Genomic DNA, 453308 nt, shown 5'->3' with positions numbered 1-453308 from the left:
GGGCGGCGCGGCCGCCAGCTCTTCCTTCTCGATGGCCAGCCGTTCGCGCAGGCTGGCCGCGGGCCGGTGAGGCCGCCAGCGGTCGCCGACAAAGCTCTTGTCCAGGTGGATATGGCCATCGACGAAGCCGGGCAGCACCAGGTGCCCGCACAGGTCGGTCACCTGCGCGGCGCCCGCGGCAGGCGGCTCGGCGCCCAGCGTCAGGATGCGGCCATCGCGCACGTGCATGCATAGGGGATTGCCGTCTGCTCCGACGGCATTGATGTATACGCGGTCTGTCATGTCTGGTCTCGGTATTGCTTGTCGCCATGCCGTTCGCATGGCGGACTCCTGCACACACGTTATCGGACGGCGCGCGCCGCGGCCAATTAAGTGTTGCGATACCCGCCAATGCGAATCGCGATACCCCGCGCGGCGCGCATGCTGGACTCGAACGGGCTATGTCCCTATACTTGGCGCCTGTTGTAGTTCATTACGCATGCAGCCAGACGATGCACGTCGCCTGGAAGCATCCATCACAAGGCCGCGCACAGCGGCCCGGCGTGTAACGCCGAAACACCCACACCCAGCCGTAACGGCTGCGGAACAAAACTCCTGCTTACCAGGCAGGACCATCGCTCGCCGCATCGGGCAACGTAAAAAGCAACCAGCGTTCTGCGCAATGCGGCAGCAAGACACCTATACGGTGTGCCTTATTGCTGTCCGTCCGAGGGCGTCTCTTGCCACGCCCGCGCCGGGCAGGCCTGCGATCGCGCCTACGGCCGCTCGCCCGGTGTTTCGGCTGCGTCACAGGGGTTTGCCGCCCATCGCATCCCGCGGAAACGGCCTTCATGCAGCCGTGACTGTCCGTCATGAACACGCTGTCAAGGAGAAAGGACGAAGACGATGCAAGAGACAGAATTCTTTCAGCTATCCGCCACCACCGCCATCCTGCTGCTGGTGGGCTTTTACGGCGCGACCTTCCTCATGTCGCTCCTGATAAGCCAGAAGAACGAGAACGTGGACGGCTACATGGTGTCGAACAACGCGGTCGGTTTCGGCCTGTCCACCGCCAGCATGATCGCCACCTGGATCTGGGCGGCGTCGTTCTACGCCAGCGCCACTTCGGGCTACAAGTATGGCCTGTCGGGTCCGCTGCACTACGGCTTCTGGGGCGCGCTGATGATTCTCTTCATCTATCCCTTCGGCAAGCGTTTCCGCAAACTGGCGCCCAAGGCCCACACGCTGGCCGAGGTCATACACGCGCGCCACGGCACCTCCAGCCAGATGATCATGGCGGTGTCGAACATCGTCGGCAGCTGCATCAGCCTGATGGTCAACTTCACCGCGGCAGGCGCGCTGGTCTCGATCCTGAGCCCGCTCACCTTCATCCAGGGCGTGCTCATCGCCGGCCTGGGCGTGCTGTCCTACACGCTGTGGTCGGGATTCCGCACTTCCGTGATGACGGATTTTGCGCAGCTGGCCGCCATGATCATCGCGGCGGTCGTCATCATCCCGCTCATTTTCTTCAACGCTGGCGGCCCTGAGATGCTGTCGGAGAACATGTGGCGGCTGAGTTCCGACCAGGCCGACTTCTATTCCACCCGCGCCATCCTGGAACAGGGCGCGCCCTACTTCGTGGCCGTGCTGGCCTACGCCATCGGCAACCAGACCATCGCCCAGCGCCTGTTCGCGGTACGCGAAGACCTGATCAAACCCACCTTCCTGACGGCCACGGCGGGATATGGCGCCGTCGTGATCGGACTGGGCATGCTGGGGCTGCTCGCGCTTTTCGTCGGCCTGGAGCCCGCCGGCGGCGACATGAACAACATCATTCCGCAGATGGCGTCGACCTACCTGCCTCCTTTCGGCATCGCGCTGTTCTTCCTGCTGGTCGTGGGCTCGCTTTCTTCCACAGCGGATTCCGACCTGGCCGCGCTGTCGGCCATCGTCATGACCGACGTGTACGCCAAGAACCTGGCTGCCGGCCGTCCGGATCCGCGCCGCATGCTGTGGTGGGGCCGCTGCACCATGATCGTGGCGACCATGATAGGCGTGATCTTCGCCAGCCTGCGCCTGGACATCCTGGTCATGCTGGTGTTTGTCGGCGCGCTGTGGGGCGCCATCGTGTTTCCGGTCATCGCCAGCTTCTACTGGGACCGCGTCGACAACCGCGCTTTCGTCAGCGCCGTGCTCAGCGCAGTCGTCCTGTTCACCATCGTGCGCTTCGAGCTGCTGCCCATTACCGGCGCGGTCGCCGTGTTCTTCGAGATCTGCTCGGCCATCGGCGGCGGCGTGGTGCTGGGCCTCATGACGTTCGGCTTCTTCGGCCGCACCGCGGCGCTCGCCGTGGGCGCCTTGGGCATGTTGGTCATGCTGCCTGCGTTCGTGGGCACCTTGCGCGAGTACATCGTCCTGATGGGCTCGCTGACCGCCTACGGCGTCAGCGCCACGGTCTGCGCCGGCCTCAGCCTGCGCAACCAGCAGCGTTTCGACTTCAGCCTGCTCGCGGACCGCGTGACGTCCTTCCAGGAAGCGCAAGACGCCATGTCCGCGCCCTCCGCGCAACGCCCCGAAATCCAGCCCGCCCAAGGCTGAGCATCCATCCAGCAACAAGGAGACTGATATGTGGTTGACGTTCTACTTTCTGGTGTGGCCCGCCATCTCCGCGCTCATCCTGGCGCTGCTGTGCGTGACGCTGTGGCAGGACATCCGCGCGGCCAGGCGCAGCGGCAAGGCGATGGTCTGACGTTCCCCGCCAGCATCCATCGGCGCTCAAGCCAGCCGCAACGGACGCTGGGCCTGCGCCAGCGCTTCAAGGTAGACCGCATGCGTGTCCGCCACGAAGCGCGAAAGCGCGAAATCCCGCACGGCCTTCTCCCGCGCCGCGCGCCCCATGGGGACCAGCAGTTGCGGTTGCCCCAGGATCTCGCGCAGCACGCTTGCCACGGCCTCGGGCGCGCGCGCCGGAACCACCCAGCCGTCCAGCCCCGCATGCACATTCTCGGCCAGCCCGCCGGCATTGCTGACGATGACCGGCACGCCCATCGCCATCATTTCCCGACACGCGAACGAGATGGTCTCCATCTCCGAAGACAGCACAAAGCCCACGTCCAGCGCGGCCACGAAGGACCGCACGTCGTCCAGCAGGCCTGAAAAGATCACTTGGTCTTCCATGCCCATTTCACGCACGCGCCGACGCTGGTGTTCGCCGGGCGGTTCGCCGGCAATCATGACGACGATGCGCTCGCGCAGCGCGGCAGGCAGCAAGGACACGGCCTCGACCATGTCCAGCCAGCGCTTGTAGTCCGCGGTGCCGGCATTGCTGCCAACCACCAGCCGGCCTGCATGCGCGGCGGGCAGCCAGCAGCGGCGGGCTTCATCCACGGCGTGCAGCGCGGGCGGCCTGAAGCGTTCCACGTCCACGCCATTGCGCACGGTGCGCAGGGCGCAGCGCCCGAACGCGCTGCCCACCATCTTGCGGCGCGTGTGCTCGCACACGCAGATGACGCGGTCTGTCGCCAGGCGGGCGCGCAGCATCGCTCCGAAGCTGCTCGCGGTCCGGTCGTTGTGCTGCGTGTACACCACCGCGGGGCTATCCGCCCCAAGCCCCAGGCCCGCCAGCATGCACGCGCGATGGTCGGCCGAACCGTTGACATGCGCGACGTCGAAGCGCTCCTGCGCCAGCAGCCGCCTCAGGCGGCGCGCGTTGGGCAGCGCGGCCAGCAGGCCGCCGCGGAAATCCAGCGCTTCGGCCCGAACGCCAGGCATCGCCGAGGCCGCCTTGAACAAGCGGCTTTCCGGCGGCGCGGCCACCACGATATCGTGCGCGTTGCGCAGCGCCCCGGCCAGCGACAGCACATAGGTGGTGTGACCGCCGCCATCGCCGCGATGGAAATTGGTGTACAGGATCTTCATTGCGGAGCGCCTGTTCAGGTCCTGGACGGACCGGCGCCATCGGCCGGCATCCGCTCGAATTGCCGTGCACGTTTCGGCGCGCAGGGTGCATAATGCGCCGCAACGCCGATTTCATCGTTGGCCGTTTCAAAGCTCTTCGAGATAGGTTTTCGAGCACTCACGGATCGCTCCTTGTGTTTCAGCGCCGCCAAGCGGGAACTTGGCAGACACGCTGAACTCTACGCAGTCGGCAATTACAGAAGCCGGACCGACTCATTACATTTGTGCAAGGAAAGCGAGGCGCCCCATGCGTATCCTCTTGATCGAAGATGAAAGAAAGCTCGCGGACTACGTCCGCAAAGGATTGACCGAGCACAACTACGTGGTCGACATCGCCCGCGACGGCATCGACGGACGGCACGCCGCCATCGAGGGCGACTACGACGTGGTGGTGCTGGACGTCATGCTGCCCGGCGTCGACGGCTTCGGCGTGCTGGCGGACCTGCGCAAGCACAAGGAAACACCAGTCCTGATGCTGACCGCCCGCGACAAGGTGGAAGACCGCGTGCGCGGCCTGGAGGGCGGCGCGGACGACTATCTTGTCAAGCCCTTCGCCTTTTCCGAGCTGCTGGCGCGGATCCAGGCCCTGCTGCGCCGCGGCCGGGGACAGGAATCGACGCTGCTCAAGCTTGCCGACCTGGAGATGGACCTGGCGCGGCGCAAGGCGCAACGAGGCGGCCTGCGCCTGGACCTGACCGCCAAGGAGTTCACGCTGCTGACGTTGATGCTGCGCCGCCATGGCCAGGTGCTGTCCCGGACCGTGCTCGCCGAGCAGGTCTGGGACATGAACTTCGATAGCGACACCAACGTCATCGAAGTCGCCGTGCGGCGTCTGCGCGCGAAGATCGACGATCCGTTCGAGACCAAGCTGCTGCATACCGTGCGCGGCATGGGCTACGTGCTGGAGCTGCGCGAAAAATGAAGCTGCCCCGCGTCGCCTCCATGGAAATCCGGCTCACGCTGCTGCTCGGCATCATTGCCCTGGTGGTTTCCAGCATCGCCGGCTACACCTTGTTCTGGGCCTTGAAGCGCGAGGTGCAGCGCCAGGAAATCACCGAGGTGGCGGGCAAACTTGAGCTCATCAACCACCTCATCGGCATGCAGGCCACGCTCGCGCAGATGCAGGATCTGCGCGGCGCCCTGGACAACATCATGGTCGGCCACGGCAACCTCAAGACCTGGATCACGCTTGCGGACGGCAGCGTGTTCTACGGCGAGGCGCCGCCCGTGGACGTGCGGCCGCTGTCCGGGCGCGAGATCAGGCTGCACTCGCAGGACGGCTGGAACATGCGCGGCTTGCGCGTGCCGCTCGAAGGCGCGCTGCTGCCGGGCGCAGAGCTCACCGTGGCCGTGAATCTTCGGCCAGGAACGCAATTCCTGTATGCCTTCGCCACCGCGCTGGTCCTGATCTGCGCGGTCTGGGTCGGCGCCACGCTGGTGCTGTCGGCATGGGCGGTGCGGCGCTCACTGTCGCCCATCCGCCGCCTGTCTCAGCAAGCCGCCCGCATCCAGCCGGACAATCTCGCCGTGCGCCTGCCGGAACAGGGCATAGACCGCGAGCTGCGCGAGTTCACCCATACCTTCAACGGCATGCTGGGCCGGGTACAGACGGCCTACCAGCAGATGGAAGGCTTCAACGCCGACGTGGCGCATGAACTGCGCACGCCCCTGGCCACGCTGATCAGCGGCACCGAGGTCATCCTGTCGTCCAGGCGTTCGGAGCAGGAGCTGCGCGAGGTGCTGGAGTCCAACCTGGAAGAGCTGGAGGGCTTGAAGGCGCTGGTCAACGACATGCTTTTCCTGGCCCGCGCCGATGGCGGCGAGCCGGCGGGCGACCTGCAGGAAGTGGACGTGCGCCGGGAGGTCGCCCGCGTGGCCGAATACTACGAGGCCGCGCTGGACGAGGCCGGCGTATCCGTGACGGCCCACGGCGCCGCCACCCTGATGGCCAACCCGCGGCTGTTGCGGCGCGCCATCGCGAACCTGCTCAGCAACGCCATCCGGGCCACGCCCCGCGGACGCGGTATCGACCTCTACTGCATCACCCGGCAGGACGAGATAGAAATCAGGGTCAGGAACCCTGGCGCGCCGATCGCGGCGCAGGCCTTGCCACGCATCTTCGACCGCTTCTACCGGGGCGACGATGCCCGCAGCCGGCGCGCCGACGGACACGGCCTGGGCCTGGCCATCGTACGGGCCATCGCCCGCATGCATGGCGGCAACGCCTTCGCCCGCTGCGGCGGACAGGGCACCGAGGTCGGCTTCACGCTATCCCGGGCGCCGAACATTACAGGAAAGTAATCCTCCCGACAGGTTGCGGTGTGGAGCGCGTCACTAAAGTGGCGCCTCCTACCCCCAATTCGAGTCTAGAGGATACGCATGAAAAAACTGGTGAAACTCGCGCAGGGCGCCGTCGCCGCGGGCGCCTTTTTGCTTTCCTTCGGTGCCATGGCCGCCCCCGGCCATGGCGCGGGCCACGGCGGCGGCCATGATGCCGTGGCCGCCATCGGCAAGCCCGGCAACCCCGCCAAGGTCTCGCGCACGGTTGTCGTCGACATGACGGACGCCATGCGCTTCACGCCGGACAAGATCGACGTCAAGGCAGGCGAAACCATCCGCTTCAAGGTCACCAACTCGGGCAAGATCCGCCACGAAATGGTGCTGGGCAACAAGGCCGACCTGGACAGCCACTACCAGATGATGCTCAACGATCCGGGCATGCGCCATGAAGAGCCGAACTCCGTTTCCCTGGAAGCGGGCAAGGCCGGCGACATCGTCTGGACGTTCGACAAGGCGGGAACCGTCGCCTTCGCCTGCCTCGAGCCCGGGCACTACCCCGCCGGCATGAAGGGCGCGGTTTCCGTCAAGTAATCCACTGCCGGGATGCCGGTCCGGCTACCGGGGAGATAGAGCATGAGTAGAGCAGTTTCGAATCCGCGCCGCCGGTTCGTGCAGGGCCTGGCCACGGGCGGCGCGCTGGCCGGCATGGGCCTGTGGGGCCCGTCCTCGTGGGCGCAGGCCGGCTCCGCCCGGCAGAGCGTGCTGTCGGGCACCGAGTTCAACCTGGAGATCGGCGAAAGCGCCGCCAATTTCACCGGCGCCCCGCGCATCGCCACCACGGTCAACGGCATGCTGCCCGCGCCCACGCTGCGCTGGCGCGAAGGCGACCGCGTCACGCTGCGCGTCACCAACCGCCTGCGCGAAGACACCTCGATCCATTGGCACGGCATCATCCTGCCCACTGGCATGGACGGCGTGCCCGGCCTGAGCTTTCCCGGCATCGCCCCCGGCGAGACCTTCACCTATCAGTTCGACGTGGGCCAGAGCGGCACGTACTGGTATCACAGCCATTCCGGTTTCCAGGAGCAGACGGGGCTGTACGGCGCCATCGTGATCGATCCCAAGCGCCCCGACCCGGTGCGCGCGGACCGCGACTATGTCGTGCTGCTGTCCGACTGGACCGATGAAGATCCCATGAGCGTGTTCCGCAAGCTCAAGGTGATGCCCGACTACTACAACTACATCCAGCCCACCGTCGGCAGTCTGATGGACGACGCCGAGAAATCCGGCTGGAAGAATGCGCTGAACGAGCGGCTCATGTGGCAGAAGATGCGCATGAACCAGACCGATCTGGCCGACGTCTCGGGCGCGACCTACACCTTCCTTACCAACGGCAAGTCGCCGGCCGGCAACTGGACTGGCCTGTTCCGCCCGGGCGAACGGATCCGCCTGCGATTCATCAACGGGTCGGCCATGACCTACTTCGATGTGCGCATCCCCGGCCTGAAGATGACGGTGGTGGCCGCCGACGGCCTGGCCGTGCGGCCCGTGGAGGTGGAAGAGTTCCGCATCGCCGTGGCCGAGACCTATGACGTCATCGTCGAACCGCAGGACGAGCGCGCCTATACGATCTTCTCGCAGGCCATGGACCGCTCCGGCTATGCCCGCGGCACGCTGGCGCCGCGCGAAGGCATGCAGGCCGAGATCCCGGCGCTGGACCCGGTGCAGGTGCTGACCATGATGGACATGGGCATGGCGCACGACATGCCCGGCATGGACATGGGCGGCTCGCAGGCGGGCGGCATGGACCACGGCGCTCAAGGCGCGATGAACGCTGGGACGCAAGGCGGCATGGACCATGGCTCCATGGGAGGCATGAACCACGCAGGCATGGCTGGCATGGCTGGCATGAATCACGCCGGCATGAACCACGGCGCGGGCGGCAACGAGGGCGGCATGGTCGAGGTCAAGCACCCTTACCCCGCCGAGTACAGCCCCGCCAACTCCATGGTGCCCGACATCGTCTCGACCCGGCTGGACGATCCCGGCGTGGGCTTGCGCAACAACGGCCGCCGCGTGCTGACCTACGCCGACCTGCGCTCCATGGTCGAACCCGCGGACAACCGCCCGCCAACCCGCGAGATCGAGCTGCATCTGACCGGCAACATGGACCGCTACATGTGGTCGTTCAACGGGCTGAAGTTCACCGAGGCCAAGCCCATCGTGCTCAAGTATGGCGAGCGCGTGCGCTTCGTTCTGGTCAACGACACCATGATGACGCACCCCATCCACCTGCATGGCTTGTGGAGCGACCTCGAGTCCGCCGACGGCAATTTCCAGGTCCGCAAGCACACGATCAGCCTGAACCCGGCGCAGCGCCTCACCTACCGCGTCAGCGCGGACGCGCGCGGCAACTGGGCCTATCACTGCCATTTGCTGTTCCACATGGAGGCCGGCATGTTCCGCGCGGTCGTCGTGGAATAGGGGGGGGAATAATGAGAACAACGACATCCAGAAAGCACTGGCCCGGGCTCGTCGCGGGCGCCGCCCTCCTTTCCGCCGCATCCGGACTGGCCCTGGCGCAGACGCCGGCAGGAACGATGAATGGCATGGACCACGGTTCAATGCAGGACATGGACCACAGCTCGATGCCTGGCATGAATCATGGATCGATGCAGGGCCAGGCGCCGACCTCGAAGAAGAGCATGGACCACGGTTCCATGAAAGGCATGGACCAAGGCTCGATGCAAGGCATGGATCACGGTTCGATGCCTGGCATGGATCACAGCTCGATGCCCGGCATGGACGAATCCTCGCGCAAAGGCCCGCCAGTGGGTTCCCTGCCCTCCAGCGACGGCAGCACGGAGCAGCGTTACGCCGCCTACCGCATCCATCCACACATGATGGACAACGTCGTCACCAGCCATCTGCTGTTCGACAAGCTCGGCGTCGCCTATGACCGCAACGAACAGACCAGCCTGCAATGGGACGGCCAGTTCTGGATCGGCCGCGACCTGAACAAGCTGTGGATCAAGAGCGAGGGCGATCGCCTGAACGGCAGCACGGATGCCAAGATCGAGGCCTTCTGGAGCCACACGATCTCGCCGTTCTGGGACTTGCAGCTGGGCGCGCGGCGCGATTTCGGCACGGGTCCGAAACGCAACTGGGCCGCGTTCGGCGTGCAGGGCGTAGCCCCCTACGGCATCGAGACCGAGATCACCGGCTATGTCGGCGGATCCGGCAGGACTGCGCTGGCGCTGAAGGCCGAGTATGACCTGCTGCTTACGCAGCGCCTGATCCTCACGCCCGAGATCGAAGCCAGCCTGTACGGCAAGAACGACGAGGCGCGCGGCGTGGGCTCCGGCCTGTCCGACGCATCGTTCTCCTTGCGGCTGCGCTACGAAGTCACGCGCGAATTCGCGCCTTATGTCGGCGTGTCGTTCGGACGCAAGTTCGGCAAGACCGCGAGCTACGCGAGCGAGGCCGGAGAAAGCCGTTCCGAACGCGCCATCCTGGCCGGCGTGCGCATCTGGTTCTAAGCAGCCACGGCGCCGCGACTCGCGGCGCCGATCAGGACTATTTCAACTGCTCCGCCCGCACCCGCGCGATCTGTACTGAAACAAGGCCGTTTCCGGCCCAACATTACAGGAATGTAAAGCGCCAGCAATGTGGCGGTCAGACGCGCCTCCCTATAGTTGCCCCTTTGTCCACACAGCGGCGGGACGGCAATGCTTGAAGCGATGGATCTGGGTTGCATGCGCGCGGAGCGTCCGCTGTTCAAGGGGCTGGCCTTGCATGTGGCGCCCGGCGAATGCCTGTTCGTCCACGGACGCAACGGCAGCGGCAAGACCAGCCTGCTGCGCATCCTGGCGGGCTTGACGCGGCCCGCCCGCGGCAAGGTGCTCTGGCAGGGACTCGGCATCTCGCAACCTGGCAACGGGTATCGCGGCCAGTTCTTTTATGTGGGCCACGCCGAGGGCCTCAATGGCGAACTCAGCGCCATCCAGAATCTGCAAGCGCTACAGGCCGCAAGCGGACACGCGGACCGTCCCGCAGCCATCGCGTCCGCGCTGCGCGAGGCAGGCCTCGAAAGCAAGAAGCATCTTCCCATCCGCGCCCTGTCGGCCGGCCAGAGGCGGCGAGCGGCCCTCGCTCGCCTGCTTGCCGAGTTCCGGCCCCTCTGGATTCTCGACGAACCCGTGACCGCCCTGGACGCCGCAGCCCACTCCTGGCTTGCACGCGCCATGGATCGCCATCTGCGCGATGGCGGCGCGATCGTGGCGACGAGCCATCAAGAGATTGCGCTGGACCATGCGCACAAGCAGATCCGGCTTGGATCCTAGCGCATGTATTCCATGCCGAAATTGCTTGCGGCGGTTGCGCTGCGCGACCTGCGCATCGCCCAGCGGCGCGCCAGCGACACGCTGACGCCGCTGGCCTTCTTCCTGGTGGCCGCCAGCCTGTTCCCCCTGGCAGTCGGCCCCGAGCGCGAAACGCTGCGGGCCATTGCACCAGGCGTGCTCTGGGTGATGGCCTTGCTGTCCTGTCTGATGTCGCTGGGCCGTCTTTTCGAAGTAGACCATCGCGACGGTTCGCTGGAGCAGCTGATGCTCTCCGCCGCGCCCTTGCCGGTGGTCGTGCTGGGCAAGGTCGCGGCCCACTGGCTGGTGTCCGGACTGCCGCTGACTTTGCTTGCGCCCGTGCTGGGATTGCAGTTCGGGCTGGACGCCGCCGCCCTGCTGATCCTGACGCTGGGCCTGGCCATCGGCACGCCCGCGCTCGGCCTGATCGGCGCCATTGGCGCGGCGCTCACCTTGACCGCGCGTGGCGGCGGGGCGCTGCTGGCCCTGCTGGTCCTGCCCCTCTTCATTCCCATTCTCGTATTCGGCGCCGGCGCGGTGCAGGCGGCCCAAAGCGGCCTGGGCGCGAACGCGCACCTGTCGCTGCTGGGCGCCGTGCTGGCCATGTCCCTGTTCTTCGCGCCGCTGGCCGCCGCCGCCGCGATACGCATCTCACTGGAATGAGGAGCCCATGATCCGCTGGTTTCACTATGCCTCGCCCAAAACCTTCTATCCGCTGGCCGGAAAGGCGATTCCCTGGTTTACGGCGGCCGCGGTCTTGTTGGCCGCGGCAGGCCTCTATGTCGGCTTTCTGGCCGCGCCCGAAGACGCCCAGCAGGGCCAGGGCTACCGCATCATCTTCGTCCACGTCCCGGTCTCCTGGATGTCGATGTTCGTGTATCTGGTAATGGCGTTCTGGGCCCTGATCCATCTGGTATTCAACAGCAGGCTGTCGGCCATGATGATTGCCGCGCTGGCGCCGACCGGCGCCCTGTTCACGTTTCTGTCGCTGTGGACCGGCGCGCTGTGGGGCAAGCCCATGTGGGGCGCCTGGTGGGTCTGGGATGCGCGGCTGACCTCGGAATTGATCTTGCTGTTCCTGTATGCGGGCTACATCGCATTGAAGGCAGCCATCGACGACCCGCAGCGCGCCGACCGTGCGGGATCGGTGCTGGTGCTGGCCGGCGTGGTCAACATTCCCATCATCTATTTCTCGGTGCAATGGTGGAGCACCTTGCACCAGGGCGCGTCGGTTTCCCTGACCGCCGCCCCCAGCATGGCCGGCATCATGCTCACCGGCATGCTGCTGATGTCCCTGGCCGCGTGGATGTACTGCATCGCAACGGCGCTGGCGCGCCTGCGCTGCATGGTGCTCGAACGCGAGCGGCACGCGGCCTGGATCCGCGAACAATGGAGTAGCGAATGATGCACTGGTCCAGTCTGGGCGAGTTCCTCGCCATGGGTGGTTATGCGGTCTATGTGTGGGGATCGCTGCTGATGACGGCGTTCCTGCTGGGCGGCGAGCAGCTGCTGCTGGCGCGCCGCCGCCGCGCGCTCCTGGCGGGTCCGCGCCCTGTCGCTGAATATCGGGAGGCCGGCGATGCATAAGCGGACACGGCGCTTGTGGCTGGCGCTGGGCGGCCTGGCCTCGGTGGGCGTGGCCAGCGCCCTGGTGCTGAACGCCTTCCAGAGCAATCTGGTGTTCTTCTACACGCCCACCCAGGTCAGCAACAACGAAGCGCCGGCAGGACGCGCCTTCCGCGTGGGCGGCATGGTCGAAGCCGGCAGCGTGCAGCGCACGCCGGGCACGCTGACCGTCCGTTTCGTCGTGACCGATACGGCCCACACGGTCCCCGTGGCCTATGAAGGCATCCTGCCGGACCTGTTCAGCGAAGGAAAGGGCGTCGTGGCGCAGGGCAGGCTGGACGGCAATGGCCTGTTCCGCGCCGAAGAAGTGCTGGCCAAGCATGACGAGAACTACATGCCGCCCGAGGCGCAGCACGCGATCGATCAGGCCGCACTGAAGGCCGTACCCCAGGAGGTCCGCCCCCGATGATTCCGGAACTTGCTCATTTCGCCCTGATCCTGACGCTCTTCGTGGCGTTGGCGCAAGGCGTACTCGCGCTGCGCGGCGCGGCCCTGGACCGTGCGGACTGGATCGCCATTGCGCGGCCCGCCGCGCAGATCCAGTTCCTGCTGGTGTCCTTCAGCCTGGCGGCGCTGGTCTGGTCGTTCGCGGCCAAGGACTATTCGGTGGCCTATGTGGCCTACAACTCCAATTCCCAGTTGCCCTTGTTCTACCGCATCGCGGCCACCTGGGGCGGGCATGAAGGCTCGCTGCTGCTGTGGATCTTCATGCAGACGGGCTGGGCCTGCGCGGTCAGCGTGTTTTCGCGGCAATTGCCGGATGCCATGGTCGCGCGCGTGCTCGGCGTGCTGGGCTTGATCAGCGCGGGCTTCCTGCTGTTCGTGCTGCTGACCTCGAATCCATTCGAACGCCTGACACCGGCCCCAGCCGACGGACTGGACCTGAACACGCTGCTGCAGGACATCGGCCTGATCTTCCACCCGCCGCTGCTGTACATGGGCTATGTGGGATTCTCGGTGGCGTTCGCGTTCGCCATCGCCGCGCTGCTGTCGGGCAATCTCGACGCGGTCTGGGCCCGCTGGTCGCGCCCTTGGACCACGGCGGCCTGGCTGTTCCTGACGCTGGGCATCGCGGTCGGCAGCTGGTGGGCCTACTACGAGTTGGGTTGGGGCGGCTGGTGGTTCTGGGATCCGGTGGAGAACGCCTCCTTCATCCCCTGGCTGGCCGGCACGGCGCTGATCCACTCCCTGGCCGTGACCGAAAAGCGCGGCGGCTTCAAGAGCTGGACGGTGCTGCTGGCGATCGGCACCTTTGCGCTGGCCCTGCTGGGCGCGTTCCTGGTGCGTTCGGGCGTGCTGACCTCGGTGCACGCGTTCGCCACGGACCCGGCTCGCGGCGTATTCATCCTGGCGCTGTTCACGGCCGTCGTCGGTAGTTCCCTGTTCCTGTACGCCTTGCGCGCGCCCCGGATAGGACAAGGCGGCCAGTTCGAGTTCGTGTCGCGCGAATCGCTATTGCTGATCAACAACGTGCTGCTCGCGGTGGCCGCCGCGACCGTGCTGCTGGGTACGCTCTATCCCCTGATCATCGACGCGCTGGGCCTGGGCAAGCTGTCGGTCGGACCGCCCTACTTCAATGCCGTCTTCGTACCGCTGATGGTGCCGGCGCTGCTGCTCATGGCGGTGGGCCCCATCGCCAACTGGAAATCGGCCGACGCCGCCAGCCTGCTCAAGCGCCTTACGATTCCCGCGCTGCTGGCCGTGCTGGCCGGCGCGGGCGCGCCCTGGCTGTTCGGCCGCTGGTCCGCGGGTGCGGCGCTGGGGATGGGGCTGGCCGCCTGGCTGGCGGGCGCCATCGGCGTGGACGTCTTGAAGCGCCTCCACGCGGCGCGCGAGCGCTGGTGGCGCCAACCGCGCAGCTGGCTGGGCATGCATCTGGCCCATCTGGGCGTGGCCGTGTTCGTCGCCGCGGTCGCGCTGGTGAGCAGCTACGAGACCGAACAGGATCTGCTGATGCAGCCTGGGCAGACTGCGCCGGTGGCCTCGTACCGCGTCGAATTCAAGGGCGTGGAGCGCGTGCGCGGCCCGAACTACGAGTCTGAAATGGGCACCTTCACGCTCTACCGCGGCGAACGGCGCCTGCGCGACCTGCACCCCGAAAAGCGCACCTATGCGTCCTCGGCGCTGCCGATGACGGAGGCGGCCATCGCCGCCAACGGCCTGCGCCACGTCTACGTCGCGCTGGGCGATCGCGAGGAGCACGGCGCCTGGAGCGTGCGCCTGTATTACAAGCCGTTCGTGGACTGGATCTGGGGCGGCTGCATCCTCATGGCCCTGGGCGGCCTGCTGGCGATCAGCGATCCGCGCTACCGCCTGAAGCGGCGCGAGAAACAGCAGCCGCAACGCACAGGACCGCAGACGCCCGCGGAGGCCAGGCCATGAGCCGCTACATCTGGCCCCTGGCGGGCTTCGTGGTGCTGGTGTTCTTTCTGGGAATAGGCCTGACCCTCAACCCCTCCGAAGTGCCGTCGCCGCTGATCGACAAGCCCGCGCCCGCGTTTGCCCTGCCCGAACTGCATGAGCCGCAGAAGACGTTCACGCCCGAGAGCATGAAAGGCCGGGTATGGGTGCTGAACGTATGGGCGTCCTGGTGCTATGCCTGCCTGACGGAACACGCCTACATCCAGGAACTGTCGTCGCAACACGGCGTGCCCGTCATCGGCCTGAACTACAAGGACATCCGGACCGAGGCTATCGCCTGGCTGGCGCGCAACGGCGATTCGTATGAGAAGTCCGTGTCCGACACCGACGGCAAGGTCGGCATCGACTACGGCGTCTATGGCGTGCCGGAGACCTTCGTCATCGATCAGACCGGGATCATCCGCTACAAGCACATCGGTCCGGTGAGCGCGGAATCGCTGCGCGATACCCTCTTGCCGCTGATCCGGGGGCTGCAATGAAGACTGCCCTGCGCGCATTGGCGCTGTCGCTGGCGCTGGGCTACGGCTCGGGCGCCCATGGTTCGGCCGAAGACCGCCGCGTCAACGAGATCGCCTCGGAGCTGCGCTGCCTGGTCTGCCAGAACGAATCCATCGCCGCGTCGCGCGCCGACCTGGCGGTCGATCTGCGCCACCAGATCCGTCAACAGCTGGACGCCGGCAAATCGGAAGCCGAGATACTGGCCTACATGGAGGCCAGGTACGGTGACTTCATCCTTTACCGGCCGCGCTTGAAAGCGGCCACGCTGCTGCTCTGGTTCGGCCCGGCCGCGCTGCTGGCCGCCGGATTGACCGCGCTGGCCGTGGCCTTGCGCCGGCGCAGGATGCGGCAGGACCGCCCTGCGCTGACTCCCCAGGAACGCCAGGCCGCCGACGCCTTGCTAGGCATCGAAGCTGAAAAAGGATCCGGAACATGACACAGTTCTTCTATCTTTCGGCCGCGCTGATGGCCGCCCTGGTCACGCTATGGCTGATCGCCGCCTTGCGGCGCGCGCCCGCCGCGAGCGGCGCGGACAAGCACCGGGCGGCGAACGTGGCGGTGCTGCGTGACCAGTTGCAGGAGCTTGAACGGGACCGCGCGAACGGCATCCTGTCGCAAGACGCCTTCTTGGAAGCGCGTGCCGAATTGCAGCGGCTGGCGCTGGAAGAAGCCGCCGAGGCGCAACGACTTGCGGTTGCGCCGGGCCGGGGCCGCCTGCTGCCCGTGAGCCTGGCCATCGCACTGCCCCTGGCCGCCATTCTTGCCTACACCGCGCTGGGCAACCCGGCCGCCATCACACCACCCCCGGCGCCCGCCGTGCAGCCCGAGGTCACCGCCGCCGACATCCAGGCCATGGTGGCCAAACTGGAGGCCCGGCTGGCCGGCAATCCCGACGACTATCAGGGATGGCTGATGCTGGCCCGGTCCCACCGCTATTTCGGGCGGCACGCCGACGCGGTCCAGGCCTTTACCCGTGCCGCGCCGGTGGTGGACGGCAACCCGGCTGCCCTGGCCGAATACGCCGAGTCCCTGGTGCTCAGCGCCAACCGGGGGTTCGGCGGACAGCCTGACCAGTTGCTGCGGCGTGCGCTGGACCTCAACCCCGAAGAGCCGCTGGCCCTGATGCTGGCGGGCGCAAGCCGCTTTGACCAGCGCGACTTTCCCGCAGCCATCGATTTCTGGCAACGCCTGTTGGCCAAGCTGCCCGCCGGCGGCGACATGGCGCGCACCGTCAACGAAGGCATCGCGCTGGCCCGCCAGCGCCAGCGCGAAGGCGCGGCGCCATGATGACAGCGGCCCGCCATGCTTGACCTGTCCCTCATCGGCTTCGCCACTGCCTTCATCGCGGGGACCGCCTCATTCCTGTCGCCTTGCGTGCTGCCGCTGGTTCCCGGCTACCTGTCCTATATCGCGGGCGGATCCAGCACCGCCGCGGACGGCGGCCGCGCGCTGCGCTGGCGCATGCTGGGACTGGCGGCCTGCTTCGTCGCCGGCTTCTCCACCGTCTTCGTCATCTTCGGCGCCAGCGTCACGGCGCTGAGCCGCCTGCTGCTGTCCTATCGCTACGAACTGAACCTTGCGGCCGGCGCCATCATTGCGCTGGCGGGCCTGCTGCTGCTGGGCGTCCTGCGCCTGCCTGCCTGGGCCCAGCGCTACTATCGCTACGATCCGGCGGGTCAGGGCGGCCCCGGCAGCGCCCTGGTCCTGGGCCTGGCGTTCGGATTCGGCTGGACGCCCTGCATCGGCCCCATCCTGGCCAGCATCCTGGTGCTGGGCGCGGCGTCGGCCAGCGTGGGCCAGGGCGTGGCCCTGCTGGGCGTCTACGCGCTGGGGCTAGGCGTCCCCTTTTTAGCGGCCGCCTGGTTCATGAGCCCTTTCCTGCGCCGCATGCAGGGCCTGAAGCGCGCCGGCCGGATCCTGCGGATCCTGACCGGGCTGATCCTGATCGTGATGGGATGGGCCATCGCCACCGGCCAGCTGGCCCGTTTCGCCATCTGGATGCTGCTGACCTTCCCCGCCTTGGGCAGGCTGGGCTGAGCGCGGTCAAGATCCTTTCGATCAAACGCTTGACCTTGACATCATTGGAATCTTTATAGTGGCACCCATCAGCAGGACATTCCAAGTTTTCAAGGAGCGGATATGAGTGCCATCCCAGCAGACAGCGTCGCGGTCAGCCTGCCCATCGAAGGCATGACCTGCGCCTCGTGCGTGGGCCGGGTCGAAAAGGCCTTGAAGGCCGTGCCGGGCGTCAACCAGGCCAGCGTCAACCTGGCGACCGAACGCGCCGACATCACGTTTGCAGGCGCGCCGAACGTCGCCGCCGCCGTGCAAGCGGTGCAGAAGGCGGGTTATACCGTCGCCGAAACCACGATTGAACTGTCGGTCACCGGCATGACCTGCGCCTCCTGCGTGGGCCGCGTCGAAAAAGCCCTGAAGGCGGTGCCGGGCGTCAGCAACGCCAGCGTCAATCTGGCCACCGAGCGCGCCAGCATCACCGCCGCTGGCGGCGTGCCCGCCAGCGCCTTGATCCAGGCCGTGGCGAAGGCAGGCTACGAAGCGAAAACCCTCTCGGCAGAATCCAGCGACAGCGACGCCGTGGCCGAACGCCAGGCGGCCGAGCTGAAGTCGCTCAAGCGCGCCCTGACCGTCGCCACGATCTTCGCGCTGCCCGTATTCATCCTGGAAATGGGCGCCCACATCGTGCCGGCGTTCCACCACGTCATCGCCGAGACCATCGGCACGCAGAACAGCTGGTACCTGCAATTCGTGCTGGCCAGCATCGTGCTGTTCGGCCCTGGCCTGCGCTTCTTCAAGAAGGGCATCCCCGCGCTGCTGCGCGGCGCGCCCGACATGAACTCGCTGGTGGCGGTGGGCACGTCCGCCGCCTATGCCTATTCGGTGGTCGCCACCTTCGCGGCCGGACTGCTGCCCGCCGGCACGGTCAACGTCTACTACGAGGCCGCCGCGGTCATCGTGGCGCTGATCCTGCTGGGCCGCTACATGGAGGCCCGCGCCAAGGGCAATACGTCCGAAGCCATCAAGCGCCTGCTCGGCCTGCAAGCCAAGACCGCGCGCGTCGTGCGCGACGGCGCGACGCTGGAACTCGCCATCGAGGAAGTGGTGGCGGGCGACCTGATCGAAGTCCGCCCCGGCGAGCGCATCCCGGTGGACGGCGAGGTCGTGGAAGGCAACAGCTACATCGACGAGTCCATGATCAGCGGCGAACCCGTGCCGGTCGAAAAGCAGCCCGGCTCCGAAGTGGTCGGCGGCACCGTCAACCAGAACGGCGCGCTGACGTTCCGCGCCACCAAGGTCGGCGGCGACACGCTGCTGGCGCAGATCATCCGCATGGTGGAACAGGCGCAAGGCTCCAAGCTGCCGATCCAGGCCCTGGTGGACCGCATCACAATGTGGTTCGTGCCTGCCGTCATGGCGGCCGCCGCCGTGACCTTCATCATCTGGCTGACGTTCGGACCCGAGCCCGCCCTGACCTTCGCGCTGGTCAATGCCGTGGCCGTGCTGATCATCGCCTGCCCTTGCGCCATGGGCCTGGCCACGCCGACCTCCATCATGGTGGGCACGGGCCGCGCCGCGCAGATGGGCGTGCTGTTCCGCAAGGGTGAAGCGCTGCAATCGCTGAAGGACGCCCAGGTCGTGGCTGTGGACAAGACCGGCACGCTGACCAAGGGCCGCCCCGAGCTGACCGACCTGATCGTCGCGCCGGGCTTCGAACGCGCAGCGGTGCTGGGCAAGGTCGCCACCGTCGAAGCCAAGTCCGAACACCCGATCGCGCAAGCCATCGTGGACGCGGCGCGCGCCGAGAGCATCGCGCTGGGCACGATTTCGCAGTTCGAATCGATCACCGGCTTCGGCGTCAGCGCCCAGGTCGACGGCGACCTGGTCGAGATCGGCGCCGACCGTTTCATGCGCGAACTGGGCCTGAGCGTCGAGTCCTTCGGTTCGGACGCCGCGCGCCTGGGCGACGAAGGCAAGACGCCGCTGTACGCCGCCATCAACGGCAAGCTGGCCGCCATGATCGCCGTGGCCGACCCCATCAAGGAAACCACGGCCGCCGCCATCCGCGCCCTGCATGACCTGGGCCTGAAGGTCGCCATGATCACCGGCGACAACCGCCGCACCGGCGAGGCCATCGCCCGCCAGCTTGGCATCGACGAAGTCGTCGCCGAAGTGCTGCCGGACGGCAAGGTCGCGGCCGTGCAACGCCTGAAGCAGCAGTACGGCCCCGTCGCCTACGTGGGCGACGGCATCAACGACGCGCCGGCCCTGGCCGAAGCGGACGTGGGCCTGGCCATCGGCACCGGCACGGACATCGCCATCGAGGCCGCCGACGTGGTGCTGATGTCGGGCGACCTGGGCGGGGTGCCCAACGCCATCGCCCTGTCCAAGGCCACCATCCGCAACATCAAGCAAAACCTGTTCTGGGCCTTCGCCTACAACGTGGCCTTGATTCCGGTGGCGGCGGGCCTGCTGTACCCGGTCAACGGCAGCTTGCTGTCGCCGGTGTTCGCGGCGGGCGCAATGGCGCTGTCCAGCGTGTTCGTGCTGAGCAACGCGCTGAGGCTGCGCCGCTTCACGGCGCCCTTCCCGGCCCGGGGCTGACCCGCCCGGGGCTAACCCGCCCGGGGCTGACCCTGCCTTCCCGGCAAGGGCCGGGAAGCGCCCTCCCTACTGGCTCTACTCCTTCGGCGCGCTGGCCACCAGCGCGCCGAATTTCTTGTCCAGCTCCGCCAGCGCATCATTGATGTGGGCGCGGCGCGCCTTGATCCAGGTGTCCTGTTCAGACAACTGCGTACGCGCCTCCTTCAGCATGCGGTCCATTTCCGCCGGTTGCGGGCCGCCCGAGGTGGCGCGGTTCTTGACGATGGCCACCGGGTCCAGCGTCGAGCGGAACTCCGCCTCGCTCATCGGCAGTTCGTTGCCGTACTTCGAGTCCTTCATGGCGTCCGCATAGATGCGGCGCGCCTGCTCGTAGGGAAAGTCCAGCGGTTTGATGTTGTTGGTCTTGGCGTAGCTCACGACCTCCGACGCGAAGTGGTGGCCGTCGCGGAACGGCAGCTTGTACTTGCGCATCAGCACGTCGGCCAGTTCCTGCGAAGCCGTCCAGTCGCTGTTCAGTTCTTCCAGCGCCCGGTCGGGGCTGACGACCATGGCTTTCAGCACCTGGTCCCAGCGCTTGAGCGCCGAAATCCCGGCGTCCACCATGGCCGAGTTCTGCTTCACGTCCTTGGGGTCGCTCATGCCGGGCGTGATGTTGTGCGTCTGCACCACCGGTCCCATGGCCAGCGTCACGGCGGTGGACGCATCGCTGCGGGTGTCGTTGAGCAGGCCAGGATTGCGCTTTTGCGGCATGGCGCTGGACACGTAGGTATTGCCGCCGCCTTCTTCCAGCAGGATCCAGGGACGCGGCTGGGCGTACTGGGTCATGACGTCCTCGATGAAGTTGCCGGTGCGCAGCGCGATGCTGGTGACGATGGACGCGACTTCCACAGGCTGGTCCATGGACGAGATCTGCGAGGCGTCATAGGCGTTGTCCACCAGCGCGGCAAAGCCCAGGTATTGCGCCATGCGCTTGCGGTCCAGCGGCCAGCTGGTGCCGTTGAGCACCGTGGTGCCCATCGGCGAACGGTCGATGCGCACATAGGCCTCGCGGATGCGTTGCGCGTCGCGCGCCAGGCCGGCGGCCTGCCCCAGCAGGTAGTGCCCGTAACTGTTGGGCTGCGCCGCCACGCCGTTGGTGTAGTTCGGCACCACGGTCGCGGCATGCTTGCCCGCCAGCTCCACCAAGGTCCTGGACGTGGCGTTCAGCTGGTCGGCCAGGTCCAGCAGCTTGTCGCGCAGGATGGCGCTACGGTAGGTGGCATGCATGTCCTGACTGGAGCGCCCGGCGTGCAGCAGCGTCACGTCCTCGCCCGCCGCCTTGATCAACAGCGGCTCGAAGGTGATGACGCTGGCCGGGCGCTTGGCGCCGGGCTGGTTGCCGTCGCTGATCACCTTGGCCACGCCCGCGGCCAGGCGCGGCGCCATGGACTTGTCCAGCAGCCCCTCGTCGGTGTTGATGACGGCGGTGGCCTTGTTGATCTCGCCCAGCCAGAAGAACGGATCGCGCGGCACGGAGGCCGCAGGCTGGGCTTGCTGGGCCGACGCCTGGGCGCCAAGCGCGAAGGCAAGCGCTGCGCCCAGGGCGGAAAGTAGATGTCTCATGGCTGTCTCGTTGGGATGGCGAGCGGCCAGTGTATCGGCGGACCGGGTGGCGGGAAATGGCGGATTTCACGGAGCCGCGCGGGATTTCCTGACGGTTTCCTTTAACATACGGCCCAAAACCACGACATCCGCCCATGCCCCGTCCGAATCTGACCAACGCCGAAACCCTGTGCCAGATTGCCAAGCTGGGCAGCTTCCGCGCCGCGGCCGAGCGGCTCCACACGTCCCAACCCGCCGTGTCGGCGCGCATGAAGGAACTGGAGCAGTCGCTGGGCTTCCCCCTGTTCGAAAAGCGCGGCCGCCGCCTGGAGCTGACGGTACCCGCGCGCCGTTTCGTCGAACGCGTGGAACCGCTGCTGCTGGCGGTGGAAGACGCCTTCACCGACGCGGAGGCCGTCAACAACGCGGCTGGCACGGTGCGCATCGGCATGGGCGAGATTTCCATGACCTGGTTTTCGCGCGTGGTGCCCGAGCTGCGCCGCGCCCTGCCGCGCGTCTCCTACGAGATCGAGCTGGACCTTGCGGTCAAGCTGCAAGAGCACCTGACCTCGGGCGCGCTGGATATCGCGATCATGGCCAATCATCTGCGCGACGACCAGTTCATCTGCGAATCGCTGGGCACGACCCGCATGTCGTGGATGGTTTCGTCCCGACTGCTGACCGACACGGAGGGCCAACCGCGCACCATGCAATCGTTATTGCAGACCGAGCCGCTGTGGTGCGTGTCGCGCCCGTCGGGCTTCTTCGGCCCGGCGCAGGACGAGCTGCGCGACATGGGCGCCAACCTGGACAATATCTGCAGCTGCAATCGCCTGAACAGCCTGATCGAAGTCGTCGAAGCCGGCGGCGGCATCGCGCAGCTGCCGGAAATGATGGTGGCCGAACAGGTGCGGACAGGTGCCCTGGCTCGGGTGGATCCAGCGCTGACGCCGCTTGCGCTGGAGTTCACCATCGCCATCCACCGCAACCAAGGTCAGTCCATCGTCCATCAGGTCGCCCAGGCCCTGACCCGGCTGGGCAAGGCCGCCACCGGCAAGGCCTGACGGTCCGCGGCAACGTCAGGCGTCCAGCAACGCGCGTTTCTGGACCTTGCCGCTGGCATTGCGCGGCAGCTCCGCCATGAACTGCACGTGCTCGGGAACCTTGAAGTACGCCAGCCGCTGGGCGCAATAAGCCTTGATGGCATCCGTATCCGCCTGTTGCCCCGCATGCAGCACGATGAAGGCCTTGACCGACTGGTCGCGCACCGGATCGGGTATGCCCACCACGGCCACGTCGCGCACGGCGGGATGCCCCATCAAGGCCTCTTCCACCTCGGCGGCCGAGATATTCTCGCCGGCCCGCTTGATCACTTCCTTCTTGCGGCCGAAGAAAAAGAAATTCCCCTTGGCGTCCTGGTAGCCCAGATCCCCCGTGTGCAGCCAGCCGCCTTCGAACACGGCCTGCGTCGCCGCCGGGTCGCGGTAGTAACCCAAGGTCAACGTGCGCCCCGGGCGCCCGCGCACCACGATCTCGCCCACGGCGCCCGCGGCTAGCGGCTGGTTGTCGTCATCGACCACGAACACTTCGCGGTCGGGAGTGGCGCGCCCGATCGACGGATAGGCGGACGGCGAGGCATGCGGCTGCAAGGTGATGTAGAGCATGGTCTCGGACTGCCCGTAGCCGTTGCGCAGCGGGATGCGGAAGCGCTCGATGAACGCGGCGATCTCGGCTTCCGAGATGTTGATGGCATAGCCCGCGTAACGCACCTGGTGCGCCGTGTCGAAAGGCGTGGGTGGCTGATTCAGCAAGGTACGGCACAGCATGCCGGACAGGCTGCAGATCGTGATGCGGTGCTCGATGAGCTGGCGCAGGTAGCGCGTCGCGCTGTAGCGTTCGCCGATGACCACGGTCGCGCCCGCCGTCAGGCAGGACAACACCGTTTCCTGGCAGTTCGCATGGAACAGCGGCTTGTTGTTGAACACGCGATCCGCGCGGCTCAGGCCGCTGTTGGCCGCGCCCGCCAGGCCGCACCACAGCAGGTTGGCCTGGGTCAGCATCACGCCCTTGGGCCGCGCCGAGGTGCCCGAGGTGTACAGGATCTGCGCGAGATCGTCGCCGCACTGGGGCGGCGCATGGTAGTCCGCGGACGACCCCGTCAAGGCGCCGCCCAGGCCTTCCGGCCCCAGGCTGCCGCGCGCCACCGGCACGATGTCCGGCGCCTGTTCCATCCCGGCGCAGACTTCGCGGATCAGCGCCTCGTGCGCCGGCTCGACCAGCGCCAGCGCGGGCTGGCAGTGCTCCAACTGATAGGCCGCTTCGGACGCGGTCAGGTGGATGTTGCCCGCCACGATGACGGCCCCGGCCAGCATCAGGCCCATCCACAGCGGCACGTACTCCGCCGTATTGCCCATGAACACGAATACGCGGTCGCCCGGCATCACGCCACGGGCCTGCAGGCCCGCTGCGTAGCTGCGGGCCGCATCGCGCAATTGGATGAAACTCAATTGGCTGATGTCGCCATTCTGGTACTCATGCACAATCGCGATCTTATGCCCATGGCACAGCGCCTGTTCATCGAGCAAATCCGTGATCGTGCGGTTTCCTGCAGCGTCCATCCAGCCTCCGGCTTTTCTGATTTTCAATGGCACGCCGGCTCCTTGCGGGCGCGCCCATGGGTAGGAAAAGCAGTATAGGTAGCGGCTTTTGACCGCACTAGCTAAACGTTTTTATGCATATCCATCAAGGTTTTTCATGCATGCCGGCCAGGCCGAATCATTGATGGAATTTATGCGTTTCCATCAAAACGTTTGCTTAGTCGGCCGCGGCGGGAAAACCTATACTCCGGTTGAAAGACGCCACGCAGCAAAGGCGTCGGCCAGATAAAAAAGAATGCAAAACCGGAGGAGCTGCCGTGCAAGAGGCATCGATCAAGGACCAGGTTTCGGCCGAGGAATGGGCAGTGCGGGTAGACCTTGCCGCCGCCTACAACCTCGCGGTCGAAATGCGCATGACCGACCACATCTACACGCATATCTCGGCCCGCGTGCCCGGCGCCGAACCGCATTTCCTGATCAATGCCTACGGCCTGATGTTCAACGAGATCACCGCGTCCAACCTGGTCAAGGTGAACATAGACGGCGACATCCTGCTCGACCAGACCGGCCTGGGCATCAACCCTGCCGGCTTCGTCATCCATAGCGCCATCCATCGGGTCCGCCACGACGCGGCCTGCGTCATGCACACGCATACCGCCGCCGGCATCGCGGTGTCCGCGCAAGAGGCCGGTCTGCTCATGATTTCGCAGCATGCCATGCGCTTTCACGACCGCATCGGCTACCACGACTACGAGGGCGTCGCCTTGGACATGGACGAACAGCAGCGCCTGATCGCAGATCTGGGTCCGCACAGCGCGATGATCCTGCGCAATCACGGCCTGCTGGTCTGCGGCGCCAGCGTTCCTGACGCCTTCGACGCCATGTTCTACCTGGAGCGCGCCTGCCAAGCGCAGATCGCGGCCCTGGCAGGCAGCCTGCCGCTGGTTGTGCCTTCGGCCGACGTCGCCGAGAAGGTCGGCCGCCAGTTCGACCGTCTCGACCGCCCGTCCCGCCACAAGCACTGGCCTCCCCTGCTCCGGCTGCTGCAACGCATCCGGCCCGAATACCAGGAATAGCGGCAACCGCGCCGCCATCCTGGCGGCCACTTTTCGCAGAGTAGAAATGGAAGATGCTCATCAATGCCGCGTCGCGGTATATGGTGCGGGTGCGATCGGCTGTCTGCTGGCCGCGCGCCTGGCCCAGGCGGGTTGCGACGTGACCATGGTCGCCCGCGGACAGACGCTGGCCGCCCTGCGGCAGCAGGGCGTCGGCTTGACGGCTGACGGCGTCACGCGCCACTACCCGGTGCGCGCCACCGACGATCCGCGCCAGGTTCGCGGCGCGGACTACCTGATTCTTGCGGTCAAGCAACAGGCGCTGGACGATATCGCCGCGCACCTGGCGCCGATGCTGGCGCCTCAAGGCGCCGTAGTCCCGGCCGTGAACGGCATCCCCTGGTGGTATCTGCCCACGCTGGACAGCCCCCTGGAGGACACGCCGCTGCAATCGGTCGATGGCCGCGGCCTCCTCAGCCGCGCACTGCCCTTGGAGCGCGTACTGGGTTCGGTGGTGTACATCGCGGCAAACGCCGCCGCTCCTGGCATCGCGGCGCAGAACGCCCGCAACAACCTCATCCTCGGCGAACCGGATGGCAGCATTTCCGCCCGGGCCGTCCGGCTCGCGGGCCTGTTGCACGCGTCGGGCCTGCAGTGCGAAGTCACGCCCAGCATCCACCAGGCGGTATGGACCAAGGCGATGGGCAATGCCACCTTCAATCCCTTGAGCGTGCTGGCCAACGCCACCATGCAAGCCATGGTCCAGGATCCCCATCTCGGCAAACTGGCGCGCGCCATGCTGGGCGAGTACCTGGCGCTGGGCCAGGCGCTCGGGCTTGCGCTGCCGGTGACGGTGGAGCAACGCATGCAGGCCGCCGCCAGCGCCGGCGCCGCCAAGACTTCGATGCTGCAGGACTCGCTACAAGGCAAGCCGCTGGAAATCGACGCCCTGATGGGCGCCATGATCGAGATCGCAGCAAAGCTGAACCTGGACATGCCCTACGCCAACATGGTCTGGGGACTGATCCGGCACCGGAACCTCAGCGCAGGCTCCGCCTGAACACCACACCTAGAAAACCACAGGAGACAACCCATGAAATGGCTATCGCACTGCCTGGCCGCAACCCTGATCTGCACGGGCGCTGCCGCCCACGCCCAGGACTATCCCAACAAGCCCATCAACATCGTGGTGCCCTTCACGCCGGGCGGCGTCACCGACGTGATGACCCGCCAGATCGCGGCCAAGCTGCAAGGCGATCTGGGCCAACCGGTGGTGGTCGTCAACAAGCCCGGCGCCGGCACCATGATCGCCTCGGCCTATGTGGCCAAGGCGCCGGCCGACGGCTACACGCTGCTGATGGCGGCGTCGTCCCTGGGCATCGCTCCCAGCCTGTACAAGAACACCGCGAACTACGACCCGGTCAAGGACTTCCAGCCCGTTTCGCTCATCGCCAGCGTGCCGCACGTGCTGGTGACGGGCAAGCAGGTGCAGGCCTCCAGCGTCAAGGAATTGATCGCCGCGCTCAAGAAGGACGGCAGGTCGGCGACCTTCGCTTCTTCCGGCAACGGCACTTCCAACCATCTGGAGGGCGAGCTGTTCGCCGCGCTGACCGGCCTGAAGATGACCCACATTCCCTACAAGGGCAGCGTTCCGGCGTTGACCTCATTGGCGGGCGGCGAAGTCGACATGCTGTTCGTGGATATCGCGGCCGCCCAGCCCTTCCTCGATAGCGGCAAGGTGCGTCCGATCGCCGTGACCACCAAGACGCGGTCCTCGGTGCTGCCCGACCTGCCCACCGTGGAGGAATCCGGCCTGCCCGGCTACGACGCCATGCCCTGGCTGGGCATCGTGGCGCCGGCCGGCACGCCGTCGGCGGTGGTCGACCGGTTGCAGGCGTCCCTGCAGAAGATAAAGGCGGCGCCCGACGTGCAGGAGCAGTTCAAGAAAATGGGCCTGGACGCGCTGTTCACCAAGCCCGCCGACTTCGGCGCCTTCATCGTCAGCGACAGCGCCAAATGGGCCGAGCTGATCAAGAAGTCCGGCGCAACCGCCGAGTAGGCCGCACCCCATACCCCACGCCATTCCTCGAAGGACCCTTACATGCATCGCGATACCCTGGCCCCGGCAAAACCGCTCGGCAACGACGTGTGGGAGGCCACGCTCAAGCGCGCGCTTGCCAGCGCCAACATCCCCACCCTGCTCATGGTGCTGGTGCACCTGACGGGCGACACGCAATGGCTGTCCGAGCGCTACCAGTGCTCGCGCATCCGCGGCCTTGAAGACAACGACCCCGGCGGCCTGCCGGACACCGTGCAGGAAGAGGTCCGCGAGGCCGCGTACTCGGCCATCCTGATGGTCCGCCGCGGCCAACCGCCCGGGCTGCCCGCGCCTGCGCATGAACAGCTGGTCGCCATGCTGCGCACCAGCATCGGGGAAGAGGTTCCTGACTCGTACGGCCCCATGATCGCCGCATGGCTGGGGCTGGATCCGGACTTCGCGCTAGAGCAACGCGATACGTTCCAGGTGCCGCCAGGCTATCGTGTCCTGGTCATCGGCGCGGGCGTGGCCGGCCTGTGCGCGGCGATCCGCCTGCAAGGCGCGGGCATTCCCTACGTCGTGATCGAGAAGAATGCCGAAGTCGGCGGCACCTGGTACGAGAACCGCTATCCCGGCGCCGGCGTGGACACACCCAACCATATCTACTCGTATTCCTTCGCCAAGCACGACTGGTCGCGCTACTTCGCCTTGCAAGGCGAAATCCAAGGCTATTTCGAAGGCGTCGCCGACAAATACGGCGTGCGCTCCAACATCCGCTTCAACACCCGCGTCGAGTCCGCCCGCTACGACGAATCCACGCTGCGCTGGAACGTGCGCACAACGGGGCAGGACGGCCAGGTCCAGGACTACGTGGCCGACATCGTCATCAGCGCGGTGGGCCTGCTCAACGTGCCCAAGCTGCCGCCCATACCAGGCCTGGACAGCTTCAAGGGTCCCTGCTTCCATACCGCCAACTGGCCGGAGGGCATCGACCTGCGCGGCAAGAACGTGGGCATCATCGGCAACGGCGCCAGCTCCATGCAGGTCGTGCCCGCGATCGCCGACCACGTCCGCTCCCTGACCGTGTTCCAGCGTTCCAGGCAATGGGCCGCGCCTTTCGAGAAGTTCCAGAAACCCGTGCCCCAGGACGTCCGCTTCCTGCTGCGCGAAGTGCCTTACTACCAGGAGTGGTATCGCCAGCGCCTAGCCTGGATCTTCAACGACCGGGTCCATGCGACCCTGCAGATCGATCCGCAATGGCCGCACCCCGAGCGCGCGATCAACCAGATCAACGACAAGCATCGCGAGCACTTCACCAGCTACATCAAGACGGAACTCGGCGAACGCCAGGATCTGCTGCCCGATGTACTGCCCGACTACCCGCCCTTCGGCAAGCGCATGCTGATGGACAATGGCTGGTTCCGCACCATGGCGCGGGACCATGTGAAGCTGGTCACCGGCGGTATCGAGCGGGTCACTGAAAACGCCGTGGTAAGCGACAACGGCAATGCGCATGAACTGGACGTGCTGGTGGTCGCGACAGGCTTCGACGCCATCAATCTGCTGTCCTCGTTCAAGCTCTACGGCCGCGGCGGACGATCGATCCGCGAGGCCTGGGACGAAAAAGGAGCCGAAGCCTTCATGGGGGTCGCCGCGCCGGGCTTTCCCAATCTGTTCATCCTGGCCGGTCCCAACACCGCCCTGGGCCATGGCGGCAGCGTCGTCGCCCTGCTGGAGACCCAGGTGCGCTATGTCTTGGGCTTGCTGCAGCAGGGCATGGAGCGGGCAGGCGAACGCTTCGAGATCGAAGTGCGCAGGGACCGGCACGACGCCTACAACGCGCGCGTCCAGGCGGCCCACGACCGCATGATCTGGACCCACAAGGGCATGAGCAACTGGTATCGCAACGCGCATGGAAAAGTGGTGGCACCCACCCCGTTCCGCAACGACGACTACTGGCACATGCTGCGCAAGACGGACATGGGCGACTACCACTACCGCCCGGCCTCCAGCGTGGGCGAGGCCGAGCCGTGCGCCGCCACCCGCGCCGAGACTGCCTGAATGCCGCACGCTCAGAAGAGGCGCTGCCTGGTACTGGGCTGCGGCGGCGTGACCGGGCTGGCCTGGGAGATCGGCATCCTTGCGGGCCTGGCGAGCCAGGACGTAGCCCTCGCCGCCGCGGACCTGTTCATCGGTTGCTCGGCGGGTTCCGTCGCCGGCGCGCAACTGGCGCTGGGCGTCCCGCCCATGCAGCTGCTGGCGACGCAACTGGGGGGAACAGGCGCCGAGCAGTACCGCCCCTACTCGCAACAAGCGGCTGACGACAAGAACCGTGAGCTGTACGGCAAGGTCGGCGCAGACCTGCGGCAGGCGCGCCAGCGCATCGGCGCCCATGCCTTGCGCAGCGCCACGCCCACGCTGGCAGAACGCCGCGCCATCATCGCCGCCCGCCTGGGCACCAGCGACTGGCCCTCCCGTCCGTTGCTGGTGGTCGCGGTCGACACGGCCACGGGCGAGGGGCGCAGTTTCAGCGCCGCCGACCAGGTGGATTTCGTCGATGCCATCGCCGCCAGCTGCGCCGTGCCCGGCGCCTGGCCGGCCGTTCCCATCGGCGGCGCGGCCTACATGGACGGCGGCATCCGCTCCATGACCAATGCCGACATGGCTGCCGGCTACGGGCAAGTCGTGGTGCTGGCGCCGCTGGGTTATCGTGACGGCAATCCGGTCAGCGGCCATCTGCGGCGCGAACTGCAGACGCTGCGCGAGGCCGGCAGCCAGGTCCATGCCGTGCTGCCGGACTCGGCCAGCGAGCGGGCCATAGGCGACAACGTGCTGGACCCCGCGCGGCGCGCCGAAGCCGCCGAGGCCGGGCTGCGCCAGGCATCGGCGATCGCACAAGCCTTGAAGGAGGCGTGGCGCTGATCCTGATCCTGCCCCTGCATTCGGCGCCGGCAATGCTGCTCCCGCCCAAAAGCGGTCTGCCCATCGCCTTCAATGTGGCTGGTATAAACATACCGCGAGCAACCTAGACTTCCCGTTCAAGCCTGGCCGCACAGCCAGGCCCCACCACGAACGCGGAGTGCTACATGAACGCATCGCCGGCTGGCCTCAGACCCGCCGATTTCCTTTCCCCCACCGTCGCGGCCCTGATCTCGGTGCTGGTGAACTACGGCGGCACTTTCGTGCTGGTGTTCCAGGCGGCGGAACTGGCCAGGCTGACGCCGGCCCAGACCACTTCCTGGGTATGGGCGGTCTCCGTCGGCGTGGGCATCACGGGCGCGCTGCTGAGCTGGCGCTACAAGGCCCCAGTCATCACTGCCTGGTCCACGCCCGGCGTGGCGTTTCTGGCGACCGTGATGCCTTTCACGCCCTACGGCGAGGTCATCGGCGCCTACATCCTGTCGGCGCTGGGCTTCATCGTGCTGGGCCTGTCCGGCGCATTCGAAAAACTGGTGCGCATGATTCCGGGCGGCATCGCCGCCGGCCTGCTGGCCGGCATCCTGCTGCAGTTCGGCGTCAATGCCTTCGGCGGCGCCAGCGCCGATCCGCTGCTGGTGATCGTGCTGGTCATTTCCTACGCTCTGCTCAAGCGCTTTACCTCGCGTTTCGCGGTGGTCGGCATCCTGGTCATCGGCCTGGGGCTGCTCATCGCGCAGGGCCGCATCGACTTCTCGGCAGTCCACCTCAGCCTGGCCGCGCCGGTGTTCGAGATGCCGCGGTTCTCGTTGCAGGCCCTGCTGGGCGTCGCCCTGCCGCTCTTCATCATCACGCTGACGGGGCAATACATGCCCGGCATGCTGGTGCTGCGCAACGACGGCTACCGGACCAGCGCGAACCCCATCCTCACGGTGACGGGCCTGGGTTCGCTCATCATGGCGCCATTCGGCGCGCATGCCTTCAACGTGGCCGCGATCACCGCCGCGATCTGCACCGGCCGGGACGCGCATGCGGATCCCGCCAAACGCTACATCGCAGGCCTGGCCTGCGGCGTGTTCTACATCCTGGTGGGCACCTTCGGCGTCACGCTGGCGACCTTGTTCATGGTGCTGCCCAAGGCGTTCATCACCACGCTGGCCGGCCTTGCCCTGCTGGGCGCCATCGGCGGCAGCCTGGCCAATGCGATGGCCGACGCCCGCACCCGGGAGACCGCGCTCATCACCTTTCTCGCCACCGCCGCCAACGTCACCTTGCTGGGCGTGGGCGGGGCGTTCTGGGGTCTGGTCGCTGGCCTGACCGCGCACCTGCTGATCCATGGCGGCCAGCGAGCGCTAGCCGCGAATCCTTGACCTCCTATCGCCACTTGCCAATCGAAACAGGAACCCCCGTGACGAACACCCACCTTCCCGACAGCCTCGCGTTGCCTGCCGTCAGCGCCTTGCCCCTGGCGCAGGCCGATCCCGGCATCTGGGGCGCCATCGACGCCGAACGGCGCCGCCAGATGCACTCGATCGAACTGATCGCTTCCGAAAACTTCGTCAGCCGCGCGGTGCTGGAAGTCCAGGGCTCCGTGCTGACGAACAAGTACGCCGAGGGCTACCCCGGCCGCCGCTATTACGGCGGCTGCGTCAACGCCGACGTGGCCGAGAAAATCGCCATCGAGCGCGCCACGCGCCTGTTCGGCGCCCGCTACGCCAACGTGCAGCCCCACTCCGGCAGCCAGGCCAACCAGGCGGTCTATCTGGCGCTGCTGGCGCCGGGCGACAAGATCCTCGGCCTGGACCTGAAGGCGGGCGGGCACCTGACCCACGGTTCCAAGGTCAACATGTCGGGGCGCTGGCTGCAGGCGCTGAGCTATGGCGTCGATCCTGTCACGCATCTTGTGGACATGGACGAGGTCGAGCGCATCGCGCGCCAGGAACGGCCCAAACTCATCATCGCCGGCGGCTCGGCCTATTCGCGCACGCTGGACTTCGCACGCTTTCGCGCCATCGCCGACGAGGTGGGCGCGATCTTCATGGCGGACATGGCGCATTTCGCCGGCCTGACCGCGGCCGGGGCATATCCGTCGCCGGTGCCGCATGCGCACATCACGACCACCACCACGCACAAGACCTTGCGCGGCCCGCGCGGCGGCATGATCCTGACCAATGACGGCGAACTCGCCCGCAAGATCGATTCGGCGGTGTTTCCAGGCCTGCAGGGCGGTCCGTTGATGCACATCATCGCCGCCAAGGCCGTGGCCCTGGGCGAAGCGCTGCAGCCCGCGTTCCACACCTATGCCCACGCCGTGGTCGAAAACGCCCGCGTCCTGTGCCGCCGGCTGGCCGAGGGCGGGCTGTCCATCGTGTCGGGCGGCACCGACTGCCATCTGGGCGTGGTCGACCTGCGGCCCTGGGGCCTGGCCGGCAACACGGCGGAGCAAGCGCTGGAACAGGTGGGCATCACCCTGAACAAGAACGCCGTGCCCAACGATGCCGCCAAGCCCGCGGTCACCTCCGGCATACGCGTGGGCAGCGCCGCCTGCACCTCGCGCGGCATGGGGGCCGCCGAATTCCAGGAAATCGGCGACATGATCCTGGCCTTGCTGGGCGGCGTGCGCGCCGGGGCCGTCGACGCCCGCACGGAAAGGGCCATCCGCGAGGGTGTGGCCGAGTTGGCCAGGCGCTTTCCGCTGCCGTACTGAAAACCTCTACGCCTTCCTCAACGCATTCGACAGCCGCAGCACCGCGGCTTCGATTTCGTAAGCCGTCAGGGAGGCGTAGCCCAGCAGCCAGCCCGGCTGCTTGTAATCGCCCGCATAGAGCCGGCTCAGCCCGGGCAGGCGCAGGCCGGCAGCCTCGGCCTGGCGGATGGTCTTTTCCTCGGACCATCCACGCTCGAGCAGGCACGGGATCTGCAACCCGCCGGGAGGCCTGACGGCCTGCACGATGCCGCCCAGGTGCTTGCCCAGGGATTCCAGCAGCACCTGCCTGCGTCCCGCATACAGCTTGCGCATGGCCCGCACATGCGAGTTGTAATGACCGTCGTCCATGAAGCGCGCCAGCGTCAGCTGCAGGATCTGCGGGGTATGCCCGTCCATGATGCTGCGCGCGCGGGCAAAGGCGTCGACCAGGCCGGGCGGCAGCGCCATGTATCCCATCCTGAGCCCCGGATACAGCGTCTTGCTGAACGTGCCCAGGTAGATGGTGCGTTGATGCATGTCCAGGCCTTGCACGCAGGCGGTGGGCAGGCCGTCGTAGTGGAATTCGCTGTCGTAATCGTCCTCGATGATCCACTTGCCGTGCTCGGCCGCCCAACCGATCAGTTCCAGCCTGCGCTCGAGCGACAGCGTCACGCCGGTGGGGTACTGGTGCGACGGCGTCACGTACACGCAGTTGGCGCCGCTGCGGTCCGCGCGCAGCAGATCCATGCGTATGCCCTGCACGTCGACGTCGATGGGGACGATGCGCGTCTCCGCGGATTCGAAGGCCTTGCGCGCGCCGAAGTAACCGGGGTTTTCCATCAGCATGGGCTTGCCGGCGTCCGCCAGCAATTGCGCGCACAGGAACAGGGCCTGGCGGGTGCTGCTCAGCACCAGGACCTGCTCGGGCGAGACCTTGGCCCCGCGCTCCAGGTTCAGGTAGGCGGCGATGGCGCGGCGCAAGGACTCGGCGCCCTGCGGGTCGCCATGCAGCAGCACATGGCCGCGGTAGTCCTTCAGGACCTGGCGTTGCAGGCGTTCCCAGGCATCGGTGGGAAATGTACGAGTCTCCGGCAGGCCCGTGGCGAACGCCTTGATGATCTGCTGGTCCGCAACCCCGCCGCTGTCCAGGATCATGCGCCCGCGCCGGCTCAGGCCCGCCCCCGGCTGCGGCGCGCCCAGCTTGGGATCCAGCTTCGCGCGCCTGCGCGCGGCGCCGCGCAGCTCGGTGCCCACGGTCTGGGACACATAGCTGCCCGAGCCCTCGCGGCGCACGATGTAGCCGTCGCGGTGCAGCTGCACATAGGCGTTCTCGACGGTGTCGCGTGCCACGCCCAGCGACTTGGCCAGCCCGCGGGTCGCGGGCAGCCTGAGGCCCGGCCCCAGCGCGCCGTCCAGGATCAGGGCGCGCAGCGCGCGCTGGATGCGCTGATGCAGCTCCAGGCGCTGGAGTTCCGCATCGTTCATGCGCATCTTCAGCGTGTCCAGCTCGAAGGTTTTTGCCATGCGGTCTGCTCACAAGAGAAAAACTGGCCTGTCCAGGCCGGCCATTCTATCCGTAGACTCAAGCGTTCGCCACGGCCACCACGTGGCGCAACTTTGCAAGAGCCCGCGCCACGCGGGACAGGGTCAGGACACATGGCAAGGTCATACAACTTCAGCGCAGGCCCGGCCGCGCTGCCGCTGGAAGTGCTGCAGGAAGCGCACGAAGAGTTCTTCGATTTCGCAGGCACCGGCATGTCGGTAATGGAAATCAGCCACCGCTCACGCGTGTTCATCGACATCGCGCGCCAGGCAGAACTGGACCTGCGGGCCATCCTGCAGATCCCGGACCGCTACAAGGTGCTATTCCTGCAAGGCGGCGCTTCGCTGCAGTTTTCGCAGGTGCCGATGAACCTGTTGCGCGGCAAGGCCTCCGCGGATTACCTGCACACCGGGCTCTGGTCCGGCAAGGCCATCGAGGCGGCCAGGCGCTATTGCGAGGTCCGCGTCGCGGCCAGCAGCGAGGCGTCGGGTTTCGACCGCGTGCCCGCGCCCGGCGCATGGAGGCTCGACGCCAACGCGGCCTATCTGCACTACACGGAGAACGAGACGGTGCACGGCGTGCAATTTCCGAGCGCGCCGGACGTGCCCGTCCCGCTGGTGTGCGATGCCTGTTCCAGCCTGCTGTCCAAGCCCATCGACGTCTCCCGGCACGGTCTGATCTACGCCGCCGCGCAGAAGAACATGGGGCCCGCCGGCGTCACGGTCGTGGTGGTGGACGAAGCCCTGCTGGACGGCGCGCTGCCCATCACGCCAGACGTGCTGAACTACGCGCACACGGCGAGGGCGGACTCCATGCTCAACACGCCCGCCACCTTTTCCTGGTATCTGACCGGGCTTACGCTGCGCTGGATCCGCCGGACCGGCGGCATGGAACGCATCCACCAGGCCAACCAGGCCAAGGCCTGGCTGCTGTACCGCGCCATCGACGCCAGCGGCGGCTTCTATCTCAACAAGGTCCGGCCCGAGTTCCGGTCCATCAACAACGTGCCGTTCTTCCTGGCCGATTCCGCCCTGGAGCCCCTGTTTCTGCGCCAGGCCGAAGACGCCGGCCTGATGGGGTTGAAGGGGCACTCCCACACCGGCGGCATCCGGGCCAGCCTCTACAACGCGGTCGACCTGCCCGCGGCGGCCGCGCTGGCCGATTTCATGACAGACTTCCAGCGCACGCAAGGCTGAAGCCGGCGCGGCGGCCCTAAAGACAAAAGGCACGGGAAGATCAGCATGGATTTCAGGCAACTCAGGCAATTCGTCGTCCTGGCCACGGAATTGAACTATCGCAAGGCGGCCGCCCGGCTGCACATGACCCAGCCCCCGCTCAGCGTCGCCATCAAGCGGCTCGAAGCCGAGATCGGCGCGGACCTGTTCGAACGGGACCGCCTGGGCGTGCGCCTCACGGTCGCCGGCGGCGCTTTTCTGCGCGAGGCGAAGCGCCTGCTCGAAGGCGCCGATGCGGCGTTGCAGGCCGCGCGCGACGCGGCGCAGGGACGCATGGGCACGCTGCGGGTATGCGCCGTACCCAGCGCCGCATTGAACCTGTTGCCGCGCATCCTGCCCGAATTCGCACAGCGCTTTCCGCACATACGCCTGCGCCTGAGCAGCGGCAGCACCGTCGGCATCCTGGCGGGCTTGCAGCGCGGCGAACTGGACGCGGCATTCCTGGTTCCGCCCGCGTCCGGGGTGCCAGGCATCGCGATCACGGCCTTGCAGCGGGAACGGCTGGTGCTGGCCGTGCCTGCGGGCCATCGGGTGGCAGGCATGGCAAGCGCCAGGCTCTCGGACCTGGCGGATGAAACGTTGGTGGCCCTGGCGCACTCCGACAGCCCCGGATTCGCGGGAGAGATCGTCGCCGCCTGCCAGCGGGCCGGATTCCATCCACGGGTTCTGCAGGAATCGTCCCATGCCCTCATCAGCCTGCCGCTCATCGCCGCGGGCCTGGGCGTCGCCATCGTCCCCGCAGCGCTGCGCAGGATCGCCATCGACAACGTTGCCTACGTCGACCTCATGGACGTGGCGGACGCGCCATTGACCTACGCCATGGCGTTGGCGGCGCCCGCCGAGTCCATGAATCCCGCGGTTCGCTGGTTCATCGACACGGCACGCGAAGTGCTGAACGCGCAAACGGCCTGACGCCCTGCCCTTACCGCGCCGGACGGGAAAGGATTTCCGCCCACTTCTTCTGTTCGGCGAGGACCCTCTGTTCGAACGCCGCCTGCGTGCCGTCCACCGGTTCGCTGCCACGCGCGTAGATCTTGTCCTGCACCGACGGGCTCTTGGCCACCGTCGCGATGGCCGTGTTCAGGCGTGCAACCACATCGGCTGGCGTGCCTTTGGGCACGGCAATGCCCGACAACGAACCGCCTTCCACGTCCTTGCCCAGCACTTCCTTGACCGTCGCGATATCGGGCAGGTTGGCCAGGCGTCGCGACGAAGTCACCGCGTAGGGACGAATCTGCTTTGCCTCGATGAAGCCGACGGCGGTGACGGCGGAAACGGCCGTCAGATCCGTGTTGCGGCTCATCACGGCCGTCATGGACTCCGATCCGCTCTTGTAGGGCACGTGCAGCATCTTCACGCCGGTCGCCTGCTGCAGCAGCTCCAGGACCTGGTAATTGTCGGAACCCTCGCCCGCGGTGGAGAACGCGATCTTATCGGCCTGGGCCGACGCGGCCTTGATGATTTCCGGCAGCGACGCATACGGGCTGTCCGCGCCCACCGCCAGCACCGTCGGCGTATTGGCCAGCATCGCGACGTAGGTGAAGTCCTTGTTCGGGTCGTAAGGCAGCTTCTTGTAGATCAGCGGATTGACGGCGACCATGCCATTGGTGATCACCAGCAGCGTGTAGCCGTCGGCCGGCGACTTCGCCACCGCGCCGGCGGCGATTGAACCGCCCGCGCCGCCGCGGTTCTCCACCACCACCGGCTGGCCCAGCTCGCGCGTCAGCCCCTCGGCAAAAACCCGCGCCGTGGTGTCGGTCACGCCGCCGGCGCCGAACGGCACGATCAGGCGTATGGGCTGATCGGGATACGGCCCCGCCCAGGCCGCCGCGGCGGGAAGCACCACACCCAACAGAGCCGCCATGCAGCGGCGCAATCCCTTGTTCATCGAGCTATCTCCATTTTTTTGAGGATTTCAAGAAGTCGTTGTTCCAGATCCGGCGCCAACGGCGCCAGGGGCGCGCGCAGACGGCCGCTATCGAAGCCACGCAGATGCAGGCCCGCGGCCACGGTCCGCGGCAGGCCGTGGTCCATGAGGAAGTTCAATAGATCGATCTGGCGGCCGAACCACTCGTCCGCGCCGCGCGCGTCGCCCGCCATGGCGCAGCGATACAGGTTCAGGGCGTAGGACGCGCTGACATTGGCCGACGCCGTGCACCAGCCCGCCGCGCCCTCCGCGAATCCGGTCCGCGCCATGCAGTTCAGCCCGATGTACACGGCTGTCCTCGCCGTGCAGGCCGCGCGCAGCCTGGCGATCTTGCTCGGATCCGGACTGCTTTCCTTGATCATGCTGACGTTGGGCAGCTCGGCCAGCCGGACCAGGAAATCGACGGGCAAGTCCATGCCCGTGGTGAACGGGTTGTTGTAGACCATCACCGGCGTGGAGACCGACTCGCAGACCTCGCGGTAGTAGGCGAGGATCTCTTCCTGGGTGAGCTTCCAGTAGGTGCTGGGCAATAGCTGCAAGGCGGCGGCGCCCGCGCGTTCGGCGTAGCGCGCGTGGCGCACGGTGCTGGCCGTGCTCAAGCTGGACACGCCCGCCAGCACGGGCAGCCGCCCGCGCGCCGCGCCGATGACGGTATCGATGACGGCCTCGCGCTCGTCGTCATCCAGGTAGGGCAGGCAGCCGACGCTGCCCAGCGGCGCCAGCGCATGCACGCCCTCGCCGATCAGCCGCTCGACGTGCGCTTGCAGCAGCGCATGATCCACCCGGCCGCGTTCATCGCAAGGCGTCAGCAGGTAGCCGATGATTCCCTTCAAGTGCATAGCTCGTTCTCCATGACGGCTTGCAGTCTAGGGAGGCCGCCCGGGCCGGTCCAATACCTATTTCCTGGGCGCCTGATATCTCCCGCACGCTCTGCCACCAGGCAAATCTTGTATCCAGTAATTCCCGCGCAAGGCCGATAGACTTTCCCGGCCAATCACCAAGGAGCAAGCCATGAGCAGCAACGACGTTCTCGATCAGGCGCAGACCCACCACATGCCCGAATACCGCAGGCCGGAGGACATGGAATGGGAAATGGGCCGGTTCAAGAACAAGACGAAGTTCCTCTTTCACACGCGGGAAGAGCGTCCCACCGAGCCCAACGCGGGCTTTCTGCGCTACGAGCCCGGCGCGGGATTCCGGCTGCACAAGCACGACTTCGCCCAGGTCTGGTACGTGATCGAAGGGGAATTCAACATGGGTGGAAAAAGGTACGGTCCCGGCACCGTGGTGTTCCATCCGGACCCGCACATCGAGGAGGCGCTCAGCACCGAGACCGGCGGCACCTTGTTCTTCGTCCAGTACCAGGGTCCAACGACCGGCGGCCGGCCGGTGTACGAAGGCCGCATGAACATCCAGGGCGAACCGCCCGCGATCACCGAACGGGACCTCGAGCACTGACACCCCGCTACTCCCCGGGCGGCAGCCACGACCGGCAGCCGTCCACGGCCGGCTTAGACCGGCCCGCATACCAAAAAATAGAACATTCCAAGGAGACAACCCTCATGCACGCCTCTATTCTGCGCGCCTGCCTGGCGTCGCTGACGCTTTCGCTTGCCGGCCTGGCCCAGGCCGCCACGGACTGGCCCGAGCGCCCCATCATGCTGGTCGTGCCTTTCGGCGCCGGCGGCATCACCGATCTCACCGCCCGCACGGTGGCCAAACAGCTGCAGGCCGAGCTCGGCAAGCCGGTAGTGGTGGAGAACAAGCCCGGCGCCGGCGGCAACATCGCCGCCGACATCGTGGCCCGGGCCAAGCCCGACGGCTACACGCTGATGGTGATCACCAACGGCATGGTCGCGGTCAATCCGCTCCTCCACAAGCAGCTGAACTACGACGCGCTCAAGGATTTCGCCTACGTCTCCATGATCGCCAATACGCCGCTGGCCCTGGTGGTGCCGGAAAGTTCGTCGATCCAGGACCTGCCGGCGCTGGTGGCGCGGGCCCGCAGCCGGCCGGACGCCGTGTCCTTTGCCAGTTCCGGACAGGGCACCTCGATACACCAGGTGTTCGCCCTGATGCAGCAGCAGACCGGCGCCACGCTTATGCACGTGCCCTACAAGAGCGGCGCGGAGGCGGCCACCGCCCTGCTTTCGGACGTGGTGGACGTGACTGCGGTCGAGACCGTGGTGGTCGGGCCGTTCATCCAGTCCGGAAAGATGCGGGCGCTGGGCGTGACCTCGGCACAGCGGGTGTCGAATCTGGCGGACGTGCCCGCTGCCCGCGAAACCCTGGGCGGCGAATTCGATGTCGGCTCGATATCGGGACTGGTGGCGCCTGCCGCCACGCCCAGGAACATCCTCGACAAGCTGGAACGCGCCATGCAGGCGGTGGCGCGGAGCGAGGGCATGGCGCAGCTGTATGCGCAAGGCAGCCAGCCCATGCCCACGGGATCACAGGTCTTTCTGGAACGCATGCGCGAGGAACAAAAGAAGTGGCGGCTGGTATTCTCCGCGGAGCCCGGAAAATAGCCGCCGGAGAATAGCCGCACAACCGTCAAAGACTGGGGAGTCAGGCCATGGATCGCGCATATCCCGCCACGGAAGAACTGGTGCAGCATCTGGTGGAGTCGATCTCCGCGAAGATCTTCAATGGCGCCTATGCGGCCGGGCAGAAGCTGCGGCAGGAGACCCTGGCCGAAGAGTACGACGTCAGCCGCACCCCGGTGCGCGAAGCGTTCCGGCAGCTGGAGACCAAGGGCCTGATCGTGCAGCAGCCGCGCTACGGCGCCACGGTGGTGGCGCCGACCATTAAGGACATAGGCGCGAACTACTGGCTGCGCGGTGAACTGGAAGGCATGGCGGCCGAGCTTGCGGCGCGCTGGATCACCGACGCCGACCTGCAACAGCTGCAAGCCACCCACGCGGAATGCGCGCAAGCCGTCGCCGCGCTGTACACCGAGGTCAACGCAGGCGGCGCGGCCGCGCCACGCCAGGCTGCCGCGCCCATGCGGCACTGGGTCGTCAAGAACCAGGAGTTCCACGCCCTGATCTTCCGTGCCGCCGGCAATCCGTCGCTGGAGCGCATCATCAAGGACCTGCACACCGACTACACCAAGAACATCCTCAACATGACCGTGCTGGGCATGTACGAGGCCCGCATGAAGAAGAATATCGAGCATCACGCGGCCATCGTCGAGGCCTTGGCGGCGCGCGACACCGCCGCCTCGCGCGCCGCCATGCGCACGCATATCCACGAGTCCGGAGAGTTCGTGGTGGACTGGCTGCAGAAACGCCCCGAAGGCCGCAAGCCTCCCAGGTAGATCGGCCCCGATTCCCCCGAAAGCCGCGTGCTACCATGCCGGCGGAAGGGCGCAACGCAGACGCCAGGGGACACGGATCAGCCTGGCCACCCGCAAGCCGCATGGCGCCTGTCGACACGCACAGGAAGCGACACGGATTCGAGCATGAGCGAGACCAGGAACACGTCTAGATCCTCGATCGAGATCTCGGAAGAGATTCTGCGGCGGATCAGGAACGGGCAATACCTGCCCGGCGATGCCTTGAGCCAGTACGAGCTTGCGACCGAGTTCGAAACCAGCCGCACCCCCATTCGCGAGGCGTTGCGGTTTCTCGAAGCGCGCCGCGCCATCACGCTGACCAGTACCGGCCGCGCCGTCGTCACCGTGCCGTCCATCCGCGCCATCCGCGAAGCCTTCCAGATCCGCGCCGAACTCGAAGGGCTGGCCGCGCAGCTGGCGGTGGACTGGATCGACGACCAGGACCTGGAACTGCTGGCACAGCATCAGAAGCACTACGCCGACGCCCTGCGCTCGCGCGTGCGCAGCGAAAGCGGTTCCGACTGGCTGAAGTTCAACGCCAAGTTCCATAGCCTGATCACCCTGGCCAGCCACAACGAACGTCTGCACGAGCTGGTCGCCGAGTTGCAGGGCAGCATCGTTTCCAACGTGCTGGGGTTCGCCTCGAAGATGCCGCCGCGCCTGATGGAAGAAAACATCAAGCAGCACGAGGACATCATCGCGGCGCTGACCCTGCGCAATGGCCCCGCCGCTCGCGAAGCGATGGCCACGCATATTTCCCGGACGACCGAACTCGTCATCGAATGGATGGAGACGCGGCGCTAGCCAGCTTCGCCGCGTCCGCGCCGCGCTGCTGCCCATAGGGGCGCATCAGCAGCCCGCACGCCGCCGCGATCAGGCCCAGTCCCGCCAGATACAGCACGATTAGCCGCGGCGAGCCATCGCCCAGGGACAGCAGGTATGTCGCCACCAGCGGCGCGGTGCCGCCGCCTATCGCGCCGCCTATCTGCACCGCCAATGAGATGCCCGTGTAGCGGACGGCCGGCGGAAACATGCTGGAGAAGAGGCTGGATTCCTGCGCATACATCGCGGCATAGACCACGCCGAACGCCACCAGCATGGCGATGTTCGTGTGGTAGGCCGTCTTCTCATTCAGCAACGAGAAGAACGTCGCGCTGAACAGCGAGATGCCGAGCGCGCCGGCGATGAATATCGCCCGCTTGCTGATCATGTCGCCCAGCAGCCCGAACAGCGGAATGGTGAACAACGCCCCGACCGCTCCCCATATGACACCCGTCAATATGGTTTCACGCGGCAGCCCCAGCGTACCCACGGCATAGGTCAATGAAAAGGTCGCCAGCGTGTAGAACCAGGTCTTTTCGGAGATGCATGCCACCAGCGCCGCCAACACGGGAACCTTGTGCTCTCTGAGCACTGTCTTCAAGGGCAGCGCGTCCTGTTTCGGCTGGGCTTGCGCATGCTTGAATTCCGGCGATTCGCTGACCTTGGCCCGGATGTACCAACCGACCAGCAGCAGGAACACGCTTGCAAGAAATGGCAGCCGCCAGCCCCAGCTCAGCATGTCCGCCTCCGGCAACCTGGAGACCGCGCCCATGGCCAGCGACGACAGGATCAGGCCGGGCGCGACCCCGACCTGCGGCAGGCTGCCGAACAGGCCCTTCTTGCCTTCTGGCGCGTGCTCCACCGCCATCAGCACGGCGCCGCCCCACTCGCCGCCTACCGCCAGGCCTTGCAGGAAGCGGAAGAAGACCAGGGCCACCGCGCCCCAGTAGCCTATCGCCTCATAGCTTGGCGTCAGGCCGATCAGGATGGTGGGCACGCCCATCAGCATCAGGCTGATCATCAGCATCGATTTGCGGCCGACGCGGTCGCCGAAATGCCCGAAGACGATGCCGCCCAACGGACGCGCGATGAAACCGACCGCATAGGTACCGAATGCCGCCAGCGTCCCGCTGATGGGGTCGATCGCGGGAAAGTAGATCTTGTTGAAAATCAGCGCGGCCGCAATGCCGTAAAGAAAGAAGTCATACCACTCGATGGTGGTCCCGATCATGCTGGACAGGCCCGCGGTCACGTAGTGCTTCTTCGTGCGCGAGGACGGCTGTTGTGAGATGGCGTTCATCCCGGTCTCCCTTGTTTTCTTTTTTTGCGTCCGACTACACGGCGGTGGTCTCTTCCGCCAGGCTCTTGCGTTCGCTGACGTTGAAGCGGCCCTCGTAGATTGCGCCCTGGCGGGTATGCGGGCCGACGTACTGCACGTACAGGATCGTGCCCGCTTCTACGGTCTCCAGTTCGCTTTCGAAATGGGGATCCGGATGGAAGATCATCGAACCCTTGCCGTGGAGCTTGCCTTCGATGAGGAATTGGCCGTCCAGGATGTACCAGACCTGCGCGAAATAATGGTTATGCAGCGGGTGCCCCGAGCCCTTTTCGTACCGCACGATGCCCGCGTTCGGAATCGTCGGATCCTCCGCCGTCGGATGGAACATCATCTTCGCGAACTGGCCTTCGTAACGCAGGTTGGTCCACTCGAGGTCGTCCTCGTGGCGAGCGCGCATGCCTTGATGGTCTTCGGTCAGCGGACCGCCGCGGCCGCCCTCGTTGATGATCTGCTTGCCTGTGATGGTGTCGATGCTGCTCATGTGCTGTCCGTCCTGAAAAGGAAAGTGATAAACACAAATGGGATCCCATTTGTATAAAACGGGATCCTATTGATCGCGCATCGAGGCGGCTACTGGGTTTAACCCTTAGATTCAGCAGGAAGGATCACGGCCGGATCAAATGCCGATGGCCGCAAGCTGCGGCGGGCCGGAACGGGACGCGGCGCGCCCCGGATGCCTATGCAAGGCTACGGATGTGGAGAGTCCCTGGCGCCGGAAGGCATCAGGGCATGGGACAAACTCAGATCTGGTCCAGCCACTGCTCCATCGCCCTGCGCGCGCAGCGTTCGAGCTGCGGGCCGTAACGCAGTGCGTCCTCGCGAATGCCGGCCGGATCGATCTGGCGCAGGCTCAGTTCGCAGGCATGGCCGATCAGCCAACGCTCGATCTGCGCGGAATCGGCCTCCAGATGGAACTGCAGCCCCAGTATCCTGGGCCCCAGCGCAAACGCCTGGTTCGGGAAGCCCGGCGTTTCGGCCAGGCGAGACGCGCCCTCGGGTATGGCGAACTGGTCGCCATGCCAGTGCAGCACGGGCACCGACTCCACCGCGCTCAGCACGGAATCCTGCCCTTGCGGCGTCAGCGTCAACGGCGCATAGCCGATCTCCGCGCGGCCGGTGGACACCACGTCCGCCCCAAGCGCCGCCGCCATGAGTTGCGCGCCCAGGCAGATGCCCAGTGTCGGCTTGTCCTGGCGCAGGCGGTGCGCGATGGCGCGCAGCTCCTGCTCCAGGAAGGGATAGCGGCCGGTTTCATAGACGCCGATGGGGCCGCCCAGGATCACGACGAGGTCGGCATTGCCCAGGGTGACGGCGTCGATGGCGTCGACGCCGGCTTCCAGGTATCGCACGCTGTAGCCGCGCTCTGCCAGGACCGGCGCCAATATGCCCAGGTCTTCAAAGGGAACGTGGCGGATCGCCAAGGCGCTGAAGCTCATTCCAGGAACTCCTATTGCGGGCTTGGGTGACGGTCCAGGCCGCCCAGCAAGCCTTCGGGGGTTGAGACGAATACGTTTTCCGACGCCAGCAGCCGGATGCCTTGCGGCGTGCTTTCCAGCAGGCGCCGCTCGCCGTCGGCGACCTGCAGGCTGAGCTGATAGCCGTCCTTGGCCGGCAGCCGCGCCGCGATGTCGCGGCTGTCGTCCAGCGCGGATGCCGCGGTGGATTCGAAATGGCCGATCAGGCGGCCGTCTCGCTTGATGATGAGTCGGTACACCGGCATGCGCGCTACTCCGGCTCGCGCGCTTGCGCGCCGTTGTCGGTGGGCCAGTAATAGGAGTCGGGCGTGTTGCGCGCGCCGAAAATGGCTTGGCCGACACGCACCACGGTGGCCCCTTCCTCGATGGCGATCTCGTAGTCGCCGGACATGCCCATGGACAGTTCATCCAGGCCTATGCCGGCGGGAGCGTCCTGGCGCAACTGGTCGCGCAGCGTGCGCAACAGGATGAAGCACTCGCGTACCCGCGCCGCTTCGGCCGAGAACAGCGCCAGGGTCATCAGGCCACGCACCCGCAGCCCCGAAAACGCAGGCAGTTCGCGCAGGAAGGCCGCGGTCTGGTCTGGCTGCAGTCCATACTTGCTGACTTCGCCCGAGGTGTTGACCTGCACGAATACGTCCAGCTGGCGGCCTTCCGCCTGCAAACGGCGGTCCAGCGCTTCGGCCACCCGCAGACTATCGAGCGCCTGGAATTCGGCCGCGTACCGGGCCACGAGCTTGGCCTTGTTGGTCTGCAGATGGCCGATGACCGACCAGCGCAGGTCCGTCAGGTCCGCCATGGCTTCCCATTTCCTGGACACTTCCTGCAACTTGTTCTCGCCCAAGTCGCGGCAGCCGGCCTCGTAGGCGAGGCGGATGCGCGCCTCTTCCACCGTCTTGCTCACCGGCAACAGCCGCACCGTCGCCGGATCGCGCCCGGCGCGCCGCGCCGCATCGGCGATGCGCTCGTTGACCGTGGCCAGATTGCGGCGGAAGTCGTCGACCGACTGCGCCTGCGGCCAGCGGCCGTGCTGGTCATGCTGTGTCTGGGTGCCGTTGTCTTGCCCAGGGTCTTGCTCGCTCATGCCCGAACCTCGCGTAGGAGTCGCGGCCGGCGTTTTCCATTACGCTTATGCCGCTTGAAGTTTTGTCATAGGTCAATATTATCACGCTGGCGCTGGCGCGCGACCAGCGGGCGCTACGCGTTGGCGGCCAGCCATTCGCGCGGCGACATCCCCATGCGTTGCCGGAACGCCTTGGACAGGGACGAGGCGCTGGCGAACCCCAGCTCCGCCGCCACCAGCTTGACTGCGCGGCCCGATCGCATCATGGAGGCCGCCAGGCTCAGCCGCCAGTCGGTCAGGTAGGCCGCGGGGGTGGCGCCGGTGGCGTCCTTGAAGGCCGCCGCGAAGGCGCTGCGCGACATGCCCGCCATCGCCGCCATCCTGGCCAGGGACCAGTCTTCATACGGCGAGCGGTGCAGCGCCACCAGCGCCCTGGCCAGGCGCGGATCCGACAGCCCCATCACCAGGCCGCTACTCACGCCTACGTCCTCCGGATGGTCGAGTATCCACCTGAGCAGCTGGATCAGCACCACTTCGAACAGTCGGTCGGCCAGCAGGCGCGAGCCGCAGCGCACATGATCCGCCTCGGCGAACAGCAGGTCCAGCGCAGGCCGCAAGCCTTCGACCGCGTCCAGCGGAACCCGCACCACGGGCGGCAGCGACTGCACGATGGGATTGCGTTCGCCGCCGTCGAAATCCAGCGCGGCACAGGTGAAATCCGAACCGTCCCGAGGAGGATTCACGAACTCGTGATGCACGGCGCGCGGATAGAACAGCAGGGTCGGCTCGGCCAGGCGCAGGCGCGGCGTGGCGGTCTCTCCCGGGCGATGCCGCACTTCCATCTCGCCCCGGCGCAACACGTGCAGAAAACCGCGCCCCGGCACGGCTTCGAAGGCCTGATTGCCGCATAGCGCACCGGTATGGAACAGCGTGGCGCGCACCCGGAAACGGTCCAGCAACGCCGACAGCCGGTCAACCTGGAAAGGAACGGGATCGCTCATATATTGGACGAAAAGACAATTTTCATGGATTAAACAACACCCTACGTCCAAGCATTCTACGTACGATTTCTCCAGCCCGTCCGATACCGGCGGCCTTTTTTTCTTTTCCAGGAGTTACCGACATGTCCCGAGTTCCTCTTATCGATGCCAGCAGCGCCAGCGCGGACCGCAAGGCGCTGCTCACGCAGATCCACGGCGCCTTTGGCGCAACGCCGAACATGTTCAAGGCCGTCGCCAATTCGCCGGCGGCCTTGCAGAGCATGTGGGGCGCATTCGGCGCGCTGGGTGGCGGCGTCATTCCCGCCAAGCTGGGCGAACAGATCGCTGTGGCGGTGGCCGATCGCAACGCTTGCGAATACTGCCTCGCAGCCCATACGGCCCTGGGCCGCAAGGCGGGCGCCAGCGCCGACGAGATGTCGGCCGCGCAAGCCGGCGATGCCGCCGATCCCAAGACCGCCGCGGCGCTGCGCTTCGCGCTGAAGCTGGTGGAAGCGCGCGGGCAAGTCAGCGCGGCCGACGTGCAAGCCGTGCGCGCGGCAGGTTACAGCGACCAGGAGATCGTCGAGATCCTGGCGCACGTCGCGCTCAACCTGTTCACCAACTACGTCAACGTGGCCTTTGCCGTGCCGGTGGATTTCCCGGCCGTGAAACTGCGCCGGGCCGCGTAACTCGACAACCGCGGCAGGCGGTTCCCCCTCACCCCGCCCGCCGCGCCACAGGAGCCTGCAGATGTCCCGATCCGATACCCTGGCCGACGCATTGCCCCCGCCCTTGCTGGCGGATGAATGGCTGAATGCGGACGGTCCCATCGACCTCGCCGCCCTGCGCGGCAAGGTCGTTCTGCTGCATGCGTTCCAGATGCTGTGTCCTGGGTGCCTGTCGCATGGGCTGCCGCAAGCCGAACGCGTGCACAGGCTGTTCCGCGGGCAGGATGTGGCGGTCATCGGCCTGCATACCGTGTTCGAACACCACGACGTCATGGGTCCCGCCGCGCTGCGCGCCTTCAATCACGAGTACCGGTGGAGCTTTCCCATCGGCATTGACCGCCCTGCCGCGAATGGCGCCGTTCCGATGACCATGCAAGCCTACGGGCTGCGCGGCACGCCCAGCCTGGTCTTGTTGGACCGCCGGGGACGAGTGCGCCTGCAGCACTTCGGCAGCATCGACGACCTGGCCCTGGGCGCGGCCATCGGCAGGCTGCTGGCCGAGAACGATGCCCCTGCCGTCGAGGCCGCTGCGCCAGATGATTCCGTCCGCGGGGAGTGCGACGCGGAAAGCTGCCCTGCGCCGCGTCCGCGCTAGGCGCCGCGAGTCCCGTCCGTGCCGCTACGGCTGGACCATGGCGCGCAGCGCCCGCACCAGGCATGCCGCCTGTTCCTCGGTGCCTACGGAAATTCGCAGGAACTGCTCCACACGCGGTCGCGGGAAGTGACGCACCAGTATTTTCGCGTCCTTCAGGCCAGCCGCGAGCGCCCGCGCATCGAAGCGCGGATGGCGCACGAACAGGAAATTCGCCTGCGACGGCAAGACGTCAAAGCCCAGCAGCCGCAGATGCGCGCAGAGCAAGGTGCGGGTGCCGATGATGGCCTGCCGTGTCTCCTCGAAATGGGCGCGGTCTTGAAAGGCTGCCGCGGCGCCCTTCTGGGCCAAATGGCCGAGCGGATAGGAGTTGAAGCTGTTCTTCACCCGCTCCAGCGCGGCGATCAGCGGCTCCTGTCCGATCGCGAACCCCACGCGCAGGCCGGCCAGCGCCCGGGACTTCGACAGCGTCTGGACCACCAGCAGGTTCGGATAGCGCTGCACCAGGGCAATGGCGGATTGACCGCCGAAGTCCACATAGGCCTCGTCCACCAGCAACAGCCGCCGGGGCTGAATCTCCAGCAGCCGCTGCACGCGGTCCAACGGCAGGCACTCTCCCGTGGGCGCGTTCGGGTTGGCGATGACCATGCCGGCAATGCCGGCATCCGCGGCGCCCAACGCCTCAAAGCCGTCCAGGTCCAGCCTCAGGCCGTCGTCCACCGCGATCTGCGCGCTGCGTATGCCGAACAAGCGGCAATACACCTCATAGAAGCCGTAGGTCACATCCGCCATCAGCAAGGGCTGGACGCCGTGCTGGAAGAACGCGCAGAACGCCAGCGCCAGCACTTCGTCGGAACCGTTGCCGGCGAAGACCTGCTCCACCGGCACCCCGTGATACTGCCCGATGGCCGCACGCAGATGCCTGGCCCGCGGATCCGGATAGCGCTCCAGGCCTTCGGCGGCCGCGGCGGCAATGGCCGCTATCACGGCGGGTGACGGCGGATAGGGATTCTCGTTGGTATTGAGCTTGATCCATCCATCGCCTGGCGCCTGCTCTCCAGGCACATAGGGCGACAAGGTTTCAACGCGCGGGCTGTGTAGGGAAACCATGGTGTTGCGGCAACTGCCTCTCGGTAAGCGATCGACGGGTTTCTGAATCTCTATTTTGTCCTATGCCATACTACACTACGATTCAGGACAATAAATTTCCCCGCCGCGCCGCAAGCGCAATTTTCATGTCTACGTCTATTTCCCTGTTATTCCAGCGCGTTGCGCCCAAGCTCTGGCTGACGCGTTGCGCCGGCCGACTGGCCTCGTGTCGCCTGCCGTGGGTGGCTCAGCCGCTGATCCGCTGCTACGCCAAGTGGTATGGCATCGATCTCGGCGAGGCCCTGCCCCCCGATCCGAAGGCCTATGACAGTTTCAACGCCTTCTTCACGCGCGCCCTGCGCCCCGGCGCCCGCAGGCTGGCCGACGCGGATTGGACCAGTCCCGCGGACGGCACCGTCAGCCAGTTCGGCCGCATCAGCCTGGGGCAGCTGATCCAGGCCAAGCAGCGCCAATACAGCGCGGCCGCGCTGCTGGCCGATGCGGACCTGGCGCGCGCCTTGGGAGGCGGCTGGTTCACCACGATCTATCTGAGTCCGCGCGACTACCATCGGGTGCACATGCCCTGCGAAGGACGTCTGCTGGGCATGCGCCATGTGCCGGGAACGCTGTACTCCGTCCGGCCGGAAATCGTGCAAGGCATGGACGGCCTGCTGGCGCGCAACGAACGGCTGGTCTGCTGGTTCGAGCACCCGCTGCATGGCGTCTACGCCATGGTGCTGGTGGGCGCCGCCATCGTCGGCAGCCTCGCCACGGTCTGGCATGGCCAGGTGGCGCCGCACGGCCGGCGCATCCGGCAGTGGGACTACGGCAGTCTCGCGCCCTTGCGCTTGCCGCAAGGCGCCGAGATGGGACATTTCCAGCTGGGTTCGACCGTGGTGGTGCTGATGCCGGGCAGCGCCTGGCGTTTCCGTCCCGGCTGGGAAACGGGACGCTCCGTCAGATTGGGGCAAGCCATGGCCGACCGGCGTTGACGCCGGCGGCTAGAGCCTGTTCTCACTAAATGGAGCCTTGCACAGGCCCTAGACCATGCTTTCCCGGATATCCCGCGCCAGCTTGCGGCACTGCCCGGGTTCGATCGCGGAGATGGTAATGCGCAGGCCCCTGACCGGCTCCTGCACCCCGAAGGCGTCGCCATGGCGCACCAGCCAGCCGCGATGAGCCAGGGCCAGCGCGACAGCCTGGTCGTCGGTATCCAGCGGCACCCACAGGTTCAGGCCATCGCCGTCCGCGGCGCACGGCACGCCCTGCTCCAGCAAGGCGCCTTCCAGGGCCTTGCGGCGCTGCGCGTAATCCTTGCGGGCCTGGGCCATCTGCTTGGCAACCTCGGGCCGGCCCAACGTGACCTCGACCATGTCCTGCAGCAGGTGGCTGACCCAGCTGGTGCCGGACGCCAGCCGCAAGCGCAACTGACGCGACGTCGCGGGATCGCTGGCCACCATGGCCAGCCGCACGTCGGGGCCCAGCGTCTTGGAGAACGAGCGCACCAACGCCCAGCGCTGCGTGCCGGAGGGCAGCACCGAGTGGTATTCCTTGCCCGACAGCAAGGCGTAGTGATCGTCCACGATGACCATGGCGTGCGGATACTTGGCCAGCACCCGCGCCAGCGCCCTCGCCCGCTTTTCGCTCAGGCTGCAGCCCGTGGGGTTGTGGGCCCGCGGCGTCAGGATCACGGCCTGCGCGCCCTTGGCCAGAGCCGCCTCCAGCGCCGCCGCCTGCATGCCTTCGGCGTCGACCGGCACGCCCAGCGCCTGCAGGCCGGCGATGCGCAGCATGTTGATGCTGCTCAGGAAGCAGGGATTCTCGACCGCCACCTTGTCCCCAGCCACCAGGTGCGAGCTGAGCAGCCGCTCGATGGCGTCCACCGCACCGTGGGACAGGTTGATCTCGAAAGGCGCCGGGCGGTCCGGCGCGAACCAGGCGCGGGCATAGCTCTCCAGCCCGGCGTTGACGGTGGGCTCGCCATATAGCCGCGGCTGATAGGGCCGGATGGCAAGCGCGGCACTCAAGTCCGGCAGCCAGGCCGGATTGGGATTGCCGCTGGCCAGATCGGCCAGCGGCGAGTCCGACAACGCGCCTTCCTGTTCGCCAGGACCGGATTGGGCGCGGATGATGGTTCCCAAGCGGCCCTGCGTCAGGGCAATGCCTGCCGTCACCAGCCGCTTGTAGGCAGCGGCGACAGTATTGCGGTTGATATCCAGCTCGACCGCCAGATCGCGCACCGGCGGCAGCGCGTGGCCCGGCGGCAGCTGCCCCGACTGAGCCATCGCGCGCACGCAATCGAAGATCTCCGCGGCGGTCTTTCCTTGTATTTTCATAGAGTCCTAAGACAATCCCGTTTCTGGCATGGACAGCGGCCGGGCCGCGTCAAGTCATTGGGGGCCCCTGGCCGGGCCAACTCCCGGCGTAAGTTTGACACGGATTCCCGGTCCGCATAAAGCGTGCCTACCGCAAGCAATCGACGTAATAGCGCGGGTTTCCGTCCGCGTCGCGCAGTTCCACGAAGCCATGGATGTCCGTCCCAAACCCGGGGCACTCCCGGTTCAGCTCGCGCGAGAACTTCAGGTAATCGACGATGGTCCGGTTGAACACCTCGCCTGGGACCAGCAACGGTATGCCCGGAGGATAGGGCGTGATCAGGCTGGTGGTGATGCGGCCTTCCAGATGGTCGATCTCCACCCTCTCGGTGCGCCGCTGGGCGATGCTGGCGTAGGCGTCGCAGGGCTTCATCGCGGGGGTGACGTCGGTCAGGTACATGTCCGTGGTCAGCCGGGCGATATCGTGCCTGGCATAGGTCGCATGGACATGCTGGCACAGGTCCCGCAGGCCCATGCTCTCGTAGCGCGGGTACTTGCGGCAGAACTCCGGCAGGATCCGCCACATGGGCTGGTTGCGCTCGTAGTCATCCTTGAACTGCTGCAACGCGGTCAGGAGCGAACTCCAACGGCCCTTGGTGATCCCTATCGTGAACATGATGAAGAAGCTGTACAGGCCGGTCTTCTCCACGATCACCCCATGCTCGGCCAGGAACTTGGTGACGATGGATGCCGGAATGCCGCTGTCCGCGAAGTTGCCATCCAGGTCCAGCCCCGGCGTCACGATGGTGGACTTGATCGGGTCCAGCATATTGAAGCCATCGGCCAGTGCGCCGAATCCGTGCCAGGACGAATCTCCGCCGTCGGCGCGGATGATCCAGTCCTCGGGCGAGCCTATGCCCTCCGGCGCCAGCGCCTGCGGCCCCCAGACCTTGAACCACCAGTCGCCGTCGGCGAAATGCGTGCCGACTTCCTTCATTGCACGGCGGAAATCCAGCGCCTCGGCGATGCTCTCCTCCACCAGCACCGTGCCTCCCGGCGGCTCCATCATGGCCGCCGCCACGTCGCAGCTGGCGATGATGGCGTACTGGGGGCTGGTGCTGGTGTGCATCAGATAGGCTTCGTTGAAAAGGTGCCGGTCCAGCTGCCGCGTCATGGAGTCCTGCGCCAGCACGTGGCTGGCCTGGCTGATGCCGGCCAGCAGCTTGTGCGTGGATTGCGTGGAGAACACCAGCGATTCCCTGGGCCGCGCGCGCTGCTTGCCCATGCAGTGATAGGCGCCGTAGAACGGATGGAACACCGCGTGCGGCATCCATGCTTCGTCGAAATGCAAGGCATCGACGTAGCCATCCAGCGCCGCCTTGATCGTCTCGGTTTCGTAGATGATGCCGTCGTAGGTCGACTGCGTCAGCGCCATTACCCGCGGGCGCACCGCATCGGCGTCCAGATGCTGGAGCAGCGGATGGGCGCGGATCTTCCCGCGGATCGTCTCGACATCGAACTCGCTGCGCGGAATCGGCCCGATGATGCCGAAATGGTTGCGCGTGGGACGCAGGAAGACGGGAATCGCGCCCGTCATGACGATGCTGTGCAGGATCGACTTGTGGCAATTGCGATCCACCAGCACCACGTCTCCCGGCGCCACCATGTGGTGCCACACGATCTTGTTGCTGGTGCTGGTGCCGTTGGTCACGAAATAGCAGTGGTCGGCATTGAAGATGCGCGCGGCGTTGCGCTCGCTCGCGCCGATGGCGCCGTTATGGTCCAGCAGCTGCCCCAGTTCCTCCACCGCATTGCAGACGTCCGCGCGCAGCATGTTCTCGCCGAAGAACTGGTGGAACATCTGGCCCACGGGACTCTTCAGGAACGCCACGCCACCGGAATGCCCCGGGCAATGCCAGGAATAGGAGCCGTCCTCGGCGTAGTCCAGCAATGCCTTCAGGAAAGGCGGCTTGACGCCCTCCAGGTAGGCCCGGGCTTCGCGGATCAAGTGCCGCGCCACGAACTCCGGCGTGTCCTCGTACATATGGATCACGCCCTGCAGTTCGCGCAGGATGTCGTTCGGAATGTGCCGCGCGGTCTTGGTTTCGCCGTACACGTAGATCGGCACGTCGGCGTTGCGCCGCCGCACTTCGCTGATGAATTCCCGCAACGCCAGCAGCGCCGGCGCGGTGCCCTCGCCATGCGTGAGTTCCTCGTCGTCGATGGACAGTATGAAGGCGCTGGCGCGGCTTTGCTGCTGCGCGAACAGGCTGAGATCGCCGTAGCTGGTCGTCCCCAGCACGTCGAAGCCTTCGGCCTTGATGGCCTCGGCCAATACCCGGATGCTCAGGCCGGACGTGTTTTCCGAGCGGAAGTCCTCGTCGATGATGACGATGGGAAACTGGAACTGCATTGCTGTCCTCGATCGAATCCCGGACGCCCCCATGGCGGCCCGGTAACAAGGACAGCCGCGTGACCGGCGGCCACGCGAAACAGCACTCAGTCCACGGCGGACGCTTGCAATTTATTTTGTCCTCAATCAGAATTATATATGTCTTAGGACAAAATAAATGGCGCGGTGGCAGAGTGGCGATGCAGCAGGATTGCAAATCCGCGTAGGTTGGTTCGATTCCAGCCCGCGCCTCCATTTTCCAGGCCAAGGGCGGGCGCGGCGCACTAGGCCGCGTGGCCGCGCAGATGTTCCCGCAACGCGTCCGCGAAGGACAGCGCGATGACCGATGACGGCCAATGCTCGGGCCATACCAGGCTCAGGTCGAATGAGGCGCCCGGCTCCAGCGGCCGCAGCTGATCCAGTCCGCCCGGGATGCGCGCGGCAGTCAGCCGGTCGACCAGCGCGATGCCCACGCCACGCATCACCAGCTCCATTGCCACCGAAGTCCAGAACACCTGCACGCGCCGCCGCGCGTAGACCTTCTGCTGCTCCAGCAGCGCTTCCAGCCAAAAGCGGGTGTGGTCCAGGTTGTCGTAGATGATGAGGTCGCGGCCGGCCAGTTGTTCGACGCGTATGGTGTCGAACTTCTCCAGCGGATCTCCCGGAGGAATGGCGCAATACAGCTGCAGGCTGACCAACGGTTCCGCGACGATGCCCGGATGCTGCGCCCCGCAGAAGCACACGCCCATGTCCACCTGGCGAGCCGCCACCCATTCCACGATGCGCGCCGAACTGCGCGTCTGCAAAGCCACGGAGATATTGGGGCGCTCCGCCATGAAACTGGCGAGCACGTCGGGCATGACGGTCAAGGACAGCAACGGCAAGGACGCGACGGTCAGATGCCCCTGTTTTTCGCTGCCCAGATCCTTGATGAAGTTTTCCAGTTGCGAAAGACCTGAAAAAAGCCGGTCGACCTGGCCGTAAAGCGCCCGGCCTTCAGGCGTGGGCAACAGGCGCCCGCCCTTGCGCACAAACAGCGCCACGCCCACGCGGCGTTCCAGTTGGGCGATGTACTTGCTGGCGGCCGGCTGCGAAATCAGCAGCACCTGCGCCGCCCGCGACACCGAGCCTTCCCGCATCACCGCCCTGAAGATTTCTATCTCTCGCACGTTCATGCGCCGACTATAACTATTTAGCTATAGACATGGCAATTATTGGTATTAGGAAGTTATGTGGATTGTTCCTAGGATGAGCGTTCGACTTTCATCCAGGACCCATCGTGTCGGAAAACTATGCACCCATGGAATTGCCGTTCGGCCCGGACGCCTATGCCGCGAACCTCTCGCTGCTCGCACAGGACATCCAGGCCCAGGGCCTGTCGGCGGCTATCCTGTTCGACCCCGAGAACATCTACTGGCTGACCGGCTACCGTTCCATCGGCTACTTCACTTTCCAGTGCCTGGTGGTCTCTGCCGACGGCGGCATCGCCATGGTGTCGCGCCAGGTCAACCACGCCGTGGCGACCGGCAACCGCAACATCGCGCGCTTTGTCGCCATCGATGACATCAGCGATCCGGTGGAGGTGCTGGCTAGCTATCTGAAGGACATCCTGCCCAGCGGCCGCATCGGCCTGGAAACGGCTTCCGGCTACCTCAGCGTGGCCGCCTACAAGCAGCTGCAAGCCCGTCTGGGCGTACGCCTGACCGACTGGCAAGGCCCGATGGAAGAGGCGCGCAAGATCAAGACCCCGGCGCAGCTGGGCTTCATGCGCCAGGCCGCCGGCGCGGCGGTCGCCGGCATCGACGCCGCAGTGCGGGCGATCGCCGTGGGCGCCACCGAGAACGATCTCGCCGCCGCCATGCTGCACGGCGCCACCAAGGCCGGCAGCGAGTACACCCGTGTGCCGCTGGTGGCCGTGGGCCGCGCCAGCGGCGTCTGCTTCACCACCTGGCAGCGCCGCGAACTCAAGCGGGGCGACCTGGTTTTCCTGGAGGCCGCGGCCAACATCAACCGCTACCACGCCATGATCTCGCGCAATTGCGTGGTTGGCCGCGCCACCGAGCGGCAGCGCTTCCTGGCGGGCACCGTCATCGCCGCGCTGGATGCCGCCATCGAGACCATCCGCCCGGGCGTCACCTCCGCGCAGGTGGATCAGGCCTGCCGGGCAGTCTTCGAACGCGCCGGGATGGGGCAGTACTTCGATCACCGCACCGCTTACGGCATAGGCATCGGCTTTCCGCCCAACTGGGCCGAAGGACGCTTCCTGGCGTTGCGTCCGGGCGACCCCACCGTGCTGGAGCCCGGCATGACCTTTCACCTCGTGCCGTCCCTGTTCATGCCCGAAGGCGGTTTCATGGCCAGCGAAAGCGTGGCCGTCTCCGAGGACGGCTGCGAGGTGCTCACCCGCTATCCGCGCGAGCTGATCGAAATCGACGCCTGACAACAAAACCGGCGCGCCAACAACATACAAGGGGAATTGCCGTGTTGAAGAACTGGATGTATCCAACCATCGCGGTCATCGGGGTGCTGCTGCTGTGGCATTTCGCGATACCGCTGTTCGGCCTGCCGGCCTACCTGTTGCCGCCGCCCTTGAGCGTGCTCGAACGGCTGTGGAGCGACTCGGCATTCCTGGGCCATCACTCCTGGGTCACGTCCGTGGAGACGCTGGGCGGCTTCCTGCTGAGCATCGCGGTCGGCATACCGCTGGGCATCCTGCTGGTGTGGTCGCGCCCGCTGGAGCGCGCCATCATGCCGCTGCTGGTGGTTTCGCAGGCGTTCCCGAAGGTGGCGGTCGCGCCGCTCATCATCATCTGGTTCGGCTTGGGCTTGTTTCCCAAGATCCTGATCGCGTTCTCGGTGGCCTTCTTCCCCATCGTGGTCAGCACCGTGGCCGGCATGCGCTCGGTGGATGCGGACCTCAACGACCTGGCCCGTTCGATGCGGGCCGGGGCCCTGCGGACTTTCCTGCGCATCCGGCTGCCGTATGCGCTGCCGCAGATTTTCTCCGGCCTGAAGGTCGCCATCGCCTTCGCCACCGTGGGCGCGGTGGTCGGTGAATGGGTGGGCGCCGAAAGCGGCCTGGGCTATGTACTGCTATCCGCCAACGCCAACCTGGACACCACGCTGCTGTTCGCCGTGCTGGTCGCGCTCATGCTCATCGGCCTGGTCTTCTACTACCTGGTCGAGTTTTCCGAACGCTTCCTGATTCCCTGGCACATCAGCGTGCGCAGCGACGCCCAGCCCTCTGTCTGACCCCGCCCTCCGGAGACACCATCATGACATTCACGACCCGACTTGGCTGGACCCTGACCTGCCTGCTGGCCGCAGGCGCGGCCAGCGCTCAGGAGAAACTGAGCCTGCGCCTGGACTACAGCATCTACGGCACGCACGCGCCGCTGTACTACGGCCTGGACAAGGGCCTCTACAAGGCCGAAGGCATAGACCTGAGCATCGGCGAAGGCAGCGGCTCCAGCAACACCGCGAAGCTGGTGGCGCAGGGCATCGATCCCATCGGCTTCATGGACTACGGCACCATGCTCAAGGGCGTCGCCGCCGGCATGCCGCTGAAGGCCATTTTCGCCGTGCACCAGCGCTCGCCCATGGTCATCATCAGCCATGCGGACGCCCCGGTGCGCGCGCCCAAGGACCTGGAAGGCAAGGTGCTGGGCATGAGCGCGGCTGAATCGACGGCGCAGATGTTTCCGGTGCTGGCCGCCCTGAACGGCGTGGACCAGAAGAAGATCAACGTCATCGCTCCCGCCGTGGGCACCAAGACCGCCCTGTTCCTGCAACGGCGCGCGGACGCCATCACCGGCGTGACCTACTTCCACATCCCCCCGCTGGAAGCGCAGGGCGCGAAGGTGCACTACTTTGCCTATGCCGACTTCGGCGTCAACGCACTGGAAGGCGGGTTGGCAGCCAATACCAAATGGCTGGAGGCCAATCCCGACACCGCGCGCCGCTTCCTGCGGGCCACGCGCAAGGCCTATGAGGCTGCCCAGGCCGATCCGGCCGCCTCGGTCGACGCCCTGGTGCGCCAACGGCCGGAGCAGGCGCGCAACCGCGATCAGCTGGTGCGCCAGCTGCAGCTTTCGCTGCAGGCCGCCGGCACGCCCAACACCAAAGGACTGCCGTTCGGCGTCTCTGCGGAAAAGGATTGGCAGGCCATGGTCGATCAGTTCGTGCAGTCGAATCAGATCGCCAGCCCGGTCCCGACCAGCACGCTCTACACCAACGATTACAACAGGGAATAGACATGGCACACCACGCAGCCCTGGCGCTCGCCCCCGACGCGGGCGCGCCCGATACCGCGATCGACATCCGCGGCATGGTCCAGCGCTTCGGTTCCTATGTCGCGGTCGACGGCATCGACATTGCCATACCCGAAGGCCAGTTCCTGTCCGTGCTCGGCCCGTCCGGCTGCGGCAAGAGCACGCTGATGCGGGCGGTCGCCGGCCTGACGCCACCCACCGCCGGAGAGATCCGCGTGCTTGGCGAACGCGTGACCGAGCCGGGCGCGAACGTGGGGATCGTGTTCCAGCGCGCGGCGCTATTGCCGTGGCGCGACGTCGCCAGGAACATCTCGCTGCAACTGGAGATGCGCAAGCTGCCCGCGGCGCGCTACGAGTCCCGGCTGCGCGAACTGATCAAACTGAGCGGGCTGGAAGGCTTTGAGCAATGCCTGCCGCACCAGTTGTCCGGCGGAATGCAGCAGCGCGTGGCGCTATGCCGCGCGCTTATCCACAACCCCGACATCCTGCTGATGGACGAGCCCTTCGGCGCCCTGGACGCGATGACGCGCGAAGCCATGAACCTGGAGTTGCAACGGGTATGGCTGGAAAGCAAGAAGACCGTCATGTTCATTACCCACAGCATCTCGGAAGCCGTCTTCCTGTCCGACCGCGTGGTGGTGATGAGCAAACGCCCGGGCCGCGTGGCGCTGTCCGTCGACATCGATCTGCCGCGGCCGCGCGACTACACCATGGTCGGCCATCCCAACTTCGTCAAGGCGGCCACGGTCATACGCGAATGCTTCGACGCTGCGGGGATGACGGAATGAACCCCGTCCGCTACGACGCCGGCCCGTACCCCCGGGCGCGCCTGGCCTTCCTGTGCGTGGCCAACGCCGGCCTGACCGAGGGAGAAATGCACGCCATGGCGCCCGGGGGAGTGGGCCTGAGCTTCGGCCGCGTACCCATGGCAACGGCCTGCACCGTGCAAAGCCTGGCCGGCATGGAGGGCGGACTGCTCCAGGCCCTGGACAGCCTGGCGCCGGGGCGCCGCGATATCGACGTGGTCTGCTACAACTGCACGGCCGGCAGCTTCGTGATCGGCAATGACAAAGTGCGCGCCCTGCTCGCACAGGCCCGGCCGGGCGCTGCGGTGGCCACGCTGCTGGATGGCGTCACACAAGCGCTGGCCGCGGTCGGCGCGCACCGCCTTGCGATTGCCACCGCCTACGACGACACAGTCAACGAACTGGAGCGCGCTTACTTCGAAAGCATGGGCCACGAAGTCGTCTCTCTACAGGGCCTGGCCCTGCCCGATGACGAAGCCATGAACCGGGTCTCGCCCGACTATCTGTACGAATTCGCCTGCGCCGTGGACCGGCCCGATGCGGACGCCGTCTTCATCAGCTGCGGCGCGCTGCGTTCCACCGCCATCATCGAACGCCTGGAGGAGACGCTGGGCAAGCCCGTCATCGGCAGCAATCAGGCCAGCATGTGGCATTGCCTGCGGCTGGCGGGGATCCACGACCGGATGGACGGCTACGGCCGGCTGCTCCGGGAGCATTGAAATCCGGACTAGCCATGGATGAAATCGATAGCCGCTTGATCGGCATCCTGCGGCGCGACGCGCGCACCCCGCTTTCCGTCCTGGCCAGCAAGGCAGGCGTGTCGCGCGGCACGGTCTCCAACCGCTTGCGCAAGCTGGAGGCAGACGGCGTCATCGCCGGCTACACGCTGAAGCTGCGCCCCGACTCCGATCAGGGCGGCCTGCGGGCTTGGATGGGCATAACCGTCGACGGCAACCAGACTCGCGCGGTGCTGGCCAGCCTGCTGGGTGAACCCAGCGTCGAGCAACTGCACGACACCAACGGCCGCTGGGATCTGTTGGCTGAAATACGCGCCGACTCCACGGCCGATCTGTCCAAGGTGTTGGAGCGCGTGCGCCTGATCAAGGGCATCGCGGCCACCGAAACCAGCATCCTGCTCGCCACGTACCGCTGAACACGTCGCGCTAGGCCGGCAGCGGATCGCCACGCAGCCTGATCTGCGCGACGGTTCTTTCCCCCCGCTGCTCCAGCAGGAACTCGTGCCTGTCCGGATACCTCAGCGTCAGGCGGCGGCACAGATTTCCCAGCCCGCCCCCGCCGTTGGCGAGATCGAAGGGCGCGTGCAACCGGCCCGGGTTGTCCACTTCGATGAGCAATTCCCCACCATGCAGCCGCGTGCGTATGCAGATCGGGAAATGCGCATGCTCCGAGCGCATGCCGTGCTTGATCGCGTTTTCCACCAGCCCCTGCAGCGTCATGCGCGGAAGACTGATCTCCAGCGTGGACGGATCGATCTGGCAGCGTAGTTCAAGCTGCTTTTCAAAGCGCAGCGCCTGTATGCGCACGTAGGCCTCGGCGGCCTCGATCTCCTCTTCCAGCCTGGACAGGCCGCGGCCGCGCCGGTCCAGCGAATAGCGCAGGTATTCGGCCAGGCTGCGGGTCATTTCCTCCGCGATGGCGGGACGTTCGGCGATCTCGGCCACGATGGTATTGAGCGAGTTGAACAGGAAATGCGGCTCGATCTGCAGCTGCAGATGCTCGAGTTCCAGCTTCAGGGAACGCGTTTCCGCCTTCATCTTGGACAGGCGCTCGGTGCGCGCGCTCAGTTCGGCCGACACGCCGAAGTAGATCAGCGTCCAGATGGAGAGCATGCCCATGTAGTAGAGAAAACCCAGCCGGTACTGGTTGCCCGGCAGCACCCGGATCGCGCCAGGCGGGAACAGGCCGTGGATGCCGTAGGCGATCGACGCCAACAGGGCCGATGCGGTCAGGCAGAACAGCACCGCGCTGACCAGCACCAGCAAGGGCGGATCGCCCTTGCCCGAGCGGCGGCCATGCAGCACGGCCGCTGCGCTGGTCAAGACGAACGCCAGCGGCTCCAGCGCCACGGTAAGCCAGAAGGCCGCGGTGGCGTTGCCGAAAATTGCCAGCCGAATGAAGAATCCCACGATCGCAAGAAAGAGCCAGCCCAGCGTCTGCGCCCGCCAGAATCCGAGCGAGGACTCCCCGGGGTTCAAGTCCTGGCTGATGGATGTGAACTTCATGGACACGCCCTCCGGACCTGCAAAGGGTTCACTGGAAACTGCATAGGCCTTATATTTACCCGCGTGCCAGACCCGACGACTATACCCGCCACATCACGGCGCCAGGGAGGAAAATGCTGCGCGTGCTTGTCATAGACGATGAAGCCCCGGCGCGGCGCTACCTGCGCCGGCTGCTCGAAGCCTCCGCCGACGTCCATGTCGCGGGCGAAGCCGCCAACCTGGAACAGGCGCGGGCACTGATCCGCGAGCACCGTCCGGATGCCCTGTTCCTGGACATCGAACTGACTTGCGCCACCGGCTTCGACCTGCTGGACGAGCTGGAAGCCCCGCCCGCCGTCGTCTTCGTCACCGCGCACAGCGATTACGCGGCCCGCGCCTTCGACGTCCAGGCCGTCGATTATCTGTTGAAGCCCGTGCGGCCGGACCGGCTTGAACAGACGTTGACGCGGCTGCGGCCGCGCGCCAGCGGCCACCTGACATTGCGCACGCGCAACGGCACCAAGCTCATCAAGATCCATGAACTGACCATGGCGCAGGCGCAGGGCGACTATGTTCTTCTTTGCAGCGCCGCCCACGCCAACGAGTTGATGCACATCACCTTCAAGCGCCTGGCGGCCCAACTGCCTTGCCCGCCCTTCTGCGCCCTGTCCCGGTCGGTCATCATGAATCTGGAACATATCTCCCATCTTTCGCAGCTTCCCGGCGCGCAGACCGAGGTGGTGTTCAACAACGGCGTCACCCCCGTCGTGCTGGGCCGGGTCGCGTCGCAGCGCCTGCGGCGCGCGGTGGCGCGGCGCTGAAAAGGCAGCAACCGTCAATCCCGCAGTTCCTCCTGTGCAGCGACTGCGGCTCGGGTCGAAATGGATCGATTCTCGTCAGCGGCGCAAGAGAGATCACGCCTTTTTCGACGAAACGTGGAATTGGCTCGACCAAATCGCGCCACGGGCGCAAGCCGCAACCGCTGCATGCGGGCGGTCCCTGTTACTGGTCAGGCGATCCGTTGATCTCCGCCAGCCGCTTGTAGAGATAGGACCGCGATATGCCCAGCGCTTCCGCGGCCTTTTTCTTGTTGCCGTGATAGCGCTGCAGATAATCCACGATGAGATCCGCCTCCATGCGGTCCTTGACTTCCTTCATGGAGCCGTCGCGCGGCGCCGCCGTGGCCACGCGCACGGTATCCAGGTGATAGGCTCCCCGCGCCTCGCCCGCCATCTCGAAATCCGCCACCCGGATCGCATCGCCATCGCAGAAAATGGCGGCGCGTTCGATGGCGTGCTGCAACTGGCGCACATTTCCCGGCCAAGGCAGGGACTGCAGAAAGCGCAAGGCGGCCGGCTCGATCTCCTTGACGGGCAGGCCGTGCCGATCCGCGAACTGCTTCAGGAACGTGCCGGCCAGTACCGGAATATCCTCCAGGCGCTCGCGCAAGGAGGGCAGCCGCAAGGTAACGGCGCTGATGCGATAAAACAGGTCCAGGCGGAAGGCGCCGCTATCCAGCATCTGATGGAAGTCGCGGTTGCTGGCCGAGATGAGGCGGAAGTTCGAGCGGTGCAGCGACTCGCCTCCAACGCGCTGGAATGTGCCGTCCTGCAAGGTCCGTAACAGCTTCACCTGCACTTCCAGCGGCATGTCGCCGATCTCGTCCAGGAACAGCGACCCGCCATTGGCCTGTTCGAACTTTCCAGGCCTGCCCTTGCGGTCCGCGCCCGTGAACGCGCCGCTCTCGTAGCCGAAGAGCTCGCTTTCGACCAGGGAAACAGGCAGCGCCGCCGCGTTGATGACCACCATGGGATCGCTGGCACGCGGGCCCAGCATATGGATGGCGTGCGCCACCACGTCCTTGCCCACGCCGCTTTCGCCCAACAGCAGCACCGGCACATCCAACGGCGCGATCTTGACGATCTGCTCCTTCAGCCGCGCCACCGGTTCGCTGTCGCCGATGATCGCGTCCAGGCCGCGATTCGGCCGATCCATGCTGGATAGTTCACGCCTGTAGAAGTTCACCTCCTTGCGCAGTCGGGAAATCTCGGCGCTCATCTTCTGCAGCGCGTCCGGGCTCTTGAACATGACCTGGCCGATGGCGCCAACCACGCGGCGCTGGCGATCGAAGATGGGCGTGCGGCTCACGACGCGCGTAGTGCCGTGCATCTCCTGGGTCTGGCCGATCTCGGCCTTGCCGCTGCGCAGCACGGTGTCGAGCCGCGTGTTCTCGATGACCTCGCGTGCCGGACGGCCCACGCCTTCGCCACGCGATAACTTGAAGAACTTTTCGTGCACCGGGCTCATGTAGCGCAAGGTGCCCTGGGCATCGACCACATTGATCGCGCCGTACGGATTGGTGATGAGATGCCGCAGGATATCGCCGGCGAAGTCGACGCTGGCCACGAACTTGAACAGCGGATCGGCTTCGTCGTGACGGCTGACCAGGAAGCACGCCGCCTCAGGCGTGGCCACATGCAGCACGCTGAGCGGCTCGTCCAGGTGCTCGAGCGCGAAGCAGGCAGGGATGGGCCGCAAGGCGCGCGCAGCCCAGCGCTTGGACAGGTCACGCAACAGTCGGGAGTCGGAACCGATCCCCGAGGCAAAGCGCACCTCGCCGCTGGCGTCCAGCACCACGACGCCGCGCATCTCGTTTTCCATGACGCCTGTGTCTCCGAGTGATTTCGTGTTCTTGGGAAAGTGTTTGCGCCGAAGACACCCGCCGCTTCCGGACATATCCATAGGCGTGGCCTGCCCAGCTGCGCTCCCTTTTTTATAAGATGGCACGAAACTTGCTTGATGTCATCCACGTGACTTCCACCATGGATGACTGATGACACCGCAAGAAAACCTGCCCTACGCGGATCCGAAAAAAAGCGGCCTGGAACTGCTGGCGCCGTTGCGCGTCCTGGATCTGACGACCTCGATTGCCGGTCCGTACGCGACGCAACTGCTCGCCGACCTGGGCGCGACTGTCCTCAAAGTGGAAAAGCCCGGCGCCGGAGACGACACGCGCGCCTGGGGCCCGCCCTTTCTGCAGGACGTCTCGCTCTGGTACCTCAGCGTCAACCGCAACAAGCACAGCCTCACGCTGGACGTGTCGCAGCCAGAAGGGCGCGAAGTCCTCGATGGCTTGCTGGCGCAAAGCGACGTGCTGGTGCTGAACATGGTGCCCCGTGTGCAGCGCAAGCTGGGCCTGGACTATGACAGCCTGAAAGCTGCCTACCCCGCGCTGATCCATGCTTCGCTCACCGGCTTCGGCCTGACGGGCCCGCGCAGCGACTTTCCCTGCTACGACCTGATCGCCGAAGGCTACGCGGGGATCATGGACCTGACCGGAGAGCTGGAGTCCGCGCCACAGAAAGTCGGCACGCCGGCCGCCGACCTGCTGGCTGGCCAGGACCTGGCGCTGGCGGTGCTGGCGGCCTACATCGCGCGCGGCCAGCATGGCCGCGGCACGCAGATCGACATCTCCATGCAGTCGAGCATGACGCGCTTCGTCTCTCCACGGCTGCTGCCCTATCTGGGGTCCGGCGAGCTGCCCAGGCGCTCGGGCGGCAAGGATTCGGTCATCGCCATCTACCAGGTCTTCGATACGGCCGATGATCCCTTGTCGCTGGGACTGGGCAACGACAGGATCTGGCAGCGTTTCTGGCAGGCCGTGGGAGACCCGGCCTTTGGCGCGCGTACGGAGTTTTCCAGCAATGCGCACCGCAGGACGCACCGGGAGGCCATCGTGACGCGCATCGCCGAGCTGTTGCGCGCGCAGCCGCGCGCGCACTGGCTGGCGCTGTTCGCCGAGCACAGCATTCCCGCGGGCCCCATCAACCGCCTGGACCAGGTGGCGCAAGACCCGGACCTGCTGGACAAGGGCTTGCTCTATCGCGCCAGCGCCTCCAGCGGCGACATCCCTCAGGTGGGGCTGGGCATAGGCTTTGACGGCTCCCAGCACGTCCACCGCAAGTCCCCGCCTGCCCTGGGCGAAGACACCGACGACGTTCTGCGCGGCTGGCTGGGATACGCCGGTCCGCGCATCGACGCGCTGCGCGAGCGCGGCGTGATTTGACCCCTTCCATTCTCGATAACCCCCACAGATCAAGGACAGCACCATGGAGTTCCAGGAAATCCTGTACGAGGAGCAAGGCCCCGTCGGCATTCTGACGCTGAACCGTCCCGACGACGGCAATATGTTCACCGAAACGATGTGCCATGAAATCCGCGACTGCATCAACGCGGTGCGGCGCGAAACGCGCACCCGCGTGCTGATCATCACCGGCGCCGGCGACCGTTTCTTTTGCCTGGGCGGACGCAAGGACGGCATGCAGGACAGCCAGCTCTACGCAGGCGTGTTGCCGACGCTGGACATGTACGAAAGCATCGACCGCCTGCAGAAACCCGTGATCGCCTCGGTCAACGGCTACGCCGTGGGCGGCGGCAATGTGCTGCAGATGGTTTGCGACATCACCATCGCCTCGGACAAGGCCATGTTCCGTCAGGTAGGCCCCATGGTCGGCAGCTTCGACGCCGGTTATGGCACCTGGTATCTGGAAGACCTGGTCGGCAAGAAGCGAGCCAAGGACATCTGGTACAGCAACCCCAAGATCTCGCCGCAGGAAGCCGTGGAAATGGGCCTGATCAACCGGGTCGTGCCGGCTGCCGAACTGCGTCAGGCCACGATGGAGCACGCCCTGAAGATCGCCGACCGCGGCGCCTTCGCGCTGGCTTCGATCAAGGGCGCCTTCAATGCGCGCCATGGCGGCGTGGGCGGTCTCTCGCGCATGGCGCACGACCTGCTGCTGCGCGGCTACCTCGACACCTCGGAACATGACGAACTGGCGGCGTCGTTCGCGGAAAAGCGCGCGCCGGACGCCGGCAAGTTCGGTCATTGAGCAAGCCTGGCCGCAACGAGACGCCCAACATGAACACCCTACTCACGCTGCAGACCCCGCACGCTGCCCGCCAGTACTACCTGTCCGGCATCTGGCAGCAGGACACCCTGTACACGCTGGCGCGCCATCACGCACGCGAACGGCCCGACGCTTATGCCCTGCGCGACCCTTACCGGCGCCTGACCTGGAGCCAGCTACTCCAGCACGTCGACAGCGTGGCCGAGAGCCTGCACCGCGCCGGACTGCGGCAGGGCGACCGGGTGGCGGCCTGGCTGCCCAGCCGCGCCGAGACCGTCATTCTGTTCCTGGCCTGCTCGCGCGGCGGCTACGTCTATTGCCCTTCGCTGCACCAGAACTACACCGTGGCCGAAGTGGTCGAGCTGGCACGGCGCATGTACTGCCGCGCCCTGTTCGCCGCCATCGGCTATGGCGCCGATGCCGATCAGCAGGACATCTTCGCGCTGGCCGGCGAGATACCCAGCCTCAAGCGTCTCTATGCGCTGCCCCGGCCGGACCTGCCGCTGCCTCCGGGATCCCATCCCTTTCCCGACGCCGCCGACCTGCCGCCCGTGCGAACCCCGCCGGTGCTCAACCCGGACAAGATCACCTACCTGGCGTTCACATCCGGCACCACCGGCGCCCCCAAAGGCGTCATGCACAGCGACAACACCTTGTTGGCCAACGGCCGGGCCTTGGTGCGCGACTGGCACCACGCCCAGGATACCGTCGCTCTCAGCCTCAGCCCCATGAGCCATCACATCGGCACCGTGGCGCTGGAGCAGATGCTGGTGGCCGGCATGGAGCTGGCGCTGCACGATCCGGCCGCTGGCCTGGCGCCGCTGGACTGGCTGCAAACCTGCAAGGCGACTTACGTCATGGGCGTGCCCACGCATGCCATGGATCTGCTGTCGGAGATGAAGCGCCGCGGACTGGACAGGCTGGGCGAGGTGCAGGCTTTCTACATGGCCGGTTCGCCCATCCCCCAGGAACTGGCGGAGCAATTCCTGCACATCGGCATCAAACCGCAGAACGTCTACGGCATGACCGAGAACGGCTCGCATCAGTACACACTGCCCGACGCCCCCACCGACGTCATCGTGGGCACTTGCGGACAAGCCTGCAAGGGCTACGAGATCCGCATCTGGAAACAGGAGGATCCCGACGCCGAGGCCGAGCCGGGAGAGATCGGAGAGATCGGCGGACGCGGCGGCCTCCTGATGCTGGGCTACTACAGCAACCAGGAAGCCACCGAAGCCTCGTTCAATGCCTCCGGCTGGTTCATGAGCGGTGATCTGGGCGTGCAGGACGCCGCGGGCAACGTGCGCATCGTCGGGCGCAAGAAGGACCTGATCATCCGGGGCGGACACAACATCCACCCCGCGCGCATCGAGGATCTTAGCCATCGCCACCCGCAAGTGCTGCGGGCCGCCGCCTTCGCCGTTTCGAACCCAAGACTGGGCGAGATGGTGTGCCTGGCCATTGTCCCCCAGCCCGGCAGCGCGCCGCAGGCCGACGAAATCCTCCATCACCTCAACGAGGTCGGCCTGTCGAAGTACGACATGCCCGAGTACTACATCCTGCTGGACAGCTTTCCCATGACCGCCAGCGGCAAGATCCTCAAGCGCGCGCTGATGGACTGGGTCAAGGACGAAAAGATCGCGCCCATCCCCGTGCGCTGGCAAGGCGCCGCCACGAACAACAAGTGAGACACGCATGATTCAGGAATCAACCCTGCCGGGGGGCATCGCCGTGCTGACCCTGGACCGGCAGAAGGCGCTGAACGCGCTCAGCTTCGAACAACTGCTGAACCTGGGCCAGGCCGTCGAACGCGTGTCGGCGTCGGCCGCGCGCGGACTGGTCATCACGGGCGCCGGCGCCAAGGCCTTCTGCGCTGGAGCGGACATACCGGAGCTGGTGGGACGCACGCTACGCGACGAGCATGAAGGCGCCCGCCTGGGCCAGGAAGTGTTCCAACGCATCGGCCAACTGCGCATCCCCTCGGTTGCCGTGATCCACGGCTATGCCTTCGGCGGCGGCCTGGAGCTGGCGCTGGCCTGCACTTTCCGCGTCGCCACGCCCGCGGCCCGCATGGGCCTGCCCGAGGTCAAGCTGGGCCTCATTCCCGGCTACGGCGGGACGCAACGCCTGCCCCGGCTGGTGGGCGAAGGACGCGCGCTCGAACTCATCCTGTCCGGACGCACGGTGAAGGCCGATGAAGCCGAGCGCATCGGGCTGGTGAACCAGATCGCGGAGGAAGGCGAGCCCGCCGCCATCGGCGCGGCCTATCTCGCGCCGATGCTCCAGCACGGCCTGCACGCGCTCGACTTCGCCCGCCAGGCGGTTCAGCGCGGCATGCAGACCTCGCTGGAACTCGGACTGCGCATCGAGCGTGACCTTTCCACCCTGGCCTATCGCAGCGCCGACGCCACCGAAGGCATGCAGGCCTTTCTCGAAAAACGTCCCCCCTGCTTCAAGGATGCATGACCATGCCTGAATCCACCATCGTCGTCACCGGCGCCAGCCGCGGCATCGGCGCCGAGATCGCCCTCTCTCTCGCGCGGGCCGGCTTTCAGGTCGCCTGCCTGTCGCGCTCGGGCCAGGCGCCTGAACTGGCGGACGTGCCCGAAGCGCTGCGCGCCCGCTGGCATGCCGTGGCCTGCGATGTCGGCGACGCCGCGCAGATCCAGCGTGCATTCGCCGAAGTCTCCGAACGTGCCGCAGGCCGCATCGCCGGCCTGGTGAACAACGCCGGCCAGCACACCGACGGCGCGGCCGCCACGCTGGCGCCCGAGGCGTTTGAATCCTTGATGCGCAGCAACGCCACGTCCGTGCTCATGGCCAGCCAGGCCGCCTATCCCCTGCTGCAGGCCAACGGCGGCGGCGTCATCGTCAACATGGGTTCTTTCTACGACAAACTCGGCGTCAAGAAGAACCTGTCCTACTGCGCCTCCAAGGCTGCCGTGGGCGCCATCACGCGCTGCCTGGCGGTCGAATGGGCGTCCGACGACATCCAGGTCGTCAATCTGGCGCCGGGCTACGTCATGACCAGCCTGAACCGCGAATACATGACCAGCGGACCGCTGGCCCAACATCTGCAGAAGCGCATTCCGCGCCGCAGCCCAGCCGAAGCCGCCGAAGTCGCCGACGCGGTGACCATGCTCTTCTCGCTGCGCTCGCGCTTTCTGACCGGCGAGACCATTTATCTGGACGGCGGCCAGAGCCTGATGGTCTGAGCCCCGCCCACGCAGCAAGGAGCAATCAATGAACGTACTGCAACGCCTGGACGCCTCCATGCCCTGGAGCCCCGAAGAAGCCATGCTGCTCGACTCGGTGCGGCAACTGGCGCGCGAGCGCATCGCGCCCAGGGCCGCCGAGCTGGACCGCAGCGGCGCCTTCCCCCACGACAACGTGGCCGACATCAACGCCTTGGGGTTGAACGCCATGTTCATTCCCGAAGCCTATGGCGGCTCGCCCCTGTCCTATTCCTGCTATCTGGCCTGCGTGCGCGAAATCTCCGCGGCCTGCGCCTCCACCGGCATCGTCTGGGCCACCAACTTCCACGCCATCAAGCCATTGATCGAATTCGGCAACGAGGAACAGAAGCAGCGCCTCTTGCCGCGCATCGCCGACGGCGGGCTGGCGGCCCTGGTCATCACCGAGCCCTCGGCCGGCTCCGACGCCACGGGCATGCGCACCCGCTTCGAGGCACAGGGCGACGAGATCGTCATCAACGGCCAGAAGACCTTCATCACCAACGGCGATGTCGCCGACGTCTACCTGCTGTTCGGCAAGTGGGCCGGCATCGACGATGCCAAGCAGGCGATCAGCGCGGTCATCGTCGAGAAGGGCGCGCCGGGCCTGACGGTAGTCGGCACCGAGGACAAGATGGGCACCCGCGCCTCCAGCACCGCCACGCTGTCTTTCGAGAACTGCCGCATCCCTCGCGCCAACCTGCTATGCGAGCCAGGCGACGGCCTGCGCATCCTGCTGACCTCGCTGAACCGCTCGCGGCCCAGCGTGGCAGCGCATGCGCTGGGCATCGCGCGCGCCGCCTTCGAGGACGCCATCGCCTACATCAACGAGCGGCGCCAGTTCAAACGCCGCGTGCTGGAGTTCCAGGGCATCCAGTTCCTGGTCGCCGACCTGGCGGCCGAGCTGGCGACCTGCGAGGCCTGGCTCTGGCGCGTCGCGGGCATGGTCGACAACCGCGCCGACGACATAGGCATGGAGGCGTCGATCCTGAAGCTCAAGGCCACCGACCTGGCCATGCGCATGAGCACCGAGGCCGTGCAACTGCTGGGCGGCTACGGCTACTGCAAGGACTATCGCGTCGAGCGCCTGATGCGCGACGCCAAGATCACCCAGATCTGGGAAGGCACCAACCAGATCCACCGCCAACTCATCGGCCGCAGCTTTCTGACCAAGGAGTAGTCCATGAACACCATCAAGACTGTAGGCGTCGTCGGATGCGGCACCATGGGAACGGGCATCGCGATCGTCGTGGCCCGCGCCGGCTACAAGCTGCGCGCCTACGACACCCGCGCCGAACTCGCCGAACAGGGGCGCCGGCAGGCTGCCGCCTTTCTGCGCAAGTCGGTGGAACGCGGCAAGCTGGCGGCCGGCCAGGACGAGGCCATTTTGGCCAACTGGCATGCCAGCGACGACATCGAATCGCTGGCCGACTGCGACATCATCATCGAGGCTGTGTTCGAGGATATCCAGGTCAAGCACGAACTGTTCCGCAAGCTGGACCAGATCTGCGCGCCCCACACGCTGTTCGCCTCCAATACCTCCACTCTGTCGATCACCGAGATCGCCGGCGGCAGCGGCCGCGACACCAAAGTCGTGGGCATGCATTTCTGCCTGCCCGCGCAGCTGATGAAACTGGTGGAGGTCTCGCCAGGCCTGAACACCTCGCGCGAAGCGCTGGAGCAGGCATGGGCATTCTGCGAGGCGCTGGGCCAACAGCCCGTGCTCACGCGCGACACGCCGGGATTCATCCTCAACTACTTCCTCGTGCCCTGGCACAACGACGTCATCAACATGGTGGACCAAGGGGTCGCGGAACCGGCCGACATAGACCTGGCGGTCAAGACTGCCCTGGGCTATCCGCTGGGACCGCTGACCTTGCTGGACATGGTCGGCATGGACACCCAAAAGCTCTTGTGCGAGGCGCTGCACGGCAGCACCAACGAACCGCGCGCGGCCTGCCCCCCTCTGGTCAAACGCATGATCGGCGCTGGACGCCTGGGCCGCAAGAGCGGCGCCGGCTTCCATCGCTACGACAACGACAAGATCTTCGGAGCATGACAACCATGGCCTATCGCATCATCGACACCGGGGAAAGCGCGTCCTTCCCCCGAACCCACGAGTTCCTGGCGCAAGCCCACGCCAGCGGCGAGGGACGGGTCTACCTCGGCGCCCAGGCCGGCCAGCGCTACCGGCAAGAGCAGGCAGAAAGCCAGCAGGCGCCCTTCGTCGCCATCGAACTGGACCTGGAATGCCTGGGCGTGCATACGGGCGACGACGATGACGGCCACGCCCGCAACGTGGTCGGGTTCGCACGCTTCCGCCTGGGCGACGACGCACCGACCCCGCTCATTGAACTGGTGCGCAAACCCTACACGCGCCCGGAGGCGCTACAGGCCGCACGTGAAGCCTTCGCGGCGGCCGGCCTGGAAGTCGCCGTCTGCAACGACTTCCCCGGCCGCATCCTGAACCGCCTGCTGCGGCCTTACTACAACGCGGCGCTGCGGCGCCTGGACGAGGGCCTGGCCAGCGCCGATGACATGGACACTACCCTGCGCCTGGGCCTGGGCTATCCCGAAGGCCCCATCGCCCTGCTTGGCCGCACCGGCTTGCACCACCACTACCGGGTAAGCCAGGCCTTGTACGAAATGCTGGGCCAGGAAGCCTACGCCCCCGCGCGGCGCGCGCGCGTGGCGTGGCAGCGCCACCTCCAGGAGAGCGGCAATGCAAGCGCTTAGCGACATCACGGTGCTGGACTTCAGCACCCTGTTGCCCGGCCCCCTGTGCACACTGCTGCTGGCCGAGGCCGGCGCGCGCGTCATCAAGATCGAACGGCCGGCCGGCGGCGACGAGATGCGCGGCTACCTGCCCCGTTTCGGCGAGGACAGCGTCAACTTCACCTTGCTCAACCGCGGCAAGACCTCGGTGGCGGTAGACCTGAAGAATGAAGACGAGCGCGCGCGCCTGCGCCAGCTCATCGAACAGGCCGACGTACTCATCGAGCAATTCCGCCCTGGCGTGATGCAACGCCTGGGCCTGGATTACGAAAGCGTGGCGCGCATCAACCCGCGCCTGGTGTATTGCTCCATCACCGGCTATGGACAGGAAGGCGCCAGGGCCGGCATGGCCGGCCACGACCTGAACTACCAGGCGCTGACCGGCATGCTGTCGCTGACGGGGGATGCACAAGGACGGCCTCTGGTGCCGCCGACGCTGACCGCGGATCTTGCCGGCGGCGCCTACCCCGCCTTCATGAACATCCTCCTGGCCCTGCGCCAGCGCGACCGCGACGGCAAGGGACGCCACCTCGATGTAGCCATGGCGGACAACCTTTTCACGCTCATGTATTGGGGGCTGGGCAACGGCTGGAGCCAGGGAACGTGGCCTCAGCCTGCCAGCGACAAGGTCACGGGCGGCAGCTGCCGCTACCAGGTGTACGAGACCGCGGACGGACGCCACCTGGCGGTGGCGCCGCTGGAGGACAAGTTCTGGCGCGCCTTCGTCGAGGTCGTCGGATTGCCGGAGCTGGCCGATGCGGCCGACGACGACGCCGGCGTGCGCCAGCGCGTCGCGGCCGTCCTGATCCAGCGCAGCGCCGAAGCATGGATGCAGGCGTTCGGCGACGGCGATACCTGCGTCAGCCTGGTCGCCAGCCTGCGCGAGGCGGCCGAGGACCCGCACTTCATTGCGCGCGGCCTGTTCTCGCGCGAAGTCGCCGACGGCGCGGGCCGGACCATGCCCGCCTTGCCGGTTCCCATCGATCCCGGCCTGCGCGTCCCAGCGTCGCGGACCCAGGCTCCAGGCCTGGGAGAGCACACGGCGCGCATCTTGGCTGCGCAGGAGGCGACAGAATGAAAGCCCTGTTGGTCAGGAATTTCGCGCCCGCCGGCGACCACCTTGTCGAAGCCGTCGCCGACCCCGTGCCTGGCGCCGACGAGGTGTTGATCCAGGTCGCCGCGGCCGGCGTGAACTATCCGGACACGCTGGTGGTCTCTGGCAAGTATCAGATCCTGCCGGCCTTGCCGTTCGTGCCGGGCAAGGACGCCAGCGGCACCGTGCTGCGCACCGGACCGGGCGTGACCGGTTTCAAGCCCGGCGATCGCGTGGTGGCGCACATGGAACACGGCGCCTACGCCAGCCAGGCCGTCGCCCGAGCCGCCCACTGCCACCTGCTGCCTGACGGCGTCAGCCACGAAGACGCCGCCGCGATGGGGTTGGTATTCCAGACCGCCTATCTGGCGCTGCTGGAACGCGGCGGCTTCAGGGCCGGCGAAACCGTGCTGGTCAACGGCGCGGCCGGCGGCGTCGGCGGCGCGGCGGTGCAGCTGGTCAAGGCGCTGGGGGGCATCGCCCTGGCCGGCGTCAACACGCCGCAACAGGCGCAGGCGGCCCGCGAGATGGGCGCTGACCACGTGATCGATCTGTCGGCGGAAAACCTGCGCGACAGCCTGCGCGATCAGGTCTGGGCGGCAACCGATGGCCGCGGCGCCGACATCGTGCTCGATCCCCTGGGCGATGAAGTCTTCGCGGCTTCGCTGCGCGCCCTGGCCTGGTGCGGCAGGCTGGTGGTGATCGGCTTCGCGGCAGGCCAGATCCCGACGCTGAAGGCGAACTATCTGCTGCTCAAGAACATCAGCGTCATCGGCCTGCAATGGAGCGATTACCGCGACCGCCAGCCCGAGAAGATCGCGCGGGCGCAGGCGCGGCTGCTGCGCATGCGCGAACAAGGATTGATCCGCCCCCGGCTGGCCGCCAGCCTGCCGCTGGAAGAGGTGGCCATCGCCCTGCAGGCTCTGGAGCAAGGCCGCGCCACCGGCAAGTACGTCGTCCATATGGAATCCCCCGGGCATCGCCCAACCTGAGAAGGCAGGACATATCCCATGAAACAGAAAACCGTAGTCATGGCCGCGCTGCTGGGCGGTTCGCTGTACGCATTCCCTGGCCATGCACAGGGCGTCGCTCCATTTCGCCTTGGCGCCATCGTCGACATGACCGGCGTGTATTCGGCGCACGGCGGCCCCGGCATGGTCACGGCGGTCAAGATGGCAGCCGAGGACTTCGGCGGCAAGGTGCTGGACCGTCCCATCGAAGTCCTGTCCGCGGACTACCAGAACAAGGTCGACATCGCAGCCACGCGCGCGCGCCAGTGGTACGACCGCGACGGCGTCAGCGCCATCATCGAATCCACCGACTCCGCATCGGCCCTGGCCCTGCAAACCCTGGGCAAGGAAAAGAAGCGCATCACGCTGTTCGCCGGCTCGGCCTCGTCCAACCTGACCAACGCGGCGTGCTCGCCCTATGGCGTGCACTATGTCTACGACACCTACGTCCTGGCCAACGGCACGGGCCGCGCAGTGACCCGCGCCGGCGGCGACAGCTGGTTCTTCATCACCGCGGACTATGCCTTCGGCCATTCGCTGGAGCGCGATACCAGCAATGTCATCAAGGCGAACGGCGGCAAGATCCTGGGCAATGTGCGCGCGCCGCTCTCCAGCCCCGATTTCGCTTCCTATCTGCTGCAGGCCCAGGCCAGCAAGGCCAAGGTGATCGGCCTGGCCAACGCCGGCACGGACACCCAGAACGCCGTGCGCCAGGCCTCGGAATTCGGCATCACGCAAAGCGGCCAGAAACTGGCCACCCTGCTGGTCTTCCTGCATGACATCAAGGGTCTGGGCCTGCAGGCCGCGCAAGGCTTGCAGTTCACCACCGGCTTCTACTGGGACCGCAACGCGGAAACCCGCGCCTGGTCGCAGCGCTATTTCGAACGCCAGAAATCCATGCCGTCCATGGTGCAGGCCGGCGCCTACTCGGCCACCCTGCACTACCTGCAGGCCGTGCAGGCCGCCGGCACCGACGATGCCGATGCCGTGGCAGCCAAGATGAAGGAGATGCCGATCAATGATTTCTACGCCAAGAACGGCCGCATCCGCGCCGATGGCCGGATGGTCTACGACATGTACCTGGCGCAGGTGAAGACACCGGCGGAGTCCAAGGGCGAGTGGGACCTGCTGAAGATCCTGGACACCATTCCGGGAGACGAGGCCTACCGTCCCTTGTCGCAAAGCGAGTGCCCGCTGGTCAAACCAGCGGCCTGAACAAGCAGCGGGCGGCGGCCATCCGGCCCGCCGCCCGCTGCCCGCCTGCTCAAGCCGCCACGTACTTGAGCCAGCGGCCGCCATCCACCACCATGTTCTCGCCGGTGATGTAGGCGCCCAGGTCCGACGCCAGATAGACGGCGGCATTGGCGATATCGGACTTATTGCCGAACCGGCCCAGGGCTGTCTTCTTGCGCTCCAGTTCTTCGCGGCCGGTCTCCTGATACAGGCGGCGCACCCCTTCCGTGTCGCCGATGGGCCCAGGCGAAATCGTGTTGACGCGGATGTTGTCGCCGCCCCACTCCACCGCCAGTGCGCGCGACAAGGAAATGATCCCGGCCTTGGCCGCGCCGGCGTGCGCGGCGCCCGGCCAGCCGCTCAGGCCGAGCATGGTGGCGATGCTGATGATGCAGCCGCCGTCGCGGGCAGCCTTCAGATGCTTGTAGGCGGCGTGACAGCCATAGAACGTGCCATTCAGATCGATGTCTATGACCGTCTTCCAGCCATTGGGCGAGAGTTCGGCGGTCGGGCAATGGAAGTTCCCGGCGGCGTTGTTCACCAGGATGTCCAGTGCGCCGTAGCGCTCGACCGCGGTTTCTACGGCGCCCTGGATCTGCTCGTAGACTCTGACGTCGGTTTGCACGGCCAGGATCTCCAAGCCCTGCGCCGCCAGCGACGCCACGGCGCCGTCCAGCCGTTCCTGGTTGCGGCTCGCCACCACCACCTTGGCGCCCAGGCGCGCATAAGCCGTGGCGATCTCCAGCCCTATCCCGCCCCCGCCTCCCGTTATCAACGCCACCTTTCCTTTCAGCACATCTGCAGCAAACATCGCTTTCTCCTGTTTCACTTGTATTCCCGGCGCGAACGGCCTAGTTGATCTTGATTCCCGAATCCTCGATGAGCTTCTTCCACTTGGGACGCTCCGACTCCATGAAGGCGGCGAACTCTTCTGGGGTGGTGCTTTTCGGTATGCCGCTCATCCCCTCGACCCGCACACGGAAATCCGGCGACGCCACGACCCGGGCGATGGTCTGGCTCAGCTTGTTGACGATGGGCTTGGGCGTACCCGCGGGGACCACCACGCCGTACCAGGCGGTCAGGTCGTAGCCGGGCAAGCCGGATTCAGCCACCGTCGGCATGTCCGGCATGGACGGGACCCGGTCCAGGGACGTCACCGCCAATCCCCTGAGCATGCCGCCGTCGACGAAGCGCTTGGCGGCAAAGATGCTGCCGAACACGATGGGCACCTGTCCGCCGACGACGTCCGGCATCGAAGCGCCATCCCCCTTGTAGGGAATGTGCGTCATCTGCACGCCCGCCATGGACTTCATCAATTCGCCGGCAAAGTGGGTGCTGGTGCCGTCCCCGCCCGATGCGAAGCTGTACTTGTCGGGGTTCGCCTTCAGCAGCGCGATCAGCTCCTTGATGGTCTTTGCCGGCACGCTGGGATGCACGGCGACCATATTGGGCAGATAGGCCACGAAGGAGACAGGATCCAGGTCCTTCTTCGGATCGAAGCCCAGGTTCTTGAACATCAGCTGATTGGCCACCAGCGGACCGTTGGTGACCAGCAGCACCGCGTAGCCGTCGGGGGCCATGCGCGCAAACTGGGCCGTGCCTACGTTCCCGCCCACGCCTGGCTTGTTTTCCACGATCACTTTCTGGCCTAGCTGTTCCGTCATCGCCTCGGCCAGGCTGCGCGCCAGCGTGTCGGTCGGCCCGCCCGCCGCGAACGGCACGATCATCCTGATCGGCTTGCTCGGATATTCGGCGGCCCAAGCGCTGGTCGCGGTAAGCGCTGCCAACGTTATCGCGGCCACTCGGGTGGCCATCTTGTTGATTGCATGGTTCATGTCTGCTCCTGACTTCCTGGTTGAAAATCCACGTCTGCATCCTTCATGGGCAAACGCAAATTCCATGCCAGGCCCGGTCTCGCAGCGCACCCTCCGACAACGCAGCACTGCGACCGCCAGCCCGCCGCCAGCCCCTGCCTCCTGGGTGAACACATATGCGTACTATGAGGACACTCGCGGCGCGGCAGGACAAGCATCCGCGGCGCTTACCCCCGTGGTACGGGTTTTGCTTCATACCCAAACACATCCGGGAAAGCCCGGACACGCCAGACTTGCTCAGGAGCCCCACCCCATGCCCGCCTCGCCCGATAAGCCCTACGCCGGATTGCACGTCCTGGATCTCAGCCAGGGAGTCGCCGGACCTTACTGCGCCATGCTCCTGTTGGAGCAAGGCGCCGAGGTCATCAAAGCGGAATCGCCTGCCGGCGACTGGAGCCGCGCCATAGGCCATCAGACCGAAGGCATGAGCGCGCTTGCCATTGCCTACAACCTGGGCAAGCGTTCGATCTGCGTCGACGCCCAGACCGAGGCCGGCCGCGGCCTCTTGCGCCAGCTTGCGTTGCGGGCCGACGTCGTCATAGAGAGCTTCCGCCCTGGCGTCATGGAGCGCCTGGGCCTGTCATACGCCGAACTCTCGAAAGCCAGGCCCGATCAGGTGTATGTCTCGGTGTCCGCCTTCGGTCCGGACGGCCCCTATGCCGAACGGCCGGGATCGGATTCGACGCTGCAGGCCATGAGCGGCATGATGGTGGTCAACCGCGACGCGCGCGGCGCGCCGCGCAAGGTCGGCATCCTGCTGATCGACGTGGCGACGGGCATCTATGCGGCGCAGGCCACGGGCGCGGCGCTATACCGCCGCGCCGCGCGGGGCCAGGGCTCAAGGGTGCAGGTCTCCCTGCTGGAAGCCGCGGCCGCGGTGCAAAGCGGCGCGATCATCGACGAAGCCCTCAATGCCGGACGCGCCGTGCAGGCGCTGAGCGTGCCGGCTGGCACCTTCGAGACCGAGGACGGGCATGTCAACGTCACCTCGCTGCACGACCGGATGTTCGCCGGCCTGTGCCAGGCCATAGGACAGGACGACTGGCTCGCCGACCCGCGGCTGAGCACGGCGACCGGACGTCACGCCCACGGCGAGGAGATCAATTCAACGCTGATACGGATCTTCCGCGCCAAGCCGACGGCGCATTGGGTCGAGTGCCTGAACCGGCATGGCGTGGTCTGCGGGAAAGTCTCCGACTACGCGGGCTTCCTGGCCGACGCACAGGTTGAACAACAGCGGATATTCGCGATGAGCGAGCAAGGCGGCCCATGCCGCGTGCCGATCGCCCGGCTGCCGGGCACGGAGGCACCCGGCAGCCAGGAAAAGCGCTCGCCGCGCCGCGGCGAGCACACCCGGCAAATCCTGGACGAACTCGGTTTGGATGCCGCGCGGCAGCAGGAGCTGTTCAACGCCGGGGTTGTGCAGTCCTGACACCCCGGGGCTGGGACTCAGCTCTCCTTGCCGCCTTCCATCAGGCGCAGCTGCTTATACAGATAGGAGCGGGAAATTCCCAGCTCCTCGGCGACCCGCTTCTTGTTGCCGCCGGTGCGCTCCATGGCGTCCGCGATCAGCTCCATCTCGACGCGCTGCTTCGCTTCCCACATGTCGAAGCGGCCCGAGCCCGCGGTGGCCTGCAAGGGGCGGTACTCCTTCTCGGCCCCGATGCCACCCGGATGCTCCAGACCGCCGAAGCTCTCCAGCGTCAGGCGGCTGCCGTCGCTGAATATCGCCGCCCGCTCCACCGCGTGCTGCAGCTGACGCACATTGCCCGGCCAGCTGCGCGATTGCAGGTACTGGATGACATGGTCGTCGATGGACTTCTTGGCCACGCCTTGGCGCTTGGCAAAGGCGGTCAGGAAGGTATCGGCCAGCTCGGGAATATCCTCGGGCCGGTCCCGTAGCGAGGGCAGGTAGAGCGTCACGGCGCTGATACGGTAGAACAGGTCCAGGCGGAACGTATTGTCCGCAACCATCTTCTGGAAGTCCCGATGGCTGGCCGAGATCAGGCGGAAATCCGAGTGCAGCAGGCGTTCGCCGCCCACGCGCTGGAACGTGCCGTCCTGCAATACGCGCAGCAATTTCACCTGCATTTCCATCGGCATATCGCCGATCTCATCGAGGAACAGGCTGCTGGTATCGGAAAGCTCGAACTTGCCCTTGCGGCCGCGCTTGTCGGCGCCGGTGAACGCGCCGCCTTCATAGCCGAACAGCTCGCTTTCCACCAGGCTGATGGGCATCGCGGCCGCATTGATCAGGGTCAGCGGCTTGTCGCCACGCGGGCTGAGCATGTGCAGCGCGTGCGCCACCAGCTCCTTGCCCGTCCCGCTTTCCCCCACCAGCAACACCGGCACGTCCAGCGGCGCGACCCGCAGAATATCTTCCTTGAGCTGCCGGATGGCCTTGCTGCTGCCCACGATCTGGTCCAGCCCGTAGGAACGGTTGCGTATGCCGGAGAGTTCACGCTTATAGAAATCGCGCTCCTGCCGCACGCGGGCGAGTTCGTTGGAAATGTCCTGGATCGCTTGCGGAATCGCCTGCGGACCCTTGAACATGACCTGGCCGATCGCCGCCACCAGCTTCTTGTCGCGGTCGAAGATCGGGATGCGCGAAACGATACGGGTAACGCCCTTGGCCTCATGAGCCTCGCCGATCTGCGGCTTGCCCGTAACGACCACTTCCTGCAAACGAGTGTTCTCGATCACATCGCTGACCGGCCGGCCGATCGCGTCGCCGCGCTTCAAGCCGATCGAACGTTCGTGGATCGGGCTCATGTAGAGCAGATTGCCCGCCGCGTCGACGACGTTCATGGCCTCATAGGGATTGGTGATGAAGTAACGGAAGATATCCGCGGCGCAATCGACGCTGGAGATGAACTCCGTCAGCTCATCCCCGCCCGCGGAGAAGATCAGGAAACACACGCCTTGCTCGCAAACCAGCGCAGCGACACTGTGAGCGGGCTCGATGCCGGGCAGGGCGAACAGGCGTTTGACCGGGGTGCTGGAACGATCGGCCCACAGGCGTGAGAGCATCCGCGCAATCACTTCCTCCGTACCCAAACCCGAAGAAAATTTAATCTGGGCGCCCTCGTCCAGGACAAGTATCCCTTCGGTGTCTCTTACCATATCCTCTCGCTCTGCATCTGCCTTCCGTGTCTTTCGTGGCGGCATGTTGGTGGCGACGAGTGTACTCCACGGCTGCAGCGCCGCAGGCCGCGCCAGCGCTACATCTTACGGCCGATGCCCCGCCACGCAAGGCGCTCCGCCGCCCCTGCGGCGCCGTGGTCCGCAATGGCATGGAAATTGCTTGAAAGAAACCCATCAGGAATGTATTTGATGCCATGCAGCAGAAGCCTGTCCCTCAATCGGGGCTGCGGGCGCACCAGCCGATTTCTGTGTAACGAAAAAACCAACGAACCATCAAGAAGCGTAGAGGAGTGTCATGCCTGGTCCTTTGTCTCAAATCAAGATCGTCGACCTGACGTCAGTGGTAATGGGGCCTTATGCCACCCAGATCTTCGGCGACATGGGCGCGGACGTCATCAAGGTGGAAAGTCCCGACGGCGACATCATGCGCCACATGGGCGCGGGCCGTAGCCGGGCGATGGGACCGATACACCTGTCGGTCAACCGGAACAAGAAAAGCCTGATGCTGGACCTGCGCACCCCCGAAGCGCGCGCAGCGCTGTTGCGCGTGGTGGCGACGGCCGATGTCTTCGTCCATGCCATGCGCCCGGCGGCCATCGAACGGCTAGGCCTGGGTTATGCGCAGATCAAGGAGATCAACCCCGGCATCGTCTACTGTGGCGCCTATGGCTTTGGCGAAGGCGGCCCCTATGCCGACGATCCGGCCTACGACGACATGATCCAGGGCGTGTCCGGCCTGTGCTCCGTCAATGCCCATCTGGCGGGAGAACCGCGTTTCACGCCCACCATCATCGGCGACAAGGTCGCCGGCCTGACCATCGCCTACAGCATTCTGGCCGCGCTGTTCCACAAGCTGCGCACCGGCGAAGGGCAAAGCATCGAAGTGCCGATGTTCGAGTCTCTGGCCTCGTTCATGCTGATAGAGCATCAATGGGAACGGGCTTTCGACCCGGAGAACGGCAAGGCAGGCTATCCGCGAGTGCTCAGCCAATTGCGCAAGCCGCACCGAACCCGAGACGGCTATCTGTGCGTGCTGCCCTACACCGACAAGAACTGGAAGGACTTCTTCCAACTGGTCGGCCGCGATGACCTGGCGAAGGATCCTCGCTACGACACGCCGAACCACCGCAGCCAGAACTACGAAACCCTGTACAAGATACTCGGGGAAATCATGACCGAACGGACCTCCGCGCAATGGCTGAGCCAGCTCCGGCCGCTGAGCATTCCTGTCGCGCCGGTCAACAGCCTGGAGGACTTGTTCACGGACCCCCATCTGGCGGCGGTCGGCATGTTCGTGCAACAGGAACATCCTAGCGAAGGCGTGCTGACTCACGTCAGGCCGCCCGTCAAGTTTGGCAAGACTCCGAGCGAGGTCAAGCGCCTTGCGCCACGCCTGGGCGAGCACAGCCGCGAAATTCTTGCCGCGGCCGGACTGTCCGACAGCGAGATCAGCGCGCTCGCCGAGAGCGGCGCCACCCGCTAGGCCCCTCCTTCCCTTTTGGCGGGACCGGGAGCCTGCTTCCCGGTCCCTCGAACCAGACACGGAGACCACCCCATGGTGTCGCCTTCGCATTTTCTTCCCCCCCCTGCCAGCGCCAGAAAATCCTCCCACTCGCGCACCATCCAGTTGCAGGCCTACGAGCGCGAGGACGGCCTGTGGGACCTGGAGGCCTTGATCGAGGACGTCAAGCCCCAACCCTTCACCACACAGATGCGGCATTTCGACTGCGGCGTGCCCATACATCTGATGGCGATCCGCGTGACCATCAACGAAGCCCTGGACGTGCTGGGCGCCGAGGCCGGCATGCACCGCATGCCCTTTCCCTCCGTCTGTCCCGAAGCCCAGGTGCGGCTGGAGCGCTTGATCGGCGCGAACCTGCTCAAGGGCTTCCGCCAGGAAATCGCCAAGCGGATCCCGGCCCCTGAACGCTGCTCGCACTTGTCCGAGCTGGCGACGCTGCTGCCGACCCTGGCCGTGCAGACGATCCTGCAGGGCAAGATCTCCCCGCAAGACGAGGCCGACCCCGCCAAACGCCCCTTGAAGATCGGCGCGTGCCACGCGTTGAGAGAGGACGGCCCGCTGGTCAAGGAGCATTACCCGCAGTGGTACCGGCCGTCAGGCCAAGCCTGAACGGGGCCGCGCCCCCGGCGCACAGTGCGTGTCTTCCGGCGGTGCGAACTGCGTGCGCCGCGGACACGGTCCGCAGTTTCGCCGCCCCCCGCCGCTGCGGTTGAACGCTGGCATCCATTTTGCTTGAAGGCTCACCACCCCCCCCCTTCAAGGAGAAGCATGATGCCCGCGCATCACCAGGAAAACGCCAACGCCCAACCCACGGTCCTGCTGGAAAAAGCAGGCGGCCTTGCGGTCTTGACGCTGAACCGCCCCGAAAAACTCAATGCCCTGTCGACGGCGATGCGCGCCGAGTTTGGCGTCCACTTGCAGGACATCGCCGCTGACCCCGACATCCATGTGGTGCTGCTGCAAGGGCTGGGCCGCGCCTTCTGCGTCGGCGCCGATACCGGCGATCTGCCGGCGACCCCACTGGCCTGGCGCGACCGCATCCTGACTGCGCAGCAACACCACATGGCGCTGATCAGGATGAACAAGATCGTCATCGCGTCGGTCCAGGGCGCGGCGGCCGGCGGCGGCGCTTCGCTGGCGCTTGCCGCCGACCTGCTGGTCATGGCGGATGACGCGACCCTGCGGTTCCCCTTCGTGCGCCTGGGCCTGATCCCGGACGGCGGCTGCTCCTATCTGCTGCAGTCGAAACTAGGCGTGCCCGCCGCCCTGGACCTGATGCTCACGGGCGGCGCCATGGATGCCGAAGAGGCCCGCCAGCGCGGCCTGACCCGCCGCGTGGTGCCGCGCGAAACCCTGGCCGAGGCCAGCCGCGCCTTGGCAGCCGAGCTGCTGGCGCTGCCCCATGAAGCGCTGATGCTGACCAAATCAGTCAGCCGCCAGAGCTGGAGCCAGCCCATGGACAGCGCCATGGCCCATGAGGCCGATGCGTTCGCGCTGGCCACGGCCATGCCAGGACATCAACGCGCGCTGGCAGCGGCGCAGGCGCGCAAATAGCCAGCCCCGCTTCCCCGCCCCGATAGCCAGTCCGGCGGGCCGTTGCGGTTCCGCCGCCGCAGACACGCAAACACAGTCCCGCATCCGCATGTATGCCGCGAGTACACCCCGGAAGGCGATCCGGATGCCCGCGCGCCTGCCGCTAGGCTCCGGTCCGCGGACGGCGGCGCGTCACGCGTATCTGGCACGAACTTTGCTTTTAAGCAAACACCCCCTTTACCCATTGGAGCGTCCTACATGGCAGCACAGGAGCTGGTAGCAACACAAAGAGACGGAGACGTACTCATCATCCGCCTGGCGAACCCGGAAAGCCGGAACTCGATGACCATGGACATGCGCGAGCAGCTCGGCGCGGCGATAGCCCTGGCCGAGCGCGAGCCCGGCATCCGCGCGGTCTTCCTGACGGGCGACGGCCCCACTTTCTGCTCCGGCGGCGACCTGAATCATCTGCGCACGGCGTGCGATCCGTGGACCGTGCACCGGCGCTTCCGCAATCTGAGCCGTTGGCTCACGCCGCTGATCACGCTGGACAAGCCGGTCGTCGTCGGCGTGAACGGCCATGCGGTGGGCGGCGGCATGGGCCTCGCGCTGACCGGCGACGTGGTCATTGCCGGCGAGAGCGCGAAGTTCATGTCCGGATTCTTCAGGCTGGGCGTGGTGCCCGACATCGCGGTCATGTACCACTTGCCGCGCCTGATCGGCATGGCGCGCGCCAAGAACTTCCTGTTCAGCGGCGGCACGTTCTCCGCGCAGGAAGCGGCCGATCTGGGCCTGGTATCCAAGGTCGTCGCCGATGCGGACCTGTACGACGCCGGCCTCGCGGAAGCCAGGCGCCTGGCCGAGGGGCCCGCCGAGGTCATGGGGCTGGCCAAAGCCGTCATGGCGCGCAGCTTCGAGACCTCGCTGCACGACATGCTGGCATTCGAAGGCTTCGGTCAGGTGCTGGCCATGTCCAACCCTGAGTTCCGCGAAGGATTGAACGCCGCCCTGGAACGCCGCCGCCCCGATTTCGCGGGCGCCGCGGCGGTCGCGAACCAGGGAGACCAAGCATGAGCCAGGATCTGCCGCAACCCATCGCCAATGCCGACTCCCAGCCCTATTGGGACGGGGCCCGCGAACGCAAACTGCTGATCCGGAAATGCAAGGCATGCGGAGCGCTGCATTTCATGCCCCGCCATCTCTGCCCCGAATGCTGGTCGGATCAGCTCGAATGGGTCCAAAGCAAGGGCACGGGCAGCGTCTACAGCTTTTCCATCATCCGCCGCGCGCCGCTACCGGCGTTTGCGTCCAAGACGCCCTATGTCACGGCGCTGATCGAACTCGACGAAGGCCCGCGCATGGTCGCCAACATCGTGGGCGGCGACGCCCTCTCGGTACAGATAGGGGACAAGGTCGGCGTGGTTTTCGAAGACCGCGGCGATGGCGCCCTGATTCCCCAATTCAAAAGAACCGAGGCCTGACTGGGATGGTTATGAAAGAACGCGCATCGCTAAAGAACAAAGTCGCCATCGTCGGCGTGGGCGAATCGGACATCGGCAAGGTTCCCCACATGACAGGCCTGGGCCTCAACGCCCAGGCCGCCAAGCGCGCGCTGGACGACGCCGGATTGCAGGTTTCCGACATCGACGGCCTGCTGACGGCCTATTCCTTCACGGAACCGTACTTCATGCTGGGATCGGTCATCTGCGAGTACCTCGGCATCAAGCCCAGGCTCAACGCATCGATGATCGTGGGCGGCGCCAGCCCGGTCGTCATGCTCAAGCATGCGGCGCAGGCCATCGTCAGCGGCCAGGCGGAAACCATCCTGGTCTGCGCGGGCGAAAACCGGGCCACTGGCCAAAGCCGGGACGCAGCCGTGGCAGCGCTCACCGCGGTGGGGCACCCCTATTTCGAACAGCCCTACGGCACCTCCATACCCGGCTTCTACGCCATGATCGCGTTGCGCCACATGCACAAGTACGGCACCACGCGGGAACAGCTCGCGCACGTCGCGGTGAACACGCGCACGCACGCCCTGCTGCATCCCAACGCGCACATGAAAGCCCCGTTGACGTTGGACCAGGTGATCTCGGCCAAGCCCATCGCCGATCCGCTGGGCATGCTGGATTGCTGCCTGATATCGGATGCCGGCGGCGCCTTCATCGTGACGTCCGCCGAGCGCGCGCGTGATCTTAAATGCAAGCCCGCCTACCTGCAGGGCATAGGCGAATACCACACGCATGAGCATCTGATGTGCGCCCCCAGCCTGACCGAGTTCGGCGCGGCCGAATCCGGGCGTATCGCCTACGAGATGGCGGGACTCGCGCCCGGCGATATCGACGTGGCCGAGCTCTACGACTGCTTCTCCATCGTCCCCATCCTGGAGGCCGAGGAACTCGGCTTCTGCCAGCCAGGAGAAGGCGGCGCGTTCTTCGAGCAGGGACATGCGCGCATCGGCGGCAAGCTGCCCATCAATACCCACGGCGGCATGCTCTCGCATGCGCACGCCGGCGCCGCAGGCGGCCTGTTCGGCATCGTCGAAGCGGTGCGCCAATTGCGCGGCGGCCTGGGCGACCGCCAGGTCGAAGGCGCGGAGGTCGCGCTCGTGCACAACGAGGGCGGCATCCTGTCCTCGCACGGCACCGCCATCCTGGCCAACGAGAAAGGCTGAATTCAACGCGGCTGCGCCCGCATCCGGCAACCATTACAAGGACAACGCAATCATGACCACGACTCCCTCCGCACGCGGCCGGTACTTCGATGACTTCGAGATCGGCCAGGAATTCGTCAGCCCGGCCCGCACCATCACGCAGACGGACATCGTCAATTTCGCTTGCCTGTCGGGCGACTTCAACGAAGTCCATACCAATTTCGAATACTGCAAGACCACGCCATTCGGCGAACCCATCGCGCACGGACCGCTGGTGTACGCCATCATGGGCGGCCTGCAGTACGCCAGCGGCCTGAACGACGGCACTTTGCTGGCCCTGCTGCAGATCGATGGCTGGAAACTGATGGACCCCGTCAAGCATGGCGACACCATCAGGCTGCATTCACGGGTCGTCGACAAGAAGGCCAGCAGCAAGCCCGATCGCGGCGTCGTCACGTTCCAGCGGCAGTGCGTCAAGCACGACGGCACGGTAGCCCAGGAAATGACGGCCACCCTGCTGTACCGCCGGAGAACATCGTGAACCCTCGCAGAAGACACATTCTGGGCGCCATGCTGGCCGCCCCCCTCCTGGCCGGCCGCGCCCAGGCGGCCGACAGGCCCTTGAGAATCGTGGTTCCCTTCCAATCGGGCTCGGCCACCGACACCGCGGCGCGCATCATCGGAGAAAACCTGAGCCGCTCCTTGTCCCGCGCGGTGGTGATAGACAACAAGCCCGGCGCCGAAGGATACATCGCGGTCAAGGAGGTCATGAAGGCGGATCCCTCGGGCGACGTGCTGCTGTTCTCGACCAACACGGCCATCACCGGCATCAACACCTTCAATGCCAAACCGATCTACGACCCGCTGACCGAGCTGTCTCCCATCGGCCGGGTCGGCGAGTTCCCCTTCCTGCTGGTCGTGAACACCGGCCTGCCATTCACGACCGCCCGCGCGTTCGTGGAATACGCTCGGGCCAACCCCAAGAAGCTGACCTATGCGTCCGGCAGTTCGTCCTCCATCGTGGCGATGGCGCAGCTGATGGGCATGGCCGGCCTGGAGCTGCATCACATCCCTTACAACAGCGAACCGCCTGCCGTGGTGGATCTGGTGGGCGGCAGGATCGACGTCATGTTCGCGACGCCCACCACGACCATGGGCTTCATCAAGGAAGGGAAGGTGCGCGCGCTCATGACCACCACCCGGACACGCCTGGAGCAGTTTCCCGACGTGCCCACGATGACCGATTCCGGCTACACCAACATGCCGCTGGTGCCGTGGGGCGGATTCTTCGGCCCATCCGGAATGCAGCCGGAACTGCGCAGGAAGCTGAGCGCGGAGATCAATGCCGTCCTTGCCCAGCCGGACGTGGCGCGCGCGCTCGCCGTTCACCACATTTCGATCTCGACGTCCGGCCCCGACGAATTCTCCGCCTATGTGAAGGAGCAGCTTGCGCTGTCGCTGCAAGTCGTCAAGGAACACGGGCTCGGCAGGAAGTAGACGGAGCATCTGCTGTGCGCGGCCCATACACTGCTGATCGGACCATGAACACCAGCGCGCATGCGGACAGCTCCCCAGCCGGGCAGGCAGGCGGCGCCAGCCCCTGGCACGGATGTTGCGAGGTTATCCCCGACGCGCCTCGCGTTCATGTTGCCAGCCCGCCCGCAGAGGCAGGTTGAACAATAACTACATATGTGTTTTCCGCTGGTGAAAAGCGGAATTGGAGATAAGAATGCCCATTTTTAGAAAACCGCTACTGGCCGCGGCGGTCCTGCTGGCCAGCCTGACTCTGCAAGGACAAGCGGCGGCCGGCAGCTATCCGGACAAGCCCATACGCCTGATCACCCCCTACGCCGCCGGCGGTCTTTCCGACATCCTGGCCCGCACGCTGGCCCAGGATCTGTCGGAACGCCTGGGCCAATCCGTCATCGTCGAAAACCGCACCGGCGCGGGCGGCATCATCGGCACGGACTTCGTCGCCAAGTCACGCCCCGACGGCTACACCCTGGCGCTGGCCAGCCAAGGCCTGGCCAGCGTCAACACCACGCTGTATCCGAACCTGCCCTACAACACGCTCAAGGACTTCACGCCGATATCCTTGATCGCAAAGTTCTCGCTGGTGCTGGTGACGAACCCCGCTCAGCCGATCAAGACCGTCGCCGACCTCGTCGACCGGGCGAAGAAGAATCCCAGTGCGCTCAACTATGGATCCGCGGGGAATGCCTCGACCGCGCATCTGACGATGGAAATGCTGAAGGACCGCACCGGCATGCCCATCATGCACATCCCGTACAAGGGCGAGTCCCTGGCGTTTACCGAACTGCTGGGCGGCCGGATCGACGCGACATTCGCCACGGTGGGAGGCGCGCTGCCGCTTATCCAGTCCGGCAAGGTCCGCCCCATCGCCGTGGCCGACAGCGCGCGCAGCGCCTTGATGCCCGACGTGCCCACGGTCGAGGAATCCGGCGTGAAGGACTTCAACGTGTTCGGCTGGTATGCCATCCTCGCTCCAGCCAACGTGCCGCCGGAGGTGACCGACCGCCTGAGCAAGGCGTTGATGGATATAGGCAAGAGCGAGAAGTTCCGCGAAGCCATGCGCGTGCGCGGCATGGAGGCCGTGGGCAGCTCGCCGGAAGAAACGACCCGGGTGATCCGCGATGAAACGGAACGTTGGGGCGCCATCATCAAGAAGGTGGGCATCACCGCCGACTAGGCGGCCGGCTCATCGCCCCCAAGGGCGGCCCGCTACCGGGCCGCCCTGCCGTCAAGCGCTTACAGTCCCAATTCCCGCGCGATCAGTTCGCGCTGAATCTGCGAGGTGCCGCCGCCGACGGTCGCGTTGCGGGCGTCGCGCCAATGCCGTTGCATCGCATGATCCGTGGTGTAGGCGTGTCCGCCCAGAATCTGCATGCCCGAGGCGGTGACCCGCTGAAGCATCTCGGAAACGTAGAGCTTGGCCATGCTGGCTTCCTTGCGGCACGACAAGCCATTGTCATAGCGCCAGGCGGCCATCGCGGTCAGCCAGCGGCCGCACTCCACCTCGGTCGCCATGTCGGCCAGCATGTGCGCGATGGCCTGGAACTGGCCGATGGGACGCCCGAACTGCTTTCTTTCCTGGGCGTAGATCGTGGCGTCGTTCAAGGCGCTGCTGGCGCAGCCCAGGTAGTTCGCCGCGAGCGTGATGCGCTCGCGTTCCAGATGGCGTCCGATATACCCCCAGCCCTTGCCTTCCTCTCCCAACAGATAGCGGGATGGCACGCGCACGTCGTCGAAGTAGATTTCCGACAGGCCCAGCACGCGGCGGCCGATGACGTCCAGACGCCGGATGGTGATGCCCTTGAGATCGTTGGGCACCAGGAACAGGGAAATGCCATCGTGCCGCTTGTCGCTCTTCGCGGTCCTGACGGCCAGCACGATGTGGTTGTCGGGCGCGTCCGCGCCGCTGGAGAACACCTTCTGGCCGTTGATCAGCCAATCGTCGCCGTCGCGCCGCGCGCTCGTGGTCAACGACGCCGCATCCGACCCGGAGCTCGGCTCAGTGAGGCTGAACGACAGCTTGGCCTCGCCCTGCGCCACGCGCGGCAGGATTTCGCGCTTCAACTCATCTGGCGCCACATCCGCCAGGATCGAGCAACCCCAGGCCTGCAGCGCAATGCGCGTGGCAAAGTCCACGCTGGGCTTGGCGACCTCTTCGTAGAGAATGATGCAATCAGACATCGGGCTGCCCATCCCGCCGTACTCGGCCGGGACCACCATGGAGACAAAGCCCGCGTCCACCATGGCTGCGTAGACTTCCTCCGGATATGTGCCGTCGCGGTCCCATTGCCGCACCTTTTCGGGCGTGCACAAGGACTGTACGAGCCGTTCAACCGCGGAACGCAACATGACCTGCTCTTCGGTCTGGGTAAAGTTCACTTTTTCCTCCAGGTGGTTTGGTATCTACGCCTGCGCCCCGCCCCTCGGGCTGGATCGCGCCGCATCCCCGTGCATAAGCAAGAACCGCGCCAGCATGCGGCTGCCCAGGGCAAGATCCCGCCCTGCTCCCTGCCTGTGCCCACGGAACGAACACCCGTGGATGCGCAGCGGACAACGGATGGCGGCCCAGGCGACGAGGCAGTCCCAGATACGCTTGACTTGGCAGGGGCTTGCCGCAACACTGATCGCTCTGTGCGCCAGAGCCGCCTTTCTTAGTCCTGAGTCCCCAGCGTTGCGGAAGGCGTCGATTCAATGGACCGAGCGAGTATTGAAGGAGCCTCGCATTGACCAACGCAGCGATGCCCAGACTGAAGTTGCGCCGGCTCGTCACCGTGCTGGCGCTGGCGAGCGGAATCATTGCTTTCGTCAATACGCTATACGCGGCCTACCTGGTCCAGCGCGAACAGCTTATCGCCAATACCCTGGAAGCCAACAGGGCGTACGCGATCAAGCAGGCCGAGGTCACCGACCTGTACATCGAGTCCATACAGCGCCAGCTGATCCTTGCCGCCGAACGGGCGCCCCGCCTGCTGGGCTCCAAGCCGGCCATGGAAGACGAACTCGCGCGCCTGGTCCATCAGACCGACGGCATCATGACCGCCGCCATCGCCGACAAGAACGGCACCATCCTGGCCACCGCCCCGGCCGACGCGGGCTTCGACGGCAGGACGCTGGTGCGCCAGCCATTGGCGACAGGCGCGCAACGGCTGAAGGGCCAGATATCGACACCATACGTCGGCATGGAGGGCCAGCTGATACTGGCGTTTTCCGAACCGTTCAACGACGCCCGGGGCGCGCATGGCGGCACGATCGTCACGGCCATCCATCTCAGGCAAGGTAACGAGTTCGACAAGCTGGTGGGAGATCACTTCTACCGCGACGGCTCCTATCTGTATGTGGTCGACGGCGACGGCAACATCATCTATCACAAGGACAAGGAGCGCATCGGCACCAGCGAACGGAACAACGCGGTGGTCGAGGCGGTGCTGCGGGGCGAGACCGGCGCGATGCCCGTGGTCAACACCAAGGGCACTCACCTGCTGGCTGGGTACGCCGCGCTCAAGCACGGCGGCTGGGGCGTGGTGGCGCAGCGTCCCCTGGACGAAACGCTCTATCCGCTGCAGAGCCTGACCGGCAGGATCGTGCTCTACGCGCTGCCGGTGGGACTGATCATGTTCCTGGTGATCTACCTGTTGGGCCGCTGGATCTCCAGGCCGCTCGAGGAACTGGCGCAGGTCATCGAACGCGATCAGCCTGGCGCTTCGATCGGCGAGCTCGACCAGATCAAGGGCTGGTACTACGAAGCCGCCCGGCTCAGGAACGCCGTAACGATGAGCCAGAGCTCCCAGACCCGGCGCATAGACAAGCTGAACACCGACACCATCACCGACCCGATGACCGGTCTCATCAACCGCAGGGGCCTGGCGCTACAGGTGGCCACGCTGCGGCAGACGCAACAGCCGTTCGCTGCGCTGGCGCTGGACCTGGATCACTTCAAGCGCGTGAACGACACCTTCGGGCATGCGGCCGGCGATCAGGTATTGATCGCGCTGGCCAACATCCTCAGAGCCTGCATCCGGGCGGAAGACGCGCCGTGCCGCGTCGGCGGCGAGGAGTTTCTGATCCTGATGCCCCACGCCTCGCGCGACACAGCGGAGATAGCCGCCGAACGCATCCGGACGGCAACGGCAAGCCACGTCATGCCGCAGGCAGTGGGGCATGTCACGGTTTCCATCGGCATTGCGCTATGGCCGTCCGATGATCCCGACATCGAGAAGGTCTTGGGCAAGGCCGATCAGGCTTTGTACCGGGCGAAGAATTCCGGGCGGAACCGGGTTGCGGCCTGGTCGGCCGCGGAAATCACCGAATAAGCGAATCAGGGGCGAACCGCGCCAGGCCCGGACGTACAGCACCGGCAGTAATGAGCCTGCCCGGCGCCAGCTCTTCCCCTAGGGAAAACACCCATCAAAAAAACAAAAATGAATGATGACTCATTGTTCATTTTTTGCCAGAATGCGGCAACGCCTGACGACTTGCCATGACGCGGCACGCGCGCCGGCTCTTCCAGGCGAACTCCACGCAAGAGACTCCTGGCGTCTCCTGCTCTCCACACGAGGTCTAGATGAACTTTGCTGAGTACAAGAGCCTGACGTTCGAACGCCGCAAGCGCGTCCTGGAAATCACGATGAACCGGCCCGAGAAGCTCAATGCCGTCGATGAAGCCATGCACGAGGAACTGGCCCGGGTTTTTGTCGACGTTTCGGCCGACCCGGAATGCGACGTCGTGATCCTGACGGGAGCCGGCCGGGCCTTTTCGTCCGGCGGCGACATAGCCTGGATGCAAAAAATGATCGACCAGCCCGGCGCGTTCGAGAAGACGGCCCGCGAAGGCAAGCAGATCGTGTTTTCGTTGCTGGATTGCGAAAAGCCCGTGATCGCCAAAGTGAATGGGCACGCGACGGGACTGGGAGCGACGCTCGCACTGTTCTGCGACGTGATCTTTGCCTCGGACGCCGCGAAGATCGGCGATCCGCACGTCAGTGTCGGCTACGTGGCTGGCGACGGCGGCGCCGTCATCTGGCCACAACTGATCGGCTATGCGCGCGCCAAGGAATACCTGATGACCGGTGACCTGATGATGGCGACGGAAGCGGAACGCATCGGCCTGATCAATCATGTGGTCCCCGCGGCGGACCTGGAGCAACGCGTCGGGCAGTTCGCGGACAAGTTGGCCGCGGGCGCGACCAAGGCCATCCGGTGGACCAAGATGTCCGCAAACATCGGCCTGAAGCAGCTGGCGCACTCGATCATGGACGCCTCCCTGGCCTACGAGGCGCTCTCCAATTCCACCCAGGACCATCAAGAAGCTGTGAACGCCTTCCGCGAAAAGCGCAGCCCGGTCTTCTCTGGAAAGTAGAGAGCCACTGATGAACTTCACGGAACCCGACCACATCCGGCAGCTGCGCGACACGCTCGAGCGGTTCGTTGAAAAGGAAATGCCGCGCGGCGCCGCCGCCGACTGGGACAAGCACAACCACTTCCCGCGCGAGGTCTTCGACAAACTGGCACGCCTCGGCGTCATGGGGCTCACCGTACCCGAATCGTATGGCGGCGCGGGCCGCGACATCCTCGCCACCATGGTCGTCATCGAAGAGCTGTCCAGGCGCAGCCTGGCGGTATCGGTCCCCTACATCATGAGCGCCTGCTATGCGGGCATGAATCTGGTCGAATGCGCCACGGAAGCGCAGAAAGCCGAACTGTTGCCCAAGGTCGTGGACGGTTCGCTCGTCTTTGCCTACGGCTGGACGGAACCGGACGCCGGCGCCGACCTGGCCAGCGTCAAGACCCGCGCCGAACGTGTAGGTGACTCCGTGCGGATCAATGGCGCCAAGCGCTTCTGCTCGGGCGCGGCGATATCGGACTACATCTACGCGCTGGTCCGCTCAGGCGGCGAGGGCGACCGCTACAAGAATCTGTCCATGATCATGATCCCGCCTCACACCAAAGGCGTGACGATCACGCCCATCGAAGGGCTGGGTATGAAAGGAGCCGCAACCACGGACGTGATATTTGACGACGTGGAAGTGCCATTCGACAACGTCATGGGCGGCGAGGCCGGCTGGAACAACGGCTGGCAGATGATCGTGGGCTCGGGCCTGGACGTGGAAAAGCTCGAAGTCGCCGCCATCGGCATCGGCATCGCCCGCGCCGCGCTCGACGATGCCTGGGCCTACGCGGGCGAACGCCAGCAATTCGGCAAGACCATCAACCACTACCAGTCCATTCAGCACAAGCTGGCCGACATGAAGACGCAACTGCATGCCGCGCGCCTCGTGCTCTACCACGCCGCCTGGATGGCCAACGAACACCAGCGCTGCGGGGTCGAAACATCCATGGCGAAACTCTTTGCCACCGAGACCGCCCGCTCGGTCGCGCTGGAATGCCAGACCATCTTCGGCGCCTATGGCTACGTCAAGGATTTCGACGCGGAGCGCTACGTCCGGGACGCCCTGCTGCTGCCCATCATCGGCGGCTCCTCCGCGGTCCAGCGCAACAACATCTACAAGTGGTCCGGAGCCTATGCCTGACATGCCCTCAATCGACCTGGCCGGGAAGAAAGTGCTGGTCACCGGCGGCGCTAGCGGCATCGGAGCGGCGGTGGTCGATCTGTTCCTGGAACTCGGCGCGCAAGTGAGCTCGGCTGACCTCCAGCCGCACGGCGCCATGGAACCGGACACCGTTATCCGATTCCAGGCGGACGTCTGCGTGGAACAAGACTGCCTGCGCGCCACGGCGGGAGCCATAGACGCCATGGGCGCCATCGACGTGCTCGTGAATTGCGCCGGCATACCCGACACCTACACCCCGACCCTGGAGCAAAGCACGCAATCCTGGCAGCGGATCGTGGATGTGGACCTGACCGGCACCTACCTCATGTGCAAGGCCGTGGGCGCACACATGGCGCAGCGCCGCTCCGGATCGATGATCAACATTTCGTCCATCGTCGGCCTGGGCGGCTTTCCCCGCCGCAACGCCTATGGCGCGTCCAAGGCTGGCGTGATCATGCTGACCAAATCGCTGGCCAGCGAGTGGGGCAGCCTGGGCATCCGCGTGAACTGCATCGCGCCCGGCTATATCCGCACGCCCTTGGTCGAAACCTTGATACGCGAAAACAAGGTGGACACCGGACAGATAGAACGGCGAACGCCGCTGGCCCGCCTCGGTCATCCCAGGGAGATCGCGCATGCCGCGGCGTACCTGTCCTCGGAATGGGCCTCCTTCATCACGGGGGCAACCCTGCCGGTGGATGGCGGTTGGTCCGCGTTTGGAGGCGCGGGCGACATCGGCATCGCATGACATAGGCCTGGTTGATCTGAAGTTCCCTGGGGCGAGCCCCGCACAACAATGCAGAACAAAGCTAAGGAGACATGAACATGGATCGCAGAAACGTCCTCAAGATGCTGGGCGCCCTGGGCGGCGCAAGCGCAACGGCCGCCGGCAGCCTGTGGAGCCGCGCCGCATTCGCGCAAGCCAATCCGTCCATCAAGCTGGGCTTCATTTCATCGCTCTCCGGCGCCCAGGCGCCGCTGGGACAGCCGATGCTGCTGGGCGCGCAGATCGCCATTGACCAGGTCAACCAGGCGGGCGGCGTCCTCGGCCGGAAACTGGAGCTGGTCATCCGGGACGACAAGGCCAAACCCGCGGACGCGACCGTCGCGGCGCGCGAGTTGGCGGGTTCCGGCGTGAACATGCTGTTCGGCGTGGTGTCCAGCGCCGTGGCCCTGGCGATCGCCGCGATCCTGGAACAGGAGAAGACGCTGCTGATCACCTGCGCCGCGCACTCCGAAAAGCTCACCAAGGAGAACTTTGTCCGCAACTACTTCCGAGTCACGGACAATCCCTACATGCGCCAGCGCGCCCTCGCCAAGATGGCCGCGCAACGCTATCCGGACGTCAATCGCTGGGCTGGCGTCATTCCCGACCACGAGTACGGCCGCACCACCTGGGGCTGCTTCGAAGACGGCCTGCGCGAGTTCTATCCGGCCCTTACCCAGAAGCAACCGGTGATCGCGCCGCCGGTGAAGACGCAGTACGGCGCCGCGGACTATCGCAACGCCATTACCGCCACCATGTCCACCCCGGCCGAGGGCTTCATGATCTCCGTGTATGGCGGCGATGCCGTGACGCTGTACAAACAGGCCGAACCATTTGGCTTCTTCAAGAAGGCCAAGCTGATCGTGGATTCGGCCAACGAAATGATCGTGGCCAAGGCCATGAAACAAGATCTGCCGGACATGTGGGTGGGCACGCACTGGTACGCGGGTGCGTTCGAGGACATCGCCGTCAGCCGCGAACTCCAGGCGGAAGCCGTGCGCCGGGCCAAGGATCCGCTCACGCTGGGCTTCATTTCCGAAGGGCATGCCGCGGTGATGGCCTACGCCCGCGCGCTGCAGGCGGCTGGCTCTGCCGATACCGGGGCGGTTCTGAATGCGCTTGAATCGGTCACGTTCGAGACCGCCACCGGACCGCGCCGCTTCCGCAAGGAAGACCATCAGGCCATCAAGCCCGTTGTCATGTACCGCCTGCGCGGATCGGCCAAGGCGGCGGAAGGCTTCGAGATCGTGGACGTCATCCGCATCCCCGGCGAGGACGTGATCGACCCGGCCACTCCCGGAAAGGCCTTGAGCTTGCGGGCTGCTTGAAAGGGCTGAGAACCATGGACCAATACGGTTTGATGACGCTCAACGGCCTGTCGTGGGGCATGACGGTCTTCCTGACCGCCGCCGGCCTCACGCTGGTCTTTGGCATCCTGCACGTCCTGAACTTCGCACATGGCGGCTTCGTGATGCTGGGGGCCTATCTGGCATACAGCCTGCTGGCCAGGCTTGGAGAGCCCTCCTTCTGGGCTTTCATGCTCGCCACCGTGGTGTGCGCGGTGGCGCTGGGCGTGCTGGGCGCCGCCGTGGACAGGCTGGTATTCCAGCGGCTCAGGGGCGTCAGCGAATCCTATTCGTTGATTGCCACCTACGCGCTGCTGCTGCTCTGCCAGGGCGCGGTCAAGGTGATCTGGGGCATCGACTTTCTCAGCGTGCCGCCTCCACCGGTATTGCGCGGCGCGACCGAGATTGCCGGCGTGCTGGCCCCCAACTTCGTGCTTTTCGTGATCGGCTGCGGCGTGCTTGCCTTCCTCCTTCTCGACTATCTCGTGCATCGCACTGAATTGGGAAAAACCGTGCAGTCTGTGGCGGTCGATCCCTGGATGGCCTCGCTGCTCGGCGTGAACGTGCGCCTGGTGTTGACGGGCACCGTGGTCGTGGGTATTGCGCTGGCTGGCGTCGCCGGCGCGCTGCTGTCCGTCAACCAAAGCCTGTCCCCGAACATGGGCAGCGCCCTGATCATTCAGGCTTTCGGCGTGATCATCGTCGGCGGCATGGGGAACATCCGCGGCGCCTTCCTGGCCGCCATTCTTCTGGGCATCATCACGGCGATAGGCGACCGCGTCTTCGCGGAAGTGCCCGGCCTATTCTTCTATGTCGCCCTCATTTCGATATTGATGTGGCGTCCGCAAGGACTTTTGAAGGGGCTACGGTAATGAACCAGCTTGCCAGTACAACAAGCCGGCGCTCGTTCGACCTCGCGGTTGCGGGCGTGGTGATCGGGCTGTTCGCCAGCGTCCCGTGGTGGGCGGACAAGGGATTGGTGTTTCTCGCGTCGGTGGTGTTGATCAACGCGACCTTCGCCTTGAGCTTCAACCTCGTGTTCGGCCTGACCGGCCTGGTCAGTTTCGGCCATGCGGCGTACTTCGCGGCGGGCGCCTACACCACCGGCCTGCTACTGCAGAGCTACTCCCAGGTGCCCTTCCCCCTTGCCTGGCTAGCCGCGGGCATTGCGGGAGGGCTGGTCGCCGCGGCCGTCGCCGTCGTCGCCCTGCGTCGCGCCAGCGGCATCTACTTCGCCATCCTGACGCTCGCATTGGCGGAACTGGTGCACATCCTGATCTCGAAATCGGATCTCCTGGGCCGCGAGGACGGCATGACAGGCATCAAGCGGCCGGTCGTGGACTTCGGCCTGTTCAGCCTCGACCTGGCAAAGGGCAGCAATCTCTACTACGTCACGCTGGTCTGCGTCTCGCTCCTCGGCCTGATCCTGTACATCCTGTGGCACAACCGGTACGGCAGGCTGCTGGCGGCCATCCGCCAGGATGCCGAGCGGGTGCGCTTTCTCGGCATCAATGTCCACGCCATGCGATTCTCGGCCTTTGTAGCCAGCGGCGCGTTCGCCGGCCTGGCCGGCGGCCTGTACGCGCCGGCGGCCCAGCTGCTCACGCCGGAAATCGCGCACTGGGGATATTCCGCCCTGCCCATCCTGTTCTGCCTGGTGGGCGGAGTCGCCTACTTCTGGGGGCCCGTCGCCGGGGCGGTGATCTTCATCGGGCTCGAACACATGACCCGCAACATCGTCGGCCTTTCCGAGATCCTGATAGGCGCGGTGCTGTTGATCGTGGTGCTGGCGTTCCCCGGCGGCGTCATCGGCGGCGCGCAGCGCCTGTTCGCGGCAAGCCGGCGCGGGAAATCCGCCGACGGCGGCTCCGGCTCGAAGATTCAGGGGCAGACATCGTGACTACGCACATACTTGACGCGCGCGGACTCTACAAGGCGTACGGCAGCATTCCTGTCCTGAAGGATGTGACACTGCACATGCAGCAAGGCGAAACGCACGTCGTCATCGGGCCCAATGGCGCGGGCAAGACCACTTTGTTCAAAACCTTGAGCGGCGAACTCCTGCCGGATGCGGGCGAAATCTCGATCGCGGGAAAGAGGGTCGAAGGCATCGACGGATACCAGCGCGTGCGCCTGGGCGTGGGACGGACCTTCCAGGTCGCCCGCGTCTTCGGCGAAGACACCGTGCTGGACAACATGGTGGTCGCCGTCGAGGCGAGCCGCCGCCACCAGGGCGCAGGCGGCGGCTTCAGCTGGCGGATCGCGCCCGCCGCCGATGTCTATGACGAAGCGCTGGACGCCCTGGAGAAAATGGGCCTGGCCTCGCAGCGGGATCACGTCTCGGGGGTCCTGGCCTACGGCGACCGGAAGCGCCTGGAACTCGCGATGAGCCTGGCGTTGCGGCCCAAACTCCTGATGCTCGACGAGCCGATGGCCGGCATGTCTCCACCAGACAGGGCGGCGGCCGTGAAAACCATCAAATCGGTGGTGCGGGAACGCGGGATCTCGGTGCTGCTGACCGAGCACGACATGGACGTCGTCTTTTCGCTGGCCGACCGCATCACCGTGCTGAACTACGGCGAGATCATCGCCAGCGGAACTCCCGAGGACGTGCGTTCCTCCCCCGAAGTCAGGGAAATCTACCTGGGCCACGAGGTGCAAAGTGCTTGAAGTGAAAAACCTGCGCGCACGCTACGGCGACAGCCTCATCCTCGAGGGCGTCGGCATCGAGGTCGGCGCCGGCCAGGGCGTCGCCCTGCTGGGCCGCAACGGCGCGGGCAAGACGACCTTGCTCAAGAGCATCGTGGGCGGCGGCCCCACCGTCGATGGCACGCTGCGATTCATGGGCAGCGATCTCAGGCAGATCGGCACGCATGCGCGTGCGCGTGCCGGGCTGGCGCTGGTGCCGGAAGACCGCAGGATATTCAGCCACCTGACCGTGGAGGAAAATCTGCTGCTGGCGCGGCATGCCAGCGGCCCCCGGGGCTGCCTGCCTCTGCAAGAGGCCTACGGACTCTTTCCAGCGCTTGCCGAACTCCGGATGCGCATGGGAAACCAACTCAGCGGCGGACAACAGCAGATCCTGGCGGTCGCGCGGGCCTTGATGTCCAGGCCGAAGTGCATGCTGCTGGACGAGCCGACGGAGGGCGTTGCCCCCTTGCTGGTCCAGCAAATGGCCGGGCAGGTCAATCAGGCGCGCCAGCAGCAAGGCGCCGCGCTGCTGCTGGCGGAACAGAACCTGTGGTTCTCGCGGCAGTGTACCGATTACGTATTCGTGATCGATACTGGCAGAATCGTGTTCGAGGGCGATTGGAATCACTTCGACGCCCACCCTGAAATTGCCGACCGCTATCTGGCGGTCTGAACTTGCCACACACTGATGACGCTCCATGACTGCACGCAACCCGAATAAACCGGCACCGGCGCCTTCCGCGCCCCTTTCCGCCGGCCCCAAGGGCCGTCCTCGTAAAAAACAAACCCGCGACGAACGGGCCGGAGAGACCAGGGCGGCCATCTTCCGCGCTGCGGCCCAGGTCGTCGGAAAGCACGGCTACGGCGATGCGTCCATCAACCGCATCACCGAAGCCGCGGGGATCGCGCAAGGCACGTTCTATCTCTACTTCGAATCGCGCCAAGCGCTGTTCGACGAACTCCTGCCCCATGTCGGCCAGGACATGCTGGTCTTCATCCGCAGCCAGGTGAAAGGCGCGGCGAACGTGCTGGACATGGAAGAAAGAGGCTTTCGCGCGTTTTTCAAGTACCTGCAGGACCATCCGGGCTTTTTCCGCATCCTCAACGAAGCCGAAATCGCCGCGCCGGTTGCGTACCTGGCGCACTTCAAGCTGATCACGCAACACTACGTCGAAGCCTTGTCCAGAGGAGTCAAGGCCGGAGAGATCATCAACTACCGGGAGCAGGAACTGGAAACCCTGGCCTACATGTTCATGGCGGCACGCAGCTATCTCTACCTGCGCTACGTCAAGGACGCGGAAGCGGAAAGCGGCGCAGGCGTGACCCTGCCGGAGTCGGTGGTCGAAACCTATATGAAGCTGGTGCGCGGCGGCTTGAGCTGAACGCCCTCGGCACGGCCCCGTCCATGCAGGCGGGCGCCGGCGAAACACAATGCGGGAGACAGGAATGCACACAGACGCGAGTGGCTGGAAGACGCGGCTCGACCCAGACTTGGCGGCCCGCTATGCGGGCGACGGCCGGTGGCGGAACATCACGCTGGCAGAGAGCGCGCGACTATGCGCGCGCGACTACCCGAACGAGGCCGCCGTGGCGGACGACTCCGGCGTACTGACGTTTCAGCAGCTGTGGGATCAGGCGCTACGCCTCGCGGGGACGCTGCGCGACCGTGGCCTGCAACCCGGCAGCGTCGTCAGCTTCCAACTGCCGAACTGGCGCGAAACACTGGCCATCAATCTGGCCTGCGCCATCGGCGGGTTCGTCTGCAATCCCATCGTCCCCATCTATCGCGATGCGGAGCTCAAGTTCATCCTTGCCAATTCGAAGACCCGGGTCCTGTTCATTCCTGATCGCTTCCGCAGCATCGACTACCTTGAAATGATCCAGCGGCTGCGCCCGGATCTGCCTCACCTGGAGCACCTGGTTCTGGTTCGAGCCGAAGCGGATGGGCTGGCCTCTTATGCTTCCTGGGCGGGCCGCGATGTGCCCCTGGAGCCGTTCGCCCGCACCGACCCCGACGCCGTCAAGCTTCTGCTCTACACCTCTGGCACCACCGGGAACCCCAAGGGCGTTCTGCACAGCCACAACACCCTCCGCGCCGAAGTCCAGGCCGTCACCGACTTCTGGGGATTGTCCAGGGACGATGTGCTGCTCATGCCGTCGCCGGTTACCCATATCACGGGCTATCTGTATGCGCTGGAGTTGCCCTTCCTGCAGGGAACCAAAGCGGTGCTGATGGAGCGCTGGGAGGCGAGCGCCGCGCTGGACGCGATCCAACGGCACCAGGCGTCGTTCAGCATAGGCGCGACGCCCTTCCTGGTCGAACTGGTGGCCGAAGTCGACCGGCGCGGCATCCAGTTGCCCTCCTTGCGGCTCTATGGCAGCGGTGGCGCCCCCGTGCCGCCCGAGGTCGTCAAACGCGCCAATGCCGTACTGCCGAACTGCAAGACCTTCCGCATCTATGGAAGCAGCGAGGCGCCCACCATTTCGCTCGGTATCGCCCAAGGCGATCCGGCTGAAAGGGGCGCCACGACCGACGGCCTGATCTTCAACCACGAGGTCCGCATCGTGGACCCGGAGAGCGGCGCGCCGCTAGCGCCTGGCCTGGCCGGCGAAATCACGGCCCGAGGACCGGAAGTGATGCTGGGCTACACCGATCCGAGCGATACCGAAGAAGCCTTCGACGCGGACGGCTATTTCCACACCGGCGATCTGGGCTACATCGACGAGAACGGCTACATCACCGTAACCGGCCGCAAGAAGGATCTGATCATCCGCGGCGGCGAGAATATCAGCCCCAAGGAAATCGAAGATCTCCTGCATCAGCATCCTGCCATCCAGGAGGCCGCGGTGGTCGCGTTTCCCCACGCGAGAATGGGCGAAACACCCTGCGTCTACCTGGTCCTACGGCCCGGACGCGAACTGGATTTCCCCGGTCTGCTGGCCTATCTGGAAAGCGCCAGGCTGGCTCGCCAGAAATTTCCGGAGCGCATGTTCGTGGTGGACGACCTGCCGCGCACTGCCACCGGCAAGGTGCTCAAGCACGTCCTCAAGGCCCGGGCCGCCACGGAGGAGATCCACGATGCGCCCCGCCTGCTCGTGCAGGCATGATCCCATCGCCCAACCGCGGCAGAGGCAAGATCCATGGAATCCGAAGCGCCACACGATAATCCGCTCCCGCTTTCGTGGGATGCTGTTTCCGGCAAGACCCTGGGACAGCTGCTTGAACTGCGGGCCAGGCAACAGCCCCATCGGGTCGCCTTGTCGGCGCAATCGATCCAGGGCTTCCGCGATCGTCTGACCTACGCGCAGTTGGCGTTGTTTTCGCGCCGGATGGGCGTTTGGCTGCGCGCCACCGGCATCGGATCCGGCGACCGGGTTGCCATTTACCTGGCGAACGACGCCGGGCGGGAAGCCGTCCTGACAGCGCTGGGCTGTTTCGCCATAGGCGCGGTCGCCGTGCCCATGAACACACGCGCCGCCGACGATGATCTGGTCCACGCGCTGGACTTGGTGAACCCCGCTCTGTTGGTCTGCGGCACGGCGTCGGCCGCCCGTTTGCAGCGCCTGACGCGCACCAGGCAGGCGCAGGTCGACGCACCCGCGCATGCCGCGACCGCATGGCAAGACCCTTTGCACGGCACGGACGCCGGTCTATCCGCAGCCGTCGGCCTGGATCCGGACTCGCCCGCATGCCTGCTCTTCACTTCGGGCACGACCTCCCGCTCCAAGGCGGTCGTCCACAGCCATCAGAGCATGATCGCCGCCGGATTCGCCGTCGGCCAGGCGGTCGGGCTGGGCGCCAGCGACCTCTACCAGGGCGCCTTTCCGTTCTTCACCAGTTCCTGCCTGAATCTTGGATGCATGGCCTCCTGGGTGCACGGCGCGGGTTTCGTCCTGGAGCATCTGCCCGGCAACGCTGACCGGTTGCGCCTGGCGGAATCCGAGCAATCCACCGTCTACCATGGCGTGCCCGCCGTGATCCAGTACATGCTGGACGAATGCGAACGCGGAACATACGCCCTGGGACGCCTGCGGCGGATCGCCTATGGCGGCGCGCCCATGCCCGTGGCCGCCATCGAACGCATAGCCCAGACCTGGCCCTGGGCGGACCAGATGCAGATCTGGGGCATGACCGAAAGCGGACCTGCGGGCGCGAGCCTGCCGCCTCACTGGCTGCCCGCCAAGGCGGGAATGATCGGAGCCGCCATGCCCAACTGCGAGTTGCGCGCGGTGGACGAGAACGATCAACCCGTCCCGGCGGGCGAGCCAGGCGAACTTTGCTTTCGCGGCCCCAGCATGGCCCAGGGCTACTTCGAGAACCCGCAGGAAAGCGCAAACACCTTTCGCGACGGCTGGCTGCACACCGGCGACATCGTGGTCCAGGACGAGGACGGGCTGTTCCGCTTCGTCGACCGCAGCAAGGACGTGATCAATCGCGGCGGCCTGAAGGTATCATCCGCCGCCATCGAAAACGCGTTGCAGCGCTTGCCGCAAATACAGGAAGTCGCGGTGATCCCGTTCCCCCATCCCAAGCTGGGCGAGGAAGCGGCGGCCTGCATCGTCTTCCGGCCCGGCGCGGCGCTGGATGCCGAACGCCTGGAGGCGCACTGCGTCCAATGGCTGGCTGACTACGCAGTCCCCAGGCACTGGTTTATCCTGGAATCACTGCCACGCAACCCCATGGGCAAGGTGCTCAAACGAGACCTGCCCGCCCTGATCGCGCGGCTCGACTCCGCCGCTGACAGCAGCCCCTGCGAGCCCCAATAGGCGGCGCGCAGGATTCATCGCTCAATACACACTCCTTTAGCCTCTCTCTCGTGCCACGCCTCCTGTTCGAACCCAGAAGCCACTACCCCTACGCCACCGAGGTCCAGATCTATGCCGGCCACATCAACTACGGGGGGCACCTCGACCATGCCCAGCTGATCACCCTGGTCTCGGAGGCCAGGGTCAGGTACATCAACTCGTTGGGCTATCACGAACAAGACATCGAGGGGCATCATTTCGTCGTGGCGGACCTTGCCCTTCAATACAAGTCCGAAAGCCACCGCGGAGAAGTACTGCGTATCGAAATCGCCCCCGCCAACTTCAACAAGTACGGCTTCGATCTGGAGTTCCACCTGACGGAAAAGCAGAGCGGGCGTGCGGTCGCCACGGGGAAGGCCGGACTCGTGTGCATCGACAACGCGACGCGCAAGGTTTCGCCGATCTCCACGCTTGATGTGGACTGGGGTGTTGGCACCCGCCGCGACCAGCCCGTCTGTCCCTAGCCCTGGTCCGTTGGCCGCCGCGCATACCCCGCGGCCAACGCATGCTCGACCCGTTCGGCGTAACGCTGCATGATGGCCGCCAACACCTCGAGATTCTTGGACTTCAGGCGCTGCAGCGGCCCGGTTACGCCGAGGCTGTAGATCACGCCCAGATGCGGCAGATGCACCGGCACGCCCAACGCTGCCAGGCCCTCATCGATTTCGCCGATGCAAGTCGCGTAGCCCTGCTGACGGACCTGTGCGTACTCGTCCCTGATGCGGCGGCTATCTACGCAGGTATGCGCGGTCAGGCGCGGTAGCGGTTCCGCCAGCGCGGCATCAATGACCTTGGGCGCTTGAAACGCAAGAATGGCTTTGGCCGATGCAGCGGCATGCGGCGCCATGCCCTTGCCCGGCAGCACGAACCCGCGCCAGGGCGTGTCGGGAGCTTCCATCAGCACGGAAGAAACCTGGTGGCCGCTATGCAGCTTCGCCAGGTAGCAGGTTTCGTCGGTTTCGGCCGCCAGGTCTGCCAGGTGCGGGCGCACGACCGCGCCGATCCACTCCGTGTCCGCGCTGGCATAGGCCAGCCGCTTCACCCTCGCGCCCAGCACATAGGTGCTTGCGGCCAGATCCACCAATTGCGAGTCCTGCATGGTGCCCAGAAGGCGATGCGCGCTGGTCTTGGGCAGCGCCAGCATGCGCGCGATTTCCGTGAGGGCCAGGCCGTCGGGAAAGGAGGCGAGCAGTTCGAGGATGCGGGTGTAGCGCTCTAGCGGGGGGAGTTTGGAATCTTGGCTCATAGGCGTTCCTTGGAGGCGCATTGTAGGGCGGCCGAACGCCCATGCCGGGAAAACCCGGTCTTGCTGTCCATGCCGGCTGTTTTTTATTATACCGAAAAAAGGAACGTTGTACCGATTTTCGGAACGACGATTAAGCCGTCAAAAAACCCTGGGGAAAGCCGCCCCGCCTTCAACGTTGATCGTTACAGGAGCGCAGCATCATGTCCGTCAAGAACATCCTCACCCTCGCCCGCCGCGTTTTACCGGCAATCGCCCTGGCAGGCCTGGCCACCGCGGCCGGCGCCCAGAATGTGGTGGTGGGCGCCACCGTGCCCCTCACCGGCCCCTTGTCGCTGACCGGCAAGCAGTACTTCAATTCCCTCAAGCTGGCCGAGGACGACATCAACAAGGCGGGCGGCCTGCAGGGCAAGCCAGTGAAATTCGTGTTCGAGGACGCCCAGGCGTCCAACGGCACGGCGGTGAACGCCTATGTGAAGCTGGCGCAGGAGAACAAACCCGCCTTCACCTTTCTCACCAGCTACAGCACCCAGAACATGGCCGTCGCGCCGGAGGTGGCGAAGGCCGGCATTCCCGCGATGTACGCCGGCGGCGCCGACGCGGTCGCGGATCTGCGCAATCCCTGGCTGTTCCGCATCCGCCCGCAGGACAGCACGGCGGCCGTCGCCATGGCGCGATTCGTCAAAGACGAACTCAAGCTGTCCAAGCCCGGCATCCTCTACATCCAGAACGATTTCGGCCAGGGCGGCGCCAATGCCGCGGCCGCTTTCCTGAAGGACCAGGGCATCACCCCCATCGGCACGGAAGCCTATGGCCAGAACGACAAAGACATGTCGGCGCAGATCCTCAGCCTGAAGAACAAGGGCGCCGACGTCATCCTGGCCTTCGTCTACCCGCAGGACGGCGCGATGGTGCTGCGCCAGATCAAGATGCTCGGCCTCAAGCAGCCCGTGGTGGCCTCGTCGGCCGCCTTTGTCCCGGCCGCGATGCAACTGCTGTCGCCCGCCGATCTGGAGAACGTCTGGGGCGTGATCGACACCTACCTGCCTGCCACCGACAAAGGCAAGAACTATGCGGAACGCTTCAAGCAGCGCTTCTCCATGGACGCCGACCCCTACGGCGCCGCGTACTACGACGGCGCCATGCTGATGGCCCAAGCCATCAACGCCGTCGGCGCCGATCCGCAAAAGCTCCAGGCCTACCTCAGGGACCTCAAGGGCTACCAGGGCGTTTCGCACGTCTACAGCTTCGATGCCAAAGGCAACGGCGTGCACGATGTCGCGATCGTGAAGTTCGCCAAGGGAAGCAAGGACATGCAGTTCATCAGCACCATCAAGGTCGACTGAGCATGACCTGCGCCACAAGGGGAATTCCATGCAGGAAATGATCCAACTGCTGGTCAACGGCGTCGCGCTCGGCAGCGTCTACGCCCTGGCCGCGCTGGGCTTCGTCATCGTGTATTCGGCCACCGGCGTGGTGAACTTCGCCGCCGGCCAGTTCGTCATGCTGGGCACTTTCTTCGGGGTCAGCACCATCATCCAGGCGCAGTGGCCCGCCGCCCTCGCCTATCCGGCAGCGATCGCGATGATGGCGGTCTTCGGCCTGCTGTTCTATGCCCTGGTGCACCTGCCGTTGCAGAACCGTCCTGTCGTGACGGTCATCATCGGCACGGTCGCCGCCGGCATCGCCATGCAGAACGGCGCGCTGCTGGTCTGGGACGCCTGGCCCTTCCGCATGCCTTCGCCTTTCGGCGACGGCACGATCAGCCTGGCCGGCGGCGTCATCACGGTACACGCCCTGGCCACCATCGTCATCACGCTGCTGCTGATCGCCGGACTCTACGCGCTCCTGCACCGCACCTCCATCGGACGTTCGATGCGGGCGGTGGCGCAGGACGTCGAAACCGCGAGGCTGATGGGCTTGCCGGTGCGCCTGCTGCTGGGCTTCGCCTGGCTGCTGGCTGCCGTCTTCGCGGGTTTTGCCGGCCTGCTGGTGGGCCCCATGTGGTTCGCCGACGTCAACATGGGCGATGCCGTGGCGCTCAAGGCCTTCGCCGCCACCATCATCGGCGGATTCGGCAGCGTGCCCGGCGCGATCGCGGGCGGGCTGGTGGTGGGCCTGATCGAAATCCTGGGCGCGGCGTACCTGTCGTCCACCTACAAGGACTTGCTGGCCTTTGGAATCATGATTCTCTTCCTGCTGCTGCGGCCGCAGGGCATCTTCGGCGAACGCATCGCCGATCGGGGCTGACCATGAAACGATCCCATCTGCTCTGCGGCCTGGCTGTCCTGGCGTTGGCCGCCGCCCTGCCCCTCTACACGCAGGGCTATGGCAACCGCCTTGCCAACACCGCCGTCATCTCGGCCATTGCCGTCATCGGCTTGAACTTCGTGTTCGGCTATGCCGGCCTCATCTCGCTCGCGCACGCCGCCTTCATGGGCGTGGCGGCGTACCTGGTGGCCGTCCTGACCACGACGCACGGCTGGAATCCCTGGCTGGCCGCGCTGCTCGCCATCGCCGCCACCTGCCTGGTCTCCTACATCACCGGCCGCATCCTGCTACGCCTGAAAGGGCATTACCTGGCGCTGGCGACCTTGGGGCTGAACGTGAGCTTCACCATCGTCGTTTCCAACTGGATCGACATCACAGGGGGCACCAACGGCATATCCGGCATTGCACCGCTCACGCTGGGCGCCATCAAGCTCGACGACGAACCCAGCTTCTACCTGTTCTCGCTGGCGGTACTGACCTTGCTGGCCTTGCTGGCCGCCCGTATCCGCCACTCCCACGCAGGCCGTACGCTGATGGCGGTGCGCGACGACGAACTGGCCTCGGCCATGACCGGCCTGCCGGTCACCGAGGTCAAGGTCGCTGCCTTCACGCTGGGCGCCGCCTACGCGGCGGTGGCCGGCTGCCTGTTCGCCTTCCACATCCGTTTTGTTTCGCCCGAGGACTTCAACTTCTCGCACTCCATCATCTACCTCGCCATGCTGGTCGTGGGTGGAGAAGGCAGCATCGTCGGAGCGATTCTGGGCGCGGTGAGCGTGACCCTGCTGCCAGAACTGCTGCGTGGCGTCGGCAACGCCTATCTGCTGGTTTTCGGCGTCCTGGTACTGGTCATTCTGATCGTGTTGCCCCGTGGCCTGATCAGCCTCATCGATCCTGCCACCTACCGCCGGCGCGGCAAGCGCCGCGGCCGTCGCGCAGTCGTCCACGGAGGCAGCCTGTCATGACCCTCATGCGAGTAGAGAACATCAGCAAGCACTATGGCGGCGTGCAGGCGCTCACGAACGTCAGCCTGGAGATAGGCGCCAACCAGTTCTACGCCATCATTGGCCCGAACGGCGCCGGCAAGAGTACCTTGCTCAATGTCATGACGGGCCTGGTGCCGCCCACGTCTGGCCAGGTCAGCTTCGACGGCAAGGTGCTGACGGGATTACCCACGCACGCCATCATCCACGCGGGCATAGGCCGGATCTTTCAAAGCGGCCGGTTGTTCACACGCCTCAGCGTGCTGGAAAACGTCATGCTCGGCGCGGCGATGCGCGACCCGCGCTCGCTCAGCGCGCTGTTGCTGCGACCCAGGTCCACCCGGGAGCGCGAACGCGCCGCCCGTGAAGCCGCCTACGACACCTTGCGCCAGTTCGACTTGCACACGCTAGCCGACCGCAGCATAGGTTCGCTTTCCTACGGCAACCGCCGCCTGGTCGAAATGGCCAGGGTCATGGTGGCGCGGCCACGGCTATTGCTGCTGGACGAGCCGGCGGCCGGCCTGAATTCCGGCGAAGTCGAGCAACTGATGGATTTGTTGCGGCGCCTGCGCGAGCAGCACCGGCTTTCCGTCGTGCTGATCGAGCACAACATGGGCATGGTGATGCGGCTGGCCGAGAACGTGGCAGTGCTCAACTTCGGCGCCAAGCTGGCCGAGGGCACGCCCGCCGAGGTGCAATCGGATCCCGCGGTGCTCGAAGCCTATCTTGGAGGAGGCTACCAGCATGTTGCAGTGTAGAAACCTGGGCGCCGCCTACGGCGACATCGTCGCGTTGCGCGGCATCGATCTGGATGTGCGCGCCGGCGAGGCGGTGGCGCTGATCGGCGTCAACGGCGCCGGAAAAACCACGCTGCTGCGCGCGATCTCCGGATTGCTTCCCACCACGGGCGAACTGAATTTCGACGGCCGCTCCCTGGACACCGTGCCGATCCAGCGCCGCGTCAAAGCGGGCATTGCGCATGTTCCGGAAGGCCGGCGGATTTTTCCAGGCCTGACCGTGAAGGAAAACCTGGAAGTCGGAGGTTCGGTGCGCGGCGGCGGAACGAGCGACGACTTCGACCGCATTTACGACCTCTTTCCGCGCCTGAAGGAGCGGGCCAGCCAACTGGGCTGGTCCCTGTCCGGCGGCGAACAACAGATGCTGGCCATCGGCCGCGCCCTGATGGCCCGCCCCCGCCTGCTCCTGCTGGATGAACCTTCCCTCGGCCTGGCCCCACGCCTGGCCGAAGAAGTCTATGCCCGCATCGCCCGCATCAACGAGGGCGGCATGACCGTCCTGCTGGTCGAGCAAAACACCGTGCTCGCGCTCGGCGTGGCCAACCGCGGCTATGTCCTCGAAAACGGCAGCATCGTACTGACCGACAGCGCCGAGACATTGCGTCTACACCCGCGGGTCCGGGACGCCTACCTGGGCCGCTAATTCCTGCTTGAGAGAAACCATGTATCCCGATCCTTCCTCCCGTTCACAGGCGTTGCACACGCGCGCCAAGCACACCCTGCCCGGCGGCAATACCCGCACGACCGTCTATCTGTCGCCCTACCCCGTCTACGCCGCGCACGGCGCCGGCTGCCGCGTCCATGACGTCGACGGCAATGAGTTGATCGACTGCATCAACAATTTCACCGCGCTTGTCCACGGCCATGCGCACCCGGCGCTGGCCGCGGCAGCGCACCGCCAGATCGACCTGGGCACCGCCTTCGGCATGCCGACCGAAAGCGAAATCGCGCTGGCCGAACTGCTGGCCGAGCGCGTGCCGGGCATCGAACACATCCGCTTCACCAACTCCGGCACCGAAGCCGTGATGATGGCGCTGAAGGCCGCCCGCGCCTATACCGGACGGCCCAAGATCGCCAAGGTCGAGGGGGCTTATCACGGCTCCTATGATCATGCCGAAACCAGTCTGGATGCGAGCCCCGCGAACTGGGGCGACGCATCCGCGCCGGCCTCCGTCGCGCACTCCCAAGGCACTCCCCAAGGCGTGACGGCCGACGTCGTGGTTCTACCCTTCAACGACTGCCAGGCGACCGAGGCCCTGCTGCGCGCGCACGGAGCCAATCTGGCGGGCGTGCTGATAGACCTGCTGCCCAATCGGGTCGGCCTGATTCCCGCCAGCGCCGAATACCTGCGCATGCTGCGCCGGGTGACGACGGAACTGGGCATATTGCTGATCGTCGACGAAGTCATCACGCTGCGCCTGGGGCCCGGCGGCGCGCAATCGCGGCTGGGCGTCACTCCCGATCTCACCACGGTGGGAAAAATCATGGGCGGCGGCTTCCCCGTCGGAGGCGTGGCCGGACGCGCGGACGTGATGGCGGTCTTCGATCCCAGCGCCGGACGTCCGGCGGTGCCCCACGGCGGCACCTTCTCGGCCAATCCGGTCAGCATGGTGAGCGGGCTTGCCGCCATGCAATTGCTGGATGAGGCTGCCTATGCTCAGCTCGACCGCCACGGCGACATGTTGCGGCGGGGACTGAACCAGGCCTTTGCCGACGCCGGCATCGCAGGCCAGGCCACCGGACTGGGATCGCTGGTCAAACTGCATTTGAAAGCGGAGACGCTGACCAGCTACCGCGACGCCTACCCCAACCCGGAACAGGCCCGGGCCATGGCGCGTTTCAACCGCGAAATGCTCAACCGCGGCGTGCTGATGGCCAGCTATGGGCTCATCGCCCTGTCCACGCCCATGCGGGACCAGGACATCGCCCAGATCATCGAAACCGCGCATGATGCGCTCAATGTTCTGCGCCGCGAGGAGGTGCTGGCATGACTGTCACCGTAGGCATAGACGTAGGCGGCACCTTCACCGACCTCATCCTGGTGGATGACGAATCCGGCGCGGTGCGCATCTCCAAGGTTCCCAGCACGCTGGAGAACCAGGCCTTTGGCGTGCTGGAGGCGCTGCGCCGCACCGAGATCCCCCTGGAACGGGTGGACAGCATCGTCCACGGCACTACCACCACCACCAACGCCGTGCTGGAACGCAAGCTCGCCAAGGTCGGCTTGATCACCACCGACGGATTCCGCGACGTGCTCGAACTGGGCCGGCGCACTCGGCCGCACGCTTACGGGCTGACGGGCAGCTTCGTGCCGCTGATTCCCCGCGAGCTGCGACGCGAGGTGGCCGAACGCATGGACGCCCAAGGCAATGTGCTGACGCCGCTGGACGAAAGCGCATTCGTGGCCCGGGTACAGGAACTGGCGCAGACCGGCGCGGAAGCCCTGGTCATACATTTCCTGCACAGCTACGCCAATCCCGCCCACGAGCTGCGCGCCCTGGAACTGGCGCGCCAGCACTGGCCGAACGACTACATCACCGCCGGCCACACCATCATTTCCGAGTTCCGCGAGTTCGAGCGCGGCACCGCTGCCGCCGTCAACGCCTCGGTCCAACCGATCCTGGACCGCTACATCGACCGCTTGCAGAGCAGCCTCACCGCAGCCGGCTTTCGCAACGACCTGCTGGTGATGCAGGGCAATGGCGGGACCGTATCGGCGCGCACCATCTCGCGCGCGGCCATCAACACCGTCATGTCCGGGCCCGCTTCGGGCGTCATGGCCGCGGCGTATTCCGGCCGGATGTCGGGCTACCCGAACCTGATCACCTACGACATGGGCGGCACGTCCTCTGACGTCGCACTCATCGAAAACAGCGTACCCAAGGTATCCAGCGAGCTGGAGCTGGAGTACGGCATGCCTCTGCACGTGCCAATGGTCGATGTCCATACCGTCGGCGCGGGCGGCGGCTCCATTGCCCGCGTGCAGGCCGGGGGCCTGTTGCGCGTCGGGCCCGACAGCGCGGGCGCCCGCCCCGGCCCCATCTGCTATGGACGCGGCGGCGAACTGCCGACGTTGACCGACGCCAATCTGGTGCTCGGCCGCCTCGACCCCGAGCGGCTGCTCGCCGTCGACCGCGCGGTCACCGTGGACGAAGTGGCCGCGCGCATCGAGGAGAGCATCGGCCGCCCCCTTGGACTGGACGCCGTGCAGGCCGCGGCGGCCATCCTGCAGATCGGCAACAACAACATGGCCGGCGCCGTGCGCCTGGTCAGCCTCGCCCGCGGCTATGACCCCCGCGACTTCGCGCTCTTCGCCTTCGGCGGCGCCGGACCGCTGCACGCCGTCGCGCTGGCGCGCGAACTCGCCGTACCGACCGTGCTCATTCCCGTGCGGCCGGGCCTGACCAACGCCCTGGGTTGCCTGGTGGCCGACGTGCGGCATGACTTCGTCAAGTCATTCAACCGGCCGCTCAAGGATCTGACGGACGCCGATCTGCAAACCTGCCTGCACGACCAGATCGCCTTGGGGCATGCCGCCATCGAGCGCGACGGCATCGCCGTCTCCGGCATCGAGATCTTCCATCACGCGCAGATGCAGTTCCAGGGCCAAAGCCATCTGCTGACGGTGCCCGTGGAAACCGGCGCCGCCACGGTCGCGCAACTGCAGGAGGCGTTCGCCCGCGCCTACTGGCAACGGTTCCAGGTCGAACTTTCCGAATTGCGACCGGTGCTGGTGACGCTGGACACCAGCCTCGTCGGCAAGCGCCATGCCATATCGCTGGACTCGCTGCGCAGCAAGGGAACGCAGGCCACTGCGCCACGGCGCCGTCCGGTGTGGTTCGCCGAGACCGGCTGGACCGACACGCCCATCTACGCACGCGAGCACATCCCCGCCGAAGGTCTCAGCGGGCCCGCCATCATCGAACAGCTGGACGCCACCACCGTCATCGACCCCGGCGCGCATGCCCGCGGCGACGGCTACGGCAACCTCATCATCACTCTCTAGGGCGGATGCCTTCCCATGACCCACCTCGACCCCGTCACGCTGACCGTCATCCAGAGCGGGCTGCACCAGGTATGCAATGAAATGGACCTGGCGCATTGCCGCGCAGCCTTCTCGCCCATCATTTCGGAATCTCAGGACCGATCCAACGGCATCTACCACCGCGACAGCGGCGACCTGATCGCCCAAGGAGAGCTGGGCCTGCCCATCTTCGTGGGCACCATGCAGTTTTCCACCCAGGCCGTGATCGCGCGGGCCAAGAATATCGCCCCCGGCGACATCTTCATGGTCAACGATCCCTACCTGGGTGGGACTCACCTGATGGACGTGCGTTTCGTCAAACCCTACTTCTATCGCGGCAAGCTCTACGCCTGGCTCGCCAACACCGGCCACTGGCCCGACATGGGCGGCATGGTACCCGGCGGATTCTCCGCCCACGCCACCGAGATCGAGCAGGAAGGACTGCGCCTGCCGCCGGTCAAGCTCTACAAGAAGGGGGAGCTGGATCCGGAGATCCTTTCCATCCTCATGTCCAATATCCGCATCTCCGAGCAGCGCATCGGCGATATCAAGGCCCAGGCCGCCGCGCTGGCCATCGGCGAACGCCGGCTGACACAGCTGCTGGACCGGTACGGCCAGGACACCGTCGACGCGGCTGTCGAAGAACTCAAGCGTCAGGCGTCCGTCCAGACGCGCGCCGTGATCGCCGCCATTCCTGACGGCGAATACATTGGACAGGCCTTTCTGGACTCCGATGGCGTCCAGGATCAACCGCTGAAAGTGTCGGTGCGCATCCGCAAGGAAGGCGAACTCATGCACTTCGATCTGAGCGAATCCAGCCCGCCCTGCGCCGGCCCCATGAACAGCGTCATTGCCACGACGCGCTCGTCCATCTACCTGGCGATCAAGCACGTTTTCCCCGAACTTCCCATCAATGCGGGCCTGTTCGAACCGCTGCGCATCGAGGATCCCGAAGGCACCTTCCTCTATGCGAAGTATCCCCGGCCGGTGTCGGGCTGCGCCGCGGAAGTCAGCCAGCGCATCGCCGAAGCCGTGTTTGACGCCTTGCAGAAAGCGATCCCTGAACGTCTGTTCGCCGCGCCTGCCGGCACCACCGCCAACCTTGCGATCGGCGGGGATGATCCCATGCACGGGCGCTCCTACGTCATGTACGTCATCTCGGGCGGCGGCTACGGCGGCCATCCCGCAGGCGATGGGCTGACCAACGGCTGCTCCACCATCGGCATATCCAAGGCGGCGCCAGTCGAGGTCCAGGAGCAGCTGTACCCGGTGCTCTTCGAACGCTACGCCATACACGAAGGATCCGGCGGACTGGGCGAGTTTCGCGGCGGCATGGGCATCCATTACCGCATCCGCCTGCGAGCGGGTTCGGCGCGCGCCTCCATGGTCATGGACCACGGAAAATTCGGCCCGCCCGGCGCGGCGGGCGGCAAGGAAGGCGGCCGCACCCGCGTCACGGTCTATCGCGACGGCGCGGCCTATGTGCCCGCGCATGTCTCCAAGGATCAGGGGATCGTCATGCAGGCCGGCGACGTGATCGAGGTCTATACGCCTGGCGGCGGCGGCTATGGCGATCCCGCGCGGCGCTCGGCGCGCGCCCGCGAGAACGATATGCGGCAGGGCTACTACCCGGGCTGACGCGACCTGCGCGGCAGCGTTTACTGCCGCGCTCATCCAGCGCCCGATCGCGCCGCGCACTCCCTCGCGATTCCCGGCTGTTTTCCCCGCATGCCTCGCCCGCCCATGAGCGCGACGCCGCGCCCGATGGGGGCTCATCCTTGCCTGCTCCGAAATCACCATCAGCCGCCGGCATCGCTGCCCCGCCCATGAAGATACCAATAGGTATTTTCATAAAATCAACATTAAATGGAATTTTTCCGCAGTAAATTGCCTTTATTCTAAATGGCAAAGCCATGGTTGACACTAAAACATACCGAATGGTATGTTTGAAAAAAATGCCACCGAACCGAAGGAGACAATCGGCTGACGGTCGGCACGCAGGCTCACCAACCCATGGCAAGGATGTCTAAGAATATGGATACCCCACGTTGGAAGCAGCGTCCGGAGGGATCGAATTGGGGAGATTTCGGCCCTGACGATCAGATCGGACGCATGAATCTGCTCACTCCGAAAACGCGTTTGCGCGCGTTCCGCGAGGTGCAGGAAGGCCAGGCGTTTTGCCTCAGCCTGCCGCTGGACTATCCTGGCGGGAACACCTTGTTCCAGCACCGCCGGGAACCGCAATTCTCTTACGACAAGCGCGGCGAAGGTCACAATTACAACTACCGACTGTCACACGTCTGCCCCTGCTTCAACGATATCGTGTCGGACGATGCCGTCCTCATGTTCCTGCAGTACTCGACCCAATGGGACGGGCTCGGCCACGTCGGACAGATGTTCGACGCGAACGGCGACGGTCTTCCAGAAAAGGTCTATTACAACGGCTATCGCGCGGGCCTGGACGTCATCGGACCCGATGACGCGAAAACCGGGTTGGGAGCCAAAGCCATCGGCATCGAACGCATGGCCACCGCCGGCATCCAGGGACGCGGCGTGCTGGTCGACCTGGAACGTCGCTACGGGCGCGAGCGCGCGCTGATCGGCTATGACGAGCTGATGGCGGCCCTGGACGGCACCGAAGTGCTGCCGGGCGATTTCCTCTGCCTATATACCGGCTTTGCCGACCTGATCATGGAAATGAACAAGCAGCCGGACGGAGAGGTCCTGGCGCGCTCATGCGCCGTGCTGGACGGTCGCGACGAGCGCCTGCTGCAGTGGATCACCGACTCTGGCATCGTGGCGATCTGCGCCGACAACTTCGCGGTGGAGGCCTATCCCGCCGCGCCCGGAAAAGGCGAACATTATCCCGGCCTGCCCCTGCACGCGCATTGCCTGTTCAAACTCGGATTGCATCTGGGCGAACTCTGGTACTTCGCGGAACTGGCGCAATGGCTGCGCGAGCATGGACGCAGCACATTCCTGCTGACCGCGCCGCCCCTGCGCCTGCCCGGCGCGGTGGGCTCGCCCGTCACGCCCGTCGCCACCGTCTGAAGCCGGCCGCGGGCGCGACGCCCCGGCTCTCACCCCCCTTTTTCCGGAGACCGCAATGCTGAATCGCATTCCGGCCTGGGCCGTCCTTGCCCTGGCCAGCCTCGCCCCGCTGGCGCAGGCCGCCCCAAGCTACCCCGACAAACCCGTCACCCTCGTGATCCCCTTCCCGCCCGGCGGCACCAGCGACGTGGTGGGCCGTCAACTTGCCATGCAGCTGGGCGAGGAACTGGGAGGAACCTTCGTCGTCAACAACAAGGCTGGCGCATCCAGCACGATCGGAGCCACCTTCGTTGCGCGCGCCCCCAAGGACGGATACACCTTGCTGCTCTCTTCGGGCAGCACCTTTACAGTCACGCCGCACTTGATGACCAAGATCTCCTACACGCTGGACGATTTTGCGCCCGTCTCGGCCGTCGCCACGGTGCCCTTCGCCTTCGTGGTGAAGAAGGACTTCGCCGCGCAGACCGTGGCCGAGTATGCAGCTTACGCCAAAGCCCATCCGGGCAAGGTCAACAACGCCACCAACGGCCTGGGCAGCATGGTGCATCTGCTTGGCGAACTGGCCGCCACCGGCATGGGCGTGGAAGTGACTCAAGTGCACTACAAGGGCGCGGCCCCGGCCACCGTGGACATGATAGGCGGCGTGGTCGACTCCAACGTGGAAGCGCTCACCAGCGCCGTTCCCAACGTGCGCGCCGGGCAGTATCGTGCGCTCGCCGTGTTGAGCGCGCAGCGCCAGCCGCTGCTGCCGGACGTACCCACGTTCGCCGAACTGGGGTATCCGGACGTGGTGGGCGAAACTTGGTATGCGGTGTTCGCTCCGGCGGGCACGCCGGCGCCCGTGATCGAGCGGCTCAATGCGGCCCTGCGCAAGATCACGGCTTCGGAGCAGTTCGTGCGCACCATGCAGCAGATCGGCAACCAGCCGCGCAGCAGCAGTCCGGCGGAGCTGCGCGACATCACCCAGCGCGAAAGCCAGCGCTGGGGCGCACTGATCGAGAAGTTGAAGATCCCGCCCGTGCAGTAGGCGGCGGAATCGCGGGCGCCCTGCTCAATGCGGCAAGTAGCCGAGCGCCTGCATCTTGCGCAGATGTTCCAGCACCGAAACCTCGCTGTCGATGCAGTCGCCAAAGCCCGCCTGACGCAACTTGATGGTGGACACCAGCGGCGGGAATGGCAAGGGGTGCTGGGCCGACCAGGTCGCGTCCGCGTATTGCCATGACAGCCCGATCAGGTCCGACAGTTCGCCCACCCGCAACCCTTCGCGCCGCGCCATGTCGCGCCATACCTGGGCCTCGGCCGGCATGGCCTGGCGCATGCGGGTCTGCACCAAGGCTCCGCCAGGCATGCCAAAGAATTCCGCGAGACGCTCGAACAGATGACGCCAGGCCATCACATCGCCGTTGGCGATATTGAACACCTCGCCCCATGCCTGCGGCGCCTCCCAGGCCCATTCGACCGCGCGGGCGATCAGGCGCGCGTCGGTGCACTCCGTCAGCAGCTCCGGATGCCCGGGATAGGCCAGCGCCTGGCCCGACTCTCTCAATAACGTGGCATAGGCGCCCAGCGTCGCCACCGGGTTCATGGCGCTGCCCAGAGCCACGCCGAGCACGATCTGCGGGCGGAATATCGTCCATCCGAAGCCTTGCCGCCGCGCCTGACGCTCCAGCAGGTCCTGTTGATCGAAGTAGAAATTGGCATGGTCGCGCACGGCATCCTGCTCGCGCGCGGGTATGCGCATGGCCCGACCGGTATGCACGCCGTAAGCCTTGGTGCCCTGCATCAGGGTCACATGTGCCAGCGGCGCGCGGTCCAGTGCGGCCAGCGTATTGACCAGCATCCGCGTATTGATCGTGACGTTCTCCGGATCCCGCCATCCCTTGAGCAGATCTGGCTGCTCGTTCAGGGCGGCATAGACCAGGTGGGTCACATCTCCGTGGCCCGCCAAAGCATGCCGCGTCGCTTGCTCGTCGCGCAGATCGGCCGCGATCCAGACCGCGTCCGCGGCAAAGTCGGCCGCCCGCCGCGACAGCCCCGCGCACAGGACTTCTGGCCGGCCATGCAGATGCTCCATCACCGCCCGCCCCACCACACCCAGTGCGCCCACCACCAGCACTTTCTTTTTTGTCATCACGACTCTCCGAATTCGAACGTGCCGTTGTCGATGGCGACCTCATCGCGCCGCGCTGCCACGACACGGAAACGCGCCAGCCCCGGCCGCTCTAGCCAGACATCGATTCGCAACAGCTCGCCGGGATAGACCGGCGCGCGGAACCGTCCACTCATGGCACAAACCCGTTGCGGCGCGCCAGGGCAGCAATGGCGCACCAGGCCCAGTCCTGCCACGCCAAAACTCGCCATGCCATGCAGGATCGGCCGGTCGAAGCCCGCCTGCCGCGCGGTCGCGGGATCGATATGCAGGGGATTCAGGTCTGCCGACAGTCGGTAGATGAGAGCGGCCTGCGGCGAAGTGGGGCAGTCGACGCGGGCGTCGGGCTCGCGATCCGGCAGCGCCCGCGGCGCCGGTCGCACCGATGCCAGGCCGCCGAAACCGCCATCGGCGCGGCAGAACACCGTCTGCTGCAGGGTCGCCAGCAGGGCCCCATCGCCAGCATCGAACAGATCGCGCTCCACGTACAGCAAGGCGCCCTTGCCCATCCCCTTGTCCGCCAGATCGACGATACGGGTGACGCTCGTTACCCGCCCCTGGGCGGCAAGAGGCCGGTGCAGACGTATGGACTGCTCGCCATGCACCGCCCGCCGCCAGTCCAGCCCCAGCGGCAGGTCGCGCAGCCAGAAGCCTGGGTCCGCCAGCACATTGACCTGGGTCGGCTGGACCCGCAGGCGGGTTTCGTCGAGGTAGGCCAGCTCCTCCTCGCCGACGGGATTCATACCGGCGCCTAGCGCCAGGGCGTACAGCGCGCAATCGCGCCAGTTGTAATCCTGGCTGCACTCAGGGATGCGCGCGGCCAGCAATGCTGCAGGGTCGATGGGCATGAAAACCTCACAATGCGTCGGCGGTGCCGAGTATGGCCGTGGCCTGACTGGACAGCACGCCGCCGTTGGCATGCGCCAGCGACACCTGCACATCCGGCACCTGCCGCTCGCCCGCCTCGCCGCGCAACTGCTGCACCGATTCCAGCAAGGTGTACAGGCCGTACATGCCGGGATGGTTGCAGGACAACCCGCCGCCGTTGGTGTTGACCGCCAGCGAGCCGCCCGGCGCAATGGCGCCGCTGGCGACGAAGGCGCCGCCCTCCCCCTTGGCGCAAAAGCCCAGATCCTCCAGGAACAGGATCGTGTTGATGGTGAATGCGTCATAGACCATGAGATGGCCGATGTCGCGCGGCGACAGTCCGGCCATCGCATAGACGCGCCGCCCCGACTCGACCGCGCAGGTGGCGGCCAGATCCGGCATGGCGGAAATCTGCCTGTGACTGGTCGCCACGCCGGTTCCCAGCACATAGACCGGCGGCCGGCGCAGGTCGCGCGCGCGCTCCGCGCGCACCAGCGCCACGGCGGCGCCGCCATCGGTCACCAGGCAGCAATCCGCCTTGCTGAGCGGGTCGCTGACCATGCGCGAGGCCAGCACATCCGCGCGGGTCAACGGGCCGCGCACGTAAGCATCGGGGTTGCGCTGCGCCCACAGGCGCGCCGCCACGGCCACGTCCGCCAGTTGCTCGCGCGTGGTCCCGTACTGGTGCATGTGCCGCGCGGCGGCTAGCGCATAACTGGAGATCGGATAACGCGGCGCGAAGGGCGCCTCGTAAGGCTGCGGATCCGGCATGGAAGCCAGCTTGCCGCCCGCGGTCAGCTGATTCGAGCCATAGCAGATCAGGGCGACATCGCACAGCCCGGTTTCCAACGCGGCCATCGCCGATTGCAGGTGGAACAGGAAGGACGCGCCGCCCACCATCGTGCCATCCGCCTGGCGCGGCTGGATACCCAGCCGCTCCGCCACGTTCAGCACCGGCAGGCCGGACGTGGACATGGCGCAGTACAGGCCATCCACGTCCTTCACGCCCAGGCCGCAGTCTTCCAGCGCCAGGATCGCCGCCTCCTGCAACTGATCAAAGGGGGAACGGCCGGGCGCATTCCAGCGCCGCGTATTGCCTATGCCGGCAATCGCGCAGCGGCCCCGCAAGCGGGCGTTCATGAGCGTGCTCCCTGAGCGTCGAACACAATGTAGTGCCCGTCATCCCCCGCGACGATGCGTGCGCGCACCCGCGAACCGATGACTGGGGCGTCCACGCCCTCGACGCGACTCATCATCCGCGCCCCGCCTTCCACTTCGACCAGCGAGACGTTGTAGTCGCCGCCGCGGTCGCGCACCTTGGTGGTCGAATACACCACGCCAGCGCCCGGCGACTCACGCCACGTCAGACGTGGACTGCCGCAGGCGCGGCATACCAACGCGGGCGGAAAGCGCACGCTGGCGCAGTCGTCGCAGTGCTGCAACAGGATGCGGCCTTCCTGCAGACCGGCCTGATGGCGGACGTCGGGCCCAGGCCCGTCAAAACGCGCGTCGGCTGCCATGTCTCACCTCCCCTGCCAGACAGGCGCGCGCTTTTCGGCAAAGGCGGCGGAGCCTTCGCGCGCATCGGCAGACGTGAAGACATGCTCGGTCAGCTCGGCCTGACGGCTCCAGACCTCGTCCGCCGGCCAGCCTTGCGACGCCACGATGACGCGCTTGCTGGCGGCCACGGCCTGCGGCCCGTTGGCGACGATGCGGCGCGCCAGCTCCCGCGCGCGTTCCAGCGCTTCACCAGGCGCGCTCACCTGATTGATCAGACCGTAGCCCAGGGCCCGCGTCGCGGGAAACATGTCGCCAGTCAAGGCCAGTTCCATGGCCACCCGGTAAGGCAGTTGGCGCGGCAGGCGCACCAGCCCACCCGCCGTGGCGGCGAGTCCGCGTTTGACTTCGGGAACGCCGAACTGCGCGTTTTCCGCCGCGACCACCATATCGCAGGCCAGCACCAGCTCGAATCCGCCCGCCAGGGCATACCCTTCGACGGCCGCGATGAGCGGTTTTTTTGGCGGCCGCATGGTCAGGCCGCCGAATCCGCGCCCGTCGATGCTGGGCCGTTCGCCGCGCAGAAAGCCTTTCAAGTCCATCCCGGCGCAAAAGGAGCCGCCGGCGCCCGTCAGGATGCCGATGCGCAGATCGTCGCGGCGGTCCAGCTCATCCACGGCCGCGGCAATGGCGCGCGCCACGGCCAGTGTCACTGCATTGCGCGCCTGCGGACGGTTGAGGGTGATCGTCAGGATTCCTTCGCTGCTCTCCAGCAGTACCTCATCGTTTTCTGTCTTCGCTTCGGTCATCGGTATCTCCTCTTGGTATCAGCGCGAGGCCATCCGCAGGGCGCCGTCCAGACGGATGGTTTCGCCATTGAGCATGGGGTTGGCAATGATGTGTTCGGCCAGCAAGGCGTACTCTGCCGGCGTGCCCAGACGCGCCGGGTGCGGCACCGACGCGGACAGGGTCTTGCGGGCCTCGTCGGATACGCGTGCCAACATGGGCGTATCGAAAATTCCGGGTGCAATGGTGCAGACACGGATGGCCTTGCTGGCCAGGTCGCGCGCCGCTACGAGGGTCATGCCCACGACGCCTGCCTTGGATGAGGCGTAGCCGATCTGGCCGATCTGGCCTTCGTAGGCAGCCACCGAAGCCGTCAGGATGCAAACGCCCCGCTCGCCTTCATCGTCCACCGGGTTGCGCGCCATATGCGCCGCCGCCACGCGCAGGGTATTGAAAGTTCCGATCAGATTGATGCGGACAATGTCCGTGTAGGTCTCCAGCGACCCTGGATTTCCCTCCTTGTCGATGAGGCGCACCGGTCCGCCGCGGCCGGCGCAATGCACCAGCACCCGCAAGGGACCGAGCGCCGCGGCCAGTTCGCAGGCGGCCTGCACGTCAGTCTCGAGGGTGACGTCGGCCGGCGAGAACCGCGCCCCGATCTCGCCGGCGGCGGCCGCGCCGGCAGAGCCTGGCAGATCCGCGATCACCACCTTCATGCCCAGGGCGACCAGGCGTTGCGCCGTCGCCAAGCCCAGCCCGGAAGCGCCGCCAGTCACCAGCGCGCTGCTGCCTTCTGTCTTCATGCCATAGCCCTCAGTGCCGAAAAAAGAAAACCCCATCATACATACCGACCAGTATCCACTCAATAAAAACAAACCAACCTGATTTTTACCTAGGGAAAATGCCTAGAATGAAATTTCAAATCTTAAGTTGACCATCAAAAATACCGAATGGTATGTTTGCATCGACAGCCGATTTTGGGTCCGGGGAACGCCCCGGTCCGCGGCCTCCGTCAACCGTTGCACCTCGCAGTCCCCATTTATGCAGCACGGTGGCCTAGTCCACCGCAGCGCCGGCGCAGACTGGCGCCACAAAAATCAGGAGACAGGCATGAAGCGGATACAACAGTTGTTGCGCATGGCGCCGCCCCTGGCGCTAGCGGCCTCGATGGCCTTGTGCGCGCCCGCCGGGGCAGCGCCGGCGCCCATCAAGGTAGGCGTCATCTTCCCGCTGTCGGGCGGCGCGGGCCCGCAAGGCCAGCACGTCACGCAGGCGATTCAGGCCATGGCCGCGGTGATCAATGAAGACGGCGGCGTGCTCGGCCGTCCGATCGAGATCGTGTCGCGCGATGACGAATCCACGCCGGCGGTCGGCGTATCGCGCGCCACCGAACTCGTCAGCGCTGGCGTGGCAGTCATCATCGAAGGCTGGAACAGCCCGGTGACGCTGGCGATGCAGCCCGTTATCGCCCGCGCCGGCGTGTTGGACATCACCGCGATCTCCAAGGCCGACCCGATTCTTTCCGGCGAAGGCAATCCGCTGGCGATCCGGCTGAACAGCTCCAATGCCCAGGACGGCACGGTCATCGCCGAATACATCGCCAAGACCGCCGGTGCCAAGCGCGTCGCGTTTCTTACCGAGAACGACGCCTATGGCAATGGCGCACAGGAGTCCATCGAGAAGGCCTTGAAAGCCCTCGGGCATCCCTATGAGAAGGTGGCCGAGGAAAAATTCCCGTTCACCCAGGCCGACTTCCGGGTCGCGATGACCAATGTGCGCGCGGCCAAGCCAGACGTCACCGTCGCCATCAATGCCAACGAGGGTCTGGGCATGCCCGCCATCATCCGGCAGGCCCGCCAGTCACGCTTGCCGGGCCAACTGGTCAGCGCAGTCGGCACCGTCGCGCCCAGCGTCATCAACGTGGCCGGCGACGCCTCGGACGGCCTGATAGGCGCGGACATCTACTTCCCCGATGTCGAGCCCTTCGCTTCGAACAGCGCCAACAAGCGCTTTGTTGCCAAGACGCAGGAGATGTTCAAGTACACGCCGGACAAATTCATGGCGCTAGGCGCGACGTCGCTGCAGGTATGGGCCCAGGCGGTCAACGAGCTCAAGACGCTCGATCGCGAACCCGTGGCCAAACGCATACGCGGCGGCAGTTTCCAGGGCACGCTCATGGGCGACATCACCTTCGAGCCCAATGGCCAGCTGCAATCGCACTACTACCTGTTCACGGTCAAGGACCGCAAGATCGTGGTCCGGCCATGACTGCCGCCCTGCGCGTGGAAAGCCTGGCCGTGCGCTACGGCGCCCTGGTCGCCCTGGAAGACGTCAGCTGGGAAGTCAGCTCCGGCGATCTGCTGGGCATCATCGGCCCGAACGGCGCCGGCAAGAGTTCCTGCTACGACGCCGTTTCTGCGCTGATACCTCGCAGCGGCAGCGTGCACCTGCGCGGGCGCAACATCAGCGCCGTGCCGGCCCATGGGCTGGCGCGGCTGGGCATCAAGCGCGCCTTCCAGCAGAACTCCTTCTTTGACCAGCTGAGCGTGCGCGACAACATGGTGGCGGCGCTGGGCGGCACCGCCGGCCTCGGCACCTGCATTCTGCGCCCGCTGACGGCGCGCCGGCAGGCGCAGGCCCTGCGCGACCAGGCGGGCGAACGGCTGGAGCGCTTCGGCCTGCCGCCGGAATGCCACGCCCTGAAGCCCCACGAAATCTCCTATGGCATGCAGCGCATGCTGTCGATCGCGCTTGCCTATGGCTCCGGCGCCGACGTGCTGCTGCTGGACGAGCCGGCCGCCGGACTGGGCGGCGCCGACATGACGGCCTTGACCGCGCTCTTGCGTTCGCTCAAGGCCGAGGGAGTGGCGCTGGTGGTGATCGAGCACCACATGGACCTCATCATGTCCGTCGCCGACAGCATTTGCGTCCTCAACCTCGGCAGAACCCTGGCCTGCGGGACGCCGGTGCAGATCCAGCGCGATCCGCGCGTGCTGCAGGCCTATCTCGGAGGCGAATCATGACGTCCGCTCCACCCGTGCTGAGCGCACGCCGCCTCGAAGTCGCCTATGCCGGCAACCGCGTGCTGCAGCTCGATCAGCTGGATCTGCAGGCGGGAGAGATCGTCGGGGTCATAGGCGCCAACGGCGCCGGCAAGTCGACCCTGGTCAACGCCTTGCTGGGCTGGTCGCGCGGCCAGCCTGCCGTCAACGGCGAGGTCATGCTGTCGCAACGGCCCATAAGCGACCTGCCTACGCACGAACGCGTGCGCGCCGGCCTGCTGCTGGTGCCCGAGTCGCGTCTGGTGTTTTCGCGCATGACGGTGGAAGAAAACCTCGCCCCCGCGATCACGCCGTCCGGCGAGTCCTCACGCCGCTATTACCGGCGCGACGACATCTACGATCTGTTCCCGCGCCTGCGCGAGCGCCGCCATCACCTGGGCGGCCAGCTGTCGGGCGGCGAACGGCAAATGCTGGGCATCGGCCGCTCGCTCATGATGGGCCCCCGCGCCTTGCTGCTGGATGAGCCCTCCATCGGACTGGCGCCCATGCTGGTGACGCAGGTGCTGCAAAGCCTGCGCTCGCTGGCCAGCGCCGGCCTGGCGATTCTGCTGGTCGAACAGAACGTGCGCGCCGCCTTGCAGGTGGTCGACCGCCTGCTGCTGCTCGAACGCGGCCGGCTGGTGCTGCAGGGTCCAGCCGCCGAGGTAGGCGCCGACCCGCGCATCGCGCAAGCCTATCTGGGAGCACATACGACATGAGCCTGCTGCAACAATTGATCAACGGCCTGGTGCTCGGCCACGCCTATGCGCTCATCGCCATAGGCTGGACCTTGCTGCTGGGCGTGGCCCGGCTGGTCAACTTCGGCCATGGCCAGATGTACATGCTGGGCGCCTTCGTCACCTGGTGGGCGACCACCACCGCCGGCCTGCCCTATCTGCTGGCCCTGCCGCTGGCCATGGCGGCCGGCGCACTGATCGGGGTCGCCATGCAGCGCATCATGCTGCGGGCCACCTTCGAACAGAACCTGGTGTCGATCATGATAATGACCTTGGGCTTCGGCTATGTCATGCACGGCGCGGCATCGCTGGCCTTCGGCTCGACCGGGCAGATCCTGGATACCGCCTGGTCGCAGCGCGACATCGAGATCGGCGACCTATGGCTCACCTGGCAGGACGCCGCCATCGTGGCGGCCGCCATCCTGCTGTTCCTGCTGCTCAAGCGCGTGCTCGACGGCAGCCGCGCCGGCCGGCTGGTGCGCATGGTGGCCGAGGATCCCAAGCTGGCGCAGCTGGCGGGCATCAACGTGCGGCGCGTCTATTACGGCGTGTTCGCTTTCGAAGGCGCGGCAGTCGCCCTGGCGGCCGGGCTGGTGGCGCCGCGCACGCCGATACTGACCTCCATGGGCTTCGAAGAGGTCATCATCACTTTCGTAGTGGTCGTGCTGGGCGGCATCGGCAGCGTGACCGGCAGCTACGTCGCCGGCGTGGCGCTCGGCGTCTTCACCGCGCTGTTCAGCGCCCTGGTCTCGCCCGCTTACGCGACGGCCGCGGCCTTCGCCGTGCTGATTGCCCTCCTGGTGCTGCGCCCCGGCGGCCTGAGCGCCGGCGCCATGAAGGGAGTCCATTGATGACCACGCTTTCCGCCTCCCGCCTCGCGCTGCTGCCCGGCGCCGTCGTGGTGTTCTTCCTACCTGCCTGGCTGGGCGGCAGCCAGGCCCTCTACAGCGCCGCCGTGCTGATCGCCATCATGGCCGTCATGGCCTATGGCCTGGACGTGATCGTCTCCGATCTGGGCGAGGTCAGCCTGGGCCATACGGTGTTCTTTGCCGCCGGCGCCTACGTGACGGCATTGCTGGCCACCCGCGCCGGCGCGGGCGCCTGGCTGACGCTGGCCGCGTCCATCGCCGTCGCACTGGCCCTGGCGGCCGTGATCGGCCTGATCACCCTGCGCTTGCGCGAATTCGTCTTCTCGCTGGTGACATACGCCGTGGCCGTGGTCGCCATGACCTTGGCCGCGAACTGGACATTCCTGGGAGGATCGGATGGCATCCGCGGCCTACCGACGCTGGACCTGTCCATCGGCGGATGGCCGCTCAATGCCGGCAATGACCAGACGCTTTGGCCCTACGCATTCGCGCTCCTGGCGATCACCCTCTACCTGGTGGACCGCTTCCGCCACTCGCGCCTGGGGCAAGCGGCGTTGATGGTGCACCTGAACCCGCGCCTGGCCACCATGAACGGCATCGATCCGCTCAGAGTGCGCTTGCAGGTCTTCCTCTTTTCGGCGCCCATCACCGCCTGCGCGGGCTGGCTCTATGCCTATCAGCGCGCCTACGTCAGCGCCGACATCCTGGAAACCTACTTTCTCATCCTGATGTTGACTGCCGTCGTGCTGATCGGCCGCCGCCAACTGCTGGGGCCGCTGCTGGCCACGGCGCTGGTCCTGATTCAAGAAAAATTCTTCTCATTCGGCGGCTACATCGACAAGATCGTGCTCGGTAGCCTGCTGATCCTTGTTCTGGCTTTCTTTCCGCAAGGGCTGATGGGCCTGCTGGCGACACGTCGCAAGCGTCCCAAGGCCATGGCGACCACACTGGAGAACTCGAAGTGACCGTTATCTGGAATCCGACGCTGGACGACAACGCTGCCCGCTGGCAGGCTCTGGCCCACAAGCTGGGCTCCGAGCGCTTCGCGCCGCTCGCCCCCGAGCTGGACCGTGAACAACGCTATCCCTGGGAGACAATTTCCGCCCTGGTCGAACACAAATTCACCGGCCTGTTCCTGCCCACGCAATGGGGCGGCCAAGGCGCCAACCTGGTCGCCACCGTGGCGGTAGTCGAAGCCTTGGGCACGCACTGCGCTTCGACCGCCGCCATCATGTGCGCCTATCAGCTGGGCGCGTTTCCCCTGCTGCTGGCCGGCACGGACGAGCAGAAATCCTTCTATCTGCGCGAAATGGCCGAGGGCCGCGCCACCAGCTTTGCACTTTCCGAGCGCATCGCCGGTTCGGACGCCGCTGCCATCGAGGCCACGGCCGTGCGCGAAGGCGGCGGCTGGCGCCTGCGCGGGGAGAAATACTGGATCGGCAATGGCGGGGCTTCGCGCTACTACGTGGTCTTTGCCAAAACCGACCCCACGGCAGGAGGACGCGGCATCAGCGCCTTCATGGTCGATAAGGAGCAGCCGGGCGCGGTCATCGACGAACTCTCCGACAAGATGGGCATCCGCGGCACCCAGACCTCGAACCTGAAACTTGACCTGGTCGTTCCCGACAGCGCCCAGGTCGGCGAGCTCAACCGCGCACTGCGCCTGGCGCTGCAGACGCTGAACGTCGGCCGCATCATGGTCGCCGCCCAATCCCTGGGCGTGGCGCTGGCGGGCTACCGCGAGGCCGCGGTCCGCGCCGTGTCGCGCCGGACATTCGGCCAACCCATCGGGGACAACCAGGCCATCGGCTTTCGCCTGGCCGACATGGCCACGGAGATCTCAGCTGCCCGCATGATGCTGTACCAGGCCGCCCAAGCCTACGACCGCCAGGAAGATGTCTCCAACCTGGGCGCCATGGCCAAGCTGTTCGCCTCGGAGGTTTCGCACCGGGTAGTGGACAATACCGTTCAGATCTGGGGCGGGCTGGGCTATTGCAAGCCTACGGTGGCCGAGCGGCTGTACCGCGACCAGCGCATACTTGAGATCTATGAGGGCTCTTCCGAAATCCAGCGGCTGGTCTTGTCGCGCGCGGTTCGCAAGGAGGCGGAAGAGCTGGCTATTTGACCCGATTCCGAAAAGAGGTAGCAATGGTGAGTGCACAACAGAACCCGGCAGAAGTGGGCGGCGGCGAGTCGCGCGAAGAAATCCTGCTGGCGGCCGCGGAACTCTTCATGGAGTTCGGCTATGCGGCCACTTCCATCGACGCGGTCGCCCAACGTTTAGGCGCCACCAAGGGCCGCATCTACCACCACTACCGGAGCAAGGCGGACCTGTTCTTCGACGTCCAGGTGGCGGCAATGACCAGGCTGACCGACGAAATCGATCCCATCGCCCGTGGCAGCGGCAACGCGGTCGAACGCCTGTCGGCCATGGCGCTGCGGCATACCCAGATTCTGTTGAAGGAACTGCCGATGCAAAAGGTCGCGGTACAGGGGCTGGAGCGCCATCTGCTCGAAGCCTCGGCGGCCGCCAAGCGGCTGCGGTCCGTGGTGAAGATGCGCGATGACTACGAGCAGATGTTCGTCGAGGTGATCGACGACGGCATCCGCGAGCGCGCCTTCGTCGACCTTCCCGCCAAGCTGTTGAGCAAACCCTTCTTTGGCGCGCTGAACTGGGCCACCGTGTGGTACAGCCAGCGGCGTCTGCAGAGCGAAGCGGCGATCGACGATATCGCGCATACCCTCGCGGCCTACGCGCTGCGGGGTCTACTCAAGGACTCCAATGATGAAGCAGCAAGAGCAACTCCCCTATTCCAGTACCATCTGGAGTGAGGTCGAAACCTGGTCGCGCGACCGCATCGAGAGTTTCCAGATCGACGCCTTGCGCCGGCAGCTGCGGCGCGTCGCGGACACCAGCGTGCATTACGGGAAGGTCTTCGCGGATGCGGGTTTCGTCCCCGAGGATCTCAAGACCCTGGCGGACCTGAGACGCCTACCCTTCACCCACAAGCGCGACTATCTCGAAGGCCTGCGCGCCGCCCCGCCCTTCGGCACGCTGGCCGCGGTCCAGCCCGGCGAGGCCGTGCGGGTGCACTTTTCCTCCGGCACCACGGCGCAGCCCGCCCCTGTGCTTTGGACCCAGCACGACGTCGACCGCTGGGCCGAGCTGTACGCCCGCTATCTCTACGGCCAGGGTCTGCGCCGCGGCGACGTCTTCCAATGCATGTTCAATTACGCCTGGTTCGTCGGCGGCCTGGGCGCCACCCTGGCCGCGCAACGGGTCGGCGCGCTGGTGATTCCGGGCTCGTCCGGCGACACTCAACGCCAGGTGGAAACGATCTTCCAGTACGGCACGGACTGCGTCATCGGCACCCCGTCCTTCATGGCCCACATGGCCGAGACCGCCCAATCCATGGGACGGGACCTGCGCGAGTCTCGCGTGCGCATGGTCTGCGTCGGCGGCGAGCCCGGCGCCAGCGTGACCGGCACGCGCGAACGCATCGAGCGCCTGTGGGGCGCCAAGATGTTCGACTGTTACGGCGCCCTGGAATGCCAACCCATAGGCTGGGATACCGCCGCACAGCTCGGCCCCACCCTGGCCGAGGATTTCATCTACGTCGAGATCCTGCACCCCGACACGCATGAGCCGGTGGCCGATGGCGAACGCGGCGTGCTGGTGCTCACCCACTTGGACAAGCAAGCCTGCCCGTTGGTGCGCTGGTGGACTGGCGACATCGTGGTCCGCGACAGCCGCCCGGGCCCCGATGGCCGCACCCATGCCCGCCTGCCAGGCGGCGTGCTTGGCCGAGCCGACGATATGCTGATTGTGCGCGGCGTGAATCTTTTCCCCTCCGCCATCGAGGACGTGGTCCGGGGCTTTGCCGGCGTCAGCAATGAGTACGTGATCATCATCGACGACAGCGTGAAGGACCCGAGCACCGGCTTTCTGACTGGCGTGAAGCTGCGCGTCGAACGCGAACCCGGCGCCAGCGCCGACCTGGGCGAAAAGCTGTCGCAGCTGCTGCGCGATCGCCTGCAGGTGCGCTTTCACGTGGAAGTGGTGGAAAACGGCACCCTGCCGCGCACCGTCCACAAAGCCAAGCGGGTGATCCATGCCTGAGGCCGACACACCCCGTCCACTCGCCGGCAAGCGCGTCATCGAACTGTCGCAGTTCATCGCCGGCCCTACCGCCGCGCAGTACCTGGCGGATTTCGGCGCCGACGTGGTCAAGATCGAGCCGCCGCGCGGCGATGGCGTGCGTACCTTGCCGGGCAATGGCTTCGGCAGCTTCTACGCCCGCAGCTTCAACACCGGCAAGCGCAGCCAGGTGCTGGACCTGGGCGCGCCGGATGGACGCGAGGCGCTGGAGAGGCTGCTGGCGCAGGCCGACGCCTTCATCTGCAATCTGGCGCCGGGATCGCTCGCCCGCCTCGATCTGCAGGGTCCGGCCCTACGCGAACGCCATCCCGGCCTGACCATCGCGCTCATCTCCGGCTATGGGCAGCAGGACGACCGCATCTGCATGGACACCATCGCGCAATGCGAATCGGGCTACGCGCTCTTGAACGGCGACGAGGACGGCTCGCCGCGCTTGTCCACAAGCTGGCCCGTGGACATGTTCAGCGGCCTGTACGCGGGCCTGGCCTGCGCGATGGCGGTGCTCGAAGGACGCGCGCGCTTGATCGATCTCTCCATGATGGAGGTGGCGTCCGCGATGCTGCTCGGACCGGCGGCGCTGGCGCTGAGCGAAGGCGAAACACTGGATCCGCCCATGGGCAACCGCGACCGCGCGTCGGCGCCTTCCAGCATCTACCGCTGCGCGGACGGACACGTCTACATCCTGGGCGGGCTGGACAGATATTGGGCGCGCCTGCGTCCGCTGATCGGCGCCGTTGACGCCCCCATCAAGGAACGCATACGCCGCGCGGCGCACTTCGATGCCCAGGTGGAAGCCTGGACCCTGCCGCAGACCCGCGAGGCCGTGCTCAAGCAGATGCGGGAAATGCAGATTCCGGCCGGGAACGTTCGACCGCCAGCCGAAGCGCTGGCGCTCATCCGCGGTCTGCGGCCGGGAGCCGTATCACAGGAACTCGCCAACGGTGAACACGTGCCGGCCTTTCCCGCCCTGTTCGACGGACAACGCATCCCCCGCAGCCCCACGCCGGCGATCGGCGGCGGGCGGCGGCAGGTCTCTTGAATTCCTACTTTCAGGTAAACCTCATGAAATCTGACACTTGCACGGAATCCACCCAGGTCATGCGGCCCGGCGTTCTGGTCGGCCGCAGCGCACTGGTTACTGGCGCCGGCTCCGGCATCGGCCGCGGCATCGCCCTGCGCTTGCTGGCGCTGGGCATGGACGTGTTCGGCGTGGGGCGGCGCGAAGAGCCCTTGGCGGAAACCGCCGCAATGGCCGAAAAACTGACCGGCGACTTCAGCCATGCCTGCGCCAATATCCGCGATACCGCCGCCATCGAGGCGCTGATCGCCGAAGTGGGCGAACGCCAGGGCATCGACCTGCTGGTGAACAATGCCGGCGGCCAGTTCTTCGCGCCTGCCGCGCAGATCAGCCGCAAGGGCTGGGATGCGGTGATAGACACCAATCTGAACGCCGTCTTCGTCGTGACCAAGGCGGCCTACCCCTTCCTCAAGGCTCGCCAGGGCGCGGTGGTGAATATCTCGCTATCGGGCGTGGACCGCGGCTCCATGGGAATCGCCCACTCCATCGCCGCGCGCGCCGGCGTGCTGGGCCTGACTCGGACTCTGGCCCTGGAATGGGCCGCTGACGACATCGCGCTCAATTGCATCGGCCCCGGAGCAGTGATCACGGAAGGGCTGGCCGGCGAGGCCGCGCAGGCCATGCTGGACCGCCTGGTCGCCGCCACGCCGATGGGCCGGGCCACATCGATCGAAGAAGTCGCGGAACTGGTTGCCTTCCTGGCCACGCCGGCCGGCCACCTGATGACGGGCCAGCTGCTGCAGATCGACGGCGCCGCGCACCTGGGCAGCGGCCTGCACATGATGGTCACGCACTGACGCCATCCGGCGTTGCCGATGCAACCTGGCATCGGCAACGCCGCCCTTCAAAACCTCGGCGCGCGCTTTTCAATGAACGCGGTAACGGCCTCATGGTGTTCGGCGGTCTTGTGAGCCAGCGCCTGATAGCTAGCCGACAACTCCAGCAAGGACGCCAGGCTGCTTTGCTGGCCTTCGCGCAACAGGCGCTTGGTCATGCGCATGACGCCGCCCGGATTGGCGGCGATCTTCGCGGCCAACGTCTTGGCGGTCGACAGCAGCTCCGCCGCCGGAACCACCCGGCTGACCAGGCCCCAAGCCAGCGCATCCTGCGCGCTGATGGCCTCGCCGGTGTAGGCCATTTCGCTGGCACGGGCCATGCCCACCGCGCGCGGCAGCAGCCAGGCGCCGCCATCGCCCGGCACGATGCCGACACGCACGAAGCTTTCGGCGAACGTGGCCGTGTCGGCGGCGATGCGGATGTCGCACATGCAGGCGATGTCCAGGCCGGCGCCGATGGCCGGGCCGTTGACGGCGCAGATGACGGGCACGTCCAAGCCATGCAGCGCCAGCGGAATGCGCTGGATGCCCTGGCGGTACTCCTCGCAGATGCGCTCCGGGGTCAGGGCATCGTCGAAGTAGCGGCGCATGTCCTTGACGTTTCCGCCCGAGCTGAAGATCGGCCCGGCGGCGGTCAGGATCAGCACCTTCACGCCCGCGTCCTGGCGTATGTCCGCGCACAGCTGCACGATCTCTTCGATGGCGGTGTTGCCGGTCAGCGCATTGCGTGTTTCCGGCTGGTTCATGGTGGCGACGACAATGCCGCCCTCGCGTTCTATCTGAAGAAAGGCCATGCAAGAATCTCCTGAAAGCCGGGCTTACGCCGGGACGTCGGTAATCGTGCGCACCAGGTCCAGGGTCGGCCCTGCGTGCGCGAACAGTGCTGCGCCGGCCACGTCCTGCCAGTAGGCCTCGCTGCCCGCGGTCTGGCGCCAGGCATGCAGACGGCGCGTGTAGAGCTGCAGATCGTATTCTTCCGTAAAGCCGATGGCGCCGTGCACTGCGTGCGCAAGCTCGGCCACCACCAGCGCCGCCTCGCTGCAGCGCGCCTTGGCAACCGCGACCCGCAGCCGGTCCGGCGTCACGCCTTCGGCGTGGCAACCCAGCTGCGCCGCCATGCGCGCGGCGCAGACATGTTCGCTCATGACGGCCAACTGATGCTGGATGGCCTGGAACTTGCCGATGGGCCGGCCGAATTGCTGACGTTCATTGGCGTATTGCAGGGTGCGCTCCAGCACGCTGCCCAGCGCGCCCGCCATCTGCGGCGCGACCACGCAAGCCTGCAAGGTCCGGATATCCATCGACGCATCGATCGGGGCGAGCGGCGCGGCCGCGACCTCGGCCGGGTCCCAGCTCATGGCGGCGTCCAGAGCCAACGCATGCGGCGTGCGGCGCGCCTGCGCGGCGTCCAGCAAGCGCCAGGCCCCGCCGGCCTGCACCAGCACGCTGTCAGCCACCGTGCCGCCACGCACCAACGCGCAATGCCAGGCGCCATCCACCCGTTGCTCGCCGCGCGCCAAGGCGATGCTGCCTGCCGGCCGCTGCGTGGCCGGGAGCAGCGCGCGCGCAATCATGGTCTCTCCCAGCAGCAAGGGCAGCGCGTGGGCACCGCATTGCTCCAGCACGCCGAACACCTGCTCCAGGCTCAGCCCGGAGCCGCCCTCGTCTTCGCCGACCAGCGCATCGGCCAGGCCCGCCGCCTCCAGCTGTTGCCAGATCCTGCGGACAGCGTCGCCGCCCGCCTCGCTGTCGCGTACCGCCTGCGGCGTGCAATGGTCCGCCAGCACCTGGCGCGCGGCATCGGCGTAAAGATCGTTATCGCTCATGTCATGCTCCTTCAGCGCAGGCCCAGGCCGCGCGCGATCATGCCGCGCAGGATCTCGCGGGTGCCGCCTCGCAGGGAAAACGAGGGCGAAGCCTCCGTCACGTATTTCAAGGTCATCAGCAATTCCACCGGAATGTCCTCGGCCTCGCGCGAGTACAGGTCTTCCGCAATCCAGGCCGGGATCATCTGTTCCAACGTGGTGCCCAACTCCTTGACCAACGCCGCCTCCACGATGGGACTGGCGCCGCGCGTCAGTTTCTCCTGCACCGATACCGACATGGCCCGCAGCGGCGTCAGCTGGCCCAGCACCTTGCCCGCCAGCCGCTGCGCCGAGGGCGTGCGATTGGGCGGCAGGCGCGCATAGTCCAGCCATTGATCGAACAGCACGATGCTGGAGTACAAGCGTTCCGGACCGCTGCGCTCGAACGCCAGTTCGGCCGTCACTTGCTCCCAGCCCTGTCCTTCGTCGCCGACCAGCGCGTCCGCGTCCAGCTGCACGTTGTCAAAGAACACTTCGCAGAAGTGGCTGTCGCCCGACAGATCCTCGATCGGCCGAACCGTCACCCCGGGCAGGGACAGGTCGACGATGACCTGGGATAGTCCCTTGTGCCGGTCCTCCGGTCCGCCCGAGGTGCGCACCAGGGCGATCATGTATTGGCAGTGATGGGCATTGGTGGTCCAGATCTTCTGGCCATTGAGCAGCCAGCCGCGGTCGTTGGGCACGGCGCGCGTGCGCACGCTGGCCAGGTCAGACCCCGAGTTAGGTTCGCTCATGCCTATGCAGAAGAAGGACTCGCCCCGGCAGATGCGGGGCACGTGGAAGCGCTTCTGCGCCTCGGTGCCGTACTTGAGGATGAGCGGCGCGCTTTGCCGATCCGCGATCCAGTGCGACCCGACAGGCGCGCCGGCATTGAGGAACTCTTCCACCAGCACATAGCGCGCAAATGCACTGCGTCCACCGCCGCCATACTCGCGCGGCAGGGTCAGGCCGATCCAGCCGCGCTCGCCCACACGCCGGCTGAATGCGGTGTCGTAGCCGCCCCAGGACCGCGCCCGGATATGCGCCGGCATGTCGCGCACGGCCTCCTGCAGGAAGGCGCGGACGGCGGGGCGCAGGGCCTCGTCTTCAGGTGGAATGCGAGTCAGCGGCAACGCAAGTGAATTCAGACTGCTCATCCCAGGACTCCATTGATTCGATGCGTATGCAGGGTCTCGACGCTCAGGCCCAGAAGGCGGGCCAGGACGGCGTCGGTATGCTGGCCCAGCTGCGGCGGCGCGTGGCGGTAGCTCACTGGCGTATCCGACAGGCGGATGGGGCTGGCGACCAGCGGCACTTCGCCCGCCTGCGGATGCGGCATGCTCATGCGCAGGCCCCGCGCCTGGACCTGCGGGTCCTCGAACACGTCCGCGACGCTATTGATAGGCCCGCAGGGCACGCCGTGTTGCTCCAGCAGGGCGATCCATTCGCGCGTGCTGCGGGTGACGGTGATGGCGCGCAAGCCCTCGATCAGTTCGTCGCGATGCGCAATCCGCGCCGCGTTGCGTGCGAAACGCTGATCTTCGGCCCATTGCGGCCGTTCGATGGCTGTGCACAGGCGCGCGAACTGCCCATCGTTGCCTACCGCCAGGATCATGTGCCCGTCCGACGTCGGAAAGTCCTGATACGGCAGCGTATTGGGATGGGCATTGCCCATGCGGCGCGGCGCTTGCTGGCCATACAGATAGTTCATCGCCTGGTTGCCCAGGCAGGCCACGCCGACGTCGAGCAGGGCCAGGTCGATATGCTGGCCGCGTCCGGTGTGCTGGCGCGCCTGCAGCGCCGCCAGGATGGCGGTGCTGGCGTACAGCCCCGTGAGGATGTCGGTCAGCGCCACGCCCACCTTCATGGGACCGCCGCCGGGCGCGCCGTCGGGATGCCCCGTGATGCTCATCAGGCCGCCCATGCCCTGGATCAGGAAGTCGTAGCCGGCGCGATGCGCATACGGACCATCCTGGCCAAAGCCGGTGACCGAGCAATACACCAGCCGCGGATTCAGCTTGCTCAACGAGGCATAGTCCAGGCCGTACTGCGTCAGGCCGCCGGTCTTGAAGTTCTCGATCAGCACATCGCATTGCTGCGCCAGCTGCCGCACCAGCGCCTGCCCTTCCGGCTTGGTGAAATCGATGCTGACCGACTGCTTGTTGCGGTTGGCGCACATGTAATAGGCGGACTCGCCGGTAGGCTGTCCAGCGGGATCGGTCACGTAGGGCGGCCCCCAGGCGCGAGTATCGTCGCCCATGCCCGGCCGCTCCACCTTGATCACTTCTGCGCCCAGGTCGCCCAGCGTCTGGGCGGCCCAAGGGCCGGCCAGCACGCGCGACAGATCAAGGACCTTCACATTCTGCAGGGCTGGTGCCGTCATGGCCGCCTCTTCCTTCATTGTTGGGGGACGTTCGCCTGCTTGACGATGCGCTGCCACAACGCGATTTCCTTCTGCTGGAATTCGTGCATCTGCGCAGGGCCGCCCGTCATCGGCGTGGCGCCCAGGCGTTCATAGAAGGCGCGGGTTTCCGGCAACTTGGATATCCGCGTGAAAAGCTCGGCCAGGCGCGCGGTTTGCTCAGCCGGCGTCTTGGCGCTGACCATCGCGCCGACCCAGGTATAGGCTTCGAATCCGGGCAGGCCGGCCTCGGTCGCCGTCGGCACGTCGGGGGACGTCCCGACACGCTGGTCCGACGCCACCGCCACCACCTTCACGCGGCCGTCCTTGGCCAGTTCCTGCACCGCCGTCACCTCGGCGAAGGTGTAGTCCACCGTGCCCGCGGCCACAGCCATGATGGCTTCACCGGCGCCCTTGAACGGCACATGCACTGTCTTCAGTCTGGCGCTGTCGTTCAGCAATTCGCCCATCAACTGGTAACCGGCCGAACCCGCGCCGAAATTCACCTTGCCCGGATTGGCCTGGGCATACGCGATCAAGTCCTTCAAGGTGCCGTACGGCGCCTGCGGACTGACGGCCAGCATGGCGGGCGAACGCATCATCATGGTCAACGGCGCGAAATCCTTGACCGGGTCGTAGGGCAGCGCCTTGAAGAGCGCCGCATTGACCGCCAGCGTCGAATTGCTGCCAATGAAAACCGTGTACCCGTCCGCCGGCGACGACAGCACGTTCTTCACCGCGATGAAGCCATTGGCGCCCGGCTTGTTCTCCACCACCACCGGCTGCCCGGTCAGTTCCTGAAGCTGGCGGGCGAAATAACGGGCCGAGGTATCGGTGCCGCTGCCTGGGCCGAACGGCACGACGAACTTGATCGGCCGCGAGGGGAAGGTCTCGGCGTGCGCGACGGCCTGATGGCCGGCGGCGCCGAGCAAGGCCACGGCCAACATGGCCGTCAGCATATGTCTGCGGTGTTGCATGGAAGTCTCCTTGGGTGGAAGGCCGGCCGCTCTAGGCGGCGGTCCTGGCCTTATGGTCCAGTGGATGACTTTAGGCGTGCTTGATGGGGGTGTCTAATATTAAGAATTTGAGATTTGATACTAAATCAATATCAGAGAGTCACCGCTGGTGAAGGCAGTCCGTCCCCAGCTCAATGCGCCATCACGCCAAGCTCCTTGATGAGCCCCGGCACAACCGAGTACTCCGCCCGGTACTCACGCGAGAATTCCTCCGGCGAATTGCCTACGGCATCGAAGCCGATGTTCTCCAAATACTTGCCGAACGCCGGATCGCGCACCACCTGCTGCGCCGCCGCCGCAAGCCTTTGCACCACGTCGGCAGGCATGCCGGCGGGGCCGCTCAAGCCGACCCAGGCCTTGTTCTTGAATATGAAGGCGTCGTATCCCGCTTCGGCGAAGGTCTGGACCTCTGGCAGCAGCGCTGATCGCCTGTCGCCGATGACGGCGATGGCCTTGACCTTGCCGTCCGCGACCATGGGCGCGGCAATGCTGGTGGAAGTGAAGGTGAACGCCAGTTGCCCGCCCAGCAGATCGGTCATCGCCGGTGGCGATCCCTTGTAGGGGACTTCAATGAACTTTACCGAAGACTGCCTGGCCAGGCTCTCCATGATCAGCTGCGGGTATGAGCCCGGGCCATATGACCCATAGGCCAGGGGAACCTGCGCGGCCCGGGCCTCCTTGACCGCCCCGGCCAGATCGCCGGCCGGCATGGACTTGTTCGCGATGAGCACAGGGCCTGACGCGGCTATTTTGCTGATCAGCGTGAAGTCCCGCAACGGGTCATAAGGCACCTTCATGGTCACGACCGATGAGATGAGCGCATCGCCCACGCTCAACATCAAGGTGTAGCCGTCGGGCTTGGCCCGGGCGACTTCGGTAGCGCCGATGGTGCTGCCGGCGCCGGGTTTGTTTTCAATCACGACGGGAGCACCGAGCCGCGCGGACATGAGTTCGCCCAGCTTGCGTCCAATGGCGTCGATAGGCGCGCCGGCCGGCGAAGGAACGATCCAGCGGATAGGCCGGTTCGGATAGTCGGCTTGCGCCATGACAGCGAAGCTGCTCAGCGCCATGGTGCAAGCCAGCCCGAATTCCAGTGTTTTTTTGATGGCAGCCATCTTGTCTCCTCCTTGCAGGATCAGGAACTAGTTGTGTGCATCCAGGAACTCGAGCACCACGCGGTTGAACTCGCCGGGTGTTTCGAAGTACGGAGAGTGGCCGGAATCTTCAAAGGTGTACTTCTGGCTGCCAGGCAGCAGCCTCGCGACCAGATGGTGGCTTTCCGGCGTGAGGAAATCATCGTGGCTGCCGCCCGTCATCAGGGTCGGCACGCGGTAGCCCGCGAATTCGGCCGGGTGGATCTTGACGTCGTCGGCCTGCATGGTGAGGGCAAGGAAGCCCTTGGGATTGAGCGCCTTGATACAGCCATACAGGTGCAGCATCTCGGGCCGGGCTTCGACGTTCTTGCGGTTCCAGCCGATGCTCTTGCTGCGCGGGTCATGGCGGCCGTCATCGAAGGTCTTGCCGGCCTTGCGCAGGATCTCCCAGGTCTCGGGCGAATAGGCGGGCGTCGGCGAGCCGCTGATGAACAGCGTCTGGACGCGCTCGGGGTGTTTCACGGCCAGCGGCAGGCCGGCCCATGCGCCCAGCGACTGGCACACGAGGTTCACCTTGCCTATGCCTTCCTGATCGAGTATGGCCAGCACGTCTGCGGGGTAATGGCGCGGATGGTTGCGCTCCGGCGCGCAGGGAGAGTTCTTGAACCCCCTCAGGTCCATCACGATGACCTTGTATTTCCCGGCAAAGAATGGCACTTGCTGGTACCAGCAAATGGTGTTGCCGCCGCCGCCATGGATGAACAGGACGGGCGCGCCGTCGCCATGGGTTTCGTAATAGATGCGGGTGTCGTCGGGTGCGGTTGCGTAAGGCACGGAAAGCTCCTCGGAGGGATCGGTTGATCTAATATCTGCGTGTTGATTTTGTTCGATCCCTTGCGGAAACACCGCGCTCCAAACAGACATCATGGGTGCCGCTCCAGACAACTACCCTCTGCATGTGGACCTGCTGCTGCCAGCCGGCAGGCTGAACGGCCCCATCCATGCCGCGATCGATACTTTCCGCACCGCCAACGGCATTGCCCGCAGCCGCAGCGGGCAAGCGTCCGGCCATGTGGTGACATGGCGCTGCGCGGGCGCAACCTCGCCGGCGGGAACGGACTCTGCATCCGAACACCAATGCTTCCTGCCGCCGGGCGCACCGGATTCGGCAATGGAGCGCGCCATCTTCGTGCCGCCCCTGGAAACGGTCTCGGTGCCGCAGCTGCGCGCCTGCGTGGCAAGCAACGAAGCCGTGCTGCGCGAAATCCGCAGCGCCGTGGCGGACAAGCGCTATGTCTGCGCGGTCGGCACCGGCGTCTGGCTGGTCGCGGCGGCGGGCGTCCTGGACAAGATGCAAGCGCCGGTGCAGTGGGCGTACCAGTCAGGCTTCGCGCGCACCCATCCGGACCTGGCCATCGCCAATGATCCGATTGTCTGGGCCAGCGAGCGCATCCTGCTGGCCGGGACGCCTTCATTGGCCTATGACTGCGTGCTTGAGCTGATGGACCGCACGGGTATCGCCGGACTGGCCGGCGCCTCGCGCGACAAGCTCGTCTTCGATCCCGCGAGGCAGTCCATTGCATCGACGCTGCCCATAGAGAAGGTCAGCGGCCTCACACGCGACAGCCCGCTATATCGGGCAGCCCAATGGCTGCTGGCGCATGCGCAGGAAGCGGTGACGATAGGCGACGCCGCGCAGCATGCGGCCGTCAGCGAGAGAACCCTGGCGCGCCTGTTCAGGATGCACCTGGCGATCACGCCTCATGAATTCCTCACTGACATACGGATGCGGAAAAGCCAGATGTGGCTGGAGGTGACGCTGCGTTCGGTGGAGGATATTGCCAATGACTGCGGCTATCTGGACGTCGCGGCCTTCCGCCGCGCCTTCAAGCGCAAGTTCGGTCTGACGCCGGCGGATTATCGGCGCGAGTACACGCAGCGCGGTCCGCGCGCGCGGTGGAAGATGGAAAAGTATGGGCGGGAGGCCTAGAGACGGTGGATCATCCGGCATCCAATCGCGTTCCGGCTTAAAATGCGCGGTTTGCCGAAAGAACCGTCATGGCCGTCGCCATGAAGGGCTTTCATCCTTTACAAATAAGTGTGGTGAAGATGAACAAGCCTTTCATTTCGCTGTGCCCGGAAATTACTCGGGCACACGCGCTGACTCTGATGGATTGGTTGGAAGATGAGCGCGTTACCTGCTACCTGAGCGATTCGCGCCACGTCTCCCGCTTCATCGAGCAAGCCATCGATCGGACTCAACTGCCGATCTTGACCCATCTGTTCAACCAGGGCGGCCGGTTCTTCATGGCCTATGACCGGCATGACGTCCCCGTCGGTTTCGTGCGCCTCGTCAAGACCGGCCCGGACTGCGAGATCGTCCTGGTGATCGGAGACAGCGACAACTGGGGCCAAAACCTTGGCGCCAGCACGATCCGCGAAGGCATGAAGCTGGCCTTCCTCGACATGCGAGCCGAGAAGCTCATCGCCAAGATCCATCCGGACAACGCACGCTCACTGAAAACCTTTCTGCGCAGCGGTTTTCTGCTTGAAGGCGAAACGGCGACACTGAAGTCGTTTTCCATAACTGCGGGGCGCTATCTCCGGCTCTTGCGCGAAGGCGCCGTTGGCGACTCCACGGATATCTACATCACTGAAATCGACAAGGCCCGGCTCAAGAGCCTGATCGAACTCGAGCAAGGCCCGACTATTGTCGAACTCGAGCACGAACTAGAGCGGGCCATCGTCGTCAAGCCGCAGCAGGTGGCGCGGAACGTGGTCACGATGAATTCCAGGGCCTTGCTGCAACTGGACGATGAAGAAATGGAAGTGGCCCTGGTCTACCCAGAAGACGCTGACAGCGGCGCCGGAAAGTTTTCCATCTGTTCCGACGTCGGCGCCGCCATCCTGGGCTATCAGGAAGGGGACGCCATCGACTGGCGGATTTCGGACCGAACGCGCCGGATCGGGATCAGGAAAGTGCTTTATCAGCCGGAAGCCGCGGGCGATTTCCACCTGTAGGTTTCCTGGGTTGAATCGGCATGCTACCTACGAAAGCGCTCGATCGTGAGCCCCTCGAGGTCGATTTCAGGCTTGCGACCGCACACCAGATCCGCGACGACTCGGGATGTCCCGCAGGCCTGGGTCCAACCGTTCGAGCCATGCCCGCTATTGAGAAACAGCCCGTCCCAACCCGAGATTCCGAGAATGGGGGGGCCATCCGGCGTCATGGGGCGCAGGCCGGCCCAAAAGGTGGCGTTCTCGTAGTCGATACCATTTGGGAACAGGCTACGCACCACTCGGACCAGCACATCCTTGCGGCCCGCCTTCAATGACAAGTCATGGCCGACCAATTCGGCCATGCCCGCCGCGCGGATTCTGTTGCCCAGTCGGGAAATCATGACCTTGTTGTGTTCATCCATGACCGACATGTTGGGCGCTTGATCAGCATTGATCACCCGCGCGGTAATCGAAAAGCCCTTGAGTGGATAGACGGGAAGCCTGATCCCCAGCGGCGCAAGCAATGCCGGAGCCTGGTTGCCCAAGGCGACAACCGTGGCATCGGCCTTCAGCACGCCGCCAGAGGTCTCGGCGCCCACCACCCGTCCGCCCTCATGCAGCAAGCGCCGCACATCGGTATCGAAGCGGAACTTCACGCCTGCACGCTGAAGCCAGGCGGTCAATGCCTGGCAGAAGATATGGCTATCGCCCGAGGCATCGGACGGCAAATGAAGGCCGCCCGCGATCTTGGCGGTGGCGTCTCGCAAGGCCGGCTCGACCGCCAGCGCATCGCGTCCATTCAACACACCGTGGGGGATGCCGAACTCCTTCAGTGCGCTGGCGGCAATATTGCCGTACTGGCACTCCGCTTCGGTCTGGAATAGCTGCAACACGCCGCCCGCATGGAAATCGAAGCCGATCGGCGTCTCGGCCATCAGCTGTTTCAGGCAAGCGAGGCTATAGTGGGCCACGCGTTGCATGCGCAGTTTGTTGATGCGGAATCGCGGCGCATTGCATTCCATCAGCCATCGCCTGATCCAACGGAGCCTTTCAAATTCCGGCCAAAGCGAAAAGCGCACAGGGGCGTCGGCTTTCAACGCCATCTTCAATACCTTGAGCGGCATTCCCGGCGCAGCCCAGGGCGCGGCAAAGCTCGGACACAAGCCGCCCGCATTGCCGAAGCTTGTTTCCATTCCTGCCGCCGAGTGGCGCTCCACAACTTCGACTTCGTGGCCTTCGCGGCAGAGATAGTAGGCCGTTGCGGCGCCGACTACGCCAGATCCGAGGATGAGAACTTTCATGGGCGTGTTTTTCTTGGTCGATCGTGATATCTGCGGCGTAGTCGGAAGGCGGAGCCCGACGGCGCCACGCCTGACCGGATTCAAGAATAAAGGGTACCGGAGTGAAATTTATTTCATTGTTTTGACGCCAACCCGCGCGAATGGAAAGAAAATTCACCAGCTGTGTTGTTAGCATTGATTGCGCGTTGAATATTCGCAATCGGTCCGGATTCTTGAAATGCGCGAGCCCTGGGCCAGAACCCCGTCAAATCATGTCTGAACAGATTCGCCGCTTCCCCTCGCTCTCTCATTGGGGCGCATACACCGCGGTCACACAAGGCGGCCGGCTGATCGATTGCGAACCGTTCGCCCACGACAGCGCCCCCTCGAGCATCCTGCAATCGATGCCTGCCATGGTCCACTCGCCGCTACGGGTGAACCGGCCAGCCATTCGGAAGGGATGGCTGCGCGATCGGCACTTGTGCGACGGGAGCGAGCGCGGACGTGACGACTATGTAGAGGTCAGTTGGGACGACGCCCTTGCGGCAATCCATTCAGAACTCCAGCGCGTGAGGACAGAGCATGGCAGCGAGGCCATTTTTGGCGGCTCATATGGCTGGTCGTCGGCAGGCCGGCTGCACCATGCGCGCACTCAGACGCACCGGTTCCTGAACGCCGGCGGCGGCTTTACGAATCAAGCGGGAAACTATAGCTGGGGCACGGCGCAGTTCCTGCTGCCCCATGTGATCGGCACCTATACGCCGGTGACGGGCCGCGTGACAGACTGGAACAGCGTCACGAACCATACGCGGCTGCTGATCGCATTCGGCGGCATGCCGTTACGCAATACGCAGATCACCTCGGGCGGCGCCGGGGACCATCCCGTGCCCGGCCAGCTCGAACGGGCGGTGGCGGCGGGCATAGAGTTTGTGGTCATCAGCCCAACCAGGGGGGATGTTCCTCCGGGCGTGCGTGCGCGCTGGATTCCCATTCGTCCCAACACGGACGCCGCCTTGATGCTGGCAATGATCCAGGCGCTGATCGCCGATGGCATCCACGACGAGGAGTTCCTCCAGATCCATTGCGTTGGATTTCCGACCTTGCGCGAGTATCTCGAAGGCAAGACGGACGGAACCCCCAAGACGCCCGAATGGGCCGAGGCGATCTGCGATGTCCCGGCCGATACGATCCGCGCGCTCGCGCGCCAGGCCCGCAACACTCGCACGATGCTGACGTGCGCATGGTCATTGCAACGCGCCCATCGCGGCGAACAGCCGTATTGGGCCAGCATTGCGCTTGCCGCTGCGTTGGGGCATATCGGGCTGCCTGGCGGAGGCTTTGCGTTTGGGCATGCCTCCATGAACGGCGCCGGAAACCCGCGCATGGAGATTGCGGGGCCTGCCATGGAATCGGGGCGCAATCCGACCGGCTCGGTGATTCCTGTTGCCCGGGTCACCGACATGCTGCTGCATCCTGGCCAGCGCTACGAATTCAATGGGCGGGTAGGTACTTATCCGGACATCAAGATGGTGTACTGGGCCGGCGGCAACCCCTTCCATCACCAGCAGGACCTGAACCGCCTCAGCCGGGCATGGAGCCGGCCGCAAACGATAGTCGCCCACGAGATCTGGTGGACTCCCATGGCGCGCCGCTCGGACATCGTGCTGCCAGCCACCACCACGCTGGAAAGAAACGACATCGGCGGGTCGACGCGCGACCGCCACGTGTTCGCCATGCATCAGGCCCTGGCGCCGATCGGCTCCAGCCGCAATGACTTCGACATATACCGGGAACTGGCCGCGCTGGGCGGCTACGAACATGGCTTTACCGAAGGCCGAGGCGAGATGGAGTGGGTGCGGCAAATCTACGAAAGCATGGCCAAGGAATGGCGCGGCAGTGGCTATATGGCCCCTGATTTCGATGCTTTCTGGAGCCGGGGGTTCGTGGAAATTCCCGAGCCTGAAAAACCATTTGTGCTGTTCGAGGAGTTCCGTCGCGATCCCGCGGGCAATCCGCTGCGTACGCCGTCAGGTCGCATCGAGCTGTATTCGGAGAAAATCGCCGGATTCGGTTACGCCGACTGCCCGCCCCACCCCAGCTGGCTGGCGCCGGACGAATGGCTGGGATCACCCAAGGCGGCCCGGTGGCCGCTACACCTGCTCACCCCGCAGCCCGCGGGCAAACTCCATTCCCAAATGGACGGCGGCAAGACATCGGTGGACCTCAAGGTCAATGGCCGGGAGGCTCTGCGCATCGCGCCGTCGGATGCACAAGCCCGGCGCATCGGCCAACATGATCTGGTCAAGGTATACAACGACCGTGGCGCGTGTCTTGCGACCGCGGTTATCGACGCCGATCTCAAGCCTGGCGTGGTGGCCTTGCCCACGGGAGCATGGTTTGACGCTGCCGACGAGAATCTGGAGATCCACGGCAACCCCAACGTGTTGACGATCGACGTGGGCACTTCCCGCTTGACTCAGGGAAGCAGTGCCCAGTCCGCGCTGGTGGAGGTGATGCGCTGGGAAGAAGCCGCACCTTTGGTCCAGGCCCTGGAGGTACCGGCAATCGTCAAATTGGATCGTGCCGCATAGCCGTCTGGCTCGAGGCCGGACGCGGCTTTGCCTCAGCGCTCAGAGCGCCCCTCGATGGGGCGCTCTGGTTCTTGGGAAAGCGCTTCAGTCGGCGGTGATATTGGCCTGTTTGATGATGGCGCTGTATTTGGCCGTCTCGGCTTGGATGTACTGCGCGAAGTCCGCGCTGTTCCTGTAGGAGCTTTCAAAACCGAGGTTGTCGAGCTGCTCCTTCATGCTGGCGGACGTCATGATTTTCTGCGTGGCGACTTCCAGCGTCTTGAGTATCGGCTCCGGCAGCTTGGCGGGCGCCCATAGGCCATACCAGGAATAAAACTCGAAATCCTTCAGCCCGGCTTCGCGCATTGTCGGAACGTCCGGAAGCAAGGGGCTGCGCTTGTCGCCGGTTACCGCCAACGCACGTATCTTTCCCGACTTGACCATGGGCAACGAGGAGAGCATCGGATCGGCCAGCGCGTGAACCTGTCCGCCGATCAGATCGGTCAAGGCAGGGCCGCCGCCTTTATAGAGAACGATCGGGATCTGCAGACCGGAAAGACCGCCTTCATATGCGAACTGCGCGATGGCGAGGTGCCCCGCCGAACCAAAGCCCGTGGTTGCAAAATTGTATTTGTTGGGAGCTGCCTTCACCGCGCCGACGAATTCCTGCACGGTCTTCGCAGGGACATCGTTGTTTACGCCGAATATCAATGCGCCCTGGGCCAGACCGCTGATGGGGGTGAAATCCTTCACCGCATCGAAGGTCATCTTCTTCCCATAAAGCAGCGGGTTGATGTTGTGGATCGAGGCATTCAGGTACAGCGTGTAGCCATCCGGCGCCGCGCGCGCAACCACGCCCGCGCCCACCATCCCCGACGCCCCCGCCCTGTTGTCGATGATGACCGATTGCTTCAGTTCCTCGCCTAGCTTCACGGCAAATATGCGGGCGAGGCCATCGACCGAACCGCCAGGAGGGTGAGGCACCACGATGGTAATCGGACGGCTGGGATAGGAGGCGTCCGACTTCGATTGCGCCTGTACCGCACCCAGCACGGCCAAGCCACCGATAACGGCCGCAATGCCTTTCATGCAAAAGCGGCGAGAACGAAATGGGGTATTACGCATGACGAACGATCTCATTGAAAATGGTTGGGCAACGAGTACCGCTCCCCTCCCCGGACCCGCAATCCATGAAAGAGGGGGGTGTGGAAAGCGGGGATGATCGTAGGCGAATCAGTAGGTGCCTGGATAGGCGCCGCCGTCTATTAAGATATTCTGTCCGCATATATAGCCGGATTGAGCAGCGCAGATATATGCGCAAAGCGCGCCCAATTCCTCGGGCTCGCCGTAGCGGCCAGCAGGATTGTTGGATCCGCGCTCCGTCCACAGCTGTTCAAAACTCTTGCCGCCTGGCTCCAGCATTCCTTCTATGTGATGCCGCTGCGCATCGGTGGCGAAGACGCCTGGAAGCAGGTTGTTGATGGTGACGTTGTGCCGCACCGTCTGGCGGGCCAGGCCCGCAACAAAACCCACCAGGCAGGAGCGCGCGCCATTGGAAAGGCCGAGTTCAAGCTGCGGCGTTTTGACGCTGCGTGAGACGATGTTCACAATGCGGCCAAAGCGGCGGTCCATCATGCCGTCAACGACCCGCCGGATCATGTCGATCGGCCCGAGGGCCATGGCGTCCAGGGCCGCATGCCAGTCGGACTGGGTCCACTGGCGAAAATCGCCGGGCGGCGCCCCGTCCGCATTGTTGACCAGGATATCGGGCGCGGGGCACGCCGCAAGCGCCGCCTCCCGCCCTTCGTCCGTGGTGATATTGGCAACCGCATAGCGAACCCGGGTTCCCGTGGCCGCCGTGATTTCATCAGCCGCCTTGGCCAGCGTGCCTTCCGTGCGCGCCGCAATGGTCACGTTGACGCCTTCGCTCGCCAACTGATGGGCGCAGGCGCGGCCCATTCCCTTGCTGCCGCCGAAAACCAGCGCATGGCGGCCTCGAATTCCCAAATCCATAGCGTTTCCTATTGCAAAGGCGCAGCCCAAGCCATGACATGAAATGGCCGGAAAGGAGTTCCGTCATCAGGAAGCCGCAAGGCGGACACTCTTCCGACACGCGTCCTTTCCGGACTCGTCCTGCAAGGGATCAGGCGGCCTTCAGCTGCAGCGAATTCCAGCCGTACTTCTTGTCGAGGCCCAGCGCCTTGACCGCGCGCAGGCCCTTGAGCAAGGGCTCTCCTTCCAGCGCGCGCAGCGGCTTGCGCAGTTCGCCTGCCGGCAGGCCCACGGCCTTCATCAGCGATTTGATGGCCACGGGGTTGATGGCCGAGTACGAGTAGTGCAGCAATTGCAGATTACGCAAATAGGACTCACGGAAGCTGAAGCTGACTTCGGGCGACGTCCAGGGCTGGGAAATCTCGGTCAACTCTGCTGGCGCAATGTTGCCGGTCATGTTGGCCGTGCCATGGCCGCCCAGGCTCATGGTCGGCACGACCAGGCCCAGATTGGGCGAATCGCAGCACATCACGGATACGTCGGGCGCGCCATATAGCACCTGCGCCACCTGGCCCACGCGCGTGGTGGATTCCTTGTGGACCACGTAGTTCGGGTGCTTGAAGATGCGCAGCAGCTGGTCCCAGTGCAGGTCGCTCTTGACGCGCGGCGGATTGTTGTAAATGCCCAGCGGCAAGTCAGTGGCGTCGGCGATTTCGAGGAAATAGCTTTCGATGTCCGATTCGGAGGCGCAGATGTAGGCGGGCGCGGCCAGAATGGCGCCATCGGCGCCGTTGGCCCGCGCAAAGCGCAGGTAATCCATGGTGGCCTCGGTGTTGTTGCCGGTGCAGCCATAGAAGAGCTTCATCTTGCCGGTCTTCATCTTCGCGGTTTCGACGATGATGTCCTGACGCTCCTTTTGCGACAGCATGGAAACCTCACCCGTGGACCCCATGATGAGCACGGCGCTGGTGCCGTTGTCTTCCTGGAACTTCAGCAGTTCGCGGAAGGCTTCGTAGTCGGGGCTGCCGTCCTTGTTGAAGGGCGTAATCAGGGCCACGAAGGACCCGGTGATCTTCATCTTGCTCATGTATATCTCCAGTAATGGCAGAGTCAAAAATGGGTGAGGCTCAAGCCGAGCGGGCGACGTCTTTCCGAGTATCTTGCTGCTGCGCAGCCTGGCAGGCAACCATCGCAGCCAAACCCTGCTTCAGATCGGCGATCAGGTCTTCCGGGTCCTCCAGCCCCACATGCATGCGTACTGCCTTGCCCTTGTGAGGCCAGCGATCGCCGTGGTGCTTTCCCGGACTGAACGGTATGGCCAGGCTTTCATATCCGCCCCAGGACACGCCGATTCCGAAATGATGCAATGTATCGACAAAGGCGGCGACTGATGCATCATCGCTTGCGCGCAGGACTACCGTGAAAAGCCCGCTCGCCCCCCTGAAATCACGCTTCCAGATGGCATGACCCGGATGCGACGGCAGCGCTGGATGCACCACGGCCTCGACCTCGGCTTGCTGCTCCAGCCACTGGGCCACGCGGATTCCCGACGCCATATGCTTCTGTAGCCGCACGTCCATGGTGCGCAGCCCGCGCAACGCCAGGAAGATATCGTCGGGACTGGCCGTCTGGCCCATTTCCTGCGTCGTCTCCTTGACCTTGGGCCAGGCGGCTTCGTTGCAGGTCACCACGCCAAGCATGGCATCCGAATGGCCCACGATGTACTTGGTCGCGGCGTGGATAGACACATCGACGCCATGCTCGAAGGCCTTGAAGAACAATGGCGTGGCCCAGGTATTGTCCATGACGACAAAGGCGCCGCGCGCGTGCGCGGCGGCCGCGATGGCGGGAATATCCTGGATTTCGAGCGTTTCGGAACCCGGTGATTCGACAAATACGACGCGCGTATTGGGCTGCATGAGCGATTCGATGCGCTTGCCGCAAGCAGGGTCGTAGACCTGTACTTCAACCCCGAAACGGCTGAGCACGCGATCGAGGAAGGAGCGGGTCGGGGAATAGGCGCTATACGACACCAGGATATGGTCGCCGGCCTTGAGCAAGGCGGTGAGCGCCGTGGCGATGGCCGCCAGGCCCGAGGGAAAGACCAACGAGCGGTGGCCGCCTTCCAGGGCAGCCATGGCTTCCTCGAACGCGTGGGCGGTGGCGGTTCCATAGCGGCCATAGGTGGTGGCGCCCGGCTCTTGCGCGGCGCGGGCGCGCTTCATGCCTTCCCATTCCGCCATGCTGCCCGCGAGTATCGTCGATGCCCTGCAGATGGGGGTATTCACCAGGCCACCAAAACGTTCCGGATGCCGGCCTGCGCTGACGAGTTGAGTGCTTTCCCTCATGAACTTCAATCTCCGTGGATGCACGGCCAGCGCTTCCACGGGAAGTCGGTGGCCACTGATGACGTGATCAAGTCTATGAGGAGAGTGGGTGAAAACTCTTCGATTTTTTACCCCTTCCGGAGGAAAAAAGAGAAAAATAATCACCGCCGAACCCTGACAATCTGACGCAGGCGGACTGGCTATGCCGGGTCAGGCCCGGCACGGATGAAAGGCCTCAGCTTCGGACAGCGGAGCGCGCGCGTTTCGGCCTGCTTGCGTTGAGGGAGCTCCACCGGCCCGCGCGCTCTTCGATGATAGTGGGAAAAATCTCCAGGCAAAGCTTGTGAAGCGAACGGACGAACGGATTCGATTTCAGGAACATGGCTTCGCCGAAATAGATGGGAATCCTCGGCGCATTGGGAAGCGCGATACAGTTCAGGCGCCGATCCGACTCGTCGATGCACCAGGTGGGCAGCAATGCGAAGCCCAGGCCTTCATCGACGCAACGCTTGACGCTCATGCTGGTCGAGGTAGACACCGCGACCTTGGGCTGCTCGTTGCCGACCGACAAATAGTCCAGTGCGATATTGCGGAGCATCTGGCCGGGTTCATATGTCACCAGCGGCCGTCCAAGCGCCCATTCCGGAACAGCCTTCTCATCGGCTGGCGCGGGCCAGCTCGACGGGAACGCCAGCGCTGGCTGATAGTGGCAGAGCACGCGTTGCGGAATCACGGTGTCGCCAAAATAGCGCTCGCTCAAACAGACATCCAACGAGCCGTTGCGGATCAGCTCTGGCAGCGAGACGTCCTTTTCGTAGCCGACGATCTCGACGTCGGGATACATCCGCCGAAACTTCGTCAGCACCGGCGGCAGCAGGTAGTAGAAGATCGCGTGCGGCATCCCGATACGGATGACTGGCCGCTCCTTATCGATCAAGCTGCCCAGGCGCGTCAGCATGACATCGAATTCCGGCGCCAGCAGCCGGTAAAGGCTGGTGCCGCGCGGCGTGAGCTTGATCGACTTGGCGCCGCGCCCAGCCACCACCAGCTTCTCGCCGACGCGCTGCTCGAGGCGCCGGATGTGGTTGGCCACCGATTGGTAGGTGATGTTCAACCGGCGCGCCGCGGCGGAATAGGTGCCCTCCTGTGCGACGAGGAAAAAAGTCTGCGTGAGAGTAAGGTCCACCTCTTGCATCGCGCCTCCGGCTTGCCGGTTCAAATATAAAATTTCTTGTAAGTCTGGCCTGATGAATTGTATCGCCCCAAGCTGAGGCGACCTATAACATCGACCTCAGGTTTGGCCTCCGAACCGCGCGGCAGCACCGGCCTTCTGGATATGCTCGCCACGCAAAAGGGAGGGTAAGTTGAGTGAGCCATGGACAAGAAAGATCGGTGCATCCTCGCGTTGCTTCAGACAGATGCGCGCCTCTCGAACAATGAAATCGCGGAACAGGTCCACCTGTCGCCGACCGCGTGCTGGAAGCGGATTCAGCACTTGCAGGCGTCCGGCCTTATTCGCCGACAGGTTTGCCTGTTGGACAACAACAAGGCGGGGCTGGGCGTAACGGTATTCGTATCGATAAAGACGAACCGCCATGACCTCAATTGGCTTGAGAAATTCTCGCTCGGCGTCAAGGATATGCCGGAGGTCATGGAGTTCTATCGGATGACCGGCGACACCGACTACCTTCTCAAGGTGGTGGTGCCCGATATCGCCGGGTTCGATTTCGTCTACAAGAAGCTCATCCAGGTCGCTGAACTGTTCGACGTCAGTTCGAGTTTTGCGATGGAGGAGCTCAAGTACACCACGGCGTTGCCGCTAGACCATCTTTGATTCGCAAGCGCGGCAAGCCTCAGCCAAGGAAACTACGTCCCAAAGAGAGGAATTGGATGTGGTGCGCAATTGGAGCGGGTGATGGGAATCGAACCCACGCTTGAGGCTTGGGAAGCCGCCGTTCTACCATTGAACTACACCCGCTCGGGTGTCGTGCCCTCGGCGCAAAGCCGAAGCAGAGGCGGCGATTATAGCGCGCCTTTTTTCATCGCCGCAGCCGACCGCCGCCCTGCGCCGGACGCTCTCAGCCTGAAGGCCGTAAATATGTCCCCAATTTAGTGCATCTGGGCGACAGCGGCCCGCCGGACCTGCCACTACAATCCGGGCTATGAATACGAACACCCCCGAGAACAACCCCGCAGCCGCCTCGGGCCCGGCTGCCGCAAGCCCCCCCGCAACGCCCGGCAGCGAGGCTGCGCCCGCCGCCGTTTCCCCGGAAACGCAAGCGGCGCTGGCCAGTACCGCCCACGCCCCCAACAGCCCGGGCGCGACCCATATCCGCAGTTTCGTGCATCGCCGCGGCCACATTACGCAGGGCCAGCTGGCCGCGCTCGAGCGCCTGATGGGCCAATGGTCCATTCCCTATGCGCCGCGCCGCCTGGATACCGCCGCCGCCTTCGGCCGGCAGGCCCCGACGGTGCTGGAGATCGGCTTCGGCATGGGCGAGACCACCGAGAAGATCGCGCTGGCGCGTCCGGACGACAACTTCCTGGGCGTGGAGGTGTTCAACGCCGGCGTCGGCTCGTTGCTGCGCCGCATTGAAGACTCCAGCATCCCGAACCTGCGCATCGTCCAGCACGACGCGGTGGAAGTGGTGCGCGACATGATCGCCCCCGATTCTCTGGCCGGCGTGCATATCTATTTCCCGGATCCGTGGCCCAAAAAGCGCCACCACAAGCGCCGCCTGATCCAGCCCGCGTTCATCGCGCTGCTGGCCAGCCGCATTGCACCGGGCGGCTACATCCATTGCGCCACCGACTGGGAAGACTACGCGGTGCAGATGCTGGAAGTGCTGGGCAACGAGCCGCAACTTGCAAATACCGCCGACGGCTACGCGCCGCGCCCCGATTACCGCCCCCTGACCAAATTCGAGAACCGCGGCCTGCGCCTGGGCCACGGCGTCTGGGACCTGATCTTCAAGCGAGTCGCCTGATGCTATATCCGCCCATCGAACCCTACCGCCAAGGCACGCTGGACACCGGCGACGGCCACCAGATCTACTGGGAACTCTGCGGCAATCCGCAGGGCAAGCCCGCCGTATTCCTGCATGGCGGCCCCGGCAGCGGCTGCTCGCCCGTGCACCGGCAGCTGTTCGATCCGCAGCGCTACAACGTGCTGCTGTTCGATCAGCGCGGCTGCGGCCGTTCGCAGCCCCACGCCAGCCTGGAGAACAACACGACCTGGCATCTGGTGTCCGACATCGAGCGTCTGCGCACCGAAGTCATGGGCGCGGAAAAATGGCTGGTGTTCGGCGGGTCCTGGGGTTCGACGCTGGCGCTGGCCTATGCACAAACGCACGTGTCGCACGTCAGCCAGCTGGTGTTGCGCGGCATTTTCGGGCTGCGCCGGGCGGAAATCCAGTGGTTCTACCAGGAAGGCGCGTCGTGGCTGTTCCCCGACCGTTGGGAAGAGTACCTGGCGCCGATTCCGGAAGACGAGCGCGGCGACCTGGTGGCGGCCTATCACAAGCGCCTGACGGGGGGCGATCCGGCCGAGCAGTTGCGCGCGGCCAAGGCCTGGAGCAAATGGGAAGACAGCACCATCACGCTGCTGCCCAGCCCGCGCCATCAGCAAAGCCATGCCGCCGACCGCGCCGCGCTGGCGTTCGCGCGCATCGAGAACCACTATTTCGTGAACCGCGGCTTCATGGAAGAAGGCCAGCTGATCCGCGATGCGCACAAGCTGCGCGGCATTCCCGGCACCATCGTGCAGGGCCGCTACGACGTCTGCACGCCCGCGCGCACCGCCTGGGACCTGCACCGCGCCTGGCCCGAGGCCGAATTCCACCTGGTCCCGGATGCGGGCCATGCGTTTGACGAACCCGGCACGTTGGCGCGGCTGATCGCCGCCACCGACGGCTATGCGCGATAACTGAGGAGACCTGCATGCACATCACCCTGAACGGAGACGCACGGGAGTTTCCCCTGGACACGACCGTGAACGAATTGCTGGAAGCCCTGGGCTATGCCGGCAAGCGCGTGGCCGTGGAACGCAACGGCGAAATCGTGCCCAAGAGCCAGCACGCGCAAACCGCGCTGAGCGACGGCGACCAGGTCGAAATCGTGGTCGCGGTGGGCGGGGGCTGAAGCCCGCGCCGCACTGAAAGCTGTAAAGACAAGGGCCGCTGCGATAGCGGCCCTTGTCGCATGTAGCCGCGCGCCGGATGCGGTTTAGGCCCAGCGCGGTGCATTCCCTGCAAACTGACCAGCATTCTTGCGTAGTCTGCCGGCAGGCTAGCAACCTGTTACACGTTAACCCCTCGTCGCGCGGGGAATGTGCGAGTCATAATCGTTCCTGCTGGTTTCTTACTCTTGTCTTGCTGTTGTTCTAGCGTTGCACATCGCCCCGTGGGGCAGAGGAGGCATCATGAACACCGCGGTCATCATCAACCTGATCATCCAGCTTGTCGCCGGCGCAGCCGGAGGCAATGGCCTGGGAAAGATGCTCCAGCAGTTCAACCTGGGTCCGTTGGGCAATACCATCGCCGGCGCCATCGGCGGCCTTGCAGGCGGTTCCTGGCTGGCCCCGATGATCACCGCGGGAGCCAGCGCGGCGGCGGCAAGCAATACCGGCATGGATCTTTCAGCGATAGTCAGCAGCGTGGTGGGCGGCGGCGTCGGCGGCGCCGTGCTGACCTTGATCGCAGGCGTCGTGCGCAAGATGTTCATGGGCCAAAAGCCCTGATGGCACTTTGTTTTCTCACCGCAACATAGATAAAGGAAACACTATGGGTCTGCTCAATTTCATCAAGGACGTTGGAGAAAAGCTCTTCGGCGCCAGCGAGGCCAAGGCCGCGACGGCGGACGAATTGAAGAAAGAGCTGGATAAGCACGGCCTGAATGCCGACGGCCTGCAGATCTCGGTCGACGGCGACAAGGTCACGGTGGCGGGCGAGGCCCTCAGCACGGAAGCGGCGGAGAAGATCACTCTGGCGCTGGGCAACACCGTGGGCGTGGCCCAGGTGGACAACCAACTGAAGGTGAAGCAGGCCACCCCGGAAGCCAAGATGTACACGGTGCAGAAGGGCGACAACCTGTGGAAGATTGCCGAAGCGCAATACGGCAAGGGTCAAGGCGCGAAGAACAACCTGATCTTCGAAGCCAACAAGCCCATGCTGACCAGCCCCGACAAGATCTACCCGGGCCAGGTGCTGCGCATCCCGCCCCTGTCCTGATCACCGGCGGACATCGGACAGGCCGGAAGGCACCCATGCGCTTTCCGGCTTGCATCGCGGCAGGCGCCCCCTGCTAGCCGCGATCACTTGGCCAGACGCAATGTCTGGCCATTTTTTTCCCGCCTCTCCAATGAAAAATGCCCCAACAGGGGCATTCCAGTCCTGCACAAGAAGGGCTTTTTTCCGCGGGACCGTCCCTGGGAAGAAGCGCCCCCTTGGAGGCAGGAAGCGCACGCGATACGCGCGCCGTGTGGGGGCATCACTTCATTCCAAAGCGGCCCAAACCCTTCATGCCGCCCATGGCGCGCATCATCTTGGCCATGCCACCCTTCTTCATCTGCTTCATCATGCCCTGCATCTGGTCGAACTGCGCCAGCAGACGGTTGACCTCTTGCACCGGCACGCCGGAACCGGCCGCGATGCGGCGCTTGCGCGAGGCCTTGATGAGTTCGGGTTTGGCGCGTTCGGCCGCGGTCATGGAGTTCAGGATGCCTTCGGTGCGGCGCAATTGCTTTTCAGCCTGGCCGCCTTGCAGCTGGCCGGCGGCCTGCTGGAACTGGGCCGGCAGCTTTTCCAGCAACGAGCCCATGTCGCCCAGCTTCTTCACCTGACCCAGCTGGTCGCGGAAGTCGTTCAGGTCGAACTTGTTGCCCGACTTGATCTTCGCGGCCAGCTTCTGGGCTTCGGCGATGTCGATGTTCTTCTGCGCCTGCTCGACCAGCGACACGATGTCGCCCATGCCCAGCACGCGCTGCGCCATGCGCTCGGGGTAGAACGGCTCCAGGCCGTCCAGCTTTTCCGAGACGCCGACGAATTTCAGGGGCTTGCCGGTGACGTGGCGCACCGACAGGGCCGCGCCGCCGCGGGCGTCGCCGTCCAGCTTGGTCAGCACCACGCCCGTGAGGGGCAGCGCTTCCGCGAAGGCGCGCGCGGTGTTGACCGCGTCCTGGCCCTGCATGGCGTCGACCACGAACAGCGTTTCGACCGGTTTGACCAGGTCATGCAGCGCGCGGATCTCGCGCATCATGGCTTCGTCGATGCCCAGGCGGCCGGCCGTGTCCAGGATCAGCACGTCATAGTGATGGCGGCGCGCATGGTCCACCGCGTTGCGGGCGATGTCCTCGGGCTTCTGGCTGGGGTCGGACGGCAGGAAGTCCACGCCCACCTGGGCTGCCACGCTCTTCAGCTGATCGATAGCGGCCGGGCGATAGACGTCGGCGGACACCACCAGCACCTTCTTCTTGCCGGTCTTGCGGCCGTGCTGGGTGTGCTGGCCTTCGCTGAGCCAGCGCGCCAGCTTGCCGGTGGTGGTGGTCTTGCCGGCGCCCTGCAGGCCGGCCATCAGGATGACGGCGGGCGGCTGCACCGCCAGCGACAGTTCGCCGGAGTCGGCGCCCAGGTCGCCGCCCATCAGGGCGGTCAGCTCCTTGTGGACCACGCCCACCAGGGCCTGGCCCGGGCTGAGGCTGCTGGAGACTTCTTCGCCCAGCGCTTTTTCCTTCACACGCGCGACAAATTCGCGCACGACGGGCAGCGCCACGTCGGCTTCCAGCAGCGCCATGCGCACTTCGCGCAGCATCTCCTGGGTGTTGGCCTCGGTCAGGCGGGCTTCCCCGCGCAGCGTCTTGACGACGCGCGACAGGCGTTGAGTTAGGTTATCGAGCATGAGAGGCGTTTCCGCTTAAACTAGTTGATTGAACGGTGGCCGCAGGCGCGGATTCTGCGCTTTCGGGCGGCATGCGCCCCAAGGCCCCATCCAGACAACGGTTTCTATGTCACTAGGCATTGTATTTCACACGGCGGCTGCCTTGGCGTACGCAGTGCTGGGAGGGTCGCTTTGGATCCGCCTGGCCCGCGGCGGCGGCGTGGAACAGACCGGCAAAATCGCCCGCCTGTGCCTGCTGGGTGCCCTGGTTCTCCATGGAATCGGGCTGCAACAATCGATGCTGGGGGCCCAGCATCTGTTCATCGGGTGGGCGCTGGCCCTGTCCGCGGCCATCTGGCTGGGCATGGTGGTGTTCTGGCTGGAAAGCCTGCTGGTGCGCATCGATGGCCTGCAATTGCTGCTGTTGCCCGCCGCCACCATCGCCAGCGGCCTGGCCGCGCTCTTCCCGCAGGGGCAGTTCGTGCCCCACGCCAATGACACCTGGCTGCGCGTCCACCTGCTGATCGCCCTGGCGGCCTATGGCCTGATCACCATCGCCGCGTTGCACGCCATGATGATGGCGCTGCTGGACCGCCACCTGCATCGCCCGCTGGAAGCTCCCGCCGAACGCAGCATCATTGGCCGGGTGCTGGATTCCCAGCCGCCGCTGCTGGTGCAGGAACAACTGCTGTTCCGCATCATCTGGATCGGCTTCATCGTGCTGACCCTGGCCGTGGGCACGGGTTCGGTGGCGTCCATGAAGCTGACTGGCAAGATCCTGCCGTTCGACCACAAGACTGTGTTCACGTTGCTGTCGTGGCTGACTTTCGGGGTGCTGCTGGCGGGCCGTCACATCTGGGGCTGGCGCGGCCGTGTCGCCCTGCGCTGGACATTGACGGGTTTCGGGTTCCTGATTCTGGCCTATACCGGCAGCCGGTTCGTGCTGGAAATGATTCTGCATCGAGGTTGAAGTGGGCAAGTTGCTGTTCTGGATTGTTCTTATCATCCTGGTGCTGTTCGTGGCCCGTCTGGCCGGCCGCATGGCGGCGGCGCGGCAAGCCGGCCAGCAGGGCGCGAAAAAGGCCAAGACCGATGCCCGCGGATCCAAACCGCCGGAATCCATGGTGCGTTGCGCCCACTGCGGCATCCATCTGCCCCGCTCCGAAGCCTTGCAGCAGAACGGCCAGACCTGGTGCAGCGCGGAACACGCGCGCCTGGGCCCCGCCCGGCACTGATCCGCCCGATTAGAGGCTTGCCGCCCGGCACGGCATAATGCGTGTTGGAAACCACACGCATGCTCTCTTCCCATGGCCTTGCTTCTGGATCGTCATGGCTGGCTGGCGCCGGCCCCGGGTGTTTCGCTCATGCCCTCCCCCAACTGCGACGTGCGCCCCGCCGGCGCGCAGGTGTCGCTGCTGGTGCTGCATAACATCAGCCTGCCGCCGGGGCAATTCGGCGGCCCTGAAGTCGCCGGACTGTTCCTGAATACGCTGGACTACGGTTCGCATCCCTGGCTGGAACGGCTGCGCGGCCTGCGTGTGTCGGCGCATTTCTTCATCCGCCGCGATGGCAGCATCATCCAGTTCGTTGCCACCGACGAGCGCGCCTGGCATGCGGGCGTCTCGCGCTTTGCGGGCCGTGAACGCTGCAATGACTTCTCCATCGGCATAGAGCTTGAAGGCACGGATACCCTGCCCTATGACGACGAACAGTACCTGGCGCTGCGCAAGCTGACGCCGGCCCTGCGCGCACGCTATCCGCTGGCGGCCGCCTGGGGCCACGAACACATCGCCCCTGGGCGCAAGACCGACCCAGGGCCCGCTTTCAACTGGACGCGCTTTGCGCGCGACAGCGGCTTTGCCCGGCGGCAGTTGCCGCCCGTCTGACACTACAAGGACTGGTCATGTTGAAGATCTGGGGACGCCTGACGTCCGTCAATGTTCAGAAAGTCATGCTGGCTGTGCGCGAGCTGGCCCTGCCGCACTCCTTCACGCAGGCGGGCGGCCCGTTCGGCGTGGTCGACACGCCCGAATTCGCCAAGCTCAATCCCAACCGCACCGTGCCCCTCATCGACGACGGCGGCTTCGTGCTGTGGGAATCGAACGCCATCGTGCGCTATCTGGCCGCGCGCTACGGCGCGGGCAGCCTGTGGCCGGAAGACGTCTGCATGCGCGCGGACGCAGACCGTTGGATGGACTGGCAGGCCACCGAATGGCAAGGCGTCATGGGCCCCGCGTTCCTGGGCCTGATCCGCACGCCCGAGGACAAGCGCGACCGCGCCGCCATCGAAAACTCGGTCAAGCGTTCAAATGCGCGCGCCCTGATCCTGGATCGGGCCTTGCAAGGCCGCGAGTTCATTGTCGGCCGCCACCTGACCATGGCCGACATCGCCCTGGTCTGCTCTGCCCACCGCTGGCTGGCCCTGCCGATCGAGCGTCCCGAGACGCCAGCGCTGTCGGCCTGGTACCGCCGCGTCATGATGCGTCCGGCCCCGCAGGGCGTGCTGACGCTGCCGCTGGAATAAGGCCCAGACGCAGGGCCGCGGCCTCAGCCGCGGTCCACCTTCCAGCCGAGTTCGGCTGAAATACCCGCAGCGACGCCCTGCACGACGACAACCATGTCGCGCATGCGCTCCAGCGACATGTAGGGCACCGTGCTGGACACGCTGATCGCGGCGACGATGCCGCTGGAAGCGTCGCGCACCGGCGCCGCCACGCAGCGGATCGACGGTTCGTTGTCTTCAAGGTCGAACGCATACCCCTTGGCGGCATAGTCGCGCATGCGGTCGCGGAAAGCTTCCCAGGTCTGGCTGCCGCCGGGCGCGCGCGACGATACCGGCGCGCCGACGCGGTACAGCGCCTTCCATTGCGGTTCTTCGGTATCCAGCAGCAGCGCCTTGCCCACGCCAGTGGCCGCCAGCGGCATGCGGTGCCCGACGCGCGAACGCATTTCCAGCCCCTTCTTGCCGGGAATCTTTTCCAGGTAAAGGACCTCGTCGTTGTCGCGCACGGCGAGATGGATGGTATCGCCCGTCTGCTCCGCCAGGCTGTCCAGGTAGGGGCGAGCCAGCGTCGCCATGGGAAAGGCCTCACGCGCCTGGAAGCCCAGTTCGATCAGCTTCGGCCCCAGCACATAGCCCACGCCGGGCAGGGACCGCAGATAGCGTTCCTGCACCAGGCAGCTGGCCAGACGGTGCGTGGTGCTGCGCGCCACGCCGATGCGAGCGCAGATTTCCTTCAAGTCGCGCGCGCCGCCGGACACGGCCTGCACCACCGCCAGGCCGCGCATCAGCGTCTGCGTGCCCGCGGGCGCGGCGGCATCGGGATCCAGGGTGGGCGTACGGTCGGGATTCTGCGTAGAGGTCATGAAAGCGGAGCCGGGCAACAAAGAGAACGAGTGCAAGCATAACCGCCGCGATCGCGGCGGGATGCGGGGAAAAGGCGCGTTTTCCGAACGATTCCCCCGGAGGACGCGCGGGATGGAGAAATAGTGCTACCTCACCATTTATTCCCTGTATGTGGGATTTAATTCTATATTTTGAGATTTTTCAAGCACTGATCTAGAATTTTTCCCATCGCCCGCCGCACGCTCACCAACGTCCGGCGGGCCTGAAACAACAAGGTCCGCAGAACCCTACCGCCGCGCCAGCCTCACCGCGCGGAGGCAACCCGGTTTGCGGCCAGAAACGAGACAGCTTCTGATGACTACCGGATCTCCCGCCCGCGCGGCGCTCATCGCGCTGGATTGGGGCACCTCCTCGCTGCGCGCCTACCGCCTGGATGCCGCCGGCCGCACGCTGGATACGCGCCATCTGCCCTGGGGCATCATGCGCCTGCCCCAGCCGTTGCAGGACGGCGCCGCCACCACCGCCCTGTCGGGCTTCGAACTGGCCTTCGAACAGGCCTGCGGCGATTGGCTGCGCGCCGAGCCTTCCCTGCCGGTGATCGCCTGCGGCATGGTCGGCAGCGCCCAGGGCTGGAAGGAAGCCGCCTACCTGGACGTGCCCGTCGACCTGCAACGCATCGGCACGCTGCTGACCGAGGTCCGACGCGATGGCGGTCCTTCCCTGCATATCGTGCCCGGCCTGATCCAGCGCCATGGCCTGCCCAACGTCATACGCGGCGAAGAGACCCAGGTCGTCGGCGTGATGGCGGACCCGGCGACGCGCAGCGCGGACAGCGTCCTGATCGGCCTGCCCGGCACCCACTCGAAATGGGTCAGCGCCCGCCGCGGCCGCGTCACCCACTTCGACACCTTCATGACCGGCGAGGTCTATGCCGCGCTGCGCGGCCACACCATCCTGGGCCGGACCATGGCCGACGCCGCCAGCGCCGACATGGCCGCCTTCGAGCGCGGCCTGAAGGTCGCCGGAGCGCCCGCCGGCCGCGCGGGCGTGCTGTCCACCATCTTCAGCACGCGCGCGCTCGGCTTGACCGGCGAACTGGCGCCCGAATCGCAAGCCGACTATCTGTCTGGCCTGCTCATCGGCCACGAAATCGCGGCGCTGGCCGACATGTTGCAACAGCAGGGCGAACTGCCCCGCATCGTGCTTTGCGGCGATCCCGCGCTATGCCGCCGCTATATCCAGGCCATGCAGCATTACGGCTTGGGCACGCCCGAAGAGGCGCAGAACGCCACCGAGCGCGGCCTGTGGCACCTGGCCGTCTGCGCCGGGCTGGTCGCCTCGCCCCCCACGGAATAGGAACCGAACATGAACCATCCCGGTCTGCAAACCGCCATGGCCCACTGCGGCCTGATCGCCATCCTGCGCGGCATCGAGCCCGCCGAGGCCGAAGCCATAGGGCAGGAACTCTATGCCGCGGGCTTTCGCCTGATCGAAGTGCCGCTGAATTCGCCCGATCCGTTGGAAAGCATCCGCGCCATGCGCGCGGCGCTGCCCACCGACTGCCTGATCGGCGCGGGCACCGTGCTGGATCCCGAGGACTGCGCCCGCGTGCAGCAGGCCGGCGGCGAACTGATCGTCATGCCGCACAGCGACGCCGCCGTGATCCGCCGGACCAAGCAACTGGGCATGGCCTCCTGCCCCGGCGTGGCCACGCCCACCGAAGCGTTCGCAGCCCTGGCGGCCGGCGCCGATGTGCTGAAGATGTTCCCGGCCGAGCAGCTCGGCCCGGCCGTGCTGAAGGCCTGGCGCGCCGTGCTGCGCCCGCCGATCGCGCTGGCGCCCGTGGGCGGCATCACGCCCGACAACATCGCGATTTACGCCCAGGCGGGCGCCAGCGGCTTCGGCCTGGGCTCCGCCTTGTACAAACCCGGCCTGTCGGCCGCCCAAGTCGGCCAGAACGCGCGCGCATTCATCGCAGCCTGGCAACGCGCCTATCCCGCCCAGGAGACCCAAGCATGAAGATCACCAAGCTCACCACCTACATCGTGCCGCCGCGGTGGTGCTTCCTGAAGATTGAAACGGACGCCGGCATCGTCGGCTGGGGCGAGCCCGTCGTCGAAGGCCGCGCGCATTCGGTCGCCGCTGCCGTCGAAGAGCTGTCCGACTACCTGATCGGCAAGGATCCGCGCAACATCGAAGACCATTGGACCGTGCTGTACCGCGGCGGCTTCTACCGCGGCGGCGCCATCCACATGAGCGCGCTGGCCGGCATCGACCAGGCCCTGTGGGACATCAAGGGCAAGCACCTGGGCGTACCCGTGTCGCAGCTGCTGGGCGGCAACGTGCGCGACCGCATCCGCGTGTATTCGTGGATCGGCGGCGACCGCCCCGCCGACACCGCCGTCGCCGCCAAGAGCGCGGTGGAGCGCGGCTTCACCGCCGTGAAAATGAACGGCACCGAAGAGCTGCAATACATCGATTCCTTCGACAAGGTCGAGAAGTGCCTGGAGAACGTGGCCGCCGTGCGCGACGCGGTCGGCCCCAACGTCGGCATAGGCGTGGACTTCCATGGCCGCGTGCACAAGCCCATGGCCAAGGTGCTGATGAAGGAGCTGGATCCGTTCAAGCTCATGTTCATCGAAGAGCCCGTGCTGAGCGAGCACTACGAAGCGCTGAAGGAACTGGCGCCGCTGACCTCCACCCCGATCGCGCTGGGCGAACGCCTGTTCTCGCGCTGGGACTTCAAGCGCGTGCTGTCCGAAGGCTATGTGGACATCATCCAGCCCGATCCCTCGCATGCCGGCGGCATCACCGAGACCCGCAAGATCGCGGCGATGGCCGAAGCCTACGACGTGGCGCTGGCGCTGCACTGCCCGCTGGGCCCGATCGCGCTGGCCACCTGCCTGCAGATCGACGCCGGTTGCTACAACGCCTTCATCCAGGAACAAAGCCTGGGCATCCACTACAACGCCGCCAACGACCTGCTGGACTACGTCAGCAACCGCGAAGTCTTCGCCTACGAGGACGGCATGGTCGCGATTCCGCAAGGCCCCGGCCTGGGCATCGAGGTCAACGAGGAATACGTGAAGGAACGCGCCGCCGTGGGCCACCGCTGGCGCAATCCGGTCTGGCGCCACGCCGACGGCAGCTTCGCCGAATGGTAAGCCGATAAAAGTCAGCCGATAAAGAGAAAGAGGAGACACCCCTTGTCCACCACCACCCACGCCGGCCTGCAAAGCGCCCAGCGCCCCACGCGCAGCCGGTATCTCATCATGGTGATGCTGTTCATCACCGTCGTCATCAACTACCTGGACCGCAGCAACCTATCCATCGCCGCGCCCGCGCTCAAGGACGAATTCGGCCTGGACACCGTGCATGAAGGCCTGATCCTGTCGGCCTTCGGCTGGACCTACGCCGCCATGCAGATCCCCGGCGGCTGGCTGGTGGACCGCGTGTCGCCGCGCGTGCTGTACGCGGCCGCGCTGATCCTGTGGTCGGCGGCCACGTTCTTCATGGGCTTCGCCGGCAGCTTCGTCATCCTGTTCGTGCTGCGCCTGGCCGTGGGTGCGCTGGAAGCGCCCGCCTATCCGATCAACAACCGCGTCGTCACCACCTGGTTCCCGGAACGCGAACGCGCCACCGCCATCGGCTTCTATACGTCGGGCCAGTTCGTCGGCCTGGCGTTCCTGACGCCGGTGCTGGCCTGGCTGCAGCACCACTACGGCTGGCACATGGTGTTCGTCAGCACCGGCCTCCTGGGCATCGTGTGGGGCGTGCTGTGGTTCATGATCTACCGCGAGCCGCGCCAGTTCAAGGGCGCCAATGCGGCGGAAATCGAGCTGATCCAGCAAGGTGGTGGCGTGGTCGACCTGGACCGCAACGTCAAGGAAAAGAAGGCCCCCTTCAACTGGAACGACCTGGGCCTGGTCATGAGCAAGCGCAAGCTGTGGGGCGTGTACCTGGGCCAGTTCTGCCTGACGTCCACGCTGTGGTTCTTCCTGACCTGGTTCCCCACCTACCTGGTCAAGTACCGCGGCATGGACTTCATCAAGTCCGGTTTCCTGGCGTCGGTGCCGTTCCTGGCGGCGTTCGTCGGCGTGCTGTGCTCGGGCGTGCTGTCGGACTTCCTGATCCGCCGCGGCGCCACCGTCGGCCTGGCGCGCAAGCTGCCCATCATCCTGGGCCTCTTGATCTCCACGTCGATGATAGGCGCGAATTTCACCGACTCCACGCCGTGGGTGATCTTCTTCCTGGCCGTGGCGTTCTTCGGCAATGGGCTGGCGTCGATCACTTGGTCGCTGGTGTCGACGCTGGCGCCGGTGCGTCTCTTGGGCCTGACGGGCGGGGTGTTCAACTTCGTCGGCAATCTGTCGTCGATCTGCACGCCCATCGTGATCGGCTTCCTGGTGACCAAGGACAGCTTCGCGCCGGCCATCGTGTACGTGTCGTCGCTGGCCTTGCTGGGCGCGCTGTCGTACATCCTGCTGGTGGGCAAGGTGGAGCGGATCGAGGCCTGATCGCTCCGGTTTCCCGGCATGAAAAAAAGGGCGCCTGCATGCACAGGCGCCCTTTTTACTTGCTGCGCAGCGCGATTTCAGCAGCCCTGCATCGCCAACTTGCGCTGGCGCTGGTTGCTGGCGCGCTGCCACAGCACCAGGCCCAGCCCCGCGGCGGCGATAAGGGCGCCGGCGACAGGCACCGCGGCATAGCCCATCCCCGCCGAGATCACGCCCCCGCCCGCCGCGGCGCCTACCGCGTTGCCCAGGTTGAAGGCGCCCACGTTCACCGACGAGGCCAGACCCGGCGCGTCGGTGGCGGCGCGCATCACCCGCATCTGCAGCGGCGGCACCACCGCAAACGTGCCGAAACCGAAGATCAGCAACGCGATGGCCGTGCCGGTCTGCGTCGCGGCCAGCCACGGGAACGCCAGCAGGTCGACGATGATCAGCACCAGGAAGGCGATCAGGCTGCCGTCCAGCGAACGGTCGGCAAAGCGCCCGCCCACGGTATTGCCGATGGTGAAGCCGATGCCTATCAGCACCAGCATCGCCGTGACAAAGTTGGGCGATGCGCCCGTCAGCTCGGCCAGGGTCGGCGCCACGTAGGTGTAGAGCGTGAACATCGCGCCCGCGCCCAGCACCGTGGTCAACAAGGCCACCAGCACCACCGGGCTCTTCAGCACGGCCAGCTCGCGGCGGATGTCGGGGCGGCGTCCGGCCTCGCCAGCGGGCAGCGCGAACCACAGAGACAGCATCGCGATCAGGCCCAGCACCGAGGTCGCGGCGAACGACATGCGCCAGCCTATGACCTGCCCCAGCCAGGTGGCGGCGGGCACCCCGCCCACGTTGGCGATGGTCAGGCCCAGGAACATGGTGGCGACGGCGCTGGCCTGCTTGTGGCGCGGCACCACGCTGGCCGCCACCAGCGAGCCCAGGCCGAAGAACGCGCCGTGGTTCAGGCTGGTGACCAGGCGCGCCAACAGCAGCGTCGTGTAGTTGGGCGACAGCGCGGACAGCACATTGCCCACAGTGAAGATCGCCATCAGCGCCAGCAAGGCGTTGCGGCGCGACCAGCGCGACAGCGCCAGCGTCATCAGCGGCGCGCCCACCATCACGCCGATGGCGTAGGCGCTGATCAGCATGCCGGCGCTGGGGATAGACACGTCCACCCCTTCGGCGATGACGGGCAGCAGGCCCATGGGAGAAAATTCGGTCACGCCGATGCCGAAGGCGCCGACGGCGAGCGCCAGCAATGGCAGGCCGGCCTTGACTGGCTGGGAGTCCTGGGGATTCATCTGGTTTCCTTGGTTCGATTGCGCCGACCGGGGAGCGGGCCGGCGCGGAGGGCCGGGGCGCGGGAAAGACCCGATCGGAAGGCAGGCGCCCAGTATGCCGCCCCCATCCTTGCGGAAAAAGCCAGGAAACAGCGAAACACTTTTGACTTGGAGTCATGAATCCCGGAGACAAGCCGGGAACGTCAGGCCAGCCCCAGCAGCCTTTCCGTCTCGCGCGCCAGGGCGACCAGCCGCGGGCCGATGTCGGCCGCGCGCTCGGGGTAAGGCCCATCCTGCGCGGGCACGCCGCAATTGAAGACGTATAGCAGCGACTGGTAGGGCCGTCCCAGCGGCGCGGCGTAGCCGTAGGCGTCCGGGCGCCACTCCAGGTTGTTGCCGCAATAGCCCTTGCGCTCCAGGTCGCAGCGCGCGGCCGCCAGGCTGGGGAAGTGGGTCTCGTAATGTCGGGGATCCGCCACGCGCAGCTGGTTCAGCACGGCGGCCCGCTCCTCGTCCGAAACCCGCGCCAGCCACGCCTTGCCGGCGGCGCTGGACAGCAGCGGCAGCGAAGCGCCGATGTCGGGCCGCGTCTGCAAGGCCTCGTTGGAACGGGCCGTTTCCACGTACACCATCTGCAGGCGGTCGCGCACCACCAGGGACACGGCGCCGCGCGCATGGTCGGCCAGCTGCTTCATCAGCGGCCGCGCCAACTGCCGGATCTGCATGCTGGCCAGCAAGGGATAGCTCAGCGCCAGCACCGAGGCGCCCAGCCGGTAGCGCGCCGGGTCGCTCTCGCGTTGCAGAAAGCCCAGCTCGACCAGCGTATGCGTCAAGCGCGCCACGGTGCTACGCGACAGGCCGGTCTGCTGCGCGAAGTCCTTGTTGGCCAGCACCGGCCGGTCGGCCCGGAAGCAGGTCAGGATGTCGATGCCGCGCGCCAGCGTGGTGGTGAACTCGCGGTCCTGATCATGCGTCATTTTGGCGTTCCAACATTTTTTCCACGCGCGCCACCAGCGTCAGCAGGCGCGGCGCGATGCGGCCGCGCAGGTCGCCCGGCCGCAGCCGCGTCACGGGCACGCCGCAGTTGAACACCAGCGTCTGGCCGTCGACCCGCGTGCGCATGGGCACCGCCACCGCGTGCACGTCCGAGTGCCAGTCGCCCTGCCCCACGCAATAGCCATGCTCGGCGTAGTCGCACCGCGCCTGCTCCCAGTCCGGCGCATGGCGCCGCCAGACCGCCGGATCCTGGCATCGCAGCGCCGCCAGCACAGGCTCCACTTCGCCGGCCGGCGCCTGCGCCAGCCAGGCGCGCCCCATGGCCGAAGGCAGCAGCGGCAGCAAGGCGCCGATATCCGGCCGGAACGACACGGCATCGTGTCCGCGGCAGGTTTCCACATACACCATGTTCAAGCCGTGATGCATGCCCAGCGAGGCCGAGCCGCCCGCCGCATCAGCCAGGCGCTTCATCAGCGGACGCGCCAACTGCCGGACTTTGATGCTGGCCAGGAGCGGATAGCTCAGCGACAACACCGCGGTGCCCAGCCGGTAGCGGCGCAGGCCGGCGTCGTAGCGCAACAGGCCGCGCTGCATCAGCGTGGTGGTCAAGCGTGAAATCGTGGCCTTGGACAGGCCGGTGCGGTCCGCCAGATCACGGTTGCTGAGCGCCGGCTCGCCGTGCCGGAAAGCCTGCAGCACCGACAAGCCGTGCGCCAGCGTGGTGGCGAAGGCAGGGTCGGCATGGCGCTCGCCTGGGCGGGTGGTCATGATCGCTGTCCTGGGCGCGGCACGCGCGGAATACGCGGTCCGTCCCTGCCGATCATAGAGCAGCGGCGGCGGTGTCGGCTGAGGTGCCGTTCAAGATATCAAAACACTTGTCTCAAATCCCCTGGCCTTTTGCTAGCCTGGATTCAACACGGCGCGGCACGCATCAGCGCCCACGATGAAACGGAGACTAGCCATGATCAGGGACCCCGACGGTTTCCCGCAATTCCTCGAATCGCTGCGCCGCTACGTGCGCGAGCAGTTGGCGCCACGCGAAGCCGAGGTCGCCCGCCTGGACGAGGTGCCGCAGGACCTGGTCGCCAGCATGGCCGCGCAGGGCTTGTTCGGTTATTCCATCCCCGAGCAATACGGCGGCGCGGGCATGACGACCGAGGAGCTGATCCTGGCTGCCATGGAGTTGTCCCAATGCTCGGTGGCGTTTCGCGCCCGCGTCGGCACCAACACCGGCATCGGCTCCGAGGCGCTGGTGGCCGACGGCACCGATGCGCAGAAGGCCCGCTACCTGCCGCTGCTGGCGTCCGGCGAACTGACCGGCTGCTTCGCCCTGACCGAGCCGCAGGCAGGCTCCGACGCCACCGCCTTGCGCACCACCGCCGTGCGCGACGGCGACCACTACGTGCTGAATGGCGAGAAGTGCTTCATCACCAATGCGCCGCTGGCGGGCCTGTTCACCGTCATGGCGCGCACCGATCCTGACGCGCCGGGCGCCAAGGGCATCACCGCCTTCATCGTTGAACGCGGCACTCCTGGCCTGTCCACCGGCCAGCCCTACGACAAGATGGGCCAGGCGGGGTCGCCCGTGTCCGCCGTGCATTTCGAGGACTGCCGCGTGCCGACGGCGAACATCATCGGCGGCCAGGACGGCCTGGGCTTCAAGACCGCGATGAAGGTGCTGAACAAGCAACGCATCCATCTGGCCGCGCTGTGCATAGGCCCCGCCATCCGCATGCTGGACGACACGCTGCGCTTCGTGGCCGAGCGCCAGCAATTCGGCCAGCCGCTGATGGACTTCCAGCTGATCCAGGCCATGCTGGCCGACTGCCAGACCGAGATCCAGGCCGCCCGCGCGCTGGTGCTGCAAACCGCGCGCGAACGCGACGCGGGCGCGGACGTGACATTGAACGCTTCGATCTGCAAGTACTTCGCGTCGGAGATGTGCGGCCGCGTGGCGGACCGTTGCGTGCAGATGCATGGCGGCTACGGCTACATCGCCGACCATGGCATCGAACGCTTCTACCGCGATGTGCGCCTGTTCCGCCTGTACGAAGGCACCAGCCAGATCCATCAATTGAATATCGCCCGCCACACGCTGACCCAGGCGGGCTACACGCCCGGCCGTTAGGGCACACAGGGACCGCAGCCACCAGAAGCCGGCGGCCCGCCAAACCAAAGGAGACTTCCATCATGCTGCACAAGCACCTGCCGAAGTGGATCGGCGCCATGGCCGCCGCCCTCGCCTGCGCGGCGCTGCCCCCGCAAGCCACGGCCGCCTATCCCGACAAGCCCGTGAGGCTGATCGTGCCGTTCGCTCCCGGCGGCTCCACCGACATCCTGGGACGTCTGCTGGCCGAGGCGCTGCATCCCATCCTGGGCCAGCCCGTCATCGTCGAAAACAAGCCCGGCGCCGGCGGCAACATTGGCGGCGACTTCGTGGCCCGTGCCGCGCCCGACGGCTACACGCTGCTGCTGGCGGCGGCCGGCCCCACCGTCATCAATCCCAGCCTGTACGCCAACATGCCGTTCAATCCGGCCAAGGACCTGGCGCCCATCACCTGCCTGGAACGCGAGCACAACCTGATGGTGGTGACGAAGTCCATGCCGGTGAAGACCTTGCAGGAGTTCCTGCAATACGCCCGCAACAACCCCGGCAAGCTGTCCTTCGGATCGCCCGGCAACGGCTCGCCCGCGCAACTGGCCGGCGAACTGCTCAAGCAGCAGACCGGCATCCAGGCCGAGCACGTGCCCTACAAGGGCTCCGGCCCCGCCATCACCGACCTGGTGGCCGGCCACATCGATTTCATGATCGACAACATGCCGGCGCTGCTGCCGCAGGTCAAGGCCGGCGGGATACGCGCGCTGGCCGTGCCCAGCGATCAGCGCGCCACTGCCGCGCCCGACATCCCCACCTTCGATGAGGCCGGCCAGAAGGGCTTTGTGGTGATGGCCTGGAAGGGCTTGATGGCGCCCGCCGGCACCGACCCGGCGGTGATCGAGCGGCTGCACGCGGCCGTGGTCAAGGCGCTGCAGGATCCGCAGCTGCGCGCCCGCTTCCAGGAGCTGGGCGCCGAGCCGCTGGCCAGCACGCCGGCCGAGTTCGCCAAGCAGATCGCCGACGAAACCGCCTGGTGGGCCAAGCTGGTGCAGTCCACCGGCGCCCGCATCCAATAGGCCATCGCAAGGAGACCACCATGCAATCCTGCTTTCGAATGCTGCGTGCGCTGTGCGCTGTCGCCCTGCTGGGCGCGGCCAGCACGGCGCAGGCCGCCGCCTACCCCGACAAGCCGGTGCGGCTGATCGTGCCCTACGCCGCCGGCGGCGGCACCGACACCGCGGCGCGCATGATCGCCCGCAAGCTGGCGCCCTTGCTGGGCCAGCCCGTGGTGGTCGAGAACAAGCCTGGCGGCGCCACGCAGATCGGCACCGCTTATGTCGCCGGCGCGCAGCCCGATGGCTACACCTTGCTGATGGGCACCGCCAACCTGGCGACCAACAGCGTGCTGTACGCCAGGCTGCCCTATGACGTGAAGAAGGACCTGACGCCCGTGGTCTGGGCCACGGACGTGCCGGTCTACCTGCTGCTGCCCGCCGCCAGCCCGGTGCGCAGCCTGGAAGACCTGAAGCGCGCCGCCACGCAGCAGCAGGGCCTGACCTACGCCACCGCCGGCACGGGCAGCATCCCGCATCTGGCGGGCGAACAGTTCGCGCACCAGACCGGCGTCGCCCTGCGGCACATTCCCTACAAGGGCAGCAGCGAGGCCGCCACCGCGCTGGTCGGCGGGCAGGTCCAGATGAGCTTCGACAACCTGCCGCCGGTCTACGCGCAGGTCAAGGCCGGCCGCCTGCGGCCCATCGCCATCGCGGCGCAGGCGCGCAATCCCGATCTGCCCGACGTTCCCACGCTGGCCGAGCTGGGCGTGCCGCTGTCGGCCTCGTCCTGGTGGGGCGTGATGGCGCCCGCGGGCACGCCCAAGGACGTGATCGCCCTGCTGAACCGGCAGATCAACGCCGTGCTGGCCGATCCAGAGGTGCGCAGCTACTTCGCCGGGCTGGGCATGCAGCCCACCGGCGGCACGCCCGAAGCCTTCGGCCGGCACATCGCCGACGAAACCGACAGATGGCGCGCCGTGGTCAAGCAGGCCGGCGTCAAGATCGAGGAATAAGCCATGCAGTCCAAGCAAGAACGCAATAGCGGCGACGCCCTGCAAGACCTGTGCGCGCGCGTGCGCCGCTTCGTCGACGAGGTGGCGATCCCGGCGGAAGCCCCCGCCATCGCCCGCGACGTGGCCGCGCTGGATCGCCGCGTCGCCCAGCTGCGCGTACAAGCTCGCGCGGCCGGCCTCTATACGCCCCAGTTGCCGCAGGAATGGGGCGGCCTGGGCTTGGGCTGGCGCGCCTTGGCCCAGGTGCTCGAAGAGGCCGGCCGCGGCTTCCTGGGCCCCGCCGCGCTGAACTGCGCCGCCCCCGATCAGCCCAACATGCTGACGCTGCTGCGCCTGGGCAGCCCGGAGCAGCAGGACCGTTTCCTGGCGCCGCTGGTGCGCGGCGAGCAGCGCGCCTGCTTCGCCATGACCGAGCCCGCGCCTGGCGCCGGTTCCGACCCATCCATGCTGCGCACCCGCGCCGAACGGCGCGGCGCGCGCTGGGTGCTGAACGGACACAAGCAATTCATCAGCGGCGGCGTGGGCGCGGATTTCGCGCTAGTGCTGGCGCGCGCGGAATCCGGCGTCACGCTGTTCCTGGTGCCGGCGGACACGCCGGGCTACCGGGTGGTGCGCGACATCGGCATGGTCACGGGCTACCAGATCGGCGGGCATGCGGAGATCTTGCTGCAGGACTGCGAAGTCGGCGACGAGGCCGTGCTGGGCGAGCCCGGCCGCGGCCTGGAGTATGCGCAGCTAAGGCTGGAGCCCGCCCGCCTGTCCCACTGCATGCGCTACATAGGCCGCGCGCGGCGCGCGCTGGAAACGGCGCAATCCTATGTGGTGCAGCGCGACTCCTTCGGCTCGCGCCTGGCCGATCTGCAGCAGATCCAGGCCATGGTCGCGGACTCCCACATCGACCTGCACGCCGCCCGCCTCATGACGCTGGACTGCGCCGGCCGCATGGACGAGGGCCTGTCGGTGAAACAGCACAGCGCCATGACCAAGGTCTTCGTGTCCGAGGCCGTGAATCGCGTGGCCGACCGCGCCGTCCAGATGATGGGCGCATCGGGCCTGTCCGACGACACGCCCGTGGCCATGGTCTGGCAGGAAATGCGCCCCTTCCGCATCTACGACGGCGCCAACGAACTGCACCGCGCCACGCTGGCGCGCCGGCTGCTGGCGCAAGCCTGAGCCACTACGGAGACAAACATGGAGAATCCCGAATTCCAGGCCTACCGCCTGCACGCAGGCGCGGCGGGCGAGCCGCCGCAGGGCCGCTACGACACCCTGACCGCGGACCAGTTGTCCGCGGGCGACACGCTCATCAAGGTGGCCTATGCGGGCCTGAACTACAAGGACGCACTGGCCCAGGCGGGGCGCGGCGGCATCATCCGCGAGTATCCGCGCATCGGCGGCATCGACCTCTCGGGCACCGTGGTGTATTCCGCCGACCCGGCGCTGGCGCCCGGCCAGGAGGTCGTGGTGCATGGCTTCGGCATCGGCGTGGATTGCGATGGCGGCTATGCCGAGTATGCGCGGGTGCGCCATGACTGGGTGCTGCCGCTGCCTGCCGGCATCGGGCTGCGCGATGCCGCCGTGCTGGGCGCGGCCGGCTACACCGCCGCGCTGTCGCTGCACTGGATGGAGCATTGCGGACTGACGCCAGCGCAAGGCGAGGTGCTGGTCACCGGCGCCACCGGCGGCGTCGCCGGCGTCGCCATCGACATCCTGAGCCAGCGCGGCTACCGCGTCTGCGCCATGTCCGGCAAGCCGGACGCGGCAGACTATCTGCGCTCGTTGGGCGCGCAGGAGGTGATCGCCCCGCCCGATCTGTCGGCCGGCATCAAGCCGCTCATGAGCGCGCGCTGGGCGGGCGTGATCGATTCCGTGGGCGGCCCGCTGCTGGCCCACGCGCTGGCCAGCCTGAAGCCCGACGGCGTGGCCGCCGCCTTTGGCAATGCGGGCGGCGCGGACCTGCCCACCTCGGTCATCCCCTTCATCCTGCGCGGCGTCAAGCTGCTGGGCATCAACGCCAACAGCCCCATGCCGCTACGGCGCCAGGTGTGGAACAAGCTTGCCGCCGAGTACCGCCCCGCGCATCTGGACCTGATCGCGCGCGTCATTGAACCGCGCGAGCTGCCGCAAGCGCTCGCCGCCATGCTCGAACGCGGCAGCACCGGCCGCAGCATCGTGCGCTACTCCTGATCCTTCATCGCCACACCATGACTGACACCTCCCTGTCCCGCCTCTTCGATCCGCAAGGCATCGCCATCATCGGCGCCTCGGCCACGCCGGGCAAGATCGGCGCGATGCCGATCACACTGCTGCTGCAGCACGGCTACAGCGGCCGCATCATCCCGGTCAACCCGCGTGCGAACACCATCGCCGGCCTGCCCGCCCTACCCGGCCTGGATGCCCTGGACACGGACGTGGACCTGGCTATCCTGGCCGTGCCCGCCGCCCACGCCGCACAGGCGCTGGAACGCGCCCGGCCTGGCCAGGTCGGCGCGGCCGTGGTGTTCACCTCCGGCTTCTCCGAGACCGGCGCGGACGGCGCCGCACAGCAGGAACGGCTCTGCGCCATCGCGCGCGAGCGCGGCATCCGGCTGCTGGGCCCCAATTGCCTGGGCTTCATGAACGTGCGGCGCAATGTCTACGCAACCTTCTCGCCCGCCCCCGCCAACGGCGTCGTCGCCCCCGGCGGCATCGGCATGGTGTCGCAGAGCGGCGCGTTCGGCGCCTACGCCTACAGCATGGCGCGCGAACGCGGCCTGGGCCTGTCGCACTGGATCAGCACCGGCAACGAAGCCGACATCGACGTCGCCGACTGCATCGAATGGCTGGCGCGCGACGCCGATACCCGCGTCATCATGGCCTACATGGAAGGCTGCCGCGATGGCGCCAAGCTGCGCCGCGCCCTGGCCGCGGCGCGCACGGCCGGCAAGCCCGTCGTCGTCACCAAGATCGGCCGCACCCAGGCCGGCGCGCAGGCCGCGGCTTCGCACACCGCCGCGCTGGCCGGCGATGACGCCGTCTACGACGCGCTGTTCCGCCAGTATGGCGCCCTGCGCGCGCGCACCATCGAGGAATTCTTCAACCTGGGTTATGCGCTGGACACCTGGAAACAGCCGCCGCAAGGCCGCAGGCTAGGCATCTTCACGATCTCCGGCGGCGTGGGCGCGCTGATGGCCGACGAAGCCGCCGACACCGGACTGGCGCTGCCCGAGCCCGCCGCCGACGCGCAGGCCAGGCTGCTGGAACGCGTGCCCTTCGCCAGCGGCCGCAACCCCGTCGACGTGACCGGGCAGGCCGTGTCCGAACCCGGCCTGCTGCTGGCCACCGCCGACGACATGCTGGCCGATGGCCGCTATGACGCCCTGGCCGTGTTCTTGGCCGCCGCCGGATCCTCCGAAGCCCTGTGGCCCACCTTCGAGACCTTCGCGCGGCAGATGCAGGCCCGCCATCCCGACGTGCCCCTGGCCATCAGCGCGCTGTTCCCGCCCGCGCGCCGCCGCGAACTGGAACGGCTGGGCTGCCTGGTGTTTCCTGATCCTAGCGCCGCCATCCGCACGATAGGCGCGGTGGCTGGGCTGGCGGCCAATGGAGACAGCAGCGTGGCTGAAGAGATTCCCGCAACTGCGGTCGCCAACGCCCCGGCATTGCTGGACGCCTACAACGAAGTCCAGGCCATGGATCTGCTGCGTCAGGCCGGCTTGCCCACTTCCCCTTGCGCGCTGGCCATCGATGCGGATGCGGCAGTGCGCGCCGTCGCAGACATGCGCACGGCAGGCCCGGGCGCCGGCAGCGAGGATGTTCCCGTCGTGCTCAAGGTGGTATCGCCCGACATCACGCACAAAAGCGACGTAGGCGGCGTGAAGCTCAACCTGCGCGGCGAGGACGCCGTGCGGCGCGCTTACGCCGACATCATGGCCTCGGTTCGCCAGCACCGGCCCGACGCCCGCATCGACGGCGTGCTGGTCGCCCCCATGGCCCCCAAGGGCGTCGAATGCATCGCTGGCGTGCATTGCGATCCCGTGTTCGGCCCCGTCGTCATGTTCGGCCTGGGCGGCGTCTTCGTCGAAGTGCTCAAGGACGTCAGTTTCCGCCTGGCCCCCTTCGGCCGCGATGACGCCCTGGAAATGATCCGCGAGATCAAGGGCTACGCCCTGCTGCAAGGCGCGCGCGGCGCGCCGCCCTGCGACGTCGACGCGCTGGCCGACGCGCTGGCGGCCCTGTCCCGCTTCGCCCACGCGCGCCGGGAGGACTTCAGTTCGGTGGAGATCAATCCCTTGCTGGCGCTGCCTGAGAGGCAAGGGGTGGTGGCGCTGGATGCGGTGGTGATACGCGGCGGAGACTAGGACTCCCAGCCCCAGTGTTTCGCGAGCTTTTGGGTATTGGTGTTGATCCAGCGGCCCAAGCGCTCCACCAATGCGCGCTCCGTGCCGGCGGCGACCTGCTCCGACAGGGCCGCTTGCACCTGCGCCAAAACGCCGGGCAGCGCGCTCGTCAACGCCACGCCGACCGTCCTGACATAGCGCCCCGCAAACCCCAGCTCGCGCGCCATCGCGTCCAATTGCTCCGGCCCGATCGCGCCGGGCTTCATTTCACCGCCGATCGACAAGGCGAAATTGCGCGCCAGCCCGGGATAGATCGCGGTGCACATCAAATCGTAAAACGGCGCCAGCCGGTACATTCCGCCTGCCGTCTGCAACACGGACAGATTCTTGGCGTGGCTGTCGTTGTTGCCCACGCACAGATTGAACAACACCCACTGCAGAAAGCGCTTCAGGTCCGCCGCGCCCACGCCCATGCTTCCCAGCATGGCGCGGCATTGCGCCAGGGACGGACCGCCATCCGATTCGTACTTCACGTCGGAGGGTTTACCTGCCAGTTGGCAAAGATCCAATTGATGCATCCGAATCAACTCGCCGTCGTCGCCGGGCACGCGGTCGTAACGCTCGATCAGGCAAGCGCGCGTATCGCGCTGATAACTGGCCTGCGCCGCCCCTAGGCCCAGGCTGGCGGCCAACTGCATCACCAACGTTTCGTTCAACGCCGACGGCCAGACCTTGTCGAAGCCTCTGATGTCTGGCTTCAGGATATGCGTAGACGGCGCGGCGCCTTCGGGGATCGCGGGCGATCCGTTTGGCATCACCGTCAGCAACAGCTTGTCTTGCGCCCCCGCCAGCGAAATCCGCGCACCCTCGGCATTCTCCGACACCAACGCGGGCACGGCGGTGTTCCGCAGACGCGCTGCAATCTCCTGCCAGGTCGTGGGCCGATAATGCGCCGGCGCGGGACGCTCGCCTTGCGGCAATATGGTCAACCCGCTGGCGGTATCTCCCCCCACGCTGCGCAGCAGGCCGAAGACCGTGGTGGCATGCCGGCTGACCTGCAGGAACTTGCGCACATGCCCTTCGGGCAGCAAATTTTCAAAGAAGGCATGCACTGCGTCGCCCGTGTGATCGCCGCTGCGCAAAGGCACCGACGGCGAGATGGCGTGCGCACTGGCCTGATTCAGCCAAGTGTCGTCATACAAGAAACGCAAGGGCCGCTCGTCGAACAAGCGTCCGACCTTGCGGTCTGCGTGATAGATGTCCAGCGCATCGACGGCGGTCATGGCAGGCTCGCGCGCTTGGGCACCACCTGCACTTCAAGACCCAGCAGATCGAGCATGTCCAGCACCTTCTGCAATTGCAGCGTGGGCTTGCCACGCTCCAGATCCACCACGTAGCGGTTGCCTGTGCCGGACAAACCAGCCAGATCCGCCTGCAGCAAGCCTTGGGAGCGCCGCACGGCTTTCACCAACTCGCCCAGCTCGGTCGATGTGCGGATCGTTACGCCAGCCCCACCTGCCAGCGCCTCGGACATATCGGTCTTGGACATGGGCCTCTCCTAAATTACCGTTCGGTAATTTTAGAACAATAATTAGCTGGGCGCACAGAAAAATTACCGAGCGGGAAAAATTTGTTCGACACTGGCGAGCATTTCTTAAATACTCCCGATCGGTAATATTTAGTCCTTTATCCAGCCTCTGCCAAACGAAAAAAGGGCGCCTATCAAAGGCGCCCTTATCGAACCGCGTCCCGCTTACTTCAGCAGCAACGCATTCAGCCGCTTCACGAACGCGGCCGGGTCCGCGATCTGCGCGCCTTCGGCCAGCAGCGCCTGATCCAGCAGCAGACGCGCCCACTGGTCGAACTCGCCGTCGTCGGCCGCGCGGATACGCGCCAGCAGCGGATGCTCGGGGTTGATTTCCAGCACCGGCTTGACGTTCGGCGCTTCCTGGCCGGCGGCCTTCAGCATGCGCAACAGGTGCGGGCTGAGTTCGTTCTGGCCCACCACCACGCAAGCCGGCGAATCCACCAGGCGCAGGGTCACGCGCACTTCCTTGACCTGGTCTTCCAGCGTCTTCTGCAGGCGCTCGACCAGCGGCTTGAAGTCCTCGGCCACTTCGGCCTGGTGCTTCTTTTCTTCCTCGTCGGCCAGCTCGGCCAGATCCAGGCCGCCCTTGGCCACCGACACCAGCGACTTGCCGTCGAATTCGCGCAGGTAGGACAGCATCCATTCATCGACGCGGTCCGACAGCAGCAGGACCTCGATGCCCTTCTTGCGGAAGATTTCCAGATGCGGGCTGTTGCTGGCCGCGGCGAAGGTATCCGCCGTGACGTAGTAGATCTTGTCCTGGCCGTCCTTCATGCGCGACACGTAGTCGGCGAACGACACGGTCTGAGCCTGGTCGCCCGTCTGCGTCGATGCGAAGCGCATGAGCTTGGCGATGCGCTCCAGGTTGGCCGAGTCCTCGCCCGCGCCTTCCTTCAGCACCTGGCCGAACTCCGACCAGAACGTGGCGTAGTCTTCCGGCTTGTTCTCCGCCATGTCTTCCAGCAGCGACAGGATGCGCTTGGCCGAACCCTCGCGGATGGCGCGCACATCGCGGCTTTCCTGCAGGATTTCACGCGAGACGTTCAGCGGCAGGTCCGCCGAATCGATCACACCGCGCACGAAACGCAGGTACGAAGGCAGCAGCTGGTCGGCGTCGTCCATGATGAAGACGCGCTTCACGTACAGCTTCACGCCGTGGCGGCCGTCGCGGTCCCACATGTCCATGGGCGCATGCTTGGGCACGTACAGCAGCTGCGTATATTCGCTGCGGCCTTCCACGCGGTTGTGGGTCCAGGCCAGCGGGTCGTCGTAGTCGTGCGACACCGTCTTGTAGAACTCGCGGTACTGCTCTTCCGTGACGTCGGACTTGCTGCGGGCCCACAGCGCATTGGCCTGGTTCACCGTTTCCAGTTCTTCGGTCTTGACCTGCTCGCCCTTCTCCTGGTCCCACTCTTCCTTGGCCATGCGGATGGGCAGGGAGATGTGGTCCGAATAGCGGCGCAGGATCTCGCGCAGCTTCCAGCCATTGAGCAATTCGTCTTCGTCGGCGCGCAGGTGCAGCGTGACGTCCGTGCCGCGCGTGGCCTTCTCGGCGGCAGCGATGGTGAATTCACCCTGGCCGTCGGATTCCCACTGGATCGCGTCCGTGGCGCCGGCGCGGCGGCTGACCACCGTGACCTTGTCGGCCACGATGAACGACGAATAGAAGCCCACGCCGAACTGACCGATCAGCTGCGCATCCTTCTGCTTGTCGCCAGTCAGCTGCGAGAAGAATTCCCGCGTGCCGGAGCGCGCAATCGTGCCCAGGTTGGCCACGGCTTCGTCACGCGACAGGCCGATGCCGTTGTCGGAGATGGTGATGGTGCGGGCGGCCTTGTCGTAGCTGACCGTGATGGCCAGTTCGCCATTGCCTTCCAGCAGATCGGGCTGGTCGATGGCCTCGAAGCGCAGCTTGTCGCAGGCGTCCGATGCGTTCGACACCAGCTCGCGCAGGAAGATTTCCTTGTTGCTGTACAGCGAATGGATCATCAGGTGCAGCAGCTGCTTCACCTCTGCCTGGAACCCCAGGGTTTCGGACGTGGAAGGCGTGGCGGTTTGGCTCATAGTTCTACGTGGCTAGGTAAATAAATTAGGGACAGTTATTGGCTGCCGGGACATCTGGCCCGCGCGGCCGCCGGGAAACCCTACTGATGTGGGGGCCAATGGCGCGCTTTCAAGGGCTGGCGCAGTCGCCCCCTACCTATCAGAAAATGGAGAAGACCTTGCGATAACGCGTCTTCGCCTCCAACACGCCTTCATACGGCGGCACCGCCAGCTTGCCGTCCCGGATCAGCTTGCGGATATCCGCCGTCCTGATCTGCCGCGTCTCCTGCGAGCCCAGCAGGAAATCCGCCGCGGCGCGGTCCAGTATCCGGTAGATCGGGTCGAAGACGAGCTGCGTCGGGCCCAGCTCGTCGAAGTAGTAAAGCGCGTCCCCCTTCTGCCAGACGGTGCCGAAGCCGTGATAAACCGCACCGAGCTTTTTCCATTCCCCCGCCGGCTCGCCCTGCAGCCGATTGATCAACGTCGACCGGGACACCAGCCCTCCGCCTCCGCCGCGCGAAGAACGGGCCCAAGATTCCCGGGCCTGCAGGAACAGCACCTGTTTGCCGTCCGTGTACACGTAGGGCGACAGCTCGGTGAAGGATCCCGAAGCGAAGGGATCGTCGCCGGCCCGTTCCTGCTTGCGCGTCTGCGTGTTGTAGAAATAGATGCCGTTCCGGCCTGCGAACAGCGCCTGATACACGTGCCGGCCACGCTCGTTCAACAGCCGGTACGGCGCCTGCGCCGCGTCGAAAGGCTGAGCGCCGACATACACCATGCCGTCGCGCCGGTCGTAGAGATAGGGCTGGCGGTACAGGTCGCCCACCATGAAGGCGTACAAGCCGGGATCGTCCGACAGCGGCAGCAGTTGCTGATGAAAATAGACGCGGCGTCCGTCGGCGAAGAAATCGTCGCTGGGCCGCACGTCGCCGTCCCGGCCCGCGGGCACGCGCCGCAGCGAGGCCGGATCCGCCTGCGGCATTTCAAGCCCGCGGTAAAACACGCGCGAGCCATCCGTGGCCACGTCGCGGTCCAGCAAGGGCCGGTACGGCTGGGCGCTGGCCGGCAGGGCCGTGAACGGATACAGGTAGGTCTGCGGCTTGGGGCCGGCGTCCGCCCGGTACAGGATCTTCTGCCTGAACTCGTCCAGCATGCCCAGTTCCCGGTTGAGCACGCTGTGCAGCGAGCAGTGATAAGTGACCGCTCCGTCGCTGAAGTAGCTGTTGCCCAGGTAGCGCACCGAGGCCGGCTGCATGTCCGGCAGGATCTGGTTGCCGCAATACACGTGGCGCTGGTCCCGGGCCGCCTGCCTGCCGTCGTAGGCGCCGGTATCGAACGTCTGGAAACTCGCCGGATCGGCCTGGTCCAGGCGGTAGTAGCCGTTGCTGGGAACGGCCGCGTAGACGCCACCCTCATAGTTCTTATAGATGCTGTTGCCGTACGACTGTCCACGGTCCACCGCCGCGAAATCATCGCCGTCCATCAACCAGAACAGCAGGAACATCGGCAGCGCGGCAATGATCAGGACCAGCGTGATCAAGGCCCATTTGGCGCGTTTTTGCATGGAGTGGCGAAGGCTGACCGGCCGTTGATTGGCGACCAGGGATTCTAACCAGCGGCCGCAATCCCGGCCCCCCCCAGTCCGCTCCCGGACGGCGCGGGTCCTTCCCCGCTAAAATCCCGCACTTTCCTCCCCTACCCCGCCCCTGGCCGGCCCATCCGCCATGCAACCCGCCTCCCTGACCCAACCTGTCCCCCACGGCGCCTCCGACGCCGACCCCAGCCACGACCTGGTCTACGGCCCCGACGACCGCCCCGCGCCTCCCGTGGCCTTCGTCGCCGCCTTGCAGCACCTGCTGGCCATCCTGGTTCCCATCGTCACCCCCGGCCTGCTGATCTGCCAGGCCCTGGGCGTAAGCACCCGCGACACCACCCTGATCGTGTCCATGTCGCTGGTCATCTCCGGCATCGCCACCTACGTCCAGTGCAAGCGCTTCGGCCCCCTGGGCGCCGGCCTGCTCATCGTGCAGGGCACCAGCTTCAACTTCGTCGGCCCGCTGATCGCGGGCGGCTCGGTCATGGTCAAGCAAGGCACCCCGGTCGAAGCCGTCATGGCCGCGATCTTCGGCGTAGTCATCGCCGGCTCCTTCGTCGAAATGGGCATCAGCCGCATCCTGCCCTTCGTCAAGCGCCTGATCACCCCGCTGGTCACCGGCATCGTCGTGCTGCTCATTGGCCTGACCCTGATCAAGGTCGGCCTCATCAGCATGGGCGGCGGCTACAGCGCCATGGGCAACGGCACCTTCGCCAGCGCCGAGAACCTGACCCTGTCGGGCCTGGTCCTGGGCACCATCATCCTGCTGAACCGCGTGCCGGTCGTGTGGGTGCGCAGCACCGCCCTGGTGCTGGCGCTGGCCGTCGGCTACATCGCCGCCGCCTATATGGGCCGCCTGGACTTCACCGGCGCCCGCGAAGCCGCCCTGTTCCAGATCCCCACGCCGCTGCACTTCGGCCTGGGCTTCTCGTGGGCGCTGTTCGTCCCCATGCTGATCATCTACCTGGTCACGTCCCTGGAAGCCATCGGCGACGTCACCGCCACCAGCAAGGTCTCCAAGCAGCCCGTCGAAGGCCCGCTTTGGATGCAGCGCATCAAGGGCGGCGTCTTGGTCAACGGCGCCAACTCGCTCTTGGCCGGCGTCTTCAACACCTTCCCCAGCTCGGTCTTCGCGCAGAACAACGGCGTGATCCAGCTGACCGGCATCGCCAGCCGCCACGTCGGCGTATGGATCGCCGGCATGCTGGTCCTGCTGGGCCTGTTCCCGGCCGTGGCAGGCATCCTGCAGGCCGTGCCCGAGCCCGTGCTGGGCGGCGCCGCCATGGTCATGTTCGGCGCGGTCGCCGCGTCCGGCATCAACATCCTGGCCGGCATCCACCTGGACCGCCGCGCGCTGCTCATCATCGCCGTGTCCCTGGCCCTGGGCCTGGGCGTGTCGCAAGTGCCGGAAATCCTGTCGCACCTGCCCCATGCCGTGAAGAGCGTGCTGGAGTCGGGCGTGGCCACCGGCGGCATCTGCGCGCTGGTGATGAACTGGTTCCTGCCTGAGAAGAAGTAAGGCGGCGGTTTCCTCGGGGGACCGGTCCCGGCCCGCGCCTGTGCGCGGAGGGACTGGCGCCTGTCAGATGGGTGGCTCCAGGGCCGCCTGACAATTTTTCCAAGACCGCATATAATCGCCGTCTTCGCTTCTCCCGCGACCGTCATCTGGACGTGTCCGCGACCTCCTTGCCCGGGTGGTGAAATTGGTAGACGCAGGGGACTCAAAATCCCCCGCCGCAAGGCGTGCCGGTTCGATTCCGGCCCCGGGCACCAGAATTCGAAAAGCCGTTGACGTTTGCCGTCAACGGCTTTTTTCATGGTGTATTGCTGCAAACGGCCTGCGCACGCGTTCATTTCAACGCTTCGCGCGCAACGGGCGCTCTCCAATCCGTACAACGCATACAGCTCAGGCAGGCGGATGATAGCGGGGCTTAGGCTAAATTTCAGCCACCAGAATTTCGCCGCAATCAGGTTGGTTCCGACTTACCGACCGCACAGCGCAAATCTACTCTGACAAGCCGGAGGTCCGATGGCAATCAAGGCCGTAGCATTCGACGTATTTGGAACATTGGTCCGCATAGAACGGCCCACCCGCCCGTTCCGAAAGTTGGTCCGCCTGCTGCATGAAGCGGGCCGCCCCCGCCAGAGCGACGACGGCATCCGGGCGATGAGCAAGGCGATAGACCTGAGACAGACAGCCAGCTTGTTCGGCGGCATGGTCAGCGAAGAGAACTTGCGCTGCCTGGAAGCCGAACTGCATGAAGAAATCCAATCAATCACGCTGTTTGCTGATGCAGCCCCGACTCTGGCCGCCTTGAAAGATCAAGGAATCAAAATAGCGCTTTGCTCCAACCTCGCAGCGCCATACGGACCTCCGGTACTGGACTTGCTGCCCATCCAACCGGACTTTTGCGCCTGGTCATACGAAGCCGGCGCCGTGAAGCCACAGCCTGAGATCTACCGATACCTCTGCGATGGTATTGCGTGCCGGCCCGAAGAGATACTTATGATCGGCGACACCATTGAAGCCGATATGGTCGGGCCTCGGAAATTTGGCATGCATGGGTACCACTTGGACAGGCACGCGGCGGCGACGAGTTCAACTGAATCTGTGGACTCGCTGAATGACGTGCTCACGATCTTGTCTGCTCGCTATTGAAGCATTGCCCGCGATGGATAGACTGCCTTTTCCGACAGGTTCTAGATGCCGGCAAAAAAACGACACTTAGTATTCCTACCGCGCTATTCCACGAAAATGGTTTCAGGCACAAGGCAAGGTAAATTGTTATCTGACACCATTTATCCCCTTTAGAGGAAGCTAGTTTTGCATACCGTTCTCAAGATCGTCGTCATCGGCAGCCTTACTCTTACCCTTGCCGCGTGCGGCAGCGCCAAAGACGCCAACAAGAGCAATTTCAGTAAGGCCATACAGGCATATTTGGACACGCAGAAGGGTCTATGCGCTGCGATTCCTGCAAGGGGCTTGCCGTTCACCCTGGCGAATCAAGACATGCTGGGCGGTCAGAGCAAGAAGCGCGCCGACGCGCTGGTCGATGCCGGGTTGCTGTCGAAGCGAGACACCGAAATCAAGGCCATGTTCGGCAACAAGATGGAACCGGCCACCGAATACCAAGTCACTGACACCGGCAAGAAATTCCTCGTCGCCGACGGTGCCAGCACGTTGGCTGGACAAGATGCCTTCTGCACCGGCAAGTACACCGTTGTGGGGGTGGACAACTTCACTGAACCCAGCGACATGATGGGCGTAAAGCTGTCGCAGGTGAACTACCATTACAAGGTAGATGGCGCAGATGGCTGGGCAAAATCCGAAGGCATGCGTGCCAATTACAAGAATATTTCGGAACAAACTCAGGGAGATATACAGGGCAAGGCGGCTGTCATCCTGACCAACGATGGGTGGATGCACGAGCGCCTGTTCAAGCGTGGATAACCCTGCCCTGAATCAGTTCTTGAACGAAAGGCCTTTCACCAATGAGTGAGAAGCCTTTTCTTTTGGTCTATTGGATCACTGCTCTGGGAATCCCTCCTCCCGCAAAAACGATGTTGTGGATTCAGACTGCCATAGACGGTTTTCAGATGTTTCCAGCCCCGTGCCAAGCCTCGCTCGAAGCAGTCAATTCACAGTCACACCCGCCTCGCGCACCACATCGCCCCACAAAGAAATCTCCTTCACGATCTGATCGCGAAAAGCCTGCGGACTGCCCGGCGCGGCCGCTTCCCCGGTCGCCTTGAGACGATCAGCCATCTCGGGCTTCACGACGGCCGCATTGATCGCGGCGTTGAGCTTAGCCTGCACCTGCGGCGGCACGCCCTTGGGCGCGATGATGCCGTACCACACCGTCACGTCATACGGCACACCAGCCTCGCGCACCGTCGGGATATCCGGCGCCGAGGACACGCGCTGCGGCAAGGTCACGGCCAGCACCTTCAGGCGCTTGTCCTCGCGGTAAGGCAGGGTCGAGCCCGCCGTGGTCAGCATCGCGTTGACCTGGCCTGAGACGGTGTCCGTCAAGGCCGGCGCGGAACCCTTGTAGGGGATGTGGACCATGGTGATACCGGCCGTTTTCAAGAAGGCCTCCATCGCCAGATGCGATATGCCGCCCGTGCCGGACGAGGCATAGGTCAACCCGCCCGGCTTCTTCTTGGCCAGGGCCACCAGATCGCCCAGGCTGTCGACCGGCACGCTGGGATTGACCGACACGAAGAAGGGCGCGCGCGCGATCATGCCGATCGGCGTCATGTCTTCCACCGGATCGAACGGCAGCTTGTACAGGCTGGGGTTGACTGAGTAGCTATTGGAAATCAAGGTCAGGGTGTAGCCATCGGGCGCCGACCTCAGGCCCTGTTCCACGCCCAGCTTGCCGCCCGCGCCGGGGCGGTTCTCCACCACCACGGGCTGCTTCAGGCCATCGGACAGCAACTGCCCCAGGAGACGTGCGATCCCGTCATTGCCGCCTCCGGCGGCAAAGGGCACGATCAGCTTGATCGGCTGCGAAGGATAGTCATCCGCGTGCGCATTGGAAACCGATGCGGCAAACGCCACGGCAGCCAGTGTCATCCCCCATACCGCCCTGCCCAGCTTGGCGCCGGATAGCCTCGTCATACTTCTCTCCTCTTTGATCGGCCGCTGCGCGGCCATGTTATGTGGCGAAAGGCGCAAGACTACAACTTAACGAGTGAAGTTGCAGTCTTGCGCCTTGTTTGCCGGACCTCTCGATGGCGTTGAGCGGCTTCCCTATGCTGTATGCGTGCCTGGAAACGCATGCTCCCCAAGCCGCTCCACCAGCGTTGCCACCGCGGACTTGTCCAGCGATTGCACCGCGTAGCAAAGCCCCACGCGACGCGACATCTCCAGCCCGTCGAGCGGCCTGATCTCCACGCCGGCCTGGCTCCGCGCCAGGGACTCCGGCGCCACGCATAGGCCTGCGCCGGCGGCGGTCAAGGCCAATGCCAGGCGCAGCGACCCCGCGTGCGCGGCCGGCGTGTTTGCCGCCGCGCCGTAGAAAGGCAGCAGCCGCTGATGCGTGGGATGGTTCGGGCACACGATCCACGGCAGTGCGGCGTCCGCGCCGCTGCCTGCGGGCATGGCCAGCACATAAGGATCGACGGATAGCGGCAGGAACAACTCGTCCTCGCAGCGCTCGTCTTCGGTCGCCAGCCGGGCATCGCCATGGCAGCCCTCAAGCACGCTCACGAAAAGCGCCGGCACGACTTCCCGCGCCGCGTGCATGAACGCGACGATGTCCTGCCCGGCAATATCTGCCTCCACGCCGATCTCGACGCGCGACGCAGGCGAGCCGTGGCGGAACTGCTGCGCCATCGAGTCCGTTTGCGACAGGATGCGCCGCGCCTGCGGATACAGGATGCGGGCGTCCTCCGTCACGGCCACGCCCCGCGCCTGCCGCGTGAACAATTGCGTGCCCAGCATGTCCTCCAGGCTTTTGATCGTGCCCGACAGCGCGGGCTGGCTCAGATGCAGGCGGCGGGCGGCAAGCGTGATGTTGCGCTCTTCGAACACGGCGACGAAAGCCTTGAGCTGACGGCTATCCATAAGATTTTCCGATTTCTTCCAAAGGAATAAACCATTTCTCAGGGGAAATTCCCAGGAATAGAATGATTCCCGACACTCAAGCATACATAAAACCGATACCAGGAGTCCGCCATGTCCGCCTTGAAAAAACCCCTCGCCGTCATCACGGGCGCCAGTTCCGGCATCGGCCTGGCCACCGCCCGACTGTTCTCGGCTCACGGCCACCCACTACTGCTGCTGGCCCGCCGGCTGGAAAAAATGCAGGCGCTGAACCTGCCCGATACCCTGGCGCTGTCCGTGGACGTGACCGACCGCGCCGCGCTAGCCGCCGCCGTGCAGGAAGGCGAAGCGCGCTTCGGCCCGGCCGATGCGCTCATCAACAACGCGGGCGTCATGCTGCTGGGCGACATCACGCGGCAAGACCCTGACCAATGGGACCGGATGCTGGACGTGAATGTCAAAGGCGTACTGAACGGCGTGCACGCAGTCGCGGCCGGCATGGTCCAGCGCAAGCGCGGCAGCATCATCAACATCAGCTCAGTGGCCGGCCGCAAGACCTTCCCCAATCACGTGGCCTACGTGGGCACCAAGTTCGCCGTGCACGGCTTGTCGGAAAACCTGCGCGAGGAGTTGTCGGCGCACAACGTGCGCGTAACCACGATCGCGCCAGGCGCCGTGGAGACCGAGCTGCTGGGCCACACCACCGACGCGGACATCAAGACGGGCTACGAAGCCTGGAAGGCCGAGATGGGCGGCAAGGTGCTGGCCGCCGAGGACGTGGCCAACGCTATCCACTACGCCTATGCGCAGCCGGACGGGGTGTGCGTGCGTGAAATCGTTCTGGCGGCGACGCGCCAGCAAGCGTAAATAGCAGGCATTCGGAAAAGCAATGCAAAGCGGAAGCCGGTTGCATTGCTTTTCAACACTTGAGCCAAAGGCTGAAGCCGCTCAGCCGCCCAGCAGGATTCCAAGACGGCTGTTCCACTGATCGCCATAGCCTTTGCCGGCGACAGCGATCCGGATCAATGGCCTTTTGAGATCGCTGGTGGAAAAATCGAAATGGACATTCTTGAAGGAATGACTGCCGTTGCCGGAAACCTCGGTCCATTTCAACTGCCATTGCCTGATGTACGAGAAGTCGAGGACTTCTCCCGGGTCCTTCGGTCCGCCTACCATGCAGATTTTTTGCGTGGTGGGGTCGAACGCGATGACAACCTTCTTGTTCGTGTCGCCGAGAATCAATTCGCTGTCGACGCTGGTCTCCGGAAAAGCGGTACCCAGCCTTTGATTGTGTTCGCGGAACTTCGCCAACAGCGCGTTGTGCCGCTTTTTTTGACGGTGGATTACCCAAGCGATTAGCGCGATGATGGTTACGGCGAACGAGATGAAATTGAACATTGCTGCTTTTCCGATAGATTTTGGAAGCTGTATCGGCATTAACGGCCGCTGAAGCGGAAACTTGAACGAGTTACCGCATTGACTCAGGGTTCGGCATTGCCTGCTCACGATCCCCGGATCGGTGACCCATTGCTCCGCGACATCGAACGGAACGCCCGCGCCATGACACCCCGCCTGTACGCGCTCACCCTCCTCTCCATGCTGGCCTTCGCTGGCAACTCGCTGCTGTGCCGCCTTGCGCTCAAGCAGACCGCCATCGATCCGGCCACCTTTGTCGCCATCCGCATCGCTTCCGGCGCATTGGTGCTGTGGCTGGTGTTGCGCCTGTGCAAGCCGGCGAAGCCGCTGGAAGGCAATTGGCATGGGGCGTTGGCGCTGCTGGCCTATGCCCTGGCCTTCGCCTATGCCTACACGCGGATTCCGGCAGGCACGGGCGCCTTGCTGCTGTTCGCGTCGATCCAGATCAGCATGATTCTGTATGGATTCTTCATCGGCGAGAGGCTGAGCATCACGCAGGGGCTGGGCATAGGCCTGGCGGTGGCCGGCCTGGTGATCCTGATGCTGCCCAGCGTCAGCGCGCCGCCCTTGTTTCACGCCTTGCTGATGATCGTGGCCGGCATCGCTTGGGGCGTTTATTCCTTGCTGGGCCGCAGTGCCAGGGATGCGGCGTCGGCGACGGCGGGCAACTTCATCCGCGCCACGCCGGTCGCGCTGCTGCTGTTCCTCGTCCATGCCCTGACCGCGCGCGTGGGTTACGACGCGGCGGGCGCGACGTATGCCGTGGCGTCCGGCGCGGTGACTTCGGGCCTGGGCTATGTCTTCTGGTACGCGGCGCTCAAAGGGTTGAAAGTGACCCACGCCGCCACCGTGCAGCTCAGCGTACCGGTGCTGACCGCGTTTGGTGGAGCCCTGTTCCTGAATGAGCCCGTAACCTCCATCCTGGTGACGGCTTCGGTGCTGATCCTGCTTGGCATCGCGTTGGTGGTGCTGGTCAAGCGGCCCGCTTGACGGCGCGGCGCCTCGCTACTCGCCCGCCCGCCGTTCCAGGTAGGCGCCGGCATCCCCATCGCGCTTCATCGCATTCCACTGTTCCACGCTGGGCGTGCCCACCTGAAACGCCGATCCGATACGGCCGTACCAGCCCGGGTTCTGCATCCGCGCAATCAAGTCCATGGGCGCAGGATCGAAATGCATGCGCTCGACATTGAGCACGGCCGCATCCATCACGTGCACGGCCAGCACGTCTGCAAGCACCAGGCTGCGCACGCCATCGATGTCGAACAGCTCGCGCACCCGGCATTCGAAAGACGCGGGGCTGTCCTCGATGCGCGGCGGCTGCACCAGCCGCGACGCGGACAGGCGCAGCCCGGCCTCGGCCGATTCGTCCACTTGCGGCTCGAATTCGATGGAGGTGGCCACCATGCGATGCACCTGCGCTCCGGAAACAAGGTTCACCACGAACTCCCCGGTCGTGGCGATGTTGTGCGCCGTGTCCTTCGGGCGGCCGTTCTTGTTTCCGATGCAGACGCAAAGCAGCGGCGGGTTGCCCGAGATCACGTTGAAGAAGGAAAACGGCGCGGCATTGACGCTTCCTTCGGGATCCATGGACGTGATCCATGCGATCGGCCGCGGAAGCACGGTCGAATGCATGATTTTGCTGCGTTGATCGCCGCTGAGTTCGGCCATCGGGAAGTACATGTTTTCTCCTGATCGTTTAATCCGGATCCCGTCGTCCTTGTCCGCGCGGTACGGTTCCCTTGGGGGAAATCCTCTACAATTTGAAGCCTCAAAGAGGAGCTTCAATTGACAAAGGAAACGCGGCGCCGGGACAGGATATTCCTTGCCGCAGAGTCGCTATTTGCCCTCCACGGGTACAACGGCGTGTCCATACGGGACATCTCGAAGTCGGCTGACGTGAATTCGGCGCTAGTCCAGTATTACTTCGGAACCAAAGAATCTCTTTACAGAAGTATTTTTGAGCAACGCTATCGCTCGGTGACCGATGAGCGGCTGTCCAGAATCGAACTGATCTCCCCCGATAAAGACAAGCGGGCCTGGACTCATGCCCTGGTGCAGGTCTGGGTGGCGCCCTCGCTGCTGCTGACAAAAAAGCGCGGCGGCGCGCGCTTCATCCGCTTGCTCGCCCGCGAATACTATGACCCTGAAAGCGAACAGCGCGGCATCATCAAGGAGTACTTCGATCCCTCCGCCCGCGTCTTCATCGGCAAGCTGCGCCAGGTGTTCCCGCAGGCGTCGAATTCGGACATCGCTTACGCCTACCAATCGATGATTACCTTGCTGCTCACGCTGGGCGTGAGCGCGCGGCAGGCCATAAGGCTGTCCGACGGCGACGCGGCCAAGAGCCTGGAGCAACGCGTCGCCTATATCGTCGACTTCGTTGCGGCGGGCGTGTTCGAGTCGCTATCAGGGTCCCGCTGACAGCGCTCAGACAGGCCTGTCGTCGAGCATCCTGCAGATCAATTCCTCCACGCCCGCCAGGGTCTTCAGGGCCAGGGGATTGGCAAACGGCAACATCTGCATCATCACCTGCACGGCCACGCCCCGCGGACGATCGATCCAGAAGAACGTATTGGCCGCGCCGGCCCAACCCACGCTGCCTGGAGACCGGCCTGACGCGCCGGCCTGCACATTGACCAGTCCGCCCAATGCCCAACCGCTTTCCGCGCCGGCATGCAGGTCGACGTCGGCGGCGACGCGGGGCATGGCGGTTTGCAGAACGCCGATGTGCGTGCCGCGGACCTGGGGCTGCAACAGCAGGGCGACCGTTTCGGCACGCAGTATCCTCTGCCCTGCCAGCTCGCCGCTTCGCAACAGCGCCATCAGCAGCTTGGAGAAATCCTCTTCGGTTCCATACAGCCCGGACCCGCCCATGAACGTCTCGGGCGCGGTGAACGATCGCTCTATCAGGCCCATGGCGCCCGCGTCATCCATGGACATGAGATCCACCAGCCTTTCACGCATGGAAGCGTTCACGAGGAAACTCGTGTCGCGCATTCCCAGCGGCTGGAATATCTCCTCTTGAAAATACGCCTCCAGCGTTTTCCCCGAAACGCGCTCCACGATCTGGCCAGCCCAATCCAGACCTATCCCATACATCCAGCTGGTTCCAGGATCGAATACCAACGGCAAGGCCAATGATTCGATCTTGCCGCTGCCCGGCATGGGAATGCCACGCTGGCTTATGTAGCGCGCAATATCGCTTTGCCAGATGGGATATGCCAAGCCGGATTGATGCGTCATCAATTGACGCAGCGTGATCGGACTTGCAGCGGGCCGAAGCACCGGATTCTGCCCGCGAAACCCTTCAAGCACGCTCGGCGACGCAAGCTCCGGCAGCCACGTGGCAACCGGCGCGTCCCATTGCAACAAGTCCCGTTCCCATAGCTGGAGCACGGCGATGGCAGTTACCAGCTTGCTCATGGATGCCAGCCAGTAAACCGCTGGCGCCAGGGATGGCCGGGTTTGGGAACCGTCTCCCCCTCGTTGCCGGGATCCTCGGTAGAGGAGGCGATCGGGCCCGATCACCGCTGCCGCGAGTTGCGGCACTCCCTTGGAGACAGCATCTTCAATAAAACTATCCAGCTCAGGCCAACGCGCCATGGTTTCCTCGATATTGATTACCGCCGTTTCATGGCCCTCTCGATGCTCTCTGTCGTGCGGCATCGAGACGGCAAAAAAACTACGGTTCAGTTGATCAGCAGGTTGCCGCGGTCATCCACCGAGAGCCCGGTTTCCCGCGCCTCGACGATCACGGACGGATGCCAATCCACGCGGCCGGCGTCCGGGCCGCCGACGATCGCCATCAGCAGCGAATTCTCGTCGTCGTTGGCGCTGCGGAAGCCCCGGAAGACGCCAGGCGGAACGGCCACGAGATCCCCCTGGTTCAGGAGGATCGACCGCTCCTCATCCCCTTCCAGCCACACCACGCGCCATGCGCCGCTGATCGCCACGAATATCTCTTCCGTGGGATGACGGTGCAGTGCGGCGCCATCGCCGCGGCGCACGCCGCGCACGTAGGCGATTGCAAAGCCATGCGCGCCGCCCGCGAGTTTCGGCGTCAGGGCGGACTCCTTGACGTTCTCGGTCACGCCCATTCCGATCACATTGATGATCTCCCGTCGATACCGCGGGATGCGCTGATCGAGAAAACAGAGATCGGAACCCTCCTCGTTTTCGGCGCGGAACACGCAATCGCGTTCCATCGCTTCCACCGGTACGACGGGCACGGTTTCACCCAGGAACCTGCTGTCCATGTATGCCATGTTGTCTCCTCATTTTTTACACGACTGTGTAAAACGAACTATAGGGACTGGTCCAAAGGGTGTCAACAGGAATGCGAGGCGAAAAAAACGCGCAGACGACGCCGCGAGCCCGTGCCGTCAATTCACCCGCTTGGGCAGCACCGCCCGCATCCAGCGCGACAGGCGTGGCCGGATGCGCTGGTTGTGCAGCAGCACGGCGCCCACGGCGCCGATGAACGCGCCGACCACCGTGTCCAGGAAGCGCGCCTCGATGACGGCCGCGGGATAGCCCTGGCCCAGGTGTGGCGCCTCGGCCAGGAAGATCGTCAGCGGCGTGATCAGCACCACGGCGCTGGCGTAATGGCGCACCACCAGCGTTTCTATGCCGAACGACAGCGCCATCATCACCAGGCTCAGGGTCCATACGTTCAGCGGCAGGCTCAACAAGGCCCATGCCACGCACAGGCCCACGGCGGTGCCCAGGATGCGATGCAGCTGGCGGTTCCAGGCCGCCATCAAGGTCGCGCCCTGGATGATGGCCAGGCAGCTGACGGGCACCCAGTACGGGCGCGGCAATTGCAGCAGCTCGGCCACCAGCAGGGACACGCCCACGAAGAGGCCGATGATCACGGAGTCGTAGACCACGAAGTCGAACGTGGGCCTGGGCAGCGCCGCTTCGGGCGGCGGCGGTGCGACCCGCGTCATGTGCAGGGAGTACACAAACGCCACCAGGCACGCGACCAGGCTGCCCAGGGCCACCATGCCGACGCGCGTGGGGATTTCTTCCACGCTCCCCGGCGTATAGGCCGCGATCGCGGTCGCCATGATGTAGAACAGGCTGCCTGGCGGCCCCAGCCGGTAGCAGCGGCAGACCATGTTCACCACCATGGCGATGAAGGTCAGCGCCGCAAGCATGACCGCCGGCCAGAACTGCGTCAGCGCGCCCACCGCATAGCAGGCCACCATGCCGAAGGACGCCGCCAGCAGCATCATCATGCGGTGCTGCAGCGAGGAATTGGGCAGGCTCAGGAACACCATGCCGCCCAGGCTGGACATCAGGCCGTAGTCCATGCGCCCGAAATAGGCGCCGACCAGCAAGGGCAGCCCCGACGACAGGGCCGCGGCCAGAGGCATTTCCCAGGGCCGGTCGCTGGCGTTGACCCGGATCAGTTCGCGCCACACGCCCAACAGACGTGCCCTGGTCCAAGCGTACCCACGCCATGCAGCCGGGCCGTGCGCCGAGGGTTCTTCGTTCTTGTTCATGGATAGGCCTGTCGAAAATTCCGCCCGACGGATTTAACGGGAATTCCCTGATTCTCCCCCCTAATGCCGCTGGCTACCATTCGCCGCACCTCAGCCTTCGGCTGATCGCTACAAATGCGCCATACGGCGCGGAGACATCCATGAAAGCACTAAAACTGGCCGCGGCAGGCACCGCCTTACTCATTTCGTCCTTGACCGCCCACGCCGGCGCGACTTTCGAGGCGGTCAAGAGCAAGGGCTTCGTCCAATGCGGCGTGTCCACCGGCGTTGCCGGCTTCTCGGTGAACGACAGCAAGGGCGGCTGGATCGGCCTGGACGTGGACCTGTGCCGCGCGCTGGCCATCACCATGTTCGGCGACGTCTCCAAGGCCAAGATCATGGCGGTCAGCGCATTGCAGCGCTTCACCGCGCTGCAGTCCGGCGAAGTCGACGTCCTGCCCCGCAATACCACCCTGTCGCTGACCCGCGACACCACACTGGGCCTGATCGGCGTGGCCGTGAACTACTACGACAGCCAGGGCATCATGGTGAACAAGTCCCTGAACGTCAAAAGCGCCAAGGAACTGGACGGCGCCACGGTCTGCGTGCAGCCCGGCACCACCACCGAATTGAACCTGGCCGACTGGTTCCGCTCGCAGAATATCGTCTTCAAACCCGTGGTCGTCGAACGCCTGGACGAGATCATCCGCGCCTTCGCGGTGGGCCGCTGCGATGCCTTCACCGGCGACAAGTCGCAGCTGGCCGCGGCGCGCAGCAACCTGGAGAACCCGGAAAAGTACGACATCCTGCCGGAGAACTTCTCCAAGGAGCCGCTCGGCCCGATGGTTCGCCAGGGCGACGAGCAATGGTTCAACGTCGTGCGCTGGACCCTGTTCGCCATGCTGGAAGCCGAGGAATACGGCATCACGTCCAAGAACGTCGATGAAATGCTCAAGAGCACCAATCCCAACGTGCAGCGCCTCTTGGGCGTGACGCCGGGCATGGGCAAGAACCTGGGCGTGGACGACAAGTGGGCCTACAACATCATCAAGAACATCGGCAACTACGGCGAGAGCTTTGAAAAGAATCTCGGCCCCAGCAGCCCGCTGAAACTGCCGCGCGGCCTGAACGCGTCTTACCGCGACGGCGGGCTGATGTACGGCTGGCCGGTGCGTTAAGGACGCAGCAGGACTTCTCCAGGCATCGCCCGCTACGGCTTCGCGCCGTGGAACAGCGGCGATGCCTGGATCCGTTCCAGCATGCCGCGCGCGGCGCTCGTCAACGGCCGGTTGGCCCGCACGATCAGCCGCGTCTGCGCCGCCTCGAAGATGGGATTGGTGGTTCGCAGCGCCACCAGTTCGCCTCTTGCGACTTCCTTCACCACGGAATTCGCCGATGTGAAGGTCAGCCCCAGGCGGCTCTCCACATAGCGCTTGAGCGTCACCACCGAGTTGGCGATGAAGCTGGGTGACAGCACGATGTTCTCCGATAGCTCGGCCATCTCGATCAGCTGGCGCAAGCCAAAGCCCGGCCCCATCAGCGCAATCGGATAGCGCGCCACGTCCTTCAGCGTCGGCCGCTTGCGCTGCCGCGCCAGCGGATGATCCGGCCACGCGATCACGCACAGCGGATGGTTGCGCGTGTGGACCACGCGTATGCCGGGGTCCGCCGGCGCGCCGAACACCACGCCGATATGGGCGTCGTCGTGCACCACCGCACGCACCGCGTCGGAAGCGCCCGCCACCTTCAGCGACACCCGCACGCCGGGATGCTGCCGGCAGAATTCGTCCACCACGCCGCTCATCAGGATATCGACGAAGCCCTCGCTGGTGACGATCTGGATATCGCCGCGTTGCAAACCGTTGACCTCGTCCAGCCGGGCGCGCAAGGCCTGCTCGCTGGCCTGCCGGTCGCGGCAGTGATCCATCACAATCGCGGCCATGTCGGTGGGCACGATGCCGCGGCCCTTGCGCTCCAGCAGCGCCACGCCCAATTCCGTCTCCAGCAGCTGGATCTGGCGGCTGACGATGGACGGCTCCACGCCCAGGCGTTCGGCCGCGCCGCGCACCGATCCAGTGGTGACCGCCTCGAAGAAATACTGCAAGCGCCGCGCGCTCAAGCCGCCGTCCATGCCCATCCCCTATTTTCGATTTCTACAATTTCTGAAAATCGTTGCCTTTTAGGCAACAATTTTCCTCTCAGCTTACATTGATTTACAGGGTGGCGATTGCGAATAATGCGCGTACTTTCAAATCCGCTCGGTTGCGAGCCGTACGCTGCAAGCCAGCGGCGGCGGCAATGCGAGGTAACGCCCATTTCGAGCCTTAAAGCATGAAACTCTTCGCTTCGATCCTCGCTGCCGCAACTTTGAGCGTATTCAGTCAACAAGCCGCGTTCGCCTCGCCGGAAGCCGCCTATCCGAGCAAGCCCGTCAAGGTCGTGGTCGGCTATGCACCGGGCGGCTCGTCCGACGCCGTGGCCCGGCTGATCGCCGGCCGCCTGACGGACAAGCTGGGCCAGACCTTCGTGGTCGAGAACCGCCCCGGCGCCGCCAGCAATATCGCCGCCGCCACCGTGGCGCGCGCGCCCAACGACGGCTACACCATCCTGCTGGGCTCGAACGCCAGCACCATCAACGTGTCGCTCTACAAGGAACTGTCCTTCGATTTCCAGAAGGACTTCGCGCCGGTGGCGTTGCTGACGCGCTTCCCCAATATCATGGTGGTGAACAACACCGTGCCGGCCAAGACCGTGCAGGAGTTCATCGACTACGCCCGGGCCAACCCCAAGAACATCTTCTTCGCCTCGTCTGGCGCCGGCTCGTCGACCCGCCTGTCGGCTGAACTGTTCAAGATGATGACCGGCGTGCAGATGGAACACGTGCAGTACAAGGGCAGCGCGCCCGCCCTCACCGACCTGATGGCCGGCCGGATCCAGGTGATGTTCGATACCGCCCCGTCCGTCATGCCGCTGATCAAGGGCGACAAGCTGCGCGCGCTCGGCGTCACCAGTGCGGCCGTCCAGCCCTTCGCGCCCGAGATCCCCACCATCGATGCCACAGTCAAGGGCTACGAAATGACGTCCTGGTACGCACTGTTCGCGCCCACCGGCACGCCCGCCGGCATCGTGGAAAAGCTGAACAAGGAAGTCAACGCGATCCTGGCAGAGAAGGACATCCAGGAAAAGCTCGCCGGCATGGTCGCCACGCCCGGCGGCGGCACGCCCGAGGAACTGCGCCAGCACGTCGCTTCCGAAATCGCCAAGTACGCCGACGTGGTCAAGGCCTCCGGCGCCACCGCGGACTAAGCACTCGTACCATGCGCGTTTTCACCGGTTCGCTGTCCACGGAAACCAATACGTTCGCTCCGCTGCCCACCTCGCTGGATGACTTCGCCGACCGGGGCTACTACCCCGCCGGCACCCATCCCGCCGAGATGACGATCTTCAGCGGACCGCTGTGGGCAGCGCGCCAGCGCGGCGCGCAACACGGCTGGACCGTGATCGAAGGCATGGCCGCCGGCGCGCAGCCCGGCGGCATCACCACCCGCCACGCCTACGAAACACTACGCGACGAACTGCTGCGCGACCTGCGGCAGGCCCTGCCCGTCGACATGGTGGTGCTGGGCCTGCATGGCGCCATGGTGGCCGATGGCTACGAGGACTGCGAAGGCGACCTGCTGGCCCGCGTGCGCGGCATCGTCGGTCCGGACGTCATCGTGGGTGCGGAGCTGGATCCGCACTGCCATCTGTCGGATGCCATGGTCGCCAATACCGATATGCTGGTCGCCTACAAGGAATATCCCCACACCGACATTCGCGAACGCGCGTTGGAACTGGTGGACTTCTGCGCGGGAATAGTCGAACGCCGCATCACTCCAGTGGCCGCCGTCGTGGACTGCGAAATGGTGGTCACCATACGCACGCCGCAAGAGCCAGCGCGCAGCTACATCGACCGCCTCAGCGCGCTGGAGGGCCGGGACGGCATTCTCTCCATTTCCGTGGTGCACAGCTTCGCCTGGGGCGATGTGCCCGACATGGGAACCAAGCTGCTGGTCTATGCCGATGGCGACGCCCGGGCCGCCCAGCAGCTAGCGCGGCGCCTGGCTGACGAGCTGATAGGCATGCGCGAAGTGTTAACGCCTGCCTATCCCAAACCGGACGAAGCCATCGATCAGGCTTTGGCATACGGCGCAACGCCGGTCGTCATCGCCGACGCGGCCGACAATCCAGGCGGCGGTGGTGCGGGCGACTCTACCTTTTTGCTGCGGCGTCTGCTGGAAAGGGGCGTGCGCAATGTGGCGATCGGCCCCATGTGGGACCCTATTGCCGTCCGCATTGCGTTCAGCGCTGGCGTGGGCGCGCGGCTGCCCTTGCGCATAGGGGGCAAGATCAGCCCCCTGTCCGGCGAGCCGCTGGACCTTATGTGCACGGTCAAGGCGCTGGTCCCGGACATGGTCATGACCGGATTATCCGGATCGCCGGCCGTCGTGGGAAATTCCGTCTTGGTTGAGGCTAATGGCATCGAGATCGTGCTGATCACGGTACGGGCCCAGGCCATGGATACCGATGTTTTCACGCAGCTGGGCTGCCGGCTGGGGGAGAAGGCGCTGATCGTGGTGAAGTCTGCACAGCACTTCCAGGCGTCGTTCGCCAAGGTGGCGCGGCATGTGGTGTTTGCGGATGCGCCGGGGTCGGCGACGTTGGATTTGAGGGGATTGGCGTATCGGCGGGTGGAAAGGCCTAAATGGCCGATTGATGGGTAAGAGTTGCATGCCGTCCCGGTCTGGTGCCGCGTGATCGAGCAACGTCGGCAACCATCACGCCAAACTGACTGAACGGCTAACCGGTCTTCCTAGTCGCGAAATGCTTGTTTCTAAACTCATCAACATCCGAAATATACTCGGACCGATGGATCATTCGATGGCAGTTTGCGCATAGCACAGCGAAATCCGATTCAGGATCCATCGACACCTTTTGCCCCTTTAGCGTAGCGAGCGGCCGCAAATGGTGTGCCTCAATGTAGCCTTTACCTAGATCTCCGTAGATCTTCTCGAAATCAAGATTACAAACTTCGCAGACGCAGCCCTTTTTCGCCTTCACTTGCTTAGTGAGCTTGGCGCTACGCTCTAGCCGCGCATGCATCCGAAAGCGCGTCAAATCCTCATACAGCAGGTCTGCTGGCTCATCTGCTTCCGACTCTGCGCTATAGCCACCCACAGTCTCGGCTTCGTAGAGCATGCCATACAGCATCAGCATCGCCTTCAGATCCTCAACCAAGACCTCTTCTGTAGGCAGATCTTCCGCCGGATAGTATTTGGCACATATGTTTGCCGCCTCGTAAAAGGCCGTATCGTTCGACGACGCACTGGGAGCAAGGTCGATTTCCACCAGCGGGAATTGCTTCCAAGCAGAGCCCAGCAAAGCTCTGAAATTCGCCGCCTTCGCCTTCAGCGCTGTCTTGGCATCTGACTTGTAGTGAGCTTTCGCTTCAGTCATCCCCTGGTTCAGACTCAGGAACACACCTTGCATATCTTCGCGAAACAAGAAGACCGGGTAGTAGCCTGACTGAGCACTCTCGGTAATCGGTGCATAAAACACGCCCAACCACGGGCCGCGCCCCCAATTTCCTTGGCCCGAGCTGCCCTTGCAAGTAAGTTGCCGATCGGCACCGACAATGGCCGCCACCGTGTCTCGGAAGTCTCGACGTATGAACTGAGCGAGAGGGTGGCCGGAGAAGGCCGCACCGCGCGCCGCTGCATATTCCTTCAGGACCTTGCTCAGACACTGTCGAATACTCATGTGCTTTTGGCCTCTTTTCCGGGATGCACTCTTGCGTTATCCCTAAATGAATGATTGAGGCCATTTATAACATTTTGAAATAATCGATAGTAATCAAGGGACTACACAACAAGTCCGAGGCCATTGCCTTAGAGCTTTCCATGCTCTCGAGTTACCCTAGCAATTCCTGCAGTAGCTCGCTGAATGCGTTACTCTCCCTCTCCCCAATTCAAGTCCGCAAGGAGCCCCCAAATGGCACAAGCCTCCGCCCGTCACATCCTCGTCTCCACCGAAGCCAAGGCTAACGAACTGAAGACCGCCATCGAAAACGGCGCCGACTTCGCTCAGCTGGCCAAGGAAAACTCGAGCTGCCCGTCCTCGCGCGACGGTGGCAATCTGGGTTCGTTCGGCCCGGGCCAGATGGTCAAGGAATTCGACACCGTGGTGTTCAGCGCCCCGGTTGGCGTGGTCCAGGGTCCGGTGAAGACGCAGTTCGGCTATCACCTGGTTGAAGTGACCAGCCGCAAGGACTAAGTCCCGCAGCGATACGCAAAAAGGCCGCCGCCAGAAGAGTCTGGCGGCGGCCTTTTTTTGTCCGCTCGGACGACGCGCGAGGAACCTATTCCCTGCCCGTCATCACCATATGCGCCAGCGCATCCGCGTCCAGCCCGGCGACATCGCGTTCGATGACCTTGGCGCCGCTCTTCAGGATCGCGACCCGGTCCGCCAGCGCCACCACATCGGCCATGTTGTGGCTGATGAGAATCACGGTGCGCCCCTCTTCACGCAGCTTGCGCACCAGGTTCAGCACCAATGCGGTTTCCTTAACCCCCAGGGCGGCGGTGGGCTCGTCCATGATAACGACGCGGGCGTCCCAACGCAGGGCGCGGGCGATGGCGACGGCCTGGCGTTGGCCGCCGGACATGCGTTCCACCGGTCTGTCCATGTCATCGATGGGCACGGACAGACGTTGCAGGTAGCCGCGCGCGTCGTGCGCCATGCGGCGCTTGTCCAGGACGCTGAACGGACCCATGCGGCGCACCAGCTCGGCGCCCATGAAAATGTTTTCCCAGATGGACAAGCGCGGGGCCAGCGCCAGGTCCTGGTAGATGGTGGCAATGCCTTGCACCAGGGCGTCGTGGGGCGAGCCGAACACGACCTGCTGGCCGTTCAGGCTCATCGCGCCGCCGCTGGGTTCCTGCGCGCCGGAGATGATGCGGATGAGCGTGGACTTGCCCGCGCCGTTGTCGCCGCAGATGGCCATGACCTTGCCCTGGGGCACATCCAGGTCCACGCCCTTCAGGGCTTCGACGGCGCCATAGGATTTCTTGATCTGGCGTAGCGACAACGCGGCGGTCATGGCTGCTGGCTCTTACTTGGTATGTTGCAGGAATTTCTGCACGTTGCTGGCGTCGACCAGGACGGAGTCCATGAACAGGTAGGGGCCGGCGGCGATGGTTTCCCGGGGTTCCTTCTTCACGACGATGCGGTCGATGGCGTAGATGGCCTTGGTGCCCATCTGCTCGAAGGGAATCATCATGGTGGCGGTGATGAGACTGTTGGGATCGGCGATGCGGCGGTAGGTTTCCGGGCTGCCGTCGACCGACACCAGGGTGATGTCACCCTTCTTCATGCCCTGCGCCTGGAGCAAGTCGTCGATGACGTAGGCCTGGCCGTCGAACGAGGCCCAGATGCCCTTGAACTGGCCTTGATGGCGCAGCAACAGAGCCTGCATGCCATTGCGCACGTCGTCGCGCCAGCTTTGGGTGCGGGCCATGCTGAACTTGGCCAGGTCCTTGACGGCGGTGTTCTCGGTCAGAACGGCGTCCAGCATCTTGCCGCGGATACGGGTGCCGGAGTTGCCGTCGAAGCGGGCGGACAGGATATTGCCCTGATAGCCCATCTTGCCCAGCATATAGAGCACGGACTGGGCGCCGGTGGCGTATTCGTTGACCTCGACGTCGAACAGCATGTGGGGGCTGGCGCCGGACATCACGCCGACGACGGGGATGCCTTTCTCCTTGGCGGCCTGCAACTGTGCATCGGTTTCGACGGGCTTGCCCATGGCGATGACGATGGCGTCGACTTTCTTGTTGACCAGGGTGTCGAGCTGTTCGGCCAGCTTGGGCAGCGACCCTTCGGCGTTCAGCTGGGTCACGGTCCAGCCCTTGGCGCGGGCGGCTTCGGCAGCGGCGTTGGCAACACGCGCATGGGTTTCCGAGGACATCTGGAACGCGACGACACCGACATCGAAGGCGTGGGCGGCTGCGCCCATGGCCAGGGCCTGCACGGAAAACGCAGCCAGCAGCAGATTTCGCATCAAGGATTTACGCATGGTTCTCTTCCCCTTCCGATCAGAATTTGAAGGCCGCTTTCTTCAGCACGGCCGATGACACCGCGACGGACGCGATGATGATGAAGCCCAGCACGATGTCCTGCACGTAATACGGCGCGCCCATGAGGACCAGGCCGTTACCCAGCACTTTGAGGATCAGCGCAGCGACCAGCGTGCCGGGTATGTTGGCGTGGCCGGGGTTGAACATGGTCATGCCCAGCAGGACCGCGGCGATCGCGTACAGGAAGTAGTCGCCGGCCATGTTGGGCGCGGCGGACGACAGGCTGGACGTCAGCAGCACGGCCGCCAGGCCCGCGCACAGGCCGGACAAGGCCAAGCCTATGCTTTTCATGGCGCGGATGTTGATGCCGGCCAGCCGCGCGGATTCGCCGGCTTCGCCGGTGGCGGTCATGCGGGCGCCGGTGCGGGTCCACTTGACCAGAAAGAATGCCAGCAGCACGGCGCCCAGCATCCACAACACCAGGGCGGGAATGCCGAAGGGCTTGCCGCGTGCCAGGTCGGTGAATGCGGCAGGCCAGCGTCCTACATAGGAAACGCCATCGGTCAGCATGAAGGCGAAGCCCCGCGCCATGGCAGCCATGCCCAACGTCGCGATCAACGAGGGCACGCGCAGCCGCGTGACGGCGATGCCGTTCACCAGGCCACACAGCAGGCCCACGCCCAGGCCTGCGCCTATGGCCAGGAGCACGGGCTGGCCGGTATGCACCAGGGCGCCGGTCACGACAGCCGCCAGGCTGGCGACGTCGGCCACGGACAAGTCCAGTTCTGCCGTGACCAGCGCCAGCGTGAAGCCGATGGCGATGATGGCCAGGAAGCTGGTTTCCTTGGCGATGTTCAGAAGATTGTTGGGCGCCGCGAAATTCGGGGCGGCCAATGCGAAGAAGAGCACCAAGACCAATCCCGCGATTGCCGTGCCGTACTTTTCCAGGATGCCGCGCATCGACTCAACCCTTGCTGCGTTTTGCTTGTTATGTGGGCGCGTCGCTGCGCCCTGCTGATGGCGACGTAGTTTATACCCGGGCCATCAGCCCATGTCGATGCCTGCCAGCGCGCGCGACACGGGCGCCAGCGCGGCTTCCGCGGCGCGGAACTGGTGGTACATGCGGCGATAGGCATGGGCCCGCTCGGCTTGGGGCTCGTAGCGTTGCGCCACGCGCACCAGGGAATCCTGCGCGGCCGCGAAGTTGCTGTAGCGCCCCAAGCCCGTCCACGCCGCCACCGCCGCGCCCAGCACGCCGGGCTGCTCGGCCTGCCCGACCACCAGCGGGCGTTCGCAGATGTCCGCTTTGACTTGGCACCACTGGGCATTGGACGCGGCGCCGCCGCCGAAGCGGATTTCCACCACAGGATTGCCCAGCGCGCTTTCGGCGCGCTCCAGCACGATGCGGTTAAGAAAGGCCACGCCTTCCAGCACGGCCCAAGCCAAGTCGCCCGGGCCGTGGCGGCGGTTCAGGCCCAGGAAGGCGCCTCGCAGGTGCGGGTCCCAATAAGGCACCCGTTCACCCTGCAGATAGGGCAGGAACAGCGCCGGCTGCGGGTCGCGCGGCGCGTCCAGCAAGGCGTCCATGGCTTCGCCCACGCCCGCCATCCCCTCGTCGCCCAGACGGCCCAGCAACGGCAACAGCCACGCCACCGTGTCCGCGCCGTTCTGGCCCGGCCCGCCGATCTGATGATGGCCGCCGCCCCAGTCCACCGTCATCAGGCCCTGCGCCTGCACCGGCTCGGCGCCCACGGCGCCGAAGACTTCGGTGGTACCGGAGATGTTGTAGGCGTAGCCCGGCCGCAAGGCGCCCAGGCCAGCCACGGCCGCCCAGGTGTCGTTGGCGCAGGCCACTACGGGGCGTCCCGCCAGGCGCGCCAGCGCGCCCGGCAGCCCCGCTTGCACTGGCCCGACGATATCCAGCGGATCGAGCAGGCGCGGCACCCAGGCCGGGTCGGCTCCCGCCGCCGTCAGCAGATCCGGACACCCGGGCGCGGCGCTTGCGGCCGCCGCCAGCCGCGCCATCGATACCGTGTCGCTGGCAGTACGTCCGGTCAGGCGGAAATTCAGGTAGTCCTTGGGTTCCAGCACCAGCCGCACCCGGGCCGCGTGCTCGGGTTCGGCGCGCAGCAGCCAGGCCACGCGCGCCCAGGGATGGAAAGCGTTGATCTGCGCATGTTCCGGATGGGACGACGGCATGGACGCAAGCCACGCGCCCACGTCCGCCGCCGCGCGCGTATCGCGCCAGGTGATCGCGGGCCGGATGGCGGCGCCTTGCGCATCAATGAAGACCTGCGTGCGCGTGACGCCGCAGATCGCGACGGCCTCCACCGCGTTGAAAGCGGCGTCCGCCTGCGCGGCCAGGGCATCGGCCAGGGCTTGCAAGCCGCGCCACCAGGCATCGGCGTCGATCTCGTCCCAGCCGGGATGATGGTCAGGGCCGGCGCGCGCGGGGCTTTCGATGAAGCACGAATGCGCGATGGCGCCGTGCGCGTCCACCAACGCGGCGCGAAAGCGCGTGCCGCCCAAGTCCACTGCCAATACGTAGCTCATGTCGGCACCTGCGTCAGGCGGATCTGGCCGCGCCCAGGCTGCATGGCCCGCAGCGGGCGGGAGGTCTGAATATCAAGCATGGGAAGGCGATTTCTGCGTGATCGGACAGCCATCGGAACGGGCGTTCCGGATTACGGAAATTGTAGTCCAGCCGGGATTCCCCCGCAGGCGCGGCACGCCATTTTCGCTGCACCGCAGCACCGAAAATCCTATCAATTGATTATTTCTGTTCAGGTGACATGGGCCACGGGCGTGGGACAGAATGGCCCACACCCGGAGGAGACAGCCGGGGCCATGAAAACCATCAAAAAATGCATGCGCAAGCGCGCAGCCCGAGGCCCATGAAAAAGTCCAGGAACAAGGTCATCATCACCTGCGCGATCACCGGTTCGGTCCACACGCCGTCGATGTCGCCGCATCTGCCCGTCACGCCCGACGAGATCGCGCAGTCCGCGCTGGATGCTGCCCAAGCGGGCGCGGCCATCGTGCACTTGCACGCGCGCAAACCCGATACCGGGCAGCCCACCCAGGATCCGACGCTGTACGCGCAGTTCCTGCCGCGCATCAAGCAAGCCTCGGACGTGGTGATCAACATCACCACCGGCGGGTCGCCTGTGCTGCCCATCGCCGACCGCATGGCGCCGGCGCTGCAATTCAAGCCCGAGGTCGCGTCATTGAACATGGGCTCGATGAACTTCGGCATGTATGAGCTGCTGGAGCGTTTCAAGGAATTCAAGCACGCCTGGGAACGTCCCTATCTGGAAGGCAGCAACGACCTGATCTTCAAGAACACCTTCAAGGACATCGAGCACATCCTGACCGCGTGCAGCGACAACGGCACGCGCTTCGAGATCGAGTGCTATGACATCGGGCACCTATACACGGCGGCGCATTTCGTGGACCGCAAGCTGCTCAAGCCGCCCTTCCTGATCCAGTCCGTATTCGGCATACGCGGCGGCATCGGCACGCATCCCGAAGACGTGATGATGATGAAGCGCACGGCGGACCGCCTATTCGGCGACGACTACATCTGGTCGGTGTTGGCCGCCGGGCGCAAGCAGACGCCGCTGGCGACGATGGCGGCGACCATGGGCGGCAATGTCCGCGTGGGGCTAGAGGATTCGCTGTGGGACGGGCCGGGGGAACTGGCGCAATCCAATGCTGACCAGGTGCGGCGGATACGCCGCATCCTGGAAGACCTGTCCTTGCAGATCGCCACGCCCGACGATGCTCGCGAGACGCTGCAACTGAAGGGCCGCGACAACGTCGCGTTCTGAACAAGAATCCAATCCCGTGGGGAGATCAGACATGAAAAAGACATTGTGCGCGACGGCCGTGGCCGCGCTGTTGGGGATGGCAAGCGCGGCGCAAGCCGACGATGGCGTGATCCGCATCGGTTTCATTACCGACATGTCCGGCCTGTCGGCGGACGCCGACGGCCCGGGCGGCGCCGAGGCGATCAAGATGGCCGTGGCGGACCTGGGCGGCGTGGTGGCGGGCAAGAAGGTGGAGATCCTGGTGGCGGACCACCAGAACCGCGCCGACATCGCCTCTTCCAGGGCGCGCGAATGGCTGGACCAGAAAGGCGTGAACATGCTGATCGCGGGCGCGAATTCGGCGGCAGCGCTGGCGATGGCGAAAGTAGCGGAAGAGAAAAAGACGCCCTTCTTCGTGGTGAGCGCGGGCGCCTCAGAGCTGACGAATTCCCAATGCACGCCCTACACCGTGCACTACGTGTACGACACAGTTTCGCTGGCACGCGGAACGGCGCGGGCAATGATGAAGGAAGGCAACAAGGACTGGTTCTTCCTGACGGTCGATCACGCCTTCGGACACGCGCTGGAACGCGACGCGGCGGCGGTGGTGCAGGCCGATGGCGGCGCCACCAAGGGACGGGTCCGGCATCCCCTGAACGCGGCGGACTTCTCGTCGTTCATCTTGCAGGCGCAAGCATCCGGCGCGTCAGTGCTGGGGCTGGCGAACTCGGCCAGCGACACCAGCAATGCCGTCAAGGCCGCCAATGAATTCGGCCTGACGCCGAAGATGAAGATCGCGGGCCTGCTGGTGTTGATCACGGACGTGCATGCACTGGGCCTGCAAGCGGCGCAGAACATGTATCTGACCACGGCCTGGTACTGGGACCAGGACGATGCCTCGCGCAAATGGGCGTCGCGCTTCGAGGCCACCATGAAGAAAAAACCGTCGATGCTGCAGGCTGGCGACTACTCCGCCGCCACGACCTATCTGAAGGCGGTGGCAGCCACCAAGAGCACCGATGGCGAGACCATCATGAAATGGCTGAAGGCAAATCCGGTCAACGACTTCTTCGTCAAGGACGGCAAGATCCGCGCCGACGGCCTCATGGTGCACGACATGTTCCTGATGCAGGTGAAGACGCCGGCCGAGTCGAAGGCCCCATGGGACTACTACAAGCTGGTGGCCCGCGTGCCGGGCGACCAGGTCTATACCTCGCCGGCGGAATCGACCTGCCGTTTGATGAAGCCTTGAGCCGCAATACAAAGGATCTGGCATGACTGTGAAGAACGCTGTCCCGGGGGATATTTCCGCGCTGCCCGTGGACCTGTCCGGCAAGCGCGCCATCGTGACCGCGGGTGCGGCCGGCATCGGCGCGGCGATCGCCGCCGCGTTCGCCGAACGCGGCGCGCGGGTCCACGTCTGCGACGTGGACGAGCAGGCCCTGGCGGCCTGCCCCCATCCCTGGTCGCGCGCCGACGTGAGCCGGCGCGACGAGATCGACCGCTACATGCGGGAAGCGCTGGCGCAGCTGGGCGGCCTGGACGTACTGGTGAACAACGCGGGCATCGCCGGGCCGACCGCAGGCATCGCGGACATCCAGCCGCAGGAGCTGGACGCGACGCTGGACATCAATCTGGCATCGCAGTTCCACACGGTGCGCCATGCGTTGCCGGCGCTGCGCGCTTCAGGCGGCGGCAGCATCATCAACATCAGCTCGGTGGCTGGCCGCATGGGCATCCCCATGCGTACGCCCTATGCCGCGACCAAATGGGGCGTGGTGGGCCTGACCCGTTCGCTCGCGGTCGAGCTGGGCGGCCATGGCATCCGCGTCAACGCGCTGCTGCCGGGATTGGTGGCCGGGCCGCGGATCGACCGGGTGATCGAAGCGCGCGCCAGGAACATGGGCCTGACCGTGGAGGAAGAAACCCGGTTGGAGTTGGCCGGCGTCAGCCTGCGGCAGTTCGTGCGCGCGGCGGACATCGCCAACATGGCGCTGTTCCTGGCGAGTCCGTTCGGGGCGATGATCAGTGGGCAGGCAATCAGCATAGACGGCGACCTGCAATCGCTGCCCTGGCAGCCGCCGGCGGATTGAGGCTGCGGTCTACTCCAGCAATTGGACCGTCTGCGCATAGACGCCCTGGCGGCGGTCCTGCGCCGTGGCGCGCAGGGCGTCGAGCAGCCGCTCGGCCAGGTCCCGGTTGCGCGGCTCCTTGCGGGTGATGAGAAAGAAGTCGAACCACTGCCGCGACGCCAGGGGCCGGGCGACCAGATCGGGATAGGCCGTCACGATGTCCCACGCGGACAGGGCGTTGACCAGGCTGATGCCCTTGACGGCCCGGACAGTGCCAGGCAGCAAGGACATATGCGCCCGCATGCCGGAGCTCAGCAGCAGCGAATCCGCGATGTCGCCCTGGGCGACCACATAGTCGGACCACAAGGGCTTCACGTAGGTGTCTGGCGGGATCTCGCCCGCCGCGATGGTGTCGCGCGCCGCCAGGGGATGATCGCGATGCGCGATGGCCATGACGTCGGCGCGCAGGAATGGCGTGAACGCCAGGCGCGCGCTGTCGCGTTCCACCGCGCCCAGGCCGAAGTCCGCGCGCATGGTCTCGACGGCGCTGATGGCCTGCACCGACGATTCGATGTCGATGGAAAAAGGCCGGGTGCCGTTGGCATCCAAGTAGCGCCGCACGGCGTCGGGCGCATAGCCCAGCGCCAGCGCGGGCGAGGACGCGATCCGCAGGCCGCGTCCGCCGAACTGTTCAATGCTGTGCAGGGCCTCGTCGATGCGGACCAGTTCGTCCAGCACGAACTTCGCTTCGCTGTAGAGGTACTGGCCAGCCTCGGTGGGGCGCAGTGTCTTGTGAGACCGGTCGAACAGCTGCACGCCGGTGGCGCTTTCCAGACGGGAAATCGCGTGGCTGACCGCTGGTTGCGTCAGATGCATGGACTGCGCCGCCTGCCGGGTCGACCCGGTCATGACGACGGCGTAGAAAATGCGCAGGTCGTGAATATTGAAGTTGCGCTTCATGCGGCGCGTCGCTCCCTGTATGGGCGGCTGCCCGACTGCGCCCGGCCGAAGACTGCGACGACTGGTCCGCGCAAGGCCTTCTTGTAGCCCAGACCGCCGTTAGTGTCGAACCTGCGGCGGGAAAGGCGCCGGACGAGCCGCCGGCGCCTGCCTGGCCCGCTCTATCTGCGGCGACGCCCACTTGCCGTCCAGCAACGCAGGCTTGGGCCAGTAGTACCGCAACGTGACCATGAAAGGCCCGGCCGGCGCGGGCAGCCAGTTGGACTCCTTGCCCTTGCCCGGCGACTCCGACTGGATGTAGATCGTGATGGCGCCGTCGCGGTCGCGTTTGAGCGTTGGCAGCATGGACGAGTTAATCAGATAGCGCTTGAGCGGATTGGACGCCAGCAGCTGCTCGGGCAGGCGGTACAGGGTCATGGACCAGAAGGCGTTGACGGGCGGCAGGCTGCGCGGCGCGAAGCGCAGGGTGTATTTGTTGCGACCATCCAGCGGCTGGCCGGTGCTGTCGTTTTCCAGCACGGGATACAGCGCTTCCACACGGCTGTTGCCGCCGATGCCGACCTGCGTGCCCGTGGCGCGCGCCAGATAGTCGTTCTTCAACGTGTTGCGGTCGCCGAACAGCCCATCGGTCTTGCCGTTCAGGGCCTCGCGGTTCTTGTCGATGTCGTTCTGGCCGTCATGCATGCCTTCCTGCAAGGCGCGGCGCAATGCTGGGTTCATGCTGTTGAAATCGAACTGCCGGCCCGGTTCCAGGCCGATGCTGGCAAAGCGTGCGCGCAATGATTGTTCCGAGGGATGGGCCGGCGCGAACCGCAGCAGGAAGGCGAGCTGGTTGTAGAACTCCAGCGAACTGCGCATCTGCGCAGGCGGCTCGGGCGCGATCCAATCGACGGCCGGCGCCGGCTCGGGCGCGCGCTGCTTGCGAAAGGCCGACAGGGTCTGGACCTTGTAGCGCGACTGGATGCGCTTGACGTTCGGCAGGTCACCCGCGTTAAAGAGCTGGGTGCGTCCGACCAGATTGACCAGATCGGTTTCCGACCTGATCACCTTGGTGATGCCGGCCGGCGGCTTGCCCTTCCAGTTCGGACCTGCGACAAGGAACCGGCCACCGCCATTGCCCGTGCTGCGGCTGCCGATGTAGGCAAAGTTATAGGTGTACAGGTCCATCAGTTGCAGCACGAAGTAGCGCCGCGGCTCCATGGCGGGCACGGTGATGACCACGGGTTCGGCGCGCAAGTCCAGGACCGCGAAGGTGTATGGCGTGTCGGCGTTGGGCGTGACGAAGGCGGTATCTTCGGGCGTGAACACGCGCGCGACGTTGTTGACGCTGTTGAACGGGCCCTTGTACTGGGGGTTGTTCTTGTCGATGCTGAAGGCATGCATGGTCTGGTAGCTTGCGACCATGGGCGTGCCGTACAGATAGGCTTCGCGGGCGATGCCGCGCGCCTGCTGCGCCGTGACGCCGTCGATGCCGACCGATTGCGATCCGCTCGAATCGTGGGCGTTGAGGGCGCACCCTGCCAACCCTCCTGCCAGCGCCGCCGCGACGGCCAGCCGCGCCGCCATCATCGCGGGGCGGCCGTGGCGGGCCTTGGAGAAAAATCCAGTGCTACTCTGGCAATCGCGCATCCGGTGCTCCAACACAACACTGCGTGAGGTTGGCGACGCCCATGCGGCGGCGTCGCATTCAAAGCGTAAATTCCGGGGAATTCTGGCATATTTCCCGGCGATGTAGAAGAAACGCCGTACCCACACAGGAACAACAGCAGCCCATGCATACGCAAGACCCGGCCACGGAATATCCGCAGATGAACATCCGGGCGTCCTCTTACTTCGTGCTGCAGGCCGCGCATGCATGCGCGCATTGCGGCCAGGAAACGCCCGTGCACGCCCTGGCCGTACCGCCCGGCCACCAATGCACCGAAGCCGATATCGAGTTGGACGAGGCCGATGCCAGCAGCCTCGGACTGAGCCCTGCCGCATTCCACGACTGGCTGTTCAGTCCGCCGCAATGGTTGGAGATTGCCGACCCCGCGCTGATTTCGCAGACCTGGCTGCTGTCGCCGTCCGTGGCGCAGGCCATGCAGGCGCTATCGCCCCATTACCGGCGGAATCCCGACAACCAGGGGCAATGGACCAACTTTTGCGCACACTGCGACAGCGCGATCGGGGAAGGTGATCTGTACCCGAAGCGGAGCCAGGCGTTCAGCCCCGCGAACGCCCAGGCCGCCGACCGAATCCAGGTACGCAAGGTAGAGGCGCCGTTCGAGGCCTACTACGGCATGTGCTGGACGGCCAGCTACCGCAACAAATGGCCGCTGTTCGCCCGCATGGGCTACGAGTACAGCGAGGCGGACTGAAGACGAAGACCGGCCAGCGGGCGCACGCGCAGGCCGCGAACCTTCGGATTGCGCGTCAGGAAACGCTGGCGCAAGCGCCGCCAGCGGGCGGACGGCTTCATCCGGGAATACGCCGCGCTAAGCAGCGGAGATCTGCGTTTCGGCGACCTCTACCTGGCCTTCAAGGCGTTGGACGGGAATCGCCGCGATGGCGCTTTCGCTGGCGTTGGCGTCCGTGGTCAGGTGCTGGATCAGATCCACGGTGGTGGACCGGCGGGTCAGCATCAGGCAGGTGACTTCCTCGTCCGTGACGCGCGTGGCGTGCCAGCAGCCGGGGCGCATGCAGACGCCCTGCCCCTGCGGCACGCGGAACGCCGCGAGCGTGGCCAGGTCGGGGCTGCCGTCGGCCCCGCTGCGCGCCACGACCTGGATGATCTCGCCCGTCAAGGGCACGATGGCCTGTTGCGTCAGCAGGTGCTTTTCCAGGCTGGCGATTTCAAAGGACTGGCTGCGGTAGTTGACCCACAGCAACTCGGCGTCGCCGCCGGCGCCGGTGTTGAACAGATGCTCCTGCCAGAAGTCGGTGGCAGGATTGGAGAACAGCGGCACGCCGTTGCCATCCGGCATGGGCTTGCCCAGCATCCAGCCGTAGACCCTGAAGGCGTCCGGCGTCAAATCGTTGATGTCCAGCTGTTTTTCGCTCGTCATGCGGAACCCTGTGATGGCTTGGTCGCGCCGCCGCGCTTGGGAAACTCGGCGCTGTAGTCGAACTCGCCGCGCGCGATGGCCTCGAGTATGGCAGCCCGCCTGTCGGCGGCGCGCTTGAGGTTGGCGGCGGTGGGCTTGGCGCGGATGCGTTCGACGCAATGCCGGCCTTCATAGAAGAAGCCGATCTCGATGGAAGACTCGGACGCGGGCCTGACCCCATCGAATCCCTGGCGCATCGCCCTCTCCTGTTATAGCCGATGAAGATGCACATGATATCGCTTTACACTGGCCCGACACCTCTCACGCCAGGACGCGCAACATGACCACCCATCTGTCGTCGCACTATCTCTTGCTGGACGCCTCGGGTACCTGCTCCACCGTCGCGGGCGGCAAGGCCTTCTGGTCGCAGCCCGAAGAGGAACTGGAACGGTTCGGCCGCGGCTGGCTGGTGTCCGAGTACGCTTTCGAGACAGACTGGCCGCAATGGGAAATGCACCCGCAGGCCGACGAGGTCGTGCGCCTGATTGAAGGCAGCGCGGAACTGCGGCTGGAATGGCCGACGGGCGAGCAGGCCGTGCGGATGCAGGCAGGTGACGCCTACGTGATCCCCAAAGGCATCTGGCACACGCTCAAGGTGGCCGGGCCCTGCCGCATGCTGCACATCACCATGGGCGCGGGCACGCAGCACCGGCCGCTGTAAGCCGCCGCTAGCCCGGCGCGCCGACGGCGCGCGCACGCTGGATCTCGCGGTCGTCGATGGGCCAGTGCAGCGCCGCCGACAGCACGCCCAGCGCCATCGCGCCCAGCCAGATCAAGTCATAGGACCCGGTGGCCTCGAACACCACGCCGCCCAGCCACACGCCCAGGAAGGAACCCAGCTGGTGGCCGAAGAACACGAAGCCGAACAAGGTCGTGATGTAGCGCACGCCGAACACCTGCGAGATCAGGCCGTTGGTCAGCGGCACCGTGCCCAACCAGACAAAGCCCATGACCGCCGCGAACACGTACACGGTCCATGACGACAGCGGCAGCAGCACGAACAGCGCGATGGCGGCCGTGCGCAGCAGATAGATGCCGGCCAGCAGGTACTTGCGGCGGTGGCGCCCGCCCAGGACGCCGCAGATATAAGTGCCCATGACATTGGTCAGCGCGATGATGGCCAGCGCCGCCACCGCATCGGACGCGCGCAGGCCCTTGTCCATCAGGTAGGCGGGCAAGTGCGTGCCGATGAAGGCGAGCTGGAAGCCGCAGGCCAGGAAGCCCAGGTTCAGCAGCCAGAAGCCGGGTTGGGCGAACGCTTCGCGGATGGCCGCCGGCATGGATAATCCGGCCTCCCCCGCGGAGACGCCCTGTTCCCGGCTGGCCGGCTCCCTCAAGGGCAACGCCAGGGGCAGCAACATGGCCAGGACCACCGCGAACGACAGCAGGGCCGCAACCCAGCCCCAGCCGCCGATCAGCCATTGCGCGGCCGGCACCATGGTGAACTGGCCCAGTCCGCCCACCGCGCCCGCCACGCCTAGCGCCCAGCTGCGGCGCTCTGGCGCCACCAGCCGGCTGAGCGCGCCGTAGATCGCCGCGAATGCGGTGCCGGACAGTGCGATGCCGATGCACACGCCCGCCGTCCACAGGAATCCGGCGGGCGTAGTGGCATACGCCATGCCCGCCAGCCCCAGCGCATAGAACACCAGTCCGCCCGCGATCACCCTGGCCGAGCCGTAGCGGTCGGCAATCATGCCGGTGAAGGGCTGGACCACGCCCCAGGTCAGGTTCTGCACCGCCAGCGCCATGGCGAAGGTCTCGCGGCTCCACCCCCTGTCCATCGTGACGGGCAAGAGGAACAGGCCCTGCACGTGGCGCACGCCCAGCGCCAGGCCCATGATGACGCCGCCGGCCAGCACCAGCAGCAACAGCTGAGAAGCATCCAGGGAAGACTTGCGCGAAACAGGCATGGCGAACCTCGGCAGTGGAACATCGCCTCCATGCAGGCAGGCACCGGCGTCCATTACAGGACTGCGGCGGCCGCGCATCAACCGATTATTTTTTGTCCGCTGCATGCTTTGCGGGAATGTCAGCGCAAGCCGGAAATCGACGCTGCGCAGGCACGCGGACGGGTGTTGTTAACGGTTTGTTTGTTACGGTTACATTTACCGCGTAATTGCCCGCTGTCGCTGGTTACAGTGCTGCCTTCGCATCTTTCTTGGCAGGCATACGACCATGTGGCACGCCCGGCTCGGCCTTTACGCTTGCGCGGTTGCAGCCCGCGCCGCTGCACGATGAAGACCCCGCTCGCCCTCAAACCGTTGGCGCTGGCCGTGGCGCTCGCCACCCTGCTGCCCGCCGTGCCCGGCGCGGCGCAGGCGCGGTCCGGCTGGATCAACCAGTGCGCCCCCGGCTACAACGAATACAACGGCGCCAACCTGGAATGCCAGCAGGCCTTCCACGAAGGCCTGGCCGCCGTGCTGACCGGATCGGCCAACGATGACGCCGGACGCTGGGGCTACCTCGACAAGCAAGGCCGCATGGCCATCGCGCCGTCCTTCCAAGAGGCCAAGTCATTTCAGAACGGCCTGGCCGCCGTGAGCCAGGACGGGCTCTGGGGCTATATCGACACGCAAGGACAATGGGCGATCAAGCCGCGTTTTGCCGAGGCGACGGGCTTTAACGCCGAGGGCACCGCACTGGCCGAGGAAGAAGGGCACGATGTGCTGATCGACCGCTCGGGCAAGGTCGTCAAGACCTTCGAGCTGGGCACGCGCTCATGGGGCTTCATGCGGGGGCAGAAGCTGGCATCGATGGAAATGCCCATGCCGCCACGCCTGTTCAACACCGCAACCGGCAAGGCGGCGACGCTGCCCGCCGGCGTGATGGCGCTGGCCGCGCCCAGCGGCGGCTACCTGCCGGCCCAGTTGCGCGATTCGCGCTACGGCGGCTGGTGGGGCCTGCTGGATGACCAGGCCCGCTGGGCGATCGCGCCAGACGTGCTGCGCGCCCGCGAGCCTGCTCTGCGCGACGGCGACGTGCTCGCGGTGAGCCGCAAGGACGGCTGGGAGTTCGTGGATCCGCGCGGCAAGACCCTCCAGGCGCAGCGCTACGAACACGTGCAGTTGGCAGGACCCGGGCTGTGGCTGGTCAAGCAGAAAGGCGCGGGCAAGGCGCTGCTGCTCAACGCCAAGCTCGGCGTCCAGCACGCTTTCAAGGGTAATTACATCGGCCTGGATGAACGCGACGGCTGGCGCGTCATGATTGATGACGAGGCCGTGCTGCTGATCGATCCCGTCGGCAAGTTCCACAAGATGGACGCGCGCCATGGCCGCGTGCAACTGAGCAATGGGCAGGCCTGGGTGACGGCATCCCTGCCGCCGCAAGCCGTGGATATGGCGGTCGATGCGGCGGCTACGGCTGATGCTGCGGCAATGGCCGCCGATGCGGCGGCTGCCGGCACCACCGCAGCCGCCGACAACGATGGCCCCGGAGAAGCGGTGGAGGCCTCGGCCGACGCCGCAAGCTCCATGCAGAACGCCGGCGCAGCCGATGCGGCAGCGGCCGCGGTGGCGGCCGCATCGGAAGCCGAGACCGTGGCCGTCGACGTCGCAACGCCTGCCGCGATGGACGCAGCCGCCGCCGCGGTAGACGCCGCCGCCGCCGCGGAAGCGGCAAGCGCGGATGCGGCTCCCGATGCCGGCGGCCTGCTGCAGATCTACACGCGCGAAGGCAAGCCGCTGCTGGACGCCGACACGGTCGCGCGCCTGCAGGATTACGACATCAGAGCCTTTTCGGCCAGCGAGTCGACCCGCGGCCGCGCCGCCGCGGACAGCTTGCCGCTGGCCCTGCTGCGGCCGCTGGACTACAAACAGCCGCTCGGCATCCTGACGCCCAAGGGCAAGATCGTGACCAACCCGGACTGGGAGGACATGTCCAGCTACGGCGCGTCCATGCCCTTGCCGGTGCGCGCCACCAACGGCAAGCATGGCGCCATCGATGCCGACGGCAACTGGTCGGTGCCCCCCCGCTACAGCGTCATCCGCCCGTTCCACGGCGCCTACGCGCTGGCAGGCGCAGGCAGCCGCAGCCGTGGCGACGACAAGCTGGTGATTGACGCCCGCGGCAAGGCCGTCGCGGTCCCGGCCGAGGTGCTGGACGGCGCCATGAACTTCGACGGCGAACTGATCCAATACCGTGCGCCAGACGAGAACCGCGAGAACCGCTGGGGCATCTGGAACGTCGCCCGGGGCGCGCCCGCCGTCAAGCCCGTGCACGAAAGCATGGAGAAGTTCGAGGACGACTGGGCCAAGGTCCAGCACCAGGAGCGTTGGGGCGTGATGAACCGCCAGGGGAAATGGGTGGTGCCCGCCACGCAGGAGAGTTCCTACAAGCTGGACTACCTGGGCAACGGCCTCATGCTGGTCGAGGACAACGCTCCCGGACAGCGCGCCCGCAGCTCTTTCGACACCACCTACCGCCTGGTGGACCTGCGTACCGGCAAGTCCAGCGAGCTTGTGACCGGCAAGCCGGAGCGCTTGAAGGACGGACGCTACCTGGGCGCGCTGGCGGGCGGCGGAACCGTGGTGTTCGACGCAAAGGGCGGCGCCACGCGGGTCTCCGACGGCCAGGCCAAGCGCAAGGAGCTGTACCAGCACTGGATCTACATCGAGCATGAGGACCGCGAGGGCGCCATCGACGCGCGCGGCAACATGAAGGTCCCGGCCATCTACGGCGAGTTCAATCCGTTCTTCGCGCAGCCCGAGGGGCTGGCGCGCGCCTACACCGGATCCGGCTACCGCCTGATCGACCAGGACGGAAAGACCGTGCTGCCCAAGCTGGGCGACGGCTCGCCGCTGGCTTCCATGCGGCGCATCGTGTTCCACGATTCAGAAAATTCCGTCAGCATCATGACGGACCTGCAGGGCCGCGAGATCACGCGCATCGATGGCACGTACAGCGTGGAAGACAACGGCGCCAATGAGGGCGTGGCCCCCTACCGCAGCGGCTCGGGCAACGGCCGGCACGGCTTCATCGATGCCAGCGGCAAGCGCATCGTGGGACCGCATTTCGACTCGCTGGGTCCGCTGAACAACGGCCTGGCCGTGGCCCGCCGCCTGCAATATTCCGGCAAGCTGTACGGCTACATCGACCTGACGGGACGTTATGCAATTCCGCCCGTCTTCACCTGGGCCGGCAACTTCAGCGAGGAACGCGCGCTGGTCCGCGGCAACTACCAGGACCGGAACACACAGTACATCGACACCAAGGGCGTGCCCATCGCCACGTTTACCGTGGTGTGCGACACCGTGACGATCCTGGACGACCAGGGCAGGATCACCTGGCCGCAACAGAAGATGGATTGCCCCGTGGCCGACAAGTTCGAACTCGCCCCCGACAACGCCAAAGCGAAACAACCATGAAGTCACGCGCGATACGCACCACCCGCCTTGCCTGCGCCCTGGCCGCGCTGGGCGCGTCCCTGTCGGCGCATGCGCAGTTTTCGTACTGCATCGAGGAAAAGCCCTACAGCGTCGCGGCCGATGACGATATCAGTCCCTACGCCAACGGCTGCATCCGCACGCTGGCGGATCAGCGCGCCGCGGTGCTGCTGCCCTCCGCGCTGGTGAACATCGACCGCGTGCCGCCCGACCAGTCGCTGCGCCGCCATGCCTGGGGCTTCCTGGACCAGAACGGCCGGCTGGCGATTTCGCCCATATTTGAAGCGGTGGGCGACTTCCATCACGGCCTGGCCGCGGTGAAATGGAAAGGCAAGTGGGGCTTCATCGATACCAAGGGCCGGATGGCGGTGCCGCCGCGCTACGACGGCGTGCAGGACTACGCCGAGATCGGCCTGACCGTGGCCATACTGGACGGCCGCTATCAATTGATCGACCGCAAGGGCCAGCGGGTGGGCGAACCGCTGGACGAGGGTGTCCAGTCCTTGCACGTGGGCGCGGGCGTGCCGGCGCTGGCGACGGTGGAGTACAAGCCGGAGTATCGCTCCAGCACCGGCGAACGCCGCTATAGCGACCCCGGCGTCGGCATCATCAAGTCCTACGGCAACGGCCTGTACATCGCCATCAATGCGGAAGGCCGGTACGGCCTGGTGGACCGGGATTGGAAGTGGGTGCTGGAGCCCAATTATCAGGATATTTCGGTGCCGGGCGACGACGGCTCGATGGCCGTCGCCCATAGCGACGGCAATGCGCTGCTGCTGGACCCAGACGGTAAGGCCGTGGGCGCGGACCAGGGCTATCGCAGCATGATGCCCGTGACAAAGGCATTCTGGAGCGCCGAGCTCGGCCGCGGTTCCTATGCGGTGCTGGATAGCGGCGGCAAACCCGTCATCACGCTCAAGTCCGCCGAGGCGCAGGAATCCCAACGCTACGGCGACGCCATCGTCTACCCCTCGGACGGCAAGCAGATGGCGCTGGTTCCGGGACGCGCTGAACCGCTGACGCTGGGCGCGGGCCTGTTCGTGGCCGAGAACCAGAACGGCTACGTGCTGTTCTCGAACGAGGAACGCGTACCCGTGGGTCTCTTGACGCCCATGGGCAACTGGCTGCATGGCGAGAGCGCGCCCGCCTGGCTGGAAGACACTGGCCGGATGGTGCTCCGCCAGGGCAAGCTGTGGATCTTCAAACAGGAAGGCGAACTGCTCAACGTGCTGGACGACGCAGGCCGCGCGCTGCTCAAGCCCGAAACGGTGGAGGCCGCCAAGAGCCGCTCGCTCAAGGAGCTGCCGCTGGACATACCCGGCAGCGCGCTGGGCCTGCTGGCCCAGGATCACTGCCAATGCGCCGAAGACGGCGCCGGCCTGCTGCTGGCCGACGGCGGCATCGCCTCCGACCCGGCCTGGAGCAACATCATCCCGCTGGACGGATCCGACGAGGATTACGGCGCGCAGGCCGATGCCGAGGCCGCCGGACTCAAGGCCGAACAACTGCGCTACGCCGCGCAGACCGCCGCAGGCCTGCTGCTGCTGGATGCCATGGGCAAGCCCATGGACCTGCCCGCGCAACAGCATATCGGGCCGTTCCGCCATGGTTATGCGCCGGCCTACGCCGATGGCGTGAGCCGCATGCTGGACCGCGACGGCAAGACCTATGACCTGCCCCGAGACTTCTTCGAAACGCAGATCGTCGCCCCCGGCGTGGTCCGTTTCCTGAAGACCGCGGCCGAGGGCTCGCCCTGGGGCCTGTACGACTTCGTCGCCGGCAAGGAAATCGCCGCGCCCGCGTTCCAGGACATCGGTCTCTTTCAGGACGGCCAGGCGGTCGCCTCGCTGGGCCAGGACCGCGTCGGGATCGTCGACCTGCAGGGCAAGTGGATCGTGCCGCCCAGCCATCACAGCGCCGAACGCATCACCGCCAAGATATGGACGCTGCGCCAGGCCGGCCCCCAGCAGGAAGAGTACGAACGTCCCGCCGCCGTCTTCAATGCCGAAGGGCGTGCGCTGACCGCCTTCCGGCCCAAGCTCTCGGTCGGCGTGGACGGCAACGGCGAGATCGCGGCAGGCGACGGCAAGCAGCGCTGGACCATCACGCCGGACGGCTCGGAAGCGGTGGACATGGAGGATGCGGACTACCTGCGCATGGGCGACTGGACGGTGCTGCGCCGCGCGCCCCGCAACGGTTATCTGGACAACCAGGGGCAATGGCAGATCGCGCCTTTCTCCGCCACTGCCGGTACCTTCCGCGGCCAACCCGCCCGCGCCCTGCTGACGGGCGAAGACGGTTCGCGCTTGATCGACGACCAGGGCAAGACCGTGACCACGCTGCCCGCCGGTGAATGGCGCTGGCCGCAGGGCTCCGACATGCTGCTGCGGCATCACTACGCCGGCAACCGGGAGATGACCGACTACACCGGCCTGGACGGCAAGAAGCGGCTCTCCGTCGAAGGCCACGCATCGGCCTATTCCGAAGGACGCGCAGTAACGCGCGTGTCCAACCGGGGCATGCGCGCGCTGGATGGCAAGGGCGCGCTGGCCGGCCCCGCGTTCGACGCGCTGGGCCCGCTGCGCGGAGGCCTGGCGCCGGTCGGCATGGATAGCGGCTACGGCTATGTGGACGCCCAGGGCAAGCTCGCGATCGCCGCCGACTACCGGGTGGTCGCGCCGTTCGGCGATGGCCGCGCGGTGGTGTCCACGCTGGAGCAGTCGATGATCATCGATCCCTCCGGCAAGCAGGTGGCGCGCGTGGAAATGGAATGCGGCGTACGTACGCTGTACGGTTCGCACAACCAGCGGCTATGGCCGCTGAGCCTGCCCAGCCGCTGCCCCCGCTAGCGCCGCGCGTCTACTGCGCGTCCAGCGCCAGATAGCGGCGCGTCTGCACGATCTCCTCACGCTCCTTGAAGCTGGTGAGCTGATCGGCCAGCGCGCTGCTGTCGCCCGTCTGCTTGATCGCCGCCAGCGTGGCCTGCATGGCGTGGATGGCGGCGCGCTGCAGATCCGACGGAATGATCGCCAGGCGGTAGCCCATGGCCGCCAAATCGGCCAGCGGCGTCAGCGGCGTCTTGCCGCCGTAGAACATGTTGATGAGCTTCAGGCCCGGCAGGCGTTCGGCGATGGCGCGGATCTGCTCAAGCGTCTCGGGCGCTTCCACGAAGATCATGTCCGCCCCTGCCTTCAGGTAGCGCTCGGCGCGCGACAGCGCGGCCTCGAAGCCTTCGACCGCGATGGCGTCGGTGCGGGCGATCACCAGCGCGTCGGCGTCGCTCAGGGTCTGGCGCGCGATGTGCACCTTGCGGCACATTTCCTCGACGTCCACCAGGCTCTTGTCGTCCAGGTGGCCGCAGCGCTTGGGAAAGGACTGGTCTTCGATGTGAAAGGCCGCCACGCCGGCGCGTTCCATGATGCGCACGGTGCGCTCCACATTGGCCGAACCGCCAAAGCCGGTGTCGGCATCGGCCACCACCGGCAGGCCGCTGGCGTCCACGATCTTTTCCACGCGGTCCATGACCTCGGTGAAGCTGAGCAGGCCGATGTCCGGATAGCCGGCGGCGCGCGCGATGGCACCGCCGCTGGCGTAGACGGCGGAAAAGCCGGCCGCGGCCACCAGCCGGGCCGACATGCCGTCATAGGCGCCGGGCGCCACGACGATGTCGCGGGCCAGGTGGTGGCGCAACAGGGTGCTGGATTTGATGGGGGCAGTCATGCGGATTCCTTGCAGGTGTCGTCGATGTGTCCATGATCCGCGCGCCGCAATAGAATGTCCAATATATGGAAAATTCATAATCAATACTTTTTGAGTACCGATATGGAATTGCGCCACCTGCGTTACTTCGTCGCCACCGCCGAGGCCGAGCACTTCACGCGCGCAGCGGAACAGCTAGGGATGGCGCAGCCGCCGCTGTCGCAGCAGATCCGTCAGCTGGAACAGGAAGTCGGCACGCCGCTGTTTGACCGCACCGGCCGCGGCGTCGCCCTGAACGACGCCGGCCGCGCCTTTCTATCCTGCGCGCAGGACATCCTGCAGCGCGCCCAGGCTGCCGTGCAAACGGCGCAACGCGCCGCGCGCGGCGAAGTCGGCGAGTTGACGTTGGGGTTCACGGAATCCGCGTCCTTCAGCGGCGTGGTGACCGAATTGATCCGGCAGTACCGGCTGCAGTACCCCGACGTGGAAATGACGCTGTCGCAAGGCGATAGCGAAACGCTGGTGGCGCAGCTGCGCAGCGGCGCCATCGACGCGGCCTTCGTGCGTCCGCCCTTCGCGCTGGACGGCGGCCTGGCGTTCACCCAATTGGCGGAAGAACCGCTGGTGGTGGCGCTGCCGCTGGGTCACGCGCTGGCGCGGCGCAAGCGGCTGGCGCCGGCGGACCTGGAGCAGGAGCGCTTCATCCTGTATTCGCGCAAGTCCGGTTATGGGCTCAGCGCCGACATCATGGCGGCCTGCCGCCAGCATGGGCTCAATCCGCAGATCGGCCAGCGCGCGCCGCAGCTGTCGTCGGCGGTGAATCTGGTCGCCGCCGGCATGGGCGTGGCCATCGTGCCGGAGTCGCTGCGCCATCTGCGGCCCGACGGCGTGGTGTACCGCCCCTTCGCGCTGGACTGGCCGCGCGCGGTGCTGGGCCTGGCGGTGCGCGAGCAAGGCGCGGGCGGGCGCGTGCGCAATCTGCTGGCGTTGGCCGGTGGCTGAAGGTCTTTATCGCCTCGCCAGCCGGCTCGCCATTGGCTCAGCCTTCGTGGGACTCGTGCACGGCCACGGCGCCACGCTTCCAGTAGCTGGCGGCGCGGATGCGGCTCTTGTCGATGCCGTGCTGCGTCACCATGATTTCCCGCACGGCCTTGGCGGCGGCGGACTCCGCGGCGACCCAGGCATAGCCTTCACCCGGCGGCAAGGCCAGCTCGCGCGCGGCTTCCAGCAGCAGGGTGCTGTAACCCGCCGCGGTGCCGTTGCGATGCAGCCAGCGCACTGAAACCTGCGCTTCGCTAGCCAGCGGGATTTCGTTGGAGGCATCCGGCACTTCGATCAGCACCAGCGCCTGCGCAGCAGCCGGCAGTTCTTCCAGGCGGCGCGCAATGGCGGGCAAGGCGGTTTCATCGCCGATCAGCACATGCCAGTCGAAGCCCGTGGGCACGACGAAGGAGCCGCGCGGCCCGCCTATGCCCAGCTGCTGGCCAGCCTTGGCCTGTTCAGCCCAGGTGGATGCGGGGCCATCGCCGTGCAGCACGAAATCGATCACGAGCTCCTTGCGCGCCGCATCGAAGCGGCGCGGCGTGTAGTCGCGCGCGGCGGGCTTGGGCGCGTCTTCGGGAAACTTGATGCCATCCGCGCTGGCGACCGGCAGGGCCGGCGGCAAGGACGGATCGGCGGCGAAAAACAGCTTCACGTGGTCGTCGAACGAGGCGGACACGAAGTCCTGCAACTCGTCGCCGGTAAAGGTAACGCGGGCCATCAGGCCGGCGATGCGCTCGACGCTGGCCACGGTCAGCATGCGCATCTTCAGGTTGTGGCGGACGCGTTCGACATTCAGGTCGTTGCGGGTCATGGATACTCCAGGAATAGGGTCTTCAGGAACAGGCCTGGCCATTGATTTCGTCGGTGGCGCGGGCCAGGATGGCGGCGATGCGCCGCTGCTCCGCGGGCGTAGCGTCCGTGCGGTCCAACAGCGCGCGCTTGAGCGCCTGGCGCGCGGCCACGAATTCCGGCAGCCAACCCGTGGCGGTGTCCTCGCCTTCCGGACCGACGCTGCGCGGCTGGCCGCTCCAGGCCTGGCGCATCCAGTCCATCTTGCGCGCCACATGCTTGAGCTTGTTGAACATCAGCGCCAGGCGTTCGCGGTTGCCGTCCAGGTGCGCGCGGCCCGGCTCGGCCAGGTGGTAGCGCTTCTTCGCGCCTTCTTGCTCGACGGTGGCGTAGCCCAGCTCTTCCAGGTAGGTCAGCGCGGGATAGACCATGCCGGGGCTGGGCGTATAGAAGCCGTTGCTGAGCGCGCCCAGCGCCTTGATCAGTTCGTAGCCGTGGCTGGGGTTCTTTTCCAGCAGGCCCAGCAGCATGAGCTGCAGGTCGTCGGCGCTGACTTTGCGGCTGCGGGTCCAGCCGCGCCCGTCGTCGCCGAAGCCGCCGCCGAAGCCGCCGCCTTCGCGCTCGTCGGCCGGGCCGGAGAACCAGTCGCCGCCCGCGCCGGCGTGGCGCTGATGGTGGCCATGGCCTGCGTGATGGCGGTGATGTGCCTCGCCATGGTGGTGTTGGTGCGGATGCGGATGATCGTGGCCGCCCTGCGGCTTATGGCGGGCACGGCGTACGAATGCGGTGATGAATTGGGAGTCGCGCATGGTCTATCTCCAGATATGTATCTTACGATATATATCTTACGATATACCTACGATAGTCCAGGAGTCAAGCGCGGCGTTCGAACACCCCTGCCGCGATACCGCCCACGATCAGCGCCATGCCCGCCATCAGCGAGGCGCTGACGGGCTCATGCAGAACCACGGCCGAGCACAGCAGGCCCACCACGGGCACGCCCAGGAGCCCGATGGACGTGACGCCCGCAGGCAGCGAGCGGTTCACGTTCACGGCGGCCCAATACGCCACCGCGATGCCGAAGACGCCGGCATAGCCCAGCAGCCATGCCAGGTCCGCGCTCCACGCCACTTGCGGCGCGCCTTCCACCGCATAAGCCACGGCGGACAGCACGATAGAGGCCAACAGCGCCTGCCAAAGCGCCAGTTCGAAAGGCGGGGTCACCCAGCGGTGCGCGCGCACGTAGACGATGTTGGCTGCCCAACACAGCGCAGCCAACAGAATCAAGCCATTGCCGAACAGCGCATCGCGGCTGCTCCAGTCGAAATCCAGCGGATTGAAGACAACCACCAGACCCAGCAGGCCCAGGGCCAGTCCCAACCGCCGGGCCCGGCCCACGGACTCTCCCAGGAACAGCCAGGCTCCCGGGATCACCCACAGCGGGGTGGTGTAGGCCAGCACCGCCGAGCGGCCCGCCGGTACATACAACATGCCCAGGCTGACCAGCGCGGCGAAGGCGCCCATGTGCAGCAGCCCCACACTGAGGATCACAGGGATGTCGGCCTTGACCGGCCGCGCCACGCGACGCAGCGCGAGTCCCAGCAACAGCAATGCGGCCGTGCCCGCGATGCTGCGCGCGGCCGCCGCCCAAATGGGCGTCATGTACTGCAGCAGCAGCTTGTTGACGATCCAGGTAAAGCCCCAGGCCAGCACCACCACGCCCAAAAGCAGCAAGGCCTGGCGGCGGGACAGCGTGGCGGTGGACATGGGCGGCGTATGCGTCCGCAGGGACGCGGCGGTATGAAGAAGCCCCGACTATAGGAGCCGCCCGCCGCGGCTCCGTAGACCCACGGCGCGCCTATTCCCTGGTGCCACGGGCGGGCTGCGATCCGGCGGTTGCGCGGCCTCCTAGCCAGCGCTCGAAGGCCGCGGCCTTCGGTTCGTCCGGCGCGGGCGCGTAGACCACCAGCCTCAAGTGCCGGCTCTCGTCCACCGACAAGGTGGAATGCTCGAACGCCAACTCGCCCAGGGGCGCCAGCCGCAGGCTGCGCAGGCCCATGCAGGCTCCATGCACATCGTGTTCGCGCCACCAGATCTTGAAGTCCGGCGACACGCGCTCCAGCTCGTCCACCAGTTCGCCTACATCCGGCGCCTGGCCCGCGCTGGCGAAATCGCGCCGGAACGTGGACAGCATGGCGGGCGCTTGCGCCGGCCAGTCCACGAACAGTTCCCGCATCGCCGGGTCCGCGAACAGCATCCACAGCAAGTTCCTGCGGCCCTCTGCCTGCGCCGAAAAATTGAATACCCGGTCCGCGGCCGCGTTCCACACCACCACGTCCCAGCGCAGATTGAGGATGTAGGCGGGGCGCGCCGGCAGATCGTCCATCAGGCGGCGCACTTGCGCCGGCACCGTGCACCAGGTGCGGCCCGGTTCCGACGGCGGCCGCTGATGCGCCAGCAGGTACAGGTGGCGGCGTTCGGCGGCGTCCAGCTTCAGCACGCGCGCCAGGTTTTCCAGGAGCCCAGCCGACACGCTGATGTTGCGGCCTTGTTCAAACCAGGTGTACCAGGCCAGCCCCACCCCTGCCAGCGCGGCCACTTCCTCGCGCCGCAATCCTGGCGTGCGCCGACGGGCGCCCGCCGGCAGCCCCACGTCGGCGGGGCTGAGCCGTTCGCGGCGCAGGCGCAGGAACTCGGACAAATCGGCGCGGGTGCGATCCAGGCGCTTGGAAGCTACAGTTGCGGTCATGTGTCTATTGCAGGCAGTAATAGCATAAACAGCTAAATTGTATAAGGCTAAAAGCCCCTCCAGAATAGCGCCCATCGACACTCCGATGGCGCTTTCCATGACTTCCTCCGCGCTTCCCTGCCCCGCACTGCACGCCGCGCCGCAGCCCGTGGGCCGCCTGGGCCTGGCTGTACTGCTGTCTGGCGGCTTCATCACGATCTTCGACCTGTTCGTGGTGAACGTCGCCATCCCCAGCATGCAATCCACCCTGTCCGCCAGCTTCGCGCAGATCAGTTTCATCATCGCCGCCTACGAACTGGCCTACGGCGTGCTGCTGATCGCGGGCAGCCGGCTCGGCGACCGCCACGGCAGGCGGCGCCTGTTCATGCTGGGCATGGCGGGCTTCGCGCTGGCCTCGGCGCTGTGCGGCCTGGCGCCCACGGCCGACACGCTGATCGCCGCGCGCGTCCTGCAAGGCATGGCGGCGGCCATGCTGTTTCCGCAGGTGTATGCGCTGATCCGCGTCAGCTACGACGACCACGAGCGGCGGCGGGCGTTTGGCCTGCTGGGCATGACGCTGGGGCTGGCGGCCATTGCCGGACAAGTGCTGGGCGGCTGGATCGTGCATGCCGACCTGTTCGGGCTGGCATGGCGCAGCATCTTCCTGCTTAACGTGCCGCTGGGCCTGCTGGCGTTGCGGCTGGCCCGTCACATCCCGGAATCGCGGGAGCCTTCGGGCGCGCGCATGGACTGGCCCGGCGCGGCGCTGGTGGGCGCGGGCCTGACCTTGTTGCTGCTGGCGCTGATCGAAGGCCCGCAGCGGCATTGGCCCGCATGGACGGTGGCGTGCGGCGTGGCGGCGCTGGCCGTGCTGGCGCTGTTCGTGCGCATGCAGCGCCGCATCGCGGCCCGTGGCGGCGCGCCCCTGGTCGACATGGCCTTGCTGGCGCAGCCGCGCTTCGCGGCCGGCTGCCTGTTGGTGATGCTGGTGTTCTCCACCGCCAGCGCCATGTTCCTCTGCTATGCGCTGCTGGTGCAGACCGGTTTCGGACTGGACGCGCTGACGGCGGGCCTGATCTTCGCGCCCGCCAGCGTGGGCTTCGTGGCCGGATCGATGGCGGCGCCGCGGCTGGTCGCAAGCTACGGCACGCGCGCCATTGCGCTGGCCGCGCTGCTGTATGGCGGCGCCACGGCCGCCTTGATGCTGCAGGTCGGCGCGGCCGGCGCCAGCCTCGCGCCGTGGTCGCTGCTACCGGCGCTGGTGTGGCTGGGCGCCGCGCAAGGCGCCGTCAATACGCCGCTGGTGAACCTGGCGCTGGGGTTGGTGGAGGACCGCCAGGCCGGCATGGCGGCGGGCGTGGTGTCGACCTTGCAGCAGGTGGGCGCGGCGCTGGGCGTGTCGGCGGCGGGGATGCTGTATGCAGGCACGCTGGACGCCTATGCCGATGCCGGCGCGGCCGAACGTCACGCCCGCGCTTTCGCCAGCGCCCTGCAATTCAATGTGGCAGCGATCCTGGCCGCGACGGCTGTGTTGTGGTGGCTGGGGCGCGCGGCGAACCCGGAACAGGCCGCTACTGATAGCTCATCGTGAAGGTGGCGCGGCCGTTGGCAGTACCGGGGGTCACGACAGGGTCGGTCTGCACGTAGCGCGCCGCCAGCGGAATGGAAAAGGCAGTCATGCCTGTGGCCACGGTACCTGCGTGCCAGCGGTTTACGTTGGTGGGCTCGCTGGAATCCGGACCATATCCCAGCACGGCGCCTTCATGCAGGACCTGAATCCCGACGCCCTTGGCCTGGGAGCCTGGCGACAAGCTCAACACCTTGGACCGGTTGCTGGCGTCCGTGGCGTCCGTCAGCGTAGCGTAGACCTGCGCTGACATGCCTTCGTCTCCCCCCTTGCAGGCCAGATCGATGCTGAAAGGCCGAGCGGGCGAGGTAGAGCCGACGCCGGTGAAACTCTTCGCGGAGACATTATCCAGCGATGCCTGGACCGATCCGGCCGTAAAGGAACAGGTGGGTAAGGATTGGGGCTTCACGGCAACGGAGGACGCCAGATAGATCATCGCGAACTTCGTAAGGATATTGGCATCCCCCCACCAGTAGCCGACGTTCCTCGAGAGCGTGCCCGAGCCTGTGGGGCCTGTCTTGACCAGTTGGTACTCGAGCGTATGCGGCGGGACGTTCGGTCCAAATGTACCCTTGCAACTTATGGGCCAGTAACGACCTGCCGCGCAAGTATGCGTCGGCATTCTCAGGCGGAAAGCCACCCCTTGGATGCCGGTGGGATAGAGATTGCCGATGGCGCCGCCATAGCCCGCATCGCCATAAAAGTTCATGGTGGTCGATTTTGAGACGCAGCCTATGCCCGAACCGGTAATGGTGACGGGAGAGGAAATCGAGTACAGCACATCCCCTACCGCCGCGTTGGGATCGAATGTCAGTTCGGAGGGAAGACTCAAGGTCATTGAGTTGGGGACTTGGCACATCGCCTGCCCGGCCGCCTGCGCGGAGAGCCCCAGCATGAGCAGCAAGCCTGCGGCAAGCGAAAACAAGTTCGGAAATTTAGTCATCGTATGGTTTCCAGTCCATGGCAATTAGGAAAAGCGTGGCTATTTGCAGCGGGTTTCAAGCTGCCGATAGCTGTCGGTACGCACGCCTTTCTTCATTGCCGGTCATTCGCAATCCATACGGCACGCGCTTTCAACGTCGCGGCGATCCAGGCCGCGGCGGCTCGGCTTCCTACTGATAGCTCATCGTGAAGGTGGCGCGGCCGTTGGCGGATCCTGGCGTCACGACAGGGTCGGTCTGCACATAGCGCGCCGTCAGCGGGATGGAGAACGTGCTCATGCCCGTGGAAATGGTGCCGGCGTGCCACTGGTTCAGGTTCCCGGTTGCGTTCGAATCCGGGCCATAAGCCAGCACGGTGTCGCCCTTCAAAACCTCGATGCCGACGCCCTTGGCTTGGGAGTCCGGCGACAAGGTCAATACGTTGGAGCGGTTGCCGGTGTTGGTGGCATCCGTCAGCGTGACATGGGCCTCGGCGGACATGCCTGGATCTCCGCCATTACATTTCAAATCGATGTTGACAGGCCGCGCGGGTGAGGTGGAGCCAACGCCCTTGAAGCTCTTTGCGGGGAAACTTCCCAATGAGGCCTTGATCGGTCCCGCCGACGAAATTGAACAAGTGGGCGGCTGCCGCACTCTTACCGAAATGGCTTGGAAAAGGGTGAAACGCGCGAAGTCGTCAGTGTAGGTAGGGTGATTGTAGTTGTCGCGCCAGGTGGCTATCTGCGCGCCTGCGGGGCGGTTTCCGGAGGTAATAGGCCCTGTCTTAACCAGTTCCATTTCCATCGTGTGCGTGGGGACGCCAGGCCCAAACTTTCCGGAGCAACTCGTGGGAAAGTAGGCCGACGTACACCCGCCGCTCGTTATCCGCAAGCGGTAGCCAACTCCCGGAATCCGCGAGTTGTAGGTGTTAGGCGCGATAAGGGCGTCTGCCCCAGTGAACGTCATCGTGACCGTGGAGCTGAGACAGGGACCATTGTTGCTACCAGCCGAACGGTACAAGTGAAGAACGTGCAGCACAGCCCCAACCTGGGCACTCGGATCTACGACGATCTCTGGAATCGTCATTCCATCGGGCATCCAATTGGCGTTTTGACAGAGCGTCGCGGAAGCACTTGGCGACAGCGACAGCAAAAGCAGCGCAGCGCCCGTTAAATACAAGTTTCGAAGCGTTTTCATGTTGCAGTTCCGATCGGTAGCTATTAGAAGAGAGTTGATTATTGGCAACGGGTCTCAATCTGCCGATAGGTGTCGGCACGGGTCCCTTTTTCGAGTGCGGGGAGCTCGTAGTCCAGGCGGCAAGATTCACCAGGCTGCTCGCCCCACTTGACCATCAGTTGACCGCTGTCCTGGAGCCCGCGGGCCAGCACGCGGCTGGCCTGCCCAACCAGGCCGACTTCCACGCCGTGCTCGTCAACCACGCTGGCGCCGAACGGCAGCGGCTTGCCATCAGCCCGCAGAGCCACCAGCATGGCCGAGCTGCCCGAGACCGTGGCGTACCGCAGCATCGAGACCGCGCCGGCGCGCGGCGCCACCTGCTGGCTGGTGACCTGCAATTCCACGTCGGTGGACAGGCCCTTGGGATCGATCTCCACCGCGTTCATACGATACGGCGTCAGATGCGGCACCACCGCATAGCCGCGGCTGTTGACGCGCACGCCTGAAGCGTTGAGCAGCCGCGCGCCTTCCGCGTCGGGCGCTTCGACGATGCCGAAGGTTTCCGACAGAGGTTGCGACAGCGTGACGCCACCCGGATGGACCACGACCGCGCCGCGCATGCCGACCGAGCTTTGCGAGTAGCCCGTGCCGACGCCTGCGCTGCCCATGAATTCCGCCACCGGCGCACGGTAAAGCAAATTGGCACTGCCGCCATTCCTGCTGCTGCCCGAGCCGCCGGAAGCATGGTCGGCGCTAAGACCATAGGACAGCTGATTGTCCTCGCCCGTGGAGCCGGACAGCGTGCTTTGCATCTGCATGCGGCCGGTGGCATCGCGCCCCACATTGGTAGACAGGCTCAACGGATTGGTCTTGCCCAGCGGAATGCTGAAGGTGGCGTAAACCGCGGTGCCCATCTGCTGGCGGCTGTCGCGCTGGCGCTGAACCGTCAGGTTGTAGCCGATGGTCTTGTAAGTGTTGGCATAGGCAATGCTGTAGTTCACGTCGCGGCCATCGCGGTTCCAGTGGTCCACGGTCGAGCCGGTGAAATTGACGCTGCCGCGCTGTCCGCCCAACTGCTGGCTGATGACGAGCGAGGCGCGGTTGCGCTCACGTACCATGCTGCCGGTATAGCGGTACTGGCCGTAGCCGTAGAGCGAATTCATGGCTTCGTTCAGGCCATAGAAGCCTCCGGTGGAGTAGCGGTACGCCGCGATGGAAACGTTGGTGCCGGTATCCGGCAGGCTCTTGGCATAGCTGGCACGCAAGCTGGTGCCGGTATGCGTGGCGCCGTCGCGCGACAGGCGCGACTGGGTCGCGTCCAGGCCGACCGCGCCGACCGATGTATTGAGCGTGCCGCCCAGCAGGGCCGAGGTGTAGTTCTGCGCCACCGTGGCGCCGGCATAGCCCGTCACCAGGTTGGACAAGCCACGTTGGTAGGTGGCTTGCAGGAACTGCGGGCTTTTCGACAACTGCTTGTTGCGCACGGCGCCGCCGACCACGCTGTAGCGGCTCACGCCGGGGCGCAGCGACATCGGCACGGCCGCATAAGGCACCGAGAACTTGCGCACGCTGCCATCGGCCTCCTGCACGGACACATCCAGGTCGCCGCCGTAGCCGGTGGCATAAAGGTCGGTGATTTCAAAGGCGCCGGGCGCCACCGTGGTTTCGTAGATGATGACCGAGTTCTGGCGGATGGTGACACGCGCGTTGCTGTTGGCCACGCCGCGCACCACCGGCGCGTAGCCGCGCAGCGAATCGGGCAGCATGCGGTCGTCGCTGGCCAGGCGCACGCCCTTGAAGGGCGTGGAGTCGAACAGTTCGCCGCTGGTGTAGGCTTCGCCCAGGGTCAGCTGCGACGACAGCCCCACGATCTCACGCTGTGCGTAGGTCGAGATGTTCTGATACTGACGCCGGCCCTGGGAATCGAAGGAGTAGGAGCCGTTGTGGCGCAGGCGCCAGTCGCCGATGTTGGCGCCGGCCCGCAGGCCCAGATAACCCTGCCGCTGCGTGCCGCCGAAGGCCTTGTTGCGGTAGTTGTACAGGTTGAAGTCGTAGTCGGCCATGGCCGCGTTGACGCCCGAGTCCCACAGTTCCGGACTGACATAACCGCGGGCGTGGCGGCTCATCGCAGCCTGGGGAATGCTGAGGTCCAGGCGCTGGTCGCCAAAGTCGAAATCGCTGCCCGCGTCGGCCGCGATCTCATCCAGACGCAGACTGGCGCCCTGCGCCAGCTTTTCGGTCGCCTCGGCAGGCAGCTTGCCCAGATCGACACCGATGCGCTGCAGCAGCTGGCGGTCGAAAACTGGCTGCGCCGCCGTCTCGCCGGCAACCGGCGCAAACGGCACATCCACGCGGCCGACATAGCCCTGGTTGATGAACAAGTCCACCGAATAGTTGCCGGGCGCGGCCGCATTTCCCTTGGCGAAACGCGACAGGTCGGTGCGCTGGCCCGAGCCGCCCATCAGGAAAGCATCCTCGAACTCCACCGAGGCCACCATTTGTCCGGGCGCGGCGGCCTCGGCGGCCAGCGCGTCCAAGTCGTGCAAGGCCAGAGCCACCAGCAACGCTGCGCACAGGGGCGTAAGGCGCAGACGGGCGCGATCTCGCGTATGCAGGAGCTGGGACAGAGAGTTTTTCATGGTGACGGCGTTGAGGAGTGAGCTCGGTGGAAACGCTGGGCAAAACCCTCCCTGGGGATGCCGTTGCCGGCATCCATCACAAAGAGGTTTTCAGGAGGTAGGTGCCGCACGCTTGCGCGGCCTGGCGGCTTTAGCGCGTGGCGGACGCGGAGCCCGACATCAAAGGCTGCGAGCCTGCGACATTCGCGCCCCAGTCGTTGATGCTGTTGAACTTGACCTGGGAGCCGGCAACGGGCGTGGATGCCAGTCCTGCAACGGGGAAGAGCGCGGACTCGCCCGGCTTGACGTAGCCGGCGCCGGCATCGAAGGACTGACTGCCGGACTGCAAACTCACCTTGCCCAGGTTCACGACATACGGCGTGGGATTGCTGGCCTTCAGCGCGTAGCCCTTGCCGCTCTGGGCAGGGGCGATCTCCCAGCGCAGCTGGGCAGGAGCCTCATCCGCCTGGCCCGGCAGACCCTGCGGGCGGTACATCACCTTGATGCGCGTGCGGAATGCGATCTGCAGGCGATTGGCGTCTTCGCCGGCCTGGGGCTTGGGCGGAACTTCCAGCACGTTGAGCCAGAACAGGCTTTCCTTGTCCTGCGCCATCGCTTCCTTGGTGTGGATCAGCCGCAGCGTCTGTCCCTTGCCGGGATCCACGCGGAAGATGGCGGGCGTCAACACGAAGGGGACCTTCAGCGTTTCCGGCGCATCGGTGATGTTGCCGTCGTCCAGCCAGGACTGGACCAGGGCCGGCGTGCGGCCGTCATTGCTCAGTTTGATGGTGACTTCGCGCTCTTGCGCCGGATAGATCACGCGCGTGCTGGCTATGACGACGCTGGCCTGCGCCTGGAGTGCAATACAGCCCGCGGCAAGCGCTGCGGCGGCCATCAGGGTGCGGCGTAGAGATTTCATGATGTGGCCCTTGGTGGTGAATGCTGCGTGGATGGTCGGTTTCCTTCCAAGCCGTCTCGGGGAGCGGGGTGAAACGGCTTGCAGGGAAACACGCGCCTCGGCGGCACCGGGAGGCGGCCGCCGAGATCTGCGTATTACTGGTAGGAGATCGAGTACTGCACGCGCGAGTTGGCTGCGCCAGCGGTGGCGCCGCCCAGCGAGTGGTATTCGACGAAGTAGTCCAGATCGGCCTTGCCGCTAGCCAGGTTCACCGTTTGCGAGTTCTGCTGGCCGTAGGCAGCGCCGGCCTTGATTTCACCGAACGAATTGTTCAGCAGGCCGAGTTCGACGTTGCTGGCGCCGCCGACGTCAACGGTCAAACGACCGGTGGTCTGCGAAACCGTGGGGCCGCCTTCGAAGTGAACCGAAACCGGCTGGTCGGTGGTGCAGCCGGTCAGCGCGATCTTGAACGGCGTGCGGCCGGCGGTGGCGCCCGCGGTTTCCAGCGTCTTGGCCGACACGGAGGGCAGCGCCACGGTGAAGTTCTCGCCGCCGTTGCCGCCGTTGATGGCGCAGGTGTTGGCGGTGATGTTGCCGGTGAATTCGATGGTGCCGTCAGCGGCGTGGGCGCTGGCGAAAGTGGCGAGGCCGGCGATGGCAAGGGCGGCGGTCAGGAGGTTCTTTTTCATGATGTCTTTGAGATGGGGTTTGAGGTGAGAAAAATCGCCGTTGCGAGCGGCTTTCTTGCTGCGTGCGCTTGTGAATGTGGAGCTGTTGGGGAGCCCTTTTTTCAGTCCGCGTACTCAACAACTGAATGCTAGTTTTCGCGGCCTTGGCGGGACATCGGGCTAGTCCGCTCCTATCCGCGCAAGGCATAGGACTAGGCCCATTCTGTCGAGGCGCCCGCTTGCGTTGCGGAAACGACGCCCAGGACCGCACCCGCCTCGATGCAGACGCGCAGGGCGAAAACTGGGGTCAGCGACCCGTTTGCAGGCGCAATTTGCAGGCCTGAACGGGGAACAATGCGTGGAAGGCCGGGCCCGGGGAAGCGCCGGTGGGCCGCGCTTGCGGCTATTGGAGGAAGGACAAGCGCCGCAGACCGCGGCGCTTGTCTCGTCTCGTCAGGCTGCCTGGACCGGCAGCGGCACGCCGGGCTGGCTGGCCGAACGAGTGCCCGGCATGGGATGACAGGACTGCGGATGGTAGGTATGCACCACCGACAGCTTCACCCGGTCGCTGCTGTTGCCCTGGGCCGCGTGCAAGGTGCGGCAATGGAAAAACACCACGTCGCCGGCCTGCAATTCGGGACAGACCGCGCGGGCGATCCACTCGGCGTTCTGGGGCGCGTCGTCGCGGAAGAATTTCTGCGGGTCGAACTGTTCCGGCGCGAAGGCGGCCGCATGCGACCCGGGAATGAAGGACAGGCCGCCGTTGGCGCGCGTTTCCGGGCCCAGCGCCAGCCAGGTGGAGACCAGGTCCGTATCGGAGAACGACCAGTAGCGGATGTCCTGGTGCCAGCCCGTCAGGCTGCCGTAGGCCGGGTGCTTGGTCATCACGCAGTTGTGGTGCACGGTGGACAGCACCGGCGTTTCGCCAAAATAGCGCCCCAGCCACTGGCCGATGCGCGCATCGGCGGCCCATTGCGCGAACAAGGGATCGCGGGCGTAGGCGTTCAGCAGGCGGCGCACGGTCAGCCCGCCAACGGCCGTGCGCGACTCGGGCGCGCCGGGGTAGCGCAGGTCGGCTTCGTATTCGATGGGCGCGACGTGCTCGCGCAAATGGCGTTCGGCCAGGGCGCGCAGCGCCACCACCTGTTCCGGGCTGGCGAACTGGCGCGCCACCACGAAGCCCTGCTCGCGCAGGACGGCTATCTGATCATCGGGCAACAACATGGCATTCAGGCGGCGGGGGGATGGGTAGGCGGATTGATGCGGGCGGCGTCGCGCTCCTGGACTTCATGGTGCACCCATTCGCGCCACACCGCCACCAGCAGGGCCATCAGCACCGGGCCCACGAACAGCCCGACGATGCCCATGGTCTTCACGCCCCCGACCAGGCCGAAGAAGGTCGGCAGGAAAGGCAGCTTGACCGGCCCGCCCACCAGGCGCGGACGCAGGGTCTTGTCGACGATGAAGAGTTCCACGCTGCCCCAGACCATCAGGGCGATACCCGCCACCAGATGGCCCGAGCCCACCAGATACAGCGACACCAGCGTGAACGACAGCGGCGCGCCGCCGGGGATCAGCGCCATGAAACCCGTGACCACGCCCAGCAGCACCGGCGACGGCACGCCCGCCACCCAGTAGGCGATGCCGAGCACCACGCCTTCGCCCAGCGCGATCAGGCCCATGCCGGTGACGGTGGAATTGATGGTGGCCGGCACCACGCGCGAAAAGCGCAGCCAGCGCGCCGGCAGGATGCGTTCGCCCAGCACGTCCAGCTGGGCCACCATGCGGATGCCGTCCTTGTAGACGAAGAACAGCGTGATCAACATGAACAGCACGGTCAGCAGCAGCTGGAACAGGTTGCCCGTGGCCGCCAGCACCATGCGGTAGATATTGCCCAGATGTTCGCCGCTGACGGCCTCGACCAGCGCGCCCAGCGCATGAGGCTGGCCGATATAGGATTCCCAGTACTGGCCCAGGCGTTCGCCCACCACGGGCATGGAGGTGATCCAGTTGGGCACGTCCACGCCGTGGCGGTTGGCCGCGATGGCCCAGGCGAAGAAGGTGCTGGCTTCCTTGATGGCGTAGGACAGCGCGAACGACATCGGCACGATCAGCACCACGATCACCACCAGCAGCGCCAACGAGGCGGCCAGCGCGGTGCGGCCGCCGCAGCGCGCGACCAGGCGTTGGTACAGGGGCCAGCTGGCCAGGCCGATGATGAGGGCGGCGAGCGCGGGGACCAGGAATCCGCTGAGGAAGTACACCCCTGCCAACAGCACGAGCAACAAAAGCCAACGGGCGATCAGATAAGCGGGTAGTACAGGCTGCATGGAGCGGATCGACAGTAAGGGCGTTGTAGGCTTTGACTGTCGGACTATACAGACGTTTCGTGCAATTCGAGGGACACAAGGCCTGTATTTACTACGGGGTTTCCCGTGGCTCCGCGGGTGGAGGGCGGATCCGCCCTCCACGCCAAACGCTTTACAAAGCGTATTCCGCGGCCTCTTCGCGCGCGGTCCGGCGGCGCGGCGGCAGGTATTCCTCCAGCGCCGGCCGGGGCGCGGTGGACGCCAGGGTGTTCGCCTGACTGACCTGGCGCGCATAGACGCTGCAGCTGGCGGCGGCCGGATCGGTCTCGTCGCGGCCGCTCAGCAGCGGGCAGCTGGCGAACAATTCCGCCACCCAGTCGGCGAAGGCGCGCACCTTGGGCGACAACTGGCGGCTTTGCGGATACAGCACCGAGATCGCCGTGGGGCTGGGCTTCCATTGCGGCAACACTTCGATGAGCTCGCCCGATTGCAGGTGCGGCAACGCCATGTAGCGGGGGGTCTGAATCAGACCGAAGCCCTTCAGCCCGCAGTCCAGATAGGCGCCGGCCTCGTTCACCGACACCACGCCCTTCATTTCCACTTCCTGGTGCTTGCCGTCCACCCTGAAGTCCCAGCCGCAATTGCGCCCGCTGCGGCTGGAGAAATAATGCACGGCGTGGTGGTCGCGCAGTTCGTCGATGCTCTGCGGCAGGCCGTGGCGCGCCACATAGGTGGGCGAGGCGCAGGTCACGCTCTGCAGGGTGCCGATGCGGCGCGCGACCAGGCTGGAATCCTCCAGGTCGCCCGCGCGGATCACGCAGTCCACGGCCTCCTGCACCATGTCGACGGGACGGTCGCCCAGGCCCAGCACCAGTTCCACGTCGGGGTACTTGTCGTGGAAATCACACAATGAGGGAATCAGGATCAGCCGCCCGATACAGGTAGGCACGTCGATGCGCAGCCTGCCCTTCAGGCGCAGGGCCGCTTCCTGGAAGCAGGCCTCGGTTTCCTCGACGTCCGCCAGGATGCGCACGCAATGCTGGTAGTAGCCGGCGCCGTCGGGCGTCAGGCCGATACGGCGCGTGGTGCGGTTGAGCAGACGCACGCCCAGCAGGCGTTCGAGGTTCTGAATGATGGTGGTGACGGTGGTGCGCGGAAGCGAGAGGCTGTCGGCCGCCCGGGTGAAGCTATTGGCGTCCACGACGCGCACAAACACCTGCATAGCCTGAAAACGGTCCATGGCGACGGTGTCCTTTAGGGGAAATAGTCGGTGTGGACGGAGCATAACCCGATTTCGACATTGATTAGTCGGTTTCAGCGACTAGTGTTGCCGAAACATACGGGTTTATCCGACCCCCTAAACGGCTCAGAATGCAAACCATCTTGAAGTGCCCTTGCCGCCAGGCGCCATCAAAGGGCATGCCTATCCTCAGATTCCGGCAACCGCAAAGACCCGCCCCGATCAGGCGCCTTTGCCTGGGATGCGCAGCAGTATTTCATGCTGCACCGCAGCATCCCCATCGGATCCTCAGGACAGGCCTGCCCCGGACCGCCGCAGCCGCCTCCCGCCCCCAGGCTCACCCAGGCAAGCGCGCTTTCGCCCCATCATCTCTCAAGGAAACACCATGGTTTCGCGCAATCGTATTGCTGTGCTCGCCGTATTTGCAGCCGTCATCGCCGCTGGCGGAGGTTACGCCCTCTTCCGCGCCCCGGCCGGCGCCAACGCCGCCCAGGCGCAAACCGCTCCCGCCGCCACGCCGGTCGAGGTGGCCGAAGTCCTCAACAAGACCATCGTGGACTGGCAGCGCTACTCCGGCCGCCTGGAAGCCATCGACCGCGTCGACATCCGTCCCCTGGTGTCGGGCACTCTCACCGCCGTGCACTTCCAGGACGGCAGCATCGTCAAGAAGGGCGACGTACTCTTCACCATCGACCCGCGCCCCTATGCGGCCGAGGTCGACCGCGCCGCCGCCGCCCTGACCGCCGCCAAAGCCCGCGCCTCCTACACCGCCAGCGAACTGGCCCGGGGCCAGCGCCTCCTGACCGACAACGCCATCGCCCGCCGCGACTTCGAGGAAAAGCAGAACGCCGCGCGCGAGGCCGCCGCCAACCTGCAAGGCGCGCAAGCCGCGCTGGACTATGCCCGCCTGAACCTCGGCTACACCCGCATCGAAGCCCCCGTGGACGGCCGCGTGTCGCGCGCCGAGGTCACGGTGGGCAACGTGGTGGCGGCCGGCGCCAGCTCCGTGCCGCTGACCCGGCTGGTGTCGGTCTCCAAGATGTACGCATCCTTCGACGTGGACGAACAAACTTTCCTGCGCTATGTGAACCCCGCCCGCAGCGGCCGTTCCGGCGCCGTGCCGGTGGAGCTGGGCCTGGCCAACGAAGAAGGCTATTCGCGCACCGGGGTCGTGCAGTCCGTGGACAACCGTCTGGACACCACCTCCGGCACGATCCGCGTGCGCGCCGAGTTCGACAACGCCGACGGCCTGCTGCTGCCCGGCCTGTACGCCCGCGTCCGCCTGGGCGGCAGTGAACCGCGCCAGGCCGTGCTGATCGACGAAAAAGCCATCGGCACCGACCAGGACAAGCGCTACGTGCTGGTGCTGGACGACAAGAACCATGCCGTCTACCGCCAGATCAAGCTGGGCGCCAACCAGGAAGGCCTGCGCGTGGTCGATTCCGGTCTTGCCGCCGGCGAGCGCATCGTCGTCAACGGCCTGCAGCGCGTCCGTCCCGGCGATGCCGTGACCCCCACCGTCGTCCCCATGGTTGCGGCCCAACGCAACCCGGTCAAGACCGCCTCGGCCAATCTGAACTGAGCCGGCGCGTCTAACGAGAACGTCCATGAATATCTCGAAATTCTTCATCGACCGGCCGATCTTCGCCGGCGTGCTGTCGGTCCTGGTGCTGCTGGCGGGCCTGCTGGCCATGTTCCAGCTGCCCATCTCCGAATACCCGGAAGTGGTGCCGCCGTCCGTGGTCGTGCGCGCGCAGTATCCGGGCGCCAACCCCAAGGTCATCGCCGAAACCGTGGCCTCGCCGCTGGAGGAATCCATCAACGGCGTCGAGGACATGCTGTACATGCAGTCGCAGGCCAATAGCGACGGCAACCTGACCCTGACGGTGAACTTCAAGCTGGGCGTGGACCCGGACAAGGCCCAGCAGCTGGTGCAGAACCGCGTGTCGCAGGCGCTGCCGCGCCTGCCGCCGGACGTGCAGCGCCTGGGCGTGACCACGGCCAAGAGCTCGCCCACGCTGACGCTGGTGGTGCACCTGCTCTCGCCCAATGACCGCTACGACATTACCTACCTGCGCAACTACGCCATCCTGAACGTCAAGGACCGTCTGGCCCGCATTTCGGGTGTGGGAGAAGTGACGGTATGGGGTTCGGGCAACTACTCCATGCGCGTCTGGCTGGACCCGCAGAAAGTCGCCCAGCGCGGCATGACCGCCACCGAAGTCGTCAACGCCATCCGCGAACAGAACGTGCAAGTCGCCGCCGGCGTCATCGGAGCATCCCCCACACTGGGCGACGTGCCGCTGCAACTGAACGTGAATGCCCGCGGCCGCCTGCAAACCGAAGAGGAGTTCCGCGACATCATCCTGAAGACCTCGCCCGACGGCGCGGTGACCTACCTGTCGGACGTCGCCCGCGTCGAACTGGACGCGCAGGAATACGGCTTGCGCTCGCTGCTGGACAACAAGCAGGCGGTGGGCATGGGCATCATGCAGTCGCCGGGCGCCAATGCGCTGGACGTGTCCAGCCAGGTGCGCGCCGCCATGGCCGACCTGCAGCAGGACTTCCCGCCGGGCGTGGAGTACCGCATCGAATACGACCCCACCCAATTCGTGCGCGCCAGCATCAAAGCCGTGGTGACCACGCTGCTGGAAGCGATCGCCCTGGTGGTGCTGGTGGTGATCCTGTTCCTGCAAACCTGGCGCGCGTCCATCATCCCGCTGCTGGCGGTGCCGGTGTCCATCGTCGGTACCTTCGCCCTGCTGCTGATGTTCGGCTATTCCATCAACGCGCTGTCGCTGTTCGGCATGGTGCTGGCCATCGGCATCGTGGTGGACGACGCCATCGTGGTGGTCGAAAACGTGGAGCGCAACATCGCGGCGGGCCTGAGTCCACGCGACGCGACCTACCGCGCCATGCGGGAAGTCAGCGGCCCCATCATCGCCATCGCACTGACCTTGTGCGCGGTGTTCGTGCCGCTGGCCTTCATGACGGGCCTGACCGGCCAGTTCTACAAGCAGTTCGCCATGACCATCGCCATCTCGACGGTGATCTCGGCCTTCAACTCGCTGACCCTGTCGCCCGCGCTGTCGGCCATCCTGCTCAAGAGCCACCACGACAAGCCTGACTGGCTGACCCGTGGCATGAACCGCGTCTTCGGCCGCTTCTTCAACTGGTTCAACAACATGTTCGGCCGCGCGTCCGAGTCCTACGGCACGGGCGTGACCCGCGTGATCCGCCGCAAGGCCGGCGCCATGGGCGTGTACGCGGTGCTGGTGGCCGCCACCATCGGCATCTCCTACCTGGTGCCCGGCGGCTTCGTGCCCGCGCAGGACAAGCAATACCTGATCGCCTTCACGCAGTTGCCCAACGGCGCCTCGCTGGACCGCACCGACGCGGTGATCCGCCGCATGAGCGACATCGCCCTGAAGGAACCCGGCGTGCAGAGCACCATCGCCTTCCCCGGCCTGTCGATCAACGGCTTCACCAACAGCTCCAGCGCCGGCATCGTGTTCGTCATGCTCAAGCCCTTTGAAGAGCGCAAGGGCGCCGCGCTGTCGGGCAACGCCATCGCGGGCTCGCTCAACCAGAAGTTCTCGGCCATCCAGGACTCGTTCATCGCCGTGTTCCCGCCCCCGCCCGTGATGGGCCTGGGCACGCTGGGCGGTTTCAAGTTCCAGATCGAGGACCGCGGCGCCGCCGGCTACGCCGAACTGGAAAAGGCCAAGCAAGCCTTCCTGGCCAAGGCGCGCCAGACGCCTGAACTCGGCCCGGCCTTCTCCAGCTACGAGATCAACGTGCCGCAGCTGGACGTGGACCTGGACCGCGTCAAGGCCAAACAGCTGGGCGTGCCGGTGACGGAAGTGTTCGACACCATGCAGATCTACCTGGGCTCGATGTATGTCAACGACTTCAACCGTTTCGGCCGCGTCTTCCAGGTGCGGGCGCAGGCTGACGCCCAGTTCCGCGCGCACGCCGACGACATCCTGCAGTTGAAGACCCGCAACGCCGCCGGCGAGATGGTGCCGCTGTCCTCGCTGGTCACGGTCAACCAGACCTTCGGCCCCGAAATGGTGGTGCGCTACAACGGCTACACCGCCGCCGACATCAACGGCGGCCCGGCGCCCGGCTACTCGTCCGACCAGGCCCAGGCCGCGGCCGAGCGCGTAGCCGCCGAGACCCTGCCGCGCGGCATGAAGATGGAATGGACCGACCTGACCTACCAACAGATCCTGGCGGGCAACGCCGGCCTGTGGGTGTTCCCGATCAGCGTGCTGCTGGTGTTCCTGGTGCTGGCCGCCCTGTACGAAAGCCTGACCTTGCCGCTGGCCGTGATCCTGATCGTGCCGATGAGCATCCTGGCCGCGCTGACGGGCGTCTACCTGACCGGCAACGACAACAACATCTTCACGCAGATCGGCTTGATGGTGCTGGTGGGCCTGTCGGCGAAGAACGCGATCCTGATCGTCGAATTCGCCCGCGAATTGGAAATGAACGGCCGCAGCCCATTGGAAGCCGCCATCGAAGCCAGCCGCCTGCGCCTGCGCCCCATCCTGATGACGTCCATCGCGTTCATCATGGGCGTGGTGCCGCTGGTGCTGTCCTCGGGCGCGGGCTCTGAAATGCGCCAAGCCATGGGTATCGCCGTGTTCTTCGGCATGTTGGGCGTGACCCTGTTCGGCCTGTTCCTGACCCCCGTGTTCTACGTGCTGCTGCGCACGCTGGGCGGCAAGACGCTGCACTCCGCCGCGCCGCACGAGGCTCCGGTGTGCGTGCCGCACCTGGACCCGAACGCGCCCCCCGCCCCGCAACACCAGGCCTGAGCCGACAAACCAGAGAAGCCTAGACAGCGCCTCCCGCCCCGACGGCGGGAGGCGCCCACAAGAGAATAGTCATCATGATCAAAAGACTGACCCGCGGTTCCGCCCTGCTTGCCGTCCTGCTCGTGCTGGCCGGCTGCGCGGTGGGCCCCACCTACGAACGGCCCTCGGCCGCGGTGCCCGCGGCCTTCAAGGAAGCCGCCCTGCCCGCTTCTGAAGCCGGCACCTGGAAGACCGCCGAGCCGTCCGAGGACGCGCTGCGCGGCGCCTGGTGGAAAGTGTTCGGCGACGAAGGCCTGAACCAGCTGCAGGAAGAAGCCCAGCAGGCCAACCAGAACCTGCAGGCCGCCGCCGCCCGCCTGACCCAGTCGCGCGCGCTGCAACGCGAAGCCCGCGCCGGCTTCTTCCCCAACCTGGACGCCGCCTTCGGCCCCAACCGCCAGCGCCCCTCGGCCGTCTCGCAAGGCCTGCCCGACGGTACCGCGACCACCCCGGTCACCACCTGGCGCGCGCAAGGCGCCGTGTCCTACGAAGCCGACCTGTTCGGCCGCGTCGCCTCCACCTACGACGCCGCCAGCGCCGACGCCCAGCAAAGCGAGGCGCTGTACCGGTCCGTGCTGCTGGCCCTGCAGGCCGACGTCGCCACCACCTACTTCCTGGTGCGCGAACAGGACGCCGAATCGCAGCTCTACCGCCAGACGGTCAAGCTGCGCACCGACACCCTGCAACTGATCCAGCGCCGCTACGACGCCGGCGACATCAGCGAACTCGACCTGGCGCGCGCCAAGGCCGAACTCGCCAGCGCGCAGTCCGAAGCCCTGGGCATCGACCGCCGCCGCGCCTCGTCCGAACACGCCCTGGCCGTGCTGCTGGGCCGCGCCCCGTCGGATTTCGCCATGCCCGCACAGCCCATCCAGAAGGTAGCGCTATCGATCCCGGCCGGCCTGCCGTCCACCCTGCTGGAACGCCGTCCCGACATCGCCGCCGCCGAACGCGCCATGGCCGCCGCCAACGCCCGCGTCGGCGCGGCCAAGTCCGCCTTCTTCCCGCGCCTGGACATCACCGGCGCCTTCGGCTACGAGTCCTCGGACCTGGGCAACCTGTTCCAGTGGTCCAGCCGCACCTTCCTGCTGGGCCCCCTGGTCGGCGCCGCGCTGTCCATGCCCATCTTCGACGGCGGCCGCCGCCAAGCCGGCCTGGACCGCGCCCGCGCCGTCTACGAGGAAGACGTGGCGGTCTACCGTCAGACCATCCTGAACGCGTTCCGCGAAGTGGAAGACAACCTGGCCAACCTGCGCATCCTGGCCGACCAGACCAAGGCGCAAGACGCCGCCGTCGACGCCGCCGCCCGCGCCGCGAAGCTCTCGCACACGCAGTACCGCGAAGGCTCCATCAGCTACCTGGACGTCATCGAAGCCGACCGCAGCGTGCTGCTGCAACAACGCGTCGCGGTGCAACTCAGCGGTGAACAAGCGCGTTCCGCCGTAGGCCTGATCCGCGCCATCGGCGGCGGCTGGGAGAACCCCGTGCCGCCGGAAACGGTGGCATCGAAGTAAGAGGTAGACACGCCACGGGCATCACATGATGGCCCGTGGCAGCGGCTCGCTGCGCCCGCGACTGCAACCGCAACCGCAACCGCAACCGCAACCGCAAGACCAAGCGTAAGCTCCAGATCGGCCGCCCGCGCGGCCGATCTGGAGCGAGCCCCGCCAGATCTTCCGCCAACCGCCACCGGCGCCAAGAAGGCCAAGCACGCCACCCGCCCCAGCGCCCGTAAAGATTCAACCGGCCGAGCCAGTCGCGTCGGGGGCCTGCGGGGCGCGGGGCGTCGATAAGCCCGACGGAATCCGAAGGAACCGCCGAAGGCGGTGACGAGGATGAGGATGGGGAAGTCCGGAGCGAACGCTCCGGACCGCAATCGTTGCCCCGCGCCCCGCAGGCCCCCGACGCGACTGGCGTCTCAAGAACCAACAGAAGCCACAGACGCAGCGGCAGCAGCAGCAGCAGCAGCCAGAAAGCCTACGGCCGCCCCCGCAGCCACTCCTCAAGATCCTCAGCCGGCAACGGCGGAGAAAACAAAAACCCCTGCCCCGCCGCACACCCCTGCTCGATCAAGAACCGCCGCTGCTCTTCGTTCTCAACGCCTTCAGCCACCACAGGCAGACTCAGGCTCTCTCCGATACGAATCACCGCGCTGGTCAACGCCCGAGCCGCGTCATCGCTCTCCAGCCCCTGCACGAAACTGCGATCCAGCTTCAGTTCGTCCACGATCAGCCGCCGCAAATGCCCCAGGCTGGAATAGCCGGTGCCGAAATCATCCATCGACAGCCGCACGCCCAGGCGGTGCAGCTCAGCAATGGTCCGCAACGTACCCGCGGTCGCATCCAGCACCACGCCTTCCGTGATTTCCAGCATCAGATCCGCCGCCGCCAGCCCGAACTCCGCCAACGTCGCCTCGATCATCCGCGGCAGATTCAGGTTGTGGAAATTCGTCGCCGACAGGTTCACCGACACCGAAGGCACCCGCAGGCCCTTGGCCCGCCACACCGCCAGCTGCGAGCAAGCCTCGTGCACCGCCCAGTCGCCCAGATCGCCGATCAGCCCGCATTCCTCGGCCAGCGGCACAAAACGCGCCGGCGAAATATCACCCAAGGTCGGATGACGCCACCGCGCCAGCGCCTCGACGCCGTACAGTTGGCCGTTCTTCAGCCCCACCTGCGGCTGATAATGCAGCCGCAACGCCTTGGCCTCCAACGCATCGCGCAAGGCGGCTTCCAACGCCAGGCGCTCTTGAGCCTGCCGGTTCATCTCGGCGCTGAAGAAGGAAATGCGATTGCGCCCCGCCGTCTTGGCCTGGTACATCGCCATGTCGGCATGGCGCAGCAGCGTATCCATGTCGCGCCCGTTTTCCGGGAACACGCTGATGCCGATGCTGACCGACGGATTCAGCGTAATGCCGCCCACCGAGAACGGCTGCGCCAGCGCCACCAACACATGTTCGGCCGCGGCCGTCAGGCGGCCGTGTTCGAAGTCCGGCATCAGCATCACGAACTCGTCGCCGGACAAGCGGCCCACGATGTCCGTCGCGCGCGCCAGACGGCGCAGACGCTGCGCCACGTCGCGCAGCAGCGCGTCGCCAATGGGATGGCCCAGCGTATCGTTGACCTGCTTGAAGCGGTCCAGGTCCAGGAACAACACCGCGACCCGCTTGCGCTCGGGCTCCGCGCGCGCGATCGCCTGTTCCGCCTGCGCCAGCAGCAGGTTGCGGTTGGGCAGCCCCGTCAGTTCGTCGTAGAACGCCAGTTGCCGGATGCGGGCGCGCGCCTCTTCGCGTTCCAGCGCCAGCGCGCAGAGATAGACGCACACGTCCACCAGCCGGTGGTGGAAATCGTCGGGCAGGCGCCGCTCACGGAAATAGAAGCCGAAGGTACCTATCACCCGGCCGTCGCTCGACTTGATCGGCGACGACCAGCAGGCCTTCACGTCGTCCGGCAGAGGCAAGTGGCGGTAATCGTCCCACAGCGGATCGGTGGAGATGTCCGGCACGATCACCGGCCGGCCCAGGAAGGCGGAGGTGCCGCAAGCGCCCGCCTGCGGTCCGATGGCCACGCCGTCCAGGGCATCGGCATAGGCTTGCGGCAGGCTGGGCGCGGCCAGGGGCCGCAGCAGACCCGCGTCGTCCACGCGCAGCACGCTGGCGGCGACTTCGGGCGCCAAGCGCTCGACCTCGCGGCACACCATGTTCATGACCTCGACCACCGAGGCCTCGTTCACCATGGCCTGCAGCACGCGGCGCTGCAGCACTTCATGCACCTTGGTAGGCGTGATGTCGGTCAAGACATCCACGATGTTGACCAGCGCGCCGCGTTCGTCGAACACGGAGTTCGCCATCACCGACACCCACAGCGGCCGGCCGGCGCGGTCGTAGACCAGCACGTCCTTGTGGTAACCCTCGCGGCAGGCGATGCGGCGGTCCAATTCTTCGCGCGTGCCGCCGTCCGGCCTGCCACCCGCCAGCAGTTCCCCCAGTTCCTGGTTCACGGCGTCGCCGCGGGCGAAGCCCAGCATGCGCTGAAAGCCGTCGTTCACATAGACGATGCGGCCGTCCTTGCCCGACACCGCGACGGCGTTGCCGGTTTCGTTGATGCCCAGCAGCAAGAGGCGGACCTCCTCCTGGCGATCGGCGTCGGCAATGGATTTGCGGGAGATGACGGAAATGCGGACCACTTCGCCGGCGTCGTCGGCGATGGGCATGTAGGTGGCTTCGATCCAGACGAAGCTGCCGTCCTTCTTGCGGTAGCGGCAGGTGCCGGTAAAGTGCTTGCCGCCCAGCAGCCTGGCCCAGACCTGCTCGCCGCCGACGATGCCCTTGCCCTCGTCCATGCTGTCGCACAGCATGTCGTGGCGCAGCGCCAGGGCCTCTTCGCGGGCATGGCCCACCAAGGCGAGAAAGTTCGCGTTGGCGTTCAACAAGGAACCGGCCGGGTTGAAATCGAACAGCAGCAGCGCCCTATCCATGGACGCCAGGTAAGTGCCCGGATGCCATGCGGCGCCTTGTGGGCGCTCGTCGGTGACGCCTGGATAAGAATCAAGCATATGGGGCTCCATGCCGGATAACAGCTGGTCCGGTTTCATCAGCGCTTGGGAAACCCGAGTTCGACGCGGTCGCGTCCGTCCTGCTTGGCCAGGTACAAGGCCTGGTCCGCGCGGCTGAGCGTTTCAGAGAAGGTTTCTCCCAACTGGTGATATGCCATGCCTATGCTGACCGTCAATCTCAACACGCCATCCCCCACCGTGATCGCCAGGGCGCGCACCGCACCCACCAGCCTGTCCATCACGCGCTGGGCGTCCTCGGGCTGGGTGCTGGGCAACAGCACCAGGAACTCCTCGCCGCCCCAGCGGCCGCACAGATCGTATTCGCGCAGGTTCTTGCCCAGCACGCCAGCCAGCTCGACCAGCGCGCGGTCGCCCGTTTCATGGCCATAACGGTCGTTGACCGACTTGAAGTGATCCACGTCCAGCATTGCCACGACGAAAGTCGAGCCGCCGCGGGACACGCGCAGCACCTCCTGCTTGATCATTTCCATCAAGGCGCGCCGGTTCAGGAGACCGGTCAGGGGATCGCGATTGGAGGTTTCCAGCAAGGCGGAATTCAGGTCCCGCATCATGCTTTGATAGTGGTCCGAGATGCGCGCGATACGGGTCAGGCGGCGCAACTGCCGGTCGAACCGGTCGCACAGGCCCAGTTCGCGCTCATGCGCCATGCTCTGGTAGGCGTCCGACAACTGGGTCACGCGCTCGATGCGCGCCATCTGCTCGCCGGTATGCCGCCATAGCGCGCCCAGCGCTTCGCGCAGCGGATGGCCTTCATAGGCGGGATCCGCCAGCAATTCGGCGATGCGCTTGTCCAGCTGGGCGGCGTCGGATTTCATTGGCGGCCGATGACTGAAAATGGAAAGGTGCAGTCTTCCTTGAATTCCTCGGCCAGCTCGCCGACGCGCTCATTGCGCATGTCATAGAACCAGGTCACGCTGACCTCGCGGCCCTTGCCGTGGGCGGCCTCCAGCAGATCGAAGATGTCCATGACGGACTTGATGCTGCTGGTGTTCAGGTACAGCAGCTCGAGTTCCAGCTTCAGGGGCGCGGCGCTGCTCAGCAGGTAGGCTTCGACCCATTCGATCACGGGACCGAAGAGTTCGAAGGAATTCTCGGGATAGGAGTCGCCGCGCATCGCCAACACGCCGGCAGCGGTGTCGGCGGTGATGGCGGGCGTGGACTGGGTCCCGGGAATGTTCAGATCTTTCATCAATTGCTCCAAATATGTTCTTGGCCAGGCGCGTCTTCAGATCACGACGCTCAGGCTGAAGAACGCCTGCCCGGGCGTCGCGGCGGGCGTCAGGCTGGCTTCCAGCGGCGCGCCGGCCCGGCGGGCGATATCGATCAGGCCCAGGCCCGCGCCGGAAGCGACGCCCTGGGCGCGCGGCTTGTGCAGCTGCGCCTTGTACTCGGCCTTCAGCGCCGCCTTGTCCAGCGCCGCCAGTTCCTGGATGCGGGCGACCAGCGACTGGCCGTCCTCCGCCTTGACCAGATTGCCCGCGGACACCACGTAGCGGCTTTCATCGCGGCGGCCGATCACCACGGTGGCCGAGGCGTCCACGTCGTCATGCAGCGCGGCGTACTGGCGGATGTTCTGGATCATCTCGATGTAGACCGAGAAAACATCCATGGCCTCGGCCGGCCGCGCGTGCTCCGCGTTCAGGTAGTTCTTGAGCGCATTGCCGATTTCCTCGATCAGGCTGCGAGAAGTCGGTCCGTTGAAGCACAACAGAGTGCGATTCTGATTGAACCGTTCGCCCAATGCGTAAAGATCGGAGGCATTCATGGGGGTAAGCGCCCTGATAACGTTTATTCGAAACGGAATGACAGCAAGGTGATGTCATCACGCTGCGGCCGCCCGCCTTGGTACTGTGCCAGCGCCTGGGTAAAGGCGGCCGCCTGTTCGGTTAACGGCCGGCGCGCGTGTGTCTTGAGCATTTCCGCGAACCGCGTATTGCCGAAGCCAAAGCCGTGTTCGCCTCCCGCCTGGTCCAGGAACCCGTCCGTGACCAGGTAATAGGTCCAGCCCGGCTCCATCCGCAATTCGATGTTTTCGTAGATCTCGGTGCGCTTGTCCCCCAGCGCCCGCTTGCCGCCGGGCACCTCGCGCAATTCGTCGCCGTTGCTTGCGTACAGGCTGATCTTGGCGCCCGCATACAGCAGCCTGCCGGCCTGGCGGTCAATATATACCAGGGCCGCATCGGTGTTCGTGGCCAGCGCGCGCGGCAATTGCGCGTCCGCAAGCATGGCGCGGATGGCGCTGTCGGTGCGGGTCAGGATGGCGGCCGGATCGGCCGGCCCCGCCTCGGTGATCGCCAGGTCTATGGCCGCGCGGGCCAGCATGGTCATCAGCGCGCCGGGCACGCCGTGGCCGGCGCAATCCATGATGCCCAGCAGGCAGTTGGCGCCGTCGGACCGGAACACGTAGAAGTCGCCGCCCACCACGTCGCGCGGCTTCCACAGCACGAAATGATGCGCGCCCAGGGACTGGGTCAGTTGGCGGTCCGGCAGGATGGCGCGCTGGATCAAGCTGGCGTAGTCGATGGAATCGTCGATCTTCTTGTGCGCGGCGGCCATGGCGCGATTGGCGTCCTCGAGTTCGGAGGTGCGCTCGCGCACCTTGGTCTCGAGTTCGGCCGTGTGCTGGCGCACCTTGTCCGCCATCACGCCGAAGGCGCGGCTGAGGTCGCCGATCTCGTCCTGGCCGCCCGGCGGCAGGCGCACGTCGTAGCTGCCATCGGCGATGGCTCGCGCGGACTGCTGCAGGCGGCGCAAGGGACGCAGCATCAGGCGTTCGATGGCGTAGCCAAAGCACAGCAGCATGGCCGCGAACAGCACCACCAGGCCGATGGCCGCCGGCCAGAGCCAATCCGTGTCCAGCACCCGGGCGGCGCCCAGATCCACCACGGTCAGCACGTGCCAGTGCAGCTCCGGCATGTAGGCCACGGACACCAGTTGCCGGATGCCGTCCATCTTGACCCAGGCGGATTGCACCGACTGCGGGTCGGTCCGCGCCGCCTTCATGGCCTCGGCCAGCTCGGCGCGGCCTTCACCGCCATCCAGCAGATTGAACACCGTGCCGCGCGCGGCGCCGGCGCCACCCGCGCCCGAGTTGTAGGCGATGAGCGAGGCGTCCATGTGCGCCTGGATCGCCCCTTCCTCGTCGATGATGATGGGCGTGACCCCTGGCTGGCCGCTATTGACGAATTCGCGCAGGAACCCGCCCACGTCCAGGCCGGAGCCGGTCAGGCCGATGACCCGGTCGCCGTCGCGCACCTGGACATTGATCCAGACCTTGGTGGTCTTGAGCTTCAGGTCCGGGTTGACGTTGATGTTGTACTTGGCGGGCGAGGCCAGCGTCAGGTAGAACCAGGCGTCGTCCGCAGCGCTCTTGCTCAGCGTGTAGCGCGGCGTTTCACTCAGGGGCTGGTCGTCGTTGAAGTAATAATTGCCGGAAGCCGCGCTGGCGATGAAGTAGGCGCGGCCCAGCAGATCGCGGCGGTAGCCGTCGGCTTCGCGGAAGAACAGTTCGCGCGCGGCCGGATCGCCTTCGTGGCGCAGCCAGCGGCGCGTGACCTCGCTATCCGCCAACCGCAGCGACAGGGCCAGTTCGCGCGACACCGGCGCCAGGATGCGCTGGCGGTTCAATTGCGTGAAGTTGTCGGAAAAAGCGCGCCCGAAGTGCTCCCGGACGCCGTCCAGCACCTGCCAGCCGATCAGGGCGGCCGGCGCCAGGGCGACCAGGCACGCCAGCAACAGCGCCATCAACGATTTTCTGCGCAAACCCCATTTCGCCATGCAAAGTCTTCCTGACAACTAGATAAGACGTAACGTGCGTGAAAGGGGACGCGTGGGCGGGCGCCGGCCTTTAGACCGGCCTGTCGCCGCGCGATTGCCCCGCCTTTTGAGCCGTGAGCCTGATGCGGGCGTACCCACGCGGCACGTCCAGCGCGACAAGTTTAGAGAACAGTGGTTCCAATTGAAACAGGCGCAAACGCTTGTAAGACGTTCCCGCGCCCTAAGTTTCATTGTTGCAATATAAATGTCGGTTTATTGCTTTTTATGTCACAACTACCGACATTTGCCTGGTGCCATTGCAGCTTTCTTGCTACACGCCCAGATAGCGTTCCCAGAGTCCGCGATCGGCGTCCAGGGCTTGCGAGTCGCCCGTCCACACCACCTTGCCGCGCTCGAGGATCACGTGGCGGTCGGCCAGGCTCAGCAACCTTTCGACATATTTGTCGATGACCAGGATGGTCTGGCCGGCCTGGCGCAAGCGCGCCAGGCAATTCCAGATTTCCTCGCGGATCTTGGGCGCCAGGCCTTCGGTGGCCTCGTCCAGGATCAGGAGCCGCGGATTGGTGACCAGCGCCCGGCCGATGGCCAGCATCTGCTGTTCGCCGCCCGAAAGCTGGTTGCCCATGTTGCGGGCGCGCTCGTGCAGACGCGGAAAGAGTTCAAAGACCCGCTCTGGCGTCCAGGGTTCGCCGATGTCCGGATTGCGGGCGGCGACGAAGGCCGTCAGGTGTTCGCGCACCGTCAGGTTGGGGAAACACTGCCGCCCTTCCGGCACGATGGCCATGCCGACCCGCGCGATGCGGTCCGGGCTCCAGCCGCTGATGTCCTGGCCCGCGAACTGGATCTTGCCGCCGCGCAGCGGCAACTGGCCGAACAGGGTGCGCAACAGCGTGGTCTTGCCCATGCCGTTGCGGCCCAACAGGGTCACGACCTGGCCCGCGCCGATCTGCAGGTCCACGCCGAACAGTACCTGGCTGGCGCCGTAGCCGCTCTTGGCGGATTCGATGGTCAGCATCACACGGTCTCCTCGTCGCCCAGGTAGGCTTGCCGCACTTCCGGGTTGGCGCGGATTTCGTCGGGGGTGCCGGTCGCGATGACGCGGCCGTACACCAGCACCGACAGGCGGTCGGCCAGGCGGAACACGGCCTGCATGTCGTGTTCGACCAGCAGCATGGCGGCGCGGCCCCGCATGGATTCGATCAATTCGGTCAGGCGCACGGTTTCGTCCGGCCCCATGCCCGCCATGGGTTCGTCCAGCAGCAGCACGGCAGGCCGCGCGGCCAGCGCCAGCGCGAACTCGACTTTGCGCTGTTCGCCGTGCGGCAGGGTGCCGGCCGGACGCCCCAGCAGGCTGGCGTCGATGGCGCATTCCCGCGCCAGTTCACGCGCCTGCTCGTACAGAGCCGATTCGGCGGCGCGCGGTTTCCAGAAGCGGAAGCTGCTGCCCGCGTGCGCCTGCACCGCAAGCACCAGGTTATCCAGCACCGTGGACTGCTTGAAGATATTGGTGATCTGGTACGAGCGCGACAGCCCGGCGGAAACGCGCTGATGGGCGTTCATGCCGGTGACGTCGCGTCCGCCCACCTTCAGCGTGCCCGAATCCGCCGCCAGCGTGCCGGACAGCAGATGGATCAGCGTGGACTTGCCCGCTCCGTTGGGGCCGATCAAGGCGTGGATCTCGCCCGGATTCAAGGACAGCGACACATTGTCGGTGGCGACCAGCGCGCCGAAACGGCGCACCAGTCCCGAAGCCTGCAGGGCCGGCGTTACGGTAGCGTTCATGATCCCACCTTGCCGGATTGGGGAGCAGCGGCACGGCCGCTGAACAAGGGGCCGAACAGCCCGACCAGGCCGCGCGGCGCGCCGAACACCACGCACAGCAACAGCACGCCCAGGGGCAGGTGCCAATATTCGGTCCACAGGCGCAGCACTTCTTCCAGGGTCAGCATGACCACGGCGCCGGCCACGCCGCCATAGCGCAGGCCGATGCCGCCCACCAGCACCATGATCAGCAGATTGGCCGACTGGGTCCAGTGCATCAGGCTGGGCGAGATGAAGAGGTTGTGGTTGGCCAGCAGCGCGCCGGCCAGGCCGGCCACCGCGCCGCTCAGCGTGAACGCCATCAGCTTGGTGCGATAGACCGGATAGCCCATGGACTCCATGCGCGACTCGTTTTCGCGTATGCCTTGCAGGGCGGTGCCGAAGCGGGAAGCCACCACGCGGCCGAACAGCCACATGATCAGCGCGAACAGCGCCAGCACCAGGTAATAGAAGCTGACGTCATTGGCCAGGTCGATGCCCGGCAAGGTCGAGTAACCCGGCAGGTTCAGCCCGTCCTCGCCGCCATACTGGCGCAGCGAGATGAAGATGTAGAACAGCATCTGCGCGAAGGCCAGCGTGATCATGATGAAGTACACGCCGCGGGTGCGCAGCGAGATCGCCCCCGTGATGCAGGCCAGCACCGCCGCCAGCAGCATGGCCGCGGGCCACACGATCAGGGCCGACGTGACGCCCGACATGGCCAGGATGCCGACCGCGTAGGCGCCCGCGCCGAAAAAGGCCGCGTGCCCCAGCGCCACCATGCCGCCGTAGCCCAGGATCAGGTTCAGGCTGGTCGCGGCCAGCGCATAGATCAGCACCCGCCGCACGAAGGAAATATAGAAGTCCAGGCCCAGCGCCGGCGCCACCAGGGGGAACACCGCCAGCGCGGCCAGCAGGACCACGGTCCAGATCATGGATTTCATGGTCAACCCCGCGCCGGAAACAAGCCGGAGGGCCGGAACACCAGCACTGCCGCCATCAATACGTAAATGGCGATGGCGGCCAGCGTCGGTCCGACGCTGGAGGCCACGGCCGGAGAAAAGACCTGGCGCAGTAGCATGGGCAAAAAGGCCCGCCCCGCCGTGTCCACCATGCCCACCAGCAGCGCCCCGACAAAGGCGCCGCGGATCGATCCGATGCCGCCGATGACAATGCAGACCAGCACCAAAATCAAGATTTCTTCGCCCATGCCCACCTGCACCGAGGTGATCGGGCCGAGCAAGGCGCCGGCCACCGCGGCCAGCATGGCGCCCAGCACGAACACGCCCAGGAACAGCAGCGGCACGCGCACGCCCATCAAGGTGGCCATTTGGCGGTTGGAGGCGCCCGCACGCACCAGCACGCCTGCGCGGGTGCGCGTCACGAACCAGTACAGGCCCGCGGCGGCGGCCACGCCGAACACGATGATCATGAGGCGGTAGGCGGGATAGAGCAGATCGGGCAGCAGCCGAACCGGGCCGGACAGCACGGCCGGCATGTTCAGCATGACGGGAGCCGGGCCCCAGATCATCTTGACCAGATCGTTGGCGATGAGAATGACGGCGTAGGTGCCCAGCACCTGGGCCAGGTGGTCGCGCAGCGCGAGGCGGCGGATCAGCGTCAGTTCCAGCACCACGCCGACGACGCCGGTGGCGACGGCCGCCACCAGGACGGCGGCGGTGAATGAACCTGTGCGCTGCATGGTTTCGGCGGCGACATAGGCGCCGGCCATGTAGAGCGAGCCGTGAGCCAGATTCATGATGTCCATGATGCCGAACACCAGGGTCAGCCCGGCCGCGATCAGAAACAACATCAACCCAAACTGCAGACCGTTCAGCAATTGCTCGACGATCAGCGTAAACGTCATGAAAACTTCCCCCTGCCGCGAATTGCCGATGGCCTAGCTCGCGGTCAAATCACCAAAATCAATCTGATTGCGCACCACGCACGGCGCATGCACTGGTGCCACCCGATCCAGATGCCGCGGAGCCGGCTCCGCCGGTCCGCAGGCATGCCCCCTTGAGAGGGAAGCGCGCAGCGCTTCGGGGGTGGGCTACAACTTACATTCGCCGACGTAGACGTCCTGGTACTTGTCGAACACCTTGCCCACCAGCTTGTTGGTGATGCGGCCGCTGCCGTCCTTGTCGACGACGCGCAGGTAGTAGGACTGGATGGGATAGTGGTTCTTGCCGTAGGTGAAGCTGCCGCGCACCGAGGGGTAGTCGGCTTTTTCCAGCGCGCTCACGATGGCTGCGCGGTCGGAAGCCTTGCCCCCGGCCTGCTTGACGGCGGCGTCCATGGCCATGATCACGTCGTAGGCCTGGGCCGCGTACACCGAGGGGTAGCGGCCGTTGTATTCCTTGCGGAAGGCTTCGACGAAGGTCTTGTTCTGCGGCACGTCCAGGTCATGCGCCCATTGCGCCGTGTTGTACATGCCCAGCATGGGCTCGCCCACGGCCTGGATCACGTCCTCGTCGGCCGAGAAGCCCGGGCCGATCAGCTTGACGCTCTGCGACAGGCCGGCCGAGACGAACTGCTTGACGAAGTTGATGCCCATACCGCCCGGCAGGAAGATATAGACGGCGTCCGGCTTGGCGGCGCGGATCTGCGCGATTTCCGCCGCGTAGTCGATCTGGCCGAGCTTGGTGTAGACCTCATCGCCCGGGGCGGTCTTGTAGCCGCGCTTGAAGCCGTTCAAGGCATCCTTGCCGGCCGGATAGTCCGGGGCCATGATGAACATCTTCTTGAAGCCGCGGTCCGCGGCGACCTTGCCGGCCGCCTCATGGAAGGCATCGTTCTGGTAGGACGTGCCGAACCAGTACGCATTGCACTGCGCGCCGGCGAACTGGCTGGGGCCGGGGTTGTTCGACAGGTACGGCACCTTGGCGGCGAACAGCGCGGGGCCGACGGCCAGCGCCACGTTCGAACCGATGGGGCCGGTGAAGAAATCGACCTTGTCGCGCTGGATATAGCGCGTCACCAGTTGGCGGGCCTGGTCGGGGTTGCCGCCCATGTCGGTCTGCACGAATTCGGCGGGCTGTCCGCCCAGCTTGCTGCCCAGTTGCTTGATGGCCAGGTTGAAGCCGTCGCGGGCTTCGGCGCCCAGCGCCGAGAACGGGCCGGAGATGTCGTTGGCGATGCCGACCTTGATGGTGTCGGCGCTAGCCAATGCCGGCACCAGGGCGGCGGCGGCCAGAAGGGAAGTGATCAAACGCATGGTGGTGTGCTCCGTGCGCGAGCCCGCGCAGAGGGTGTTCTTTTTTGGAATCGCGATTCGAAAAACTTCGTGCAGCACAGCCAAGGCTGGCGTGCTTCATAGTTTAGGTTTAAAGTATTCGGCAAAACAAGTCTAGGGTTTTTACCAAAGGGTTTTTACTAATAAGCTACCGCCATGGTTACCCTCCACCAAAACGATGAAAGCGCAGTGCCCAATACCCGGCACAACGTTCGCGCGACAGTACCCGACATCCCGCCGATACTCAAGAAGCGCGCCGATGGCTACGCCAATGCGCGTATGCCGATCCGCGCGATCCTGGATCAGAAGCATCTGGCGCCCGCCCCTCATTCCCGGTAATTTCCATAGCCATGACCGACACTCCCGACCTGGAATCCCGCGCCGCGCCCGACGACCATCATGCGTTGCGCCTGTGGCTGCGCATGCTGACCTGTGCCAATCTCGTCGAAAGCGAGATCCGCAGCCGCCTGCGCAATGAATTCGACACGACGCTGCCGCGCTTCGACCTGATGGCGCAATTGCAGCGCGCGCCCAAGGGCATGAAGATGGGCGAACTGTCGCGCCACATGATGGTCACCAACGGCAACATCACCGGCATCACCGACCAGCTCGAAAAAGAAGGCCTGGTGGTGCGCACCAAGGTCGAGTCCGACCGCCGCAGCTCGCTCATCAAGCTCACGCCGCTGGGCAAGAAGAGCTTCGCCCGCATGGCCCGCGCCCATGAATCCTGGGTCAAGTCCATGTTCGGCGATCTGCCCGAAGGCACCCGCAACGCGCTGTTCCAGGCTCTGGGCGAACTCAAGCTGCAAGTGGTGGCGACCCGCTCCGAATCCGCCAAGACCTGAGCGCCCGTCCGCGCCGGTGACCGCCTGCGGATTGGCGCATAATTGCCGCCATGATTCCGGTTTCTCTTCCTGGCGGTAATTTCTACGTGCTGATGGCAGCTTCGCTGGCCTGCCTCGCCACGCTGCTGACCTGGCTGGCCGTGCTGGCCACCACCCCCGGCGCCCGGGAATGGCTGGGCGGCCACCGGCGCGGCGGCGCCATCCTGATGGCCTTCCTGGCCATCGTCGGCGCCATCTTTCCCTATCAGCAGTTCAGCCTGTGGTTCTCGGCCCGGCAAAGCGCCCAGGCCGACGCCGAACGCAAGACCGTGCTGGCCCAGTCCACCCAGTTGGCGGGCGTACAGATGCCCGCTGGCACCGTGCTCAGCCTGGCCAAGCCGGGCGAGCTGGCGTCGTTCGACCTCGCCGTCTTCCCCGACACCCACCCTGCCTCCATCCAGGGCGTCGCGGCCATGCGCCTGTTCCGCTACCCGGCCAACAGCAAGCAGGCCGAGACCCTGTCGGTGGAGATCGCGCGCGACCAGGCGCAGGACGGCTGGCTGTGCGCGCATGGGCATCGCCTCGAGTTCGTGCTGCGCGACGGCCATCCGCGCTTTGCCAGCTGCCATCTGGCCATCGGCAACACCTTGAACCAGCAGCCCGTGCCGCCCGGCGCCTGGCTGAAGGTCGTGAATGACGGCGCCGCGGCCGACGCGCCGCGCTGGCTGCTGCGCACCGAAGGCAGCGAGGCGCTCGAGGTGGCCCGCATGCCCATGCTGAAGGTGGACATGCAGCTGGACAGCCAACGCCGCATGCTGGATTTCGAGGGCCTGCTGGCCCGCGAAACCGTGCTGGGCGACATGACCTACCCGCCCGGCACTCGGGTGCTGGCCGCCAACGCCCGCCTGCCGGGCGTCCAGCCGGGCGACCTGCTGTTTTCGCCATCGCGCGGGCGCTCGGCGCGCCGCGCGGGCGGCGAGGACGTGCCGGCCGGCAAGTCGGTGCTGCAGGCCCCGGACGGCGCCGTGCGCAGCGTGCTGAGCAACCGCGAGGCCGGCGTGCTGGACGTGGCTGCCATGCGGATCGGCCCCTGACCGGACGCTGTCCCAATCCGGTGGGATAATACAAAGCTTTCCCCCGCGCGCCGCCACGCCTGGCGGCGATTCCGCCCTGCTCATACATGAGACGAAGTCATGGCCGTTAATCTGCAGATCCCCTCCGAGTCCGAAATTTTTCCTGTTGCCGGCGTTGAAATCGGCGTTACCGAGGCCGGCATCCGCAAAGCCAACCGACGCGACCTGACCGTGTTCCGCTTCGCGCAGGGCACCAGCGTGGCCGGCGTGTTCACGCGCAACCGCTTCTGCGCCGCCCCGGTGCAGGTCTGCCAGGCCCACCTGGCCGCCGGCGGCCCGATCAGCGCGCTGGTCATCAACACCGGCAACGCCAACGCCGGCACCGGCGAGGAAGGCCTGCAGAAGGCCAAGGACACCTGCGCCGCGCTGGGCAAGCTGCTGGGCGTGCCCGCGGCCGAGGTGCTGCCCTTCTCCACCGGCGTCATCCTGGAGCCGCTGCCGCTGGACCGCCTGGTCGCCGGCCTGCCCGCCGCCATCGCCGACCTGGGTCCCGACCACTGGTTCAGCGCCGCCCACGGCATCATGACGACCGACACGCTGCCGAAGATCTCTTCCACCAAGGTGCAGATCGGCGGCAAGACCGTCACCTTCACCGGCATCAGCAAGGGCGCCGGCATGATCCGGCCCAACATGGCCACCATGCTGAGCTTCCTGGCCACCGACGCCGGCATCGCCCAGCCGCTGCTGTCCAAGCTGGCCGGCGAGATCGCCGACGCCTCGTTCAACCGCATCACGGTCGATGGCGACACCTCCACCAACGACTCCTTCATCATCGCCGCCACCGGCAAGTCGGGCGTCGAAGTGAATGCCGAATCCGATCCGGCCTACGCCGCCGTGCGCGCGGCCCTGACGGCCGCGGCGCTGGAACTGGCCACCAAGATCGTGCGCGACGCCGAAGGCGCCACCAAGTTCATGACCATCCGCGTGGAAGAAGCCGGCACCACCGAGGAAGCGCTGAAGGTGGCTTACGCCGTGGCCCATTCGCCGCTGGTCAAGACCGCCTTCTTCGCCTCGGACCCCAACCTGGGCCGCATCCTGGCCGCGGTGGGCTACGCCGGCATCGACGACCTGGACGTGTCCAATATCCGCCTGTGGCTGGACGATGTATTGGTGGCCAAGGACGGCGGCCGCAACCCCGCCTACCAGGAAGCCGACGGCCAGCGCGTCATGAAGCAGGCCGAGATCCAGGTGCGCATTGCCCTGGGCCGTGGCCAGGTCAGCGACACCGTCTACACCTGCGACTTCTCGCACGAGTACGTGTCGATCAACGCCGACTACCGCTCCTGATCCGAAACTCCCGGGACTTCAGACGTGACCGCAACCGAGTTCTCCACCCTTATCCAGCGCGCCGAGCGCGTGCTGGCGCAGCTGGAAGCCTGGCTTCCGCCCGCAACGCCCGAAATCGACTGGACCGCCCACGCCTACCGCTGGCGCAAGCGCGGCGCCCGCGGCTGGCTGGACGCCGTACGCCACGTGGCGCGCATCGACATGGCGGACCTGCAGCACATCGAGCGCCAGAAGGGCATCATCGACCGCAACACGCTGCAGTTCCTTGAGAAAAAGCCGGCCAACAACGTGCTCATGACCGGCGCCCGCGGCACCGGCAAGAGCTCGTTGGTCAAGGCCATGCTGGCCGCCTACGGCGACCGCGGACTGCGCCTGATCGAAGTGGACAAGTCGGATCTCGGCGACCTGGCCGACATCGTCGAACTGGTCGCCTCCCGCCCTGAACGCTTCATCGTGTTCTGCGACGACCTGTCGTTCGAGGAAGGCGAGGCCGGCTACAAGGCGCTGAAATCGGTGCTGGACGGCTCGGTGTCGGCCTCGGGCGACAACGTGCTGATCTATGCCACCTCCAACCGGCGCCACCTGATGCCGGAGTACATGAGCGAGAACCTGGCGGCCAAGCACCAGCCCGACGGTGAAATCCATCCCGGCGAAACGGTCGAGGAAAAGATCTCGCTGTCCGAGCGCTTCGGCCTGTGGCTGTCGTTCTACCCCTTCAAGCAGGACGACTACCTGGACATCGTCTACCACTGGCTGCGCGAGCTGGGTTGCCCGGAAGCGCAGATCGAACCCTCGCGCACCGAGGCGCTGCAATGGACCATCGAACGCGGTTCGCGTTCGGGCCGCGTGGCGTATCAATTCGCGCGCGACTGGGCGGCCCGGCATGTCTGAGAAGATCATCGACGTCGCGGCCGGCCTGATCCTGCGCCCGGACGGCATGCTGCTGCTGGGCCAGCGCCCCGAAGGCAAACCCTGGGCGGGCTGGTGGGAGCTGCCCGGCGGCAAGCTCGAACCGGGCGAAACCGTGCTGCAAGCGCTGGCGCGCGAACTGCAGGAAGAAATCGGCATCCGCGTCACGCAGTCGCGCCCCTGGGTCACCTATGTGCACGCCTATCCGCACACCACGGTGCGCCTGGCGTTCTGCCACGTCACCGGCTGGGAGGGCGAACCGCGCAGCCTGGAGAACCAGCGCCTGGAATGGGTCAACCCCGCGCAGGCCGCATCGGTGGGCGATTTGCTGCCCGCCACCCTGCCGCCGTTGCGCTGGCTGCAACTGCCCACTTCCTACGGCATCAGTTCCGTAGGGTCGCGGGCCGGCGTGGCCGCTTTCCTGGGCCGGCTGGAAGCGGCGCTGGCGCGCGGCGTGAAGCTGGTGCAGCTGCGCGAACCGCAATGGCCAGATGGCGTGGCCTCCCCATCGCTGCATGAAGTGCTGCAACAGGTGCAGAAGCGCTGCCGCGCCGCGGGCGCCCGGGTGCTGGTCAACAGCGTCCATCCCGCCGCTTGGTGGCGCGAGGCCGATGGCGTGCATCTGCGCGCGGCCGACGCCGCCAAACTCACGGCGCGCCCTGAACTTCCCGCCGGCGCGCTGGTGGGCGTATCGGCTCACGACAACGCCCAAGTCATCCATGCGCGCGAACTCGGCGCTGATTTCGCGGTGCTGGGCCCGGTGCTGGACACGCCCAGCCATCCCGGCGCGGCGACGCTGGGTTGGGAAGGTTTCGTGCAAGGCAATCGCGACGCCGGCATTCCGGTGTTCGCGCTGGGTGGCCAGTCCACCCAGACCGTATCGCAGGCGCTGCGCCACGGCGCGCATGGCATCGCTGGGATACGCGGGCTGATCTGAGCGCTGCGGCGGGCTTGCTGAAGCAAGCAGCCCGCCGGCCTGCCCGCTCGCCAGCCACGTCGAGCGGCTCCCTGATCGATCCCGGCTCCGCCGTCATGGCATCGATGCCACTTCCCGAGTCAGTGCGGGACGCCGGCCTGCACCTTGCGCCGCGACACGCTTTCCCAGGCCGCCACCAGAATCATGATCAACGTGGTCAAGCCACCCACCATGAGGTTGTCGGTGACGAAGGCAATGGGCGCCAGCACGGCCAGCAACACCAAGCCCACCACGTGCGAGAGCGGGAAGCGGCGGTAGACCACCGTTTTGTAGATACCGTTGCCGATCAAGTAAAGCGCCGGGCCGCCGATCAGCGCGGCAGCAGCCGGCATTGCGATGCGCCCGTCCGGATGCAGGATGACCAGCTCGTTGGCCACGGCCGACACGATCACGCCGGCGATCAGGATCACATGCACGTAGTGGAACCAGGCGCCGATACGACCCGGATCGTCGGAATGCACGATGGCCTCGGTGCCGTCGCGGCTGCTGGTGTCGAAGTACACCCACCACATGGCGGCCGTGCCCAGGAAGGCCGCCAGCAACGCGATCAGCGCGGGCGCGCTCCAGCGGTCCAGGTCGGCCAGCGTGGCGCCGGTGATGAGCAGGGTTTCGCCCAGCGCGACGATGACGAACAGCTGGCAGCGCTCGGCCAGGTGGCCTCCCTCGATGGTCCATTCACGGGTGGCGGAACGCCCCAGGCCGGGGAAGCGGAAGCCGATCATGGGCGACAAGTATTCGCAGGCCACCGCCAGCGCCCACAGCGCCAGCCGCGTGCCGTCCTGGGACAGTCCGCCAGCGATCCACAAGACCGCCGACACACACAGCCAGGCCAACATGCGACGGAAGTTGGGCGCCAGCGGATGCGCGGCTCCCAGATGCAGCACGATGAACAGCGTGCGACCCACCTGGATCAGCACGTAGCTGACGGCGAACACCAGCCCGGTGGCGCCGAAGGCGCCCGGCAGGGCGGCTCCCGAGACCAGGCCCGCCAGCATCACGGCGAACAGCATGACCCGCATAGGCACGGCGTCGGGGTCGAACCAGTTGGTGACCCAGCAGGTGTACTGCCAGCCCAGCCAGACGGCGAACCACAGCACCAGGGAATGGAGCGCGCCCATCAAGGTCAGATCGTGCAGCAGGCTGTGGGAAATCTGGGTGACCGCGAAGACGTACACCAGGTCGAAGAAGAGCTCGACGTAGGTGACGCGGGCTTCGTGGCCGTCGCGGCGACGCAGCAGGTTGGCGCTTGCGAGAAAGGTCATGGCATGGAACCCGCCTGGTAATGGTGGCGCAGCCAGATTAGCGCAAGGCCGCCCGCGCCAGACCGTCAAATTATGCAAAGCCTGGCGGGCGTGGCAGGGGCGCCACGCGACCGGAGCTGCCGGGCCCGGCTGCCTGCGCAACACCGTCGCCCGACCTGTCAGCCCGGCTCCGGGACATGTCATCGCCATCCACGGAGGGCAAGCCCCAACGCCCACCGACATATCGTGGGACGTGCTGGGCCTGACCCATACCCGCTAGCCTCGGCAAACGCACCTCGCCGCGTTGCGCACGGGCGGAAAGGTCAAGCGCGGCAAGGTCAGCAACGAAAAGCGATAGTTCAATGACCAGACGCGGCCCGAACGCGAAGCCTGCGCACCATCGCCGCTGCGACAAGCGGGATCCCGCGCCTCGCCGCCACCGGCACAAGCCGGCACCAGCACCAGGAACAGCAGCCCCATGGCGAGCAGCGAGGCCAGCGCGATCGCAAGTCGCATGATTTACCTCTCAGAATAAAAATTTATTGTTTTGCGATAATTTATTGCTACACTACAACAACTTATTGACCCTAGCAACGTGTTCTGGAGGCTCCCGTGGCCGCAGCGCTGACTTCTACTCCCACCCAAGAAACCCCGCCCGCCCCGGGCGGACGCAATCGGCTCGAACGCATCCGGGCGCTGTCGCGCTGGATGCGCAGTTTGCTCATCGCCGCCGCAGTGCTGCTGGTCGCCGCGTTGATCGGCATGTGGTTCTTCACCTCCGAGGCAGTGCTGGCGCGCGGCATCTATTCGTTCCTCGGCATCACCCCTGCGCCGGTACCTGCCGAAAGTTCTTCGGCCTACATCGGGCTGGCCGGGCCGCCAGGCGCACCGCAACTGCAGTTGGGGCTGGGCTACCGGGTGTTGGGCTTCGCGCTGTTCGGCGTGCTGGCGGGACTGGCGCTGCGCGGCATCGCGCATGCCTACGCCATGTTCAGCGACTTCGGCCGCGGCGATGTGCTCACGGTCGCCACCGCGCGCCGGCTGCGCGGCATCGCCTTGCTGGTCACGGTATTCAGCGCCGCGGTGCCAGTACTGAAGACGGTACTGGCGCTGGCCCTGACGCTGGCCAACGGGCCAGGCCAGGGACCTCACATGCTTATCGATATCGACGTCAGCGACATCCTGCTGGCCTTGCTCGGCGGCCTGCTGTTTTCGCTGGCCTGGGCCATGGAAGAGGCCGCCCAGGTCGCGGAAGAGAACCGGGGGTTCATCTGATGGCGATTGTCGTGCGGCTGGATGTGATGCTGGCGCAGCGCAAAATGAAGGCGCGCCAGTTGGCCCAGGAGATCGGCATCACCGAGCCGAACCTGTCGCTGCTCAAGTCGGGCAAGGTGAAGGGCATGCGCTTCGACACGCTCGAGCGCATCTGCGAAGTGCTGCAATGCCAACCTGGTGATCTGCTCGAATATCAGCCAGACACGGCTGCCAGCAACGCAGACCCCGACTGATTTCCCCCCTTTCGGCTTTCCCCCAGCGCGTGGCTTGCCGCCATGCGCAGGATTCCCACGTCCTATCGATGGATACCTGTCGTCATGCAAACCCTGCCCGCTCTTTCCCGCGATACGCTGCGTATCGCTTCCCTTCTGGCCTGCGCCGCCACGCTGGCGGCCTGCGCCCCCACCTCGCTGGCGCCCGGCCCCGCCACGAGCGTGCGCATCACGCACAACGAACCCGGCAAGGAATGCGCATTCCTGGGCGACGTCACTGGCAGTCAGGGCAACTTCCTGGCGGGGGCCATCACCTCCAACGCCGATCTGGAGACGGGTGCACGCAATGATCTGAAGAACCGTGCGGCGGCGATGGGCGGCAACGTGGTTTATCTGCTGACGCAGCGCGCCGGACAGACGGGCGGCAAGGACCACCAGGAGCAAACCAACGTCACGCTGTCGGGCAACGTCTATCGCTGCGGTTAGGGCCCTTGGCGCCAACTGGCCCTAATCGATCTTGTAGTCCATCCAGGACGCGACCATCTCGCGCAGCCCGCCGCCGTCGTCGAAGGCCTCGCGTCCGCCCTCGGCCTTGTTGCGGCCCAGTTCCAGGATATACATATAGTCGGACACTTCCGCGCAGCGGCGCACGTTCTGGTCCACCAGCACCACCGTCATGCCCTCGTCGGCAAAGCCGCGGATCAGCGTGTAGATCTCCTTGGAGATCTTGGGCGCCAGCATGGCGGTGGGCTCGTCCAACAGGATGACGGACGGCTCGATCAGCAAGGCCCGCCCGAATTCGACGAAGCGCTGCTGCCCGCCGCTCATGCTGGAGACGGGATCGTCGCGCTTCTGCGCCAGGATCGGGAAGCGGTCGTAGACGGAATCGATGCGCCGGCGCACCCGCGCCTTATCCTTGCGGAACGGCCAGCAGCCCAGCAGCAGGTTGTCGTGCACCGACAGTTCGCCGAACAGGCTGCGGTGCTGCGGCACGAAAGCCACCCCGTTGCTGGCGCGCTCGTGCGAGGGCTGCGCGCTGATGTCGGCGCCACGCAAGGTGATGCGGCCGGTGCGCGGCGGCAGGAAGCCGAACATGGTCTTCAACACCGTGGACTTGCCGGCGCCATTGGGGCCGATGACGCCCGTCACCTTGCCTGCGCGCGCCTGAATGTTGACGTGGTTCAGGATGGTGATATCACCGTGGTAGGCCACGGTCACGTCTTCCAGCGCGAGTATCGACGTGCTCATGTCAGGCTCCCAGATAGGCTTCGACCACGCGGGGGTCGGCGCGCACTTGCTCGGCGTTGCCCTGGCTCAGGATGGCGCCTTCGTTCATGACGATGATGTGATGGGACAGCTGGTAGATCGAGGTCAGATCGTGCGACACCAACACCACCGAGCAATCGTGCTCGCCCGGCAGTTCGCGGATGACCGAGATCAGCAGTTGCGCCAGCGCCGGATTGACGCCCGCGAAGGGTTCGTCCAGCAGCACCACCTTGGGCCGCGCCACCATGATGCGCGCCAGCTCCACCAGCTTCTGCTGCCCGCCGGACAGCTCTTCCGCGTAGTTATGGCGCAGCCGGTGCAGTTCCACCTTGTGCAGCCAGTACTCGGATTGGGCATAGCGTTCGTCGGCGCTGCGGCCGGTCTGCTGCTGCGCCACTTCCAGGTTGTCCAGCAGAGTCAGCTGGCGGAAGATGCGCGGCACCTGGAAGGTGCGGCCCACGCCCAGCCGGGCGACCTCGTGGATCTGCTTGCCGGCGATGTTCTGGCCGTCGAGCTCGATGCGGCCTTCGTCCGGGGTGTAGATGCCGTTGATGCAGTTGAGCATGGTGGTCTTGCCCGACCCGTTCATGCCGATGACGCCCAGGATGGAACCCCGGGGCACATCCACGTCCACGCCCTGCAAGGCCACCAGCCCGCCGAAGCGCTTCTTGAGATTGCTGACTTTCAACATGTGTCAGGCTCCTATTAGCGCAGCGCCTGGCGGCCGAAGAGTCCGCTGGGCCGGATGAAGATGGTGGCGACCATGAGCGAGAAGCCGCAGATGGTGGCGATGGAAGGATTGAAGAACACCACCGATACCTGCTCCGTGACGCCGAACAGCAGCGCGCCGACCAAGGCGCCCACCGGATGGCCCAGGCCGCCCAGCACGATGACGATGAAGCCGATCAGCGTGTAGTCGTTGCCCATGAACGGCGAGAACGCCGGGAACACCATCGCCACCAGCACGCCGCTGGCGGCGGCCAGGCCGATGCCCAGCCCGAAGGCCACGGCCGACAGGCGTTCGGCGTTGATGCCCACGATGCGCACCGCGTCGCGGTTCATGATGATGGCGCGCAGCGCCTTGCCCAATTGGGTGCGGTACAGGAACACCGTCAGCGCGCCGATGATGGCCAGCGCGATGACCAGCGCCAGCAGCCGCACGGTGGGGATCAGCACCGGCCCGAACTTCAGGAACACGGGCTCGATTTCATAGGGCAGCGAGCGCGCGTCGGCGTCGAACGCCAGCAGCATGATGGCGCCCAGCATGATGGACACGCCGAACATCAGCAGCAGCGAGCTGATCTCGGGATCGTCGGCCTTGGACAGGCGCGGGATCAGCACGAAATAAAGCAGATAGCCCGCCAGGAAGAACGCGGCAAAGGCCAGCGGCAGCGCCACCAGCGGATTGATGCCGGCGTACTCCATCAGATAGAAGGCAAAGTAGGCGCCCAGCACCAGGAATTCCCCGTGCGCGAAGTTGACCACGCGCAGCACGCCGAAGATCACGTTCAGCCCCACGCCGATCAGGCCGTAGATGGCGCCCAGGATCAGGCCGTTGATCAACCCTTGGATAATCAGTCCGGTCATGGCGGTTCCTCAGGCGATGTAGCGGCGCAGTTGCGGCTTGCGTTTGATCAGGCTGCCGACGATGCCGCGCGGCAGGAACAGCATCAGCAGCACGATGATCAGGCCCAGCAGCAGCAGGTTCACCACCGGGAATTTCTGCCAGATCATGTGGTCGATGCCCAGGAGCGCCAGCGTGCCGACGACCGGCCCGAGAATGGTGCCGAAGCCGCCCGCCATCGCGTAGATGATGCTCTTGGCGGTGATCAGCACGTGGAACGCATATTCCGGATCCACCACGTTCGTGTACCAGGCCTCGATGCCGCCGGCCAGCGCCGGGAACAGCGCGGCCAGCAGCCAGGCCTTGAGCCGGGTGTTGGGCACATGGATGCCGACGCAGGCGGCGGCGCCGTCGTCGTCGCGGATGGCCTTGAGCGCGCGGCCCAGGCTGGACGCTGAAAGCCAGGTGACGGTGGCCAGGGTGGCGCCCATCACGGCCAGCATGGCGTAGTAGCTGTGCGTGGGGTTGTTGGCGCTGGACAGGATGATGCCCATGCTGCCGCCGGTGAAGGACTGCGGCAGATTGGAGATGATCAGCTTGACGATGGTGGCCAGCGCCAGGCTCACGATGCCGAAGTACACGCCGCGCAACCGCAACGTGGGCGCCAGCAGCAGCGCGATCGCCACGCCCACGCCGCCTGCCGCCAGCAGCGACGGCAGGATGGGCCAGCCCAGGATCTTGTAGCAGATGCCGGTGGCGTAGGAGCCCACGCCGTAAAACACCACGTAGCCAAACGGCAGGTAGCCGGTGAAGCCTACGCAGATATTCATGGCGCTGGCCATGGTGATCCACAGCATCAGGTAGAACGCGAACGAGATGTTCGACGTGGCCATGGGGATCAGGGCCAGGCCGGCGGCCAGGGCGGCAAAGACGATGACGGCGATGCGGGTGCGCAACCGCACTGCGCGCTGATCCTGCGCGCGATGCGAGGCGGCGCCCGCCGCCAGGACGGGACTGCTGCTCATATGTCTTCCTCCGGGCCGTTTCCGGGTTGGACGGCCGCTCTATTTGGAGGCGATTATGAACAGTTCAAACCATAACTGCAAGTTAAGGACTAACCCTTATTTTCGGTAGGAAAGGCCTCGGCAAGCACCCCGCGCAGCTCTTTGATGAACTCCAGGGCAATGGCCGAGGGCTCTCGATTGCTGGCATAGACAGCCGAAATATTCAGAGGAATGCGCTCAGCCAGCGGCACGATGACCACGTCCGGCATGGTGTTCTGCATGACGGTGAATTCATCCACGATGGCGATGCCCACCCCGGCATTCACCAAGGCGCAGGCCAACTGGCTCCAGGGTACGTCGGCGCACATGCGGCACGGTAGGCCCGCCTGCTCGAAGGCGCCCAGCACCAGCATGCCAAAGGGCATGCGCGTGCCCACCACGATGTGCGGATGCGGCGACAGATCGGCCAGACTTACCTCGGCACGAGCCGCCAGCGGATGCGCCTTGGGTATGGCGGCCACCATCTTCCCCACATGCAGCGGCTGGGACGTCAGGAAGGGGTGGTCTGCCTGCATTACCACCAGCCCCAGCTCAGCCTCGCCCTGCAGCACGTCGGTGATCAGCGTAGGCAGCGCCGTCGTATTCAGCCGCAACAGCAGCTCCGGATGACTCCGCTGGAAACGCGCCACGGCGCGCGGCACCAGGAACTGGGCCAGGCTGGGAATCGACGCCAACCGCAACACCCCAGTGCCGTGCTCCGCCAGCGCATCGGCCAGGTCGTTGACGCGCTGCATCATGCGCTGCGTTTTCTCGATTTCTTCAAACAGGCTCTGCACTTGCGAGGTCGGCCTGAGCTTGCCGCGGACTCGCTCGAAGAGCGTCACCCCCATCGCTTTCTCGGTGTGCGCCAGCATCCGGCTGACCGCCGGCTGGGAAATATTCAGCAGCCGCGCGGCCCCGCTGATGGACCCGGCCATGACGATGGCCCACAACATTTCGGTCTGTCGGTAATTCAATTTATTCAAGGCGTGCGCTCCATGCCTATTTGTTATACGCTATCTCGCGTGTTGAGCAAACATTGCCCAGCACCAGGCCTCTGTCCGATGGTCCGCCACGGAACGCGGGGCTGCATACCAAAAACGATAGGAGACCTCCCATGCACGCTAGACCCTGGCTGTCCCGCTTACCGGCGTTGGCCCTTGCCGTCGCCGCCCTGACCCCTGCCCTGGGCGCCGCCCAGACCTCCGACAAGATCCGTGTCGGCATGACGGTATCGTCGACCGGCAGCTTCGCGCTGGCCTCGCAATCGGGCGTGCGCGGCGTCGAACTGTGGGTCGACGACGTCAACCGCCGCGGCGGCATCGAAGTCAAAGGCAAGAAGTACCCGGTCGAACTGGTCAAGCTGGACGACCGCAGCGACAAGCAGATGGTGACTCGCGTTTACGAACGCCTGATTGTCGATGAAAAAGTGGATCTGGTGTTCGCGCCCTTCGGCTCCACGCTGACCGCGGCGGCCGCCACGGTCACCGAGCGCCTGGGCAAGTACCTGATGGTCTGGTCCGCCGCCAGCGACGACCTGTACAAGCAGGGCTTCAAGAACATGGTGTCCGGCACGCAGATGCCGGTGTCGGCGATGCTGCGCGCCAACATGGAGCTGGCCGCCAACCAGGGCGTGAAGAAGGTCGCCATACTGTATTCGGACGAGCCGTTCCCGGCCGGCCTGGCCGAAGGCGGCAAGGAGCAGGCCGCCAAGAACGGCATGCAGGTGGTGCTGTTCGAGAAGTACCCCAAGGGCCAGAAGGACTTCAGCACCATTCTGCAGAAGGCCCGTGCGGCCGGGGCCGAGGCGCTGGTGCCGACTTCGTATGAAGGCGACCTGATCAGCATGACGCGTCAGATGAAGCAGCTGGACATCAACTTCCCGTACGTCTTCATGGTCTACGCGTCGACGCCGCAATTCCAGGCCATCGGCGCGGATTCGAACTACATCTACAGCCACACCAACTACCACCCCGCGATCAACTGGAAGGTCAACGCCGGCATGACGCGCGAGCAGTTCGCCGCCGCCTATGACCAGCGCTTCCCCAAGGCCGAGTTCCCGCCCGACTTCCAGACCGCGCTGGCCTATGGCGCGGGCGCGCTGACCGAGGAGATCGTCAAGCAAGCCGGCAGCACCGACGCCGCCGCGTTGAAGAAGGCGTCGCTGGACCTGTCGGGCAAGCTCACCGTCATGGCCGGCCCCTACGCCATCGACGAAACGGGCAAGCAGCTCTTGATGCCCTTCCCCGTGGTGCAGCTGCTGCCGGGCAAGGGCATGGTTCCGGTCTGGCCGGCCGACGTGGCCACGCAGAAGCCGGTGTACCCCGCCCCCGACTGGAACAAGCGCTGATCGCGCAAGCAGGAAGGCGGCGCGCGGCGACCCGCGCGCCGCGCTGACATCACCCGAGGAAAACATGTCTGACATTGCATTTGCCACGCTCGGCGAACTTGCGCAGGGCCTGGCCGACGGCCGCTACAGCTCGGTGGAGCTGGCGCGGCACTACCTGGACCGCATCGACCGCGCCAACCCGGCGCTGGGCGCCTACGTCAGCGTCGACCGCGAGGGCGCGCTGCGCCTGGCCGAGGCTGCCGACGCGCGCCGCCGCGCCGGCTACGGCCTGCTCGGTCCACTGGACGGCCTGCCCGTGGCGGTCAAGGATCTTTGCGACATCCAGGGCCAGATCACCACGGCCGGTTCGCAAGCCTGGCGCGAGCGCCGCAGCGAGGTCACCGCCACGGCCGTGACCCGCCTGCTCGACGCCGGCATGGTGGTGCTGGGCAAGACGCACATGGTGGAGTTCGCCTTCGGCGGCTGGGGCACCAACCCCGTCATGGGCACGCCGCGCAATCCCTGGGACCTGGTGCGCGCCCGCATTCCCGGCGGCTCTTCCAGCGGCTCCGGCGTGGCAGTGGCTGCGGGCCTGGCGCCCGCCGCGCTGGGTTCGGACACCGGCGGCTCGGTGCGGATTCCCGCGGCGCTCAACGGCATCACCGGCCTGAAGACCACCCGCGGACTCATCAGCCTGTACGGCGCGGTGGCGCTGTCCCACACGCTGGATTCCATCGGCCCGCTGACCCGCGACACGCGCGACTCGCTGCTGCTGACCGCGGCCATGTCCGGCCCCGACCCGCGCGATCCGGTGACGCGAGGCGTGCCCGCCTACCGCTACCGCGATCCGCGCGCGGGCGCAAAGCCGCTCGCTGGCGTGCGCATTGCGCTCATGCCTCAGGCGCAATACCCCATTGCCATCGACGCGGCGGTGCAGGGCGCGCTGGACGACACGCGCCGCGCGCTGGCGGACCTGGGCGCGGAATGCGTGGAAGCCCCCTTCCCCTTCGATTTCCACGACATGATGCTGCGCAACGGCCTGATCATCGCCGCCGAAGCCTACGCCCAGCACCGCGACTACATCGAGGACGACAGCCTGCCGCTGGGCCGCTATGTGCGCGCCCGTGTGCTGGGCGGCAAGCAGATCAGCGCCGCCGACTACGTGCTGGCGCTGCAAGCCCACGCCCGCGCCTGCGAGTCCTGGCAGGACTGGATGCGCGACTACGACGCCGTCCTCGCGCCCTGCCTGCCGTTTGCCGCCTGCCCGCTGGAAGACGTGGACGAGGCCGCCACGCCGCTGGCGGCCTTCACGCGCCCCGGCAATTACGTCAACGCCTCGGGCCTGGCCCTGCCCGCCGGCTTTTCGGCGGACGGCATGCCCATCGGCGTGCAACTGCTGGGCAGGCCCAATGGCGAAGGCGCGCTGGGCCGCATCGGCATGGCCTTCCAGGCCGCGACCGACTGGCATCTGCGGCGTCCGGACCTGTCGGCGATCCCGCTGTAGTCCCGGCGACAGCTGTACTGCCGCCAGCAAGGCCGGCCCGCCAGTGGCCGGTCTTTTTCTGACGTCAGCGCAGACCGCAGGCCGGCCGCAGCAGCGCTTCCAGCCAGTCCGCGAACACCTGCACCCGCCGTGACGGCGAGCGGCGCTGCGGATAGAGCAGCGTCATCGGCATGGGCGCGGGCTGATAGTCGGACATGACTTCGACCAGCTCGCCCGCAGCGATATGCGCCTGCACGTCGTAGGCCGGAATCTGGATCAGCCCCAGTCCCGCGACGCAGCTGGCGATGTAGGCTTCGGCGCTGTTGACCGTGACCCGCCCGCGCAGCTGCACGGTTCGGGTATCACCGCCGTCCAGCCACTCCCAAGGCGCCAGCCGGCCAGTCGATGGCGAGGCGTAGTTCACGCAGGCATGCCCCGCCGCCAGATCGTCCGGTGTAGCTGGCACGCCATGACGCGCCAGGTACGCCGGGCTGGCGACGTTGATCAGGCGCAGCATGCCGATCGGCCGCGCCACCAGGCCCGAGTCCGGCAGCACGCCGACCCGCAACACGCAATCCACCCCTTCCTCGATCAGGTTGACGGCGCGGTCCGTCACGCCCAGCGTGACGTCGATCTGCGGATAGGCTTCCAGGAAAGCCGGCAGCGCCGGCGCCACGATGAGGCGGCCCACGCGTCCAGGCACGTCGACGCGCAACATGCCGCTGGGCCCCACCGAGGCGTGCCGGAACAGATTCTCGGCTTCCTCCATGTCGGCCACCAGGCGCAGGCAGCGCTCATAGAAAGCCGCGCCCTCCTGCGTGGGCGCCACTTGCCGGGTGGTGCGGTTCAGCAGCCGCGCGCCCAGCCGGCCCTCCAGCTCCTGCACGGCGGCGGACACCGTGGAGCGCGGCAGGCCCAACGTATCCGCCGCGCGCGAGAAGTTCGCGCACTCGACGACGCGGGCGTAAACCCGGAACAGGTCTATGCGGTCCATGAGGCGAATGGCTCCTGCGAGGGCTGGCCTCACTGTTCGTAATTTCTGGATAGAGATACCAGAAATAGCGGTTTTATGCGGATTTTTTGGAATATATCATCGTCTGCAAAGGGCTCGCATCCGGCGGCCCGATAGCGGAGAGGACCATGGCAGACCACGGAATCAGAGGCAAAACCGTCATCATCGCGGGCGGCGCGAAGAACCTGGGCGGATTGATCGCGCGGGACCTGGCGCAGCAAGGCGCGCGCGCGGTGGCGGTGCATTACAACAGCGCGGCCACCAAGGCCGACGCCGACGCGACGGTCGCCGCCGTCAAGGCCGCCGGCGCGCAGGCCGTCGCCTTGCAGGCCGACCTGAGCTCGGCCGGCGCGATGGAAAAGTTGTTCGCCGACGCGGTGGCCGCGGTCGGCCGTCCGGACATTGCGATCAATACCGTCGGCAAAGTGCTGAAGAAGCCCTTCACCGAAATCACGGAAGCCGAATACGACGAGATGGCCGCGGTGAACTCGAAGTCCGCCTTCTTCTTCCTGAAGGAAGCCGGCCGCCACGTCAACGACAATGGCAAGATCTGCACGCTGGTGACCTCGCTGCTGGGGGCCTACACGCCCTTCTACGCGGCCTACGCCGGCACCAAGGCGCCCGTGGAGCACTACACCCGCGCCGCCTCAAAGGAATTCGGCGCGCGCGGCATCTCGGTGACGGCGGTAGGCCCCGGCCCCATGGACACGCCATTCTTCTATCCGGCCGAAGGCGCCGACGCCGTGGCGTACCATAAGACCGCCGCCGCCTTGTCGCCGTTCTCGAAAACCGGGCTGACCGATATCGAGGACGTGGTGCCCTTCATCCGCTTCCTGGTGTCGGACGGCTGGTGGATCACCGGCCAGACGGTGCTGATCAACGGCGGCTACACCACCAAATAGGAGCGGCGCCATGCACGTACTGTTGACCATCGTCGGAGGCCTGCTGCTGCTGGCCGTGTTCGCGCTGTTCGGCAAGCAATGGGGCGGCGACGCGGCCGGCTCGATTGCCGCGGCCAAGCTGTTCCTGCCCGCGTGGCTGCTGATGGCTATCGTCAACATGTGGGTCGGCGTCACGCGCGCCGGCTACACGGTACGCGAGGAACTGCCCATCCTGCTGCTGGTGTTCGCGGTGCCCGCGGCGGCGGCCTGGCTGGTCATCGCCTTCCTGCCGCGCGGGTGAAACGCGGGCGTTGACGACGCCAGCGTTTCACCACGCATCCGCGCGGCGCAAGTTCAGGGCTGCGCGGGCGCTGCTGCCGCGGGCGCGGCCTGATTGTCCGCGCGCGCTTGCGCCCCTGCGGGAGGCAGGCCTTCCCAGCCGCCGCCCAAGGCCACGATCAGATTGACGCTGGCCGCGAAGCGGTTGCCCAGCAGGCTCAGCGCATTGCGTTCGCTGTTGAGCGCGGTGGCATCCACCACCGCCACGCTCAGGTAATCGACCAGGCCGGCTTTGTATTGATTCTGCGTCAGGCGCAGCGATTCGCGCGCGGATTCAAGCGCGCGGCGCTGCACCACCTGCTCGTTCTCCATGACGCGCAACTGGATCAGGTAGTCCTCGACCTCGCGCAGCCCGGTCAGCGCCGTCTGGCGGTAAGCGGCCGCTTGCGCGTCATAGGACGCACGGGCCTGTTCCACCTGCGCCTCGCGCGCGCCGCCATCGAATATCGTCAGCGCCAGCGCCGGCCCCAGCGACCAGAAGCGCGCCGGCGCCGTCAGCAACTCCGCGAACTGGCCGTTGCGGAAACCCCCATCGGCCGACAGCGTCAGGCTGGGGAACCACGCGGCCTGCGCCACGCCGATCTGCGCATTGGCGGCGGCGGCTCGGCGCTCGGCGGCCGCCACGTCGGGACGGCGCTCCAGCAGCTCGGACGGCAGGCCCACCGGGATCTGCGGCAGTTGCAGCGCAAACACCGCGGGCGGCAGGCTGAATTGCGACGGCGCCTGGCCCATCAGCACGGCAATGGCGTGTTCAAGCTGGCCGCGCTGCCAATCCAGGTCGATGGACTGCGCGCGTGTGCTTTCCACCTGCGTGCGCGCCACGGCTACGTCAGCCTGGCCCGCCACGCCCACGGCGTAACGATTCTGCGTCAGCTGCAGGGATTTTTCGTAGGCCGCGACGGTGGCGTCCAGCAGACGCTTCTGTTCGTCCAGCACGCGCAATTGCAGATAGGCCTGCACCAGCGCGGCCTGGGCGCTCAGACGCGTGGCGCCCAGATCGGCCAGGCTGGCCGCGGCGCTGGCTTCCGAGGATTCCACGCTGCGCCGCACACGGCCCCACAGGTCCACTTCCCAGCTGACGTTGCCGGTCAGCGAATACTGGTTCGAGACATTGCTGCCGGACGACAAGGTCGAGCCATTCTGCCCGCCGCCGCTGCCCGAGCGCGTCATGCCCGCGCCCGCGCCCACGGTCGGGAAAAAGCCGGCGCGCGCGCCACGCACCAGGCCTAGCGCCTGCCGGTAATTGGCCTCGGCCTGAGCCACGGTCTGGTTCGACTCGTTCAGGCGCGCCACCAGGCCGTTGAGCGTGGCGTCGTCGTAGACCCGCCACCAATCGCCGCGTTCGGCCTGGTCCAAAGGTTGGGCCAGCTTCCAGCCTTCGACTTCTCCCTGGCCTTCCTTGTAGGCCGCGCCCACGTCCAGCGCCGGGCGCTGGTAATCGGGGCCGACCGCGCAAGCGCCCAGCAGCGCGCACAGCGCGGCCGCGGCGATGCTGCGGGGAAGGAACAGGTTCGGAACAGGCTTGGCGTTGCGCATCATGTAGGTTCTATGGAAGCGGAGGACCCGTTCTTGGGCGCGCGCCCGCGCGCGGCCCAGAGACGGAAGCGGTCCAGGTAAAGATAGACCACGGGCGTGGTGTACAGCGTGAGGATCTGGCTCAGAACCAGGCCACCGACGATGGTAATGCCCAGCGGCTGGCGCATCTCGACGCCGGCGCCGGTGGCCAGCACCAGCGGCAGCGCGCCGAAGATGGCGGCCATGGTCGTCATCATGATGGGGCGAAAGCGCGTCAGGCAGGCCTGGAAAATGGCGTCGCGCGGGTTCATGCCTTGGGTGCGTTCGGCATCCAGGGCGAAGTCCACCATCATGATGGCGTTCTTCTTGACGATGCCGATCAGCAGGAACACCCCGATCAGCGCGATCAGCGTGAAGTCGTAGCGCACCAGCAACAGCGCCAGCAATGCGCCCAGGCCGGCGGACGGCAGGGTCGACAAAATGGTCAGCGGATGCACGAAGCTTTCGTACAGAATGCCCAGCACGATGTACATGGTGACCAGCGCCGCCAGGATCAGCCAGGGCTGCTGCGCCAGCGTCTGCTGCAAGGCCGCGGCCGTGCCCTGGAAGCCGGCCTGGATCTGATCCGACGGCAGGCCGATGCGCGCCACGGCCGCATCGATGGCGCTGGTGGCCTGACCCAGCGACACGCCCGGCGCCAGGCTGAACGAGATGGTGTCGGCCACGAACAGCCCCTGATGCTGCACGCTGAGCGGCGCGTTGGCGTTTTCCAGGCGGGTGAAGGCCGACAGCGGCACGCGCGCGCCGGCCGCGGTGATGACCTCGACCTGCCTGAGCGACTCGATGTCCTGCGCGAACTTCGGGTCCACGCCCAGCACCACGTGGTACTGGTTCAGCGGCCCATACATCACCGACACCTGGCGCTGGCTGAAGGAGTTGTTCAGCACCGTGGAGATGGTGGACATGCTCACGCCCAGGCGGGTCGCGGCCTCGCGGTCGATGACCAGGTTGATCTGGCGGCCCTTGTCCTCGACGTCGGTGTCGACGTCGGTGATCTCGGGGATCTGGGCCATGGCTTGCTGCACCTTCGGCATCCAGGTGCGCAGCAATTGCAGGTCGCCCGCCATCAGCGTGTAGTCGTAAGAGCCCTGGCTCTGGCGCCCGCCGATGCGTATGTCCTGCTGCGACACCAGGAACATGCGCGCGCCCGGCATGTTCTGCAGCTTGCCGCGCAGCCGGTTGATGACCGCGTCCGCCGAGACCTTGCGCTCTTCCAGGGGCTTCAGCTGGATCTGCATGAAACTGCTGTTGCTGCCGCCCCGTCCGCCCGCATAACCCGTCATGCTCTGCACCGCCGGATCCGCCAGCACCACCTTGCGCAACGCCTCCAGCTTGGGCAGCGTGGCCTGGAACGAGGTGCCCTGGTCCACGCGGAAAAAGCCCAGCAGCTGGCCCGTGTCCTGCTGCGGGAAAAAGCCCTTGGGCACCACGGTGTACAGATAGACGTTCAGGCCCACGGCCACCGCCAGGATCAGCATCATCAGCCGGCTGTGCGTCAGCGCCCAGCGCAGGCTGCGGCGGTAGCCGTCCAGCATGGCGTCGAAGCCGCGCTCGGACCAGCGCGCCAGCCGTCCGGGCGGCTTCTCGTCGGGGGCTTCCTGACGCAAGAGGCGCGCGCACATCATCGGCGTCAAGGTCAGCGACACCACCAGCGACACCAGGATGGCGGCCGACAGCGTCACCGCAAACTCGCGGAACAAGCGCCCGACCACGCCGCCCATCAAGAGAATGGGGATGAACACCGCCACCAGCGACAGGCTCATCGACAGCACGGTAAAGCCCACTTCGCGCGAACCGCGCAGCGCCGCGCGCATGGGCGACATGCCGCGCTCCACGTGGCGCATGATGTTCTCCAGCACCACGATGGCGTCGTCCACCACGAAGCCGGTCGCCACGATCAGCGCCATCAGCGAAATCGTGTTCAGCGTGAAGCCGCTGAGGTACATGATGCAGAACGTGCCGATCAGCGAGACCGGCACCGCCACGCTGGGGATGATGGCCGCGCGCCAGCGCCGCAGGAACAGCAGCACCACCAGCACCACCAGGCCCACGGCGATGATCAGGGTCAGCTCGGCCTCATGCAGCGAAGCCCGGATGCTGGGCGTGCGGTCCTGCGCCACCGTCATGTGCGCGTCCGCCGGCATCAGGGCCTGCAGGATGGGCAGCTGCGCGCGCACCGCGTCCACGGTTTCGATGATGTTGGCGTCGGCCTGGCGCCGCACGATCATCAGGATGGCCTTGCGCTCGTTGAAGAAGCCGGTCTGATACAGGTCTTCGACCGAATCCTCGACGCGGGCCACATCGGATACGCGCACCGGCGCGCCGTCCTTCCAGGCGACGATCAGCGGCCGGTACTGCTCGGCGCGGCTGAGCTGGTCGCTGGCCATGACCTGCCAGTGATAGCGGTCATTCTCCAGCACGCCCTTGGGACGGTTGGCGTTGGCATTGGCCAGCGTGGTGCGCAACTGGTCCAGCGATACGCCGCGGTTGGCCAGCGCGCCCGGCAGCACGGTGACGCGCACCGCCGGCAGCGAACTGCCGCCCACCGTCACCTCGCCCACGCCGTCCACCTGCGACAGCTTCTGCGCCACGATGGTCGAGGCGATGTCGTAAAGCTGGCCCTGGCTGAGCGTGTCGGACGTCAGCGCCAGGGTCATGATGGGCGCGTCGGACGGATTGGACTTGTGGTACGTGGGATTGCTGCGCAGGCTGGTCGGCAAGAGCGAGCGCGCCGCGTTGATGGCGGCCTGCACGTCGCGGGCCGCGCCATTGATGTCGCGTGAAAGATCGAATTGCAGCGTGATTCGGGTAGAGCCCTGCGAGCTGCTGGAGGTCATCTCGGTCACGCCGGCGATGCTGCCCAGCGAGCGCTCCAGCGGCGTGGCCACGCTGGACGCCATGGTTTCCGGACTGGCGCCCGGCAGGCTGGCCGAGACCGAAATGGTGGGAATGTCCACCTGCGGCAGCGGCGCCACGGGCAAGAGGAAGAACGACAGCATGCCTGCCAGCACAACCGCCAGGCTCAGCAGCGTGGTCGCCACCGGCCGGACGATGAAGGGTGCCGACAGGATCATGACGCATCCTCCGCCGGCGCCTGGTCCACGCCGCGCCAGCGGCGCGACATGCGGTCGAACATCAGGTAGATGACCGGCGTGGTGAACAGGGTCAGCACCTGCGACAGCAGCAGCCCGCCCACCATCACCAGGCCCAGCGGCTGGCGCAGCTCCGCGCCCGTCCCGGTCGACAGCATCAGCGGCAGCGCGCCGAACAGCGCGGCCAGCGTGGTCATCAGGATGGGACGGAAGCGCAGCAGCGCGGCTTCATGGATGGCCGCGCGCGGGCTCAGGCCGCGCTTGCGCTCCGCGTCCAGCGCGAAGTCGATCATCATGATGGCGTTCTTCTTGACGATGCCAATCAAGAGGATGATGCCGATGATGCCTATCATGTCCAGCTCGGTGCCGCTGATCAGGAGCGCCAGCAGCGCCCCCACGCCGGCCGAAGGCAGCGTCGACAGGATGGTGATGGGATGGATATAGCTTTCGTACAGCACGCCCAGCACGATGTACATCGTCACGATGGCGGCCAGGATCAGCCACAAGGTGCTGGACAGCGAATTCTGGAACGCCAGCGCCGCGCCCTGGAAGCGCGTCTCGACGCCGGTGGGCAGGCCGATCTCGGCCTCGGCCGCGGCGATGTCCACCACCGCACTGGACAGCGAAGCGCCCGGCGCCAGGTTGAAGGACACCGTCACCATCGGAAACTGATCCAGCCGATTGACGGCCAGCACCGTCTTGCCCTCGCTGATGTGCGCCACCGATGACAGCGGCACCTGCGCGCCGGTCGAGGTCGGCACGTGGATCTGGCCCAGCGAGGCCGGCGTCACCTGGAACTGTGGTTCGACCTCCAACACCACGCGGTACTGATTGGATTGCGTGAAGATGGTGGAAATCAGCCGCTGGCCGAAGGCGTTATAGAGCGCCTCGTCGATCACCGCGGCCGTGATGCCCAGCCGCGATGCGGCGTCGCGGTCGATCTCGACCCAGGTCTGCAGGCCGTCGTCCTGCAGGTCGTCGGTCACGTCCTTCAAGCCGGGCACCTGGCGCAAGCGGTTCACCAGCTTGGGCGTCCATTCGCTCAGCACCTTCAGGTCGGGATTGGACAGCGTCATCTGGTACTGCGTGCGGCTCACGCGGTCCTCGATGGTCAGGTCCTGCACCGGCTGCATGTAGACCGTCAGGCCGTCCTGCTTGGCCAGGGCCTGTTCCAAGCGCCCCATCACCGTGCGCAGGTCGCCGTTGCGCTCGGATTGCGGTTTGAGCGCAATCTGCATGCGTCCGGCGCTGAGCGTGGCGTTGCTGCCGTCCACGCCGATGAAGGATGACACGGCCTGCACGTCGGGATCCTCCAGCACCAGGCGCGCGGCCGTGCGCTGGCGCTCCGCCATGGCCGGGAAGGAAATCGATTGCGGCGCCTGGGTGATGGCCTGGATCAGGCCGGTGTCCTGCTGCGGGAAGAAGCCCTTGGGGATCACCATGTAGAGCAGCACGGTCAACGCGAAGGTCGCCAGCGCTACCAGCAGCGTCAGCGGCTGATGCCGCAGCACGACTTGCAGCCAACGGTCGTAGCCGGCGATCACGCGGTCGATGAAAGCGCCCGTGACCTGATGGAAGCGGCCGTGCTTCTGCTCGGACTCGGCGCGCAAGAGGCGCGCGCACATCATGGGCGTCAGGGTCAGCGACACCACCAGCGATATCAGGATCGACACGGCCAGCGTGATGGCGAACTCGCGGAACAGCCGCCCCACCACTTCGGTCATGAAAAGCAGCGGAATCAGCACCGCGATCAGCGAAAAGGTCAGCGAGATCAGCGTGAAGCCGATCTGCGAAGCCCCCTTGAGCGCGGCTTGCAGCGGCGTTTCGCCTTCCTCGATATGGCGCGCAATGTTCTCGATCATGACGATGGCGTCGTCCACCACGAAGCCGGTGGCGATGGTCAGCGCCATCAGGGTCAGGTTGTTGATGGAGAAGCCGGCCAGGTACATGATGCCGAAGGTGCCCACCAGCGACAGCGGCACGACCACGCTGGGAATCAGCGTGGCCGTCAGGCTGCGCAGGAACACGAAGGTCACCATGACCACCAGGGCCACGGCCAGCATCATCTCGAACTGCACGTCGGCCACCGAATCGCGGATGGTCTGGGTGCGGTCGGACACCACGCTCACGTCCAGGGTCGCGGGCAAGGCGGCGCGCAGTTGCGGCAGCAGCGTCTGGATCCGGTTGACCACGTCGATCACGTTGGCGCCCGGCTGGCGCTGGATGTTGAGCAGAATGGCGGGCTTGTCGCCGGCCCAGGCCGCCTGGCGCGTGTCCTCGGCGCCTTCGACGGCGCGCGCCACGTCGGACAGGCGCAGCGGCGCGTTGTTCTTGTACGCGATGATCAGGTCGTTGTAGTCGGTGGGCGTCTTGAGCTGATCGTTGGCGTTGATGGTGGTGGACCGCTGCGGCCCGTCCAGATTGCCCTTGGGCTGGTTGACGTTGGCGCCGACGATGGCCGTGCGCAGGTCCGACATCGACAAGCCGTTGGCCGCCAGCGCCTGCGGATTGACCTGCACCCGCACCGCCGGACGCTGCCCGCCCGCCACGCTGACCAGGCCCACGCCGGGGATCTGCGACAGTTTCTGCGCCACCCGCGTATCCACCAGGTCGCGCACCTGGGGCAAGGGCATGGTGGGCGAGGTGATCGCCAACGTCAGCACGGCGGCGTCCGCCGGGTTCACCTTGTTGTAGGTCGGCGGCACCGGCAGGTCGCTGGGCAGCAGATTCGAGGCCGCATTGATTGCCGCCTGCACCTGTTGTTCAGCCACGTCCAGCGGCAGGGTCAGGTTGAACTGCAGCGTGATGACCGAGGCGCCGCCCGAACTGGTCGACGACATCTGGTTCAGGCCCGGCATCTGCCCGAATTGCCGCTCCAATGGCGAAGTGACCAGCGAAGTCATCACATCGGGACTGGCGCCGGGGTACAGCGTCACCACCTGGATCGTCGGGTAGTCCACTTCCGGCAGGGCCGAAACGGGCAGCAGCCGGTAGGCGATGAAACCGGCGATCAGGATGGCCACCATCGACAGCGTGGTGGCCACCGGACGCAGGATGAACAGGCGCGACGGGCTCACGATGCTTCCCGGCTTATTTCGACGGCGGCGTGGTGCCGGCCGGGCCGCCCGCGCCCAGGGTCTTGCCGCTGGCGGCGGGGATCACGTCCGCGCCCCCCACCACGTCCACCTTGGCGCCTGCGCGCAGGCGGTCGGTGCCTTCGACCACCACCCGGTCGCCCGGCTGCAGGCCTTCGTTGACGGCCACCATGCCGTTGTTGACCGCGCCCAGCTTCACCTGGCGCACCTGCACGGTGCTGTCCTCCTGCACCAGGAAGACGAAGGCGCCGGCCGAGCCTTGCTGGATGGCGGCGGTGGGAATCGCAGTCACGTCCTTGCGCGTGAGCACGTGCAGGCGCACGTTGACGAACTGGTTCGGAAAGAGCGCATCGTCGGCGTTCTCGAAGCGCGCCTTCAGCTTCAGGGTGCCGGTGGTCACGTCGATCTGGTTGTCCATTGTTTCCAGCTGGCCCGTGGCGATGCGGCGGGTGTCGGCGCGGTCATAGGCATCCACCGCCAGCGTCTTGCCGGCGGCGATCTCGGCCCGCACTTCGGGCAACTGGGTCTCGGGCAGCGTGAACACCACGGAGATCGGCTGGGTCTGGGTGATCACCACCAGACCATTCGTGTCAGAGCTGGACACCAGATTGCCGCGGTCCACCTGGCGCAGGCCCAGGCGGCCGCTGATCGGCGCCGTGATCCGGGCGTAGTCCAGTTGCAGGCGGGCATTGTCCACATTGGCCTGATCGCTCTTGACCGTGCCTTCGTACTGGCGCACCAGCGCCGCCTGCGTGTCGACCTGCTGCTTGGCGATCGAGTCCTGCTTGTACAGCGCCTGATAGCGCTGCAGGTCGCGCCGGGCGTTCTCCAGCTGCGCCAGGTTCTGCATCTGCGTGCCGCGCGCCTGGTCCAGGGCCACCTGGAACGCCCGCGGATCCACCTGGGCCAGCAGGTCGCCGGCCTTCACCTGCTGGCCTTCCTGGAAGGCCACTTCCACCAGTTCGCCGCTGACCCGGCTGCGCACGGTGACGGTGTTGTAGGCGGTCACGGTACCCAGCGATTTCAGATAGATGTCGATGTCCTGCTGGGCGGCGGTGGCGATGCGCACCGGCACCGCCGGGTTCATCATGGCGCCCGCCGCCGGCCGGCCGCCGGGCCGCCCTCCCGGCCCGCCTGCCCCGCCCGGCTTGGCCGCGGGCCGCAGCACAAGCCAGGCTATGCCCGCCGCGACTAGCAATACCAGCGCCAGCCCGACTAGGCGGCGGCGGGTCCAACGGGTGGGGGGAGAGACGGGACGGCTTTCAGGCATGGAACGGTTCCGGCACGGGCGGAGGAAAGCCGTATTGTGTACCAGACCGTCCCGGTTTCCAGCGCCACGATCCCTAGTTGAAACTGGGAGCAACAGGAATCTGGACAGAAGGGAAGCGGGGCCGCCTTACCCCATGTGCTTGGCGGGTCCTGCCCCACCCAAGCGCTGCTCGCTGGCTTACGCGCATTGGGCGACGGTGTTCTTGCGCGGGAAGTCTCGCGCCACACCCATCCTACGAGCTGCAGAGGGTCATCTGGAAGGGTACGTCGCGGGCGACCTGCTGGGGTTTGAATTCGCCGTCCTGGATAGAAAAACGTATCCAGATCATGTACTTATTGGCGCTGATCTCGGGAAATACGCCCTGCGCGGGATCCAGCCAGACACGCAGCAGCTGGAACTGCTTGCCGCCCAGCATCTGCTGGTAGGCGCCCTGCTCGCCCACGGTATCCGACTTGCGGCCGGATTCGCGCAGCAGGCGCAGGGCCAGGGTCAGGCCGTCATACAAAGGGATGAAGGGCGCTACCCAGGCTTGCAGGTCCGCGCAGCGGGCGGCCTCGGATTTGTTCTGCCAGGCAAAATACGAAGGCATGTCGACCTGCGTGGCGCTGCCCGGCACCGACAGGCGCCCACGCAGGCTGGTCAGCCATTCGTTTTCACGCAGGGACTGGCCGGTCTTGCCGGGCGCGGCCAGCGCCGTGGTCACTTTTTCCATTTCGCGCAGCATGGCTTCGAGCGCATCCTGCGCCACGCCGGGATGATCGCGCAATCCGACCAGCGCCATGCGCTGGCGCTCCAGGTCTTGCAGGACCGCGCCTTTCACATCGGTGCGCTCGCAGGCGTCGAGCAGGTCGAACAAGGAGGTGACGGCAACCTGGTGCAGGCGCGAGTCCCCCTCGCGGGCGAAGAAGAACAACCTGTCGAACAGGTATTCCAGCCGCAGATAAGCGCGGATGCGCTCATTGAAGGGGTATTCGTAAACGATCACGCTTCTTTACAGGCCCATCTGTGTTTGGCCGGCTGGCCAATATTATTCAGGGGTGCCGGCCTAGCCCGAGGCTTGCCGGCCCGTCGTGCTCGCCAGCGTCAGCCAGCGGTCATGCAGGGTCTTCGCCTGCGCGCGCAATTGGTCCGGCGTAGTGCCCCCGTCATTGACGATGACGTCGTCGGCGGCTTCCAGACGGCTTGCCCGCGCAGCCTGTGCCGCCATGATACGCCGGATGGCTGGCTCCGTCAGCCCGCTGCGCAACCGCACCCGCGCCACCTGCGTGTCGGGGTCGCAGTCCACCACGCAGATGCGATCCAGGCGCGAACGCCAGCGCGGCAGCGACTCCACCAGCAGCGGTACCACGAAGACCAGGTACGCGCCGCTTGCGGCACCGGCCTGCCGCTCGGTTTCCTGTCCGATGACAGGATGCAACACGGCTTCCAGCCGCAAGCGCACCTGCGGATCCGAGAACGCCTGATCGCGCATCCATGCGCGGTCCAGCGCGCCGTCCGGCGTCAGCGCGCGCGGGCCGAACTCGCGTTCGATCGCGGGCATGGCCGCGCCGCCCGCGGCAGTCAGCTCGCGCGCGATCTCGTCGGTATCGACCAGCGTGGCGCCCCACTCCGCAAGCAGGTCCGCCACCCGGGTCTTGCCCGATCCGATGCCGCCCGTCAGACCTATCTTCAACATACCGCCCACCCCATGCAGGGCATGAACCGCCCTATTGCAAAAACTGCCCCAAACCGTGTTCGCCCCCAACCAGCAGCGTCACGACGCCCGCCAGCGCAAGATAGGGGCCGAAGGGCAGCGGCTGCCCGCGGCTGGCGCGGCCGCTCAAGGTCAGCGCGCCGCCTATCAGCACGCCCAGCAGCGACGCGCTCAGCAGCAGCGTCGGCAGGGCTTCCACGCCGAACCATGCGCCCAGCGCGGCGAGCAGCTTGAAGTCGCCGTAGCCCATGCCCTCGCGCCCCGTCAACAAGCGGAATACATGAAAGATAACCCACAGAAAGACGTAGCCCGCCACCGCCCCCACCACCGCCATCTGCAGGCTGGCATAGGCGTCGAACAGATTGACCAGCAGCCCGGCCCAGAGCAGCGGCTGGGTCAATGCGTCGGGCAGCAGCGTGGACTCGAAATCGATCCAGGCCAGCGCCACCAGCATGGCCGACAAGCCCATGGCGGACAGCGCCAGCGGCGTTGCGCCGAAGCGCCAGGCGCAAGCGGCGAACAGCGCGCAGGTCAGCAATTCGATGGCCGGATAGCGCCAGCCTATGGCCGCGCCGCAGGCGCCGCAGCGGCCCCGCAGCAGCAGCCAGCCCAAGAGCGGCAGCCGCTGCCAGCCTGCCACGGCGGTATCACAGGCGCGGCAGTGCGAGGCGGGCGACCACAAACCATAGCGGCCCGCGGCGGACGGCTTGCCTGAGGCTTCCTGGCAGTGCGCCTGCCATTCCTGTTCCATCATGCGCGGCAGCCGATGCGTCAGCACCGTCAGCCAGTTGCCGACGAACAGGCCCGCCAGCGCCGCCAGGCCGATGAAGACGCCCACAGGCAGATCGAAGACATGCCGCATCGCCGTCATCCGCCCGCGAGGCGCCGAGCCGCGGCAGCGCCGCGCCAGAAGCTGGCGGCAGTGCGCGGGGCGGGCCGGCGGCGGCCGTGTCGTAAATAGTGCATAAAGTGTTGACGATGCCCAAGAGCGGCTAAGGGGAACGTATCGAATCTTCGCATAAGTGCGTAAAATCGGAGACAGACTCAATACACGGATAAGCTGCCATGACCGCGCGCGTAGAAATCGGTACCCGCTCCCGCAAACTCAGCGTCATGGGGCTGCTGCTCACAGGCACCGTATTGGGCGCGGCCGGCTGCGCCCAACAAAAAACCGAAGGCTATTACGACCCCCCGGCTGAAAGCACCGTGACCGACGCCCAATACCAGGGCTCGGGCGCGGGCTACCGCAGCATCATCCGCGCGCCGTCGCAAGTGCAGATCGCGCTCAAGCCCGACGCCCCCCGCAAGAACCAGAATCAGGCTGCCCAGACTGCCGGCGGCCAGACCACCGAAGACGGCCAGGCCGTCCCGGCGGAAACCGAGCACACCGCAACGACGGCATCGGCCGCAAGCGCGCCCGTCGCTACCAGCTCCGCCGCGCCCAGCGCCGCCGTGCACAGCCTGGTGCCGCAACCCCAGACCTACATGGGCACCTTGCCGTGCTTCTCGCCGGCCATGCAGTGCACCGCGCAGCGCGTGACGCTGACGCTGGCGCCCAACGGCCGTTGGCGCGGCCGCGTGGCCTACCTGGAAAACGATCCCAAGAAAGGCCCGCCGGTCACCGAGCAAGGCTGCTGGGATGCCACCGAAGAGCGCCCGCCGCGCGTCATCCTGATGGACGGCAATGGCAATGGCCGCGCGGAATTCGTGGTGGCCGCCAACAACGTGCTGCGCGTGCGTTCCATCGATGGCCAGACGCCCAACCTGAACTACAACCTGACCCGCCAGCCGGATCTGGACCCGATCGACGAATTGGCCAAGGCGACAGCGCCCAAGTGCCCTTGAGGCCCGCCGGCGGCCGTTGAACACGCCGCCCGCGCAGCCCCTTACCCGGGCCCGACGAACATCACGTTCGTCGGGCCCGGTGCTTTTGGACTACCCGGCATCGCCGTCGAGGTCGGCGCCGAGATCGGAATGGCGTGCTGCGGGGCTTGCCAGGCATGGGCTATACGTTGGCCCCGGCGGCTCATGCAGCACGTAGCTCGGACCGGCGCTGGCCGGCAGGGGCATGGAAACCAAGGCATGCCCGCGGTCTGGCCCGGCCGCGCCCGGCACGGGCGAAGCGCCGGAACGGCCATGCTCGCACAGCCGGCAGGCCAGTTGCATGGCGTTGCGGACTTGGAGCTTGGCGAAGATGCGGGAGCGGTGGGCCTCGACCGTGCGCAGCGAAATGCCCAGGTCTATGGCGATGACCTTGTTGGGCCGGCCGGCGGCCACATAAGTGACGATTTGCCGCTCACGCGGAGTGAGCGAGGAAAGAACGGCTTCCAGGTCGGAACGGGGAGCTTGCATGGGGCGGCTCGCTTGCAATATAGGATTGCGTCGAGTCTGATCCGCCGCCCGCCACCACGTAAGCTGGTAATTCTTTCAGGGGGTGGACATGGACGCCACCCCCGGGCCGGGCCGTCTCAGGCCGTGTAGGCTAGTTCCAGATTATCGATCAGCCGGGTCGTGCCCAGCTTGGCGGCCGCCAGGGCCACCAGCGGTTCGCCGGCCTGCAGATCGGCCGCTTCCGGACGCTTCAGGTCGCGCTGGCGGCGCAAGGCCACGTAGTCCACCTGCCAGCCGCGCTGGGTCAGGGTCTCGACGGCTTCGCGCTCCAGGGCAGCGGCGTCGCGTTCGCCCTGGGCCAGGCGCTCGTTGGCATGGCGCAGCGCGGCGTACAGGGCGGGCGCCTCGGCGCGGTCGGCGTCGCTGAGATAGCGGTTGCGCGAGGACAGCGCCAGGCCGTCGTCGGCGCGCACGGTCTCGTGCGCCAGCACTTCCACGGGCAGCTGGAACTGGCGGCACATGTTGCGCACCACCATCAGTTGCTGGTAGTCCTTCTTGCCGAACACGGCCACGCGCGGCTGCACGCAGGAAAACAGCTTCAGCACCACGGTGCTGACGCCTTCGAAAAAGCCGGGGCGGAACTCCCCTTCCAGGATGTCGCCCAGGTCGTCGGGCGGCTGCACGCGGAAGTTCTGCGGCTCGGGGTACATCTCGCGCTCGTTCGGCGCGAACAGCACGTAGACGTCGCGCTCGCGCTCGAGCTTCTCGATGTCGGCGGCGAGCGTGCGGGGATACTGGTCGAAGTCCTCGTTCGGTCCGAACTGGAGCCGGTTGACGAAGATGCTGGCCACCACCGGGTCGCCATGCTGGCGCGCCAGCTTCATCAGGGACAGGTGGCCTTCATGCAGGTTGCCCATGGTGGGCACGAACGACACGCGATTCTGGCCGCGCAGGTGATCGCGCAATTCCTGGATGGTGTGTACGACTTTCAAGGGGTTTCTCCGGGGTTGGGGGCAGCCCGGTGAGGATCAGGCCGCGACCGCCGCCACGCTGGTGTAGGCCAGGCGCACGTAGATGGGAGCATAGGGCTCGGCCTGCGTAATTTCCAGCAGGGACTCGCGCGCCAGTTCCAGCATGGCGATGAAATGCACGACGACCACCGCCGCGGGCGCGCCTTCGCGGACGCGCTCCATGAACAGGTCGCCGAATTCCATGAAGCGCACGTCGTTCAGGCGCCGCAGGATGTGCGTCATGTGATCGCGCACGGACAGCTGTTCGCGCGTGATGTGATGGTGCTGATTCAGCTTGGCCCGCTTCATGATGTCGGCCCAGGCCGCGCGCAGGTCGTCCACGCTGACTTCGGGCAGCATGCGCTCGACGCTCAGGTCGGCCACCGCCTGGCTGCTGACGAAATCGCGGCCCAGTTGCGGCATTGCGTCCAGCTTCTTGGCCGCCAGCTTCATCTGCTCGTATTCGAGCAGGCGGCGCACCAGTTCGGCGCGCGGATCTTCCGCCTCTTCGCCGGTGTCACTCTTCTTGACCGGCAGCAGCATGCGCGACTTGATCTCGATGAGCATCGCCGCCATCAGCAGGTACTCGGCGGCCAGTTCCAGGTTGTGAATGCGGATCTGGTCCACATACGACAGGTACTGCCGCGTGACATCCGCCATGGGGATGTCCAGCACATTGAAGTTCTGCTTGCGGATCAGGTAGAGCAGCAGGTCCAGCGGCCCTTCGAACGCTTCCAGGAACACTTCCAGCGCATCCGGCGGGATGTACAGGTCCGTGGGCATCTGGAACAGCGGCTCGCCATACAGGCGAGCGTATGCGACGCTGTCGATCGTGTCAGGCGTGCTGTCGACAGGCGGCGCCACTAGCGCGGCCAGGGCGTCGCCCGAGACGGAAGCGTTTTGAGCCATGATTGCCGCAATGGGCTCAGTCGGCCTGGTAGACGTACGGCTTTTGCGGCACGCGGGCCGCGCGGAAGCCTTCCAGCAGCTCCGAGTCCTGCGGTTTGTCCCAAAGACGGGCGCGGCCTTCGCGCTGGCGCTCTTCGGTGCCAGGATGCGATTGCTTGAAGTCTTTCAGGAAAAGGGTGATCTCGGATTCGTAGTTGGTCGCCATGACACCAATTTCAATGGGTTTCGGATGGGGGGAGTTTACTTCACGGCGGCCCACCCCCCGGCGTTACAATCTCGCGGCACCCATCGCCCCCTCCCGCCATGTCCGCCGAATCCGCAGCAGCAGCCCGTCCCGCCCCGCTCTCCACGGAGCAAGCAGCGCGCGCGGCGCGCATGATCCCCTTCATCGTGGGCTGTGCGCTGTTCATGCAGATGCTGGACGCCACCGTGGTGGCCACCGCCCTGCCGGCCATGGCCCGCGCCCTGGGCTCGACCCCGGTGCGGCTGAACGTGGCGATTACGTCCTACCTGTTGTCGGTGGCGGTTTTCGTGCCTGTCAGCGGCTGGGCGGCCGACCGCTACGGCGCGCGGCGGGTGTTCGTGGCGGCGATCGGCCTGTTCACGCTCAGTTCCGTGGCCTGTGCACTGTCCCAGGACCTGCCGCAGCTGGTCCTGGCCCGCATCGTCCAGGGGATGGCGGGCGCGATGATGGTGCCCGTGGGGCGGATCATCCTGCTGCGCACCGTGCCCAAGCAGGACCTGCTGAAGGCCATGTCCTTCCTCTCCATTCCGGCCCTGCTGGGCCCGGTGATCGGACCGCCGCTGGGCGGTTTCATGGTCACCTACATGTCCTGGCACTGGATCTTCCTGATCAACATCCCCATCGGCATCCTGGGCATTTTCCTGGTGCTGCGCCATGTCACGGAAATCCGCGAGGAATCCGCCCCGCGCCTGGACTGGCTGGGCTTCCTGCTCAGCGCGATCTGCCTGGCGACCCTGGTCAGCGGCTTCGAGGCCATTGGCCGCGACGTCATGCCGCTGTCCATGCTGCTGGGGCTGATCGCGGTCGGCACGGTCTGCGGCCTGCTCTATGGCTGGCACGCCAAGCGCACCGAGCACCCCATCATCGACCTGTCGCTGATGCGGATCCCCACCTTCGCCATTTCCACGCTGGGCGGCAATCTGTGCCGCTTCGCCGTGGGCGCCACGCCCTTCCTGCTGGCGATGCTGCTCCAGGTGGGCTTCGGCCTCACGCCATTCGCGGCCGGCCTGATCACCTTCGCCAGCGCCGCGGGCGCGCTGCTGATGAAGTTCGTGGCCACCCCCATCGTGAAGCACTTCGGCTTTCGCCGGGTCCTGACCGTGAATGCCCTGCTGGCCGGTGCGTTCATCGTGATCTGTGGCGCCTTCACGCCCACCACGCCGGTGTGGCTGATGATCGCGATCCTGCTGGTCGGCGGCTTTTTCCGTTCGCTGCAGTTCACCGGGGTAAATACGCTAACCTATGCCGACATCCCCTCGTCCAAGATGAGCCGCGCCAGCAGTTTCGCCGCCATGGCGCAGCAGCTCGGCATCAGCCTGGGCGTGGGCGTGGCCGCGGTGACGCTGAATATCAGCATGTCCTTGCGCGGCGCGGAAACGCTGGCAATCCGCGACGTCGTCGCGGGCTTCATCGTCGTCGGCCTGCTGTGCATGGCCTCGACCTTCTCCTTTAGACGCCTCGACCCTCTGGCCGGGGCACACCTGAACGGCGCCAAACAAAGTGACGACGAATGAATTTGTCCTAGCCCTGGATCAGGGCACGACCAGCTCCCGCGCAATCGTGTTCGACCGTGAGGGCGTGGTGCGCGGCGTAGGCCAGCGCGAATTCCGCCAACACTATCCGCGGCCGGGCTGGGTCGAGCACGACGCCAGCGAACTCTGGCACAGCCAGCTGGACGTGGCCCGCGAGGCCCTGCGCAACGCCGGCGCGACCGCCGCCGACATCGCCGCCATCGGCATCACCAACCAGCGCGAAACCACCCTGATCTGGGAACGCGCCACCGGCCGCCCGCTGGCGCGCGCCATCGTCTGGCAGGACCGCCGCACCGCGCCGATGTGCGATCAGTTGCGCCAGGACGGCCACGCCGATTTCCTGCAATCGCGCACCGGCCTGGTGCTGGACGCCTATTTCTCGGGCACCAAGCTCGCCTGGCTGCTGGACCACGTGCCGGGCGCGCGCCAGATGGCCGAGCGCGGCGAACTGGCCTTCGGCACCGTGGACACCTGGCTGATCTGGCAACTGACCGGCGGCGCGGTGCACAGCACCGACCCCAGCAACGCGTCGCGCACCATGCTGTTCGACCTGCACACGCAGGACTGGAACGACGAGATCCTGGCGCTGCTCAAGATCCCGCGCAGCGTGCTGCCCAGTATCGCGCCCAGCAGCGCGGTGGTGGGCGAAGCCCTGCCCGAATGGCTGGGCGGCTCCATCCCGATCGCCGGCAACGCCGGCGACCAGCAGGCCGCCACCTTCGGCCAGGCCTGCTTCACGCCCGGCATGGCCAAGAACACCTACGGCACCGGCTGCTTCATGCTGATGAACGTGGGCGACAAGCCGGTGCAATCCCGCAACAACCTGCTGTCCACGGTGGGCTGGGGCCTGCCCCAGGCCGGCGATGACGGCTGGCGCCCGACCTACATGCTGGAAGGCGGCGTGTTCGTGGCCGGCGCGGCGGTGCAATGGCTACGCGACGGCCTGGGCATCATCCAGCGCTCGGAAGAAATCGAATCCCTGGCAGCCAGCGTGGCCGACACCGACGACGTCTTCATGGTCCCGGCCTTCGCCGGCCTGGGCGCGCCGCACTGGGACCCCTATGCGCGCGGCACGCTGGTGGGCCTGACCCGCGGCACCACCCGCGCCCACATCGCCCGCGCCACGCTGGAATCGATCGCGCTGCAAAGCGCCGAACTGCTGACCTGCATGAACGGCGACAGCGGCATCGCGCTGACCGAACTGCGGGTGGACGGCGGCGCGGCCCGCAACGACCTGCTGATGCAGATGCAGGCAGACCTGCTGGGCGTCCCGGTAGTGCGTCCGCGCGTGTCGGAGTCGACCGCGCTGGGGGCAGCGGGGTTGGCAGGGCTGGCCGTGGGGTTCTGGTCTGGGGTGGATGAGTTTGCTTCGAAGTGGCAGGCGGAGCGGACGTTTGAGCCAACTTGGCCGGAGTCTGTGCGGGCGGCTCGGATGAAGCGGTGGAAGCAGGCGGTGGAGTTGTCGAAGGGCTGGGCGGATAGCGCTGGGAAGTAGGCGGGTTCTTCTTAGGGCTTCGTAGGTTTGCTAGTTTGCAAGCAAAGGCCGTGTCGCTTCGTAGGCCGCCCATCGTCGCGGACGGCTGGGTGGCGAGCGCCCGCGATTGCGGTCCGGAGCGTTCGCTCCGGACTGCCCCGTCCTCATCCTCGTTGCCGCCTACGGCGGCTGCCTTCGGATTCCGTCGGGCGCATCGAGGTTGCTCGCCACCCAGCCGTCCGCGCCGACGTGCTACTTGAGTCTTGGCTTGTTGCGCTGCTGGAGCCGTGGTCGGGGGAGAAGCTTGGGTTGCCCGTCATTGTCGGCCGCGCGGGCGGCCGACAATGGCATACGTGATTTCTTGGATTGCTATTGTGTTCGCTCGCGCGAATGCCATGAGTGGTTTGCTGATGGCCTCCAGCTTTTGGGGGGTGGGCGGTGATGGGTGGCGCGCGATGGGAATCTTCTTGCGCATGACGAGCCTCTCGCGCGCGCCACCCATCCAGCATCTGCGTTGAAGCGACGACTATTGGGCGGTCTGCCCATTCAAGTGCCACCCACCCAACATCTGCGTTGAGTCGACAATTATTGGCCAGTCTGCCCGTTCAAGTTTCAGACACCTGACCAAAATCACCACCGCCCGCGCACAGCAGCACTATCAATCAACATTTCAACCCCACCGCCGGATGGGTGGCGCGCGAGAGGATCCTCATGCGCAAGCCGTCGTCCATCGCGCGCCACCCATCACCGCCCCTCCCCCCCGACGGCGACACCATCAGAAAACCGCTCACCGCATTCGCGCCAGCGACCACCATCACACTTAAAAACATCATGTATGTGTTATTCGGCCGCCCGCGCGGCCGAATAACACGGGCAGCTCACGATTCGCCCCCAACCACGGCTCTAGCAACGCGACGGCCCAGGACGCACGTAGCCCGTCGGCGCGGGCGGCGTGGCGGCGAGCAACCTCGATGCGCCCGAGGGAATCTGAAGGAGTCGCCGAAGGCGAGGACGAAGATGACGAAGGGGAAGTCCGGAGCGAACGCTCCGGACCGCAATCGTGGGCGCGAGCAGCCACGCCGCCCGCGCCGACGGGCGACCTACGAAGCACGAGCCGCAGCAACGACAACAGCAACAGCCCAAAAAAAAGCGGCGCCCAAAAGCGCCGCCCTTCTCAAAAAGTCAGCAGTCAACAATCACCGCTTGCCCTTCTGCTTCAGCTGCGACAAATCCCGCACCGCCCCGCGATCCGCCGAAGTCGCCAACGCCGCATAAGCCTGCAACGCCTGCGACACCACACGTTCGCGTCCCACCGGCTCCCAGCCGTCAACCCGCGCATCCATCACCGCGCGGCGGCGTGCCAATTCTTCGTCGGAGACGGCCAGATGCATCTTGCGGTTCGGGATGTCGATCTCGATCACGTCGCCTTCTTCCACCAGGCCGATCGTGCCGCCTTCCGCCGCTTCCGGCGAAGCGTGGCCGATCACCAGGCCCGACGAGCCGCCGGAGAAGCGGCCGTCCGTGAACAGCGCGCAGGTCTTGCCCAGGCCCTTGGACTTCAGGTAGGACGTGGGGTACAGCATTTCCTGCATGCCGGGGCCGCCCTTGGGGCCTTCGTAGCGGATCACCACGACGTCGCCCGCGACGATCTTGTCGCCCAGGATGCCTTCCACGGCGTCGTCCTGGCTTTCGAAGACGCGCGCGCGGCCGGTGAAGACCCATTGCGATTCGTCCACGCCGGCCGTCTTCACGATGCAGCCCTTTTCAGCCAGGTTGCCGTACAGCACGGCCAGGCCGCCGTCCTTGGAGTAGGCGTCTTCCTTGCTGCGGATGCAGCCCGTCTTGCGGTCGGTGTCCAGCGTCAGGAAGGTGGCGTCCTGGCTGAAGGCCACCGTGGTCGGGATGCCGCCAGGCGCCGCGCGGTAGAACTTCTGCGCTTCCTCGCCAGCGCCGCCGGCCACGTCCCATTGCTTGATCGCATTGCCCAGCGTGCCGCTGTGCACGTTGCCGCAGGACAGGTCCAGCAGGTCCGCGCGCGCCAGTTCGCCCAGGATGCCCAGGATGCCGCCGGCGCGGTGCACGTCTTCGATGTGGTACTTGTCGGTGGCGGGCGCCGCCTTGCACAGGCACGGCACCTTGCGCGAAATGCGGTCGATGTCGGCCATGGTGAAGTCGACGCCGGCTTCCTGCGCCGCGGCCAGCAGATGCAGCACGGTGTTGGTCGAGCCGCCCATGGCCACGTCCAGCGCCATGGCGTTCTGGAACGCGCTCTTGGTGGCGATGTTGCGCGGCAGGACCGATTCGTCTTCTTCCTGGTAGTAGCGGCGGCACAGGTCCACGACCAGGCGGCCCGCTTGTTCGAACAGGCCCTTGCGCCAGGCGTGCGTGGCGACGATGGTGCCGTTGCCCGGCAAGGCCAGGCCGATGGCTTCGGTCAGACAGTTCATCGAGTTGGCGGTGAACATGCCGGAACAGGAGCCGCAAGTCGGGCAGGCGCTGCGTTCGACTTCGGCCACTTCCGCATCCGACACCTTGGGGTCGGCGGCCTTGATCATGGCATCGATCAGGTCGATCTTGGCGATGACCTTGCCATCGGTGGGCGACTTGACCTTGCCCGCTTCCATCGGGCCGCCCGACACGAACACGACTGGGATGTTCAGGCGCATGGCGGCCATCAGCATCCCCGGGGTGATCTTGTCGCAGTTCGAGATGCAGACCATGGCGTCGGCGCAATGCGCGTTGACCATGTATTCGACCGAGTCGGCGATCAGTTCGCGCGAGGGCAGCGAATACAGCATGCCGCCGTGGCCCATGGCGATGCCGTCGTCCACGGCGATGGTGTTGAATTCCTTGGCGACGCCGCCCGCGGCTTCAATTTCCTTGGCGACCAGCGCGCCCAGGTCGCGCAGGTGCACGTGGCCCGGCACGAACTGCGTGAACGAGTTCACTACCGCGATGATCGGCTTGCCGAAGTCGTCGTCCTTCATGCCGGTGGCGCGCCACAGGGCGCGGGCGCCGGCCATGTTGCGGCCGTGGGTCGAGGTGCGGGAGCGGTAGTGCGGCATGGTTTGTCTCGGGCTGTAGCTGTTAGCGTAGGCGGCAAAACGTTAAATAATACGCTGGTTCCGGGCCGGGCCGGCCGCTGGCCGCCCCCGGGACGCCGCCGCGGCCATCAGGCGGACGCCACGCCGCGGGCCGCGAAGGCGCTGGGCGGCTCGCCCACGGCCTTGCGGAACATGGCCGCGAAGGCGCTGGGGCTTTCGTAGCCCAGGTCCAGCGCCACCTCCAGCACGCGCTCGCCGCGCGCCAGCCGTTCCATCGCCGCCAGCAGGCGCGCCTGCTGGCGCCAACGGCCGAAGGTCATGCCGGTGTGGCGCAGGAACAGGCGGTGCACCGTCTTCGGATCCACCCCCAGTGCGCGCGCCCAGTCGGCCGCGCCGTCCTGCCGTTCGGGGTGCCGCACGATGGCGCGGCAGATGCGCGCCAGGCGAGGTTCGGAGGGCTGCGGCAGGTGCAGCGGCAGCACGGGTTCCTGGCGCAGTTCGTCCAGCAGCAACATCATCAGCCGGCCGTCGCGCGTGTCGGGCGCCCAGTCCAGCGGCACTTCGGCGGCGGCAACCATCAGCTCGCGCAGCAAGGGGGAGATCGACAGCACGCAGCATTGGGCGGGCAGGTGCGCGGCGGCGCCCGGCTCGACGAACACGGTGCGCATGCGAGGCTCGCCGCTCATGCGCAAACCGTGCGAGACCCAGGCCGGCACCCAGACGCCGCGCGTGGGCGGCACCACCCAGATGCCCGCGTCGGTGTCCACCACCATCACGCCGGAGATCGCGTAGAGCAGTTGGGCGCGGCGGTGCCGGTGCCGGCGGACGCGGTGGCCGTCTTCGTAATCCACGGCCAGCCCGGCCACCGGGCGCTGCGAGGATTCGTAGAGGAACAGGTCCAGGTCTGCGGGCTTAAAGGCCGCGCGGGCAACGGGTTTGTCCATTTTGCGATGATAGAGGCCAGAATGGCGTTAGACGGTCTTTTCCAGTGTACCTATCATCCTTGCATTCCCCACGCTATTCCCTACCCCCGACTCGCCCATGTCCACCCTGTCCGCGTCCTCCCGCCCCCGCGCCGCGCTTGCGGCCGCCGGCCGCGCATGGACGGACCGGCCGGGCAGCTCTGTCCATGCGCGGCGACTAGCGCGCGGTTGCCGGGCCTTGCGCTCCGTGGCCGCCCGGCCGCCCGGGATCCTCTGACAGGGTCCTGCCGCCACCTCCCCTTGCCTGGCCGTCCCGCCTGAGAACGCGGACGGCCGACTAATGCCGCGCCCCGGCCGGAGGTTTCCATGCTGGAACAACCCCAACACAAATACCGCCCCACCCGTCCCTTCACCCGCGACTACGGCGAACGCACCTGGCCGTCGCGCCGCCTGACGGCGCCGCCGATCTGGATGAGCACCGACATGCGCGACGGCAACCAGGCCCTGATCGAACCGATGGACGCGGCACGCAAGCTGCGCTGCTTCGAACAGTTGGTGGCCGTGGGTCTGAAGGAGATCGAGGTGGCGTTCCCCTCGGCCTCGGACACGGATTTCAATTTCGTGCGCAAGCTGATCGAGGAACGCCGCATTCCCGATGACGTGACCATCGAAGTGCTCACCCAGTCGCGCCCGGACCTGATCGAACGCACCTTTGAAGCGCTTTGCGGCGTGCCGCGGGCCATCGTGCACCTGTACGCGCCCATCGCGCCGCAATGGCGCCGCATCGTCTTCGGCATGAGCAAGGAGGAGATCAAGGAGATCGCATTGGCCGGCACGCGCCAGATCCGCGCGCTCGCGGACGCGCATCCCGAAACTCGCTGGGTCTACGAATACTCGCCCGAAACCTTCAGCCTGGCGGAACTGGAGTTCGCGCTGGAGATCTGCGATGCCGTCAGCGCCGCCTGGGGGCCAACGCCCGAGGACAAGATGATCGTCAACCTGCCGTCCACGGTGGAATGCAGCACGGCCAACGTCTATGCCGACCAGATCGAATGGATGCACCGCCACCTTGCGCGGCGCGACAGCATCATCCTGAGCGTGCATCCGCACAACGACCGCGGCACGGCGGTGGCTTCGGCGGAACTGGCGGTGCTGGCCGGCGCCGACCGCGTGGAGGGCTGCCTGTTCGGCAACGGCGAGCGCACCGGCAATGTGGACCTGGTGACGCTGGCCATGAACCTGGACCTGCACGGCGTGCGCAGCGGCCTGGACTTCTCGGACATGGCCGCCGTGCGCGAGTGCATCGAAGCCTGCAACCAGTTGCCGGTGGATGTGTTCCACCCCTACGCGTTCACCCACGCAACGCCAGCAGCGACTCCTGTAGATGCCGCAGCCCCCGGCTGAGCGGCTTGTCCCGCCGCAGCACGATGGCCAGGCTGCGCGACAGGCGCGGCGCAAGCGACCGCACTTCCAGCGCCTTGCGCTGGCCCGCGCCCGACACGGCCAGCCTGGGCAGGATCGCGCAGCCCAGGCCGGCGGCGACGATCTCCTTCATGGCTTCGGTGCTGCCCAGCTCCATCACGGGCTTGGCCGCCAGCCCGGCGTCCTCGAACCAGTCGTCCACCAGGCGGCGGGTGCGCGCGCCGGGTTCAAACAGCACCAGCGGCAACTGCGCCAGCGCCTGCGGCGTGGTGGCGGCGGGAATGGACTTCGGGTCGTCCGCGGGGAAGATCGCCACGAACTCATCCTCCAGCACCGGCGTGACCTCGAACATGCGCCCCGGCGCGGGCAAGGTGACCAGCCCGATGTCCAGCGTGTTGTTCTCCAGGCCGCGCAGCATGTCCGCCGTGTTGCCGGTGCTGGCCACGATGTCCAGGGCCGGAAAACGCCGCCGCAGGTCGGCCAGGATCGGCGGCAACAAATAAGTGCAGGCGGTGGCTCCCGTGCCCAGCCGGACGCGGCCGGACACCTGGGATGCGTGCGCGGTCATGGCGAGTTCGGCCTGCGCCAGCGCGGCGTCGATGACGCGCACGTGCTCCAGCAGTTCCAGCCCGGCCGCGGTCGGGCCGGCGCGGCGGCCGACGCGTTCCACCAGCTTCAGGCCGAAGCGCCGCTCCAGCTGACGGATCTGCAGGCTGACCGCGGGCTGCGTCACGCCGCCCCGCTCCGCGGCGGCGGAAAAGCTGCCCAGTTCGATCACCTGCGCAAAGGTGCGCAAATGGTCCAGGTTGAGGCCGCGCATCGCTGAGTCCAAAATTTTACTTATAGAAATCATAATAGACCAAAGCTTTATTAATAAATAAGCTTGCGCGACACTGGCGACTTCTGTCTTTTTCCTCTCTCACGGCCCCCATGTCGTCCCCCGCCCCCACCGTCCTCATCCGCGACAGCGCGCCAGCCGATCTTCCGGCCATCAAGACCCTCTACGCCCATCACGTGGAGCACGGCACGGCCTCGTTCGAACTGGAGCCGCCGTCCATCCAGGAAATGCGCCAGCGCCGCGCCGCGGTGCTGGAAAAGGACATGCCCTATCTGGTGGCCGAGATCGACGGCGAAGTCGTGGGCTACGCCTACGTCACCCCGTACCGCCCGCGTCCGGCCTATCGCCACACGGTGGAGGACTCGGTGTATGTGAAGGCGGGCCGGACCGGCCTGGGCATAGGCGGCAAATTGCTGGCCGCGCTGATCGAGCGCTGCACCGCCGCCGGCTGGCGCCAGATGCTGGCCGTGGTGGGCGATAGCCGCAACGCCGCATCGCTGGCGCTGCACGCCAGCCAGGGCTTCCATCCCGCCGGCACACTACGTTCAGTGGGACACAAGCACGGCGAATGGCGCGATACGGTGCTGATGCAGCGCGCGCTGGGCGAAGGCGACGCCACGCCGCCGCAGCGGCCGTGATCGCGCCGCGCGCCATCGTCTGCCTGGGGCTGACGCAACTGGTCGGCTGGGGGGTGACCTACTACCTGATCGGGGCCCTGGGACCCGCCATGGCCGCCGATCTGGGCTGGAACGCCGCCACCGTCTACGGTGGTTTTTCAGCTGCCATCGTGGTGATGGCCATGGTGTCGCCGCTGGCCGGCATGGCCGTGGACCGCTGGGGCGGGCACCGCGTCATGCCCGTGGGCGCGGTGCTCTGCGCGCTGGGTTGTGTGGCCCTGTCGATGGCGCACGCCATTCCCCTGTACTTTCTGGCCTGGGCGGTGCTGGGCGTCGGCATGCGGCTGTGCCTGTACGACGCGGCTTTCGCATCCCTGGCGCGCGCGGCCGGCCCCTCGGCGCGCCGGCCCATGTCGCAGATCACGCTGTTCGGCGGGCTGGCGTCCACGGTGATGTGGCCGGTAGGCCATGCGCTGTCGGGCTGGCTGGGCTGGCGCGGCGCGGTGCTGGCCTACGCCGCCCTGGCGCTGGCCACGGTGCCGCTGTACCTGGCACTGCCGCGCGAGCGCTACGCCGCCGCCCCCGGCGGCAAGGACAAAACGTCGGCCGGCCTCACCCGCAACGCCGCCGAGCGCCGGCTGGCGGGCGCGCTGTACGCGCTGTTCGCGATGCTGACCAACTTCCTGGCGGCAGGCAACGCGGCCCATCTGATTTCGCTGCTGTCGGGCCTGGGCCTGGCCGCGGCCGCCGCGGTCAGCGTGGCGGCCCTGTGGGGTGTCGGCCAGTTTGCGGCCCGCTTGGCCGACGTGGCGCTGGGTTCGCGCCTGCATCCGCTGACGCTGACGCTGGCGGTCGGGGCGATACTGCCTTTGTGCTTCCTGCTGGCCTTGCTGTCCGGCGGCAACCTCTATGCCACCGCCGCCTATGCGCTGCTTTACGGCGCTTGCAACGGCCTCTTGACCATCACGCGCGGCACCCTGCCGCTGGCGCTCTTCGACTTCCGCAGCTATGGCACGCTGGTCGGCTCCCTGCTGATTCCCAGCTTCCTGGTGACCGCCGCCTCTCCGGTGGCCTATGCCTACATCGTGGACAACTACGGTGCGCGCGGCGCGATGGCGCTATCGCTGGGCCTGGCAGCGGCGATCGGCGCGGCGGCGTTCGCGCTGAGATGGAAATTCATACACAGGGCGCGCACGGTTGCCGCAGCCGGTGTGTCCTAGCCTTCGGCGGCCGATGCCACCACCCACTTTTCCCAGCCGATCTTCCTGAGCTTGCAGGCGGGACATTCGCCGCAGCCGTAGCCCCAGCCATGGCGCGCGCCGCGTTCGCCCAGGTAGCAGGTATGGCTTTCCTCGACGATGGTTTCCACCAGCGCGTCGCCGCCCAGCTGATACGCCAGCGCCCAGGTCTCGGACTTGTCGATCCACATCAGCGGCGTCTCGATCGTGACCCGGGATCCCAGGCCCAGTCCCAGCGCCACCTGCTGCGCCTTGATGGTGTCGTCGCGGCAATCGGGATAGCCAGAGAAATCGGTTTCGCACATGCCGCCCACCAGCACGTCCAGCTGGCGGCGATAGCCCAGCGCGGCGGCCAGGGTCAGGAACAGCAGGTTGCGGCCGGGCACGAAGGTGTTGGGCAGGCCGTTGGCCTGCATTTCGATGGCGCGGTCGCTGGTCATGGCGGTGTCGCCCACCTGACCCAGCACCTTCAAATCCAGCAAATGGTCTTCGCCCAGGCGCGGCGCCCAGTCGGGGAAGTTGTTGCGGATCTCGCGCAGCACGTTCAGGCGCGCGGTCAGTTCGATGTGGTGGCGCTGACCGTAATCGAACGCCACGGTTTCCACATGGGCATAGCGCTCCAGCGCCCAGGCCAGGCAAGTGGTGGAATCCTGGCCGCCCGAAAACAGCACGAGCGCGCGACGTTGATGATTTTGCATAAATGGGGGCTTCTGGAAAGACGAAGGGACGGCAGGCTTGTACGCACAGGGGGCAGCCAGCCTTTAGTGTAAACATGCTGCTGGCGGACTTTAAAGCGCCTCCGGCGGCTGCCGTTAAAAGTCTGCGTAAAATCTTCCTGATTCTTTTTCCCGGTTTACCTGCAACGCCTCTTCCTTCCTGCCTCTTCCCCTTTTTCAGCAGCCTCGACGGATCCCCGCCAGATGAATGCCATGCGCCCGCAGTCCGATTCAGCAGAACCCTTGCGTCACGATATCCGGCTGTTAGGCCGATTACTGGGCACCGTCATCGAGGAATGCGAGGGCAAACGCGTCTTCGACACCATCGAAACCCTGCGCCGCACGGCCGTGAAATTCCGTCGCGAAGGCAATGACGCCGACGGCAAATTGCTGGAACAGCGCGTCAAGCGCCTGCAAGGCAGCGACCCCAATTCGGTCGCGCGCGCCTTCAGCTACTTCCTGCACCTTTCCAATATCGCCGAAGACCGCGACCAGAACCGCCGCCAGCGCGCCCGCGCCATCGCCAGCGGCGCGCCGGAACGCGGCAGCCTGCGCGACGCCGTGCAGACTCTGGGCCGCCAGGGCGTGGGCGTGGCGCGCATCCGCCGCCTGCTGGCCGAGGCCTGCGTGATGCCGGTGCTGACCGCGCACCCGACCGAAGTGCAGCGCAAGAGCACGCTGGACGTGCATCGCGAGATCGCCACCGCGCTGACGCAGCGCGAAGGCACGCTGACCCCCGAAGAGCTGGCCGAGCTGGACGCGTCCCTGCTGGGCCGCGTGGCCACGCTGTGGCAGACCCGCATGCTGCGCTATACGCGGCTGACGGTGGCCGATGAAATCGAAAACGCGCTGTCGTACTACCGCAGCACCTTCCTGCAAGTCATTCCGCGCGTGTACGGCGACCTGTCCAAGCTGCTGAGCCGCGAATCCGCCAAGCCCTTCGCCGCCCCTCCCCCGCCGCTGGAACCGTTCCTGCGCATGGGCAGCTGGATCGGCGGCGACCGCGACGGCAACCCCAACGTCGACGCCAGCACCCTGGAACGCGCATTGCTGCGCCAGGCCACCGTGCTGTTCGAACACTATCTGCAAGAGGTCCACGCGCTGGGCGCGGAACTGTCCGTCACCACTTTGCTGATCGGCGTCGATGCGCAGTTGCTGACGTTGGCCGACGCCAGCGGCGACGACTCGCTGCACCGCCGCGACGAACCCTACCGCCGCGCGCTGGTCGGCGTGTACGCGCGCCTGGCCGCCACCGCGCAGCGCCTGACCGGCCAGGACCTGGCGCGGCGCAGCACGGTCGCCGCAATTGCCTACGAAGGTCCGCAAGAGCTGTCCGCCGACCTCGCCATCATCGCCGCGTCGCTGGCTGCCCACCACGGTGCGCCCCTCGCCAAGCTGCGCCTGTCCGGTCTGCAGCAGGCCGTGGAAGTGTTCGGTTTCCATCTGGCCACGGTGGACCTGCGCCAAAGTTCCGACGTGCACGAGCGCGCGCTGGCCGAGCTGTTCGCCCTCGCCGGCACGCAGCGCGACGGCAAGCCGCTGGACTACCTGGCCTTGAATGAAGAACAACGCGTCGAACTGCTGCGCGCCGAACTGGCGCAGGCGCGTCCGCTGGCCTCGCCCTGGATCGCCTACAGCGAAGACACCACGCGCGAACTGGCCGTGCTGCGCGCCGCCGCCGCCGGCCGCGCCCGCTATGGCAAGCAAGCCGTGCGCCAGACCATCGTGTCGCACACCGAAACGCTGAGCGACCTGCTGGAAGTGATGGTGCTGCAAAAGGAAGCCGGCCTCATCGCCCCCGCCGGCCAAGAGATCCAGCCCGAGGACGGCCTGATGGTCGTGCCGCTGTTCGAGACCATTCCCGACTTGGAGCGCGGCGCCGACATCATGGCCGCCTGGCTGGACCTGCCGGAAATCCGCCAGCGCGTGAAGCTGGCGCAGAACGGCGCGCAGGAAGTCATGCTGGGCTATTCGGACAGCAACAAGGACGGCGGCTTCCTCACGTCCAACTGGTCGCTCTACCAGGCCGAACGCGCACTGGTCGACGTGTTCTCGGCACGCAACGTGCGCCTGCGCCTGTTCCACGGCCGCGGCGGTTCCGTGGGACGCGGCGGCGGCTCCAGCTTCGACGCCATCCTGGCGCAGCCCCCGGGCACCGTGGCCGGCCAGATCCGCCTGACCGAACAGGGCGAGGTCATCCAGAGCAAGTACAAGGATGCCGAGGTCGGCCGCTGGCACCTGGAACTGCTGGTCGCCGCCACGCTGGAATCCAGCCTGGCGCCGCGCGCCGAGGCCACCAGCGCCGAGGACGCACACATGGCCCAGCACGGCCCCGCCATGTCCTTCATGTCGGAAGCGGCGCAGCGCAACTATCGCGGCCTGGTCTACGACACCCCACGCTTCGCCGACTACTTCTTCGCCGCCACGCCCATCAGTGAAATCGCCGGCCTGAACATCGGCTCGCGTCCCGCCTCGCGCAAAAAGGGCCAGCGCATCGAAGACCTGCGCGCCATTCCTTGGGGCTTTTCCTGGGCGCAATGCCGCCTGATGCTGACCGGCTGGTACGGCATGGGCTCGGCCATCGAGGCCTACCTGGAAACGGGCGCGCCCGACGCGCCCCGCTCGCGCCGCGGCCGCCTGGCTCAGCTGCGCGAAATGGCGCGCGACTGGCCCGCCTTCCGCACGCTGCTGTCCAACATGGAAATGGTGCTGGCCAAGTCCGACCTGGCGATCGCGGCGCGCTACGCGCAGCTGGTGCCGCAGCGCGGCGTGCGCGAGCGCATCTTCGGCGCCATCAGCGCCGAGCATGGCCGCACGCTGGCCATGCTCAAGCTGCTGACCCAGCGCGAGCTGCTGGCCGACAACCCCACGTTGCAGGCTTCGCTGCGCGAGCGCTTCGCCTATATCGATCCGCTCAACTACCTGCAGATCGACCTGATCCGCCGTCACCGCGCCGCGCAGAAGCATCCCGAGGCCGAGGTCGACAAGCGCGTGCAGCGCGCCATCCATCTGACCATCAACGGGATCGCGGCGGGGCTGCGCAACTCGGGCTAGCGCATTGCTGGCGCCATGGCGCGCGGTATAGAATGAGTCCGATTCTCATCTTTTACCCGCGCCATTTTTGCCGCCTTCGCGCGTTGCAGGGGCCCGCATGTCGACCAACCAATCCGCAGCGCAGCAGGGCATCGAAGGCCTGTACGCCGATCATCACAGCTGGCTGAGAAGCTGGCTGCGCCGCAGGCTGGGCAATGCCTTCGACGCGGCGGATCTGGCGCACGACACTTATCTGCGCATCCTGCGCAGCGGCCGACTGCCCGAACCCCACCAGTCGCGTCAGCATCTGGCGCAGGTCGCCCACGGCCTGGTGATCGACCTCTACCGTCGCCGCCAGATCGAGACCGCCTATCTCGACGCCCTTGCCGGTTTACCGCAGGCGCACGCGCCATCGGAGGAAGCCCGCGCGCTGGCGGTACAAGCCCTGGTCGAGATCGACGCCGTGCTGCAGAGCCTGCCGGCCAAGGCTCGCGAGGCGCTGCTGCTGCGCAAGCTGGACGGATTGAGCTACCGCGACATCGCGGCGCGGCTGACCGTGTCGGTGTCGTCGGTGGAAAAATACGTGGCGTCCGCGCTCCTGGCCTGCTATCAGGCCCTGCACTCGGCCCCTGGCGCCTGACTGCGCATGCCCGCCGCACCCGGCATTCCGGCAATCCCGCAGGGCCTCAATCGGTCCATCGATCCCGCCATCGTGCAGCGGGCGGCCGAATGGATGGCCCGCCTGTGGTCTGAAGATGCCAACCCGGTTGACCAGACCGATTGCGCCCGCTGGCGCGCGCAGCATGCGGACCATGAATTGGCCTGGCAACGGCTGCTGGCATTCGAAGACAAGCTCGGCAGCGTATCGCCGCAGGCCGCAAGCCACGCCCTGCGCAAGCGCCCGGCCGGCACCTCGCGGCGCCGCGCGATCAGCCTGCTGGGGCTGGGCGCGGCCGTCGCGGGCGTGGGCTACGTCCTGCGCGGCACCGATTCCTGGCAAGCCGCCATGGCCGACTACCGCAGCGGCACCGGAGAAATTCGAACCCTCACCTTGCCGGATGGCTCCAGCGTGACGCTGTCCACCGCGACCGCCATCGACCTGAGATTTTCCGAAGAAGAACGCCTGGTGGTGCTGCGTGCCGGAGAAATATTGATCGCGACCGCGCCGGATCCCGCGGCCATGGCGCGGCCCTTCCGGGTGCGCAGCCGGCATGGGTCCATCCAGGCCCTGGGTACCCGGTTCTCGGTCAGGGACGATGCCGACACCTCCCGCGTCGCCGTGTTCGAAGGCGCCGTGGAAATCCGTCCCCTCGGCGCGCCGGACCAGGCAGTCCTGCTTCAAGCCGGCCAGGGTTCGCGCTTTTCCGCAGCCGGGGCCGCGGCTCCCAGCCCCGCGGCGGAAAGCGCGGCGGCCTGGAGCCGCGGCATGCTGGTGGCCGATGCCATGCGCCTGGACGAATTCCTGGCCGAACTGGCCCGCTACCGGCCGGGCCTGTTGCGCTGCGATCCCGAGGTTGCGGGCTTGCTCGTCAGCGGCGTCTTTTCCGTGCGGGACACGGACCGGGCGCTGGACAACCTCACTCGGGCGCTCCCAGTGGCAGTGACCTACCGGACACGGTACTGGGTGACGGTGCAGGCAGCGCAATGACGCCGCCCCGGCCACGGCCGTTACAATTTTTCCGAGGCGGCGATTGTGGATCCGGCCTTCTTGCTCGGGATAAAGGGTGAACCCCTTACCTCTCCAGCACGAACCGCAAGGCATCGCCTCATGTCCCGTCACCCGCAGTCCAAGTCCCGTTCGCGCACGCCAGCAGCGCCCCGCCCCGCGATCCGCCGCCTGATGCGCCTGGCGCTGTCGATCAGCGCGGCCCTCTGCGTCATCCCGGCCGCGCCCGCCGCCGCGCAGGCGCAGAGCGCCGAGGCCAGGCGCGGCTATGACATCCCCGGCGGCCCGCTGAGCCAGGTCCTCAATGCCTATGCCAGCGCGGCGGGCGTCGAACTGAGCATGGACGCCACGCTGCTGCATGACAAACGCAGCAACGGCCTGTCAGGCAGCTATTCGGTGCGCGAAGGCTTCGCCGAACTGTTGCGCGGCCAAGGCCTGCAAGCCCTGCGGGAAAACAACGGCAGCTACACGCTGCGCCCCGCGCCGGCGTCGCACCAGGACGCCACCACGCTCGAAGCCGTGACCGTCACCGCGCAGGCCGCGGAATCCGCCTCCGGCCCGCTGCATGGCTACGCGGCCCGGGTCAGCGCGACCGGCACCCGGACCGACACGCCCATCATCGAGACGCCGCAATCCATCTCGGTCGTGGGCGCGGAGGAAATCGACACCCTGAAGTCGCAGAGCATTCAGGATGCGCTGGGCTACGTGGCGGGCGTCAGCCGCGCCGAGGGCATGGACCGTACGTCCGACAGCCTGTTCCTGCGAGGCTTCCGCAGCAACCTGGGCAACTACTATCGCGACGGCATGCTGTACACCGTGAACATCTACAACGGACGACAAGAGGTATACGGGCTGGAGCGCATCGAGTTCCTCAAGGGCGCCTCGTCCGTCCTTTACGGCTCGGCATCGCCAGGCGGCATCATCAATACGGTCAGCAAGCGCCCCACCGTGGAACCCCTGCGCGAACTGAACGTGGAAGCGGGCAACTACAGCCGCAAGCAGATCTCCGGCGACTTCGGTGGCGCGCTGGATGAAGAAGGCAAGTGGTCGTACCGATTGACCGCCTTGTTGCGCGACAGCGATACGTTCATCGACCACGTGCCTGACGACAGGACCTACATCGCGCCTGCCATCACATGGCAGCCCAGCGCCGCCACCTCGCTGACGCTGCTTGCGGAGTACCAGAAGGACCATACCGTCTACGTCTATGGCCTGCCGGCGCAAGGCACGGTGCTCCCCAACGTCAACGGCAAGATCCCGCGCAATCGCTTTACCGGCGAGCCCGGCTTCGACAGATTCGACATGGAGCGCTATTCGATCGGCTATCTGTTCGAGCATGCCTTCAACAGCCAGCTGAAACTGCGCAACAGCGCGCGCTATTTCCATGCGAACAGCGCCTATGACTCCACCGACATCTGGCAGCTCGCGCCCGACCAGCGCTGGACCGCCGACCGCGGCGCCATGCCGCGTTGGGACCGTTCCTCCGCGGTGATCTCCGATACGTCCTTGCAGTACGAGGTGGGCAGCGGCATGGTGCGCCACACGCTGCTGGCGGGCGTCGATTACTCGCTGCCCAAGCACGAAACCGAGCGCTACATCCGCAGCAACAACAACATCGACCTCTACGACCCTGTGTACGGCGCGCCGCTAGGCCCCGCCGCGCCCTTCCCCGGGTCCTCCTCCATCACCGACATGAAACGACTGGGCATCTACGTTCAGGACCAGATCAAGATTGCGGACAAATGGGTCGTCCTGCTGGGCGGACGCCAGGATTGGGTCACGGTCGACGAACGCAACTTCTTCACCGACGAAAAATATGCGAACGGCGAAAAGAGCAAGGCCTTCACCGGCCGGGCCGGCCTGGTCTACCTGGCCGACAACGGGCTGGCGCCGTTCCTGAGCTATAGCGAGTCGTTCGAGCCGACCAGCGGCCAGGACCGCCAGGGCGGCCGCTTCCAGCCCACCACCGGTCAGCAATACGAAGCCGGGCTGCGCTACCAGCCCGCGGGCTCGGACACCATGCTCTCGGCGGCGGTCTACCAGCTGACCCGCAAGAACATGACCGTGACCGATCCCCTGAACACGTCCTACCAGATACAGGCCGGCGAGGCGCGCAGCCGCGGCCTCGAACTGGAAGCGCGCACCCGCATCGGCCGCAATGCCAACCTGATCGCCGCCTACGCCTATACCGACGCGCGCACGCTCAAGGCCAGCCCCTTGCAGCCCGACGAGGAAGGCAAGCGCCTGAACTCGGTCCCCTACAACCAGTTCTCGCTATGGGGCGACTATGGCTTCGGCGACTTCGGCCTGCCGGGCCTGAGAATCGGCGCGGGGCTGCGCTATGTGGGCAGCACGCGCGGCATGGCGCACGGCATGCCGGTGGAGGTGCCATCCTTCACGCTGTTCGACGCCATGATCAGCTACGCGACAGGGCCATGGAAGTTCGCGCTGAACGCGTCCAACCTGACCGACAAGACCTATATCGGCAGTTGCACCTACGGCTGCTTCTACGGCGAACCGCGCCGAGTGATCGGCACCGCCACCTACCGCTGGTGAGCGGGACCGGCCCGCGCTCGAGGCAGAGCATGGGCCGGCGCCGTCGGTCGGCGCACCGTCCATCAGCCGGACACCCAAAATCCCCCATTTGTCCGCCCCCCGCGACTTTTAGTACTATCTCTTTCAGAAATTCTATATACGCACAAATGTTCGCATATAGAACAAAACGATTTTTCTGGCCAGGCGCACAGGAAGGCACTCCGGAAGAGACAGAAAGCACCCTGGTTCCGCACGTGCCCGCCCGCAATCCCGGCGTATCAGCATCGAGCGAACCATCATGGATACTCCCCTCAAGAATCTCGCCATCGTCGGCGCAGGCGCCATGGGCAGCGGCATCGCCGCGCTGTTCGCCTCGAAGGGCTTGAACGTCGTCCTGATCGACCCGATGGCAGGCGCGCTGGAACGCGCGCTCCAGACGATAGACCGCCAGCTGAATGTCTACGCCCCCGGCAACGTCCAGGAAGCGATGCAGCGCATTCAAGTCGCGCCCGGGCTGGAAGCGGCCTGCAACAGCGACCTGGTGATCGAGGCCGTACCGGAAAACCTGGAGCTCAAGCGCGGCATCTTCGCCAAGCTCGATTCCCTGTGCCCCGCACACACCCTCTTCGCCACCAACACCTCGGGTCTGTCCATCAACGCCATCGCCAGCGCGGTGGTGCGCCGCGACCGCTTCGTGGGCACCCACTTCTTCACCCCCGCGGATGTCATTCCGCTGGTGGAAGTGGTGCGCAACGACGGCACTTCCGAAGACACCGTCGCCCAGGTCATGGCCACGCTGCGTTTTGCCGGCAAGCGCCCGGTGCTGGTGCGCCAGGACATCCCCGGCTTCATCGCCAACCGCATCCAGCACGCCCTGGCCCGCGAGGCCATCTCGCTGCTGGAAAAAGGCGTGGCCAGCGCCGAAGACATCGACGAAGTGGTCAAGTGGAGCCTGGGCATCCGCCTGGCCCTGTCGGGCCCGCTGGAACAGCGCGACATGAACGGCATCGACGTGCACTACGCGATCGCCAGCTATCTCTACAAAGACCTGGAAAACCGCACCGAACCCTCCGAACTGCTGAAGAGCAAGGTCGAAAGCGGGCAGATCGGCGCCAAGAGCGGCCAGGGCTTCTACACCTGGAGCCCCGAACGCCGCGAGCGCGTGCTGCGCGAGAAAAGCGCCGCGCTCGGCGAACTGGCTGCCTGGCTCAACGGCAAGGACAGCGGCTCCTGACGGCCGCGCAGACACGAATTCACTACATAAGGCGCGGGGCTTCCCGTCACCAGCGCCAGCGGGCCACAAGCCCAACCACACAAAGAAAAGCAATCGTCCCACCTGTCCGCGCCGCCACCCGGCGACGGGCCGGGCAAGACGCGAGAAAACCCAGCCTTACCAGAGTTTGTAGGGAGCATCATGAATAAACTGGCTTCATTCTTTACCGAGCTGATGCGCAAGTATCTGCCCGACCCCTTCGTCTTCGCGATCGCGCTGACCTTGCTTACCGTGCTGCTGGCCATGGGCATCGAAGGCCAGAGCATCGGCGACGTCACCCGCGCCTGGGGCAAGGGCTTCTGGAGCCTGCTGGCCTTCACGACCCAGATGGCCGTGATCCTGGCCATGGGCTACGTGCTGGCCACCGCGCCGCTCACCGACCGCCTGCTCAACCGCATCGTCAGCCATGTGCACAAGCCGCACACCGCCATCATCGTCGCCACCTTGGTCGGCGGCGTGGGCAGCTATCTGAACTGGGGCTTCGGCCTGGTCATCGGCGGCATCGTCGCCAAGAAGTTGGCGCTCAAGGTCAAGGGCGTGCACTACCCGCTGATCATCGCCGCCGCCTACAGCGGCTTCACCATGTACGGCCTGGGCCTGTCGGCCAGTATCCCCGTGCTGGTCGCCACCCCCGGCCACCCCACCGCCAAGCAGATGGGCACCATCCCGCTGTCGGAAACCATTTTCTCGGTGCCCATGCTGATCACCAGCCTGGTCATCATCGTGACGCTGCCGCTGCTCAACGCCTGGCTGCACCCGAAGAAGGGCGAGAAAATCGTTGAAGTGGACCCGGCCATCGACCGCGACGCCAACGCGTCCAACGCCACTGAAGACATGCTGGAAAAAGGCACCATCGCCTCCAAGCTGAACAACAGCCGCATCCTGAGCATGCTGATCGGCGCGCTGGGCATCGCCTACGTGACCTTCCACTTCATGGACGGCGGCTCGCTGGACCTGAACCTGATCAACTTCATCATCCTGTTCCTGGGCATCATCCTGCTGGGCACGCCGGCCGCCTACGTCGCCAAGCTGACCGAAGGCATCAAGACCATTTCCGGCATCATCCTGCAGTACCCCTTCTACGCCGGCATCATGGCCATCATGGCCGCCTCCGGCCTGGTGACCTCGATCTCGCAAGTGTTCGTGGACTTCGCCACGCCCGCCACGCTGCCGTTCTGGGGCCTGATCAGTTCGTTCTTCATCAACTTCTTCGCGCCGTCCGCCGGCGGCCACTGGGTCATCCAGGGTCCGTTCATGATCGACGCCGCCAAGGAAATCGGCAGCGCGCTGAACCAGACCACCATGGCCGTCATGCTGGGCAACGCCTGGAACGACCTGGTGCAGCCCTTCTGGATCCTGCCGGCGCTGGCGCTGTCCAAGCTGAAGCTGCGCGACGTGATGGGCTATACCGTCATCATGATGCTGTGGGTCGGCGTGATCCACATCACCGCGGTCCTCCTGTGGGGCTATCTGACCCACTGACCCAAGCGCTTACTTTAGGAACGGAACTGATATGAGCAAACCTACTGCGTATCTCGTGACCGGCGGCAGCGCCGGGATCGGGGCTGCGATCATCCGCATGCTGCTGGATGCGGGGCACACAGTCGTCAACATCGACTACAAGCTGCCCGAGAACCCGCCCGCGGGACTGGTGTCGTATCAAGCCGACCTGACCGACGAAGCGCGCACCAAGGAAGTGGCCCGCGAAGTAACCGCGGCCTACAACATCGTGGGCCTGGTCAACAACGCCGGCGCGACCCGCCCCGGCACGGCGGACACGGCCACGCTGGCGGACCTGGACTATGTGGTCAACCTGCACCTGCGCACCGCGCTGATCCTGGTGCAGGCCGCGCTGCCCGCCATGCGCGAGGCCGGCTTCGGCCGCATCGTGAACATGTCGTCGCGCGCCGCGCTGGGCAAGCCGGACCGCGTGGTCTATTCGGCCACCAAGGCGGGCCTGGTGGGCCTGACCCGCACGCTGGCCATGGAATTGGGCGGCGACGGCATCACCGTCAACGCCATCGGTCCCGGCCCCATCGCCACCGATCTGTTCACCAAGAGCAATCCGGCAGGCGCGCCGCAGACCGAACGCATCATCAACAGCATCGTGGTCAAGCGCCTGGGCACGCCCGAAGACGTGGCGCGCGCGGCGATGTTCTTCTTGTCTCCGGACAACGGCTTCGTCACCGGCCAGATGCTGTACGTCTGCGGCGGCACGACGCTCGGCGTCGCGCCCATCTGAGGCCAGCCATGCGCACGCCGGCCGCCCTCTTCCATCCCCTGCCCCGCCTAGCGGCGCAGCAGGGCGTGGTTGATCTGGTCGGCCGCGCGGCGCAGGGGCGGCAGGAATGCCGCCAGCATTTCCTCGCGCGTAAAACGGTTGGCATGGCCGCTGACGTTCATCGCGGCGATCACGCGGCCGCTGCGGTCCATGATGGGCACGGCCACCGACTGCAACCCAGGCTCCAGTTCCTGCGCGACGCAGGCGTAGCCGTCGGCGCGCACGCCGGCCAGCACGCGCTTGAGTTCGGGGATATCGGTGACGGTATGCGGGGTGTAGGGTTGGATCTGGCTCAGCGCCAGCACCCGGTCCAGCTCCAGCTCCGTCAGGCCCGCCAGCAGCACGCGGCCCATCGAGGTCGCCCAGGCCGGCAAGCGGCTGCCCACGGCCAGGTTGATGGTCATGACCTTATGTGTGGACAGGCGCAGGATATAGACAATGTCCGCGCCTTCCAGCACCGACACGGAACACGATTCCCGCGTCTGCTCGGCCACTTCTTCCATGTACGGCAGCGCCAGGTTCCACAGCGGCGTGCCGGACAGGTAGGCGTAGCCCAGTTCCAGGATGCGCGGGGTCAGGGAGAACTTGCGGTCGTCGATGGTGACGTAGCCCAGGTGCTCCAGCGTCAGCAGGATGCGGCGCGCGCCGGCGCGGGTCAGCCCGGTCACGGCGGCGACCTCGGACAACGTCATCTGCGAACGGTCGGGGCCGAAGGCCCGGATCACGGACAAGCCGCGCGCGAAGGACTGCACGTAGCTGTCGCTGGGTTGCTGGGTATCTTGCTCGGCCATCCGTCTACCGCAAAAAGAGTAAATGGAGATGACGCCGTGCCGGCTCGCCTTGACGCTCGGCTCATCCCCATGAAACGATGTTCTTCAGAAGAACGAAAGTTCTAATTAAGAACAAATTATGACACGCCACCTATGAGCAAACATCATGATTTCTAAGCTTGTTGCAAGCGCGGCGGCCGCCCTGGCGGACGTACCCGACGGCGCCACCGTCATGATCGGCGGCTTCGGCACGGCCGGCCAGCCCATGGAACTGATCGACGCCCTGCTGGAGCAGGGCGCGAAGGACCTGGTCATCATCAACAACAACGCCGGCAACGGCACCACCGGCCTGGCCGCCCTGCTGGGCGCCAACCGCGTGCGCAAGATCATCTGCTCGTTCCCGCGCCAGGTGGATTCGCAGATCTTCGACGGCCTGTACCGCAGCGGCAAGATCGAGCTGGAACTGGTGCCCCAGGGCAACCTGGCCGAGCGCATCCGCGCCGCCGGCGCCGGCATCGGCGCATTCTTCACGCCCACCGGCTACGGCACCCCGCTGGCCGACGGCAAGGAAATCCGCGAGATCAACGGCCGCCAGTACGTGCTGGAGTATCCGCTGCACGCCGACTACGCGCTCATCAAGGCCGAGCGCGGCGACCGCTGGGGCAACCTGGTCTACCGCAAGACCGCCCGCAACTTCGGCCCCATCATGGCCAGCGCGGCGCGCGTGGCCGTGGCGCAGGTGCGCGAAGTGGTCGAGCTGGGCGAGCTGGACCCGGAAACCGTCGTGACCCCCGGCATCTTCGTGAAACGCGTCGTGCAGATCGCAGCCACCCCGGCCGCCAAGGAGCAGCAATGAGCACCAAACTGACCCGCGACCAGATCGCCGCCCGCGTCGCTCAGGACATCCCTGAAGGCGCCTACGTGAACCTGGGCATTGGCCTGCCCACGCTCGTCGCCAACCATCTGCCGTCCGACCGCGAAGTCATCCTGCACACCGAAAACGGCATGCTGGGCATGGGCCCCGCCCCCGCCAAGGGCGAGGAAGACTACGACCTGATCAACGCCGGCAAGCAGCCCGTGACCGAGCTGCCCGGCTGCTCGTTCTTCCATCATGCCGACTCGTTCGCGATGATGCGCGGCGGCCACCTGGACATCTGCGTGCTGGGCGCCTTCCAGGTGTCGCAGCACGGCGACCTGGCCAACTGGCACACCGGCGCACCCGACGCGATTCCCGCCGTGGGCGGCGCGATGGACCTGGCCATCGGCGCCAAGGACGTGTTCGTGATGATGGAACTGCAGACCCGCGAAGGCCAGAGCAAGCTGGTCGAAGCCTGCACCTATCCGCTGACCGGCGTGCGCTGCGTCTCGCGCGTGTACACCGACGTGGCGGTGTTCGACATCCGCGCCGACGGCGTGACCGTCATCGACATGTTCGGCGACACCACCGCCGACGAGCTGCTGCGCCTGACCGGCCTGCCGCTGAAGTTTTCCCGCTGAGTTTTGTGCGCGCTCCGGCTTCGCCGGAGCCGCTTTACAGGAGAGAGTCATCATGTTGTTCATGGTTCAAATGCAAGTCAATCTTCCCGTCGACATGCCCGCCGACCGCGCCGACAAACTGAAGGCCGACGAAAAGGCCCTGGCGCAGCAGCTGCAGCGCGACGGCAAGTGGAAGAACCTGTGGCGCGTGGCCGGCCGCTACGCCAACGTCAGCATCTTCGACGTCGAAAGCAACGACGAGCTGCACACGCTGCTGTCCTCGCTGCCGCTGTTCCCGTACATGGACATCAACGTCACGGCGCTGGCGCGCCACCCCTCGGCAATCTGACCAGGAGCGGCTGATGCCCTACATCATCGAAACCTTCGACAAGCCCGGCCACCAGGAAGTGCGCCAGCAGCATCGCGCCGCGCACCTGGAATACCTGGACGCGAACAAGCAGCTGCTGCTGGCCTGCGGCGCCAAGCTGCAGGACGACGGCAAGGACGCCGGCGGCGGCCTGTACATCGTGGACCTGGAAACGCGCGAAGCCGCGCAGCAGTTCATCGACGCCGATCCGTTCTCGCAGGCCAATCTGTTCGACCGGGTCAACATCACCCGCTGGCGCAAGGCCTACGTCGACGGCGTCTGCCATCTGTAAACGCAAGGAATAAACCCACATGTCTTACGCCGATCTCAGCCAGGCACGGCTGTACTACGTCATCGATGGCCCCGCCGACGCGCCGGTGCTCGTGCTCTCCAACTCGCTGGGCACCTGCTCCGACATGTGGGCCCGCCAGATTCCCGAACTGAGCAAGCACTTCCGCGTGCTGCGCTACGACACCCGCGGCCACGGCAAGTCGTCGATCCCCGAAGGCGAATACAGCTTCGAGCAACTGGGCAACGACGTCGCCGAACTGCTGGCGCACCTGAACATCAAGCGCGCGCACTTCTGCGGCCTGTCGATGGGCGGCCCCACCGGCCTGTGGCTGGCGCTGGCGCGTCCCGAGCTGCTGGACAAGCTGATCCTGTGCAACACGGCCGCGCGCATCGGCTCGGCCGAAGGCTGGAGCGCCCGCATCTCAGCGGTCGCCGAGCAGACGCTGGAAAAGATGGCGCCCACGCTGGTCGAACGCTGGCTCACCGACAGCTACCGCGCCGCCGAACCCGGCCTGACCCAGGTGCTGATCGACATGCTGCGCCGCACGCCGGACGCCGGCTATTCGGGCAACTGCGCCGCGCTGCGCGACGCCGACTTCCGTGAGCAAGTGGGTGGCATCAAGGCGCCCACGCTGGTCATCAGCAGCACGCACGATCTGGCCGCCACCCCGGCCCAGGGCCGCGAGCTGGCCGAAGCCATTCCCGGCGCGCGCTATTTTGAAATGAACACCTCCCACATCTCGAACTGGGAGCAGCCGGAAGTCTTCACCCGCGCGGTCGTCGACTTCCTGAAGGGGTAAGCGGCATGCAGCGCTGGAAAAACCGGCCCGAAGGCTCCAATTGGGGCGACTTCGGGCCCGACGACCAACTCGGCCGCCTGAACCTCATCACCGAAGAACAGGTCCTGAAAGGCGCGCGCGAGATCCGCGCCGGCAAGACCTTCTGCCTGTCGCTGCCGCTGGACCTGCCCGGCGGCAACGTGCTCAACCCGCGCCGCCATCCGCCGCAACTGAGCCCCACGCGCCTGGCGGACACGCCCTACCTGAACTTCCCGCTGCGCACCGTCAACCCGGACGCGGTGGACGTATTGAGCGACGACCAGGTGCTGCTGTCCATGCAGTATTCGACGCAATGGGACGCGCTGGCCCATGTGGGCGCGCTGTTCGATGCCGACGGCGACGGCAAGCCCGAACTGCGCTACTACAACGGCTACCAGGCCGGCGTGGACGTCATCGGCCCGGCCGACGGCGACCATACCGGCTGCGGCTGCAACAGCGGCGGCCCGTCGGCGGCCTTGAAGCTAGGCGTGGAAAACCTGGCGCAGAAAGGCATGCAGGGACGCGGCGTGCTGGTGGACCTGTTGCGCCACTACGGCCCCGGCCGCACGCTGATCGGCCACGCGGAACTGATGCATGTGCTGAAGGCCGACGGCATCAGCGTCGAAACCGGCGACATGCTGGTGCTGCGCACCGGCTACGCGGAAGCGGTCGTCGCCATGAACGGCACGCCCGACGCCGACACGCTGCACACCTACGGCGCCGCGCTGGACGGCACCGACCAAGCGCTGCTGCAATGGATCACGGACAGCGGCATCGCCGCCATCTGCGCCGACAACTACGCCGTGGAAGCCTATCCCGCGCGCGAGAAATCCGGCCCGCGCGCCATGCTGCCGCTGCACCACCATTGCCTGTTCAAGCTGGGACTGCCGCTGGCGGAACTCTGGTACCTGAAGGACCTGGCCGACTGGCTGCACGCCAACGGCCGCCACCACTTCATGCTGACCGCCCCGCCCTTGCGCTTGCCGCATGCCGTCGGGTCGCCGGTCACGCCGATCGCGACAGTGTGATGGCCGCAAACCACGCAAATGGAAAAAGCCCCTGGCGACAGGGGCTTTTTCATGCAGCGGCCGCTACTTCATGCCTTCCCAGTGCGGCCCCGGCACGACGATATCGAACAGCTCCAGCACCCGCGCCACGGTGTGGTCCACCATCTCTTCGATGGAGGCGGGCCGGTGGTAGAACGCGGGCAGCGGCGGAAACACGATGCCGCCCATTTCGGTCACGGCCGTCATGTTGCGCAGATGCGCCAGGTTGAACGGCGTCTCGCGCACCATCAGCACCAGGCGCCTGCGCTCCTTGAGGGTGACGTCGGCGGCGCGGGTGATCAGGTTATCCGACAGGCCGTGGGCCACGGCCGCCAGCGTGCGCATGGAACACGGCACGATCACCATGCCGGCGGTCTGGAACGCGCCGCTGGCTAGCGTAGCGCCCACATCGCGCACGCTGTGCACGTGGTCGGCCAGCGCATAGACATCGTGGCGGCCAACGTCCAGCTCGTGCTTGATGTTCAGCACGCCGGAGGCCGACACTACCAGATGCGTTTCGACATCGTCCACGCCGCGCAATGCCCGCAGCATGCGCACCGCGTAAAGGGAGCCGGTGGCGCCCGTGATGCCGATGACCAGTCGCCGCATGGGCTACTGCTTAGGCCGTTGCGCCGGATTGCTCCAGCAGCGTCTTCAGTTCGCCGGATTCATTCATCTCGTTCATGATGTCCGAGCCGCCGATGAATTCGCCACCCACGTACAGCTGCGGAATCGTGGGCCAGTTGGAGAATTCCTTGATGCCCTGGCGGACTTCGTCGTCCTCCAGCACATTGACGGTGACCAGCTTCTTCACGCCACAGCCCTTCAGGATCTGAATGGCCTTGCCGGAAAAGCCGCATTGCGGGAACTGGGCGGTGCCCTTCATGAACAGCACGACGGGGTGCTGGGTCACGGTTTCGCGGATGAATTCTTGAACGTCGCTCATGGTGGTCTCTTGGACAGGCATAACGGAATATGCCAATTATAGGTACAGTGGGAAAATCCGCCCGGATACCCCGGGCGCCCCGCCGGGAATCGGGTCAGGCAGGCAGCCTGCCGCCGGAAATACGCTCGATGCCGGCCAGGTCCTTGCGGCTGTGCACCTCCTGGAATCCAGCCGCCGCCAGCAGGTCCCGGACCGCCTGCGCCTGGTCCCAGCCGTGTTCCATCCACAGGGCGCCGCCCCGTTTCAGGTGGCGGCCAGCGCCCTGGACGATGCGGGCCAGGTCTTCCAGCCCGCCCGCGCCGTCGGTCAGCGCCCCGCGCGGCTCGAAACGCACGTCACCCTGGTCCAAGTGCGGGTCGTCGCAGGCCACATAGGGAGGATTGGACACGATCAGGTCGAAACCCTCGCCTGCGGGCACGGCCTCGTACCAGCTGCCTTCGACCAGGCGCACGGACGCGGCCAGGTCCCAGGCGTTGGCGGCGGCGACCGCCAGCGCGGCCGCGCTGACGTCGGAAGCCATCACCCGCGCGTCGCGGCGCGCCAGCGCAATCGAAATGGCGATCGCGCCGCTGCCGGTGCCCAGGTCCAGCACCGCGGGCGCGGCCTGGCCGGCCAGGCATTCCAGCGCGGTCTCCACCAGCACCTCGGTATCCGGGCGCGGGATCAGCACGTCCGGGGTCACGCGGAAGCGATGGCCCATGAATTCGCGATGGCCCAGCAGATAGGCCATGGGCTCCCCGGCCAGGCGCCGCTGGGCCAGGGCCTCGTAGGCCGCGGCCGTCTCGGGCAGCAAGGGGTCCGTGTCATGCGCCAGCAGCCAGGCGCGCGGCTTGGCCAGCACGTGCTCCAGCAGCATGCGCACCTCCAGGCGGGGCAGGCGCGTGTCGAGCAGCAGGCTTTTCAGCTGGGGCGGCGTCATGGCCGGGCTCAGATATCGTCGCCCAGGGCCGCCAGCTGCTCGGCCTGGTGTTCGGCGATGAGCGCACCGGTCAGCTCTTCCAGATCGCCTTCCATGATCTGCTGCAGCTTGTACAGCGTCAGGTTGATGCGGTGGTCGGTCACGCGGCCCTGCGGGAAGTTGTAGGTGCGGATGCGTTCGGAACGGTCGCCCGTCCCGATCAGGCTCTTGCGTTCGGCGGCTTCCTTGCTCTGCCGCTCGCGGGTTTCCTTGTCCTTCAGGCGCGCGGCCAACACTTGCATGGCCTTGTCCTTGTTGCGGTGCTGCGAGCGGTCGTCCTGGCATTCCACCACCAGCCCGGTCGGCAAGTGGGTGATGCGCACCGCCGAATCGGTCTTGTTGATGTGCTGCCCGCCCGCGCCGCTGGCGCGGAAGGTGTCGATGCGCAAGTCGTTCGCGTTGATGACGATTTCCGACATCTCGTCGGCTTCGGCCATGATGGCCACCGTGCAGGCCGAGGTATGGATGCGGCCCTGCGCCTCGGTGGCGGGCACGCGCTGCACGCGGTGCGCGCCGGACTCGAACTTCAGGCGGCCATAGGCGCCGTCGCCGTCGATGCGCGCAATCACTTCCTTGTAGCCGCCCAGTTCAGAAGCGCTCTCCGACATCAGCTCCACGCGCCAGCCGCGCTGTTCCGCGTAGCGCGTGTACATGCGCAGCAGGTCGCCCGAGAACAGCGCGCTTTCGTCGCCGCCCGTGCCCGCGCGGATTTCCAGGAACAGGCTGCGCCCGTCATTGGGGTCACGCGGCAGCAGCAGCAATTGCAGCGCGGCTTCCAGTTCTTCGAGCTTGACGCGGCCGGACTTGATCTCATCCTCGGCCATGGACTTCAGGTCCGGATCGGACAGCATTTCCTGGGCCGCGGCCAGATCATCCTCGGTACGGGCGAAGGCGGTGAACGCCTCGACCACCGGCTCCAGTTCCGCGCGTTCGCGCGAGAGCTTGCGGAAACGGTCCATGTCGGACGCGGTTTCCGGTTCGGCGAGCAGGGCGTCGACCTCGATGAGGCGATGGCACAGGTGCTCCAGCCGGCTGCGCATGGAAGATTTCATGGGGAAGGACCAAAAAGAAAAGCGGGAAAGCGGATAGCGGGCGCCCAAAAGACGAACGCCCGCCAGGAGGCGGGACGTGGGGCAGAGTCGCTAACGGCGGGAGTCGCGGCCGGGGAACAGGCGCGGCATCCAGGCAAGCAGCTGCTTGCGGTCGTCGCCTTCGCTGCGGTTCAGCGCCGCCAGCGGGCCGTGCAGGTACTTCTGCGTCAAGCCGTGGGCCAGCTGCTCGAGCACGGCTTCCGGCGATTCGCCCCGCGCCAGCAGGCGGCGGGCGCGTTCCAGCTCGGCGCTGCGCACGTCCTCGGCGGCCTGGTGCAGGTCGCGGATGACGGGCACCACTTCGCGGGACTGCATCCAGTGCATGAAGCCCTGGACGCGGGTTTCGATGATGGCTTCGGCCTGCACCACGGCCGCGCGGCGCGCGTCGGTGCCGGTCTGCACCAGGCGGCCCAGGTCGTCCACCGAATACAGGTAGACGTCGTCCAGACGGCCGACTTCGGGTTCGATGTCGCGCGGCACGGCCAGGTCGATCATGACCATGGGGCGGTGGCGGCGCAGGCGCGTGGCCCGTTCCACCATCCCCAAACCGAGGATGGGCAGGGAGCTTGCCGTACAGGAAACGATGACGTCGAACTCGGACAGGCGGTCCGTCAGGTCCGACAGTTTCATGGTGCTGGCGGCAAAGCGGTTGGCCAGGACCTCGGCGCGTTCGGCCGTGCGGTTGGCCACCACCATGCTGCGCGGGCGCTGCGCCGCGAAGTGCGTGGCGCACAATTCGATCATTTCGCCCGCGCCGATGAACAGCGTGCGGGCCTGGTCCAGATTGCCGAACACGCGCTCGGCCAGGCGCACCGCGGCGGCGGCCATGGACACCGACTGCGCGCCGATGGCGGTCTGCGACCGCACTTCCTTGGCCACCGAGAAGGTGCGCTGGAACATCTGGTGCAGCAAGGTGCCCAGCGCCCCGGCTTCACCGGCCGCGCGCACGGCGTCCTTCATCTGGCCCACGATCTGGGTCTCGCCCAGCACCATGGAGTCCAGGCCGCTGGCCACGCGGAAAGCGTGGCGCACGGCATCGTCCTGGTGATGGCGGTAGAGATGCGGGCGCAGCGTGCCGGCGTCCAGGCGGTTGTAATCAGCCAGCCAGGCGGGCAACTGATCGGCCACGTGGCCGTCGGCGGCGCAATAGATTTCGGTGCGGTTACAGGTGGACAGGATGGCGGCTTCGCGGACCGAGCCGCCGAACGCCGAGCGCAGGCCTTCCAGCGCGGGCTTCACCAGATCGACGGGCATGGAAACACGCTCGCGGACCGAAACCGGCGCGGACGTGTGATTCAGACCGAAGGCAAGGACAGCTACCGACATGTAGGAAGGATGGCTGGGCCATCCGCGCGTAAGCGTTAAGTACTGCCACCAAGAACGAGGCGCCGCAAACCGGGGTTATGCAAACCTGAATGCAGCGTCAGACCGCTAATCATTATACCCCCGCGGGTTATCCCCAGGCCATTTCACCCCCTGGCCGCGACCTTGGGTCGCACCTTTCGTGCCGTCCACCCAACAGTCCGCGGGGCCAGCGACGGAATTCCGGCTGGGGCGTCGCGATTTCGCCCCACGATTCCGCCTGCAATCCGGCCGGGACCAAAATATCCACAGTTTTCTGCCTCAACTGGCACAAGCCTCAAAAATTGTGTATAGTTGCGGACTTCGTTGGCCTGGTAGCTCAGTCGGTAGAGCAGAGGATTGAAAATCCTTGTGTCGGTGGTTCGATTCCGCCCCAGGCCACCAAAAAGATTCAAGCAACGAGCGCCGCCTTGGCGGGGCTTTTTGTTTTCTTCGCCGATGTCGTCCGTCGCCAAACCTTCTGGCGGCGCTCGACCCGCTACGCCGCCCGATGCGCGCGGATGAATTCGAGCGCGTCCCGCTTGGACACCACGTCCCCGTACTTGCTGTCGATATCGAAGAGATTGGCCTCATGCGGATCCGGATGAAGGTCCCCCACCCCCTCCCGCACCACGATCACGTTCAAGCCATACTGCACGCCATCCACCGCAGTCGCTCGGACGCAGCCGCTCGTGGAGCACCCCAACACGATCAAGGTGTCGACCCTGGCAGCCATCAGCGTGCTGGCCAGGCTGGTGCCAAAGAAACTGCTGGCGTACTGCTTGTGCAGGACGATCTCGCCTGGCAAGGGCTCCACCCCGCCACAGAACTCGTTGTAGGGCGCGCGCTTGAACAGCTCAAGAATGGGGGACTTGCGATACCAGGCGCCGGCGTCGGCCAGCGTGCCGGACTGGTGCGTGATCGTGGTGTGGATGACCATCATGCCGGCATCGCGCGCCGCACGCAGGATTTCCGCGCCATGCGCCACGGCGTCCACGACGCCTGCGCCGAACATGGGCGATTCTTCCCGCGTATAGGCTTGCACGAAGTCGACGAGCAGCAGCGCCGCCTTGTCGCCAAAGCCGACTCGATGCCCCCACACGCCCTTGTAGTTTTCCGCTGCACTGCTCATGCAAAACTCCAAAACAGAAGGATTTGGCCGCCGTCACTCCACGCGGGCGCCGGTCTGCTCGATGATTCCGGACCACGTCTTCAGGTCAGCGTCGATCAGCTCCGAAAACTGAGCGGGCGTTGTGTTCGCGGCTTCCGCGCCCTGGGCCTTCAGGTTGGCTTGAAACGACTTGTCCGCAAGTACGTCCGAGGTTTCGCGGCGCAGCGTTGCGACGACGTCCGCCGGAGTCCCGGCCGGGGCGAACAGGCCATACCAGGACATGGCCGCGACGCCAGGCACGGTCTCCGCGATGGTCGGCACGTCCGGCAGCAGCGATGAACGCTCGGACGACGCAACGGCAAGCAGGCGCAGCTTGCCGGCATGGACGAAGGACATGACGCTGGGCCAGCTCGTGAACGTCACCGACACCCGGCCAGACACCATGTCCGTATTGGCGGCAGACGCCCCCTTGTAGGGGATGTGCAGCATATCGACGCCTGCCGCCCGCTTGAACATTTCGCCGAGCAGATGATCGAGCGTGCCGTTGCCCGCGGACGCCATGTGCAGTTGGCCCGGCTTGCTTTTCGCCAACGCAATCAGGTCCTGCACGGTCTTTACCGGCAGCTCCGGATTGACGATCAAGACATACGGAGCCGTCGCCACCAGGCCGATGGGCTCGAAGTCCTTCTTGGGATCGAACGGCACGGTCTTGTAGACGAACGGGCTGATGGTATAGCTGCTGCCCACGGTCAACAGCAGGTTGTAGCCGTCCTGGCTGCCGCGCGCCGACACGCCGATTCCGATATTACCGCCCGCACCCGCCCGGTTCTCCACGACGAAAGTCTGATGCAGGCGCTCGCCGATTTTTTGGGCGAAGGGCCGGGCGACCGCGTCATTGGCCCCTCCCGGTCCGTGCGGAACAATGACCGTGACGGCCTTGGCCGGGTAGCCTTGCGCGTGGACGGCGCCGGACTGGGCAATAACCAGGGGAAAACTCAGCGCAAAGAAACTCAGTGTCTTTTTCATCTTGATCAATTCGTTCGAGTTGAAGTGGAACTTCCATGCTGCGACTGAAACAACCAGGTTGAAGGGAATTTTCGGCATCGGGATCGATATCGTCCAATACGAATTAAGGAATCATCTATAGTGTTTCCAAATAAATTGGACGGAATGCCCAGCCATGGACTTGCGGCAGCTTCGGTACTTTGCGGCGATTGCGGAAGAACAGAGCTTCACGAAAGCGGCCCAGAAGCTGCACATTTCGCAACCGCCACTCAGCCAGCAACTGAGCAACCTCGAGGACGACCTCGGCGTGCGTCTTTTCATACGCACCAGCAGAAGCGTCCAGCTCAGTGAAGCGGGCAGCGTGCTGCTGCCCCATGTCCACGCCGTGCTGGATCGCCTGGACGAAGCCAGGCTCCAGGTGCAGCGCATGGCGCAGGGCCTGGAAGGGTGCGTGACGCTGGGCCTGACCGGGTCGCACTTCCTCGGCACGTTGCCGCGGTTCATCCGCGAGTTCCGGCAGGAGCGGCCGCGGGTGGACGTGGCCTTGAAGGAGATGCCTCCCGCCGATCAGCTGACCGGGCTGCAGGACAGGCGCCTGGATCTGTGCCTCTCGCGAGGCGTCCCTGCCGATCCGGCATTCTCAGCCGAGCTGCTGTGGCACGATTCGTCGGTGGTGGTGCTGCCGCCCGGCCATCCGCTGTCGCAGCGCAAACGGCTACGCCTGCACGAATTGAAAAACGAGGACTTCGTCTTCTTCCGCCTGGGATCGTCCATCTTTGCCGACTCGGTGTACCAGGCCTGCCTGTTTTCGCGCTTTGAACCGAAGATCGTCCAACAGGTGGTGGAAGTGCCCGCCGTGGTCAATCTGGTGGCCGCCGGACTGGGCGTTTCCATCGTTCCCGAATCGATTGCGCGCCTGCGCGCCGATGCCGTCGCGATCTGCGAACTGAGCCATGAAAAAGACATGCCGCGGATCTCATCCAGCGTCTATCTGATGCGCCGGTCCGACGAGGATCGCCAGGTCGTGCTGGGATTCGCCGCCGCGCTCAGCCTATGGGCCAAGGATTCGATGCCCGCGCCTCTTTCGCTGGCACGCCTTCCGCGATATCGTAAGACGCCCTCTCCGTAGCCCGCCGCATCCATCCACCGGAGCCGCGACATGCGCGCCCAAGCAACAGCAAGAGCAAAATCGCTTTTCGGTCTGATTGCACTGCTGGCCAGCCTGCTCGGCCCCGTCTACGCCCAGGGCGCCGCGACGGCGCCGGCCCGCCCCGCCCCGGCTTCCACGCAGGCCCATGCGATCCTGGTGGCGGAAATCCCGCTGCGCGCGGACACCGACCACCGCTATGCCGAAAGCGTCATGGAACGCATCGCGGGAACCGACCCCACCGACTCGCTGGCGCCGCGCCTGGAATCGATTTCCCGGTCCGTCGACGAAAAGCTCCAGCAGTTCCAGCCGGCCCAGTTGCGCACCCTGCCCATCATGCGGCTGGAAAGCCTGGAACGGCACTGGATGTTCGACGCACGCCGTTTCGCGGACTGGCAGGAGGACATGCGACAGGCGACCGCCGCATACGCCAGCGACGCGGCCGAACTGGCGCGCCGCCGCGAGGCATGGCAGGCCCTCAAGATCGCGCCTGGCGCCGCCGACCTGCCGCCCGCGCTGACAGGCCGGATCGATTCCGTCATTGCCCAACTGACGCGGGCCGAACAAGCCCTGTCCGTGCCCCTGGGCCGCCAGATTGAGCTGGGCCAGCGCGCCAACTCCGTCGAAGAGCGCATCCAGGCCGGGCAGCGCGCGGTCGCCGGCGCCATCAGCTACATCGACGCCCGCCTGCTCGAACTGGATGCGCCACCGCTATGGGCCGCGACCTTCACGCCCACCGCGCGCAGCGATGCGATGGCCTATCTGCGCACCGGCCTGGACATGGAACTACGCTTCGCCCGCCAGTACGCGGCGGCCGATACCGGCAACCAACTCGCCCTGCACGTGCTGCAAGTGGTGCTGCTGCCCCTGCTGCTATGGCTGGCCTGGCACAGCCGCCACGCGATCCGGGCCGGCGAAATGAGCGCGACGGCCGCGCGGGTGCTGGGGCGCCCGCTGTCAGCCTGGCTGCTGCTGGCCATGATGGGCGTGCAGCTGCTGGAATCGGACGCCCCGCTGATCGTGCTGCAGATCGCGCTGCTGCTGGCGGTCGTGCCCGTGCTGCGCCTATTGCCGCCGACCGCGCGCGACCAGCTGGACCTGTGGCCCTACGCCATCACCGGGCTGTATCTAGCCGAGCGGCTGGGCATTTTCTTCCTGGCCAGCGAAACGCTGTACCGGTTGCACAACCTCGTCATCACCCTGCTGGCCCTGGCCACGGCGCTATGGCTGCACGCTCGCGCCAAACGCCGCGGCACCCTCCAGGCTTCCGGCCGGCTGCACCAGGCCGTGCGTATCGGCGCCTGGGCCGCGGTGGCGCTGCTGACCGTTGCCGGCTTCGCCAACCTCGTCGGCAACCTGTCGATGGCGGAAATGCTGACCAGCGCCGTCATCAGCAGCGGCTACTTCGGCCTGATGCTCTACGCCGGGGTCACCATCATCGTCACCCTGCTGCAACTGATGCTGGCCCGGCCCGGCGTATCGCGCTTTCGCATCGCACGCGAACACGCCCCGCCCCTGGTGCAGCTGCTGATCCGCCTGGTGATGGCCAGCGCCGTCGTGGGTTGGACCCTCTACACGATGGACCGCTTCCGCATCCTGCGCGGCAGCTACGCCTTCACCACGAAAGTGCTGTCGTACACGCTGGCGCTCGGGGACATCACCCTCAGCCTGGGCAACATCCTGGTGTTCGCGATCTCGGTGTTGATCGCGTTCTGGGCCGCGCGCGCGATCCGCCTGGTGCTGCACGATGAAGTGCTGGCCCGCATGCCGCTGCCACGCGGCGTGGGCAACAGCATCGCCTCGCTGACCTACTACTCGGTGCTGCTGCTGGGCCTGGCGGTGGCGCTGTCGGCCGCCGGCGTCAGGACCAGCCAGCTGGCCCTGGTGCTCGGCGCCTTGGGCGTGGGCATAGGCTTCGGCCTGCAGAACGTGGTCAACAACTTCGTGTCGGGCCTGATCCTGATGTTCGAGCGCCCGATCCAGCCCGGCGACGTGGTGGAAATCGGCGAAACCTCCGGACAGGTGCGCGAGATCGGCATGCGCGCCACCCGCATCAGGACCTTCGAAGGCGCCGACGTGGTGGTCCCGAACGGCACCCTGCTATCGGAGAAGCTGACCAACTGGACCATGCTGGACCGCAACCGCCGCATCGAGATCAACGTCGGCCTGGCCTACGGCACGGACCCCGCGCAGGCCATCGAACTGCTGGGCTCGGTGGCGCGCGGCACGCTGGGCGTCTCCACCCAGCCGGCGCCCATCGCGCTCTTCATGGGCTTTGGCGCCAGCACCCTGGATTTCAGCATCCGCGCCTGGACGCCGGACTTCGACCAGTGGATGTCCATCCGCAGCGACATGCTGTCGCGGATGTACGAGGCGCTGACGCAGGCCGGCATCCAGATACCGTACCCGCAGACCGACCTGCACCTGCGCAGCATTTCCCCGGAAGCCGGCGCCGTCCTCGCGCAAGCCCACCGCAGCGCGCCGGACGGCGGGCCGCCGCCCACATGACGCGGATATTGTGTATAGTGGCGGACTTTCGCGTTGGCCTGGTAGCTCAGTCGGTAGAGCAGAGGATTGAAAATCCTTGTGTCGGTGGTTCGATTCCGCCCCAGGCCACCAATGAATTCAAGCACTTGGCCCCGCCTTTGGCGGGGCTTTTTGCTTTGGAGCGCGGCGGCGTTTGTCGGATAGCATAGTCATGCCGCGCCACTCCTGACTTCCCCTCCACGCGATGAAGCCTGATTCTTCTTCCCCCTCTTCCTCCATCGGCATGGGCCGCGCGGCGCTCGTGCTGTACCGCGCGCTCTGGCACTATGCCGACGGCGCGCGGCGGCAGCTGATGGGCGCCATCGCGCTGCTGTCGGGCGCGCAACTGGTCAAGCTGACCCTGCCCTGGCTGGCCTCCCACGCCATCAATGCCTTGCAGCAGAACGACATGCCCACGGCCGGCCTGTGGATCCTGTTCCTGGTCGGCAGCTACATGATGTCCTGGGTGTTTCACGGACCGGGACGCGTCCTGGAAGGCAACGTGGGCGTGCATGTCCGCGAACGGCAGGCCGACGATCTCTATGCCCGCATCGCCGCGGCCCCGCTGACCTGGCGCGACGGCCGGCATTCCGGCGACCTGCAACACCGCGTGCTGCAATCCAGCCGCGCATTGTCGACGTTCGCCCGCAGCATGTACGGATACCTGCACAGCGCCTTGAATTTCATCGGCCCGCTGGTGGCGTTGACCTTGCTGTCCCACGTCAGCGGCCTCATCGCCGTGAGCGGCTACCTGATCATCGCCCTGGTCACATTGCGCTTTGACCTCGCGCTGATGCGCCTGGCCCATTCCGAAAACGACCAGGAACGCCGCTACGTCGCGGCGCTGCTCGACTTCGTCAGCAATGCCGGCACCGTGATCGGGCTGCGGCTGCAGGCCGCCTCGCGCAAGATCCTGGGCCGCCGCCTGGCGGCGGTGATGAAACCGCTGCGCCGCGCCCTGTGGATCAACGAGGTCAAGTGGTGCGTGGTGGACCTGGCGGGCATGTGCCTCACCTGGATCCTCGTGGTGGAGTACGTGCTGCGGCACCGCGAGCCAGGGCAGGCGCTATTGCTGGGCACCATTTTCATGATCTATCAATACGCCCAGCAGGCCGCGTCGGTGGTCAGCGCCATCGCCTCCAACTTCCAAAGCTTCGCGCGCATGCACACCGACTACAGCAGCGCCGAACCCATCTGGCAGGCGCCGGGCGACCCCAATGCCGTCGTGCCCGCCGTGCAGCCCGAAGCACCGTGGCAGACTCTGGAGTTGCGCGGCGCCACCTGGCGCTATTCGGATGAAGGACGCGGCGGCCTGCATGGCGTCGACCTGGTATTGCGGCGCGGCTCTCGCGTCGCGCTGATCGGCGCCAGCGGCGGCGGCAAGAGCACGCTGTTGCGCACGCTCGCCGGACTCTACCCGCCGCAACAAGGCGAGCTGCTGCGCGACGGCCAGCCCGTGGACTGGGCCGAACTGCGCACGCTGGCCACGCTGATTCCGCAAGAGGCCGAAGTCTTCGAGGCCAGCGTGCAGGAGAACCTCACCTTCGGCGAACCTGCCGACACGGCGGCGCTGCAAGCCGCCGTGCATACCGGCGTGTTCGACGAAGTGCTGCAACGCATGCCCGAGGGCCTGGCCAGTCCGATGAATGAGCGGGGCAGCAACCTGTCCGGCGGACAACGCCAACGCCTGGCCCTGTCACGCGGGGCGCTGGCCGCGCACGGCAGTTCCTTGCTGCTGCTGGACGAACCCACCAGCGCGCTCGACCCGCAAGCCGAAGGCCGGGTGTTCGACCGCATGTACGCCGCCTTTCCGACGGCTTGCATCGTGGCCTCGGTGCACCGGCCCAGCCTGCTCAACCGCTTCGACACCATCGTGGTGATGGAAGCCGGACGCGTGGTCGATGCCGGTCCGCGCGACGAAGTGCTGGCCCGGCATCAGCCTTGATGAACAACTTCTGCCGGCCAGGCGTCTACACTCAGCGTCCATGACACAGCCGCCCACCACCCACACTGCGCAGCGTCCACCCGGCCGAAGGCGCGCGAGCCTGCTCGTCTATGCCTGCCTGGCGATCAGCCTGGCGTTTGTCTTCCTGGGCGCGGGCATGATCCGGGACGGCGCCGATGCGGGCATTCCTGTCACGCTGTTCTTCGGCATCTGCGCCGCGACCGCCGTCCTGCAGATATGGCCGCAACTGCTCCAGCGCGACTCGCGCTCGGCCGCAACAATGCTGGTGCGGTATCCAGGCCCCCTGGAGCTCAAGGCAGCGAAAGGCAAGCTGCTGGTGTTCTCTCTGCTGTCGGCGGGCTTTGGCGGTGTGATCCTGTGGATGCTGTTGCACGAGTCGCTGCCGCCGCTCAAGCAATTTATCCTGTGGCCGGGCGCCGCGTTCTTTCTGCTCGGCGCGGTCAAGCTGCTGGTGCGCGCCGCCAAGGACGATACCGCCCTGCGCCTGGGCCGTGATGGCTTCGAGACGCGGCAGGTGTGGAACGGCAGGACGATACGCTGGCAAGACACCAGCGAGTTCACCGTGATCAGCGTCAGCCGCGCGGTGCCCAAGCTCATTGTTTTCGACGACGCGGCGGTCGAACGCAGCGGCACTGCGGGGCTCAACAGGCATGTCGTCGGGCGTAATTCCAGCTTGGGGGAAACTTACGGGCTGACCCACGAGGCGTTAGCTGAATTGCTCAATGCGTGGCGCAAGCGGGCGCTGGAGCAGGATGCGATTTTTACGCGGTGGCCTGAGAACCGCTGACTGCTGCTCTTCACCTGATCAGTCCGAAATACGTGTACGCGTTTCGGACGCGCCGCCATATCAGGGATCTCATAGGAGTTGGCCGGCTGACGTCTCGGATGCGCCCTCCAACATTACAAAAAAGTAATCCCCACGTAACCTCCCCGCCCCCGTCAGCCCCCCACACTGGAGTCCATGCACTTCCAGACCACAGAAAGGAGCTGACTCATGAAGACCCTGACCACCTTGTTCAGCGCGTGCGCGTTGAGCCTGGGATTGATCGGCGCGGCCCACGCGCAGGCCGGGAACGGCGACCATGCCACGCATCATCCCGCGCCGGCTGCGGCGGGCGAAGCGGCCACGAAACCGCAGATGGCGCCGGGCGCCGGCATGATGAAGAACATGGAGGCGCACATGCAGGCCATGAACGGCATGCACCAGAAAATGGCTGCGGCCCAGACGCCTGAAGAGCGCCAGGCCTTGATGGCCGACCACATGAGGTCCATGCCCGCCAATGGCCCCGACATGCAAGGCTGCCGCCAGATGATGGGATCGATGATGAACCCGACGGGTGATGCGCCCTCGGCGGCGGAACCTGCAACTTCCCCGGCGGCCAAGGGCTGATCGGCATGAGTCATCGCTGCGGCCCGCTCCGCAGCGATGCCACTGCGGCAAGCGGTAGCACCGCAAACACCCTGCCTGGGCATAATAGGCGCACGAAGGATCACACCGGCACTCGAAAGGGATGGGTATGAATCACTCTCGTCACGGCGACGCGGCATCGAAGGAAGGCACGCTCTACGTGTGTCCCATGCACCCGGAAATCCGCCAGGACCATCCGGGACGCTGCCCGAAGTGCCAGATGCATCTGGTGGCGCAGGGACAGGCAGAGGATCAGGCTGCGCCTGCGCACGGCGGCCATGATGCGCACCAGCATCACCATCACGGCCACGATCACGGCAACCGCCACGCAGGCCACGACGCCGCCGCCCCACTGCCAGCCGCGCCCGCCGATGTCCCCACCGATGTCCCCGCCGGCACGATCTACACCTGCCCCATGCATCCCGAGATCCGCCAGGATCATCCGGGAAACTGCCCCAAGTGCGGCATGACGCTGGAACCGCTCATTCCGCTGGACGAAGAAGACAATACCGAACTCAAGGATTTCCAGCGCCGCTTCTGGTGGACACTGCCCCTGACCCTCATCGTGGCCGTGATGGCCATGTTCGGCCATCGCCTGGGCTGGTTCGACATGGCAACCCAGAGCTGGCTGGAGCTGGCGCTGTCCCTGCCGGTGGTGTTCTGGACAGGCTGGCCGTTCTTCGTGCGCGGCTGGCAATCCCTCGTGCATCGCAGCCCGAACATGTGGACCTTGATCAGCCTGGGCACGGCGGCGGCTTTCATCTACAGCGTGGTCGCCACGCTGACGCCGGGCGTGTTCCCGGATTCCTTTGTATCGATGGGGCGCGTGGCGGTGTACTTCGAGGCCGCCGTGGTCATTATTTCGCTGACCATGCTGGGGCAGATCCTGGAGCTGAAAGCGCGTTCGCAGACATCCGCCGCGATCAAGGCCCTGCTCGGGCTGGCACCCAAGACGGCGCGGCGCATCAACGCCGACGGCAGCGAGGAAGACGTGCCGCTGAACCACGTGCACGTCGGCGACCTGCTGCGCGTGCGCCCTGGCGAGAAGATTCCGGTGGACGGCGCCGTCACCGAGGGCCGCAGCGCCGTGGACGAATCCATGCTGACAGGGGAGCCCGTGCCCGTCAGCAAGCGTGAAGGCGACAAGCTGATCGGCGCCACGCTCAACACCAGCGGCACCCTGGTGATGCGATCAGAAAAGGTCGGCGCGGCCACCATGCTGGCGCAGATCGTGCAGATGGTCGCCAACGCCCAGCGCTCCAAGGCGCCCATGCAGCGCATGGCGGACGTGGTGGCGGGCAAGTTCGTCATCGCCGTGGTGCTGGTGGCGATCTCCACGCTGTTGGTGTGGGGCTTTTTCGGACCGGAGCCCAGCTGGGTGTATGGCCTGATCAACGCCGTCGCGGTGCTCATCATCGCCTGCCCCTGCGCGCTGGGGCTGGCCACGCCCATGTCGGTCATGGTGGCCACGGGCCGCGCCGCGGCACAGGGCGTGCTGTTCCGCGACGCCGGCGCGATCGAGAAGATGCGCGAGGTCGACACGCTGATCGTGGACAAGACCGGCACCCTGACCGAGGGCAGGCCGGCCTTCGACACCGCGATCGCGGCGCCGGGATACACCCCCGACGAAGTGTTGCGCCTGGCAGCCAGCCTGGACCAGGGCAGCGAGCATCCACTGGCCGACGCCATCGTCAGTGCGGCGCGCGCGCAGGGCCTTGCGCTGGCCAAGGCCGAGGACTTCGATTCCGGCAGCGGCATCGGCGTGCGCGGCATGGTGGAAGGCAGGCGCCTGGCGCTGGGCAACACCGCCCTGATGGAACAGGAAGGCGTGCAGGTGGACGCTCTGCGCGCGGACGGCGAACGCCTGCGCGGCGAAGGCGCCAGCATCATGCACCTGGCCGTCGATGGCCAGTTCGCCGGCATCCTGGCGGTGACCGACCCGATCAAGCCCAGCACGCATGAGGCCATCCAGAACCTGCACGACAGCGGCCTGCGCATCGTGATGGCGACGGGCGACGGCCTCACCACCGCCCGCGCCGTCGGCGCCGCGCTGCGCATCGACGAGGTGCACGGCGAGGTCAAGCCGGCCGACAAGCTGGCGCTGGTGGAAAAGCTGCAAAAGGACGGCCATGTGGTGGCGATGGCGGGCGACGGCATCAACGACGCCCCCGCGCTGGCGCGCGCCGACGTGGGCGTGGCCATGGGCACGGGCACCGACGTGGCCATGAACAGCGGCCAGGTGACCCTGGTCAAGGGCGACCTGCGCGGCATCGCCGCCTCGCGCCAGATCTCGATCGACACCGTGCGCAACATGCGGCAGAACCTGATGTTCGCCTTTGTCTATAACGGCATCGGCGTGCCAATAGCGGCGGGCCTGCTGTATCCCTTCACGGGCTGGCTGCTGTCACCGATGATCGCGGCGCTGGCGATGAGCCTGAGTTCGGCTTCGGTGATATTTAATGCGTTGAGGTTGCGGGGTGCGAAAAGAGCGGTCTAGGACAACTCCGGCCGTGCGAGACCAAAGCTACTTTTTCATTGCTGCCAGCCATAGCGGCCGTATCGCCCCCACGGCTTCATTCAGCGACACTTTCGCCAACCCATTCTTGCGCAGGAAGGCATCCCACTGTTGCACCTTTCTTTCGTCTTGGACGAATTCATCAGCCAACCCCAAAGGGAAATCTGCCGGAGCCGGCGTTTCGCGGCGTGCGAACGTCGCGCGCACTGCGCGCGCGAGCATTCCATCATCGAGTTCTGCGCGCCGCGCCATCACCCAAAGATCGAAGTAATCCTTCATGCGTGTATTGCCCATGCCCAGTGAAACGATGGCTTCCAGTTTTTCTGCGATAACTGTGTACTGGGGATAAACCTGCAGGCGTGGCGCGGGCATGTCGCCGAAGATGACGGGATACTGCGCCTCTTCCGGCCCAGGAACGACCGCATCTCCAAAGCCTATATCAATCTGTACCGGACATCGTGCGCCGTCCAGAGATCCAGCCAGATTCACGCGAATGCCAGCATAGTTGGCTTCCTTGCGAATTTCGGCAGCCCTTACCGACTCAGGCGGAAAGGTCATTCCGTCCTCGCAAGCGATGGCGCTGATCTCTTGAAACACGGCCATCAAGTGCGGCACTTCCGCGAGCGTGAATCCTAGGAGATCGGCATCGTGCGTCGGACGGTGCGGCATGTCGAACCATAGGTCAAACAGCAACGAACCCTTCAACAAGAACTGCTCGCGGTAGGGTGAGATACTCAGGCGATAAAGAATGCGCTCCAACGCATAGCGGGTGAGCAATAGGTTGAAATTCTGCTTATCCGCGCGCGCCTTGTTGAGCAGCCGCGCCCGCACCGATGCCGCGATATTGCGAGCGACAGTCATTCCAGACTTTCAAGATAGGGGCGCATTACGTTGGCCACCCTGCATAGCTTCGCATAGCGCCACATTTCATCGCTGGTCATACGTTTTTCGCGCCACGCTTCACGCAACGCCTCCAGGGCAACGTCCAGGCCAATTTTATTGCGGAACTTGAAGCAATCTGCCACGGTCTTGGCGACTCCCGTGACGTGGATGGGTACACCATCAGCCACATGCTCCTCTACCCCTGCGGCCAGCGCACTTGTGGAAAACCGCAGAACACGCAATGGCGGATAGTCGAGCTTCGGTGCCGCCGCTTTGTTGCCGATGGCAAGCCACACTTCGCGCGGCGCCTGAGTCGTAAGGCCATGAAAGCGGAGCGCCGACAGCAGGCAAATGACTCCCTTGGGTACGCGCCGGGCCGTCTCGGCCAATGTCGCGTGCTCGGAAATCCGGCGCGATGACAAGCCATACAGTCCCCGGCCTACGCGCTGCAATTGGCCCTGGCGCACGGCACGGGTAAGCGTCACGCGGGCAATACCTTGCGGGGCCAAGTCCCGGGCGCGGATCAGCCCCTCTTCGCGGGCCAAGGCCAGAAGCTTTTCAGTGGCGCTTGTCATCCGGCGATATTGTTCCAATAAGTAGGTACATGTCAATAATTACCGATCTTTTGGAACATGCGCGCTCCCGCCCAACCGCGCCAGCGTCCTCGCCACCACCCTGTCGCAATCATCGCCATCGAACTCGAACAAGCTCTTCTCCACCACCCCTACATCCCGCGAAAGCGCTTCGCGCAGCAAGGCATTGGCCCGAAAATGGCGGCTGCGGACCGTGGCCTCGGGGATGCCCAGGCAATGCGCCGTTTCCTCGACGGACAGTTCCTCGACCGAGCGCAATACGAACACGGTCCGGAACGAGACCGGCAAGGCATCCAGCCGCGCTTCCAACAGGCCTCTGAGTTCGGCGCGGGCGGCGGCGTGGTAAGGCGGGTTGAAGTCGTGGATGGTCATCGCATCAACCTCATTCTCTATGTCGTCGGCGATGGGGCACAGCGCTACGCGGCGGCTGTGCTTGCGCAGCCGGCCGTAGCATTCGTTGAGCAGCAGCCGCGACAGCCAGGTGAACAGCGTCGATTCGCCGCGAAACTTGCCCATGTGCCGGTAAGCCGCCAGATAGGCTTCCTGCAGCGCATCCTCGGCGTCGGCATCGTTGCGCAAGGTGGCCCGCGCCAGGCGGTAGAGCCGCCGGTTGTGCCGCCGCATCATCAGTTCGAATGCGGCCTGCTCGCCCGCCGCGATGCGGTGCGCGAGCGCCAGGTCGTCATCCTCGGCCGGCGTTGCCGCCAGCGCCGCAAGTGCAGTCATAAGCCAGACCTCCGCCATGCGTCATTGCGCGATCAAGGTGCCCTGCATCGTAGGATGGAACAGGCAGACATAGGCGCTGCCGCCCTCCTCCCGCACAGTGTAGGTCCAGGAGGCGCCGGCTGCGATAACCCCTGAGTCGAAGGCCTTGGAAACCGCGGTGGCGGTATGCGGGACCAGGTCCTTGTTGATCCACGTCACCTTGTCGCCCCGCTTGAGGGTCAGCGTCGCGGGCGTGAACTGCATCCCTTCGATGGTCACCACATGTTCGGCCAACTGGGTGCCGGGCGGGTTCTGTTGGGCGGTGGCGGGCCCGCCCGCCAGCAGCAGGCCCGCGCAGAGCGCGGCGTAGCATCCCCGCCCGCGCGCCCCGGGTGTCGTCGTGTCAGCCACCGCTGAGCCTCTTTTGCAGGGATTTGGCATGTTCCAGGTGCGCGATGAACGCGGGCCGCACCTTGACCAGCAGCGCCTTCAGCTCCGCGTTGTGCGCGCCCGGAATCAGGGTGGTGTCCAGCGCCTGGATCACGGCCTCGTGATAGGCCACCTCGTGATCCACATACGCCTTATCGAAGGCGGCACCGCTCATGCCCTTGAGCGCGGCGAGGTTCTTGTCGCCGCCTTGCTGCAGGCTGTCGCTGGTCGGGTTCGGTTCGGGCGTTACCTTGAGCTTCTGCACCAGTTCGCCGGCCGACTTGTTGACGGCGGCATGGTCGGTCACCATCAGCGTGGCGAACTCGCGCACTTCCTTGTTGCCGGTCCTGTCCTGCGCCAGCTTGCCGGCGTCGATGTCGACCTGGTTGGCGACCACGACTATGGCCGCGATCTGCGGATCCGTCGGTCCGTTGCCGTGGGCAAACACCCCGCAGCTCACCAAGGCCAGCGCATAGAACCATCTTGCTTGAATCGCTTTCATCTCATCCCCCGAAACCATGGATGCAGGCGCGGCCGGATTGGCCAGGAACCTTGCCTGCTTATGGGGTTGGATGTCGCGAAAACGCGCCGCGTTCCGGCGCGGGCAGCAAATGGAAGAATCAGCCCACCGGCACCGCCAAGCCGTACTTGGCGCGGTTCAGCACGACCAGCGTGGAAAAGCGCTTGACGTTGGGATTGCCCCAGAAGTTGCGCTGGGCGAAGGCCTCGTATTCGGCCATGTCGCGCATGGTGATGGTCAGGACGAAGTCCACTTCGCCCGTCACCGACAGGCACTGCATGATTTCCGGGGCGGACTGCATGGCGCGCTTGAACTGGTCGAGCTTGTCGGCACGCTCGCTCTCCAGCGTCACCAGCACCACCATCATGATGCCGCGGCCCACGGCGGCGGGATCGACCACGGAAACGTCCCCCAGCACCACCTTGGATTCGCGCAGCCGCTTCATGCGGCGCAGGCAGGACACCGGCGACAGGTTCACGCGCTGCGCGACTTCCTGGCTGGTGCGCTGGTTGTCTTCCTGCATGCTTTGCAGGATCTGGAGGTCGAAATCGTCTAGTTCCATAAGGGTCTCGGAACGGGAGGTGGCGGGTGGGACAGGCCCGTCGACAGATTCTAAGCCCGGCGGCGCCGGAATCCGGCCCCATTTTGACGGGAAACTTCATTTCCGCCTCGTTGGATGCAGGAATTATTCAGCCGGCTTGCTTACACTGGGAGCCCTCTGCCCGCGCCGCGGGTACGTACGCCCTCCGTATCATGCCGTCACTCCAGCTTTTTCTGCTGTTTCTCGCCGCCGACGCGGCGCTCAAGCTCACGCCCGGCCCCGACATGGCGCTGACCCTGTCCCGGGGCATGACGCAGGGTTTCCGGCCCGCCTTCCACAGCGTCCTGGGCAATGTCGCCGCCGGATTCATCCAGGTGCCAGCGGTCGTGCTGGGCCTGGCCTCGGTGCTGCAGGCGTTCCCATCGCTGTTCATGGGCATCAAGGCGGCGGGCGGCCTGTACCTGGGCTACCTGGGCATCAAGGCCATCGTCCGCTGTGCGCGCTCGGCCGACGTGTCGCTGGCCGCGCGCCCCGGGGACGCGCGCGACGCGTTCTGGCAGGGGTTCACGACCAATCTGCTGAATCCCAAGGTGCTGCTGTTCATGATCGCCTTCCTGCCTCAGTTCACCACGCCGGACAATGGGCCGGTGTGGATCCAGATGCTGGTGCTGGGCGTGACGATGAAGGTCTTGAGCCTGCCCTACGGCAGCTTCTTTGCCTACGGCGCGTCGCGCATCCGCGGCTGGGTGGGGCGCAATCCCTGGTTCCTGCGCATGCAGCAGGGCCTGCTTGGCGCCGTCATGCTCGGCCTGGCGCTGTATGTGCTCTACTCCACCGCCGCAAGTCTGACGCCCTGAACCGTCCGCCGTCCTGTACATATCCCGCCTTTCCGCCATTGCCATGACCGCCGCAACCCTGAACACCGGACGCAACGCCTCGTCCTCCACCCTGCTCCCCATCCTGTCGTTGATCGGCGCGATGGCCTCGCTATGCGTCGGCACGTCGTTCGCCAAGTCGCTCTTCCCGATGGTCGGCGCCCAGGGCACGACCGCCTACCGCATCGCCATCGGCGCGCTGATCCTGGTGGCGATCTGGCGCCCGTGGCGCTTTCCGCTGACGCGCCAGGCGGCGGCCAAGATCGCGCTGTACGGAGTGACGCTGGCCTGCATGAACCTGCTGTTCTACATGGCCTTGCGCACGCTGCCGCTGGGCGTGGCGATCGCCATCGAATTCATCGGACCGCTGACCCTGGCGGTGGCGCTGTCACGGCGCGCCATCGACTTCGTCTGGATCGGCTGCGCCATCGCCGGCCTGGTGCTGCTGATTCCCACGGGGCAATCGGTGCATGACCTGGATCCCGTCGGCATCGCCTTTGCGCTGGGCGCGGCGGTGTGCTGGGCGCTCTACATCATCTTTGGCAAGATGGCCGGCAACGTGCATGGCGGACAGGCCACGTCGCTGGGGCTGACGGCCGCGACGCTGGTGGCGTTGCCCATAGGCGCGGCGCACGCCGGCGCAGCCCTGCTGGATCCGACCCTGATCCTGGCCGGTATCGCGGTAGGCGTGCTGTCCAGCGCCTTGCCCTATTCGCTGGAAATGGTGGCGCTGCGGCGCCTGCCGCAGAAGACCTTCGGCGTACTGCTCAGCATGGAGCCCGCCATGGGCGCGCTGGCCGGCGTGATCGTGCTGAACGAGCAGCTGTCGCAGACGCAATGGCTGGCCATCTGCGGGATCATCGTGGCTTCCGCGGGCTGCGCGGCCACCGCACGCCGGCAAAACACCGCTCCCACGCCCGCGCCGGACTGAGCGCGGACGCGCGCCGCCGCCGCGGGCCACGGGCGTTTCAGCCGAATCCCACCTCGCGCTGGGGCGGCGCCAGCGGGTCGAAGTCTTCCCAATGGTTGTTGCGCCAGCGGCCGTTGGCGTGTTCCACGTCCGCGCCGCCGGCATCGCGCAGGATGCGGCACGCCAGCATTTCACGTTGCGGACGCGTGCGCACGGCGACCATCACGCCGGCCTGGCGGATCTCGGCATGGGAATCCGGATTGAAGTGGCCATGCAGGGTGCTGCCGTGGCCCGTCACCCAGAGGGCGCCGAACAGCGACCCCAGATAGGCGCCGACCCCGGCCGCGGCCAGGATCAGCGGTGTGGAATCGCTGATCTCGGACATCACGAACCCGCCAAACACCGCGAAGCCTGCGCCCACTCCGCCCGCCCCCAGGAAAGCGCCGATGTCGGCGCGCCCCGAGTCCGGGTCGGAACGGCGGTCGCCGCCCAAGGGGTAGCGGCCATGCTCGCCAGCCGGATTGACGTAGAAGGTATTGATGTCCCAGTCGGGAAAACCGCTGGCGGACAGGCGCTCGGCCGCGGCCTTCGCCGCTTCGAAACCCTCGAACCGGGCTGCTACGATCAGAGACATGATGTGCTCCTTGCCCGGGCTGCCGGGCAGGATATACGTGCCTTTATCGTACGCCCGCGCCGCGGGCGCAGACGCGCCGGTTACACCTTGCGGCGGCTGTTACCGTCCGCCTTCAATTGGCCGAAATGTTCTTGCTCCGGATCACCGCGCCCCAACGCTCATACTCCTTGCGCGCGTAATCCGCGAAAGCCTGCGGCGTGCTGCCCGTGGGCTCCATGCCTTGCAACTTCAACTGTTCCGCCACCTCCGGCGTACGCAGTGCCTGCGCGATGGCCTGGCTGAGCTTCTCCACCACCGGCGCCGGCGTGCCGGCGGGCGCCACCACGCCCTGCCAGGCGGCGGCCTCGAACGCCGGGCCGCCCGCCTCGGCGAAGGTCGGCACCTGCGGCAATTGTCCGGAACGCTGCGCGGCCGGCACCGCGATGGCGCGCAGCTTGCCCGCCTGGATCAGCGGACGGGCGGCGGCCAGGTCGGCCATCATCATCGGCACCACGCCGGCCGCCACGTCCTGCAAGGCGGGCGGCGTGCCCTTGTAGGGGATCGCCGTGGCCCGGCCCTGGATGGTATCCAGGAACAGCTCCATGGCCAGGTGATGCGGGCTGCCCACGCCCAGGGACGCATAGCTGCCGGGCTTGTCGCGCTTGAGGTACGCCTTCACATCGGCCAGCGTATGCATCGAGGAATCGGGCGACACTACCAACACAATCGGCAAGGCCACCAGCGTGGAGACCGGGGTCAGGTCCTTCCCTGGATCGTAGGGCAGCTTCTGGTACAGCCAGGGGTTCAGCGCCAGCGTGCTCATCCCGGCCGTCAGCAAGGTGTAGCCGTCGGGCGCCGCGCGGGCGGTTTCCTGCGCGGCGACGATGGTCGCCGCGCCCGGACGGTTTTCCACCACCACCGGCTGGCCCAGTGCGTCGCCCACATGCTTGGCGACGATGCGGGTGGCGATGTCGCTACCCCCGCCCGCGCTGAACGGCACCAGCCAGCGGATCGGATGATCGGGAAACCCGGCTGCCGCGGCCTGGCCCGGGACGATCGCAGCCCCGGCCAGCGCCGCCGCCAGCAAGGCGCCATGCAGTATGCCTTTGAACATGTCGCGCTCTCCTCGCCTGCTTATTTATTTAACATATTAACTACTTATTATCGGACGCCGCACGCTGGCACACACCACGGGAGAAACCCGGAGTCCGTGGATCCGGCACGGGTCAGGTGCGAGCGGCGGCAAGCCAGCGCAAGCCGGCCGAAGTGCCTGCGGCCGGACGATATTCGCAGCCTATCCAGCCGCCGTACTCCAACTCGCGCAGCACGCCGAAGATCCATCCGTAATCCAGTTCGCCGCGATCGGGTTCCTGGCGCAGCGGCACGCCGGCAATCTGCAGATGGCCGACCCGCCCGGTAGGCAGGTATTCGCGCAGTTTCATGCTGACGTCGCCCTCGACGATCTGGCAGTGGTAGAGATCCATCTGCACTTTCAGATTGGACGCATTGACCGCCTGCACCACGGCATGCGCCTCGTCCTGGCGGTTCAGGAAATAGCCGGGGATGTCGCGGGTGTTGATAGGCTCGATCAGCACGGTGACCCCGGCCGAACGCGCCTGGCGCGCGGCCCAGTCCAGGTTCTCGTGATAGCAGTCCAGCATGGCCTCGCGCGAGGCGTCAGGCGCGACCAGGCCTGCCATCACATGGAGATTCGGGCAGGCCAGCGCCGTGGCGTAGGACAACGCCTGCTCGATCCCCGCCTGGAATTCCGCCTGCCGCCCCGGCTGCGCGGCCAGGCCGCGATCGCCGCGATCGCCGCGGGCGGCGACGCCGGGCGGCGCGTTGAAGAGCACCTGCGTCACGCCAGCCGCGTCCATGCGCTCGCGCACGAAGGCGGCCGGGGCCTCGTAGGGAAACATGCATTCTACGCCGGCGTACCCGTCCGCCGCGGCGGCCGCGTAGCGGTCCAGGAACGCGTGTTCCGTGTACATCATCGACAGATTGGCGGCGAACTTCAACATGGCGGGGCTCCGGACCGGGCGGCATGCATGGAAATTAGCACAACCGCCCGCCCCGCCTGCGCCGCAGCGCTAGGCGCCGAAGTCAGGCGCCGGATGCAAGGTCAGGCGCGGCCCCGCCTTGAGCAGTTGGCTGGGGATGTCGTGTCCCACTAGCGCGGGCAAGGTCGCCGACGCGCCGAGTATGGCGTCCAGGTCCACGCCGGTGTCATAGCCCATCAGTTCCAGCATGTGCACCAGTTCTTCCGTGCACACGTTGCCGCTGGCGCCCGGCGCATACGGGCAGCCGCCCAGGCCGCCCAACGAGGCGTCGAAGCGGTCGATGCCGGCCTCGATGGCCGTCAGGGTATTGGCCAGCGCCATGCCGCGCGTGTTGTGGAAATGCATGGTGGTGGTCAGACCGGGGAACAGCTTGCGGACCTCGCGGCCGATCTTGCCGACCTGGGTGGGATAGGCCATGCCGGTGGTGTCGCACAGCGTCACGCCGTCCACGCCCAGCGCCGCGAAGCGCCCCACCAATTCAAACACCTCGAACGCGTTGATATCGCCTTCCATGGGGCAGCCGAATACCGTGGACAACGATACGTTGATGGCGACCCGGCTGCCACGCACGGCGTTGACCACGTCGCTCAATTGCTCGAACGACTGCTCCCGCGTCATGCGCAGGTTGGCGCGATTGTGGGTCTCGCTGACCGACATCACCAGGTTGACCTCGTCCACCTTGCACTCCAGCGCCCGTTGCGCGCCGCGCACGTTGGGCACCAGCACCGTGTAGATGACAGCCGGATTGCGCTCGATCTCGTGCATCACGATCTCCGCGTCGCGCAGGGCCGGGATCGCCTTGGGCGAGGTGAAGGACGTCGCCTCGATCTTGGCGAACCCGCTGGCGGAAAGCCGGTTGATGAAGGCGATCTTGTCCTGCGTTTCAATGAACTGCTTTTCGTTCTGGAAGCCGTCGCGCGGCGCGACTTCCTGGATGTACAGCCGCGGACGGCTGGAATTGGTTTCTGGGTTGATTCCCGGGTTGGTCACATTCATGGCCGCTTTCCTCAGATGATGCCGCGCGCGCGCCAGTCCTGGCGCTGTGTCTCGCCGATGCCCAGGCCGGCCAGCACCTCGTCGGTGTCCTGGCCCAGGGCGGGCGCCGGGCTGCGCACCTCGCCCGGCGTTTCCGACAACTTGGGCACGATGCCCGGCACCTGCACCGGCGTGCCGTCGGGCAAGGCGCCGTCCAGGATCATCCCGCGCGCCCGGTAATGCGGGTCGGCCGCGATGTCGGCCACGTCATAGATCTTGCCGGCGGGAATCTGCCCGTCATTCAGGCGCTCCAGCACCAAGTCCAACGGATGCTGGCCGGTCCATTGCGAAATCGCGTCGTCCAGCATGACCACGTGCCGCACGCGCCCGGCGTTGTTCGCCAGTTCCGGCGCCTCGGCCAGGTCGGGCCGGCCGATCACGCCCATCAGGCGCTTGAAGATGCTGTCGCCGTTGCCGGCGATCAACACGTACTTGTTGTCCTGGCAGCGATAGGCGTTGCTGGGCGCGATGCCCGGCAGGCTGCTGCCGGCGGGCTGGCGGATCTCGCCGAACACGGAGTACTCGGGCAGCAGGCTTTCCATCATGTTGAAGACCGACTCGTACAGCGCCACGTCGATCATCTGGCCAACACCGTTCTGATCGCGCGCGCGCAGCGCCAGCAGGATGCCGATGACGCCATGCAGCGCCGACAGCGAATCGCCGATGGAAACGCCCACGCGCACCGGGGTGCGGTCCGGCTCGCCGCTCAGGTGGCGCAGGCCGCCCATGGCTTCGCCGATGGCGCCAAAGCCCGGCAAGTCGCGGTAGGGACCCGTCTGGCCGTAGCCCGAGACGCGCAGCATCACCAGCCGCGGATTGATGGCGCGCAGTGCTTCCCAGCCCAGGCCCCAGCCTTCCATGGTGCCGGGCTTGAAGTTCTCGACCACTACGTCGATGTCCTTGACCAAGGCCCGGATCAGGTCCTGCGCCTCGGGCTTGCGCAGGTCCAGGCTGACCGATTTCTTGTTGCGCGACTGGACCTGCCACCAGACGGAGGTGCCGTCGTGGATCAGGCGCCAGTTGCGCAGCGGATCGCCCTTGCCGGGCGGTTCGATCTTGATGACTTCGGCGCCGAATTCGCCCAGCATCTTGGCGGCGAACGGTCCGGCGATCAGCTGGCCCAACTCCAGCACTCGGATCCCGCTCAATGGTTTGGATGACATGATTGCCTCGTCAGCTCTTGTGTTTGCCCAGATAGGCCTCGCGCACGCGCTCGCTGGCCAACAACTCCTGGCCAGTGCCCTCCATCACGATGGAGCCCACTTCCAGGACATATGCGCGGTCGGAGATCGCCAGTGCCTGATTGGCCATCTGCTCGACCAGCAGGATCGTCATGCCGCGCTCTTTCAGCGATTTGATGATCTTGAAGATCTCGGCCACGATCAGCGGCGCCAGCCCCAGCGATGGCTCGTCCAGCATCAGGATGCGCGGCTTGCTCATCAGGGCGCGGCAGATGGCCAGCATCTGCTGTTCTCCGCCCGACAGCGTGCCCGCATATTGGCCGCGCCGCTCTTTCAGGCGCGGGAACATCCCAAAGCAGTGCTCGATCTCCGCGGCCAGCTCGGCGGGCGATTCCTTGCGCAGGAACGCGCCCAGCATCAGGTTGTCGTGGACGGTCTGGTCGGGGAACACCTGGCGCCCTTCCGGCACGTGCGCAATGCCCAGCCCCACGCGCTTGTGCGCGCTGATCCCGCCCAGGTCCTGGCCGGCGAACGCGATATCGCCCGTGGCTTTCTCGATGCCCGACAGCGCGCGCATCATGGTGCTCTTGCCCGCGCCATTGCCGCCGATGATGGTCACGATCTCGTTCGTGTCCACATGCAGCGACACCTGCTTCAGGGCGTTGACGGCGCCGTAGCTGACCGCCAGGTTCTTGATGTCCAGTAAACGGCTCATTGCGGTCTCCTATGCCGGCGCGCCCAGGTAGGCTTCGATGACTTTCGGATTCTCCTGGATGTGGTTCGGCAGGCCCGAGGCGATCTTCACGCCGTAGTCCAGCACGACGATATGGTCGGAAATGGCCATGACCAGGTCCATGTGGTGCTCGATCAGCAGGATGGTCAGGCCCATGTTCTTCAGTTTCACGATCAAGTCCGTCAACTGGTCGGTTTCCGCGGGGTTCAGGCCGGCGGCAGGCTCATCCAGCAGCAACAGATCGGGCATGGCCGCTACCGCGCGCGCGATTTCCAGGCGACGCTGCAAGCCGTAAGGCAGGCTGTTGGCGGCATCGTCCGCATAGCGTTCCAGCTCGAAGAACTTGAGGATGGCGTATGCCTGGCGGCGGATGCGCCGCTCTTCGGCCAAGCTGCCAGGCAAGCCCAGCAGGTTGGAAAAGAAGCTCGATTTCTGCACCCGGTAGAAGCCCACCATCACGTTCTCCAGGGCGCTCAGCCCGTCGAACAGCTTCAGGTTCTGGAACGTGCGGCCGATGCCGGACGCAGCGATCTCATTGGGCGACAGGCCCACCATCTGCCGGTTCTTGAAGCGGATGCTGCCGGCGTCCGGCACCACCAGGCCCGACAGCAGGTTCAGGGTGGTGGTCTTGCCGGCGCCGTTGGGGCCGATCAGCGACACAACGGAGCCCTGTTGCAGCGTGAACGACACCTTGTTGGTCGGCACCACGCCGCCGAAGGCCTTGTACAGGTCCTTCACTTCCAGGAAGCCGGACGCCGCGCCGCCGCGTGCGGCCGGAGGCACAGGCGTCCAGTCGGCGGCGCCCGCCTCGGCAGCCAGCGCCTCGCGCTGGCCGCGCTTGGGCAGCACCTTGGCCAACAGGCCAGCCAGCCCTTCCGGCATGGCGTACAGTGCGAACAGCAGGATCAGGCCGTAGGCGAAATGCTGCACTTCCGGCCAGCGCGCCAGCATGGCGTCGATCACCGTCAGCACCACCGCGCCCAGGAACGAGCCCGCCGGCGTGCGGCCGCCGAACAGCACCAGCACCAGGAAGAACACCGACAGGTTGAAATTGACGAAATCCGAGTTGATGTACTGGTTCTGCTGCGCCACCAGGCCGCCCGCGATGCCGCAGGTGATGGCACTGATGGCAAAGGCCAGGATCTTGAAGCGGTAGACGCTGATGCCCACGCTCTCGGCCGCGATCTCCGAGGTACGCACCGCCGCAAAGCCGCGCCCGAAGCGGCCGTTCAGCAACAGCGAGGTCATGGCGTGCAGCGCCAGGCCCAGCACCACGACCACCACCACCCACTGGCGGCTGTCCAGCGGCGCGCCGCCGAAGGTCAGGCCGGTGATGCCGTAGAAACCTTCCTGGCCCTTGAACACGTCGGTCCATTCGGACACGATCTTTTCGATCAGCAGGCCGAAGGCGATGGTCACCATCGCCAGGCTCGGGCCCTTGACCTTCAGCGCCGGGATCGCGATCACCACGCCGAAGACCGCGGACACCACCGCGGCGCAGCCCAGCGCAAGCCAGGGATCGACCTGGTAGTTCACGGTCAGGAGCGCCACCGTATAGGCGCCCACGCCGAACAGCCCGGCGTGGCCCAACGACTTCTGGCCCGTCTGGCCGACCAGGATGTTGAAGCCGGTGGCCGCGATGTAATAGACCCCGATGTTGAACAGGATCAGCAGATAGAAGTCATTCAGGCCCGAATAGGCGTAGCCGATGGCAAGCGCCGCAATGACCAGGGGAATGAGAATTTTGGAGAGCTTCATACTTTCTCCGCATGCACGCGGCCGAGGATGCCGGCCGGGCGGAAATACAGCACCACGATGATCAGCGCAAACACCGCGATCTCGCGCAGGTTCGAATACCAGAGACCGATCAGCGATTCCAGCAGCCCAATCAGGAAGCCGCCGAAAATGCAGCCGCGCGGATTCTCCAGCCCACCCAAGATCGCGGCCGAAAAGGCCTTGAGCGACAACAGCGTGCCCACGAACACCGAGGCGGTCGCGATCGGCGCGACCATCACGCCGGCGATGGCGGCCAGCGCCGAGCTGATCGCGAACACCGCAATTGCCACCGCGTTGGCGTTGATGCCCATCAGGCTGGCGGTGGTCTTGCTGAACGCCACCGCGCGCACGGCCTTGCCCATCTTGGTCTTGTGCAAGGCCCAGTCGAACACGATCATCAGGACCAGCGTGGTGCCAAACACCAGGATTTCCTGCGGCCGCACGCCCGTGCCCAGGATAGTGATGATGCCCTCGCCCAGCGGCGACGCCACCGCGATGGGCGCCGGGCCCCAGACCAGCAGCGCCAGGTTCTGGATGATGATGCCGAAACCGATGGTGCTCATCACCCAGGACAGCCCCGCCTCGCCCACGAAGTGGCGGATGGCGGTGATGTAGAGCACGTAGCCCAGCAGGCTCAATACCAACATGGCGGCCAGCAGGGCGAACAGGAACGTGCCCCAGGTCACGTCCTCCGGATTCGGAAACCCGATCAGCTTGCCCTGGCTGACCAGCAGGATGGCGCTGATGCCGATCAAGCCGGCCAGCGCGAGGAACGCGCCCTGTCCGAAGTTGAAGGTCTTGGTCGTGGTGTACGTGATGCTGAACCCGAACGCGACCAGGGCATAGACGCTGCCCATGGCCAACCCGCTCAAGATGGCTTGTAGTATTTGCATGCTGGATGCCCCCCTATTGACGACTCCCCGGCGCGCCGGGGAGAGATCTCTTCGTTGCCGCGCCGGATTACAGCTTCAGGTCTTCCGGCTTGATCGCTCGGGTGACCTCGTCATCCACCGACACCACCTTGCCGTCGATCCAGCGCACCAGGCGGAAATCCTTCACCGACAGCGCTTCATGGTTCTCCGCGGTGAACGGCTTCTCGTAGGTCTTGATGACGCCCTTGGCCTGGGCCAGGTTCTGCAGCGCGGCCTGCACCGCCTCGCCTTCGGTCGACTTGGCCTGTTCCATGGCCGCGGCGATGAGCTTGACCGAGTCATACGCCTGCGCGGCCATGACGTAGGTCGGCACGCGGCCGTCACGCTTCATCAACGTGTCGTACAGCGCCTTGGACTCGGGCGAGGAGTCTTCGGTGATCGACGCCGTGAAGATCATCTTGCCGGCCAGCTCGGGGCCGGCGATACGCAGGAATGGCGAGCTCAGGTTGGCCCAGGAGGCCAGCGTGGTCGGGAAGTAGCTGATCTTTTCCAGGCTGCGCATGACGTGCGCGTTGGAGTCCGCCAGCGCGTAGACAATCAGCGTGTCGGCGCCCGAACTCTTGATCTTGTTCAGCTGCGACGACATATCCGTATCCTTGGGACCGAACTTCTCGTTGGCCACGGGCGTGATCTTGTGCAGGGCCAGGATCTCGACCGCATCCTTGGCGCCTTGCTGTCCGTACCCGGTGGTGTCGGCGATGATGGCGACCTTGCCGTTCTTGCTGGCGCGCGCGGCATAGGCGGCCAACAGGGCGATCTGGTCGCGGTCGCGCATGGATACGCGGAACACGTAGTTCGGCGGCGACTTCGCGTAGCGGCCGGTGATGTCGGTGGCGGTGGCCACCGGCGAGATCGTCGGGATCTTCTTCTGCTGCACCAGGTGCAGCCAGGCCAGCATATTGCCGGAGTTGACGCCACCCAGCATGGCGTTGACCTTGACGTTGTCGACCAGTTCGTTGGTATTCTGGATGGCCTTGGGAGGCGCACCCACGTCGTCGCGTTCGACGATGACGACCTTCTTACCCAGCACGCCGCCGGCCGCATTCAGCTCATCGGCAGCCTGGCGCGCGCCGGCCAGCGCCGAAATGCCGAAGTCCGCCGAACCGGTTGCCGACATATCGCTGTTGAAGCCGATCTTGATGTCGTCGGCCAGCGCGGCGCCGCTGGCGCCCGCAAGCGCCGCCGCCAGCAGCAGGGATTTCATCGTCTTGGGGAAATGTTTGAGGTACATCTTGTCTCCTTCTGGATCACTCTGGTGACCGCTGATTGGCAATTAGGATTGTTTGATGAGGTCGGCGGCCTTGTTGCCGATCATCATGGTGGCCGCGCAGATGTTGGCCGACGGCATGGCTGGCATCACCGACGAGTCGATGACGCGCAGATTGCCGACGCCGTGCACCCGCAACTGCGGATCGACCACCGCGTACTTGTCGTCGGCCTGTCCCATGCGGGCCGTGCCGTTGACGTGATAGGACGAAACGCCGTAGCGGCGCGCGAAGTCCAGCAGTTCGGAATCGGATTCGCACAGCGGACCAGGCAGCACCTCGCTGTCGAAGTACGGCACCAGGGCCTGCGAACGCAGCAGCTGGCGCGCCAGCCGGATGCCGCGCACCAGCGTCATCTGGTCGCGCTCGTTTTCCAAGTAGTTGGCCAGGATGACGGGATCCTGCAGCGGGTCCGCCGAACGGATGCGCACTTGGCCACGGCTCTCGGGCCGGTGCTGCCAGACGCCCGCGGTCATGCCGGGAAAGTCATCCAGCATGCCCACATAGCCTTCCTTGTAGCTGGCGGGCGTGAACACGCCTTGCAGGTCGGGCAAGGCCAGGTCCGGCGTGGACTTCCAGAAATAGTGCAGCAGCGACGGGCTCAGCGCCATGATGCTGGGCCGCTTCATCAGCCAGCGGCTGATCTGGCCGGCCAGGCTCAGACCCTTGACCAGCTGGTTCATGGTCTGGCTGTTCTTGACGCGCGCCACCACCCGCACCGAGTAGTGGTCGCTCAGGTTCTCGCCCACGCCTGGCAGATCGCGGACCACGTCGATGTTGTGCTGGCGCAGCAGCTCCGCCGGACCCAGGCCCGACAGCTGCAACAGCTTGGGCGTGTTGATCGCACCGCAAGACACGATCACCTCGCGGCGCGCGCGCACCGCGCGGACCTGCGAAGGATGCGCTGGATGGCAGTACGCCACGCCCGCGGCCTTGCCGCCATCGAACAGGATGCGCGTCGCCTGTGCGTAGGTGCGCACTTCCAGGTTCTTGCGGCCCATGGCAGGTTTGAGGAAGCACTTTGCCGTGCTCATGCGCCAGCCGCGGTCGATCGTCCGCTGGAAATAGCCCACGCCGGCTTGCTCCGCGCCGTTGTAGTCGGGATTGCGCGGGATGCCCTGCTCCACGGCGCCGGCGATGAAGGCCTCGCACAGCGGGTGGATCCAGTCTATGTCCGTGACCGGCAGCTCGCCCTTGCGGCCGCGGTAGCGGTCGTCGCCGCCCACGCGCCGCTCCATGGACTTGAAGTACGGCAGCACCTCGTCATAGGACCAGCCAGTGTTGCCCAGCGCCGCCCAGTGGTCGAAATCCGCCGCCTGGCCGCGGTTGTAGACCAGGCCGTTGATGGAAGTCGAACCGCCCAGGGTGCGGCCCTGCGGAATCGGCACGCGCCGGCCATTGGTCTGGACCGTACCCTCGCTGGAAAACTGCCAGGCGTACTTCTTGTTGAACACCGCCTTGATGAAGCCGGCAGGAATGTGCAGATAAGGGCTGCGGTCCGGCGGGCCGGCCTCCAGCACGCAGACCGTGGCGCCGTCCGCGCTCAGGCGATTGGCCAGAATGGAACCGGCGGCGCCGGATCCCACGATCACATAATCGAATTGATCCGCGTCGCGGAGGGAAGGCTGTGCTTGGCTCATGTCTGGATCCGCGTACGTCAGGGAATCGCGTTGAACGACTTGCCGGCAAGGCAGACGTACTTGATTTCCAGGAACTCTTCGATGCCGTACTTGGAGCCCTCGCGGCCCACGCCCGACTCCTTGATGCCGCCGAAGGGCCCGACCTCATTGGACACAGCGCCGGTGTTCACGCCGACGATGCCGTATTCCAGCCCTTCCATCATGCGCCAGACCCGTTCCAGGTTGGCGGTGTAGAAATAGGCCGCCAGGCCCGAGGCGCTGTCGTTGGCGCGCGCCAGCACCGCGGCTTCGGATTCGAACGTGCTGATGCCCACCACCGGGCCGAAGATCTCTTCGTGCGCCAGCTCCATGGCGTCGGTGATGCCGGCAAGCAGGGTCGGTTCATACAGCAGGGTACCGGGTGCGTGCAGCTTGCCGCCCGCCAACAAGCGCGCGCCGCGCGCGGTGGCGTCGTCCACCAGGCGGGCTACCTTGTCCACGGCGCGCTGATCGATCAGCGGCCCTTGGGTGACGCCCTCTTCCAGGCCACCGCCCACCTTCATGCGGCGGATTTCCGCCAACAGCTTGTCATTGAAGGCGTCGGCGACGCTGGCATGGACGTAGACGCGGTTGGCGCACACGCAGGTCTGGCCCGCGTTGCGGAACTTGGACAGCACCAGGCCTTGCACGGCTTCGTCCAGGTCGGCGTCCTCGAACACGATGAAGGGCGCGTTGCCGCCCAGTTCCAACGACAGCTTCTTGATGTTGGAGGCGCTTTGCTGCATCAGCAGCCGGCCTGTCTGCGTGGAACCGGTGAAGGTCAGCTTGCGCACCGTGGGGTTCTGCGTCAGCTCCGTGCCGATGGGCGCGGGGTCGCCGATGACCACGTTGAGCACGCCGGGAGGTATGCCGGCCTGCTCGCCCAGCCAGGCCAGCGCCAGTGCGGTGAAGGGCGTCAGTTCGGACGGCTTGAGCACCACCGTGCAGCCGGCGGCCAGCGCCGGGCTGACCTTGCGCGTGACCAGGGCCGAAGGAAAGTTCCAGGCGATGATGGCCGCGCACACGCCCACGGGCTGGCGGATGGCCAGCATCCGCTGGTCGCCCCGCGTATGCGGCAGCACGTCGCCATAGACGCGCTTGGCCTCTTCGGCGAACCATTCGACGAAGGACAGCGCGTATGTGAGTTCGCCGCTGGCCTCGGCCAGCGGCTTGCCCTGCTCCAGCGTCAGCAGCAACGCCAGGTCGTCGGCGTTCGCCTCGATCAAGGCATGCCATTTGCGCAGGATGGCGCCGCGCTCCTTGCCCGTCCTGGCCCGCCAGGCCGGCAAGGCGTCATCGGCTGCCGCGATGGCGCGGGCCGTCTCGGCCTGGCCCAGATTGGGCACCGTGCCCAGCACGCTGGCATCAAAGGGATTGCGCACCGTGAGGGTGGCGCCATTGTCGGCGTCGCACCAGGCGCCGCCGATGTAGGCCTGCTGCCGCAGCAGCTGGCTATTCTGCAGATTCATTTGTCTCGCGCTCCATCCATCATGCTCCGCACGGTCCACGCCATGGGGCCCGGGGGGAAATTTTTTGGGGAGGATAGCCCTGGCCGCCGCCTGTGCAACAGCAGTCATTAGCGATGCCGCCATCGCCATCCGCGATGACAAACCCGCCCTTGGCTACAATGGACCGTCTCGTCCGCTTTCCCGTCCGTCCCGCCATGCGTCTCGATCCCACCTCCCTCAAGCTCTTCATCAGCGTGGTCGAGCAAGGCACCATCGCCGCCGCGGCCGAACACGAGCACATCGCCGCTGCCGCCATCAGCAAGCGGATCAGCGAGCTGGAGGAAAACCTCAAGATCCGGCTGCTCATCCGTACCAACAAGGGCATCCGCCCCACGCCGGCCGGCATCGCGCTGTCCACCATGGCGCGGCGCGCCCTGCATGAACTCGATGAAATCTCGGTGCACATGCGCGACTACTCGCGCGGCCTGCGCGGCTTCATCCGGGTGCACGCCAATATTTCCGCGATCACGCAGTTCCTGCCCCAGGACATCAAGCTCTTCCTGAACGACTACCCCAACGTGCAGGTCGACCTGGAAGAGAAAATCACCTCGACCATCATCAAGTCGGTTGCCGAAAACGCAGCCGATGTAGGCATCTTTTCGGGCACCGCGCCGGACCACGATGTGGAGATCCACCCCTACCGCGAGGACACGCTGGCGCTGGTGGTGCCCGCCGACCATCCCCTGCAGGACAAACCGGGCTTTCGCTTCGCCGACGCGCTGGAACACGATTTCGTCGGCCTGCACCGCGGCAGCGCCATCAACCGCATCCTGTCCAACGCCGCCAGCGACGAGAAGCGCAACATCCAGCTCAAGGTGCAGGTCACCGGCTTCGACGCGCTGTGCTTCATGGTGAATTCGGGGCTGGGCATAGGCGTGCTGCCGCTGGATATCGCGCGCCGCTACTCGGCCATGTTCGACATCCGCATCATTCCTCTGACCGAACCCTGGGCGCGGCGCCAGATCCAGATCTGCGTGCGCTCCTTCGACGCCCTGCCCACGGCGGCCAAGCTCTTCGTGAACCATCTGAGCAAGCGCCAGCCCTGAGTGGGGGCCGTGGCACCGGCCCCGGCATCGGCGCCCGTGCAAAAAAAACGGAGACGGGGTTACCGTCTCCGCTGCTGCCGCGTATTTCCCTGCTTCAGTACGTCATGCGCACGCCCAGCAGCACGCTGCGCCCTGGCAGCGGCGCCACCGTCGAAATAAAGGACGCGTGGTTGTACGCCAGCTTGTTCAGCAGGTTGGTGCCGCGCAGATAGACCTCGTAGCCCGTGGCGCCATACTGGCCGCGATAGGCCACCACCGCGTTGACCATGTTGTAGCCGGGCGTGCTTTCCTCGTAGGCGGCAATGTCCTTCTGGGCGAACACGCGGGCGTACTCGACGCCGCCCGACCATTGCTGCCATTTCAGGTCGGCGCGCACGCCGGCGCGGCCTGCGGGGATGCGCGGCAGGTTGCCATCGCCGCCCGTCAGCTTGCCGCGCACGTAGTCGCCGAACACCGCGGCCGAGAACACCGGGGTGAACTGGTGGCGCAGTTCGCCTTCCACGCCCGTGAATTCCGCGTCGCGCTGGGTGTATTCGATCAGGCGGAAGTCTTCGTAGCGGTCCAGCGTGTTGGCGTAGATGTAGTTCTTCACGCGGTTGTGAAACACGCTGGCCGAGAAGGTCGTGTCGCCCGAATGCTTGCGCAGGGTCAGGTCGATGTTGTGCGAAGTCTCTCGGCCCAGGTCGGGATTGCCGATCTCATAGGTGTTGGTGGCCAGGTGCACGCCATCCGCATACAGCTCCTGCGCGGTGGGCAGGCGCTGCGAGCGCGACAGGGACAGGGCGACGGAGTACTGCGGCGCAAAGTCCCAGATGGCGGCGGCCGACAAGGAGGTGCCGGACAGGCTGCTGCGCGCAGCGCCGTCCGTGGGCGAGATGCGCTGCCAGTCCTGCCGCGCGCCCAATTCGAAGCGCCAGTCGTTCAACTGGTACTCCTCCAACACGAACAGGCCGTAAGAACGCGTCTTGCTGCGCGGCAGGAACGCCTCTTCGCCATCGGCGCGGAAATCGCTGTAGGCGTTCTGCACGCCCACCACGCCGCGCCAGCCTGCGATGGGCTTATGCTGCATTTCCACGCGCAGGTCGTAGCCCTTGTTCTTGAAACGGGTGCCCACCTCGCCGCCTTCGATCTCGTCGTGCTGGTAGTCGGTCAATCCACCGCGCACGCGGATCTTCTCGAAGCCCGCAAACGGATCCTGGTACTCGGCGCGCAAATCGAGGCGGTTGCTGCGCAGCTTCACGTAAGGCACGCCGCCATGTTCGTGCTCATGATCGTGATCGTGGCCCTCTTCGCCGTGGCCATGGTCATGGCCGCCGCAATGCAGATGGGTGCCGTGCGGGTGGCAGCCTTCGTATTCGTGGTTGTGACCGGGCAGGCCGTATTTGCTTTCCAGATGCGTGAACGCCAGGCCGACGTAGCCGCGCGGCGTGATCCAGGACATGCCCACCGTGCCCTGCGTCGACTCGCTGTACGAACCTTCCAGCTTGCCGCCCGGCCAGTCCGGCACGTCGTAGTCGCTGGTGCGGCGCTTCAGACCTTCCACGCGCACCGCGAACTGTCCTTCGCCCGCGGTGATGCCCACCGCGCCTGCGCGCTCCTTGGTGCCGGTGGCGCCGCGCAGCTCGGCCTCGGCCTCGATGCCATTTTCCGGCACCGCCGTCGGGATCTTCTTGTCCACCACATTGACCACGCCGCCGATCGCGCCGCCACCATACAGCAGCGTGGCCGGACCGCGCAGCACTTCAATGCGTTCGGCCAGCAACGGCTCCACCGTCACCGCATGGTCGGGAGAAATGCTGGACGCGTCCATCACCTCGGAACCGTCGGATAGCACCTTCACGCGGGACGCCGTCTGGCCGCGGATCACCGGACGGCTGGCGCCGCCGCCAAAGGTGTCGCTATTGACCCCGGGCAGGTTCTTCAGCGTGTCGCCCAGGGTGCCGTTGCGCTGCTCGATCAGCGCATCGCCTTCCAGCACCGAGGCCGGCAAGGTAGTGCTGTTCAGGTCCAGCCCCAGCGGATTGGCGGATACCGTGATCGGCGCCAGCGTCTTGGCGGCCGAGCGGTCTGCCGCGGCTTCCTCGGCTTGCGCGGCGGGCGCGGCCAGCATCAGCGCGCAGACCAGGGGTTTCAGCGCACCCCGGCGGCCCGCACGCAAGGCAGCCCGGCCTCCGCGCTTTCCTTGCCACGCCAGTTTCTTGCCATTCATCATCGCCCTCTTTTAAATGTTATAACGTACCAAATAATTTACGAATGATATAACATTTCGAAAATGGCGCAAGCGCGCGGAGGCAATGAATGCGCCGCCCGGCTCATGGCCGGCCCGGCGCGGCGCGGGCGCGCGTATCATGTACGGCGATGGCGTTCCCCCGACTCCCGCCCCTTCCCACGCTGACCGACACGGTCGCCAAGCGCCTGCTCGCCGAAATCGACGAGGGCCGCGTGCCGCCCGGAGAGAAATTGCCCACGGAAAGCGCATTGGCGGAACAGTTCGGCGTCAGCCGCACGGTCATCCGCGAAGCGGTGTCGCGCCTGCGGCAAGACGGCGTCGTGGAAGCCCGGCAAGGCAGCGGCGTGTACGTCACCGGCCAGTCCGGCAACCGCGCCCTGCGCATCGACGCCGCCGACCTATCCTCGCTGGACGCAGTGCTGCATATCGTGGACCTGCGGCGCGCGCTGGAAACCGAGATCGCGGCGCAAGCGGCGGCGGTGCGCAAGAAGCAGGACATGGTGGAGATCGACGCCGCGCTCGCCGCCATTTCGCGGGCGGTGGACGACGGCGGCGACGGCGTGCAGGAAGACGTGGCCTTTCATCGCAGCATCGCCCGCGCCACCGGCAACCCCTATTTCCTGACGACCCTGGCCTTCGTCAGCCAGTTCCTGGAAGCGGCCACGCGCGTCACGCGCGCCAACGAGGCGCGCCATGCGAGCCTGATGCGTGCCGTGCTGCAGGAACATATCGCCATCGTCGAAGCCATACGCGGCAAGGACGTGGACGGCGCGCGCGAGGCCGCGCGCATACACATGGTGAATGCGGCCAAACGACTGAGCCAGGCGCACCGCTGAGCCTGGCGGGCGCCGAAGGACGCCTAGCCGAATGCCTTGATGAAGAAATCCGGCGTACCGAAGTTACCTGACTTCAGCGCGATGCTGATGTCGCCTTGCGCCGCGGGCGCATGGCCGGCACACCAGGGCACGCCGGGATCGATCTGTTCGCCGATGGCGATCTGCTGCAGTCCCAGCGCCTGCACCACCGCCCCCGAGGTCTCGCCTCCCGCCACGATCAGCTGCCGCACGCCGCGTTCGATCAACCCCACCGCGATGCGCGCGATGGCCTCCTCGATCATGGCGCCCGCGCGGGCGGCGCCCAGCTCGCCCTGCGCCTGCCGCACCTGCTCGGGCTGCGCGGTGGAGTAGATCAGCACGGGGCCGTCGCCCATGCGCGCCTCGGCCCAGGCCAGCGCCTCTCCCACGATGTCGTCGCCCGCCGCCAGCCGCAGCGGATCCAACGCCAGGGCCGGCCGGCCGCTTTCGATGAACGCGGCCACCTGGCCATTGGTTGCCGCCGAGCAACTGCCCGCCACCACCGCCTGCATGCCTGGCGCGCGCGGTTGCCGCGTTTGCGCGGACGCCGCCGTCAGGCCCCAGTTGCCCGGCAGCCCGATTGCCACGCCCGAACCCGCCGTCACCAGCGGCATGCCAGCAAGCGCGGGGCCCAAGGCCAGCAGGTCGTCATTGGACACGGCATCCACGATGGCGATCTCCACGCCCTGTGCCCGCAGCTCCCGGATGCGGACACGGATGGCCTCGCTGCCGCGCGCCACGACGCCGTAGTCAATCAGCCCGACGCGGCGCGAGGTCTGCGCGGACAGCACGCGCACCAGGTTGGGATCGGTCATGGGCGTCAGCGGATGATGCTGCATGCCCGATTCGTTCAGCAGCACGTCGCCCGCGAACAGATAGCCCTTGAACACCGTGCGCCTGTTGTCCGGAAAGGCCGGGGTGGCGATGGTGAAATCCGTGCCCAGCCGCGTCATCAGCGCATCGGCGACCGGTCCGATATTGCCCTCGGGCGTGCTGTCGAAAGTGGAGCAATACTTGAAATAGATCTGTTCCGCGCCCTGCGTCCGCAGCCAGTCCAGCGCCGCCAGCGACTGCGCCACGGCCTCGGCCGCGGACAGCGTGCGGGTCTTGAGCGCGACCACCACCGCATCCGCCTCGCCGCGCAGGGGCTCATCCGGTATGCCTATGGTCTGCACCGTGCGCATGCCGGCGCGCACGAGGTTATTGGCCAGGTCGGTGGCGCCGGTGAAGTCATCGGCGATGCAGCCCAGTTTGATGCTCATTTGGCCTCCGGCAGGGCTATCCCCGGGAATATCTTGATCACGGCGCTGTCGTCCTCGCGGCCGTGCCCAGCGCTGGATGCCTGCATGAACATCTGGTGCGCGGTGGAGGCCAGCGGCAAGGGAAAGCGGGTATGCCGGGCGGTGTCCAGCACCAGCCCCAGGTCCTTGACGAAGATGTCGACCGCGGACAGCGGCGTGTAGTCGCCCGCCAGCACGTGGGCCATGCGGTTCTCGAACATCCAGCTATTGCCCGCGCTGTGCGTGATCACTTCATACAAGGCATCCGCGTCCACGCCTTCGCGCAAGCCCAACGCCATGGCCTCCGCCGCCGCAGCGATGTGCACGCCCGCCAGCAGCTGGTTGATGATCTTGACCTTGCTGCCCGCGCCGGCGCGGTCGCCCAGGCGATAGACCTTGCCGGCCATGGATTCCAGCACGGCACCGCAGGCGTCGTAGGCGGCCGCGCGGCCGGCGGTCATCATGGTCATCTCGCCCGAGGCCGCGCGCGCGGCGCCGCCCGAGATGGGCGCGTCCAGGTACAGGATGCCCTGCTCCTGGAGCCGCGCCTCCAGCGCGATCGACCAGTTGGGATCCACGGTTGAACACATCACGAACACCGCCCCCGGGCGCAGCGCGGCGGCGAGGCCGCCTGCCCCATACAGGACTTCCTCGGTCTGCTGGGCGTTGACGACCACGCTGATGACGATGTCGCAGGCGGCCGCGATCTCGGCCAGCGTGGCGCAGGCCACGCCGCCCTGCGCCGCGAATGCCGCGCTCGCCTCCTTGCGGATGTCGTACACGTGCACGTCGTGGCCGGCCCGGCGCAGGCTTTGCGCGATGCCCGCGCCCATGGCGCCCAAGCCGATGACGCCGACGCGGCGGGAGGGTGTTTGAGGATTGCTCATATCGTTGGCGGTCCGGCTGCGGAAAGAATGGAATGTGGCCCGCGCTCAGCGCGGCAGGTCGTCGGCCATGTAGGCGCGGATGATGTCCGCGAAATCGGTATCGCCGCGCAGGCCCAGCCGCTCGGCCCGAGCCGTGTCCCAGCGGCCCGGCCAACTGCCCACGATGCGCTCCACGCGCTCGTCAGGCTGCCAGCCGACGCGGCTGGCGACTTCGTCGCCCGCCACGTCGCGCAACGCCCGCACCATCTCCGCCGCCGTGACCGACACGCCCGGCAGGTTGATGGGCGCACGATCCGCGACGGCGCTGGCGTCCAGTTCGCAACCAGCAATCAGCGCCTGGATCGCGCCGCGCGGCGACAGCAGCCACAGGCGCGTGTCGGCGCTCACCGGGCATGCCGCGTCGATGCCGTTCAGCGGTTCGCGGATGATGCCGCTGGCGAACGAGGAGGCCGCGGCATTGGGCCGTCCCGGACGCACGCTGATGGTGGGCAGGCGCAACACGCGCCCGTCCACGTAGCCGCGCCGCGTGTAGTCCGCCAGCAGCAGTTCGGCGATGGCCTTCTGCGTGCCGTAGGACGATTGGGGATTGAGCGCGGTATCGTCGCGCACGGTGTCGGGCAACGCGCCGCCATACACCGCGACCGAACTGGTGAAGATCACCCGCGGCTTGTGGCCCAGGGCACGGCAGGTGTCCAGCAGTGCGCGCGACGCGTCCAGGTTGATGCGCATGCCCAGATCGAAATCGGCTTCCGCCTGCCCGCTGACGATGGCGGCCAGATGAAAGACGGCGCGGGTTTCCGTGGTTATGGCTTGCCGCAGCACGGCGGAATCGGCGATGTCGCCGACCTGCGCGCATATGCGGGGATCGTCCGGGCCCTGGGCTTCCACCACGTCCAACAGATCGATCTGCGTGATGGCTTCGGGCTTGCCGCCATCCAGTGCCAGCGTGCCGCGCTCCAGCAACTTGCGAGCCAGGCGCTGCCCCAGGAATCCGGCGCCGCCGGTGATGAGTATCTTCATGTCGCGGTTTGCCCCGTGTGAGTCAGGTAAGGCCGGGCCCAGCCCAGCCCGGCGGAGGTGCCGGCTCGCGGCCGGTATTCGCAGCCGATCCAGCCTGCATAGCCCAGCGCATCGATCTGCTCGAACAGATAGGGATAGTTCAGCTCGCCCTGGTCGGGTTCGTGGCGGTCCGGCACGCCCGCGATCTGGATGTGGCCGATGCCGGCCATGTCGCGCTTGAGCTTGACCGCGATATCGCCTTCCACGATCTGGCAGTGGTAGATATCGAACTGAACCTTCAGATTGTCCGCGCCGACCTCGGCGCAGATGGCCTGCGCGTCGTCCTGGCGGTTGAGGAAGAAGCCCGGGATATCGCGCGTGTTGATCGGTTCTATCACCACCGTCACGCCGGCCGACGCTGCGGCGCGCGCGGCCCACGCGAGATTCTCCAGATAGACCGCGCGATGCGCGGCGCGGTCCTGCCCCGGCTGGATCAGCCCGGCCATCAGATGCAGCTTGCGGTTGCCCAGCGCGGCGGCGTATTCCAGCGCCAGATCGACCCCCCGCCGGAACTCGCTTTCGCGGCCGGGCAGCGAGGCCGTGCCGCGCTCGCCTGCGGCCCAATCGCCGGGCGGCGCGTTGAACAGCGCCTGGGTCAGCCCCTGCGCTCGCAGCCGCGCCTGGATGTCGGCGGCCGGATACTCGTAGGGAAACAGGAACTCCACCCCCGCGAACCCGTCGCCCGCGGCGGCCGCAAAGCGGTCCAGAAAGGGATGCTCGGTGTACATCATGCTGAGATTGGCGGCCAGGCGCGGCATCGCGATTCCTTGATTCAATAGCGCGCGCCGAACACGGCCCGCAGTTCGTCGATGGCCGCTGCGCTCAAGGGCGCCGGCCGAGGATCGCTCATCAGCCACAGGCGGGCGGTTTCTTCCAGTTCTTCCAGCGCGTAGGAGGCATGTGCCACGGAGCGCTCCCACACCACCGGCCCCAGGCGCTCGAACAGCGCGCCGCGCACCTCGCCGGCCACGGCGGCAACCTCCGCGGCGGCTTGCGGATCGCCGGGACGGCGATAAGGGATCAGCGGAATCCTGCCGACCTTCATGACCTGATAAGGCGTGATGGGCGGCAGCACTTCATCGGACCGCCACACGCCCGCCAGCGTCAGCGCCACCAGATGCGTGGAATGCGTGTGCACGATGCCGCGAGCACCGGGACTGGCCTGGTAGATGCCGCGATGCAACTCCAGTGTCTTGGACGGCTTGCTGCCCGACACATGCCTGCCCGCCGCATCGACCTTGGACAGTTCGGCGGGATCCAACCTGCCGAGGCAAGCGTCGGTCGGCGTGATCAGCCAGCCGTCGTCCAGGCGCGCGCTGATGTTGCCGGCGGCGCCCACGGTATAGCCACGGTTGTAGAGGCTGGCGCCGACGGCGCAGATCTCTTCGCGGATGCGGGATTCTTCGGTCATGGACGCCCGCCGGCCGAACAAGGGGCGAGCATGCGGAATGAGGATGCCAAGGGCATGACGACGTTGCCTTCTGGGATTGAAGTCATAATGTCATCATACAAATTTGGCGCGAAGAGCAGTGCCAGGGAAAACACTGAGCATCGCGAGGCAGCCGGACGCCAGTCCGGCCGCAGCAGTTTCAGTCTTGCTGCCTGGCGCCCAGCTCCACCCCGGCCAATTGCTCGGACAGGCGGGCGACGGCGGTGTGGTCCTGGCCCTTGCCCAGCGTCTTGCCGGCCGAGGCCCACAGTTCGCGGCACAGCGCGGCGAACGGCGTGGGCGTGCCGGTGTCTGTCGCGATGCCCAGCGCAATGCCCAGGTCCTTGACCATCAGGTCCAGGCCGAAGCCGGAGTTGAACTGGCGCGACAGCACGAACTGCTTGAACTTCTTCTGGGTGGAATTGTTCATGCCGGTCGATGCGTTGAGCACGTCGACGATCACGTTCGGATCCAGGCCGAACTGCTGTCCGATCAGCATGGCCTCGACGCCGATCAGGAAGCCGCCGGCCGACACCAGGTTGTTCAGGGCCTTCATGGCGTGGGCGCTGCCCACCTCGCCCACGGGCGTGATCGTCGTGCCCATGCAGGACAGAGCCGGACGCACCCGCTCCAGCGTCGCCGCGGGTCCGCCGTACATGATGGCCAGCTCGCCCGTGCGCGCGCGCGGCACGCCGCCGGAAACCGGCGCGTCGACCATGACGCCGCCGGCGGTGGCCACGGCCTGCGCCAGGCGCTGGGTATGCGCCGGCACGCCGGAACTCATGTCCACGACCACGCCGCCCGGGCGCAAACCCGCCAGCACGCCCTGTTCGCCGTTCAGCACCTGCTCGACGATCGCGCTGGTGGGCAGCATGGTGAAGATGATGTCGGACTGCGCCGCCAGCTCGGCGCAGGTGGCGGCGGCCTGGCCGCCCACTTCCTGGGCGAACTTCGCGGCCTGCCCCGGCACGGCGTCGAACACCGTGACCGCAAAGCCGGCCTGCGCCAGGCGGGCGGCCATGGGCCAGCCCATGCTGCCGATGCCGATCAGACCCACCCGCTCTTGTGGGGCGCTCATGCCTTGGACTCCTTGAAGGCGCCCTCTTCTTCCAGCACCTGATTGGCGACCTTGAACGCGTCCAGCCCTGCCGGGATACCGCAGTAGACCGTGGCCTGCAGCAGGATTTCCTTGATCTCCTCGACCGTCACGCCGTTGTTCAGCGCGCCCTTGACGTGCAGCTTGATCTCGGCCGGACGGTTCAGCGCGGTCAGCATGGCCAGGTTGAGCATGCTGCGGGTCTTCTTTTCCAGGCCGGGGCGGCCCCAGGTATAGCCCCAGCACCACTCGGTGGTGATGTGCTGGAAGGCCATCATGAATTCGTTGGCGCGGGCCAGGGAGCCGTCCACGTACTCGGTGCCCAGCACTTCGCGGCGCAGGTTCAAGCCTTGGTCGAACAGGGCCTGGGTTTCGGATTTGATGTCTGCCATGAGTTCCTCTTTGTGATGGGGTGAAGGGCGTTGCATGGGGTTTTTGCCCACTTGTCTTGTCTGATTGTCAGGCAGTTTTCCCGAAATCGTCAATAGTCTGATTGTCTGACAATCTTCTTGACTGCTTAAAATTTGAGCACAATAATGTGCCGCAGAGCGCCGGGCCGGCAGCCTTGCGCCACATCCGAAAAAAGCCAGGAGACAGACATGACAAAACCCCAACAGGCCATGCGCCGCGGGCGCAGGGAATTCGTCGCTGGATTGGGCGCCGCCGCATTGGCCGCCAGCTTGCCCGGCCGCGCGCTGGCCGCGTCGTCGGAAATCAACGTGGGCGTGATCCTGCCGCTGTCAGGCGCCAACGCGCAGTTCGGCATCAACTCGCGGCAAGGGCTGGAACTGGCCGCCGACGAAATCAACGCGGCGGGCGGCATCAAGGCCATGGGCGGCGCCAAGCTCAAGCTCATCGTCGCGGACGCCACCTCGCAGCCCACCACCGCGGCCACCGTGGCGCAACGCCTGATCACGCAGAACCGCTGCGTCGCCATCATCGGCGCCTACGCCTCGTCGCTGACGCTGGCCGTGTCGGAAGTGACCGAGCGCCGCGGCATTCCCCTGCTCACCATGTCGTTCTCCGACGTGCTCACCGAGCGCGGCTTCAAGCACATCTTCCAGGTGGTCTCCAAGGGCTCGGTGCTGGGTCGCGCGCAATACGACTACGCGGCATCGGTCGTGGCAGGCGCCTCGGACATCAAGAAGATTGCGTTGCTCTACGAGGACACGGCCTACGGCACGTCACAGGCGGTCGGCGTACGCAATGCGGCCAAGGCCGCCGGCACGCAGATCGTGCTGGACGAGGCCTACCCGCTGGGCATCACCGACGTCACGCCGCTGATCAACAAGCTGCGCGGGTCCGATGCCCAGATCGTCTTCCCGATCTCCTACCTGAACGACAGCCTGCTGATCATCCGCGTCATGCGGCAGCAACGCCTGACGGTGCCCATCGTGGGCGGCGCGGCGGGCTACGTCATCCCCGACTTCGCCAAGGCGCTGGGCCAGTATTCCGAAGCGGTCCTTTCGATCGCTCCGGCCAACTACGACCAGGCGCCGGAATACACCGAACGCTACCGCAAACGCTTCGGCACCTTCATGCCGCACGAGGCGCTGGAGCATGCCGTCTGCGCGGGCGTGCTGGCGCAAGCGCTGGAAGTCGCCGCATCCGACAAGCCGGAAGCCGTCAGCCAGGCCCTGCGCGCGAAAAAGTACGACCAGGGCTGGGCCGGCGTGATGTCCGGCGGCGGCGTGCATTTCGACGCCAACGGCCTGAACACCTTGGCGCAGCCCATCATGGTCCAGTGGCAAAAGGGCGAACTGGTCTCGGTCTGGCCGCAGGCGCTGGCCAAGGGCCGCGTCATCGCGGCTGCCTGAGCCTCGCGCGCGGAGAACAGTCATGCAATTCCTCCAGGCGCTGGTGGACGGCATTCTGCTGGGCGGGGTCTACGCGGTCATCTCCATCGGGCTCACGCTCGTCTTCGGAGTGGTCTCCATCGTCAACTTCGCCCAGGCCGAGTTCCTGATGGTGGGCATGTTCGTGGCGTACTTCGCCTGGAAGCTGCTCGGGCTGGATCCCCTGCTGGGATCGCTGCTGTCGTTCGCGGTGGCGTTCGTGCTGGGCGTGCTGACGCAGAAGTACCTGATCGATCGGGTGCTGAAAGCGCCAGCCGTGGCGCAGATCTTCCTGACGGTGGGTCTGCTCATCGTCATGGAGAACCTGGCGCTGATCCTGTTCGGTTCCGAGTTCCGCTCGGTACAGACGCCCTACCAGATGACGGCGCTGGCGGTGGGTCCGCTGCTGCTCAGCGCGCCCTACCTGCTGGCTTTCGCAGTGGCCTCGGTGGCGGGGCTGATCCTGTGGTGGGTGCTGAAGAAAACCTGGTGGGGCATGGCGGTGCGCGCCACCGCCCAGGATCCCATGGCCGCCAGGCTGTCCGGCATCTCGACCCACCGCGTGCACCAGTTGGCGTTCGGGCTGGGCGTGGGCATGACCGCGCTGGGCGGCGGCATCATCCTGCCCTACCTGACGGCCTCGACCACGGTGGGCGCGCAGTTCAGCGTGCTGATGTTCACGGCGGTGGTACTGGGCGGGCTGGGCAGCGTGATAGGCGCGGTGGTGGGCGGCGTGGCGGTCGGCGTGATCCAGTCGCTGTCTTCGCTGGTGTTGCCCATGCAGCTGCAGAACCTGGCGCTGTTCGCCATCTTCATCCTGGTGCTGGCCGTGCGCCCGGAAGGTCTTTTGAAAAGGGCGGGCTGATGGCTCAGAACCGACAACTCCTGCTGTGGGCGCTGCCGCTGGCGGCCGCCCTGATCGCGCCGTGGCTGATGCAAGACCAAGGCTACGGCATCCGCGTCATGACGCTGGTGCTGCTGTTCGCCGCCATGGGCCAGTCCTGGAACATCGTGGGCGGGCTGGCCAACCAGATCTCGCTGGGACACGCGGCTTTCTTCGGGTTGGGCGCCTATACCTCGACCCTGCTGCTCATGCGCTACGGTATTTCGCCCTGGCTGGGCATCGTCGCCGCCATGGCCGTGGCCGCAGCCGCGGGCGCCCTGCTCAGCCTGCCCACCATGCGCCTGCGCGGGCACTACTTCGCGCTGGCCACACTGGCCTTCGGCGAAGTGCTGCGCGCCATCGCCAACACCTGGGCTTCCGTGACGGGCGGACCGGTGGGCGTGTCGATCCCATTCTCGGAAGGCCTGGCACAGATGCAGTTCAAGTCCAGCATCCCCTACTACTACCTGATGCTGGGTGCCGCCGTGATCACCTCGGCCGTGTTCGCGCTGATCAGTCGTTCGCGGCTGGGCTACCGGTTGCGCGCGGTCAAGGCCAATCCGCAGGCCGCCGAAGTGATAGGCGTGAACACCGCCCGCACCCGCATCCTCGCCGCCGTCATCTCGGCCGCATTGATGGGCGCCTGCGGCACGCTGTACGCGCAATTCATCTACTTCTTCGACCCGGACACGGTCTTTTCGCTGGTCGGCATCTCGGTGCGCGTGGCGTTGATCTGCATCATTGGCGGCGTGGGCACCGTGGCCGGCCCGCTGATCGGCGCGCTGGTCATCATCCCGCTGGAAGAAGTGTTCAACGACTGGCTGTCCGGCCATACAGCGGGCGTGTCGCAGCTGGCGTTCGGGCTGATCCTCATCGCCATCATCCTGATCGAGCCGCGCGGCCTTTCGGCGCTGTGGACCCGGCTGCGCAACCTGATGCGAGGCCAGCATGCCTGACATCCTGAACGTTTCCCACATCCAGCGCCGCTTCGGCGGCCTGAAGGCCGTGGACGACGTGTCGTTCAACGTGGCGCGCGGCGATATCCTGGGCCTGATCGGCCCCAATGGCGCTGGCAAGACCACCCTGTTCAACCTGCTCGTCGGGCTGTACCGCGGCAACGGCGGACGCATCGAACTGGAAGGCCGCGACATCAGCGGCTTGCGGCCCCACCAGATCGCGGCGCTGGGCATGACCAAAACCTTCCAGAACGTGGCGTTGTTTCCCGAAATGACGGTGCTGGACAACGTGTTGGTCGGCGGACTGCTGCGCCACGATGTGAACCGTGCGCGCCAGCTGGCGCTGGACAACCTCGACCGCGTCGGCCTGGCAGCCATCGCGCGCAAGCCTGCCGGCGAACTCTCGTTTCCCGAGCAAGCGCGGGTGGAGCTGGCGCGCGCGCTGTGCACCGATCCCAAGGTCTTGCTGCTGGACGAGGTGATGGCGGCGCTGAACGAATCCGAAATGGACGCGCTGCTGGACCTGATCCGCGCCCTGCGCGACGACGCCGGCATCACCTTCATCGTGGTGGAACACCACATGCGCGCCATCATGCGCCTGTGCAACCGGATCCTGGTGCTGTCGTTCGGCCAGAAGATCGCAGAAGGCAGTCCGGCGGAGATCGCGGCCGATCCCACCGTGATCGAGGTCTACCTCGGCAAGTCGCTGGAACAGGTGGAGGAACTGGCATGAGCCTCCTGCATATCCAGGGACTAACCGCCGCCTACAACCGCAGCCCGGTGCTGCACGACGTATCGCTGGACGTTCCCGAGGGCGGTTTCATCGCCGTGGTCGGCGCCAATACGGCGGGCAAGAGCACGCTGCTGCGCTGCATCTCCGGCTTGCTGGACAAAGTGGGCGGCAGCATCCGGTTCGACGGCGAGGAGATACTGCGCCTGCCGCCGCACCGCATCCCCGAACTGGGCATTGCCCACGTGCCGGAAGGCCGCCACGTCTTTCCGGAAATGACGGTCGAGGAAAACCTCTACCTGGGCGCCTACACCCGGCGCCGGGACATGGCAGCGGTCAAGCGCGGCTGCGACCGCATCTACGCGCTGTTTCCCCGCTTGCAGGAGCGGCGTCGCCAACAGGCCGGCACGCTTTCCGGCGGCGAACAGCAGATGGTGGCCTTCGGCCGCGCGCTGATGCTGGAACCCCGCCTGCTGCTGCTGGACGAACCCAGCCACGGCCTGGCGCCCAAGATCGTCGAGGAAATGCACCAGGCCATGATCGACATCCACCGCAGCGGCTTGACCATCCTGCTGGTGGAGCAGAACACACGTCTGGCGCTGTCGGTGGCGGAGTATGCCTACGTACTGCAATCCGGCTCGCTGGTGCTGTCCGGCCCCAGCGGCGCGCTGCTGCAGGACAGCCGCGTGCGGGCGGCCTACCTCGGACTGTAGCCATGGCCCGCCGACGGGATATATTGCGTCTTTACGTAGACACGGCGATTCGCCGCGGCGCGGCCATGAGCCTGCGCCCGCGGGCGGATTCGCCGCCAGCATAAGCGAGAGACAGCCATGGCCAGCCCGACCGGCGCAGTATTCGAAAAACCCGGCACCCTGCGCACCCGCGTGGAGGAATTCCTGCGCGCGTCCATCATGGACGGACGGATCAAGGGCGGGGAACGCCTGCGCGAACAGGAACTGTGCGAGCAGCTCGGCATCAGCCGCAGCACCCTGCGCGAAGCGCTGCGCACGCTGGAGGCCGAACGCCTGATCACGATCGAGCCGCACCGCGGCCCTACCGTGATGCGCATCACCGAAAAGGCCGCCCGCGATCTCTACGCCCTGCGCGCCCTGCTGGAAGGTTATGCCGCGCATGAATTCGCGCGCCTCGCAAGCGACGCCGATGTCGAGCGCCTGCGCAAGGCCGTGGATGCCCTGCACCGCCAGGCCAAGGGCAACAACAAGTCGGCACTGCTGGCGGCCAAGCGCGATTTCTACGACGTGCTGCTGGGCGGCTGCGACAACGATCTGGTCAAGGACATGCTGCCCGGCCTGCTGTCCCGCATCAATCTGCTGCGCGCCACCTCGTTCGCGCGCCCCGAACGCCTGCCGGAAAGCATGGCCGAAATCGATCTGATCTACGAGCGTATCCGCGCTCGCGACCCACAAGGCGCGCAAAGCGCCGCACAGAGCCATATCGTCAACGCCGAGCGCACCGCGCTCGACGTGCTCAGGCGCCAGCAACAGGAGACATCCGACAGTGAACGCGATCGTTCAGAAGCTAAGGGCCGCGGCGGCCCAGGCGCAGCAGGATAGCGAGTTCATCCTGGCCGCGCGCGGCCTGCCCTGCGCCCTCTGGCTGCAGGCCGGCCCCGCGGCGCAAGAGCGCGTGACCGCCTGGGCCGGCCAGCCCACCGCCCCCTCCCAATGCATCACCCTCAGCGCGCCGCCGGAAACCTGGCGCAAGCTGCTCAGCGACACCCCGCCCCCGGGCTACCACTCCTTCACCGCGGCCCGCCGCCAGGCGCAAGGCCTGCGCGTCACGGGCGATGCGCTGGCCATCGCCCAGGCCCTGCACCCGCTGGAGCGGCTGTTCGAGATCCTGCGCGGCCAGCTTGACGCCACGCCGGACCTGCTCGACCGCGGCGCGATTGCCGGCTCCTACGCCACGATCGATACCGGCGCGGCGCAAACCTCCATCTACTATGAAACCAGCGGGCTGGCGGCCGGGCCGGCGCTGCTGATGCTGCACACGGCGGGCGCGGATTCCCGGCAGTACCACGCGCTGATGACGGACCCTGGGCTGCGCCGGCAATGGCGCATGATCGCCTTCGACATGCCCGGGCACGGGCGCAGCATGCCGCTGCCCGGCCAGGCGTGGATCGATGCGGGCCTCACGCGCGAGACCTATCTGCAGACCTGTCTGGCGGTGATCCGCCAGGTCGCGGGCGGGCCGGCGGCGCTGCTGGGCTGCTCGATGGGCGCGGCGATGGCGCTGGTGGCGGCGGCGCGCAGCCCCGCCGACGTGGCCGGCGTGGTCGCGCTGGAGGCGCCCTACCAGGCGGCCGGACGCCGCACCCCCCTGCTGTGCCACCCCCAGGTCAACCAGGCCGCGCACAACCCCGCCTACGTGCGCGGACTGATGGGCCCCGCCGCCACGCTGCAAGCCCGGCGCGAGGCGGCCTGGATCTACTCGCAAGGCGGCTTCAACGTCTACGCCAACGACCTCTGGTTCTACAGCGAGGACTTCGACGCGGCCCGCGACCTGGCCGGCCTGAATGCCGGCGCCTTCGGCATATCGCTGCTGACCGGCGCCTACGATTACTCGGCCAGCCCGGAGGATTCTCGGCGTGTGGCGGCCCTGATCCCCGGCGCACGGTTCCAGGCCATGCCCGAACTGGGACACTTCCCCATGGTGGAGAACCCGCAACGCCTGCTGGAATATCTGCGGCCCGAGCTGGCCCGCCTGCGTACCACCGGAGTCCTCGCATGACGCTGCCCCATTACGAAGTCTATGCCCTGCGCTACGCCACCGTGGCACGCCAGCGCAGCCAGAACTTCATCACGCCCCCGGACCCGCACGACGGTCCGATGCCGATGGACTACTTCGTCTGGGTCATCCGCAACGGCCAACGCGTCTACCTCGTCGACACGGGATTCAATGCAGAGGCCGCCCGCGCCCGCGGCCGCGAATTCCTGCGCTGCCCGATCGAGGCATTGGAGAAGCTCGGCATCGCGCCCGCCGACATCCGCGACGTCATCGTCACGCATCTGCACTACGACCACGCGGGCAACATCCGCAAGCTGCCGCAAGCCCGCTTGCATCTGCAGGAAAGCGAGCTGCATTACGCCTGCGGCTGCAATATGCGCTTCGACATGCTGCGTCACGCCTATGCGGTGGAAGACGTGGTCGACGTGGTGCGGGGCGTGTACGACAAGCGCGTGGCGTTCTACCACGGCCACGACGAACTCGCGCCGGGCCTGCAGCTGCTGCACATCGGCGGCCACACCCGCGGACTGCAGGCGGTGCGCGTGCACACCGCGCGGGGCTGGATGGTGTTGGCCTCGGACGCCAGCCACTACTACGACAACCTGGGCCGGGACGCACCGTTTCCCATCGTCGACAACGTCGCCGACATGCTGGCGGGCTATGAAATCCTGCTGAAGTTCGCGGAATCGCCCGACCACATCGTGCCGGGGCACGATCCCCAGGTCAGGACTCGGTATCCGGGCCTGGCCGGCGCGGATACGGAAGTGGTGGCGTTGCACCTGGGCAACGGCGCGCGCCCCTGAACGCTGGCGCTTCGCGTGTCAGCGGTGCAGCGTCACAAACCCAACGGCCGAATCGCCTCGCCCACGTCCTCCGCCGACATGTCCTGCACGATCAGGACCATGGCGCCCGCGCGCGCCGCGCCCTCCGCCCCCGCGACAGGCTCGGGCACGGAAAAGACATGCCGCACGCCATGCACGGCGCGCAGGGTCCCGTCCGTCCAGTGCAAGATCCCTTTCGCACGCAATAGCCGGTCGCCGACCTGGCGCTGCATATGCCTGGTCCAGCGCGCATAGTCCTCCCAGCCCACTGGCCGGCTCTGTGTGTAGGCATAGGACACGATGCCGTAGCGCAACACGTGCGCCAGGGGCCCCGCGGCGGGCGCCGCCCTCAGCGCCGCAACATCCAGATGTTCGGCGCGCAGTCCGTCGAACAGCGCGGGCGCATCCTCATCCACGGTATCTGGCGACACCGCGCGGATGGGTGCGCTGGCGTTATAGCCGCGCAACGCGGCGCGCAGCGCACCGATGGCGGCCTCATCAGCCAGATCGGCCTTGGTCAGCGCGATGCGGTCGGCGATGGCGATCTGGGTGCTGGCCTCGCGGTACGCGTCCAGCGCAGCCATGCCATGCAACGCGTCCGCCGTCGCCACCACGCCGCCGAAGCGATAGTGGCGGGCAATGAGCGGATCCGCCGCCAGCGTATTGATGACCGGGCAGGGATCCGCCAATCCGGAGGTTTCCACCACTACCCGCGTGAACGCGGGGATCTCGCCGCGCTGGCGCCGGTAATAGAGCGACTCCAGCGTGTCCTGCAGCGAACTGGTCGCCGCGCAGCATAGGCAGCCGGAATCCAGCAGCACCACGTCGGTGTCGTCGGCGCTACCGACCAACATGTGGTCCAGGCCGATCTCGCCGAACTCGTTGATGACCACCGCCGTGTCGGCAAAGCGCGGGCTGCGCACCAGGCGCGACAGCAGCGTGGTCTTGCCGCTGCCCAGGAAACCCGTCAGCAGGTAGACCGGCAACGGTCCGGCGGTCGTGGACATGGGCGGCTCAGGCCTGTTCCGCGGCGGGCGCGGGCAGGTTGCGCAGGTAGTCCTGTACCTCGCGCGAGGGAATCACGTCGGCATACTTGCAGTTCAGGTCGAACAGGCTCATGGCATGGCTAGCCTGGAAGCGGTCGAATGCGGCCTCTTCGGGAATGATGACCTTGAAATTGTACGAATAGGCGTCCACCGTGGTGGCGCGCAGGCAGCCCGACGAGGTGCAACCCACCAGGATCAGCGTGTCCACGTCCAGGAAGTTCAAGTGGCTCATGAAGATGGTGCCGAAGAAGCAGGACGGCTTCTGCTTGGTGATGCGGATGTCCTGCGGCCGCGGCGCCAACGGCTCCACGGTCTGCGTGGCGTGGGTATTGGCCAGCACGGTTTTCTCGCCGCCGCGATGGTTCTTGCCCACCTGCACGCCGCTGTCCAGCAGATCGGCGCGGCGGCCGCTTTCGGTATAGAAGACCGGAATGTTCTTGTCGCGCGCCAGTTCCAGCAGCGGCACGATATGCGCCACCGCGTCCCAGGCCTCGCGGCCGCAGTGGGTGCGGTACTGCTTCAGGCCTTCCAGGATGTCCTGGGGCGTATCCCCGCAAAAGTTGTACTGCACGTCGATGATGAACAGGGCCGGGCGCTTGCCGAAGCCGCCGCGTTTGCCGTAGCCGGCTTGCGCCAGCACCTGCTTGTCGCGCTCGGTCAGAAAATCGTCCCAGATTCGCTTGGTATCGCTCATGGTAGTGCCTGCCAGAAAGAGAGTAGGTTCAGTTCAAAGACGCTTGAGATAGCGGCCGCCCGGGTTGCTGCGCGCGGCATCGGTGATGCGGCCGTCCAGCGCCACGGTGCGCCCGCGCACCAGGGTGCGCACGGGCCAGCCCTTCAGGGTCATCCCCTCGTAGGGCGAGTAATCGGAATTGGATTCGAGCGTGGCGGGATCGACGGTGCGCTCCAGGTCGGGGTCCACCAGCACCAGGTCGGCGTCCTTGCCGATCTCGATGCTGCCCTTGCCCGGCATGCGATAGATGCGGGCGGAATTCTCCGCGCTGACCTTCATCAGCGTTTCCAGCGGCACGCCGCGGCGGTGATAACCCTCGTGCAGCAGAATCGGCAGCATCAGGCCAGTGCCGGGAAAACCGTTGCTGGCGGCCCAGATGTCGGTGTCCTTGGTAGCGCGCTTGCGCGGCACGTGGTCGGTGCCGATGGTGGTAATGGAACCGTCCAGCACGCCCTCCCACATCGCATCCACATCGTCCTGCCCGCGCACTGGCGGGTTGACCTTGGCATAGGTCCCGGCGGGCGATTCGTCGTTCAGGAACAGATAGTGCGGGCAGGTCTCGACGTAGATGGGCGGCGCGTCCGGCGTGCGCCGGTGGCGCCGCGCCTCGTCCAGCGCCTCGCGGCTGCTCAGGTGCACGATGTTGACCGCCGCGCCGGTCTTGGCCGCGAAGTAGCAGACGCGGTGTACGTTTTCCGCCTCCAGGAAGTCCGGGCTCTGCTCGTTCCAGGCTTTCAGGTCGTCGCGGCCGGCGGCGCGCAACGGATCCCGCAGGACGGGAATCACTTCGACGTTTTCGCAATGCACGCCCATGATCGCGCCCGGAATCGCCGCGGTGGCGCGCAGCGCCGAATACAGCAGGCCGTCGTCGATGTCGGTAAAACCCTTGGACAGGCCCGCCGCGCCCTTGTACATCATGTAGAGCTTGTAGGAATTCACGTTGAAGCGGCGCGAGATTTCCTCCAGCGTCTCCACGTGCAGATTGCTGGTGATGCCGAAATGGAAACCGAAATCCACGCAGCTTTGCGACAGGGCGCGGTCACGCACCTTGTCAAAGGACTCGCGGATGTCCGCCGAACGGTGGAAGGACAGCACGGAGGTGGTTCCGCCCAGCGCGGCGAAGCGCGACTCGGTTTCGAAGTCGGTTTCCGGCGAGCCGAAGCCGAAGTGCACATGCGGATCGATCAGGCCCGGCAACACCCAAAGACCCTGGCAGTCTATGGTCTCGCGAGCCTCCAGCGGCGTGCCCGGCTCGGCGATGATGGCGATGCGGCCGTCGATGACGCCCAGCACGCCCTCGGTCAGCCCCTGCCGCGGCAAATACAGTCTTGCATTGGTAAGTAGGAGATCCAGCATGATGTCGTTTTTCCCGGGAAATGCGCGTTATCAGCAAGGGGCCGCGTGCGCGGCCGCCGTGTCGTTCAAGAAACCATTGAGGACGCTGGCGGGGATGCCGCCCTCCGCCATGAGTTTGCGTTCGGCGTGCGTGAGCACCTGCGCATGGACCTGGAAGACGATGCGGCGCTTGCCGTCCGCGGCGATGACGGTGACGGGCTCGCCCTCGAGCACTCCATTGGCGACGTTCTCGAACCGCAGGGCCTCCGCTCCGGTCAGGCCCAGCTGGCGCCAGCCCTCGCCCGGCGCAAAGGTCAGCGGCAGCACGCCCATGCCCACCAGATTGGCACGGTGGATGCGTTCGAAGGACTCCGCGATCACGGCGCGCACGCCCAGCAGCGCCGAGCCCTTGGCAGCCCAATCGCGGCTGCTGCCCATGCCGTAGTCCTTGCCTCCCAGGATCACGCTGGCCACGCCCTCGGCGCGGTAAGCCTCTGCCGCATCGACCACCGCCATGTCCTGGCCGTCGGGAAAATGGCGGGTCACGCCGCCCTCCACGCCCGGCACCAGGGAATTCTTGATGCGAATGTTGGCGAAGGTAGCGCGCGTCATCACATGATGGTTGCAGCGGCGCGCCACATAGGTATTGAAGTCGCGCGGCGCCACGCCTTTGGCGATCAGGTACGCGCCGGCCGGCGTATCCTCCGGAATCTCGCCGCTGGGCGAGATATGGTCGGTCGTCAGCGAATCGCCGAAGGCGGCCAGCACGCGGCCGCGCGCCAGGCTGGCTTCCAGATCGGCCAGCGCATCGCGGCCGGGCTCGGTCTTGAAAAATGGCGGCTCGACCAGGTATTGCGATTCGGGGTCCCAGGGAAAGCGCAGGCCCGAGGGCGCGGGCAGATCGTGCCAGATCGCGCTGTCCAGGTTCGCCGGGTCATACACCTCGGCGAACAAGGCGGGATCCGCGGCCAGCGGCAACAAGGCCGCTATCTCTTCCTGGCTGGGCCAGACATCGCGCAGATAGACGGGCGCGCCATCGGCGCCCGGCCCCAGCGGCTCGCGCTCGAAGTCCAGGTCCATCCTGCCGGCCAGCGCGTACAGCACCACCATTGCGGGAGAGCCGATATAGTTGGCGCGCAGCAGCTTGTGGATGCGCCCTTCGAAATTGCGGTTGCCGGACAGCACCGCCGCGGCCACCAGGCCGCCCTCGGTGATGGCATCGGCCGCCGCCGTATCCAGGGGGCCTGACTTGCCGCCGCAAGTCGTGCAGCCGTAGCCGATCACGTGAAAGCCCTGCGCCTGCAAGGCCTGCAGGAGACCGGCGGATTCCAGATAGCGCGTCACCGCGCGCGAACCAGGCGCCAGCGAGCGCTTGACCCAGGCCGGCGGCCTCAGACCCAGTGCCAGCGCCTTTTCCGCGACCAGGCCGGCGGCCAGCATCACGCCGGGATTGGACGTATTGGTGCAGGAAGTGATGGCCGCCAACGCCACGGAACCGTGGCCCAGAGCGGCGCGGCTCGGCGGATGCGCGGCCAGGGCGGCGGCGTCCATGCCGAATCCGCCTTCGGCCAGCGGCTGGCCCAGGCGGCGGCGGAAATCCGCCGCGACTTCGCCCACGTCCATGCGGTCCTGCGGTCGGCGCGGACCCGCCACGCTGGGACTTGCCGCGGACAGGTCGATCTCTATCACGCGACTATAGGTGGGCGCCGCCTCGTCGGCATCGCGCCACAGGCTGTTGGCGCGCGCATAGGCTTCGATCAGCGCCAGTTGCTCGTCGCCGCGCCCGGTCAGGCGGGCATAGTCCAGCGTGCGGCCATCGATTGGGAAGAAGCCGCAGGTGGCGCCGTACTCGGGCGCCATGTTGGCGATGGTGGCGCGCTCCGGCACGCTGAGCGCTGGCACGGCGGGTCCGAAGAACTCGACCATGCAGCCCACCACGCCCGCCGCGCGCAACTGCTGCGTGATCAGCAGGGCGGCGTCGGTGGTCAGCGCCGGCGCCTTGATGGCGCCACGCAGCCGCACCCCCACGACCTCGGGAATCGGGAATGTATAGGCATGGCCCAGCAGGGCCGCCTCGGCGTCGATGCCGCCCACGCCCCAGCCCAGCACGCCCAGGGCATTGACCATGGGGGTATGGGAGTCGCCGCCGATGACGAAATCGGGATAGGCCCAGTCGCCATCCGACCGGGACTGGCGCGCGACCACCGGCGCCAGGTACTCCAGGTTGACCTGATGGATGATGCCGATGCCCGGTGTGATGACACGCAGTCCCTTATAGGCCTGTTGCGCCCATTTCAGAAACCGGTAGCGTTCTTCGTTGCGCTCGAATTCGCGGCGCAGGTTGCGCTGCACCGCGCCCTCGTCGCCCCAATGGTCGACCTGCAGAGAATGGTCCACGATCAGGTCCACGGGAATCCGGGTGTCCACCCGCGCCGCGTCCCCGCCCGCCTGGGCCACCGCGTCGCGCAATGCCGCCAGGTCCTGCAGCACCGGCAGGCCGCTGGAATCCGGAAGGATCACCCGCGCCACATACAGCGGCAGATCGGCGCCGGGGTGCGCGCGCCAATCCCAGAGCCTGCCGATCTCCTCTTCGGACACGGCCGCGCCCCAGGCGCGATGACGCAGCAGGTTCTCCAGCAACACGCGGATGACATAGGGATATGCGTGGATGTCGCGCCCTGCCGCAAGGGCGGCGGCGGACAGGTCCGCGTAGCGCAGCATCCTGCCGCAACAGGGGAAAGACTGGATCATGGCAGCGGTAATCGGGAGAATCTCAACTTGGATCATCTTACGGCTTACGAAATAATAGTGTCAACACTATTGCTTGAATCCATCCGAATTGTGAATTTGGAAAATACAGTTTCGAGACGAGCCAACGAAAGTGTAGATAGGTTGCCGAACCTCTTTTGTCTAGGGATAACCCTGAAATTATCCGATAAAATAGGCGAATTACCCATAGCGCTGCTCGCAATCCAGCACTGCGTACACAACAAAGACAACTCCAAAAGAGTTGACACTTTTTAAATTCCTTTGATAGGCTGTCAACACTATGAACACCGCCACGATCTCCATCGCCACCAAGGAAGACGCCTCCGGCCCGCTGGCCGACGTGGTGTTCGACCAGGTGCTGGACGCGATCTACCAGGGCCGGCTGGCCCCGGGCAGCGTCATCAATGAAGTCGCGCTGGCGCAAGAATTCGGCGTCAGCCGTGGTCCGGTTCGGGAGGCCGTGCGCCGCCTGCAGGGGATCCAGCTGATCACGCGCGAGCCCTACATCAAGGCGCGCGTAGTGACGCTGTCGGCAGAATCCGCGCTGGAACTGTTCCAGATGCGCATGGCGCTGGAAGGCGTGGCCTGCAACCTGGCCACCCGCCGCATGAGCGACGACGAAATCGCGCAATTGCTGGCCGAGCTGGAACAGGACCGCCAGCGCCGCCTGGAAGCGGCCAATGGCGGCGCGTCCGCGCCGCGGGTCTTCGACTTCCATGAGCGCATCGTGCGGGCCAGCGGCAACAACCGCATCATCAATGCCCTTTGCGGCGACCTCTATCACTTGCTGCGCGTCTACCGCCGGCATTCCGGCACCGTGCTGGAGCGCAAGGACGACGCCTACGCCGAACACTGGCAGATCCTGCGCGCGATCCGCTCGCGCGACGCCGAGCTGGCGGAATCGCTCATGCGCTCGCACATCGAACGCGCGGCGAAACACCTTTTTGAACATCTGGCCGAAGGGGCGTCCGGCATCGCCGGGCACCCCGTCTCGGCTGCCTGACATCCTTTTGGAGCAGTACGACATGAACAACCCGCGCCACCAGTTCCGGCAATTGCTGAAGAACGAACCCTTCATCGTCTCCCCCGGTGTATACGATGGATACAGCATCCGCCTGGTCGAGGCCGCGGGATTCAAGACCGCTTGCACCAGCGGCGCCGCCGTGTCGAATGCGCTGCTGGGCATCGCCGACATCGGCGTGATGGGCCTGTCGGAAAACGTCACCCATTGCCGTCACCTGGCGCGTTCCGTCTCCATTCCCCTCACGGCTGACGCCGACACCGGCTACGGCAACCCGGTGAACGTCTTTCACACGGTGCAGATGTTCGAGGAAGCCGGCGTCGCCGGCATCAACCTCGAAGACCAGGTCAGCCCCAAGCGTTGCGGCCACATGCCCGGCAAGGATGTGGTGAGCGAGGCGGAAATGGTCAAGAAAATCGAGGCGGCCTGCCTGGCGCGGCGCGACGATGACTTCGTCATCATCGCCCGTACCGACTCCCTGGCGATAGAAGGCATCGAAGGTGCGGTCAAGCGAGCCCGCGCCTATGCCAAGGCCGGCGCCGACATGCTGTTCCCCGACGCCGTGCGCACCGAGGACGACATCAAGCGCCTGGTCGACGCCGCCGGCATCCCGGTCAGCATCAACATGGGATTCGGCATCCGCAACCGTCCCACCACGCCGCTGATTCCGCTGCCCCGACTGAAGGAAATCGGCGTCAAGCGCATCAGCCTGCCGCGCATGCTGCCCGCTGCCGCCATCTACGGCATGCGCCAGGCCTTGCAAGTCATGCAGGGCGTGATTGCCAGCGGTGAACCGGCGGACCGCCCCGACCTGCTGGTCGGCATCGAAGACATCATGCAGCTGATGGGCTACGAGCAGATGCGCGCCATGGAAAAGCGCCTGACGACGCTGGCCGACTGAGTACCTCGCCATGACTGAGCGGAATGCGCAGGCGCATTGCGTCCTGACGGGCTCATCGTCCGGCATCGGCCTGGCGCTGGCCGAGCTGCTGCTGGCGTCGGGCTGGCGGGTGACGGGCGTGGACATCGCGCCTGCCGCCATCCCGGCCCATGGGCAGTATCGCCATCTGCGTTGCGATCTGGCCGACCCCGCCGCCTTGCGTGGCCTGTGCGCCCTGCTGGACGACTGCGCCCCGACCGCCCTGGCGCATTGCGCCGGCGTGGTGCGCACCGGCGGCGCGCTGGATACGCGGCCAGACGACACGGAATTGCTGTGGCAACTGCACGGGGTCGCGCCGATGGCGCTGGTCCGCGCGCTGGCGCCGCAACTGCCGGACCGCCGCGGCCGCATCGCGCTGGTGTCCAGCCGCGCCGTGCTGGGGCGCGCCCACCGCCTGGCCTACGCCGCGACGAAGTCCGCGCAGATTGGCCTGGCGCGCAGCCTGGCGGCCGAACTCATCGTCCGCGGCATTACCGTCAACGTGGTCGCGCCCGGCGCGGTCGACACCCCGATGCTGCACGACCCAAAGCGCGGCGCCGCGCCGCGCGTCGACCTGCCGCTGGGGCGCCTGATCGAAGCGCGTGAAGTCGCCGCGGCCATCGCCTTCTTCCTGGGCGAGCAGGCTGGCGCCATCACCGGACAGACGCTCTATGTCTGCGGCGGCGCCTCGCTGGGAGCGATGCCGCTATGACGACGACAGGCATACCCGCACTGAGCGGCAAGACGGTAATCGTGACCGGCGCGGCCGGCGGACTGGGTCAGGCGATTGCAGCCCACTGCCTGCTTGCCGGCGCCCGCGTGGCCCTGCTCGACCGGGATCCAGAACTGCTCGCCCAATGCCGCCGGACACTGGACGCGCCGGATGCCCTCGTGCTGGCGCGCGCCTGCGACGTGACCGACGCGGACGCCACCCGCGAAGCCGTCGAACAAACAGCCGCGCGCTGGGGCGCCATCCACGCCCTGGTGAACAACGCCGCCACCGTCACACCGGGCAACAAGGTCGCGGACTTGACGCTGGAACAATGGCGGCAGGCGCTGGACGTGAACCTGACCGGCGCATGGCTGATGAGCAAGCACGCCATCCCTCACATGGCGCGGACCGGCGGCGGCGTGGTGCTGAACATCGCATCGCAGCTGGGCAGCGTCGCCGCGCCAGGCCGCGGCGCCTATGGCGCCAGCAAGGCCGGCCTGATCGCGCTGGCGCGCGCCATCGCGGTGGACCATGGGGCCGACGGCATCCGCGGCCTGAGCCTTTCTCCGGGCGCGGTGCTCACCAGCAGGCTGGTCGCACGCTATGGCAGCGCGCAAGCTGCCAGCGCCGCGCTGTCGGCCAAGTATCCAGCCGGACGCCTCGGCACCACCGGCGAAATCGCGCAAACGGCAGTTTTCCTGATGAGCGATGCCGCATCGTTCATCACGGGCGCGGACATACGCGCGGACGGCGGATACACCGCGCTGTAGCGCAGCCGCCGCCAACTTCACGCAAGGCTTACATCACACTACAAGGGGCTTGAATCATGAAGTACTCGACTATCTCCGCAACTCACTCGCGGCCAACCACCCGCCGCACCATGCTGGCACTGCTCGCCGGCGCCATCGGGCTGGCCGCCGCTCCCGCCTTCGCGCAGGGCACGGACAATTTCCCCACGCGCGCAGTCACCATCGTCGTGCCCTTCCCGGCCGGCGGCGCCACCGACATCACCGCGCGCCTGGTGGCGGAAGGACTCTCCAAGAAGTGGGGGCAACCGGTCGTGGTGGAAAACAAACCCGGCGCGGGCGGCAACGTCGGTTCGGAGTATGTGGCACGCGCCGCGCCCGACGGCTACACCCTGGTGCTGGGCGTGACCGGCTCGCACGGCATCAACACCTCGCTCTACAAGAACATGCGCTATGACCCGGTCAAGGATTTCGAGGCCATCACGCAAGCCACGCTGTATCCCAACGCCATCATCGTCAACAACGACGTGCCGGCCAACAATCTGCAGGAACTCATCGCCCTGCTGAAGAAGCCCGACGCGCACTACTCCTACGGCTCGGACGGCAACGGCACGGCGTCGCACCTGGGCATGGAACTGATCAAGAACCGGGGCAAGTTCGAGATCTCGCACATTCCTTACCGTGGCAGCTCGCCGATGGTGACCGACCTGCTGGGCGGCCAGATCCAGGTGGGTATTACCGGCCTGCCCGCCGTGCAGGCTTATGCCAAGAGCGGAAAATTGAAGATCGTGGCCCTGACCACGGGCGAACGCTTCGCCAGCGCGCCCGACTATCCCACGGTGGCCGAACAAGGTTTCGCGGGCTATGCCGCGCCGCCCTGGTCAGGTTTCTTCGCACCCAAGGGAACGCCCAAGCCGCTGGTGGAGAAAATCTCGGCGGACATGCGCGAAGTCATGGCCGATCCGAAGACCAAGGAGAAGATCGTCGCTTCCGGCAGCGAGTTCACGCCGTCCACGCCGGAACAGTTCCAGGCCTTCGTGCAGCAGGAAATCGCGAAGTGGGCCGAAGCCGTCAAGATCTCCGGCGCGCGCATCGACTGACGCGTGAATCCGGAGCGCCAGCCCCGCAAGAGCGAGGCTGGCGCGATCCGCGTCAGTTGTACCGGAACGTGGCGGTCAGCATCGCCGAACGGCCCGGCGCCACGTAGCTGAACAAGCCCACGTGCGAAGCCTCGTAGATGGTCTCGTCGGTCAGGTTGTTCAGGTTCAGTTGCAGGCCGAAGTTCTTGTTGAACTGATAGGCAGCCATCGCGTCGTAGCGCCAGTAGGAAGGCAGCTGGTAGATATTGGCGTCATCCACATAGCGCTTGCCCGTGTAGGTGGCGCCGGCGCCCACCGTCAGTTCGGGCAGGAACTTGTAGGTCGTCCACAGGCTCGCGCTCTGGCGGGCGATGAACTTCATCTGATTGCCGCTGTAGTCGGTGCCGCCGCTCTGGTAGCTGGTGACCTTCGGGTCCATGTAGCTGTAGCCGCCCCAGACCTGCCACTTGGGCGTGATCGAACCGGCCACTCCCAGCTCGATGCCGCGCACGCGGTTGCTGCCGGCCAGCGTCACGTCGCCGGTGATGGGATCGGAGCTGCGCGCGTCGGTCTTGCGGGTTTCGAACACCGCCGCCGTCAGCGACAGGCGTTCGTCGAACACGTCCCACTTGGTGCCCAGCTCGATGCTGCGGCTCTTCTCGGGCGCCAAGGCCGCGGTGCCCGCGGTCAGGCGGCCGCCTGCCGCGCCGTCCGCGCCGCCAGACTGGCCCGCCGTTTCGCCGGACGGGTTGGACGAGGTGCCGTAGGACACGTAGATGCTGCCGTTGGGCGCGGGCTTGTAGACCAGGCCCAGCTGGTAGTTCCACATATTGTCGGTGCGCTCGACGTTGCCGCTGGTCACGCGGTAGTTGTCGTAGCGCAGGCCGGCGTTGGCTTCCCATTGCTCGCTGAACTTGACCGTGTCGAACACGTAGGCCGCGCGCGTGATGGTCTTGGCGGCGTCGTAGCGCGGGCCCCAGCTCAGGCTGCCGGTATAGGGCTGCCGGGGATTCGGGTTGTACAGGTCATCCACCAGGGTCTTGTCGAAGCCGCCCGACGGCACGCCGTCGCGCTTGCTGATCGTCTCGGTGCTGAACTCCAGGCCGGCCACGTAGCTGTGGCGCAGCCCGCCGGCGGTGAATTCGCCGAACATGTCGGTCTGGTTGATGAAGGACCGGTTGGTCTGGTTCAGGCTGCGCAGCGCCTTGCTCATCTTCACGCCTTCCGCCTCGTTCGAGCACGGCGCCACGCCATAGGCGGGATTGGGCCTGCCGCCCACGCGCGCCGCGCAATTGTCGAAGGAAGGGCGCGTCATCACGTATTCGTTGGTGGACTCGTTATAGCGCGTGCCGTTGCGCAGCTTCAGCTTGTCGCTGAACTTGTGCTCGACCATCAGGGTGGTCATGTCGGCCTGGTTCTTGCGGTAGTCGCGGCCGATCAGGCCATAGTAGTTGTCGCGGTCCACCTTGGGCGGCGTGACGCGGCCAGGGCGCGATTCGTTCTTGAACGGAATACCCAGGTCGGGCGTGTCGTCGTTCTGCAGGTGGTAGTAGCTGAGCGTGACTTGCGTGGGCGTGCCCAGGCCCCAGGAGAACGAGGGCGCCACGCCCCAGCGGTCGGTCTCGACGTGGTCGCGGCCCGGGATGTCGCCGCCCTGCTTCATGAAGTTCAGGCGGAATGCCGAGCTTTCGCCCAGTGCCCAGTTGCCGTCGCCGGTCAGGCGCCAGTTGTCGTCGGTGCCCACGCCGACCGTGCCTTCCGCGAAGTTCTCCAGCTTGGGGCTCTTGCTGACCAGGTTGATGCTGCCGCCGGTCGACCCGCGGCCGGAATACGCGGAACTCGGCCCCTTCAGGATCTCGACCGACTCCAGGTTGAAGGTCTCGTGCGAGAAGCGGCCCAGGTCGCGCATGCCGTCGACCATCATGTCGGTGCTGGCCTCGTAGCCGCGCACGAAAGGCCGGTCGCCAGTGGGCGTGCCACCCTCGCCAGCGCCAAAGGTGATGCCCGGCGCGGTACGCAGCACGTCCATCAGCGAGGTGGCCGCGCGGTCGCGCATCAGCTGTTCGGTAATCACCGTGACCGAACGCGGCGTGTCCAGCAAGGGGGCCGTCATCTTGGGGGAGGAGGCGATGTTGGCTTCGTAGCCATCGCTGACCGCCTGCCCCTGCACGCGCACGGGTGACAGTTCGTGCACGGCGCCTGGCGCCACGCTGCCTTGGGCCAGGGCCAGGCCCGGCGACATCAGCGCGCCGCACACCGCTGCATAAATGGAGGCCGAAGTATTCCCACCGGCCTTGGCATGGGCCGTCGATGTATCTGCTTTGTTCATTGGACTCTGTCGGAAACCGCCCCGCGGCGGCTGCGCTATCAGCGCGGTCTGGTTTTTTTAAGAGTGCCAATGATATTCATTCCTATTTTTACATTCAAAAAATAGTCAGTTTTTATTCAGAAAACTGTCAATTTTGTGAAATTCGATAGGAAAAACAGGCCTAAGTGCGGCGCAATAACAACAACTTGAGTGCACCAATCTGCTCGCAGCATGCAGGCTTCAGTCGGTATCCGCATGCTTTATGCATTGAAAAAGCCCCTTTTTTCAGATGCCGAATCATCTGAAAAAAGGGGCCGGATTAGGCGGCGCCCAGCCTCGCCAGCCTTACAGCGAGTATCGATACGCGCAGTTCAAGGTGGCCTTCAACGGGGTATTGCCCTGCACTCCCGATACGCTGGACGGGCGTGGAGCCAACAGCTTGGCCTGGAACTTGCCGGCGTCGTCGCCGTTGTCTTGCCGCTTCACCGTCATGCTGGACGGCATGGCGTACAGCGTAAGCGGCTGGTCCTGGGCCGCCACCACCAGCGTGAATACGGACTGCGGAAAGTCCGCCACCAGGAAACTCTGGTTCGCATTCGAGTCGAACGTCAGGCTGCCGTCCGCGTAGCTCAGCTTCAGCTGCATTTCCTCGGACGATGGTGATGGGATCGCGCCTGCCAGTTTGACCTTGCCGCTTTCGGATACGCAGTTCAGTTCGGCGGGCGCCGATCCCGCATGGGCAACGCCGCTCAACAACAAGCAGGCCGCAAACCAAATTTCTCGCACCGCCATGGGACTCTCCTTCGTGGAACCCGGTCTTGATCCGGGATCATTACGCAATATCAGTGTGCGCTTTCGTCCGCCGGCTTCAGCACGCCGGCTTCCCTCAGCACCTCGGCGGCGCTATGGCGGATCGCCGACAGGCAACGCGCGACGATGCCGCGCAGCAAGGCTTCCGAGGGCAACGCGTCCGGCGCGGCCACAAAGCTCTCGATCGCGGCCGAGACGCGGTTCGTGACCGGGTCTCCACTGCCCTGCGTGATGTACAGCTTCACCGCCTTGCAGCGGTTGTTGACCGTATTGATGATCTCCAGCAGCTCGGCGCGGCCCAGGCCTATATCGGCCGCATCGACGAAGGACGGATAGACCAGGCGCAGGAACTCGGGATCGTCGGCGCTCAGGCTGAAATACAGGGTGCCCAGCTCGGGATGGCGGAACAGGACATCGCCCTCTTCATCGATCCGGGCAACCAGGCCCAGTTCTTCCTGAACCACATGTTGGTAGAGCGCGGCAAGGGGCGTGGCGCCGGGGGTGATGTTCGACATGTTTCGACTCTCTTTGAATGGATTGCGACGGCCGTTGCCGCGCTGAACTTCGCGCCGCGAAGCATAGCGCTCATTGCGAACGCGCGCTTGCCCCAATTGCCTCGGCCTCGCATCGCGCCACGCGGCATACGCTAGGATGTAGGAACCGCCCGAGCCCTCGGATGGGCTCGGGCCAGGATGTCCATCAGAAGGAGCCTGCCATGCCATCAATGAGACAACTCGCCCGCGCGGCCGCGCTTGCCGCCTTGCTGCCCTGCGCGGCCTATGCCGAAACCGTCGTGCTGCAGGTGGCGCGGGCCACCGCCGGGGCCGACCCGCAGACCTCAGCCAGGACAGTGGATGTCGAGCTGAAACCGGAAAGCCGCCAGGCCCTGGCCGACTTCACGCGCGACCGCGTGGGCAAGCGCATCCAGCTGCGTTCGGGCGGCGTGCTGTTGTCCTCCGCCACACTGCGGAGCCCGCTGGAAGGCGACAGCTTCCGCATCACCGCGGGCGAACATGGCTTTGCCGGCAAGTCCGCCGAAGAGATCGCCCAGAGCATCATGAAAAGCGGCGGGCTGACGGTGGACGACGAAAACACCACCCAATAGCGGGCCTCAAGCCTGAGGCGCGCGCAGCTCCAGCGTGGCCGTCAGCACGGTCTGCCCCGGCCGCGAGGCCACGTCCAGCGCGCCCCCTACCCTGGCGATGCGGGTATGCATGCTGCGCATGCCCACGCTGATGCCCGCGCGCAGCACCGCGGCCACGTCAAAGCCAGCGCCGTCATCCTCGATGCGCAGCTCCAGGCGGTCGGATTCAGACTGCCGCAGCACCAGCTCCACGCGCCGGGCGCGGCTGTGCTTGAGCACATTCACCAGCGATTCCTCCACCAGCCGCGTCAGCGCCATGCATTGCAAGGCGCTGGGCGGCGTACGCCACAACTCGGGAACCCGCCAGCTGGCGCTGATGTCCAGCTCGTCGAACAGCTGCATGAAGCGGTGGCGCAAGGGAGCGATCCATTCCCGCGGCGTGGCCGGCACCTTTACGCCCGCGCTGGAGCCGCTGTCTATGGTCTGGCGCAGGTCATCGCGCAGCAGCTTGAGCATCGACAGGAACTGCTGGCTCTGCAAGGGTTCGCTGGCCTGCTCCACCATGGCCATCATGCGCACCAGGGAGCCGCCCAGCCCGTCGTGCAGATCGTGCGCGATCTGCAGCCTGTCCTGCAGCCGGGCGTTCGTCAGCGCCAGTCCATGTTCGCGCTCCAGCGTCGTGGCAAGTTCGGTGCGCGCCTGCTCGATGCCGTCGGCCAGCTCCTGGTTGAAACGCTCGATGCGGCGCACACTGCGCGCATGGCGCAGCCCCAGCACGGCGGACATGCACAGCGTGACCACGACGCTGGTGAACGGCGTATAGGCACTCTGGCTGTCGATGAGCTTCAACACCCGCAGCAGGTCATGGACGCTGGCGGCAAGAAAGATCAGCAGGCACACCGCCAGCATGCCGTGCTCCGGCCGGCGGGTCCGCCACGCATGCACCTGGAACTGCAGGCAATTGGCGAAGAAAATCGCCGACACAATCAGCACGACCGTCAATTGCACCTCGGCCAGATACGCCTGCGGCGTGAAGGCTTCGATCCCCAGCAATACGGCGGCCAGCGTCCACAGCGCCTTTTCGATGCGCGGCAATGACTGCCCGCCGAAGCGCCACGTAAAGATGCAAAAGCACGCCACGTACAACACCAGGACCATGATGTTGGCCCGGGCCAGCATCACGCTGTTCGGGAACGGCCAGGGACTGGTCATCAGCACATTGGCGATGAACAGCACCCAGAACAAGGCCATGAGCGCGTACCAGCCATAGGTGCGTTGCTCGCGGCGCATGAGCCAGATGCAGAAGCACAGCCCGCCCATGACGGCCGAAACGATCAGGTTGAGCGTGAACAGGGTGCGATTGCGCCACCACAGGTCTTCGTACTGTTGCAATACCGGCGATTGCCCGCCCAGATGGACCGGCCCCAGGCCCGGCGACTGCCCCGCCACGCCGACCACCCGGATCCACAGCGTGTTTTCGCCCGGACGCACCAGCGCGTCGGGAATCAGCCAGTAGCGCGGCATGTTCCAGCTGCGCGAAAGCGGCTCGGTCAGTTGCAGATCGCTCCAGATGCGTTCGTCATTGATGTAGACCTCGCCCGCCATGATGATGGATTCCAGCGCCAACGCCACCTGCCCGGAACCCCCGGCGGCGCAATCGCGCCGCCAGCCGATCCGGTACCAGGCGGTGCCGCTGTATTCCGGCCAGCGGGCGCTCCAGTCATCGGGCAGCTTGACCGTCTGCCATTGCGCCGACTCGGGCCGCGCGCCGTCGTCGCCGCCCCGGGCGGCCTGGATGGAAAGCACCTGCGCGGTACAGGCGGCAGCGGGCTCCTGGGCCCATGCCGGCGCCAGCCACAGCGCCAGCCACAGGACGGCCAGCCACTTCAATCGAGCAAGCCGCGCGTGCGCGCCGCGTGTATAGCCCGGGTCCGCGAAGAAACGGCGAGCTTGCGGTAGATGTGCTTGACGTGGCATTCGACGGTGTAGCGCGACAGGTGCAGTTCCTCGGCGATCTCGCGGTTGCCCAGCCCCTCGGAGACCAGGCGCAGGATCTGGCTTTCGCGCGGGCTCAGGGTTTCGCCCGGTTCAGCGGACTCGCCCGGATCGTCTGCCGCCGCGCCAGACGGCTCGACTCGCCTGGGACGCAGCTCCTCGATGATGCGACGGGCCACGAAGGGATCGATTGGCGCCCCGCCCCGCAGCACGCTGCGTATGGACAAGGACACCTCCAGGTCGTCACGCTCCTTGAGCACATAGCCCGTGGCGCCCGCGCGCAAGGCGGCGAGAATCGCGTCCTCGGTGCTCCAGGCCGAAATCACCAGGATCGCCAGGCTGGGATCTTCCGCATGCATCTCGGCGATCAGATCCGTGCCGTTGCCATCGGGCAAGCCCAGATCGACCAGCGCCAGCGCGAACGGCTGGTTGGCAAGCCGCTCGCGCGCCTGCGCCAGCGTGGCGGCGAACACCAGCGCCTCTGGCGCATACCCGAGTTGCAGCAGCAGGCCCTCCAGCCTGCGGCAGATCAGGGGTTCGTCCTCCACCAGCAGCACCGGGGCAGGCAGGGTCGACTCGGAAGCAAGCATGTAGGTGGTCATCGGATGAGAGCGGGCGGAATTGCCCAGCCTGAACTATGTCTCAGCCGGGCGTAACCGCATATCCCTGGAAGTTGGTATTTTCACAGGAATCAGGTCTTGGCGCGCCTGCCATGCTCATTTTCGAGAAACTCGGAAAGCACGATGGGCGGGGACAGCACATAGCCCTGCCCATGGCTACACCCCATGGATTGAAGCAAAGCGATGTCCGGCGCGCTTTCGATGCCTTCGGCAATCACCCGCAGGCCGAGCCGCTCCCCCAGCAGCACCGACAGGCGCGTGATTTCCCTGGCTTTCCTGTCGCGGCGGATGCGGCGCACGAAACGCCCGTCGATCTTCAGCTCGGAGATGGGTAGCGCGTTCAAGAGCTGCAAGGAGGCGTAGCCGGTTCCAAAGTCGTCCATGCTGACCTGGCAGCCGGCACTCGCGAATTTCTTCAGTGACTTGCGCAGCGGCGTGAGACAGGTGACGGGCTGGTCTTCGGTCAACTCGATCCGAAACCGCGTCAAGGGGATGTTCGCCGCGCCAGCATGACGAGCCAGGACATCCACCGCCTCATGGCTGGACAAGGTCGAGGCCGAGGCGTTGATCGCCAGCGGCACGTCGATCCCCTGTTGGCGCAGCGCCTGCGAGGCAGCGACGGCCAGGCGGCAGATCTGTTCGAAAAATAACAGATCCACGCCGAGACGATGAACGGCAGGCACGAATTCAGCCGGCCCGATATCGCCCCTGGTCGGATGCTTCCAACGGGCCAGGCATTCCGCCGCGACCATTTCGCCGTTCAGCAGATTGAACTGCGGCTGCAGCACGACGCTCAAGCCGTTTCCGCGCTGTGCCATCAACATGACTTCCTGGTCGCCAAGTTGCTGGCTTTGCGCTGCTGCGCGTTTCATACTTCATTCCTGGTTGGCTGGGGACGAAATTCGGATTCCATCACTCTAAGGCGCTTTGGGAACGAAAAATGTAGGACGATTCAGAATGTGCGGTTCACGCGCTCCAGGACTACGCTCAAGTTTTCGACTACCTGCACATAATCGGCCAACAGCTCCGCTCGCGTCTGGCCGGCCTCTCTGGCAAGCATCTCTTCAACCTGCACGCAAAGTCCGACCAAAGCGCCACAGCCCAGCAATTGCGCGGTATTCAGGATTCTGTGCGCATATCGCCTGACCTCCGTCCACCGCTCCTGCTTGATCGCCAGCAACAACGCGCTAACGTCCTCCCTGTGGTTGAGGTGCAGGCTGAGAGCAAGCTCCGCGGCGATATCCAGGTCGTTGCCGACCTTGGCAAGCAACTCGCCACGCAACGCCGCCACTGCCTGCGCCTGCGAGGCTTCCTGCACGGGATAAAGGGCCGGAGCCGCTGGGTTCTTCACGCGGGGATACGCCGTATCAAGTTTTTCACATCGCTATTTTCGATTTTCTGGCGAAATCGACCAATTCAACCAGCGAGCCGATCTGCAATTTGTTCATTATCCTGGTCTTGTGCGTACTGACAGTTTTATTGCTGATGAACAACGCGTCGCCGATTTCCTTGTTGCTCAACCCTTGGGCCAGCATCTGGGTAACGACCATTTCCTTGTTCGAAAGCAGGTCGAGCTTCTTCTGATAGGCGTCCACCACATCCGCGAGGCTGGCCGTCTTGGCAGAATTCGGGAACACGCTATAGCCCGCCAGCACGGATTCGATGCAGCGGACCAGTTCCTTGATTTCCAGACGCTTGCTGGCGTAGCCGCAGGCGCCGAGTTCGGCCACCCGCGGCGCAAAGACCGAAGGGTCATGCGCCGACACCACCAGTATCCGTAAGTCCGGATTGACGGCGAGGATTCTGGAAATGGCCTCGAGGCCGCCCATTTTGGGCATATCCAGATCAAGCACGATCAAATCCGGACGCTCGCTCTTGGCCAGCGCCAGCGTGTCGACCCCATTATCCGCCTCGAGGATCCGGCTGGCGCTGGGCAATAGTGCAATCTGCGTTCGCAAGACCAGACGAAACGCTGGATGATCATCAACAATCAAGACCGTTGACATGGTCGTCCCCCCTTCAGTGGATCGTAGCCCCGCCAGCCGGCGGCCGCCTGCCGTGCGCGAGAATAAAGGATTGCAGCGTCTGCAGATCCACAGGCTTGATCAGCACGGCGTTCATGCTGGCGCGCGCGCCGGAAGCCAGATCGAGTTCAAGTTCGCTCGCGGTATAGCCCAGCACCGGCGTTGTTGCATTGAGGCCGCCGCCGGATCTCAAGGCCGCCGTGAATGCGGCGCCGTCCATGACGGGCATGACGCAGTCGCAAATGATCAGATCGAACTCGAGCCGTTCCGCCAACGCCAGGCCAGCCGCGCCGTTCTGCGCGAATTGCGCGGAATGTTTCAACATCCGCAGTTGATGTTTCAGCAATAGCCGGTTGGCCTCATGGTCGTCGATGACGAGGATGCGCAGGCCGCCAGCGTCGGCCGCCGTTGGCGCTGGAGCCGCCGCCACCGCGGCATGTTCCGACGGCGGCAGCGCCAGGGGCAACTGCAGCGATATCCTGGCGCCTTGGCCGGCGGCGCTGGCTATTTCCATGGAACCTCCCATCAGCCGCGCAAGTTCGCTACATATGGACAGCCCCAACCCGATGCCGGCACCTGGTTCCCGCAGCGTGGGTTCAAAGTGAGGCGCAGCCAGCCTGGCCTGAACCTCCTCGGCGATCCCGGGGCCGGTGTCCGCGACGCACAGCGTGATCCACTGCACCTCTTCCGTGGCGCGCCCGGCGCTTAGCGTGACATCGATGCGGCCATGGTCAGTAAAGCGGACCGCGTTGGACAGCAATTTGTCCAGCAATTGCTTGAGGCGGATTGGATCCGAAAAATGGCGCTCCGCCAGGTCGCTGGCGATGTCCAACGACAGCTGCAGCCCTTTTGCCTGGGCGGCAGCCTGGAACGGCGCAAGCGTGTCGGCCGCCAGCGCGCGCAGGTCGACGTTTTGCCGCCGCAGCTGGAAGTGGCCGGTCTCCAGCTTGGAGATGTCGATCAGGCCGCTGATCAGGGACAGCAGCGATTGGGCTGACTGGCGCGACACGGCCAGCCTCTCGTGGGTCTCGTCGGAGAGTCCACCGCGCGACAACATCAGTTCGAGCATGCCGATGATCGCGTTCAAGGGCGTTCGGAGCTCATGGCTGATGAACGCAAGATACGTCGATTTCATCAGGTTGGCCCTTTCCATGTTCAACCGGGTTTCGGACACGTCCCGCAGCATGTCGGGGAATCCGCGAAAACGCGCGCTGCCCCCAACCAAACCGATGACGGCGCCGTCCGTCCCGCGCAAAGGCGCGGCCCACGCGGCCACCCCGCACGTGGGATCATGCTCGAAGGGATGCTCACGGACCAGGGTTTCACCGCTGGCCAGCACCTGGCGATAGTCGCGGATGACCTCGTTCAGATTGGGCGGCAGTTCGCCGCCGGGGTCCGGCGCGGACAAGGACTCCAGCGGAACATGCAGAGGGCGGCTCCAGCCTTCGCTGCGGCAGGCAGCGGCGTACTCCTTGAGTCCATCATTGCGCGTCACCAGATTGAGATCGAGATCCCGGAGGAATATCCCGGCCGGCAACGTATCCGCCAAGCGCGCCAGCCCGGCCATCTCGCGGCGCGGTGACCTGGCGCCACGGATGCGCAGCCCGATCCAGACCAACATGGCGACCAGCGCGGCCGCCAGCGCCATGTTCAAGAATACGGAAAGCGTGAGTATGGCGTCTGCCTCGCGATGGACCACTATGCCGCCCCGTCCCGAGCGTGTCCGCTTACGGCGCATGCCGCCGACAGGCAGGAAGCAACGGCGTCTTCCAGCGCCTTCAGACCGGCAGGCTTGACCAACACCTCGTTCATGCCGGCCTGCAGGCCCGCCTCGCGATCTTCCGGATGCGCACCGGCCGTGTATCCCAGCACGGGAACGGCAGCGTTTTCTCCCGTACCCGCACGCAACGCCCGTGCGAACCCGGCCCCGTCCATGTCCGTCATCTCGCCATCGCAGACAACCAGATCGAACCTGCTTCCCTTGGCAAGCGCCAAGCCCTGCGCGCCATCAACCGCCGTCTGCACAGCATGACCGAGGAATTCCAATTGGCTTTTCAACAGCAGGCGGTTGTCGGCCTGGCTTTCGACAACGAGCGTCCGCAGTCCAGTGGCGGGCCGCTGCGTCAATCCGAACACGACCTCTTGCGGCGAGTCGCGCAGCTCGCCGGATCCAAGCGCCAGCGGCACGCGGACATGGACATGCGTGCCCTCGCCCACAACGCTGGAGATGTGGATGGTTCCGCCTATGCGGTGCACTATCTGCTGACAATAGTGCAGGCCCAGCCCGGCGCCTTCGGGCGAGGCGCTCAGTCCCGCTTCGTAGCGGGACGCCGACAGCTTCTGCTGTATGTGCGGCTCAATGCCGCTGCCGGTATCGATGACCGACAGCGTGAGCCATTGCCGGCCATCCTCCACCGGAGCGCCGTCCAGATGTATCCGGACCCCGCCGCGTTCCGTGAACCGGATGGCATTGGACAGGAAATTGTTGAGCAACTGATTCAATCCCTGAGCGTTCGTAAAGTGGCTGGCGGCGACCTCGGGAGCCACCTCCAGCGTCAGGCTTATGCCCTTTTCGTAGGCGCTAGGCGCGAACAGCGCGACCACGTCGGCCGCAACCCTGCGCAACGAAACGGACATGCGTACGCATGCCAGATCGCCCGTTTCCATTCTGCGGGTATCGACGATGGACGGAATCAGCTGGAGCAGGGATTGGGTGGACGAACGCACGGTCGCCAACATCTCTTTCGACTGCCGGGACATCGCGGCATCGACCGATGCCATCTCCAGCAGGCCTGCCGTAGCGTTCAGGGGATTGCGCACATCGCGGCTGACCGCCGCCAGGAACCGGGTCTTCATGTCATTGATGCGCTCTGCCCTGTGACGCGCGCTTGCCGAATCGTCCAGCGACTGGCTATGGCCCAGGAAGTACATGCCCACGTTCAACAGGCCTATGACCTGATCTTCTGCGCCCCGCAACGGAAAAACCCTTGCCTGGATTGCCACCATGACGCCGGCGAGCCCCACCAGCTCATGGCCGAAGTCATAAGCGCGCGGTTCGCCGCTGGCCACCGCGGCCTGGAATTCCTGCACGATGGCGGCAAATTCGGGCGGCAACGGGATCTGATCCTTCTTGGCGCCGGACAGAAACCCCAGGTCGATGTGCTCGGGCCTGGCCCATCCATTCCTGATGAGGATGTCGGCAAAGCGCTTCATGCCGGCACTAGACCCGACCAGCCGCAGTGATTTTTCCCGAATGGTCATGTCCACGGGCGCCGCAGCGATCAGGCGAGCGGCCTGCCTCAAGTGCGATAGCGGATCCTGGTTTTTTTTCGCGGCGCGTTTCAGTACCAACCCGGCCCATAGCACGGCCAGAAACAAGACGCCGTTCAAGACCCAAGACAGCATCGCTGCGGACGCAAGCTGTTGTCGCAGGAACGTGGCGGCCATCGGCGCGCCCAACGCGCACAGGATTATCAGAATCGCGGCCGCCCCAACCGCCATCCAGATGCGGACGACGCCGCTGCGCTGCATAGCGCTCGCATGAACTTCCGGCTTCATTCTAGGAGTGTCGGTGGTCGTGCATGTGGCTGGATTCGATACGCGCTGCGCAGCGGCGATTTTATCGCAGAAGACATACCGCCGACCTATTGCGCGGCCTAGCAGCCCAACAAAATCCACGAAACGTTGCTTTCAAATCACGGAAAAAAAGGCCCAAAAAATACCAATTAAGTCGCCTTATTGCGACAAATTTGGCAATCATTGGCAAGAATCGCCAATCATCGTTTTCATATGAAATTTCATACAACAAGAAGAGAGGATTCCTACATTTCAGAAACCCTGATTCTTTTAACTTTCAACTGCCGACGAAATGCAGGATTCGGAGTTCGGATGAGCAGAAGAATTGATTATTTTTCTGCACCTTTTTATCAATATTCGAATTGAATTTTGATAATAACCGGACCAAGCGGAAGTTAATTCCTAAAAATCCATCGATAGCATTTCGAAAGTCGGCCGCCATCTGTTTTAAATAATCCACAGGCGGCGTTTTGATTATTAATCGACTATCAGGATATTTACTTCCATGAACAAGAACACCCTTGCCAAGTTTGCCCTGCTCGCCACGGCCGCCGCGGTTTCCCAAGCCGCCCTGGCCGAAGACGGGCGTATTCAATTCAACGGCGAAATCGTTGATGCGCCGTGCTCCGTCTCCCCCAGTGCGACCAATCTGGTCGTGCCGCTCGGCAAAGTGTCGCGCGCCAGCATGGACGGCGCCGCGGGCAAGCATTCGACTCCCGCGCAGTTCGAAATCCAACTGACCGATTGCAGCGCATCGGCCAAGGGCGCGAGCGTGACGTTCAGCGGCACGCCGGACAGCGTCAGCACCGACGTGCTGGCCATCGCGAATTCGGGCGGACTGACCGCCAACGCCACCGGCGTAGCAGTCGAAATTCGCGATGTCTTGCACTCGAAGATCGCCCTGGGCTCGGCTTCGCCGAAATACTTTCTCGGCCTCGGCACCAACAACCTGAAGTTCGAAGCCGCCTACGTTTCGACCGGCGCCTCCGTCACCCCCGGCCCGGCCAACGCCACCGCGCAGTTCACGGTGAACTACAACTGACGCCGCTTTGCCAGACCGCCAGCCCCACGCAAGCGGGGCTGGCCGCAAGCCTCCACGCAGCGGGCGGTTCCCACGGAACCGCAACCTGAATCGCCGCCATCGCCCCCGGATGGCTTGCGAGCAAAACATCGAGATCCCCATGCTGAAAGACATCGCGCAACGGTTCGTGCTCAAGGCGCGCCCCTTCATGATCTTCGCCCTTGCGGCCACGCTGGCGCACGCCACGGCCGGCGCCGGCGTAATGGTCGGCGGCACCCGCGTCATTTTCAACGAGAAGGAACGCGAGTCCTCCATCCCCGTCAAGAACACGGGTACGGCCCCCTACGTCGTGCAAGCCTGGATCGATGCCGGCGAAGGCAACACCAAGACGCCGTTCGTGGCCAGCCCGCCGCTGTCGCGGCTGGATTCTGGCCAGGAAAACGTGCTGCGCATATTGCGCCTGTCCGGCAGCCTGCCGCAAGACCGCGAATCGGTGTTCTGGCTCAACGTCAAGGAAATCCCGGAAAAGAGCCAGGACGAAAACGTGCTGCAGATCGCGGTGCGCACCCGCATCAAACTGTTCTACCGGCCCGCCGGCCTGGCGGGCAAGCCTGGTGAACAGCGCCAGCAATTGCAATGGGCCGTCTCCTCCGGCGGCAAGGGCGCGGTGCTGAAGATCGCCAATCCGTCCGCCTATCACGTCACCTTCGCCACGCTGAACGTCAACGGCGGCCAGCAGGAGATCAACGGCGGAATGGTGCCGCCCGGCGGCGTGCTGGAGTACCCGCTGTCGGGATTGTCCGCGCCCAGGGACGTGGACGTGGTGTTCACCACCATCAATGACTACGGCGCCGAGACCCCCGAGGAAAAAGTCCGTGTGCCCAGCGCGCAAGCCCCCGTCCACGTCAAGGCCGAGCCCGTCGCGCCTGCCGCAGGCCGCTAACGCCCGGAGTTGATCGAATGAAAGGCGTATCGCAGGTTCGCATGCCGACATCCACGGCATTGGCGTCGCTGTTGCTGGGCTTGGCCTCTTTTTCAGGCCAGGCCGCCGAGCCGGCGGGCGCTGTCTTCAATCAGGATTTCCTGGGCACGGGCGGTGACCAGCCGCAGGCGGATCTGTCCATCTTCAGCTTCGGCAATAGCGTCCTGCCGGGCGAGTATCTGGCCGACGTGGTCGTCAACGAGCAGTCCGTGGGCAAGAGCAAGATCATCGTGGAGGTGCAGGACGGCCAGAAGCAGCCCTCGGTCTGCCTGACGCGCAATCAGCTGGAAAGCTGGGGCGTCAACATGGCCGCGCTGCCGGAATCAGCGGGCGCGGACGGCGCCTGCGTGGACCTGGCCGTCTTGGTGCAGGATGCGACCGTGAACTTCGATGGCGGCAAGCAGCGCCTGCATCTGAGCATTCCGCAGGCCGCGGTCAAGCGCACGGCCCGCGATGCCGTCGATCCCGCACGCTGGGACAAAGGCATCACCGCTGCCCTGCTGGACTATCAGCTCAACATGTCCCGCCAAGGCGGCGGCGGCTCGTCCAACCGCGGCGCCGAATCGCCCTACATGGGGTTCGCCGGCTTGCGCGGCGGCTTCAACTTCGGCGACTGGCGCTTGCGCCACAGTTCCAACTACAACCGCGGCTCCGACGGCCGCGGCAAATGGCAAGCGATGGAAACCAATCTGCAGCGGGACTTGCGCTCGATCAATGGCCAGCTGCTGATCGGTGACGGCAACACGCCCGGCAACTTCTTCGACAGCGTGCCGTTTCGCGGCGTGCAGGTCTCGTCGGACGACTCCATGCTGCCGGACAGCATGCAGGGATACGCGCCGACCATACGCGGCATCGCCCGGACCAACGCGCTCGTCACCGTCAGGCAAAACGGCTACATCGTCTACAGCACCTATGTCGCGCCCGGCGCCTTCGTGCTGGACGATATGTACCCGACGTCCTCGGGCGGCGATCTGGAAGTCACGATTACGGAATCGGACGGCCGGCAGAACCGCTACGTGCAGGCCTATGCCTCCGTGCCCACGCTGTTGCGCGAAGGCACCTGGCGCTACAGCGCCACCGCCGGACGCTATCGCAACGCCTACGGGTCGAACGAGCGCGAACCCACCTTCGTGCAAGGCACCGTGGCGCGCGGCCTGGGCAGCGAGTTCTCGCTGTACGGCGGCGTCACCGCTGCGGACATATACCAATCGGGCCTGGTGGGCGTCGGCAAGAACTTGCGTAGTTTTGGCGCGATTTCCTTGGACCTGTCGCATGCGCGCACCTCCACCGAGCGACTGAAAAGCCAAGGACAATCCGTGCGCTTTCTTTATGCAAAATCCTTCGACGAGGCCGGTACCAACTTCCGCATCGCGGGATATCGCTACTCCACCAGCGGCTATCGGACCTTCCAGGAAGCGACCGGCGTCGACGATTTCGAGCAGGGTTCCAGGATGCCCAACCGCCGCAACGAGTTGCGGCTCGATGTAGCCCAGTCGCTCGGCTCCTGGGGTTCGGTCTACGCGTCGGCGCGCCAACAGACCTATTGGCAGACGAAAGAGAAAGAGCGGCTGATACAGGTCGGGTACTCCGGCTTCTACAGGCAGGTCAGCTACAACGTCTTCGTCAACATGAACACCGGCCGCAATGGCTCGAATGACCGCCAGGTCATGCTGTCGCTGTCGATCCCGCTGGGCGCGTCGCGCAGCAGCGCCCAGTATTCCGTGGTCACGGGCAACAACGGCCAGACCAGCCACCAGGCCAGCGTGTTCGGATCCGCGCTGGAAGACGATCAGCTTACCTACAACCTGACCGCCGCTACCTCAAATCAGAACGGCGTCAGCAGCACCGGCAACGCCAGCTACCTGTCCAGGATCGGCCGCTTCGACCTGGGCGCGTCGCAAGGACGCAACTACAACCAGATCAGCGCGGGCCTGTCAGGCGGCATCGTGGCGCATGCCGGCGGCGTGACGCTCGGCCAGCCTCTGGGCGAAACCGTGGCGCTGGTGCGCGCGCCGTCGGCCGAGGATGTGCGCTTCGAATCGCATCCCGGCGTCAGCACCAACGCCAGCGGCTACGCCATCGTGCCGAGCCTGAGCCCGTACCGTTCCAACCGCCTGGCCATGCGCACCGCCGATCTGGGCGACACCGTCGAAGTCAAGAACGCGGCGGTGAACCTGGTGCCCACCCGCGGCGCGGTGATACAGGCGGGGTTCGATACGGTCGTGGGCTTTCGCCTGATGATGACGCTGACTCGCCAGGACAACAGCGTGGTGCCGTTCGGCGCGCGCATCGACGACGAGACGGGCCAGGAGATCGGCATCGTTGGAGCGGACGGCCAGGCCTTCGTGACTGGGGCACAGCAGTCGGGAGCGATGCGCATCACCTGGGGCCGGAACGCCAGTGACAGCTGCGCCGTGTCCTACAGCTTGCCTGAAGAAGACCGCCCCGCGCCCATACGTGAAGTCAGCTACACGTGCCAGTAGTGCCTACATTGAACATCGCAAGACATATGAACGGACATGAAATGAAAGACCAACATGCCATCAAGAAGAATCGTGCGGGCAGCATTCTGGCATTGGCGTCCCTGGCGCTGATGTTGTGCGGGTATGCGTCGCAAAGTCGCGCGCAATGCGTGCTTGGAGAGGGGATCGACAAGAATGTGATCACGCTCAATTTCGGTCCCGTGGTCGTGCCGCCGAATGCGCCAGTGAGTCGGACAAGCCCAATCGCCGACAAGAGATTCCCCGTCAGTCACAAGGGAACAATATTGATTGATTGCAGAAAGAGCAACATTGACGGGTCCAGGAATGGCTCCATCCACATGGGAACACAGCTAGCCACCGACTCCATCTTCCGGACAAACATTCCCGGCATCGGCATTCGAATCGGCTTTCGGATGTGGGAATCTGACGGGACCCAGTATTTCCCGCATATCTCAAAGATGGGCAAGGGCAGCTACGGAACAAGTACCAGCGCCAATTGGGTAATTCATGCCCAGCTGTTCAAGATCGCCCCAACCACCGGGAACGGATCTCTTGAAGAAGGACTGTACGCGACGATGTATTCGTCCCACGAGCCGGGAAAAGCCCTGCAAGTGAGGATCAGCGGACGCTCTACCTCCATCGTCACCCCTTCCTGCACCGCCGCTCCCACGCCTCCCGTTCAACTCGGCAAGGTCTGGAAAAACCTGTTCAGCTCGGTAGGCAGCACGGCGGCCGAACAGCGCTTCAACATCACGCTGAACTGCCTTGAAGCCAAGCCGGAACTGAATGCGGTGTACCTGCGGATGGACGCCAAACCCGACGCCTCGGGCGCGCCCGGCGTGATCGCCTTGAGCCCCGACGCCAATGCCGCGACCGGCGTCGGCATCCAGATCCTGGACAAGAACCGTCAGCCGGTGACCTACGGCCAAAGCAACTTGGTGGGCATGTCCAAAAATGCCACCTACAACCTGCCGTTCTATGCCCGCTACTACCAGACCGCAAACCAGGTGACCGCCGGTCTGGCGAATGGCTCTGCCACCTTCACGCTTGAATACAAATGAGCCCCCTGGCATCCACGAACCACAGGCCATCTATCATGAAAAAAACCGCGTTCAACCACACCGTCCACGCCTGCGTCGAAGCGATAGAACCCGCCGCGGCGCTGGTGCAGGGACTAAGCGATAGCGCTCAGGTAGTATGCCTGACCCAATCCGCCGCCAGATTGCAGGAACAGCTTGCCGAACCCGGCCTGCACTATGTCGTCATGCATGGCAGCGCGCAATGGCTGACCGCCACGCTATACGCACGGCGCAGCCCTTACGTCGCCGGACTGGTGGTCATGATCACAGCCCACGATTCCTCCAATACCCGGGCAGAACTGATCTGCGCCGGCGCGGACGCCTGCCTGTCCTCGGATGCGGGCACCGGCGAACTGCTGGCGGCGCTGAATAGCCTGGAACGCCTGTCCTCGGTACTGCGCGCGCGCCTGCGGAGCGAAGTCGTCCCGGCCCCGGCAGCGCGGGCGCGGCAGCAGCGCGCCCTGACCGGAACTGTCGCGACCGTCCGCGTCACGCCGGTCCGCGAGTGGGCGCTGATCGAGGCGGAGAAGACGCTGCGCGCGCCTGACAGCGCCGGCAATATCGCGTTGAGCAACAAGGAATATGCGCTGCTGTCGTGCCTGAGCGGCCATGACTTCCAGTACTGCAGCATTTCGGACCTCCACAGGCAGGTCTGGCCGGACGCGGCAAGCCGCCCGGAGCATTTACAGCGCGCCATCGTCTCCAGCGTGGTCGGGCGTCTGCGCCGCCGGGCGCGGATGGCAGGAATCGAACTGCCGCTGCGCACGAGCTACGGCCAGGGCTACACCTTTGTTCATCCGCTGAGCAGCGCAGACTAGCAACCAAGCCCCGCGGAACGCCTTACCTGCGGCGGCAAGTTCCCGCCCGGCGCAATTTCGTATTTCTCAGACGCGGAAATCGTTGTCTTCCGACTTAATTTCCCGGCCCTGCCCCATACAGTGTCCGTACTCGCCGGCATGCGCAGATTCGCGCATGCGGCCGGCGGGTACGAGCCGCCTGGACATCGCCGCATACGCGGTGTCCGGCCTTACATGAACTCCCCAGAGATCGCCCCGTTCCGGCTGCGCAAGGACCCAGATCCGGCCCGCGTCCGGGCCCGGTGTCGATCGCCGCGGGCAAGCCTAGCTTCGAAGGAAATACAAAATGAAACGCAGTCTCCTCGCCTCTCTTCTGGCATCCGGAGCCTTGATCTCGGTGCTTGCGCCGGTTCCCGCCCACGCGGTGGACGGCGTCATCAATTTCATGGGCGTGATCCGCGCTCCCGGTTGCGACATCAACGGCAACACGCCTGGCCTGGGCAACACGCAAACGGTGCAGCTGGGCACGCCCACACCGGAAGAAGTGGGCCTGGGCAATGCCGTCGAAGCCGAGTTTCAGCTGAATCTCGCAGGCGGCGCAGGCTGCTCCGACGGCAGGAAGGTCCGCATCATGTTCGATCCAAGCAACGGCACGCCGGCGGGCAATCTGGCGCTGCTGGACGCCGATCGCGCCGCCAACGTGGAGATCCAGATCCGCAACAACGCCACCGGCAACACCTCGACCATCCCCATCGGCGGATCGGAAATCACGCCGCAGGTCGCCACGATCACCGGCACCCCTGGCACCGCGGAACTGAAGTACGCCGCCAAGTACGTCCAGGTCGGCGGTGCGGCGGGCGCCGGTTCGGGCGCGTCGAGCATCAAGTACCTGCTCTCCTACAACTAGGCGCGGACCCGTCATGGCGCCGGTAGCACGCATCGTTTCATCCCTGGCAGCCGCTTGCGCCATGACCCTGTGCGCCTGGGCCGCTCCGGCCCAGGCCGGGCTCGTGTTGCAAAGTACCCGCCTGATCATTTCGCCGGACGCCCGGGACGTGACGCTGGCCATCCGCAACGCGGGCGCCGGCCCCGTCCTGGCGCAGAGCTGGCTGGACGACGGCAGCGCCGACACCTCGCCCGCGGACATGCGCGTGCCTTTCGTGCTGGCGCCCGCGGTCGTGCGGGTGGATCCGGACAGCGGCGCAGTGCTGCGGATTTCCTATACCCGCGAGCCACTGCCGGCCGACCGCGAGAGCCTGTTCTATCTGAACGTGCTGGAAACGCCGCCACGCGATCCGAACGAGGCCAATGTGCTGGTCTTCCAGTTCCGGTCGCGCATCAAGGTGTTCTTCAGGCCAACATCGCTGCGTCCCAACGTGCAGGCCGCCCCGGCGTTATTGCGCTGGAAGTTGCACGGGCAGACGCTGGAAGTCACGAACCCCACTCCCTACTACGTGTCCTTCGCCAGCGTCGATCTCATCGCAGACAGTAAACGCACCGCGCTAGCCGGCGGCATGGTAGCGCCGTTCGAAAAGGCGCGCTTCGAGATTCCACGCGCAGCCAGGCCAGCAGGCAAGTTCTCGGTCCAATACGAAGTCATCACCGATTACGGCGGCACAAGCAAGACTGAAAAGGCCGTTTCCGAATAAAAGCGTGGCGCGGCCAGCGCCAGTGCATCAAAGAGCTGACACTTCCCGATGGAACAACCATACGCAAGGGCTTGCCCCCGCTTGCCTGACCCCGTTCGTCCCGCGAAACGGCGCTCGGCCGCGTCCAGGTCCGCGCCAGGCATCTCGGCGGCCCTGCTGGCGGTGACGGTCTGGGCCGCGCCGGCGCACGGCAAGCAAGCGTTCTTTGACCCGCAAATGATGTTCCAGGGCGCGGGCGGAACCGCCATCGACACCGCCCGTTTCGAACGCGGCAACTTCATGGAGCCAGGCACGCACCGATTGGATGTCTATGTCAACGGTCAGTGGCGCGGCGTCGAAGAACTGCTGTTTCGCCAACAGGCCGGCGGCGACGGCGCCAGGCCCTGCTACGACAGCGCGTTGCTGGGACGCCTGGGCCTGGACGTGGACAAGGCCGCGCGCGGTGACGGCATGCTCGCCCTGTCCGCAGACGGAGCCTGCGGCGAGCTGGCGCGCTACGTTCCTGGCGCGCAGGTCAAAGTGGAAGTGGCCGAACAGAAGCTCTACCTGGCCGTGCCCAAATACTATCTGCGCCTTTCCGCTCCTGGCGCCTATGTGGACCCGTCGAACTGGGAAAGCGGCGTGACCGCGGCGCGCTTGAACTACAACAGCAACCTCTTCACCTCGGAAAGCCGAGGCAGCCGAACCACGCGCGGCTACGCCGGCCTGAACGTCGGCCTCAACGTGGGCGCGTTCCGACTGCGCCACTACGGCAGCGCCACCTGGTCTCCGGGCCATGGCGCCCGCTATCAACGCGGCTATACCTATCTGAAGACCGATGTGCCGGCCTGGAAGTCGCAGCTGCTGATGGGCGAAAGCTCCACCGAGGGCGATCTGTTCGACTCCGTGTCGTTCCGCGGCGTGCAGCTCGCCAGCGACGAGCGCATGCTGCCCAGCGCGCTGCGCTCCTATACCCCGGTGGTGCGCGGCACGGCCAACAGCAATGCCCAGGTAACGGTGTACCAGCGCGGCTATCTCGTATACGAAACCACGGTGGCGCCAGGCCCCTTCGCGATCGAGGACCTGCAGGCAGCGGGATATGGCGGCGACCTGGACGTACGCATCGTGGAGGCGGACGGCAGTACGCGCAGCTTCGTCGTGCCGTTCGCCACGACGGTCCAGCTGCTGCGGCCCGGCGCCAGCCGGTACAACCTCACCGCCGGACGGGCGATAGACCTGGGGATGGGCAGCAGCTCGCAATACCTGTTCCAAGGCACGCTGAAGCGCGGATTGGGCGATATGTACACAGGATACGGCGGTCTTGCGTTCACCCGGCACTATGGCTCCGCGCTGGCCGGAGCCGCGGTGAACACCGCGATGGGCGCGTTCGCCGCGGACGTCACGCTGTCGCGCGCCAGGCTACCCGAGGAAGGCTCACGGACGGGCGCCAGCTACCGCCTGTCGTACAGCAAGAACCTGCCCAATAGCGGCACCAACTTCTCGCTCCTGGCCTACCGCTATTCCACCAGCGGATTCGTCGGCCTGCGCGAGAGCATCGCGCTGCAAGGCACGCCCCGGCGTTACCGCTGGTTCGGCGACGTGGGCCGCACGCGTGGCCGGCTCGACGCGAACATCAGCCAACAACTGGGCGCGAATGGCGGCAACGTCTATCTGTCCGGCTCGGCCATCCAGTACTGGCAAGGCCATGGCAACACCATCAACTTCGCGCTGGGCTACAGCAACCGCTGGCGCGACATTTCCTATTCCCTTGGCGTGCAGCGCATGCAGAACCTCGCCACCCGGAATGCCTACCGGGGCGGCGGCCGCGACAACTCCACCCTGGTCACCGTGAACCTCTCCATTCCCCTGGGCCAGGCCGTACGCGGCGCCCCCACGCTAAATACTTACTACAGTGCAGATTCCCGCGCCGGCGCCAACTTCACCACCTCGGTCGCGGGCACGGTGGGCGAATCCAATCGCGGCACATACTCGGTATCCGCAACTCATGCCAGCCGCGAGAACGCCAACTCGGCAAGCGCGAACATCGGCTACCGGCTGCCGCAAGCCTGGGTAGGCGCCGGCGTCTCGCAAGGCTCCGGCTACCGGCAGGCATCGTTTAACGCATCCGGCGGCGTGCTCGCCCATGCTGGCGGCGTGACCTTCTCGCAGACACTGGGTGAAACGGTGGCGCTGGTGCGCGCCGACGACGCCGAAGGCGCGCTGATCGGATATGGCGGCGACAGGCTGGACGGCCGGGGCTATGGCGTCGTCGCCAGCCTGAGCCCATACCAGCTCAACACCGTCGACATCGACCCCCGCGATATCCCCGACGACGTGGAACTGCAGGCCAGCTCGCGCAACGTGGCGCCCCGCGCCGGCGCGGTCGTGCTGCTGACCTACCCCACCCGCGTGGCGCGCCCGGTGTTGATCAACGGCCGTCAAGCCGACGGCGCCGCGCTGCCGTTCGGCGCGGAAGTGCTGGACGCCAACAGCGGCAAGTCCGTGGGCGCGGTAGGCCAGGGCAGCCGCATCGTCATGCGGGTGGAGCAGGATCAGGGGCGTATCGTCGTGCAATGGGGACCCGGAGCGCAGCAGCGTTGTAGCATCGAATACGCCCTGCCCGAGCGCGCGCGACAGCGCGACCAAGGCTACGCCGAACTCTCCCGCACCTGCACGCCAATCCCGGCGGATGGCCCCTGGCCCGCAAGCCCCGGCCCGCTGGCACGGCGATGAAGCGCCTGCGAGACGGAGCCTCGATCCTGCGCCTGGCCGCCAGCCTGCTGCTGACCGCCACGGCGGCCGGAGCGCAAGCCGGCCTGACCGTGATCGGCACGCGCTTCGTCTACCCGGCGAACGCCCGGTCTCTGACCCTGCACACCGGCAACTCGGGGGAGGTTCCCATCCTGGTGCAAACCTGGCTGGATCAGGAACATGCGCAAACGCGCACCGACCCCAGCGAGCTGCCCGCGCCCTTCATGCTGACGCCGCCGGTCTACCGGTTGGACGCCGGCGAGCGCAAGGCGCTGCGGCTGCGCTACACCGGCGAGCCCTTGCCGCCTGACCGCGAATCGGTGTTCTGGATCAATTTCCTTGAAATTCCCTCGCTTCCGCCTGCGCGCCGCAACCAGCTTCAACTGACATTCCGGCTGCGGATGAAAGTGCTGTTCCGCCCAGCAGGACTGCAAGGCAGTCCGCGGGAGGCGCCGGCGCAGGTCACATGGAAATACCGACGCGCAAGCGACGCCGCCGCGCCATGGCAACTGGAGGCGCATAACCCAACGCCCTTTCACGTATCGCTGGCGCGGCTCGAGGTTCCAGCCGCAAGCGGCACCCAGCGCATGGATGGCTTGACGCTGGCGCCCTATGCCACCACCCGCTACGCGCTGCCCGCCGCCCCGCCGCCGCGCGCAGGCGCGGCCACGCTGCGATATGAGGCCGCCGGCGACGCCGGCGACCTGATCTTCGGCGAGGCGGCGCTCGTGCCCGCAGATTGAGTCCGGGCTGGTCCCGGTATCCAGGAGAAAACCAGATGACCCAACATCCTACCCCCGCGCGCGCCCGGCGGGGCAAGCCGGCCCGGCCCGCCTACGCCTTGCTGGCCGCCGCGGTAACGTTGCAATGCGCCCCGGCCCATGGCGAACTGATCATGACGCGGCCCGCCATCAACTGCACCCAATCGAATCAGGCCGGCGGCCCCTGGCGCGAAGTCGCTCCATTGACCAGCTCATCGCGGATCGGCGACGTCCTATTCGAGCGGGGCGCCGGGCTATTCAATAACTTCCAGTTCGGCTCGGGAGTGTCGCCAGGCGTGCTCCACGAAATGGTGGCGGCGGCGCAATGGGGCCCCAACGTCGGCGTAGCCGCCGACGGCACGGCGCGGACCAATGTGCCAGGCATCGGATTGCAGGTATCCGTCATGGGCGCTGACGGCGTCGAAAGAAGGATCAAGCCCGGCGCGTTACCCGTGGTCATGGACAAGCGCCCCGTGTACTACGACACCTCCGGGTCATGGTCGCAAAAGAGTTCCACCGTCACCGAATACATACAGCGCCTGGTATTGCTCGACTCACCCGCCAATCTGCCCAGCGGGGAATTGAAAGTGACGGGCGTGGACCCCAACATCATCTTGACGCTGTACGCCATCAACTATCAGCAGGGCAGGGTGGGCTATGGCGACAGCATCCAGAGTTTTCCCGTGTGGACGCCCGGCATTCCTGGCGCCTGCGGCAATCAACCCTTTTCCTACCAGGGTACGGGTGTCATCGGGATCGGCGGCGGCACGGGCGTTATCGTGCCCAACAAATGCGAAGTCGGCACCTACCGGACCATACCGGTATCGCTGGGAGACTGGCCTGTCTCCACCTTCGACGCACCTGGGGCCGCCTCGCCCTCCAAGGATTTCTCCATCACGCTTAGCCAATGCAGCGCCGCAGCCAAACCCACCATCACCTTTGCCGACAAGTACGGCCAGAACGCGGATCCTCATGTGCTTAGCCTGAAGCCAGGATCGGAAACGGCCCAGGGTATAGGCATCGCCATGTTCAACGACACCGCCAATACGCCCGTCCGCTACGGCGCCGCGTATGACATGCAGCGCGTGGGCGATCAGGCCGTGCTGGCGCTGCGGGCCCATTACGTCCGCACGGCGCCGGCCGACGGCGCGGTAAAGGCCGGCACCGCCGACGGCAGCGCCGAGTTCACCTTCGAATTTCCTTGAGATTGGGGCGATCCTGATACAAGGCCATGGCCGCGCAAGCGTCCATGGCCTTGCCCATGCGCTGAGCGTCAGGGTTCGATGACACCTTGGTTCAAGCCCACCGGTTGCACCAGGGATGCCAGCCCGAAGGTGCTATTGGCGCGCAGAACCCCGTGGTTCACGCCAGCCAGGCCGCCATGGCGCTGATAGAGGTAGTTGTCGGACTTCACCTGGCCGCTGGCGCTGGAGTAGGAAATCTCACCCTGATTGAAACCCGCGAGGCCACCCAGGAAAGCATAGCGGGCACCACTCACCATGCCCGCGGAGGACGACTGTAGGACTTCTCCCATGCCGCCGTTCTCTCCCACCACGCCGCCCACATGGCTGTAGTAGCCACCGTAAGCGTTGCCATCGGCCATGGCGGAAACAATCATGCCCTCGTTGGCGCCGACCAGCCCTCCGACCGCACTGTTCTGCCCTGCCGTCACATTGCCGCTGGCGGCGACCGTCGCCAGCATGCCGGAGTTGTAGCCGACCAGTCCGCCGACGTACCCATAACTGCCTCCCGTGGCCTTGCCGCGGGCGACCGAGGCTTCAATCGTGCCGCTGTTGTAGCCCGCCAGCCCCCCCACCCTGCCGCCGCCGCGGTTGTAGCTGGCGTTCACCGCGCCGCCCGCTTCGCCCGTATCGATACGCCCATGATTGGCGCCGACCAAGCCGCCCACATTGATGCCGTAGTAATCCGACACGTCGCCGGCAGCCTTCACGTCCCGCAGCACGCCGTTGCTATGACTCCGGCCCACCAGGCCTCCGGTCGCGTCGCCGCTCGAAGCGCTGACGTTGCCATAGGCGATCGCCTCGGAAATATTCCCGCCATTCAAGCCCACCAAGCCGCCGGTGTTGCCGCTGCCGCCATTCTGGACGCGGCCGGCCGAGAACGAGCGTTCGATGTCGCCGCCCAGATTGTTGCCGACCAACCCGCCGACATTGTGGCCAGCGCCGCCGGCCTGGGTGTTTGCATGGCTGGACGAATCCGCAATCAAGCCACGGTTCACACCGACCAGACCGCCCATGCCGCCAAGGTCATCGCGCTGCATCGATCCCGATATGGCATTTTTCGCGATGCTGCGGGTGATGCTGCCGCGGCTCAGCGCGGAGTTCAGGTTTTCGCCCACCAGTCCTCCCATGGCAACCGTGTGGGAACTCGCGTACATGGTGCCCCCGGCGGTGGCGCGGTCGATGCTGCCGCCCACGTTGGTGCCCACCAGTCCACCCGCCACATTGCGGTGGTAAGAATTGCCCCTCACGTACATCTTTTCCGTCGTTACGTTGACGATCTGGCCCGAGTTTCGCCCCACCAGCCCGCCCATCGAAATGGTCCCCGGTCCGCTAGACAGCGCAGTAACTTCCATCGATACCAGGTGGGTATTGCGGATACTGCCGGACGACGCGGCAAACAGGCCCACATTGGGGCCAGCTCCGCTGACCGAGAAACCGCTCAGCTTGTTGCCCAGGCCGTCGAAGACGCCCGAGAACGTGCCGTACGCGCCCCCGATGGGGTCGATCTTGCCGCGCCCGCTCAGGTTATTGCCCAACACATACAACCCACCCAGATTGCGGTTGATCTCCTGCAACTGGGCGAGGTTCTGGATCACCGCGTAGCGCTGGCCATTGGCGCGGAACGACGCACCCGCGCCGGACAGCGTCACGGCCGCGCCGTCACCCAGCACATGGTCCTGCGGTGCCTGCAAAGACAACGAGCCGTTGACGCCACTGATAGCCGTCTTGCCGTTAAGTGCAATCTGACCGGCGGCGGACATGCTGATCCCGCCGTTCTGGCCTGAGGCGGTCAAGCTGCCATTGGCCAAGATGCCACCCGCCGAAACCAGGCTGAGCGCATTGCCGCTGCTCCACGCTATCGGGCCATTGAGCGCGACATCGCCGACTGTGCTTTCCAAGACGATGTTCGATGCCGCAAGATTGCGGGCAATGGTGTCCGCATGGATGCTGGCGCTTGCCTCGGCTGCGGAGGCTCCCACGCCGATATCTCCTGACGCGATGCGCCAGGTTCCCGCGTCACCATTGGAGGCCCGTGCATCTATTTCGGTCCCCAGCCGCACCTTGACCTGCTGCCCGCGCATCTCCACCGTGCCGCCGTTGCCGTGCGAGGAAAGCGCGCTGGCGTTCATTTTTCCGGCTGCCACCACGAGGCCGTCGTTGCCGCCGTCCAGCGTGATCTTGCCGCCCTGTCCTTGCAGCGTTCTGGCTTCGATGATGCCCTGGCTGTTGACCACTGTGCGCAAGGCGGCGCCGGCCGCCCTGGCACTCATCAGCACCTGTCCGCCGTCGGCCCTCAACATGCCGCCGTTCTCGACCAATGCGGAAAGCGCGGCGCCGTTCACCTGCAGGTCCAGCAATCCACTACCGTCGAAGTTCACGGTGAACTCGCTGCCCGCCGCCAGCGCGATCCGCCCCAGCCGCGCCTGGATCACACCCTGGTTGCTGACCTTGGCGCCCAGCAGCGCGACGCTGCCCCGGTCGCGCGCGGTAATGACGCCCTGGTTCAGCACAGAGGCCTCGGACGAACCCGCGAAGCGATGGTTGCCCGCGTGGAAATCGGCGTCGGAGAGCAGTTTGGTCGATGCCACCAGACCGCCCACATTGACCTCGGCGCCCTTGCCGAAGACGATGCCGTTGGGGTTGACCAGGAAGACCTGGCCATTGGCGTCCAGGCGCCCCAGGATGGAACTCGGGGACAGGCCGTTCACCTTGTTCAGCGCGATGGCGCCGCTGCCAGGCTGGTTGAAGGTGACGCGCTCATCGGCGCCGATATTGAAACTGTTCCAGTCGATGATCAGCTTGTTCGTGTGCTGGTTGATCGACACCTGCTTCTGGTCCAGCGTGGTGTGGATATCGCCGATGCCATTGCCGGCGCCGATCGTGCCGCCCATGGGTGCCGCATGGGCGCAAGACAGGCCCGCCAGACCGATCAGCGCCAGCGCCATGACGCTGCCACGCCTCCCGCCTCCCCTCTTCCCGCGGCAGCGCGCGGATTCGCGCGCCACGTTCCAGCACTGTCTGGCCTCGTTCCATACCAGTGCATAAATCTTGTTCATGATTGCCTCGCAAAAATGGCGGATCCGCCCGAATGGCAGGTTGCGCCGGTTAAGAAAAAGTGCGCCCGCGACACGCCGGCGTCAGAAGTACCGGGAGGCCTGAAGCCAGAAGCGCGGCTCCTGGTCGGCTTGCGTCGCAAGCAACTGCCGCCCCATAGGCCAGGCCACGCTCAGACTCACCTGATGATTCGAGCCGAACTGCGTAATGCCGATGCCCGCCGCGCCCAGGTCGACACCGTTGTCCTCCCGCGTCCAGCGGCGCTTGTTGATGCGCACGCCGCCGCGGTCCGCGAAGGCGCTCAGTTGCCAGCCAGGCGCCAGCTGATAGCGCAATTCGGCGCTGGCCAGCCAACCCTCATCGCCGCTGGCCGCGCCCAAGGGATAGGCGCGCACGCCGTACGGGCCGCCGAGGCTGAATTTCTCCGAGCTGTCCAGGTTCCTCGAGGCCCATTGCGCGTCGAGCCGGGCGAACAGCTGCAGGCGGCCCGCCAGGTTCTGCAGTCGGCTGGCCGAGAGATTGGTCCTGGCGAACCAGCCGCCAGCGCGCACGGTCTGGCGGTCCTCGCGCTCGGCCTGTGCGTCGCCCAGGCGCAGCCGGCCGCGGCTGTGCGAAAGATGCAAGGCGCTCTGTCCGCCGCCAAACCATCCGTCCGCATTGCTGCCAGTCAAGGCTACCGTCCACAGTCCGACGCGCTTGCGGCTGGTCAGGTCGAATAGATCCATGCTGTCGGCCAAACGCTTGCGCTCATGCTGCAGCTGCAGCCGCAGGCTGGCGCTACGGCTGCGCACCAGCGGCTGCTGGATGAACACCGTCGAGACGTCGGCGCGGCCATGCGCGCCCAAGGGTTCGAAGCGCTTTCCCAGCCCGTAGCGCATGCGGGACGCGCCCACGCCCACACGCGTGGACCAGGGGCCGAGCGGCAATTGATAGGCAAGGTTGTAGTAGCGCTGGTCGCGGTCGCTGCTCAGCAGCCGCAGGTGGAGCTGGTCGCCCAGACCCAAAGGGCTGTTGATGCCGATGCTGCCGCTCAGCCGGTATTCGCCGGTGTAGTAGCCGCCGAAATTGTCCGCATCGACACTGCCGAAGATGAGCGGCCCGGGTTGCGCGTCCACCAGCAGACTGGTCGTGCCGGTTTCCGCGCCGGGCCGCAACGTACCCTTCACTACCACGCCGGGCAAGTCGCTCAACAGCAGCAAAGCCTGTTCCAGTTCACGGGCTTGCACCGCGTCGCCGGACCGCAAGGTGGAGAGCGGCTGCTCCAGCACCGCGTCACGGACTCTTGAACGGTTCTTCAGGTCAATCTCGCCATAGCTGCCCTCCAACACGGTGATGCGGAGGACGCCCGCATCGATATCCTGCGGCGGCAGGTAGGCGCGCGCCAGCACATAACCCTGATCGTGGTAGTAGGCGGTGATGCGGTCGGCGGCCGCTCGCAGGCCCGGCAACATCAGCTCCGAGCCCGCCAGATCGGCCAGCAGCGCCTGCAGCGTGGCTCCGTCGACGGCATGGTTGCCTTCGAAGCGGAACTCGCGCACCAGGACGGATGGCCCCGCCGTCTCGTCGCCCGACGCGCGCGCGGGCGGCTGCGGCTCGGGCAGCTCCACGTCGGGAGCCCTCGTGGTCGAAGGCATTGCGGGCAAAGCCGATTCCAGATCCCGGAAGGCGCGTCCCGCGTCCGGGATCTGCGCCCACGAAGTACCCGCGCATAGCGCCATGGCCAGCCCGGCGCGCATCACGGCCACCTTACGGCCAGCGTTTGAATGCTTGCGCCGCAAGCGCGCCCCCGCCTGCCCCGGTGTGCCGGATCGTCCGCCTTTCATCCCTTCTCCCCTTGCCATCTTCCGGCTCGCACGGGAGGCGTTAGCCACCCCGTCTGGTCGCCGCTCCAGGCCATGCCGGGCGACGCTAGTCTTGCGGGCAGAATACGGAGCGCGTGGGCGTGGGGCTTTGGGAAAACTACGAAACTGAAGTCGTATTCCTATGATTCCACTGGAGCTCGCGAGAGGCGCGACTGCGATAGGGGCTGCCAGGGATTCGGCCCTTTCGTAATCCTCCTATTCTTCCGCCTACCCACCACCGGTAATATGTCCAGCAGCGGCATCATCCACGCTGCTACACGCATACGGCGTTCAAAACGCCATCCGGCGACTCCAGACGGAAACCGGCCACGGGCGCGGGAAGTTCCCGGAGCAGTCTCTGGTTAAACGGGGAAGAAAACATGTCATATGGCCGCATCCGCGTCATCGTCGCCGACGATCATCCCATCGTGTCCCTGGGCGTGAGCCATGAGCTCGCCCGCGACCCGACCATTGAAGTGATCGGCTGCGCCCGGAACTCCACGGACCTGATCACCCTGCTGGAAGCGCAGCCCTGCGACGCGGTGGTATCGGACTACGCGATGCCCGGCGGCAAGCACGGCGATGGCCTGGTACTCATCGGTTTTCTGCGGCGGCGCTTCCCCGCGCTGCGCGTCGCCGTGCTCACCATGGTCGAGCACCCCACGCTGCTGCGGGCACTACTCGCGGAACGAGACCTATGCATCCTCAGCAAGGCCGATTCCACGCGCCACATCGCCGAGGCGATACATGCGATGAACCGCGGCCGGACCTACTATTCGCCGACGGTCAAGGACATGATCATCCGTGAGTCCCTTTCCGTGGATCAACCGCGGTTGACGCGCCGGGAAGCCGAGATCGTCCGTCTGTTCTGCGCGGGCGCCACCATCACCGAGATCTCCCGGATATCCAGCCGCAGCGTGCAGACGGTCAGTTCGCAGAAGCGCAGCGCAATGAGAAAGCTGGGCATCGAACGCGATGCAGATCTGATCCGGTACGGCTGCGCCACCTTGCCGGATCTGACCGCTGCGCCGATGGCCGACACGGTGCTGCCCGAAGCGCAGAGCGAAGAGATCGCTTGAACCCCCCCGAATCCCGCCATTCCTGTCCCTTGTGCAATGTCGACATGCCATGCACGTCAAGGCCTGATATGCCCGCTGTTTGATTTGGATCAAAACTGCCTGCATTGCTTTGCGCCGGGCACATCGAAAGAATGTTCAAGTGACGGCATCCTCGCCCGCGACCCGCTGCGCCCGCCCATCCGCGACGACATGCCGGCGTTGCTCCACTCGCACCCTCTCGCATCTTGATTCGACTACGCCACCGCCTGAGCCCCTCGCGGCTCGACACCGTGACGCGCTTTCGCCGCTTCCAGCGCTGGCAGAGCCTGGGCGGCGGCGTGCTGATCACGGTCGCGGTGCTGCTGACCTTTGTCCTGGAAGCCAAGACCACCGCCGAAAAGTACCTGGAGTACGTGCGCCAGTCCTTCATAGCTGAACACGCCGTGCTCATGAAGGAAATCTATACCCGCGAGAACGCATTCCGCATCAACCTGGCCAGCGCTGAGCTGATGTGGCGGGAAGCCGCAGCCTTCGACGCCGCGCAGATCGAGAAGTACCGCAGCCAGGGCGAAGAGCTGCTGCTGGAATCCGACGAGGATTCCCGCTCGCAATGGATACTGGGATCGGGCAGCGGCCGGGTCACGAATGCGGCGCTGGGTAAGTTCCTCAATCTGGCCGAGCAGATCGGCCGCATTCCGTCCGGCGGCGCTGCCGCCCACGACAACTCGCTGGCATCGTTTTTTTTCGGCGTCAACGGCAGCATCGCCGGCTTGGTCCCCGCCCCCGCCGAGACCATCCGCCACAGGATCCTGGCGGACCGCGACCGATATCTGGCCCTGCTGACGGGCGAGGTCAGCCGGCGCATGCTGATCGCCACGGACGCAGGCACGGATACCTGGCGCCCCCTGCGCTGGATTCCTCCCGTCGCCAATCCAATCACCGGCAAGCAGGTATTCCGCATTGGCGGAACCATACTGGACAAGGGCATGCCTGTCGCCGTGCTGGTGACGGAGTATGCGCCCTTGCAGCCCGGCGTTTCGCAAGCCGCACACCAGCAGGCCGGCGACTTCGCCATCATGTCTGCCAGCGGCCAACTGATAGCCTCGTCGCCCGGCGCGGTTGCCGACGCCGCGCAGGACACGGCGCCCGCGGCCGAACTTGCCGACATTCCCGCCGGCACACGCCAGGAAAGGACGCGCTCAGGCCAGGTCTCCATTTCGGAGGGCCTGGGTCCCACGGACTGGGTGCTGGTCTTCACGCAGGACTGGAGCAGCATCGTGCGCGCGATCGGCGCGCAGCTGACCACGCCCGCGACCATGACGGCGGCAACGCTGGCGCTCATATGGGCCCTGCTGCTTTACTTCGAGCTGCGCGTGGTCCGGCCTTTGATGAATCGCTCCAGGCTGGCGCTGGAAAGCGAACATCTCAACCGCACCCTCATCGAAACCGCCCCCGTCGGACTTGGGTTGATCGATGCGGCCAGCGGCAGTCCGCTGCTGCACAGCCCGACCATGGAGAAAATGACCGCGCGCGTCGGCGCGGGGAAATTCAGCCTGTCCGCGGAGTTGGCCAATCGCTACCGGCGCCGCTCGGGCGAAGCCGGCGGCAAGCGCGACACGGATGTGATCGAGGAAGACCTCTCGTTCGTGGCGCGCGACGGTAACCCCATCACCTTGTCCGTCAGCATGGCGGGCGCCCGCTACCGGGGCTCGAACGTGGTCGTGGCCGCGTTTATCGATGTCACCGAAAAATACCTGCTCGCGCAGCGCCTGCGCGAGGCCAAGGCCGCAGCTGACCGCGGCAATGCCGCCAAGTCGGGCTTTCTTGCGGCGATGAGCCACGAAATCCGCACGCCGCTGCACGCCATCCTGGGACATCTGGAACTATTTTCACGATCGCACCTGACGCCGGCTCAGCGCAACCGGCTCGAGACCATACGGGCCTCGTCCGGCCTGCTGCTGGGCACGATCAGCGACGTGCTGGATTTCTCCAAGATCGAGGCCGGCGAACTCAGCCTGGAAAAAACCGAATTCGATCTGACCGAGATCGCGGCCCGCGCCTTGTCCATGTTCGCGCCCCAAGCCCAGGCCAAGGGATTGGCCTTGCTTGGCGAACTGGGTACAACGCTGACACAACCCATGCAGGGAGACCCCACCCGGCTGGGCCAGGTGATCCACAACCTGCTGTCCAATGCGATCAAGTTCACGGATCACGGCGAGGTGGTGCTGCGCTTGCGACCCGACGCCGCCGCAGCCCGCATCATGATCGAGATCGAGGACAGTGGTATCGGCCTGACCGAGGAACAGACGCAGAGCGTCTTCCGCGCCTTCAGCCAAGCCGACGCCACCATAGGCCGGCGCTACGGCGGCACTGGCCTGGGTCTGACCTTGTGTTGCCGGCTGGTGGACGCGATGGGTGGCGCCCTGTCCGTGCACAGCGAGCCCGGACGCGGCAGCCTGTTCGCATTCACCCTGCCTCTGGGCGCGCAAGCCGGCCAGGCCGCCAGGCCATGGTTCGCCGGCGAACAGGTCATACTGCTGGCGGCGCGCGACAGCTGCCGCCATCGCCTCGAAGTGGCCTTGCGCTCCTGGGGCCTGCGGGTCGCCGCAAGCCGCCACCCGTCCGAACTGAACGAAGACATCCTGGAAGAAGCGACGACGCTCATCATCTGGGGCGACAAGCAGGGCTGGCAGCCACACGATGAAAGCCGCTTGCTGGACCAGTCCTCGTGGGTGATCGACTGCGGCATGCTGGGGCCCGTCATGCCGCAGGACGCGGGACACAAGCTCAGCGTGTCGATGTACGGGATGCAAGGGCTGGCCTCGGCGTTGCGTCATACATTGCAGGGCACGCCTCTGCCCACGCCTTCCTCCGCTCCGACGCCGCCGCTGGATCATCCGCGGCGTGCTCTGCGCGTGCTGGTGGCCGAGGACAACGCCGCCAACCGCAACCTCTTCGAGGAACAATTCAAGCTGCTGGGTTGCGAGGTCGATCTGGCGGAGAGCGGCTTCCAGGCTTGTACGCTACTGGAATCGCGGCGCTATGACGTATTGGTGAGCGATTTGGCGATGCCCGGCATGGATGGCTATACGCTGGCGCGCCTGGCCGGCTCCACCTGGCCGGACATGCCTGTGATTGCCGCCACCGCTTGCGTGACGGAACGCGAGCGGCAACGTTGTACCGAAGCCGGCATCACGCGGGTACTGACCAAGCCCCTGCCGCTGGCCGAACTCGAACGCGCCTTGCAGGAGGTGTGCGGACTGGAGCCCTCTGCCGGACGGCACCCGCAATCGCCGCCCCCGGATACAACCGGCCTGCAGACCCTATTGGGGGGACGCGCCTTTCCGCCAGCGCTGCTGCGCACGCTCGAGCAATCCTGTACGCAGTCCCTGACAGCCATCAAGCAGGCCGCCAAGGACGAAGACGGCGGCCGCCTGCGCGGCGAACTGCATGCACTGCGCGGCATGCTGGCCATCTTCCGCCTGCCCGCTCTGGCCGAACAGCTTGCCCAGCTCGATGCACGTCTGAACCAGCTGGGCGTCAGCGGATCGGCGGATGCGGTGTCGCGCACCTGCGATGACGTGCTTGCCGCTGTGAGAAGCGCCATCGGAACGCCCGCACGCCAACCGGCCACGGAACAGGCCGTCTGACAGCGTCTGCCGACAAGCGAGGCTCGGGATTTCCGACCTTGACACTTCTTTTTCTCCATCGTTATATTTATGAATGACGTTCATAATTATGAACCAATAAAACACTGACGCACCCGGCCGAAGGCCGTTGGGCAAACCTAGCCACATGAGGCCTTATGAGTTCCACCGCATTCACAGAGGCAAGCCGCATCGTCAACCGCAGTCCCTTGAACCGATGGTTGGGCATGTCCGTACTGCGAGCCGATGACAACGGCATCGCGCTCGGCATCCGATGGCGTGAGGAACTCATTTCGAACCCGGATGTCCGCTCCACGCATGGCGGCATACTTGCCACGCTGATCGACGCCGCCGGCGACTATGCGGTCGCCCTGAAAGTGGGCGTTCCCGTCCCAACGATCGACATGCATGTAGACTTCCACCGCATGGCCAAACCCGGCGACTTGCGGGCCGAAGGCCAGGTCATACACCTGGGCAGGCGTTTCGCGACCGCCCATGCCCGCGTGTTGGACACGGAGGGCAATCTCATCGCCAGCGGCCGCGCGCTCTACCTCGTGCCGACGCCCGCCAGCCCGGCGCCTGGCGCCCAGACGCCCCTGGCCGGCCAGGGAGACGCATGATGGGTCCGCTCAAGGGAATCAAGATCATCGAGTTCGCAGGCATAGGCCCCTGCCCGATGGCCGCAATGCTGCTCGCGGATCTGGGCGCTACCGTGCTGCGCATAGACCGGCCCGAACCCCCGTCGCTGGGCATCGAGCGTCCGCTCAGGTTCAACTTGCTGTTGCGCAACCGCAAGGCCATCGCCCTGGACCTCAAGAGCGCCGCGGCGCGGGGTCTGGTGCTGCGCCTCATCGAAGGCGCCGACGCCCTGCTCGAGGGCTTCCGGCCCGGTGTGATGGAACGCCTGGGACTGGGACCCGACTCCTGTCTGGCGCGCAATCCACGGCTGGTCTACGGCCGGATGACAGGCTGGGGCCAGACCGGGCCGCTGGCCCAGGTAGCCGGCCATGATCTCAATTACATCGGCCTGACCGGCGTGTTGCACGCCATGGGCCGCGAAGGCCAGCCGCCCACCCCGCCCCTGAATCTGGTGGGAGACTTCGGCGGCGGCGCGTTGTACCTGGCCCTGGGCGTACTCGCCGCCATCATCGAAGCGGCTCGGTCAGGACAGGGCCAGGTCGTCGATGCCGCCATCGTGGACGGCACCGCTTCGCTCGCGACCTCCCTGTTCGGCCTGCATGCGGCCGGGCTTTGGAACGACAAGCGTGGCCACAACATGCTGGATTCTGGCGCTTATTTCTATGATGTCTACGAGTGCGCCGATGGCAAGTGGATATCCGTCGCGCCGCTGGAACGCAAGTTCCACGACAAGCTGCTCGAACTCATGGGCCTGGACCGTGAATCACTCGGCCGCCAGGCCGACCGCGACGGATGGCCGCTGGCCAGGTCCATCCTCGCCGACGCTTTCAGGAAGAAGACGCAGGCGCAATGGTGTGAACTGCTCGGTACGACGGACGTATGCGTGGCGCCGGTGCTATCGCTGGACCAGGCCGCCGAGCACCCTCATATGCGGGAGCGGGAAGTCCTGATCGAGGTCGCCGGCGTCATGCAGCCGGCGCCTGCCCCGCGCTTCTCGCGCACGGCCCCCCGAAAACCAACGCCGCCCGAGGCCGCCAGCGCCAGCACGATGGAAGCGGCGCTGACGGGATGGTTATCGCCCGACGAACAGACACAATGGCGCAGCGAGCTGGCGCAGGCCTCAGTTGCCGGGCATATGCCGTAAGGTTGCGGAAGCATCCGCGGCCACTTCCTGCAGCAGCTGCCGCAAGGCGGGCAGCGACTGCACGAAACGGTCGCTGGGCGCCGCAATCATCAGGGCGTAGCTGGCGGTGCCGTCAGCCTTGATGATCGGCGCGGCGATGCCGGATGCGCCTGCAACTGCCTCACCCATGCTCACCGCAATTCCGGACGCGCGTATTTCCTGCAGCTGTAACTCGAAAGCCTCCTTGTCCGGCAGAGGCTTGCCAGTCATGGGCTTGAGTTTTGCGGCCTTGAGGTATTTCTTTTGCCAAGCCTGGTCCTGAAACGCGAACAGCAGCTTACCCGCGGCCGACACGTGCAGCGGCCGCTTCGTGCCGATCGGCACCGAGTACCGGACCGGTTGCTTGCTGTCGATGCCATCGATATAGGTAACCGTCTTCGCTTCCTTGTCGATCAACGCCAGGAACACGCTTTCCTCGCAACGCGCCGCCAGCTCCTCGATATAGGGCCGCAGGATCTTGGTGACGCCCGCGCTGGCCAGTACCTCGGCCGACAACTGGAAGATGGATGGCCCCAGCTCATAGCGCCCGGCCGCGTGCATCAGGTACTTATGGGCCACCAAGGGCCGCAACAACAAGAGCAGGCTGCTCTTGGGGGCCTCGAGCTCGCTGCTCAGTTCCGCGAGCGTGGCGCCGCCGGTCCCGCGCGCCAGCACCTCAAAGATGCCGAGAATCCGCAGCAGGGAGCGGGGCTCGGAAGTAGCGGGACTCGTTTCGGATCGGGTTTTCATGAATGGGTCAGATCAGCCTGGAGCAATGTATATGCACTGCGTTCATATTCTCGAATGATACCTGTAAACACAGCGCCGCTTGAACCGGCGCAACGATGAAAAAAGCCGCAAGAACAAGGAGACCTCAATGCAATCAGCACCCAAGGACGGCACGCCGGGCCACGGCGCATTCCGCGCTTACCAGATCCGGCGCGACGGCCCAATGACCTCTGGCCTCGCGCGCCTGACCCTGGCCGATCTATCGCCAGGGGATGTGGTCATACGCACGGCGTACGCCGGCGTCAATTACAAGGATGCACTGGCCACGACCGAGCATGGCAACGTCATCCGGAAGTTCCCCCGCGTCGCAGGCAGTGACGCCTCGGGATGGATCGTGGCATCCGGCGACCCCAGGTTCCGGGAAGGCGACGAAGTTGCCGTGCTTGGACGGGGCTTCGGCGTGGACCACGACGGTGGATTCTCGGAGTACTTGCGCGTGCCCGCAGACTGGGTCATCAAGCTGCCCGGAGGGTTCGCGCTGCGCGATGCCGCCACGCTCGGTATCGCCGGCTATACGGCCGCGCTCGCCGTCCATCTGCTGCAGGAGGCGCGCTGCCAGCCCGAACAGGGCGAAATCCTCGTCAACGGAGCGACCGGCGCTGTCTCGAGCATGGCTATCGAGATGCTGGCGCGGCTGCAATACCGGGTCGCGGCGGTAAGCTCCAAGGCTGGCCAGGCGGCCTATCTGCAAGCCCTGGGAGCCCAGACCGTTCTAGGCGCCACGGATCTGGTCGACCAAGGCAGGCCGCTGGAGCCGGCCCGCTGGGCTGGCGGGCTGGACGCGTTGGGAGGCAAGCCGCTGGACCTGATGCTCCGGTCCACCATGCCGCGGGGATGCGTGGCCAGTTTCGGCAACGTGGCCGGCAACGAATTGTCCACCAGCGTACTGCCCTTCATCCTGCGCGGTGTGCGCCTCATCGGCGTCAACCTGACCTACTACCTGGATCTGGAAGCCGAGCTTTGGGCTCGCCTCGCTGGCGACCTCAGGCCCCAGCACACGCTGGAACTGGTGAAGACCATCACGCTCGACGAGCTTGCTCAACAACTTCAATGCATGCTGGAAGGTCGGTCCTGGGGTAGGACCATCGTGGCATTTCCGGCCTGATTTCGGTACGGACGGCGGGCGGCAACAGCCTTTGCGTTGCCGCCCGCTGCAACTGGCCTAGCGTCAATCCAACGTTACGCCGGCCTTCTTGATGACCTTGGCCAAGGCGTCAATCTCCTTGTCGAGGAACGCGCCATATTCCTGAGGCGTGGACGACGAAGCCTGCGCGCTCTGGTTGGCAAAATACGCTTGCACTTCCTTGTCCGCCAAGGCCTTTTCAACTGCGCCATTGAGTTTGGCGACGATAGCCGGCGGCGTTCCTGCTGGCGCCATCATTCCGGACCATGCCGACATCTCCAGGCCTTTGGCCACCGTTGCATCCAGCGTGGGCACATCCGGCAGCGTATCCAGCGGTGCCTTCGTCGCAACCGCCAGCGCCTTCAGGCGTCCCGACTTGACCGCGGGAATGGCGCCGGCCGAAGTCGCGAAGTAGTAGTCGACCATGCCGGCCATCAGGTCTACCAGCGCGGGCGCCTCGCCCTTGTAGGGAATGTGCATGCCCTTGATGCCAACGGCATCCTCGAACGACAACGCGGCCAGATGAGTCACGTTGCCGTTGCCCGCCGACGCGTAGTTGAGCTTGCCGGGATTCGCCTTGGCGTAGGCCACCAGTTCCTGCACGGTCTTGAATGGCGACTTTGCCGGCACAACCAGCACGATCGGCAGGCTGGCCGTGAGCGCGATTGGCGCGAGGTCCTTGCTCACGTCGTAGGACAGCCGTTTGCTGTAAAGCGCGGGACTCGAGGCAATGGATGACGTGTTGTACAGCAGGGTATAGCCGTCGCCCGCTGCCCGGCTGACTTCCTCGGCGGCAATGTTGCCGTTGGCGCCGGGTTTGTTGTCGATCAACACGTTCGCACCCAGCGTGCCAGCCATGTGTTTCGCCAGTGCGCGCGCGATCGCATCGGTCCCCCCGCCGGCGGAAAAACCCAGGACGACCTTGATGGGTTTGGAAGGATAGTTTTCCTGGGCCATGGCGTCGGGCGCCGCCATGCCCGCCACGATCGCCATGACAGCCGAGCCCGTGATGCTGGCCAGCCATGCGTATCCGCGACGGCCGCCGCTGGACGCCCTGCGGGATTGCTTGCAGTGAATCATGCTTGTCTCCTGTTCCTGCCTTTCGGCCACGGGCGCTGCGCGCCCTGTTTTGCTGGCGGAATCTAGCCCGCCATGGTCAATCCACCCGATACCGAGACAACCTGGCCGGTGATGAATGCCGCGTCGTCCGACGCCAGGAAGCACACCGCACCGACCACATCGCCGGGCTGACCCAGCCGGCCGAACGGGATGGCCTTCTCCAGTGCGTTACGCAGCTTGGCGCCGCTTTCGCCTTCGCCGGCGAAATCGCGGAAGAGCGGAGTATCAGTCGGACCGGGGCAGACCACGTTGACGTTGATCTGCTTGCGCGCGACCTCGCGCGCCATGGTCTTGGTGAACGCAATGATCCCCCCCTTGCAGGCCGAATACACCGATTCCCCGGAAGAACCAACGCGGCCTGCATCGGACGCGATGTTGACGACACGGCCCTTGCCGCGGGCGACCATGCCCTTGAGCACCGCGTGGTGCAGGTTGATGGGACCTTTCAGATTGATGTTGATGATCTTGTCCCACAGCTCCGGCTCGGTGTCGAGGAACCGCGCGGCATGGTCCCAGCCCGCATTGTTGACCAGCACGTCGACCGGCCCCTGCTCCCCCTCGACTCGGGCGACGGCGGCGGCGATCCCGGCATAGTCGGTAATGTCCACGCGATACGCGGATGCCTGGCCGCCCTGTTCCCGGATGCGCGCGGCGACCTGCCCCGCCCCTTCGGCGTTCAGGTCGAATATGGCGACCTTGGCGCCTTCCTCGGCGAAGCGTTCGCACAGCGCGGCACCGATGCCGCCGCTGCCGCCCGTGACGATCACAACCTTGTCTTGCAGACCCTTCATGGTTTCTCTCCTGGCTGGTCTTAGTTACGGCACTTGATCATGCGCAGCGGGGTGTACGTCATCACGACCGTGCCGTCCTGCTTGACCACTTTGTTGAAGGTACGCACCAGGCCCCGCCCCGGGCGGCTGTTGGACAGGCGCGCCTCTATCACTTCGCACTCGACATGGATGGTGTCGCCGACGAAAGCCGGACCTTTGATGTCCAGTTCCATATTCAGAAAGGCGTAGCCCGTCTTCTGCATGGTCGATTGAGTCAGCAACCCTTCCGAGATGCCATACACGAACGACCCCGGCGCGAAGCGGCCCTTGATGTCGGATTCGTTCTTGACGAATTCCATGTCGGTGAACAGGACCTCGGTCATATGTATGCAATTGATGAAGGCGCATACATCCGCATCCTGGATAGTGCGTCCCAGCGTCTTGAACTTGCGTCCGACCGGCAGGTCTTCGAAGTACATGCCCAGGCCTACGGTTTCGATTTCTTCGCGGTTCATCGCGGTCTCCTTGTGTGTGTTTTTTACTTGCGGGCCGGACGGCCCAACAGGCTGTTCGAAATGATGTTGCGTTGGATCTGGTTGGTGCCCTCGATGATCTGCAGCACCTTGGCATCCCTGAAATAGCGGTTGATCGGATACTCCGACGAGATTCCCGCCGCACCGAACAGCTGCACGGCATCGGTCGCGACCTTCATGGCGGTGTCGCTGGCAAAGCATTTCGCCATCGCCGCCACCGGGGCCAGGGCCGACGCCGGCGCGCCGCCATCCACCAGCGAGGCCGCGCGATAAACCAACTGGCGCGCGGCCTCGGTCTGCATCGCCATGTCGGCCAGCATCCAGCGCACACCCTGGAATTCACTGACTTGTTGGCCGAATGCGGTGCGATTGGTGACAAATTCGATTGCGTGGTCCAGCGCGCCCTGGGCCAGGCCGACGCCGCGCGCCCCGATCAGCGGACGGCTGGCGTTGAAGGCCTCCATTACCGCCCTGAACCCGCCGCCCAGCATGTTCGCGTCGGGCACAAGCACGTTGTCGAGAAACAGCGGGCAGGACGGCACACCGCGCGCCCCCATCTTTTCTTCCTTGCGTCCAACCTGCAGGCCAGGCGTACCTTTCTCGACGATGAAGAGGCTGATTCCGTCTTTGCCCTCTTCGCGGTACTTTGCCGCCACCAGGATGAAATCCGCGATATCCGAATTGGTGCACCAAATCTTGGCGCCGTTCAGCAGGAAGCCGCCGTCGACCTTCTCGGCGCGGGTCTTGATGCCGCTGACGTCCGAACCGCTCTGGGCCTCGGTGGTGGAGAATGCGCCGCGCAGGTCGCCGCTGGCCAGGCCGGGCAGCAGCCGCGCCTTCTGCTCCTCGGTGCCGCCGTGCAGGATCGCGCCGAATGGCACCCACTGCACCAGCAGCAGGTACGCCGTGTTGTAGCAAACGCGGCCGAACTCCTCGATCGCCAGGCATGCCGACAACATGCTGCCCGCCCCGCCATACTGCTCGGGGAATGGGAGAGTGAACAGTCCCAGCTCTTTGAGCAGGGCATACATGTCATGGGGATACTCGGCGCTGCTATCGATCTCGTTGGCTCGCGGCGCGACCTTTTCTCGCGCCACGCGCCTGATGAGATCCTGTATCTGCAGCTGATCGTCGTTCAAAGCGTATTGGCAGTCGTGCATGGGATGTTCCTGGTCTCGATGATTCGTGTTGCTTCCAGCGCCTCGATGTCGGCGCCCGACTTATTGAGCAGCGATGCAAGCACCTCGGCGGTATGTTGTCCGCGCATTGGCGGGGGATACCGGTACTCCACCGGCGTGGCGGACAGGCGGATCGGATTGGCAACCATGCCCACCGTCGCCCCCCCCGGGTGGGGCATATCCACGCGCAGGCCGCGATGCATCACCTGTGGATGCTCGAATACCTGCGCATAGTTGTTGATGGAGCCGTTCGGGACTTCGGAGTTAGCGAGCAGGCCCAACCAATGCCTGGACGGCTGCGCCCGGAACACCTGCTCCAACGCGCCCACCAGGGCGGCGCGGTTGACGTTGCGGCCGGGCATGTCCGCGAAGCGCGGATCGCTGAGCATGTCAGGCACGCCGATCAGCTCGCACAATCTGCGGAACTGACCGTCGTTGCCGCAGCCGATGATGATGTGCCCGTCTGCGGTGGGAAAGGTCTGGTAGGGCGCGAGGTTGGGATGCTCGTTGCCCCAGCGGCGCGGAATCACGCCGCTGGCGAAATAGCTGGCGATCTGGTTAGCGCCAAAATTGACGACCGTATCCAGCAGGGCGACGTCGATATGCTGGCCGGCGCCGGTCGCGTGCCGACTCTCGATGGCCGATAGTATGCCTATGGTGGCGTTCAAGCCGGTCAGCACGTCGGCGACGGCAATGGCCGATTTCATCGGACCGCCACCCGGCTTGTCGTCGCGCTCGCCGGTGATGCTCATCAGTCCGCCTTCGCCCTGAAAAATGAAGTCGTAACCCGGCAAGTGCGCGCACGGCCCGTCCTGTCCATAGCCTGTGATGGAGCAATAGACCAGGCGCGGATTCACTTCGCGCAAGTGGGTGTACGACAGACCGTACCGGGCCAGATCGCCGACCTTGTAGTTTTCCACCAGCACGTCGCACTGGCGCGCGAGTTCGCGCACCAGTTCCTGCCCCTGCGGGGTCGAGATGTCGATGGCGACGGAGCGTTTGTTGCGGTTGGCGGACGTGAAGTAGGCCGAATCACCCACACGCTCGCCGTCGCCGTTCTCGATCCAGGGCGGCCCCCAATGCCGGGTATCGTCGCCCAGCACGGGGCGCTCCACCTTGATGACGTCAGCCCCCAGGTCGGCCAGCATCTGAGTGCACCAGGGCCCGGCCAGCACACGGGTCAGGTCCAGCACGCGCAAGTGGGAAAGAGATCCAGCCATATGTCTAGCCTCAGGTATAAAATCGTTCATATTTATGAATGTCGTTTATTATTTTATATTCGACCATGCTGATGGACAATGAAATTTTGGTTCTTTTTTGCCCATATACATCAACATCATGATGCATATGGGCGCATTGCGGCGTTGAGACGGCAAGGACTGGGAATGATTCCCTTCAGCCCAGCCAACGGGCGCCCGGCATTAGTCCAGCTTGATGCCCGAGGTTTGCACCACGTTTTTCCAACGCTCGATTTCGGTTTGCAGGAAGCTCTGGAACTCTTGCGGCGAGGTCGCCTTGGGCACAGCCCCCTGCGCCGCCAATTGGGCGGTCACCTTCGGGTCGCTCAACGCTCTCACGTAGGCCTGGTTCAAGCGGCCTATGACTTCCGGCGGCGTTCCCGCAGGCGCCATCAAGGCTTGCCATGCGCCCATCTGGAAACCGGGCAGGATCGCCTCCGAGGCCGTGGGCACATCGGGCAGCAGGTGCGACCTGTCCTTGCCGGTCACCACCAGCGCCTTGACCCGTCCGTCCCGGACATAGGGATAGGCCGAATTGATGGGGTCCGCAAACAAGTCGAGACGTCCCGCAATGAAATCAGGGAATGCCCCCGCACCGCCCTTGTACGGAATGTGCGTAGCCTCGATTCCGGCCGCCTGCAGCAGCACGAACATGGCCAGATGCGTCAGGTTGCCGGTGCCTGACGAGCCGTAGTTCAGCTTGCCAGGGTGCTTCTGCGCATAGGCCTTCAGTTCCTGCACGTTCGCCACGCCCAGGGGATTGCTTGCCATGATCAGCAAAGGCTGGTCGATCAGCAGGGAAACCGGGGCCAGATTCTTGTCCAGCTTGTATGAGACTTTTTGGCCGAATGCCGCCGTGAAGCCCAGCGCGGATGTGCTGTGCAGGAGCGTGTAGCCGTCGGGCGCGGCCTGGGCCACGGCTTCAGCGCCGATATTGCCATTGGCGCCCGGACGATTCTCCACCACCACGGGCACGCCCAGCTCGCTGGACACCTGGGCGGCCAGCAGGCGTGCGACCTGGTCGGTGGCGCCACCCGGCGCGAACGGCACGATTACCCGGATGGGCTTGGCCGGAAAGGCCGGCTGGGCGCCGGCCGCACCGGCACCAAGAACCAGACTGCTGGCGAGCGCGGCCGCCAGTGTGCGCAACAGTTTCATGGATGTCTCCTCTGCATGCCAGCTCCGGGATGGGGCGCATCCCCGTCCGCTGCCATGCGGCTTTTCTTTCGTTCACTTATATGAACGATGTTCATAATTATATGTTTGCGATTGTGCCAAAGGCAAATTTTTCCTTTACAAGCATTCTGTACTTGAATCATGATGTTGATATAAATTCAAAACCGGAGACAAGCATGACCGTTGTGACGGAGTTTCGCGATCAGGTGGCCGTGATCGAGCTGAACCGCCCGCAGGCCCTCAATGCGCTGAACGAGCAGATGCTCGCCGACCTGCGCACGGCGGTGGACGACGCGGAGGCTTCCGGCTGCCGCGCCATGGTGTTTACCGGCGCGGGCGACAAGGCGCTGTGCGCTGGCGCGGACATTGCGCAACTCCAGGCCCGCGCACCCGCTACGCATCGCGCGAACATCGGCCAGGCTCAGGCCCTCTTCAATCGCATCCAGCAATCAGCCCTGCCCAGCGTGGCGGTCATACATGGATTCGCGTTCGGCGGCGGCCTGGAACTGGCGCTCGCCTGCACCTTCCGCATCGCCACGGCCAAGGCCAGGATGGCATTGCCCGAGGTCAAGCTGGGCCTCATTCCCGGCTATGGCGGCACCCAACGCCTGCCGCGTCTGATAGGCGAGGCCCGTGCGGCGGAACTGGTTCTCTCCGGCCGGGCCATCGACGCCGAGGAGGCCCTGCTTATCGGCCTGGTCAACCGCATCGTGGACGGCGGCGACCCGGCGGACCTGGGACGCGCCTTCCTGGAGCCCATGATCAGACACAGCAAGGTCGCGACCTCCATGGCACGCGAAGCCATGCGCCGCGGCCTGGACGGCGCGCTGGCGCCTGGGCTGGCCATGGAAGCCGATATGTTCGCGCTTTGCGTGCAGTCGCACGACGCGGCCGAAGGCATGGCCGCCTTCCTGGCCAAACGGCCTGCCGCGTTCACCGACAACTGAGACGCGTCAGCCCCGCCCATCCCCAGCCTTCCGCAAATCCGGGTAAATCATGCACACATACCCCTGCCTGCTTGAGCCCTATGACTTCGGCTTTCTCACGTTGCGCAACCGCATGGTCATGGGGGCCATGCACACCCGCATCGAGACTCTGGATCAGCCATTGGCGCGACAGGTGCAGTTCTTCCGCGAACGCGCGCGCGGCGAAGTCGGCCTCATCCTCACTGGGGGATACGCGCCGAACCTGGCGGGCCGAATGGAGGAAGACGCACCTGTTCTGGAGCGCCTGGAACAGCTGGCGCCACATCTGGCCGTCACGCGCGCCGTGCACGAGGAAGGCGGCAGAATCGTATTGCAGATCCTGCATGCAGGACGCTATGCCAAGCACCCTTTGTGCGTCGGCCCCACGGAGCTGCGCGCCCCCATCAATCGTCATACGCCTCGCGCGTTGACGCCGGAAGGCATTGCTCAGACGGTGCAGGCGATAGCCCATACCGCCCGACTCGCCCAAGAGGCGGGCTACGACGGCGTGGAAATCATGGGCTCCGAGGGCTATCTGCTCAACGAGTTCACGAGCCCATGCACCAATCTCCGCAGCGACACCTATGGCGGCAGCTTCGAGAACCGCATCCGCTTTCCCATTGAGACCGTAGCGGCCGTGCGCGCCGCCGTCGGCGCCCGCTTCCTGCTCATCTACCGGATCTCGGCCATAGATCTGGTGCAAGACGGGCTTACAGGCGCCGAGACCGCGCAACTTGCGCAGCGCCTGCAGCAAGCCGGCGTCGACATGCTAAATACTGGCGTCGGTTGGCACGAATCGGCCATCCCCACAATTGCAGCGTCCGTCCCGCGAGCCGCCTGGGAGTTCGCCGTCCACAACATCAAGCGCGCTGTTTCCATTCCCGTCATCGCCTCCAACCGCATCAGCACGCCCGAAGTCGGCGAACGCCTGCTGGCTGGCGGCGCCGCCGACTTCGTGTCAATGGCAAGGCCTCTGCTTGCCGACCCCGAATTCGCCGCCAAGACGCGCAAGGGCCGTGCCGACCTCATCAATAGCTGTATCGCCTGCAACCAGGCTTGTTTGGACCACATATTCACCGAGCGCGCGGCATCGTGCCTGGTCAATCCCCGCGCCGGGCGCGAACTGGACTACCCGACGGGCCGGGCCGCGACGCCGCGCCGCATCGCGGTGGCAGGCGGCGGCGCCGCCGGCATGGCCTTCGCCGTCTATGCGGCCGAACGTGGCCACGAAGTTGCGTTGTACGAGGCGGGACCGGACCTGGGCGGCTTGCTGAACCTGGCCCGCCGTATACCGGGAAAAAGCGAATTCAACGAAACGCTGCGGTACTTCCAGGCGAGGCTCGCGGAACTTGGCGTGACCGTCGCGCTGGGCCGCCGAGTCACCGCCGCGGATTTACGTGCGGGAGGCTATGACGCCGTCGTCGTGGCCACGGGCGTGACCCCGCGTCTGCCCGACATAGACGGCATCGACCATCCGAAAGTCGCCCTCTACGATGATGTCCTGTCGGGGCGCCGCCGCGTCGGCGCCCGCGTGGCCCTCATCGGCGCCGGAGGCATTGCTTTCGATACCGCGGAGTTCCTCCTGGGCGACACGGAGGAATCGCTGTCGCCAGAACAGTTCCGGCAGCACTGGGGCATCGACGCGTCCTTGCGGAACCCCGGCGGCGTGAAAGACATCCCGCCGCGCGCCCCGCGGCGCGTCATCCACATGCTGCAGCGCAGCCCGGAAAAGCCGGGCGCGCGCCTGGGCAAAAGCACCGGCTGGATCCTCAAGACCCGCCTGAAGCGCGCCGGCGTTCAGATGATTTCCGGCGCCACCTATCACCGCATCGACGACGCGGGCCTGACCTACTCCTGCCATGGCGTCACGGAAGTGCTTCCGGTGGACGACGTCATCGTATGCGCGGGCCAGATGGTGCAGGACGAACTGAGCCGGTCCCTGGCTGGCTCCGGCATGCGCGTGGAAACCATAGGAGGCGCGCGGCGCGCGGTTGAACTCGATGCCGCGCGCGCCATCGAGGAAGCGCTGCGACTGGGACATGCCTTCTGACCGAGATCTCGCTGTTCGCGGGAACCACTCCCGCCACGACTCCGCCGCCGGCTATCGCCGCGGCTTCTTATCTCCTCATCACAGGAATCGCTGACCATGAACGACCGCTATGCCTCCTACACCCGGCTCAAGTTCGACCGGCCGCACCCCCGCGTCTTGCGCATTACCCTGGCCTCACCGCTCAAGATGGGCGCCATGGACGCAGCCATGCACCGCGAAGTTTCCCAGATCTGGCGGGACGTGGACGCCGACCCCACGGTCTCGGCCATTCTGCTGACCGGAGAAGGCCGGACCTTCTCCGCCGGCGGCGATCTCCATCATGAACGCCATGGCGCCGACGACTACGACACCCGCATGCAGACGATGAAGGAAGCGCGCGACATCGTCTACGGCATGATCAATTGCTCCAAGCCCATCGTGAGCGCAGCGCGCGGCTGGGCCGTCGGCGCCGGCCTCGCATGCGTGGTCCTCGCCGACATTTCCATCGCATCCAAGGACGCCCGCTTCTCCGACGGACACATGAAAATCGGCGTGGCCGCCGGCGACCACGCCACCATCATCTGGCCGCTGCTGTGCGGCATGGCCAAGGCAAAATACTATCTGCTCACCGCGGACAGCTTCACGGGCGAGGAAGCCGAACGCATGAATCTCATCTCTCTTGCGCTGGACGACTCGGAGGTCGAGGCCAAAGCCGTCGAGCTCGCGTCCCGGCTGGCCGATGGCGCGCCCGGCGCCATCCGCTGGACCAAGCACGCGCTGAACAACTGGCTGCGGCAAGCCGGCCCGATCTTCGATGCCTCGCTAGCAATGGAATTCATCGGCATGGCCAGCCCGGAAGGCAAGGAAGGCATGGACGCCTTCCTGCAGAAGCGGCCGGCCCGGTTCCCGGTCGAAACCCCCTTCTAGGAGGCGTGTCCGGCAACGCCATGAGGTAATCTCGCTTCCATTCATCTGTTGCAAGGGCGACAACACCGTGGCAAACAAATCAGGCGCCGAGATCCACAATCGGTTGTTCTTCCGTCTGTTCCAACTGGGCAACTCCCTGCAGCGCCAAGCAAGCAACGAACTCGGCATCAGTACGGTGCAGTGGGCCGTGCTGGGCGCGCTGACGCGGCCGCAGGCGGCAGACGGCATGACCTTCGGCGAACTGGCCGACTATCTCGTGGTCAGCCGGCAAAGCCTGGACGGCGTGCTCAAGCGTCTGGAACGCGAAGGCCATGTGCGCCGCGTTCCAGACAAGAATGACCGGCGCGCGCGCGTCGTCATTCTGCTGCCGGCCGGCCAGCGCTTCTGGGACGAGATCCAGCCCAACATCTACGAGTTCTACCGGCAAGCGATGAAGAGCTTTCAATTCGACGATAGCGTGACCTTTCTGCATTTCCTTAATCGGCTGCAGCACGATATTGCCGAGGTAGAGCTTTGACGCCTGCCCATCGTATAGGAAACCCATGAAAATACTGGTACCTGTCAAACGCGTCGTTGACTACAACGTCAAGGTGCGCGTCAAGTCTGATCAAACCGGCGTGGATATCGCCAATGTGAAGATGTCCATGAACCCCTTTGACGAAATCGCCGTCGAAGAAGCGACCCGCCTGAAGGAAAAGGGTGCTGTCGCTGAAGTCGTGGCGGTTTCTTGCGGCGTTGCGCAATGCCAGGAAACGCTGCGCACGGCCATGGCCATTGGCGCCGACCGCGGCGTGCTGGTGCAGACCGACGCCGAGCTGCAGCCGCTGGCCGTGGCCAAGCTGTTGAAGGCGCTGGTCGACAAGGAGCAGCCGCAGCTGGTGATCCTGGGCAAGCAAGCCATCGACGACGACGCCAACCAGACCGGCCAGATGCTGGCTGCGCTGCTGGACTGGCCGCAAGCCACGTACGCCAGCAAGGTCGAGCTGGCCGACGGCAAGGTCACGGTCACGCGCGAAGTGGATGGCGGCCTGGAAACGCTGACGCTCAAGCTGCCGGCCATCGTCACCACCGACCTGCGCCTGAACGAGCCGCGCTACGTCACGCTGCCGAACATCATGAAGGCCAAGAAGAAGCAGCTGGACACCGTCACGCCAGAAGAACTGGGCGTGGACGCCGCGCCGCGCCTGAAGACGCTGAAGGTCAGCGAGCCGCCCGCCCGCAAGGCCGGCATCAAGGTGGCCGATGTCGCGGCCCTGGTGGACAAACTCAAGAACGAAGCGAAGGTGGTCTGAACATGACGACGCTGGTTATTGCCGAACACGATAACGCCCAGCTCAAGGGCGCAACCCTGAACGCCGTCGCCGCCGCCGCCAAGATCGGAGGCGACGTGCACGTGCTGGTCGCTGGCGCCAACGCGCGCGCCGTGGCCGACCAGGCCGCCGCCGCCGCAGGCGTCGCCAAGGTCCTGCTGGCCGACGCGCCGCAGCTGGCCGACGGCCTGGCCGAAAACGTCGCCGCCCAGGTGCTGGCCGTGGCCTCGGGCTACAGCCACATCCTGTTCCCGGCGACCGCCTCGGGCAAGAACGTGGCCCCGCGCGTGGCCGCCAAGCTGGACGTGGCGCAGATTTCCGACATCATCGGCGTGGAATCGGCCGACACCTTCCAGCGCCCGATCTACGCCGGCAACGCGATTGCCACGGTGCAGTCGGCCGACGCCGTCAAGGTCATCACCGTGCGCACCACCGGCTTTGACGCCGTGGCCGCGCAGGGCGGTTCGGGCGCGGTGGAAGAAATTGCCGCCGTGGCCGATTCGGGCCTGTCCACCTTCGTGGGCCGCGAAGTCGCCAAGAGCGACCGTCCGGAACTGGCCGGCGCGCGCGTCGTCGTCTCCGGCGGCCGCGGCCTGGGCAGCGCCGAGAACTTCAAGATCCTGGATCCGCTGGCCGACAAGCTGGGCGCGGCGCTCGGCGCCTCGCGCGCCGCGGTTGACGCGGGCTACGCGCCTAACGACTGGCAAGTCGGTCAGACCGGCAAGATCGTCGCCCCGCAGTTGTACGTGGCGGTTGGTATCTCGGGTGCCATCCAGCATCTGGCCGGCATGAAGGATTCGAAGGTCATCGTGGCCATCAACAAGGACCCGGAAGCGCCGATCTTCGGCGTGGCCGATTATGGTTTGGTGGGCGATCTGTTCCAGGTCGTACCCGAACTGACCAGCGCGCTGTAAGCCGCAACGCGCAGCAGTATCGAAGGCCCGCCAGCTTCGCGCTGGCGGGCCTGTTTCATGTCCAGCGTCCTCCCGGCCACGGAGCAGGCGCAACCGCCCTGCCCGCGCCGCGCGGTCAGGCGATGCCCGATGCAGGCACTCGCGCGGGCAACTGGTCGGCGGGCCGGGTTTCTAGCATGGCGGCAAGTTCCCGCCGCTTCGCGGCATGGCCTGGATCGTCAAAGAGATTGTCCATCTCGTCCGGGTCCTCGGACAGGCAGTACATCTCGCCCGCGCCGCTGCCCAATTCCACGGTCAGCTTCCAGTCGCGCGTGCGCACGGTGCGCAGCTTCAGCTCCACGCCGCAACGCGATGCCGCCACGTCCCATTCGCTCAGCGCGAACTCGCGCGTGGCTTCCCGGCCTTCCAGTAGCGGACGCAGGCTGCGGCCATGCTGCGGCCCCAGGGCCGACGCGCCGCCGTAGTCGCAGAAGGTCGCGGCCAGGTCCAGCGTGGAAACCGGATCTTCCACCTTTTTTCCGGCCGCGATGCCGGGACCGCTGGCCACCATGGCCACGCGCAGCAGGCCTTCGTAAGGCATGGGGCCTTTCAGCATCAGCCCATGATCGCCCAGCCACTCCCCATGGTCGGACGTGAAGATCACGATGGTGTCCTGGTCCAGACCGTATTCGCTCAGCGCCTTCATGATGCGCCCCACCTGATGGTCCACCAGCGAGATCATGCCGTAATAGTTGGCGATGATACGGCGCAGCGCCTCGTCGGACTGGGTCGGCATGCGCGAGAAATTCTGGCGCACCGCCTGCACCTCGGCATTGCCCATGGGCTTGCTTTCCATGCTCGCCCGGTGCCACCACGGCCTGCGGTCGTAGTCGGTGACGCGATGGCGCGGCAGATCGACCTCGTCGGGGTGATGCAAGCGCGACCAGGGCTCCGAGCAATCGAAGGGGTGATGCGGGTCGGGAAACGAGGCCCACAGGCAAAACGGCTGGTCGCGATGCTCCCGCAGGTAATCGAGGGCGCGGTCGCCGATCCAGGTCGAGTTGTGCCAGGCTACCGGCAATGCGGAATGGAAGGTTTGCGGCGCGCCGCTGGCCGGGCCCAGATCGGTCTGGTACAGCTGGTTGCGCAGCTCTCCCAACCCGTCGCCATAGTGCCAGCGCGAATGATTCAACCCTCCGGGCAAGGGCGTGGGCAACCAGTAATTGTGGCCCTCAACCACCAGCTCCACATGCTTGAAACCCATGTACGGGCCCGCCCAGCCCGGCCCCATGCCGGCCTCGCTGTACTGGCACTCGGGCCGCCCGGTGGCCTGAAAGGTGTGGTGCGTGGAAAAGTGCGCCTTGCCGATGAAGCCTGTGTCATAGCCTGCGGCAGCAAGGCTGCCGGCAAAGCCCGCCTCGCCGGTGCGCAGGTCCAGGTCTATGCCGTTGTCGCAGACGCCATGCGTCAGGGGCAACAAGCCGGTCAGCATGGAAGCACGCGAAGGCTGGCAGACGACGTTGGGCGTGATGCAGGCCGCGAAATGCGTGCCGGTGCGCGCCAGGAGGTCGATGTGCGGCGTCTTGACCCGCCGTCCCGCAAAGCCCAGGCAGTCGCCGCGATGCTGGTCGGTCGTAATGAGGAGAATATTGGGGCGTTTCATTGCTGCTTGCTGGTGGCGGTCTTGATGTCGGAAAGCACGGGCGCGAGAACCCGGGTGTCATGGGCGATACGGTCGCTCAAGCCCAGCCCGTCCTGGTCGCCCACGATCATGCCCTGGGCCTGCATCTTGTCCCGGACCTCCGGGCTCTTCAGGACGGCGGCCACGGCGCGCTGCAAATCGGCCAGCACCGGGGCCGGCGTGCGCGCCGGCGCGAACAGGCCGAACCAGCTGTAGAACGTGAAGTCCTTCACTTCGTCCTTCACCATCGGCAGGTCGGGCGCGCCCGCGATCGACGCGGCGCCCGCGTTGGCCAGGCCCTGCACCTTGCCGGCCTTGATCTGCGGCACGGCCGTGCTGGCGACGATGAACATCAGATCAACCTGGCTGCCCATCACGCCGACAAAGCCCTGGGGCGCAGCCTTGTACGGCACATGCTTGAGCGAGATGCCGGCCGCGTGCTCGAACAGCGCCATCGCCAGATGATGGGTCGAACCCGGGCCGCCACTGGCGTAGGTAATGGCGTCGGGCCGAGCGCGCGCCTGCTCCAACAGTTCACGCAAGGATTTGAATGGCGCCGTGGGCGATGCCACCAACACGTATTGCAGGGTCGCCAGCGTCGCGACGGGCGCAAAATCCTCGGTGCGATACGGCACATCCTGCATCAGGTACGGCACGGCCGTGAACGAGGCGTCCGGCCCCAGCAGCAGCGTGTAGCCATCGGGCTTGGCGCGCGCCACCGCCTGGGAGCCGATGACGCCGGCGCCGCCCGCACGGTTTTCCACAATGACGGGAACGCTCCATTGTTTGGACATTTCCGCGGCGACCAGGCGTCCGACCACGTCGGCCGCGCCGCCAGGCACCGAGGGCACCACCAGCGTGACGGGCCGGTCCGGATAAGCCGCAACCGCCGCCAGGGGTAAGGCCAGACTCAAGGCGGCCAGGGCGCCGCACACACGTTTCAGCATGATTGTCTCCATCCCGCGGCGCGCCTCATTGGCGGGCGGCTCGCTGGCAATCATCATCGGCCTGCTCATCATTCCAGTCCAATGATATATTTTTCACTTTCCATATCAGAGTTGATATGTAGAGATGAACCCTCCCGGCTCTGTCCCCCCCTTGCCGCCCGGCTGGTATCTGCGCGGCCGGCTGCGCCTGCGCCACCTGCAGCTCATGCTGTTGCTGGACGAAGTCCACAACGTCGGCGTGGCGGCGCAACGCATGGCCACCACCCAGCCCGCCGTGTCGCGCATGATCGCGGAACTGGAGGACATGCTCGGCGCGCGGCTGTTCGACCGGACGCCCAAGGGCACCTTCCCCACGCCCCACGGCGACTCCCTGATCCGCCATGCCCGCTGGGTGCTGGGCGACCTGGAACGCATGAGCGGCGAATGGTCCGGCGCGCCCGATCTCGACGTGGAAACCATCCATGTCGGCGTCAACTCGGCGGCGGCGGCCTCTCTGGTGCCGCGCGCGCTGCTGCGTTTCGAGCAGCAGGCGGCCAACGTCAATGTGCTGGTGCGCGAGGGTTCACTGGAAGCGTTGATGCCAGACCTGCACACCCGCAAGCTGGACCTGCTGGTCGCGCGCATGGGGGCTGCCGTCCGCACGCCCGACACCCTGACGCAAGTGCTGTACGAAGAACCTATGTGCATATGCGCGCGCAGCGGGCATCCATTGGCGGGGGTGGCCCAGGTCTCCTGGGCGCAACTGGCGGCCTACCCGTGGATCATGCCGCCGCGCGGCAGCCCGGCGCGCATCGGCCTGGACATGCTGCTGCAGCGCCACGGCCTGTACCCGCCCTCGCGCATCGAGTCGGCTTCGGCCCTGAACAATATGATGCTGATGGCCAATAGCGACCTGCTGTCGCTGCTGCCCCGCTGCGTCGCACGCCACGCCGCCGGCGGCCGCGACATCGCCATCCTGGATATCGAACTGCCGCCCGTGTTCGGCCCGCTGGGCATCGTGCGGCACCACAGCCTGGATTTGTCGCCGCGGATGCGGGATTTGATCGAGTGCCTGCGGGCCGAGGCGGCTGACGCGGCGGCCGCATCAGCGTCGAGATGATTCAGGGTGACGCTGCCGCCCAGCCGGCCCCCCTGTTGTCCCGCTCTCAATGTGCCGTGGCATCGGCTGGGTTGGCGGCGACAGCGTCGCCGCGCTTGGCGCTCTCAAAAAACGATGCCAGCGCGTAAAGCGCCATCCCACCGAAGGTTGCCGTTCCTATCCCTCCAAGCGGAAATCCAAAAATCTCGACCGTGAAGTCTCCCGTACCCATGATGATGATCGCTGCCGCGACGATCGTGTTTTTGTTCTGAGTGAGGTTCACCCGATGGCTCACCCAGATTCTTACACCCGCAACGGTGATCAGACCGAACGCGACGATGCTCACTCCAGACATCACCGCAGGGGGAATCGTCGTGATGGCCACACCGAACTTCGGGCAGAATCCAAGTGCGATGGCCGTGAACGCCGCGATCACGAAGGTCAACGTAGAGTAGATCTTGGTCATCGCCATGACGCCGATGTTCTCGGCATAGGTCGTCGCTCCGACACCGCCGATGCCTCCCGAAACCACGGTCGCTATCCCATCGCCAAAGAAGGCGCGCCCCATGTAGCCATCCAGATTCTTACCCGTTATGACCTCCACCGCCTTGAGGTGGCCGAGATTCTCGGCGGCAAGAATGATGGCGACCGGGACCATCATGATGCTGGCCTGCAGTGTGAAAGACGGCGCGGTAAAGGCAGGTAAACCAAACCACGGGGCTGCGATGATGGGCGCGAAATCGATGGGCCTGCCCAAACCGGCCACATTGGCGAGCAGCGCGTAGATGGCGTAGGACATCAGTACTCCGAGCAGCAGCATGAGGCGTTGCCACATTCCGCGCGCGCCGACGGCCAACGCGAGAACCGAGATGATCGTGACGAATGCCATCGCCGAATCGAACGTGCTGCTGCTGGCTTCCTTGACGGCAACCCCGGCCAGATTCAGGCCCAGGACCGCGACCACGCCGCCGGTCACGACCGGCGGCATGATTTTTTCGATCCAGCCCACGCCGAACTTCATCACGACGAGACCCAAGCCGGCATAGGCGACCCCGCACGCAATGATTCCGCCCAAGGCCACAGGAATCTGCGGATTCGGCCCCTGGCCCGAGTATCCGGTCACGGCGATGACCGCCGCGGCGAAGGCAAAACTGGACCCGAGGTAGCTGGGCACCCGTCCGCCCACGACCACGAAGAAGATCAGCGTCCCTACCCCGGACATGAAGATCGAGACGCTCGGATCAAATCCCACGATCAGCGGAGCAATGAAGTTGGCCCCGAACATGGACACAACGTGCTGCATGCCTATGACGACGGTCTCCGGCCAAGGCAGACGTTCGTCGGGGCCTATAGGTTGGTCCGTATCGCGCGTCTCGCGCAGGCGCCACCTTGGAAAATAGCCTTTGTTCATGGAATTTCCCCTTGCCACGTCACGCGGCTATCGCTTCGGAGGATGTCGAACGCTCGGCTTGAAACTCCGGAATGATTTCACGGCCATAGGTGGCAATGATGTTCTCTTCGTCGCCGCTATCCAGGTAGATGTTGAACTGCGTCACGCCGGCGTCCTCCAGCGCATGGATCTTCTGGATGTGATCGCTCGCCTGGCCCAGCACGCAGAAGGACGAAACGACTTCAGGCGTGATGAAATCCAGGTAAGGGTTGTCGCTTTGGCCATGCTTGGAATAGTCATAGCCGCGCCGGTTCTCCACATAGCTGGTCAGGCTGTGCGGCACCAGGTCCGTATCCTTGCCGTATTTTTCAACAATGTCCGCAACGTGGTTCCCGACCATGGCCGGGAACCACTTCGTCGCTTCGAAGCAAGCCTCGGCCGACCCCAAGTACGCAGGCGCCGCGGCCATCACGCGGAACTTTTCCGGATCCTTGCCCACGGCCGCCGCGGCCTCCTTGCACTGGTCCGCGAACCATTTGCACAGTCCGGGCTCGGCGATCTGCAGGACTACGCCATCCGCGTGCTCGCCGGCGCACTTCAGCGCCATCGGGCCATATGCGCCGATCCAGGATGGCATCTCGTAGCCCACCGCCCACGGGAACTTGACCGGATTGGGGTTGCCGTCATAGCTGACCTCGTCGCCGCGCACCATGCCCTTCACTTTCGAGACGAATTCGGCAACCCGCTCCAGTGACGCGGGCTTGCCGCCCATCACTCGGCGCGAACTGTCGCCGCGCCCGACCGCCACGTCGAAACGCCCCCCGCTTTGCTTGGCAAGCGAACCGAACAACGACGCGGCCAGCGACCAGTCGCGCACGTCTGGGTTGGTCACCAAGGGGCCAAAGCGCATCTCCTTCGTATGCTCCATGCACATCGCGATGGCCGGATAAGGTTCGCGCCAGAGGATGTGGGAATCGTAGAACCAGCAGTACTTGAAGCCCGCCACCTCGGCCATGCGGACCAGGTAGCGCGCGCGATCGGCTTCGACGAAGCCCTTGAAGCAAATGCCGAATTCCATGCTGTTTCTCCTTACATGACCTGAGGATCGGTCTGAATGTCTCGATAACGGTTCTTCAATAGAACTCAATGAATTTTTCGATTGGAAAATTTTTTTCCATTCGTCAAATTTCCAGCGAGTCTACTAACCGCATTTGAGACACGACATGTACAGTTCGGCGCCATGGCAGCCAACCATGTCGGCAGAACGACCTGAACAGTTCGACGAGGTACGCGCAGGGCCGAGCCCCGGACACATCAACGATATGAACCGGCGCTTGCGTCGCGCTTTAGGCAAGGAGGAGCATGGCGCGCTGGAACACGCGCAGCCGCTGGCACGCGCGCCGGGCTCCGGTACGCGATGCCTGAAGCAGGGGAATGCGACGAGGCTATTCCGGCATGAGCATCCGGAACACCATCTCGCTGATGGTCTTGAACGCCTCGTCGAAATCGCGGCGCCCCAATGCTCTCTTGTCCAGGACCAGAAGCATCTGTGGAGCAAAATCCGCGTAGGCCTGCGTCGAGGCCCAGATCACAAAGAAAAGATGATGCGCGTTGACGGGCCGCACCTTGCCCTGCTCGATCCAGCGTTCGACCATCTGGATGTCTTCCATCAAGACCGGGATCAATTGCTTGCGGATTTCTTTCCCATAAGTCTTGGCGCCGCCGATGATCTCCAGGGCAAAGACTCTGGATCCATGGGGACGCCTGCGGGAAAACTCCAGCTTCGCATGGATGTATGCGGACATCGCATCCATGGGGCTCAGCTCGGACCGGCCGATCTCCCTCAAGCGGCTCAGCCAATCTTCCAGCACATCGCCTAGAACCCGCTGATAGAGCGCCAGCTTGGTGGGGAAGTAATAGAGCAGATTCTGCTTGGACAGGCCTGCCGCTTCCGCGATGGTGGCCAGCGAGCTGCCTTCGAATCCGTAGGTGGAAAAGGATTCCTCCGCGGCCGCCAATACCACGGTCTCAAGATTATCCCGAAGCGATTCGCGGCGCCCCGCACGCGCGGGCCGGCTCAGTACAGATGCAAATTGACTCATGGCAAATCCTGCTTTCGCCTGCCCCGCGCTCGCGCTGCCCCATCTGGCTGGACAGACAAAGAACAGGGACTCAAGGCCTGAGCCCGGTATTGTACCGGGCTCAAGTCTTAGCGATTCGACGGGAACGCAAAGACCACGCCTTCACGCACGCCGGCCGAAGGCCAACGTTGCGTGATGGTCTTGCGCTTCGTGTAGAAGCGAACCGCGTCGGGACCATAGGCGTGCAGGTCGCCAAAGAGGGACCGCTTCCAGCCGCCGAACGAATGGTAGGCGACAGGCACGGGCAACGGCACGTTGACGCCGACCATGCCGACCTGGATGTTGTCGCTGAAGTACCTGGCGGCTTCGCCGTCCCGGGTGAAGATGCAGGTACCGTTGCCATACTCGTGGGCGTCGATCATTTCCATCGCTTCCTGCAAGGAGTTCAATCTCACCACGCCGAGCACCGGTCCAAAGATCTCTTCCTGGTAGATCGACATTCCGGGTTTGACATGGTCGAACAGGCAGGGGCCCAGGAAATAGCCGTCCCGCGCGTGCGCCACTGCGCCACGCCCATCGACCACGAGACGGGCGCCGGCCGCCACGCCTTGCGCAACATATGCGCTCACCTTCTCGAAATGAGGCTTCGATACCAAGGGTCCCATGTCGTTGCCCGCTTCCAGGCCTGGACCGACCTTCATCTTGCGAATCTCGAGCGCCAGCTTTTCCACCAGCGCATCTGCCGTCTGGTCGCCGATGACCGCCACCAGCGGAATCGCCATGCAGCGCTCCCCGCAGGACCCATAGGCCGCGCCCAGCAGTGAACTCACGGCGTTGTCGATGTCTGCGTCTGGCATGACGATGGCAAAGTTCTTGGCGCCGCCCAGCGCCTGGACGCGCTTGCCGTGGGCGCAACCCGTCGTGTAAATGTATTCGGCGATAGGCGTGGACCCCACGAAGCTAACAGCTTTGACCCGGGTATCGGTCAGCAGCGTATCCACCGCCTCCTTGTTGCCATTGACAATGTTCAACACGCCCGGCGGCAGACCGGCCTCGATCGCGAGCGAGGCGAGCAGCAGTGTCGATGACGGCGTCTTTTCCGACGGCTTCAGGATGAACGTGTTGCCGCATGCCACCGCCATGGGCCACATCCACAGGGGAACCATGACGGGGAAATTGAAGGGAGTGATACCCGCGACCACGCCCAGCGGCTGGAACTCGCTCCAGGAATCTATGCTCGGCCCCACGTTCTTGCTGTGCTCGCCTTTGAGCAATTGCGGCACGTAGGTGGCGAACTCGACGTTCTCGATCCCCCGCTGCAACTCTCCATGCGCATCGGACAGCACCTTGCCGTGCTCTTCCGCCAGCAACCGGGCCAGACGGTCGGCGTTGTCTTCCAGGATGGTCTTGAAGCGGCTCATCACGCGCGCGCGCTTGAGCGGCGGCGTGTTGCGCCAAGCCGGAAACGCGGCCTGCGCCGCCGCGATGGCCTCCTCCACCGTGGCCTTGCTGGCTAGCGCCACATTCTTGGTCGTCGCGCCGGTCGCCGGATCAAAAACGGGCTGTACCGATTCCGCCCGGCAAACATGCCGTCCATTGATAAAGTGTCCGATCGTGTTCGTTACCGTGTATTCATTCTTCATATTCATGGTCCAGTTTGGAATTGATGGTTTCTCAAGCGGTCGTCTTGATCGCGTCCCCGAGGACATTGATCAAATCGTCGATCTCGGCTTGCGTGGAGATGAACGGCGGCGCCAGCTGGATGGTGTCCCCGCCGTACCGGACATAGAATCCCTTGCTCCAGCAATGTTGAGCGATCTCGTAGGGGCGGCGCGCGGGCTCTCCCGGAACCGCCTCGATCGTCAATCCAGCCGCCAGGCCGATGTTCCGGATATCCGCGACGTGCCTGGCGCCACGCAATTCATGCACCCGCTCCTCGAAGTAAGGGGCGAGCTGCGCAACGCGAGCCACGGCGTCATCCTTGACCAGCAGGTCCAATGCAGCAATGCCTGCCGCGCAGGCCACCGGATGCGCCGAATAGGTGTAGCCGTGCGGAAACTCAAGCATGTAGTCCGGGCCGCCCGCCGCCATGAATGCGCCATAGATCTCAGGCGTGGCGACCACTGCGCCCAAGGGCTGAACGCCATTGGTCACCTGCTTGGCAATATTGATGATGTCGGGAACCACCCCGAACCGCTCCGCGCCGGTCATGGCGCCGGAGCGTCCGAAGCCCGTGATGACTTCGTCGAAGATCAGCAGAATGTCGTGCGCCGTGCATATCTCCCGCAGACGACGCAAGTAGCCTTGCGGCGGAATGATGACGCCGGCCGAACCGGCGAACGGTTCGACGATCACGGCCGCAATGTTGGACGCATCGTGTAAAGCGATGAGATCGAGCAGTTTGTCGGCCAGTTCAGCGCCTTCCGTCGGCATGCCCCGAACGAACGATCCGCTTGCCGGTTGCGTGTGGGGAAGATGATCCGCATCGACCGCCTGGCCAAACACCTTGCGGTTGCCGCCTATGCCGCCAACCGAAATGCCGCCGAAGTTCACCCCATGGTAGCCCTTCTCGCGGCCGATCAGCCTGGTCTTGGACGCCTTGCCCCGCGCCCGCCAATAGGCCCGCGCCATCTTCAAGGAAGTGTCGGCCGCCTCCGAGCCCGAACCTGTGAAGAACACATGCTCCAAGCCCTTCGGCATCAATTGCTTGATCCTGTTGGCCAATTCGAATGACAGCGGGTGCGCATACTGGAACGCCGGAGAATAGTCCAGGCGCGCGACCTGGCGGCTCACCGCCTGCGTGATTTCCTCGCGGCAATGCCCCAGCCCCGTGCACCAAAGCCCCGAAAGTCCATCAAAGATCTTGCGCCCATCCGCATCGAAGTAATAGCTGCCCTTGGCGCCCACTATCATGCGCGGATCCCGCAGGAAATTGCGGTTTCCGGTGAAAGGCATCCAGTGGGCCTGCAACCATGTCCGCTCGGTGTTCACCGGAAACTCCGGGTCCGCACTGTTCGCGATCTGGCCGCTGGTCTCGAGTACTGCATTCATCGTTCGTCCTCCAATATGGGCGGGTCATCGCCCTGTGTGCTTCGTGATTCCGTCCCGCTCCCTTTTCTCCCGCAGGTAGGCCGCGTTGTGCGCAGTCAACTTTCCCGGACATGGCACGACACGTGCCACCGTGATCCCCGCCGCTTCGAGCGCCGCGGACTTGTGCCGGTTGTTGGTCAACAGTTCAATTCGGCCGATGCCGAGGAGCCTGAGCATCTCTGCCGCATCCCGATAGTCCCTGGGGTCTTCCGGGAAACCGAGGCGGCGGTTGGCCTCGAACGTACCGACCCCCTCCTGCTGCAGCAGATAGGCGTCGATCTTCGCCGCCAGCCCGATGCCCCGTCCTTCCTGCCGTAGATAGAGAATCGCGCCGCCCGCCTCCTCGATGCGGGAGATGGCAGCGTCCAACTGCGTGCCGCAGTCGCAGCGCAACGATCCGAATACGTCGCCAGTCACGCACTCCGAATGCACGCGCACCAGCGGGCACGCTGATAGCTCGCCGAAAACAAGTGCGAAATGATCCGCATGCGAAAGACCGGAAAAGGTGACCAGTCGGCATGGACCGCTGGCCGAAGACACCGGCAGATCGACCTGTGCGCGGACTGCCGCCGTTTCGACCCGATGGGCGCGCGCGCTCATCATTCGACCGCCCGGAGCATGTCCTCGACCACCTTCTTGGCATCGCCAAATACCATCATGGTCTTGTCCATGTAGAACAGCTCGTTATCCAGGCCCGCATAGCCGGCAGCCATCGACCGCTTGTTGACGATGATGGTCTTGGCCTTGTAGGCCTCGAGGATGGGCATGCCGTAGATCTGACTGCCCTTGGTGTGCGCCGCCGGATTCACCACATCGTTTGCGCCCAGCACAATGGCCACATCCGTCTGCCCGAACTCGCTGTTGATGTCCTCCATCTCGTGGACCTGGTCGTAGGGCACTTCGGCCTCGGCCAGCAGGACATTCATGTGACCCGGCATGCGGCCGGCGACGGGATGGATGGCATATCGCACATTCACGCCCTTTTCGGTCAGCTTCTGGGCGAGCTCCTTGACCGCATGCTGCGCGCGCGCGACAGCCAGGCCGTAACCCGGAACGATCACGACGCTCTCCGCGTTGCCCAATACGAAGGCTGCGTCGTCCGGGCTGCCGCTCTTCACGTTTCTCTGGATCGCTGAACCTCCACCCACGGTGGCTTCCTGGCTGCCGAAGCCCCCCAGAATCACGTTGAAGAAGGAGCGGTTCATCGCCTTGCACATGATGTAGCTCAGGATTGCCCCCGAGCTCCCCACCAGCGAGCCCGCGATGATGAGCATCGGATTGTTCAGCGAGAATCCAATTCCCGCCGCCGCCCATCCCGAATAGCTATTGAGCATGGACACCACCACGGGCATGTCCGCGCCGCCGATCGGAACGATGATCAAGACACCGATCAGGAAGGAAAGCGCCACCATCGAATAGAAGGCGTAGCCGTTCTCGGTCGCGACGAACCATCCGCCCAGCGCCAGGATCGCAACGGCGATCGCAAGATTCAGCCAGTGCTGACCGGCGAATCTGACGGGTGCGCCTTGGAAAACACGGAGCTGGTATTTTCCCGAAAGCTTGCCAAACGCGATGACCGAGCCACTGAAGGTGATCGCACCGATGGCCGCGCCGAGAAACAGCTCCAGCCGGTTACCGTGGGGAATCGGCAAGCGCGCGATACCCTCGGCGATAGCTGCCCCCCCAGAGGGCGTCAAGCCGTTGCCGGCGACGCCCGGCGCCTGCACAATGCCGAAGGCCCAGGGTTCGGTAACCGCGGCGACCGCGATCAGCACGGCAGCCAGGCCGATCATGCTGTGCATGAACGCGACCAGCTCCGGCATCTTCGTCATTTCCACCCGCTGGGCCATCAGTACCCCCGCGAGCGCGCCGGCGGCAAGGCCCAGCAACACATAGATCAACCCGGTCGTTTCGCCGTACACGTCGAATATCAGCGCAACGGTGGTGACAATGGCGATCAGCATGCCGGCCATGCCGAAAGTGTTGCCACGGATCGCCGTGGAAGGATGAGACAAGCCCTTCAATGCCTGGATGAAGCAGATGCTCGCGACCAGGTATAGGGCCGTTACAACGTTTGCATTCATTTCTCGAATCTCCGCACTGCCGGAACAAGCTGTCGCCTATTCCTGCTTCCTGGTTTTCTTCTTGAACATGGCGAGCATCCGCTTCGTCACGAGGAATCCGCCAAATACATTCACCGCCGCCAAGGCGACGGCGACCAGGCCGGCCCCACGGCCCAGCGGCGTCGATGTCATGGCTGCCGCCAGGATCGCGCCGACGATGACAATCCCGGAAATGGCGTTGGTGACGGCCATCAAAGGGGTATGAAGCGCGGGCGTTACCGTCCACACCACGTGATACCCGACATAGATGGCCAGAACGAAAATGATGGCGTTGATCAAGGTGATGTCTACTGATTCCATTACTTGCCTCGCGTAACGTTGCCTTGATGAGTGACCAGACATGCCGCAACGATGTCGTCGTCCATCGGCACATGGAGCTTTCCTTCGCCGTCGATGATGAGGTTCAGGAACGACAGCACATTGCGCGCATAGAGTGAGCTTGCGTCCGCGGAGGCCTGCGCCGGCAGGTCCGTTTCGCCGACTATCGAGACGCCGTGCGCCTTGACCGTCTCGCCGGCCACCGTCAACGGGCAGTTGCCCCCATTGGACGCAGCCAGGTCCACGATCACGGAACCCGCACGCATGGTCTTCACCATCTCTTCCGTGATCAGGACAGGCGCCAATCTGCCCGGGATAAGCGCTGTCGTGATCACAATGTCCGCTCGGGCAATCTGTTTCGCCACCTGCAGCCGTTGCCGATCCAGCCAACTCTGAGGCATGGGACGCGCATAGCCGCCGCTGCCTTCGGCTGCCGTCCGTTCCTCATCCGTCTCGCAAGGGACGTCAATGAACTTCGCGCCTAGGGATTCAACCTGTTCCTTGACCGAAGGCCGCACGTCGCAGGCCTCCACCGAAGCGCCCAGGCGCTTGGCCGTGGCGATGGCCTGCAGGCCGGCCACCCCCACGCCCAACACCACGACCTTGGCCGCCTTGACCGTACCCGCGGCGGTCATCAGCATGGGAAAGAAGCGCGGATAGCGCGCGGCCGCGACGACCACGGCCTTGTATCCAGCGATGTTCGCCTGGCTTGAAAGCACATCCATGCTTTGAGCACGACTGGTCCGAGGCGCGGCCTCGAGCGCAAAGCTGGTGAGACCCGCGCGCGCCAGATGGTCCAGGCCCTCAGGCTCGAAAGGATCCAGCATCCCGACCAAGGTGGCGCCCGGCCGCATGGACCTCAACTCATCGGGCGACGGAATCCTGACTTTGAGCACCAGATCGCAGGCCAGTGCGCCGCGGGCATCCGTCATGCTTGCTCCAGCATCCAGGAAAGCGTTGTCGGTGATGCATGCCTGTACGCCGGCTCCCGTCTCCACCCGGACGTCGTACCCCCGCGATTTCAAGCGCTTGACGGTTTCCGGCGTGACAGCGACCCGCGCTTCTCCCGGCGATCGCTCTGTTGGAACACCTATCTGCATTTCTCCCCCCTTTTTTGTTCCTGCCAACGAATTCCGTGCCGGCGTATTCCGGCCCACGGCATGGATCTGAACCGGTCAGCGCTCGACCGGCCTGGCGTGGGCCAGCATCGCGTGCAGCAAGACATTGCATCCAGCCTCGAGGTGCTCCGGTTTGGCGTCCTCGACTTCGTTGTGGCTGATGCCGTCCTTGCATGGCACGAAGATCATCCCCGCAGGAGCGAGCCGCGACACGTAGATGGCGTCATGCCCGGCACCGGACACCACATCCATGGACGAGTAGCCCAGCGCTTCGGTCGCATTCCGGACCGCCGACACGCAGCTCTCGTCGAACGCGCATGGCGGGTAGTAGGAAACACGCTCGATCTCGACGGACAGGCCCGATTCACGCCTGACACGTTCCACGACGGCCAGCAGCTCGGCGTGCATCCCGTTCAACAGTTCGTCATTGACGTTGCGCAGGTCGATGGAAAACCTGACCTCGCCCGGAATGACGTTGCGGCTGTTGGGATGGACCTGCACCATGCCGACGGTGCCACGGCCATAGGGCTGATGGCGATCCGCGATGGCAACGACCTCCTGCATGATGCGTGTCGACACCTGAAGCGCATCCTTGCGCAACGGCATCGGGGTCGGGCCTGCATGCGCCTCCATGCCGGTCACGACGCAGTCGTACCAGGACAGGCCCAGAACTGCGGGAACTACGCCTATGACCTTGTCGGCGTCCTCGAGCACCGGTCCCTGTTCGATGTGCGCTTCGAAATACGACCCGATCGGACGGCTGCCCGGCTTGTGCGGGCCGCAATATCCGATGCGCACCAGTTCGTCCCGGACGCTCAGGCCATCCACGTCGGTAGCGTCGTAGGCGTGCTCCAGCGTGAACGCTCCGCAGAAAACGCCGGATCCCATCATGACCGGAACAAATCGCGTTCCTTCTTCATTGGTCCAGAACACGACTTCGATCGGGGCCTCCGTCTGGATCCCGTGATCGTTGAGCGTTCTGACGACCTCCAGGCCCGCCAGCACGCCGTAGTTCCCGTCAAACTTTCCGCCAGTGGGCTGCGTATCGATATGGCTGCCCGTGACGACCGGCGGCAGCTCCGGATTCCTGCCCTCGCGGCGCATGAAAACATTGCCTATCTGGTCCACGGCGACCGTCATTCCCGCATCCCGAGCCCATTGCACAACCAGATCCCGCCCCTGGCGATCCAGATCGGTGAGCGCCAGTCGTTTGACGCCGCCCTTGGGCGTCGCCCCGATTTCGGCCAGCGTCATCAACGAATCCCACAAGCGCCCGCCCTGCACCCGCAACTCTCCTACTGTCTCCATCTCGTTCTCCTTGGATCATTCAGTGACCTGGCGCTGCGCGGCGCATGCCCGTTTCTCATCCACGGTTGTCCTGCCTGCGCAGACCTGTTTTTCCTACGTGCCGGGCGCCCAGATGCGCAAGCCCGCATGAGAGAAGGGAACCTTCTTGCTCATGTTCAGACGGATGAGCAGGGGCGTGATGCCCTCCACCACGCGCGCGTTCTCCACCGGCCCTGCGTCGTAGGCGCGCACGCCGATGCGCTCGACCAACGCCAACACTTCCTCTTTTTCTTCCTGCGCGTTGCCGACAATGAGAATGTCGCAATTGATGGCGGCCTCGAGGTCGTTGAGTGTGTGTGCCGAAACGTTATGCAGCGCGCCCACCACGGCGACCCCGTCGCCGACGATGCGCTGGGCCTGCTCAGTGGCCGAGCCCTCCGGCGGCATCGCGAGGGCTCGGGGATTCTTGTCCGCCAGCGGCACGACCAGATCGACGAGGATCCGGTCCCGGACGCGCGAAGCGACCGATTCGACGGTGCTGGCGTGGGCGGCGAAAGGAACCGCAATAAGGACGAATCGGACGGACTTCGCGACTGCCTCTTCGTTCGAGCATCCCACTATCGTTGCCGCGGCAGGATATGGAACAAGCTTCTGATTGAGTTCGGCAGCGATGGCGCTTGCACGCTCGCCATCGCGCGAACCGACCGCCACCGGCACGCCGGCTTTGGCGAATCGCAGGGCCAGGCCCTGACCCTGGGGCCCGGTACCGCCAAGAATTGCAATAGTCATTTGAAAAGATCCTCGTTTGGATGACGCACATAGTCGACCGCGCGCGCCGACGCCGATCGATCCCATTCGATTCCCCGGAAAAGGATCACCGGCGTCGCGGCATCCTTCGCCATGAGCAAGCCGCTGGCCGCGGCGATCTCGTCTGCCAGGGCCTGCTGCGAAACATTGAGCCGGCGGCCGTAGGCATCTTTCTTGCCGACCCAGTCCACGATGGGGACAACGCCGTCCACGCCGATCGCGACATTGAGCAGCCCGCGCCGCCAGGGCCGGCCAAAGGTGTCGCTGATGATCACGCCCGGCCTGACGCCAGTCGCGTCCGCGATGGTTTCGGCTATCCCGCGCGCACTGGCGTCCGGATCCTCGGGCAGCAGCAACAGCGTGTCCGCGGCCAGCTCATCTCCCAGGTTGGATTCATCGATTCCTGCGTTCGCGCAGACCCAACCCGCCTTGTGGCGCGCGATGACGATCCCATCTGGCGGAGCGTCCACCACCCGGAGAATCTCGCTGCTTTCATCCAGGATGGCCTGTACCTTTGCGGCATTCTTGCCGCTGCGGGCGGCGATATCGCGCGCTTGAGGACCGGCTTCGATAGCACCAGCCTGGCGGGTCCGGCCCTCTGCTTTCGAGACGATCTTCTGGGCGATGACGAACACATCCGATGGCAACAGCGCCAGGTCCATCGGCGCAATCGCATCGAGTATGAGTCGGCCGATATCGCACCCCTGCTTGACGGCCGGGATACCCGAGATCGCGAATGCTTGCATCGAAGCGCAGCCTTGAGGGTTCTTCATAGGTAGGCTCCGGCCCCGACGCCGATCCGGCGCGCCTCAGCACGGTCACAGGGCGAATCGACATCGAGCCCAATGAACGGAAGAGAAACCGTCACGGCGCGCATGCCCAGCTCCAGCGCTTGATGTAGATGCTTACGCGCCGAGTCCGCGCCATAGCGAAACGTGAATGCGTTGGGTAGCTTCAGCAGCAAGGCATTCGTTCCGCCATCGTGCGCCCTTGCCGTCACCAGGTCGTAGCGGTCCGCCAGCTCCAACAGCGCATCGAATTCAACCGTCTTCAGGATGGCCAGATCGGCAGGCAGCACGATCAGACGGTCATAGCGCCTGAGCCGCGCATAGGACAGCGCCATGGCGACGGCGGCATTCAGCCCGGCCACACCGATGGGCTCGCGCAAGGCCGATGCTCCCGCCCGTCTGGCGGCTCTCGCGACTTCAGATGAAGGCGTGACGACCAGGCGGTCCAGCTGCGGATAGTTCTCCGAGAAGAACGCCTGACCGTATTCGAACAGGACCTTCGCCAGCCGCTGGCGCGCCCCTGAATCGAGTTCCCCGGACAATCTGGTCTTCGCGTCGGCGTATGCCTTCATCGGCATGGCGATCAGGGTTTTCATGAGCGCGCCCTCGCCAAGGGCTCGCCACGGCGCGTGCCGGCCCAGGAGATCAAGGTGCTTGCCAAGCGAGTCGCACTGGCCGCATCCGCAATCAGTGTGTGTGCGCACAGTACGGGGACGCCGATGGCGCCTGATATTCCGGCTTGGTCGGCGGCATCGCCATGGTCGATGACCATGGCATCGACCAGTCCGTCGTACATGCGCGCGATACCCAGGTTGCCCGGCGGGAAGTGGAGGTCGGCCGCAAGCGCCGCAAGAGGCCCTTTGACCGCGGCCCCGCGCAGCAGGGGGGAAACGGCGACGATCGATGCGGACGCAGCCGCCAAAGCTGTGCGCATGCCCGGAATGGCAAGCATCGGATGGATGGACAGCAGCGGGTTGGAGGGCGCGATCACGATCAGATCGGCACATGCAATCGCCTCCCGCACGCCCGGCGCCGGCATGGCCTGGCCGGCCCCCGCATACTCCAGCGATGCGACCGCGGGTTTGGCGCGGCGCTCGACGAACCATTGCTGGAAACGCAGCCGTCCCTCTGCTGTGGAAACGATGGTGGGGACTTCGCTGTCCGTGGCTGGCAGAATCGCCGCGGACACGCCCAGCGCATGAGCGGCGGCGCGAGTGATCGAGGACAGGGGATGGCCCTGGCGCAGCCGGTGCGAGCGAAAGATGTGAAGCCCGATATCCCTGTCGCCTAGCGACATCCACGTATCTTCCGAGCCCAGGGTCCGTAGCGTGGCGAGAGCGCCGGCTGTATCGCCCGCCAGGCCCCACCCTTGCTCGCGGTTGACCAGGCCCGCCAAGGTATACGTGATCGTGTCGATGTCGGGACACACCCGCAGGCCATGAAACCAATCGTCGTCCCCGACATTGGCGATCACCGTCAGTTGGCCCACTCTAGGCTCTGCGGACAGGCCAACCGCCATGCGGGCGCCGCCTACGCCGCCGGCCAGGAGCACAATGCGCAAGGGCGCGCTGCGGTCAGACATGAGCAGCCTCCCTGGCGGCGCCGCGCGAGATGTTCTTCAGGAACAGGATCGGATCCTGCTGCCGCGGTTTGAGCGGCGCGATATCCTGGGGATCATGGTCCGCGTATGACTCGATATGCTGGTACAGGGTACTGCGGCGGATTGGGCTTTTCCCTGCGTCGCGAATAATCCGGACCATTTCGGCCGAGGTCAGCTCCTCTCCGAAGGTGGCTCCGGCCGACCGGGAGATCGACTCGTCCATCAGCGTCCCGCCCAGGTCGTTGACACCCGCATTGAGCAACGCGCGAGCGACCTGCGGACCAAGCTTCACCCATGAAGCCTGGATGTTGTCGATCCATCCAGCCAGCATGATGCGTGCGATGGCGTGCATCTTGAGATGCTCCTCCTGCGAGGCGCCCGCGCGCACGCCGGGAATCTCGCGCTCCACATACAAAGGCGCTTCCGCGTGCACGAAACCCAGCGGCACGAACTCGGTGAATCCGCCGGTCTCTTTCTGGATGGACCGGATGAGATCGATGTGGGCAGCCCAATGCCGCGGACCGTCCACGTGGCCGTACATGATGGTCGCGGTGGTTTTCAAGCCCACCTGATGCGCTGCCCGCACGGTGTCGACCCAGGCCTGCGCGCTCAGCTTGTTGCGCGTGAGCTGCTTGCGGACTTCCGTGTCCAGAATCTCGGCGGCGGTGCCAGGCATCGAGCCCAGCCCTGCCTCCCGGAGTTCCTGGATCAGGGCGGCAGGCGTGGTCTTCAGTTTGTGCGCGCCGAACCAGATTTCGAACGGCGAGAACGCGTGGATGTGCATGCCGGGCACTTCCGCTTTCACGGCTAGCACCAGGTCGCGGTAGTAGGTGGGCGGCAAATCCGGATTCAAGCCGCCTTGCATGCAAACCTCCGTGGCACCGCGATCCCAGGCCACTCGCGCGCGGTGCGCGACCTCTTCCATGCTTATCCACTCGGCGCCCGCCTCTTCGCGCCGCTTGGCGAATCCGCAGAAACGGCAACCCATGTAGCAAACATTGGTCGGGTTTATATTGCGCGTCACGACAAACGTGACGGCGTCGCCCACCCGCTGGCGCCTGACGGCGTCCGCGGCTGCGGCCAGGGCCGGCAACTCCCGCGCCTGGGCCGAGAACAGACGTACGCCGTCGGCTCTGCTTGTCTCCCTGCCGTCAAGGGCTGCCTCAAGAATCCGGCGCAGCGCCGGCGAGCATTGCGCCAATGCGGATTGCAGATCCGGCGCCGCGTTTCCGATCAGATCAGGAATGTCCAGGCTAGTCATGTCGGCCTCTCAGGCAAGCGCCGCGATTGTGAGATCGGTTTGCACCTTGGCCAAGCCATCGGCGCGCGCGAGCCTCTCCATTGCCGTCGACAGGCGTGGCGCAAGATAAGTCGCCCTTTCCTGAAGAAAGCGGGGGTAGGTGGTCAATCTTTCGGTCAGCTGCATGCCGCGCTCGGCACAGCGGCGGAGGATTTCGGCCAACGCGGGCCAGGCTCGCTCCGGATTGATGTGGTCCGCGGTCACAGGAGAAATCCCCCCCCAATCGTTGATGCCAGCGTCCAGATAGCGCTCGAAATCCTCGCTGAGGTTCGGCGGCGCCTGCAATGAAACGTCCGGCGGCAGCACCAGGCGAGCCGCCGCTATCGTGCGCAGCATGTCATCCATGTCGGGTTCTGGCGCGTGCATCATCAAGGTTCCCGGTTTGGCGCGGAAGTTCTGGACGATGACCTCCTGGAGGTGACCGTGGCGCTTGTGGATTTCACCTAATGCAATCAGGCTGTCCACGCGCTCTTCCCAGGTTTCGCCGATGCCGATGAGGATCCCGCTGGTCGTAGGCACATTGAGTTGGCCCGCGCGTTCCAGCGTGCGCAGCCGCTGTGCCGGCACTTTGTCGGGGCACGCGTAATGGGCCATGCCTTTTTGCACCAGCCGGCGGCTGACGTTTTCCAGCATGAGTCCCACGCTGCCGGCGACGCTTCGGATGTCCGCCAGCTCGTCAAGCGTCAGCGTGCCGGCGTTCACATGAGGAATGAGGGAGCTCGTCTCCAGCACGCTTGCACACATGGCGACGACGTACTCAAGCGTGGTCTTGTAGCCCAGCCGCTGCAGCATGGCGCGCGCCTCGGGGTAACGGGCTTCGGGCCGTTCGCCCAGCGAAAACAGCGCTTCCTTGCAGCCCAGCTGCTGTCCGCGCTTGACGATGTCCACGACGTCGTCGGGTGTGAGGTAGCCTGCGCCTGGCTGGTCAGGTGTTTTCGCGAAGGTGCAGTACCCGCAAGTGTCGCGACAAAGATTGGTCAGGGGAATGAAGACCTTGCGCGAATACGTCACCCGACGGCCCCATGCGGCATCACGAAGCTCGGATGCGGCGCGCATGAGATCGGCGAGTTGCTCGCCCGTGGCCTGCCCGGCCGCCAACAGCTTTTTTCGTAGCTCAGTGTTCAAGATTCGTCTCCTACATCCACAGGGTCTTGCGGGCTCGCCGGCGAAGCCTAGGCGGACTGTGCTTGCGCGGGCTGCGCAATCCGGTTGATGGCCTGCAGCCTCGGCGCGAAGGCGGGACGCTTGATGTAATTGCCGCTGCCGGGTTCGGCCCGCAACTCGCCTTTGGAATAGACCAGCGCCCCGGCGCGGACGGTATGCACTGGCAGACCCCGCGCCTGCATGCCCTCGAAGATGTTGAAGTCGCCTTTGGAGAATTGAGCCGTGCGCGATATCGTCTTGGTCGCGGCCGGATCCCATACCACCAGATCGGCGTCGGAACCGGCGGCGATCAGGCCCTTGCGCGGATAGATGTTGAAGATCTGCGCGGCGTTTGCCGAAGTGACCTGGACGAACTCGGAACGTGTCAGCCGGCCCGTATTGACGCCGTCGTTCCAGAGCACTGTCATGCGCTCCTCGACGCCGCCGCATCCATTCGGAATTTTTGTGAAGTCGCTCTTGCCATTCGCTTTCTGCGCGGCGCAGAACGTGCAGTGGTCAGTCGCGGTCGTGTGCAGATGGCCGGCGCGCAGGCCCTGCCAGAGCGCCTGCTGGTGCTGCCTGGAGCGGAATGGCGGGCTCATGACATGGCCTGCCGAGTATTCGAAGCTCTCGTTCTGGTAGACGCTGTCGTCGATGACGAGATGGCCGGCCAGCACTTCGCCGAAAACGCGCTGGCCGCGGCCCCGGGCGCGGGCGATCGCCTCGAGCGACTCCGCGCAGGACACGTGCACGATGTAGATCGGAACGCCGGTGGCCTCGGCGATGGCAATAGCGCGATTTGCCGCCTCCCCCTCGACCACGGGCGGACGGGACAAGGGGTGCGCGGCCGGCCCCGTGTTTCCGGCCGCCAGCAATTGCTGCTGGAGCATGTAGACGAGTTCCCCGTTCTCGGCGTGCACGGTCGGGATGGCGCCCAATTCCAGCGCGCGGCGAAAGCTGCGCACCATGGTTTCGTCGTCGGCCATGATGGCATTCTTGTATGCCATGAAATGCTTGAAGCTGTTCACGCCGTGCTCCCGCACCAGCACACCCATCTCGTCCGAGACGCTCTGATCCCACCAGGTCACGGCGACATGAAAGCTATAGTCGCCCGCGGCCTTGCTGGCCCAGCCGCGCCAGTCGCCGTATGCGTCAAGCAGGGATTGGCCAGGATTGGGAATCACGAAATCGATGATGGTGGTGGTGCCGCCGGCCAGGCCGGCCGCCGTGCCGGAGTAGAAGTCGTCGACGGTCACCGCTCCCATGAAGGGCATCTGCATGTGCGTATGCGGATCTATCCCGCCCGGCATCACGTAGCACCCAAGCGCATCGACCTCTTGCGCGCCAGCGGGCGCTTCGAGGGTTTCCCCCAGGGCCTGAATGCGCCCGTCCACACACAACACGTCCGCGCGGAACTCACGGTCGGCGTTCACGACGGTGCCGCCGCGGACTATCAGTGCTTGGTTCATTGCTCCTCCTCTGCCCGGCTGAGATGCCCTTGGTGATCAGCGATCGGAGAATCGGCCGCCGGCGGTACGTTCTGATGGGCCGCCGGACCTGTCGTTTACCCTGATTCTCCCGCTGATCAATTTTTTTTCGATTGATCAAAGTTTTACCTGTTGGCAAACTTTGCGCTTATTCTCGGCAGACACGGACCGTGTTGACATGCACAGTTGGCGAGATTGCTGTCAACCGTGCTAGCGGGTTTCCCAGCACAGTTCCGCCCAGCCAGAATTCCCGGATTACGAAGCGCCTATCCACCTCATCCACGCCGGAGATTCGTCATGAGGGAAGACAGCTCTACCGCCTATCGATGGCTGCAGGTCTCGCTCGACAAGTCCGCCCGAGGCAATCTCGTCAAACAGATCGTCGAAGAATTCGACAAGCAGCTGGCCGGTGGCGCGATCAAACCGGGGGACAAGCTGCCGTCAGTGCGCTACCTGTCGAAGTTCTGGCAAGTGAGCACGTTTACTGTCGTGGAATCCTATGAACGGCTGATCGCCGCGGGCCGCATCGTGTCGAGACGAGGAGCCGGTTACTACGTGGAGAGCAGGCAGCCGAGAGTTGCGGCGCCGGACCTGGGCAACATGGGCCGCGGAGGCGAGTTTTCGCTGCACACGTTCGCCGCCGACAGATACCAGTCGGATGCACGCGTGCTTCCGGCGGGAGCCGGTTGGCTGCCCGCCGATTGGCACAGCGAGGGCCTCATCCAGGAGGCAGCGCGGCGCGCGCTACGCATACACCCCAACAAGCTCGTCGGCTACGGCAACGTCCATGGCCTGCCGGAACTGCGACAGGTATTGGCACAGCGCTTGTGCAAGCACTTGATGGACGCGGACGAGTCGAACGTACTGCTTACCCGCAGCGCGACGCATGCCTTCGATCTGATCCTCCGCACGCTTACCAGGCCTGGAGACAGAGTCCTGATCGAGAGTCCCGGCTACCTGAACATGAGCGCACTCGTCTCGCAGAACGGCTGCGTGCCCGTGGCTGTCGATCGCAGCTGTACGGGGCTGGACATGGAACAGGTCGACCGGCTCGCCGTCGAACACCGCCCCAAGCTCGCATTCATCAACACCGTGCTGCAAAACCCGCTCGGCACCACGCTAAGCACCGTCCAATGCCATCAGTTGCTCAGGCTGGCGGAGCAGCACGATTTTCTGATCGTCGAGGATGACATTTTCCGCGAATTCGCCGAGCCGCAAGACGCCTCGCTGGCCGCGATGGACGGCCTCTGTAGGGTGATCCGCGTCGATAGCACGTCCAAGACGCTTTCCCCATTTCTTCGCGTCGGCTCCATCTACGCCGACGACGCGCGAATCACGGAGATCGCGAGCGTAAAGATGAAGACAGGCCTTACATCGTCGGAACTGGACGAGCGCGTGGCTCTGGAAGTCCTGACATCGACGGAATATCGCCGATGCGTTTCGCGGCTGCACCATCGCCTGGAATCGGCTCAGGCGAGCGCACCCCGCCGGCTCAAAGAGTTGGGACTGGCCGCAATGACCGCTCCAAGCGCGGGGATGTTCATCTGTGCAAGCATGCTCGACCCGGCGCTTTCGGCGCCCGCGATTGCCCGCCGCGCAAAGACAGCTGGCTTGCTGCTATGGCCAGGCGAACTCTTCACGGCAGGGAAACCCGAGAACGCCTGGTTCAGGTTCAACGTGGCGTACCTGGGGCACCCCAAACTGGCGAGCTTTTTTTCCCGACTCGGGTAGCGCCGCGCGACGGACCTCGCGCGTGGCGCGCATCGGCTGTTAGTGAAACTACCTAGCTCTCCTTTCCTTGACACCGGAAAGCCGCAGACCTAAATTATTTACGTGATTTTTCACGCATTATTCACACATAAATGACGAACATAAAACCGCTCCTGAAAGCTGTTCCCAAGAAGTCGACGGCGCCGATCAAAGACGCGGAGGATCTATTCCACGTTACCGATTGGCCCATGCACTACTTCCTGGCCATCGACCGCTTCCACATCCGGAACATCGCTCGCGTGCTGTCCGCCCATCGCTGCTCTCCCCTGATGTGGCGCGTGCTGAGCATCCTGGCCGACAGGGACGGGCACAGCGTGTCGGAGTTGGCGGATCTCAGCGTGATCGAGCGTTCAAACCTGAGCCGCATCCTCGACGCCATGGAACGCGACGAGCTGATTGAGCGGATCGGACACGAGACGGACAAGCGGCAGACGCATGTGTTCCTGTCCGAGCAAGGCCGCCAGCTCTTCGTCGAATCACTGCCCGCCGTGCTGGACTACTACGCGCGGTTCCTCACAGGAATATCTCCTAGCGAGATGACGGTTCTGATGAGTGTGCTCAAGAAAATCAAGCGCAACGTCGCTTCGTTCGATTCACGAGATTCCAGCGACCTGGATTAGCCATTGTTCCGAGGGACCCATCATGAATATGAGCCGTCGCGCCGCCCTGCAATCGACATTTGCTTTCGCCGCATCAGCCCTCTTGCCCAAGACGGCTGGCGCACAGGATTCATGGGTTCCCTCCAAGCCGATACGAACCATCGTGCCCTATTCGGTAGGCACCCCGCCCGACGTGGTTACGCGCATCGTCGCGGCGAAAATGACGACGAATCTCGGGCAGTCCGTCTATGTCGAAAACCGGCCGGGCGCGACCGGCACCGTGGGCCTGGGCGAGCTGCTGCGCCAGCCGCCCGACGGCTACACCATCATGACCATGCTGCAGCCCATCTCGGTGGCGCCCGCGCTCTATCCCGGCCTGACCGTGGATCTCGCGCGCGATCTGAACGCGGTCGGCCAGTTCACAAGCTACTGCAATGTGCTCACCGTTCACCCCAGCATTCCAGCCCGGACAGTCGCCGAACTGGTCGCGCTTCTGAAGGCAAAACCCAGCGATTTCAATTTCGGCTCGGGCGGCAGCGGCACGCCGGCCCATCTCTCAGGCGAATTGTTCAAACAACAAGCCGGCGTCTCGGCGACTCACGTTCCGTACAACCAATTCCCGCAAGCGGTGGGCGATCTGCTGCAAGGACGCCTGCAGTTCATGTTCGTGACCAGCAGCGTGATCGTTCCTCATGTTCAGACTGGCCGTGTCCGAGCGCTCGCCGTCACGGGAGTCAAACGGATTTCCGCGCTGCCGGACGTACCCACGATGATCGAATCGGGATACCCGGAGTTCGACGTCAGCGGCTGGGACGGCTTCGTCGTTCGCTCCGGCACGCCAGCGCGGGTCATCACGCGCCTTAACCTGGAACTTGCCCGGGCCGTGCAATCGCCGGACGTATCGGACAGGTTCGTGGCCTTGGGCGTGGACCCCGTCGCCGGCGACCCCAAGCAGTTCTCGGATCTTATCGCTGCCGAGTCCCGCCGCTGGGGCAATCTCGTTCGCAGCACCGGAATCAAGGTGGAATAAAAGCATGGACGGGAAACACGGCAAGCCGATGAACAAGATCAACAACGTTCTGTTCATCATGTGCGACCAGCTTCGCGCCGACTATCTTGGCTGTTATGGGCATCCCACCATCAAGACGCCGAATATCGATGCACTGGCGGCGCAAGGGATGAAGTTCACCCGTTCATACTGCTCAGCCCCGACCTGCGGACCTTCGCGCATGTCGTTCTACACCGGCCGGTCCATGTTCAGCCATGGAGCCATCTGGAATTTCGTGCCATTGTCCATCCGCGAGCAGACCATCGGAGATCTCTTGCGCCCGCATGGCGTGCGCGTGGCGCTGGCCGGAAAAACGCATTTCGCGCCCGACACGGAAGCGATGCAGCGTCTTGGAATCCCGGCCGCAGACGGCTCCGCCA

At 65.7% G+C, this 453308-nt stretch carries 414 protein-coding genes and 5 tRNA genes (2 of these 419 running past the window's edge); 227 read left to right on the top strand and 192 right to left on the bottom strand.

Features of this window, described 5'->3' with window-relative positions; genetic code table 11:
• Positions 1-282, bottom strand: partial view of an amidohydrolase gene (locus FOC84_RS17115; protein WP_173145479.1) — the 5' end (the start) only. 921 nt of this gene lie to the left of the window's left edge; 282 of the gene's 1203 nt are visible here — the first part of the coding sequence; it begins with the start codon at positions 280-282; its stop codon lies beyond the left edge, outside the window.
• A 603-nt stretch (positions 283-885) separates the two neighbouring features.
• Here FOC84_RS17115 and FOC84_RS17110 point away from each other — a divergent pair.
• Together FOC84_RS17110 and FOC84_RS33305 are read left to right on the top strand one after the other, a co-directional pair.
• On the top strand, positions 886-2577 hold the full coding sequence (locus FOC84_RS17110; protein ID WP_173145478.1) for a sodium:solute symporter family protein: 1692 nt from the start codon (positions 886-888) through the stop codon (positions 2575-2577).
• A 28-nt stretch (positions 2578-2605) separates the two neighbouring features.
• Complete coding sequence (locus FOC84_RS33305; RefSeq protein WP_217278763.1) at positions 2606-2728, top strand: putative transporter small subunit; 123 nt, start codon at positions 2606-2608, stop codon at positions 2726-2728.
• A 26-nt stretch (positions 2729-2754) separates the two neighbouring features.
• Here FOC84_RS33305 and FOC84_RS17105 read toward each other — a convergent pair whose 3' ends face one another.
• A complete protein-coding gene (locus FOC84_RS17105) occupies positions 2755-3897 on the bottom strand; it encodes a glycosyltransferase (protein WP_173145477.1) in 1143 nt (380 codons plus the stop codon).
• Between the two features lie 286 nt (positions 3898-4183).
• Between FOC84_RS17105 and FOC84_RS17100 the strand changes: the two genes are divergently transcribed.
• The 16 genes from FOC84_RS17100 (at position 4184) to FOC84_RS17025 (ending at position 19742) form a co-directional block, all read left to right on the top strand.
• Entirely contained in the window at positions 4184-4858 is a 675-nt protein-coding gene (locus tag FOC84_RS17100) for a heavy metal response regulator transcription factor (RefSeq protein WP_088142865.1), read from the top strand.
• Positions 4855-6237, top strand: coding sequence for a heavy metal sensor histidine kinase (locus FOC84_RS17095; RefSeq protein WP_173145476.1), 1383 nt, complete (start codon positions 4855-4857; stop codon positions 6235-6237). Before FOC84_RS17100 ends, FOC84_RS17095 begins: the two co-directional genes overlap by 4 nt.
• 78 nt (positions 6238-6315) lie before the next feature.
• Entirely contained in the window at positions 6316-6807 is a 492-nt protein-coding gene (locus FOC84_RS17090; protein ID WP_173145475.1) for a cupredoxin domain-containing protein, read from the top strand.
• A 42-nt stretch (positions 6808-6849) separates the two neighbouring features.
• Complete coding sequence (locus FOC84_RS17085; RefSeq protein ID WP_173145474.1) at positions 6850-8700, top strand: copper resistance system multicopper oxidase; 1851 nt, start codon at positions 6850-6852, stop codon at positions 8698-8700.
• 236 nt (positions 8701-8936) lie between these two features.
• Positions 8937-9755, top strand: coding sequence for a copper resistance protein B (locus FOC84_RS17080; protein ID WP_254242022.1), 819 nt, complete (start codon positions 8937-8939; stop codon positions 9753-9755).
• Between the two features lie 189 nt (positions 9756-9944).
• Positions 9945-10559, top strand: coding sequence for a cytochrome c biogenesis heme-transporting ATPase CcmA (ccmA, locus tag FOC84_RS17075; protein ID WP_173145473.1), 615 nt, complete (start codon positions 9945-9947; stop codon positions 10557-10559).
• Between the two features lie 12 nt (positions 10560-10571).
• Complete coding sequence (ccmB, locus tag FOC84_RS17070) at positions 10572-11240, top strand: heme exporter protein CcmB (protein ID WP_173145472.1); 669 nt, start codon at positions 10572-10574, stop codon at positions 11238-11240.
• Between the two features lie 7 nt (positions 11241-11247).
• On the top strand, positions 11248-11982 hold the full coding sequence (gene ccmC, locus FOC84_RS17065; RefSeq protein ID WP_173145471.1) for a heme ABC transporter permease CcmC: 735 nt from the start codon (positions 11248-11250) through the stop codon (positions 11980-11982).
• A complete protein-coding gene (ccmD, locus tag FOC84_RS17060) occupies positions 11979-12164 on the top strand; it encodes a heme exporter protein CcmD (RefSeq protein WP_367949495.1) in 186 nt (61 codons plus the stop codon). The genes ccmC and ccmD overlap by 4 nt, the downstream gene beginning before the upstream one ends.
• Complete coding sequence (gene ccmE / locus FOC84_RS17055; RefSeq protein WP_173145468.1) at positions 12157-12612, top strand: cytochrome c maturation protein CcmE; 456 nt, start codon at positions 12157-12159, stop codon at positions 12610-12612. The genes ccmD and ccmE overlap by 8 nt, the downstream gene beginning before the upstream one ends.
• Positions 12609-14585 carry a heme lyase CcmF/NrfE family subunit gene (locus tag FOC84_RS17050; protein ID WP_173145466.1) on the top strand — a complete coding sequence of 659 codons (1977 nt, stop codon included), beginning with the start codon at positions 12609-12611 and terminating at the stop codon, positions 14583-14585. Before ccmE ends, FOC84_RS17050 begins: the two co-directional genes overlap by 4 nt.
• Positions 14582-15103 (top strand): DsbE family thiol:disulfide interchange protein, encoded by a 522-nt coding sequence (locus tag FOC84_RS17045; protein WP_173145464.1) that lies wholly within the window; start codon positions 14582-14584, stop codon positions 15101-15103. The genes FOC84_RS17050 and FOC84_RS17045 overlap by 4 nt, the downstream gene beginning before the upstream one ends.
• Complete coding sequence (locus tag FOC84_RS17040) at positions 15100-15558, top strand: cytochrome c-type biogenesis protein (RefSeq protein ID WP_173145462.1); 459 nt, start codon at positions 15100-15102, stop codon at positions 15556-15558. The genes FOC84_RS17045 and FOC84_RS17040 overlap by 4 nt, the downstream gene beginning before the upstream one ends.
• Positions 15555-16409, top strand: coding sequence for a c-type cytochrome biogenesis protein CcmI (gene ccmI, locus FOC84_RS17035; protein ID WP_173145460.1), 855 nt, complete (start codon positions 15555-15557; stop codon positions 16407-16409). The genes FOC84_RS17040 and ccmI overlap by 4 nt, the downstream gene beginning before the upstream one ends.
• Before the next feature lie 15 nt (positions 16410-16424).
• The gene (locus tag FOC84_RS17030; protein WP_173145458.1) at positions 16425-17159 is read left to right on the top strand and encodes a cytochrome c biogenesis CcdA family protein; all 735 of its coding nucleotides are present in this window, start codon (positions 16425-16427) and stop codon (positions 17157-17159) included.
• Positions 17160-17261: 102 nt separating this feature from the next.
• On the top strand, positions 17262-19742 hold the full coding sequence (locus FOC84_RS17025) for a heavy metal translocating P-type ATPase (protein ID WP_173145457.1): 2481 nt from the start codon (positions 17262-17264) through the stop codon (positions 19740-19742).
• A gap of 75 nt (positions 19743-19817) precedes the next feature.
• Here FOC84_RS17025 and FOC84_RS17020 read toward each other — a convergent pair whose 3' ends face one another.
• Positions 19818-21344, bottom strand: a complete 1527-nt coding sequence (locus tag FOC84_RS17020) for an argininosuccinate lyase (RefSeq protein ID WP_173145456.1) — start codon at positions 21342-21344, stop codon at positions 19818-19820.
• Positions 21345-21478: 134 nt separating this feature from the next.
• On the opposite strand from FOC84_RS17020, the gene FOC84_RS17015 reads away from it, so the two are divergent.
• Positions 21479-22387, top strand: coding sequence for a LysR family transcriptional regulator (locus FOC84_RS17015; RefSeq protein WP_173145455.1), 909 nt, complete (start codon positions 21479-21481; stop codon positions 22385-22387).
• A gap of 15 nt (positions 22388-22402) precedes the next feature.
• On the opposite strand, the gene FOC84_RS17010 is transcribed toward FOC84_RS17015, so the two are convergent.
• A complete protein-coding gene (locus FOC84_RS17010) occupies positions 22403-23941 on the bottom strand; it encodes an AMP-binding protein (protein WP_173145454.1) in 1539 nt (512 codons plus the stop codon).
• A gap of 296 nt (positions 23942-24237) precedes the next feature.
• On the opposite strand from FOC84_RS17010, the gene FOC84_RS17005 reads away from it, so the two are divergent.
• The 7 genes from FOC84_RS17005 to FOC84_RS16975 all read left to right on the top strand — a co-directional run bounded on the left by FOC84_RS17005 (position 24238) and on the right by FOC84_RS16975 (position 32636).
• Positions 24238-24996, top strand: coding sequence for a class II aldolase/adducin family protein (locus FOC84_RS17005; protein ID WP_173145453.1), 759 nt, complete (start codon positions 24238-24240; stop codon positions 24994-24996).
• 46 nt (positions 24997-25042) lie between these two features.
• Positions 25043-26035 (top strand): ketopantoate reductase family protein, encoded by a 993-nt coding sequence (locus tag FOC84_RS17000; protein ID WP_173145452.1) that lies wholly within the window; start codon positions 25043-25045, stop codon positions 26033-26035.
• A gap of 33 nt (positions 26036-26068) precedes the next feature.
• Positions 26069-27034 (top strand): Bug family tripartite tricarboxylate transporter substrate binding protein, encoded by a 966-nt coding sequence (locus FOC84_RS16995; RefSeq protein WP_173145451.1) that lies wholly within the window; start codon positions 26069-26071, stop codon positions 27032-27034.
• Positions 27035-27076: 42 nt separating this feature from the next.
• Positions 27077-29074, top strand: coding sequence for a flavin-containing monooxygenase (locus tag FOC84_RS16990; RefSeq protein WP_173145450.1), 1998 nt, complete (start codon positions 27077-27079; stop codon positions 29072-29074).
• A complete protein-coding gene (locus FOC84_RS16985; protein WP_173145449.1) occupies positions 29075-29935 on the top strand; it encodes a patatin-like phospholipase family protein in 861 nt (286 codons plus the stop codon).
• A 164-nt stretch (positions 29936-30099) separates the two neighbouring features.
• The gene (locus tag FOC84_RS16980) at positions 30100-31299 is read left to right on the top strand and encodes a benzoate/H(+) symporter BenE family transporter (protein ID WP_173145448.1); all 1200 of its coding nucleotides are present in this window, start codon (positions 30100-30102) and stop codon (positions 31297-31299) included.
• 38 nt (positions 31300-31337) lie between these two features.
• Positions 31338-32636: a serine hydroxymethyltransferase gene (locus FOC84_RS16975; RefSeq protein ID WP_173145447.1), complete on the top strand. Its 1299-nt coding sequence runs from the start codon at positions 31338-31340 to the stop codon at positions 32634-32636.
• 6 nt (positions 32637-32642) lie between these two features.
• Here FOC84_RS16975 and FOC84_RS16970 read toward each other — a convergent pair whose 3' ends face one another.
• Positions 32643-34139 carry a PLP-dependent aminotransferase family protein gene (locus tag FOC84_RS16970; protein WP_173145446.1) on the bottom strand — a complete coding sequence of 499 codons (1497 nt, stop codon included), beginning with the start codon at positions 34137-34139 and terminating at the stop codon, positions 32643-32645.
• A gap of 132 nt (positions 34140-34271) precedes the next feature.
• On the opposite strand from FOC84_RS16970, the gene serC reads away from it, so the two are divergent.
• Positions 34272-35354: a 3-phosphoserine/phosphohydroxythreonine transaminase gene (gene serC / locus FOC84_RS16965; protein ID WP_173145445.1), complete on the top strand. Its 1083-nt coding sequence runs from the start codon at positions 34272-34274 to the stop codon at positions 35352-35354.
• Between the two features lie 45 nt (positions 35355-35399).
• Positions 35400-36305: a LysR family transcriptional regulator gene (locus FOC84_RS16960; protein ID WP_173145444.1), complete on the top strand. Its 906-nt coding sequence runs from the start codon at positions 35400-35402 to the stop codon at positions 36303-36305.
• A gap of 10 nt (positions 36306-36315) precedes the next feature.
• Here FOC84_RS16960 and FOC84_RS16955 read toward each other — a convergent pair whose 3' ends face one another.
• Together FOC84_RS16955 and FOC84_RS16950 are read right to left on the bottom strand one after the other, a co-directional pair.
• Positions 36316-37281: a Bug family tripartite tricarboxylate transporter substrate binding protein gene (locus tag FOC84_RS16955; RefSeq protein ID WP_173145443.1), complete on the bottom strand. Its 966-nt coding sequence runs from the start codon at positions 37279-37281 to the stop codon at positions 36316-36318.
• Positions 37278-38159, bottom strand: a complete 882-nt coding sequence (locus FOC84_RS16950; RefSeq protein ID WP_173145442.1) for a dihydrodipicolinate synthase family protein — start codon at positions 38157-38159, stop codon at positions 37278-37280. The genes FOC84_RS16955 and FOC84_RS16950 overlap by 4 nt, the downstream gene beginning before the upstream one ends.
• A 172-nt stretch (positions 38160-38331) precedes the next feature.
• On the opposite strand from FOC84_RS16950, the gene FOC84_RS16945 reads away from it, so the two are divergent.
• The 4 genes from FOC84_RS16945 (at position 38332) to FOC84_RS16930 (ending at position 41461) form a co-directional block, all read left to right on the top strand.
• A complete protein-coding gene (locus tag FOC84_RS16945; protein WP_173145441.1) occupies positions 38332-38778 on the top strand; it encodes a cupin domain-containing protein in 447 nt (148 codons plus the stop codon).
• A 104-nt stretch (positions 38779-38882) separates the two neighbouring features.
• Complete coding sequence (locus FOC84_RS16940; RefSeq protein WP_173145440.1) at positions 38883-39848, top strand: Bug family tripartite tricarboxylate transporter substrate binding protein; 966 nt, start codon at positions 38883-38885, stop codon at positions 39846-39848.
• Positions 39849-39895: 47 nt separating this feature from the next.
• Positions 39896-40639 (top strand): GntR family transcriptional regulator, encoded by a 744-nt coding sequence (locus FOC84_RS16935; RefSeq protein WP_173145439.1) that lies wholly within the window; start codon positions 39896-39898, stop codon positions 40637-40639.
• A 144-nt stretch (positions 40640-40783) separates the two neighbouring features.
• Positions 40784-41461, top strand: coding sequence for a GntR family transcriptional regulator (locus FOC84_RS16930; RefSeq protein ID WP_173145438.1), 678 nt, complete (start codon positions 40784-40786; stop codon positions 41459-41461).
• Here FOC84_RS16930 and FOC84_RS16925 read toward each other — a convergent pair.
• From FOC84_RS16925 to FOC84_RS16900, 6 genes are all read right to left on the bottom strand, one after another.
• On the bottom strand, positions 41433-42779 hold the full coding sequence (locus FOC84_RS16925; RefSeq protein ID WP_173145437.1) for an MFS transporter: 1347 nt from the start codon (positions 42777-42779) through the stop codon (positions 41433-41435). The genes FOC84_RS16930 and FOC84_RS16925 overlap by 29 nt on opposite strands.
• A 34-nt stretch (positions 42780-42813) precedes the next feature.
• Positions 42814-43299: a cupin domain-containing protein gene (locus FOC84_RS16920; RefSeq protein WP_173145436.1), complete on the bottom strand. Its 486-nt coding sequence runs from the start codon at positions 43297-43299 to the stop codon at positions 42814-42816.
• 259 nt (positions 43300-43558) lie between these two features.
• Positions 43559-44254, bottom strand: a complete 696-nt coding sequence (locus FOC84_RS16915) for a glutamine amidotransferase (RefSeq protein ID WP_173145435.1) — start codon at positions 44252-44254, stop codon at positions 43559-43561.
• A gap of 11 nt (positions 44255-44265) precedes the next feature.
• A complete protein-coding gene (locus FOC84_RS16910) occupies positions 44266-44538 on the bottom strand; it encodes a cytoplasmic protein (RefSeq protein ID WP_088142902.1) in 273 nt (90 codons plus the stop codon).
• A gap of 5 nt (positions 44539-44543) precedes the next feature.
• Entirely contained in the window at positions 44544-45377 is an 834-nt protein-coding gene (locus FOC84_RS16905; RefSeq protein WP_173145434.1) for a YggS family pyridoxal phosphate-dependent enzyme, read from the bottom strand.
• Positions 45378-45490: 113 nt separating this feature from the next.
• The gene (locus FOC84_RS16900) at positions 45491-46357 is read right to left on the bottom strand and encodes an AraC family transcriptional regulator (protein ID WP_173145433.1); all 867 of its coding nucleotides are present in this window, start codon (positions 46355-46357) and stop codon (positions 45491-45493) included.
• A gap of 122 nt (positions 46358-46479) precedes the next feature.
• Here FOC84_RS16900 and FOC84_RS16895 point away from each other — a divergent pair, with 122 nt between their 5' ends.
• Positions 46480-47025: a carboxymuconolactone decarboxylase family protein gene (locus FOC84_RS16895; RefSeq protein ID WP_173145432.1), complete on the top strand. Its 546-nt coding sequence runs from the start codon at positions 46480-46482 to the stop codon at positions 47023-47025.
• Between the two features lie 61 nt (positions 47026-47086).
• Positions 47087-47659 (top strand): redoxin domain-containing protein, encoded by a 573-nt coding sequence (locus FOC84_RS16890; protein WP_173145431.1) that lies wholly within the window; start codon positions 47087-47089, stop codon positions 47657-47659.
• Between the two features lie 24 nt (positions 47660-47683).
• On the opposite strand, the gene hisC is transcribed toward FOC84_RS16890, so the two are convergent.
• A complete protein-coding gene (gene hisC / locus FOC84_RS16885; RefSeq protein WP_173145430.1) occupies positions 47684-48766 on the bottom strand; it encodes a histidinol-phosphate transaminase in 1083 nt (360 codons plus the stop codon).
• Between the two features lie 125 nt (positions 48767-48891).
• Between hisC and asd the strand changes: the two genes are divergently transcribed.
• Positions 48892-49737, top strand: a complete 846-nt coding sequence (asd, locus tag FOC84_RS16880) for an archaetidylserine decarboxylase (protein WP_173145429.1) — start codon at positions 48892-48894, stop codon at positions 49735-49737.
• A gap of 48 nt (positions 49738-49785) precedes the next feature.
• On the opposite strand, the gene ptsJ is transcribed toward asd, so the two are convergent.
• Positions 49786-51081, bottom strand: coding sequence for a transcriptional regulator PtsJ (gene ptsJ, locus FOC84_RS16875; RefSeq protein WP_173145428.1), 1296 nt, complete (start codon positions 51079-51081; stop codon positions 49786-49788).
• A gap of 127 nt (positions 51082-51208) precedes the next feature.
• Entirely contained in the window at positions 51209-53473 is a 2265-nt protein-coding gene (locus FOC84_RS16870; RefSeq protein WP_173145427.1) for an Orn/Lys/Arg decarboxylase N-terminal domain-containing protein, read from the bottom strand.
• A 159-nt stretch (positions 53474-53632) separates the two neighbouring features.
• On the opposite strand from FOC84_RS16870, the gene FOC84_RS16865 reads away from it, so the two are divergent.
• Positions 53633-53707 (top strand) — tRNA-Cys (locus tag FOC84_RS16865).
• 29 nt (positions 53708-53736) lie between these two features.
• Here the strand turns inward: FOC84_RS16865 and FOC84_RS16860 are convergent.
• A complete protein-coding gene (locus FOC84_RS16860; protein WP_173145426.1) occupies positions 53737-54621 on the bottom strand; it encodes a LysR family transcriptional regulator in 885 nt (294 codons plus the stop codon).
• 110 nt (positions 54622-54731) lie between these two features.
• Between FOC84_RS16860 and FOC84_RS16855 the strand changes: the two genes are divergently transcribed.
• Genes FOC84_RS16855 through FOC84_RS16830 form a run of 6 tightly spaced genes read left to right on the top strand, consistent with a single transcriptional unit; the run spans position 54732 to position 59682 of the window.
• Complete coding sequence (locus FOC84_RS16855; RefSeq protein ID WP_173145425.1) at positions 54732-55892, top strand: M24 family metallopeptidase; 1161 nt, start codon at positions 54732-54734, stop codon at positions 55890-55892.
• A gap of 41 nt (positions 55893-55933) precedes the next feature.
• Positions 55934-56704: an ABC transporter permease gene (locus tag FOC84_RS16850; protein WP_173145424.1), complete on the top strand. Its 771-nt coding sequence runs from the start codon at positions 55934-55936 to the stop codon at positions 56702-56704.
• Positions 56705-56727: 23 nt separating this feature from the next.
• Positions 56728-57705, top strand: coding sequence for an ABC transporter substrate-binding protein (locus tag FOC84_RS16845; protein WP_173145423.1), 978 nt, complete (start codon positions 56728-56730; stop codon positions 57703-57705).
• 2 nt (positions 57706-57707) lie between these two features.
• The gene (locus FOC84_RS16840; RefSeq protein WP_173145422.1) at positions 57708-58511 is read left to right on the top strand and encodes an ABC transporter ATP-binding protein; all 804 of its coding nucleotides are present in this window, start codon (positions 57708-57710) and stop codon (positions 58509-58511) included.
• Positions 58508-59248, top strand: coding sequence for a maleate cis-trans isomerase family protein (locus tag FOC84_RS16835; protein ID WP_173145421.1), 741 nt, complete (start codon positions 58508-58510; stop codon positions 59246-59248). The genes FOC84_RS16840 and FOC84_RS16835 overlap by 4 nt, the downstream gene beginning before the upstream one ends.
• A 14-nt stretch (positions 59249-59262) precedes the next feature.
• Positions 59263-59682 carry an Lrp/AsnC family transcriptional regulator gene (locus FOC84_RS16830; RefSeq protein ID WP_173145420.1) on the top strand — a complete coding sequence of 140 codons (420 nt, stop codon included), beginning with the start codon at positions 59263-59265 and terminating at the stop codon, positions 59680-59682.
• Between the two features lie 10 nt (positions 59683-59692).
• Here FOC84_RS16830 and FOC84_RS16825 read toward each other — a convergent pair whose 3' ends face one another.
• The gene (locus FOC84_RS16825) at positions 59693-60772 is read right to left on the bottom strand and encodes a sensor histidine kinase (protein WP_173145419.1); all 1080 of its coding nucleotides are present in this window, start codon (positions 60770-60772) and stop codon (positions 59693-59695) included.
• Between the two features lie 113 nt (positions 60773-60885).
• On the opposite strand from FOC84_RS16825, the gene FOC84_RS16820 reads away from it, so the two are divergent.
• Positions 60886-61572 carry a LytR/AlgR family response regulator transcription factor gene (locus FOC84_RS16820; protein ID WP_173145418.1) on the top strand — a complete coding sequence of 229 codons (687 nt, stop codon included), beginning with the start codon at positions 60886-60888 and terminating at the stop codon, positions 61570-61572.
• Between the two features lie 181 nt (positions 61573-61753).
• On the opposite strand, the gene FOC84_RS16815 is transcribed toward FOC84_RS16820, so the two are convergent.
• On the bottom strand, positions 61754-63412 hold the full coding sequence (locus tag FOC84_RS16815; RefSeq protein ID WP_173145417.1) for a sigma-54 interaction domain-containing protein: 1659 nt from the start codon (positions 63410-63412) through the stop codon (positions 61754-61756).
• Positions 63413-63584: 172 nt separating this feature from the next.
• On the opposite strand from FOC84_RS16815, the gene FOC84_RS16810 reads away from it, so the two are divergent.
• Genes FOC84_RS16810 through FOC84_RS16760 form a run of 11 tightly spaced genes read left to right on the top strand, consistent with a single transcriptional unit; the run spans position 63585 to position 74984 of the window.
• Positions 63585-64817, top strand: coding sequence for a CaiB/BaiF CoA transferase family protein (locus FOC84_RS16810; RefSeq protein ID WP_173145416.1), 1233 nt, complete (start codon positions 63585-63587; stop codon positions 64815-64817).
• Between the two features lie 43 nt (positions 64818-64860).
• Positions 64861-65640: an enoyl-CoA hydratase-related protein gene (locus FOC84_RS16805; RefSeq protein WP_042797729.1), complete on the top strand. Its 780-nt coding sequence runs from the start codon at positions 64861-64863 to the stop codon at positions 65638-65640.
• A 29-nt stretch (positions 65641-65669) separates the two neighbouring features.
• Complete coding sequence (locus FOC84_RS16800; RefSeq protein WP_173145415.1) at positions 65670-67346, top strand: class I adenylate-forming enzyme family protein; 1677 nt, start codon at positions 65670-65672, stop codon at positions 67344-67346.
• Positions 67347-67353: 7 nt separating this feature from the next.
• Complete coding sequence (locus FOC84_RS16795) at positions 67354-68124, top strand: enoyl-CoA hydratase/isomerase family protein (protein WP_173145414.1); 771 nt, start codon at positions 67354-67356, stop codon at positions 68122-68124.
• A 2-nt stretch (positions 68125-68126) separates the two neighbouring features.
• Positions 68127-68873, top strand: a complete 747-nt coding sequence (locus tag FOC84_RS16790) for an SDR family NAD(P)-dependent oxidoreductase (RefSeq protein ID WP_173145413.1) — start codon at positions 68127-68129, stop codon at positions 68871-68873.
• Positions 68874-68901: 28 nt separating this feature from the next.
• The gene (locus FOC84_RS16785) at positions 68902-70071 is read left to right on the top strand and encodes an acyl-CoA dehydrogenase family protein (RefSeq protein ID WP_173145412.1); all 1170 of its coding nucleotides are present in this window, start codon (positions 68902-68904) and stop codon (positions 70069-70071) included.
• A gap of 3 nt (positions 70072-70074) precedes the next feature.
• A complete protein-coding gene (locus FOC84_RS16780; RefSeq protein ID WP_173145411.1) occupies positions 70075-70950 on the top strand; it encodes a 3-hydroxyacyl-CoA dehydrogenase family protein in 876 nt (291 codons plus the stop codon).
• A gap of 5 nt (positions 70951-70955) precedes the next feature.
• Positions 70956-71627, top strand: coding sequence for a 3-hydroxyacyl-CoA dehydrogenase family protein (locus FOC84_RS16775; RefSeq protein ID WP_173145410.1), 672 nt, complete (start codon positions 70956-70958; stop codon positions 71625-71627).
• Entirely contained in the window at positions 71614-72744 is a 1131-nt protein-coding gene (locus tag FOC84_RS16770; RefSeq protein ID WP_173145409.1) for a CaiB/BaiF CoA transferase family protein, read from the top strand. The genes FOC84_RS16775 and FOC84_RS16770 overlap by 14 nt, the downstream gene beginning before the upstream one ends.
• Complete coding sequence (locus FOC84_RS16765; RefSeq protein ID WP_173145408.1) at positions 72741-73751, top strand: NADPH:quinone oxidoreductase family protein; 1011 nt, start codon at positions 72741-72743, stop codon at positions 73749-73751. Before FOC84_RS16770 ends, FOC84_RS16765 begins: the two co-directional genes overlap by 4 nt.
• Positions 73752-73769: 18 nt before the next feature.
• Complete coding sequence (locus FOC84_RS16760; protein WP_173145407.1) at positions 73770-74984, top strand: ABC transporter substrate-binding protein; 1215 nt, start codon at positions 73770-73772, stop codon at positions 74982-74984.
• Positions 74985-75033: 49 nt separating this feature from the next.
• On the opposite strand, the gene FOC84_RS16755 is transcribed toward FOC84_RS16760, so the two are convergent.
• Together FOC84_RS16755 and FOC84_RS16750 are read right to left on the bottom strand one after the other, a co-directional pair.
• A complete protein-coding gene (locus tag FOC84_RS16755) occupies positions 75034-75813 on the bottom strand; it encodes an SDR family oxidoreductase (protein ID WP_173145406.1) in 780 nt (259 codons plus the stop codon).
• 40 nt (positions 75814-75853) lie between these two features.
• Positions 75854-76837, bottom strand: a complete 984-nt coding sequence (locus FOC84_RS16750) for a Bug family tripartite tricarboxylate transporter substrate binding protein (RefSeq protein ID WP_173145405.1) — start codon at positions 76835-76837, stop codon at positions 75854-75856.
• A 292-nt stretch (positions 76838-77129) separates the two neighbouring features.
• Here FOC84_RS16750 and FOC84_RS16745 point away from each other — a divergent pair, with 292 nt between their 5' ends.
• Complete coding sequence (locus FOC84_RS16745) at positions 77130-78308, top strand: CaiB/BaiF CoA transferase family protein (RefSeq protein ID WP_173145404.1); 1179 nt, start codon at positions 77130-77132, stop codon at positions 78306-78308.
• Positions 78309-78325: 17 nt separating this feature from the next.
• Here the strand turns inward: FOC84_RS16745 and FOC84_RS16740 are convergent, their stop codons facing one another.
• Entirely contained in the window at positions 78326-79906 is a 1581-nt protein-coding gene (locus FOC84_RS16740) for a sigma-54 interaction domain-containing protein (RefSeq protein WP_254241992.1), read from the bottom strand.
• Between the two features lie 409 nt (positions 79907-80315).
• Between FOC84_RS16740 and FOC84_RS16735 the strand changes: the two genes are divergently transcribed.
• From FOC84_RS16735 to FOC84_RS16695, 9 genes are all read left to right on the top strand, one after another.
• Positions 80316-81503 carry a CaiB/BaiF CoA transferase family protein gene (locus FOC84_RS16735; protein WP_173145402.1) on the top strand — a complete coding sequence of 396 codons (1188 nt, stop codon included), beginning with the start codon at positions 80316-80318 and terminating at the stop codon, positions 81501-81503.
• 72 nt (positions 81504-81575) lie between these two features.
• Complete coding sequence (locus tag FOC84_RS16730) at positions 81576-82151, top strand: DUF2889 domain-containing protein (protein WP_173145401.1); 576 nt, start codon at positions 81576-81578, stop codon at positions 82149-82151.
• A gap of 159 nt (positions 82152-82310) precedes the next feature.
• Positions 82311-83096 (top strand): enoyl-CoA hydratase/isomerase family protein, encoded by a 786-nt coding sequence (locus FOC84_RS16725; protein ID WP_254241991.1) that lies wholly within the window; start codon positions 82311-82313, stop codon positions 83094-83096.
• A gap of 321 nt (positions 83097-83417) precedes the next feature.
• Positions 83418-84149 (top strand): enoyl-CoA hydratase/isomerase family protein, encoded by a 732-nt coding sequence (locus FOC84_RS16720; protein ID WP_254241990.1) that lies wholly within the window; start codon positions 83418-83420, stop codon positions 84147-84149.
• Positions 84146-84556: a Zn-ribbon domain-containing OB-fold protein gene (locus tag FOC84_RS16715; RefSeq protein WP_173145399.1), complete on the top strand. Its 411-nt coding sequence runs from the start codon at positions 84146-84148 to the stop codon at positions 84554-84556. The genes FOC84_RS16720 and FOC84_RS16715 overlap by 4 nt, the downstream gene beginning before the upstream one ends.
• Before the next feature lie 11 nt (positions 84557-84567).
• Entirely contained in the window at positions 84568-85746 is a 1179-nt protein-coding gene (locus FOC84_RS16710) for a thiolase C-terminal domain-containing protein (protein ID WP_173145398.1), read from the top strand.
• A 52-nt stretch (positions 85747-85798) separates the two neighbouring features.
• Positions 85799-86266: a MaoC/PaaZ C-terminal domain-containing protein gene (locus tag FOC84_RS16705; protein WP_173145397.1), complete on the top strand. Its 468-nt coding sequence runs from the start codon at positions 85799-85801 to the stop codon at positions 86264-86266.
• Positions 86263-87222 carry a Bug family tripartite tricarboxylate transporter substrate binding protein gene (locus FOC84_RS16700; RefSeq protein ID WP_173145396.1) on the top strand — a complete coding sequence of 320 codons (960 nt, stop codon included), beginning with the start codon at positions 86263-86265 and terminating at the stop codon, positions 87220-87222. Before FOC84_RS16705 ends, FOC84_RS16700 begins: the two co-directional genes overlap by 4 nt.
• Positions 87223-87454: 232 nt before the next feature.
• A complete protein-coding gene (locus FOC84_RS16695; protein ID WP_173145395.1) occupies positions 87455-88435 on the top strand; it encodes a Bug family tripartite tricarboxylate transporter substrate binding protein in 981 nt (326 codons plus the stop codon).
• A gap of 59 nt (positions 88436-88494) precedes the next feature.
• On the opposite strand, the gene FOC84_RS16690 is transcribed toward FOC84_RS16695, so the two are convergent.
• Positions 88495-89637 carry an acyl-CoA dehydrogenase family protein gene (locus tag FOC84_RS16690; RefSeq protein WP_173145394.1) on the bottom strand — a complete coding sequence of 381 codons (1143 nt, stop codon included), beginning with the start codon at positions 89635-89637 and terminating at the stop codon, positions 88495-88497.
• Between the two features lie 344 nt (positions 89638-89981).
• Here FOC84_RS16690 and FOC84_RS16685 point away from each other — a divergent pair, with 344 nt between their 5' ends.
• From FOC84_RS16685 to FOC84_RS16625, 13 genes are all read left to right on the top strand, one after another.
• Positions 89982-91568: a GGDEF domain-containing protein gene (locus FOC84_RS16685; protein ID WP_173145393.1), complete on the top strand. Its 1587-nt coding sequence runs from the start codon at positions 89982-89984 to the stop codon at positions 91566-91568.
• 251 nt (positions 91569-91819) lie between these two features.
• Complete coding sequence (locus FOC84_RS16680; RefSeq protein WP_173145392.1) at positions 91820-92614, top strand: enoyl-CoA hydratase/isomerase family protein; 795 nt, start codon at positions 91820-91822, stop codon at positions 92612-92614.
• A 10-nt stretch (positions 92615-92624) separates the two neighbouring features.
• A complete protein-coding gene (locus tag FOC84_RS16675; RefSeq protein WP_173145391.1) occupies positions 92625-93785 on the top strand; it encodes an acyl-CoA dehydrogenase family protein in 1161 nt (386 codons plus the stop codon).
• A 1-nt stretch (position 93786) separates the two neighbouring features.
• On the top strand, positions 93787-94554 hold the full coding sequence (locus FOC84_RS16670; protein ID WP_254241989.1) for an SDR family NAD(P)-dependent oxidoreductase: 768 nt from the start codon (positions 93787-93789) through the stop codon (positions 94552-94554).
• Between the two features lie 77 nt (positions 94555-94631).
• Entirely contained in the window at positions 94632-95900 is a 1269-nt protein-coding gene (locus tag FOC84_RS16665) for an ABC transporter substrate-binding protein (RefSeq protein WP_173145389.1), read from the top strand.
• Between the two features lie 14 nt (positions 95901-95914).
• Positions 95915-96790, top strand: a complete 876-nt coding sequence (locus tag FOC84_RS16660) for a branched-chain amino acid ABC transporter permease (protein WP_173145388.1) — start codon at positions 95915-95917, stop codon at positions 96788-96790.
• The gene (locus tag FOC84_RS16655) at positions 96790-97818 is read left to right on the top strand and encodes a branched-chain amino acid ABC transporter permease (RefSeq protein WP_173145387.1); all 1029 of its coding nucleotides are present in this window, start codon (positions 96790-96792) and stop codon (positions 97816-97818) included. The genes FOC84_RS16660 and FOC84_RS16655 overlap by 1 nt, the downstream gene beginning before the upstream one ends.
• Positions 97815-98588 carry an ABC transporter ATP-binding protein gene (locus FOC84_RS16650; protein ID WP_173145386.1) on the top strand — a complete coding sequence of 258 codons (774 nt, stop codon included), beginning with the start codon at positions 97815-97817 and terminating at the stop codon, positions 98586-98588. Before FOC84_RS16655 ends, FOC84_RS16650 begins: the two co-directional genes overlap by 4 nt.
• Positions 98581-99282 carry an ABC transporter ATP-binding protein gene (locus tag FOC84_RS16645; RefSeq protein WP_173145385.1) on the top strand — a complete coding sequence of 234 codons (702 nt, stop codon included), beginning with the start codon at positions 98581-98583 and terminating at the stop codon, positions 99280-99282. Before FOC84_RS16650 ends, FOC84_RS16645 begins: the two co-directional genes overlap by 8 nt.
• A 25-nt stretch (positions 99283-99307) precedes the next feature.
• Positions 99308-99991, top strand: a complete 684-nt coding sequence (locus FOC84_RS16640) for a TetR/AcrR family transcriptional regulator (RefSeq protein ID WP_173145384.1) — start codon at positions 99308-99310, stop codon at positions 99989-99991.
• Between the two features lie 64 nt (positions 99992-100055).
• Positions 100056-101717 (top strand): AMP-binding protein, encoded by a 1662-nt coding sequence (locus FOC84_RS16635; protein ID WP_173145383.1) that lies wholly within the window; start codon positions 100056-100058, stop codon positions 101715-101717.
• Between the two features lie 33 nt (positions 101718-101750).
• Positions 101751-103376 carry a class I adenylate-forming enzyme family protein gene (locus FOC84_RS16630; RefSeq protein ID WP_173145382.1) on the top strand — a complete coding sequence of 542 codons (1626 nt, stop codon included), beginning with the start codon at positions 101751-101753 and terminating at the stop codon, positions 103374-103376.
• A 50-nt stretch (positions 103377-103426) separates the two neighbouring features.
• Positions 103427-103879, top strand: coding sequence for an acyl-CoA thioesterase (locus tag FOC84_RS16625; RefSeq protein WP_173145381.1), 453 nt, complete (start codon positions 103427-103429; stop codon positions 103877-103879).
• Here the strand turns inward: FOC84_RS16625 and FOC84_RS16620 are convergent.
• Positions 103876-104661: an IclR family transcriptional regulator gene (locus tag FOC84_RS16620; RefSeq protein WP_173145380.1), complete on the bottom strand. Its 786-nt coding sequence runs from the start codon at positions 104659-104661 to the stop codon at positions 103876-103878. The genes FOC84_RS16625 and FOC84_RS16620 overlap by 4 nt on opposite strands.
• Before the next feature lie 200 nt (positions 104662-104861).
• On the opposite strand from FOC84_RS16620, the gene FOC84_RS16615 reads away from it, so the two are divergent.
• The 10 genes from FOC84_RS16615 to FOC84_RS16570 all read left to right on the top strand — a co-directional run bounded on the left by FOC84_RS16615 (position 104862) and on the right by FOC84_RS16570 (position 116808).
• The gene (locus FOC84_RS16615; protein WP_173145379.1) at positions 104862-106004 is read left to right on the top strand and encodes an ABC transporter substrate-binding protein; all 1143 of its coding nucleotides are present in this window, start codon (positions 104862-104864) and stop codon (positions 106002-106004) included.
• Between the two features lie 28 nt (positions 106005-106032).
• Positions 106033-106908: a branched-chain amino acid ABC transporter permease gene (locus FOC84_RS16610; RefSeq protein WP_173145378.1), complete on the top strand. Its 876-nt coding sequence runs from the start codon at positions 106033-106035 to the stop codon at positions 106906-106908.
• A 2-nt stretch (positions 106909-106910) separates the two neighbouring features.
• Entirely contained in the window at positions 106911-107891 is a 981-nt protein-coding gene (locus tag FOC84_RS16605) for a branched-chain amino acid ABC transporter permease (RefSeq protein ID WP_173145377.1), read from the top strand.
• Positions 107888-108667 carry an ABC transporter ATP-binding protein gene (locus tag FOC84_RS16600; RefSeq protein ID WP_173145376.1) on the top strand — a complete coding sequence of 260 codons (780 nt, stop codon included), beginning with the start codon at positions 107888-107890 and terminating at the stop codon, positions 108665-108667. Before FOC84_RS16605 ends, FOC84_RS16600 begins: the two co-directional genes overlap by 4 nt.
• The gene (locus FOC84_RS16595; RefSeq protein ID WP_173145375.1) at positions 108654-109349 is read left to right on the top strand and encodes an ABC transporter ATP-binding protein; all 696 of its coding nucleotides are present in this window, start codon (positions 108654-108656) and stop codon (positions 109347-109349) included. The genes FOC84_RS16600 and FOC84_RS16595 overlap by 14 nt, the downstream gene beginning before the upstream one ends.
• Before the next feature lie 19 nt (positions 109350-109368).
• On the top strand, positions 109369-110697 hold the full coding sequence (locus FOC84_RS16590; protein WP_173145374.1) for an aspartate aminotransferase family protein: 1329 nt from the start codon (positions 109369-109371) through the stop codon (positions 110695-110697).
• A complete protein-coding gene (locus tag FOC84_RS16585) occupies positions 110694-112712 on the top strand; it encodes a hydantoinase/oxoprolinase family protein (RefSeq protein ID WP_173145373.1) in 2019 nt (672 codons plus the stop codon). The genes FOC84_RS16590 and FOC84_RS16585 overlap by 4 nt, the downstream gene beginning before the upstream one ends.
• Before the next feature lie 15 nt (positions 112713-112727).
• Positions 112728-114368, top strand: coding sequence for a hydantoinase B/oxoprolinase family protein (locus tag FOC84_RS16580; RefSeq protein ID WP_173145372.1), 1641 nt, complete (start codon positions 112728-112730; stop codon positions 114366-114368).
• A 396-nt stretch (positions 114369-114764) separates the two neighbouring features.
• Entirely contained in the window at positions 114765-115781 is a 1017-nt protein-coding gene (locus tag FOC84_RS16575) for a cyclase family protein (RefSeq protein WP_173145371.1), read from the top strand.
• Positions 115782-115836: 55 nt separating this feature from the next.
• The gene (locus FOC84_RS16570; protein ID WP_173145370.1) at positions 115837-116808 is read left to right on the top strand and encodes a Bug family tripartite tricarboxylate transporter substrate binding protein; all 972 of its coding nucleotides are present in this window, start codon (positions 115837-115839) and stop codon (positions 116806-116808) included.
• Positions 116809-116832: 24 nt separating this feature from the next.
• Here the strand turns inward: FOC84_RS16570 and FOC84_RS16565 are convergent, their stop codons facing one another.
• From FOC84_RS16565 to FOC84_RS16540, 6 genes are read right to left on the bottom strand one after another with little or no spacing between them, the layout of a single operon-like run.
• Positions 116833-117912, bottom strand: a complete 1080-nt coding sequence (locus FOC84_RS16565; RefSeq protein WP_173145369.1) for an NAD-dependent epimerase/dehydratase family protein — start codon at positions 117910-117912, stop codon at positions 116833-116835.
• A complete protein-coding gene (locus FOC84_RS16560; RefSeq protein WP_173145368.1) occupies positions 117912-118778 on the bottom strand; it encodes a MaoC/PaaZ C-terminal domain-containing protein in 867 nt (288 codons plus the stop codon). The genes FOC84_RS16565 and FOC84_RS16560 overlap by 1 nt, the downstream gene beginning before the upstream one ends.
• Positions 118779-118785: 7 nt before the next feature.
• A complete protein-coding gene (locus tag FOC84_RS16555) occupies positions 118786-119937 on the bottom strand; it encodes a thiolase (protein ID WP_173145367.1) in 1152 nt (383 codons plus the stop codon).
• Entirely contained in the window at positions 119934-120317 is a 384-nt protein-coding gene (locus FOC84_RS16550; RefSeq protein WP_173145366.1) for a Zn-ribbon domain-containing OB-fold protein, read from the bottom strand. Before FOC84_RS16550 ends, FOC84_RS16555 begins: the two co-directional genes overlap by 4 nt.
• A 3-nt stretch (positions 120318-120320) precedes the next feature.
• Positions 120321-121103 (bottom strand): crotonase/enoyl-CoA hydratase family protein, encoded by a 783-nt coding sequence (locus FOC84_RS16545; RefSeq protein WP_173145365.1) that lies wholly within the window; start codon positions 121101-121103, stop codon positions 120321-120323.
• An 18-nt stretch (positions 121104-121121) separates the two neighbouring features.
• Positions 121122-121883 (bottom strand): SDR family NAD(P)-dependent oxidoreductase, encoded by a 762-nt coding sequence (locus tag FOC84_RS16540; RefSeq protein ID WP_173145364.1) that lies wholly within the window; start codon positions 121881-121883, stop codon positions 121122-121124.
• Between the two features lie 307 nt (positions 121884-122190).
• Between FOC84_RS16540 and FOC84_RS16535 the strand changes: the two genes are divergently transcribed.
• Genes FOC84_RS16535 through FOC84_RS16490 form a run of 10 tightly spaced genes read left to right on the top strand, consistent with a single transcriptional unit; the run spans position 122191 to position 131761 of the window.
• Positions 122191-123348 carry an ABC transporter substrate-binding protein gene (locus FOC84_RS16535; RefSeq protein WP_254241988.1) on the top strand — a complete coding sequence of 386 codons (1158 nt, stop codon included), beginning with the start codon at positions 122191-122193 and terminating at the stop codon, positions 123346-123348.
• On the top strand, positions 123345-124103 hold the full coding sequence (locus FOC84_RS16530) for an ABC transporter ATP-binding protein (RefSeq protein WP_173145363.1): 759 nt from the start codon (positions 123345-123347) through the stop codon (positions 124101-124103). Before FOC84_RS16535 ends, FOC84_RS16530 begins: the two co-directional genes overlap by 4 nt.
• Complete coding sequence (locus FOC84_RS16525; protein ID WP_173145362.1) at positions 124100-124840, top strand: ABC transporter ATP-binding protein; 741 nt, start codon at positions 124100-124102, stop codon at positions 124838-124840. Before FOC84_RS16530 ends, FOC84_RS16525 begins: the two co-directional genes overlap by 4 nt.
• The gene (locus tag FOC84_RS16520; protein ID WP_173145361.1) at positions 124837-125709 is read left to right on the top strand and encodes a branched-chain amino acid ABC transporter permease; all 873 of its coding nucleotides are present in this window, start codon (positions 124837-124839) and stop codon (positions 125707-125709) included. The genes FOC84_RS16525 and FOC84_RS16520 overlap by 4 nt, the downstream gene beginning before the upstream one ends.
• Positions 125709-126692, top strand: a complete 984-nt coding sequence (locus FOC84_RS16515; protein WP_173145360.1) for a branched-chain amino acid ABC transporter permease — start codon at positions 125709-125711, stop codon at positions 126690-126692. Before FOC84_RS16520 ends, FOC84_RS16515 begins: the two co-directional genes overlap by 1 nt.
• Positions 126689-127852: an acyl-CoA dehydrogenase family protein gene (locus FOC84_RS16510; protein WP_173145359.1), complete on the top strand. Its 1164-nt coding sequence runs from the start codon at positions 126689-126691 to the stop codon at positions 127850-127852. The genes FOC84_RS16515 and FOC84_RS16510 overlap by 4 nt, the downstream gene beginning before the upstream one ends.
• Positions 127853-127875: 23 nt before the next feature.
• On the top strand, positions 127876-128559 hold the full coding sequence (locus FOC84_RS16505) for a TetR/AcrR family transcriptional regulator (RefSeq protein WP_173145358.1): 684 nt from the start codon (positions 127876-127878) through the stop codon (positions 128557-128559).
• The gene (locus tag FOC84_RS16500; RefSeq protein ID WP_173150193.1) at positions 128513-129847 is read left to right on the top strand and encodes a phenylacetate--CoA ligase family protein; all 1335 of its coding nucleotides are present in this window, start codon (positions 128513-128515) and stop codon (positions 129845-129847) included. The genes FOC84_RS16505 and FOC84_RS16500 overlap by 47 nt, the downstream gene beginning before the upstream one ends.
• Positions 129840-130925, top strand: a complete 1086-nt coding sequence (locus FOC84_RS16495; RefSeq protein ID WP_173145357.1) for a CoA transferase — start codon at positions 129840-129842, stop codon at positions 130923-130925. Before FOC84_RS16500 ends, FOC84_RS16495 begins: the two co-directional genes overlap by 8 nt.
• A 23-nt stretch (positions 130926-130948) precedes the next feature.
• Complete coding sequence (locus FOC84_RS16490; RefSeq protein ID WP_173145356.1) at positions 130949-131761, top strand: SDR family NAD(P)-dependent oxidoreductase; 813 nt, start codon at positions 130949-130951, stop codon at positions 131759-131761.
• A 47-nt stretch (positions 131762-131808) separates the two neighbouring features.
• Here FOC84_RS16490 and FOC84_RS16485 read toward each other — a convergent pair whose 3' ends face one another.
• The 7 genes from FOC84_RS16485 to FOC84_RS16455 all read right to left on the bottom strand — a co-directional run bounded on the left by FOC84_RS16485 (position 131809) and on the right by FOC84_RS16455 (position 138989).
• Positions 131809-132594 (bottom strand): crotonase/enoyl-CoA hydratase family protein, encoded by a 786-nt coding sequence (locus FOC84_RS16485; protein WP_173145355.1) that lies wholly within the window; start codon positions 132592-132594, stop codon positions 131809-131811.
• A 24-nt stretch (positions 132595-132618) separates the two neighbouring features.
• Complete coding sequence (locus FOC84_RS16480; protein ID WP_173145354.1) at positions 132619-133626, bottom strand: acyl-CoA dehydrogenase; 1008 nt, start codon at positions 133624-133626, stop codon at positions 132619-132621.
• Between the two features lie 11 nt (positions 133627-133637).
• A complete protein-coding gene (locus tag FOC84_RS16475; RefSeq protein WP_173145353.1) occupies positions 133638-134801 on the bottom strand; it encodes an acyl-CoA dehydrogenase family protein in 1164 nt (387 codons plus the stop codon).
• Positions 134798-136045 (bottom strand): CaiB/BaiF CoA transferase family protein, encoded by a 1248-nt coding sequence (locus tag FOC84_RS16470; protein WP_173145352.1) that lies wholly within the window; start codon positions 136043-136045, stop codon positions 134798-134800. The genes FOC84_RS16475 and FOC84_RS16470 overlap by 4 nt, the downstream gene beginning before the upstream one ends.
• The gene (locus FOC84_RS16465) at positions 136042-137022 is read right to left on the bottom strand and encodes a Bug family tripartite tricarboxylate transporter substrate binding protein (protein ID WP_173145351.1); all 981 of its coding nucleotides are present in this window, start codon (positions 137020-137022) and stop codon (positions 136042-136044) included. Before FOC84_RS16465 ends, FOC84_RS16470 begins: the two co-directional genes overlap by 4 nt.
• A gap of 170 nt (positions 137023-137192) precedes the next feature.
• Complete coding sequence (locus tag FOC84_RS16460) at positions 137193-138176, bottom strand: Bug family tripartite tricarboxylate transporter substrate binding protein (protein ID WP_173145350.1); 984 nt, start codon at positions 138174-138176, stop codon at positions 137193-137195.
• Between the two features lie 27 nt (positions 138177-138203).
• Positions 138204-138989 carry an alpha/beta fold hydrolase gene (locus FOC84_RS16455; protein WP_173145349.1) on the bottom strand — a complete coding sequence of 262 codons (786 nt, stop codon included), beginning with the start codon at positions 138987-138989 and terminating at the stop codon, positions 138204-138206.
• A gap of 91 nt (positions 138990-139080) precedes the next feature.
• On the opposite strand from FOC84_RS16455, the gene FOC84_RS16450 reads away from it, so the two are divergent.
• Both FOC84_RS16450 and FOC84_RS16445 read left to right on the top strand, forming a co-directional pair.
• Positions 139081-140145, top strand: coding sequence for a GlxA family transcriptional regulator (locus tag FOC84_RS16450; RefSeq protein ID WP_173145348.1), 1065 nt, complete (start codon positions 139081-139083; stop codon positions 140143-140145).
• A 68-nt stretch (positions 140146-140213) separates the two neighbouring features.
• A complete protein-coding gene (locus tag FOC84_RS16445) occupies positions 140214-141176 on the top strand; it encodes a bifunctional GNAT family N-acetyltransferase/nucleoside diphosphate kinase regulator (RefSeq protein WP_173145347.1) in 963 nt (320 codons plus the stop codon).
• A 23-nt stretch (positions 141177-141199) separates the two neighbouring features.
• Here FOC84_RS16445 and FOC84_RS16440 read toward each other — a convergent pair whose 3' ends face one another.
• On the bottom strand, positions 141200-142456 hold the full coding sequence (locus FOC84_RS16440; protein ID WP_173145346.1) for a D-amino acid dehydrogenase: 1257 nt from the start codon (positions 142454-142456) through the stop codon (positions 141200-141202).
• 251 nt (positions 142457-142707) lie between these two features.
• On the opposite strand from FOC84_RS16440, the gene FOC84_RS16435 reads away from it, so the two are divergent.
• Positions 142708-145026 carry a molybdopterin-dependent oxidoreductase gene (locus tag FOC84_RS16435; RefSeq protein WP_173145345.1) on the top strand — a complete coding sequence of 773 codons (2319 nt, stop codon included), beginning with the start codon at positions 142708-142710 and terminating at the stop codon, positions 145024-145026.
• Positions 145027-145110: 84 nt separating this feature from the next.
• On the opposite strand, the gene FOC84_RS16430 is transcribed toward FOC84_RS16435, so the two are convergent.
• The 5 genes from FOC84_RS16430 to FOC84_RS16410 all read right to left on the bottom strand — a co-directional run bounded on the left by FOC84_RS16430 (position 145111) and on the right by FOC84_RS16410 (position 150519).
• Positions 145111-146130 carry a Bug family tripartite tricarboxylate transporter substrate binding protein gene (locus FOC84_RS16430; RefSeq protein ID WP_254241986.1) on the bottom strand — a complete coding sequence of 340 codons (1020 nt, stop codon included), beginning with the start codon at positions 146128-146130 and terminating at the stop codon, positions 145111-145113.
• A gap of 108 nt (positions 146131-146238) precedes the next feature.
• The gene (locus FOC84_RS16425) at positions 146239-147018 is read right to left on the bottom strand and encodes an SDR family oxidoreductase (RefSeq protein ID WP_173145344.1); all 780 of its coding nucleotides are present in this window, start codon (positions 147016-147018) and stop codon (positions 146239-146241) included.
• A 130-nt stretch (positions 147019-147148) separates the two neighbouring features.
• Positions 147149-148084, bottom strand: a complete 936-nt coding sequence (locus FOC84_RS16420) for a 4-hydroxy-tetrahydrodipicolinate synthase family protein (RefSeq protein WP_088158300.1) — start codon at positions 148082-148084, stop codon at positions 147149-147151.
• A gap of 40 nt (positions 148085-148124) precedes the next feature.
• Entirely contained in the window at positions 148125-149345 is a 1221-nt protein-coding gene (gene metC, locus FOC84_RS16415) for a cystathionine beta-lyase (protein WP_173150189.1), read from the bottom strand.
• A 214-nt stretch (positions 149346-149559) separates the two neighbouring features.
• Entirely contained in the window at positions 149560-150519 is a 960-nt protein-coding gene (locus FOC84_RS16410) for a LysR family transcriptional regulator (RefSeq protein ID WP_173145343.1), read from the bottom strand.
• 180 nt (positions 150520-150699) lie between these two features.
• On the opposite strand from FOC84_RS16410, the gene FOC84_RS16405 reads away from it, so the two are divergent.
• Positions 150700-151158 (top strand): Lrp/AsnC family transcriptional regulator, encoded by a 459-nt coding sequence (locus tag FOC84_RS16405; protein ID WP_013396409.1) that lies wholly within the window; start codon positions 150700-150702, stop codon positions 151156-151158.
• Between the two features lie 70 nt (positions 151159-151228).
• Here the strand turns inward: FOC84_RS16405 and FOC84_RS16400 are convergent.
• Positions 151229-151302: transfer RNA gene (locus FOC84_RS16400), tRNA-Gly, on the bottom strand.
• Between the two features lie 184 nt (positions 151303-151486).
• Between FOC84_RS16400 and trmB the strand changes: the two genes are divergently transcribed.
• The 5 genes from trmB (at position 151487) to lysM (ending at position 154552) form a co-directional block, all read left to right on the top strand.
• A complete protein-coding gene (gene trmB, locus FOC84_RS16395) occupies positions 151487-152311 on the top strand; it encodes a tRNA (guanosine(46)-N7)-methyltransferase TrmB (protein WP_173145342.1) in 825 nt (274 codons plus the stop codon).
• On the top strand, positions 152311-153249 hold the full coding sequence (gene pip / locus FOC84_RS16390) for a prolyl aminopeptidase (RefSeq protein WP_173145341.1): 939 nt from the start codon (positions 152311-152313) through the stop codon (positions 153247-153249). The genes trmB and pip overlap by 1 nt, the downstream gene beginning before the upstream one ends.
• Positions 153250-153263: 14 nt before the next feature.
• Positions 153264-153464: a sulfur carrier protein ThiS gene (gene thiS, locus FOC84_RS16385; protein ID WP_088142993.1), complete on the top strand. Its 201-nt coding sequence runs from the start codon at positions 153264-153266 to the stop codon at positions 153462-153464.
• Between the two features lie 280 nt (positions 153465-153744).
• Positions 153745-154062 (top strand): hypothetical protein, encoded by a 318-nt coding sequence (locus FOC84_RS16380; protein WP_173145340.1) that lies wholly within the window; start codon positions 153745-153747, stop codon positions 154060-154062.
• Positions 154063-154105: 43 nt separating this feature from the next.
• Positions 154106-154552, top strand: coding sequence for a peptidoglycan-binding protein LysM (lysM, locus tag FOC84_RS16375; protein WP_054459342.1), 447 nt, complete (start codon positions 154106-154108; stop codon positions 154550-154552).
• Positions 154553-154811: 259 nt separating this feature from the next.
• Here lysM and ffh read toward each other — a convergent pair whose 3' ends face one another.
• On the bottom strand, positions 154812-156218 hold the full coding sequence (gene ffh / locus FOC84_RS16370; protein ID WP_173145339.1) for a signal recognition particle protein: 1407 nt from the start codon (positions 156216-156218) through the stop codon (positions 154812-154814).
• Between the two features lie 106 nt (positions 156219-156324).
• On the opposite strand from ffh, the gene FOC84_RS16365 reads away from it, so the two are divergent.
• The 4 genes from FOC84_RS16365 (at position 156325) to FOC84_RS16350 (ending at position 158721) form a co-directional block, all read left to right on the top strand.
• A complete protein-coding gene (locus FOC84_RS16365) occupies positions 156325-157167 on the top strand; it encodes a cytochrome C assembly family protein (RefSeq protein WP_173145338.1) in 843 nt (280 codons plus the stop codon).
• Between the two features lies 1 nt (position 157168).
• On the top strand, positions 157169-157432 hold the full coding sequence (locus FOC84_RS16360; protein WP_173145337.1) for a PP0621 family protein: 264 nt from the start codon (positions 157169-157171) through the stop codon (positions 157430-157432).
• Between the two features lie 72 nt (positions 157433-157504).
• Entirely contained in the window at positions 157505-158083 is a 579-nt protein-coding gene (ampD, locus tag FOC84_RS16355) for a 1,6-anhydro-N-acetylmuramyl-L-alanine amidase AmpD (RefSeq protein ID WP_173145336.1), read from the top strand.
• Between the two features lie 17 nt (positions 158084-158100).
• On the top strand, positions 158101-158721 hold the full coding sequence (locus FOC84_RS16350) for a glutathione S-transferase family protein (RefSeq protein ID WP_173145335.1): 621 nt from the start codon (positions 158101-158103) through the stop codon (positions 158719-158721).
• A gap of 23 nt (positions 158722-158744) precedes the next feature.
• Here the strand turns inward: FOC84_RS16350 and FOC84_RS16345 are convergent, their stop codons facing one another.
• Positions 158745-159563 carry an IclR family transcriptional regulator gene (locus tag FOC84_RS16345; protein ID WP_173145334.1) on the bottom strand — a complete coding sequence of 273 codons (819 nt, stop codon included), beginning with the start codon at positions 159561-159563 and terminating at the stop codon, positions 158745-158747.
• 334 nt (positions 159564-159897) lie between these two features.
• Between FOC84_RS16345 and FOC84_RS16340 the strand changes: the two genes are divergently transcribed.
• Genes FOC84_RS16340 through FOC84_RS16325 form a run of 4 tightly spaced genes read left to right on the top strand, consistent with a single transcriptional unit; the run spans position 159898 to position 164060 of the window.
• Complete coding sequence (locus tag FOC84_RS16340) at positions 159898-160899, top strand: 2-dehydro-3-deoxygalactonokinase (RefSeq protein ID WP_173145333.1); 1002 nt, start codon at positions 159898-159900, stop codon at positions 160897-160899.
• A gap of 9 nt (positions 160900-160908) precedes the next feature.
• Positions 160909-161562 (top strand): 2-dehydro-3-deoxy-6-phosphogalactonate aldolase, encoded by a 654-nt coding sequence (locus tag FOC84_RS16335; protein ID WP_173145332.1) that lies wholly within the window; start codon positions 160909-160911, stop codon positions 161560-161562.
• Positions 161559-162707, top strand: a complete 1149-nt coding sequence (gene dgoD / locus FOC84_RS16330; RefSeq protein WP_173145331.1) for a galactonate dehydratase — start codon at positions 161559-161561, stop codon at positions 162705-162707. Before FOC84_RS16335 ends, dgoD begins: the two co-directional genes overlap by 4 nt.
• A gap of 42 nt (positions 162708-162749) precedes the next feature.
• Positions 162750-164060, top strand: a complete 1311-nt coding sequence (locus FOC84_RS16325; RefSeq protein WP_173145330.1) for an MFS transporter — start codon at positions 162750-162752, stop codon at positions 164058-164060.
• A 77-nt stretch (positions 164061-164137) separates the two neighbouring features.
• On the opposite strand, the gene FOC84_RS16320 is transcribed toward FOC84_RS16325, so the two are convergent.
• The 3 genes from FOC84_RS16320 to FOC84_RS16310 all read right to left on the bottom strand — a co-directional run bounded on the left by FOC84_RS16320 (position 164138) and on the right by FOC84_RS16310 (position 167080).
• Positions 164138-165337, bottom strand: a complete 1200-nt coding sequence (locus tag FOC84_RS16320; RefSeq protein ID WP_173145329.1) for an MFS transporter — start codon at positions 165335-165337, stop codon at positions 164138-164140.
• Between the two features lie 182 nt (positions 165338-165519).
• The gene (locus tag FOC84_RS16315) at positions 165520-166293 is read right to left on the bottom strand and encodes an IclR family transcriptional regulator (protein WP_173145328.1); all 774 of its coding nucleotides are present in this window, start codon (positions 166291-166293) and stop codon (positions 165520-165522) included.
• A complete protein-coding gene (locus FOC84_RS16310; protein WP_173145327.1) occupies positions 166283-167080 on the bottom strand; it encodes an IclR family transcriptional regulator in 798 nt (265 codons plus the stop codon). The genes FOC84_RS16315 and FOC84_RS16310 overlap by 11 nt, the downstream gene beginning before the upstream one ends.
• Before the next feature lie 193 nt (positions 167081-167273).
• Here FOC84_RS16310 and FOC84_RS16305 point away from each other — a divergent pair, with 193 nt between their 5' ends.
• The 6 genes from FOC84_RS16305 to FOC84_RS16280 all read left to right on the top strand — a co-directional run bounded on the left by FOC84_RS16305 (position 167274) and on the right by FOC84_RS16280 (position 174818).
• Positions 167274-168440, top strand: a complete 1167-nt coding sequence (locus FOC84_RS16305; protein WP_173145326.1) for an acyl-CoA dehydrogenase family protein — start codon at positions 167274-167276, stop codon at positions 168438-168440.
• A 62-nt stretch (positions 168441-168502) separates the two neighbouring features.
• Positions 168503-169486, top strand: coding sequence for a Bug family tripartite tricarboxylate transporter substrate binding protein (locus FOC84_RS16300; RefSeq protein WP_173145325.1), 984 nt, complete (start codon positions 168503-168505; stop codon positions 169484-169486).
• 20 nt (positions 169487-169506) lie between these two features.
• The gene (locus FOC84_RS16295) at positions 169507-170478 is read left to right on the top strand and encodes a Bug family tripartite tricarboxylate transporter substrate binding protein (RefSeq protein WP_173145324.1); all 972 of its coding nucleotides are present in this window, start codon (positions 169507-169509) and stop codon (positions 170476-170478) included.
• A gap of 3 nt (positions 170479-170481) precedes the next feature.
• Complete coding sequence (locus tag FOC84_RS16290) at positions 170482-171651, top strand: acyl-CoA dehydrogenase family protein (protein ID WP_173145323.1); 1170 nt, start codon at positions 170482-170484, stop codon at positions 171649-171651.
• Between the two features lie 18 nt (positions 171652-171669).
• On the top strand, positions 171670-172665 hold the full coding sequence (locus tag FOC84_RS16285; protein ID WP_173145322.1) for an acrylyl-CoA reductase family protein: 996 nt from the start codon (positions 171670-171672) through the stop codon (positions 172663-172665).
• Positions 172666-172682: 17 nt separating this feature from the next.
• Positions 172683-174818, top strand: coding sequence for an acetate--CoA ligase family protein (locus FOC84_RS16280; RefSeq protein ID WP_173145321.1), 2136 nt, complete (start codon positions 172683-172685; stop codon positions 174816-174818).
• Here the strand turns inward: FOC84_RS16280 and FOC84_RS16275 are convergent.
• The 4 genes from FOC84_RS16275 to FOC84_RS16260 all read right to left on the bottom strand — a co-directional run bounded on the left by FOC84_RS16275 (position 174815) and on the right by FOC84_RS16260 (position 179992).
• Positions 174815-176080, bottom strand: coding sequence for a type II toxin-antitoxin system HipA family toxin (locus FOC84_RS16275; protein ID WP_173145320.1), 1266 nt, complete (start codon positions 176078-176080; stop codon positions 174815-174817). The two genes, FOC84_RS16280 and FOC84_RS16275, sit on opposite strands and share 4 nt — an antisense overlap.
• The gene (locus FOC84_RS16270) at positions 176077-176346 is read right to left on the bottom strand and encodes a helix-turn-helix domain-containing protein (protein ID WP_254241985.1); all 270 of its coding nucleotides are present in this window, start codon (positions 176344-176346) and stop codon (positions 176077-176079) included. The genes FOC84_RS16275 and FOC84_RS16270 overlap by 4 nt, the downstream gene beginning before the upstream one ends.
• 204 nt (positions 176347-176550) lie before the next feature.
• Positions 176551-178449, bottom strand: a complete 1899-nt coding sequence (htpG, locus tag FOC84_RS16265; RefSeq protein ID WP_173145319.1) for a molecular chaperone HtpG — start codon at positions 178447-178449, stop codon at positions 176551-176553.
• A 139-nt stretch (positions 178450-178588) separates the two neighbouring features.
• Complete coding sequence (locus FOC84_RS16260; RefSeq protein WP_173145318.1) at positions 178589-179992, bottom strand: DKNYY domain-containing protein; 1404 nt, start codon at positions 179990-179992, stop codon at positions 178589-178591.
• A 160-nt stretch (positions 179993-180152) separates the two neighbouring features.
• Here FOC84_RS16260 and FOC84_RS16255 point away from each other — a divergent pair, with 160 nt between their 5' ends.
• From FOC84_RS16255 to FOC84_RS16240, 4 genes are all read left to right on the top strand, one after another.
• Entirely contained in the window at positions 180153-181541 is a 1389-nt protein-coding gene (locus FOC84_RS16255) for a uracil-xanthine permease family protein (RefSeq protein ID WP_088158283.1), read from the top strand.
• Positions 181542-181710: 169 nt separating this feature from the next.
• Positions 181711-181795 (top strand) — tRNA-Leu (locus FOC84_RS16250).
• Positions 181796-182051: 256 nt separating this feature from the next.
• Positions 182052-182681, top strand: coding sequence for an HAD family hydrolase (locus FOC84_RS16245; RefSeq protein WP_173145317.1), 630 nt, complete (start codon positions 182052-182054; stop codon positions 182679-182681).
• A gap of 165 nt (positions 182682-182846) precedes the next feature.
• On the top strand, positions 182847-183473 hold the full coding sequence (locus FOC84_RS16240) for a hypothetical protein (protein ID WP_173145316.1): 627 nt from the start codon (positions 182847-182849) through the stop codon (positions 183471-183473).
• 183 nt (positions 183474-183656) lie between these two features.
• Here FOC84_RS16240 and FOC84_RS16235 read toward each other — a convergent pair whose 3' ends face one another.
• On the bottom strand, positions 183657-184646 hold the full coding sequence (locus FOC84_RS16235) for a tripartite tricarboxylate transporter substrate binding protein (RefSeq protein ID WP_173145315.1): 990 nt from the start codon (positions 184644-184646) through the stop codon (positions 183657-183659).
• Between the two features lie 132 nt (positions 184647-184778).
• Positions 184779-185594: a LysR family transcriptional regulator gene (locus FOC84_RS16230; RefSeq protein WP_173145314.1), complete on the bottom strand. Its 816-nt coding sequence runs from the start codon at positions 185592-185594 to the stop codon at positions 184779-184781.
• A gap of 111 nt (positions 185595-185705) precedes the next feature.
• Here FOC84_RS16230 and FOC84_RS16225 point away from each other — a divergent pair, with 111 nt between their 5' ends.
• A complete protein-coding gene (locus FOC84_RS16225) occupies positions 185706-186440 on the top strand; it encodes an SDR family oxidoreductase (RefSeq protein WP_217278798.1) in 735 nt (244 codons plus the stop codon).
• An 81-nt stretch (positions 186441-186521) separates the two neighbouring features.
• On the opposite strand, the gene FOC84_RS16220 is transcribed toward FOC84_RS16225, so the two are convergent.
• On the bottom strand, positions 186522-186971 hold the full coding sequence (locus FOC84_RS16220; RefSeq protein WP_173145313.1) for a hypothetical protein: 450 nt from the start codon (positions 186969-186971) through the stop codon (positions 186522-186524).
• A gap of 162 nt (positions 186972-187133) precedes the next feature.
• On the opposite strand from FOC84_RS16220, the gene FOC84_RS16215 reads away from it, so the two are divergent.
• Positions 187134-187979, top strand: a complete 846-nt coding sequence (locus FOC84_RS16215) for a DMT family transporter (protein ID WP_173145312.1) — start codon at positions 187134-187136, stop codon at positions 187977-187979.
• A 15-nt stretch (positions 187980-187994) separates the two neighbouring features.
• Here FOC84_RS16215 and FOC84_RS16210 read toward each other — a convergent pair whose 3' ends face one another.
• Positions 187995-188669 (bottom strand): flavin reductase family protein, encoded by a 675-nt coding sequence (locus tag FOC84_RS16210; RefSeq protein WP_173145311.1) that lies wholly within the window; start codon positions 188667-188669, stop codon positions 187995-187997.
• A 105-nt stretch (positions 188670-188774) separates the two neighbouring features.
• Between FOC84_RS16210 and FOC84_RS16205 the strand changes: the two genes are divergently transcribed.
• Positions 188775-189410 (top strand): TetR/AcrR family transcriptional regulator, encoded by a 636-nt coding sequence (locus tag FOC84_RS16205; protein WP_173145310.1) that lies wholly within the window; start codon positions 188775-188777, stop codon positions 189408-189410.
• Between the two features lie 6 nt (positions 189411-189416).
• On the opposite strand, the gene FOC84_RS16200 is transcribed toward FOC84_RS16205, so the two are convergent.
• The 3 genes from FOC84_RS16200 to FOC84_RS16190 all read right to left on the bottom strand — a co-directional run bounded on the left by FOC84_RS16200 (position 189417) and on the right by FOC84_RS16190 (position 192496).
• Positions 189417-190592, bottom strand: coding sequence for a serine hydrolase domain-containing protein (locus FOC84_RS16200; protein ID WP_254242021.1), 1176 nt, complete (start codon positions 190590-190592; stop codon positions 189417-189419).
• 86 nt (positions 190593-190678) lie between these two features.
• A complete protein-coding gene (locus FOC84_RS16195; RefSeq protein ID WP_173145308.1) occupies positions 190679-191254 on the bottom strand; it encodes a cupin domain-containing protein in 576 nt (191 codons plus the stop codon).
• A gap of 117 nt (positions 191255-191371) precedes the next feature.
• The gene (locus FOC84_RS16190) at positions 191372-192496 is read right to left on the bottom strand and encodes an FUSC family protein (protein ID WP_173145307.1); all 1125 of its coding nucleotides are present in this window, start codon (positions 192494-192496) and stop codon (positions 191372-191374) included.
• A 140-nt stretch (positions 192497-192636) separates the two neighbouring features.
• Between FOC84_RS16190 and FOC84_RS16185 the strand changes: the two genes are divergently transcribed.
• On the top strand, positions 192637-193653 hold the full coding sequence (locus tag FOC84_RS16185; protein WP_173145306.1) for an amino acid ABC transporter substrate-binding protein: 1017 nt from the start codon (positions 192637-192639) through the stop codon (positions 193651-193653).
• A 32-nt stretch (positions 193654-193685) separates the two neighbouring features.
• Here the strand turns inward: FOC84_RS16185 and FOC84_RS16180 are convergent, their stop codons facing one another.
• Positions 193686-194606 (bottom strand): LysR family transcriptional regulator, encoded by a 921-nt coding sequence (locus tag FOC84_RS16180; protein ID WP_088143057.1) that lies wholly within the window; start codon positions 194604-194606, stop codon positions 193686-193688.
• A gap of 200 nt (positions 194607-194806) precedes the next feature.
• Here FOC84_RS16180 and FOC84_RS16175 point away from each other — a divergent pair, with 200 nt between their 5' ends.
• Both FOC84_RS16175 and FOC84_RS16170 read left to right on the top strand, forming a co-directional pair.
• Positions 194807-195781: a tripartite tricarboxylate transporter substrate binding protein gene (locus FOC84_RS16175; RefSeq protein ID WP_173145305.1), complete on the top strand. Its 975-nt coding sequence runs from the start codon at positions 194807-194809 to the stop codon at positions 195779-195781.
• 11 nt (positions 195782-195792) lie between these two features.
• Positions 195793-197238: a M81 family metallopeptidase gene (locus FOC84_RS16170; RefSeq protein ID WP_173145304.1), complete on the top strand. Its 1446-nt coding sequence runs from the start codon at positions 195793-195795 to the stop codon at positions 197236-197238.
• A gap of 76 nt (positions 197239-197314) precedes the next feature.
• Here the strand turns inward: FOC84_RS16170 and FOC84_RS16165 are convergent, their stop codons facing one another.
• Positions 197315-198274 (bottom strand): MrcB family domain-containing protein, encoded by a 960-nt coding sequence (locus FOC84_RS16165; protein WP_173145303.1) that lies wholly within the window; start codon positions 198272-198274, stop codon positions 197315-197317.
• A 231-nt stretch (positions 198275-198505) separates the two neighbouring features.
• Here FOC84_RS16165 and FOC84_RS16160 point away from each other — a divergent pair, with 231 nt between their 5' ends.
• Complete coding sequence (locus FOC84_RS16160) at positions 198506-198787, top strand: peptidylprolyl isomerase (protein WP_173145302.1); 282 nt, start codon at positions 198506-198508, stop codon at positions 198785-198787.
• Positions 198788-198872: 85 nt separating this feature from the next.
• On the opposite strand, the gene FOC84_RS16155 is transcribed toward FOC84_RS16160, so the two are convergent.
• The 4 genes from FOC84_RS16155 to FOC84_RS16140 all read right to left on the bottom strand — a co-directional run bounded on the left by FOC84_RS16155 (position 198873) and on the right by FOC84_RS16140 (position 203142).
• Positions 198873-199613 (bottom strand): ATP-binding cassette domain-containing protein, encoded by a 741-nt coding sequence (locus tag FOC84_RS16155; protein WP_173145301.1) that lies wholly within the window; start codon positions 199611-199613, stop codon positions 198873-198875.
• Between the two features lie 12 nt (positions 199614-199625).
• Positions 199626-200588, bottom strand: coding sequence for a sugar ABC transporter substrate-binding protein (locus FOC84_RS16150; protein ID WP_173145300.1), 963 nt, complete (start codon positions 200586-200588; stop codon positions 199626-199628).
• 19 nt (positions 200589-200607) lie between these two features.
• Complete coding sequence (locus FOC84_RS16145; protein WP_173145299.1) at positions 200608-201549, bottom strand: ABC transporter permease; 942 nt, start codon at positions 201547-201549, stop codon at positions 200608-200610.
• A gap of 84 nt (positions 201550-201633) precedes the next feature.
• Complete coding sequence (locus FOC84_RS16140) at positions 201634-203142, bottom strand: xylulokinase (RefSeq protein WP_173145298.1); 1509 nt, start codon at positions 203140-203142, stop codon at positions 201634-201636.
• A 341-nt stretch (positions 203143-203483) separates the two neighbouring features.
• On the opposite strand from FOC84_RS16140, the gene FOC84_RS16135 reads away from it, so the two are divergent.
• Genes FOC84_RS16135 through FOC84_RS16125 form a run of 3 tightly spaced genes read left to right on the top strand, consistent with a single transcriptional unit; the run spans position 203484 to position 206491 of the window.
• Positions 203484-204419, top strand: coding sequence for a 3-keto-5-aminohexanoate cleavage protein (locus FOC84_RS16135; protein WP_173145297.1), 936 nt, complete (start codon positions 203484-203486; stop codon positions 204417-204419).
• Positions 204420-204450: 31 nt separating this feature from the next.
• Entirely contained in the window at positions 204451-205650 is a 1200-nt protein-coding gene (locus FOC84_RS16130; RefSeq protein WP_173145296.1) for an ABC transporter substrate-binding protein, read from the top strand.
• A 22-nt stretch (positions 205651-205672) separates the two neighbouring features.
• On the top strand, positions 205673-206491 hold the full coding sequence (locus FOC84_RS16125; protein ID WP_173145295.1) for an SDR family oxidoreductase: 819 nt from the start codon (positions 205673-205675) through the stop codon (positions 206489-206491).
• Between the two features lie 9 nt (positions 206492-206500).
• Here the strand turns inward: FOC84_RS16125 and FOC84_RS16120 are convergent, their stop codons facing one another.
• Together FOC84_RS16120 and FOC84_RS16115 are read right to left on the bottom strand one after the other, a co-directional pair.
• Positions 206501-207430 (bottom strand): LysR family transcriptional regulator, encoded by a 930-nt coding sequence (locus tag FOC84_RS16120; RefSeq protein WP_173145294.1) that lies wholly within the window; start codon positions 207428-207430, stop codon positions 206501-206503.
• A 99-nt stretch (positions 207431-207529) separates the two neighbouring features.
• A complete protein-coding gene (locus tag FOC84_RS16115) occupies positions 207530-209059 on the bottom strand; it encodes a DUF1254 domain-containing protein (RefSeq protein WP_173145293.1) in 1530 nt (509 codons plus the stop codon).
• Positions 209060-209202: 143 nt separating this feature from the next.
• On the opposite strand from FOC84_RS16115, the gene FOC84_RS16110 reads away from it, so the two are divergent.
• Positions 209203-209790, top strand: a complete 588-nt coding sequence (locus tag FOC84_RS16110; protein ID WP_173145291.1) for a hypothetical protein — start codon at positions 209203-209205, stop codon at positions 209788-209790.
• A gap of 117 nt (positions 209791-209907) precedes the next feature.
• On the opposite strand, the gene FOC84_RS16105 is transcribed toward FOC84_RS16110, so the two are convergent.
• Entirely contained in the window at positions 209908-210477 is a 570-nt protein-coding gene (locus FOC84_RS16105; protein WP_173145289.1) for an ureidoglycolate lyase, read from the bottom strand.
• Entirely contained in the window at positions 210474-210713 is a 240-nt protein-coding gene (locus FOC84_RS16100) for an Arm DNA-binding domain-containing protein (protein ID WP_173145288.1), read from the bottom strand. Before FOC84_RS16100 ends, FOC84_RS16105 begins: the two co-directional genes overlap by 4 nt.
• A gap of 83 nt (positions 210714-210796) precedes the next feature.
• Between FOC84_RS16100 and FOC84_RS16095 the strand changes: the two genes are divergently transcribed.
• Entirely contained in the window at positions 210797-211177 is a 381-nt protein-coding gene (locus FOC84_RS16095) for a cupin domain-containing protein (protein WP_173145287.1), read from the top strand.
• A 7-nt stretch (positions 211178-211184) separates the two neighbouring features.
• On the opposite strand, the gene FOC84_RS16090 is transcribed toward FOC84_RS16095, so the two are convergent.
• Positions 211185-212426 (bottom strand): MFS transporter, encoded by a 1242-nt coding sequence (locus FOC84_RS16090; RefSeq protein WP_173145286.1) that lies wholly within the window; start codon positions 212424-212426, stop codon positions 211185-211187.
• A gap of 324 nt (positions 212427-212750) precedes the next feature.
• Here FOC84_RS16090 and FOC84_RS16085 point away from each other — a divergent pair, with 324 nt between their 5' ends.
• Positions 212751-215879: a WG repeat-containing protein gene (locus tag FOC84_RS16085; RefSeq protein WP_173145285.1), complete on the top strand. Its 3129-nt coding sequence runs from the start codon at positions 212751-212753 to the stop codon at positions 215877-215879.
• Positions 215876-218746 (top strand): WG repeat-containing protein, encoded by a 2871-nt coding sequence (locus tag FOC84_RS16080; protein ID WP_173145284.1) that lies wholly within the window; start codon positions 215876-215878, stop codon positions 218744-218746. Before FOC84_RS16085 ends, FOC84_RS16080 begins: the two co-directional genes overlap by 4 nt.
• 10 nt (positions 218747-218756) lie before the next feature.
• Here the strand turns inward: FOC84_RS16080 and FOC84_RS16075 are convergent, their stop codons facing one another.
• Positions 218757-219617 carry an isocitrate lyase/PEP mutase family protein gene (locus FOC84_RS16075; protein WP_173145283.1) on the bottom strand — a complete coding sequence of 287 codons (861 nt, stop codon included), beginning with the start codon at positions 219615-219617 and terminating at the stop codon, positions 218757-218759.
• A gap of 102 nt (positions 219618-219719) precedes the next feature.
• Between FOC84_RS16075 and FOC84_RS16070 the strand changes: the two genes are divergently transcribed.
• A complete protein-coding gene (locus FOC84_RS16070; protein WP_173145282.1) occupies positions 219720-220598 on the top strand; it encodes a LysR family transcriptional regulator in 879 nt (292 codons plus the stop codon).
• A 37-nt stretch (positions 220599-220635) separates the two neighbouring features.
• Here the strand turns inward: FOC84_RS16070 and FOC84_RS16065 are convergent, their stop codons facing one another.
• The 4 genes from FOC84_RS16065 to FOC84_RS16050 all read right to left on the bottom strand — a co-directional run bounded on the left by FOC84_RS16065 (position 220636) and on the right by FOC84_RS16050 (position 224178).
• Positions 220636-221451 (bottom strand): siderophore-interacting protein, encoded by an 816-nt coding sequence (locus FOC84_RS16065; protein WP_173145281.1) that lies wholly within the window; start codon positions 221449-221451, stop codon positions 220636-220638.
• A 22-nt stretch (positions 221452-221473) separates the two neighbouring features.
• Positions 221474-222238 carry a PadR family transcriptional regulator gene (locus FOC84_RS33395; protein ID WP_254241984.1) on the bottom strand — a complete coding sequence of 255 codons (765 nt, stop codon included), beginning with the start codon at positions 222236-222238 and terminating at the stop codon, positions 221474-221476.
• Between the two features lie 64 nt (positions 222239-222302).
• Entirely contained in the window at positions 222303-223196 is an 894-nt protein-coding gene (locus tag FOC84_RS16055) for a DMT family transporter (protein WP_173145280.1), read from the bottom strand.
• Between the two features lie 91 nt (positions 223197-223287).
• Positions 223288-224178, bottom strand: coding sequence for a helix-turn-helix transcriptional regulator (locus tag FOC84_RS16050; protein ID WP_173145279.1), 891 nt, complete (start codon positions 224176-224178; stop codon positions 223288-223290).
• Between the two features lie 97 nt (positions 224179-224275).
• Here FOC84_RS16050 and FOC84_RS16045 point away from each other — a divergent pair, with 97 nt between their 5' ends.
• The gene (locus FOC84_RS16045; protein WP_173145278.1) at positions 224276-225748 is read left to right on the top strand and encodes an MFS transporter; all 1473 of its coding nucleotides are present in this window, start codon (positions 224276-224278) and stop codon (positions 225746-225748) included.
• Here the strand turns inward: FOC84_RS16045 and FOC84_RS16040 are convergent.
• From FOC84_RS16040 to FOC84_RS16005, 8 genes are all read right to left on the bottom strand, one after another.
• Positions 225729-226727: a fimbrial protein gene (locus FOC84_RS16040; protein ID WP_173145277.1), complete on the bottom strand. Its 999-nt coding sequence runs from the start codon at positions 226725-226727 to the stop codon at positions 225729-225731. The genes FOC84_RS16045 and FOC84_RS16040 overlap by 20 nt on opposite strands.
• A gap of 169 nt (positions 226728-226896) precedes the next feature.
• Entirely contained in the window at positions 226897-227790 is an 894-nt protein-coding gene (locus FOC84_RS16035) for a fimbrial protein (protein WP_438800885.1), read from the bottom strand.
• 149 nt (positions 227791-227939) lie between these two features.
• On the bottom strand, positions 227940-230519 hold the full coding sequence (locus FOC84_RS16030; protein ID WP_173145275.1) for a fimbria/pilus outer membrane usher protein: 2580 nt from the start codon (positions 230517-230519) through the stop codon (positions 227940-227942).
• A gap of 130 nt (positions 230520-230649) precedes the next feature.
• Entirely contained in the window at positions 230650-231417 is a 768-nt protein-coding gene (locus FOC84_RS16025; protein ID WP_173145274.1) for a fimbrial biogenesis chaperone, read from the bottom strand.
• Between the two features lie 134 nt (positions 231418-231551).
• A complete protein-coding gene (locus tag FOC84_RS16020; protein WP_173145273.1) occupies positions 231552-232085 on the bottom strand; it encodes a fimbrial protein in 534 nt (177 codons plus the stop codon).
• A 432-nt stretch (positions 232086-232517) separates the two neighbouring features.
• Entirely contained in the window at positions 232518-233288 is a 771-nt protein-coding gene (locus FOC84_RS16015; protein WP_438800876.1) for a phytanoyl-CoA dioxygenase family protein, read from the bottom strand.
• A 5-nt stretch (positions 233289-233293) separates the two neighbouring features.
• On the bottom strand, positions 233294-234394 hold the full coding sequence (locus FOC84_RS16010) for an AI-2E family transporter (protein WP_173145272.1): 1101 nt from the start codon (positions 234392-234394) through the stop codon (positions 233294-233296).
• Positions 234395-234545: 151 nt separating this feature from the next.
• Positions 234546-235613, bottom strand: a complete 1068-nt coding sequence (locus tag FOC84_RS16005; protein WP_173145271.1) for a LysR family transcriptional regulator — start codon at positions 235611-235613, stop codon at positions 234546-234548.
• Positions 235614-235998: 385 nt separating this feature from the next.
• Between FOC84_RS16005 and FOC84_RS16000 the strand changes: the two genes are divergently transcribed.
• From FOC84_RS16000 to FOC84_RS15990, 3 genes are all read left to right on the top strand, one after another.
• Entirely contained in the window at positions 235999-237195 is a 1197-nt protein-coding gene (locus tag FOC84_RS16000) for an efflux RND transporter periplasmic adaptor subunit (protein WP_173145270.1), read from the top strand.
• A 25-nt stretch (positions 237196-237220) separates the two neighbouring features.
• Positions 237221-240436 carry an efflux RND transporter permease subunit gene (locus FOC84_RS15995; protein ID WP_173145269.1) on the top strand — a complete coding sequence of 1072 codons (3216 nt, stop codon included), beginning with the start codon at positions 237221-237223 and terminating at the stop codon, positions 240434-240436.
• A gap of 74 nt (positions 240437-240510) precedes the next feature.
• Positions 240511-241989, top strand: coding sequence for an efflux transporter outer membrane subunit (locus FOC84_RS15990; protein WP_173145268.1), 1479 nt, complete (start codon positions 240511-240513; stop codon positions 241987-241989).
• Between the two features lie 463 nt (positions 241990-242452).
• On the opposite strand, the gene FOC84_RS15985 is transcribed toward FOC84_RS15990, so the two are convergent.
• The 10 genes from FOC84_RS15985 to FOC84_RS15940 all read right to left on the bottom strand — a co-directional run bounded on the left by FOC84_RS15985 (position 242453) and on the right by FOC84_RS15940 (position 253844).
• On the bottom strand, positions 242453-245029 hold the full coding sequence (locus tag FOC84_RS15985) for a sensor domain-containing protein (RefSeq protein ID WP_254241983.1): 2577 nt from the start codon (positions 245027-245029) through the stop codon (positions 242453-242455).
• A 38-nt stretch (positions 245030-245067) separates the two neighbouring features.
• A complete protein-coding gene (gene siaD / locus FOC84_RS15980) occupies positions 245068-245865 on the bottom strand; it encodes a biofilm regulation diguanylate cyclase SiaD (protein WP_173145266.1) in 798 nt (265 codons plus the stop codon).
• Positions 245862-246239 (bottom strand): biofilm regulation phosphoprotein SiaC, encoded by a 378-nt coding sequence (siaC, locus tag FOC84_RS15975; protein WP_088143023.1) that lies wholly within the window; start codon positions 246237-246239, stop codon positions 245862-245864. The genes siaD and siaC overlap by 4 nt, the downstream gene beginning before the upstream one ends.
• A 36-nt stretch (positions 246240-246275) precedes the next feature.
• Positions 246276-246815 (bottom strand): biofilm regulation protein kinase SiaB, encoded by a 540-nt coding sequence (gene siaB, locus FOC84_RS15970; protein WP_088143022.1) that lies wholly within the window; start codon positions 246813-246815, stop codon positions 246276-246278.
• Positions 246816-246838: 23 nt separating this feature from the next.
• Positions 246839-248827, bottom strand: a complete 1989-nt coding sequence (gene siaA, locus FOC84_RS15965; RefSeq protein WP_217278797.1) for a biofilm regulation protein phosphatase SiaA — start codon at positions 248825-248827, stop codon at positions 246839-246841.
• Between the two features lie 310 nt (positions 248828-249137).
• Positions 249138-249842: an ABC transporter ATP-binding protein gene (locus tag FOC84_RS15960; protein ID WP_059373986.1), complete on the bottom strand. Its 705-nt coding sequence runs from the start codon at positions 249840-249842 to the stop codon at positions 249138-249140.
• Complete coding sequence (locus tag FOC84_RS15955; protein ID WP_173145264.1) at positions 249842-250609, bottom strand: ABC transporter ATP-binding protein; 768 nt, start codon at positions 250607-250609, stop codon at positions 249842-249844. The genes FOC84_RS15960 and FOC84_RS15955 overlap by 1 nt, the downstream gene beginning before the upstream one ends.
• On the bottom strand, positions 250606-251571 hold the full coding sequence (locus tag FOC84_RS15950; protein ID WP_173145263.1) for a branched-chain amino acid ABC transporter permease: 966 nt from the start codon (positions 251569-251571) through the stop codon (positions 250606-250608). Before FOC84_RS15950 ends, FOC84_RS15955 begins: the two co-directional genes overlap by 4 nt.
• Positions 251572-251573: 2 nt before the next feature.
• Positions 251574-252494 (bottom strand): branched-chain amino acid ABC transporter permease, encoded by a 921-nt coding sequence (locus FOC84_RS15945; protein WP_173145262.1) that lies wholly within the window; start codon positions 252492-252494, stop codon positions 251574-251576.
• A gap of 186 nt (positions 252495-252680) precedes the next feature.
• Entirely contained in the window at positions 252681-253844 is a 1164-nt protein-coding gene (locus FOC84_RS15940; protein WP_173145261.1) for an ABC transporter substrate-binding protein, read from the bottom strand.
• Between the two features lie 174 nt (positions 253845-254018).
• Here FOC84_RS15940 and FOC84_RS15935 point away from each other — a divergent pair, with 174 nt between their 5' ends.
• The 6 genes from FOC84_RS15935 to FOC84_RS15910 all read left to right on the top strand — a co-directional run bounded on the left by FOC84_RS15935 (position 254019) and on the right by FOC84_RS15910 (position 258952).
• Positions 254019-254201, top strand: coding sequence for a hypothetical protein (locus FOC84_RS15935; protein ID WP_173145260.1), 183 nt, complete (start codon positions 254019-254021; stop codon positions 254199-254201).
• Positions 254202-254212: 11 nt separating this feature from the next.
• Positions 254213-254707, top strand: coding sequence for a MarR family winged helix-turn-helix transcriptional regulator (locus FOC84_RS15930; RefSeq protein WP_088138207.1), 495 nt, complete (start codon positions 254213-254215; stop codon positions 254705-254707).
• Positions 254708-254757: 50 nt separating this feature from the next.
• Positions 254758-255780, top strand: a complete 1023-nt coding sequence (locus FOC84_RS15925; protein WP_173145259.1) for a hypothetical protein — start codon at positions 254758-254760, stop codon at positions 255778-255780.
• A gap of 99 nt (positions 255781-255879) precedes the next feature.
• The gene (argJ, locus tag FOC84_RS15920; protein WP_173145258.1) at positions 255880-257106 is read left to right on the top strand and encodes a bifunctional glutamate N-acetyltransferase/amino-acid acetyltransferase ArgJ; all 1227 of its coding nucleotides are present in this window, start codon (positions 255880-255882) and stop codon (positions 257104-257106) included.
• Between the two features lie 24 nt (positions 257107-257130).
• Positions 257131-257997 carry an ATP-binding protein gene (locus FOC84_RS15915; protein ID WP_054459246.1) on the top strand — a complete coding sequence of 289 codons (867 nt, stop codon included), beginning with the start codon at positions 257131-257133 and terminating at the stop codon, positions 257995-257997.
• Complete coding sequence (locus tag FOC84_RS15910) at positions 257990-258952, top strand: Nudix family hydrolase (protein ID WP_173145257.1); 963 nt, start codon at positions 257990-257992, stop codon at positions 258950-258952. Before FOC84_RS15915 ends, FOC84_RS15910 begins: the two co-directional genes overlap by 8 nt.
• A gap of 119 nt (positions 258953-259071) precedes the next feature.
• On the opposite strand, the gene FOC84_RS15905 is transcribed toward FOC84_RS15910, so the two are convergent.
• Together FOC84_RS15905 and FOC84_RS15900 are read right to left on the bottom strand one after the other, a co-directional pair.
• On the bottom strand, positions 259072-260253 hold the full coding sequence (locus tag FOC84_RS15905; protein ID WP_173145256.1) for a low temperature requirement protein A: 1182 nt from the start codon (positions 260251-260253) through the stop codon (positions 259072-259074).
• Positions 260254-260508: 255 nt separating this feature from the next.
• Entirely contained in the window at positions 260509-260748 is a 240-nt protein-coding gene (locus tag FOC84_RS15900) for a hypothetical protein (protein WP_173145255.1), read from the bottom strand.
• A gap of 96 nt (positions 260749-260844) precedes the next feature.
• Here FOC84_RS15900 and FOC84_RS15895 point away from each other — a divergent pair, with 96 nt between their 5' ends.
• The 3 genes from FOC84_RS15895 to FOC84_RS15885 all read left to right on the top strand — a co-directional run bounded on the left by FOC84_RS15895 (position 260845) and on the right by FOC84_RS15885 (position 262205).
• A complete protein-coding gene (locus FOC84_RS15895; RefSeq protein WP_173145254.1) occupies positions 260845-261507 on the top strand; it encodes a hypothetical protein in 663 nt (220 codons plus the stop codon).
• Positions 261507-261740 carry a helix-turn-helix domain-containing protein gene (locus tag FOC84_RS15890; RefSeq protein ID WP_173145253.1) on the top strand — a complete coding sequence of 78 codons (234 nt, stop codon included), beginning with the start codon at positions 261507-261509 and terminating at the stop codon, positions 261738-261740. The genes FOC84_RS15895 and FOC84_RS15890 overlap by 1 nt, the downstream gene beginning before the upstream one ends.
• Before the next feature lie 84 nt (positions 261741-261824).
• Positions 261825-262205, top strand: coding sequence for a DUF4156 domain-containing protein (locus FOC84_RS15885; protein WP_217278796.1), 381 nt, complete (start codon positions 261825-261827; stop codon positions 262203-262205).
• Between the two features lie 21 nt (positions 262206-262226).
• On the opposite strand, the gene FOC84_RS15880 is transcribed toward FOC84_RS15885, so the two are convergent.
• The 5 genes from FOC84_RS15880 to FOC84_RS15860 form a co-directional block, all read right to left on the bottom strand.
• Positions 262227-262967, bottom strand: coding sequence for a branched-chain amino acid ABC transporter ATP-binding protein (locus FOC84_RS15880; protein WP_173145252.1), 741 nt, complete (start codon positions 262965-262967; stop codon positions 262227-262229).
• A gap of 1 nt (position 262968) precedes the next feature.
• A complete protein-coding gene (locus tag FOC84_RS15875) occupies positions 262969-263676 on the bottom strand; it encodes an ABC transporter ATP-binding protein (RefSeq protein ID WP_173145251.1) in 708 nt (235 codons plus the stop codon).
• Between the two features lie 14 nt (positions 263677-263690).
• Positions 263691-264572, bottom strand: coding sequence for a branched-chain amino acid ABC transporter permease (locus FOC84_RS15870; protein ID WP_173145250.1), 882 nt, complete (start codon positions 264570-264572; stop codon positions 263691-263693).
• A gap of 9 nt (positions 264573-264581) precedes the next feature.
• Positions 264582-265574: a branched-chain amino acid ABC transporter permease gene (locus FOC84_RS15865; protein WP_173145249.1), complete on the bottom strand. Its 993-nt coding sequence runs from the start codon at positions 265572-265574 to the stop codon at positions 264582-264584.
• Between the two features lie 89 nt (positions 265575-265663).
• On the bottom strand, positions 265664-266548 hold the full coding sequence (locus FOC84_RS15860; RefSeq protein ID WP_173150177.1) for a LysR family transcriptional regulator: 885 nt from the start codon (positions 266546-266548) through the stop codon (positions 265664-265666).
• 161 nt (positions 266549-266709) lie between these two features.
• Here FOC84_RS15860 and FOC84_RS15855 point away from each other — a divergent pair, with 161 nt between their 5' ends.
• Positions 266710-267942 carry an amino acid ABC transporter substrate-binding protein gene (locus FOC84_RS15855; protein WP_088138198.1) on the top strand — a complete coding sequence of 411 codons (1233 nt, stop codon included), beginning with the start codon at positions 266710-266712 and terminating at the stop codon, positions 267940-267942.
• 64 nt (positions 267943-268006) lie between these two features.
• Positions 268007-269425: an amidase gene (locus tag FOC84_RS15850; protein ID WP_173145248.1), complete on the top strand. Its 1419-nt coding sequence runs from the start codon at positions 268007-268009 to the stop codon at positions 269423-269425.
• A gap of 64 nt (positions 269426-269489) precedes the next feature.
• Here FOC84_RS15850 and FOC84_RS15845 read toward each other — a convergent pair whose 3' ends face one another.
• On the bottom strand, positions 269490-270398 hold the full coding sequence (locus FOC84_RS15845) for a LysR family transcriptional regulator (RefSeq protein WP_173145247.1): 909 nt from the start codon (positions 270396-270398) through the stop codon (positions 269490-269492).
• Positions 270399-270544: 146 nt separating this feature from the next.
• On the opposite strand from FOC84_RS15845, the gene FOC84_RS15840 reads away from it, so the two are divergent.
• Positions 270545-271318 (top strand): SDR family oxidoreductase, encoded by a 774-nt coding sequence (locus FOC84_RS15840; protein ID WP_173145246.1) that lies wholly within the window; start codon positions 270545-270547, stop codon positions 271316-271318.
• A 10-nt stretch (positions 271319-271328) separates the two neighbouring features.
• Positions 271329-271598 carry a hypothetical protein gene (locus FOC84_RS15835; RefSeq protein ID WP_054459270.1) on the top strand — a complete coding sequence of 90 codons (270 nt, stop codon included), beginning with the start codon at positions 271329-271331 and terminating at the stop codon, positions 271596-271598.
• 53 nt (positions 271599-271651) lie between these two features.
• Here FOC84_RS15835 and FOC84_RS15830 read toward each other — a convergent pair whose 3' ends face one another.
• The 7 genes from FOC84_RS15830 to FOC84_RS15800 all read right to left on the bottom strand — a co-directional run bounded on the left by FOC84_RS15830 (position 271652) and on the right by FOC84_RS15800 (position 283223).
• Complete coding sequence (locus FOC84_RS15830; RefSeq protein WP_173145245.1) at positions 271652-273175, bottom strand: efflux transporter outer membrane subunit; 1524 nt, start codon at positions 273173-273175, stop codon at positions 271652-271654.
• Complete coding sequence (locus FOC84_RS15825) at positions 273172-276285, bottom strand: multidrug efflux RND transporter permease subunit (RefSeq protein ID WP_173145244.1); 3114 nt, start codon at positions 276283-276285, stop codon at positions 273172-273174. The genes FOC84_RS15830 and FOC84_RS15825 overlap by 4 nt, the downstream gene beginning before the upstream one ends.
• Positions 276282-279380, bottom strand: coding sequence for an MdtB/MuxB family multidrug efflux RND transporter permease subunit (locus FOC84_RS15820; RefSeq protein ID WP_173145243.1), 3099 nt, complete (start codon positions 279378-279380; stop codon positions 276282-276284). Before FOC84_RS15820 ends, FOC84_RS15825 begins: the two co-directional genes overlap by 4 nt.
• Before the next feature lie 13 nt (positions 279381-279393).
• Positions 279394-280668 carry an MdtA/MuxA family multidrug efflux RND transporter periplasmic adaptor subunit gene (locus FOC84_RS15815; RefSeq protein ID WP_173145242.1) on the bottom strand — a complete coding sequence of 425 codons (1275 nt, stop codon included), beginning with the start codon at positions 280666-280668 and terminating at the stop codon, positions 279394-279396.
• Between the two features lie 232 nt (positions 280669-280900).
• On the bottom strand, positions 280901-281653 hold the full coding sequence (zapD, locus tag FOC84_RS15810) for a cell division protein ZapD (RefSeq protein WP_173145241.1): 753 nt from the start codon (positions 281651-281653) through the stop codon (positions 280901-280903).
• A 60-nt stretch (positions 281654-281713) separates the two neighbouring features.
• A complete protein-coding gene (gene coaE / locus FOC84_RS15805) occupies positions 281714-282343 on the bottom strand; it encodes a dephospho-CoA kinase (protein ID WP_173145240.1) in 630 nt (209 codons plus the stop codon).
• A 31-nt stretch (positions 282344-282374) separates the two neighbouring features.
• Positions 282375-283223: a prepilin peptidase gene (locus tag FOC84_RS15800; RefSeq protein ID WP_173145239.1), complete on the bottom strand. Its 849-nt coding sequence runs from the start codon at positions 283221-283223 to the stop codon at positions 282375-282377.
• Positions 283224-283426: 203 nt separating this feature from the next.
• On the opposite strand from FOC84_RS15800, the gene FOC84_RS15795 reads away from it, so the two are divergent.
• Positions 283427-284206 carry a copper resistance protein NlpE N-terminal domain-containing protein gene (locus FOC84_RS15795; protein WP_173145238.1) on the top strand — a complete coding sequence of 260 codons (780 nt, stop codon included), beginning with the start codon at positions 283427-283429 and terminating at the stop codon, positions 284204-284206.
• Between the two features lie 90 nt (positions 284207-284296).
• Here FOC84_RS15795 and FOC84_RS15790 read toward each other — a convergent pair whose 3' ends face one another.
• From FOC84_RS15790 to FOC84_RS15775, 4 genes are all read right to left on the bottom strand, one after another.
• Positions 284297-284713: a response regulator transcription factor gene (locus FOC84_RS15790; RefSeq protein WP_173145237.1), complete on the bottom strand. Its 417-nt coding sequence runs from the start codon at positions 284711-284713 to the stop codon at positions 284297-284299.
• A 116-nt stretch (positions 284714-284829) separates the two neighbouring features.
• A complete protein-coding gene (gene panC / locus FOC84_RS15785) occupies positions 284830-285684 on the bottom strand; it encodes a pantoate--beta-alanine ligase (RefSeq protein ID WP_088157581.1) in 855 nt (284 codons plus the stop codon).
• A gap of 36 nt (positions 285685-285720) precedes the next feature.
• Positions 285721-286611, bottom strand: a complete 891-nt coding sequence (locus FOC84_RS15780) for a segregation and condensation protein A (protein WP_173145236.1) — start codon at positions 286609-286611, stop codon at positions 285721-285723.
• A gap of 16 nt (positions 286612-286627) precedes the next feature.
• A complete protein-coding gene (locus FOC84_RS15775; protein ID WP_088138183.1) occupies positions 286628-286816 on the bottom strand; it encodes a DUF3460 family protein in 189 nt (62 codons plus the stop codon).
• Positions 286817-286914: 98 nt separating this feature from the next.
• Here FOC84_RS15775 and FOC84_RS15770 point away from each other — a divergent pair, with 98 nt between their 5' ends.
• Positions 286915-288369, top strand: coding sequence for a DHA2 family efflux MFS transporter permease subunit (locus tag FOC84_RS15770; RefSeq protein ID WP_173145235.1), 1455 nt, complete (start codon positions 286915-286917; stop codon positions 288367-288369).
• Positions 288356-289882: a glycerol kinase GlpK gene (glpK, locus tag FOC84_RS15765; protein ID WP_173145234.1), complete on the top strand. Its 1527-nt coding sequence runs from the start codon at positions 288356-288358 to the stop codon at positions 289880-289882. Before FOC84_RS15770 ends, glpK begins: the two co-directional genes overlap by 14 nt.
• A 1175-nt stretch (positions 289883-291057) precedes the next feature.
• Here the strand turns inward: glpK and ilvD are convergent.
• Both ilvD and FOC84_RS15755 read right to left on the bottom strand, forming a co-directional pair.
• The gene (gene ilvD, locus FOC84_RS15760; protein ID WP_173145233.1) at positions 291058-292926 is read right to left on the bottom strand and encodes a dihydroxy-acid dehydratase; all 1869 of its coding nucleotides are present in this window, start codon (positions 292924-292926) and stop codon (positions 291058-291060) included.
• Between the two features lie 107 nt (positions 292927-293033).
• Positions 293034-293849: an AraC family transcriptional regulator gene (locus tag FOC84_RS15755; protein WP_173145232.1), complete on the bottom strand. Its 816-nt coding sequence runs from the start codon at positions 293847-293849 to the stop codon at positions 293034-293036.
• A gap of 345 nt (positions 293850-294194) precedes the next feature.
• Here FOC84_RS15755 and FOC84_RS15750 point away from each other — a divergent pair, with 345 nt between their 5' ends.
• Positions 294195-295232 carry a 2-isopropylmalate synthase gene (locus tag FOC84_RS15750; RefSeq protein WP_173145231.1) on the top strand — a complete coding sequence of 346 codons (1038 nt, stop codon included), beginning with the start codon at positions 294195-294197 and terminating at the stop codon, positions 295230-295232.
• Here FOC84_RS15750 and FOC84_RS15745 read toward each other — a convergent pair.
• A complete protein-coding gene (locus FOC84_RS15745) occupies positions 295180-296070 on the bottom strand; it encodes a LysR family transcriptional regulator (RefSeq protein ID WP_173145230.1) in 891 nt (296 codons plus the stop codon). The two genes, FOC84_RS15750 and FOC84_RS15745, sit on opposite strands and share 53 nt — an antisense overlap.
• 110 nt (positions 296071-296180) lie before the next feature.
• Between FOC84_RS15745 and FOC84_RS15740 the strand changes: the two genes are divergently transcribed.
• Entirely contained in the window at positions 296181-296726 is a 546-nt protein-coding gene (locus tag FOC84_RS15740) for a GNAT family N-acetyltransferase (RefSeq protein ID WP_173145229.1), read from the top strand.
• Complete coding sequence (locus tag FOC84_RS15735; protein ID WP_173145228.1) at positions 296723-297925, top strand: MFS transporter; 1203 nt, start codon at positions 296723-296725, stop codon at positions 297923-297925. Before FOC84_RS15740 ends, FOC84_RS15735 begins: the two co-directional genes overlap by 4 nt.
• On the opposite strand, the gene queC is transcribed toward FOC84_RS15735, so the two are convergent.
• Positions 297922-298641 carry a 7-cyano-7-deazaguanine synthase QueC gene (gene queC, locus FOC84_RS15730; RefSeq protein ID WP_173145227.1) on the bottom strand — a complete coding sequence of 240 codons (720 nt, stop codon included), beginning with the start codon at positions 298639-298641 and terminating at the stop codon, positions 297922-297924. The genes FOC84_RS15735 and queC overlap by 4 nt on opposite strands.
• A gap of 222 nt (positions 298642-298863) precedes the next feature.
• Here queC and ppc point away from each other — a divergent pair, with 222 nt between their 5' ends.
• From ppc to FOC84_RS15695, 7 genes are all read left to right on the top strand, one after another.
• Positions 298864-301713, top strand: coding sequence for a phosphoenolpyruvate carboxylase (gene ppc / locus FOC84_RS15725; protein ID WP_173145226.1), 2850 nt, complete (start codon positions 298864-298866; stop codon positions 301711-301713).
• Positions 301714-301810: 97 nt separating this feature from the next.
• A complete protein-coding gene (locus FOC84_RS15720; RefSeq protein WP_173145225.1) occupies positions 301811-302332 on the top strand; it encodes a sigma-70 family RNA polymerase sigma factor in 522 nt (173 codons plus the stop codon).
• 6 nt (positions 302333-302338) lie between these two features.
• Complete coding sequence (locus tag FOC84_RS15715; protein WP_173145224.1) at positions 302339-303340, top strand: FecR domain-containing protein; 1002 nt, start codon at positions 302339-302341, stop codon at positions 303338-303340.
• Between the two features lie 120 nt (positions 303341-303460).
• Positions 303461-305914: a TonB-dependent siderophore receptor gene (locus FOC84_RS15710; RefSeq protein WP_173145223.1), complete on the top strand. Its 2454-nt coding sequence runs from the start codon at positions 303461-303463 to the stop codon at positions 305912-305914.
• 277 nt (positions 305915-306191) lie between these two features.
• A complete protein-coding gene (locus FOC84_RS15705) occupies positions 306192-307127 on the top strand; it encodes a 3-hydroxyacyl-CoA dehydrogenase family protein (RefSeq protein ID WP_173145222.1) in 936 nt (311 codons plus the stop codon).
• 180 nt (positions 307128-307307) lie between these two features.
• Positions 307308-308648: a short-chain fatty acid transporter gene (locus FOC84_RS15700; protein ID WP_173145221.1), complete on the top strand. Its 1341-nt coding sequence runs from the start codon at positions 307308-307310 to the stop codon at positions 308646-308648.
• Between the two features lie 31 nt (positions 308649-308679).
• Positions 308680-309408, top strand: coding sequence for an SDR family NAD(P)-dependent oxidoreductase (locus FOC84_RS15695; RefSeq protein WP_173145220.1), 729 nt, complete (start codon positions 308680-308682; stop codon positions 309406-309408).
• A gap of 47 nt (positions 309409-309455) precedes the next feature.
• Here the strand turns inward: FOC84_RS15695 and FOC84_RS15690 are convergent, their stop codons facing one another.
• On the bottom strand, positions 309456-310238 hold the full coding sequence (locus tag FOC84_RS15690; protein WP_173145219.1) for an IclR family transcriptional regulator: 783 nt from the start codon (positions 310236-310238) through the stop codon (positions 309456-309458).
• 145 nt (positions 310239-310383) lie between these two features.
• On the opposite strand from FOC84_RS15690, the gene FOC84_RS15685 reads away from it, so the two are divergent.
• From FOC84_RS15685 to FOC84_RS15660, 6 genes are read left to right on the top strand one after another with little or no spacing between them, the layout of a single operon-like run.
• Entirely contained in the window at positions 310384-311073 is a 690-nt protein-coding gene (locus tag FOC84_RS15685; protein WP_013396544.1) for a 3-oxoacid CoA-transferase subunit A, read from the top strand.
• Positions 311070-311714, top strand: coding sequence for a 3-oxoacid CoA-transferase subunit B (locus tag FOC84_RS15680; protein WP_173145218.1), 645 nt, complete (start codon positions 311070-311072; stop codon positions 311712-311714). Before FOC84_RS15685 ends, FOC84_RS15680 begins: the two co-directional genes overlap by 4 nt.
• A 52-nt stretch (positions 311715-311766) precedes the next feature.
• The gene (gene catC, locus FOC84_RS15675) at positions 311767-312042 is read left to right on the top strand and encodes a muconolactone Delta-isomerase (protein WP_043546701.1); all 276 of its coding nucleotides are present in this window, start codon (positions 311767-311769) and stop codon (positions 312040-312042) included.
• A 13-nt stretch (positions 312043-312055) separates the two neighbouring features.
• Positions 312056-312352: a YciI family protein gene (locus FOC84_RS15670; RefSeq protein ID WP_173145217.1), complete on the top strand. Its 297-nt coding sequence runs from the start codon at positions 312056-312058 to the stop codon at positions 312350-312352.
• A gap of 19 nt (positions 312353-312371) precedes the next feature.
• Positions 312372-313151 (top strand): 3-oxoadipate enol-lactonase, encoded by a 780-nt coding sequence (pcaD, locus tag FOC84_RS15665; RefSeq protein ID WP_173145216.1) that lies wholly within the window; start codon positions 312372-312374, stop codon positions 313149-313151.
• 5 nt (positions 313152-313156) lie between these two features.
• On the top strand, positions 313157-314197 hold the full coding sequence (locus FOC84_RS15660; protein WP_173145215.1) for a cyclase family protein: 1041 nt from the start codon (positions 313157-313159) through the stop codon (positions 314195-314197).
• A 63-nt stretch (positions 314198-314260) separates the two neighbouring features.
• Here the strand turns inward: FOC84_RS15660 and FOC84_RS15655 are convergent, their stop codons facing one another.
• From FOC84_RS15655 to hemA, 5 genes are all read right to left on the bottom strand, one after another.
• Positions 314261-314824, bottom strand: a complete 564-nt coding sequence (locus FOC84_RS15655; RefSeq protein ID WP_173145214.1) for a UbiX family flavin prenyltransferase — start codon at positions 314822-314824, stop codon at positions 314261-314263.
• Between the two features lie 10 nt (positions 314825-314834).
• Positions 314835-315161: a Grx4 family monothiol glutaredoxin gene (gene grxD / locus FOC84_RS15650; protein ID WP_173145213.1), complete on the bottom strand. Its 327-nt coding sequence runs from the start codon at positions 315159-315161 to the stop codon at positions 314835-314837.
• A 94-nt stretch (positions 315162-315255) separates the two neighbouring features.
• Positions 315256-316080: a peptide chain release factor N(5)-glutamine methyltransferase gene (gene prmC, locus FOC84_RS15645; RefSeq protein WP_173145212.1), complete on the bottom strand. Its 825-nt coding sequence runs from the start codon at positions 316078-316080 to the stop codon at positions 315256-315258.
• A gap of 8 nt (positions 316081-316088) precedes the next feature.
• On the bottom strand, positions 316089-317171 hold the full coding sequence (prfA, locus tag FOC84_RS15640) for a peptide chain release factor 1 (RefSeq protein WP_173145211.1): 1083 nt from the start codon (positions 317169-317171) through the stop codon (positions 316089-316091).
• 90 nt (positions 317172-317261) lie between these two features.
• The gene (gene hemA, locus FOC84_RS15635; RefSeq protein ID WP_173145210.1) at positions 317262-318536 is read right to left on the bottom strand and encodes a glutamyl-tRNA reductase; all 1275 of its coding nucleotides are present in this window, start codon (positions 318534-318536) and stop codon (positions 317262-317264) included.
• Positions 318537-318880: 344 nt separating this feature from the next.
• On the opposite strand from hemA, the gene FOC84_RS15630 reads away from it, so the two are divergent.
• Positions 318881-318956, top strand: a tRNA-Phe gene (locus tag FOC84_RS15630).
• 94 nt (positions 318957-319050) lie between these two features.
• On the opposite strand, the gene FOC84_RS15625 is transcribed toward FOC84_RS15630, so the two are convergent.
• Both FOC84_RS15625 and FOC84_RS15620 read right to left on the bottom strand, forming a co-directional pair.
• Entirely contained in the window at positions 319051-319683 is a 633-nt protein-coding gene (locus FOC84_RS15625; protein WP_173145209.1) for an isochorismatase family protein, read from the bottom strand.
• Positions 319684-319716: 33 nt separating this feature from the next.
• Positions 319717-320688, bottom strand: coding sequence for a Bug family tripartite tricarboxylate transporter substrate binding protein (locus FOC84_RS15620; protein ID WP_254241981.1), 972 nt, complete (start codon positions 320686-320688; stop codon positions 319717-319719).
• A 154-nt stretch (positions 320689-320842) separates the two neighbouring features.
• On the opposite strand from FOC84_RS15620, the gene FOC84_RS15615 reads away from it, so the two are divergent.
• From FOC84_RS15615 to FOC84_RS15585, 7 genes are all read left to right on the top strand, one after another.
• Positions 320843-321796, top strand: a complete 954-nt coding sequence (locus FOC84_RS15615) for a LysR substrate-binding domain-containing protein (RefSeq protein ID WP_173145207.1) — start codon at positions 320843-320845, stop codon at positions 321794-321796.
• Positions 321797-321826: 30 nt separating this feature from the next.
• Positions 321827-324322 carry a mechanosensitive ion channel family protein gene (locus FOC84_RS15610; protein ID WP_173145206.1) on the top strand — a complete coding sequence of 832 codons (2496 nt, stop codon included), beginning with the start codon at positions 321827-321829 and terminating at the stop codon, positions 324320-324322.
• A gap of 35 nt (positions 324323-324357) precedes the next feature.
• Positions 324358-324433: transfer RNA gene (locus FOC84_RS15605), tRNA-Phe, on the top strand.
• 112 nt (positions 324434-324545) lie between these two features.
• Entirely contained in the window at positions 324546-326285 is a 1740-nt protein-coding gene (locus FOC84_RS15600) for an ABC transporter ATP-binding protein (protein WP_254241980.1), read from the top strand.
• 40 nt (positions 326286-326325) lie between these two features.
• Positions 326326-327093, top strand: a complete 768-nt coding sequence (locus tag FOC84_RS15595) for a hypothetical protein (protein WP_173145205.1) — start codon at positions 326326-326328, stop codon at positions 327091-327093.
• A 207-nt stretch (positions 327094-327300) separates the two neighbouring features.
• Entirely contained in the window at positions 327301-327696 is a 396-nt protein-coding gene (locus tag FOC84_RS15590) for a hypothetical protein (RefSeq protein WP_173145204.1), read from the top strand.
• Between the two features lie 127 nt (positions 327697-327823).
• Positions 327824-330211, top strand: a complete 2388-nt coding sequence (locus FOC84_RS15585; protein ID WP_173145203.1) for a copper-transporting P-type ATPase — start codon at positions 327824-327826, stop codon at positions 330209-330211.
• A 27-nt stretch (positions 330212-330238) separates the two neighbouring features.
• On the opposite strand, the gene FOC84_RS15580 is transcribed toward FOC84_RS15585, so the two are convergent.
• From FOC84_RS15580 to FOC84_RS15555, 6 genes are all read right to left on the bottom strand, one after another.
• Positions 330239-331090: a nucleotidyl transferase AbiEii/AbiGii toxin family protein gene (locus FOC84_RS15580; protein WP_173145202.1), complete on the bottom strand. Its 852-nt coding sequence runs from the start codon at positions 331088-331090 to the stop codon at positions 330239-330241.
• Positions 331087-331686, bottom strand: a complete 600-nt coding sequence (locus tag FOC84_RS15575; RefSeq protein ID WP_173145201.1) for a type IV toxin-antitoxin system AbiEi family antitoxin domain-containing protein — start codon at positions 331684-331686, stop codon at positions 331087-331089. Before FOC84_RS15575 ends, FOC84_RS15580 begins: the two co-directional genes overlap by 4 nt.
• 39 nt (positions 331687-331725) lie before the next feature.
• On the bottom strand, positions 331726-332430 hold the full coding sequence (locus tag FOC84_RS15570; protein WP_173150173.1) for an RNA polymerase sigma factor: 705 nt from the start codon (positions 332428-332430) through the stop codon (positions 331726-331728).
• 21 nt (positions 332431-332451) lie between these two features.
• Positions 332452-332820, bottom strand: a complete 369-nt coding sequence (locus FOC84_RS15565) for a cupredoxin domain-containing protein (RefSeq protein ID WP_254241978.1) — start codon at positions 332818-332820, stop codon at positions 332452-332454.
• Positions 332813-333340: a DUF4142 domain-containing protein gene (locus FOC84_RS15560; protein ID WP_173145199.1), complete on the bottom strand. Its 528-nt coding sequence runs from the start codon at positions 333338-333340 to the stop codon at positions 332813-332815. Before FOC84_RS15560 ends, FOC84_RS15565 begins: the two co-directional genes overlap by 8 nt.
• 118 nt (positions 333341-333458) lie before the next feature.
• Positions 333459-333920 carry an Lrp/AsnC family transcriptional regulator gene (locus tag FOC84_RS15555; protein WP_173145198.1) on the bottom strand — a complete coding sequence of 154 codons (462 nt, stop codon included), beginning with the start codon at positions 333918-333920 and terminating at the stop codon, positions 333459-333461.
• Between the two features lie 191 nt (positions 333921-334111).
• Between FOC84_RS15555 and FOC84_RS15550 the strand changes: the two genes are divergently transcribed.
• Both FOC84_RS15550 and FOC84_RS15545 read left to right on the top strand, forming a co-directional pair.
• Positions 334112-334756: a LysE family translocator gene (locus tag FOC84_RS15550; protein ID WP_173145197.1), complete on the top strand. Its 645-nt coding sequence runs from the start codon at positions 334112-334114 to the stop codon at positions 334754-334756.
• Positions 334757-334799: 43 nt separating this feature from the next.
• Positions 334800-335705, top strand: a complete 906-nt coding sequence (locus FOC84_RS15545; RefSeq protein ID WP_082401233.1) for an EamA family transporter — start codon at positions 334800-334802, stop codon at positions 335703-335705.
• Between the two features lie 37 nt (positions 335706-335742).
• On the opposite strand, the gene FOC84_RS15540 is transcribed toward FOC84_RS15545, so the two are convergent.
• The 11 genes from FOC84_RS15540 to FOC84_RS15490 form a co-directional block, all read right to left on the bottom strand.
• Positions 335743-336318 carry a hypothetical protein gene (locus FOC84_RS15540; protein ID WP_173145196.1) on the bottom strand — a complete coding sequence of 192 codons (576 nt, stop codon included), beginning with the start codon at positions 336316-336318 and terminating at the stop codon, positions 335743-335745.
• Positions 336319-336430: 112 nt separating this feature from the next.
• On the bottom strand, positions 336431-337411 hold the full coding sequence (locus FOC84_RS15535) for a Bug family tripartite tricarboxylate transporter substrate binding protein (protein ID WP_173145195.1): 981 nt from the start codon (positions 337409-337411) through the stop codon (positions 336431-336433).
• A gap of 112 nt (positions 337412-337523) precedes the next feature.
• Positions 337524-338318, bottom strand: coding sequence for a 2-oxo-tetronate isomerase (gene otnI, locus FOC84_RS15530; protein WP_173145194.1), 795 nt, complete (start codon positions 338316-338318; stop codon positions 337524-337526).
• Positions 338319-338387: 69 nt separating this feature from the next.
• Positions 338388-339353 (bottom strand): hydroxymethylglutaryl-CoA lyase, encoded by a 966-nt coding sequence (locus tag FOC84_RS15525; protein WP_173145193.1) that lies wholly within the window; start codon positions 339351-339353, stop codon positions 338388-338390.
• Positions 339354-339364: 11 nt separating this feature from the next.
• On the bottom strand, positions 339365-340555 hold the full coding sequence (locus tag FOC84_RS15520; protein WP_173145192.1) for a CaiB/BaiF CoA transferase family protein: 1191 nt from the start codon (positions 340553-340555) through the stop codon (positions 339365-339367).
• 10 nt (positions 340556-340565) lie between these two features.
• A complete protein-coding gene (locus tag FOC84_RS15515; protein ID WP_173145191.1) occupies positions 340566-341288 on the bottom strand; it encodes an ABC transporter ATP-binding protein in 723 nt (240 codons plus the stop codon).
• A 9-nt stretch (positions 341289-341297) separates the two neighbouring features.
• On the bottom strand, positions 341298-343064 hold the full coding sequence (locus tag FOC84_RS15510; protein ID WP_173145190.1) for a branched-chain amino acid ABC transporter ATP-binding protein/permease: 1767 nt from the start codon (positions 343062-343064) through the stop codon (positions 341298-341300).
• Positions 343061-343939, bottom strand: coding sequence for a branched-chain amino acid ABC transporter permease (locus FOC84_RS15505; protein ID WP_254242019.1), 879 nt, complete (start codon positions 343937-343939; stop codon positions 343061-343063). The genes FOC84_RS15510 and FOC84_RS15505 overlap by 4 nt, the downstream gene beginning before the upstream one ends.
• A gap of 103 nt (positions 343940-344042) precedes the next feature.
• Positions 344043-345245, bottom strand: a complete 1203-nt coding sequence (locus FOC84_RS15500; RefSeq protein WP_173145188.1) for an ABC transporter substrate-binding protein — start codon at positions 345243-345245, stop codon at positions 344043-344045.
• Positions 345246-345287: 42 nt separating this feature from the next.
• Positions 345288-346919, bottom strand: a complete 1632-nt coding sequence (locus tag FOC84_RS15495) for a GMC family oxidoreductase (RefSeq protein ID WP_173145187.1) — start codon at positions 346917-346919, stop codon at positions 345288-345290.
• A gap of 17 nt (positions 346920-346936) precedes the next feature.
• On the bottom strand, positions 346937-348406 hold the full coding sequence (locus FOC84_RS15490) for an NAD-dependent succinate-semialdehyde dehydrogenase (protein ID WP_173145186.1): 1470 nt from the start codon (positions 348404-348406) through the stop codon (positions 346937-346939).
• A gap of 194 nt (positions 348407-348600) precedes the next feature.
• On the opposite strand from FOC84_RS15490, the gene FOC84_RS15485 reads away from it, so the two are divergent.
• Entirely contained in the window at positions 348601-349491 is an 891-nt protein-coding gene (locus tag FOC84_RS15485; protein ID WP_088143162.1) for a LysR family transcriptional regulator, read from the top strand.
• 94 nt (positions 349492-349585) lie between these two features.
• Here FOC84_RS15485 and FOC84_RS15480 read toward each other — a convergent pair whose 3' ends face one another.
• On the bottom strand, positions 349586-351601 hold the full coding sequence (locus FOC84_RS15480; RefSeq protein WP_254242018.1) for a TonB-dependent receptor domain-containing protein: 2016 nt from the start codon (positions 351599-351601) through the stop codon (positions 349586-349588).
• A gap of 248 nt (positions 351602-351849) precedes the next feature.
• On the opposite strand from FOC84_RS15480, the gene FOC84_RS15475 reads away from it, so the two are divergent.
• Complete coding sequence (locus FOC84_RS15475) at positions 351850-352557, top strand: FadR/GntR family transcriptional regulator (protein WP_173145185.1); 708 nt, start codon at positions 351850-351852, stop codon at positions 352555-352557.
• 23 nt (positions 352558-352580) lie between these two features.
• Here FOC84_RS15475 and otnK read toward each other — a convergent pair whose 3' ends face one another.
• The 7 genes from otnK to FOC84_RS15440 form a co-directional block, all read right to left on the bottom strand.
• A complete protein-coding gene (otnK, locus tag FOC84_RS15470) occupies positions 352581-353837 on the bottom strand; it encodes a 3-oxo-tetronate kinase (protein WP_173145184.1) in 1257 nt (418 codons plus the stop codon).
• Positions 353834-354742 carry an L-threonate dehydrogenase gene (gene ltnD / locus FOC84_RS15465; RefSeq protein WP_173145183.1) on the bottom strand — a complete coding sequence of 303 codons (909 nt, stop codon included), beginning with the start codon at positions 354740-354742 and terminating at the stop codon, positions 353834-353836. The genes otnK and ltnD overlap by 4 nt, the downstream gene beginning before the upstream one ends.
• A 45-nt stretch (positions 354743-354787) precedes the next feature.
• The gene (denD, locus tag FOC84_RS15460) at positions 354788-355762 is read right to left on the bottom strand and encodes a D-erythronate dehydrogenase (RefSeq protein ID WP_173145182.1); all 975 of its coding nucleotides are present in this window, start codon (positions 355760-355762) and stop codon (positions 354788-354790) included.
• Positions 355759-356559, bottom strand: coding sequence for a 2-oxo-tetronate isomerase (otnI, locus tag FOC84_RS15455; protein WP_173145181.1), 801 nt, complete (start codon positions 356557-356559; stop codon positions 355759-355761). Before otnI (FOC84_RS15455) ends, denD begins: the two co-directional genes overlap by 4 nt.
• Positions 356560-356573: 14 nt before the next feature.
• The gene (gene otnC / locus FOC84_RS15450; RefSeq protein ID WP_173145180.1) at positions 356574-357212 is read right to left on the bottom strand and encodes a 3-oxo-tetronate 4-phosphate decarboxylase; all 639 of its coding nucleotides are present in this window, start codon (positions 357210-357212) and stop codon (positions 356574-356576) included.
• A 178-nt stretch (positions 357213-357390) separates the two neighbouring features.
• Complete coding sequence (locus FOC84_RS15445; RefSeq protein ID WP_173145179.1) at positions 357391-358308, bottom strand: NAD(P)-dependent oxidoreductase; 918 nt, start codon at positions 358306-358308, stop codon at positions 357391-357393.
• Positions 358305-358718, bottom strand: a complete 414-nt coding sequence (locus FOC84_RS15440) for a carboxymuconolactone decarboxylase family protein (RefSeq protein ID WP_042796185.1) — start codon at positions 358716-358718, stop codon at positions 358305-358307. Before FOC84_RS15440 ends, FOC84_RS15445 begins: the two co-directional genes overlap by 4 nt.
• A gap of 207 nt (positions 358719-358925) precedes the next feature.
• Between FOC84_RS15440 and FOC84_RS15435 the strand changes: the two genes are divergently transcribed.
• The 8 genes from FOC84_RS15435 to FOC84_RS15400 all read left to right on the top strand — a co-directional run bounded on the left by FOC84_RS15435 (position 358926) and on the right by FOC84_RS15400 (position 366281).
• The gene (locus tag FOC84_RS15435) at positions 358926-360143 is read left to right on the top strand and encodes an ABC transporter substrate-binding protein (protein WP_173145178.1); all 1218 of its coding nucleotides are present in this window, start codon (positions 358926-358928) and stop codon (positions 360141-360143) included.
• 22 nt (positions 360144-360165) lie between these two features.
• On the top strand, positions 360166-361026 hold the full coding sequence (locus tag FOC84_RS15430) for a branched-chain amino acid ABC transporter permease (protein ID WP_173145177.1): 861 nt from the start codon (positions 360166-360168) through the stop codon (positions 361024-361026).
• Positions 361026-362000, top strand: a complete 975-nt coding sequence (locus FOC84_RS15425; RefSeq protein ID WP_173145176.1) for a branched-chain amino acid ABC transporter permease — start codon at positions 361026-361028, stop codon at positions 361998-362000. The genes FOC84_RS15430 and FOC84_RS15425 overlap by 1 nt, the downstream gene beginning before the upstream one ends.
• Positions 361993-362733, top strand: a complete 741-nt coding sequence (locus FOC84_RS15420) for an ABC transporter ATP-binding protein (protein WP_173145175.1) — start codon at positions 361993-361995, stop codon at positions 362731-362733. The genes FOC84_RS15425 and FOC84_RS15420 overlap by 8 nt, the downstream gene beginning before the upstream one ends.
• Positions 362730-363443 carry an ABC transporter ATP-binding protein gene (locus tag FOC84_RS15415; protein ID WP_173145174.1) on the top strand — a complete coding sequence of 238 codons (714 nt, stop codon included), beginning with the start codon at positions 362730-362732 and terminating at the stop codon, positions 363441-363443. The genes FOC84_RS15420 and FOC84_RS15415 overlap by 4 nt, the downstream gene beginning before the upstream one ends.
• Before the next feature lie 117 nt (positions 363444-363560).
• A complete protein-coding gene (locus FOC84_RS15410) occupies positions 363561-364304 on the top strand; it encodes a GntR family transcriptional regulator (RefSeq protein ID WP_173145173.1) in 744 nt (247 codons plus the stop codon).
• Positions 364249-365481, top strand: a complete 1233-nt coding sequence (locus FOC84_RS15405) for an alpha/beta fold hydrolase (RefSeq protein WP_173145172.1) — start codon at positions 364249-364251, stop codon at positions 365479-365481. Before FOC84_RS15410 ends, FOC84_RS15405 begins: the two co-directional genes overlap by 56 nt.
• Positions 365478-366281 (top strand): N-acyl homoserine lactonase family protein, encoded by an 804-nt coding sequence (locus tag FOC84_RS15400; protein ID WP_173145171.1) that lies wholly within the window; start codon positions 365478-365480, stop codon positions 366279-366281. The genes FOC84_RS15405 and FOC84_RS15400 overlap by 4 nt, the downstream gene beginning before the upstream one ends.
• Positions 366282-366313: 32 nt before the next feature.
• Here FOC84_RS15400 and FOC84_RS15395 read toward each other — a convergent pair whose 3' ends face one another.
• From FOC84_RS15395 to acnA, 4 genes are read right to left on the bottom strand one after another with little or no spacing between them, the layout of a single operon-like run.
• Complete coding sequence (locus FOC84_RS15395; RefSeq protein WP_173145170.1) at positions 366314-367306, bottom strand: CobW family GTP-binding protein; 993 nt, start codon at positions 367304-367306, stop codon at positions 366314-366316.
• 7 nt (positions 367307-367313) lie between these two features.
• Positions 367314-368039 (bottom strand): isochorismatase family protein, encoded by a 726-nt coding sequence (locus FOC84_RS15390; RefSeq protein WP_173145169.1) that lies wholly within the window; start codon positions 368037-368039, stop codon positions 367314-367316.
• Between the two features lie 33 nt (positions 368040-368072).
• A complete protein-coding gene (locus FOC84_RS15385) occupies positions 368073-369434 on the bottom strand; it encodes a dihydroorotase (RefSeq protein WP_173145168.1) in 1362 nt (453 codons plus the stop codon).
• Positions 369435-369464: 30 nt separating this feature from the next.
• Complete coding sequence (acnA, locus tag FOC84_RS15380) at positions 369465-372164, bottom strand: aconitate hydratase AcnA (RefSeq protein ID WP_254241977.1); 2700 nt, start codon at positions 372162-372164, stop codon at positions 369465-369467.
• Between the two features lie 298 nt (positions 372165-372462).
• Between acnA and FOC84_RS15375 the strand changes: the two genes are divergently transcribed.
• From FOC84_RS15375 to FOC84_RS15355, 5 genes are read left to right on the top strand one after another with little or no spacing between them, the layout of a single operon-like run.
• Positions 372463-373185 (top strand): GntR family transcriptional regulator, encoded by a 723-nt coding sequence (locus FOC84_RS15375; protein WP_173145166.1) that lies wholly within the window; start codon positions 372463-372465, stop codon positions 373183-373185.
• A gap of 22 nt (positions 373186-373207) precedes the next feature.
• Positions 373208-374104, top strand: a complete 897-nt coding sequence (locus tag FOC84_RS15370) for an isocitrate lyase/PEP mutase family protein (RefSeq protein ID WP_173145165.1) — start codon at positions 373208-373210, stop codon at positions 374102-374104.
• A gap of 10 nt (positions 374105-374114) precedes the next feature.
• Positions 374115-374834 (top strand): SDR family NAD(P)-dependent oxidoreductase, encoded by a 720-nt coding sequence (locus FOC84_RS15365; protein ID WP_173145164.1) that lies wholly within the window; start codon positions 374115-374117, stop codon positions 374832-374834.
• Positions 374831-375604 carry an SDR family NAD(P)-dependent oxidoreductase gene (locus FOC84_RS15360; RefSeq protein WP_173145163.1) on the top strand — a complete coding sequence of 258 codons (774 nt, stop codon included), beginning with the start codon at positions 374831-374833 and terminating at the stop codon, positions 375602-375604. Before FOC84_RS15365 ends, FOC84_RS15360 begins: the two co-directional genes overlap by 4 nt.
• Positions 375605-375660: 56 nt before the next feature.
• On the top strand, positions 375661-376680 hold the full coding sequence (locus tag FOC84_RS15355; protein ID WP_173145162.1) for a Bug family tripartite tricarboxylate transporter substrate binding protein: 1020 nt from the start codon (positions 375661-375663) through the stop codon (positions 376678-376680).
• Between the two features lie 52 nt (positions 376681-376732).
• Here the strand turns inward: FOC84_RS15355 and FOC84_RS15350 are convergent, their stop codons facing one another.
• The 3 genes from FOC84_RS15350 to FOC84_RS15340 all read right to left on the bottom strand — a co-directional run bounded on the left by FOC84_RS15350 (position 376733) and on the right by FOC84_RS15340 (position 380292).
• The gene (locus tag FOC84_RS15350; protein WP_173145161.1) at positions 376733-378988 is read right to left on the bottom strand and encodes a TonB-dependent receptor; all 2256 of its coding nucleotides are present in this window, start codon (positions 378986-378988) and stop codon (positions 376733-376735) included.
• A 324-nt stretch (positions 378989-379312) separates the two neighbouring features.
• Positions 379313-379759 carry a hypothetical protein gene (locus tag FOC84_RS15345; protein WP_173145160.1) on the bottom strand — a complete coding sequence of 149 codons (447 nt, stop codon included), beginning with the start codon at positions 379757-379759 and terminating at the stop codon, positions 379313-379315.
• Between the two features lie 50 nt (positions 379760-379809).
• Complete coding sequence (locus tag FOC84_RS15340) at positions 379810-380292, bottom strand: hypothetical protein (RefSeq protein WP_173145159.1); 483 nt, start codon at positions 380290-380292, stop codon at positions 379810-379812.
• Positions 380293-380492: 200 nt separating this feature from the next.
• Here FOC84_RS15340 and FOC84_RS15335 point away from each other — a divergent pair, with 200 nt between their 5' ends.
• Positions 380493-380882 (top strand): SecDF P1 head subdomain-containing protein, encoded by a 390-nt coding sequence (locus tag FOC84_RS15335; protein ID WP_173145158.1) that lies wholly within the window; start codon positions 380493-380495, stop codon positions 380880-380882.
• A 6-nt stretch (positions 380883-380888) separates the two neighbouring features.
• Here the strand turns inward: FOC84_RS15335 and FOC84_RS15330 are convergent, their stop codons facing one another.
• From FOC84_RS15330 to FOC84_RS15300, 7 genes are all read right to left on the bottom strand, one after another.
• Positions 380889-382751 (bottom strand): sensor histidine kinase, encoded by a 1863-nt coding sequence (locus FOC84_RS15330; RefSeq protein WP_254241976.1) that lies wholly within the window; start codon positions 382749-382751, stop codon positions 380889-380891.
• Entirely contained in the window at positions 382748-383458 is a 711-nt protein-coding gene (locus FOC84_RS15325; RefSeq protein ID WP_173145156.1) for a LuxR C-terminal-related transcriptional regulator, read from the bottom strand. Before FOC84_RS15325 ends, FOC84_RS15330 begins: the two co-directional genes overlap by 4 nt.
• An 89-nt stretch (positions 383459-383547) precedes the next feature.
• A complete protein-coding gene (locus tag FOC84_RS15320) occupies positions 383548-384348 on the bottom strand; it encodes an EAL domain-containing protein (RefSeq protein WP_173145155.1) in 801 nt (266 codons plus the stop codon).
• 80 nt (positions 384349-384428) lie between these two features.
• Entirely contained in the window at positions 384429-384827 is a 399-nt protein-coding gene (locus tag FOC84_RS15315) for an Hpt domain-containing protein (protein ID WP_173145154.1), read from the bottom strand.
• 25 nt (positions 384828-384852) lie between these two features.
• Positions 384853-385482, bottom strand: coding sequence for a response regulator transcription factor (locus FOC84_RS15310; RefSeq protein ID WP_173145153.1), 630 nt, complete (start codon positions 385480-385482; stop codon positions 384853-384855).
• Between the two features lie 13 nt (positions 385483-385495).
• Positions 385496-387148 carry a PAS domain-containing hybrid sensor histidine kinase/response regulator gene (locus tag FOC84_RS15305; RefSeq protein WP_254242017.1) on the bottom strand — a complete coding sequence of 551 codons (1653 nt, stop codon included), beginning with the start codon at positions 387146-387148 and terminating at the stop codon, positions 385496-385498.
• Positions 387149-387198: 50 nt separating this feature from the next.
• The gene (locus FOC84_RS15300; RefSeq protein WP_173145151.1) at positions 387199-389058 is read right to left on the bottom strand and encodes a hybrid sensor histidine kinase/response regulator; all 1860 of its coding nucleotides are present in this window, start codon (positions 389056-389058) and stop codon (positions 387199-387201) included.
• A gap of 523 nt (positions 389059-389581) precedes the next feature.
• Here FOC84_RS15300 and FOC84_RS15295 point away from each other — a divergent pair.
• From FOC84_RS15295 to FOC84_RS15250, 10 genes are all read left to right on the top strand, one after another.
• Complete coding sequence (locus tag FOC84_RS15295) at positions 389582-390118, top strand: fimbrial protein (RefSeq protein ID WP_173145150.1); 537 nt, start codon at positions 389582-389584, stop codon at positions 390116-390118.
• A 139-nt stretch (positions 390119-390257) separates the two neighbouring features.
• On the top strand, positions 390258-391040 hold the full coding sequence (locus tag FOC84_RS15290; protein ID WP_254241975.1) for a fimbrial biogenesis chaperone: 783 nt from the start codon (positions 390258-390260) through the stop codon (positions 391038-391040).
• A 41-nt stretch (positions 391041-391081) separates the two neighbouring features.
• Complete coding sequence (locus FOC84_RS15285) at positions 391082-393562, top strand: fimbria/pilus outer membrane usher protein (RefSeq protein WP_254241974.1); 2481 nt, start codon at positions 391082-391084, stop codon at positions 393560-393562.
• 41 nt (positions 393563-393603) lie between these two features.
• Complete coding sequence (locus FOC84_RS15280; RefSeq protein WP_173145147.1) at positions 393604-394623, top strand: fimbrial protein; 1020 nt, start codon at positions 393604-393606, stop codon at positions 394621-394623.
• A gap of 35 nt (positions 394624-394658) precedes the next feature.
• Positions 394659-395459, top strand: a complete 801-nt coding sequence (locus FOC84_RS15275; RefSeq protein WP_173145146.1) for a winged helix-turn-helix domain-containing protein — start codon at positions 394659-394661, stop codon at positions 395457-395459.
• A 325-nt stretch (positions 395460-395784) separates the two neighbouring features.
• Positions 395785-396345 carry a fimbrial protein gene (locus FOC84_RS15270; RefSeq protein WP_173145145.1) on the top strand — a complete coding sequence of 187 codons (561 nt, stop codon included), beginning with the start codon at positions 395785-395787 and terminating at the stop codon, positions 396343-396345.
• 13 nt (positions 396346-396358) lie between these two features.
• Positions 396359-397087 (top strand): fimbrial biogenesis chaperone, encoded by a 729-nt coding sequence (locus tag FOC84_RS15265; protein ID WP_173145144.1) that lies wholly within the window; start codon positions 396359-396361, stop codon positions 397085-397087.
• An 81-nt stretch (positions 397088-397168) separates the two neighbouring features.
• Entirely contained in the window at positions 397169-399799 is a 2631-nt protein-coding gene (locus tag FOC84_RS15260) for a fimbria/pilus outer membrane usher protein (RefSeq protein ID WP_173145143.1), read from the top strand.
• Positions 399796-400560 carry a fimbria/pilus periplasmic chaperone gene (locus FOC84_RS15255; RefSeq protein WP_173145142.1) on the top strand — a complete coding sequence of 255 codons (765 nt, stop codon included), beginning with the start codon at positions 399796-399798 and terminating at the stop codon, positions 400558-400560. The genes FOC84_RS15260 and FOC84_RS15255 overlap by 4 nt, the downstream gene beginning before the upstream one ends.
• A 35-nt stretch (positions 400561-400595) precedes the next feature.
• Positions 400596-401783: a fimbrial protein gene (locus FOC84_RS15250; RefSeq protein ID WP_173145141.1), complete on the top strand. Its 1188-nt coding sequence runs from the start codon at positions 400596-400598 to the stop codon at positions 401781-401783.
• 68 nt (positions 401784-401851) lie between these two features.
• Here the strand turns inward: FOC84_RS15250 and FOC84_RS15245 are convergent, their stop codons facing one another.
• Both FOC84_RS15245 and FOC84_RS15240 read right to left on the bottom strand, forming a co-directional pair.
• The gene (locus tag FOC84_RS15245; RefSeq protein ID WP_173145140.1) at positions 401852-404878 is read right to left on the bottom strand and encodes a two-partner secretion domain-containing protein; all 3027 of its coding nucleotides are present in this window, start codon (positions 404876-404878) and stop codon (positions 401852-401854) included.
• 81 nt (positions 404879-404959) lie between these two features.
• Positions 404960-406699 carry a ShlB/FhaC/HecB family hemolysin secretion/activation protein gene (locus tag FOC84_RS15240; RefSeq protein ID WP_173145139.1) on the bottom strand — a complete coding sequence of 580 codons (1740 nt, stop codon included), beginning with the start codon at positions 406697-406699 and terminating at the stop codon, positions 404960-404962.
• A gap of 398 nt (positions 406700-407097) precedes the next feature.
• Here FOC84_RS15240 and FOC84_RS15235 point away from each other — a divergent pair, with 398 nt between their 5' ends.
• The 4 genes from FOC84_RS15235 to FOC84_RS15220 all read left to right on the top strand — a co-directional run bounded on the left by FOC84_RS15235 (position 407098) and on the right by FOC84_RS15220 (position 413205).
• Positions 407098-407796: a response regulator gene (locus tag FOC84_RS15235; protein WP_173145138.1), complete on the top strand. Its 699-nt coding sequence runs from the start codon at positions 407098-407100 to the stop codon at positions 407794-407796.
• 224 nt (positions 407797-408020) lie between these two features.
• A complete protein-coding gene (locus tag FOC84_RS15230; RefSeq protein ID WP_173145137.1) occupies positions 408021-411425 on the top strand; it encodes an ATP-binding protein in 3405 nt (1134 codons plus the stop codon).
• A gap of 155 nt (positions 411426-411580) precedes the next feature.
• A complete protein-coding gene (locus FOC84_RS15225; RefSeq protein ID WP_173145136.1) occupies positions 411581-412042 on the top strand; it encodes a PaaI family thioesterase in 462 nt (153 codons plus the stop codon).
• Complete coding sequence (locus FOC84_RS15220; RefSeq protein ID WP_302053202.1) at positions 412042-413205, top strand: CaiB/BaiF CoA transferase family protein; 1164 nt, start codon at positions 412042-412044, stop codon at positions 413203-413205. The genes FOC84_RS15225 and FOC84_RS15220 overlap by 1 nt, the downstream gene beginning before the upstream one ends.
• On the opposite strand, the gene FOC84_RS15215 is transcribed toward FOC84_RS15220, so the two are convergent.
• Entirely contained in the window at positions 413182-413973 is a 792-nt protein-coding gene (locus FOC84_RS15215; protein ID WP_173145134.1) for an IclR family transcriptional regulator, read from the bottom strand. The two genes, FOC84_RS15220 and FOC84_RS15215, sit on opposite strands and share 24 nt — an antisense overlap.
• 127 nt (positions 413974-414100) lie before the next feature.
• On the opposite strand from FOC84_RS15215, the gene FOC84_RS15210 reads away from it, so the two are divergent.
• The gene (locus tag FOC84_RS15210; protein WP_173145133.1) at positions 414101-415117 is read left to right on the top strand and encodes a YhdH/YhfP family quinone oxidoreductase; all 1017 of its coding nucleotides are present in this window, start codon (positions 414101-414103) and stop codon (positions 415115-415117) included.
• Positions 415118-415180: 63 nt separating this feature from the next.
• Here FOC84_RS15210 and FOC84_RS15205 read toward each other — a convergent pair whose 3' ends face one another.
• From FOC84_RS15205 to FOC84_RS15180, 6 genes are all read right to left on the bottom strand, one after another.
• Positions 415181-416215, bottom strand: a complete 1035-nt coding sequence (locus FOC84_RS15205; RefSeq protein WP_173145132.1) for a Bug family tripartite tricarboxylate transporter substrate binding protein — start codon at positions 416213-416215, stop codon at positions 415181-415183.
• A gap of 62 nt (positions 416216-416277) precedes the next feature.
• Positions 416278-417045, bottom strand: a complete 768-nt coding sequence (locus FOC84_RS15200) for a glucose 1-dehydrogenase (protein WP_173145131.1) — start codon at positions 417043-417045, stop codon at positions 416278-416280.
• Positions 417046-417065: 20 nt separating this feature from the next.
• On the bottom strand, positions 417066-417539 hold the full coding sequence (locus FOC84_RS15195) for a MaoC family dehydratase (protein ID WP_173145130.1): 474 nt from the start codon (positions 417537-417539) through the stop codon (positions 417066-417068).
• A 23-nt stretch (positions 417540-417562) separates the two neighbouring features.
• Positions 417563-418717, bottom strand: a complete 1155-nt coding sequence (locus tag FOC84_RS15190; protein ID WP_173145129.1) for an acyl-CoA dehydrogenase family protein — start codon at positions 418715-418717, stop codon at positions 417563-417565.
• The gene (locus FOC84_RS15185; protein ID WP_173145128.1) at positions 418693-419955 is read right to left on the bottom strand and encodes a CaiB/BaiF CoA transferase family protein; all 1263 of its coding nucleotides are present in this window, start codon (positions 419953-419955) and stop codon (positions 418693-418695) included. Before FOC84_RS15185 ends, FOC84_RS15190 begins: the two co-directional genes overlap by 25 nt.
• Positions 419956-420156: 201 nt before the next feature.
• Positions 420157-421131: a Bug family tripartite tricarboxylate transporter substrate binding protein gene (locus tag FOC84_RS15180; RefSeq protein WP_173145127.1), complete on the bottom strand. Its 975-nt coding sequence runs from the start codon at positions 421129-421131 to the stop codon at positions 420157-420159.
• A 194-nt stretch (positions 421132-421325) separates the two neighbouring features.
• Here FOC84_RS15180 and FOC84_RS15175 point away from each other — a divergent pair, with 194 nt between their 5' ends.
• The 6 genes from FOC84_RS15175 (at position 421326) to FOC84_RS15150 (ending at position 427294) form a co-directional block, all read left to right on the top strand.
• On the top strand, positions 421326-422096 hold the full coding sequence (locus FOC84_RS15175; RefSeq protein ID WP_173145126.1) for an enoyl-CoA hydratase/isomerase family protein: 771 nt from the start codon (positions 421326-421328) through the stop codon (positions 422094-422096).
• A gap of 49 nt (positions 422097-422145) precedes the next feature.
• Positions 422146-424164, top strand: a complete 2019-nt coding sequence (locus FOC84_RS15170; RefSeq protein ID WP_173145125.1) for an NADPH-dependent 2,4-dienoyl-CoA reductase — start codon at positions 422146-422148, stop codon at positions 424162-424164.
• Positions 424165-424260: 96 nt separating this feature from the next.
• Complete coding sequence (locus FOC84_RS15165; protein WP_173145124.1) at positions 424261-425070, top strand: enoyl-CoA hydratase/isomerase family protein; 810 nt, start codon at positions 424261-424263, stop codon at positions 425068-425070.
• A 67-nt stretch (positions 425071-425137) separates the two neighbouring features.
• Positions 425138-425587 carry a MarR family winged helix-turn-helix transcriptional regulator gene (locus tag FOC84_RS15160; protein WP_088143109.1) on the top strand — a complete coding sequence of 150 codons (450 nt, stop codon included), beginning with the start codon at positions 425138-425140 and terminating at the stop codon, positions 425585-425587.
• Positions 425588-425612: 25 nt separating this feature from the next.
• Positions 425613-426362, top strand: coding sequence for an electron transfer flavoprotein subunit beta/FixA family protein (locus FOC84_RS15155; RefSeq protein WP_173145123.1), 750 nt, complete (start codon positions 425613-425615; stop codon positions 426360-426362).
• Positions 426363-426364: 2 nt separating this feature from the next.
• Positions 426365-427294 carry an electron transfer flavoprotein subunit alpha/FixB family protein gene (locus FOC84_RS15150; protein ID WP_173145122.1) on the top strand — a complete coding sequence of 310 codons (930 nt, stop codon included), beginning with the start codon at positions 426365-426367 and terminating at the stop codon, positions 427292-427294.
• A gap of 115 nt (positions 427295-427409) precedes the next feature.
• Here FOC84_RS15150 and FOC84_RS15145 read toward each other — a convergent pair whose 3' ends face one another.
• Positions 427410-428936, bottom strand: coding sequence for a sulfatase-like hydrolase/transferase (locus FOC84_RS15145; protein WP_173145121.1), 1527 nt, complete (start codon positions 428934-428936; stop codon positions 427410-427412).
• A complete protein-coding gene (locus FOC84_RS15140; RefSeq protein WP_173145120.1) occupies positions 428933-429901 on the bottom strand; it encodes a tripartite tricarboxylate transporter substrate binding protein in 969 nt (322 codons plus the stop codon). The genes FOC84_RS15145 and FOC84_RS15140 overlap by 4 nt, the downstream gene beginning before the upstream one ends.
• A 124-nt stretch (positions 429902-430025) precedes the next feature.
• On the opposite strand from FOC84_RS15140, the gene FOC84_RS15135 reads away from it, so the two are divergent.
• Positions 430026-431000, top strand: a complete 975-nt coding sequence (locus tag FOC84_RS15135) for a LysR family transcriptional regulator (protein WP_173145119.1) — start codon at positions 430026-430028, stop codon at positions 430998-431000.
• A 46-nt stretch (positions 431001-431046) separates the two neighbouring features.
• On the opposite strand, the gene FOC84_RS15130 is transcribed toward FOC84_RS15135, so the two are convergent.
• From FOC84_RS15130 to hydA, 17 genes are all read right to left on the bottom strand, one after another.
• Entirely contained in the window at positions 431047-432390 is a 1344-nt protein-coding gene (locus FOC84_RS15130) for a solute carrier family 23 protein (protein WP_173145118.1), read from the bottom strand.
• Positions 432391-432409: 19 nt separating this feature from the next.
• A complete protein-coding gene (locus FOC84_RS15125; protein ID WP_173145117.1) occupies positions 432410-433447 on the bottom strand; it encodes a TIGR03842 family LLM class F420-dependent oxidoreductase in 1038 nt (345 codons plus the stop codon).
• 367 nt (positions 433448-433814) lie between these two features.
• On the bottom strand, positions 433815-434471 hold the full coding sequence (locus FOC84_RS15120; protein ID WP_173145116.1) for a TetR family transcriptional regulator C-terminal domain-containing protein: 657 nt from the start codon (positions 434469-434471) through the stop codon (positions 433815-433817).
• A 107-nt stretch (positions 434472-434578) separates the two neighbouring features.
• Positions 434579-436093, bottom strand: a complete 1515-nt coding sequence (locus tag FOC84_RS15115; protein WP_173145115.1) for a CoA-acylating methylmalonate-semialdehyde dehydrogenase — start codon at positions 436091-436093, stop codon at positions 434579-434581.
• A 31-nt stretch (positions 436094-436124) separates the two neighbouring features.
• Entirely contained in the window at positions 436125-437405 is a 1281-nt protein-coding gene (locus FOC84_RS15110) for an aspartate aminotransferase family protein (RefSeq protein WP_438800884.1), read from the bottom strand.
• 120 nt (positions 437406-437525) lie between these two features.
• Positions 437526-438143: a GTP cyclohydrolase II gene (locus tag FOC84_RS15105; protein WP_254241973.1), complete on the bottom strand. Its 618-nt coding sequence runs from the start codon at positions 438141-438143 to the stop codon at positions 437526-437528.
• A complete protein-coding gene (locus FOC84_RS15100; RefSeq protein WP_173145113.1) occupies positions 438140-439624 on the bottom strand; it encodes an NAD(P)(+) transhydrogenase (Re/Si-specific) subunit beta in 1485 nt (494 codons plus the stop codon). The genes FOC84_RS15105 and FOC84_RS15100 overlap by 4 nt, the downstream gene beginning before the upstream one ends.
• A 36-nt stretch (positions 439625-439660) precedes the next feature.
• Positions 439661-439963 (bottom strand): NAD(P) transhydrogenase subunit alpha, encoded by a 303-nt coding sequence (locus tag FOC84_RS15095; protein WP_173145112.1) that lies wholly within the window; start codon positions 439961-439963, stop codon positions 439661-439663.
• Positions 439963-441081, bottom strand: a complete 1119-nt coding sequence (locus FOC84_RS15090) for a Re/Si-specific NAD(P)(+) transhydrogenase subunit alpha (RefSeq protein WP_173150167.1) — start codon at positions 441079-441081, stop codon at positions 439963-439965. The genes FOC84_RS15095 and FOC84_RS15090 overlap by 1 nt, the downstream gene beginning before the upstream one ends.
• A 75-nt stretch (positions 441082-441156) precedes the next feature.
• Positions 441157-442407, bottom strand: a complete 1251-nt coding sequence (locus FOC84_RS15085; RefSeq protein ID WP_173145111.1) for a Zn-dependent hydrolase — start codon at positions 442405-442407, stop codon at positions 441157-441159.
• 93 nt (positions 442408-442500) lie between these two features.
• Complete coding sequence (gene npdG, locus FOC84_RS15080; protein WP_173145110.1) at positions 442501-443175, bottom strand: NADPH-dependent F420 reductase; 675 nt, start codon at positions 443173-443175, stop codon at positions 442501-442503.
• Positions 443172-443966 carry a coenzyme F420-0:L-glutamate ligase gene (gene cofE / locus FOC84_RS15075; protein WP_173145109.1) on the bottom strand — a complete coding sequence of 265 codons (795 nt, stop codon included), beginning with the start codon at positions 443964-443966 and terminating at the stop codon, positions 443172-443174. Before cofE ends, npdG begins: the two co-directional genes overlap by 4 nt.
• Positions 443963-444577 carry a 2-phospho-L-lactate guanylyltransferase gene (gene cofC / locus FOC84_RS15070; protein WP_173145108.1) on the bottom strand — a complete coding sequence of 205 codons (615 nt, stop codon included), beginning with the start codon at positions 444575-444577 and terminating at the stop codon, positions 443963-443965. Before cofC ends, cofE begins: the two co-directional genes overlap by 4 nt.
• Positions 444574-445563 (bottom strand): 2-phospho-L-lactate transferase, encoded by a 990-nt coding sequence (cofD, locus tag FOC84_RS15065; protein WP_173145107.1) that lies wholly within the window; start codon positions 445561-445563, stop codon positions 444574-444576. Before cofD ends, cofC begins: the two co-directional genes overlap by 4 nt.
• Positions 445556-446842, bottom strand: a complete 1287-nt coding sequence (gene cofH / locus FOC84_RS15060) for a 5-amino-6-(D-ribitylamino)uracil--L-tyrosine 4-hydroxyphenyl transferase CofH (protein ID WP_173145106.1) — start codon at positions 446840-446842, stop codon at positions 445556-445558. Before cofH ends, cofD begins: the two co-directional genes overlap by 8 nt.
• 9 nt (positions 446843-446851) lie before the next feature.
• Positions 446852-448006, bottom strand: coding sequence for a 7,8-didemethyl-8-hydroxy-5-deazariboflavin synthase CofG (gene cofG / locus FOC84_RS15055; RefSeq protein ID WP_254241972.1), 1155 nt, complete (start codon positions 448004-448006; stop codon positions 446852-446854).
• Positions 448007-448053: 47 nt separating this feature from the next.
• Positions 448054-449493: a dihydropyrimidinase gene (hydA, locus tag FOC84_RS15050; protein WP_173145105.1), complete on the bottom strand. Its 1440-nt coding sequence runs from the start codon at positions 449491-449493 to the stop codon at positions 448054-448056.
• 315 nt (positions 449494-449808) lie between these two features.
• Here hydA and FOC84_RS15045 point away from each other — a divergent pair, with 315 nt between their 5' ends.
• The 4 genes from FOC84_RS15045 to FOC84_RS15030 all read left to right on the top strand — a co-directional run.
• The gene (locus FOC84_RS15045; protein WP_173145104.1) at positions 449809-451242 is read left to right on the top strand and encodes a PLP-dependent aminotransferase family protein; all 1434 of its coding nucleotides are present in this window, start codon (positions 449809-449811) and stop codon (positions 451240-451242) included.
• 131 nt (positions 451243-451373) lie between these two features.
• Positions 451374-451901, top strand: a complete 528-nt coding sequence (locus FOC84_RS15040) for a MarR family winged helix-turn-helix transcriptional regulator (RefSeq protein ID WP_173145103.1) — start codon at positions 451374-451376, stop codon at positions 451899-451901.
• Positions 451902-451923: 22 nt separating this feature from the next.
• The gene (locus FOC84_RS15035; RefSeq protein WP_173145102.1) at positions 451924-452910 is read left to right on the top strand and encodes a Bug family tripartite tricarboxylate transporter substrate binding protein; all 987 of its coding nucleotides are present in this window, start codon (positions 451924-451926) and stop codon (positions 452908-452910) included.
• Positions 452911-452914: 4 nt separating this feature from the next.
• Positions 452915-453308 carry the start of a sulfatase-like hydrolase/transferase gene (locus tag FOC84_RS15030; RefSeq protein WP_173145101.1) on the top strand. It continues 1190 nt past the right edge of the window, so only the first 394 of its 1584 coding nucleotides appear in the window; it begins with the start codon at positions 452915-452917; its stop codon lies off the right edge, out of view.

Origin of the sequence: Achromobacter pestifer (genome assembly GCF_013267355.1) — a bacterium.
GTDB classification, from domain to species: domain Bacteria; phylum Pseudomonadota; class Gammaproteobacteria; order Burkholderiales; family Burkholderiaceae_B; genus Achromobacter; species Achromobacter pestifer_A.
Note: the sequence above shows the minus strand (reverse complement) of the source record. Positions and strands in the feature narration are given on the sequence as shown.

Excerpts from the sequence above, each read along its gene's own strand:
- FOC84_RS17110 (WP_173145478.1), top strand. The coding sequence starts at position 886 with ATGCAAGAGACAGAATTCTTTCAGCTATCCGCCACCACCGCCATCCTG.
- FOC84_RS33305 (WP_217278763.1), top strand. The coding sequence starts at position 2,606 with ATGTGGTTGACGTTCTACTTTCTGGTGTGGCCCGCCATCTCCGCGCTC.
- FOC84_RS17105 (WP_173145477.1), bottom strand. The coding sequence starts at position 3,897 with ATGAAGATCCTGTACACCAATTTCCATCGCGGCGATGGCGGCGGTCAC.
- FOC84_RS17100 (WP_088142865.1), top strand. The coding sequence starts at position 4,184 with ATGCGTATCCTCTTGATCGAAGATGAAAGAAAGCTCGCGGACTACGTC.
- FOC84_RS17095 (WP_173145476.1), top strand. The coding sequence starts at position 4,855 with ATGAAGCTGCCCCGCGTCGCCTCCATGGAAATCCGGCTCACGCTGCTG.
- FOC84_RS17090 (WP_173145475.1), top strand. The coding sequence starts at position 6,316 with ATGAAAAAACTGGTGAAACTCGCGCAGGGCGCCGTCGCCGCGGGCGCC.
- FOC84_RS17085 (WP_173145474.1), top strand. The coding sequence starts at position 6,850 with ATGAGTAGAGCAGTTTCGAATCCGCGCCGCCGGTTCGTGCAGGGCCTG.
- FOC84_RS17080 (WP_254242022.1), top strand. The coding sequence starts at position 8,937 with ATGAAAGGCATGGACCAAGGCTCGATGCAAGGCATGGATCACGGTTCG.
- ccmA (WP_173145473.1), top strand. The coding sequence starts at position 9,945 with ATGCTTGAAGCGATGGATCTGGGTTGCATGCGCGCGGAGCGTCCGCTG.
- ccmB (WP_173145472.1), top strand. The coding sequence starts at position 10,572 with ATGCCGAAATTGCTTGCGGCGGTTGCGCTGCGCGACCTGCGCATCGCC.
- ccmC (WP_173145471.1), top strand. The coding sequence starts at position 11,248 with ATGATCCGCTGGTTTCACTATGCCTCGCCCAAAACCTTCTATCCGCTG.
- ccmD (WP_367949495.1), top strand. The coding sequence starts at position 11,979 with ATGATGCACTGGTCCAGTCTGGGCGAGTTCCTCGCCATGGGTGGTTAT.
- ccmE (WP_173145468.1), top strand. The coding sequence starts at position 12,157 with ATGCATAAGCGGACACGGCGCTTGTGGCTGGCGCTGGGCGGCCTGGCC.
- FOC84_RS17050 (WP_173145466.1), top strand. The coding sequence starts at position 12,609 with ATGATTCCGGAACTTGCTCATTTCGCCCTGATCCTGACGCTCTTCGTG.
- FOC84_RS17045 (WP_173145464.1), top strand. The coding sequence starts at position 14,582 with ATGAGCCGCTACATCTGGCCCCTGGCGGGCTTCGTGGTGCTGGTGTTC.
- FOC84_RS17040 (WP_173145462.1), top strand. The coding sequence starts at position 15,100 with ATGAAGACTGCCCTGCGCGCATTGGCGCTGTCGCTGGCGCTGGGCTAC.
- ccmI (WP_173145460.1), top strand. The coding sequence starts at position 15,555 with ATGACACAGTTCTTCTATCTTTCGGCCGCGCTGATGGCCGCCCTGGTC.
- FOC84_RS17030 (WP_173145458.1), top strand. The coding sequence starts at position 16,425 with ATGCTTGACCTGTCCCTCATCGGCTTCGCCACTGCCTTCATCGCGGGG.
- FOC84_RS17025 (WP_173145457.1), top strand. The coding sequence starts at position 17,262 with ATGAGTGCCATCCCAGCAGACAGCGTCGCGGTCAGCCTGCCCATCGAA.
- FOC84_RS17020 (WP_173145456.1), bottom strand. The coding sequence starts at position 21,344 with ATGAGACATCTACTTTCCGCCCTGGGCGCAGCGCTTGCCTTCGCGCTT.
- FOC84_RS17015 (WP_173145455.1), top strand. The coding sequence starts at position 21,479 with ATGCCCCGTCCGAATCTGACCAACGCCGAAACCCTGTGCCAGATTGCC.
- FOC84_RS17010 (WP_173145454.1), bottom strand. The coding sequence starts at position 23,941 with ATGGACGCTGCAGGAAACCGCACGATCACGGATTTGCTCGATGAACAG.
- FOC84_RS17000 (WP_173145452.1), top strand. The coding sequence starts at position 25,043 with ATGGAAGATGCTCATCAATGCCGCGTCGCGGTATATGGTGCGGGTGCG.
- FOC84_RS16995 (WP_173145451.1), top strand. The coding sequence starts at position 26,069 with ATGAAATGGCTATCGCACTGCCTGGCCGCAACCCTGATCTGCACGGGC.
- FOC84_RS16990 (WP_173145450.1), top strand. The coding sequence starts at position 27,077 with ATGCATCGCGATACCCTGGCCCCGGCAAAACCGCTCGGCAACGACGTG.
- FOC84_RS16985 (WP_173145449.1), top strand. The coding sequence starts at position 29,075 with ATGCCGCACGCTCAGAAGAGGCGCTGCCTGGTACTGGGCTGCGGCGGC.
- FOC84_RS16980 (WP_173145448.1), top strand. The coding sequence starts at position 30,100 with ATGAACGCATCGCCGGCTGGCCTCAGACCCGCCGATTTCCTTTCCCCC.
- FOC84_RS16970 (WP_173145446.1), bottom strand. The coding sequence starts at position 34,139 with ATGGCAAAAACCTTCGAGCTGGACACGCTGAAGATGCGCATGAACGAT.
- serC (WP_173145445.1), top strand. The coding sequence starts at position 34,272 with ATGGCAAGGTCATACAACTTCAGCGCAGGCCCGGCCGCGCTGCCGCTG.
- FOC84_RS16960 (WP_173145444.1), top strand. The coding sequence starts at position 35,400 with ATGGATTTCAGGCAACTCAGGCAATTCGTCGTCCTGGCCACGGAATTG.
- FOC84_RS16955 (WP_173145443.1), bottom strand. The coding sequence starts at position 37,281 with ATGAACAAGGGATTGCGCCGCTGCATGGCGGCTCTGTTGGGTGTGGTG.
- FOC84_RS16950 (WP_173145442.1), bottom strand. The coding sequence starts at position 38,159 with ATGCACTTGAAGGGAATCATCGGCTACCTGCTGACGCCTTGCGATGAA.
- FOC84_RS16945 (WP_173145441.1), top strand. The coding sequence starts at position 38,332 with ATGAGCAGCAACGACGTTCTCGATCAGGCGCAGACCCACCACATGCCC.
- FOC84_RS16940 (WP_173145440.1), top strand. The coding sequence starts at position 38,883 with ATGCACGCCTCTATTCTGCGCGCCTGCCTGGCGTCGCTGACGCTTTCG.
- FOC84_RS16935 (WP_173145439.1), top strand. The coding sequence starts at position 39,896 with ATGGATCGCGCATATCCCGCCACGGAAGAACTGGTGCAGCATCTGGTG.
- FOC84_RS16930 (WP_173145438.1), top strand. The coding sequence starts at position 40,784 with ATGAGCGAGACCAGGAACACGTCTAGATCCTCGATCGAGATCTCGGAA.
- FOC84_RS16925 (WP_173145437.1), bottom strand. The coding sequence starts at position 42,779 with ATGAACGCCATCTCACAACAGCCGTCCTCGCGCACGAAGAAGCACTAC.
- FOC84_RS16920 (WP_173145436.1), bottom strand. The coding sequence starts at position 43,299 with ATGAGCAGCATCGACACCATCACAGGCAAGCAGATCATCAACGAGGGC.
- FOC84_RS16915 (WP_173145435.1), bottom strand. The coding sequence starts at position 44,254 with ATGAGCTTCAGCGCCTTGGCGATCCGCCACGTTCCCTTTGAAGACCTG.
- FOC84_RS16910 (WP_088142902.1), bottom strand. The coding sequence starts at position 44,538 with ATGCCGGTGTACCGACTCATCATCAAGCGAGACGGCCGCCTGATCGGC.
- FOC84_RS16905 (WP_173145434.1), bottom strand. The coding sequence starts at position 45,377 with ATGAGCGAGCAAGACCCTGGGCAAGACAACGGCACCCAGACACAGCAT.
- FOC84_RS16900 (WP_173145433.1), bottom strand. The coding sequence starts at position 46,357 with ATGAGCGATCCCGTTCCTTTCCAGGTTGACCGGCTGTCGGCGTTGCTG.
- FOC84_RS16895 (WP_173145432.1), top strand. The coding sequence starts at position 46,480 with ATGTCCCGAGTTCCTCTTATCGATGCCAGCAGCGCCAGCGCGGACCGC.
- FOC84_RS16890 (WP_173145431.1), top strand. The coding sequence starts at position 47,087 with ATGTCCCGATCCGATACCCTGGCCGACGCATTGCCCCCGCCCTTGCTG.
- hisC (WP_173145430.1), bottom strand. The coding sequence starts at position 48,766 with ATGGTTTCCCTACACAGCCCGCGCGTTGAAACCTTGTCGCCCTATGTG.
- asd (WP_173145429.1), top strand. The coding sequence starts at position 48,892 with ATGTCTACGTCTATTTCCCTGTTATTCCAGCGCGTTGCGCCCAAGCTC.
- ptsJ (WP_173145428.1), bottom strand. The coding sequence starts at position 51,081 with ATGAAAATACAAGGAAAGACCGCCGCGGAGATCTTCGATTGCGTGCGC.
- FOC84_RS16870 (WP_173145427.1), bottom strand. The coding sequence starts at position 53,473 with ATGCAGTTCCAGTTTCCCATCGTCATCATCGACGAGGACTTCCGCTCG.
- FOC84_RS16845 (WP_173145423.1), top strand. The coding sequence starts at position 56,728 with ATGACATTCACGACCCGACTTGGCTGGACCCTGACCTGCCTGCTGGCC.
- FOC84_RS16840 (WP_173145422.1), top strand. The coding sequence starts at position 57,708 with ATGGCACACCACGCAGCCCTGGCGCTCGCCCCCGACGCGGGCGCGCCC.
- FOC84_RS16835 (WP_173145421.1), top strand. The coding sequence starts at position 58,508 with ATGAACCCCGTCCGCTACGACGCCGGCCCGTACCCCCGGGCGCGCCTG.
- FOC84_RS16830 (WP_173145420.1), top strand. The coding sequence starts at position 59,263 with ATGGATGAAATCGATAGCCGCTTGATCGGCATCCTGCGGCGCGACGCG.
- FOC84_RS16825 (WP_173145419.1), bottom strand. The coding sequence starts at position 60,772 with ATGAAGTTCACATCCATCAGCCAGGACTTGAACCCCGGGGAGTCCTCG.
- FOC84_RS16820 (WP_173145418.1), top strand. The coding sequence starts at position 60,886 with ATGCTGCGCGTGCTTGTCATAGACGATGAAGCCCCGGCGCGGCGCTAC.
- FOC84_RS16815 (WP_173145417.1), bottom strand. The coding sequence starts at position 63,412 with ATGGAAAACGAGATGCGCGGCGTCGTGGTGCTGGACGCCAGCGGCGAG.
- FOC84_RS16810 (WP_173145416.1), top strand. The coding sequence starts at position 63,585 with ATGACACCGCAAGAAAACCTGCCCTACGCGGATCCGAAAAAAAGCGGC.
- FOC84_RS16805 (WP_042797729.1), top strand. The coding sequence starts at position 64,861 with ATGGAGTTCCAGGAAATCCTGTACGAGGAGCAAGGCCCCGTCGGCATT.
- FOC84_RS16800 (WP_173145415.1), top strand. The coding sequence starts at position 65,670 with ATGAACACCCTACTCACGCTGCAGACCCCGCACGCTGCCCGCCAGTAC.
- FOC84_RS16795 (WP_173145414.1), top strand. The coding sequence starts at position 67,354 with ATGATTCAGGAATCAACCCTGCCGGGGGGCATCGCCGTGCTGACCCTG.
- FOC84_RS16790 (WP_173145413.1), top strand. The coding sequence starts at position 68,127 with ATGCCTGAATCCACCATCGTCGTCACCGGCGCCAGCCGCGGCATCGGC.
- FOC84_RS16785 (WP_173145412.1), top strand. The coding sequence starts at position 68,902 with ATGAACGTACTGCAACGCCTGGACGCCTCCATGCCCTGGAGCCCCGAA.
- FOC84_RS16780 (WP_173145411.1), top strand. The coding sequence starts at position 70,075 with ATGAACACCATCAAGACTGTAGGCGTCGTCGGATGCGGCACCATGGGA.
- FOC84_RS16775 (WP_173145410.1), top strand. The coding sequence starts at position 70,956 with ATGGCCTATCGCATCATCGACACCGGGGAAAGCGCGTCCTTCCCCCGA.
- FOC84_RS16770 (WP_173145409.1), top strand. The coding sequence starts at position 71,614 with ATGCAAGCGCTTAGCGACATCACGGTGCTGGACTTCAGCACCCTGTTG.
- FOC84_RS16765 (WP_173145408.1), top strand. The coding sequence starts at position 72,741 with ATGAAAGCCCTGTTGGTCAGGAATTTCGCGCCCGCCGGCGACCACCTT.
- FOC84_RS16760 (WP_173145407.1), top strand. The coding sequence starts at position 73,770 with ATGAAACAGAAAACCGTAGTCATGGCCGCGCTGCTGGGCGGTTCGCTG.
- FOC84_RS16755 (WP_173145406.1), bottom strand. The coding sequence starts at position 75,813 with ATGTTTGCTGCAGATGTGCTGAAAGGAAAGGTGGCGTTGATAACGGGA.
- FOC84_RS16750 (WP_173145405.1), bottom strand. The coding sequence starts at position 76,837 with ATGAACCATGCAATCAACAAGATGGCCACCCGAGTGGCCGCGATAACG.
- FOC84_RS16745 (WP_173145404.1), top strand. The coding sequence starts at position 77,130 with ATGCCCGCCTCGCCCGATAAGCCCTACGCCGGATTGCACGTCCTGGAT.
- FOC84_RS16740 (WP_254241992.1), bottom strand. The coding sequence starts at position 79,906 with ATGCTCTCACGCCTGTGGGCCGATCGTTCCAGCACCCCGGTCAAACGC.
- FOC84_RS16735 (WP_173145402.1), top strand. The coding sequence starts at position 80,316 with ATGCCTGGTCCTTTGTCTCAAATCAAGATCGTCGACCTGACGTCAGTG.
- FOC84_RS16730 (WP_173145401.1), top strand. The coding sequence starts at position 81,576 with ATGGTGTCGCCTTCGCATTTTCTTCCCCCCCCTGCCAGCGCCAGAAAA.
- FOC84_RS16725 (WP_254241991.1), top strand. The coding sequence starts at position 82,311 with ATGATGCCCGCGCATCACCAGGAAAACGCCAACGCCCAACCCACGGTC.
- FOC84_RS16720 (WP_254241990.1), top strand. The coding sequence starts at position 83,418 with ATGACCATGGACATGCGCGAGCAGCTCGGCGCGGCGATAGCCCTGGCC.
- FOC84_RS16715 (WP_173145399.1), top strand. The coding sequence starts at position 84,146 with ATGAGCCAGGATCTGCCGCAACCCATCGCCAATGCCGACTCCCAGCCC.
- FOC84_RS16710 (WP_173145398.1), top strand. The coding sequence starts at position 84,568 with ATGAAAGAACGCGCATCGCTAAAGAACAAAGTCGCCATCGTCGGCGTG.
- FOC84_RS16705 (WP_173145397.1), top strand. The coding sequence starts at position 85,799 with ATGACCACGACTCCCTCCGCACGCGGCCGGTACTTCGATGACTTCGAG.
- FOC84_RS16695 (WP_173145395.1), top strand. The coding sequence starts at position 87,455 with ATGCCCATTTTTAGAAAACCGCTACTGGCCGCGGCGGTCCTGCTGGCC.
- FOC84_RS16680 (WP_173145392.1), top strand. The coding sequence starts at position 91,820 with ATGAACTTTGCTGAGTACAAGAGCCTGACGTTCGAACGCCGCAAGCGC.
- FOC84_RS16675 (WP_173145391.1), top strand. The coding sequence starts at position 92,625 with ATGAACTTCACGGAACCCGACCACATCCGGCAGCTGCGCGACACGCTC.
- FOC84_RS16670 (WP_254241989.1), top strand. The coding sequence starts at position 93,787 with ATGCCCTCAATCGACCTGGCCGGGAAGAAAGTGCTGGTCACCGGCGGC.
- FOC84_RS16665 (WP_173145389.1), top strand. The coding sequence starts at position 94,632 with ATGGATCGCAGAAACGTCCTCAAGATGCTGGGCGCCCTGGGCGGCGCA.
- FOC84_RS16660 (WP_173145388.1), top strand. The coding sequence starts at position 95,915 with ATGGACCAATACGGTTTGATGACGCTCAACGGCCTGTCGTGGGGCATG.
- FOC84_RS16655 (WP_173145387.1), top strand. The coding sequence starts at position 96,790 with ATGAACCAGCTTGCCAGTACAACAAGCCGGCGCTCGTTCGACCTCGCG.
- FOC84_RS16640 (WP_173145384.1), top strand. The coding sequence starts at position 99,308 with ATGACTGCACGCAACCCGAATAAACCGGCACCGGCGCCTTCCGCGCCC.
- FOC84_RS16635 (WP_173145383.1), top strand. The coding sequence starts at position 100,056 with ATGCACACAGACGCGAGTGGCTGGAAGACGCGGCTCGACCCAGACTTG.
- FOC84_RS16630 (WP_173145382.1), top strand. The coding sequence starts at position 101,751 with ATGGAATCCGAAGCGCCACACGATAATCCGCTCCCGCTTTCGTGGGAT.
- FOC84_RS16620 (WP_173145380.1), bottom strand. The coding sequence starts at position 104,661 with ATGAGCCAAGATTCCAAACTCCCCCCGCTAGAGCGCTACACCCGCATC.
- FOC84_RS16615 (WP_173145379.1), top strand. The coding sequence starts at position 104,862 with ATGTCCGTCAAGAACATCCTCACCCTCGCCCGCCGCGTTTTACCGGCA.
- FOC84_RS16610 (WP_173145378.1), top strand. The coding sequence starts at position 106,033 with ATGCAGGAAATGATCCAACTGCTGGTCAACGGCGTCGCGCTCGGCAGC.
- FOC84_RS16605 (WP_173145377.1), top strand. The coding sequence starts at position 106,911 with ATGAAACGATCCCATCTGCTCTGCGGCCTGGCTGTCCTGGCGTTGGCC.
- FOC84_RS16600 (WP_173145376.1), top strand. The coding sequence starts at position 107,888 with ATGACCCTCATGCGAGTAGAGAACATCAGCAAGCACTATGGCGGCGTG.
- FOC84_RS16595 (WP_173145375.1), top strand. The coding sequence starts at position 108,654 with ATGTTGCAGTGTAGAAACCTGGGCGCCGCCTACGGCGACATCGTCGCG.
- FOC84_RS16590 (WP_173145374.1), top strand. The coding sequence starts at position 109,369 with ATGTATCCCGATCCTTCCTCCCGTTCACAGGCGTTGCACACGCGCGCC.
- FOC84_RS16585 (WP_173145373.1), top strand. The coding sequence starts at position 110,694 with ATGACTGTCACCGTAGGCATAGACGTAGGCGGCACCTTCACCGACCTC.
- FOC84_RS16580 (WP_173145372.1), top strand. The coding sequence starts at position 112,728 with ATGACCCACCTCGACCCCGTCACGCTGACCGTCATCCAGAGCGGGCTG.
- FOC84_RS16575 (WP_173145371.1), top strand. The coding sequence starts at position 114,765 with ATGGATACCCCACGTTGGAAGCAGCGTCCGGAGGGATCGAATTGGGGA.
- FOC84_RS16570 (WP_173145370.1), top strand. The coding sequence starts at position 115,837 with ATGCTGAATCGCATTCCGGCCTGGGCCGTCCTTGCCCTGGCCAGCCTC.
- FOC84_RS16565 (WP_173145369.1), bottom strand. The coding sequence starts at position 117,912 with ATGACAAAAAAGAAAGTGCTGGTGGTGGGCGCACTGGGTGTGGTGGGG.
- FOC84_RS16560 (WP_173145368.1), bottom strand. The coding sequence starts at position 118,778 with ATGCCCATCGACCCTGCAGCATTGCTGGCCGCGCGCATCCCTGAGTGC.
- FOC84_RS16555 (WP_173145367.1), bottom strand. The coding sequence starts at position 119,937 with ATGAACGCCCGCTTGCGGGGCCGCTGCGCGATTGCCGGCATAGGCAAT.
- FOC84_RS16550 (WP_173145366.1), bottom strand. The coding sequence starts at position 120,317 with ATGGCAGCCGACGCGCGTTTTGACGGGCCTGGGCCCGACGTCCGCCAT.
- FOC84_RS16545 (WP_173145365.1), bottom strand. The coding sequence starts at position 121,103 with ATGACCGAAGCGAAGACAGAAAACGATGAGGTACTGCTGGAGAGCAGC.
- FOC84_RS16540 (WP_173145364.1), bottom strand. The coding sequence starts at position 121,883 with ATGAAGACAGAAGGCAGCAGCGCGCTGGTGACTGGCGGCGCTTCCGGG.
- FOC84_RS16535 (WP_254241988.1), top strand. The coding sequence starts at position 122,191 with ATGAAGCGGATACAACAGTTGTTGCGCATGGCGCCGCCCCTGGCGCTA.
- FOC84_RS16530 (WP_173145363.1), top strand. The coding sequence starts at position 123,345 with ATGACTGCCGCCCTGCGCGTGGAAAGCCTGGCCGTGCGCTACGGCGCC.
- FOC84_RS16525 (WP_173145362.1), top strand. The coding sequence starts at position 124,100 with ATGACGTCCGCTCCACCCGTGCTGAGCGCACGCCGCCTCGAAGTCGCC.
- FOC84_RS16520 (WP_173145361.1), top strand. The coding sequence starts at position 124,837 with ATGAGCCTGCTGCAACAATTGATCAACGGCCTGGTGCTCGGCCACGCC.
- FOC84_RS16515 (WP_173145360.1), top strand. The coding sequence starts at position 125,709 with ATGACCACGCTTTCCGCCTCCCGCCTCGCGCTGCTGCCCGGCGCCGTC.
- FOC84_RS16505 (WP_173145358.1), top strand. The coding sequence starts at position 127,876 with ATGGTGAGTGCACAACAGAACCCGGCAGAAGTGGGCGGCGGCGAGTCG.
- FOC84_RS16500 (WP_173150193.1), top strand. The coding sequence starts at position 128,513 with ATGAAGCAGCAAGAGCAACTCCCCTATTCCAGTACCATCTGGAGTGAG.
- FOC84_RS16495 (WP_173145357.1), top strand. The coding sequence starts at position 129,840 with ATGCCTGAGGCCGACACACCCCGTCCACTCGCCGGCAAGCGCGTCATC.
- FOC84_RS16490 (WP_173145356.1), top strand. The coding sequence starts at position 130,949 with ATGAAATCTGACACTTGCACGGAATCCACCCAGGTCATGCGGCCCGGC.
- FOC84_RS16485 (WP_173145355.1), bottom strand. The coding sequence starts at position 132,594 with ATGGCCTTTCTTCAGATAGAACGCGAGGGCGGCATTGTCGTCGCCACC.
- FOC84_RS16480 (WP_173145354.1), bottom strand. The coding sequence starts at position 133,626 with ATGAGCGATAACGATCTTTACGCCGATGCCGCGCGCCAGGTGCTGGCG.
- FOC84_RS16475 (WP_173145353.1), bottom strand. The coding sequence starts at position 134,801 with ATGAGCAGTCTGAATTCACTTGCGTTGCCGCTGACTCGCATTCCACCT.
- FOC84_RS16470 (WP_173145352.1), bottom strand. The coding sequence starts at position 136,045 with ATGAAGGAAGAGGCGGCCATGACGGCACCAGCCCTGCAGAATGTGAAG.
- FOC84_RS16465 (WP_173145351.1), bottom strand. The coding sequence starts at position 137,022 with ATGCAACACCGCAGACATATGCTGACGGCCATGTTGGCCGTGGCCTTG.
- FOC84_RS16460 (WP_173145350.1), bottom strand. The coding sequence starts at position 138,176 with ATGGCTGCCATCAAAAAAACACTGGAATTCGGGCTGGCTTGCACCATG.
- FOC84_RS16450 (WP_173145348.1), top strand. The coding sequence starts at position 139,081 with ATGGGTGCCGCTCCAGACAACTACCCTCTGCATGTGGACCTGCTGCTG.
- FOC84_RS16445 (WP_173145347.1), top strand. The coding sequence starts at position 140,214 with ATGGCCGTCGCCATGAAGGGCTTTCATCCTTTACAAATAAGTGTGGTG.
- FOC84_RS16440 (WP_173145346.1), bottom strand. The coding sequence starts at position 142,456 with ATGAAAGTTCTCATCCTCGGATCTGGCGTAGTCGGCGCCGCAACGGCC.
- FOC84_RS16435 (WP_173145345.1), top strand. The coding sequence starts at position 142,708 with ATGTCTGAACAGATTCGCCGCTTCCCCTCGCTCTCTCATTGGGGCGCA.
- FOC84_RS16430 (WP_254241986.1), bottom strand. The coding sequence starts at position 146,130 with ATGCGTAATACCCCATTTCGTTCTCGCCGCTTTTGCATGAAAGGCATT.
- FOC84_RS16425 (WP_173145344.1), bottom strand. The coding sequence starts at position 147,018 with ATGGATTTGGGAATTCGAGGCCGCCATGCGCTGGTTTTCGGCGGCAGC.
- FOC84_RS16420 (WP_088158300.1), bottom strand. The coding sequence starts at position 148,084 with ATGAGCAAGATGAAGATCACCGGGTCCTTCGTGGCCCTGATTACGCCC.
- metC (WP_173150189.1), bottom strand. The coding sequence starts at position 149,345 with ATGAGGGAAAGCACTCAACTCGTCAGCGCAGGCCGGCATCCGGAACGT.
- FOC84_RS16410 (WP_173145343.1), bottom strand. The coding sequence starts at position 150,519 with ATGCAAGAGGTGGACCTTACTCTCACGCAGACTTTTTTCCTCGTCGCA.
- FOC84_RS16405 (WP_013396409.1), top strand. The coding sequence starts at position 150,700 with ATGGACAAGAAAGATCGGTGCATCCTCGCGTTGCTTCAGACAGATGCG.
- trmB (WP_173145342.1), top strand. The coding sequence starts at position 151,487 with ATGAATACGAACACCCCCGAGAACAACCCCGCAGCCGCCTCGGGCCCG.
- pip (WP_173145341.1), top strand. The coding sequence starts at position 152,311 with ATGCTATATCCGCCCATCGAACCCTACCGCCAAGGCACGCTGGACACC.
- thiS (WP_088142993.1), top strand. The coding sequence starts at position 153,264 with ATGCACATCACCCTGAACGGAGACGCACGGGAGTTTCCCCTGGACACG.
- FOC84_RS16380 (WP_173145340.1), top strand. The coding sequence starts at position 153,745 with ATGAACACCGCGGTCATCATCAACCTGATCATCCAGCTTGTCGCCGGC.
- lysM (WP_054459342.1), top strand. The coding sequence starts at position 154,106 with ATGGGTCTGCTCAATTTCATCAAGGACGTTGGAGAAAAGCTCTTCGGC.
- ffh (WP_173145339.1), bottom strand. The coding sequence starts at position 156,218 with ATGCTCGATAACCTAACTCAACGCCTGTCGCGCGTCGTCAAGACGCTG.
- FOC84_RS16365 (WP_173145338.1), top strand. The coding sequence starts at position 156,325 with ATGTCACTAGGCATTGTATTTCACACGGCGGCTGCCTTGGCGTACGCA.
- ampD (WP_173145336.1), top strand. The coding sequence starts at position 157,505 with ATGGCCTTGCTTCTGGATCGTCATGGCTGGCTGGCGCCGGCCCCGGGT.
- FOC84_RS16350 (WP_173145335.1), top strand. The coding sequence starts at position 158,101 with ATGTTGAAGATCTGGGGACGCCTGACGTCCGTCAATGTTCAGAAAGTC.
- FOC84_RS16345 (WP_173145334.1), bottom strand. The coding sequence starts at position 159,563 with ATGACCTCTACGCAGAATCCCGACCGTACGCCCACCCTGGATCCCGAT.
- FOC84_RS16340 (WP_173145333.1), top strand. The coding sequence starts at position 159,898 with ATGACTACCGGATCTCCCGCCCGCGCGGCGCTCATCGCGCTGGATTGG.
- FOC84_RS16335 (WP_173145332.1), top strand. The coding sequence starts at position 160,909 with ATGAACCATCCCGGTCTGCAAACCGCCATGGCCCACTGCGGCCTGATC.
- dgoD (WP_173145331.1), top strand. The coding sequence starts at position 161,559 with ATGAAGATCACCAAGCTCACCACCTACATCGTGCCGCCGCGGTGGTGC.
- FOC84_RS16320 (WP_173145329.1), bottom strand. The coding sequence starts at position 165,337 with ATGAATCCCCAGGACTCCCAGCCAGTCAAGGCCGGCCTGCCATTGCTG.
- FOC84_RS16315 (WP_173145328.1), bottom strand. The coding sequence starts at position 166,293 with ATGACGCATGATCAGGACCGCGAGTTCACCACCACGCTGGCGCGCGGC.
- FOC84_RS16310 (WP_173145327.1), bottom strand. The coding sequence starts at position 167,080 with ATGACCACCCGCCCAGGCGAGCGCCATGCCGACCCTGCCTTCGCCACC.
- FOC84_RS16305 (WP_173145326.1), top strand. The coding sequence starts at position 167,274 with ATGATCAGGGACCCCGACGGTTTCCCGCAATTCCTCGAATCGCTGCGC.
- FOC84_RS16300 (WP_173145325.1), top strand. The coding sequence starts at position 168,503 with ATGCTGCACAAGCACCTGCCGAAGTGGATCGGCGCCATGGCCGCCGCC.
- FOC84_RS16295 (WP_173145324.1), top strand. The coding sequence starts at position 169,507 with ATGCAATCCTGCTTTCGAATGCTGCGTGCGCTGTGCGCTGTCGCCCTG.
- FOC84_RS16290 (WP_173145323.1), top strand. The coding sequence starts at position 170,482 with ATGCAGTCCAAGCAAGAACGCAATAGCGGCGACGCCCTGCAAGACCTG.
- FOC84_RS16285 (WP_173145322.1), top strand. The coding sequence starts at position 171,670 with ATGGAGAATCCCGAATTCCAGGCCTACCGCCTGCACGCAGGCGCGGCG.
- FOC84_RS16280 (WP_173145321.1), top strand. The coding sequence starts at position 172,683 with ATGACTGACACCTCCCTGTCCCGCCTCTTCGATCCGCAAGGCATCGCC.
- FOC84_RS16275 (WP_173145320.1), bottom strand. The coding sequence starts at position 176,080 with ATGACCGCCGTCGATGCGCTGGACATCTATCACGCAGACCGCAAGGTC.
- FOC84_RS16270 (WP_254241985.1), bottom strand. The coding sequence starts at position 176,346 with ATGTCCAAGACCGATATGTCCGAGGCGCTGGCAGGTGGGGCTGGCGTA.
- htpG (WP_173145319.1), bottom strand. The coding sequence starts at position 178,449 with ATGAGCCAAACCGCCACGCCTTCCACGTCCGAAACCCTGGGGTTCCAG.
- FOC84_RS16260 (WP_173145318.1), bottom strand. The coding sequence starts at position 179,992 with ATGCAAAAACGCGCCAAATGGGCCTTGATCACGCTGGTCCTGATCATT.
- FOC84_RS16255 (WP_088158283.1), top strand. The coding sequence starts at position 180,153 with ATGCAACCCGCCTCCCTGACCCAACCTGTCCCCCACGGCGCCTCCGAC.
- FOC84_RS16245 (WP_173145317.1), top strand. The coding sequence starts at position 182,052 with ATGGCAATCAAGGCCGTAGCATTCGACGTATTTGGAACATTGGTCCGC.
- FOC84_RS16235 (WP_173145315.1), bottom strand. The coding sequence starts at position 184,646 with ATGACGAGGCTATCCGGCGCCAAGCTGGGCAGGGCGGTATGGGGGATG.
- FOC84_RS16230 (WP_173145314.1), bottom strand. The coding sequence starts at position 185,594 with ATGGATAGCCGTCAGCTCAAGGCTTTCGTCGCCGTGTTCGAAGAGCGC.
- FOC84_RS16225 (WP_217278798.1), top strand. The coding sequence starts at position 185,706 with ATGTCCGCCTTGAAAAAACCCCTCGCCGTCATCACGGGCGCCAGTTCC.
- FOC84_RS16220 (WP_173145313.1), bottom strand. The coding sequence starts at position 186,971 with ATGTTCAATTTCATCTCGTTCGCCGTAACCATCATCGCGCTAATCGCT.
- FOC84_RS16215 (WP_173145312.1), top strand. The coding sequence starts at position 187,134 with ATGACACCCCGCCTGTACGCGCTCACCCTCCTCTCCATGCTGGCCTTC.
- FOC84_RS16210 (WP_173145311.1), bottom strand. The coding sequence starts at position 188,669 with ATGTACTTCCCGATGGCCGAACTCAGCGGCGATCAACGCAGCAAAATC.
- FOC84_RS16200 (WP_254242021.1), bottom strand. The coding sequence starts at position 190,592 with ATGGCGCGTTGGCCTGAGCTGGATAGTTTTATTGAAGATGCTGTCTCC.
- FOC84_RS16195 (WP_173145308.1), bottom strand. The coding sequence starts at position 191,254 with ATGGCATACATGGACAGCAGGTTCCTGGGTGAAACCGTGCCCGTCGTA.
- FOC84_RS16190 (WP_173145307.1), bottom strand. The coding sequence starts at position 192,496 with ATGAACAAGAACGAAGAACCCTCGGCGCACGGCCCGGCTGCATGGCGT.
- FOC84_RS16185 (WP_173145306.1), top strand. The coding sequence starts at position 192,637 with ATGAAAGCACTAAAACTGGCCGCGGCAGGCACCGCCTTACTCATTTCG.
- FOC84_RS16180 (WP_088143057.1), bottom strand. The coding sequence starts at position 194,606 with ATGGACGGCGGCTTGAGCGCGCGGCGCTTGCAGTATTTCTTCGAGGCG.
- FOC84_RS16175 (WP_173145305.1), top strand. The coding sequence starts at position 194,807 with ATGAAACTCTTCGCTTCGATCCTCGCTGCCGCAACTTTGAGCGTATTC.
- FOC84_RS16170 (WP_173145304.1), top strand. The coding sequence starts at position 195,793 with ATGCGCGTTTTCACCGGTTCGCTGTCCACGGAAACCAATACGTTCGCT.
- FOC84_RS16165 (WP_173145303.1), bottom strand. The coding sequence starts at position 198,274 with ATGAGTATTCGACAGTGTCTGAGCAAGGTCCTGAAGGAATATGCAGCG.
- FOC84_RS16160 (WP_173145302.1), top strand. The coding sequence starts at position 198,506 with ATGGCACAAGCCTCCGCCCGTCACATCCTCGTCTCCACCGAAGCCAAG.
- FOC84_RS16155 (WP_173145301.1), bottom strand. The coding sequence starts at position 199,613 with ATGACCGCCGCGTTGTCGCTACGCCAGATCAAGAAATCCTATGGCGCC.
- FOC84_RS16150 (WP_173145300.1), bottom strand. The coding sequence starts at position 200,588 with ATGCGTAAATCCTTGATGCGAAATCTGCTGCTGGCTGCGTTTTCCGTG.
- FOC84_RS16145 (WP_173145299.1), bottom strand. The coding sequence starts at position 201,549 with ATGCGCGGCATCCTGGAAAAGTACGGCACGGCAATCGCGGGATTGGTC.
- FOC84_RS16140 (WP_173145298.1), bottom strand. The coding sequence starts at position 203,142 with ATGAGCTACGTATTGGCAGTGGACTTGGGCGGCACGCGCTTTCGCGCC.
- FOC84_RS16135 (WP_173145297.1), top strand. The coding sequence starts at position 203,484 with ATGAAAAAGTCCAGGAACAAGGTCATCATCACCTGCGCGATCACCGGT.
- FOC84_RS16130 (WP_173145296.1), top strand. The coding sequence starts at position 204,451 with ATGAAAAAGACATTGTGCGCGACGGCCGTGGCCGCGCTGTTGGGGATG.
- FOC84_RS16125 (WP_173145295.1), top strand. The coding sequence starts at position 205,673 with ATGACTGTGAAGAACGCTGTCCCGGGGGATATTTCCGCGCTGCCCGTG.
- FOC84_RS16120 (WP_173145294.1), bottom strand. The coding sequence starts at position 207,430 with ATGAAGCGCAACTTCAATATTCACGACCTGCGCATTTTCTACGCCGTC.
- FOC84_RS16115 (WP_173145293.1), bottom strand. The coding sequence starts at position 209,059 with ATGCGCGATTGCCAGAGTAGCACTGGATTTTTCTCCAAGGCCCGCCAC.
- FOC84_RS16110 (WP_173145291.1), top strand. The coding sequence starts at position 209,203 with ATGCATACGCAAGACCCGGCCACGGAATATCCGCAGATGAACATCCGG.
- FOC84_RS16105 (WP_173145289.1), bottom strand. The coding sequence starts at position 210,477 with ATGACGAGCGAAAAACAGCTGGACATCAACGATTTGACGCCGGACGCC.
- FOC84_RS16100 (WP_173145288.1), bottom strand. The coding sequence starts at position 210,713 with ATGCGCCAGGGATTCGATGGGGTCAGGCCCGCGTCCGAGTCTTCCATC.
- FOC84_RS16095 (WP_173145287.1), top strand. The coding sequence starts at position 210,797 with ATGACCACCCATCTGTCGTCGCACTATCTCTTGCTGGACGCCTCGGGT.
- FOC84_RS16090 (WP_173145286.1), bottom strand. The coding sequence starts at position 212,426 with ATGCCTGTTTCGCGCAAGTCTTCCCTGGATGCTTCTCAGCTGTTGCTG.
- FOC84_RS16085 (WP_173145285.1), top strand. The coding sequence starts at position 212,751 with ATGAAGACCCCGCTCGCCCTCAAACCGTTGGCGCTGGCCGTGGCGCTC.
- FOC84_RS16080 (WP_173145284.1), top strand. The coding sequence starts at position 215,876 with ATGAAGTCACGCGCGATACGCACCACCCGCCTTGCCTGCGCCCTGGCC.
- FOC84_RS16075 (WP_173145283.1), bottom strand. The coding sequence starts at position 219,617 with ATGACTGCCCCCATCAAATCCAGCACCCTGTTGCGCCACCACCTGGCC.
- FOC84_RS16070 (WP_173145282.1), top strand. The coding sequence starts at position 219,720 with ATGGAATTGCGCCACCTGCGTTACTTCGTCGCCACCGCCGAGGCCGAG.
- FOC84_RS16065 (WP_173145281.1), bottom strand. The coding sequence starts at position 221,451 with ATGACCCGCAACGACCTGAATGTCGAACGCGTCCGCCACAACCTGAAG.
- FOC84_RS33395 (WP_254241984.1), bottom strand. The coding sequence starts at position 222,238 with ATGCGCGACTCCCAATTCATCACCGCATTCGTACGCCGTGCCCGCCAT.
- FOC84_RS16055 (WP_173145280.1), bottom strand. The coding sequence starts at position 223,196 with ATGTCCACCGCCACGCTGTCCCGCCGCCAGGCCTTGCTGCTTTTGGGC.
- FOC84_RS16050 (WP_173145279.1), bottom strand. The coding sequence starts at position 224,178 with ATGACCGCAACTGTAGCTTCCAAGCGCCTGGATCGCACCCGCGCCGAT.
- FOC84_RS16045 (WP_173145278.1), top strand. The coding sequence starts at position 224,276 with ATGACTTCCTCCGCGCTTCCCTGCCCCGCACTGCACGCCGCGCCGCAG.
- FOC84_RS16040 (WP_173145277.1), bottom strand. The coding sequence starts at position 226,727 with ATGACTAAATTTCCGAACTTGTTTTCGCTTGCCGCAGGCTTGCTGCTC.
- FOC84_RS16035 (WP_438800885.1), bottom strand. The coding sequence starts at position 227,790 with ATGACGATTCCAGAGATCGTCGTAGATCCGAGTGCCCAGGTTGGGGCT.
- FOC84_RS16030 (WP_173145275.1), bottom strand. The coding sequence starts at position 230,519 with ATGAAAAACTCTCTGTCCCAGCTCCTGCATACGCGAGATCGCGCCCGT.
- FOC84_RS16025 (WP_173145274.1), bottom strand. The coding sequence starts at position 231,417 with ATGAAATCTCTACGCCGCACCCTGATGGCCGCCGCAGCGCTTGCCGCG.
- FOC84_RS16020 (WP_173145273.1), bottom strand. The coding sequence starts at position 232,085 with ATGAAAAAGAACCTCCTGACCGCCGCCCTTGCCATCGCCGGCCTCGCC.
- FOC84_RS16015 (WP_438800876.1), bottom strand. The coding sequence starts at position 233,288 with ATGTTGTTGCCCGATGATCAGATAGCCGTCCTGCGCGAGCAGGGCTTC.
- FOC84_RS16010 (WP_173145272.1), bottom strand. The coding sequence starts at position 234,394 with ATGCAGCCTGTACTACCCGCTTATCTGATCGCCCGTTGGCTTTTGTTG.
- FOC84_RS16005 (WP_173145271.1), bottom strand. The coding sequence starts at position 235,613 with ATGGACCGTTTTCAGGCTATGCAGGTGTTTGTGCGCGTCGTGGACGCC.
- FOC84_RS16000 (WP_173145270.1), top strand. The coding sequence starts at position 235,999 with ATGGTTTCGCGCAATCGTATTGCTGTGCTCGCCGTATTTGCAGCCGTC.
- FOC84_RS15995 (WP_173145269.1), top strand. The coding sequence starts at position 237,221 with ATGAATATCTCGAAATTCTTCATCGACCGGCCGATCTTCGCCGGCGTG.
- FOC84_RS15990 (WP_173145268.1), top strand. The coding sequence starts at position 240,511 with ATGATCAAAAGACTGACCCGCGGTTCCGCCCTGCTTGCCGTCCTGCTC.
- FOC84_RS15985 (WP_254241983.1), bottom strand. The coding sequence starts at position 245,029 with ATGCTTGATTCTTATCCAGGCGTCACCGACGAGCGCCCACAAGGCGCC.
- siaD (WP_173145266.1), bottom strand. The coding sequence starts at position 245,865 with ATGAAATCCGACGCCGCCCAGCTGGACAAGCGCATCGCCGAATTGCTG.
- siaC (WP_088143023.1), bottom strand. The coding sequence starts at position 246,239 with ATGAAAGATCTGAACATTCCCGGGACCCAGTCCACGCCCGCCATCACC.
- siaB (WP_088143022.1), bottom strand. The coding sequence starts at position 246,815 with ATGAATGCCTCCGATCTTTACGCATTGGGCGAACGGTTCAATCAGAAT.
- siaA (WP_217278797.1), bottom strand. The coding sequence starts at position 248,827 with ATGGCGAAATGGGGTTTGCGCAGAAAATCGTTGATGGCGCTGTTGCTG.
- FOC84_RS15960 (WP_059373986.1), bottom strand. The coding sequence starts at position 249,842 with ATGCTGACCATCGAATCCGCCAAGAGCGGCTACGGCGCCAGCCAGGTA.
- FOC84_RS15955 (WP_173145264.1), bottom strand. The coding sequence starts at position 250,609 with ATGAACGCTACCGTAACGCCGGCCCTGCAGGCTTCGGGACTGGTGCGC.
- FOC84_RS15950 (WP_173145263.1), bottom strand. The coding sequence starts at position 251,571 with ATGAAATCCATGATCTGGACCGTGGTCCTGCTGGCCGCGCTGGCGGTG.
- FOC84_RS15945 (WP_173145262.1), bottom strand. The coding sequence starts at position 252,494 with ATGACGTTTACGCTGATCGTCGAGCAATTGCTGAACGGTCTGCAGTTT.
- FOC84_RS15940 (WP_173145261.1), bottom strand. The coding sequence starts at position 253,844 with ATGCGTTTGATCACTTCCCTTCTGGCCGCCGCCGCCCTGGTGCCGGCA.
- FOC84_RS15935 (WP_173145260.1), top strand. The coding sequence starts at position 254,019 with ATGGTTACCCTCCACCAAAACGATGAAAGCGCAGTGCCCAATACCCGG.
- FOC84_RS15930 (WP_088138207.1), top strand. The coding sequence starts at position 254,213 with ATGACCGACACTCCCGACCTGGAATCCCGCGCCGCGCCCGACGACCAT.
- FOC84_RS15925 (WP_173145259.1), top strand. The coding sequence starts at position 254,758 with ATGATTCCGGTTTCTCTTCCTGGCGGTAATTTCTACGTGCTGATGGCA.
- argJ (WP_173145258.1), top strand. The coding sequence starts at position 255,880 with ATGGCCGTTAATCTGCAGATCCCCTCCGAGTCCGAAATTTTTCCTGTT.
- FOC84_RS15910 (WP_173145257.1), top strand. The coding sequence starts at position 257,990 with ATGTCTGAGAAGATCATCGACGTCGCGGCCGGCCTGATCCTGCGCCCG.
- FOC84_RS15905 (WP_173145256.1), bottom strand. The coding sequence starts at position 260,253 with ATGACCTTTCTCGCAAGCGCCAACCTGCTGCGTCGCCGCGACGGCCAC.
- FOC84_RS15900 (WP_173145255.1), bottom strand. The coding sequence starts at position 260,748 with ATGCGACTTGCGATCGCGCTGGCCTCGCTGCTCGCCATGGGGCTGCTG.
- FOC84_RS15890 (WP_173145253.1), top strand. The coding sequence starts at position 261,507 with ATGGCGATTGTCGTGCGGCTGGATGTGATGCTGGCGCAGCGCAAAATG.
- FOC84_RS15885 (WP_217278796.1), top strand. The coding sequence starts at position 261,825 with ATGCAAACCCTGCCCGCTCTTTCCCGCGATACGCTGCGTATCGCTTCC.
- FOC84_RS15880 (WP_173145252.1), bottom strand. The coding sequence starts at position 262,967 with ATGAGCACGTCGATACTCGCGCTGGAAGACGTGACCGTGGCCTACCAC.
- FOC84_RS15875 (WP_173145251.1), bottom strand. The coding sequence starts at position 263,676 with ATGTTGAAAGTCAGCAATCTCAAGAAGCGCTTCGGCGGGCTGGTGGCC.
- FOC84_RS15870 (WP_173145250.1), bottom strand. The coding sequence starts at position 264,572 with ATGACCGGACTGATTATCCAAGGGTTGATCAACGGCCTGATCCTGGGC.
- FOC84_RS15865 (WP_173145249.1), bottom strand. The coding sequence starts at position 265,574 with ATGAGCAGCAGTCCCGTCCTGGCGGCGGGCGCCGCCTCGCATCGCGCG.
- FOC84_RS15860 (WP_173150177.1), bottom strand. The coding sequence starts at position 266,548 with ATGTTGTGGGCCATCGTCATGGCCGGGTCCATCAGCGGGGCCGCGCGG.
- FOC84_RS15855 (WP_088138198.1), top strand. The coding sequence starts at position 266,710 with ATGCACGCTAGACCCTGGCTGTCCCGCTTACCGGCGTTGGCCCTTGCC.
- FOC84_RS15850 (WP_173145248.1), top strand. The coding sequence starts at position 268,007 with ATGTCTGACATTGCATTTGCCACGCTCGGCGAACTTGCGCAGGGCCTG.
- FOC84_RS15845 (WP_173145247.1), bottom strand. The coding sequence starts at position 270,398 with ATGGACCGCATAGACCTGTTCCGGGTTTACGCCCGCGTCGTCGAGTGC.
- FOC84_RS15840 (WP_173145246.1), top strand. The coding sequence starts at position 270,545 with ATGGCAGACCACGGAATCAGAGGCAAAACCGTCATCATCGCGGGCGGC.
- FOC84_RS15835 (WP_054459270.1), top strand. The coding sequence starts at position 271,329 with ATGCACGTACTGTTGACCATCGTCGGAGGCCTGCTGCTGCTGGCCGTG.
- FOC84_RS15830 (WP_173145245.1), bottom strand. The coding sequence starts at position 273,175 with ATGATGCGCAACGCCAAGCCTGTTCCGAACCTGTTCCTTCCCCGCAGC.
- FOC84_RS15825 (WP_173145244.1), bottom strand. The coding sequence starts at position 276,285 with ATGATCCTGTCGGCACCCTTCATCGTCCGGCCGGTGGCGACCACGCTG.
- FOC84_RS15815 (WP_173145242.1), bottom strand. The coding sequence starts at position 280,668 with ATGCCTGAAAGCCGTCCCGTCTCTCCCCCCACCCGTTGGACCCGCCGC.
- coaE (WP_173145240.1), bottom strand. The coding sequence starts at position 282,343 with ATGTTGAAGATAGGTCTGACGGGCGGCATCGGATCGGGCAAGACCCGG.
- FOC84_RS15800 (WP_173145239.1), bottom strand. The coding sequence starts at position 283,223 with ATGCGGCATGTCTTCGATCTGCCTGTGGGCGTCTTCATCGGCCTGGCG.
- FOC84_RS15795 (WP_173145238.1), top strand. The coding sequence starts at position 283,427 with ATGACCGCGCGCGTAGAAATCGGTACCCGCTCCCGCAAACTCAGCGTC.
- FOC84_RS15790 (WP_173145237.1), bottom strand. The coding sequence starts at position 284,713 with ATGCAAGCTCCCCGTTCCGACCTGGAAGCCGTTCTTTCCTCGCTCACT.
- FOC84_RS15780 (WP_173145236.1), bottom strand. The coding sequence starts at position 286,611 with ATGGCTCAAAACGCTTCCGTCTCGGGCGACGCCCTGGCCGCGCTAGTG.
- FOC84_RS15775 (WP_088138183.1), bottom strand. The coding sequence starts at position 286,816 with ATGGCGACCAACTACGAATCCGAGATCACCCTTTTCCTGAAAGACTTC.
- FOC84_RS15770 (WP_173145235.1), top strand. The coding sequence starts at position 286,915 with ATGTCCGCCGAATCCGCAGCAGCAGCCCGTCCCGCCCCGCTCTCCACG.
- ilvD (WP_173145233.1), bottom strand. The coding sequence starts at position 292,926 with ATGCCGCACTACCGCTCCCGCACCTCGACCCACGGCCGCAACATGGCC.
- FOC84_RS15755 (WP_173145232.1), bottom strand. The coding sequence starts at position 293,849 with ATGGACAAACCCGTTGCCCGCGCGGCCTTTAAGCCCGCAGACCTGGAC.
- FOC84_RS15750 (WP_173145231.1), top strand. The coding sequence starts at position 294,195 with ATGCTGGAACAACCCCAACACAAATACCGCCCCACCCGTCCCTTCACC.
- FOC84_RS15745 (WP_173145230.1), bottom strand. The coding sequence starts at position 296,070 with ATGCGCGGCCTCAACCTGGACCATTTGCGCACCTTTGCGCAGGTGATC.
- FOC84_RS15740 (WP_173145229.1), top strand. The coding sequence starts at position 296,181 with ATGTCGTCCCCCGCCCCCACCGTCCTCATCCGCGACAGCGCGCCAGCC.
- queC (WP_173145227.1), bottom strand. The coding sequence starts at position 298,641 with ATGCAAAATCATCAACGTCGCGCGCTCGTGCTGTTTTCGGGCGGCCAG.
- ppc (WP_173145226.1), top strand. The coding sequence starts at position 298,864 with ATGAATGCCATGCGCCCGCAGTCCGATTCAGCAGAACCCTTGCGTCAC.
- FOC84_RS15720 (WP_173145225.1), top strand. The coding sequence starts at position 301,811 with ATGTCGACCAACCAATCCGCAGCGCAGCAGGGCATCGAAGGCCTGTAC.
- FOC84_RS15715 (WP_173145224.1), top strand. The coding sequence starts at position 302,339 with ATGCCCGCCGCACCCGGCATTCCGGCAATCCCGCAGGGCCTCAATCGG.
- FOC84_RS15710 (WP_173145223.1), top strand. The coding sequence starts at position 303,461 with ATGTCCCGTCACCCGCAGTCCAAGTCCCGTTCGCGCACGCCAGCAGCG.
- FOC84_RS15705 (WP_173145222.1), top strand. The coding sequence starts at position 306,192 with ATGGATACTCCCCTCAAGAATCTCGCCATCGTCGGCGCAGGCGCCATG.
- FOC84_RS15700 (WP_173145221.1), top strand. The coding sequence starts at position 307,308 with ATGAATAAACTGGCTTCATTCTTTACCGAGCTGATGCGCAAGTATCTG.
- FOC84_RS15695 (WP_173145220.1), top strand. The coding sequence starts at position 308,680 with ATGAGCAAACCTACTGCGTATCTCGTGACCGGCGGCAGCGCCGGGATC.
- FOC84_RS15690 (WP_173145219.1), bottom strand. The coding sequence starts at position 310,238 with ATGGCCGAGCAAGATACCCAGCAACCCAGCGACAGCTACGTGCAGTCC.
- FOC84_RS15685 (WP_013396544.1), top strand. The coding sequence starts at position 310,384 with ATGATTTCTAAGCTTGTTGCAAGCGCGGCGGCCGCCCTGGCGGACGTA.
- FOC84_RS15680 (WP_173145218.1), top strand. The coding sequence starts at position 311,070 with ATGAGCACCAAACTGACCCGCGACCAGATCGCCGCCCGCGTCGCTCAG.
- catC (WP_043546701.1), top strand. The coding sequence starts at position 311,767 with ATGTTGTTCATGGTTCAAATGCAAGTCAATCTTCCCGTCGACATGCCC.
- FOC84_RS15670 (WP_173145217.1), top strand. The coding sequence starts at position 312,056 with ATGCCCTACATCATCGAAACCTTCGACAAGCCCGGCCACCAGGAAGTG.
- pcaD (WP_173145216.1), top strand. The coding sequence starts at position 312,372 with ATGTCTTACGCCGATCTCAGCCAGGCACGGCTGTACTACGTCATCGAT.
- FOC84_RS15660 (WP_173145215.1), top strand. The coding sequence starts at position 313,157 with ATGCAGCGCTGGAAAAACCGGCCCGAAGGCTCCAATTGGGGCGACTTC.
- FOC84_RS15655 (WP_173145214.1), bottom strand. The coding sequence starts at position 314,824 with ATGCGGCGACTGGTCATCGGCATCACGGGCGCCACCGGCTCCCTTTAC.
- grxD (WP_173145213.1), bottom strand. The coding sequence starts at position 315,161 with ATGAGCGACGTTCAAGAATTCATCCGCGAAACCGTGACCCAGCACCCC.
- prmC (WP_173145212.1), bottom strand. The coding sequence starts at position 316,080 with ATGACGCCGCCCCAGCTGAAAAGCCTGCTGCTCGACACGCGCCTGCCC.
- prfA (WP_173145211.1), bottom strand. The coding sequence starts at position 317,171 with ATGAAATCTTCCATGCGCAGCCGGCTGGAGCACCTGTGCCATCGCCTC.
- hemA (WP_173145210.1), bottom strand. The coding sequence starts at position 318,536 with ATGTCGGTAGCTGTCCTTGCCTTCGGTCTGAATCACACGTCCGCGCCG.
- FOC84_RS15625 (WP_173145209.1), bottom strand. The coding sequence starts at position 319,683 with ATGAGCAGTGCAGCGGAAAACTACAAGGGCGTGTGGGGGCATCGAGTC.
- FOC84_RS15620 (WP_254241981.1), bottom strand. The coding sequence starts at position 320,688 with ATGAAAAAGACACTGAGTTTCTTTGCGCTGAGTTTTCCCCTGGTTATT.
- FOC84_RS15615 (WP_173145207.1), top strand. The coding sequence starts at position 320,843 with ATGGACTTGCGGCAGCTTCGGTACTTTGCGGCGATTGCGGAAGAACAG.
- FOC84_RS15610 (WP_173145206.1), top strand. The coding sequence starts at position 321,827 with ATGCGCGCCCAAGCAACAGCAAGAGCAAAATCGCTTTTCGGTCTGATT.
- FOC84_RS15600 (WP_254241980.1), top strand. The coding sequence starts at position 324,546 with ATGAAGCCTGATTCTTCTTCCCCCTCTTCCTCCATCGGCATGGGCCGC.
- FOC84_RS15595 (WP_173145205.1), top strand. The coding sequence starts at position 326,326 with ATGACACAGCCGCCCACCACCCACACTGCGCAGCGTCCACCCGGCCGA.
- FOC84_RS15590 (WP_173145204.1), top strand. The coding sequence starts at position 327,301 with ATGAAGACCCTGACCACCTTGTTCAGCGCGTGCGCGTTGAGCCTGGGA.
- FOC84_RS15585 (WP_173145203.1), top strand. The coding sequence starts at position 327,824 with ATGAATCACTCTCGTCACGGCGACGCGGCATCGAAGGAAGGCACGCTC.
- FOC84_RS15580 (WP_173145202.1), bottom strand. The coding sequence starts at position 331,090 with ATGACTGTCGCTCGCAATATCGCGGCATCGGTGCGGGCGCGGCTGCTC.
- FOC84_RS15575 (WP_173145201.1), bottom strand. The coding sequence starts at position 331,686 with ATGACAAGCGCCACTGAAAAGCTTCTGGCCTTGGCCCGCGAAGAGGGG.
- FOC84_RS15570 (WP_173150173.1), bottom strand. The coding sequence starts at position 332,430 with ATGACTGCACTTGCGGCGCTGGCGGCAACGCCGGCCGAGGATGACGAC.
- FOC84_RS15560 (WP_173145199.1), bottom strand. The coding sequence starts at position 333,340 with ATGAAAGCGATTCAAGCAAGATGGTTCTATGCGCTGGCCTTGGTGAGC.
- FOC84_RS15555 (WP_173145198.1), bottom strand. The coding sequence starts at position 333,920 with ATGGAACTAGACGATTTCGACCTCCAGATCCTGCAAAGCATGCAGGAA.
- FOC84_RS15550 (WP_173145197.1), top strand. The coding sequence starts at position 334,112 with ATGCCGTCACTCCAGCTTTTTCTGCTGTTTCTCGCCGCCGACGCGGCG.
- FOC84_RS15545 (WP_082401233.1), top strand. The coding sequence starts at position 334,800 with ATGACCGCCGCAACCCTGAACACCGGACGCAACGCCTCGTCCTCCACC.
- FOC84_RS15540 (WP_173145196.1), bottom strand. The coding sequence starts at position 336,318 with ATGTCTCTGATCGTAGCAGCCCGGTTCGAGGGTTTCGAAGCGGCGAAG.
- FOC84_RS15535 (WP_173145195.1), bottom strand. The coding sequence starts at position 337,411 with ATGTTCAAAGGCATACTGCATGGCGCCTTGCTGGCGGCGGCGCTGGCC.
- otnI (WP_173145194.1), bottom strand. The coding sequence starts at position 338,318 with ATGTTGAAGTTCGCCGCCAATCTGTCGATGATGTACACGGAACACGCG.
- FOC84_RS15525 (WP_173145193.1), bottom strand. The coding sequence starts at position 339,353 with ATGAATGTGACCAACCCGGGAATCAACCCAGAAACCAATTCCAGCCGT.
- FOC84_RS15520 (WP_173145192.1), bottom strand. The coding sequence starts at position 340,555 with ATGTCATCCAAACCATTGAGCGGGATCCGAGTGCTGGAGTTGGGCCAG.
- FOC84_RS15515 (WP_173145191.1), bottom strand. The coding sequence starts at position 341,288 with ATGAGCCGTTTACTGGACATCAAGAACCTGGCGGTCAGCTACGGCGCC.
- FOC84_RS15510 (WP_173145190.1), bottom strand. The coding sequence starts at position 343,064 with ATGAAGCTCTCCAAAATTCTCATTCCCCTGGTCATTGCGGCGCTTGCC.
- FOC84_RS15505 (WP_254242019.1), bottom strand. The coding sequence starts at position 343,939 with ATGGGCAGCGTCTATGCCCTGGTCGCGTTCGGGTTCAGCATCACGTAC.
- FOC84_RS15500 (WP_173145188.1), bottom strand. The coding sequence starts at position 345,245 with ATGTACCTCAAACATTTCCCCAAGACGATGAAATCCCTGCTGCTGGCG.
- FOC84_RS15495 (WP_173145187.1), bottom strand. The coding sequence starts at position 346,919 with ATGAGCCAAGCACAGCCTTCCCTCCGCGACGCGGATCAATTCGATTAT.
- FOC84_RS15490 (WP_173145186.1), bottom strand. The coding sequence starts at position 348,406 with ATGAATCTGCAGAATAGCCAGCTGCTGCGGCAGCAGGCCTACATCGGC.
- FOC84_RS15485 (WP_088143162.1), top strand. The coding sequence starts at position 348,601 with ATGCGTCTCGATCCCACCTCCCTCAAGCTCTTCATCAGCGTGGTCGAG.
- FOC84_RS15480 (WP_254242018.1), bottom strand. The coding sequence starts at position 351,601 with ATGCTGGCCGCGCCCGCCGCGCAAGCCGAGGAAGCCGCGGCAGACCGC.
- FOC84_RS15475 (WP_173145185.1), top strand. The coding sequence starts at position 351,850 with ATGGCGTTCCCCCGACTCCCGCCCCTTCCCACGCTGACCGACACGGTC.
- otnK (WP_173145184.1), bottom strand. The coding sequence starts at position 353,837 with ATGAGCATCAAACTGGGCTGCATCGCCGATGACTTCACCGGCGCCACC.
- ltnD (WP_173145183.1), bottom strand. The coding sequence starts at position 354,742 with ATGAGCAATCCTCAAACACCCTCCCGCCGCGTCGGCGTCATCGGCTTG.
- denD (WP_173145182.1), bottom strand. The coding sequence starts at position 355,762 with ATGAAGATACTCATCACCGGCGGCGCCGGATTCCTGGGGCAGCGCCTG.
- otnI (WP_173145181.1), bottom strand. The coding sequence starts at position 356,559 with ATGCCGCGCCTGGCCGCCAATCTCAGCATGATGTACACCGAGCATCCC.
- otnC (WP_173145180.1), bottom strand. The coding sequence starts at position 357,212 with ATGACCGAAGAATCCCGCATCCGCGAAGAGATCTGCGCCGTCGGCGCC.
- FOC84_RS15445 (WP_173145179.1), bottom strand. The coding sequence starts at position 358,308 with ATGAGCGCCCCACAAGAGCGGGTGGGTCTGATCGGCATCGGCAGCATG.
- FOC84_RS15440 (WP_042796185.1), bottom strand. The coding sequence starts at position 358,718 with ATGGCAGACATCAAATCCGAAACCCAGGCCCTGTTCGACCAAGGCTTG.
- FOC84_RS15435 (WP_173145178.1), top strand. The coding sequence starts at position 358,926 with ATGACAAAACCCCAACAGGCCATGCGCCGCGGGCGCAGGGAATTCGTC.
- FOC84_RS15430 (WP_173145177.1), top strand. The coding sequence starts at position 360,166 with ATGCAATTCCTCCAGGCGCTGGTGGACGGCATTCTGCTGGGCGGGGTC.
- FOC84_RS15425 (WP_173145176.1), top strand. The coding sequence starts at position 361,026 with ATGGCTCAGAACCGACAACTCCTGCTGTGGGCGCTGCCGCTGGCGGCC.
- FOC84_RS15420 (WP_173145175.1), top strand. The coding sequence starts at position 361,993 with ATGCCTGACATCCTGAACGTTTCCCACATCCAGCGCCGCTTCGGCGGC.
- FOC84_RS15415 (WP_173145174.1), top strand. The coding sequence starts at position 362,730 with ATGAGCCTCCTGCATATCCAGGGACTAACCGCCGCCTACAACCGCAGC.
- FOC84_RS15410 (WP_173145173.1), top strand. The coding sequence starts at position 363,561 with ATGGCCAGCCCGACCGGCGCAGTATTCGAAAAACCCGGCACCCTGCGC.
- FOC84_RS15400 (WP_173145171.1), top strand. The coding sequence starts at position 365,478 with ATGACGCTGCCCCATTACGAAGTCTATGCCCTGCGCTACGCCACCGTG.
- FOC84_RS15395 (WP_173145170.1), bottom strand. The coding sequence starts at position 367,306 with ATGTCCACGACCGCCGGACCGTTGCCGGTCTACCTGCTGACGGGTTTC.
- FOC84_RS15390 (WP_173145169.1), bottom strand. The coding sequence starts at position 368,039 with ATGAGCGATACCAAGCGAATCTGGGACGATTTTCTGACCGAGCGCGAC.
- FOC84_RS15385 (WP_173145168.1), bottom strand. The coding sequence starts at position 369,434 with ATGCTGGATCTCCTACTTACCAATGCAAGACTGTATTTGCCGCGGCAG.
- acnA (WP_254241977.1), bottom strand. The coding sequence starts at position 372,164 with ATGATCCAGTCTTTCCCCTGTTGCGGCAGGATGCTGCGCTACGCGGAC.
- FOC84_RS15375 (WP_173145166.1), top strand. The coding sequence starts at position 372,463 with ATGAACACCGCCACGATCTCCATCGCCACCAAGGAAGACGCCTCCGGC.
- FOC84_RS15370 (WP_173145165.1), top strand. The coding sequence starts at position 373,208 with ATGAACAACCCGCGCCACCAGTTCCGGCAATTGCTGAAGAACGAACCC.
- FOC84_RS15365 (WP_173145164.1), top strand. The coding sequence starts at position 374,115 with ATGACTGAGCGGAATGCGCAGGCGCATTGCGTCCTGACGGGCTCATCG.
- FOC84_RS15360 (WP_173145163.1), top strand. The coding sequence starts at position 374,831 with ATGACGACGACAGGCATACCCGCACTGAGCGGCAAGACGGTAATCGTG.
- FOC84_RS15355 (WP_173145162.1), top strand. The coding sequence starts at position 375,661 with ATGAAGTACTCGACTATCTCCGCAACTCACTCGCGGCCAACCACCCGC.
- FOC84_RS15350 (WP_173145161.1), bottom strand. The coding sequence starts at position 378,988 with ATGAACAAAGCAGATACATCGACGGCCCATGCCAAGGCCGGTGGGAAT.
- FOC84_RS15345 (WP_173145160.1), bottom strand. The coding sequence starts at position 379,759 with ATGGCGGTGCGAGAAATTTGGTTTGCGGCCTGCTTGTTGTTGAGCGGC.
- FOC84_RS15340 (WP_173145159.1), bottom strand. The coding sequence starts at position 380,292 with ATGTCGAACATCACCCCCGGCGCCACGCCCCTTGCCGCGCTCTACCAA.
- FOC84_RS15335 (WP_173145158.1), top strand. The coding sequence starts at position 380,493 with ATGCCATCAATGAGACAACTCGCCCGCGCGGCCGCGCTTGCCGCCTTG.
- FOC84_RS15325 (WP_173145156.1), bottom strand. The coding sequence starts at position 383,458 with ATGACCACCTACATGCTTGCTTCCGAGTCGACCCTGCCTGCCCCGGTG.
- FOC84_RS15320 (WP_173145155.1), bottom strand. The coding sequence starts at position 384,348 with ATGAAACGCGCAGCAGCGCAAAGCCAGCAACTTGGCGACCAGGAAGTC.
- FOC84_RS15310 (WP_173145153.1), bottom strand. The coding sequence starts at position 385,482 with ATGTCAACGGTCTTGATTGTTGATGATCATCCAGCGTTTCGTCTGGTC.
- FOC84_RS15305 (WP_254242017.1), bottom strand. The coding sequence starts at position 387,148 with ATGGCGCTGGCGGCCGCGCTGGTCGCCATGTTGGTCTGGATCGGGCTG.
- FOC84_RS15300 (WP_173145151.1), bottom strand. The coding sequence starts at position 389,058 with ATGAAGCCGGAAGTTCATGCGAGCGCTATGCAGCGCAGCGGCGTCGTC.
- FOC84_RS15295 (WP_173145150.1), top strand. The coding sequence starts at position 389,582 with ATGAACAAGAACACCCTTGCCAAGTTTGCCCTGCTCGCCACGGCCGCC.
- FOC84_RS15290 (WP_254241975.1), top strand. The coding sequence starts at position 390,258 with ATGCTGAAAGACATCGCGCAACGGTTCGTGCTCAAGGCGCGCCCCTTC.
- FOC84_RS15285 (WP_254241974.1), top strand. The coding sequence starts at position 391,082 with ATGCCGACATCCACGGCATTGGCGTCGCTGTTGCTGGGCTTGGCCTCT.
- FOC84_RS15280 (WP_173145147.1), top strand. The coding sequence starts at position 393,604 with ATGAAAGACCAACATGCCATCAAGAAGAATCGTGCGGGCAGCATTCTG.
- FOC84_RS15275 (WP_173145146.1), top strand. The coding sequence starts at position 394,659 with ATGAAAAAAACCGCGTTCAACCACACCGTCCACGCCTGCGTCGAAGCG.
- FOC84_RS15270 (WP_173145145.1), top strand. The coding sequence starts at position 395,785 with ATGAAACGCAGTCTCCTCGCCTCTCTTCTGGCATCCGGAGCCTTGATC.
- FOC84_RS15265 (WP_173145144.1), top strand. The coding sequence starts at position 396,359 with ATGGCGCCGGTAGCACGCATCGTTTCATCCCTGGCAGCCGCTTGCGCC.
- FOC84_RS15255 (WP_173145142.1), top strand. The coding sequence starts at position 399,796 with ATGAAGCGCCTGCGAGACGGAGCCTCGATCCTGCGCCTGGCCGCCAGC.
- FOC84_RS15250 (WP_173145141.1), top strand. The coding sequence starts at position 400,596 with ATGACCCAACATCCTACCCCCGCGCGCGCCCGGCGGGGCAAGCCGGCC.
- FOC84_RS15245 (WP_173145140.1), bottom strand. The coding sequence starts at position 404,878 with ATGAACAAGATTTATGCACTGGTATGGAACGAGGCCAGACAGTGCTGG.
- FOC84_RS15240 (WP_173145139.1), bottom strand. The coding sequence starts at position 406,699 with ATGAAAGGCGGACGATCCGGCACACCGGGGCAGGCGGGGGCGCGCTTG.
- FOC84_RS15235 (WP_173145138.1), top strand. The coding sequence starts at position 407,098 with ATGTCATATGGCCGCATCCGCGTCATCGTCGCCGACGATCATCCCATC.
- FOC84_RS15225 (WP_173145136.1), top strand. The coding sequence starts at position 411,581 with ATGAGTTCCACCGCATTCACAGAGGCAAGCCGCATCGTCAACCGCAGT.
- FOC84_RS15220 (WP_302053202.1), top strand. The coding sequence starts at position 412,042 with ATGGGTCCGCTCAAGGGAATCAAGATCATCGAGTTCGCAGGCATAGGC.
- FOC84_RS15215 (WP_173145134.1), bottom strand. The coding sequence starts at position 413,973 with ATGAAAACCCGATCCGAAACGAGTCCCGCTACTTCCGAGCCCCGCTCC.
- FOC84_RS15210 (WP_173145133.1), top strand. The coding sequence starts at position 414,101 with ATGCAATCAGCACCCAAGGACGGCACGCCGGGCCACGGCGCATTCCGC.
- FOC84_RS15205 (WP_173145132.1), bottom strand. The coding sequence starts at position 416,215 with ATGATTCACTGCAAGCAATCCCGCAGGGCGTCCAGCGGCGGCCGTCGC.
- FOC84_RS15200 (WP_173145131.1), bottom strand. The coding sequence starts at position 417,045 with ATGAAGGGTCTGCAAGACAAGGTTGTGATCGTCACGGGCGGCAGCGGC.
- FOC84_RS15195 (WP_173145130.1), bottom strand. The coding sequence starts at position 417,539 with ATGAACCGCGAAGAAATCGAAACCGTAGGCCTGGGCATGTACTTCGAA.
- FOC84_RS15190 (WP_173145129.1), bottom strand. The coding sequence starts at position 418,717 with ATGCACGACTGCCAATACGCTTTGAACGACGATCAGCTGCAGATACAG.
- FOC84_RS15185 (WP_173145128.1), bottom strand. The coding sequence starts at position 419,955 with ATGGCTGGATCTCTTTCCCACTTGCGCGTGCTGGACCTGACCCGTGTG.
- FOC84_RS15180 (WP_173145127.1), bottom strand. The coding sequence starts at position 421,131 with ATGAAACTGTTGCGCACACTGGCGGCCGCGCTCGCCAGCAGTCTGGTT.
- FOC84_RS15175 (WP_173145126.1), top strand. The coding sequence starts at position 421,326 with ATGACCGTTGTGACGGAGTTTCGCGATCAGGTGGCCGTGATCGAGCTG.
- FOC84_RS15170 (WP_173145125.1), top strand. The coding sequence starts at position 422,146 with ATGCACACATACCCCTGCCTGCTTGAGCCCTATGACTTCGGCTTTCTC.
- FOC84_RS15165 (WP_173145124.1), top strand. The coding sequence starts at position 424,261 with ATGAACGACCGCTATGCCTCCTACACCCGGCTCAAGTTCGACCGGCCG.
- FOC84_RS15155 (WP_173145123.1), top strand. The coding sequence starts at position 425,613 with ATGAAAATACTGGTACCTGTCAAACGCGTCGTTGACTACAACGTCAAG.
- FOC84_RS15150 (WP_173145122.1), top strand. The coding sequence starts at position 426,365 with ATGACGACGCTGGTTATTGCCGAACACGATAACGCCCAGCTCAAGGGC.
- FOC84_RS15145 (WP_173145121.1), bottom strand. The coding sequence starts at position 428,936 with ATGAAACGCCCCAATATTCTCCTCATTACGACCGACCAGCATCGCGGC.
- FOC84_RS15140 (WP_173145120.1), bottom strand. The coding sequence starts at position 429,901 with ATGCTGAAACGTGTGTGCGGCGCCCTGGCCGCCTTGAGTCTGGCCTTA.
- FOC84_RS15135 (WP_173145119.1), top strand. The coding sequence starts at position 430,026 with ATGAACCCTCCCGGCTCTGTCCCCCCCTTGCCGCCCGGCTGGTATCTG.
- FOC84_RS15130 (WP_173145118.1), bottom strand. The coding sequence starts at position 432,390 with ATGAACAAAGGCTATTTTCCAAGGTGGCGCCTGCGCGAGACGCGCGAT.
- FOC84_RS15125 (WP_173145117.1), bottom strand. The coding sequence starts at position 433,447 with ATGGAATTCGGCATTTGCTTCAAGGGCTTCGTCGAAGCCGATCGCGCG.
- FOC84_RS15120 (WP_173145116.1), bottom strand. The coding sequence starts at position 434,471 with ATGAGTCAATTTGCATCTGTACTGAGCCGGCCCGCGCGTGCGGGGCGC.
- FOC84_RS15115 (WP_173145115.1), bottom strand. The coding sequence starts at position 436,093 with ATGAAGAATGAATACACGGTAACGAACACGATCGGACACTTTATCAAT.
- FOC84_RS15110 (WP_438800884.1), bottom strand. The coding sequence starts at position 437,405 with ATGCCTTTCACCGGAAACCGCAATTTCCTGCGGGATCCGCGCATGATA.
- FOC84_RS15105 (WP_254241973.1), bottom strand. The coding sequence starts at position 438,143 with ATGATGAGCGCGCGCGCCCATCGGGTCGAAACGGCGGCAGTCCGCGCA.
- FOC84_RS15100 (WP_173145113.1), bottom strand. The coding sequence starts at position 439,624 with ATGAATGCAAACGTTGTAACGGCCCTATACCTGGTCGCGAGCATCTGC.
- FOC84_RS15095 (WP_173145112.1), bottom strand. The coding sequence starts at position 439,963 with ATGGAATCAGTAGACATCACCTTGATCAACGCCATCATTTTCGTTCTG.
- FOC84_RS15090 (WP_173150167.1), bottom strand. The coding sequence starts at position 441,081 with ATGCAGATAGGTGTTCCAACAGAGCGATCGCCGGGAGAAGCGCGGGTC.
- FOC84_RS15085 (WP_173145111.1), bottom strand. The coding sequence starts at position 442,407 with ATGGAGACAGTAGGAGAGTTGCGGGTGCAGGGCGGGCGCTTGTGGGAT.
- npdG (WP_173145110.1), bottom strand. The coding sequence starts at position 443,175 with ATGACTATTGCAATTCTTGGCGGTACCGGGCCCCAGGGTCAGGGCCTG.
- cofE (WP_173145109.1), bottom strand. The coding sequence starts at position 443,966 with ATGAAGAACCCTCAAGGCTGCGCTTCGATGCAAGCATTCGCGATCTCG.
- cofC (WP_173145108.1), bottom strand. The coding sequence starts at position 444,577 with ATGAAAACCCTGATCGCCATGCCGATGAAGGCATACGCCGACGCGAAG.
- cofD (WP_173145107.1), bottom strand. The coding sequence starts at position 445,563 with ATGTCTGACCGCAGCGCGCCCTTGCGCATTGTGCTCCTGGCCGGCGGC.
- cofH (WP_173145106.1), bottom strand. The coding sequence starts at position 446,842 with ATGACTAGCCTGGACATTCCTGATCTGATCGGAAACGCGGCGCCGGAT.
- hydA (WP_173145105.1), bottom strand. The coding sequence starts at position 449,493 with ATGAACCAAGCACTGATAGTCCGCGGCGGCACCGTCGTGAACGCCGAC.
- FOC84_RS15045 (WP_173145104.1), top strand. The coding sequence starts at position 449,809 with ATGAGGGAAGACAGCTCTACCGCCTATCGATGGCTGCAGGTCTCGCTC.
- FOC84_RS15040 (WP_173145103.1), top strand. The coding sequence starts at position 451,374 with ATGACGAACATAAAACCGCTCCTGAAAGCTGTTCCCAAGAAGTCGACG.
- FOC84_RS15035 (WP_173145102.1), top strand. The coding sequence starts at position 451,924 with ATGAATATGAGCCGTCGCGCCGCCCTGCAATCGACATTTGCTTTCGCC.